The 461,373-nt window shown below is 35.9% G+C and carries 348 protein-coding genes and 26 tRNA genes (1 of these 374 running past the window's edge); 190 read left to right on the top strand and 184 right to left on the bottom strand.

Annotated features, from left to right (window positions below; genetic code table 11):
* Together QP953_RS06235 and QP953_RS06230 are read left to right on the top strand one after the other, a co-directional pair.
* Positions 1 to 392, top strand: partial view of a DUF1800 domain-containing protein gene (locus QP953_RS06235; RefSeq protein ID WP_309554315.1) — the end only. It extends 1,144 nt beyond the left edge of the window; only the last 392 of its 1,536 coding nucleotides appear in the window; its start codon lies off the left edge, out of view; its stop codon occupies positions 390 to 392.
* Between the two features lie 2 nt (positions 393 to 394).
* Entirely contained in the window at positions 395 to 1,630 is a 1,236-nt protein-coding gene (locus QP953_RS06230; RefSeq protein WP_309554313.1) for a DUF1501 domain-containing protein, read from the top strand.
* Between the two features lie 15 nt (positions 1,631 to 1,645).
* Here QP953_RS06230 and QP953_RS06225 read toward each other — a convergent pair whose 3' ends face one another.
* Complete coding sequence (locus tag QP953_RS06225) at positions 1,646 to 2,542, bottom strand: hypothetical protein (RefSeq protein WP_052596627.1); 897 nt, start codon at positions 2,540 to 2,542, stop codon at positions 1,646 to 1,648.
* A gap of 13 nt (positions 2,543 to 2,555) precedes the next feature.
* Positions 2,556 to 4,547 carry a glycosyltransferase family 2 protein gene (locus tag QP953_RS06220; RefSeq protein ID WP_052596624.1) on the bottom strand — a complete coding sequence of 664 codons (1,992 nt, stop codon included), beginning with the start codon at positions 4,545 to 4,547 and terminating at the stop codon, positions 2,556 to 2,558.
* A gap of 364 nt (positions 4,548 to 4,911) precedes the next feature.
* On the opposite strand from QP953_RS06220, the gene QP953_RS06215 reads away from it, so the two are divergent.
* Both QP953_RS06215 and QP953_RS06210 read left to right on the top strand, forming a co-directional pair.
* Positions 4,912 to 5,355, top strand: a complete 444-nt coding sequence (locus QP953_RS06215) for an Hsp20/alpha crystallin family protein (protein ID WP_309554311.1) — start codon at positions 4,912 to 4,914, stop codon at positions 5,353 to 5,355.
* A 224-nt stretch (positions 5,356 to 5,579) separates the two neighbouring features.
* The gene (locus tag QP953_RS06210; RefSeq protein ID WP_309554310.1) at positions 5,580 to 7,109 is read left to right on the top strand and encodes a Do family serine endopeptidase; all 1,530 of its coding nucleotides are present in this window, start codon (positions 5,580 to 5,582) and stop codon (positions 7,107 to 7,109) included.
* A gap of 175 nt (positions 7,110 to 7,284) precedes the next feature.
* On the opposite strand, the gene ybeY is transcribed toward QP953_RS06210, so the two are convergent.
* The 5 genes from ybeY to rfbA form a co-directional block, all read right to left on the bottom strand.
* Positions 7,285 to 7,716, bottom strand: coding sequence for an rRNA maturation RNase YbeY (ybeY, locus tag QP953_RS06205; RefSeq protein WP_309554309.1), 432 nt, complete (start codon positions 7,714 to 7,716; stop codon positions 7,285 to 7,287).
* 117 nt (positions 7,717 to 7,833) lie between these two features.
* Positions 7,834 to 8,241: an ATP-binding protein gene (locus QP953_RS06200; protein ID WP_052596616.1), complete on the bottom strand. Its 408-nt coding sequence runs from the start codon at positions 8,239 to 8,241 to the stop codon at positions 7,834 to 7,836.
* Positions 8,242 to 8,397: 156 nt separating this feature from the next.
* Positions 8,398 to 11,874, bottom strand: coding sequence for a DUF4175 family protein (locus tag QP953_RS06195; protein ID WP_309554307.1), 3,477 nt, complete (start codon positions 11,872 to 11,874; stop codon positions 8,398 to 8,400).
* A 362-nt stretch (positions 11,875 to 12,236) separates the two neighbouring features.
* Positions 12,237 to 13,571, bottom strand: a complete 1,335-nt coding sequence (locus QP953_RS06190) for a citrate (Si)-synthase (protein WP_052596613.1) — start codon at positions 13,569 to 13,571, stop codon at positions 12,237 to 12,239.
* A gap of 437 nt (positions 13,572 to 14,008) precedes the next feature.
* Positions 14,009 to 14,878: a glucose-1-phosphate thymidylyltransferase RfbA gene (gene rfbA, locus QP953_RS06185; protein WP_052596611.1), complete on the bottom strand. Its 870-nt coding sequence runs from the start codon at positions 14,876 to 14,878 to the stop codon at positions 14,009 to 14,011.
* A gap of 840 nt (positions 14,879 to 15,718) precedes the next feature.
* Here rfbA and QP953_RS06180 point away from each other — a divergent pair.
* Together QP953_RS06180 and QP953_RS06175 are read left to right on the top strand one after the other, a co-directional pair.
* Positions 15,719 to 17,986, top strand: a complete 2,268-nt coding sequence (locus QP953_RS06180) for a hypothetical protein (protein WP_052596610.1) — start codon at positions 15,719 to 15,721, stop codon at positions 17,984 to 17,986.
* A 249-nt stretch (positions 17,987 to 18,235) separates the two neighbouring features.
* Positions 18,236 to 20,497, top strand: coding sequence for an outer membrane peptidoglycan-associated protein (locus tag QP953_RS06175; RefSeq protein ID WP_309554306.1), 2,262 nt, complete (start codon positions 18,236 to 18,238; stop codon positions 20,495 to 20,497).
* 170 nt (positions 20,498 to 20,667) lie between these two features.
* Here the strand turns inward: QP953_RS06175 and QP953_RS06170 are convergent, their stop codons facing one another.
* The 4 genes from QP953_RS06170 to recA all read right to left on the bottom strand — a co-directional run bounded on the left by QP953_RS06170 (position 20,668) and on the right by recA (position 26,284).
* Positions 20,668 to 21,033 carry an LPXTG cell wall anchor domain-containing protein gene (locus QP953_RS06170; protein ID WP_309554305.1) on the bottom strand — a complete coding sequence of 122 codons (366 nt, stop codon included), beginning with the start codon at positions 21,031 to 21,033 and terminating at the stop codon, positions 20,668 to 20,670.
* The gene (locus QP953_RS06165; protein ID WP_408913529.1) at positions 21,033 to 21,809 is read right to left on the bottom strand and encodes a DUF4261 domain-containing protein; all 777 of its coding nucleotides are present in this window, start codon (positions 21,807 to 21,809) and stop codon (positions 21,033 to 21,035) included. Before QP953_RS06165 ends, QP953_RS06170 begins: the two co-directional genes overlap by 1 nt.
* A gap of 83 nt (positions 21,810 to 21,892) precedes the next feature.
* Positions 21,893 to 24,934, bottom strand: a complete 3,042-nt coding sequence (locus tag QP953_RS06160) for a CHAT domain-containing protein (RefSeq protein ID WP_309554302.1) — start codon at positions 24,932 to 24,934, stop codon at positions 21,893 to 21,895.
* Positions 24,935 to 25,225: 291 nt separating this feature from the next.
* A complete protein-coding gene (gene recA, locus QP953_RS06155) occupies positions 25,226 to 26,284 on the bottom strand; it encodes a recombinase RecA (protein ID WP_052596604.1) in 1,059 nt (352 codons plus the stop codon).
* Positions 26,285 to 26,740: 456 nt separating this feature from the next.
* Between recA and QP953_RS06150 the strand changes: the two genes are divergently transcribed.
* Both QP953_RS06150 and QP953_RS06145 read left to right on the top strand, forming a co-directional pair.
* The gene (locus QP953_RS06150) at positions 26,741 to 27,817 is read left to right on the top strand and encodes a DUF4837 family protein (protein WP_309554301.1); all 1,077 of its coding nucleotides are present in this window, start codon (positions 26,741 to 26,743) and stop codon (positions 27,815 to 27,817) included.
* Positions 27,818 to 27,903: 86 nt separating this feature from the next.
* Positions 27,904 to 28,908 carry a virulence protein RhuM/Fic/DOC family protein gene (locus tag QP953_RS06145; protein WP_309554300.1) on the top strand — a complete coding sequence of 335 codons (1,005 nt, stop codon included), beginning with the start codon at positions 27,904 to 27,906 and terminating at the stop codon, positions 28,906 to 28,908.
* A 49-nt stretch (positions 28,909 to 28,957) separates the two neighbouring features.
* Here QP953_RS06145 and porQ read toward each other — a convergent pair whose 3' ends face one another.
* From porQ to QP953_RS06130, 3 genes are all read right to left on the bottom strand, one after another.
* Positions 28,958 to 30,046 carry a type IX secretion system protein PorQ gene (gene porQ, locus QP953_RS06140; protein ID WP_052596598.1) on the bottom strand — a complete coding sequence of 363 codons (1,089 nt, stop codon included), beginning with the start codon at positions 30,044 to 30,046 and terminating at the stop codon, positions 28,958 to 28,960.
* Between the two features lie 537 nt (positions 30,047 to 30,583).
* A complete protein-coding gene (locus tag QP953_RS06135; RefSeq protein WP_309554299.1) occupies positions 30,584 to 31,282 on the bottom strand; it encodes a hypothetical protein in 699 nt (232 codons plus the stop codon).
* A gap of 597 nt (positions 31,283 to 31,879) precedes the next feature.
* On the bottom strand, positions 31,880 to 32,632 hold the full coding sequence (locus QP953_RS06130; protein WP_309554298.1) for a toxin-antitoxin system YwqK family antitoxin: 753 nt from the start codon (positions 32,630 to 32,632) through the stop codon (positions 31,880 to 31,882).
* Between the two features lie 437 nt (positions 32,633 to 33,069).
* Here QP953_RS06130 and QP953_RS06125 point away from each other — a divergent pair, with 437 nt between their 5' ends.
* The gene (locus QP953_RS06125; RefSeq protein ID WP_052596594.1) at positions 33,070 to 33,537 is read left to right on the top strand and encodes a hypothetical protein; all 468 of its coding nucleotides are present in this window, start codon (positions 33,070 to 33,072) and stop codon (positions 33,535 to 33,537) included.
* A gap of 8 nt (positions 33,538 to 33,545) precedes the next feature.
* Here QP953_RS06125 and queG read toward each other — a convergent pair whose 3' ends face one another.
* The 3 genes from queG to QP953_RS06110 all read right to left on the bottom strand — a co-directional run bounded on the left by queG (position 33,546) and on the right by QP953_RS06110 (position 35,975).
* Positions 33,546 to 34,475, bottom strand: coding sequence for a tRNA epoxyqueuosine(34) reductase QueG (gene queG, locus QP953_RS06120; protein WP_309554297.1), 930 nt, complete (start codon positions 34,473 to 34,475; stop codon positions 33,546 to 33,548).
* Between the two features lie 70 nt (positions 34,476 to 34,545).
* Positions 34,546 to 35,232 (bottom strand): hypothetical protein, encoded by a 687-nt coding sequence (locus QP953_RS06115; protein ID WP_309554296.1) that lies wholly within the window; start codon positions 35,230 to 35,232, stop codon positions 34,546 to 34,548.
* Positions 35,233 to 35,420: 188 nt separating this feature from the next.
* Entirely contained in the window at positions 35,421 to 35,975 is a 555-nt protein-coding gene (locus QP953_RS06110) for a DUF1573 domain-containing protein (protein WP_309554295.1), read from the bottom strand.
* 263 nt (positions 35,976 to 36,238) lie between these two features.
* On the opposite strand from QP953_RS06110, the gene QP953_RS06105 reads away from it, so the two are divergent.
* The 5 genes from QP953_RS06105 to QP953_RS06085 all read left to right on the top strand — a co-directional run bounded on the left by QP953_RS06105 (position 36,239) and on the right by QP953_RS06085 (position 39,932).
* The gene (locus tag QP953_RS06105) at positions 36,239 to 38,065 is read left to right on the top strand and encodes a DNA polymerase III subunit gamma/tau (protein ID WP_052596587.1); all 1,827 of its coding nucleotides are present in this window, start codon (positions 36,239 to 36,241) and stop codon (positions 38,063 to 38,065) included.
* Between the two features lie 48 nt (positions 38,066 to 38,113).
* On the top strand, positions 38,114 to 38,254 hold the full coding sequence (locus QP953_RS06100) for a hypothetical protein (protein ID WP_197043835.1): 141 nt from the start codon (positions 38,114 to 38,116) through the stop codon (positions 38,252 to 38,254).
* Positions 38,255 to 38,269: 15 nt separating this feature from the next.
* Complete coding sequence (locus tag QP953_RS06095) at positions 38,270 to 38,785, top strand: hypothetical protein (protein WP_052596585.1); 516 nt, start codon at positions 38,270 to 38,272, stop codon at positions 38,783 to 38,785.
* A gap of 130 nt (positions 38,786 to 38,915) precedes the next feature.
* Positions 38,916 to 39,176, top strand: a complete 261-nt coding sequence (locus tag QP953_RS06090) for an autorepressor SdpR family transcription factor (protein WP_052596582.1) — start codon at positions 38,916 to 38,918, stop codon at positions 39,174 to 39,176.
* A gap of 72 nt (positions 39,177 to 39,248) precedes the next feature.
* Positions 39,249 to 39,932: an SdpI family protein gene (locus QP953_RS06085; protein WP_309554294.1), complete on the top strand. Its 684-nt coding sequence runs from the start codon at positions 39,249 to 39,251 to the stop codon at positions 39,930 to 39,932.
* 167 nt (positions 39,933 to 40,099) lie between these two features.
* Here the strand turns inward: QP953_RS06085 and QP953_RS06080 are convergent, their stop codons facing one another.
* Complete coding sequence (locus QP953_RS06080; RefSeq protein WP_052596578.1) at positions 40,100 to 40,693, bottom strand: WG repeat-containing protein; 594 nt, start codon at positions 40,691 to 40,693, stop codon at positions 40,100 to 40,102.
* Positions 40,694 to 41,400: 707 nt separating this feature from the next.
* On the opposite strand from QP953_RS06080, the gene QP953_RS06075 reads away from it, so the two are divergent.
* Positions 41,401 to 41,868, top strand: coding sequence for a hypothetical protein (locus QP953_RS06075; protein ID WP_156039754.1), 468 nt, complete (start codon positions 41,401 to 41,403; stop codon positions 41,866 to 41,868).
* Between the two features lie 111 nt (positions 41,869 to 41,979).
* Here the strand turns inward: QP953_RS06075 and QP953_RS06070 are convergent, their stop codons facing one another.
* The 4 genes from QP953_RS06070 to QP953_RS06055 are packed head-to-tail and all read right to left on the bottom strand — an operon-like array spanning position 41,980 to position 45,787.
* Entirely contained in the window at positions 41,980 to 42,699 is a 720-nt protein-coding gene (locus QP953_RS06070) for a hypothetical protein (RefSeq protein ID WP_309554293.1), read from the bottom strand.
* 32 nt (positions 42,700 to 42,731) lie between these two features.
* Positions 42,732 to 43,883, bottom strand: a complete 1,152-nt coding sequence (locus QP953_RS06065) for an SAM-dependent methyltransferase (RefSeq protein WP_309554292.1) — start codon at positions 43,881 to 43,883, stop codon at positions 42,732 to 42,734.
* Positions 43,884 to 43,921: 38 nt separating this feature from the next.
* Positions 43,922 to 44,287: a cupin domain-containing protein gene (locus tag QP953_RS06060; protein ID WP_197043834.1), complete on the bottom strand. Its 366-nt coding sequence runs from the start codon at positions 44,285 to 44,287 to the stop codon at positions 43,922 to 43,924.
* 12 nt (positions 44,288 to 44,299) lie between these two features.
* Positions 44,300 to 45,787, bottom strand: a complete 1,488-nt coding sequence (locus tag QP953_RS06055) for a DUF389 domain-containing protein (RefSeq protein ID WP_052596568.1) — start codon at positions 45,785 to 45,787, stop codon at positions 44,300 to 44,302.
* Positions 45,788 to 46,803: 1,016 nt separating this feature from the next.
* Here QP953_RS06055 and QP953_RS06050 point away from each other — a divergent pair.
* The 27 genes from QP953_RS06050 to QP953_RS05920 all read left to right on the top strand — a co-directional run bounded on the left by QP953_RS06050 (position 46,804) and on the right by QP953_RS05920 (position 52,096).
* Positions 46,804 to 47,004: a hypothetical protein gene (locus QP953_RS06050; RefSeq protein ID WP_052596566.1), complete on the top strand. Its 201-nt coding sequence runs from the start codon at positions 46,804 to 46,806 to the stop codon at positions 47,002 to 47,004.
* A 327-nt stretch (positions 47,005 to 47,331) separates the two neighbouring features.
* Positions 47,332 to 47,415 (top strand) — tRNA-Tyr (locus QP953_RS06045).
* A 111-nt stretch (positions 47,416 to 47,526) separates the two neighbouring features.
* Entirely contained in the window at positions 47,527 to 47,790 is a 264-nt protein-coding gene (locus QP953_RS06040; protein WP_052596560.1) for a hypothetical protein, read from the top strand.
* 222 nt (positions 47,791 to 48,012) lie between these two features.
* A tRNA-Asp gene (locus tag QP953_RS06035) sits at positions 48,013 to 48,087 on the top strand.
* Positions 48,088 to 48,128: 41 nt separating this feature from the next.
* Positions 48,129 to 48,202, top strand: a tRNA-Ile gene (locus QP953_RS06030).
* A 91-nt stretch (positions 48,203 to 48,293) separates the two neighbouring features.
* Positions 48,294 to 48,368 (top strand) — tRNA-Val (locus QP953_RS06025).
* Between the two features lie 7 nt (positions 48,369 to 48,375).
* Positions 48,376 to 48,447: transfer RNA gene (locus QP953_RS06020), tRNA-Ser, on the top strand.
* 61 nt (positions 48,448 to 48,508) lie between these two features.
* Positions 48,509 to 48,582: transfer RNA gene (locus tag QP953_RS06015), tRNA-Lys, on the top strand.
* A gap of 14 nt (positions 48,583 to 48,596) precedes the next feature.
* A tRNA-Asn gene (locus QP953_RS06010) sits at positions 48,597 to 48,673 on the top strand.
* Between the two features lie 8 nt (positions 48,674 to 48,681).
* A tRNA-Phe gene (locus QP953_RS06005) sits at positions 48,682 to 48,755 on the top strand.
* A 65-nt stretch (positions 48,756 to 48,820) separates the two neighbouring features.
* Positions 48,821 to 48,893: transfer RNA gene (locus tag QP953_RS06000), tRNA-Lys, on the top strand.
* An 11-nt stretch (positions 48,894 to 48,904) separates the two neighbouring features.
* Positions 48,905 to 48,978 (top strand) — tRNA-Thr (locus QP953_RS05995).
* A gap of 10 nt (positions 48,979 to 48,988) precedes the next feature.
* Positions 48,989 to 49,059, top strand: a tRNA-Arg gene (locus tag QP953_RS05990).
* 181 nt (positions 49,060 to 49,240) lie between these two features.
* Positions 49,241 to 49,326, top strand: a tRNA-Glu gene (locus QP953_RS05985).
* Positions 49,327 to 49,354: 28 nt separating this feature from the next.
* Positions 49,355 to 49,440 (top strand) — tRNA-His (locus QP953_RS05980).
* A 250-nt stretch (positions 49,441 to 49,690) separates the two neighbouring features.
* A tRNA-Ser gene (locus tag QP953_RS05975) sits at positions 49,691 to 49,773 on the top strand.
* A 14-nt stretch (positions 49,774 to 49,787) separates the two neighbouring features.
* Positions 49,788 to 49,874 (top strand) — tRNA-Ser (locus QP953_RS05970).
* Between the two features lie 8 nt (positions 49,875 to 49,882).
* Positions 49,883 to 49,956: transfer RNA gene (locus QP953_RS05965), tRNA-Trp, on the top strand.
* Positions 49,957 to 50,005: 49 nt separating this feature from the next.
* A tRNA-Gln gene (locus QP953_RS05960) sits at positions 50,006 to 50,079 on the top strand.
* 21 nt (positions 50,080 to 50,100) lie between these two features.
* A tRNA-Pro gene (locus QP953_RS05955) sits at positions 50,101 to 50,175 on the top strand.
* A 216-nt stretch (positions 50,176 to 50,391) separates the two neighbouring features.
* Positions 50,392 to 50,465, top strand: a tRNA-Leu gene (locus QP953_RS05950).
* A 10-nt stretch (positions 50,466 to 50,475) separates the two neighbouring features.
* Positions 50,476 to 50,549, top strand: a tRNA-Pro gene (locus tag QP953_RS05945).
* A gap of 8 nt (positions 50,550 to 50,557) precedes the next feature.
* Positions 50,558 to 50,631: transfer RNA gene (locus QP953_RS05940), tRNA-Gly, on the top strand.
* Positions 50,632 to 50,636: 5 nt separating this feature from the next.
* Positions 50,637 to 50,709 (top strand) — tRNA-Leu (locus QP953_RS05935).
* Positions 50,710 to 50,726: 17 nt separating this feature from the next.
* Positions 50,727 to 50,799, top strand: a tRNA-Gly gene (locus QP953_RS05930).
* A 54-nt stretch (positions 50,800 to 50,853) separates the two neighbouring features.
* Positions 50,854 to 50,926, top strand: a tRNA-Ala gene (locus QP953_RS05925).
* A 120-nt stretch (positions 50,927 to 51,046) separates the two neighbouring features.
* Positions 51,047 to 52,096: a site-specific integrase gene (locus tag QP953_RS05920; protein WP_309554291.1), complete on the top strand. Its 1,050-nt coding sequence runs from the start codon at positions 51,047 to 51,049 to the stop codon at positions 52,094 to 52,096.
* A gap of 43 nt (positions 52,097 to 52,139) precedes the next feature.
* Here the strand turns inward: QP953_RS05920 and QP953_RS05915 are convergent, their stop codons facing one another.
* From QP953_RS05915 to QP953_RS05870, 10 genes are all read right to left on the bottom strand, one after another.
* A complete protein-coding gene (locus tag QP953_RS05915; RefSeq protein ID WP_309554290.1) occupies positions 52,140 to 53,420 on the bottom strand; it encodes a restriction endonuclease subunit S in 1,281 nt (426 codons plus the stop codon).
* A gap of 15 nt (positions 53,421 to 53,435) precedes the next feature.
* Complete coding sequence (locus tag QP953_RS05910) at positions 53,436 to 55,025, bottom strand: type I restriction-modification system subunit M (protein WP_309554289.1); 1,590 nt, start codon at positions 55,023 to 55,025, stop codon at positions 53,436 to 53,438.
* A 194-nt stretch (positions 55,026 to 55,219) separates the two neighbouring features.
* On the bottom strand, positions 55,220 to 55,645 hold the full coding sequence (locus QP953_RS05905; RefSeq protein ID WP_309554287.1) for a hypothetical protein: 426 nt from the start codon (positions 55,643 to 55,645) through the stop codon (positions 55,220 to 55,222).
* Between the two features lie 4 nt (positions 55,646 to 55,649).
* Positions 55,650 to 56,102, bottom strand: a complete 453-nt coding sequence (locus QP953_RS05900) for a hypothetical protein (protein WP_309554286.1) — start codon at positions 56,100 to 56,102, stop codon at positions 55,650 to 55,652.
* A gap of 47 nt (positions 56,103 to 56,149) precedes the next feature.
* The gene (locus QP953_RS05895) at positions 56,150 to 57,187 is read right to left on the bottom strand and encodes a hypothetical protein (protein ID WP_309554285.1); all 1,038 of its coding nucleotides are present in this window, start codon (positions 57,185 to 57,187) and stop codon (positions 56,150 to 56,152) included.
* Position 57,188: 1 nt separating this feature from the next.
* Complete coding sequence (locus tag QP953_RS05890; RefSeq protein ID WP_309554284.1) at positions 57,189 to 57,455, bottom strand: hypothetical protein; 267 nt, start codon at positions 57,453 to 57,455, stop codon at positions 57,189 to 57,191.
* A gap of 359 nt (positions 57,456 to 57,814) precedes the next feature.
* Positions 57,815 to 61,003, bottom strand: coding sequence for a DNA primase (gene dnaG, locus QP953_RS05885; protein WP_309554283.1), 3,189 nt, complete (start codon positions 61,001 to 61,003; stop codon positions 57,815 to 57,817).
* Between the two features lie 23 nt (positions 61,004 to 61,026).
* Positions 61,027 to 62,226, bottom strand: a complete 1,200-nt coding sequence (locus tag QP953_RS05880) for a hypothetical protein (RefSeq protein ID WP_309554282.1) — start codon at positions 62,224 to 62,226, stop codon at positions 61,027 to 61,029.
* 75 nt (positions 62,227 to 62,301) lie between these two features.
* Complete coding sequence (locus QP953_RS05875; protein WP_309554280.1) at positions 62,302 to 62,565, bottom strand: helix-turn-helix transcriptional regulator; 264 nt, start codon at positions 62,563 to 62,565, stop codon at positions 62,302 to 62,304.
* Positions 62,566 to 62,650: 85 nt separating this feature from the next.
* Complete coding sequence (locus QP953_RS05870) at positions 62,651 to 62,788, bottom strand: hypothetical protein (RefSeq protein WP_309554279.1); 138 nt, start codon at positions 62,786 to 62,788, stop codon at positions 62,651 to 62,653.
* A gap of 200 nt (positions 62,789 to 62,988) precedes the next feature.
* On the opposite strand from QP953_RS05870, the gene QP953_RS05865 reads away from it, so the two are divergent.
* The 7 genes from QP953_RS05865 (at position 62,989) to QP953_RS05835 (ending at position 67,223) form a co-directional block, all read left to right on the top strand.
* Entirely contained in the window at positions 62,989 to 63,525 is a 537-nt protein-coding gene (locus QP953_RS05865) for a helix-turn-helix domain-containing protein (RefSeq protein ID WP_309554278.1), read from the top strand.
* 69 nt (positions 63,526 to 63,594) lie between these two features.
* Entirely contained in the window at positions 63,595 to 63,864 is a 270-nt protein-coding gene (locus tag QP953_RS05860; RefSeq protein ID WP_309554277.1) for a hypothetical protein, read from the top strand.
* 666 nt (positions 63,865 to 64,530) lie between these two features.
* Positions 64,531 to 64,602: transfer RNA gene (locus tag QP953_RS05855), tRNA-Met, on the top strand.
* Positions 64,603 to 65,049: 447 nt separating this feature from the next.
* Positions 65,050 to 65,122, top strand: a tRNA-Arg gene (locus QP953_RS05850).
* Between the two features lie 202 nt (positions 65,123 to 65,324).
* Positions 65,325 to 65,648, top strand: a complete 324-nt coding sequence (locus tag QP953_RS05845; protein WP_309554276.1) for a tyrosine-type recombinase/integrase — start codon at positions 65,325 to 65,327, stop codon at positions 65,646 to 65,648.
* A 106-nt stretch (positions 65,649 to 65,754) separates the two neighbouring features.
* On the top strand, positions 65,755 to 66,732 hold the full coding sequence (locus QP953_RS05840) for a hypothetical protein (RefSeq protein WP_309554275.1): 978 nt from the start codon (positions 65,755 to 65,757) through the stop codon (positions 66,730 to 66,732).
* Positions 66,729 to 67,223, top strand: a complete 495-nt coding sequence (locus QP953_RS05835) for a hypothetical protein (protein WP_309554274.1) — start codon at positions 66,729 to 66,731, stop codon at positions 67,221 to 67,223. The genes QP953_RS05840 and QP953_RS05835 overlap by 4 nt, the downstream gene beginning before the upstream one ends.
* Positions 67,224 to 67,668: 445 nt before the next feature.
* Here the strand turns inward: QP953_RS05835 and QP953_RS05830 are convergent, their stop codons facing one another.
* The 8 genes from QP953_RS05830 to QP953_RS05795 all read right to left on the bottom strand — a co-directional run bounded on the left by QP953_RS05830 (position 67,669) and on the right by QP953_RS05795 (position 82,339).
* Positions 67,669 to 68,364 carry a SprT family zinc-dependent metalloprotease gene (locus QP953_RS05830; protein ID WP_309554273.1) on the bottom strand — a complete coding sequence of 232 codons (696 nt, stop codon included), beginning with the start codon at positions 68,362 to 68,364 and terminating at the stop codon, positions 67,669 to 67,671.
* Complete coding sequence (locus QP953_RS05825; RefSeq protein ID WP_309554272.1) at positions 68,364 to 71,495, bottom strand: HsdR family type I site-specific deoxyribonuclease; 3,132 nt, start codon at positions 71,493 to 71,495, stop codon at positions 68,364 to 68,366. The genes QP953_RS05830 and QP953_RS05825 overlap by 1 nt, the downstream gene beginning before the upstream one ends.
* A 135-nt stretch (positions 71,496 to 71,630) precedes the next feature.
* The gene (locus QP953_RS05820; protein ID WP_309554271.1) at positions 71,631 to 72,950 is read right to left on the bottom strand and encodes a restriction endonuclease subunit S; all 1,320 of its coding nucleotides are present in this window, start codon (positions 72,948 to 72,950) and stop codon (positions 71,631 to 71,633) included.
* A complete protein-coding gene (locus QP953_RS05815) occupies positions 72,940 to 74,313 on the bottom strand; it encodes a Fic family protein (protein ID WP_309554270.1) in 1,374 nt (457 codons plus the stop codon). The genes QP953_RS05820 and QP953_RS05815 overlap by 11 nt, the downstream gene beginning before the upstream one ends.
* Positions 74,314 to 74,404: 91 nt before the next feature.
* Positions 74,405 to 75,784: a Fic family protein gene (locus QP953_RS05810; RefSeq protein WP_309554269.1), complete on the bottom strand. Its 1,380-nt coding sequence runs from the start codon at positions 75,782 to 75,784 to the stop codon at positions 74,405 to 74,407.
* Positions 75,784 to 77,331 carry a type I restriction-modification system subunit M gene (locus QP953_RS05805; RefSeq protein ID WP_309554268.1) on the bottom strand — a complete coding sequence of 516 codons (1,548 nt, stop codon included), beginning with the start codon at positions 77,329 to 77,331 and terminating at the stop codon, positions 75,784 to 75,786. Before QP953_RS05805 ends, QP953_RS05810 begins: the two co-directional genes overlap by 1 nt.
* 296 nt (positions 77,332 to 77,627) lie before the next feature.
* Positions 77,628 to 80,822, bottom strand: a complete 3,195-nt coding sequence (locus QP953_RS05800; RefSeq protein ID WP_309554267.1) for an SBBP repeat-containing protein — start codon at positions 80,820 to 80,822, stop codon at positions 77,628 to 77,630.
* Between the two features lie 317 nt (positions 80,823 to 81,139).
* A complete protein-coding gene (locus QP953_RS05795) occupies positions 81,140 to 82,339 on the bottom strand; it encodes a TlpA disulfide reductase family protein (protein WP_309554266.1) in 1,200 nt (399 codons plus the stop codon).
* A 372-nt stretch (positions 82,340 to 82,711) separates the two neighbouring features.
* Between QP953_RS05795 and QP953_RS05790 the strand changes: the two genes are divergently transcribed.
* Positions 82,712 to 83,752 (top strand): two-component regulator propeller domain-containing protein, encoded by a 1,041-nt coding sequence (locus tag QP953_RS05790; protein WP_309554265.1) that lies wholly within the window; start codon positions 82,712 to 82,714, stop codon positions 83,750 to 83,752.
* Positions 83,753 to 84,009: 257 nt separating this feature from the next.
* Here the strand turns inward: QP953_RS05790 and QP953_RS05785 are convergent, their stop codons facing one another.
* The 5 genes from QP953_RS05785 to sigZ all read right to left on the bottom strand — a co-directional run bounded on the left by QP953_RS05785 (position 84,010) and on the right by sigZ (position 88,582).
* Entirely contained in the window at positions 84,010 to 84,726 is a 717-nt protein-coding gene (locus QP953_RS05785) for a cytochrome c biogenesis protein CcdA (protein ID WP_309554264.1), read from the bottom strand.
* Position 84,727: 1 nt separating this feature from the next.
* Positions 84,728 to 85,330, bottom strand: coding sequence for a hypothetical protein (locus QP953_RS05780; protein WP_309554263.1), 603 nt, complete (start codon positions 85,328 to 85,330; stop codon positions 84,728 to 84,730).
* Between the two features lie 226 nt (positions 85,331 to 85,556).
* Positions 85,557 to 86,852 (bottom strand): PatB family C-S lyase, encoded by a 1,296-nt coding sequence (locus tag QP953_RS05775; protein ID WP_309554262.1) that lies wholly within the window; start codon positions 86,850 to 86,852, stop codon positions 85,557 to 85,559.
* A gap of 311 nt (positions 86,853 to 87,163) precedes the next feature.
* Positions 87,164 to 87,949 (bottom strand): arsenite methyltransferase, encoded by a 786-nt coding sequence (gene arsM, locus QP953_RS05770; protein ID WP_052593776.1) that lies wholly within the window; start codon positions 87,947 to 87,949, stop codon positions 87,164 to 87,166.
* Positions 87,950 to 88,021: 72 nt separating this feature from the next.
* Entirely contained in the window at positions 88,022 to 88,582 is a 561-nt protein-coding gene (sigZ, locus tag QP953_RS05765; protein ID WP_052593774.1) for an RNA polymerase sigma factor SigZ, read from the bottom strand.
* A 401-nt stretch (positions 88,583 to 88,983) separates the two neighbouring features.
* Between sigZ and QP953_RS05760 the strand changes: the two genes are divergently transcribed.
* Positions 88,984 to 90,093: a hypothetical protein gene (locus QP953_RS05760; RefSeq protein ID WP_309554261.1), complete on the top strand. Its 1,110-nt coding sequence runs from the start codon at positions 88,984 to 88,986 to the stop codon at positions 90,091 to 90,093.
* Positions 90,094 to 90,189: 96 nt separating this feature from the next.
* On the opposite strand, the gene QP953_RS05755 is transcribed toward QP953_RS05760, so the two are convergent.
* Positions 90,190 to 97,389, bottom strand: a complete 7,200-nt coding sequence (locus QP953_RS05755) for a cadherin-like domain-containing protein (RefSeq protein WP_309554260.1) — start codon at positions 97,387 to 97,389, stop codon at positions 90,190 to 90,192.
* 656 nt (positions 97,390 to 98,045) lie between these two features.
* On the opposite strand from QP953_RS05755, the gene QP953_RS05750 reads away from it, so the two are divergent.
* From QP953_RS05750 to QP953_RS05705, 10 genes are all read left to right on the top strand, one after another.
* A complete protein-coding gene (locus tag QP953_RS05750) occupies positions 98,046 to 98,741 on the top strand; it encodes a DUF2064 domain-containing protein (protein ID WP_309554259.1) in 696 nt (231 codons plus the stop codon).
* A gap of 141 nt (positions 98,742 to 98,882) precedes the next feature.
* Entirely contained in the window at positions 98,883 to 102,080 is a 3,198-nt protein-coding gene (locus QP953_RS05745; RefSeq protein ID WP_309554258.1) for a SusC/RagA family TonB-linked outer membrane protein, read from the top strand.
* Between the two features lie 58 nt (positions 102,081 to 102,138).
* Entirely contained in the window at positions 102,139 to 103,572 is a 1,434-nt protein-coding gene (locus QP953_RS05740) for a SusD/RagB family nutrient-binding outer membrane lipoprotein (protein ID WP_309554257.1), read from the top strand.
* 127 nt (positions 103,573 to 103,699) lie between these two features.
* A complete protein-coding gene (locus QP953_RS05735; protein ID WP_309554255.1) occupies positions 103,700 to 105,058 on the top strand; it encodes a sodium:solute symporter in 1,359 nt (452 codons plus the stop codon).
* Positions 105,059 to 105,182: 124 nt separating this feature from the next.
* Positions 105,183 to 106,037: a metallophosphoesterase family protein gene (locus tag QP953_RS05730; protein ID WP_309554254.1), complete on the top strand. Its 855-nt coding sequence runs from the start codon at positions 105,183 to 105,185 to the stop codon at positions 106,035 to 106,037.
* A 283-nt stretch (positions 106,038 to 106,320) separates the two neighbouring features.
* Complete coding sequence (rnpA, locus tag QP953_RS05725) at positions 106,321 to 106,713, top strand: ribonuclease P protein component (protein WP_052593756.1); 393 nt, start codon at positions 106,321 to 106,323, stop codon at positions 106,711 to 106,713.
* 12 nt (positions 106,714 to 106,725) lie between these two features.
* Complete coding sequence (yidD, locus tag QP953_RS05720; RefSeq protein WP_052593754.1) at positions 106,726 to 106,977, top strand: membrane protein insertion efficiency factor YidD; 252 nt, start codon at positions 106,726 to 106,728, stop codon at positions 106,975 to 106,977.
* A 215-nt stretch (positions 106,978 to 107,192) separates the two neighbouring features.
* Positions 107,193 to 107,537: a hypothetical protein gene (locus tag QP953_RS05715; protein ID WP_052593752.1), complete on the top strand. Its 345-nt coding sequence runs from the start codon at positions 107,193 to 107,195 to the stop codon at positions 107,535 to 107,537.
* A gap of 41 nt (positions 107,538 to 107,578) precedes the next feature.
* Positions 107,579 to 108,196 (top strand): 1-acyl-sn-glycerol-3-phosphate acyltransferase, encoded by a 618-nt coding sequence (locus QP953_RS05710; protein ID WP_052593750.1) that lies wholly within the window; start codon positions 107,579 to 107,581, stop codon positions 108,194 to 108,196.
* A 7-nt stretch (positions 108,197 to 108,203) separates the two neighbouring features.
* A complete protein-coding gene (locus QP953_RS05705) occupies positions 108,204 to 109,175 on the top strand; it encodes an SdiA-regulated domain-containing protein (protein WP_052593748.1) in 972 nt (323 codons plus the stop codon).
* 72 nt (positions 109,176 to 109,247) lie between these two features.
* On the opposite strand, the gene QP953_RS05700 is transcribed toward QP953_RS05705, so the two are convergent.
* The 4 genes from QP953_RS05700 to QP953_RS05685 form a co-directional block, all read right to left on the bottom strand.
* On the bottom strand, positions 109,248 to 109,850 hold the full coding sequence (locus tag QP953_RS05700) for a short chain dehydrogenase (RefSeq protein WP_309554252.1): 603 nt from the start codon (positions 109,848 to 109,850) through the stop codon (positions 109,248 to 109,250).
* 86 nt (positions 109,851 to 109,936) lie between these two features.
* The gene (locus QP953_RS05695; protein WP_052593746.1) at positions 109,937 to 110,209 is read right to left on the bottom strand and encodes a CBU_0592 family membrane protein; all 273 of its coding nucleotides are present in this window, start codon (positions 110,207 to 110,209) and stop codon (positions 109,937 to 109,939) included.
* Between the two features lie 50 nt (positions 110,210 to 110,259).
* Positions 110,260 to 110,562 (bottom strand): helix-turn-helix transcriptional regulator, encoded by a 303-nt coding sequence (locus tag QP953_RS05690; protein ID WP_052593745.1) that lies wholly within the window; start codon positions 110,560 to 110,562, stop codon positions 110,260 to 110,262.
* Positions 110,563 to 110,672: 110 nt separating this feature from the next.
* A complete protein-coding gene (locus QP953_RS05685) occupies positions 110,673 to 112,745 on the bottom strand; it encodes a DUF1697 domain-containing protein (RefSeq protein ID WP_309554251.1) in 2,073 nt (690 codons plus the stop codon).
* A gap of 215 nt (positions 112,746 to 112,960) precedes the next feature.
* On the opposite strand from QP953_RS05685, the gene QP953_RS05680 reads away from it, so the two are divergent.
* Complete coding sequence (locus QP953_RS05680) at positions 112,961 to 114,379, top strand: T9SS type A sorting domain-containing protein (protein WP_309554249.1); 1,419 nt, start codon at positions 112,961 to 112,963, stop codon at positions 114,377 to 114,379.
* A 462-nt stretch (positions 114,380 to 114,841) separates the two neighbouring features.
* Complete coding sequence (locus tag QP953_RS05675) at positions 114,842 to 115,894, top strand: Ig-like domain-containing protein (protein ID WP_309554248.1); 1,053 nt, start codon at positions 114,842 to 114,844, stop codon at positions 115,892 to 115,894.
* Between the two features lie 120 nt (positions 115,895 to 116,014).
* Here the strand turns inward: QP953_RS05675 and QP953_RS05670 are convergent, their stop codons facing one another.
* The 6 genes from QP953_RS05670 to QP953_RS05645 all read right to left on the bottom strand — a co-directional run bounded on the left by QP953_RS05670 (position 116,015) and on the right by QP953_RS05645 (position 121,762).
* Complete coding sequence (locus QP953_RS05670) at positions 116,015 to 117,190, bottom strand: ABC transporter permease (protein ID WP_309554246.1); 1,176 nt, start codon at positions 117,188 to 117,190, stop codon at positions 116,015 to 116,017.
* Positions 117,191 to 117,195: 5 nt separating this feature from the next.
* A complete protein-coding gene (locus QP953_RS05665) occupies positions 117,196 to 117,966 on the bottom strand; it encodes an ABC transporter ATP-binding protein (protein WP_052593734.1) in 771 nt (256 codons plus the stop codon).
* A 155-nt stretch (positions 117,967 to 118,121) separates the two neighbouring features.
* On the bottom strand, positions 118,122 to 118,688 hold the full coding sequence (locus QP953_RS05660; protein ID WP_309554245.1) for an NUDIX hydrolase: 567 nt from the start codon (positions 118,686 to 118,688) through the stop codon (positions 118,122 to 118,124).
* Positions 118,689 to 118,887: 199 nt separating this feature from the next.
* Entirely contained in the window at positions 118,888 to 119,571 is a 684-nt protein-coding gene (locus QP953_RS05655) for an NAD-dependent deacylase (protein WP_052593730.1), read from the bottom strand.
* A gap of 65 nt (positions 119,572 to 119,636) precedes the next feature.
* Positions 119,637 to 120,179 (bottom strand): HD domain-containing protein, encoded by a 543-nt coding sequence (locus QP953_RS05650; protein WP_309554243.1) that lies wholly within the window; start codon positions 120,177 to 120,179, stop codon positions 119,637 to 119,639.
* A gap of 35 nt (positions 120,180 to 120,214) precedes the next feature.
* Positions 120,215 to 121,762: a leucine-rich repeat domain-containing protein gene (locus QP953_RS05645; protein WP_052593726.1), complete on the bottom strand. Its 1,548-nt coding sequence runs from the start codon at positions 121,760 to 121,762 to the stop codon at positions 120,215 to 120,217.
* Positions 121,763 to 122,507: 745 nt separating this feature from the next.
* Here QP953_RS05645 and QP953_RS05640 point away from each other — a divergent pair.
* Both QP953_RS05640 and QP953_RS05635 read left to right on the top strand, forming a co-directional pair.
* Entirely contained in the window at positions 122,508 to 124,049 is a 1,542-nt protein-coding gene (locus QP953_RS05640; RefSeq protein ID WP_052593724.1) for an acyl-CoA carboxylase subunit beta, read from the top strand.
* 84 nt (positions 124,050 to 124,133) lie between these two features.
* Positions 124,134 to 125,021 (top strand): hypothetical protein, encoded by an 888-nt coding sequence (locus QP953_RS05635; RefSeq protein WP_309554242.1) that lies wholly within the window; start codon positions 124,134 to 124,136, stop codon positions 125,019 to 125,021.
* Between the two features lie 1,054 nt (positions 125,022 to 126,075).
* Here the strand turns inward: QP953_RS05635 and QP953_RS05630 are convergent.
* From QP953_RS05630 to QP953_RS05620, 3 genes are all read right to left on the bottom strand, one after another.
* On the bottom strand, positions 126,076 to 126,486 hold the full coding sequence (locus QP953_RS05630; RefSeq protein WP_309554241.1) for a hypothetical protein: 411 nt from the start codon (positions 126,484 to 126,486) through the stop codon (positions 126,076 to 126,078).
* Between the two features lie 252 nt (positions 126,487 to 126,738).
* Positions 126,739 to 127,680 carry a thioredoxin-disulfide reductase gene (gene trxB / locus QP953_RS05625; RefSeq protein WP_309554240.1) on the bottom strand — a complete coding sequence of 314 codons (942 nt, stop codon included), beginning with the start codon at positions 127,678 to 127,680 and terminating at the stop codon, positions 126,739 to 126,741.
* A 414-nt stretch (positions 127,681 to 128,094) separates the two neighbouring features.
* Positions 128,095 to 128,493 (bottom strand): (deoxy)nucleoside triphosphate pyrophosphohydrolase, encoded by a 399-nt coding sequence (locus tag QP953_RS05620; protein ID WP_052593717.1) that lies wholly within the window; start codon positions 128,491 to 128,493, stop codon positions 128,095 to 128,097.
* A 352-nt stretch (positions 128,494 to 128,845) separates the two neighbouring features.
* On the opposite strand from QP953_RS05620, the gene QP953_RS05615 reads away from it, so the two are divergent.
* Entirely contained in the window at positions 128,846 to 130,033 is a 1,188-nt protein-coding gene (locus tag QP953_RS05615; RefSeq protein ID WP_063833010.1) for a CapA family protein, read from the top strand.
* A gap of 8 nt (positions 130,034 to 130,041) precedes the next feature.
* Here QP953_RS05615 and QP953_RS05610 read toward each other — a convergent pair whose 3' ends face one another.
* A complete protein-coding gene (locus QP953_RS05610; protein WP_063833012.1) occupies positions 130,042 to 130,815 on the bottom strand; it encodes a biotin--[acetyl-CoA-carboxylase] ligase in 774 nt (257 codons plus the stop codon).
* 202 nt (positions 130,816 to 131,017) lie between these two features.
* Here QP953_RS05610 and rsfS point away from each other — a divergent pair, with 202 nt between their 5' ends.
* From rsfS to QP953_RS05590, 4 genes are all read left to right on the top strand, one after another.
* The gene (gene rsfS, locus QP953_RS05605) at positions 131,018 to 131,407 is read left to right on the top strand and encodes a ribosome silencing factor (RefSeq protein ID WP_052593713.1); all 390 of its coding nucleotides are present in this window, start codon (positions 131,018 to 131,020) and stop codon (positions 131,405 to 131,407) included.
* A gap of 143 nt (positions 131,408 to 131,550) precedes the next feature.
* Entirely contained in the window at positions 131,551 to 133,560 is a 2,010-nt protein-coding gene (gene ftsH, locus QP953_RS05600) for an ATP-dependent zinc metalloprotease FtsH (protein WP_052593711.1), read from the top strand.
* 142 nt (positions 133,561 to 133,702) lie between these two features.
* Positions 133,703 to 134,335: an LUD domain-containing protein gene (locus QP953_RS05595; protein ID WP_063833009.1), complete on the top strand. Its 633-nt coding sequence runs from the start codon at positions 133,703 to 133,705 to the stop codon at positions 134,333 to 134,335.
* Positions 134,336 to 134,365: 30 nt separating this feature from the next.
* Positions 134,366 to 135,646, top strand: coding sequence for a hypothetical protein (locus QP953_RS05590; RefSeq protein WP_156039661.1), 1,281 nt, complete (start codon positions 134,366 to 134,368; stop codon positions 135,644 to 135,646).
* 367 nt (positions 135,647 to 136,013) lie between these two features.
* Here the strand turns inward: QP953_RS05590 and rpsA are convergent, their stop codons facing one another.
* From rpsA to QP953_RS05555, 7 genes are all read right to left on the bottom strand, one after another.
* On the bottom strand, positions 136,014 to 137,930 hold the full coding sequence (rpsA, locus tag QP953_RS05585) for a 30S ribosomal protein S1 (protein ID WP_052593705.1): 1,917 nt from the start codon (positions 137,928 to 137,930) through the stop codon (positions 136,014 to 136,016).
* A 175-nt stretch (positions 137,931 to 138,105) separates the two neighbouring features.
* Positions 138,106 to 139,470: a hypothetical protein gene (locus tag QP953_RS05580; RefSeq protein ID WP_052600389.1), complete on the bottom strand. Its 1,365-nt coding sequence runs from the start codon at positions 139,468 to 139,470 to the stop codon at positions 138,106 to 138,108.
* 244 nt (positions 139,471 to 139,714) lie between these two features.
* Positions 139,715 to 140,419, bottom strand: coding sequence for a phosphoadenylyl-sulfate reductase (locus QP953_RS05575; RefSeq protein ID WP_052593702.1), 705 nt, complete (start codon positions 140,417 to 140,419; stop codon positions 139,715 to 139,717).
* Positions 140,385 to 140,651 (bottom strand): DUF2061 domain-containing protein, encoded by a 267-nt coding sequence (locus tag QP953_RS05570; RefSeq protein ID WP_052593700.1) that lies wholly within the window; start codon positions 140,649 to 140,651, stop codon positions 140,385 to 140,387. Before QP953_RS05570 ends, QP953_RS05575 begins: the two co-directional genes overlap by 35 nt.
* 55 nt (positions 140,652 to 140,706) lie before the next feature.
* Complete coding sequence (locus tag QP953_RS05565) at positions 140,707 to 141,288, bottom strand: bifunctional precorrin-2 dehydrogenase/sirohydrochlorin ferrochelatase (protein WP_052593698.1); 582 nt, start codon at positions 141,286 to 141,288, stop codon at positions 140,707 to 140,709.
* 5 nt (positions 141,289 to 141,293) lie between these two features.
* Positions 141,294 to 142,058, bottom strand: a complete 765-nt coding sequence (gene cobA / locus QP953_RS05560) for a uroporphyrinogen-III C-methyltransferase (protein WP_052593697.1) — start codon at positions 142,056 to 142,058, stop codon at positions 141,294 to 141,296.
* A gap of 28 nt (positions 142,059 to 142,086) precedes the next feature.
* The gene (locus QP953_RS05555) at positions 142,087 to 144,216 is read right to left on the bottom strand and encodes a nitrite reductase (protein WP_309554239.1); all 2,130 of its coding nucleotides are present in this window, start codon (positions 144,214 to 144,216) and stop codon (positions 142,087 to 142,089) included.
* Between the two features lie 842 nt (positions 144,217 to 145,058).
* Here QP953_RS05555 and QP953_RS05550 point away from each other — a divergent pair.
* Together QP953_RS05550 and QP953_RS05545 are read left to right on the top strand one after the other, a co-directional pair.
* Positions 145,059 to 145,838, top strand: coding sequence for a nucleotidyltransferase domain-containing protein (locus QP953_RS05550; protein ID WP_309554238.1), 780 nt, complete (start codon positions 145,059 to 145,061; stop codon positions 145,836 to 145,838).
* Complete coding sequence (locus tag QP953_RS05545) at positions 145,822 to 146,898, top strand: DNA polymerase beta superfamily protein (protein WP_309554237.1); 1,077 nt, start codon at positions 145,822 to 145,824, stop codon at positions 146,896 to 146,898. The genes QP953_RS05550 and QP953_RS05545 overlap by 17 nt, the downstream gene beginning before the upstream one ends.
* A 162-nt stretch (positions 146,899 to 147,060) precedes the next feature.
* On the opposite strand, the gene QP953_RS05540 is transcribed toward QP953_RS05545, so the two are convergent.
* Positions 147,061 to 149,331, bottom strand: a complete 2,271-nt coding sequence (locus QP953_RS05540) for a zinc-dependent metalloprotease (protein ID WP_309554235.1) — start codon at positions 149,329 to 149,331, stop codon at positions 147,061 to 147,063.
* Positions 149,332 to 150,036: 705 nt separating this feature from the next.
* Here QP953_RS05540 and mdh point away from each other — a divergent pair.
* The 4 genes from mdh (at position 150,037) to QP953_RS05520 (ending at position 154,579) form a co-directional block, all read left to right on the top strand.
* A complete protein-coding gene (gene mdh / locus QP953_RS05535) occupies positions 150,037 to 150,966 on the top strand; it encodes a malate dehydrogenase (RefSeq protein WP_052593690.1) in 930 nt (309 codons plus the stop codon).
* 221 nt (positions 150,967 to 151,187) lie between these two features.
* Positions 151,188 to 152,372, top strand: a complete 1,185-nt coding sequence (locus QP953_RS05530) for a DUF1214 domain-containing protein (protein WP_052593688.1) — start codon at positions 151,188 to 151,190, stop codon at positions 152,370 to 152,372.
* 2 nt (positions 152,373 to 152,374) lie between these two features.
* Complete coding sequence (locus QP953_RS05525; protein ID WP_309554234.1) at positions 152,375 to 153,580, top strand: sulfotransferase; 1,206 nt, start codon at positions 152,375 to 152,377, stop codon at positions 153,578 to 153,580.
* A 9-nt stretch (positions 153,581 to 153,589) separates the two neighbouring features.
* A complete protein-coding gene (locus QP953_RS05520; RefSeq protein WP_309554233.1) occupies positions 153,590 to 154,579 on the top strand; it encodes an SDR family NAD(P)-dependent oxidoreductase in 990 nt (329 codons plus the stop codon).
* Here the strand turns inward: QP953_RS05520 and QP953_RS05515 are convergent.
* Positions 154,562 to 155,014, bottom strand: coding sequence for an SRPBCC domain-containing protein (locus QP953_RS05515; RefSeq protein WP_309554232.1), 453 nt, complete (start codon positions 155,012 to 155,014; stop codon positions 154,562 to 154,564). The genes QP953_RS05520 and QP953_RS05515 overlap by 18 nt on opposite strands.
* A gap of 205 nt (positions 155,015 to 155,219) precedes the next feature.
* Between QP953_RS05515 and proC the strand changes: the two genes are divergently transcribed.
* The gene (gene proC, locus QP953_RS05510) at positions 155,220 to 156,011 is read left to right on the top strand and encodes a pyrroline-5-carboxylate reductase (protein ID WP_309554231.1); all 792 of its coding nucleotides are present in this window, start codon (positions 155,220 to 155,222) and stop codon (positions 156,009 to 156,011) included.
* Between the two features lie 121 nt (positions 156,012 to 156,132).
* Here proC and QP953_RS05505 read toward each other — a convergent pair whose 3' ends face one another.
* From QP953_RS05505 to QP953_RS05485, 5 genes are all read right to left on the bottom strand, one after another.
* Positions 156,133 to 156,441 carry a hypothetical protein gene (locus QP953_RS05505; RefSeq protein ID WP_052593679.1) on the bottom strand — a complete coding sequence of 103 codons (309 nt, stop codon included), beginning with the start codon at positions 156,439 to 156,441 and terminating at the stop codon, positions 156,133 to 156,135.
* Between the two features lie 311 nt (positions 156,442 to 156,752).
* A complete protein-coding gene (gene gdhA, locus QP953_RS05500) occupies positions 156,753 to 158,123 on the bottom strand; it encodes an NADP-specific glutamate dehydrogenase (RefSeq protein ID WP_309554230.1) in 1,371 nt (456 codons plus the stop codon).
* Between the two features lie 350 nt (positions 158,124 to 158,473).
* Entirely contained in the window at positions 158,474 to 159,310 is an 837-nt protein-coding gene (locus tag QP953_RS05495) for a hypothetical protein (protein ID WP_309554229.1), read from the bottom strand.
* Between the two features lie 105 nt (positions 159,311 to 159,415).
* Positions 159,416 to 160,567: an aminotransferase class V-fold PLP-dependent enzyme gene (locus QP953_RS05490; protein ID WP_309554228.1), complete on the bottom strand. Its 1,152-nt coding sequence runs from the start codon at positions 160,565 to 160,567 to the stop codon at positions 159,416 to 159,418.
* 82 nt (positions 160,568 to 160,649) lie between these two features.
* A complete protein-coding gene (locus QP953_RS05485) occupies positions 160,650 to 161,195 on the bottom strand; it encodes an NUDIX hydrolase (RefSeq protein WP_309554227.1) in 546 nt (181 codons plus the stop codon).
* A gap of 324 nt (positions 161,196 to 161,519) precedes the next feature.
* Here QP953_RS05485 and QP953_RS05480 point away from each other — a divergent pair, with 324 nt between their 5' ends.
* The gene (locus QP953_RS05480) at positions 161,520 to 163,751 is read left to right on the top strand and encodes a TonB-dependent receptor (RefSeq protein WP_309554226.1); all 2,232 of its coding nucleotides are present in this window, start codon (positions 161,520 to 161,522) and stop codon (positions 163,749 to 163,751) included.
* 123 nt (positions 163,752 to 163,874) lie between these two features.
* On the opposite strand, the gene QP953_RS05475 is transcribed toward QP953_RS05480, so the two are convergent.
* Complete coding sequence (locus QP953_RS05475) at positions 163,875 to 164,855, bottom strand: hypothetical protein (RefSeq protein WP_309554225.1); 981 nt, start codon at positions 164,853 to 164,855, stop codon at positions 163,875 to 163,877.
* A 191-nt stretch (positions 164,856 to 165,046) separates the two neighbouring features.
* Positions 165,047 to 166,996, bottom strand: a complete 1,950-nt coding sequence (locus tag QP953_RS05470; protein ID WP_309554224.1) for a sodium:solute symporter family protein — start codon at positions 166,994 to 166,996, stop codon at positions 165,047 to 165,049.
* Positions 166,997 to 167,353: 357 nt separating this feature from the next.
* On the opposite strand from QP953_RS05470, the gene QP953_RS05465 reads away from it, so the two are divergent.
* The gene (locus QP953_RS05465; RefSeq protein ID WP_052594397.1) at positions 167,354 to 167,860 is read left to right on the top strand and encodes a cupin domain-containing protein; all 507 of its coding nucleotides are present in this window, start codon (positions 167,354 to 167,356) and stop codon (positions 167,858 to 167,860) included.
* A gap of 26 nt (positions 167,861 to 167,886) precedes the next feature.
* Positions 167,887 to 168,405, top strand: coding sequence for a hypothetical protein (locus QP953_RS05460; protein WP_156039684.1), 519 nt, complete (start codon positions 167,887 to 167,889; stop codon positions 168,403 to 168,405).
* 6 nt (positions 168,406 to 168,411) lie between these two features.
* Here the strand turns inward: QP953_RS05460 and QP953_RS05455 are convergent, their stop codons facing one another.
* On the bottom strand, positions 168,412 to 169,557 hold the full coding sequence (locus QP953_RS05455) for a T9SS type A sorting domain-containing protein (protein ID WP_309554223.1): 1,146 nt from the start codon (positions 169,555 to 169,557) through the stop codon (positions 168,412 to 168,414).
* A 489-nt stretch (positions 169,558 to 170,046) separates the two neighbouring features.
* Between QP953_RS05455 and QP953_RS05450 the strand changes: the two genes are divergently transcribed.
* Together QP953_RS05450 and QP953_RS05445 are read left to right on the top strand one after the other, a co-directional pair.
* Positions 170,047 to 170,871 carry a septal ring lytic transglycosylase RlpA family protein gene (locus QP953_RS05450; protein ID WP_052594403.1) on the top strand — a complete coding sequence of 275 codons (825 nt, stop codon included), beginning with the start codon at positions 170,047 to 170,049 and terminating at the stop codon, positions 170,869 to 170,871.
* Positions 170,872 to 171,045: 174 nt separating this feature from the next.
* Positions 171,046 to 171,444, top strand: coding sequence for a hypothetical protein (locus QP953_RS05445; protein WP_309554222.1), 399 nt, complete (start codon positions 171,046 to 171,048; stop codon positions 171,442 to 171,444).
* Positions 171,445 to 171,453: 9 nt separating this feature from the next.
* On the opposite strand, the gene QP953_RS05440 is transcribed toward QP953_RS05445, so the two are convergent.
* Positions 171,454 to 173,910 (bottom strand): TonB-dependent receptor domain-containing protein, encoded by a 2,457-nt coding sequence (locus QP953_RS05440; protein ID WP_309554220.1) that lies wholly within the window; start codon positions 173,908 to 173,910, stop codon positions 171,454 to 171,456.
* Positions 173,911 to 174,628: 718 nt separating this feature from the next.
* On the opposite strand from QP953_RS05440, the gene QP953_RS05435 reads away from it, so the two are divergent.
* From QP953_RS05435 to QP953_RS05415, 5 genes are all read left to right on the top strand, one after another.
* Positions 174,629 to 175,597, top strand: coding sequence for a DUF6089 family protein (locus QP953_RS05435; RefSeq protein ID WP_052594409.1), 969 nt, complete (start codon positions 174,629 to 174,631; stop codon positions 175,595 to 175,597).
* A 334-nt stretch (positions 175,598 to 175,931) separates the two neighbouring features.
* On the top strand, positions 175,932 to 176,459 hold the full coding sequence (locus QP953_RS05430) for a C40 family peptidase (RefSeq protein WP_052594411.1): 528 nt from the start codon (positions 175,932 to 175,934) through the stop codon (positions 176,457 to 176,459).
* 43 nt (positions 176,460 to 176,502) lie between these two features.
* Positions 176,503 to 177,525, top strand: coding sequence for an alpha/beta hydrolase (locus QP953_RS05425; protein WP_309554219.1), 1,023 nt, complete (start codon positions 176,503 to 176,505; stop codon positions 177,523 to 177,525).
* A gap of 317 nt (positions 177,526 to 177,842) precedes the next feature.
* On the top strand, positions 177,843 to 178,328 hold the full coding sequence (locus tag QP953_RS05420; protein WP_156039685.1) for a hypothetical protein: 486 nt from the start codon (positions 177,843 to 177,845) through the stop codon (positions 178,326 to 178,328).
* Between the two features lie 190 nt (positions 178,329 to 178,518).
* Positions 178,519 to 181,476, top strand: coding sequence for a TonB-dependent receptor domain-containing protein (locus QP953_RS05415; RefSeq protein ID WP_309554218.1), 2,958 nt, complete (start codon positions 178,519 to 178,521; stop codon positions 181,474 to 181,476).
* A gap of 116 nt (positions 181,477 to 181,592) precedes the next feature.
* Here the strand turns inward: QP953_RS05415 and QP953_RS05410 are convergent, their stop codons facing one another.
* The 4 genes from QP953_RS05410 to QP953_RS05395 form a co-directional block, all read right to left on the bottom strand.
* Positions 181,593 to 183,257, bottom strand: a complete 1,665-nt coding sequence (locus tag QP953_RS05410; protein ID WP_309554217.1) for an OmpA family protein — start codon at positions 183,255 to 183,257, stop codon at positions 181,593 to 181,595.
* Between the two features lie 296 nt (positions 183,258 to 183,553).
* The gene (locus QP953_RS05405; RefSeq protein ID WP_052594421.1) at positions 183,554 to 185,944 is read right to left on the bottom strand and encodes a carboxypeptidase-like regulatory domain-containing protein; all 2,391 of its coding nucleotides are present in this window, start codon (positions 185,942 to 185,944) and stop codon (positions 183,554 to 183,556) included.
* 429 nt (positions 185,945 to 186,373) lie between these two features.
* A complete protein-coding gene (locus QP953_RS05400) occupies positions 186,374 to 187,057 on the bottom strand; it encodes a hypothetical protein (protein WP_309554216.1) in 684 nt (227 codons plus the stop codon).
* Positions 187,050 to 188,180 carry a tetratricopeptide repeat protein gene (locus QP953_RS05395; RefSeq protein ID WP_309554214.1) on the bottom strand — a complete coding sequence of 377 codons (1,131 nt, stop codon included), beginning with the start codon at positions 188,178 to 188,180 and terminating at the stop codon, positions 187,050 to 187,052. Before QP953_RS05395 ends, QP953_RS05400 begins: the two co-directional genes overlap by 8 nt.
* Positions 188,181 to 188,425: 245 nt before the next feature.
* Here QP953_RS05395 and QP953_RS05390 point away from each other — a divergent pair, with 245 nt between their 5' ends.
* The 10 genes from QP953_RS05390 to QP953_RS05345 all read left to right on the top strand — a co-directional run bounded on the left by QP953_RS05390 (position 188,426) and on the right by QP953_RS05345 (position 196,979).
* Positions 188,426 to 189,352 carry a sterol desaturase family protein gene (locus QP953_RS05390; protein WP_309554212.1) on the top strand — a complete coding sequence of 309 codons (927 nt, stop codon included), beginning with the start codon at positions 188,426 to 188,428 and terminating at the stop codon, positions 189,350 to 189,352.
* A gap of 191 nt (positions 189,353 to 189,543) precedes the next feature.
* On the top strand, positions 189,544 to 190,566 hold the full coding sequence (locus tag QP953_RS05385; RefSeq protein ID WP_063833051.1) for a hypothetical protein: 1,023 nt from the start codon (positions 189,544 to 189,546) through the stop codon (positions 190,564 to 190,566).
* A gap of 379 nt (positions 190,567 to 190,945) precedes the next feature.
* Complete coding sequence (locus tag QP953_RS05380) at positions 190,946 to 191,542, top strand: TetR/AcrR family transcriptional regulator (protein ID WP_309554210.1); 597 nt, start codon at positions 190,946 to 190,948, stop codon at positions 191,540 to 191,542.
* 129 nt (positions 191,543 to 191,671) lie between these two features.
* Complete coding sequence (locus QP953_RS05375) at positions 191,672 to 192,574, top strand: hypothetical protein (protein ID WP_309554209.1); 903 nt, start codon at positions 191,672 to 191,674, stop codon at positions 192,572 to 192,574.
* A 122-nt stretch (positions 192,575 to 192,696) separates the two neighbouring features.
* On the top strand, positions 192,697 to 193,401 hold the full coding sequence (locus QP953_RS05370; RefSeq protein ID WP_052594439.1) for a hypothetical protein: 705 nt from the start codon (positions 192,697 to 192,699) through the stop codon (positions 193,399 to 193,401).
* A 231-nt stretch (positions 193,402 to 193,632) separates the two neighbouring features.
* Positions 193,633 to 194,490: a twin-arginine translocase subunit TatC gene (gene tatC, locus QP953_RS05365; RefSeq protein ID WP_309554208.1), complete on the top strand. Its 858-nt coding sequence runs from the start codon at positions 193,633 to 193,635 to the stop codon at positions 194,488 to 194,490.
* 47 nt (positions 194,491 to 194,537) lie between these two features.
* Complete coding sequence (locus QP953_RS05360) at positions 194,538 to 195,200, top strand: metal-dependent transcriptional regulator (RefSeq protein ID WP_052594443.1); 663 nt, start codon at positions 194,538 to 194,540, stop codon at positions 195,198 to 195,200.
* Between the two features lie 152 nt (positions 195,201 to 195,352).
* Positions 195,353 to 195,913, top strand: a complete 561-nt coding sequence (locus QP953_RS05355) for an RNA polymerase sigma factor (RefSeq protein ID WP_309554207.1) — start codon at positions 195,353 to 195,355, stop codon at positions 195,911 to 195,913.
* 52 nt (positions 195,914 to 195,965) lie between these two features.
* Positions 195,966 to 196,142 carry a hypothetical protein gene (locus QP953_RS05350; protein ID WP_156039686.1) on the top strand — a complete coding sequence of 59 codons (177 nt, stop codon included), beginning with the start codon at positions 195,966 to 195,968 and terminating at the stop codon, positions 196,140 to 196,142.
* A gap of 150 nt (positions 196,143 to 196,292) precedes the next feature.
* Positions 196,293 to 196,979 carry an ATP-dependent Clp protease proteolytic subunit gene (locus QP953_RS05345; RefSeq protein WP_309554206.1) on the top strand — a complete coding sequence of 229 codons (687 nt, stop codon included), beginning with the start codon at positions 196,293 to 196,295 and terminating at the stop codon, positions 196,977 to 196,979.
* 74 nt (positions 196,980 to 197,053) lie between these two features.
* Here the strand turns inward: QP953_RS05345 and QP953_RS05340 are convergent, their stop codons facing one another.
* On the bottom strand, positions 197,054 to 197,332 hold the full coding sequence (locus QP953_RS05340; protein WP_156039687.1) for a hypothetical protein: 279 nt from the start codon (positions 197,330 to 197,332) through the stop codon (positions 197,054 to 197,056).
* 86 nt (positions 197,333 to 197,418) lie between these two features.
* Positions 197,419 to 197,832, bottom strand: a complete 414-nt coding sequence (locus tag QP953_RS05335; RefSeq protein ID WP_309554205.1) for a hypothetical protein — start codon at positions 197,830 to 197,832, stop codon at positions 197,419 to 197,421.
* A 485-nt stretch (positions 197,833 to 198,317) separates the two neighbouring features.
* On the opposite strand from QP953_RS05335, the gene smpB reads away from it, so the two are divergent.
* From smpB to QP953_RS05310, 5 genes are all read left to right on the top strand, one after another.
* Positions 198,318 to 198,779, top strand: coding sequence for an SsrA-binding protein SmpB (smpB, locus tag QP953_RS05330; RefSeq protein ID WP_052594453.1), 462 nt, complete (start codon positions 198,318 to 198,320; stop codon positions 198,777 to 198,779).
* 5 nt (positions 198,780 to 198,784) lie between these two features.
* Complete coding sequence (locus QP953_RS05325) at positions 198,785 to 199,558, top strand: M15 family metallopeptidase (RefSeq protein ID WP_309554204.1); 774 nt, start codon at positions 198,785 to 198,787, stop codon at positions 199,556 to 199,558.
* Positions 199,559 to 199,835: 277 nt separating this feature from the next.
* On the top strand, positions 199,836 to 200,393 hold the full coding sequence (locus QP953_RS05320) for a hypothetical protein (protein WP_052594455.1): 558 nt from the start codon (positions 199,836 to 199,838) through the stop codon (positions 200,391 to 200,393).
* Between the two features lie 294 nt (positions 200,394 to 200,687).
* Positions 200,688 to 201,269, top strand: coding sequence for a hypothetical protein (locus tag QP953_RS05315; protein ID WP_052594457.1), 582 nt, complete (start codon positions 200,688 to 200,690; stop codon positions 201,267 to 201,269).
* Positions 201,270 to 201,322: 53 nt separating this feature from the next.
* A complete protein-coding gene (locus tag QP953_RS05310) occupies positions 201,323 to 201,970 on the top strand; it encodes a hypothetical protein (protein WP_309554203.1) in 648 nt (215 codons plus the stop codon).
* 29 nt (positions 201,971 to 201,999) lie between these two features.
* Here QP953_RS05310 and QP953_RS05305 read toward each other — a convergent pair whose 3' ends face one another.
* From QP953_RS05305 to QP953_RS05295, 3 genes are all read right to left on the bottom strand, one after another.
* On the bottom strand, positions 202,000 to 203,364 hold the full coding sequence (locus QP953_RS05305; RefSeq protein WP_052600389.1) for a hypothetical protein: 1,365 nt from the start codon (positions 203,362 to 203,364) through the stop codon (positions 202,000 to 202,002).
* Positions 203,365 to 203,469: 105 nt separating this feature from the next.
* Positions 203,470 to 204,288 (bottom strand): sterol desaturase family protein, encoded by an 819-nt coding sequence (locus QP953_RS05300; protein WP_052594461.1) that lies wholly within the window; start codon positions 204,286 to 204,288, stop codon positions 203,470 to 203,472.
* Between the two features lie 77 nt (positions 204,289 to 204,365).
* A complete protein-coding gene (locus QP953_RS05295; RefSeq protein WP_052594464.1) occupies positions 204,366 to 204,926 on the bottom strand; it encodes a Crp/Fnr family transcriptional regulator in 561 nt (186 codons plus the stop codon).
* 450 nt (positions 204,927 to 205,376) lie between these two features.
* On the opposite strand from QP953_RS05295, the gene QP953_RS05290 reads away from it, so the two are divergent.
* On the top strand, positions 205,377 to 206,735 hold the full coding sequence (locus QP953_RS05290; RefSeq protein ID WP_309554202.1) for a tail fiber domain-containing protein: 1,359 nt from the start codon (positions 205,377 to 205,379) through the stop codon (positions 206,733 to 206,735).
* An 87-nt stretch (positions 206,736 to 206,822) separates the two neighbouring features.
* On the opposite strand, the gene QP953_RS05285 is transcribed toward QP953_RS05290, so the two are convergent.
* Together QP953_RS05285 and QP953_RS05280 are read right to left on the bottom strand one after the other, a co-directional pair.
* Entirely contained in the window at positions 206,823 to 209,417 is a 2,595-nt protein-coding gene (locus QP953_RS05285; RefSeq protein WP_309554200.1) for a protein kinase domain-containing protein, read from the bottom strand.
* 89 nt (positions 209,418 to 209,506) lie between these two features.
* The gene (locus QP953_RS05280) at positions 209,507 to 210,100 is read right to left on the bottom strand and encodes a hypothetical protein (RefSeq protein ID WP_309554199.1); all 594 of its coding nucleotides are present in this window, start codon (positions 210,098 to 210,100) and stop codon (positions 209,507 to 209,509) included.
* A 370-nt stretch (positions 210,101 to 210,470) separates the two neighbouring features.
* Here QP953_RS05280 and QP953_RS05275 point away from each other — a divergent pair, with 370 nt between their 5' ends.
* A complete protein-coding gene (locus QP953_RS05275; RefSeq protein ID WP_309554198.1) occupies positions 210,471 to 213,665 on the top strand; it encodes a CHAT domain-containing tetratricopeptide repeat protein in 3,195 nt (1,064 codons plus the stop codon).
* Positions 213,666 to 213,794: 129 nt separating this feature from the next.
* On the opposite strand, the gene QP953_RS05270 is transcribed toward QP953_RS05275, so the two are convergent.
* The 13 genes from QP953_RS05270 to atpB form a co-directional block, all read right to left on the bottom strand.
* Positions 213,795 to 214,385, bottom strand: coding sequence for a 1-acyl-sn-glycerol-3-phosphate acyltransferase (locus QP953_RS05270; protein WP_309554197.1), 591 nt, complete (start codon positions 214,383 to 214,385; stop codon positions 213,795 to 213,797).
* Between the two features lie 57 nt (positions 214,386 to 214,442).
* Positions 214,443 to 214,811, bottom strand: a complete 369-nt coding sequence (locus QP953_RS05265; RefSeq protein ID WP_052594478.1) for a hypothetical protein — start codon at positions 214,809 to 214,811, stop codon at positions 214,443 to 214,445.
* Between the two features lie 176 nt (positions 214,812 to 214,987).
* Positions 214,988 to 215,647 carry a hypothetical protein gene (locus tag QP953_RS05260; RefSeq protein ID WP_052594480.1) on the bottom strand — a complete coding sequence of 220 codons (660 nt, stop codon included), beginning with the start codon at positions 215,645 to 215,647 and terminating at the stop codon, positions 214,988 to 214,990.
* Positions 215,648 to 215,997: 350 nt separating this feature from the next.
* A complete protein-coding gene (locus QP953_RS05255; RefSeq protein WP_052594482.1) occupies positions 215,998 to 216,564 on the bottom strand; it encodes a peroxidase-related enzyme in 567 nt (188 codons plus the stop codon).
* A 274-nt stretch (positions 216,565 to 216,838) separates the two neighbouring features.
* Positions 216,839 to 217,228 carry a hypothetical protein gene (locus QP953_RS05250; RefSeq protein WP_052594483.1) on the bottom strand — a complete coding sequence of 130 codons (390 nt, stop codon included), beginning with the start codon at positions 217,226 to 217,228 and terminating at the stop codon, positions 216,839 to 216,841.
* 101 nt (positions 217,229 to 217,329) lie between these two features.
* On the bottom strand, positions 217,330 to 218,085 hold the full coding sequence (locus tag QP953_RS05245; RefSeq protein ID WP_309554196.1) for a response regulator: 756 nt from the start codon (positions 218,083 to 218,085) through the stop codon (positions 217,330 to 217,332).
* Positions 218,085 to 220,379 (bottom strand): histidine kinase dimerization/phosphoacceptor domain -containing protein, encoded by a 2,295-nt coding sequence (locus QP953_RS05240; protein ID WP_309554195.1) that lies wholly within the window; start codon positions 220,377 to 220,379, stop codon positions 218,085 to 218,087. The genes QP953_RS05245 and QP953_RS05240 overlap by 1 nt, the downstream gene beginning before the upstream one ends.
* A 105-nt stretch (positions 220,380 to 220,484) precedes the next feature.
* Positions 220,485 to 221,381: an ATP synthase F1 subunit gamma gene (gene atpG / locus QP953_RS05235; protein ID WP_052594490.1), complete on the bottom strand. Its 897-nt coding sequence runs from the start codon at positions 221,379 to 221,381 to the stop codon at positions 220,485 to 220,487.
* A 92-nt stretch (positions 221,382 to 221,473) separates the two neighbouring features.
* Positions 221,474 to 223,054 carry a F0F1 ATP synthase subunit alpha gene (gene atpA / locus QP953_RS05230; RefSeq protein WP_052594491.1) on the bottom strand — a complete coding sequence of 527 codons (1,581 nt, stop codon included), beginning with the start codon at positions 223,052 to 223,054 and terminating at the stop codon, positions 221,474 to 221,476.
* 2 nt (positions 223,055 to 223,056) lie between these two features.
* Positions 223,057 to 223,614: an ATP synthase F1 subunit delta gene (atpH, locus tag QP953_RS05225; protein ID WP_309554194.1), complete on the bottom strand. Its 558-nt coding sequence runs from the start codon at positions 223,612 to 223,614 to the stop codon at positions 223,057 to 223,059.
* 66 nt (positions 223,615 to 223,680) lie between these two features.
* Positions 223,681 to 224,193, bottom strand: coding sequence for an ATP synthase F0 subunit B (locus QP953_RS05220; RefSeq protein WP_309554193.1), 513 nt, complete (start codon positions 224,191 to 224,193; stop codon positions 223,681 to 223,683).
* Positions 224,194 to 224,318: 125 nt separating this feature from the next.
* Positions 224,319 to 224,543, bottom strand: a complete 225-nt coding sequence (atpE, locus tag QP953_RS05215) for an ATP synthase F0 subunit C (RefSeq protein ID WP_052594494.1) — start codon at positions 224,541 to 224,543, stop codon at positions 224,319 to 224,321.
* An 82-nt stretch (positions 224,544 to 224,625) separates the two neighbouring features.
* On the bottom strand, positions 224,626 to 225,906 hold the full coding sequence (gene atpB, locus QP953_RS05210; RefSeq protein WP_309554191.1) for a F0F1 ATP synthase subunit A: 1,281 nt from the start codon (positions 225,904 to 225,906) through the stop codon (positions 224,626 to 224,628).
* A gap of 456 nt (positions 225,907 to 226,362) precedes the next feature.
* On the opposite strand from atpB, the gene QP953_RS05205 reads away from it, so the two are divergent.
* Positions 226,363 to 226,590 carry a cytochrome b5 domain-containing protein gene (locus QP953_RS05205; RefSeq protein ID WP_052594495.1) on the top strand — a complete coding sequence of 76 codons (228 nt, stop codon included), beginning with the start codon at positions 226,363 to 226,365 and terminating at the stop codon, positions 226,588 to 226,590.
* A gap of 106 nt (positions 226,591 to 226,696) precedes the next feature.
* Here QP953_RS05205 and QP953_RS05200 read toward each other — a convergent pair whose 3' ends face one another.
* Positions 226,697 to 228,181, bottom strand: coding sequence for a hypothetical protein (locus QP953_RS05200; RefSeq protein WP_309554190.1), 1,485 nt, complete (start codon positions 228,179 to 228,181; stop codon positions 226,697 to 226,699).
* A gap of 197 nt (positions 228,182 to 228,378) precedes the next feature.
* Between QP953_RS05200 and QP953_RS05195 the strand changes: the two genes are divergently transcribed.
* Entirely contained in the window at positions 228,379 to 230,598 is a 2,220-nt protein-coding gene (locus QP953_RS05195) for a DUF6923 family protein (RefSeq protein WP_309554189.1), read from the top strand.
* 143 nt (positions 230,599 to 230,741) lie between these two features.
* Here the strand turns inward: QP953_RS05195 and QP953_RS05190 are convergent, their stop codons facing one another.
* Together QP953_RS05190 and QP953_RS05185 are read right to left on the bottom strand one after the other, a co-directional pair.
* On the bottom strand, positions 230,742 to 231,812 hold the full coding sequence (locus QP953_RS05190) for a chorismate mutase (protein WP_309554187.1): 1,071 nt from the start codon (positions 231,810 to 231,812) through the stop codon (positions 230,742 to 230,744).
* A 103-nt stretch (positions 231,813 to 231,915) separates the two neighbouring features.
* Positions 231,916 to 232,764, bottom strand: a complete 849-nt coding sequence (locus tag QP953_RS05185; RefSeq protein WP_309554186.1) for a prephenate dehydratase domain-containing protein — start codon at positions 232,762 to 232,764, stop codon at positions 231,916 to 231,918.
* Between the two features lie 630 nt (positions 232,765 to 233,394).
* Between QP953_RS05185 and QP953_RS05180 the strand changes: the two genes are divergently transcribed.
* The 3 genes from QP953_RS05180 (at position 233,395) to QP953_RS05170 (ending at position 243,732) form a co-directional block, all read left to right on the top strand.
* Positions 233,395 to 237,414: an AAA domain-containing protein gene (locus QP953_RS05180; RefSeq protein WP_052594503.1), complete on the top strand. Its 4,020-nt coding sequence runs from the start codon at positions 233,395 to 233,397 to the stop codon at positions 237,412 to 237,414.
* 96 nt (positions 237,415 to 237,510) lie between these two features.
* Positions 237,511 to 242,796: an AAA domain-containing protein gene (locus tag QP953_RS05175; protein ID WP_309554185.1), complete on the top strand. Its 5,286-nt coding sequence runs from the start codon at positions 237,511 to 237,513 to the stop codon at positions 242,794 to 242,796.
* Positions 242,797 to 242,982: 186 nt separating this feature from the next.
* A complete protein-coding gene (locus QP953_RS05170) occupies positions 242,983 to 243,732 on the top strand; it encodes a tetratricopeptide repeat protein (RefSeq protein ID WP_309554183.1) in 750 nt (249 codons plus the stop codon).
* Between the two features lie 119 nt (positions 243,733 to 243,851).
* Here the strand turns inward: QP953_RS05170 and QP953_RS05165 are convergent, their stop codons facing one another.
* The 4 genes from QP953_RS05165 to QP953_RS05150 all read right to left on the bottom strand — a co-directional run bounded on the left by QP953_RS05165 (position 243,852) and on the right by QP953_RS05150 (position 255,377).
* Positions 243,852 to 246,026 (bottom strand): peptidylprolyl isomerase, encoded by a 2,175-nt coding sequence (locus tag QP953_RS05165; RefSeq protein ID WP_052594507.1) that lies wholly within the window; start codon positions 246,024 to 246,026, stop codon positions 243,852 to 243,854.
* A 408-nt stretch (positions 246,027 to 246,434) separates the two neighbouring features.
* A complete protein-coding gene (locus QP953_RS05160) occupies positions 246,435 to 251,717 on the bottom strand; it encodes a T9SS type A sorting domain-containing protein (protein ID WP_197043794.1) in 5,283 nt (1,760 codons plus the stop codon).
* Between the two features lie 632 nt (positions 251,718 to 252,349).
* The gene (locus QP953_RS05155; RefSeq protein WP_052594511.1) at positions 252,350 to 253,693 is read right to left on the bottom strand and encodes an efflux RND transporter periplasmic adaptor subunit; all 1,344 of its coding nucleotides are present in this window, start codon (positions 253,691 to 253,693) and stop codon (positions 252,350 to 252,352) included.
* A gap of 337 nt (positions 253,694 to 254,030) precedes the next feature.
* Positions 254,031 to 255,377, bottom strand: a complete 1,347-nt coding sequence (locus tag QP953_RS05150) for a TolC family protein (protein ID WP_052594513.1) — start codon at positions 255,375 to 255,377, stop codon at positions 254,031 to 254,033.
* 576 nt (positions 255,378 to 255,953) lie between these two features.
* Here QP953_RS05150 and QP953_RS05145 point away from each other — a divergent pair.
* A complete protein-coding gene (locus QP953_RS05145; protein ID WP_309554182.1) occupies positions 255,954 to 256,400 on the top strand; it encodes a nucleoside deaminase in 447 nt (148 codons plus the stop codon).
* 74 nt (positions 256,401 to 256,474) lie between these two features.
* Here the strand turns inward: QP953_RS05145 and QP953_RS05140 are convergent, their stop codons facing one another.
* The 6 genes from QP953_RS05140 to QP953_RS05115 form a co-directional block, all read right to left on the bottom strand.
* Entirely contained in the window at positions 256,475 to 257,542 is a 1,068-nt protein-coding gene (locus QP953_RS05140) for a glucosaminidase domain-containing protein (protein WP_309554180.1), read from the bottom strand.
* 42 nt (positions 257,543 to 257,584) lie between these two features.
* Complete coding sequence (locus tag QP953_RS05135) at positions 257,585 to 258,766, bottom strand: MFS transporter (protein WP_052594518.1); 1,182 nt, start codon at positions 258,764 to 258,766, stop codon at positions 257,585 to 257,587.
* Positions 258,767 to 258,768: 2 nt separating this feature from the next.
* Positions 258,769 to 259,341 (bottom strand): acyltransferase, encoded by a 573-nt coding sequence (locus QP953_RS05130; RefSeq protein ID WP_309554179.1) that lies wholly within the window; start codon positions 259,339 to 259,341, stop codon positions 258,769 to 258,771.
* Between the two features lie 109 nt (positions 259,342 to 259,450).
* Positions 259,451 to 260,494, bottom strand: coding sequence for a Gfo/Idh/MocA family protein (locus QP953_RS05125; RefSeq protein ID WP_052594522.1), 1,044 nt, complete (start codon positions 260,492 to 260,494; stop codon positions 259,451 to 259,453).
* Between the two features lie 350 nt (positions 260,495 to 260,844).
* Positions 260,845 to 268,113 (bottom strand): PKD domain-containing protein, encoded by a 7,269-nt coding sequence (locus tag QP953_RS05120; RefSeq protein ID WP_309554178.1) that lies wholly within the window; start codon positions 268,111 to 268,113, stop codon positions 260,845 to 260,847.
* Between the two features lie 400 nt (positions 268,114 to 268,513).
* Entirely contained in the window at positions 268,514 to 269,806 is a 1,293-nt protein-coding gene (locus tag QP953_RS05115) for a nucleotide sugar dehydrogenase (protein WP_309554176.1), read from the bottom strand.
* Positions 269,807 to 270,246: 440 nt separating this feature from the next.
* Here QP953_RS05115 and QP953_RS05110 point away from each other — a divergent pair, with 440 nt between their 5' ends.
* The 10 genes from QP953_RS05110 to QP953_RS05065 all read left to right on the top strand — a co-directional run bounded on the left by QP953_RS05110 (position 270,247) and on the right by QP953_RS05065 (position 280,133).
* Entirely contained in the window at positions 270,247 to 271,185 is a 939-nt protein-coding gene (locus tag QP953_RS05110) for an NAD(P)-dependent oxidoreductase (protein WP_052594530.1), read from the top strand.
* Positions 271,186 to 271,259: 74 nt separating this feature from the next.
* Positions 271,260 to 271,787: a dTDP-4-dehydrorhamnose 3,5-epimerase family protein gene (locus QP953_RS05105; protein WP_052594532.1), complete on the top strand. Its 528-nt coding sequence runs from the start codon at positions 271,260 to 271,262 to the stop codon at positions 271,785 to 271,787.
* 244 nt (positions 271,788 to 272,031) lie between these two features.
* Positions 272,032 to 272,970, top strand: coding sequence for a glycosyltransferase family 2 protein (locus QP953_RS05100; protein WP_309554174.1), 939 nt, complete (start codon positions 272,032 to 272,034; stop codon positions 272,968 to 272,970).
* Between the two features lie 221 nt (positions 272,971 to 273,191).
* Complete coding sequence (wecB, locus tag QP953_RS05095; protein WP_309554173.1) at positions 273,192 to 274,277, top strand: non-hydrolyzing UDP-N-acetylglucosamine 2-epimerase; 1,086 nt, start codon at positions 273,192 to 273,194, stop codon at positions 274,275 to 274,277.
* A 52-nt stretch (positions 274,278 to 274,329) separates the two neighbouring features.
* Entirely contained in the window at positions 274,330 to 275,460 is a 1,131-nt protein-coding gene (locus QP953_RS05090) for a hypothetical protein (protein WP_309554172.1), read from the top strand.
* Positions 275,461 to 275,506: 46 nt separating this feature from the next.
* Positions 275,507 to 276,388 carry a T9SS type A sorting domain-containing protein gene (locus QP953_RS05085; RefSeq protein WP_052594540.1) on the top strand — a complete coding sequence of 294 codons (882 nt, stop codon included), beginning with the start codon at positions 275,507 to 275,509 and terminating at the stop codon, positions 276,386 to 276,388.
* A 33-nt stretch (positions 276,389 to 276,421) separates the two neighbouring features.
* Positions 276,422 to 277,297 carry a glycosyltransferase gene (locus QP953_RS05080; RefSeq protein WP_309554171.1) on the top strand — a complete coding sequence of 292 codons (876 nt, stop codon included), beginning with the start codon at positions 276,422 to 276,424 and terminating at the stop codon, positions 277,295 to 277,297.
* 39 nt (positions 277,298 to 277,336) lie between these two features.
* On the top strand, positions 277,337 to 278,587 hold the full coding sequence (locus QP953_RS05075) for a hypothetical protein (protein ID WP_309554170.1): 1,251 nt from the start codon (positions 277,337 to 277,339) through the stop codon (positions 278,585 to 278,587).
* A 102-nt stretch (positions 278,588 to 278,689) separates the two neighbouring features.
* Positions 278,690 to 279,616: an NAD-dependent epimerase/dehydratase family protein gene (locus QP953_RS05070; protein WP_052594545.1), complete on the top strand. Its 927-nt coding sequence runs from the start codon at positions 278,690 to 278,692 to the stop codon at positions 279,614 to 279,616.
* A 1-nt stretch (position 279,617) separates the two neighbouring features.
* Positions 279,618 to 280,133, top strand: a complete 516-nt coding sequence (locus QP953_RS05065) for a hypothetical protein (protein WP_052594547.1) — start codon at positions 279,618 to 279,620, stop codon at positions 280,131 to 280,133.
* A gap of 11 nt (positions 280,134 to 280,144) precedes the next feature.
* Here QP953_RS05065 and QP953_RS05060 read toward each other — a convergent pair whose 3' ends face one another.
* The 8 genes from QP953_RS05060 to QP953_RS05025 form a co-directional block, all read right to left on the bottom strand.
* Positions 280,145 to 280,558, bottom strand: a complete 414-nt coding sequence (locus QP953_RS05060; protein WP_052594549.1) for a DUF3293 domain-containing protein — start codon at positions 280,556 to 280,558, stop codon at positions 280,145 to 280,147.
* Positions 280,542 to 281,420 (bottom strand): hypothetical protein, encoded by an 879-nt coding sequence (locus QP953_RS05055; RefSeq protein ID WP_309554169.1) that lies wholly within the window; start codon positions 281,418 to 281,420, stop codon positions 280,542 to 280,544. The genes QP953_RS05060 and QP953_RS05055 overlap by 17 nt, the downstream gene beginning before the upstream one ends.
* Before the next feature lie 2 nt (positions 281,421 to 281,422).
* Positions 281,423 to 282,478, bottom strand: coding sequence for an NAD(P)-dependent oxidoreductase (locus QP953_RS05050; protein WP_309554167.1), 1,056 nt, complete (start codon positions 282,476 to 282,478; stop codon positions 281,423 to 281,425).
* A 721-nt stretch (positions 282,479 to 283,199) separates the two neighbouring features.
* Complete coding sequence (locus tag QP953_RS05045) at positions 283,200 to 284,795, bottom strand: CTP synthase (protein WP_052594552.1); 1,596 nt, start codon at positions 284,793 to 284,795, stop codon at positions 283,200 to 283,202.
* Between the two features lie 285 nt (positions 284,796 to 285,080).
* Complete coding sequence (locus tag QP953_RS05040) at positions 285,081 to 285,464, bottom strand: hypothetical protein (RefSeq protein ID WP_052594553.1); 384 nt, start codon at positions 285,462 to 285,464, stop codon at positions 285,081 to 285,083.
* Between the two features lie 134 nt (positions 285,465 to 285,598).
* On the bottom strand, positions 285,599 to 286,969 hold the full coding sequence (locus QP953_RS05035) for a hypothetical protein (protein ID WP_309554166.1): 1,371 nt from the start codon (positions 286,967 to 286,969) through the stop codon (positions 285,599 to 285,601).
* Positions 286,956 to 287,495, bottom strand: a complete 540-nt coding sequence (locus QP953_RS05030; protein WP_052594556.1) for an RNA polymerase sigma factor — start codon at positions 287,493 to 287,495, stop codon at positions 286,956 to 286,958. Before QP953_RS05030 ends, QP953_RS05035 begins: the two co-directional genes overlap by 14 nt.
* A 288-nt stretch (positions 287,496 to 287,783) precedes the next feature.
* The gene (locus tag QP953_RS05025; protein ID WP_309554165.1) at positions 287,784 to 288,911 is read right to left on the bottom strand and encodes a hypothetical protein; all 1,128 of its coding nucleotides are present in this window, start codon (positions 288,909 to 288,911) and stop codon (positions 287,784 to 287,786) included.
* Between the two features lie 522 nt (positions 288,912 to 289,433).
* On the opposite strand from QP953_RS05025, the gene QP953_RS05020 reads away from it, so the two are divergent.
* The 4 genes from QP953_RS05020 to QP953_RS05005 all read left to right on the top strand — a co-directional run bounded on the left by QP953_RS05020 (position 289,434) and on the right by QP953_RS05005 (position 297,882).
* Positions 289,434 to 290,567, top strand: a complete 1,134-nt coding sequence (locus QP953_RS05020) for a serine hydrolase (RefSeq protein WP_052594563.1) — start codon at positions 289,434 to 289,436, stop codon at positions 290,565 to 290,567.
* Between the two features lie 272 nt (positions 290,568 to 290,839).
* Positions 290,840 to 291,859, top strand: coding sequence for a hypothetical protein (locus QP953_RS05015; protein ID WP_309554163.1), 1,020 nt, complete (start codon positions 290,840 to 290,842; stop codon positions 291,857 to 291,859).
* Between the two features lie 288 nt (positions 291,860 to 292,147).
* The gene (locus QP953_RS05010) at positions 292,148 to 294,010 is read left to right on the top strand and encodes a peptidase M61 (RefSeq protein WP_309554162.1); all 1,863 of its coding nucleotides are present in this window, start codon (positions 292,148 to 292,150) and stop codon (positions 294,008 to 294,010) included.
* A gap of 176 nt (positions 294,011 to 294,186) precedes the next feature.
* Positions 294,187 to 297,882 carry an AAA family ATPase gene (locus tag QP953_RS05005; RefSeq protein ID WP_309554161.1) on the top strand — a complete coding sequence of 1,232 codons (3,696 nt, stop codon included), beginning with the start codon at positions 294,187 to 294,189 and terminating at the stop codon, positions 297,880 to 297,882.
* A 63-nt stretch (positions 297,883 to 297,945) separates the two neighbouring features.
* Here QP953_RS05005 and QP953_RS05000 read toward each other — a convergent pair whose 3' ends face one another.
* From QP953_RS05000 to QP953_RS04990, 3 genes are all read right to left on the bottom strand, one after another.
* Positions 297,946 to 298,965 (bottom strand): fatty acid desaturase, encoded by a 1,020-nt coding sequence (locus QP953_RS05000; RefSeq protein WP_052594571.1) that lies wholly within the window; start codon positions 298,963 to 298,965, stop codon positions 297,946 to 297,948.
* A 506-nt stretch (positions 298,966 to 299,471) separates the two neighbouring features.
* A complete protein-coding gene (locus QP953_RS04995) occupies positions 299,472 to 299,885 on the bottom strand; it encodes a hypothetical protein (RefSeq protein ID WP_309554159.1) in 414 nt (137 codons plus the stop codon).
* 100 nt (positions 299,886 to 299,985) lie between these two features.
* Entirely contained in the window at positions 299,986 to 300,933 is a 948-nt protein-coding gene (locus tag QP953_RS04990) for a M23 family metallopeptidase (protein ID WP_052594575.1), read from the bottom strand.
* A 296-nt stretch (positions 300,934 to 301,229) separates the two neighbouring features.
* On the opposite strand from QP953_RS04990, the gene QP953_RS04985 reads away from it, so the two are divergent.
* Positions 301,230 to 301,658, top strand: a complete 429-nt coding sequence (locus tag QP953_RS04985) for an LIC_13387 family protein (protein ID WP_052594577.1) — start codon at positions 301,230 to 301,232, stop codon at positions 301,656 to 301,658.
* A gap of 26 nt (positions 301,659 to 301,684) precedes the next feature.
* Here the strand turns inward: QP953_RS04985 and QP953_RS04980 are convergent, their stop codons facing one another.
* Positions 301,685 to 302,494, bottom strand: coding sequence for an SDR family oxidoreductase (locus QP953_RS04980; protein ID WP_309554158.1), 810 nt, complete (start codon positions 302,492 to 302,494; stop codon positions 301,685 to 301,687).
* A 384-nt stretch (positions 302,495 to 302,878) separates the two neighbouring features.
* On the opposite strand from QP953_RS04980, the gene QP953_RS04975 reads away from it, so the two are divergent.
* Positions 302,879 to 303,613 (top strand): hypothetical protein, encoded by a 735-nt coding sequence (locus QP953_RS04975; RefSeq protein ID WP_052594581.1) that lies wholly within the window; start codon positions 302,879 to 302,881, stop codon positions 303,611 to 303,613.
* Positions 303,614 to 304,057: 444 nt separating this feature from the next.
* On the opposite strand, the gene QP953_RS04970 is transcribed toward QP953_RS04975, so the two are convergent.
* The gene (locus tag QP953_RS04970) at positions 304,058 to 304,720 is read right to left on the bottom strand and encodes a DUF2459 domain-containing protein (protein WP_309554157.1); all 663 of its coding nucleotides are present in this window, start codon (positions 304,718 to 304,720) and stop codon (positions 304,058 to 304,060) included.
* Between the two features lie 351 nt (positions 304,721 to 305,071).
* Between QP953_RS04970 and QP953_RS04965 the strand changes: the two genes are divergently transcribed.
* The 9 genes from QP953_RS04965 to QP953_RS04925 all read left to right on the top strand — a co-directional run bounded on the left by QP953_RS04965 (position 305,072) and on the right by QP953_RS04925 (position 313,464).
* On the top strand, positions 305,072 to 305,452 hold the full coding sequence (locus QP953_RS04965; protein WP_309554156.1) for a hypothetical protein: 381 nt from the start codon (positions 305,072 to 305,074) through the stop codon (positions 305,450 to 305,452).
* Positions 305,453 to 305,751: 299 nt separating this feature from the next.
* Complete coding sequence (locus QP953_RS04960; RefSeq protein WP_309554154.1) at positions 305,752 to 307,401, top strand: SulP family inorganic anion transporter; 1,650 nt, start codon at positions 305,752 to 305,754, stop codon at positions 307,399 to 307,401.
* Between the two features lie 104 nt (positions 307,402 to 307,505).
* Positions 307,506 to 308,156, top strand: a complete 651-nt coding sequence (locus QP953_RS04955) for a hypothetical protein (protein ID WP_309554153.1) — start codon at positions 307,506 to 307,508, stop codon at positions 308,154 to 308,156.
* A gap of 346 nt (positions 308,157 to 308,502) precedes the next feature.
* A complete protein-coding gene (locus QP953_RS04950; protein ID WP_309554152.1) occupies positions 308,503 to 310,917 on the top strand; it encodes a T9SS-dependent choice-of-anchor J family protein in 2,415 nt (804 codons plus the stop codon).
* A 5-nt stretch (positions 310,918 to 310,922) separates the two neighbouring features.
* On the top strand, positions 310,923 to 311,513 hold the full coding sequence (locus QP953_RS04945; protein ID WP_309554151.1) for a hypothetical protein: 591 nt from the start codon (positions 310,923 to 310,925) through the stop codon (positions 311,511 to 311,513).
* A 16-nt stretch (positions 311,514 to 311,529) separates the two neighbouring features.
* Entirely contained in the window at positions 311,530 to 311,661 is a 132-nt protein-coding gene (locus QP953_RS04940; RefSeq protein ID WP_309554150.1) for a hypothetical protein, read from the top strand.
* Positions 311,662 to 311,790: 129 nt separating this feature from the next.
* Positions 311,791 to 312,309 carry a hypothetical protein gene (locus QP953_RS04935; RefSeq protein WP_309554149.1) on the top strand — a complete coding sequence of 173 codons (519 nt, stop codon included), beginning with the start codon at positions 311,791 to 311,793 and terminating at the stop codon, positions 312,307 to 312,309.
* 124 nt (positions 312,310 to 312,433) lie between these two features.
* Positions 312,434 to 312,928, top strand: coding sequence for a hypothetical protein (locus QP953_RS04930; protein WP_309554147.1), 495 nt, complete (start codon positions 312,434 to 312,436; stop codon positions 312,926 to 312,928).
* 14 nt (positions 312,929 to 312,942) lie between these two features.
* Positions 312,943 to 313,464, top strand: a complete 522-nt coding sequence (locus QP953_RS04925) for a hypothetical protein (protein ID WP_052594597.1) — start codon at positions 312,943 to 312,945, stop codon at positions 313,462 to 313,464.
* A gap of 25 nt (positions 313,465 to 313,489) precedes the next feature.
* On the opposite strand, the gene QP953_RS04920 is transcribed toward QP953_RS04925, so the two are convergent.
* Complete coding sequence (locus tag QP953_RS04920; RefSeq protein ID WP_309554145.1) at positions 313,490 to 313,612, bottom strand: hypothetical protein; 123 nt, start codon at positions 313,610 to 313,612, stop codon at positions 313,490 to 313,492.
* A gap of 136 nt (positions 313,613 to 313,748) precedes the next feature.
* The gene (locus QP953_RS04915) at positions 313,749 to 314,090 is read right to left on the bottom strand and encodes a DUF6150 family protein (protein ID WP_052594601.1); all 342 of its coding nucleotides are present in this window, start codon (positions 314,088 to 314,090) and stop codon (positions 313,749 to 313,751) included.
* Positions 314,091 to 314,379: 289 nt separating this feature from the next.
* On the opposite strand from QP953_RS04915, the gene QP953_RS04910 reads away from it, so the two are divergent.
* The 8 genes from QP953_RS04910 (at position 314,380) to QP953_RS04875 (ending at position 319,292) form a co-directional block, all read left to right on the top strand.
* On the top strand, positions 314,380 to 315,186 hold the full coding sequence (locus QP953_RS04910) for a hypothetical protein (RefSeq protein ID WP_052594603.1): 807 nt from the start codon (positions 314,380 to 314,382) through the stop codon (positions 315,184 to 315,186).
* A 372-nt stretch (positions 315,187 to 315,558) separates the two neighbouring features.
* On the top strand, positions 315,559 to 315,825 hold the full coding sequence (locus QP953_RS04905; RefSeq protein ID WP_052594605.1) for a hypothetical protein: 267 nt from the start codon (positions 315,559 to 315,561) through the stop codon (positions 315,823 to 315,825).
* 55 nt (positions 315,826 to 315,880) lie between these two features.
* Positions 315,881 to 316,192: a hypothetical protein gene (locus QP953_RS04900; protein WP_052594607.1), complete on the top strand. Its 312-nt coding sequence runs from the start codon at positions 315,881 to 315,883 to the stop codon at positions 316,190 to 316,192.
* A gap of 46 nt (positions 316,193 to 316,238) precedes the next feature.
* Positions 316,239 to 316,532 carry a hypothetical protein gene (locus QP953_RS04895; protein WP_052594609.1) on the top strand — a complete coding sequence of 98 codons (294 nt, stop codon included), beginning with the start codon at positions 316,239 to 316,241 and terminating at the stop codon, positions 316,530 to 316,532.
* Positions 316,532 to 316,849, top strand: a complete 318-nt coding sequence (locus tag QP953_RS04890; RefSeq protein ID WP_309554144.1) for a hypothetical protein — start codon at positions 316,532 to 316,534, stop codon at positions 316,847 to 316,849. The genes QP953_RS04895 and QP953_RS04890 overlap by 1 nt, the downstream gene beginning before the upstream one ends.
* A 2-nt stretch (positions 316,850 to 316,851) precedes the next feature.
* A complete protein-coding gene (locus QP953_RS04885; protein ID WP_052594614.1) occupies positions 316,852 to 317,145 on the top strand; it encodes a hypothetical protein in 294 nt (97 codons plus the stop codon).
* 90 nt (positions 317,146 to 317,235) lie between these two features.
* Positions 317,236 to 317,532, top strand: a complete 297-nt coding sequence (locus tag QP953_RS04880; protein WP_052594616.1) for a hypothetical protein — start codon at positions 317,236 to 317,238, stop codon at positions 317,530 to 317,532.
* Complete coding sequence (locus QP953_RS04875) at positions 317,529 to 319,292, top strand: hypothetical protein (RefSeq protein WP_309554142.1); 1,764 nt, start codon at positions 317,529 to 317,531, stop codon at positions 319,290 to 319,292. Before QP953_RS04880 ends, QP953_RS04875 begins: the two co-directional genes overlap by 4 nt.
* Positions 319,293 to 319,311: 19 nt before the next feature.
* Here QP953_RS04875 and QP953_RS04870 read toward each other — a convergent pair whose 3' ends face one another.
* From QP953_RS04870 to QP953_RS04850, 5 genes are all read right to left on the bottom strand, one after another.
* Positions 319,312 to 320,286 (bottom strand): hypothetical protein, encoded by a 975-nt coding sequence (locus tag QP953_RS04870; RefSeq protein ID WP_309554141.1) that lies wholly within the window; start codon positions 320,284 to 320,286, stop codon positions 319,312 to 319,314.
* A gap of 55 nt (positions 320,287 to 320,341) precedes the next feature.
* Positions 320,342 to 321,343, bottom strand: a complete 1,002-nt coding sequence (locus QP953_RS04865) for an SDR family oxidoreductase (protein WP_309554139.1) — start codon at positions 321,341 to 321,343, stop codon at positions 320,342 to 320,344.
* An 11-nt stretch (positions 321,344 to 321,354) separates the two neighbouring features.
* Entirely contained in the window at positions 321,355 to 322,305 is a 951-nt protein-coding gene (locus tag QP953_RS04860) for a bile acid:sodium symporter family protein (RefSeq protein WP_052594624.1), read from the bottom strand.
* Between the two features lie 13 nt (positions 322,306 to 322,318).
* Complete coding sequence (locus QP953_RS04855; RefSeq protein ID WP_052594625.1) at positions 322,319 to 323,653, bottom strand: NAD(P)/FAD-dependent oxidoreductase; 1,335 nt, start codon at positions 323,651 to 323,653, stop codon at positions 322,319 to 322,321.
* 337 nt (positions 323,654 to 323,990) lie between these two features.
* Positions 323,991 to 325,421, bottom strand: coding sequence for an amidase (locus QP953_RS04850; protein ID WP_309554137.1), 1,431 nt, complete (start codon positions 325,419 to 325,421; stop codon positions 323,991 to 323,993).
* A 550-nt stretch (positions 325,422 to 325,971) separates the two neighbouring features.
* Between QP953_RS04850 and QP953_RS04845 the strand changes: the two genes are divergently transcribed.
* Positions 325,972 to 326,427 carry a T9SS C-terminal target domain-containing protein gene (locus QP953_RS04845; RefSeq protein WP_309554136.1) on the top strand — a complete coding sequence of 152 codons (456 nt, stop codon included), beginning with the start codon at positions 325,972 to 325,974 and terminating at the stop codon, positions 326,425 to 326,427.
* A gap of 307 nt (positions 326,428 to 326,734) precedes the next feature.
* The gene (locus tag QP953_RS04840) at positions 326,735 to 327,268 is read left to right on the top strand and encodes a hypothetical protein (protein ID WP_052594630.1); all 534 of its coding nucleotides are present in this window, start codon (positions 326,735 to 326,737) and stop codon (positions 327,266 to 327,268) included.
* A 164-nt stretch (positions 327,269 to 327,432) separates the two neighbouring features.
* Here QP953_RS04840 and QP953_RS04835 read toward each other — a convergent pair whose 3' ends face one another.
* A complete protein-coding gene (locus QP953_RS04835; protein WP_309554135.1) occupies positions 327,433 to 330,966 on the bottom strand; it encodes a hypothetical protein in 3,534 nt (1,177 codons plus the stop codon).
* Between the two features lie 590 nt (positions 330,967 to 331,556).
* Between QP953_RS04835 and QP953_RS04830 the strand changes: the two genes are divergently transcribed.
* The 4 genes from QP953_RS04830 (at position 331,557) to QP953_RS04815 (ending at position 335,130) form a co-directional block, all read left to right on the top strand.
* The gene (locus QP953_RS04830) at positions 331,557 to 332,216 is read left to right on the top strand and encodes an MBL fold metallo-hydrolase (RefSeq protein ID WP_052594634.1); all 660 of its coding nucleotides are present in this window, start codon (positions 331,557 to 331,559) and stop codon (positions 332,214 to 332,216) included.
* Between the two features lie 165 nt (positions 332,217 to 332,381).
* Positions 332,382 to 333,404 (top strand): thiamine-phosphate kinase, encoded by a 1,023-nt coding sequence (thiL, locus tag QP953_RS04825; RefSeq protein WP_052594636.1) that lies wholly within the window; start codon positions 332,382 to 332,384, stop codon positions 333,402 to 333,404.
* 29 nt (positions 333,405 to 333,433) lie between these two features.
* Positions 333,434 to 333,904 (top strand): hypothetical protein, encoded by a 471-nt coding sequence (locus tag QP953_RS04820; protein WP_052594638.1) that lies wholly within the window; start codon positions 333,434 to 333,436, stop codon positions 333,902 to 333,904.
* Between the two features lie 80 nt (positions 333,905 to 333,984).
* Complete coding sequence (locus QP953_RS04815; RefSeq protein WP_309554134.1) at positions 333,985 to 335,130, top strand: hypothetical protein; 1,146 nt, start codon at positions 333,985 to 333,987, stop codon at positions 335,128 to 335,130.
* 50 nt (positions 335,131 to 335,180) lie between these two features.
* On the opposite strand, the gene QP953_RS04810 is transcribed toward QP953_RS04815, so the two are convergent.
* The 4 genes from QP953_RS04810 to sucC form a co-directional block, all read right to left on the bottom strand.
* On the bottom strand, positions 335,181 to 335,948 hold the full coding sequence (locus QP953_RS04810; RefSeq protein ID WP_052594647.1) for a hypothetical protein: 768 nt from the start codon (positions 335,946 to 335,948) through the stop codon (positions 335,181 to 335,183).
* Complete coding sequence (locus tag QP953_RS04805; RefSeq protein WP_052594648.1) at positions 335,932 to 336,807, bottom strand: hypothetical protein; 876 nt, start codon at positions 336,805 to 336,807, stop codon at positions 335,932 to 335,934. The genes QP953_RS04810 and QP953_RS04805 overlap by 17 nt, the downstream gene beginning before the upstream one ends.
* 196 nt (positions 336,808 to 337,003) lie before the next feature.
* Positions 337,004 to 339,154, bottom strand: a complete 2,151-nt coding sequence (locus QP953_RS04800; RefSeq protein ID WP_309554133.1) for a M43 family zinc metalloprotease — start codon at positions 339,152 to 339,154, stop codon at positions 337,004 to 337,006.
* Between the two features lie 209 nt (positions 339,155 to 339,363).
* Positions 339,364 to 340,575: an ADP-forming succinate--CoA ligase subunit beta gene (gene sucC, locus QP953_RS04795; RefSeq protein ID WP_052594652.1), complete on the bottom strand. Its 1,212-nt coding sequence runs from the start codon at positions 340,573 to 340,575 to the stop codon at positions 339,364 to 339,366.
* Positions 340,576 to 341,643: 1,068 nt separating this feature from the next.
* Between sucC and QP953_RS04790 the strand changes: the two genes are divergently transcribed.
* From QP953_RS04790 to QP953_RS04770, 5 genes are all read left to right on the top strand, one after another.
* Positions 341,644 to 343,923, top strand: a complete 2,280-nt coding sequence (locus QP953_RS04790) for a bifunctional (p)ppGpp synthetase/guanosine-3',5'-bis(diphosphate) 3'-pyrophosphohydrolase (protein ID WP_052594654.1) — start codon at positions 341,644 to 341,646, stop codon at positions 343,921 to 343,923.
* A gap of 228 nt (positions 343,924 to 344,151) precedes the next feature.
* On the top strand, positions 344,152 to 344,625 hold the full coding sequence (locus QP953_RS04785) for a Fur family transcriptional regulator (RefSeq protein WP_052594655.1): 474 nt from the start codon (positions 344,152 to 344,154) through the stop codon (positions 344,623 to 344,625).
* A gap of 211 nt (positions 344,626 to 344,836) precedes the next feature.
* Positions 344,837 to 345,208, top strand: a complete 372-nt coding sequence (locus QP953_RS04780) for an STAS domain-containing protein (protein WP_052594657.1) — start codon at positions 344,837 to 344,839, stop codon at positions 345,206 to 345,208.
* 13 nt (positions 345,209 to 345,221) lie between these two features.
* On the top strand, positions 345,222 to 345,773 hold the full coding sequence (locus QP953_RS04775; RefSeq protein ID WP_052594659.1) for a DUF6892 domain-containing protein: 552 nt from the start codon (positions 345,222 to 345,224) through the stop codon (positions 345,771 to 345,773).
* Positions 345,774 to 346,207: 434 nt separating this feature from the next.
* Entirely contained in the window at positions 346,208 to 347,491 is a 1,284-nt protein-coding gene (locus QP953_RS04770; protein WP_052594661.1) for an adenylosuccinate synthase, read from the top strand.
* A 146-nt stretch (positions 347,492 to 347,637) separates the two neighbouring features.
* Here QP953_RS04770 and QP953_RS04765 read toward each other — a convergent pair whose 3' ends face one another.
* The 3 genes from QP953_RS04765 to QP953_RS04755 form a co-directional block, all read right to left on the bottom strand.
* Positions 347,638 to 348,762, bottom strand: a complete 1,125-nt coding sequence (locus QP953_RS04765) for a hypothetical protein (protein WP_052594664.1) — start codon at positions 348,760 to 348,762, stop codon at positions 347,638 to 347,640.
* A gap of 136 nt (positions 348,763 to 348,898) precedes the next feature.
* Entirely contained in the window at positions 348,899 to 349,207 is a 309-nt protein-coding gene (locus QP953_RS04760) for a hypothetical protein (RefSeq protein ID WP_052594666.1), read from the bottom strand.
* Positions 349,208 to 349,374: 167 nt separating this feature from the next.
* On the bottom strand, positions 349,375 to 349,986 hold the full coding sequence (locus QP953_RS04755; protein ID WP_052594668.1) for a phosphopantothenoylcysteine decarboxylase: 612 nt from the start codon (positions 349,984 to 349,986) through the stop codon (positions 349,375 to 349,377).
* A gap of 148 nt (positions 349,987 to 350,134) precedes the next feature.
* On the opposite strand from QP953_RS04755, the gene QP953_RS04750 reads away from it, so the two are divergent.
* Together QP953_RS04750 and QP953_RS04745 are read left to right on the top strand one after the other, a co-directional pair.
* Positions 350,135 to 351,412: an SH3 domain-containing protein gene (locus tag QP953_RS04750; RefSeq protein WP_309554131.1), complete on the top strand. Its 1,278-nt coding sequence runs from the start codon at positions 350,135 to 350,137 to the stop codon at positions 351,410 to 351,412.
* Between the two features lie 15 nt (positions 351,413 to 351,427).
* The gene (locus QP953_RS04745; protein WP_052594672.1) at positions 351,428 to 352,093 is read left to right on the top strand and encodes a DUF547 domain-containing protein; all 666 of its coding nucleotides are present in this window, start codon (positions 351,428 to 351,430) and stop codon (positions 352,091 to 352,093) included.
* Here the strand turns inward: QP953_RS04745 and QP953_RS04740 are convergent.
* From QP953_RS04740 to QP953_RS04720, 5 genes are all read right to left on the bottom strand, one after another.
* Positions 352,080 to 353,402 (bottom strand): anthranilate synthase component I family protein, encoded by a 1,323-nt coding sequence (locus QP953_RS04740; RefSeq protein WP_309554129.1) that lies wholly within the window; start codon positions 353,400 to 353,402, stop codon positions 352,080 to 352,082. The genes QP953_RS04745 and QP953_RS04740 overlap by 14 nt on opposite strands.
* A gap of 147 nt (positions 353,403 to 353,549) precedes the next feature.
* Positions 353,550 to 354,308, bottom strand: coding sequence for a DUF4290 domain-containing protein (locus tag QP953_RS04735; protein ID WP_052594674.1), 759 nt, complete (start codon positions 354,306 to 354,308; stop codon positions 353,550 to 353,552).
* 8 nt (positions 354,309 to 354,316) lie between these two features.
* Entirely contained in the window at positions 354,317 to 356,158 is a 1,842-nt protein-coding gene (gene glmS, locus QP953_RS04730) for a glutamine--fructose-6-phosphate transaminase (isomerizing) (RefSeq protein ID WP_052594676.1), read from the bottom strand.
* A 372-nt stretch (positions 356,159 to 356,530) separates the two neighbouring features.
* Positions 356,531 to 357,874 carry a DUF4270 family protein gene (locus QP953_RS04725; protein WP_309554128.1) on the bottom strand — a complete coding sequence of 448 codons (1,344 nt, stop codon included), beginning with the start codon at positions 357,872 to 357,874 and terminating at the stop codon, positions 356,531 to 356,533.
* Positions 357,875 to 358,153: 279 nt separating this feature from the next.
* On the bottom strand, positions 358,154 to 358,957 hold the full coding sequence (locus QP953_RS04720) for a glycogen/starch synthase (protein WP_052594679.1): 804 nt from the start codon (positions 358,955 to 358,957) through the stop codon (positions 358,154 to 358,156).
* Between the two features lie 250 nt (positions 358,958 to 359,207).
* On the opposite strand from QP953_RS04720, the gene panC reads away from it, so the two are divergent.
* The 8 genes from panC (at position 359,208) to QP953_RS04680 (ending at position 370,694) form a co-directional block, all read left to right on the top strand.
* Positions 359,208 to 360,059: a pantoate--beta-alanine ligase gene (gene panC / locus QP953_RS04715; RefSeq protein ID WP_309554127.1), complete on the top strand. Its 852-nt coding sequence runs from the start codon at positions 359,208 to 359,210 to the stop codon at positions 360,057 to 360,059.
* A 1-nt stretch (position 360,060) separates the two neighbouring features.
* Complete coding sequence (locus QP953_RS04710) at positions 360,061 to 364,179, top strand: DEAD/DEAH box helicase (RefSeq protein WP_309554126.1); 4,119 nt, start codon at positions 360,061 to 360,063, stop codon at positions 364,177 to 364,179.
* A 304-nt stretch (positions 364,180 to 364,483) separates the two neighbouring features.
* Positions 364,484 to 365,191 carry an inorganic pyrophosphatase gene (locus QP953_RS04705; protein WP_052594684.1) on the top strand — a complete coding sequence of 236 codons (708 nt, stop codon included), beginning with the start codon at positions 364,484 to 364,486 and terminating at the stop codon, positions 365,189 to 365,191.
* 169 nt (positions 365,192 to 365,360) lie between these two features.
* Positions 365,361 to 366,170, top strand: a complete 810-nt coding sequence (locus QP953_RS04700) for an inositol monophosphatase family protein (protein ID WP_309554125.1) — start codon at positions 365,361 to 365,363, stop codon at positions 366,168 to 366,170.
* 142 nt (positions 366,171 to 366,312) lie between these two features.
* Positions 366,313 to 367,284 (top strand): polyprenyl synthetase family protein, encoded by a 972-nt coding sequence (locus QP953_RS04695; protein ID WP_309554124.1) that lies wholly within the window; start codon positions 366,313 to 366,315, stop codon positions 367,282 to 367,284.
* Between the two features lie 371 nt (positions 367,285 to 367,655).
* The gene (locus QP953_RS04690; protein ID WP_052594689.1) at positions 367,656 to 368,495 is read left to right on the top strand and encodes a hypothetical protein; all 840 of its coding nucleotides are present in this window, start codon (positions 367,656 to 367,658) and stop codon (positions 368,493 to 368,495) included.
* 243 nt (positions 368,496 to 368,738) lie between these two features.
* Positions 368,739 to 369,176 (top strand): RNA polymerase sigma factor, encoded by a 438-nt coding sequence (locus tag QP953_RS04685; RefSeq protein ID WP_231512766.1) that lies wholly within the window; start codon positions 368,739 to 368,741, stop codon positions 369,174 to 369,176.
* 21 nt (positions 369,177 to 369,197) lie between these two features.
* A complete protein-coding gene (locus QP953_RS04680) occupies positions 369,198 to 370,694 on the top strand; it encodes an outer membrane beta-barrel protein (protein ID WP_309554122.1) in 1,497 nt (498 codons plus the stop codon).
* A 54-nt stretch (positions 370,695 to 370,748) separates the two neighbouring features.
* Here QP953_RS04680 and QP953_RS04675 read toward each other — a convergent pair whose 3' ends face one another.
* Together QP953_RS04675 and rplS are read right to left on the bottom strand one after the other, a co-directional pair.
* A complete protein-coding gene (locus QP953_RS04675) occupies positions 370,749 to 371,366 on the bottom strand; it encodes a hypothetical protein (RefSeq protein WP_309554121.1) in 618 nt (205 codons plus the stop codon).
* Between the two features lie 266 nt (positions 371,367 to 371,632).
* The gene (rplS, locus tag QP953_RS04670) at positions 371,633 to 372,061 is read right to left on the bottom strand and encodes a 50S ribosomal protein L19 (RefSeq protein WP_063833043.1); all 429 of its coding nucleotides are present in this window, start codon (positions 372,059 to 372,061) and stop codon (positions 371,633 to 371,635) included.
* Between the two features lie 364 nt (positions 372,062 to 372,425).
* Between rplS and QP953_RS04665 the strand changes: the two genes are divergently transcribed.
* Positions 372,426 to 373,775, top strand: a complete 1,350-nt coding sequence (locus QP953_RS04665; protein ID WP_309554119.1) for a hypothetical protein — start codon at positions 372,426 to 372,428, stop codon at positions 373,773 to 373,775.
* Positions 373,776 to 373,874: 99 nt separating this feature from the next.
* On the opposite strand, the gene dnaK is transcribed toward QP953_RS04665, so the two are convergent.
* Together dnaK and QP953_RS04655 are read right to left on the bottom strand one after the other, a co-directional pair.
* On the bottom strand, positions 373,875 to 375,791 hold the full coding sequence (gene dnaK / locus QP953_RS04660; RefSeq protein WP_052594696.1) for a molecular chaperone DnaK: 1,917 nt from the start codon (positions 375,789 to 375,791) through the stop codon (positions 373,875 to 373,877).
* A 308-nt stretch (positions 375,792 to 376,099) separates the two neighbouring features.
* Entirely contained in the window at positions 376,100 to 377,221 is a 1,122-nt protein-coding gene (locus QP953_RS04655; RefSeq protein ID WP_309554118.1) for a hypothetical protein, read from the bottom strand.
* 527 nt (positions 377,222 to 377,748) lie between these two features.
* Here QP953_RS04655 and panB point away from each other — a divergent pair.
* Entirely contained in the window at positions 377,749 to 378,564 is an 816-nt protein-coding gene (panB, locus tag QP953_RS04650) for a 3-methyl-2-oxobutanoate hydroxymethyltransferase (RefSeq protein WP_052594700.1), read from the top strand.
* Between the two features lie 516 nt (positions 378,565 to 379,080).
* Positions 379,081 to 380,139 (top strand): endolytic transglycosylase MltG, encoded by a 1,059-nt coding sequence (mltG, locus tag QP953_RS04645; protein WP_052594701.1) that lies wholly within the window; start codon positions 379,081 to 379,083, stop codon positions 380,137 to 380,139.
* Positions 380,140 to 380,336: 197 nt separating this feature from the next.
* On the opposite strand, the gene QP953_RS04640 is transcribed toward mltG, so the two are convergent.
* The 15 genes from QP953_RS04640 to QP953_RS04570 form a co-directional block, all read right to left on the bottom strand.
* The gene (locus QP953_RS04640) at positions 380,337 to 380,672 is read right to left on the bottom strand and encodes a hypothetical protein (protein ID WP_063833044.1); all 336 of its coding nucleotides are present in this window, start codon (positions 380,670 to 380,672) and stop codon (positions 380,337 to 380,339) included.
* 349 nt (positions 380,673 to 381,021) lie between these two features.
* Positions 381,022 to 381,603, bottom strand: coding sequence for a DUF420 domain-containing protein (locus QP953_RS04635; RefSeq protein WP_309554117.1), 582 nt, complete (start codon positions 381,601 to 381,603; stop codon positions 381,022 to 381,024).
* A 65-nt stretch (positions 381,604 to 381,668) separates the two neighbouring features.
* Positions 381,669 to 382,364 carry a hypothetical protein gene (locus tag QP953_RS04630; RefSeq protein WP_052594704.1) on the bottom strand — a complete coding sequence of 232 codons (696 nt, stop codon included), beginning with the start codon at positions 382,362 to 382,364 and terminating at the stop codon, positions 381,669 to 381,671.
* A 244-nt stretch (positions 382,365 to 382,608) separates the two neighbouring features.
* Positions 382,609 to 383,046: a cytochrome C oxidase subunit IV family protein gene (locus tag QP953_RS04625; RefSeq protein ID WP_309554116.1), complete on the bottom strand. Its 438-nt coding sequence runs from the start codon at positions 383,044 to 383,046 to the stop codon at positions 382,609 to 382,611.
* Between the two features lie 60 nt (positions 383,047 to 383,106).
* Positions 383,107 to 384,114, bottom strand: coding sequence for a cytochrome c oxidase subunit 3 (locus QP953_RS04620; RefSeq protein WP_052594706.1), 1,008 nt, complete (start codon positions 384,112 to 384,114; stop codon positions 383,107 to 383,109).
* 55 nt (positions 384,115 to 384,169) lie between these two features.
* Complete coding sequence (locus QP953_RS04615; RefSeq protein ID WP_231512767.1) at positions 384,170 to 384,748, bottom strand: cytochrome c oxidase subunit 3; 579 nt, start codon at positions 384,746 to 384,748, stop codon at positions 384,170 to 384,172.
* 3 nt (positions 384,749 to 384,751) lie between these two features.
* The gene (gene cyoE / locus QP953_RS04610) at positions 384,752 to 385,651 is read right to left on the bottom strand and encodes a heme o synthase (protein ID WP_231512768.1); all 900 of its coding nucleotides are present in this window, start codon (positions 385,649 to 385,651) and stop codon (positions 384,752 to 384,754) included.
* Between the two features lie 75 nt (positions 385,652 to 385,726).
* A complete protein-coding gene (locus QP953_RS04605) occupies positions 385,727 to 387,580 on the bottom strand; it encodes a cbb3-type cytochrome c oxidase subunit I (RefSeq protein WP_052594708.1) in 1,854 nt (617 codons plus the stop codon).
* A 56-nt stretch (positions 387,581 to 387,636) separates the two neighbouring features.
* The gene (locus tag QP953_RS04600) at positions 387,637 to 389,103 is read right to left on the bottom strand and encodes a cytochrome c oxidase subunit II (RefSeq protein WP_309554115.1); all 1,467 of its coding nucleotides are present in this window, start codon (positions 389,101 to 389,103) and stop codon (positions 387,637 to 387,639) included.
* Positions 389,104 to 389,194: 91 nt separating this feature from the next.
* Positions 389,195 to 390,811 (bottom strand): hypothetical protein, encoded by a 1,617-nt coding sequence (locus QP953_RS04595; protein ID WP_309554114.1) that lies wholly within the window; start codon positions 390,809 to 390,811, stop codon positions 389,195 to 389,197.
* 63 nt (positions 390,812 to 390,874) lie between these two features.
* A complete protein-coding gene (locus tag QP953_RS04590; protein WP_052594712.1) occupies positions 390,875 to 391,999 on the bottom strand; it encodes an OmpA family protein in 1,125 nt (374 codons plus the stop codon).
* Between the two features lie 32 nt (positions 392,000 to 392,031).
* Entirely contained in the window at positions 392,032 to 392,565 is a 534-nt protein-coding gene (locus QP953_RS04585; protein WP_052594714.1) for a DUF3341 domain-containing protein, read from the bottom strand.
* Positions 392,566 to 392,615: 50 nt separating this feature from the next.
* Complete coding sequence (gene nrfD / locus QP953_RS04580) at positions 392,616 to 394,232, bottom strand: NrfD/PsrC family molybdoenzyme membrane anchor subunit (RefSeq protein ID WP_081909493.1); 1,617 nt, start codon at positions 394,230 to 394,232, stop codon at positions 392,616 to 392,618.
* Positions 394,233 to 394,292: 60 nt separating this feature from the next.
* Positions 394,293 to 397,613, bottom strand: coding sequence for a TAT-variant-translocated molybdopterin oxidoreductase (locus QP953_RS04575; RefSeq protein WP_052594719.1), 3,321 nt, complete (start codon positions 397,611 to 397,613; stop codon positions 394,293 to 394,295).
* Between the two features lie 120 nt (positions 397,614 to 397,733).
* On the bottom strand, positions 397,734 to 399,161 hold the full coding sequence (locus tag QP953_RS04570) for a c-type cytochrome (RefSeq protein WP_309554113.1): 1,428 nt from the start codon (positions 399,159 to 399,161) through the stop codon (positions 397,734 to 397,736).
* A gap of 513 nt (positions 399,162 to 399,674) precedes the next feature.
* On the opposite strand from QP953_RS04570, the gene QP953_RS04565 reads away from it, so the two are divergent.
* From QP953_RS04565 to QP953_RS04550, 4 genes are all read left to right on the top strand, one after another.
* Positions 399,675 to 400,802 (top strand): Smr/MutS family protein, encoded by a 1,128-nt coding sequence (locus QP953_RS04565; RefSeq protein WP_309554112.1) that lies wholly within the window; start codon positions 399,675 to 399,677, stop codon positions 400,800 to 400,802.
* 350 nt (positions 400,803 to 401,152) lie between these two features.
* Positions 401,153 to 404,425, top strand: a complete 3,273-nt coding sequence (locus tag QP953_RS04560; RefSeq protein WP_309554111.1) for a CHAT domain-containing tetratricopeptide repeat protein — start codon at positions 401,153 to 401,155, stop codon at positions 404,423 to 404,425.
* A 324-nt stretch (positions 404,426 to 404,749) separates the two neighbouring features.
* Positions 404,750 to 405,745: a hypothetical protein gene (locus QP953_RS04555; RefSeq protein WP_309554110.1), complete on the top strand. Its 996-nt coding sequence runs from the start codon at positions 404,750 to 404,752 to the stop codon at positions 405,743 to 405,745.
* Between the two features lie 302 nt (positions 405,746 to 406,047).
* Positions 406,048 to 407,943, top strand: coding sequence for a T9SS type A sorting domain-containing protein (locus QP953_RS04550; RefSeq protein WP_309554109.1), 1,896 nt, complete (start codon positions 406,048 to 406,050; stop codon positions 407,941 to 407,943).
* Between the two features lie 392 nt (positions 407,944 to 408,335).
* Here QP953_RS04550 and QP953_RS04545 read toward each other — a convergent pair whose 3' ends face one another.
* Complete coding sequence (locus tag QP953_RS04545) at positions 408,336 to 410,351, bottom strand: urocanate hydratase (protein ID WP_309554108.1); 2,016 nt, start codon at positions 410,349 to 410,351, stop codon at positions 408,336 to 408,338.
* A gap of 467 nt (positions 410,352 to 410,818) precedes the next feature.
* Between QP953_RS04545 and QP953_RS04540 the strand changes: the two genes are divergently transcribed.
* The 4 genes from QP953_RS04540 to QP953_RS04525 all read left to right on the top strand — a co-directional run bounded on the left by QP953_RS04540 (position 410,819) and on the right by QP953_RS04525 (position 417,157).
* Positions 410,819 to 413,458: an SUMF1/EgtB/PvdO family nonheme iron enzyme gene (locus QP953_RS04540; RefSeq protein ID WP_309554107.1), complete on the top strand. Its 2,640-nt coding sequence runs from the start codon at positions 410,819 to 410,821 to the stop codon at positions 413,456 to 413,458.
* Positions 413,459 to 413,563: 105 nt separating this feature from the next.
* Positions 413,564 to 415,972 carry a TonB-dependent receptor domain-containing protein gene (locus tag QP953_RS04535; RefSeq protein WP_309554106.1) on the top strand — a complete coding sequence of 803 codons (2,409 nt, stop codon included), beginning with the start codon at positions 413,564 to 413,566 and terminating at the stop codon, positions 415,970 to 415,972.
* 7 nt (positions 415,973 to 415,979) lie between these two features.
* Complete coding sequence (locus tag QP953_RS04530) at positions 415,980 to 416,573, top strand: RNA polymerase sigma factor (RefSeq protein WP_052594741.1); 594 nt, start codon at positions 415,980 to 415,982, stop codon at positions 416,571 to 416,573.
* Positions 416,570 to 417,157: a hypothetical protein gene (locus tag QP953_RS04525; protein ID WP_052594747.1), complete on the top strand. Its 588-nt coding sequence runs from the start codon at positions 416,570 to 416,572 to the stop codon at positions 417,155 to 417,157. Before QP953_RS04530 ends, QP953_RS04525 begins: the two co-directional genes overlap by 4 nt.
* Before the next feature lie 34 nt (positions 417,158 to 417,191).
* Here the strand turns inward: QP953_RS04525 and QP953_RS04520 are convergent, their stop codons facing one another.
* Both QP953_RS04520 and QP953_RS04515 read right to left on the bottom strand, forming a co-directional pair.
* Positions 417,192 to 418,232, bottom strand: a complete 1,041-nt coding sequence (locus QP953_RS04520) for a LacI family DNA-binding transcriptional regulator (protein ID WP_052594748.1) — start codon at positions 418,230 to 418,232, stop codon at positions 417,192 to 417,194.
* Positions 418,233 to 418,286: 54 nt separating this feature from the next.
* The gene (locus QP953_RS04515) at positions 418,287 to 418,712 is read right to left on the bottom strand and encodes a hypothetical protein (protein WP_052594749.1); all 426 of its coding nucleotides are present in this window, start codon (positions 418,710 to 418,712) and stop codon (positions 418,287 to 418,289) included.
* Positions 418,713 to 419,041: 329 nt separating this feature from the next.
* On the opposite strand from QP953_RS04515, the gene QP953_RS04510 reads away from it, so the two are divergent.
* Both QP953_RS04510 and QP953_RS04505 read left to right on the top strand, forming a co-directional pair.
* Positions 419,042 to 419,209, top strand: a complete 168-nt coding sequence (locus QP953_RS04510; RefSeq protein ID WP_156039690.1) for a hypothetical protein — start codon at positions 419,042 to 419,044, stop codon at positions 419,207 to 419,209.
* Between the two features lie 17 nt (positions 419,210 to 419,226).
* Positions 419,227 to 419,544 (top strand): hypothetical protein, encoded by a 318-nt coding sequence (locus QP953_RS04505; RefSeq protein WP_052594750.1) that lies wholly within the window; start codon positions 419,227 to 419,229, stop codon positions 419,542 to 419,544.
* A 136-nt stretch (positions 419,545 to 419,680) separates the two neighbouring features.
* On the opposite strand, the gene QP953_RS04500 is transcribed toward QP953_RS04505, so the two are convergent.
* Positions 419,681 to 420,376 carry a T9SS type A sorting domain-containing protein gene (locus tag QP953_RS04500; protein WP_052594751.1) on the bottom strand — a complete coding sequence of 232 codons (696 nt, stop codon included), beginning with the start codon at positions 420,374 to 420,376 and terminating at the stop codon, positions 419,681 to 419,683.
* A 540-nt stretch (positions 420,377 to 420,916) separates the two neighbouring features.
* Between QP953_RS04500 and QP953_RS04495 the strand changes: the two genes are divergently transcribed.
* Both QP953_RS04495 and QP953_RS04490 read left to right on the top strand, forming a co-directional pair.
* On the top strand, positions 420,917 to 422,869 hold the full coding sequence (locus QP953_RS04495) for a T9SS-dependent choice-of-anchor J family protein (protein ID WP_309554105.1): 1,953 nt from the start codon (positions 420,917 to 420,919) through the stop codon (positions 422,867 to 422,869).
* Positions 422,870 to 423,107: 238 nt separating this feature from the next.
* The gene (locus tag QP953_RS04490) at positions 423,108 to 423,887 is read left to right on the top strand and encodes a hypothetical protein (protein ID WP_052594753.1); all 780 of its coding nucleotides are present in this window, start codon (positions 423,108 to 423,110) and stop codon (positions 423,885 to 423,887) included.
* 250 nt (positions 423,888 to 424,137) lie between these two features.
* Here the strand turns inward: QP953_RS04490 and QP953_RS04485 are convergent, their stop codons facing one another.
* The 3 genes from QP953_RS04485 to thrS all read right to left on the bottom strand — a co-directional run bounded on the left by QP953_RS04485 (position 424,138) and on the right by thrS (position 428,203).
* Entirely contained in the window at positions 424,138 to 424,938 is an 801-nt protein-coding gene (locus tag QP953_RS04485) for a hypothetical protein (protein WP_309554104.1), read from the bottom strand.
* Positions 424,939 to 424,962: 24 nt separating this feature from the next.
* On the bottom strand, positions 424,963 to 425,814 hold the full coding sequence (locus QP953_RS04480; RefSeq protein WP_309554103.1) for a hypothetical protein: 852 nt from the start codon (positions 425,812 to 425,814) through the stop codon (positions 424,963 to 424,965).
* A gap of 451 nt (positions 425,815 to 426,265) precedes the next feature.
* Positions 426,266 to 428,203, bottom strand: coding sequence for a threonine--tRNA ligase (thrS, locus tag QP953_RS04475; protein WP_052594760.1), 1,938 nt, complete (start codon positions 428,201 to 428,203; stop codon positions 426,266 to 426,268).
* A gap of 534 nt (positions 428,204 to 428,737) precedes the next feature.
* On the opposite strand from thrS, the gene QP953_RS04470 reads away from it, so the two are divergent.
* The 4 genes from QP953_RS04470 to QP953_RS04455 all read left to right on the top strand — a co-directional run bounded on the left by QP953_RS04470 (position 428,738) and on the right by QP953_RS04455 (position 433,572).
* Positions 428,738 to 430,546, top strand: a complete 1,809-nt coding sequence (locus tag QP953_RS04470; RefSeq protein WP_309554102.1) for a helix-turn-helix domain-containing protein — start codon at positions 428,738 to 428,740, stop codon at positions 430,544 to 430,546.
* Between the two features lie 117 nt (positions 430,547 to 430,663).
* Entirely contained in the window at positions 430,664 to 431,653 is a 990-nt protein-coding gene (locus QP953_RS04465; RefSeq protein WP_309554101.1) for an NAD(P)-dependent alcohol dehydrogenase, read from the top strand.
* 233 nt (positions 431,654 to 431,886) lie between these two features.
* Positions 431,887 to 432,543, top strand: a complete 657-nt coding sequence (locus tag QP953_RS04460) for an AIM24 family protein (protein ID WP_309554100.1) — start codon at positions 431,887 to 431,889, stop codon at positions 432,541 to 432,543.
* A gap of 54 nt (positions 432,544 to 432,597) precedes the next feature.
* Positions 432,598 to 433,572 (top strand): S9 family peptidase, encoded by a 975-nt coding sequence (locus QP953_RS04455; RefSeq protein ID WP_052594763.1) that lies wholly within the window; start codon positions 432,598 to 432,600, stop codon positions 433,570 to 433,572.
* A gap of 95 nt (positions 433,573 to 433,667) precedes the next feature.
* Here the strand turns inward: QP953_RS04455 and QP953_RS04450 are convergent, their stop codons facing one another.
* Positions 433,668 to 433,847, bottom strand: a complete 180-nt coding sequence (locus QP953_RS04450; RefSeq protein WP_309554099.1) for a hypothetical protein — start codon at positions 433,845 to 433,847, stop codon at positions 433,668 to 433,670.
* A gap of 195 nt (positions 433,848 to 434,042) precedes the next feature.
* Between QP953_RS04450 and QP953_RS04445 the strand changes: the two genes are divergently transcribed.
* Positions 434,043 to 435,083 (top strand): GMP reductase, encoded by a 1,041-nt coding sequence (locus QP953_RS04445; protein WP_309554098.1) that lies wholly within the window; start codon positions 434,043 to 434,045, stop codon positions 435,081 to 435,083.
* 99 nt (positions 435,084 to 435,182) lie between these two features.
* Here QP953_RS04445 and zupT read toward each other — a convergent pair whose 3' ends face one another.
* The 8 genes from zupT to QP953_RS04405 all read right to left on the bottom strand — a co-directional run bounded on the left by zupT (position 435,183) and on the right by QP953_RS04405 (position 445,111).
* A complete protein-coding gene (gene zupT / locus QP953_RS04440) occupies positions 435,183 to 436,004 on the bottom strand; it encodes a zinc transporter ZupT (protein ID WP_052594769.1) in 822 nt (273 codons plus the stop codon).
* 203 nt (positions 436,005 to 436,207) lie between these two features.
* Complete coding sequence (locus QP953_RS04435; RefSeq protein ID WP_052594770.1) at positions 436,208 to 437,548, bottom strand: LysM peptidoglycan-binding domain-containing protein; 1,341 nt, start codon at positions 437,546 to 437,548, stop codon at positions 436,208 to 436,210.
* Between the two features lie 143 nt (positions 437,549 to 437,691).
* Positions 437,692 to 438,351, bottom strand: a complete 660-nt coding sequence (locus QP953_RS04430; protein ID WP_052594772.1) for a LysE family translocator — start codon at positions 438,349 to 438,351, stop codon at positions 437,692 to 437,694.
* A 545-nt stretch (positions 438,352 to 438,896) separates the two neighbouring features.
* A complete protein-coding gene (locus QP953_RS04425; RefSeq protein ID WP_052594774.1) occupies positions 438,897 to 439,826 on the bottom strand; it encodes a pyridoxal-phosphate dependent enzyme in 930 nt (309 codons plus the stop codon).
* Between the two features lie 455 nt (positions 439,827 to 440,281).
* Entirely contained in the window at positions 440,282 to 441,646 is a 1,365-nt protein-coding gene (locus tag QP953_RS04420) for a transglutaminase domain-containing protein (protein ID WP_052594776.1), read from the bottom strand.
* Between the two features lie 172 nt (positions 441,647 to 441,818).
* Positions 441,819 to 442,907, bottom strand: coding sequence for a hypothetical protein (locus QP953_RS04415; RefSeq protein ID WP_309554097.1), 1,089 nt, complete (start codon positions 442,905 to 442,907; stop codon positions 441,819 to 441,821).
* Positions 442,908 to 443,124: 217 nt separating this feature from the next.
* Positions 443,125 to 443,427 (bottom strand): YbaB/EbfC family nucleoid-associated protein, encoded by a 303-nt coding sequence (locus QP953_RS04410; RefSeq protein ID WP_052594780.1) that lies wholly within the window; start codon positions 443,425 to 443,427, stop codon positions 443,125 to 443,127.
* A gap of 124 nt (positions 443,428 to 443,551) precedes the next feature.
* Complete coding sequence (locus QP953_RS04405; protein WP_309554096.1) at positions 443,552 to 445,111, bottom strand: HTTM domain-containing protein; 1,560 nt, start codon at positions 445,109 to 445,111, stop codon at positions 443,552 to 443,554.
* 75 nt (positions 445,112 to 445,186) lie between these two features.
* Between QP953_RS04405 and QP953_RS04400 the strand changes: the two genes are divergently transcribed.
* The 5 genes from QP953_RS04400 to QP953_RS04380 all read left to right on the top strand — a co-directional run bounded on the left by QP953_RS04400 (position 445,187) and on the right by QP953_RS04380 (position 458,637).
* The gene (locus QP953_RS04400) at positions 445,187 to 446,719 is read left to right on the top strand and encodes a hypothetical protein (protein ID WP_309554095.1); all 1,533 of its coding nucleotides are present in this window, start codon (positions 445,187 to 445,189) and stop codon (positions 446,717 to 446,719) included.
* 21 nt (positions 446,720 to 446,740) lie between these two features.
* Entirely contained in the window at positions 446,741 to 448,615 is a 1,875-nt protein-coding gene (locus QP953_RS04395; RefSeq protein WP_309554094.1) for an FG-GAP-like repeat-containing protein, read from the top strand.
* Positions 448,616 to 448,808: 193 nt separating this feature from the next.
* Positions 448,809 to 454,820 carry a gliding motility-associated C-terminal domain-containing protein gene (locus QP953_RS04390; protein WP_309554093.1) on the top strand — a complete coding sequence of 2,004 codons (6,012 nt, stop codon included), beginning with the start codon at positions 448,809 to 448,811 and terminating at the stop codon, positions 454,818 to 454,820.
* 75 nt (positions 454,821 to 454,895) lie between these two features.
* Positions 454,896 to 456,503: a PorP/SprF family type IX secretion system membrane protein gene (locus QP953_RS04385; RefSeq protein ID WP_309554092.1), complete on the top strand. Its 1,608-nt coding sequence runs from the start codon at positions 454,896 to 454,898 to the stop codon at positions 456,501 to 456,503.
* A 337-nt stretch (positions 456,504 to 456,840) separates the two neighbouring features.
* Positions 456,841 to 458,637 (top strand): tetratricopeptide repeat protein, encoded by a 1,797-nt coding sequence (locus tag QP953_RS04380; protein WP_309554091.1) that lies wholly within the window; start codon positions 456,841 to 456,843, stop codon positions 458,635 to 458,637.
* Positions 458,638 to 458,714: 77 nt separating this feature from the next.
* On the opposite strand, the gene QP953_RS04375 is transcribed toward QP953_RS04380, so the two are convergent.
* A complete protein-coding gene (locus QP953_RS04375) occupies positions 458,715 to 459,677 on the bottom strand; it encodes a T9SS type A sorting domain-containing protein (RefSeq protein WP_052594797.1) in 963 nt (320 codons plus the stop codon).
* A 701-nt stretch (positions 459,678 to 460,378) separates the two neighbouring features.
* Here QP953_RS04375 and phhA point away from each other — a divergent pair.
* The gene (gene phhA, locus QP953_RS04370; RefSeq protein WP_052594799.1) at positions 460,379 to 461,161 is read left to right on the top strand and encodes a phenylalanine 4-monooxygenase; all 783 of its coding nucleotides are present in this window, start codon (positions 460,379 to 460,381) and stop codon (positions 461,159 to 461,161) included.
* The last annotated feature ends 212 nt before the right edge of the window (positions 461,162 to 461,373 follow it).

Here is a 461,373-nt window from a genome sequence, read left to right as displayed (position 1 = left end):
AACAAATGGGCTATCATTTATTTTCTTGGACTACGCCTACAGGACATCCCGATCAAGCCTCTTATTGGCTCAATAGTAATATGATGCTCAAACGCTGGAATAGCATCCCATCTATTCTATTTGATAATTGGCATAAAATGGCAACATTTGACGTAGATGACTTGCTTCCTCCTTCGGTGCAAAGCAGTAAAGAAATTGTTCAATTTTTTGTTCAGAAAATACTAGGTAATACACAACAACTTTCCCAAGAACAGCGACTCATTCGTATTCTACTAACAGAAGATCAAACAGAAGATGATCCGCCACGTACTTATGGTAAAGAAGATCGCCAATATCGCTTTGCTCATCTCATTGCTCTTATTTTGATGTCACCTCAATTTCAATACCGTTAATTATGATGATAAATAGAAGAAATTTCCTAAAAGGCTTGGGTGCTAGTGTCGCTTTATCTAGCATTCCAGGCGTGCAAAGCTTTGCTTACAATCCTTTGCACCTCAACAATCCAAAAGATGAGATTTTTGTCTTTGTTTTTTTAAAGGGAGGATGTGATGCGCTAAATTTTGTTGCTCCAATGGGTGATCATCATTATGCCAATGCTAGGCTAAAGAGCTTACAAGTTCCAGAAAATGCGACATTGACACTAAAAAATGGCTTGAGAGGACTTGACTTTAATATTCATCCAAAGGCAAGCGCCTTGAAGGAGCTATACGATAATGGCGATATGGCTATTGTTCATGCTGTAGGATTATTAAATGGCACTAGGAGTCATTTTGAGGCAACTAAACTGATTGAACAAGGCTTGTCTAAAAACAACAGTAGTGCCCAAGGCTGGATGACTCGTTATTTTGAAACCATTTCAAACACAGGAACTTTGCCTGCTGTCTCGGTTGGAAACAATGGTCTATCTCCTGCCTTAAAAGGCTACTCTCAAGCCATTTCAATTGATTCTATTCAAGAATTCAAACTAATTGGTGAACCTATTTTGCAAGAAGTATTAACCGAATTTTACCAAGGAGATACCATGCTACATCAAGCTGGTCAACAAACACTTTCCACGATTCAAATGCTACAGAAAAAACAAACCGAACACCCTCCTTATCATCCAGAACACGGAGCCGATTATCCTAGTACATGGGCTATCAAAGACTTTGCAAATTCCTTAAAAAATTTAGCGCACTTAATCAAACTAGATACAGGCGTTCATTTTGCTACCGTAGAGTATGATGGCTGGGATCATCACGAAAATCAAGCCTACCATTTTCCTCTGCGCCTAGAAGGACTTTCAAACGCATTGGCAGCTTTTTATAATGACATGACGAAATATCACTCTAAACTAACCATCGTTGTTATGAGTGAATTTGGTCGAAGATTAAAATCAAATCGTAGTGGAGGGACAGACCATGGCTATGGAGGGCTTGCATTAATTTTAGGTGGACAAGTAAAGGGTGGAAAAATGTATGGGAAATGGCCTGGATTGTCAAGCCATCAATTAAACAACCATGTAGATTTAGAAATCACAACAGATTACAGAACTATTTTAAGTGAAATACTACAAAAGCAAATGAAGCATCAACATGTAGAAACTGTATTTCCTCATTTTGACACAGCTCAAATGCTTGGTTTCTTATAGAAGTTCTTTAAAATTCTATCGTTGTGTGGAATCAGATGTCGGAAATAGTTTTTCTTTTATCTTATACAAAGCTCTCCAAAAATAAATATTGGCTTTTACTAAAATATAAAAAACAAAAGCAAAAGGACGCAAAACATTAAAAAATATACTCTTACGCAGCGATATTTCGGGGACAGAATGGTTAAACAAACCATAATAAAGATAAGTTTGGTATTCCAAATGTACTTGCCCTTCTTGCTCAAACTGCCTAAACAGTTGTTCCAATTCCTCTAAAGCCTTAGGAGGCATCTCTAATTGTTCTTTCTCCAAAGTCATTTGGTAGTACTGCTTTAACATAGACCAATCAAGCCACTGTTGATTTTTAAATTTCTGTTGAGCAAAACCATTACTATAAAATTCTTCCAAACGATTTTTATCTGGAAGTTTTGCTAATATCCCCTCCTCATTGTGATAATGTTTTAAGAAGGTAAGATACGCATTGGTAAATGTTTTAGGAATGCCTAATAATTTATTCTGCAAGACAAGTACATAACTGTTTAATCTTAAAATACGCTCAAACTCGATCCCCATACGAAGAGCATCGTATTTATTAAACGTCTCATCAATGCACAAACAATCAATTGAATCTTCCTCTATATTGGTCAGAATAGGCAAGGCATTTAAGCTCAAAAAATTAGTTTTATCTCGAAGCTTGTCTTTTAAATAGACATGATATTGGGGATCTGAGGAAACAGAACAGACCAAATGAACGTGTTTGTGTAGCAATTTGCTCAACTGACCATTATGCGTATGAACATCCATGACAACATACTTCTTGCCCAATTGCAGTTCGGTTTTCAGAAATTCCAACACTGTTAAAGGATACTGTGGAGACAGCTCAAATATATTTTCATAGAAAGTTGTGGCATTCATACATTCAATTTCCTTAAGTTTTCTTAGGAGCGTAAACAGGTATTTCTTGGCGCCCTAATTCTCGCCAAGCCTGTATTATTATACTAAAATCGGCACTACTAGTATAATCCTTTGCATAGAACAAATTAATTCGATGAAGAGTTTGTTCCTCTGTCGGTTTTATTTTAAGTGTGTCTATAGGTGTCAAAATAGCATGGAGCAATTGGGGTAATTTTGAATTGTTTGAATTCGGCACATACCCTACCCATGTTTTTTTTCTTGTTAATACCAAAATTATATTACGAAAGAAGCCTAATCGATTCTTTATAAAAAGAAAAAGAATGGGAGACAAAACAAGGAAAAATAAACTATAAACGATATCTAAGAGCTGTTTGTTTCGTTGTTGAATAGAGTTTGCAATATTAAAATTAATATCTACTGCATACAAGTCTCCTGCGCTATTTTTTGAGTTCGAACCAATGATGTAAGTGCTATTTTGAGGCACAATTTTGTAATTCATACCTGGTCCTAATCGAGTCATCCAATAGATAATTTGTTCAAAACTAATGTTCTTTCCACAGAAAATCAGTTCATTGACCTTATAAAAATGAGTCAGTGACTCCAAGTCGTTGACATCTCCTAATAACGCTGCTAAATTAGCCTCTCCAGTTGTGCCAACCGTCCCTATAAAATTAAAATCTACATGCGCTTGATAGAGTAAATTTAACACACGCTTGCTTTCCTGCTCGTCCCCTACAATTACAACATTTCGCTGTTGAGAAGTACTCCAAAAAATCGTGTTATTTTGCAACAAAGAAACCAAACTTCGATTCAAATAAGCGGCTATAATCGTCCAAAGAGTTCCCAATAAGATTAACATTCTAGAAGAACGAAGCTCTTGAGGGAATAAAGCATAAATGGAGGTGATAGCAACCATACCCAACAATACTCCTGTCAAAACATGTTTTGTCCTAGCATGTTTGTCATACCCCCCTCTCAAATAAATTCCACCAATCCACATTAGAACATAAAAAGGGAAATTGAAATAAATCAATGTTGGATTACTATCATAATAACTAGCATCTTGGAATCGAATGTGCGCCCAAATATCCTTGATAACAATCAAACCACCATAAGCTACTAGAGCATCCAAGACAAATAAAGAACCTCGTTTAAGAAAATTGGATAGCAAGGTCAAGAAAGCTCTGAAATAAATTGCAAATTGAAGCATCAAGATAAACAACCCCGCTTTAGAGCCTTGAAAATGCTTTTGAGTAAAGATGATCATTGCCTCATAGAAAGTTTTTACGTAATTCAAACTTCCTTTTTTAGTGCTTTCTCCTTTGTAATGAATTATTGTTGTATCTGAGTAATAATAATTTTTATACCCACCTTTGATAATTCGATACGACAAATCAATATCTTCCCCATACATAAAAAACGCTTCATCCCAATACCCAACCTCATCCAATACTTTCTTCGGAACGAGCATAAAGGCACCTGACAATACATCTATTTCATGATTTTCATCCTTGTCTAAATAGCCCAAATGATACCGATTAAAACGCTTCGACTTTGGAAATAACTTGGAAAACCCAAAGGTTTTGTAAAATGCTACTTCTGGCGACGGAAAACCTCGTTTGGATTCTGGCAAGAAAACTCCCGTTCCATCAATCATTTTGACCCCTAACCCACCAATTTGAGGGTTTTCGCTCATAAAGTCAATTACTTGCTCAAAGGTATCTTCTCGAACAACTGTATCAGGGTTTAAAAATAAAATATACGCTCCTTTTGCTATTTCTATCCCTTGATTATTTGCCGTAGCAAATCCTGTATTTTGTGTATTGGCAATTAACCGAACCCAAGGAAATTTTTCTTGAACCATACTCACAGAGTTGTCCCTAGAGTTGTTATCCACAACAATGACTTCTGTTTCGACATGTTGAGCAGCCTTTTGAACAGACAATAAGGTCTGCTCTAAAAAATAAGGTACTTTGTAACTAACAATAATAACTGATAGTTTCATTTTGTTCGGAGTCGCCAAGCGATTTGGTATTGGATATTTTACAATGGTTCTGAATGTATTTGCTAAGTTAATGTACGCTCAACCTAGCCAACTATTCTACAATTAAACATCTTATAAGAAGGCGCTAAGATACCAAAGAAATTACGTTTTGTCGCATTGTCTTTCAGTTTTGACAAAAGAATAACGTCCTTTTTGTTGATCAAGTCTCTTTAAGATAAATCGAATGACAAAATTTCAAAAAAACAAGACATATTGTCACTTCATTACAGCGTAAAAATGTCATTATGACACCAAAAATCAATTGGCACAGCACTTGAAAAATACTAAGTGACATTCAATTAGTTAAAACATTAAATTTTTAGTTATGTTACCAGTAAAAAGTAATTTGCTACCAACTGTCTCTAAATTTTTTGACGACGATTGGAATTCATTATTTAATTGGTCAAATCGAAATTTTGCCAACAACCGCAACACATTGCCTTCTGTAAACATTAAAGAAACAACAGATGAATATTGTGTAGAAGTGGCTGCCCCTGGTATGAAAAAAGAAGATTTTCATATAGAATTGGACAATAACACCTTGACCATTAAAAGCGAAGTCGAACACGAAAATGAAGCCACAGAAGGGGAAAACTTCACTCGTAAAGAGTTTTGTTACCAATCCTTCCAACGCTCGTTTAATCTAAATAATAGAGTAGTTGACGATAGCAATATAAAAGCAACTTATCAAGACGGAATTTTAAGCTTAACCTTACCTAAAAAAGAGGAAGCTAAAAAGAAACCTGCCCGTCAAATTGAAATTTCTTAGATTATTACCAATATAACCAGACAGCGCCTCCATGCTGTCTGGCATTTTTATGCTCATAATACATTATGAATGAATAGCAATGCCCACTCTCTATGTAAGAAATAGGTGCTATTATTAATTTATTAAATGATAGAATTTTAGTTTGCTCTCTCATAATCAACAAACTAAAATAGCTTACATACTACTATTTTCACATAACATTCAAGTAATAAAAAATTGCAATCATGAAAAAAAATCTTATTTTTTCAGGTTTGATTGCTTTGGTAATCAGCCTATCTACAGTTAGTATTTTTTCATATCTCAATGCTAACCATTCTAACAAGACGGTCAAAATAGAACACATCAATCATACCGCTAGCAAAAATGCCGTTTACTCAATGGACGATGCAGGCAATGTCATACCTTTAGATTTTAATGCTACTGCTGAAAAAGTATTGGATGCTGTGGTGCATATTAAATCAACGCAGATTTATCCCAGTCGAAATTCATCGTTTCAAGAGATCCCCGCACCACTTCAAGATCTTTTTGGCAATAATCTAGAGCAATTTTTTGGTCCTAACCCTAGATTTAGAACCCCTCCTACTCACCCTAGATCAAATCAAGCTCCAACTAGAGTTGGTACAGGTTCTGGGGTGATCATTAATCAAGAAGGCTATATTGTCACCAACAATCATGTGATTGCAAATGCTGATGATGTAGAAGTCACCTTGCATGATAACAGAACCTATAAAGCAACAATCATTGGAACAGATCCTTCTACTGACTTAGCACTCTTACAGATAAAGGAAAAAGACTTGCCTAGTGTTCCCTTTGTCAACTCAGACCAAGTCAAAACAGGACAATGGGTACTTGCTGTTGGCAACCCGATGGGTTTAAATTCAACAGTAACAGCAGGCATCGTTAGCGCAAAAGGAAGAAGTATTAATATCTTAAAAGATAAATACGCTGTTGAAAATTTTATTCAAACAGATGCAGCTATTAATCCAGGAAATAGTGGTGGTGCCCTTGTTAATCTTGAAGGAGGTTTGGTTGGCATTAACACAGCTATTGCTAGTCCTACAGGTTCTTTTGCTGGATATGGGTTTGCCATTCCTGCCAACATTGTATCTAAGGTCGTGCAAGACCTTATTGAATATGGAGTTGTTCAGAGAGGAGTCTTAGGAATTATGATTCGTACCATCGATGGGAACTTTGCCAAAGAAAAAGAGTTGAATTTAACACAAGGAGTCTATGTCGATAGCCTTTTAAAAAACAGTGCTGCCGCTAAAGCAAATGTACAAATTGGAGATGTTATTACAGCCGTAAATGGGATTCAAGTTAAGACAAGTTCTGATTTGCAAGAAATTGTCGCTCGACATCGCCCTGGAGAATCTATCCAGCTTTCGATTGATCGAAATGGCAATACCCAAACTATTGATGTGATTTTGAACAATAGGGACGGAAATACAAAGCTCTTGGATAAATCAAGTAGAACAACCATAAAAACTCTTGGTGCTGAAGTAGAAAATATTAGTGCTGACTTAGCCGAAAAATTAGGTATTGATGGAGGGGTAAAAATTCGAAAAATTCATGCTGGCAAACTAAGTAAACAAACTCAAATGAGAGATGGCTTTATTGTCACACATATTGATGGAAAAACGATTCACTCTGTTGAAGAATTTACCAAAATTTTAGCTCAAAAAAGTGGTGGGGTCATGCTAGAAGGAGTTTATGAAGAGGTTCCAGGTGCTTATTATTATGCCTTTGGAATATAACTCATTCATTAATAACCACCTATTAGTCTATGTTAGCATAAGAGGTTTATCTTAAAAAGTTCATTCTGCTCTATTGCTATCAACAAGTTGTCAATCATAAAAAGACAGTGAGGTCAAAAACTTCACTGTTTTTTTTATCATTAAACCCAATCCAATAAGGTATTATTAAGAACAGCTAATTCGACACCAAAATAGTATCCAATAGCTCCAAATATTGATTTTCTTTCTCTGTCATCAATGCTTTGTCCTTGGGTTCTTTGTCTTTGTACCCCATCAAATGCAACAATCCATGTACCATCACACGATGTAATTCACGGTTAGGAGTAACGCCAAAGATTCCAGCATTTTCTGCCGTTCTTTCAACACTAATAAAAACATCCCCTTCTACAAAGTCCTCATTATATTGAAAAGTAATGACATCTGTATAGGTATCATGTTGTAGGTGTTCTACATTCATTTTATACAAATAAGCATCGCTACAAAAGATATAAGCAACATTTGCCAAGATCCAATTTTCATTTTTAATGACCTGTTTTAGCCATGTTTGAATTATAGTAGAGTCCTCCAACTCAAAATCAATTCCTTCGGAATGAAAGGTAAGTTCCATATCTATTTTTTATAATCTAAAATTTTAGAGGCTACCCAAACCAAAACAATCCCGACTAAGTTTTTTAACTTAGTCGGGATTCAGTGTCAAACACCTAAGTTTGATGCACCTATATTTCTACTGCAAAGAAAATTCTAAGGTTACTAAACGCCCATCGTCACTAAAAGTAACGGCATCTGAAAGTTGTCTCATCAAAAACACACCACGTCCTCCAGGAGTAAGTATATTTTCGGGGGCAGTTGGATCAGGCAAAGTATCGGGATTAAATCCAGACCCCTCATCTTGAACCGTAAAGCAAATTTTTTGATTGGAACAGTTGGTAGAAACAAAAACTTTTTTTGCTGCTTTGGCACTGTTTCCATGTATAATAGCATTGCTCACGGCTTCTGTTAGAGTGATTAGCATATTACCATATAACTCTTGATTGATCTCATATTTTTGAACTACTTGAGTCACATAAGGTTCTACCTCTGCGATATTTTTAGGATGAGAATCAAGGGTTAAGTTAAGTGCAAGTTCAGTCATTAGAAAATGTTGGTTTTTAGTTTTTTAATCATCAACAATTGTGCATGGTTGGAAAATTGTTTATTTGTCTCCAAATGGCGGCAAATTTTAGTTAAATCCAATAATATTAAAGCTCCCTAATTCTTCAATATTAAATCCATTACACAGTAATTGATTTTAATTTAATGCTCTAAAATACTTTTCTACGAGATTTTTGTAATAAGGTTTCAAAGAAGGTGAAACAGTTTTAAACATTTCTACTTGACCTTGACGCTTTTTTAGATACTCCTCCAATGCTGGTGGCATTTTAGGAACATATTTATCTGGGCGTTCTGCTTTTCTTTTTTCATCCAATTCACGTTCACGTTCTGCATTTTCTGCTTGTAGCAAACGAGTTAAAATATCTTTTTGACGTTTTTGCATGTCGTTAGGCAAACGTTTGTTGACCAAATCCGTTTCTACCTTATCCATAGCATCTATCATTTCTTGCAATTCTTTTCCACCACCTTTCCCTTTTTTCTGACCTTTCTTTTTCGCATCCTGCAACGCTTTTCGGATGGCAGCTTGTTTGGCAGCCATTTGCGCAAATTGTTTTCCACCAGGCATTTTTCCCTGCTTCATCATCTCCTTCATTTTTTCCATTTGCTTATTCAGCTGCTCTTGCATTTGTCTCAAGCCCCCCATTCCAGGCTTTTTGCCATCTTTGCCCATACCTTGCCCCTGTCCACCAGGTTTTCCCTGCCCAGGTTTTTCACAAACTTGTGTTCCAGGCATCTGCTGCGCCATTTGTTGTTGCATTTGATCCATTGCTTCATTTAGCATCAAAGCCAAATCATTGACCCCAGTCATTGTATACTGTTGTTGTACAACAGCCGTACGTTTTTGGCGTTCTTCCAATGTTTCAACACTCTTTTTGAGCGTTTTCTTTACTTCTGTCACTTTTTCAGTAACAAACGCCTCGATTTGGTAAACACGTTTACTCAAAGCCTGCAAGCTATCTTCAATATGACGGAAGTCATCTTTCAACTTATCCTGCTTTTGCACTAATTTTACATAGGTTGGCGTATTAGCTATTGTAATATTAACGTCATCAATCAAATCTTCCTGTTCAAAAGACATGTCTACCAAATTCTCCAACAACTGGCGCATACTTTTAACATCTTGTTGCATCTGCTGCATCTGATTCATTTGCATCATTTCTTTCATCTCCTTAGACATTTCCTTCATCTTCTGAGCAGCATTTTTTTGAGATTTTGACGCTTTTTTATTATTCTTCTTTTGAAGTTGTTGGCTACTATTCTGAAGATTTTCCTGAACATCTTGCTCTTGCTGATCCATTTCCTCGCTATCCATGTCCATAGGACTTTCTAATTCTTCGTTTTTCTCCTTCGCCTCTTTTACCTTCTCCATTATTTGATCAAACTTCTTATTGATTTCTTCCTGCTTCTTCTCTAACTCCTCTTGGCTCATTTTCTTTTTATCTGCACCATCTTTCTTATCCTCTTGCTTTTTGTCTCCGTCACCATCCTTTTTATCTCCAGCATCTTTTTTATCTTCTTGATTTTCTTCTGTTTTTTCGTTTTCAGAAGCATTCTCTTCTGCTTGTTTGCTCAACTCCTCTTGTTCTTTAGCTAAAGAGTCCAATTCATTAACCGCATCTTCCATTGCCTTTTCGACCTCCATTTTCTTAAACAACTCCAACATACGGTCCAACTCCTTTTCCATTTCTTCCTCACTCATTTTAATTTCATCCAGTTGCTCTTTGAGTTTTTCTTGATCCATTTCATTCAACATTTCTTCCATTTCCTGGAACAACTCCTTCATTTCATCATTCATTACCTCATCAAACAACTTTTGAAGCATCTCCTGTTTTTCTGCAATTTCTTTGCTTACTTTCTGATACTCCTCCTGTTTTTGAATATTTTCATCAAAGTTGTCTTTTGCTTCTTGAATTTCCTCTTCAATCGCCTCTCTCTCCTTGATAAGTTTCTCCAATTCTCGACGATCTTGCCAATTCATATCTTTCTTTTGCAGAATTCTATTTTGCACTCGCTTAACATCATCGCCTAATTTCTTCATTTTCTTAATGGCATCTTCCAATTCATTCTTAATCTCAGCATTGTTCGTCGTCTCGTTTTCTTTCAATTCCTCTACGGTAGGCATTTCATAGTACATCACAGGAGTTTTTACCGATTTGCTACCACTGACACCATCGTTATCAAATGCTTGAAAATAGTAGCTCAATTTATCTCCAGGTCTTAGGTTTAAATCTTTTACATTAAGGATATGATCGTACGTTGTTTGCTTGCCTTTTGTGATTGCCATTGACATTTTATCTTCCTTAACAACCTGATCTTGGCGCTCAATTTTGTAATTAAAATTTAATGCTCTCAAACCATAATCATCTGACGCCTCCCCTACAAAGTAAACAATCTTATCGTTCAAGCTATCTCGATTAGATTGTACGTCTATTGATGGGTACATATCAGGAATTAACGTCAGAGAATAAGAAATAGAATCACCTGTTGGCAATTCTTTATTGCCAATAAATATTTTATAGGTTCCCTCTTTTAACACACGCTTTTTAATAGAAAAAGCAGCTTCGCCCACTTGAGTAGTTTCTGTTTTTTCTTTTTCTCCTGGAAATTGAACATTCAGAGTATTGGTGTTAATAGATTTAAACAACCAATCAATATTTGTCCCCACAGGTACTACCAAGTCTCCAATCCCCGTAATTGATTCATTTTTGCGCCCAGTATAAGAAGGATAATTTAAATTAATATCAAAATCCGCTACTTGAGGTTTTTCTAAGACATCAATATCATAACTTTTAGAAATCACTCCATTGGCAGTTAAATTAAATTTAGTGTCTTTGCGTAATTCTACAAATGTATATTTAAATGTATTGGGGCTTTTTTTCTCTAATTTATATTTATAATTATCAACCTCAATAAACACCTCATTGGGTAGTGCTTCTCCATCGACACGCACCTCTAAGTCATAATTGTTGTATTGCACCACTTTTCGCTCTTTATCTTCAACAATAAAACTAAATAGGGCTGCTTTTTCAAACTCTTTATTGTTATTAATAATACGACCAGCACTTTCTTCCAAAATATTAGATGAAAACAATAATAACAACAACAATAATAACGGAGGCAACGCATAGCGCAAATAACGTTTGTTTTCTTTCAAGTCAATGGCAGCTGTGAAAGGGACAGGCTTTAACGTCTGAATTTTCTGATTAATACTAGCCTCCACCAATGCAGAGTCCGCATAATTCATTTGTTCTTTTAGTTGTAATACATTCAGTAACTTATCTTTTACATTTCCAAAGTGACGACCAATAATTTTAGCAGCTTGTTCGTGAGAAATAACAGCTCCTAATTTAAAATATTGCAACAATGGTCGAAACACCAACGCTCCCAACGTTATAATACTGATTCCTAAGAAAGAGTAAAATAGTACTTTACGAAGCTGCATTGAAGAGGTTGTAGCTGTAAAGTAATAATACTCTAGCAATGAAAAGCTAATAAATGCTACTAATAAAACACCAATGCTATACAAACTCCCTCTAATAAGGTTGTTCATATAATATTTGCGAGTAAATTGGTCGATTTTCTCAATTAGGGATTGATAGTTACTATTTTGCATATTTTGTCCTCCTACTTTGATGTTTAAGGGATTTGACACGCTCCTCTTATGAACATGTCTAGCACATTAAGATACTTGTTTTCAAGCTAAATAGATGAGCTATTTAGAAAACTTTAACGTTTTTAACAGGATATTTGACATTCGTTTAATACAAGTATGAAATTGAATAAAGGGTGTCGTATAAAATAAAAGATAGATATTTTTTCTAATTAAGACAAAAAGCCGAAAAATAGCGAGCTATTTTATGGCGACATAAATTATTCCATTTCGTATTACCTCAAATTACTACTAAAAACAAAAAACAGCCATCTATTTTAGTAGATGGCTGAGATGACAGGTTCTGTCTTTTGTCTTTATATCGCTTACTCTTTTGGAGTGCTGCTAGTAGCTTCTTTTTCTATAAAGTTCTTAACAGCCAAAGAAGTCAAGGACTTAGGTCGCTCCAAAGGCATACCCAATGCTCTAGACCATACACCAGATGCCAATACTCCCATTGCACGAGACACCCCAAACAATACAGTATAGAAGCTAAAGTCTTTTAATCCATAATGCATCAACAAAGCACCAGAATGGGCATCAACATTAGGCCAAGGATTTTTCACCTTACCCAAATCTTGCAATAATGGTGGAACGATGTCAAACAACTTCCAAACTATTTTTACGATTGGGTCGTCATTGATGTAATCTTCAGCAAAAACACGTTGTGCCATATAGCGTGGGTCTGGTTGGCGCAACACAGCATGTCCATAGCCAGGGATCACTTTTCCTTCTGCCAAAGTTTTGTGGATGTAGTCTGCAATTTGGTCTGAACTAGGTGTATCTGTCCCTAAATCGTCAACCATTTGAAGAATCCACTTAATAACTTCTTGGTTAGCCAAACCATGCAATGGTCCAGCCAAAGCATTCATACCGCCAGACAAAGAATAATAAGGATCACTTAAAGTAGATCCTACTAAATGTGTTGTATGTGCCGAAGCATTTCCACCTTCATGATCTGCGTGAATAGTCAAGTACAGACGCATCAAGCTCAGAAAATCAGGATTATCACTTACGCCCAACATGTGCGCAAAATTTGCTCCCCAATCCAACTCTGGATTTGGTTCGATGTGCTTGTTATCAAAATATGTACGACGATAAATATAAGCCGCAATACGTGGCAAACAAGCAATTAAGTTCATCGTATCTTCGTAATACGCATCCCAATAATCTTGCTTGCTAATGCCTTCAGCATAACGCTTAGCAAAAATACTTTCTGTTTGCATCGACAAGATTGCCGAACTAAATTGTGTCATTGGATGCGTTGTTGTTGGCAAAGAATCCAACATTCTGAACGTATGTTCTGGAACATTAGAACGTTTTTTCCATTCTTCCGTTACCCATTTAACTTCTTTATCTGTAGGGATATCTCCAACGAGCATCAGCCAAAATAAACCTTCTGGCAATGGTTCTTTACAACCCTCGGCTTTGGGCAATGCTTTGCGTAATTGACGGATAGAGTAACCTCTGAATCGAATCCCTTCGTAAGCATCCAACTCTGATGTTTCCCAAATCATACTCTTCATACCACGCATACCACCAAACATTTGGCGGATAGAAACTTTATCGATTACTAAATCTCCATGTTCTTTAAGCATATCTTTATTTGCTTTGAATAAAGCAAATGCCTTAGCTTGAAATCTTTGTTTTAAAATATCCATTTAATCTTTTTTTGTTGCATATAAATCGACTCTCTACAGAGTTAAATATTGTCTTATCGCAAAATTAACAAATTTTATTAGAATTTCATCGGGGAAAGATAGACAAATTTTGTAGGCTTTCTAAATGTTCTGAGTCTTTGTTTGGGGCACTTTCTACAATTTTTGATTTTATCAACCAAAAAATCAAAGAAGCGACTTGACACGGTTATTTATTGTTGGGTTATTATCCAGTATTCCCCCCTTCAACCTCCTATTAATCAACCTACTGAAACATTCCACCAAAGATTGTTTTTGAGGTAGACACATGCTCTCTTTTCTCGATCATTTTTTGTAACAATATTTCTTCAAATATTGTTCTTGTAAAGATGCTTATTTTTTATGAAAAAAACAAGTCCTTTTTAAGGAACATCTCTTCACAAATTTAGCCTCAAATTCTGCTACCTTCCCCACTCCAACACTTTATACAAGTACTGACCATAACCACTTTTTTTGTATTTATCAGCAGCTTGTTCCAACAGTTCTTCATTGATAAAACCTTGTCGATAAGCGACTTCTTCTATACAACCAATTTTTAAACCTTGGCGTTCCTCAATTACCTCTATAAATTGCCCTGCTTGCATCAACGATTTATGTGTTCCTGTGTCCAACCATGCCACACCACGTCCTAGTGGCATTACTTTTAATTTCCCTTTATTTAAATAATGCTTGTTAACATCTGTGATCTCATATTCTCCTCTAGCACTTGGTTTCAAGTTTTTAGCGACTTCGATAACAGAATTATCATAGAAATACAGTCCAGGGATAGCATAGTTAGACTTAGGTTGTTTGGGTTTTTCTTCGATAGAATAGGCCATATTATCATCATCAAAAGCAACGACACCATATCGTTCAGGGTCGGCGACTTGATATGCAAAAACAATTCCTCCATCTGGTTGATTGCTCTGCTTTAATAATTCGTTGAGATTGCTACCATAGAAGATATTATCTCCCAAGATCAAAGACACACTATCATTCCCAATAAATTGTTCCCCTAGTACAAATGCTTGCGCCAGACCATTAGGAATAATTTGTTCTTGATAACTAATCCGACAGCCTATTTGAGAGCCATTACCCAATAACTTTTGGAAGTTGGGTAAGTCATACTGCGTAGAAATAATTAAAATCTCTCGAATGCCTGCCGACATCAAGGTAGACAATGGGTAATAAATCATTGGTTTGTCGTACACTGGCATCAATTGTTTGCTTACTGCTAGTGTCAAAGGGTAAAGACGTGTTCCCAAGCCTCCTGCTAAGATAATTCCTTTCATAAATCTAGTTCGTATATATTATATTAATCTTTCTGTTTTCGATTTCCAATTATACAGATTTTTTGCTCTCTTCCTTTACCAGCTTTTTTTGGCATAAACTGTGCATTACAACATGAATATAAATAGATTGCTGAGTTGGATTAAGAGAAAAAACACCGCTTATTGAGTGTACAAACTTAAAAAAAAATTAAACTACTCGGTCAAACACAATAAAATATTATTGTAAATCATTTTAAATTCAAGTATTTTGTCCTTTGCGAATAGAATAACAAATCAATCATTTCGCAAATACAATAAATAAGCCTTACTTTTGTAATGAAAAAGAGTAAGCTAAGTATTTTTGCTTTCTTTCCCAATAGGTGGATGCTTACAATAAATGACTTATAAAATGACTATAAATTTTAGCAGATAATCAAGTACGGAACTTATTTAGAATGGTCTCTTGCGAGTTTTTTCGACCAATTAGATGCATAATTTATTCATCCATAAACAATCATTTATTACAATCATACACTTACTATCTAAATTTATAGGTTGTGTTTTTTGGAGAATTGAAGCTATATTGAGGACAATTATCGGTAGAGTTTGTTAAAATTTTAGATTCTTTTTAGCCAAGGGCTTATGAGTAAGGTCTTGTTTTGGGTATTAATAGGACTTTTTGAGGGTTAAGTAACTCTATTCTTATCTTAAACTACTAGACAAGTTAAAACAAATTCAAAACCAAACCTTTGCAACTTGAAGTTTTTCAACACCCTCCCGAACAGCCTCATTTATAGAACATTAAACAAACCAATTAACACACTTTCACTTGTTGATTCTTTTTAAAACTTAAGCAACAGAATGAGAAAATTATATATTACCCTGCTCTTATCTGCTATGTTTGTTGGGCTTACAAATGCTCAAAAAACGCTTCCTTGGAAAAAACGCCTCAAAATGGCTCAAGACTTTGAAAAACAAGGCGACTACTACCAAGCAGCAGTATATTATGAAGGCATTTACGCTGAAAAAAGTGATAAACCAGAATACACTTACAAAGCTGGTAATTGCTACTATGCATTAAGAGACTATGCCAACACTGTCAAAGCATTGGAACCTGTCAAGGATCAAAACGATACTTATGACAAGCCTGGATACAAATATGCGTTAGCTTTAAAACAAACAGGGCAAGCAGAAAAGGCAAAAGTTGCTTTTGATAAATTCATTAAGAGTTATGCATCCGATAATGAAGATTACAAAGCCCTAAAAGAAGCTTGTGAAAACGAAATAAAAGGTTGTGATTTTGCTTTAAATGAAAAAACACATACTAATGCTGCGATTAAAATAGAGTTGTTAGATGCTAAAATAAATAGTAACAAAACTGAGTTTGCTCCGATTCCTTTTGATGATAATATCCTTTATTTTTCTTCTTTGGCAACAGGATCTGCAAAAGTATACCGCAGTCAAAAAAATGGTGAAAACTGGTCTCGTCCTCAAGTTCCTCAAATATTTGAAGGAAAAATGGCAAAACCTCATTTTGGGAATGGTACCTTTACAGAAGACAACGAGCATTTTTACTTTACACAATGCGATTTACCAGACAGAAAACCTTCTTGTGCCATCTATGTGATGAACAAAATCAGTGACGACGAATGGTCAGAGCCTATTTTGCTTCCTGATTATATCAACGAAGCGGGTGCCAATACAACGCATCCTTTTGTAGTGACCACAGATGACAAAGAGATCTTGTACTTTGTTTCAGACCGCGAAGGCGGGCGTGGAGGTTTGGACATTTGGTTTACCACACGTGCTGTTGGGAGTTCTAGCAATAACTTTACGTTACCTAAAAACTTGGGTAGAAATATCAATACTCCTGGCGATGAAATTACACCGCATTATGACAAAGCGGAAGGTATTCTTTACTTTAGCTCGGATGGTCGTGTGAGTGCTGGAGGCTTGGATATTTTCAAATCGAAAGGAGAGAAATTACAATGGGAAGTGGCTCAAAATTTAGGATTTCCTCTAAATTCTTCTGCCGATGACCTTTACTATACTGTAAGCGAGGCACATGGCGGTGGGTATTTTGTCTCCAACCGTTTGTTGGCACCGAAAAAATCAGCAACAACTGATGACGATATTTTTTACTTTGGTGAAAACAAAATTGTTGTAACCATCAGTGGAATGATTACGGATGCGAACTACCCTGACAATGGAGCCCTTTCTGAAGTTAATATCAAACTTTTTAACGAAGATGAATTGGTTGAAGAGCGTATGTTATCAATCGCTGAATATCGTTTCAAATTAGCGCCTAAAAAACAATATACGGTTGAAATTTCTAAAGAAGGTTATAACTTAGCTAGCTTCGACATCAACACAAGTGAGTTTGTTCATTCTGAAGATGTTATCAAAGACGTTGCTCTAGAAGTTCCTACCGTAGAACCAGAAGAAGTAGATTGGGATGCTGTCAAATTCCGCATTGTGCCTCCTGAATATGATTCTCGTGACAATCCGTACTCTTTTCCTAGCGAACCAATTGATCCAGTAACTGGAGAAGCATACGAAGGACCTTACTTAGAGATATACAATCAAATAAAAGAAGATGTCGCTGATTTATCTACTGAGAGTAAAGTTTACTACGATGGTCCCGATGGCGAGTTACTGCCTTATATGGGAGACATCAGTTCTACGGTTGAAGATGAACCAGTATTTGAAGAAGAACCATTCATTGAAACACCTGTTGAAAAAATCTATCCAGAAGAAGCTGCTCCAGAAGGCACTGTTTATATTATCCAAGTCGCAGCGGTTCGCCGTTACAAAAGTTACAAATACGAGGATTTAGAGTCGGTTGGGAAATTAGCTTTTGAAGATATTCACGATGGTATTCGCCGAGTGATGGTTGTTCCTAGCGAACTTACAGACGATGGTCTAGAAGGGTTCAAATCCAAAGGAGAAGCATTAAATACCCTTTCTTATATTATTAATAATACACGTTTTGAAAATGCTTTTGTTATTAAAGTGGTTAATGGCGAACGAGTTGGCGAAGGTTTCCGTGGCTGGGATGAACCAGAGGACGGAACTTCCGAAACCTTTGAAGAAGAAGAAAGTCTGAACGAGGATTATGAAGGTTTTTAATTGAAACACCTACTCAAAGACTAAAAAGAAACAACCCCTTACATATTAATAGAATAATTGTTAGTGTTTCAGATTTTAGAGACAACCTTGTTTTTTCATTCGGGGTTTACCTAAAATCTGAAACGTTCAAAGTTAGGGCATGTGCTGTTATCAACATGGATAGAACGCTTTTATTGTAGTTGTTTTATCGGGCAACCAATGATTTTCAAGAACTCCCATTACTTGTCTTCCCAACAAAGAATTTACAGAATGAAAATAACACATTTTACTTTGCTTATTGCTTTTTTGCTTGCTTCAAGTATGAATGCACAGAATCAACTTCCTTGGAGAAAACGAGCTAAAATGGCTGCAGATTTTGAAAAAAGTGGCGATTTGTACCGTGCGGCAGTATACTATCGAGGCGTTTATGAAGAAAAAAAAGATAAGCCTGAATACAGCTTCAAAGCTGGTCGATGTTTCCTCGATTTAAGAGATTACGAAAATGCTGTCAAATCGTTGGAAGTTGTAAAAGATGATAATAACAATCCTAAATATGACAAGCCTGGGTACAAATATGCCTTGGCTCTCAAACAAACAGGCGCTGCTAATAAAGCAAAAGAAGCATTTAACAGCTTTTTGTTAAGTTATCAAGGAGACGACAAAGAGCTATACCGAGAATTTGTTGAAAATGAACTAAAAGGTTGCAACTATGCCTTAAAAGCACAACAATATACCAATCCTGCCGTTACAATTGAGCATTTGAGTCCTAAGGTAAACAGTGCTAAAACTGAGTTTGCCCCCATCCCTTTTGCGAATGATGTGCTCTATTTTTCTTCTACAATCAAAGGAGTAGCAAAGATTCATAGGACTGTCAAACAAGCAGATGGTTGGGTGCGTCCTCAAGTTCCTTCTATTTTTGTTGGCAAAATGGAACGTACACATTTTGGCAATGGTTCATTTACACAAGACGGCAATCGTTTTTACTTTACTCAGTGTGATATTATTGACGGCAAACCTCAATGTGCCATTTATTTAATGGAGAACTTGGGAGGTGGGCAATGGTCTGCTCCAACGATCTTGCCAGACTATATCAATCCTGACGATGCCAATACCACCCATCCTGTGGTTGTCACCTCAGATAATCAAGAAATTTTATACTTTGCTTCCAATCGAAAAGGTGGAAAAGGTGGCTTGGACTTGTGGTATACAACTCGTCCCGTAAACAGCAATATCAAAAGCTTTACTTTGCCTAAAAATTTAGGGAGAAATGTCAATAGTATTGGAGACGAGATTAGCCCTTTTTATCACAAACCAACAGGAACCCTTTATTTTAGTTCTAATGGTCGTGTGAGTGCTGGTGGTTTGGACATCTTCAAATCTAAGGGGGAAAAGCTACAGTGGGAAGTTGCCCAAAATTTAGGCTTTCCTGTCAATTCGGCAGCAGATGATCTATATTATACAATCAGTGAAGCACATGGTGGAGGATATCTAGTTTCTAATCGTCCATTTGAGCCAGAACGTTCTACAACAACAGATGATGATATTTTTTACTTTGGTATTGAAAATATAGAGCTGGCAATATCTGGTGCTATTCGAGATTCGGATTATCCCGAACGAGGTCTATTGAAAGATCTTAACATTAAGCTTTTTCAAAAAACAAACTTGGGCGATGAAGAATTGATTGACGAACGTATACTGGCGGTTGGAGAATATGAGTTCAAAAATTTAGAGCCTAATACTTCTTACATTATCTCCATCGAAAAAGAAAATTTTCAAGTAGCTAGTTTTCCATTCACAACAGGAAGCCAATCAGAGAATATTAGTAATGATGTTGAATTAATCGCTCGGACAGATATTGTTCTGCCTCCAAGAGTAGATCCACAAGACATCCGTTATTACATCATGGCAGCACATTACAACTCTAATAGCAATGCTTATCAATTGCCTGTCGATCCCATTGACCCTAATTTAGGGATTGAATACACAGGAGACACCTTAAAAATTTTCTATGAGTTAGATGCTATTGCAGGATTGGGAGATTATCGAAAGTTATACTATGACGAAGATGGAATTCCTCAGCCTTATCATGAGCCTCAAATCGTCAAACAAGAAGACATTAAAGAACTGCCTATTTTCCCTGGACCTTACCCTCCTAGTCCAATTGCCCCTCCATCGGTTGTGTACAAAATTCAAGTATCTGCTGTCCGTAAATTTAGAGCTGATAAATACGAAGTTTTAAAAGAAATTGGTCGTTTATCAACAGAAAAAATTAGCAGTGGTCTGAAACGAATCTTAGTGGTTAGCAAAGAAACCAACGAGGAAAACATTGACGGTTTTAAAAGAAAATCCGATGCTCTTAACGCACTTTCTTACGTATTAAACAACTCAGGATTTGAATATGCTTTTGTTATCAAGTATGTTGATGGAGAGCGTGTTGGAGAGGGCTTCCGTGGATGGAATGAAGAAGAGGGCTTGGATACCGATACCAAACCTGATGGTCGTATTCCCAAAGATGTATACGAAGGTTTTTAAACAAAATCTTTCCACCTTCCTATTGCCAAATACTGAACAAACTTACGTTTTAAACGCTTTTTCAGTATTTGGCTTTAATATCCAATCCATTACCATACGTTTTGTTTATCTAAGTTTGATGTGATACTCTCTGAGATCGAACGTCGTTTGATTATAAATTGCAACGGCTGTTACAGATAGTTATAAATTGGTACCAATAAAAATACAATAGCCAATACGGCTAAAGCGATACCAAATAGAACAACGATCCTCATACTTTTATCCCCTGTTTTGTGATATTTCCATCCTCCCCAAAGTCCACCTAAAGCAACCATCAAGATAAAAATTCTCAAGCCCACACTTGTTGACATTGCACTAAATGACAAGTCGGCATCTCGTTCTATTGCAATCTTCAGAAGGTACTTATTCAATTGCATTCCCAACGACAGCATAAAGCTTAGCATTCCCAACAAAACACTTCCAACGCCCCATAACAGAGGCATCCAACTTCCTTTAGAAGTTTTTTCTTGGCTGTCTAATAATGCTTCTCTTTCCATTAAAGTTCTAGTTTTATGGTATTACCTTCTAAAAATCGTCCTTCAGAAACACGGATTGCTATTTTTTGCTCGGCTGAAAATCCTATTGTTTCCCCGTCTTGCAGCACAACATCCTGTGCGACAACATAATTAACAATGGACAATAGAAAATCATATAGATCCATTTTTTCTAGCTTGCTATCCAGAACTTCTATTTCTCTTTTTTGAAAATCTTTTAAACCAAATGTATACACACTACTTCCATCTTGACTCCCAATCAAACCAATATAAACCCATAATTGAATAGGAAGCTCTTCCTCTAACAAGAAATTGGCAAAATCTAAGTACAAATCTTTTGGTAACAAAAGTGTTTGAGTTCCTTGATAAATTCCAATAGCTCCAGAAGTCCTTAATATCGAAGCATTTAGTTTTGTCAACATCTTGTAACGCTCCAAGATAGCTACATTTTTACTCGAAAGCACCGTCACAATCGCATGGCTTTGATGATTTCGACAATCTTCTTCAGCGTTTTTCCATAAATAATTGTGAGGAGCAATATCCTCAATATCTTTGGCAGGAATTGGCGCTGGCATACTAGCCAAAGCCACCAATACACCATCAATACTCATCGTAGCAGTCTTTGCATCTCCATTAACGTCCGACACGTCTAGCTTCCAATAACTTTTTAAATCGTCTATTACAGCTTGCAAATTATACGAGTCCGCCCCATTAAACATCGGCATAGACAACAAAATAGAGGACTCAGACTGTTCTATTGAAAAATTTTTTTCGGTCATTTCCCCTTCTTTTTTTTTATTTTTGAACCAATCAAATAGCCCCATATTTTTTTATTTATTAGAATACTCAATACTTACCACATTTATTCTGCCAATGCTTTTTTACGTAAGCCCCCCATTACTATCAATACAACTATAAAGCCTATCAACCCCCACCACCAAGCAGAAGTAGTTTTAGAATCAATAGCGACAACTCCTGTATCTCCAATTAGCACATAAGCTGCCCAAAATACAGGGTGACCAATCGGACCATCTGCCGCCGCCAGATAACTCAATTTTGCTTGCTGTAATGCAACATCTTTTTCCATCCCCTTATGTAAGTTTTGATAAAAATATTGCATGATGGTTTGTGTCGATTGATCGTTAATTTGCCAAAGTGTTGTTAAAATACTGGCAGCACCAGCATACATAAAACCGCGCCCTAAGCTCAGTACTCCCTCTCCCTTTTGGTAAATACCATCACCTGTCGAACAAGCAGAAAGCACTAACAAATCCGTGTTTAAATCCAAACTTGACAATTCGTAAGCAAATAAAATATTATCTTCTATTGTATCTCCATTTTCTGTAAACACTAATCCCGACTTCATCGGCAATTTATTATTCACCAAACCATGTAGAGCCAAATGAACAATAGAATAATTTCCCAAAGATTGTTTAAAGTTAGCCTCTGTAGCAGAGGCTTCTAACCAAAATTTTCCTTTAAATGTTTGTTTTAAAAAAAGAACTTCGTTTTTTGCTCCTTCCAATTCTACCAAATTCTGACGTAAAACCATCCGATCTTGTGGTATATTTGTAATAGGCTGTTGATAAGTAGCCGCCATTCCTAAGATTCCTTTTCGATCAGATTTAACAATAACTTCTTTCTTTAATAATTCTAACCATAGCGAGGCCGTATACTGATAACTAACCTCATATTTTTTCAACAAATAAGGCAAATCTTTAAAATCAACTGTTTCCACATTGACTTTTTCCATCAACAATGTCTCAAAAGGAATGTAATGCAACAAACCATCTGCTGAAATAATGATCTTTTTAGAACTATTTACAACTTTACTCAACAACAATTGATACAAACGATGACTTTGAGTACAAAAATCATCAAACTTTTTCTTTGAGTAAGATTGAACATCCAAAATATTAGATAATCGCCTTTTTAAAGTCAGTAAATCTTTTGAAAAACTGTTTCGGTTGTCTCCTACTAATGTTTCTATTTGAAGATTTATCTGATCACTTGTCAAACTCAACATATACAAGTTTCTTTCCCCGACAAAGTAAGAGACAAAAGTTGCCTGCTTGTCCGCTAAAATTTCTTGTACAGCTTCAACCGAAACAACCCTATCTTGAAATTTCAATTCATAATATTTAGGATACGATGCTTCTAAATGCTTTTTTAGTTGATCCAACTCTGCTCGTTTTCGAAGTAAAATATCTTGAAAAGCCGCAATAGCAATTGTTTTATCTTTCCGTTGCGCATCTAATAATTTAGACTCATAAATTTTAATATCATTTGCTAAATTCCGTTCTTCTGTACGCAACGTATCGGGCACTCCTCCAAAACTCTGTGCTAGATTTTCATTTAGTGCCTCTGACAAAAGAATCGCCTTGCTCTTTTCTATGAGGGTAAACATTTCTCTCAAATATGCTACATCTTTAGAATCCTTGTACAGTCTACCAATTGCTTCCAAAGAGTATTCATAAATTTTTGGAGCATTATCCAATAGCTTTTGCTTGGCACTTTTTGTCGTCAAACTTTGACGAATCTGATCCAATAGACCTCTTGCTTGTTGTGTAGTTCTATAAAAATCCTCTTCTGTCGCTATGCTATTATTATATTGACGTTGCCAATGCAACAAATCCAATTTTTTAGTCAATGTCTCTAACGCTTGTGGTTCATCTTGTGTATATACTACTAATTCATTAGTACTTGTATTTTTTAATAAATCTAAAGCACGATTGTATAAATTCAAAGCAAGGGTTAGATTCTTTCGTTGAAACCAATAATCCCCTCTAATAGTAAGCGTTTTTGCCATAAATGCAAAAGGAACTCTATTCTCATTCTCTTTTAGAATTTTCTCTAAATACAAGTAACTTGTAGTATCGTTTTTAATGGTATAATATTGCATTAGAGGGTTTAAGACTAAAAAAGCTCCCTGTCCTTGTGCGACAAAATAGGGCAAATGCTTCTCTAGCATCTCAACATAAGGAACTGCCTTTTTCAATTTTTTTCGTTCTAATTGAATTTCTAACAACCCACTATAGACATACGAATAATTGATTTTAGTATAAGGATCATAGGCTAGTTTTTCTTCTTTAGGCAACAAGTCTTTCGCTGTCAAAAAACAATCTTCCGCTGCTCTAAAATTTCCTAATTCTTTATAAATATTCCCCGAACGAGTCAACTGCTGTAAATATTTAATCGAATCATGCATTTCCGATTTTAGTACAATACTTCCGTATTCCAAAGCTCGGTTAAAATCTTTTTTCCTTAAATACAGCTCAGACAAACTGCTATAGATATTTAGCTTTTCTTTTTTAGTAAACGCTGTAGAATTTATGACTTTTAGAAAGTAAGTAGCTGCTCTCTCATAATTTTGCTCTACAGCCATAAAATGATTTCCAGCTAAGACAGCATAGTATCTTTGTTTCTTTTTATCTACCCAATCCCATACAGACATCAATTCATCATAATACCGCCCAATTTGAGAAAATGCATCTAGGTGATAATAGGCATTTTCTGCTAGAATCTGTGTAATAAAAGCCCAATCATTCCACTTTTCAGCCTCTTTCAGTTGTACCCTATAATCCTCTAACAAAGCAAAACTCTGCATCATTTCCTCCCCATCTAAAAACTGTCTATTAATAGACATACTTAAACTCGGTCCTAATAATCGCTCCCCTAAAATCGAATACAATTGCTGTCTATCCTCATAGCCTACCTGCTTAAAAAACAAATAAATTTGATGGAAATCCTTGGCTTCCCATTGATAAGAAGGCTTTTGTATTATTAGATTTTCTAATCCAGTAACGCCTTCATTTTTGAGAATTTTAGCAACATCAACTTGTCCCAGACAATTAACAAAAAGGTTGACAAGCAGAAATAAAATTAAAATTATCTTATACAACATATTGTGGCAGTGCGATTTAAGACAGAACAAGTTTTCTTAGTAAATTACTATATCTACTGTACAAATACAACTCTTTTTCTTAATAATGTAAAAGTAATTCTCTAAAGTTTCTCTGTCCTCTGTAAAGTCTCCTTGAAGAGATAATTAGCAGATGTCGCATTGTGGTATACTAAAGATATTTAGATAAAGTTTGTAGAATACCATGCTACAAAAAAATGCCCCTCAACAATTGTTAAGAGGCATGCATCTTATTTTATAATAACCTATACAGATAGGATTACGTGCTGAGTATTATGCATCAGCAGCTTCCACTTCTGTATTTTCTTCTTCAAATTCTATTCCTGTTAATTTAGCGCGGATTTTAGCTTCGATCTCTTCTGCTACTTCAGGATTATCTAACATAAACTGCTTAGCAGCTTCTCTACCTTGAGCAATCTTACCATCGCCATAACCATACCAAGCACCACTTTTAGAAAGAATATTAAATTCCGTTCCCAAATCTACAATTTCACCACTCTTAGAAATTCCTTCTCCATACATAATATCAAATTCTGCTACTTGGAATGGAGGAGCTAATTTATTCTTAACAATTTTCACTTTGACATGGTTTCCGATTACTTTTCCTTCTCTATCTTTGATTGCACCACCAGAACGGCGAATGTCCAAACGTTGAGAAGCATAGAATTTCAAAGCATTACCACCAGTAGTTGTTTCAGGATTTCCGAACATCACCCCAATTTTTTCACGCAATTGGTTGATAAAAATACAACAACAATTTGTTTTGCTAATAACAGAAGTTAATTTACGCATTGCTTGTGACATCAAACGCGCTTGCAATCCCATTTTAGAGTCTCCCATTTCCCCCTCTATTTCGCTACGAGGAACCAAAGCAGCAACAGAATCCACTACCAAAATATCAATTGCCCCAGAACGGATTAAACTTTCAGCAATTTCCAATGCTTGTTCACCATGGTCAGGTTGTGCAAAAATTAACTCGTCAACATCAATACCAAGACCTTCTGCATAAAAACGATCAAAAGCATGCTCTGCATCAATAAACGCAGCAATGCCACCATTTTTTTGACATTCAGCGATTGCATGTAAAGCAATTGTTGTTTTACCTGATGACTCTGGACCATATATTTCTACAACACGTCCTTTTGGAAATCCACTTGTACCTAAAGCTACATCTAAGGCTACCGAACCTGTAGAAATGGTTTCAACCTTTTCAACTTGATGATCTCCCAAACGCATTACTGCTCCTTTTCCATAAGTTTTCTTTAGACGATCTAAAGTTGTTTGTAATGCTTTTAATTTATTGTCGTCTCCAGAAGTGCTTTTTTTTGCCATTGTGTTTCTAATTTTGTTTTTCAAAAAAGAAAATGTTCTAAAACATTTTGTTTTAATTTTGATTATTGTCAAGTGTGATACAAATATAAGCTAACATTTTTCAGTTTGCAAGTTTCTTATACTCTTTTTGCAAAAAAATGTTTCAACAAGTTGTTTAAAATTTAAAAAATAAATCATTTTGTTTCTAAAGAAACATCTTTTTTCTATTTTTTTTGTTTTTGAGGTCTATAATGTGACCCAACAAGCTCCAAAAACTCCAACAAGTTACTCTTTTTAAGCTCTGAAATAAAACCGAGTAACAATCCAATAAAAATTTATAGTATGAATCTTGATTTAGTCGTTATATTATCGTTAATTTTGCAGCAATTTAGAAATTAGAGCAACTTTTATTGTTTTATCTGCATCTAGATAGATAACAGACTATTTCGATGACAACTATTCAAACCATTTAATCTAATGCAGCATCATTTAAGCTTTATCATAACCACCATCATCTTAATTAGTTTACTTTTCAGTTGTACACAAGAACAACGCACAAGCATTGCGATTACACCTAGCGCTTATGGAAAAGTAGACAACATAATGGTCGTTGCCGATGAGTATACTTGGACAACAACGATTGGAGATACCTTTAGAAATTATTTCGAAGCCTTGTATCCTGTTACTCCACAGCCTGAACCAATTTATGATTTGCGTTATAAAACTCCCAAACAATTTAAAGAAGGGAAAATTCTAAAAACACATCGTGCTATTATTATAATGGGCGCTTTGGACGATATGAATGATCCTGCAAGTGCTGAAATTCGAAAAGCAATTGGTCCTGAAAATGTTGAAAAAGCAAAAAAACAGTCCAATTATAGAATTGCCATTCATAGAGATCGTTGGGCGCAAGGGCAGACTGTCATTTATTGGTTTGGTCCTACTAGAGAAGAATTACTCAAAACTGTAAAAAAAGACTATCAGGAGGTAATGAAGCAATTCAATAAAGCGGATACGGAATTGTTCATTCAACAAATCTATGCTCCTGGCTCTAATACAGATGCAACCAATGCGATCTACGAGACGTTTAAGATTGACTTAAAAATACCCAAAGACTTTGCTCTGGCAAACATTGATAGTAACTCAATTTGGCTAAGAAGAGAAACCAATAAAACAAGTAGTAATATCTTTATTTATACCTTGCCGCTCGCTGATTCAACAGCACTTAGTCCTGAAAATCACAAAAGAATTAGAAATCAATTGACAAAAGTTTATTTCTCTTCGCACATTGAAAACTCCTATATGCAAATTGATGATCGGGTTTTGCCTATTTATTATCAAGAAATGGTATTTGATAAAAAAGAAACGTTACAAGCTAGGGGCTTGTGGGGCATGATAAATGATTTCATGGGCGGTCCTTTTGTAACATATATGATTAAAGATCCTGCCAATAATCGAGTCATTCTTTTGGATGGTTTTGTCCATGCTCCTGGTCAAAAAAAACAACCCAAAATGCGCAAATTGGATATGATTTTCTCGACTTTCTCTTCTTAAATATGGTATATATAAGTTAGTCAGTTAGTTCTATTGCTCCTTTGAGCATTCCTTTTCATTCTATACTATTCTCTCAATACTTCCTTATGTTGTCCAGCGAATTAGTTATTTTCAAACCATCTACTGGAGAAGTAGAATTTCAAGTCATCCTAGATGGAAAGGAAGAGACAATTTGGGTCACCCAGCAGCAAATGATGGACTTGTTTGGCAAAGCTCGCCGAACCATAGGAGCGCACATCAAAAATATTTACGTAGAAGGGGAACTTGAACGAGCGGCAACTTGGCGAGAAATTCGCCAAGTTCAAATCGAAGGGCAAAGAAAGGTACGCCGAAAGGTGGATTATTACAACCTAGATGTCATTATATCTGTTGGCTATCGCGTCAAATCTAAAACAGGGGTAGAATTTAGGCAATGGGCAACGAAACGGCTTAGAGAATACTTACTACAAGGTTATAGCATCAATAACCGGTTATTGGAACAACAACAACGTAAGATTGTTAGTCTAAAACAACAAGTAGAAGATTTATCTATTGAGTTGGTCGAAACTCAACAACAACTGACAGACGGATTGCTTTCTATTATTAGTCATTACTCCAAATCGTTTGAGCTACTGAATCAATACGACTCAGATGCTCTTTCTACAGACAACCTCAATCCAGATATTATCCATGTTATTCATTATCCAACTGTCAAAAATGCGATAGAGGAATTGAAAAAAAATTTAATTCAAAAAGGGGAAGCCAGTCTTTTGTTTGGGAATGAAAAAGATGATTCTTTTCGTGGTATTCTAGGTAGTATTTCTCAAACAGTCTTTGGTCAATTAGCCTATCCTAGTATAGAAGAACAGGCGGCACAATTGCTTTATTCTATTATCAAAGGACATGCCTTTAGTGATGGCAACAAACGCATTGGTTCTTTTATTTTTGTTTGGTTCTTGGAGCAAAACAACTTCCATCTTACTCCTGATAATACTAGAAAAATTAACGACAATACTTTGGTTGCACTCGCTTTAGCTGTTGCCCAAAGTTTGCCCAACCAAAGAGAAATTATCATTCGGTTAATTATTAATTTGATAAAAGAAAATGCTTAGTAGGTCGTTACTAAATGGCTATCTTTTAACCCAATCTACTACTACGTTTTTAACGCTTTTTCCAAGCTCCTTTTAGAATCTCATCCAAGTTGATAGACAAGCTAAAGTGATGCGCTGCTCCTGCAAAATGATATGCACCAAAACCATAATCAATTTGGAATTGTTTGATGCGAAGCCCACAACCAAAAGAAAACCCAGAAAGGTCACTCACACCAGAAGTCATCAATTCTCCTCGACGCATATGATTGTACCCTGCTGCTACTCTAAAAACTTCGGGTTTACCTTTTTTACCAAACAACAATTCAATGTTAAAAATAAAATGCCTAAAGATATCATCAACTACCTTGATAGCAGAATTATCAGGTTGTTCTGTTCCATTTCCAGTAAATAGAGCTTGATTATCTTGATTGCTAGGATCGTCGTATACAATTCCCCAACGATGTAGATTGTGCATAATAACCGAAAAACGCAACGGAATATACTTCAACCGATGTGCAAAACCAATTTGCAAGTCAAATGGCAATGGTTCCATATTCCCGTTTCGGGCATAAGTTGAAAACTGTGTTCCCATATTTTTAAAAGCTACCGTTAAATTGATATTCTTAGCCGTATCAGAGAACATTGCAGCAGCATCAAAAGCAATTCCTGTAGAGTTATAACTTCCCAAATAAGACAAAATAGTTTTGGCATTGGCCCCAACAGATAAAAATTTACTAATCTGATAACCTGCTCCTAAATTAATCGCATATTCGGCAGCGCTAGTTTCACCTGTATAGGTTCCCGTTACATCTCTATTTTGAAACTTGCCGTAACTAATGTACTGCAAGCCTGCATGCACCATCACAGGAACTTTTCCTTGATCAATATGATGCCCATAGGCCAAATACCCATGCGTAATACCTCCCATATAGACACTTTGACTAAATGCAACCCTACGGTGCATCAATGGATTTAAGGCTGCTGGATTGTGGTATGCTAAATTTAAATCGGCATCTCTAACCGTAATTAAACTTCCGCCAACAGAGGTTAAGCGAGCAGAATTAGGAATTCTCAAAAACTCATAAGTACTGTTGCCCCCAATTTGGGCGTTAATTCCTACGTAGATAATACTAAAGAGTGCCGTGAACCAATATTTCATAAAAAATGTTATTTGTAGAAGTGTTTAAAAGTGGCTTAGTTTCCAAAACACTAATCCATTTACAAACAAGCTTCACTTAGGTAAATACTTTGTGGATTACTCATGAGGGCGCAAGCTTAGTTAGCTTTGCTGCTACTGGTGAAGTTGCTTCGTTTAGTTAATTTACGTAAATCTGATTATCAATAAAAACAACACAATAAAATTATATTCTACTGATAATCAACTACCCAACATTCATAAAACGAAGTTCATGAAGTAAATAAACTAATACGATTTTACCACAAAGTAATGTTAATTCAAACCAATCAACTAAAATTGTAGACAAGATGAAATTATTCTATCCAATAAAAAGCTAAAAATAGAAAAATAATCAGACTAACAGGATAGTTTCCTTGAACTGATTAACTAGAATTTGCAACTTATTACGATTTGTTGATAATATAAATGTGTAGAAATATTGGTTCTATAGAATAGGTAATTTAATTCCAAAATCACGCCCTACCACAAGGGCATGTTCCTAGAAAACGTACCATCCTATTATTCGCTGCCTAACACACTAGATTTTTCATCTGTTCCATTCATTATTTCATCGCAAATGCTTGTGCTTGGTCTCAAGTAGCCTTTCCCACGCTCCCAAATAGTACAGCAAAAGCCTTCTTTACAACGCTTTTTGGCCAGCAATTTTCTTGTTTCTGAATCGTACTCATAAAGCACGCCTTCTTCTAAACCTTCTTCATCTCCTAGAATAGATGTATAACTTCCTCTTCGAGTCAAAACCCCATTGGGAGCATACTCTCTAAATGGTCCTTGCTCCATGTTATCTTTCATCGTTACACACTCCTTTAACGTCCCATCTACATAATAAGAACACAACTCTCCATACAGCGCATCTTTTTCATAATACCCTTTCTGCTTGACAGTACCTTCAGGGTGATAGTAAATAAAAGGACCTTCATAGCTTCCATTTTCAAGCAATAAGTTTCCTGACAAAGAACCATCTTCATGGTAAATTTTTTCCGCACCATTTAGCGAGCCATGATCGTAGGTATGCTCCAAAGCTATATTACCATTCTCATGATAAACTTTATAATAACCATGTCGCACATTTGATTTCGTCAACACCTGATACCGCTCTACAACACGCCCTTCATACCGTACTGTCACTACTTTTGTTTGGCAAGAATACAAGCTACATGCTAGCACACCCCCCAAGAGGATTTTCATTAATTGTCTCATAATAATTCGTCTAATACCTTCTACCTTTCTATCAAAAAGTAGTCTGGTGGTCTTAAATTTGGATTTATCCCCTTACAATAGTTCGTTGAAAAACTTTATTATTTTACTTCGTGAGTGCTGCGCAGTTGATAATCAACAAGTTACAGTTTTACTGCATTTTGTGTTAAAAACTTGATTATCAAACTAATATAAATGTGCTTTTTTATCTTTTTGGTAAAAAAGTAAAAAATCAACGAACTACTACCCTTAACAACAGGATAACAATACTTATTGCCAAAGAGGTTCATTTTTTAATCAATAATAAGGGGTGAATAAATCTAACCATCGCATTATCAACTAAAAGGGACGGTTAAAATTAAATAACTCCAACTAAAAAATGGATTTTTTGACTAAAAACTACGTGATTAGGCTCAAGAATGGAGCACTTTTATTCTTTATAATACAAGATTTTCCACCTTGGTTGTACCAAAGTAAGTCTTTATCTGAAAAATTAGTTAGACGCACATTTTTTGAGTTAATCTAAAAAAAATTGGAGATGAGGACTATATTCTCCCAATCTCCAACTCCTATGCTAGTGTCCTATGTTACCTCAATAGCTTAGGAAGCCGATTGACTTTTGAGAATAGCCTTACACAACTTAGTAGTTGGTTCTAGATCACCATCCTCTATCGTCCAAATGGTACAACATTGCCCCTCTTTGCAAATCATTTTTCTTTCTAGCACTCCATTCTCATCGTATATTTTCAGTAAACCTGTTTCTAGGTTTTCTTGACCGCTTTTGCTAGTGTATTCTCCTTCTGTTTTTATGGTTCCATTTTCGTTGTATTCCTTAAAAATACCCTGTGTTAAACCATCCACGTGCGTCACTTCTTCTTTTAACGCTCCTGTTGGATAATAGGAATTTAAAATTCCTTCAATATTTCCTTGTACATAATTCCCTTGTTGTTTTAATGTTCCATCCTCATAATAATACTTAAACGTACCATCATGGATACCATCCTTGTAGTTTAGTTCTCCATCTATTTGACCACTAGGAAAGTAAATCTTCTCTACTCCTTCTAATTTATTATTTTTGTAGTTACGTTCTGCTAACAATGTAGAAGTAGCAACATCGTATTCTTTATAACTACCATACTTTGCTCCTGTATGTTTGTCTATTTGATACATCATTTTAAGTTTGCCATCCTCGTTATATTCAATCGTATCAATCAACTCCACCTTAACTGTTTCCGTTTCTAAGTTAGTTGTTGCCGCTGTGTCATTTGAAGCATCATCAGTTGTATTTGTTGGCGTACACGCTCCCAAATAAACTAGGAACAGAAATGTACTTATAATTCTAATTGCTTTCATAATTGTGTATTTTATAATTGTTGTGAAATTGGTCATCTTGTTATGCGCAAGGTAATCTACCAAGGCTCTATTATTCAACAGAGCTATCATCATAATTAAGAACAGGTACTTTGTTACATTACTCCGTTGAAAAATCGTATTAGTTTAGCTGCGCTGCTACTTCGTGGTATTGCATGAGTGCTTCGCAGTTGATTATTAGTAAGATGCACTTTCGTCAACCTCTAGACTAAAAGACTGATAATCGAACTAATGCAAGATGCTTTTTTATATTTTTACTTCGTGAGTCTGCGGGTTCGTAGAAAAACTAAAAAATCAACGGAGTATTATTGTTACAAAAATACGTTAAATTACAAAGACCAACAGAAATGGTCTCTTTTTTTCCAATTTTGGATAGATATTTGAAGTACAGAAAATAACAAATTAGATCATTTATTTTTATGTCAACAACCTTTCACTTATTTACAGCCCTGCTTTTTTGCATTCTTAGTACATCAGCCATACAAGCACAAAACTTTGTTTTTGTCGATGACGATATTCCAGACGCCACCATGACTGTTCGAATAGCCAATAAAGTAACTTTTCCCGATATCAAAGTTGTCTTAGCCAGAGACATTCCCTTTGAAGATTTTTCGGTAGGTATCACGCCATTTAAACGTCAAGCCAACTATATTATTACCAAAGAAGCAGCTGATGCCCAACGACTGGTCAAAGTGGATAATTGTGATAACTTTCCAGACCTAAGCATTCTGGTTCAAGAAAAAATTCCCTTTCCTGATGTACGCATCGAATTTAGAGACAATAATGCGTTTGTTGATATTTTGATTTATACAGAAAAAACAACTGTATCAGAACAAGAAATAATTGCCTGTTTGTTGCCTTTGATTCGAGAAAAAGCACAAAAATAAGCAAGAGTTTACTCTTCGTCCTTCAAGAAATTAATATTTCGTACCAACCCCGAAAACTTGGTTCGTTTGACCGCTGACTTTTGAAATACCTTTCGAAAAACATCCTCTGTAATTTCTTCCCAATCTTGTTTGGTCATGGACAACAAATCGGGATGTGGTTCAAAAGCAGGCTCTGTATGTTGTTGGGCAAATCGATTCCAAGGGCAAACTTGTTGACAAACATCACAACCAAACATCCAATTATCAAATTTGCCACGCATATCAACAGGCAATTCTTCCTTTAGCTCAATGGTAAAATAAGAGATGCACTTGCTACCATCTACCCAATACCCATCGGGATGAATGGCATCTGTGGGGCAAGCATCAATACAACGTGTACAACGACCACAATAATCTTTGATAGGCCCATCTTCTTCTAATTCTAAATCAATAATTAACTCCGCCAAGAAAAAATAAGAGCCTTGCCCTTTTGTGATCAACAACGTATTTTTGCCAACCCAACCAGCACCGCTATGTTTTGCCCAATCTCGTTCCAAAACAGGAGCCGAATCCACAAAACAACGCCCTTCTACAGCGCCAATTTCTTCGTGGATATATTCCATTAGATGACGCAATTTTTGTTTAATAATCTTATGATAATCTTTGCCATAAGCATATTGTGAGATTTTTGGGGCAGTCGGATCTGTTTGTGTTTCGGTTTGATGATAGTTGTACAATAAAGTAACAACCGTTTTGGCTCCCTCTACCAATTTTCGGGGGTCTATTCTTTTTTCGAAATGGTTCGCCATATAATGCATTTTCCCATGCATTCCTTGATTCAGCCATTGCTCCAACCGCTTTGCTTCTTGGGTTAATTCTCTAGCTTTGGATACTCCAACAAAAGAAAATCCCAATTCATACGCTTTCTCTTTGACGATATGTGTATTTGTCTTTTTCACGAATGTAAAAATAGGATAATAGAAACAAATTCTATTATCCTAAACAAACCTAAATTTTTTTGAGGAACAATTATTTTTCCACGGGGGCTCCACAACTACTACATTTTAGCGCATCATGCGCATTCATACTCCCACAATAAGCACATTTTATAGCCTTTTCCGTCGTTTCTTGTGTCAAAATAGAATCTGCTGTCGCCTCTGCCTCTGATTGCTTCTCTTTGACCGTTGCCATCACTTTTTTGACACGCTTAGTAGCTGATTCTAATTCTTTAGACGCACCACTTACAATAGCATTGGCAGCTTCAACAGTAGCAGCCGTACCATTTTTGAGGATTTTCTCTGCTTTGCCCAAAGAAAAATCAGCTTCTCTACAAGCCGTTGCCAAAGCTTGACTATCTGCTTGATCGACTCCACCAGCCTGTGTTGCCTCCGTTACAAGATCCTTTAAAGCTTCCATTTTCTCTGGCATCTTATTCAATTCTACAACAAATAGAGGTCGAGCTGTTTTATTAGCGATTCTCATTGCTTCTATTTGTTTTTCTTCGCTACTAATTTGAGTAGCCGCTTCCCATTTTAGTTTAGCAGCCTCCAAGGCTTCTTTTAAGGCAGGTTTAAACCCTGGATACTTAGCACTCAAGGTGTTGATTGTTTCTTGGGATGCCTCCCATCGTTTGGTCTCCGTTTCGGGAGTTGCTTTGCCACATGAGGCAACCAAAAAGAAAGCAATTAATCCAGTTAGTAAAGTTGTTATTTTCATAGTTTGAAAGTTTTATAAAATCTTATAAAAGAGTTAACCCTATAGCATCATTTTTCTATGACTAACAACAAGTTACAAATATACTAGCAAACTTCAAATGATTAGGATGTATCAGTCATCACTTCGTAAAAACCACGCAGTAGCAGCATAGCTAACTACTAATTCATAGGTATTGCCCCCTAAAAGAATTACTCCTCCAAAACAACCCCTTTTAACGACAACACATCTCCTTGAGGGTTGGCATTGCTATAAACTGTGATGGTTGTAAACTGAGGACCTTTTTTTCCTTTACTGTCAAAACGTGCTTTAATAGTACTTTCTTCTTGGGGTGCTATATCCAAAAAAGGATAGCTTCCTATCGTGCAACCGCAAGAGCCTTTTACATCCTTAATAGCCAGCGGACGTTCTCCTACATTTTTAAACTTGAAGCTATATTCAACTATTTCGCCTTGTTGAATGGTGTCATAGGTATAAGAAGTCGTTTCGAATTTAATTTTAGCAGGCTCTCTCGTTGGGCGCACCATTTTTCGTACCTTCTTAATCGTATCTAACGATATGGTATCGGTACTCACCGTATCCATAACGGGAGGAAGTGTTGGCGTTTGAATCGTCTCTATCGTATCGTCAGACAAGGTTGCTGTCGTTGTTGTTCCCTTATCAGAAGACGAGGAGTTCTCACAAGCAGTTAGCAACAAAAAAACACCTATGTATAAGAAGCAAGTGAAATAGAAAGATTGTTTCATGTATCTGGATTTATATGAACACACCTGATAAATGGAGTAAATGCTACAAGATTGGGGTGTCTAGTGTAATAATGGATTATACAAAACAAAGAGGGAAGATACAAGAAAAGAAACGAAATCCATATTATAGCAATCTGCTAATCAAAAAAAATTATCACTTAAACTACTATTATAACAGCTTTCTAAGTTCAAGATCTTTAAATACCTTCGGCTAATTCAATTCAAAACTTGGAACTCATCAATCAGATTAGTATATTTGTAGCATGAGTAATTTCGTAGTATCCGCAAGAAAATATAGACCCATTCGTTTTGACAATGTTGTTGGACAACAACACGTTTCACAAACACTTAAGAATGCCATTCAGAGCAATCATCTGGCACAGGCATTTTTGTTTTGTGGCCCTCGAGGTGTGGGAAAAACGACCTGTGCTCGTATTTTGGCAAAAGTACTCAATTGCCAAACACCTACCAACGACATGGAACCTTGCGATACCTGCGAATCTTGCGAATCGTTTAATCAAAATGCCTCTCTAAACATCTCTGAGTTAGATGCCGCTTCTAACAATAGTGTTGAGCATATTCGTGCGCTTATTGAGCAAGTTCGTTTCGCCCCTCAAAGTGGTCGGTATAAAATCTATATCATAGATGAGGTGCACATGCTTTCGCAACAAGCTTTTAATGCTTTTTTGAAAACTTTGGAAGAACCCCCTTCTTATGCCATTTTCATCCTAGCAACAACTGAAAAACACAAAATTATACCAACCATTTTGTCTCGATGCCAAATCTTTGATTTTAATCGAATTCAAGTTGCTGACATGACCAATCACTTGCAAAAGATTTGTAAAGAAGAAGGAATTGAAGCCGAAGAAGAGGCACTACACGTTATTGCGCAAAAAGCAGATGGAGCGTTAAGAGATGCTTTATCTATTTTTGATAGAATTGTAAGCTTTTCGGGCAACAACATAGTCTATCAAGATGTTATCGAAAATCTCAATATCCTAGACTATGACTATTATTTTAAAGTCGTAGAGGCCATATTGATAGAAGATGCCAGTCAGTTACTATTGCTTTTTGACCAAATTTCTAGAAAAGGTTTTGATGGGGATATTTTTATTAATGGTTTATCAGAACATTTGCGTAATTTATTAGTTTGTAAAGACCCTAGAACAATAGAACTATTAGAAGTTAGTGGCAATATAAAAGAGCGTTATCAACAACAAGCCAACCTAGCTCCTACTGCTTTAATACTATCCGCATTAAGCCTAGCAAACGATTGTGATGTTAATTATAAAATGTCTCGTAATCATCGTCTTCATGTTGAAATGACTTTGATCAAAATGGCTTACATTCAACGTGCGATGGAGCCTAGAGCCATTCAAACGGTAACTACTCCCTCTGAAAAAAAAACACTAGACGATAGTAAAATGGTAGCAGTTCAAGAAGTTGTGCCTAATTATCAACCAGAACCTATTGAGCAAGAAGTCAATGAAACGCCCATTGCCTCTCTCAAAAATACCACGACTACAGAGACAGAAGAGGCTAAAGCAGAACTAAAATCAGATAATGAACCTGCTGTTGATGCGACAAAATCAACAACATCCAATAATTTTGCAGAAAAATTGGCTTTAAAAAAAGGAAGCAATTTTTTGTCGAAGGTATTGAACGAGGTGAAAGAAGAATACCACAAACCTCAAGAGGCTGCCATGCCTTTTACACAAGAAAATTTGGAAAAAATCTGGGAAAGTTATTGGTCAAAAATTGAATCTCAATCCACTCAGATTTTGTTCAAAACAGCAAAATTATCTATTTTAGATGCAGAACTAGGAACTATTAAAGTGCTTACGGCTGGAAACCGAGCCAAAGATGCCATTTTTAGAGATCGTCCTGTTCGCCAATTGCTGATTCAAACGTTTCAAAAAAAGGAGTTGAGTTTTGAAGTAGAAATTGACGCAACAAAAATAGAAGCTCCAAAACCTCAAAAAGTGATCCCACAAACAGATCGAGATAAGTATGTGCACTTTTTAAAATTGAATCCTGTTTTAAAAGATTTTCAAAAACGTTTTCAACTCTTGCCTCCTAAAAGCAGTTAATTCATAAATTTTCAAATTAGTCGCAAAACCTAATATACTCAAGTAGCCATGGATAACAAGAACATAAAACTAGAACTCAATTTTGATGAAGTCAATATCATTCTAAAAGCATTGGGTAACCTTCCTTTCAATGAAGTATATGATTTAATTGGCAAGATACACGAACAAGCCAATGCGCAAGCCAAATAATTTCTAGCTTTTCTAGTGAATCAACTTTTTGAAATATCAGACGATGCCAGCTTTTTAGGTCTTATCAATACAGATTTATACGATTCTTTTATTGATGAAGATTGGGAGTTTGAAGACGTTGAGATGCGTATTATTCGCGAATCTCAAAAAGGGCACCTGTTGTTTTGGGGCACTAGTGTTCCCAATCTATGGACAGTGCGTATTTGCGATCAAGCAACCGCAAACCATGCATTCAAAACATTTCGAGGAAAAATTAAAGTCAGCAATTCTAAACTATATCTCATTAACTACGAATCCATTACTTTGGCAGCTCAATTTGAAGATGAAACGCTACCCGATTCTGACTTAGCAGCATTACACGTCAAGTTAGAAAACGGTATTTATAATGTTGACGTTCGGCAATTATTTAATCCTAACCAAGACTTAATAGAAGATGAAATGCTTGGTTTTGAGATTATTCTACAAAAAAGTACCGAAAAGCCTTCTCCTTTGCTCAATTCCTTTGATGAACTAATTTGGTCTAATTATTAGACTATTTCTCAACCACACAATAGCAATGTAGCTTATAAGCGATGATTAAAATAACGCATCTAAGCAAAACTTTTTTCTACTTTTCTCGTTTAACAATTAGACATTTATCTAAATAACTAATCAAAATTCAATGAATAACCTTTTTAAAGCTCTAAATGACTCTACTAGGCGCCAAATTCTAGAATTATTAAAAGAAAAAGATTTAACAGCAGGAGAAATTGCAGCACACTTCAATATCTCCAAACCTAGTATTTCACATCATTTAGATCTACTAAAAAGAGCCGACCTAGTCATTGGAATTCGCCAAGGTCAATTTATTTCCTACTCTTTAAACATGAGTGTTTTTGAAGAGGTCATTCAGTGGTTGATGCAGTTTAAAGATAACAAATAACAGACCTCCCCTACTTATTATTTTAGCAACGATTAAAAGTTAGCCTGTAATATCACCAATCCTATTAAAATTATGAAAAATACACCATCCAACCATCCCGCTAGTTTACCTAAAGAGCTTTTATTATTACTAATAACAGTAGCTCCTATTATCTATCTATTTATAATATGGAACGATTTGCCAGAGCAAGTTCCCATGCACTGGAATTTTGAAGGAGAGATAGATCGTTATGGTTCTAAATCTTCGTTGGGTTGGATTGTTTTGTTAATTAATCTACCGATTTACTTACTCCTACTTTTCTTGCCTAAAATTACTGCAAAAGAAGCAAGTATCACAAAGATGGGCAAAAAATACTATCGATTACGACTTACACTACAATTGTTTTTATCGGCACTAGTATTTGCTATTTTACTAGTAAGCTCTGGCAACACAGAAATACCTATTGAGCGGCTTCTAGGGTACTGCTTTATATTTTTCATGCTATTGTTTGGCAATTACATGGGGAGCATTCGCCAAAACCACTTTATGGGTATCCGTACTCCTTGGACATTAGAAAATGAAGAAGTATGGAAAAAAACACATCAACTAGGAGGACGTTTATGGATTGGCGCAGCTCTTATTGGATTTATTCTACTTTTCTTTTTGCCTAATAACTGGGCGTTGATGAGTGTTGTTGCCTTGATGGTTATCCCTCTTATTTTTGCTGCTATCTATTCCTTTGTCTTATTCAAACAGTTAAACAATACAGCTTTATAAATTAGCAGCAACTCAACTAACTATTGTAAAATAAGAAAGGGCGATTAGCTCGGTTCTTGCTAATCGCCCACTTACGTTGGTTATGATTCGTTGGTAAAAATCCAGTATAATATTTTTTAGTAGTTAGCTGTGCTACTACTGCCTGTTTTCAACAAACTATGGAGTCCTTAAGAAGCTGTTACAAAAGCTTCATCAATATTCTTCTTAGCATTAAATGGCTTCCAAGTCTCGTTTTTTTGTACCCAGATACGACCATCTTGGTCTACTTTTACAGCATCAAAAGCTGTTGGAACAACCTCAAACCCTTGCTCATTCAACAATCCCCATTTTCCATCTTTGAATACAGCAGCCAAACCATCGTTAAAACCACCTACCCACTCGTAACGCAAAGGAGTTAATTTTTTGCCTTGCTTGTTAACAAACGTCCATTTTCCATGTTTCTTTACAGCAGCATAACCGCCGTTGTACAAATGGATCTCGTCATAAATTGGTTGACAAATTTCGTAACCTTGTTTGTTTACCAATCCGTATTTATTTTCTAGCTTGATAATAGCAGCTCCTTCTTGGTATTCGCTAATAATTGTAGCACCAGTATTTGTAAACACAGCATTTTCTACCTGTTCGGTTTTGGTAGCTGCTACATAAGCTGCTTCCAAGGTTTCAGTATTGTAAGCAACTAGTTGCGCTTGCGTGTTCATAGCTAAAAGAACCAAAGCCATGATTACCATAAAGTTTCTTAAGCTTTTGATTGACCCTTTCATAATTTTAGTGTTGTTTAAAGTTAAAATTTATATTTTTAATAAAAAATTATTTTCAAAATAATTATAGTCACAATAAAAATTAATTATCAGTTATAATCTATGTGACATAAAGAACAATGCCATTCTACATGAATAAAGTTCCTGATTTTAAAAGCAATCGACTAGTGTCTATTTTTAATCGATGAAATTTATTTTTTTCTGCTTCTTAACATTAACTTAAAGAAGTCTTCTGAAAATTTTTAGTCGAATAATACAGCTTAACAATTGCTATTCATCTTCTTATAAATTCAAGTACCAAATTCTATTTGGAGGCTTTTATTTTTTCAATGTAATAATTGTTTTCTATCCAAATATGCCTTCTTAATATCTCTTTTTTTGTAGAAAAAGCAAAACAATTAAGTGGGAACAAAAACAACTTATATACTTAACTATGCCACAAAATTAAACTATTATTTTAAGAAGTCAAGATTTTTAATGTTAAAACAAAATTAAATTCTGAAATACTTTAATTAACATCCATAAATATGCCCTCTGATACACCCAAAATAATTTGGACTTGTTTTCTCTCTATAATTCTTTGTATCTTTATCATTGTCATTTACCATTGAAGTACTTCGAATCAGTCTATTATGCAAAATTTTAATTGCTCCATTTTATTTTTACTTTTTTTTACTTTTTTCATTTTTAGTAGTTGCAAAAACCGAGTGGTGGATCAATTACGCCCTGAAACTGTTGCATTTTTAACCGACCAAGAGCAGGCTCGGTGTAGTTGTTTGGATACTTATGGAGCAGAATTCTTAAAAAAAATCAATAAAGGAATTTTATATATCAATAAACTTCCCAAGGAATATGATTTAAAAAATTTATCTACTTCTGAGTTGTATCAGATCAAAATTAAATTGGCTGGTTTTATGAGTATTGTTCAAACAGTATCCAAATGTATTGGTGAGCGGACAACCAACCAAATTGATCAGTTTACAGGCATGTTTATACAAGAGGATTTGAAAGTGGTCTTAGAGATTGATAGCACCTTATCCGAACAGGAACAGTTAGAACGCATGAATCGCCCTAGTATCGAGCTACTAGATGAATTCTGTCCTCAACATACTGAAGCGGTTTTAAAATTGCAAGAACTAATCAATGCAGCCCAAATACTTCCCCCTGGTTTGCAATAAGGATCATAAAGTAATCAACAAAAAAGGCTCATTCTTAAGCACACCTTATAAAATCAGCATGCTTAGGAATGAGCCTTTCGTATTTGACCACCCTTCAAATAAGCTAGAAAGCTATTTTTTCCAGATACCATCTCTCTCGGTATCGATACTCCCCCCTTCATAACCACAGACACCAAATCGTGGAGAGTTGACAATAGGCATTTCTCCATAATCTTCAAAATCGCTGCATTTTTGAGCATGCTTCTTTTTGCAAGAATCACAAAATACCGTTTCATCTTCATGCCACATTGTACAGGTAACTGTTGCTGGCTGTTTTTCGCAAAGCTCACACAAAATTGGCAATGGTTCATTGCGGCTTAACAACAGAATTTTATCCTTATTTTCTACGAAATACTCATTCATAACCTGAATTTCAAGATAGGTTGTTGAACCAAAATCATATTCGTACTCTAGTTTCAGACCTTTCCTAAATAAACCTCCGATTTTAGTACGCTTATCAAGCCCATATTCATAGTCATCTTCCATTGATGACCATATATCTTCTGGCATTTTACGTTTTCCTTTTATTTGAAAAGAGCTTAAATGCCCACAACATTCTACCCAAATTTGCCTTAAAAAGGAATCTAAATCGTCCAATAATGCCGCCTCATGAATCAATAAATGCAAAAAGTAATTTTGCTCTCCTACTACTTTTACATGAAAAGATTTATGCTTGTTTTTTTGTTCCTCTTCAAGCTTCTCCAAATGAGTTTTTAAATGCCTAGAAATTCCGCCACCCGCAAACAACTTATCACAATAAAAACATTTTGCTTTTGATTTTAATTTGTTCATAATTTTCTACCATTAAGAATGACTAAATACAACTACCCCAGCAACTTCTCTAAATAATGCATTTTGATACCAAACTGCTCTTTGAGATCAGCAACTTGGTTCAATCGCTCTTGTCGAAGTTCTATATCAATTTGACGTTGTTTGACAGCTGTAATCATCAGATTTTTAGCTGTATGCTCTGAAGATATAAACTCAAATACCTTGGTTTGATAACCATTTGCTTCTAGCAATAAAGCCCGAATTCCATCTGTTAGGATTTCAGCTTGTCGCTCTTCTAGGATACCATTTTTAAGAATGGAATGCAAAATATTTTGGCTGCTCATTGCTTTACGAATCTGTTTGTGGCAACAAGGAGCGACCACAATTAACGCTGCATTGGCTTGAATACCTTTGGCTATTGCAATATCGGTTGCAATATCACAAGCGTGCAAAGCAATCAACACATCTATTTTATCATTGTCATATTCAAAAATATCTTGGGCTACAAAATCAATGTGTTTCCACCCCAAGGCTTTTGCCTGTTGATTGCAAAAATCTGTCAAATGCTCCCGAAGTTCAATCCCAACCATTTTGGGTGGTTTCCCCTGTTGTCGTTGAATATAATCGTACAAAGCGAACGTCAAGTAGCCTTTTCCGCAACCCATATCTACTATATGAGCCTGTTCCGGCACATTGGATTGCTCCAACAAAGCATCCATTATTTCTATGTACTTATTGATTTGACGATACTTATCTTGGTGAGCTTTTAATACTTTGCCATTCGCAGCAACTCCCAAACGTTCCAAAAAAGGATTACTCTCCTCTATCGAATAATTTTTCTGTTTGTTGTGGCTTCTTTTTGGCAATTGACGAGTAGTTGGTTGACGACGTTGCAGGCGTACTTTTCGTTTTTTATTGAATTGGATAACAACATCTTCTTTAATAGTCAACAAAGTACCTGTTAAAAAATCTTTGCCTAGGTGTTGGTCCAAAATATCGACAGCCTCATCTAGCGAATAATTCTTAACAATATCTTGTGTATGATAACGATAAGTAAAAGACAAATAAAAGCCCTCTTTCAGATCTACTCGACGGACATAGATGTTTTTTAAATCGGCTGATTTAGGCACAGATTTACTCAATGTAATTTTAGCAAATTCTTCTTGCGCAATACTCTTTCTTACTGCTTCTAAAAATTCTTCCACAATATTTTTTTATAATTCAAAATAACAGCAAAAAACAACTAAATTTCGTCTAAATCGGAAACCGTCAATTCATTCTGCTGATTTCCTGTATTTAAGGTTGTTGCAGGTTCAAATAACAAAATACTAACTTCCTCTGGAGCGTACGGCTTGTGTGGCACTCCTTTTGGTATGATAACAAATTCACCTTGATTCAATTCTATGGTTTGATCTTCCAACTCGATAAAAAGTTTTCCATCAATAACATAAAATAGTTCATCTTCTTGCTCGTGATGATGCATGACAAATTCACCTTTCAGTTTTGCCACTTTGACCAATTGATTGTTGAGAGCACCTACTATTTTAGGCGACCAATGCTCTTGAAAGCTATCCAATTTGGATTGAAGACTGACTTTTTTTATGTCCATTAGAATAATGAATTAGTAAATAATAACAGAAATCGTATCTAACTTCATCCGTGTTTGGAAGAAATTGGCAATGCGCTCTTTTTGCTCGCTTCTCATCCTTCTTCCCTCCCAATTGATCACAACAGTAGGTAAAGTATCTAGTGTTCTAGATTCGGTATTCATTTTAATCAATTCGTTGTAAGAAATTTCGACAGCATCTGGATATAAAGTCGAAAACTCTAATGCAATATCATTTACAGGCTTAGTCGTTCGTTTGCTCTGAATTTGATATTTGGACAGCTCTCCCTCCAAAAATTTAATGCGTTCCGTTTTATTCTTGAGAACAATTTCATTGTCTTCGTACAGTTTCTTTAACATACCAGAATATTCCTCTCGAATAGTTGTAAATTTAGATTGAAGACTCTGTACTTCTGCCAACAACACTTCTACATCAAGATTGCCTTCTCTGAATATTAATTTAGCATAGCCCAATCCTACCTCATTCATTTCATGTAGTAAATTATCCTTATCGCTTTCTCGAATTCCACCCGATGTAATTAGGATAATTGCAGGAGTATCTCGTCTATAATCTGTTTTCTGGTCAACGATAACTCCTTTTTCCAAGTGATAATCTTCCACCTTACGCTCAAACAAAGCCGCCTTACTATTAAATAACTCTCGTTGTACCAAATTGTACCCTGTCCAAAGACTAGGTATAATTGTAAAGACAACAATTATTACTAAAATCATTTTATAACGCTGCTCTCTAACAGGATCTAAAAACTCTTTTTTGGGAAATTGAAGGGCTCGAACAAAAATAAGAGAAGTCCCTGCAATAAATACAGAGTTGATAAAAAACAGATAAAATGCACCGCCTGCGTATGCCCACTGTCCTGTGGCGATCCCATAACCAACCGTACACAAAGGAGGCATCAAAGCTGTTGCAATGGCTACTCCTGGTATTGCATTTCCTCGGTCAAAACGAGAGCTAGCAACAATCCCAATGGCACCACCGCATATAGCAATCATAACATCATAGAATGTAGGATATGTTCTTGCCTCCAACTGATCTGTTAACGACTTAATTGGCGAAACAGAAAAATAAACTACTGCGGATAAAATCGATCCCACAATAAAAATCACTAAGTTCTGTAAAGCATACTTTAAAGTATCAAAATCATTTGTTGCTAAGGCATATCCAATCCCGACAATTGGTCCCATTAATGGAGAAATTAACATGGCACCAATTACAACAGCACCTGAATTCATGTTTAGACCTATTGAAGCTATAAATGCTGCAAAAATTAGCCCCCACAAATTACCTCCCTTAAATTCGATGCTCTTTCGGATACTTTCAATTGTTCCTGCTTCGTCTGTATCCAAATGCAAACTAAACAGTTCTTTTAACTCATGAACACCTCTAGAAATCAATTTAGAAATTGTTGAATTACCTATAGCGATATCGTCTGGTTGAGACGATAGAGGTTTATTTTTATTATTTGAAGTATTCTTTTCTTCCATTGCTTATTTACCTTATAATATTGGGGGTTCTTATTTTATTCGGGTACCTTGTATCAAAGATAAAGAGGTTTTTGTTTTTTTTTATTAAAATCTTCTAAAACTACACGATACGACTTGATTAGACAATATAAGTAATCATTCAGAAAAAATTATATGCCATTCAGCTATTTAAAACAATATTGTTCTAATAAATCTTCTCCCATGCGCTTTTTAATACTAATCAGTATATTTGAATGTATCTCATTACTGCTCGTTGCTTATAGCATACAACTTCATTACTCTCCCCTCCTCTCCAACTCCTTTTATCATTATAATGATACTTTAAGAATTGTGATGGATATCTTATTATTATTAACAATTTTCATACGCTTAAAAGATTTAGTTCTTAACAAAAGCCACCTTACCTTATCTTATAAAAGCCCTCTATTTCATTTATTGGCATACATCACTACAACAGCTTTAGACATCTATTACTATCTGATTTGGTGGTTATTTGGAAAAGTCTTTTTTCCACTTTTGGTGATATACTTTTTCCCTATTCTTATCCTAATCATTAGGATAATTTATATAAAGCAATATTCAAGCACTCAAATACACACTGATGACATCTTAGATAATAACATTTCTTGACAAATTAACGCTTTATTCAAAAGTCCCTCTAGTTAAAACACCTTAAAGACTGAAAAATCCCTGATCCCAAAACCATTCAACAAAAAAGAAGGCTATTATTTTCTCAAAAAATGAACTTTAATCCGTTTTTTTATTTTTTTTCAAAAAAAACTTCACTTACAAACAAAACCACAAACCATTACAAATCAAACTATTAAAACTCAACTCCAAATAAAACTCTAAAAAAAAGTAAATTTTTTTTTCAGCTTAAGGAACTATAACGCCTTCCGTAAAGTTATATACCTCGAACGGCGCAATGAAAGCACAACAAAAAAACATTGCCTACCTAAATTAAACCATAAATAAACTACAATTTAGGTCATCAAAAACAAACTAAAATAATAATAATGGTATTCATTCAATCACATATTCGTCCAACCAATGCCCCGATGCTTCCAAGCATTTTAGGCAGTTGGGATGCCTCGAAAGCAGTCATAGATTGCCAAGAGAAGGGACTAGGGTATGGTGAGAATGCCCAACTAGTTCATAGTTCAGATTTTAGTTCTTTTGATAATTATAGATTACACCTTCACTACGAGCGCTCCTAAGCTCAATGACTTAAAAAGTTCGTAGTGTTGCGCAAATAGCAAACTACGGATTCACTAAGTTCAATTTACTTTCAGTACAAGTTTGGAATTCTGTTATCCTTGTTATTTGCAAAACAAATAAGTGTAAACTTATTATTCTTTGACATTATAATATAGGTATAACAAAAGAATGAATGGATAGAACTCTTTCTATACGATTGCCTAGTTCGACGATTCTATTGTTCAAAATGCGTTGACTGTTTTATAATAAAAACTAAATCTTATAAACGTAAAGCTGTCTTTATCAGCAACAAACAAAAAGTCCAAACTCTGGCAAACAAATAATAAGGGGAGATATCCAAGCGGCTCAAAGGAGCCTGACTGTAAATCAGGCGTTTAATTACTTCGGGGGTTCGAATCCCTCTCGCCCCACTAATAAAACTCTATAAGTTTCATCCGCTTCATAGATATTTATTAGAAACGTCAAAATAACCTAAGAACCAGAATAATTGCCTGTCAATTATTCTCTAAAACCATCAGATTATGAGAACACTATTTGTAACTTCAGTATCGATTGTAACAACAATTATGCTAGCCAATTTACAAAAACGAGTCTTAGACACTCGCATTAGTGAGCGCAATGACGCTATCGAGATGGAGCTAAGCAAAGAAGGCTTGACTCTGCCGAGTCAAAAAAGTGGGCAAATGCCTATAGGTAACGCTAGATTTGGAGGCCAAGATTGCCCCAATGCTACCTTAAGTTTTTGGCAACTAGCAGCCTTCAACAATAACATACATCAACTATAATTCTCTCCTTTAGTAGTATTGAATTCGTAGTTGAACCAAGGTGGACTTACAACTGCGAATAATGCTATTTTTATTCTCTTCCAGAATTAACTTACTTCATTCGCAATTGTACTCCACAACGGCACGAACCCGAAGGGGGAATACCTTTGATGGTATTCAGTGAAGTGAACCGCAAAGCGGGCTTGTTATACTCTTATTTTTACATTCGTTTTTATTTTTTACGATGGTGTGGCGCAACGGTAGCGCAGAGGATTGTCTATCCTAAGGTTGCGAGTTCGAATCTCGTCTCCATCGCCAAAATTGGTTGCTAAAATTAATAACACAATAAAGCACCATATAGAGATGTAGCTTAGTTGGTTAAAGCGTTTGACTGATACTCAAAAGATCATAGGTTCAAGTCCTATCATTTCTACAAAAAGACTTTATAGATGAATACCAAACTGAAAAATCATTTTTATCAGCATAAAATTCTATTGCCTAAAATAAAGTATTCATAAAAAAAAGGAAGTGTAGCTCAGTTGGTTTAGAGCACTTGGTTTACACCCAAGAAGTCATAGGTTCGAATCCTATCATTTCCACTCAAATGACGCTATAGCTCAATGGCAAGAGCACCTCCAGAAAAGGAGAAGGCACTTAGTTCGATTCTAAGTAGTGTCACTAGCTCGTTCACTGTCCAATCGATCATTTGATCTAGATACAACGAGGAACATTAGGAAACAAACCGGTAGCTTAGTTGGCTAAAGCATCTGATTTTTAATCAGAGGAGCGTGGGTTCAAATCCCTCTCGGTTTACTTTACAAAACTACGGATTGGTAGCTCAGTTGGTTAGAGCGTCTGACTGTTAATCAGAAAGTCGTAGGTTCGAGCCCTACCCAGTCCGCCACAATAAACGGTATTATAGCTCAGTTGGTAAGAGCGCTGGTCTGAAAAACCAGAGGTCCTTAGTTCAAGTCTAAGTAATACCACTAGTTCGTTCAATTTCAACAGCTCCTGTTAGGGGCTAAGTATACAACGAGGAACACTTAGAAACAAACCGGTAGCTTAGTTGGCAAAGCATCTGACTTTTAATCAGAGGAGCGTGGGTTCGAGTCCCACTCGGTTTACTTTTATATCTGCCGATATAGCTCAGCTGGCTAGAGCAGTTGATTTGTAATCAACAGGTCGTGGGTTCAAGTCCCTCTATCGGCTCTATACAAACAAAGATGTAGCTCAATGGATTAGAGCTTCCCGCTTCTAACGGGATGGTTGTAGGTTCAAATCCTACCATCTTCACAAAAAAAGAAATAATGAACAACATACAACTTTATTCAAGCAGTTTTTCAAATAGTAGGAATAATTATGTCGTTTTGAGGCAAGTTTTATTTGAACAGAAATGAATCATTCAAAACATATAACCTGAAGTAAATCATTACGCATTCGACATAATCCAACTCATTAAGATTTTTAAATTGGTGGTGTATGCAAGTGGTCAAAGCAGCTAGGCTTTCAACCTAGTCCAAGTTATTGAGTTCGCGGGTTCGAATCCCGTCGCCACTACGACGAATGCTAGTAATTCTCCAGAATGGTATCTGTGTGCGAGAGGCTTAAGCAAGTAGATTGTGACTCTACTGGACAATATGTCCGTCGCAGGTTCGAATCCTGTCAGATGCCCTATTCTGAGTAAGTTTTTAAGAAAACTTACCTCCAAACAAGTGCTACTATTGCTGTCTTGGAGAAACACAAGGAGTAGACATAAGGATTAACCATTAATCCAAATCAGAAAAAGTTCTATGATCGAAAGCGATTGACAATCGCTTGTTGTAACACTAAAATGCAACTAAAAATTGGGGTTCTTTTCATAAGAATAGTCTTCCAAGATAATTTTAGATGTTACAACGGACAGGCTGTTTGCCTGTTTTATGGAGGATTGGCCGAGTGGCAAGGCACTTCCCTGCTAAGGATAGGTTTCCTTATGGAACACAGGTTCGATTCCTGTATCCTCCGCTACAAAACAAACTGGAAAGACAAGCCAATAGGTGGTGGCCACAGTCTTGAAAACTGTTCGGAGTTAACGACTCGTGTGGGTTCGATTCCCACTCTTTCCGCAAAAACTAGGGGTATAGCTCAATCTGGTAGAGCACTGGTCTCCAAAACCAAAGGTTGTAGGTTCAAATCCTGCTGCCCCTGCAATGTGATGATCTAAAACAAGTTTAGATTAAACCATAAAACCAATTATTCAGGTATAGCTCAATTGGCTAGAGCACTGGACTTTGACTCCAGAGGTTGTAGGTTCAAGTCCTACTGCCTGATCTTTACTTTGTAATTAAATTTACGGGAGTAGCTTAACAAGGCAAAAGCGCTAGGTTTGGGACTTAGAAGATGCAGGTTCGACCCCTGTCACCCGTACAAATAGGATGTTTGAAAACAAAATAGACGTATAATGATAACTATCAGACCTTGATTTTGAGACAAGCTCAAAAATCGTTCGACTTATAGGTATACATTCAATTGTTTAAACTTCAAATTTCAGATAACCTTTTACTTTTTTTGCCGCTTTGCGGTGCACTCTCTTCAAGGTCTACTAGACCTTGATTTTGAGGCAAGTTCAAAAATCGTTCGTTTACCTTCATAGCCCAAATGGAAGAGGCAATAGGCTTAGACCCTATACAGTGTGAGTTCGATTCTCACTGAAGGTACCCAATATTTACGGGAGTAGCTTAACAAGGCAAAAGCACTAGGTTTGGGACTTAGGAGATGCAGGTTCAACCCTGTCACCCGTACAATTTTAGCAAGTATGGCCTAATTGGCTAAGGCATCTGGTTGCCAATCAGAAGATTGTGAGTTCGAACCTCACTACTTGCTCTACTACTCTAGTAGCCCAATGGAAGAGGCAAACGGCTTAAACCCGTTGTAGTATAGGTTCGAATCCTATCTAGAGTACAACACATAGACTAACAGCAAGTGTGGTCCAATGGCTAGGGCACCTGGTTTCCACCCAGAAGATTGTGAGTTCGAGTCTCATCACTTGCTCTAAATAAGAGGCTGTAGATTCAAAACCTACTCAGTCACTAAAGGCACTTATTCGGGGAAGTAGCTCAATTGGCGGAGCATCTCGTTTGCAACGAGAAGGATGCGGGTTCGACTCCCGCCTTTTCCACAAAAACTTTTAAATTACTAATTATCAACAATTAACAAATTAAAATGATACATAATATATAAATTTAGAGTATCTTTCGCCTTTCGTTCAGCCTAGACCTATTTGTACAAAAACTAAACAATGATTAAAAATAGTTTGCCTCAATTATACACTGCTAATAATTCACTAACTGCTCGATGGTTTGTTTACTATTATAATGACCAAGGCAAACGAATTAAAAAATATGGTGACATCAATAAATTCAAAACGCTACAAGCTAGAAAGGTTGCAGCTAGGAAATTGATGGATCAATTAGAGAGCGTCCATTTACAAAAAGTCAATAGAGGAATTATCCAAAAAATACTGGAGGAATTAGAAAGCAGGAAGCCAATATGGAGACCTAAAACTTATAGTTGCAAAAAATCCAAGATTCGTATTTTTACCAATTGGATGCAAAATAAAAAGTGGAATGAGGAAAGTGTTTATCAATTCTTCTTTGAACACCTAACCAAAGAAAAAAGATTATCTCCTAATACATACAACGACTATATACAGTGCATTACTCAAGCACTTAGTTGGTGTGATCAACAGCATCTATTAGATGCAATTGAAACTCGAAAAGCTTCTCCTACTCCAGCCACATACTTTACCCAGAGCCAAATAACATTTCTAAGTAATGCCATAAAAAATAAGAATCCTAATTTGTGGTTTTTTGTGCAGTTTGTGTATTACTGTTTCCTTCGACCTCGTGCAGAGCTTCGGTTGCTCAAGGTGGGAGATATTATCATTGAGGAACAAAAAATTCTTGTCCCTTCTAACATATCCAAAAATAAAAAGCAACAATACGTTGCGATCCCTAACGCTTTTTTTCCTACTGTCAAGCAAAAACTAAAAAACCGTACTCCTAACGAATATTTATTTCCTGGTACGCATTATTTGGCTCCTACTGGTATGAATACTTTTGGGCGGCAACACCGACTAATTTTAAAAGAATTGGGTTTTGATACTACTCGCTATAAGTTGTACTCCTGGAAGCATACGGGCGCTGTTGCTGCAGTAAAGGCTGGCATTCATATTAAACAACTACAAATTCAATTACGCCATCATTCCTTGGATCAGGTGGACGAATATTTGAGACAATTGGGTGTCTCTGATTTGGGGGATCTGAGGGATAAGTTTCCTAGTATTTAAAATGCAAAAAGCTCCAAGGGAAAATTAACCCTTGGAGTTTTTTTTATACAAATAGTTGCTGTAACAAGCCTTTTTTGAATTGTTGGGCTTGCTTTACTTTTATTTGATTTTGTTTGATTTTTTCATCTATACTATTCAAAAAATCAGCTATTCTAAGTTGCTCTTTGTTTGATGGTAAAGGAATTTTTATACTAGAAAAATTATCATAAAAAAGATACTGCCTAACACCTCCTTCTACATTTCTAAGAACTCCTTTATTAAAATCAAATGTATCTAGGAATTTAAGTAGATAAGCATCTTCCAAGTTCTCTTTTGTTTTAAAACAAACATAAAGTGAACTAATAATAACGTTATCCAACTCTCCACTAAACCCTATAGACCCAACATTAATTCTTGCAGGGTTATAAGCAAAGGTTCCTTTCTTGATTATTTTATACAAGCTAATATCATAACCTCTATCATTACTATCCATTCCCTCAAACTGCTCAGACTGAGGCAAGAAACCTTCTTGGTTATTAATTGAATATATAGGGTATTGAATATTCTCTTTGTTTTTCTTACCTACTTTATAAGTCAATTTACCTAATTTAATGTATTCCCAATCCGCAAACGCCTCCCCATTATCATCCTTAAAGCGAATTTGCTGACTAAAAATCTGCTGCATTACGCCTTTTTTGTAGTCCTCCAAGAGGCTTACTTTTTGGCGGAGCTGTTCGATTTTTTTGTCTACCGAGGATAGGAAGTTGGCTATTTTTTGTTGTTCGGGGAGGGTGGGGATAGTTAATAATACATTAACTACTCTCTTAGTCGAAAGTCCTAATACTTTTGTTCCTTGAGCTATTGTCATTATCTGTTTTCTAATAGCCCAAGATTGCATTAGATAACCTCCAAAACCAGATGCTAAATCACGTTTATTGGGTCTAGCCAAAAATGTATGAAGTCCTGCTATTACACGTTCTTTATTTAGATTTATAATCTCGATAGATTTCCCTATATCTGCATAATCTTCAGAAGCATCAGCAATAACTAAATCTTTTTCCTTACAATAATTATCACTAGCTATTTTACTAATATTTATATCTTCATTAACAAAGGGAACAAGTTCTTTTTCTATATCAAACATTGTTTGAAACTTGGTATGAATATCACCATAATGAATATTCTTAACTATCCCTTTTTCATAATTTAGATTATCTCTAGAAAATGAATTGGTGGAATAAAATGTATAAATATTTCCATATTTTATATCCTCCCACTCCCCCTCAAACTCCGAAAACCTCAAAGCAGGCACCAATTTCTTCTTTTTATCATCCATTATTACCATAATAATCCCAGTAGTTTAGAAAGGCGCATCAATGCCCAATTGTTGACAAAAATCCGCAATGACGGCATCCGTTGCTTCCATCTCCGACTCTAAGCTTTTTAGCTCTTGAGCCACCGCCTTTAAGTCCACCGCTTCCTCCTCCTCAAAGGTATCCACATAACGAGGAATATTGAGGTTGTAATCGTTCTCTTTGACCTCTTCCAAGCTCGCTATATAGCTGTATTTGTCGATAACGGTACGCTCTCTATAAGTGGTAATAATTTTATGAATGTCCTCCGAGCGCAAGAAGTTTTGCGTTTTGGCTTTGTCAAATTCTTGACTGGCATCTATAAACAAGATGGTATCAGAATGCTCCCGTTGCTTCTTAAAGACCAAAATACATGTCGGAATGGAGGTACCATAAAAGATATTGGCAGGCAAGCCAATCACCGCATCCAAGTAATTGCAAGTTTCAATCAAATGTTGACGAATCAAGCCCTCCGCTGCACCACGAAACAACACCCCGTGTGGCAAAACAATCGCCATCGTGCCAGCTTCATCCAAATGATGAATCATGTGTTGCACAAAGGCAAAATCTGCCTTGGATTTAGGGGCTAATTTGCCATAAGCAGAAAAACGGTCGTCGTTGTTGTGCAAAGGATTTGCCGACCACTTGGCAGAAAAAGGAGGATTCGCCACAATAGCTTCCGCTTTTAAGTTCGGGTGTTGTGGTTTCTCTAGGGTATCTTCTTGCTTGATGTCAAACTTACTATAATGAACATCGTGCATGATCATATTCATACGAGCCAAATTGTAGGTCGTACGGTTCATTTCTTGCCCATAAAAGGTAGAAACTTGTTGTACTTCTTTGGCAACTCGCAACAACAAAGACCCAGAGCCACAAGTGGGATCGTAAACCGATTTCAATTTTGTTTTGTTGGTGGTCACAATCTTAGCTAAGACCATAGACACCTGTTGGGGCGTATAAAATTCCCCTGCCTTCTTCCCTGCTCCACTCGCAAACTGCCCAATCAAATATTCGTAGGCATCGCCCAACACATCGGCTTCGGTATCTTCTAACTTAAAATCAATTTTATCCAAATGCGCCAAGACTTTTGCCACCAAGGCATTTTTGTCCTTTTCCGTGCGCCCTAATTTAGTCGAGGTCAAATCCAAATCTTCAAACAATTGTTCAAAATCGTCCTCGCTCCCTGCACCCATCGTGCTCTGCTCGATACTCTTCAAAATATCGGTCAAATCTTGCAAAATAAAGTTGCTTTGAGCTTCGGCATTTTCATCTTCTGCTTGAGCAGCGCCACGTAGTGCCACTTGATGAAACAATTCGCTAGGTTTTAAGAAAAAACCCAAGGTTTCCACCGCTTCTGTTCTAATGGCCGTCAAATATTCTTCTCCTTCTGCAGATGCTTCGTCTATCTGTGTATATTCTTCGATGTCCTCCCCTGCCAACAAGCGATTGGCGTACAAGTGCATTTTTTCAGATAGGTATTTGTAAAAAATAAAGCCTAAGATATAGTCTCTAAATTCATCTGCATTCATTTTCCCTCTTAGGGTGTTGGCAATATTCCAAAGTTGTTGCTCCAGCTGTTTTTTGTGTTCTTCTGACATTATTTGTGTTTAGTCCTTACAATCTTCAATTCAATATTGAGGAAACTACTAAATAAAGTCATATTACCCGAAACTTTATACAAAAAAGTTTCAAACTTTCTTTGATAAAGTTTGAAACTTTGCATAAAAAAAAGCCACTTCTAAAATAGAAGCAGCTTTTTAAACAATTATAAATCTAAATCAGCAAAACAAAGTCAATACTTTTTATCCGATTGATGCTCTCCAGGAACATCAAAACGAGTTTGTTCCAAGTAAGTCTCCCAAATTCGCTGTTCTTGCTTTTTTTGGTAAAAACTAAGCGTTAGCGGCTTGCACTTTGCAATGTAGTTGTATGGAGGTTTAAACCGCATTTTTAAGACCGTTTCTATTGGCCCCAAACGAGAATTGGATAAGATAGACTCAAATTTTAAGATCCTTCTATCCAAATGCTCCAGTAAGCCGCCCTTTTGAAACAAGCGCAAAACCGCTTTGTATATATTTTTAGACTTGCCAACATAAATTACGGTCTCTTTATCTCGAATTAAAAACACACCAGCGGTGTCTCTGTATCTGCCCAATTGTCGGGAAACAAGTGGCGGATGAACGGTCAAGGGCTTGAAACTGTTTTTTTCTTGGCTCATTGGTCTACAATTTTAATTCTTCAACAAATACTTGAATACTGATCTTTTCGCTCTTACGGGCATTTACTTGATACAGCTCCAAGCTTTTATTTAGGTTATAGCGAATCAGTAAATAGTTATCCTTTAACATGGATACCAAGAGCTGCTCCAGGTTCTCCCCTCCTAGTTGCTTCATGATTGGATCTTTGATTGCTGGAGGAACTACTTTCATTTGAAGCTCGAACATTTCGGTAAACAAGCCCCCAGCATCAAAAGCCGTTAGCTCTTTTGCTTGAGGGTCGATTACTTGAGCGATCAGTTGTTGACCATCTACTTTAAATAGCATGGATAACTTATATTCAGATAGGTTATTTTCTTGTGCGACCTCTCCCAAAATCAAAGCACATTGATTCATTAAGTCCTGTTCTAAGAAAGGAGCTTTTGCTTTTAGGTGATTTTCTAAGACTGTTTTAAACATGATGATGATTATTTTTTGTGTGGTTTAGATAATTGTGTTTTTCTCTTTTACTCTTCGTACAAAACTGCTCGTATTTCTGCATTGGTTTTTCCTGCTTCTAGTAGTTCTAAAACCATAGCACTTGGAAACTCATTTGCCAAATCAACATTCGCATACGTTCCATCACTCAAATGGCGATACGTTCCCTTTGCATGGCGATCAAACAAGCGGCGTTTTTCCTGGTATTCCTTGCACTGGGTATAATCTGTTGCTTGCTCCTCCTCTAGTGTTTCATTAAAAGCAGCGGCTTCTGTTCCTGCAGCTGGCTCTTGGTAATCTCTCACTTGGTTGCCTGTTGGTTTGGGAACAATTGTTTTTTTCTTGGCGGTAATCATTTTCACTCGCTCCAATCCTGCCAAACTTAGCGATGGCAACAACCACATACCTACGGCTAATAAAAAAGTTTGAGTGGGAGTTGGTGGTTTCAACCCGATTTCCTGTACATAGGTTTTAGTCGCTTCAATCAAGGCTTTTTTTGCCTTTTGATCCGATGCAAACAAAGCCGCCTCTTTGCCACTAATTGCGGCACAAAGTTGTGCTTTAGAATTGTCTAAATAATCCATGACCATTTCTCCAATGCTTGCCAAAGTCTCCAAACTTTTGGTACTCGCTCCTGTACTTTTTTCTACTTGCTCATCCACCGTGGTATCTCCTGGATCGTAAATCATATCCAACAAGGGATCGGGACTTTCTTTTATAAAAGGCTCCTCCTCAAGTGGTGAATTATCGTCCTCCCAATCTTCTGGAAAATCATCTTCCCATTCGTTTTTTTCCTCTGTTTCTACATCATTTTTGAGCGCTGTTTCTACATTTTTTGAAACGTTGTTTGAGCTTTGTTTCTCCTCTGTTTCTAGACTGTCTGATTTGACTGTTTTTCTTTGTTTTTGAGCAGTAGAGGCTGTTTCTACCCCTGTTTGAGATATTGTTTGAGTTTCTGTTTGAGAGGCTGTTTGAATCTTTGTTTGAGCAGCTGTTTCTCGCTGCTTTTTTCGGGCGGCTTCTTCCCTCAATCCTGCCTGTACTAATTCTATAATAGGATCCTTCATTTTAGAGTTTTGTGATTTGGTTATAAATGCTTTTCAGTTCAATAATTAGGGTTGTCATAGTTGCATAATCGACTTCATTTTGGGGGCTACTTTCGGGCATATCATCCAATAGCCAATCCTCCTCATCAGGAAACAAACCACTATTGAGAATTTTTTCGGCTTGTTGCTGGTGGGTCTTCATGCGCTGCTCTAGGAGTTGCAACACTTTCATTTTTTCGATAAGTTGGGGGCGGTCGCTCTTGGCATGACCTGTGACATTTTCTGACATAATTAAACATTGATTTGATGTGTGTAAGATTAGATTAAAATCAATGTCCTATTTATCGGATGGTCTACTGTGGGAAGTTTTATCTCTGATTGGGCAATAAAAAAACAGGAAGCACAAAGACACTATAGAGAGAAGCAAGGAAGCAAGAGAGGGCTTAAGGATAGGGCGGATCAGGTGGAGGTATAGGTTGTGTCTTTGTGTCCTGTTTTTGACATGCATCATGTCGTATCGCTACACAAATGTATTTTGCTATTATGAGAATTTAAAATATTTTGCTCTTCTCCCCTTTTTTACTAGGCGTAAATTTTAACAAGCCTACAAAATCCATTTTTCATAGGCTTGTTGCTCTACTTTTTCTTTTACTTCTTGGACGATTTAAGGACTTTATTATAATAATCCATCTCTTTTTTAGCATTCTCTTCTTGAGCTTTTTTAATTTTTTGAGTCATCAAATCTTCATGTTCTTGCTGTTCTGCCCAAATATCATTTTCTGCCGTGTAATCATAAGAAGCAGATCCTTCTTCTTTGATATGAACATTTAGAGCATCATAATCAAAGACAAAAGCAGAAGTGTTTTTCTTGCCCATTCTCGTACTTTTGAGGTACTCCATAAAGCCTGGGTGTGTCTTGAGATAATGCGATAAAGAAGATTTTGTTAAACCATCTTTGCCCAATTGGCGCTTGTGATATTCACGATACAATGGAAATGCTTTGGCAAACGATAGATACAAGATATTTTTAGGTTTATCATAGCTTACATTTTTCCAGCTCAATTTTTCAACAATCTTATAATCCACGCCCTCTTCCAAGAGTCCAGTACTTACCAGGTATTCGATCAAATCCCAAAACATAGCCGTTTCTGTTTCGCTGTGTATTTGGTCGTTTTGGTGCAAGATATTATCAATACAATTTTGATACACTTCATCTGTACTAAAAGGAAAAGTAACTTTTTCCTTCAGCAAATCAAAAACCGTTAAAATAGCAGCGTTATTTTCAACTAATCGAGTGTGTACTCCTTTTTGAGCGACTGCCTTTTTGATGGCTGAAAAAGTACGGTTGTATTGCTCCTCATAATGGGCTTGGATATATGGTCTAAAAGCGCTTAATTTTGCCGTGATGTTGATTAATTCCCCATTCTTGCGCATGGCTTTTAATTCTTCTGCAGCATTCGTTTCTTCTTGACTGTATTCTGTTTGTGAAAATGCCAAATTAATTACACGAGTAAACAAAGCATTGTCAAATGTTGGCAGCTCCTGCCCTACAAATACACAAGCGGAATAAATCTCACTAACCAAACTTTTTGTTCCTGTCTTTTGTCCTTTTTCTCGTCCAATCCCATCGTAAATAGATTTTAAACCCTGGATAAATCTAAAGTCTATCGAATTAAAATACTCCTCACAAAATACCAAGGCATTCCGAGCCAATACCAAGCGATTATAAAACCCAACCAACGTACCACTATTGAGATTAAAACCATCTTTAGCAATTCCAAACATATACGAAAGGTTCTTTCCCATAAATGATTTTCCTGTTCCTGGTTGACCAAACAAATTGAGTAAAGGAAAATTGACATACTCATGGATCACATCTCTAAACAGAGTCGCAATATAAAAACAGATGGCTATTTGTCCTTTGCTGCCATGCACCTTACAAAACAAAGTAGACCATTGTTTGAAGGTAATTTTTGAGTCCTGGTAAGCAAAGTTTTTTTCATCTTTAAAGGACATATCCGAATCCTTGTAAATATCGCTAAAAGCAGGCAAAAAATAACGCTTGTCTTTATAACATAAAGTACCGTATTTATTCACAGGAACAAACCCTTTTTCTATGGTATAAATGCCATTTCCAAAAGTATAAAAACCGTCCTTGTGATAGCCCAACACATCGACTTCATAACAGGTTTTCATTTCATCATAAATCTTGGCTTTTATTCGGTTGTACTGCGCCAAATTACCCGTAAAAAAATAGTTCCCTTCTGCTTCAACTGCTACTCTAAATTTATCCAAACCAACCAAAACAACCGCCTCTACATCTAACAAAACTTTTTGGTCGTATTTATTCAACAACTCAAACAAGCGCTTTGGATTTTCTTTTGATTTGAGATGAAACAAAGGCTTGACTACAAAATTAGAAATACAAGAATATCCTCCTTTCCCATCGCTAGACCAATATTGTTTTTCATCTTCATAAATCCCATATTTAAACAAGCTTTTACGCTGTGCAGGTGTCAATGTATCTTGTTTTAAGGTCAATGCTAATTCCCCTAATTTTTCATTAAGTTGCCCTCCTAAAATACTTTGTTTAATGCCTAGCAACTTGGAAACATCTCGAACATAACAATCTTGAGATAAACTATTTTTTACTTTTGCAATCAACTCAATAGACAACTCACTAATACGCTGAATTGCAAAATTATCTCTTTCTGAGTGCTGCAGCTCATGCTCCAAATACCAATTAATCGCATCTGTTTTATTTTTCTTGCAATACTCCTCAAATGCCTCTGCTCCTATCTCTCGAATGTAACTATCAGGATCTTGATTTTCGGGCAAAGGAATAATATCAACATGAAGTCCTATATCTATTAGTTTGGGTAGATTTCGGCTAACGGCTTCTATTCCTGCCTGGTCTCCATCATACAACAAAACAACACGCTCCGCATAACGATTGATCAATTTTGCTTGTGCAACACTCAACGATGTGCCTCCAGCGGCTACCGCTCCAAAGAACTTCGCATCGTACAAACTCAAAACATCCCAATACCCCTCTACCAAATAAACTACTTTGGATGCTTTGATTTCTTGGAGTTGTTGACTCAAGCCATACAAGAGCTGCTCCTTTTGGTATAGATCCGTTTCACAGCTGTTCAAGTATTTAGGTTTTTGATCCTCTTCTATCGCTCGACCTGCAAAACCAACCACTGCCCTACTAGGGTTATGAATAGGAAATAAAACACGATTTCTAAACACATCAAAAAAGCCCTTTTTCCCTTTCTTGATAATGCCCAATTCTTTCAAGGTTGTATTGTCTAATTTCAAATCCTCGGTAAAATGCCAATTCTCCGAACTTTGACAAATGCCAAAAGCTTGAACCGTTGCCCCTTTTAAACTCCTTTCTCCAAAATAGATTTCTTCAACCAGCTCCTCTTCTCCATGATGATGCTTAAAATAAGCCTCGGCAACCAAACGATTATAAAGCAAATATTGCTCTTTTTTGATTTGTCGAGCTTTCAGCTCCTCCAGCTGCTCTTCGCTCAATTGCTCCGCATACTCTACCGCTACCCGATGCAATTTTGCAGCATATTCTACCGCTGCCACAAAGTCCAATTGTTTGTATTCCATTACAAAACTAATTGGGGTGTACGTCTTGCCACAGCTCCCAAAACAAGTGGCTATATTTTTTGATTTTGAGATAGAAAAAGAAGGCGTTTTTTCTTTATGAAATGGGCAGCACATAGAAGGCTTCATTCCCTCATTCCAATCCGTTAAATCAGCAACTACTGTTTCTATCTCAAATTTTGATTTCAATTGTTCTAAATTCGTAATATACATAATGTGTTTTTATAGGGGGTTAGTTATGCTTTTTTAGTCGTAGGCCCTGTATATTTTCTGTTCGTCCGCTTTTCCCAAGCTTTGATTTTACAGGCTTCTGTACAGTAGGTGTGATTCCATGAATTATGAATAAAACCCGTTTCACAAACAGGACATTTACGAGTATATTCTAATTCTTTTGCTATCGTATGGCTGTCGTTTTCTTCTGCCGTTTCGGTCTGCTCATAATCAATAAATCCAATCTTTTTTTGGCTCAAGATGGGAGCCGCTTCTCCTCCTGTCGCTGCTGGAGTAATGGGCGTAACGGCTGTAGTAACGGCTGGCGTGCTAGAAGGAGTGCCTTCCTCCTCTTCTGCCGTTTCTATGGCGGCATTTTCTGCCATTCCAAGGCGCTCTTTTCGACAATTATCATAATACCACCAACTAAACGACAAGCACAATAACAGCAACAATTCAAAGATAAGCACCGCATATTCTAACTGTTGTTCTAATGCCTGGCATTCTTTAGTTGCTTGCGCAATTAACACCGCTGTTGCTGCAGCTGCAGCGACTGCCAACGAATCATTTTCTTGTGCCAACGACTGCAGCTCTTGCCGCTGCTCTGTTTGCAAACTTTTAATCGTTTCGTTGTGCTTATTAATCGCTCGTTGGTCTTCACTTCTTAGCTTGCCACGGTACAAACGAGTAGCTCGAATCGTGTCTCGTTCTTGTACAATCGCTGCAATTTGCGCTTGATAATTGGTTTGGATGGGAGCCGCACTTTTTAAACTTGGTTCAATCGCTTGAGGTTGGTTCACCATCAGAGCCGCAACAAAAGAAGCCCCTCCATAAGAGATACCTATACTAATACCCACAAATACCATTGAAACAGCAAAAGAAAACGGTTCAAATTCTCGGTATTGAAAAGCAGATTTAAACACATCATCCAATGCAATCCGCTTAATAACTTCTATCACCAAAATAACAACCAGTAACAAAGGGATCCTTAGCAGCATCGGAACATTGCCAAAGTAATGATACAACATAAAACCTGCTGTAATTAAACTAGCCATTTGCACGGCAAAAGCTAGAAACATCAAAGACAAATTGACCATCCAAAAACGTTTGGAAAAGGTGGTGTGTTGAAACTTTTTAGCTAAGGTTGCCTCCATACTTTCGGAGGCAATCAAAGAACTTATTCCCTTACGAGCGAGGGAATATGGATTTTTTGCAAATTTTTTCATAATTTTGAAGTCTGTTTTGTCTGTCTGCATAGACAGCTAAGTTTTAGCTCCTAAGGTGCAACTTAGGAGCTTTTTTTATTTCAATCCTTTATACTCTTCTACGGTTATTCTTGAAGCGCCAAAATCATACAGATCAATTAATTCTACGGGATCAACGTTTAAGGCTTTGGCAAACTTCAAAGTCATTTCATAAGTAGCACTATGTGGCGCATTGCGCATATGTGTTAGCATTTTTTTTGTGATTCCTATTTTTTTGTGCAGCTCTCGGTATTCGTTTACTGCCAATTGATCTAAGAGCTGGCAAAAAAGTTGCTGTGGTGTTAGCGATCCTTTTTTCATAGTTATATTTGTTTGGTTTTAGACAAAGCTTCGCCAAGCCACTTATCAAAACAAAGTAGCTTGTTGAAGTCTTACTATTAAATAATTATGGATTTTTAGTTGAACGTAAGGACTCGAACCTTATACCAATATCAAGCCCTTGATAAAATATGGTAGCTGTTCCTGGTAGCCGTTCAGCCGTTTGTAATTCTTCCCACGGAATCACATACGATAAATAAGACATTAAGATATTTGAGCCTAAAGCAAAAAGTTAGTACCTTGCTTGGTCAAATATTTAGAACTTTTTCTATCAACAATAATTGGCTCATTCCACTAAGTAGTTATTGTTGATAATACAAATTAAAGACTTTTTTAGCTTAAAAACAACATTTTCTCTAAAAAAGAGAAAATTAGATTATTTATTTTATCCTAATTCTTCTGTAAATGTCTATATCTGAAAGACTTAAACTATACCTTTTTTATTCAAAAAAAAATGTAACTCAATTAGCTGATGAGCTAGGAGTTACACAATCAGCTTTCAATCGGATTGTAAAAGGAGATGGTTTACCAAGCTCAAAAGTATTAACCCCCTTAGCAGAGATGGGAATTAATATTAATTGGCTATTAATAGGAGCTGGTGAAATGATGCAGGAAGGATACCAACCTAATAAAGACGGTAATACAATAATTAATAACAGCAAATTAACCAACAGTAACAATACCAATACTGGAGATAATACAGTTATTCAAAGTGAGAACGACTCAAAGCTGAAGGAGCTAAAAGCAGAGATAAAAAGCTTAAAGGTAGAAATCAAATCTTTAAAAAAAGAGATCCAAATAGAACAAACCGCCAACCAATTATTACGAGAGTCTAAATTAATCTTAGAAGAGTCTAAGTCAGTACTAGAGGGCAATATAGCCACTTTAGAGAATCAAATAAAAGACAAGGAAATGATTATTTCATTGTTACAGGGCAAGTAATATATAAAGGAAATATATCTTTATTTTTCGGGGAACTAAACAAAAAAATATTCGTGTTTTTTTAGATACATGAAAGCACAACCTGAAAAATATAATATCATTATTTTAACCCTGACTCTAAATATGAATATCGTTATTGGAGATGGTAATACCTTTATCAATAATTCAGAGTTAAGCAACTCTAATAATACGCTCCAACCAGAACACACCAAGAAGCAAGAAGAAGAACTTTTTAAAATCATCGAAAAGCAAAACCAGGAGATCATTCAATTGAGACAATCTTTAACTAATAAAGAAAGTATCATTGAACTGCTGTTTTTGAGGCTTAAAAAAGGCTAGTAAAAATTATTTTGTGACTTTTTTTAAAAATAACTTTTGTGCTCTTTTTATAATTATAGTGCTTATATATATTTTGAAGTCGCAAAATTCCAACAAAGCCCATTTATCAACATAAATAACTGCAAATCAGCAAAATAAAACTCCTACACTGTTGAAATAAGTTGGATAAATCGGCTTTTTGTTGGAAAAACAAGGCTTTTTTCCTACAACTTGTAGGAATATAGATTTTCCTCCATTTTTACTTTTTTTTTCGAGAAGTTGAACTTATCCAACAGATAAGGCGTTATTTCCAACAGACTCCAACAGCTTTTTAGTACTTTTTTTAGTTATTATTTTACTATTACTTACTAATTATTAACTACTTATACTAAATAGACCCTTTATTAGTTATATAGCTTGTTGGATGTTGGAAAAAAAAAAGCAAATTTTTGGCAAAAAAATAAAACCATGAGAACTAAATTCACAAAATCCCAGTTTACTCTTCATAAGTGACAACATACAGTCAACCATTTTTTGCAAAATTATAATATGTTCTTGCAGCTGAGACAAAAAGTGAGACAGATAATGTCTCTTTATATGTATAATAAAATGGTTTAAAATGGAATAGAAAATAAAAATTCCAATCCCGCCTTTTCCACAAGGTTAATAAAATATATCGTTACTCAACGCACGGTGGTGTAAAGGCAAACATCAAGGTCTCATAAGCCTTGGCTATGGGTTCGAGTCCCGTCTGTGCGTCTAATAATTATTTCTTAATTCTATAGAAGATAAGTATGAGCTCCTAATTGGTTCTTCTACTTATATCAAATCACGTACACACTTGAAAGAAGTATGGTGCTAACCCCTCTAAAAAATTTCAAGCGGAATACAGATACTTCTATACAAAACTAGTTGCTATGTTTTGGGTCATTATTTTTACCATCTTGGCTGTTGATTATTCACTTGGAGAATATTCTTCTTAATAAAACAATTGTTTGCAATTCTAAATTACTCTTTTGCAAAAAATAGTCAACAGACCAAGATTCTAACTTCCTAGGCTTGAGTTAAGTTATGAAAGAATCATTAAAAAAGGAGGAATGTATCTAAAATTTGAAGTGAGTCAGTACAACGCTTTGTTAAAAGGACTAATAATGAGGTATTCCCTGTTGACTCATTTTCAAATTTACAAACACTCTATACTCAAACAGCTCTATCGTCTAACGGATTAGGACAGCAGAATACGAATCTGCAAATTGGGGTTCGATTCCCTATGGAGCTACTAATTAGGATGGTGTTTTATGACGTTTCTTGCGGCTATGACTTTGTTGTAGCCGCTTTTTGTTGGTTTTAAATTATCTTGTTTGACCTTCTATAGCATTCTTTATACTCACATTTTTATACTATTTTTGCACCCAAACTAATACTGGAATTCCTACAAAAAAGTGGGCAAAAAGTTAAGCTGCTTTTTTGTTAAAAAGTAATTGCTCCTAACTTTAAGAGAATATTATATTAATTACAAACCTTCTTTTTGGTTATTTGAAGGAGTTAATGCTGGTAGATATAGTAAAAGTAGTGTCCAAGCTATTTTTAAAAGAGCTTTAGTTAAAGCGAAAATTGGAAAAAATGGAACGATACATACATTGAGACATAGTTTTGCCACCCATTTATTGGAAAGAGGCGTCAATTTAAGATATATTCAAACCTTACTAGGACATAATTCCATTAAAACTACGGAAATATATACTCATATCTCTAAACAAAATTTAAAAAAAATTGCTAGCCCTTTAGATTTTTTAATAATTTAGGATATCTCTATATTAGAAATAAACACAATAGACTATTGCGTTTAGCAAGTAGTTGTCCACAATTAGTTACCAATTCTTAGCTTAGTTAAACCTAAAAACAAACCCTATGAAAAAAAGTATCTTCTTTCTGCTATTTATCTCAATTATTTTCACCTCAGAAGCCCAACCATGTAAGGATCTTTTAAATGAAAAAATGGACCCAAATGACATCCTCTCCTTACAAGAAAATCTTATAAAGTTGCTTGATTGTAAAGAGTATAATATAGATGAATATGATTTACAAAAAGGGATACTTGGCATGCTCCTAATTCAACTATCTATGGAAAAAGAGGAACCATTAACATTTAGAGATTTAACCAAGAAATATGATGAGCTAAAAAGCACTGAAGAGTATCAAAAACAAAGAGAAATATATTTCAAATCTATAGAATTAGCTTCTAAAAAAGTCGAAATTAAAAACTGGCATAAAGACAAAAAATTGTTACTTGAATTGGGTGTGGAAGAAGCAGAATGTAACAAAATAGAAGGTTTCATTAAAGAATCTTTTGAAAAAACAGGAGAGGAGTTAATCATCACTTATGAAGAATTATTTGAAGCTTATAGAAAAAAATATCCCCCTCCAACATTAAAGGACATTCATCCATTAGATGATACAGGTTATCTTATAGAAAATGATTTTGAAGAAAATTTAATCAGAGCTAAAAAGGAAAATAAACTTGTATTAGTTTATTTTAATGGTTTTGGTGCCATCAACTGTCGTAAAATGGAAGAAAACGTTTTCATTTCCCCTTCCATAATAAATTACTTAAAAGAAAATTTTATCCTTTCCGTTCATTATGTAGATGATCGGACAAAACTTTCAGCTGAGGAAAGAACTAAATTCTCAAAACTTTATGGAAAAGAGATAACAACTATCGGTAAACGAAATAGTGAATTTCAATTTATTGAGTTTAATAGAATGTCTCAACCTCATTTTATTATCATTACTCCTGAAAAAGAAAAATTAGATCAGAGAGGCTACACTCCTGACATTCAAATATTTCTTGAATTTCTAGAAAATAGTGTAGAAAAATCAAAAAAATGAAACTAAAATATTTAGCTCTTATTATTATTATATCGTCCGTAATATACTGTACTCTAGGAAGCAGTGCTTTGTCAAAAGAAGAAATGATTGCTATAATAAAAGAAAATACAACCCTAACTATTTCTGACAATTTCAAAATATTAAGAGATACCATTGCCCATACAGAAAACGCGTTTGACTCAGACTATTGGTTTGAGTTTATAATAAAGTTTGACGAAAATGAAAGTCATAAAACCATCCAAACTATTAAAACCTTAAGAAATTATTGGAAATCCGAAGACTTTTATCTCAGACTAGATTCCTCTGAATTTAAAACAGCGAAACAACTATTTCAAGAAATTGGCACAAAAGGACTTTGGCATAAATCTAAAGAAGGCTTCATATTCACAAATCAAATTATTGAAACTGTGGAAGACTTTGAACCAAGCCAAATATGGGTTGGCTTTGACACTATAAAAAAAGAACTAACCTACTCATTACGTCATTTATAAAAACTGTGGACAACAAAGTATATATTACCATGCCACTTTAAAAGTACATTCTTTAACCACTAACGCATGAACTGGAGACGCAAAATCGCAGATTTTGCTCGTACTAGAGAATAAATTACGCCCAAAATCTGCGATTTTGCTTTCTTTGGTTTAAATTAGTAGCGTCGCATGGCGCAGTGTCACGGAATATATACGACCGTTGGCTATCATTACACATTGCAGAGCTATAAAAATCAAAAAAGTGTGTTTTTAGTATGTATGAAGTGAAGTAGTCACGACTTAATCTGACAATTTTAGTAAATTAGATTAGCATATTTAAGGTAGTGATGTAGATTGTATGATAAGTTAGAAAAAAGTTAGTAAACAAAAAGGTAATTTTTAGTAGTGAATCTTTTGGTCCAGACCAGGAGGATTGCTGGATATGGGAAATTGGCACTTAATAAGATTACCTAACTCCTTCTAGTACTAGCTTCCTCTCCTTCCAATCAACCATATATTTCTCCTTCAACCTATAAAATGCGGGAGAATGGTTCGGCACTTTCAAATGACAAAGCTCGTGCATGATAACATAATCAATACAATAAACTGGCGCTTTGATTAGATTTAGATTGAGTGTGATTCCATGTTTCGTACAACTTCCCCAACGCTTGTGTAATACTCTAATTGTAAGTTTTGGGAAGGCAATACCTTCAACCTTTATTTTATTATAATTTACTTTCAGTCGCTCTTCAAACCTTCGTTTTGCTTGAAGCTTATACCAATTATGAAGCTGTTGCTTAATTTTTGAAGTTTTTTCTTTATCAGGAGTAATAACCTCAATAAATTTTCCCTTAAGCTTCACAGAAGAAGCAGAACCCTCGATTATCTTCAAACGATAACGCCTTCCAATATAAAAGTGCGTTTCTCCATTGACGTACTCTTTCTCAGCTTCGTATGGATGAAGAGACATGAAGAATCGTTTTTGTTCTAAGATCCAATAACCACGTTTTAATACCTTCTGTTTAATCCTTTCTAAGTTTGCTTCTTGAGGTGCAACAACTTCTACCGTTGCATCAGGGAGCACACTTATTTCCAATGTCTTTCTATCAGAGAAGGCAACCTTAAATTCAATATCTTCTGTTCCGTATGCTACTTTGTGCATTAATAGTTGGCTTTCGCAATTTTTAAGGATAAACGAATAATTTCATCAATTTCATTGAAGGATAATTTTACACCCAAAGCATCTTGTTTGATTAAAAGATAATCCTCGATTGCATCAGCTATTTCATTTGGCTTATTAGGATTGTTTTTCCAATCTACTGTAGCAATTTGCTCTACTGTTTTAGCTATCTCTACACCTCCCTCAGCAATTTTATCCTCTGAGTGGTTGTTATCATCTTCTCTTTCTTCTAGTACTTTCATCACAGCACCATAAAAAGCTCTAGCTTTAGGATTGTCCTGAATAGCCAAAGGCATCTTATTCTCAGCACCAGATTTATATTCATTACGAATATCAATTACTTTTTTCAGGAACTCCGCAGCCTGCAATCGCCCTTCATGAAATGCATTGATGACCTCTTGGATTAATTCAGAAAACTTCATGTTGAAAACAGGATCTTCATCCATTCTCTCTGTGATTGTTTTTTTCAGTTTGTGTGCAATAGTATCTGCTAATGAAGCAGGATTCCCTCCTGATTTTAAAACTTCTTCTTCACGAAGCTCCTCATCAAAAATGTCAATAGCTTCATTCATGACATATACATCTTCAACTCCAACATGCGTATCAAGTAGTTTCTTTACTCTCGCTTCATATTCTCTGAAATCTACTTTTTCATTGTATCGAATTTTGATACTTTCTTTCATCTTTGCAAAGAATTTCAAATCAACTCTCCATTTCTCAATTTGAGCTTCATCATATTCTTTGTAGAATTCATCTGTAGAAAAAGCAGCCTGTAAACTACGAGCAAAGACCGATAAACGTTTGTAAAAAGTATCTCTAATGTTTTGAGGGAACAAGTATCGTTCCATCGCCTCCTTATCCTTTTGGTTCACCCCTTCAAAGACTTGCCAAAGGTTGGTATGATGTTGAGGAATTTTGCGAACCTCCTCCAATACATTGGTTAAAGTCCCTTCTAAATCTTTTTCATCAAAACCTTCAAAACTTGAATATTGATTCAAGGCTTTATCAAGTTTACCTAATATACCGACATAGTCAATAATATAACCGTGCTCTTTCCCCTCAAAAAGACGATTTACTCTAGCAATTGCTTGAAGTAAGGTATGATCTGAAAGAGGCTTGGCTAGATACAAAATAGTGTTTCTCGGAGCATCAAAACCTGTCAATAATTTACTTACAACAATCAATAATTCAACTTCAATTCCTTCATCTTTGAACTTGTCTATCGAATCCTTTTCATAGGCTTCCTGATTGCCATATTTTTCCATCAAGCCTTTCCAATAACGTTTGCTAGCATCATCAGCTTCTTGCCATACATCCTCATATCCTGCTCTTGAATCAGGAGGAGTAAAAATAACTCTTGTGTTTATCTTTAGCTTAGGATTAGTCTGAGATTCAAAATACTTCTGATAACGGATTGCAGTTTCGATTTTTGGTACAGCTAATTGAGCCTTAAAAACTCCTCCTTGCCAGTTTTTGCAATAGTGCTCAGAAATATCTTCTGCAATTTCTTCTACGACCTGTTGGGATTCATAAAGCTTAGATACCCTTGCGTTTCTTTTCTTGAATTGAGCAATATCTTCTTCTGTTGCATAGTCTGGGAGCGATTCCATCACCCGATCAAAACCTCTATCTAGTTGTTTCTTATTAATACTCAACTTAGCACTTCTCCCCTCATACAATAGTGGTAAAACCGCTCCATCTTGAACGGCTTGATCTATCGTATATTTGTGAATGAACCCACCAAACTTATTAGCAGTACTCTTTTCCTTCTTCATCAATGGCGTACCAGTAAACCCTAAGTAACAAGCATTGGGTAACATCTGTTTCATTCGAGCATGATTCCTTCCATATTGGCTTCTATGGCTTTCATCAATGAGTACAAAAATATTAGCGGAATCATTCTTGTAGTTAGCCTTCTTTAGTGCTGAGTCAAACTTATCAGTAATCGTTGTAATCACTTCTATTGAATCATTTTCAATAGCCTGTCCCAAATCATCTCCAGAAGCCGCTTTCTTTAAGCTCAAAATACCACATTGCTCAAAGGTTTTATGTATTTGCTTATCCAAACTAATACGGTCTGTTACTACAACAATTCTTGATTTACGAATGGATTCATCTAACTTAATAGATTTAGACAACATGACCATTGTCAATGACTTCCCACTTCCTTGGGTATGCCAAATAACGCCTCCATTTCGCTTGCCATTCGTCTCTTGTGCTCTAATTCTTTGCATGGTCGCCTTGATCGCAAAATACTGTTGATAACGAGCTATTTTCTTAATCTTCCCATCAAAGACAACGAACTTGCGAATTAAGTCCATCATTCGTTCTATTTGACAGATAGCGTACAAACTTCTATCTTGCTCAGTCGGCAATCGGTCTTCTGCTCCAATACCATTTAGGCTTTGATTGATAATTTTTTGGACAGGAGCCTCCAAGCCTTCTTCTTTCCAGACCGACCAAAACTTCCTTGGTGTACCGGTTGTGGCATACTTCACATGGTTAGGCTCTACAGAAAGCAAAATTTGAGCATAATAAAACAACTTAGGAATGCCGATGTCCTCTTTTTGGTTTCTTAAATGCTGAGAGATAGCCTCATCTATGGAATGGTTTTTATCTCTTCTCTTATTTTCAATTATAACAAAAGGAATCCCATTGACAAATAAAACAAGATCAGGTCTTCTATTTTCTTTCAACCCATTTACTGTCATCTCCTCTGTCATATGAAAGACATTGTTATGAACATTCTTCCAATCAATAAACTGAAGGGTAAAACTCTTCTTTTGTCCATTAACCAACTCTTCATAACTCTTCCCCAAAGCCAACAACTCAAATATCTTCTGATTGGTCGTATTCAAACCTTCATTGGGTATATTCTTTAGCTCATTAATGGCATTCTGAATGTTTACTTTCGAAAAAGGATACTCCTTTCCTCTAAACTCAAAAGCGTTCATTTTTTCTAATTGCTTGGCTAGTATATCTTCTAATAACACATTTGATTTTAAATCACCACGTTGTTTATCCACTTGCTCAGGAGATAGGTATTGGTAATTTAGTTTTCGCAACAACTTCAGGGCAGGAAGTTGGGAGTCTATGAATTCTGAGTATGACATTGGAATTTATTTTTATTAGTTCTTTCGTTTTCTAAAAGAAAACAGAAACACTACACAAGCAGCTAAAATCAAAAAATTAGGTTATTACACAACCATTGCACACTCCATTTAGTATTTTTCTTCATCATCCTAATTTTATACGCTTACTCTAGTGGCTCCAGTCAATAATTGCTGCATTAAGCCTTTTTTTTGTTGTTGGAGTTGTATTAATTGTTCTTCTAGTTTTATAATTTCATTATTAGCTTTGGTCAAAACACTTGCAATTTTCTTTTGCTCTTCAATCGTTGGCAATGGAATTTTTATGCTTTTGACAATACTTGAGTTTAAACTTTGTTGTTTTGTTCCCTGAGCAAATCGAAAAGCTATTTTTGCGCCATAATGACAGTAGAAGTGAAATAAAAACATTGTGTCAATTGCTTCATTTACAGGGAATGCCATACAGGATTGATTTGTAGTTGCTTCTTTACCTAAAATAGCACACCTACCTCTAGTTCCTGATGCTTCTAATCCTGTTATAGCAATGAAAAAAGTGCCTTTGGGATAGATTTTTAGGTTCGTTTTCTCTTGAGCTACCCTTGTGATTTTTTCAACTGTATCAGTAACAACATTATAATTGAGTTCTCCACTTGTTACCCACAGAATATCTCCTTGAAAATACTCTAGATATTTTCGGCTTGGAGTCATTCCCGTACTTAGTCTATCATACAAATCACCCAATTTTACCATTTCCCAATCTAATGAGAAATCATCGAGTTTACTTTTCTGAAATTTATGATTTTGGACAAACCCATCAAATCTTGTCTTACCAGTCAACAACTGCTGCATCAAGCCCTTCTTCAGGAGCTTCTTCTGCTCGATAAGCTGCGTTTTCTTTTCGATGGCTTTGTCCCATGTGGATAGGATTTGGGCTATCTTTTTTTGTTCTGGTAATGGGGGGAGAGGAATTCTAAATTTAAATAAATCTTTTAATGTAATACTTACTTGATTTGCATTCCCTCTAACAATTGTTTCTATATATCGTAAATAACGTTTAGTTTTAAATTGATTAAATAAAAATATTTGATTTATTTGTTTTTCTATTCCTCGTATAATCACTGCATTTTGATTCAAAAGGGAATCTGAATATTTTTCTTCTACTTTTATCACTTTGCCAACCATAGAATCGTATAATGGAGGTCTTGAGCCAACTGTAGTAAAAACCAAATCATTAGTATATAATTTCCACTTTTCAAAAGTTAAAGCTTTCCCTTCAGAGATATAAATAGGATTACTATCTTTAATAGAATTTGCATTCGTATCAGAAATTCTAATTACTCTAATACCATTTTCACAATAGTCCTTAGATTTAAAAGCATATCCTTTTGTATAAGTACTAAGGTTGCCCAAATTGTCTTCTCCCCAATTTTCAGGAATCCACCCCAACTTAGTTTTCTGATATCCTTGTCTAGTTTCCATTGTTATTCTCATTTTTAGCACGTTGAACAATATGTTGGATACGAGCCGTCACCTTTTTCCCAACTTGAGCAATTAAAGCATTGCCTTCCTCTTGAGAGACTGCTTCAGAATAACGTTTTATGATATTAGAGTCCTTCTGTCTTCCATCTATGAACACTTCATAATTATAATTTGAAAAATGCACCTTAATGGCTTCATTAATTGAAAAATTCTCATAGTCAGGCAATTTAAACCCCTTTAAGCGAATGCCTACTCGCACCTCCTGTATATCCAAGGTAGTAGGATTCACCTTTTTCATCAACTCCTCCTCAAAAGCTTCTTTGTTATCATAATCCGTTTGATCTACCCCATAAAAAGTTTCATGTTCTAAGAAAAAATGGTCAAAGTTGTCGTTCATTTTTTCAGCAAAGCGATGAAATAAAGGCTCAATAGAGCCCAACACACAATCTCGAATCAATTCTGCTGACATCTTTAATACAGGACTTTTGACGGCTTCTAATTCTTGTTTTAATAGAGCAACTTCCTTCTCCCAATCGTCTTGACGTTCCAAAGATTCACCCCGATAAGCTTTTAGGCGCAATTCCATGGCATTAAATGTTTCCTTGGCAATCAAATTGAGCAAAGGTACTTGATTCTTTAGCTTCGTATCCTGTGCAATGACCAAAGCATCTAAATACGTTGGTTTGTCCTCTCTAGGGATAATGGCAGGCGCCAATTCCGCTCGCATCAAAATTAGATTCATCAAAATACGTCCAATACGCCCATTCCCATCGTCAAAAGGATGAATGGTGACAAAACGGACATGAAAGGTGGTTGCAATTTGAACAGGGTGCAATTCTTTTTTTTCTTCTTCTATTCTTAACCACTCCACCAACTCCTGCATTTTAGGCTCAACGTCCTCTACACTTGTATAAGAATACTTCTTTGTTCCCCTTTCAACAAAATTGGGTTTGTTTTTATACTGCCCAGGTCGACCGTTCACTTGTATGAGATTTCCATTTGGATCCTGTGCATCTATATTGTAATTTTCTCCCATCATAGCAGCATGCAATTCTCTAATCAAGGTTGCATTGATCGCTCTATCCTCTCGAACAATATCTAATAAATAAAAGAGCACATCATTGTGCAATTTCATTTCTTCGTAGTGTCTTCCTAACTTATTTCCTGCATGATAACCGTGTACCAACAAAGTTGCTGTTTCGCTTATGGTTAAAGTATTCCCTTCCATTGCATTAGAATGATAATTCCAATCCAAACGGATTCTATACCACAGTTTGCTTTTTTGCTCTACTGATAATGGTGGCAATTGAGCAATTTCTTTTTGAATGGCGTTTATTTTTTCTATGTATTTTTTCCAATCCATTAGTCGATCAAGTTTAATTTGGGGTAGTCTTCTTCTTTTATTATCATCACAAATTGCTATTCAATTATTCTCCTCTTTGTTTTTTATCAGGTTATAACAACTCTGTATTAAGTACTTTTAATATTTTATGGGCTGTTTGATCTATTATTGATAAATGCTCTTCAGTAATAGATTCTTGATAAGTCAATCTTATAGATGAAGATTCATCTAAATTAAATTTCAACTCATAGTTTTCTTTATAAAAATGAATAGACCAAATATAATTAATCGTATTGTATCGTTTGGGATTTCCATATTGAAAGTACAGTAAATGCCACTCCACCACTACATCTATATTTCCATTACTGTTATAAACCTGTTCCTTGATTTCTTTTGAGGAAAAATCGATAACCTCTTGCTTGATTTCTTGGACAGCGACGATTTCCCTTCCATTTAAACTCACATTAAAACCATAGGTTTTGTATAGTTTGCATAGAGGGCTAAATTTACTTGCAATACGTTCTAGAACAGGAGGAATATTTAAATCAGCCGCTTCTATCACTAGTTCGATATGAGATAATAATTTTCGCTCCTCTTTTTCTTTCTTTTTAAGCAGCTTGCTTTTAAAGATATCAATTTCTTTAGCCCAATCTTCAGGCTCCTCCACAGCATTCCCCTTAGCACCCTCTATCGCCAACTCCATCGACTGAATCAAATTCCGTCCAACATACTCCACCAAAGGACGCATATCTTCTGCTGTACTATCATTTAATGCCAAATAATAGCTATCCCTACTTTTGAGTGGTACAATTGCAGGCATAAAGCCGTTTTGCATCAAAATCAAATTCATCAAGATACGCCCCATACGCCCATTTCCATCCCCAAAAGGATGAATAGCAATAAAGCGCTTGTGAAAGATACAAGCCACTACCAATGGGTGCAAAGTATATTTTTTCTTTTTATGACGGTTCAGTTCTTCTTGGTATAAATGATTATTCGTCCAATTGATCAGTTCAGACATCAAATCAGGTACTTGATCAGGTGCTGCAAAATCAATCCGTTCTCCAGTAGGGCTCAACAAATAATTAGGATGCTTCTTCCATTCACCAGGATTAATTTCCACATTCTTTTCGGTCAAGGATTCACTTTCTGCCAAGATCATTTTATGAAAATCCTTCATCAAGGTTTCAGTCAATTTCAAATCTTTGTGCACAATCGCTTCCAACTTCTTGAGTGCCTTGTCATGCCCTTGCATCTCAATGTGATCTCGCAAAGGTTTTCCCTTGGCAGTAATTCCATAATGAAGCAATTTTTGAGTTTCCTGTTTGGTCAAGGTGTTCCCCTCCATACTGTTGGAATTGAAGTTCCAGTCCAAACGCAACTTTTGCATAATTCGATTCATTCGATCCGCAGGAATAGGACGATAAGTATTTAATTCATCCCTCAAGGCATCCAAACGACCTATGATTTGCTCAATAGTTTCCAATTCCATTAATCTATCAAGTTTAACTCCTTCAAATAAGCATCCATTTCTTTTCGAACATCGGTCAATTCAGCTTCCAAATTTTTAATCTCCTTCTGGGTGGCAGCAATATCAACAGGAGCTTCTTCTTCGAAGGTATCTACATAACGAGGAATATTAAGATTAAAGTCGTTCTCCTCAATTTCGTCGTAAGTCGCTCGATAAGCAAACTTATCTACTAATACCACGCCTTCTCCTTCATTAATCGCCTTCCCTTCTTTGAATTGATTGTAAATAGCCACTACTTTTTGGACATGTTCTGTTCCCAATTCATTTTGGTTCTTACCTGCAATATATTCCTTACTTGCATCTACAAAGAGCACATCTGTATTCGTTTTTCCTTTATTGAATATCAAAATAGCTGCTGGAATACCTGTCCCAAAGAAAAGATTCTGAGGTAAACCAACAACCGCTTCTAAGTAATTGTTCTCAATCAATTGCTTACGAATTTTGCCTTCACTACTTCCTCTAAATAGTACACCATGCGGTACAATTACACCAACTTTACCTGTTCCATGATGCGCAGAGGCAATCATATGAGATATAAAAGCATAATCTCCCTTAGATTTAGGAGGCACGCCCATCGCAAAGCGGTTGAATATATCATTGGCAGCACTGTCAGCTCCCCACTTATCTAAACTAAAAGGAGGATTGGCAACGACAACATCAAAAGTTTTGAGCTTGTCTCCTTCGATGTGTTTAGGGTTTCGAATCGTATCTCCCCAAGCAGTATGTGCATCGTCCATATTGTGTAAGAACATATTCATTTTACACAATGCCCAAGTGTTGCGGTTACTCTCTTGAGCATAAAGCGCAAAATCTCTACTCTTTTTGCCCTCACTATCTTTGACTTCATCGGCCACCGTAATCAGTAAAGATCCAGAACCACAAGTTGGATCACAAATACGACTCCCTGCTTTGGGTTGCATTAACTTGGCCAACAATACAGATATATTGTGTGGGGTAAAGAATTCACCTCCCTTCTTACCAGAGCCAGAAGCGAAACGCTCAATCAAGAACATATAGGAGTCTCCAATAATATCAATACTACCAATTACAGAAGGACGGAAATCCAACTTAGAATCGTTAAAGTCGTTGATTAGATTTTTGAGGCGTTCGTTTTTACTCTTTTCATCACCAATCTTATTTGAGTTAAAATCGGCATTAAAAACACCTTCTAATTTTTGCTTGTTCTCATCCTCTATCTTGGCAACCATCTTATTAATACGCTCCCCCAAATCAGGTTGATCCATATTATTTACCAAATCATAAAAGCTACATCCTTCAGGAAGCTGATAAGGCTGGCGACTCATTTTACGCTTGATTAGTTCTTCGTTATCTCCATATTGTTCCTTCATTTGGTCATAAGTATCTCTCCACTTATCACTCAAATACTTTAAGAACATAAATTCCAAGATGTAATTCTTATAATCATCAGGATCTACAACCCCTCTAAAGGTATCACAGGCTTTCCATAAGGCGTTGTTAATTTCTGATTGTGTTGGTCTTTGGCTCATTGTGTATTTATATTATCTTTCTTTCTAATTTCGTTCTCTAATTCTCTTGATCTTTCCTTTTACCTCAAAATAGCAAGTTACGATATTTCATTACAGAACATTCTAAAATATTAAAAAGGTTTCATTCAAAATAATAAAATATGCTTATTTATTTATTTCCTAGATAAGGATTCATATTCTACACACTCTTCATAAAAACAAAAAGCTTCATAAGAACCAATTAGCAAGTACGAATAATACACGAACTAAGTTCTTATGAAGCTATCAATGTTATTGCTGATTACGTTCCCTTCAAGTTATTGCTTAATAATTTTTTGTGTTGCCATTTTAGAACCATTACTCACTGTAACAAAATAAACTCCAGACGGGAGGGCACTTAAATCTAAATCTGTAATTGGATCTACTGACTTTTTGGACAAAAGAACTCTTCCTAAATGGTCTATCACCAAGAAATCAAGCGATTCATTATCCTTTTTATCAATGTAAACTATTCCGTTTGTGGGATTAGGGTAAAAACGTATTTTCAAGTTCTCTTCTAGTTCAACTTGCTGAATAGTAGTAAAAAGAGAAATACTTTCATTTATTGTATGTATGCTCGTATTTGTAATAATCGGAGCATTAAAATCAAAATAAATTGCAGCTGTGTTTTCTAGTACTGTTCCATTAGCTAAAGAAGGCATTTGCTCTACTTCAAATTTGACAAAACCGTTAGAAGCTGGCTCATTAACATTACTATCAGGCAACATAATATTATTAAATGTCCATTCTAATACTCTAGGACCATACATTTTAAAACTATAGTTATGACTTGATGCTCCTGATTTTAGAGAAAAAATATCAAAATCTGTTGATAAGGTATCTCTTATAACTACTGTAAAAGCAGTGTCTGTTCCTGTATTTTGAAAACGAATAAGGTATTCTATTTTTTGATTTGGTAATATATCATGTGTTGGACCTACCCCAAGAGGAAAGCCTGTCTTATCATTAGGATCATAACTTCCTGTAACCAAACCACAATAGATGTCTACAACAGGATCTGCATCATCTAGAGGAAGAATATTAACTAAATTGGGAGTCCAATTGGCGCTATTGCCACATAACTCAATTGTTCCCGATGGCTGAGAATTTCCAGGATGTAATGGATGTTGATCAACCTCCATACGCCAAGTTTTACCATCCCCTAAATACACAAACATTGAAGTATCTCCACTAGCTAAAAAAACAGAATCTCTCAATATATATTGCCCATCAACAAATAATCTCACCTGAGAATAACAAGTCATATCAAAATCACTAATATTAGTAATGACAAAACTTATAGTATCATTATTACAAGTTGGGCGAATAACTAAATGGGAACCATCATAAGAAGTTAAGCAGGGGGTGATACTTGGTGGAGAAGGCCTAAAAGCAGTATCTAAGCTACACGTATCTACAGGATACAACTTTGCAGTCATACATAAAGTCTTGCTCAAAATAGCGTTTGCACTCAAAAGACAATTTAATGTAATATCTACGCACCTACCAGGTTGAAGAGTATCTAAATTTATTTTATATTTATTATCTCCTAAATCTGTGTACGCAAGAGAACCTGATTGTATTGTTAATAAACTATCTAGTTGAACAATAACGTAAGCACTATCAATACCTCCTGTCGCTGTAGACTCGTTACATACATGAATATAAATTAATTGATTAGAAAAACCTGGTCGTAAAAAGGGAGCATAAATAGAAACATTAGGAGTCGAACATGGAGCTGTTGATATAAATCCCAAAGAGGGATGCACTATTATGCTATCAGGGTTAGTTATTGTAAAATTTTGTATTAAAGGACACGTTGACAACCAATTTGTAGATGTGTCAATTGATATCGTATAGTTTCCAATAGGAAGGGAATCTACTGACCATATTCCATTATTATTTGTAGTAACTACTATATTTCCAGGATTAATAATAAGTGCTCTATTGGGTAAACCAATTTCGTTAATGTCTTGGATACAATCTTGGTTATAATCATGATATAATCTTCCTACTATTCCTTTTTGTATAAGTTTCTGTAGGTACATATTCCAGTTTCCAGTTAGAGTGCTCCTCTCTTCGTTAGGATCAAAATCTACTGCTCCATTAAACCCACCTATCAGATAAATATTATTAGAATTATCTAATGCAACAGAAGTCTCCATAAAAAAACGATTTGCTCCTATACTTTTCGCCCACAAAAAATTTCCTGCACTATTTAGCTTTTGTATAAACCTATCATAATTTCCTGTAGCTATTAAATTAGTAATCCCTACCCCTGGGTCAAAATCTGCAGTATCCTGAAATTGTCCCGTTATATAAATATTATTTAAATCATCTAATGCAATAGAAGTTCCTACATCATTCTTAGGTCCGCCCATATTTTTTGCCCATAAAAAATTACCATTACTATCTAATTTCTGAACAAAAACATCCCAATCACCTGTAGATATTAAATTATAAATACCAACACCAGGATCAAAATCTACGGTCTCCCTAAATAATCCCGAAGTATAAACACCCCCTATATTATCTACAGCTATAGAATATCCATAATCTGTCGTATTTCCCCCCATACTCCTTGCCCATAAAAAGTTACCTGCATTATCTAATTTTTGTATAAAAATATCTGTGCTTCCTACAGAACTTAAATTATAAACACCTCCATTGGGATCAAAATCTACGGTTCCCTGAAAATGTCCCGTTATGTAAACATTTCCTAAATCATCCAAAGTAATAGATTTACCTTCGTTTGTGCCAAGAAAACTCCCCATACTTTTTACCCATAAAAAATTACCATTACTATCTAATTTTTGAACAAAAGCAGGGTTACTTCCTGTTAAATTATAAACACCTCCATTGGGATCAAAATCTACGGTCCCATGAAAATGTCCCGTTATGTAAACATTTCCCAAATCATCTAATACCATAGAAATTGCTTCATCTGTATCTGCTCCTCCCATACTTTTTGCCCATAAAAAATTACCATTACTATCTAATTTCTGAACAAAAATATCCCAATTACCTGTAGATATTAAATTATGAACACCTCCATTCGGATCAAAGTCTACGGTATCTGAAAAATAACCTACTGTATAGACATTTCCCCAGTTATCCACAGCTATTGCGAGTCCTACCCCTCCATTAAAACTATTTGTCCCCCCCATGCTCTTCGCCCAAAGTAAATTCCTCTCTGCATCTAATTTTTGAACAAAAATACCATAACCATTTGGAGCTATCAGATTAGTAACCCCGTCTTTAGGATCAAAATCTACTGTTCCATCAAACTTTCCTGTAGTGTAGATATTCCCTACATCATCAATTGCCACTGAACACCCTTGGTCAACTCCCGCTGATCCTGTTTGATGCACCCATTTAAGAGCTACTTGCCCATTCATAGTCCCACCTCCTACTAACAAGAGGAAACATGTTTTTATCCAGTTTTTTATTTTTTTAATCATCTGCTTTTTCATATTAAGGTTTCAGTTTTCAATTATCAGTTTAATATCAAGTTCAATGGAATAAGATCTTTTACCACTATAAGGATTTCAAAAATAAGGATATACTATCTAAAATTATAGTGAATTAGAGGAAATTAATGGAGAAGAAACTCATGGTCGAAGAAGTATTTATGAACCCAAAGTAACTAGTAAAAGTTATCTTTATTTTTCCATTCATAAAAAAGCTTCATAAGAACCAATTAGCAAGTACGAATAATGCACGAACTAAGTTCTGTGTTTCATAACGCTTCTCGCAGCTACAACCTTGTTCTAGCCGCTTTATTTGTATCTTATTTATCAATATTATTCACACTTAAATAAGCATCAATCCAAGCCTCAAAGTCAGCATCCGTTTCTCTTTTTCCGTAGCCTCTTTGTACTTTTACAACCTTCTTATTTTCATCTAGAAAGATATAGGTAGGATACGCAAATACACCATACAAACTAGGAATAGATGCGCTATAAAGGTTGGGATGCTCAATAGACTTCTTTTTTAGAAACGGAAGTATTTCTTCAGCTTTTGATTGATAGGGATTTATTCCTATAATTGTTAAACCTTTATCCGCATATTTTTGATGCAATTGATTGAGTAAGGGCATTGACTGGATGCAAGGAAAACAGCCTTTGTACCAAAAATCTAACAAAATAAGTTTGCCTTCTATTTGGCTCAAATCTAAATTTTCTCCTGCATACGTTTGAGCTTGCCAATTAGGAGAGGTCGTTCCGAGTTTAATTTGAGTAGAATCTCGATTAGCCTCATGCTCTTGATCCGCTTCTATTCCATCTACATAAGTATAACCTCGTTCTCCGTAGATTTCGTGCATATTGGATAATGGAGGAATGTTCGTAGTCAAAAAATGAATTTCTTGATCTTTATATTCGTAAACACCATAATCTGCAAGTTCAAGATAAGTGGTCATTCTAAAAGGTAAACCATGCTTATTAAAGTAGATTTTCGTCAAATCATTCTCTACTCTAACCTCGCTAACACTTGGAGATGCTTGGTCGAAAAAACAAAGTACATCGGCATCAAGTAAAGTATCAACCTCTAACCATATCGAATCGGATTCCGATATTTTGCTTTTCATATAGTCTCTAAAAACTAGTGGATTAAAAACAGAGCGATCTGCCATTAGCCTATTTAAGGAAGTATTGAACCAACCTTCTACTATTTTTCTATCATGGTCAACATGATAATACTGATTCGTTTGTCCTAAATATAATTGAGAAAGATTCAAATGATGCTTATAGGTATGTACCTTGTAAAAGGTCGTATCTTTTAAATTTTGGTGTTCAAAAAAGCACCTTCCATGAAATTCTGAAGTATCTACATCAAAGAGAAACTTCATCTTTGTAGTAATATGATATGTTCCTGTTGTTATTGTTTTTATTTGTGCGTTTCTGGCTTCTAAGAATTCTATTGCCTTGCTTTGTCCTTGAATTATTAGAGTGTAACAACTTATTGTAATAATCAACAAAAATCTTAACATAGAGTGTCTATTTTAAAATTGGGAATATAGTGTTATTACTACATACACTAAGAAAAACCAACTAAATCTTTTGCCCTATTTTTGTACCTCAAAATTAAAGAAACACACGAAAAACTAACAATCAAGCACTAAAAATACACCGATTAAGTTCCTTAGAGCTACTAATTAGGATGGTGTTTTATGACGTTTCTTGCAGCTATGACTTTGTTGTAGCCGATTTTTGTTGGATTATAGTAACACAAATTTACGATTTTTACGTTAATTTTGTGTCTCGTTTTTTTTGAACCATCGTATATTTATAGAGGTATGGTTTTGCACACAAGTTGCCGTTAACTATAACAAAGACACATTCTAACTATCAAACAAATAAAAATGAGATTATACATACTTTTATTTCTAATCACTCAAATTGCGCTGACATCATGCAACGGGCAAACTTCAAATAAGAAAAAAATCACTGACAAGTTTATCAATGGGGAATCAGTATCTAAACTTGGTAACAATATAATGGTCATTTATCAAGACAGTAAGAATGTTTATTGGTTTGGAAGTTGGGAAACAGGAGTTTATAAATATGATGGAAAAGAATTGACCAATTACACAACAAAGCACGGTTTGCCAAACAATAGAATTGATGAAATAAAAGAAGATGAATTTGGTAACATATACTTCACTAGTTGCCACCCAACTTCTACGGTAGTTAAATTTGATGGAAATAATTTTACGACATTATCACCAATACCTAGTAACGACTGGCAACTTCAACCCACAGATATATGGTTTAAACACGCTTATCGAAATGAGAAGGTATATCGATATGACGGAAGTGCCTTATACGAACTGGAATTGCCCAAACCACCTAATCTACCCAATCCTTTTGAAATCTACAGTATTTATAAAGACAGGAAAGGAAATATTTGGTTTGGTACCAATCCTGTCGGTGTATGCCGATACAATGGAAAATCGTTTGAATGGATTACAGAAGAAGACATAACAGAATTTCGCAATGAAGGTGCAAACGGAGTACGGTCCATTGCAGAAGACAAAAATGGTGACTTTTGGTTTAACACTGAATATCGATATGGTATTTATGATAGTACAACATTAAAAAGCAATCAATTTTACACAAGGTATCAAAGTATAGGTGGTTTAGATGGGAAGAAAGACAGCAATTTAGACGAGTATCTATCAACCGTAAAAGATAACAACAATAATTTGTGGTTTGTGACCTATCTTGATGGTGTATGGAAATATGATGGAACAAAAGTTACACATTATGCCATTCAAGACAAATCGAAACAGATTGCTTTATTCAAAATATACAAAGACAACAAAGGTGATCTTTGGCTTGGCTCTCACCAAAACGGAGTATATAAATTCAATGGAATAACATTTGAAAAATTCACAAAATAACCAATAAAAAAACTATAGTTAATAGACATGATCACGAATGAAATGGTATGCCTACAAAAACATCTTTTCTGATTGACTTCGTCAAATGCTCTACTTCATAGCGTACAGCTATGAGTTTACACTTTTCTTTGTCCTTCAAAAAAACATTGATTTTTCAACTATATAACTCTATTCATGATCATGTCTAATAATGTTTATAATGTCCGTTAAAATGAAGTTAAAAATAAACTTTTTTTCAGCAGACTCCTTGAAAAAAACTAAACAAAACCCAATAATAATCCAAATCCAACAACAACCATTAGCACTCCAAAAATGCTGTTGAATATCGTTTTATTAATCATTAATTTTTCTAAAAATTTATCAAACCCAAATCCAACACCAACTAATATGCCCCCCAAAGGGAGGCTATACCCAATGGCAAATACGAAGAGCGTCAACCAACTCCATACAATACTTCCTTGCAAAAAAGATGTTCCTAAAATGATAGGAAAAATAGGGCTACAACTAGCAGAACAAGCAGTAGCGAAACCTCCCAAGGCTAAACCAAAAAGAAATCCTTTATTAGCTAATGCATTAAGCTTTGTGCTTAACGAATCCCCTAACTTTAGTTTTAAAGGAAACATATCGAGGCTTATTAGCCCAAAACAAACGACTAATAAACCTGCAATTATCTTCCAGTACTCCCCCACCGTAGCACCTAACGACTGACTCACAAAGCCTGTTAATGCTCCAAGCAAAGATAAAGAGATAACATTACCCAAAAAAAAGGATACTCCTGTTTTGAAATGAGATTTATTATCCATCCTTTGAGCACCTGTACCTGCGTAGCCTGTTACTGCTGCAACTACTCCAATGTTACAGCATGAGCCGACCGCAGCAATAAGCCCTAAGAAAAAGACGGCAACAAAAAAAAGTGGTGAATTCAGTTGACTTTCAATAATCCCACCTGACCATTGTTGAATACTTTCTAACATCCTAATTGTTATTTTTTGTAGCACACTTTGCTTTTTGTGCAGGTGTACAAGATGATGATGGTTTACAGTTTTTAGAGGAAGCACAAGATGCTGGAGGGGTTATTGCCGCCATATAAGCTTTATACAACTTCATGGAACTTGCAGATTCACTATTTACAATAGAAAGCGTTCCTAGTCTACCAAGTACAACAATTGAAGGAGTTGTTTCTACACCTATCGTTGCTATAAAACTATTGTAATACTTAAGGGAAGGAAATAACTCAAAATATTCTGCTGAGCCATCTGTTTCATTCAGATCTTCTACAATAGCCAAAACTTTGGAAGACAACGCTTCGTTTGCTTCTTTTTCATCCCCTTTTATGAAAACATAAGCAACTTCTTTATCTGTTTTCATCCATTCAAAATCTTCGATTGATGGTGGCATAGCTCCCATATCATTAGCACTCGTAGCAGTTCTAAATGCGGACGAAATTGCAAAAACAAAAGCCAAACCTAAAACAAAGAAACCAATGCTTTTTTTTACCCTCACTTTTTTAGTTTCCGTAGAAGGGCAACAATTGGTAGTATTATTTTGATTGGGTGAACAACAATTTGAATTTTCCATATTATTTAAGATTAGTAGTTCGTTGATTACTCCATGAACAGCTCTTTTCTACTACTAGTGCAAGCCTACTCAGCTATCACCTAGCTATCTTTGGTGCTACTACGTAATAGTTCAGACTTAGCTGCATGATTTCGACGAACTAGTGTTAAGGTATAATGTTTTTACAGTTCCCTTATAGACGGGATTTAAATAAAAAGATGCAAAAAGGAGAGTTTAGATGCTATTGTTAACAACCACAGCAATTAGGAGATTTAATATTGGTATTTGTAGTACTTCCTATTCCATCTTTAATCGCTTTTTTTATTTGATAAAATGCTCTTTGAATTTTCGCTAATGGTGAAGCTATATTCATTCGCATAAATTGACTTCCATTGCTACCAAACCAAGTCCCTGGGGTTAATGCTAATTTTGCAGAATGAATCATCAATTGATTCAACTCATCTGGTGCTAAATTCAAGGCACTAAAATCCAACCATATTTGGTAAGTGCCATCTGGACGTATGAGCTTTACTTCTGAAAGTTCATTTCTCAAATATCCTTCTACCCAATTCACTGTTTCTTCTATGTACGAAATTGTTTTCTCTAACCATTCTTCACCTTTGGTATAAGCTGCCAAAGTAGCATAAGAAGATAGAGCATTTCCATGATCAAGATACAAAGAGCCGATGGTGTTTTTTACTTGCTTGTATGTGGCCATATCTGGCACATAGAGGTAGCCATTAGAGATACTTTGCATTCCGAACGTTTTAGAGGGAGCTCCTATTACTGCAATGTGTTGCGAATTATCAGCAAAGGAAGCTATGCTGTTAAAACTGGAATAGGAATAGATAATATCAGAGTGAATTTCATCACTGATGATTCTTACCTTGTATTTATTGGCTAAGGTAACCAATTGTTGCAACTCTCTTTTTTTCCAAGCACGACCAACAGGATTATGTGGATTACAAAGTAGTATGATTTTTACATCTAATCTTTTTAGTTTTTGCTCTAAGTCCTCAAAATCCATCTCGTAATGACCATTTCGTAACTGTAATGGATTTTCTACTACCGTTCGATTGGCTGATCGAATAACTTTGAAAAATTGATGATAAACAGGAGTTTGCACCAATACCCCTTCTCCCTCTTTAGACAACTCTCTAATCAGTAGACTTATTCCTGTCAAGACACTGGTAACCTCTATAAATGACTGACTTTCTAATTTTAAATTGTGGCGTTTCACATTCCAATTCACCAAAGCATCAAACACTTTGGTCGTGTTGAATTCATAAGCAAAGTTGCCTCTATTAACCAAACGTTGCAATTCTTGCGTGATCGGTTCAGCTACTTTGAAATCCATATCTGCAATCCACAAAGGCATCAAGTCCGTTCTACCAAACATAGATTTTAGATAATTGGGATTGCTTTTAGCAAAATTATTGCCGAGTGATTGAGGTTGGTTCTGAGTTGTTGGAGGGCAACAAGTTTCTTCTGAATTGGCTTTGGTAGAAGGTGTGCAGCAGTTTGAATTATTTGAATTTTCCATTTTTATCTTTTTCTTTAAATTTTACATTATAAGTAAGTAGGCATAAAAAATTATAGGTAAAAAATAGCCTTATTTTTAGTGCTAATTGATGAACGCAGTGACCACGTAGTAGCAACTGCGAGAGCTTGGTACAGTATACCAAAGGTATAACCAAACAGTGCGGTTTTACCTACAGTGCTACTGCGTGGTTTATAGAATTTTTCTGAACGATTACTTAAACACGTAAGTAATCGTTCAGAAAAAAGTACACTCTCATATATTTTTTTCTGACCAATTACTTAAGTTAGTAGGAAACCACGCCTTATTATCTATTATTTTTCAGCATAAACACCAATACTAATAATGGCATTGGTTCCTTTTTTAAATGCTTCCAACTCTTCTTTTGTAGCATATTGAAGTGCTATTTCATCAGGCAATTCAATTTCTCGCTCCTTCGTTACTTTAATGTTTTTAAAGCCTGCCCTTTTAATCGCCTCTAAATAATCCTCTTTTTGCATAGCACCAGCAATACAACCTGCATACATCTCTGAAGCCTCTAGTATGCCTTTGGGTAAATCTCCTCTCAACACAATATCCGACATACTAAAGTGCCCATTAGGTTTTAAAACCTTGTAAACCTCGGAGTACGCTTTGTATTTATCAGGTACTAAATTCAACACGCAATTGCTAACAGCTACGTCAATCGAATTTTCCGCAATCGGCAAATCTTCAATTTCACCTAAAACAAATTCTACATTTTGATAACCCAGTTTTTCATTATTTTTATTGGCTTGGGCAATCATTGCTTCCGTCATATCAACTCCAATAACATACCCTTTTTCGCCTACCAAACTACGAGCAACAAAAACATCATTCCCTGCACCAGAACCAAGGTCAAGCACTGTATCTCCTTCTTTAATTTTAGCATCTTTAGTTGGAATTCCACAACCCAACGCATAGTCCGCCTCTTCGGTGTATCCTTCAATAGATTCATAACTTTCGCTAAGTGACCAGTTCTGATCAGAGGTACTACAAGTTGGACCACAGCCACAACCAACACCTGCCTTTAGGACTTCTGTATACGTTTTTTTAACTGCATCTTTAATTTCTTTTGACATGACATTTATTTTTTAAGTGATTAATATTACGTTCACCCTATAGACGCCCTATCAAAAAAAAGACGCAAAAAGTTAATCACAGTTTATTTTACAATTATTCGACTTACCTTCCTCGCAATTATTTTGTTTATAATACAATATATCTCCATAGACATCTGTGGTAATGGTACAGCATTGATATAAAGTTGATTTCAGCATTTCCCGACCTCGTTGTACACGTGACTTAGCACCTGAATACGATATGTTTAATCTCTTGGCAATTTCTTTTTGTGGGACTTTTTCAATATCAGCTAAAATTAAAGCTTCCTTATATTTGTCAGGCAGCGTATCAATTAAGGGATGTAGGCATTCTGCTAGCTCTGAGGTGAGCGTTTCCTTTTTAGTCTCTGGTATTTCAATTTCCTCCCAGCCATCGTGCTTTACTTTTCTAAAGTGTGAAATAATTTCATTTCTTGCTATTTGATAGATCCAAGAGACTAATTTATTATTATCCTTCAACGTATCAATTTTAGTAAAAACTTTCAAGAAGACATCTTGAACGATATCATTTGTTAAATCCTTGTCTTTTACTTTGCCCAAAACAAAATTCGTTAATCGGGCATTGATTTTATTCCAAGCAATAAGAGTATTCATATTTTGTTACATGTTTTGTAGGTTAAATAAATGCAAAAGAGTACCATGTTATAGACGAAAACATGAAAAAAAGACGCAAAAGACAGTATTAAGAACCTATATTTTACTTGCTATTGATCTATCTAAATACGAAAATACATTGCAATCCTAGCCAAAATCGCCAGTACAAAGTTTTCATTTACAATTACCAATACAACGGTATTGCGCTAACTATTGGCAAAAATCGCTTTCTTATTTTTATCCCTATATTTTCTATAAGTATTTCATCAACTCTTGCCAAATAACCAATTATTTTAACCAAATAATCAATAGGCATTATAAATACATATTATTTATTTTAACTTGGTGTTTTCATTTTTTTTATTGCCATTTTCTTTGGCTACTTGATAAAAATAAATATTATGAAACCGTTATTTATAAGCTTACTGATATGGCTTGTTCAGTATTCGTTTGCAGCCCCAAAATCTAATCATGTGACGTTTATAGACTCACTTCCAATCTGTTCCAAGTCAAATAAGATCGTAAAAATAAATGCTAATTTATTTAGGAATAAACCACAAGAATTAGTCGATTTTGTGATTGACAAAACCGAATATCGATTTATCTCTTTTATTCATTTAAATAAAGACGATAAAACGGATATTGTAGCTTATACACCCAGCGCAACAGGAACCAGCAATGAACAGTTGTATACTTTCTTTATCAACTGTGATGATAATAATTATATACCTGTCCTTTCAGAGTATGGAAGAGAATATTACATAAAAAAAGAACATACTAATACCCTTCATTATCACGATGTAGTGCTAGAGTCTTGGATTCCTATGAGTGATTCTACGGGTATTTGGGCAGATAAGTCTTTTCGGATTTATGCTTATAATAATACACATACCTTTAGAGCAATCCAAACGAATACTATTTTTGAGAACAAGGATATCTATGTTGAGGAGACATCCAATACGTATATGCAACCAACTTCCTCCCAAAGGGCTTTGATCAAACCTGGTTTCATAAAAATAAATGAACAATCAAATTCAATTGAAATTGAGCTAAAAAATCAGAAAAAATTAATCTTAGCATCCGTAAATCATAACGAAGTCGAAGAAGGCACTAGTCACTGTAAGTTCATTCAATACTATCCAAAAGTGAATTATGTTCTTTTTTTAAAAGAATATTGGGAAGATGAAGAATATCTTTTGATATCCTTAAAAGATGGAACAATTACAAAACTGCAAAGTCGACCTGTTTTTTCTAAAAATCAAGAGAAGTTTTGTCTTATCGAAAAGACTCAAACCTCAGGAAACAAACTTCTTTTGTATACTATCGAAAATGAAAAAATATCCTCCCCTTTTGTTATTGATATTAACACTATAACTAGTTCTTGGAAAAAAGACAAATCAATCCAATTCTTTATAGAAGATATCGCTTGGATTGAAACATTAGGGATTCGTTGCTTTCAAGCAATTAATAATAAAGATGATGTTATCATTTGGATAAAAAGAACATTCTAATCTTTTTAAACCATAAAATGTAAGGAGAATTCTAATAAAAAAAGCCCTAACTAAAATTTAGTTAGAGCCTTTTTTATGCTTCTAAGTCACTTAAGACTATTCTATTCTTATTTTTTCAGTAAATGCATTGGTACCATTACTTACTCGTATTAAATAGACTCCTGATGGATAACGATCCGTAGCCAATCTCAATTCGTGATAATTGCTAGATTGTATTTCTTTGGTATAAGATTCTACAACTTGTCCTAAAGTTGTCAGTACTTCTATCTTGTAATTATCGTCTTTCTCTACTTGGATATAAACAGTATTGCTTCCTTGGTGCAATAGCGTTGGGAATAACTTCTGAACTAAAGTTTCCTCTACTCTTAAAGCTCGAATTTGAGTATAAGTCGATGTGCCATCAAAGTCTACTTGCTTCAAGCGGAAGTAGTGTACTCCTGAAACTAAGCGAGGTACTTCGTAAGTATAAAACTGTTGCATTGAAGTAGTTCCTGCACCATCTACATAACCTATTTGCTCAAATACAGGTGTTCCTGTCGTTGGTAATGCATGTTCTACTTCATAACCAGCATTATTCAATTCATTTTCGGTTGCCCAACTTAAGACACCAATGTTTTTGTCTTTCAATTTTGCATCGAAGTATAACAACTCTACTGGCAAATCGACAACCAATGCTTGATAATCCTCTACCTCTCCATTCGTTCTTCCTCCAGCAAAATCTCCTACTGCAAATGCATCATCGTCCGCTCTCAATCGAATATTCACGGTTTCGGTCCCATTGTATGTTCCAGGTACCGTTACTGCAATCGTTGTTGTTGTTGGGCTCGCTGTTGCTACGTTTCCTGTATAAAAATCGTCATACGCTCCATTGTTATCCCAATCAATCCATAGACCATAGAATACATTATCTGCAACCGTAGAATTAACAGTTATATCCAAGTTAAATACTTGATTAGCGACCACAGCAGTAGGAAATTCTCCAGGACCTGCACCAATTGTTATCCCATCATCAAAGTTATCTAATACTAAGCTTCCTGTTTCAAAATCTGTATTTGATCCCAACCAAACATCGGTACCACCGTCTAATACGTTATCTCCGTTACCATCTCTTATAGCTCTATGCCATGCCACACCATAAACTCCAGTTTCGCTATAATCCTTGTTCACATCCAAAATTGTAATATAAACAGTTGCTGTGTCACATACTTGAGGGCTTCCATTGTCACATACACTGTATACAAATTCATCGTTACCAACAAAATTAGGATCAGTTGGCGTGTAAGTGTATGTTCCATCTGGATTCAAGGTCAAACTACCATTGGTCGGACCTGTCACTAATGACACTCCACCGACTTGATTATCTCCCTCTACATCCGTATCGTTTGCCAAAACATTATCATTTAAAGTTGCTCCTTTGTCTACAAACTCTTCGTCATCTATTGCATTGGTACTATTATACACCCTTGGCAAAACATTAATGGTTACCGTTGTTTGTTCGCAAGTAATTGGTGTCCCATCATCACAAGCCGTGTAAATATATTCTACCACACCTATGAATCCAGCAACAGGATCAAAAGTATAGGTACCGTTGGCATTTTGAGTCAAGGTTCCTGCATTTACAACTGGGTTCCCTTTTTGATCAACGCCACCAATTGTTGTTGGCGTACTTAGAGCTACTGTTGCATCTACGGTTCCATCACCATCTGTATCTGTTTGAATGTTTCCTGTTACCAAAATATTATCACCATCTGGGTCATTGTCATTTGCTAACACTTGACCATTTACCACTACATCATCGTATGTTGTATTGACATCTGGTGCTAAAGCCAATTCTCCATTATCTGTCGTTGGAGCAGGTTCTACATCGATGGTTACAGCTGCTTCACCACAAATTTGAGGAGTAGCATTATCACATGCTTGATAATGGTAAGTTACTTCTCCAACAAAGCCTGTTGTTGGGACAAAAGTATACGTACCATCGGCATTTTGAGTCAAGGTTCCTGCGTTTGCAGTTGGAGTACCATCTTCATTCACACCACCAACCGTTACTCCTGTTCCTAAACCAGCACCTGTTTCAGGGATGCCATCTCCATCTGTATCGATTTCAATGTTTCCAGTCACTCCTTGCACATTTCCTTCTTGATCATAATCATTCGTCAAGACATTACCTGTAACCGTTACATTTAATGGTGTCGAATTAACATCGTTAACAACATAAGTTGTATTGCCCTCTCTCCAATCACGCTCAACTGTAATCTCATTTTTAGCATCTGGATGAGCATTCGGATTCAATCCTGTATTAGTTGCATTGGTACTTGCTGTATTGTTATCATAACCATCCAACAAACCATCACCATCCGCGTCAGTTGTACCACCTGATAAGCCTGTATTGGCATTTGGACTATCGGTACCATTTACAACATCATCACCATTTGTATCATGCCCTTCAATAGCATCCGCGATACCATCGTTGTCGGTATCCAAATCTAGATAATCTGGATTATCTGCTGCGCCATCTTGATTATTTGGTATAATACCTGAATCCGATCCACCAAAATTAGCATCGTCATTATCATAAGCATCGTCTATTCCATCTCCATCCGCATCGTTATTATCGGGTGCGATGTAAGCACTAGTTGCTTGTCCTTCTGTATTATCAACAATACCATCGTTGTCTGCATCTATATCCAAGAAGTTATAATTGTTATCACCATCTTGGTTGTCATTTGGATAGCTATTCGGTGCACCGTCGCCATCCGTATCAGCTCCTGTTCGAGTAGTCGCATTGGCACTATTCGCTCCGTTTGTATCTGTTCCTGCTGCCAATGCATTCGTTGGATCACCATCTACTACATCATTAAAGCCATCTCCATCCGCATCCACATAAGCATCTTCTTGACCATCTCTATTCGCATCCATTCCACCTGCTTCTTCGATATCCAAAATACCATCGTTGTCGGCATCCAAATCCAAATGATTGTATACATTATCACCATCCAAATCACCGTTAGGCATACTGTTTGGTTTCCCATCACCATTGGTATCTGCCCCTGTTAATAACAAGGCATCTGATGTATTCGCTCCATTCGTATCCGTTCCTGCCGCTAAAGCATTTGTTGGATCGCCATCTACTACATCGTTAAAACCATCTCCATCCGCATCAGCATAATTATCTGCACGTCCATCACCATTTGCATCCGTTCCACCTACTTCCACTACATCTGGAATCCCGTCGTTATCTGCATCTAAATCTAATTGATCCAAAACACCATCTCCATCCGTATCACCTTCTGGATAGCTATTTGGCGCACCATCACCATTGGTATCTTCACCTGTCAACTGCAAGGCATCCGATGTATTCGCCCCATTCGTATCTGTTCCTGCTGCCAACGCATTGGTTGGGTCACCATCTACTACATCGTTAAAACCATCTCCATCCGCATCAGCATAATTATCCGCACGTCCATCGCCATTTACATCCGTTCCTCCTGCTTCCACTACATCTGGAATGCCATCGTTATCTGCATCTAAGTCTAAGTAATCTAGAACACCATCTCTATCCGCATCCCCTTCTGGATAACTATTCGGCGCACCATCGCCATTCGTGTCTGTTCCCGTCAATTGCAAGGCATCCGATGTATTCGCTCCATTCGTATCTGTTCCTACTGCTAAAGCATTTGTTGGGTCGCCATCTACCACATCGTTAAAACCATCGCCATCCGCATCAGCATAATTATCCGCACGTCCATCGCCATTTACATCCGTTCCTCCTGCTTCTACTACATCTGGAATGCCATCGTTATCTGCATCTAAATCTAATTGATCTAAAACACCATCGCCATCTGTATCGCCTTCTGGATAGCTATTCGGCGCACCATCGCCATTCGTATCTGTTGCTGTCAATTGCAAGGCATCCGATGTATTCGCCCCATTCGTATCTGTTCCTGCTGCCAATGCATTCGTTGGGTCACCATCTACCACATCGTTAAAACCATCTCCATCCCCATCAGCATAATTATCCGCACGTCCATCTCCATTTGCATCCGTTCCTCCTGCTTCCACTACATCTGGAATGCCATCGTTATCTGCGTCTAAATCTAATTGATCTAACACTCCATCACCGTCTATGTCTCCTTCTGGATAGCTATTCGGCGCACCATCGCCATTCGTATCTGTTCCTGTCAATTGTAAGGCATCCGATGTATTCGCTCCATTCGTATCTGTTCCTGCCGCTAAAGCATTTGTTGGATCGCCATCTACTACATCGTTAAAACCATCGCCATCCGCATCAGCATAATTATCCGCACGTCCATCGCCATTTACATCCGTTCCACCTACTTCCACTACATCTGGAATGCCATCGTTATCTGCGTCTAAGTCTAGATAATCTAAAACACCATCTCCATCCGTATCACCTTCTGGATAGCTATTCGGAGCACCGTCACCATTGGTATCTGCACCTGTTACTATCAGTGCATCTGATGTATTCGCTCCATTCGTATCTATTCCTGCTGCCAATGCATTCGTTGGGTCACCATCTACTACATCGTTAAAACCATCTCCATCCGCATCAGCATAATTATCCGCACGTCCATCGCCATTTACATCCGTTCCTCCTGCTTCCACTACATCTGGAATGCCATCGTTATCTGCATCTAAGTCTAGATAATCTAAAATGCCATCACCATCTGTATCATTCGCTGGATAACTATCAGGAAGACCGTCATTATTACCATCGGCACCTGTTAGTACCAGTGCATTAGATGTATTTTCTGCTGTACCATTATTCCCTACATCACCATCTACTACATCGTTAAAACCATCGTTATCTTCGTCTGTGTAATTATCGGCACGTCCATCGCCATTCGCATCTGTTCCACCTGCCTCTACGATATCTGGAATGCCATCATTATCCGCATCTAAATCTAAGAAGTTAGGAATGCCATCACCATCTGTATCGAAAACTGGCAGCGGATTTGCGTCATAAATATCCGCTAATCCATTTGGAATAACTCCTGCTGTGTAGGTAAACCCTCGACATTCTGGTGTTGTAATATTATAAACCGCATTATTTCTTCCTGTAATGGTATAAGCTGTTGTACCATTTTGGTTTAATCCCATTGAGAAGCTACCTGTAGAAGGATTAAAGTTAGTTGTTACGATTCTTATTTCATTTGTTCCTTCGTGTAACTGAAGCTGCGTTGTAATAGTTCCTGTTCCTGAGAAAAATGGATTATTAACATACTCTAAAATAAACACTCTGTTTGGAGCAGTACCATTGGTTCCATGACGTACTGTTCCTCCGTTCTGAGGTTCAGGGTCTGACCAGTTCATTGCAATAGTATTGGTGTATGTAGCATCTGGAAATGTTTGAGGAACCCAAGGAGAAGCGGGTGCAATTGCATCAAAACTAACCCAAGCATTCATATTAACACGTAAATTACCCGCAAACGGAACTCCAAAATATTCAAAAGCAAATGGCAAAGCAATATCTTGACTACCATCTCCAGTTAACGTTAAGGTCGTTGGACTTGTGATCGTTAGAGGGGTAGCACTACAACTATTTTCTGAATATCCTCCTGGAATTCTTTGATCAACAACATTATCAATAACTCCATCTCCATCAGTATCAACACCGCCAGCTTCTATAATATCTGCTATACCATCATTATCCGCATCTAAATCCAAATGGTTGGGCACGCCATCACCATCGGTGTCCATTGAGGCACACACACCATTAGCATTCAAAACACAATAATCAGGATCTCTGTAATTAATAATACCATCGCCGTCATCATCTAATCCAGGATCTGTTCCACCTACACAAGTAAAATCAGTTGCTCCCAAACCACAAATTTCTACAACATCTGGAATACCATCGTTATCATCATCAATATCACAACTGGCACTTAAACCATCGTTGTCTCTATCATCTATTTCTTGTAAAACCAAACTAGTAATTACTCTTCCTGATGCTCCAGCAAGAGCACCATTAGGCGTACCAGCGTTAGGAGCTTGTAACATACGACCTTCTCTTCCTCCATTATTAACCACCACTACATTGGCAGGCAAGGTTGGTAAGTTATGCCACAAAATACCACCACCGCCACCGCCACCAGGACCGTGTGCATCATCTCCACGATAATCAATATCTTGACCATCTCCACCATGAACATCTACTGTTAAAGCAGATGCTCCAATTGTTTGCAAATCCAAACAAACACTTCCTCCAGCGCCACCACCAGAACCACCGTCAATTGCCCCATTGGCACTAACAGGAACCGTTCCTCCGATTGCTCTAATCGTAAAACCGTTACCATTTAAATGACTAGCACGAATAATTACAATTCCTCCTCCTTCTGTATTATTAGAAGCGAAACCATTATTAGAATCTCCTGATCCTCCTGTTCCACCTAAAAACAAACGGTTAAAAGAAGGTCCTATAGGCATGGCGTGTCCACCAACACCTCCTGTTGCAAATTGGTTAGGTCCAGCAGCTAAAGTATTTCCACAGCCTTGCCACTGCTCTCCACCACGACCACCAGCACCGCCATTTCCACCACCACCGCCACCGGCATTGTGGATATTGGCACCTCCTCCAGCATTAGCCCATGCCCCTCGACCTCTTGCAAAATTGGCATTTGTAATAGCAATTCCTTCTCCTTTGTCTGCCCCATCAGGGCTAGTATTGTTAAAAGAATAGTCTGTTGCCAAACAGTTGGATGCTGAACTAGGTGTTGTGATCCCTCTAAAACCAAGTTGAGAAGCATCAATATCTGCTGCCAAATCAACCGTATTGGTCGCATATACTGCAATCACTCCTCCAGTAGTACCATTCCATGCTTGACCAGTTAAGTTTCCATTGATGGTGACATTATCATAACTAGGTACTCTAACTAACTGAACCAACCCTGCAGGATCGTAAGTATTGTTAAAACTACCTGTTACAATTGTATTGGCACCTACATTCACATCAATAATTGTAAAAAACTCGTACAACCCCGCACTGTTGTAATTGGTAATAGAGCCAAATGCAGCCGTATTGGTTAAATCTACATCTGCTCCTTTCATTTGAATAATAAGTGCTTTGTCTCCTGGTGAAAATAACGAAGCATCTCCTACTGTGATAGAGCTTTCACAAGGTGCTACGTTGACACTTGTTACATTGGTATAGCTATTTACTACACCTGAAATTGTCGTTTGACTGTCCGCTTTAAAAGGAAGATGGGACGAAATCAATACCACTAGTAATAATCGGATAAAGGTTATCTGATAAGCGTGTATTTTTCTCTTCATAATTACGTGCATTCAATTTTATAAAATAATTAATATTATTAAATTTAAATTATGTGCGGTTTGACATTTTCATGCCTTAATTTTTTTGCAATAGATAAATTTGGATTGCAATTTGGAAGAGTTTTACATTAAAAGGAATATTGGGAATATTACGATTTAACCATAGAAGATTTTAATATAGTTAGAATGTTCGAGGGAAGGCATTGTATATCTTACAAAGATATTACTATTTTAATGTTCTACATATTGTAATCGAGTTGCAATATACATTTTTTTATGACAAATACAAGGGCACATTCTTGCCATTGTGATTTATTTTTTTGCCATAATTACTCCCACTCCATTAAATGTATAAAAACTCGCCATTGTTACCAGTAATCAATTAAAATTGACAGATTTTTATAAAGTAGTATATAAAGAAATTATTAAAGTGGTTCAAAATACATTTTTATTTACAAACAGCCATTCTTCCAAATACTTTCTACTCACTTTGCCACTAAAAAACTTATGCTCAATCAAATGCCAGCTCTCTGTCATAAAAACATCCTTTTTTAACATTTATTTCTCAATATCTTTTTTTCTTGAAAATGAATCTATACATTTAGACATTGATAGAAGTCCCCAAATGAGTGAATTAGCTCACACGAAATAGATTTATGCACCAACAAACTGCCATACTCATCTTTACCAGAACCTCTGGTGCCGAAGCCAAACACAAGCTTTCGGGAGATCGGTTATCTTATGGAACCAACCAAAAGATATGTGCAGAATTGATTGCAAAAACTCGTCGTGCGGCTCAACAAACTAGCTTTTCAGTTATTGAAATCAACTCCAATCAACAAGTTGGGGACAACTTAGGAGAACGTTTAAGCAATTCTGTTGCTACTGTTTTTCAAGCAGGTTTTAACCAAGTACTGGTTATAGGAACAGACACACCAGATATCTCTAGTAGATTGCTGCAAAATGCGGCACAACAAATTAGCACGACACAAGCTACATTAGGTGCCTCAAACGATGGCGGTGTTTACCTAATTGGTTTTCATCGGGCGCAGTTTGACAAAACTATATTTGCCAATCTTGAATGGGAATCGGAGGCTATCTTTGAGCACCTAAAAAACTATTTTTTGAATCGAGATGCAACGATCTATTCGACTCAAAAACTACAAGACATTGACTCGTTTTACGACTTAATGCAGTTCTTAAAATCAGGTACCAACTATAACTTTAATTTTCGATTAAAGCAACTGATTAATAGTTCTCATACTTTCTTGCCCTGTTTTCAGAATCGCTTACAAGGTGCTATCAATTATTACATCTATCACTACAATCGTCCTCCGCCCTTCCATGTCTAACGGACATACATTCTCTTTCATTTTCATTGTTATAAGATAGATCCCCCTCTTTCTGAAAAAAAAATTAATGCTAAGTATTGGTATACCATCTCCAACTACTTGGTTATTACCATTCTATTACTATTACTAAAAATTAAGTTTATGAGACAGGGATTTCTTCTGGGATTTCTATTGGTATTACTTTCTTTAAACAGTATAGCACAACAGACTGTCAAGGGCAAAGTAATTGATCAAGAATCACAAGAACCTTTAATTGGAGCTTTGGTTTACGAAAAAAACTCAAGCAACAACAACACCGTCACCTCCGAAACAGGAGCGTTTGAACTAACCCTCAGCACAGATACGGCCACTTTAATCATCTCCTACATTGGAATGGTTACCAAAGAGGTAAAAACAGAAGGCAACCGCCCTTTGACAATAATCTTAGGTTTTGATACCGAAAACCTCAAAGAAATTGTAGTGACAGCACTAGGAATCGAACGCGAGAAAAAAGCGTTGGGCTATGCCACACAAGAAATTGATGGAGCTGTTTTGCAAGAAGTTCGCCAAGAAAATGTTGTCAATAGTTTGGCTGGACGTGTCGCTGGTGTACAAATTACCAATGGTTCATCTGGTGTCGGTTCTTCGTCTCATATTTTTATTCGAGGGCAATCGTCTCTTTCAGGACAAAACCAAGCTTTATTTGTCGTTGATGGCGTTCCTATCAGCAATGAATTGATTACCAACCAAACCGAAAATGATGCAACAGGTTTTCAAGAAGTTGATTATGGAAATGGTGCGGGAGAAATTAGTTCAGACGATATTGAGTCCATCAATATTCTAAAAGGACCTAGTGCGACTGCCTTGTATGGTTCTAGAGCAGCCAATGGAGTGGTCGTTATCACCACCAAAACAGGAAAAGGAAAAAAAGGCATTGGCGTTTCGATCAACAGTAGTTTTACTGCCGAGTCTTTATTTCGCCTACCACAATATCAGAATGAATACGGTCAAGGAACCAATGGTAATTTTGAATATGTCGATGGTACGTCTAGTGGTGGTGGACAAATTGTTAGCTTTGGACCACGTTTAGATGGTCGCCTATTACCTCAGTTTGATGGTCCTTCTACTAGCGTAGCGGGGGAAGCCATTCGTGGTGGTGATATTATTGGTCGAAATGGCAATGCCATTACGCCAACCCCTTGGATCGCTCGTCCAGATAATATTCGAAGTTTTTTTAGAACTGGTCTAACGTTCACCAATAATGTTGCCTTAACTGGTGCTAATGATAAGGGCTATTTTAGAATATCCTATACCAACATTGATAACCAAGGAATTATTCCTGGCACGGACTTAAAGCGACACAGTTTTGCCGTTAGTGGAGGCTATCAATTAACGCCTAAGTTATCAGCAAGAACCTATATTAATTTTATCAATTCTAATAGTAGCAATCGACCTGCAAGTGGGTATGGTTCTGAAAATATCATGTATCTCTTTACTTGGATGGGTAGACAAGTTGATGTAGCGGCACTAAAGGATTATTGGCAACGTGGTCAAGAGGGATTAGCACAATTTAATTATAACTATGCGTGGATGGACAATCCTTATTTGGCTATGTTAGAAAATCGCAATGGTTTTAACAAAAACCGCATTATCAACAATACCTCTGTTGCTTATCAATTAATGGATGGGTTAAAAATTCGTTTGCGAAATGGCATTGATTTTTACAACGATTTACGCACTTCGCAACGTGCCTTCAGTTCGCAACGTTTCCGAAATGGTGCTTATCGAGAGGACGAAGTTACTTTCTCGGAAGTAAATACCGACTTTTTGTTGAGTTATGACAAAACGATTAATGACGATTGGCAATTTTCAGTTGCGTTGGGTGGCAATTTGATGAATCAGCAATTTAGTTATTTGAGTACCTCGGCTAAGGAATTATCGGTTCCTGGTATTTATAATTTTGGCAACTCTAGAGTACCTTTAAGCAATATTCAGTACCGCCAGCAAAAGCAAATTATGAGTATTTATGCCTTAGGTCAAATTGCCTTTAGAAGCAGTATTTTTCTAGATGTAACAGTTCGTAACGATTGGTCTAGTACACTTCCAACAGCCAATAATTCTTATGCCTATTACGCTTTCTCCTTGAGTGCTATTATTTCTGATTTGATTAAAATGCCAAAGGCAATTAGTTTAATCAAAGTACGAGCAAGCGTTGCTAGTGTTGGAAATGATACCGATCCTTATAATCTAAACAATACCTTTGCTTTTGGGCAGTTGTATGGCTCTAATCCTACCGTCACCAACTCCAGCACATTGCTCAACAGCCAATTACAACCAGAACGTTCTACGGCTTATGAATTTGGAGGAGATTTTCGATTTTTCCAAGGTCGCTTAGGTTTGGATTTTACTTATTATAATAACATTAGTTCCAACCAAATTATCGAACTACCCACTTCTACCGCAAGTGGCTATACTTCTAAAATTGCGAATGGTGGTAAAATTCAAAGTACAGGCGTGGAAGCTATCTTAACCGCCACACCAGTGCGTACAAAAGATTTTCAGTGGAACTTATTTGCTAATTTTAGTAGAAATGTAAGTACAGTTATCGAATTGCCAGAAGGCGTAGAACAGTATGTCACAGGAGCAGCTCGTGTTTATGATCGCTCTGATAGAAGCGTATTTTATATTGCTACAGAAGGGGGTAGAATTGGAGACATGTACGGAACAGGCTTATTGGAAGTAGATGGCAAGCACGTGTATGATGCGAATGGAAATCCCGTCAAAGATCCTAATTTGCGTCTATTGGGCAATTATAATCCTGACTTTATCTTAGGTTTTGGAACAGAGTTGTCTTGGAAAGGCATCAGTCTTGGTGTTTTATTTGACTGGCGACAAGGGGGTACTATTGTTTCTCGTACGTTGGCAATTGCTAGTACATCAGGAGCTTTAGCTAGTACCCTAGAAGGTCGAGAAACAGGTATTGTTGGAACAGGTGTTGTTAATGTAGGCACCGATCAAACACCTGTTTATGTAGACAACACAACGGCTATTCCTGCCCAAGATTATTACAATCAGTTCTACGATAGAGACAATGAAGCCAATGCTTTGTACGATGCTTCATACTTAAAATTGCGTGAAGTTCGCTTGAGCTATAGTTTGCCACAACAGTTGGTTCAGAAAATTCACTTTACAGGCATTAAATTTTCTTTCATTGCTAAAAACCTAGCTGTCGTTACAGAAAATCCGCATTTTGATCCAGAATTGGCTGCCATGCAAGGACGCAACTTTACATTTGGAGTAGAAGATATGTCTTATCCATCTAGCCGAAGTTTCGGTTTCAGCATTAATTTGACTTTATAAACGGTTCTAATACGATGGAGGGTTTAAGTAATCCTTCAGAAAAAACTATATAACAACAATGAATTATAAAATATATATACTCCTTTTGGCTTGCCTTAGTTTTGGGAGCTGCTCTAAGGAATTCGAAAAGATAAACACCAACCCTAATGCTCCTGAGCAAGTAGATGCACAATTTTTACTATCTAATATTCTTTGGAATGCAGCCAACAACAACGCGGTAGATGCTTGGAATGCAGGAAACTTTTTAGCACAGTTAACAGCAAAACACAATTTTAATGAAATTGATCGGTATGACATTCGTACCAATACAGAATTGTGGAACAAAACTTACTTGTTGCTCAATGATGTCAAATCATTAGAAACATTAGCCGAAAATGGCAACCAAACTTACAAAGGAGTTGCCTTAGTTATGCGTGCCTTTTTATTTGCTACGTTAACTGATTTGTGGGGAGATGTTCCCTATTCAGAAGCTATAAAAGGGACTTCTGATAACAACTTCAGTCCTAAGTACGATACGCAAGAAGAAATTTATACGGGCAATGAAGGCATTTTGCAAACGCTTCGTGATGCAGTAACAATTTTAGATGGTAGTCGCAACAACTTGCCTATCAAAGGAGACCTTATTTATAATGGCAATGTCGACCAATGGATTCGCTTTGCCAATTCCTTGCGAGTTAGGTATCTATTGCGAGTATCTAATAAAATCAATGTAGCGACTGAAATGCAAACCATTGTTAGCAGCAATTTATTGATGCAAAGCAATATGGATAATAGCTTGGTTCCTTACTTAGCAACGGCTCCAAGTCAATGGTTTGTGCATACCATCAGAGAGGGGGATTACAGCGGTGTGCGTATGTCGAGTATGATTGATTCTGTGCTCACCAACTTAAACGATCCTCGTTTGCAAGTTTGGTTTAAGCCAACTAGTGCTAGTGTCGGTATGGGAATGCCTGTCTACAAAAGCATTCCTAATGGTTTAGGTCCTGCCAGTATTGGACAATACGACTTAGCCGATGTATCCACTTTAGGAGCTATTTTTAGAGACCAACCAGCTGGTGTCAATGCCGTGCTTATGCTATATAGCGAATTGCAATTTGCCTTAGCCGAAGCTGCTCAAAGGGGATTGATTGGTGGCTCTGCTCAAATGTATTATGAGAATGGCATTCAAGCTTCTTTTGATTATTATAACACTACGATGCCTTCAAACTATTTAGTACAATCTGAAGTCGCTTGGGATGGCTCTTTGAGCAAAATCATCACTCAAAAGTGGTTGGCTTCTATGCTAGTTGGTTACGAAGGTTGGTTTAATTATCGCCGTACAGGTTTTCCTGTTTTGAAACAAGCAGTTGACAATGTCAATAATGATATGGTTCCTGTGCGTTATCGTTATCCTGATACAGAAAAGGCCGTCAACCCGAATAATTACAATGCTGCTGTCAGTCGAATTGGTGGCGACACGTACAACATCAAAGTTTGGTGGGATAAGCCTTAGCTCCTGTTATAAAAAGTTGTCAATTTGAAGTAAGTAATGGTTTTAAAAAAATAGAAATCATTTAAAGGCTTCAAATTGACAACCTTCTGATTTTCCAGTCTCATCATTACAATCTAACACAGATTATATGGACAATACCATCGTTTGGCAATGGGGATTAGTTATTCTAAGTAGTTTGATTTTAATTCTTTTTTCTCCTATTGCTAAAAACGCACAACAGTTTTTCAAGGCAGAAAATAAAAGTGGACAAGCTCCCAATTTTGTTTTATTGACCAGTAGTTTAGTCATCTCATGGATTTTTGCCAAGTCCATCACCAACGCAGCTAATCTTGGGTTGAGTTTTGGATTGGTCGGAGGATTAGCCTATGCAGGGTACTACCTCTCCTTTTGTGTAGCGGGCATTATTATTTATCGACTGCGCACCCAAGGAGGGTTTAAAAGCATTCACCAATTTCTACATCAAAAATACGGTCAAAGTGCCTTGTGGCTGTTTTCTATTTTAATTGCCATTCGATTATTTAATGAAATTTGGTCTAATACGATGGTCATCGGTAGTTATTTTGGCGCAGCTGGCAGCAGTGCTTACTATGCCTCTATTTTAGTCTTCACAGGTTTAACCTTAGTGTATAGTCTCAAAGGGGGAATGCGCAGTTCCTTGTTTACTGATCTGATTCAAATGGCTTTGTTTGGAGTTTTGTTAGCCATCATTCTAGGGCAAATCATTCCGCAAACAGATGGGGGGATTAGCACCTATCTTCAGGAAGGCACTTGGTCGATGGCAATGGGATTAAATCTGTTGTTTGTTGCCATTATACAATCGTTTAGTTATCCATTCCATGATCCTGTCATGACAGACAGAGGTTTTATTGCCGCTCCCAAAACAACTTTAAAGAGTTTTTTGTGGGCGGGGCTAATTGGAGCTATTTGTATTCTTTTATTCAGCTTTGTAGGTATCTATGCTCGAATAAATGGACTAGAAGGAGAAGCACCTGTTGTCGTTAGTAAAACATTAGGTGTGGTTATGATGTTAATTATGAACTTCATTATGATTACCTCCGCAGCATCAACACTAGATTCAACATTTTCATCTTTCTCCAAATTAGTCACTATTGATCTGGGATGGGTGAATGAAATTACAGTTCAAAAAGGGCGTTTGACTATGGCTGTTTTGGCTATTGTTGGAACGATTCCTGTTTTTTTTAATCCCGAAATACTATCCGCAACGACAGTTAGTGGTACTATGGTCATTGGCTTGGCACCTGTTTTTTTGCTTTGGAATTGGACAGTACCTAAACTATCGTTCCACCTTTCGGTTGCTATCGGAATTTTAACAGGTATTATCCTAATTATAGGTTGTCCAAATGCTTTGTTGTTTTTTGATGGAAAATACGGAGATTATCTATCGCTAAATATTTTAGGTTCAATTGCTTGTTTTCTAGCTTTTATAATCCCTAAAGGCGTCCAGACCTTATTGACAAAAACATAATACCACATAATCACCTATCAATTATTAGAACAATTTTGTCAGTTGGAGCAAGAACACACGACCAAATATATAAAGCACTCAATGACTGAATACAAGAAGCTATAAGTATTAATATTTTTTTATTATGAGAAATAACATTCAACATATCGGAACACTAAATGGACCTTTACTTATTTTTGGAGGTGTGTATAGTAATTTACAAGCTTTGGAGCAACTCATAAGTATTGCCAAAGCAAAAAAAATTCCGCCATCTAATATTATTTGTACGGGAGATATTGTTGCTTATTGTGCAGAGCCAGAAGCTTGTTTGCAAACCATACAAGATTGGGGCATTCATTGTATTACAGGTAATGTAGAGCTTCAATTGATCAACAATGAAGATGACTGTGGCTGTAATTTTGAAGAAAGTACTCGTTGTGATCTTTTTTCCAAAAATTGGTATCCCTTTGCCAAATCGAAAGTTAGTGCCACTTCTTTAGCATGGTTAAAAACCTTGCCCGAATTTATTCAATTCAATTATGCAGAAAAAGAGTGTTTTGTCTTGCATGGTTCTTATCAAAACACCTCAGAATTTATTTTTAAATCGACTCCTTGGACAGTAAAAGCAAAGCAATTTCAACAACTCAATGTAGATGTTATTCTAGCAGGGCATTGTGGCATTCCATTTCACGATAATAAAAATGGTCAATACTGGCTCAACGCGGGGGTTATTGGAATGCCTGCAAACGATGGTGCTACCTCTGTCTGGTATTTAGAATTCTGCGATCAACAAGGGTTTTTGAGTTTTGAATTTAATAAATTTGCCTACGATCATTTAAAAACTGCTCGACTGATGGAAGACAATCATTTACCCCAAGCTTATGCCCATACTCTAAGAACAGGCATTTGGGACAATTGTGATATTTTGCCATCCGTAGAAACACATCAGCAAGGCATGCCTCTGTTTATAAAATGTCCTGCAAAAAACAATGTTTCTTGAGTCTCTTTTTCTCTAAAAATTCAATTTTTTTAAGTTAAGGGAACATTACCGCAGACATTAGAGGTTAAATATGTAATTTTGTACCTCATTACTCCGTTGAAAAATCGTATTAGTTTGATTATCAGTAAGATGCGCTTTTGTTGACTTTTATGCTAAAAGGCTGATAATCAAACTAATGCAAGATGCTTTTTTACGTTTTTACTTCGTGAGCCTACGGGTTCGTAGGAAAACTAAAAAATCAACGGAGTATTAGTACCTCTAACATATAATTAAAGTAGCATACATGTCAAAATCCAATACATTCAGCAAAGAAGAACGGCTGAAAAGTAGAAAACAAATTGGGCTTTTATTCAAAAAACGCCAAAGTGTTGGTGCTTATCCTTTGCGTATTTTTTGGGCAGAAAAAGAGTGCTCAAATGCCTCTCATCCCGTTAGCATTAGTTTTAGTGTTTCCAAAAAGATCTTTAAACAAGCAGTCAAACGGAATCGACACAAGCGATTGATGCGAGAAGCATTCCGTTTGCACAAACAGGAACTGTACCAACACCTTAACTCAGGCAACAAACAACTCAACTTAATGCTGATTTATGTCGGTAAAGAGCCTTCTGATTTTGCAACTGTTGAAAAAAAATATCTTAAATTAATGGACAAATTGCTACCCCAACTTGAATTATAATAATTGATTACTATGAAAATACTATTAGCAATTCTCTATTTTCCCCTCCAACTTATTGGGCTGCTTTTTATAGGTTTGATCCGTTTTTATCAACTGGCTATCTCTCCTATTTTGCCCGCATCTTGTCGATATACGCCCACTTGCTCGCAATACAGCTTAGAAGCTATCAAAAAATATGGTCCCTTTAAAGGTGGTTATTTGGCTTTTCGTCGTATCTTGCGTTGTAATCCTTGGGGTGGACATGGGCACGACCCTGTTCCTTAGCTGACTAATACATAATATTTTTCCCAAATAAACTAACAAATAGTACGCTTGTTTCTAAAGCTATTATTCAACGGATTTTACGATAGTCTGCTACAAGCTATGCTAGTTGTTGTAAAAGTAGACCAACAATCACTAGCCCCGAACACTTAATGAAAGTAAAATTGTTATGTCTAGCTCTGTTAATCATCTTCAAACAGACCACTAAATATATATGCATGAAAACAATAGTTAATAGCACTCAATATTGGCAACCATTCAGCATCCTTCTTATTGCTTGTTTATTGGTTGCAAGCTGTGGTGGACCTTCTGGCAAGGACTATGCACAAAAACTCTGTGACTGCTCCGATGCTTTTTCTAAAGCGACGATACAACTCAAAGCAGGCACGATTAATCAAGCTACTTTTGAGCAACTAAAAACCGAACACCTTGCATGTATGGGAGAGGATGATCCTTTAGAAAAGCTCAAAGATGACCCTGAAGCATTGGTTCAATTCAAAGCAGAATTTATTAATGCTTTAGAAAATCAATGTCCAGAGATAGCTCGTAATATGGGGTATTAATCCCTGCTTTTGCTTACTTCTAAAAAAACATACTTCATCAAATGAAATTATTAAGTAAAGCTTATTTAAAATTAACAGGTTGGAAAGTTGAACCGAACCCTCCTAAAGAATTGCACGAAAAATGTGTTATGATTTGTGCTCCACATACTTCTAACTGGGATTTTCCTATTACATTAGCTATTATGAGTATGCTAAATGTAAAAGCTCGATATGCTATCAAAAAAGAACTCATGGGCTTTCCCTTTGGTCCTTTGTTGCGATCTCTTGGTGGGATTGCCATTAACAGAAAACCCAAAAAGGATGGCGAAAAGAGAGAAAGTACCGTACAAGCTATTGCCAACCTATTTTCTAAAGAAGATAAACTTTGCTTAATGATTGCAGCAGAAGGTACACGTTCCTTGCAAACAGAATGGAAAACGGGTTTTTATTATATTGCTCTACAAGCTAATGTTCCTATTTGTTTGGGGTATTTGGATTATAAAACAAAAACGGGTGGTTTTGGAAAAGTAGTTTATCCAACAGGTGACTTACATGCTGACATGGCTGTAATCATGGATTTCTTTAAGGATAAAACGGCTAAAAAACCTGCCAACTTTAGTGTGGATCATCGTTTTTTGAAGCCTACCAAATCTTCTGAAACAGCTTCTGGTCAAAAATAAAGCAGTCATGTTATATTTGTATGCTAAATCTTTCATTCTAAAATTTCTTTTTCTGATTGTGTTGTTGGGTTGTAGAAACCCAAACAGCTCTAATACCTCTAATAAGAAGCTTTCATCCTCCGATTCTATACTTACTATGCCGTATGACTCGAAATTTGCGTATAATTTAGAAGCCCCTAATGACAAATTTAAACTCTCCAAAGAACTGAAAGAAATTTCGGGTTTGACTTGTTACAAAGACAAATGGTTGGCAGCGGTTCAAGATGAAAAAGGGGCAATCTATCTTATTGATATGCAGACAGGAGATACAGAGGACATTATTGAATTTGCCGCAGATGGAGACTATGAAGGAATCGCTTGCGTTAAAGAGACGTTTTATACGCTTCGAGCAGATGGTGTACTATTTCAAATTAAACATTGGAAAGGAAAACAAAAGCGAGTGCGAACAAAAGTTATTGATACCAACTTAGGAGAAGTAAACGATACGGAAGGACTTGCCTTTGACCCTGTCAAGAATAGGTTATTAATTGCTTGCAAGGCATCGGCTGCTATTGGGGATAAAGTCACGGATGTACGGGCTATCTATACCTATGATTTAAAGAAAAATAAGTTTGAACTCGACCCTACGTTCTTATTATCCCGAAAAGCATTTAAAAAGTATATCAAAGAAAATTTAGAAGAGTATCCTTCTTATAAAGTTTATTTGAAAGAAATCAAAAAGGCTAAAAAAAGTATGTTGTTAGAGCCTTCTGCCATTGCAATCCATCCTGTTACGAACGAATTTTATTTATTATCAGCTGTTAGCAATAGTTTGGTCGTACTAGATCGAAGTTTTAATATCAAACATTTAAAGCGATTGGATGCCAAACGATTTGAGCAACCCGAAGGCATTACCTTTAACTCTAGAGGTGACTTATTCATCGCTTCTGAGGGACTAAAAAACAAGGCACGTGTCTACAAATTTGACTATTTACCTTAATATAAGTGGTTTTGAAACACATAGCTACCTTGATTAGCTAGTCAATGCCTAAGATTTCCTTCAATCTAATTCTTAATGGTAAACACGGATGATTTCTCCATTTCCTCTACCTTTTACGCTTCGAACATAGGCATTAATTACCTTGGTCGTAGAAATCGGATGGTGTCCTGGAAAGTACTCTTTATATTTGTCATAAGCAGCCTCTACAACACCTAGCGAAACAACATTAACACGAATTGCTTCTTTCAAATCAAGTACCGCAGCTTTTACAAAACTATGAAGTGCCCCATTTACCATAGCCGCACTAGCCGTTTGAGCTACTGGATCGTCTGCCAAAATCCCAGTCGAAAGAGTAATAGACCCCTGTTTGTTTAAATAAGATTTTCCTAGGCGAACCAAATTCACTTGCCCCATCAATTTACTCCTTAAGCCAATGTAATAATCAGATTCTGATAAAGAATCAAAATCAGCCCATTTTGCTTCTCCTGCAACACAAATAATAGCATCTACTTTTCCTATGTTTTCAAACATGGCTCTTATAGAATTACTATCTTCAATATCAACTTGTATAGAACCACTTGTTCTTCCTGCAATAATAACCTCATCTTGGGTAGCAAAATGTGCTGCTAAAGACTGCCCAACTGTTCCATTTCCTCCAATGATAAGAATTTTCATCTTCTATTATTTTAACTTATTAAAAAACTACTTACGCATAATTTGGGGGCGCTTTGCGGATCAATGTATAGTACTTAGATGGAACATCAGACCTTCTGATATTGTTTTTTCATTTTTATCTCTGTTGCTCTTGCTTTCATAATTGTTCCAACCGCAATAACACTCCAAATTAAATTGGTTACTAAAGATGGAATGGCGCCATTGTAATAACAATTTGTAGCAATCAAAATACCTCCAATTAGATTAAATATCGTATTAAGTTTAACATATTTGTTGCCTTCTGTTAAAGTTGTTCCGTAAGCGATAAGAATAAAGGCTGATCCCAACCAGCCAATAACTTCGATCATAAATGTGCTCATAATATTACATTGTTATATTGATATATATAGATATAATTATCTAAATTTTTTTATAAAATATAAGCTGCATACGCTTTTAGTGTTGCTTCATTTCGCTTAAAATAAGACCATTTTCCATGCCTTGTTAAGGTCAATAAGCCACACTTTTTCATATTAGCCAAATAAGTTGAAATTGTAGACTGTGATAAACCTGCTTTTTTTTGAATATAGGTCAAACAAACTCCATCATCAAAATGTTGGACAACTTCGTGTGGTGGAAAATTTTTCTCAGGCTCTCTCAACCATTCTAAAATTTCCAATCGTGTAGGGTTTGCTAATAATCTACTAATTTCTATTACTGTTTCTTTATCCATACTGCAAACATATCGACAAATACCGATATAACAAAGTATTTTGAAAGAAAAAATTACTTTAAGTACAAACTAGTTGTTAATCCTTTTGAAAAATAGCCACTAGAAAGATCTTAAAAATCTTTTAATTTTAATACTGTTCGCCAATTGCGCGTAGTTGCATCTACTTTTAATTTTTTTTCAAAAATATTATTGGTCAACTTTGTACGACCATACCCATTTGGAAAATACAAATAAACCTTATCTTCAAGCACCTCAAACTCATCCGTTCCATAATCTTTTTCTTGCAGTGCCACGACCAAATCGTCTGCTGGCTTAGCCCCTAAAAAGGTAACGTGTAGTAACTTTATATCAATGCTTGGATCTTTCTTCAAAAAAGGATTTTGATCTGCCACCTGTTTCAAATAAGCCTGTGTCATGATCATCACCGGTACCTCGTAGCCAAAAGTCGTTTGAATGGCTTCTTTCAAATTCGTTTCCAAAACACTTTTATCTTCTTCGTTGCTTTCAAAGATAATATTCCCACTTTGAATATAGGTTTGAACGTCATGCCAGCCCATTTTTTCACACATATTACGCAAGTCCAACATTTTTATTTTTTTTTGCCCACTGACATTAATTCCCCTTAGTAGTGCTATGTATTTCATGTTTTTTTGATTTTTATCATTAGGTGATTGCTTAATGTTATCTTTATATTCAAATGTATCTTGAAAAGAAACACCTAATGCTTTGCTCTTTACCCACATTAAAAGAAAATGATACTCCTCTACTCGGTTACTATTAAAGGCAAGTCTTTTAACTTCCTCAAAGAATGCAACATAAGCTTCTTGTAACTTCTTCTTAGAATTTAATTCCAAAATCTTTTTCTGAATAAAATGAATGAAGGCTATATCCGTTTGTATATCTATTGTTTTTGTTTCTTTTTCTTTTTGTATAAATCTAAGATGGGATCGAGTAAGATACTCTAGTAACTCTAGGTTTCCTAAATCTATATGAATAAGCAATATACGCAACCGAGCTAAACGGTGTGTATCTGCCCGAATAAAAGTATTTCCTTGAGCGAGGAATTGATTTGAATAATCCAAAGCTGCTTCATAATCTTCCAGCACAAAATAAATGTGAATTATATTGGTCAACAAAACTAGCTGATAAGCTTTACTCAACTGTTCAGAAGAAGCATGGAACCACTCTACCATCTCTTTTAGGAATCGGCTAATATCCCCATTTTCTTCTTTTTTCTCACCATAATACCTTGCTCCACATATAAAATACAAGGTTTTGGTGTGCAGAGCAACAGGAACTTTAGTAGTTTTTATATTTCGAAGCTTGTCTAATGCCTCTAAAAATAGAGGCATATTACCTAACTCATGGGTTACAATACAGTATGAATTTAGACTTAGTGCATAACTAAGTAAATTATTCTGAAGGAAAACAGGATTTTCCTCAAATAAATCTAATTCCCTTCGTACCAAAGCTACCAATTCCTCAACAGTACTAGAAGTCCATAAACAAAGTGTTCTAGCTTTATGAAAATCTCTTTTAGCAGGCAAAGTTAATGCCGTTTTCTCATCCTGCAATAAAGGATGTTTTTTTAAATCTTTCCTGAAATGATTAAACGCATTTCGCGTTACTTGATACCGCAACTTGTCTGTGAGATGCGTGTATTGCATCAAGTTATCTACTAATTTTAACAAATAACGCTCCTCTTCCAAAGATTTTTCTATAGCTTCATAAGGCAAGTTTTTATCTATTTTCACATGTACTTCTCGTTTCCACCTTGATAATCTTAACAAATCTAAGTATTTGTTATGCGCTTGCATAAAAGCTTCCGCTTTGTCAATTTCTTGGCGACATTGTAAAAGTAATCCCTTTTCGAATAACAATTCGATATTCTCAAAAAATAAAAACACTTGACTATCCACCGATTTTCCTGCTCTAAAAGCTCTCAAACTTTTAAGTATAAGTTGATACAAATGGTATTTAGTAACATGTAGTTGCTTCAAAAATTTGGCTCCTTTAAAATGAAGATGCACTTTCTTTTCATCGTATTTATCCTGCTTATTTAAAAAATCAAATAAATATATGTAATTATTCACACTTTTACCTGACTGATTTTTAGCAAATAACTTAAAATACCTTTTTTCACTAGGTGTTAAAGAGTGTATTAATTCTGATAGTTTATCCATAACCTAACTTTATGAAATTGCCTGACCTTTTAAGCATTTAAAGATACAACTTAGGCTTTTACATTTCTGTTTTTTTTTGTTTTTAATCCACCAAATTCCCCTATACCTTTACATCACCAGTCGATAAGACTTGAAGCAATAAGTTTCGATTGGTTGTACAGTACCTTTAAAATGTAATAAACTTATTTCTATTAATTCTGTAAACGTTCCATTTTATGAAAGATATATTACTTTTAAATTTAGTTACCTGTCTACTTCTATTCAATACGCCGCTCCTAAAAGGGCAGAATTCACTACTACAAGCGCCAGCAACCGCAAGTTTAACCTCTTATATTGATGGTTTGGAGCTTGTCTCGAATGGTACCGATGTTGTGTTGGTTGCCACCTCCTCTAACGATACGGCTTTGTATGCCATTGATATTGCAGATAACAATAGTTTGGATGCGATCAATAACACCCTCACTGCTATTCCTGATTTCACGAATGTATTGAGTGGCGTGACAGGACTCAATGCCTCGGATATCGTTGTCGCAAATATAGAAGTTAACCCTATTTCCAAATCCATTTATGTTTTAGTTCGCAATCAAGCAGCTACACAATCCCAAATTGTTCTTATAAAGAATAATGGAGCAAATGTTTCTGTTTTAAATACCAATAACTTAATATATTCCAAAATTAAGTTATCTAGTTCAAGATTTAATTATCAAGACATGACTTACGGAGATGATACGCTGTATGTTACTTCTGGAGGATGGAGTTTAGATGGAGAATTGGTCAGTATTAGCACACCTTTTGTCAATGGCACACTAGCAACTGAACGAGCTACTTCCATGTTTAAGACAAATCAGGGCAGTGTTTATTTAACAGACGCTCCCTTAGAAAAATTAGACTTTGGGGTCGTTAACGGTGTCAAGCGTTTGATGGGAGTAACGCTTTGCGCCCCTGGTTTTTCCATAAAAACGTCCGATGTTCCAGGCACTGGAGTTTTAGCTGTTAAGGAAGTGTTCAATGTTCGTTATGATCCTCCTATAAAAGTAATTCACCAACAACAAAATGGTACAAGTTATTTATTCAACTTACATGATGATTTCAACTTTGGGGCTCTCTTTATGCGTATTGGAGAACACTATATTGATGGAACACCAGAAACAACCAACACTTTCAATAACAATACGGTTCATTTAAGAAACTTCCCCGCCACAGGTGTTTCGGCAGGGTTAACAGATGCAGATTTTAAAATCTATAATAACCATTCTTTTGAAATGATTGCTTTTTTTGACCATTACAACATGGTGGTGCTAGAATCAGATACACTAAAATTGTTTGCAACAGGAATTAATCTTACTAATACTCAAGTAACAGATTCAAAAGAGATGAACATAACCTGTTCTCCTAATCCAGCCCAAGATTTTTTACAACTTCATTTAAAATCAGAAAATTTAGGTTTTGCTAGTTCATACAACCGCCCTGTGGTCAAGATTTATACCGTTAATGGTCAAGAAATCTTTCAGAAGGAACTATCTAGTGAACATTCTACTATTAACATAAAAACCATTCCTCCTGGTAAATATATAGTAATTATAAAACAAGATGAAAAAGTTCTTTTTCATGAAAAATTACTAATCACGGATTAAGACTTTTTTCAAATCCTCTTTATTTCTTCAAACTTTATACTAAAAATCAAGTAGTTCTTTTATTCAGTTAGTACCCCTTTAAATTATGATTACATCACCAGTAGTTATAGAAACCAAGGGAGTAGCTTTATTTAGTTCATTGAATTCTAAATCCTAAACCTATGTTTTGCTAGTTGGTAGTTTAATTGAATAATGAAAACTTTACCTAATCCATGTTTTACAATAGAGGGAATGTAAACACCTGTATAGACTTTATTAACTAATGTGGGGACAGTTAGATAATAAGAGGTGTTGCGTCACTTGATTTTAATTATTTTCATCACACTAGCGATGGATTTAAGCATTTTTTCTTGGAGGATGGTTTTCTAATTGGTGGCTAGAAACCATTCTCCATTTTTTATTCATATCTTAAGATTATACAAAATGCGTTGGATTTTTTGCTATAAACTACTCTTCCTTTTTATGCTTTTAGGTACTAATGCAAAAGGAAATGATTCTATTCTTATTGACTTGTCAACTCCCTTAAGACCACTAATAAGTGTTCCAATTGAAGCTACTGATCAAGGCGAATTAAGTATTTCTACAGCACAAAAAATACTCACAATTCATTTAATCAACCAAGGTCATCCTCTTTCTACACCACTTTTTGGTACATATACGATCCGTGGCAACCGCTTGGTATTTGAACCTATTTATGCTTTACAAATGGAGAGTTCGTTTAAAGTGATATATCATCACACTAATGGTACCAGTTCAAAAGTTTTTTCTACTCCTAGAAGAAAGCAAATTGGTCAATTCTGCCATGTACTCCAAATTTATCCTCAAAGCTATGAAATTCCCCAAAACACTTGTTTTTTCCATGTTCAATTTGACCAACCTATGCAAAACTTCAAACCTAACGAAGTTATAAAAATGCTAGATCAGAAGGGAAATCGCATAGATCAACTATGGCGTGTTCAAGCCTATTGGCTGAACAACAAAACTAGCTTAGTTTTAATGGTGCATCCTGGTCGTTTAAAACGAGGTATTGATTGGGAAATTCCCTTTAAAGAGGGAGAAGAATATACCCTATTAATAGATACAAACTTAAAAAGTAGCTATAATTGTCCGCTCAAAAATCGTATCAAAAAAACCTTTAAAATTACTCCACCCGATCGCCAGTCGCCTAGTATTTTATTTGACAAGCTAACGCCTCCTACAATAGCAAGCAAGGCACCACTATCTTTATTATTTTCTGAAAAAATGGACTATGGTTCTATAATTGATGGTGTCAAGGTGATTAATACGCAAACTCAAAAAGTTGTACATGGTAATTTCAGAGTTGTCTCTGACCAAAATTTTAAATTCATCCCAAATAAAGCTTGGGAAAATGCTCCTTATAAAGTGGTTTTTGAAAAAATGGTCTGCGATTTAGCCAACAATCGTATCAATAGAGTATTTGAAGTTCTTACAATTGAAGAAAAGAAAAAAGATTGGATACCTGTAGAATGGTTATTTCGTCCCACTCCTAAATAGTAGCCAACCTAAACCTATCATATACTTTGTATTACGTTACTGCTTGGCAAAAGAGCATTGACTCAACCTTTAATATAATCTAGCTATTACACAGAGAGATTTTTCATACTTTAGATACTTCTATTTCAACACATTTTTCTCTTGCGAAAACTGCTGATAACTTACAAACACAGCCAAGGTTGCAAAAGCAATCAACGAAAGAACAATAATAGCAAATAATCCTAAATCCATTGTTCCTCCAATAATTTCTTTGGTAGCCAATGCAACATTTAGGATAGGAATAAATGCCATTTGCCAATTTAATTCCACGCCAGGCATCATTGCCACCATAGCAGGTACAATAACAACAAAAGTCATTGGTGTTACATAACTTTGAGCTTCCTTGAAAGAGCTTGTTCGTACAACCATAGCAGACAAAACACCCGCAAAAAAGAAACTCAAAGGCAATAACATGGCAAAAAGCATGAATATAAATTTTAGGTTCAACATATCCCCTATTGATGTCATCAATCCTGCGGGAATTCCTGTTCCTAAATTTAAAGCAGCCACCATTCCCCCTATAGTCATCACAGCAGCAACAACACCAACCAGAGCAATGGTAATTGTTTTTCCGATTAAAATACTAAACCGTGAAGCAGGAACAGTTAATAATGTTTCGATTGTTCCACGTTCTTTTTCTCCTGTAATCAAATCCAGTGCGGGGTACATACATCCCATAAAACAGAATAGAATGAAAATATAAGGAATCAATCCTCCAATAGTTTCCCCAACCTGTTCTTTGACCGAGGCTACATTGACTGTTTCTATTTTTATAGGTTGCAAGACAGCAGCAGAAATATTTAAACGCTCCATTCTTTCATCCAAGACAACGGCTTTGTACGCATTCAGTTTCTCCTCAATTCTACGCTGCACCATTATATTGGTTGATTTGTAATAAAACTCTACAACTCCTGTTTCGAGACTATCTATTTGTTCTTTAAAACTAGGATCAAAAACGAGGACAGCATCAAACACTTCACTGGCTACCGAATCTTTTGCATGCTCCAAATCAGCGCTAATTAATAGATTGATTGATTCATCCTCAAATTGCTGCGCAACAGCTTCAGGGGCATTCATCAAAACCACCTTTAGTTCCTTAGCCTTTTCTTTCTTAATTAGATCTTTTTGTAGTGAGGATACCCCCATCAACAACAAAGGTATGGCTAAAGCAGGGAGAATAATAGCAGAAAATAATGTTTTCTTATCTCGTAAGGTATCTTTTAATTCTTTCTTTATAACGGTTATAATTGTATGCATAGGAACTATTGAGCTTGATTTTGTTGAACTAATTGAATAAATGTCTCTGTAAGCGACTGGTTGGCGGAAAGTTGGCGATAAGCTTCCATGGTATTACTATAAATTAATTGCCCCTTATTGATAATTGCCAAATCATCGCAAAGCAAGTCTACCTCACTCATAATATGCGATGAAAAAATTACCGTTTTTCCTTCCTTCTTACAATTTCGAATCAACTCAATAATATTATTAGCCGTGATAACATCCAAACCCGAAGTAGGTTCATCAAAAATAACAACATCAGGATTGTGAATCATACTTCTTGCAATAGAAACTTTTTGCTTCATACCAGTAGACAATTGCCCAATCCGTTTTTTCAAAAAATCATTAATCCCTAACTGCTCGAATAGCTCCTCTTTTCGAGTTTTAAAGTCTGATTTAGACATTCCATATAAATCGGCAAAATATCGAACAATCTCTTCGGGTGTCAAACGGTCGTACAAATTAGTAGAACCTGTCAAAAAACCAATCTTTCGGCGCACGGCTTCCGATTCATGCACCACACTATGACCACTAACTAGAACATCTCCTTTGGAAGGCTTCAAAATTGTCGCAATCATTCTCAAAGTAGTCGTTTTACCTGCCCCATTCGGTCCCAACAAAGAGAATACACGTCCAGGTTGACACACAAAACTGATGTCATTAACGGCATATATCGAATTGGTTTTTGCTTGCAGTTCTTGTTGCTGCTTCTTGGTCAATTTATATTGTTTACTAAGCTGTTCAACTTGTATCATTTGGATTATTTTTCGTGATAATTGATTGTCCGTCTATTCTTTTTTTAACCTCTACCTCTCTCAAAAAGTTCAGGTTGCTATATTAGCATCAAGATACTTATACAAACGCCCCTTTTTGTTCGACAAAAAGAGGCATTTCTATGGTGCAAAAGGTTTTACAACACCCCCTGCTCCATTAACAGTTTGGTTTTAAACAGTGCCAACAACGTCAAGCTATCTGTAATTTCTCCACGCATACACATTTCCAATGCTGTTTCAAACGGTATTTTTTTTAACTTCAATTCTTCGGTGTCTTCTGGCTGAGCAATTCCTTTGGTCAAGTTTTTAGCAACAAAAACATACCCTACTTCATCCGTTACAGAATTTGAAAGATGCATTTCCATGATTTCAGTCCACTCTTTTGCTTCCAATCCTGTTTCCTCTTTTAACTCTCGTTGTGCAGCTTCTAATTTGGTTTCTTTGCCAATCAGGCAGCCCCCTTCGGGAATTTCCCAACTATAACGCCCTAGAGCATAGCGATACTGCCCTACCAACCAAGTATTGCGATCTTCATCTAAAGGAACAATTCCAATCGCAATATTCTTAAAATGTACCAAACCATAAATCCCCTCATTTCCAGCAGGATTAAGTACTTGATGCTCGGTTACTTTGATCCAAGGGTTTTCGTAAATCTCTGTACGTTCCAGCGTTGTCCAAGGATTTTTTGTCTCATTTTCTTTCATAAGAATGTTTAAACAGTCCAATAAGTCTATATTAGTCTCTCTAATATTATCTCATAGTTAGCTATATGGCTAACTAGTTCTACAAACATAAGAAAATAAAATCCAGAGATGGCGAAGTTCTTTTCATTTTTAAGCCAATCATTAGATAAAGTCAAACAACTACAAAACAGCATATACATTGATTGCTTTTTAACTTACCTTACTGCATCAATTCATTCACCAAATTTCGTACTCCAGTAGATGCTTTATCTGCAATGACTCTTAAATTAGGCACATTGACAGCAGCAGGATTGGGATCAATAAAATACTTTGGCACCTCATCGTCTACAAAATTCACCAAACCAGCAGCGGGATAAACTTGCATGGATGTGCCAACAATGATAAAAATATCTGCAATCCCACAAATTTGAGTAGCTACCTCGATTAAAGGTACAGCTTCACCAAACCATACAATGTGTGGTCTTAATTGCCCTCCTTTATCGCATTTATCGCCTAAGCGTACATCCTTTTCCCAATCATACACCAAGTTTTCGTCTAAAGTACTGCGTACTTTTTTGAGTTCTCCATGCAGATGCACCACTCTAGAAGAACCACCACGTTCGTGTAAATCATCAACATTTTGTGTAATAATACACACCTCATATTTTTGCTCTAACTCTGCCAAAGCCTTGTGCGCCTCATTCGGTTTCACAGTATGCAACTGCGCACGGCGTTGATTGTAAAAATTTAATACCAACTCTTGGTTTTTGTTCCATCCTTGTGGAGATGCCACTTCCATTACATCGTGTCCTTCCCACAAACCATCTGCATCTCTAAAGGTTTGGATACCACTTTCAGCACTAATTCCTGCTCCTGTCAGAACCACTATTTTTTTCTTTTTCATTGCTTTTTCGCTATATTTTACGTTGTAATAGTTACCTAAAATAGAACCGCTTATTCCAAAATCTCTTATTCAAAATATTGTTTATAGTCGTCAATTTTTTGTTTTAAACGAGCTTCAATATAAGGGTGTATGCCTCCCAGCTGCTCTAAAATCAACACTGCTTCTTTCTGGTAACGTTTCATTTTGGCAGCATCCCAATGCTTGGGAGGTTTTTGCAAATTATTGATTCGGTCTGCCATTTTAACGATTCGAACTTCTTTTCCTTGTGCTACAATTCGAGCCAAACTATCTGCCATTTGAACCTCTTTTGGTAATTTCTGATTTTTGGTTAAGGCCAAAACACCTGCCGCAATTTGAGAACCAAACTCTGCTACTAAATCTTCGTATTCTACTTCGGTATCTTCAATAGTATCATGCAATAACGCACACTGTATGGCAAAAGTTCCATCCCAATCGTCACTCGGATGTTGAACCAATGCATTGGCTACTTCCATGGCTACATTCGTGATGTGCACTACATAAGACATTTCAGAGGCAGGTACTTTTTGCTTTCGGTGTGCATGCCCTGCAAATAACAATGTTTGAAGATAAATATCTTGATTCCACATAAGATATGGTTTGTATTTATAATTGTTCAGAAAAGTTAGCGCACAGTTGATAAATATCGAGGCATATAAATAATGCTTGTTTTAGGCAACAAGCTTTGTATACTCTTATGCTCCGATGAATTTAAATGAATCTCATTCATCCAAAAATGGAGTACTTTTAAATGTTTTAATTTTCCAATAGATAAAGAAACTTGAGAAATTTTGTTGTCTATCAAACTAAGTGTTTCTAGATTATGCATGGATGAAAGCGTTTCAAACAAATCGTCTAAATCTAAAGCAGGGTTATTTCCCAATTCAAGCTCTTTTAAATTGGTTAGTTGGTTGATTTCTCTTGCCAATTCTTTTAATTCGTTGCTACTCAAAATTAGAGTCTCTAAGCTTTTAAGCTTGGAAATACTATAAAAAGCTTCCTTCCACTTCAAGCTTGGATTGGACCCCAAATGCAAGTATTTTAAATTTTTGATAGAAGTAATTTCTGACGGCAAATCCTGTATGTTATTATTAGAAATATCCAATTGCTGTAAACTCTCTACAGCAGCCAATTGTATAAAGGCTGAACGCCAGTTAATATCTGGATTCTGTTTTATATCAAGCACTTGTAGATTAGGCAAACGATCTATATTGAGGGGTAGATCAATCAGTTGGTTATTAATTAAATTTAATACCGCCAATTCTTTTAGCTGCTCAGGCTTAGCAAAAACAGATACCCAATTTAAGTTCGGATTTCCTTCCAAATCTAAACTTCGCAAGTTTTTTAATTTGGAGAATTTTTTAGGAAAATATAGCAAATCATTGTATGCTAACCCTAGGTTTTTCAGTTTTCTTAGTTGGTATATAGTTGTTGGTAGAGTTGTCAAATTATTCCCACCCAAATTCAACATTTCTAAGTTTTTCAGCTTTCCTAATTCATCTGGAAGCTCTGTCAAATGATTGTTCCAAAGATAAAGTCGCTGAAGGTTTTTCAATTGATTGATGGTAGAAGTTAAACGTCTTAGTTGATTGTTGGATAAATCTAGTTCTTCTAAGGTTGTTAAACTTCCAATCGTTGGAGGTAAATTAATCATTTGATTATTCCATAAAAACAACTTCTTTATAGCAAGCAATTTTTTGACATTGGGGGGCAAATCTTTGATCTTATTATTACCAATATCCAATGTTTCTAATTGAGGCAACTGTCCCAAGTAATTAAAAACTTGCTGCCACTCTAAATCTGGATTATCGACCAGAATAAGCGTCTTTAATGCTTGAAGTTTAACAACAGCAGCAGGGAGGTTCTTGATTTTATTTTCGCTAAGACTTAACTTCTCTAATTGAGGCAACTGTCCTAACAAACGAAACGTAAATTCCCAATTTAGATCTGGATTGCCCCCAAGTTGTAATTCTCTCAACTCTGTTAACTCAACAATTCTTTCAGGTAATTCCTCTAAGTTATCATGCTCCAAATATAATTTGAACACCTTTTTAGGTGTTTGCAGCGCTTCTTCTAGGTTGTAAAAAATCCTAGAACCTTGCTCTTTATTTTCATATTGAGCCCATATAGTAGTGCTAACAAAAAGCAGGCAAATGATACCTATAACTTTCATATTGCTATTAAATTTATTACTTCCTTTGTTTGCTCATTGTTCTTTTTCTGATTCAAAAAACCATTCTATTATGTAGTTCTAACAACCTAAAAAACCACAGTAACGATGTTTCTGAATTTAGGTTTTGAGCTTTATAAGAATGCATATTTTTGTCATAATCAAGATGCAACAGGAGTACAAAGAAGTAAGCTTAGAATGTGGTAGTAATAGACCTTACTATATCTTTGTTTGTGTTTGGGTAATAGCAAATGGTCATAAATTTGAAATTTAACAAGGGAAGACCATATTAAGGTAAGAAAAAAAGAGAAAAAAGGAAGTATTTATGACACGAAGTAAATAAAAACGTTTGAAATTTTGATTCGTAGTTTGCTCTAATACGACTCGTTCTATATGCTACCTAGAGCACTATTTCTTATTGATTCCCTTAGCATTGTGACCGATAACTTTTGTATTATTTTTACTTTCAACGAACTATTAATACCATAGAACTCCAAGAGGTTTAGAGATTCCCAAACGATTATAGAAGCCATTCTTCTAACTAACAGATAACATTACAATCACCCCAGCATGAGTCAAACGTTCAACATATTCTATTCAACTCATGTAGATTAGTATTTTATTTTGAGATAAATAATTATCTTGCGTTATATTTATTGCTAAATTGCTTTGGTTTTTTGCTATAAAAAATCAAACTTTGTTGGTGTAAAATCACAAAATATTTCGACACGTTATAATCATTCTAAACATGCAAGATAAGTTTGAGAAACTAGCTAATAAAGTAGCCGAAGCCAAATTAGGTGGTGGCGAAAAAAGAATAGAAAAACAACATGAAAAAGGGAAGTTGACCGCTAGAGAGCGTATTCACTTCTTGTTAGATGAAGGTTCTTTTGAAGAAATTGGTATGCTAGTTACCCATCGTTGTGTCGATTTTGGAATGGAAAAACAAAAATATTATGGCGATGGTGTAGTAACAGGATACGGGACTGTAAATGGTCGATTGATTTATGTATTTGCACAAGACTTTACTGTTTTTGGAGGATCATTGTCCGAAACCCATGCAGAAAAAATATGCAAATTAATGGACATGGCCTTGCGTAATGGAGCGCCAATAATTGGCTTGAATGACTCTGGCGGAGCTCGTATTCAAGAAGGTGTTCAGTCTCTTGGAGGCTATGCTGATATTTTTTATAGAAATACAAGAGCATCGGGTGTTATTCCTCAAATTTCAGCCATCATGGGACCTTGTGCTGGTGGTGCTGTTTATTCTCCTGCCATTACAGATTTTATTTATATGGTAGAGAACACCTCTTATATGTTTATTACAGGTCCTAATGTTGTTAAGACTGTAACAAATGAAGATGTTACTTCTGAAGAGTTAGGAGGAGCCATGACTCATGCTACAAAATCTGGAGTGACCCATTTTACAGCTGCCAATGATATTGACTGCATCAATCAATTAAAAAAATTGCTTTCTTATATTCCTCAAAACTGTGAAGAGGAAACGCCTCGCTTAGCCTACACGCCTAGTGATGAAACGCGTACAGCCCTAGATACGATTCTTCCTGATAGTGCCAACGTACCTTATGATATGCGTTCAGTCATTCACGAAATTGTAGATGGAGATTCCTTTTACGAGGTTAATAAAGACTATGCCGAAAATATTATTGTTGGTTTCGCTCGCTTAGGAGGTCGATCAATTGGAGTTGTTGCCAACAATCCAATGATTTTAGCAGGTTGTTTGGATGTAGATTGCTCTAGAAAAGGCGGACGTTTTGTCCGTTTCTGTGATAGCTTTAACATTCCTCTATTAGTTTTGGAAGATGTTCCTGGTTTCTTGCCTGGTACCGACCAAGAATGGAATGGCATTATTACGAATGGAGCCAAGTTATTGTATGCATTCTGTGAAGCGACTGTTCCAAGAATTACGGTTATCACAAGAAAAGCGTATGGGGGTGCTTATGACGTAATGAACTCTAAACACATTGGAGCAGACATGAATTATGCTTGGCCTTCTGCGGAAATTGCCGTGATGGGAGCCAAAGGAGCTAGTGAAATTATTTTCAGAAATGAGATTAAAAATGCTGCCGATCCTGAGGCTAAACTAGCAGAAAAAGAAGCTGAATATGCAGACAAATTTGCAGATCCTTATCGCGCTGCTTTCCGTGGCTTTGTGGATGAGGTAATCGAGCCCAACCAAACTAGACAAAAATTAATTCGAGCCTTCAAGATGTTAGAAAACAAAGTGGATCAATTGCCTCGTAAAAAACATGGTAATTTGCCTTTGTAAGCTATACATATTACCAAAAGGAGTGGCAAAAGCTACTCCTTTTGTTTTTTTGCGCAGTAACTTCAAGCTGTCATTTCTTATTCTATGATAAAAACCAATCCAACTACCATACGCAAAGGTATCCTCAATCATCTACAAAAATTACAAAAAGATATTGATGCCTTACCTGATTACAAAACAAAAGTAAAACAAGCTAAAGTACTTTGGCAAAATAAAAAAAAGACCAATGCTCAAAAAGCAGCTTTTAATCGAGTAGAAAAGGAGCTTCAAAAAATTGCTATTGGCACTAATAATTATTGCAATTACTGTGAAGCCAATATAGGAACTACTATTGAGCATATTTACCCTAGAGGCTTGTATCCTAACAAAACATTTGTGTGGGAAAACTACCTATGGACTTGCAAACAATGCAATGGCAAGCACAAAGTTTCACAATTTAAAATCTTCAAAACACCTGATTCTGCCAAAGTCATCAACTTAGTCAAAGACTACCAATTTATTCCCCCTCCTAATGAGGATGCCGTTTTTATTAATCCTAGAACAGAGAATCCCTTAGATTATTTACAATTGGACTTACACAGTGGTTTGTTCTATCCCAAAGCTACAAACAAACAAACCAGAGCTTACAAGCGCGCTGCTTATACTATTGAGACATTGCAACTTAACACTCGAGACGGATTAGTAAAAAACCGATTGCAGGCTTATCAAAATTACCAAACCTTGCTACAACAATATATAGATATTCAATCTTGTTCTTCTCTTGAGCAACTCTATCAACTATTTACTCCTTCCAAATATTTTCAAACCTTTTCGTTGGAGGCGCAAAAAAGTTATGCCAGTTTAAATTTGCAACAGCAACTTATCAATCAAGCACATCCTACCGTTTGGCGAGAAATGCAACGACAAGCAACAACCATTACAGTCCTTGATAACCTATTTCAGCAGGTGCCAGAAACTTTGGAATGGCTATAAAAAAACACTCAGGCAACTGAGAAGCCTGAGTGTCGAAAGAAATCTTGAAACAGCTGACAGATAGAGCTGTTTCTTGCTGCTTGAGGGAGGTAAAATCTCTTATTGGTTATGGATTTTCACAAAAAACCTCTCCTCAAATTAGTAGTTTGTCACTGGTATCGTTCTATTTCAAAAGATACCGTGCAATACTATGGATGATGAATACAAACTACTGATGTAACAATATATATAAATCGTCTGCTTAAACAGGTTAAAATTGGTTAAACAAACTACTGATGGCTTCATTGAGGGATGAGAAAATGAGCAAGTTATCCTAATCCTCCCCAAGATCAGCCCTTGCTCTCTCCCTGCATCCCTCCTCCTAAATGAACTATTGTGTATTGATATATGTCCTTAAACAAGGATATGAATTATTTTCTCGTAGGTATTGGGGACAAATAAACTACTCCTAAATATATACTATTTCACTATAGCCAAGGTAGTTTATTTGTCACCCAACGCACACCTCTAATTGATTAATTTTTGACGTATATGACCATTTATAGTCATATACATTTGCAGCGAGATTTTGGTTTATTCTTAACATAAAGATGTGGAGCTTACTTAAATAAAGTTGTGTTCAACACCTTAATGTTTCAATAATTCGGCTAAATTGTTTTTGATGTTATTTCTATAAAATTTCGTAGTTCTTGTTTTGTAATGGAATGGTGGTATAAAACAAAAATACTTTGTAATAGTATAAAACTCTAATGGCTAATAAGTAGATAGATAGTGACTTTGTTACAGTAAAAGAGGCTGTATGCTACGTGTGTGTGTAATTGTGTAATTTGTGTGCCAACAAAACTTCATCCCATTGAAGTTTTGAAGTAAAAAATGAAACTCCTTTATTAGTGTGTTTTTTTATTTATACGATAAATAGGTTCATATTTGTTTCATTTATTTTGTTTTTTTTTAAAAAAATAAAATGTTATAAAACTATAATATGTTTTTACAATTTCATACTATATTGTCTGACAAATAATTTATTACATATTAAACTACACACCCAACAACATTACATACATTCAAATTCTTCTTTAGTTAGAATAGGGTCAACACCAATGACACCTTCTCGATAACACGATAATGTATAATGCTTTTGAGTTAACCAATGCGCAAAAGAAGTTTCATCTACAGTAGTATTTCCATCAAACAAACAAAATACAATTCCTGTCTCTATGTCAATACTTACTTTCAAAATTTCTGGTTGCGCTCGAATATAATGTTCTATTTTTTTGTATGCAGCAGCAGAAGATGCATCATCAATTTGAAATTGAGCAAATTTATTTCCACCTGTATCCGATGCGATTGTAGAAAATGAACAAATAGTACTACATAAAGCAAAACAAAGCATCCATAGAATATTTTCTGCAATTTGGTTACGCACTTTAAAACACTCTAACAAACTAAATTTAAAGACTTTCATTGAAATTTAAACATTGGAGGATTATAATGATAAAGGTTATCATTGGGATTTTGATTAATTACGACACAATGATACGCAAAAAATAAATTGCTTGCTAATTTCCTCATCAGTTACTTCTACATAACCAACTGTAAAGCATAGTTTTAAAACCAACCTAACAAAAAAAAGACCTCCAAAAAATAATTTTGGAAGCCTCTCTATAGCTATTCTCTATAGCTTCTTTTTTTTTGTATAAAATCTATGCGAGTTGTATTATATCAATCCCTTTGCCGCTAAATAACGCTCTGCATCTAAAGCAGCCATACAACCTGTTCCTGCAGCAGTCACTGCTTGACGATAATCTTTATCTTGAGCATCACCACTTGCAAATACACCATCTATGTTGGTATGTGTACTACCTGCTTTGGTCAACAAATATCCAGTATTGTCCATTTCTAACCAACCTTCAAAAATTTTCGTATTCGGCACGTGCCCGATTGCTACAAAAAATCCCCATAAGCTAATTTCTTGCTTTTCGTTCGTTTTATTATTAACCACACGAACACCAGTTACACCTTCCTCATCGCCCAAAACTTCATCTACTTCTGTATTCCAATAGATTTGAATTTTATCGTTATTAAGAACACGCTCTTGCATAATTTTGGAAGCACGCAACTCATCTCTACGAACAAACATGTGTACCTTTGGGCATAACTTAGACAAATAACTTGCTTCTTCACAAGCACTATCTCCACCACCTACGATACAAACTTCTTTTCCTTTATAGAAAAAACCATCACAAACGGCACAAGCAGAAACCCCTTTATTCATATATTTTTTCTCAGACTCCAAGCCCAAGTACCTAGCAGAAGCCCCTGTCGCAATAATAACAGAATCTGCATGAATTTCTTCACCACCATCAGTCCAAAGTTTGTGTACGGGACCTGAGAAATCCACTTTTTCTATCATAACGCCAACATTCACCTCTGTATCAAAACGCATTGCTTGTTGCTTCAAATCCTCCATCATTTCTGGGCCCATGATGCCTTTGGGGTAACCAGGAAAATTTTCTACATCGTTGGTAATCATTAATTGTCCTCCAGGTTCACTTCCTGTAAACAAAACAGGTTTCATATTTGCTCTAGCTGCGTAAATTGCTGCTGTATATCCAGCAGGTCCTGACCCAATGATGACGCACGTCTCTTTTCTAGCCATTTTTTATTATTTGATTTTTGATTTTAGCAAAGGTAAAAATAAGTTGTCAAAAATTTGCAGCGATATTTGGGGTTCATTTTAGAATCAAATTAGGCAAATCGACAAATTATGTTTTAAATTTACTTATTATTTATTATTGCAATAATTGTTATTTCCTTTTCAACAATAGTTCGTTGAAACCACGCAGTAGCAGCGAAGCTTATCAACAAACTACTATTTTCAAATTACATAACTCTTCATAAAAAAGCTTTTTTATAAGAATAAAGAATAACAAACTTTCTTTGTGAAATGTTTCATAATACAATCTAACTCTACAAAGAGTAGACGTTTCAAATTTAGCAAATTATTGGAAGCTTATAGCATAATTAAATTAATAGTATGCTAACATTTTTTGCTAGACTGTGCTATTCCAATTTAGATACTTATTTGTGCTTTTAGTTGATCTACAATTCCATAATCGCCAATACACAAATCGTACTCGATAGGTTCTCGAATATCAATCCATGCCAACTGAAGATGTTCTAACAATGTAATTTCTCCTCCTACAATCGTGCATCGAAAAGGAATCAGCTCAATAATCATATTGGTTTCCTCTCTTTCTATAGATACCAACTGCTCTTTTACCATCACCTCTATGTCCAATTCTTCTTTTAACTCTCGTGCCATACATTCTGCTTCTGTCTCTCCAGGGTCAATTTTTCCGCCAGGAAATTCCCACTTCAAAGCATGACTAGTATCTTCTCCTCGTTGTACAATAAGGTATTTTCCAGATTTCTCTATAACGCCACAAGTGACTCTCATTCGGTTTTTCATTGTTTGGGTGTTTTATGTATAAAAAATTAGATTGCGCTACCAAATAGTCGTTCTGTTCTTTTTAGAATGCTCTGTAGAATTTTCTAGAAAGGAATGTCTTGCTAACTATAAACCAATCCTCAACAATACATACATTTCCATCATTGATAGTCAGCAGACTAATTACCTTAACACAACTACAATTATACTTTAAGATACAAATCAACTTTATGATAATAGATTATTCTAAACTAAAAATTGTAGTAAGATTATCAATAGACTATGCCGATCGTATAAAAATCATTATTTTTGTGCCTCCAAAACACTTGATAACACTTTGAGGTTTAGATTGATTATTATGAAAAAAACATACATGCTTCGTTTACTTGCTTTTGCTTTACTTATTGTTTATACAATTAGCTGTTCTTTGGGAAGTGAAATTGCAGAAACTCCAATCGATCAAGAACCTCAACCCCTTCAGTTAGAAAGTGTCGATACTGTTCTCATCCCAAAAGAAGACACTATTACGATTGCTGCGGTTGGTGATATTATGATGGGAACAGATTATCCCAACACTAGAACCCTCCCTCCCAAAGATGGCGCCACCTTATTTAAGGATGTTCAACAATATTTGGAACCTTTTGATCTAACATTTGGAAATTTAGAAGGAGTTATTGGGCGTGGCGGTGTTGCTAAATCTTGTAATCAACCACAATATTGTTATACCTTCCGAATGCCAGCCCACTATACCAACCATCTAAAAAAAGCAGGCTTTGATGTTGTTAGTATTGCCAATAATCATGCTAATGACTTTGGTGCAGGTGGGAGAAAAGCTAGTGCAGCAGTCTTAGACACATCTGGTCTTTTTTATGCAGGTTCCGAAAACAAACCGTACACTATTTTTGAAAAAGACAGCATCAAATATGGATTTTTGGCTACAGCACCTAACAGTGGGTGTTTTAGTATGAAAAAGTACAAAGAAGCGGCTGAAATTGTGCAGATGCTAGATAGTCTTTGTGACATTGTCATTGTTTCTTTTCATGCTGGGGCGGAAGGTGCTGGTGCCATACATACGCCTCGCAAAGATGAGATTTTCTTGGGTTACAATCGTGGTAATGTCTATAAATTTGCTCATGGTTGCATTGATGCAGGAGCAGATATTTTACTAGGACACGGTCCCCATGTAACTCGTGCAGTGGAAGTGTACAAAAATCGTTTTATAACTTACAGTATGGGTAATTTTTGTACCTACGAAAAATTTAGCTTAAAAGGTCCCAAGGGTGTTGGTCCAATTTTACATATACAAGTCAATAAAGAAGGAAAGTTTCTTGGTGGAAAAGTTATTCCAACCAAACAATTGGGAGAAGGGATTCCTGTATATGACGAGGCGCAACAAGCTTGGAAACAACTCATTGATTTGTCGTTAGAAGATTTTCCAGAATCACCAGTAGAATTTTCTTTAGAAGAAGGAAGTATTCTTCCGATTACATTAGAAGCAACTCCTACCGCTATCGATAGCATTGCCATAGATAATAGTAGTCAAAATAAATCCGAACATTAGTAGATTTATTACATAAAAACAACTTCTTTAAAAGAATACGCCACAATCTGCTGATTTGTTTGGATTTGTAGTCGACCTTCGGGAGATATGCCTACGATTTTTCCTTGAAAAGTAGCCTTTGTTTTAGCATCTTGATAAGTACGCCATTCTTGATAAGCGTACAATGTTTGCAAATAATCTTGATTTAAAAGATCGTGCTGTTCTGCTTTTAATTGCAAATAGCGTTGTTCTAAATATTCACAGAATAGACCTATCAGTTGATAAGTATCTTGACGAATGTTTGTTTCTAAGAACAAAGAAGTAGGATTGGGTAACTCTGGCGAAAAATACGTTTGATTGATATTTAACCCCACACCAATTATTGTACTTGCCAATACATGCCCTTTTAGTTTATTTTCTATTAATATCCCTCCTATTTTTTTGTCATTGATATAAATATCGTTGGGCCATTTGACAGACAATTCATCAAGAGGAACAATATAATTTTTGAGCAAATCATAGACGGCAAGCGCAACAACTTGGTTTAGCTTAAATTGGGATTGGATGGGCAAAAATTTTGGATACAAAATAACCGACAAGGTGATATTCTCACCTTTGGCACTTTCCCATTTACTGCCAATCTGTCCTCTTCCTGCATACTGGTTATCGGTATAAATGACAGTTCCTTCGATTGGAGTGCTTTTTGCCAGTAGAGTATTAGCAAAAATATTGGTAGAATCTACACTTGCAAGATAATTTGCAACTTTTCCAATGAAAAGGCTGTTAGAAGATACAGGTTTCATGCCTAAGACCAATTTTTTTTCGTTATTTTTACCCAATAAATTTTAGAATCTGTTTGTTCAGATTTTTTCAAAAATATAATTTTATTTCAAGTTACTATTAAAGTTTATAAAGAAACCAAAAAACTATTATTTATCATAACGCAACTGAAAAGTACTCTACTGACTATAAAACAGTGTACTGCGTAGTAAAACTCTTACTGTATTGAGCAACAAAAATATTGCCTTCCAACAAGATGCACAAGATACTCGTGCTTTGACAACTCTTATTATTGATGCTATTCAAGATAACAAAGGGAAAGAAATTGCTTTGTTTGATATGCGTGAATTAGAAGAAGCTAGTAGTGATTTTTTCATTCTTTGCAATGGAAATTCAAAAACACAAATTTTAGGTATCATCAAAAACATTGAGCGACGAGTTTATGAAGAATTTGGAATTCGACCTGATCACTCAGAAGGACAAGAAGCCAATTGGATGTTACTAGATTATTTTTCGGTAGTTATACATGTTTTTTCAAGTGAAAAAAGAGCTTTTTATAACTTAGATGACTTGTGGAGTGATGCTAAAGTAACTAAATACGATAATCAAGATTAAAATGACAGGGAAATATTTGTGCGAACATTAATTTTTTCTTAACTCAATGTTGCGCTTTTCTGACATTCTTAATGCAACTTTTTATTTTCTTTTTAGTTTAAAAGGATAAGACTAAACAGAAACAATTATAGATATCAATAAATATGGAACAAAAAAATTCACCTGGCAACAAACCAAAATTTAATGCTTATTGGTTTTATGCCATCATTGCGGTGATTCTAATTTCGCTTAACTTATTCAACCTTACAGGTTCTACTCCTGATATATCAATGACGGAATTGACAAAACTCATAAAAAAGGGGGATGTTGATAAGATTGTCATTGTAAGTACGGGAGAACAGAGTAAGTATGCAGACATTTACATCGACAAGGAAAAACTATCGAATGAAGCATACGAAAAAGTATCCAAATCTACGATTGGTACCGCCAATCCTGGTCCTCACTACAAACATACGGTTATCGTTGTTGAGACCTTTATGAAAGAAGTAAAAGAGGTACAAAAAGAATATTTGGCAGCTAATCCTAATGCGGAAGAAATAACCTTTGGTACCGAAACTAAAGGTACATTAGCTGGGATTATTATGTGGCTATTTCCTTTTATTTTGCTCATTGGAATTTGGGTCTTCTTCATGCGCCGCGTTGGTGGCGGTGGTGGTGGCGCTGGTGGTCAAATATTTAATATTGGTCGCTCTAAAGCCACTCTATTTGACAAAGATACAAAGGTAAATGTAACCTTTAAAGATGTTGCTGGTTTGGACGAAGCCAAAGAAGAGGTCATGGAAGTGGTTGACTTCTTGCGCAATCCTAAAAAATATACTGTCTTAGGGGGTAAAATTCCAAAAGGGGTTTTGTTAGTAGGCCCTCCAGGTACGGGTAAAACATTATTGGCAAAAGCAGTAGCAGGAGAAGCAGATGTTCCTTTCTTTAGTATTTCTGGTTCTGACTTCGTTGAAATGTTTGTGGGAGTAGGAGCATCAAGAGTTCGTGACTTGTTCCGCCAAGCTAGAGAAAAAGCACCTTGTATCATCTTTATTGATGAGATTGATGCTATTGGTCGTGCAAGAGGAAGAAATTCGATGCAAGGAAATGACGAGCGTGAAAATACTTTGAACCAATTGTTGGTAGAAATGGATGGTTTTAGCACCGATAAAGGGGTTATTCTTGTTGCTGCAACCAACCGCCCTGATATTTTAGATACAGCCTTGTTGCGTCCTGGTCGATTTGACCGCCAAATTGGAATTGGTAAACCAGACTTAGTTGGTCGGGAGCAAATTTTCAAAGTACATCTAAAACCTATCAAAATCAGTGATAATGTTGATGCCAAAACGTTGGCGATGCAAACACCTGGTTTTGCAGGGGCTGAGATTTCTAATATTTGTAATGAAGCTGCCTTAATCGCCGCTAGACACGATAAGTCAGAGGTAGATATGGAAGATTTCAACAAAGCTATTGATCGTGTTATTGGTGGTTTGGAAAAGAAAAACAAGCTAATCTCTCCAGAAGAAAAGAGAGTAATTGCCTATCATGAAGCTGGGCATGCTATTAGTGGCTGGTTCTTGGAGCACGCACATCCTTTGGTAAAAGTAACCATCGTTCCTCGTGGATTGACGGCATTGGGTTATGCTCAATACTTGCCAAAAGAAAAGCATATTGTCCCTCAACAACATCTACTAGATCAAATCTGTGGTCTATTGGCTGGACGTGCTGCGGAGGACATTATCTTTGGACAGGTATCTACTGGTGCACAAAATGACTTAGACCGTGTTACGCAACATGCCTATAACTTAGTCATGATTTATGGTATGAATAGCAAAGTAGGCAATGTTTCTTATTATGAAATGATGAAAAACAACCAATTTGCCAAACCCTATTCAGAAGCTACGGCTCAATTGATTGATCAAGAAATTCGCAAAATCATTGATGAGCAATATGCAAGAGCACTTCAATTGTTGAAAGAAAAGCGCAAAGAATTAGAATTATTGGCTAATGAATTGTTAAACAAAGAAGTCTTGTTAAGAGCTGATGTAGAACATCTGATTGGAAAACGAATTTATGATGATGTTCCAGATGAAAAAAACGGTGAAAAGGCTGCTGGAGAAAATAATGGTGTTGATACATTGTTAGACCCAGACGATCAGCCAGAAATTCACTAAAATAGATACAATATCAAACCTAAAAAGCTCGAACTAAAGCAGTTCGAGCTTTTTTTATGTTAAACTACTGCTTTAAATTTTAAAAATACTTATCTTGTGCAGTTATCTATTCTATTGAATTTCTTAAAACAATCCTATTTTTGTGCAGACAGCAAAAGACAACATATTAGGTCGATTAAAAAATATAAAAAACCACACTCCAACACTTCCTTACCCTAATTTGGAAAAGGAAACGATATCTATTTATCCTAAACCAACAGAGGCTTTGGATGTCCTATTTGCTCAAAATTTTCAAAATAATGGTGGCAAATTTGTTTTTTGTGAATCTCAAAAAGAGTTGATAACAAACCTCCATTTGCTAACTCAGCAAAAAAAATGGACAAAGGTATATTGTTGGGAAAAGGAATTGCAACAACTACTAAACCAACAAAATTTTTCTTATCAAACACAAAAAGAGTCCTTAATACATGCAGATGCAAGCCTCACTACTTGCGAAGCATTAATCGCTCGAACTGGTTCTATCTTATTAAGTAGTAATGCTGCCTCTGGACGCAGCCTATCTATTGTTCCACCAGTTCATATTGTTATAGCAACATCTAATCAGGTTATTTATAACTTAAAAGAAGTTCTAAATCTACAAACGGCTCGCGAAGACCATTGGCCTTCTATGCTTTGTTTTACCTCAACCAATAGCCGTACTGCAGATATTGAGAAAACGCTTGTTAATGGAGCTCATGGTCCTAAAGAACTTTACGTTTTCTTTTTAGAAATTTGATCACTCACCCCCTCTTCAATCATCTATTCAATGAAATTCTTAACACTATTTACAGTTCTAATGTTACAGGTCGTTGCTTTATATGCAACAACACCTGATATATCAGAAATAAAACAACAACCAATTAAAGTAGTTATTGCTGAAGCTGAAAAACTATATGGAGAAGCGGTCTATGAAGATGCTTATTATTATTACAAAGCACTCAGCGAAATGAAGAAAAAAATGTCCCAAGAAGAACTTTATCGCTTGGGAAAAACCGCTTTAGCTGCCAAGGATTATCAAACGACACAAGATGTACTAGGTCCTTTGCTCCCTAAAGCCAAACGCTACCCACTTATTCATTATGAATATGCCTCTGCCTTAAAATATACAGGGCAATACGTTTTGGCTACCCAACATTTTCAGTCCTACTTAAATGCGAATCAACACGATGCCAACAACGATTATGTAAAGTTGGCTCAAACGCACCTCAAAACATGTCAAAAGGTTTTAAAAGAAAAAGAAAATACATCTGCTTGGTTCTTAGATGATTTAACAGATGAAAGTGCTGAAGAAGGAACCATATATCGAGCATTGACACAGGCTAGTAAATACAAAATTGGCTTAATCGAGTGCCAAACTTCTAAAGGAACTTGTTTAAAAAAGGTTTATCCTGACAATACAATCGAAACGTTGCAAGGATCAGTAGGCAATCCTATATTTAATTCCGCTTCGCCTCACATTGCTCCAGATGGAGAAACTGTTTATTTTGCACAACAAGAAATGGGAAAAGCTGAATACAGTATTTTTTCTGGTAAAATGACGGCTACTGGTGAGATTGAAAACATTCAAAAACTCGGTCCTAGTGTTAATCGTGTTGGCTATTCTAGTAAACACCCAACCATTGGTGTCACAGAACAAGGACAAGAAATTCTATACTTTGCCTCTACCCTCCCAGGTAGCCAAGGCGGCTATGATATTTGGTATGCCATAAAAACAACCGATGGTGCCTTTACAATGTCATACAACTTAGGGACTCGTATAAATGGTCAAGGAGATGAGATCACTCCTTTTTATTATCAAAATGCGGGAGAGCTATACTTTAGTTCTGAAAAACCATCAGGTTACGGAGGCTTAGATGTTTATAAAATGACTGGTGAGAAAAAGCGTTGGCTAGAAAACCAAGCACAGCATTTGGAAAACCCCATCAATTCTACAGGAAATGATTTTCATTTCAAAAAAACAGGGCGAGGAAAAGGTTCGTTCTCTACCGATAGAGGAAAGGACAAAAAGGAAAAAACCGTAAAGTATAAAAAAACAATTGGTGCTTAATTGAACATAAACACCACAAAAAATGCAGGCTACTTTATTTTAGTCTGCATTTTTTTATTGCCTAAACTCAGTCCAATTTCTATGGCTCTTTCGACAAATGATCAGCAGGTTTAATCTGCCGTATGTTATCTCTTCTAATAAGCTTAGTTGTGTTCTTTGTATTTATTACCTAAGTTCACCATACATTGGGTTATTGATAAGATGGTTCTTGTTTTTCGCAGTTCCGTTTTTTTCCTCATTAGAAGAAGCGATTTTATAAATAGAACATTCTTTCTCAATTCCATGTACAGAATAGACCTAGTTATAAAAAGAAAACGGATGCACAACAAGTGTACATCCGTTTGTATTATTCAAAACAATCGATTGCTTATTCGCCATCTTTGTTTTCAGTAGAATCATTTTCTTCGTTCTTCAACTGCTCTTTCAATTCAGAGAATGCGCTTAAGTCACCAAAAGTACTTTTCTCTGTATTAGAATTTACTTGCTTCACAGCTTGTTTAGCAGCTTGTTTTTCTGCTTTAGCAGCGTCTTTTTCTGCTTGCTCTGCACTACGCTTAGCATCAGAGTAATAACGAGAGTGAGAAACTAAGATACGCTTATCATCACGGTTAAACTCAATTACTTTGAATGGCAATTGCTCGTCTACCTCAGCCAATGTTCCATCTTCTTTCTTGATATGACGGATAGGAGCGAAAGCTTCTAAACCATAAGGCAACAATACGATTGCACCTCTATCGTCACGACGCAAAATAGTAGCTTCATGTGTAGAACCTTCTGGGAACACATCAGCAAAAGTATCCCATGGATTCTCTTCTAATTGTTTGTGTCCCAAAGATAATTTACGGCTATCTTTGTCGATTTCAAGAATAATAACGTCCATTTCAGCACCTACTTTTGTAAACTCAGCAGGGTGTGCAAAACGTTTTGTCCAAGAAAGATCAGAAATGTGAATCATTCCACCAATTCCCTCTTCTAACTCGATGAATACACCATACGGAGTCAAGTTTTTAACTTCTCCTTTGTGCTGAGAACCTTTAGGATACTTCTCTTCGATGTTTGTCCAAGGATCTTCTTGTAGTTTTCTCAAACTCAAAGACATTTTGCGGTCTTCGCGGTCGATAGTAACCACTTTTGCTTCGTATTCGTCTCCTTCTTTAAAGAATTCGCGAGAGTTGATTGGTTGACTGCTCCAAGATACTTCAGAAACGTGGATAAGACCTTCAACACCAGGAGTAACTTCCAAGAAAGCACCATAATCCTCGATGTTAACAATTTTACCTTTTACGATAGAACCAGGCTCAACGCTTTCTGCCAATACATCCCATGGATGAGGTTGTAGTTGTTTAAGACCCAAAGAGATACGTTTTTTATCATCATTAAAGTCTAATACTACTACGTTTAGTTTTTGACCATTCTCCAATACGTCACTTGGGTGCTTGATACGTCCCCAAGAAATATCCGTAATGTACAACAAACCGTCAACACCACCCAAATCCAAGAAAGCACCAAAGTCAGTAAGGTTTTTAACCGTACCTTCCAATACTTGTCCTTTCTCCAATTTAGAGATAATTGCTTGACGTTGCTCTTCCAAGTCACTTTCGATAAGTGCTTTGTGAGATACAACAGCGTTTTTGATAGATTCGTTAATTTTAACTACTTTGAACTCCATTGTTTTACCAACATATGCATCGTAGTCAATAATTGGACGAATATCAATTTGAGATCCAGGAAGGAATGTTTCCAATCCATCGATGTCAACAATAAGACCTCCTTTCGTTTTGCTAATTACAGTACCTGTCACTACTTTTCCTTCTTCGAAAGAAGAAACAATATTAGCCCAAGCATTCAACAATTTAGCTTTACGACGAGAAAGAACTAATTGTCCACGTTTGTCTTCTTGAGTTTCTACGTATACCTCTACTACATCACCGACAGCCAAATCAGGCATGTCACGGAATTCTGTACGAGATACCAACCCGTCTGACTTACAATTCAAATCCAAAACAACATCACTAGCTGTAATAAATACAACTTTACCAGCAACGATTTCAAATTCTTTGATAGAACTCAACGTATTTTCATACAACTCCTCATATTCTGCAATCACATTGTCCTCGTAGTTCAATACTCCTTTAGGACCTTTATCCCAGTCAAAATCATCGTGATTAGTATCTTCTACTACCACTTCTTCGTTAGTTTCTACAGTTTCTTCAACAGTTGATTCTACTGTTGGATTGTTTTCAACAACTTTTTCTTCGTTGTTTTCGTTTTCAAGATTCTCCATTTAGAAAAAACTTGTTTTTAAAAGGTTAAGAAATAATTTTTCGATCAGCTTTTGAGGCTCAAACACTTGTATAAGAGCTTAAAAAGCGAGTGCAAAGATAATAATAAAGCTGTTTTTTACCAAACATTTTGAATTTATTCGAAATAAAAATGATTGATGCATAAAAACTCATGAGTCATCCCGAATTTTCTAAAGCACATTGACAAAATAAAAATGTTAAGATAAAATGGATGGCTTTTCTAAGTCTGTAAATCGGCATCGAAGTCTTTCGGTGCCGATTTCCTGTTCTAGGACACCAAATATTAATGATAGTAGTCATAGTTGCTCTAAAGTTCCTCAACATCCGAAACAAAAAATCCATTACCAAAGTAACTAACATCAACATTTTAAGACGATTTTCAAAGAACCAAAGCCTAGGAGACTCCATACCCAACTCTGATTTTCCATATCTAAAAACCTGTTCAATATCCCATCGTTTCATATAAGAATAGAACATTTCCCATGCTTTGCCACAAGTGTCAATTACTTCATTGGTTAGCAAGTACATAGGAGAAGTGCCTTTGCGTTTATCACGAACAATAACGAGGTATAAATCTGTTTGGGGAAACCATGGATGAGCTACTTTTCGGTAGAGTATTTTGACGCTTCTCGTTTCTTTCCGAATATTATCCCATATTAGGCGATGATCCTTAGCTTTTTGTCCCAGAGAAAGACGATAGGTATTTTTCTTCACTCCATTTTCATCAATCAAATTATTAAGCTTTTTCCAACGAACTAGAAACTTTGCTTTAAAGTTGAGCATACGTTCTACAAAAACACCATTGGCATAACCTCTATCAAAGACATGAAGCACATCCGCTTGTGTAGATGCTACACGTTTATTTAGAGCATTAAACATCCGATAAAATATCTCCGAACTTTCCTCTTTATGTTTACCTCTTGTGGCAAACCAACGCATTTTAGATATTTGAGGAACTTCCTTCGCATGCAAGGAGGTTAAAACTGCACCCGACCACTCAAATCCAGGAACACAAATACGTTTATGCTTATCATAATAACCTGGTTTTATTCGTGTTAACCGTTGACTCTTCTTACTGTGTACTGGGCTTAGCCCTTCACTAAACCAACTTTCGGGCTTTTCTAGTACACTATCATCCCAGAGCATCAACCAACTTTTTCCTAATTCTTGCTTATCTTCCAATCTAGCAACAAACTCTTCTTCTAAATGTTGATCTATTATTTGGTAATCCCATTTCTTACTGCGAAATAAATTACTCACACGTTTTACTCCTGCTTTAGCTTTTTTAGGACCAAGAACTAAGGCGCCTAACTCGGTCAATAGCAAGGCATCTGAACGATTTCTTGACATTAAAACTGCTATAAATACATTATAAAATGTACGCACCAAACGTTTATCTAAATCTTCATCTAGTTTTAAGAGTAATTTAGACAAGTATTGATGTGAGCGATGTAAAATTGTCCATCCTGCTCCATTCTCTTTATTGATATTTTCTGTATCTTGTAGTTTATTATAATACATAGGAATCTCTAATTTTTTGTGGTAATTAAATCTAGTAGATTCCTATCTTTTTTCCAAAAAAAAAGTCATCGCCGAAAAATTCGGGATGACTCATGTTTCAATAACCGTCAGCTTTACCCCTAAAACTGATTGCTTCTTTGATAATCTTTTAGCAGACTGACTCTATTATTCTATTCATTTTCGATAATAATAGTTCGTTAAAACTATGCAGTAGCAGCGTAGCTAACTACTACAATAAGATATTTTAGTTAAAATGCAGACCGCACTCTGTTTTTGAGCTTCTACTCCAACGACCACTACGCCCCTTGCCTCTTTGCGTGCAATGCAAACATCCTATTGAATGATACCCTAATACCTCTAATGGATGAGGGGGCAAATTCGTTGCTTGGTAGGCTGTGTTAAAATCTGATTCTGAAAGATCTATTAATGGATAAAATTTCAAGATATTATCCTTTTTCTCAAATACCTCTAAGTTTCTTCTAAAAGGAGTTTGATAAGCCATCAGACCTGAAATCCAAATATCATAATCTAACTTCACCAATTCTAGTGGCACTACTTTATTAATATAACAACACTTACTAGTATTATTCTTCCACATTTCAGCCTCTAAAGTTGCCTGATGGGCTGTTGTTTCTGGTTTCAAATGAACGACTTCCAAATTTAAAGACTGAACCAATGCATCTTTGTATCTTAGCGTTTCCTCAAAATGGTATCCAGTATCCAGAAAATGAATTTTCTGTGCAGCTTGAAGATTACTAATCCAATAAAGCAACAAGGCTGACTTTGTCCCAAAAGAAGAGGTATATAAGATAGATTTCACATCAAATAGATGGTACAAAAGTTTGATGCGCTCTATAGGAGGCAATGGTTTAAACTGCTCGTTTAGGCTTGCGATATCCTTATCATCAATAGGACTATTTGAGTTTGGAAAAGGCTTCTTGGTTTTCATAATCTGATAAAATTGAAGGGTGATTGGTGTGATAGCCCCAATTGGTTCTAATCCAAATTCGTTCATTGATATAAAACAATAGAAATTTTACAATTCCATCTAAAAAACCTATTGTGCTTGCTAATTTAATATTGCCAGTAAATGCCAATGTAATGGAAAACGTAGCAATTGTTGCCCCGACTCTATAGGTCAATGCTTTGACAAGGCTTCTTCGTTTTTGTTCTTTTTTCATGATCAGTAAGTATCATTTTGAAGCTTATAAGTATATTTTTTTGAATGATTACTTACTAAGCAGATTTATCCAATAAGCTTTCTGTCAAAGCATTTAAAATTTTAACTTTTCGTTCAAAATCAACTCCCAATGTTTGTCTAAAATCATACATATTCTCCAAAAGTCCCTCAATTTCTTCTGGCAATATATTCTCGAGCAACTGCCTCAACCTTTTGGCAAAAGTTGGAGATTTCCCATTGGTAGAAATAGCTATTTTTAAATCTCCTTTGGTAACAACAGACCCCAAATAAAAGTCACACAACAAAGGTGTATCGGCAACATTAACAATAGTACCTCTTGACTTGGCTTCACTCCAAATATATTTATTCAACGAACGATTGTTGGTTGCTACAATGACCAAACTTTTCTTTTCCAAATCATACAATTGAAAAGGTCGTTCTATTAAGGTTACTTGATGTTCTCGCCCCACCAGCAGCGAACGAATTTTTTTAGAAATTTCTATAGCGACCAAAATAATTCTTGCGTCGGGGCTATTTTTTAGAATCAAACTAATTTTTTCATAACCTACATGCCCACCACCAACAATTAAGATAGGCAATTGATTAACTTTTAGAAAAACAGGATATAATGTATTCATACTCTTTAATTTTTTGAATTGACTGTAATAGCATAACTTTTCACTAAGTCGGGATGTAAAGCAACCACTTGCCCAACGACAATAACAGCAGGCGTTTGAATCCCTTCTTTTTCTACAATATCAACAATTGTATCTACTGTCCCCAATACAACACGCTCATTGGGTAAGGAGCCATTTTGAATCACCATGACGGGTGTATTTCCTTTTCCGTAGCGGTGCAAAACCCTTGTTATTTCAGCCAATTTTCGAAGCCCCATTAGGATAACCAGAGTTGAATTTGATTGCGCTGCCAAATAAAAATCTTTGGGCAATACACCATGCTTGGTTGTTCCTGTCAATACCCAAAATCCTTGACTATAATTCCTATGTGTCAAAGGTACTTCTTGCAAACCTACCAACGCAGTACTACTCGACACACCAGGTACAATAGTTGTCTCTATATTAAAAGAAGTCGCATATTGCAACTCTTCGTATGCTCTTCCAAATATAAAAGGATCTCCTCCTTTCAATCGCACCACGTGTCCGTGTGAAAAGGCATAACTTACCGTCATTAAATTGATCTCTGATTGGCTAAAGCGATGTTTATTTGCTCGTTTCCCTACATTAATTTTTAGTGTATTCTCAGATACATTCTGCAACAGTTCTGGATTTGCCAAAGCATCGTACAAAATGACATCCGCTGTTCTCAAGGCTCTTAGCCCTCTAATTGTGATCAAGTCTGCACTTCCTGGACCTGCGCCCATTAACGTTATCTTTGGTTGTTTTTTCATTGTCTTTTATATTTTATAGATGATGATTTTAGGCGTTATAATGGGCATTAATAACTTCTTTATTTCCATCCAAACGTGCTTCTCTATAAGCAAATACTTGTTCTAAAAAGGCAGCTGCTTGTTGCCAATATTGCTCCGCAAAGGCTGGTTCTGGCTGGTTCTGATTGATTTGCAAAACCAACTCTGCAAAAGGCACCTCCAAATCAAAAAGACCTGTATCAACCAAGTGCTGATCAAAATCCTTGATAATCCCAATGTGCGTATTGCACTTCACATCAACACCCAATAAAATGGCTTTGGCAGCAACCACAAAAGCTCCATAACTCAGATAAACACTGTCTCCAAACAACTCTTCTTCTAATGCTTGGCGGCCTAATTCAACTTTTTCTTTGGCATCGTTCAAAATCGTAGTTACCATATCAAATGCGACTCCTGCACACTCACCAACTCCAATTTCTTTTTTATAAATCGTCTCTTGTCCCCAGTCCCAAAAATCACTAGAATGTAGATCATCCTTTGTTGTTAGTTCTTTCAGCAAGTTGTAGAAATACATTTTTCCTTGACGTTGGACATAATCATTAAAACGCTCTCCTCCAAGTTCTTTTTCTTCATAATCATCTAGCAGCCAAGTCAAGGCAATTGGAGTCCTCTTCGTTGGAATTTTAATAATTTTCTCTGCAATAAACCCCTTACCCGTTTCATCTACCCCACCCCCTAAAACAATTTGCATGGCAGGCAGCACCTGTTTTCCAACTTTGATAGAACTACCATGAAAGCCAATATTAGCAGCCATATGTTGTCCACATGCATTCATACAACCACTAATTTTGATGTTCACCTCCTTATCTCCAATCCAATACGCATAATTCTCTAACAATACTTGCTCTAACTGATTCGCCAAAGCAGTACTATTACTAACCGCTAAATTACACGTGTCTGTACCAGGACAAGCCGTAACGTCTACAATTGAACCAAAGCCAGGGTTTGCCAAGCCTAAAGCATCTAAGGCATTGTAAATCGCAGGCAAAGAATCTGTTGGAATGTATTTTAGTAGAATTCCTTGATTAATCGTCAAACGCAATTCATTAGCAGCATACTTTCGAACAATTCCACTTAATTGTCGAGCCAAAGATGCACTTAAGTTGCCGAGTCGAATTTTCAGTTGTACGCCATGATACCCCTTTTGCTTTTGTTCAAAAACATTTGTTAAGCGCCATAATTGATAGGCAGTAGGATTTTGAATGCTAATAGAAGTTTCTTCTGCCAACGTAGCGGGTGGCGTTGGTTGCCAATTATTACTATCCTCAATTTCTATGGAAGCATTGGCTAAAGCACGGGTTTCTTGCTCTACCAATTCTAAAAACTCAGCGATTGTATATTTTTTTAATAAAAATTTCAATCGAGCTTTCATTCTTTTTTCTCGTTCTCCATAACGATCAAAAACTCGAATCGAAGCTTCTACAAATGGAATGACTTTATACGTCGGCAAAAATTCATAAACAGTTGGTGCTATCATCGCTTGTGCCCCCAAGCCTCCTCCTAACAATACCTTAAAGCCTCGTTCTCCATTTTTAATTCGAGGTATAAATCCAAAATCATGGAAGTAAGCAAAAGCGGAATCTTCATTGGTAGCAGAAAAGGCTATTTTGATTTTTCGTCCCATTTCTTGCGCAATAGGATTTCTCAAAAAATACTCAAACAAAGCATGTACATAAGGAGACACATCAAACAGTTCGTCAGGGTGAATACCCGCTTTTGCAGAAGCCGTAATATTTCGAATCGTATTGCCACAAGCCCCCATTGCAGTCACTCCAACTCTAGATAAGTCAGCCCATAAAGCAGGTGTATCCTTGAGCTTCACATAATGCAACTGTATATTTTGACGCGTCGTCAAATGTAAATTTCCCGTACTATATCGTTCTGAAGCATCTGCCAAAGCATCCAACTGCTCTGTTGTCAAACGACCAAACGGAATTTTTGTCCTAAACATTTGCACCCCCAACTGACGTTGTCCATATACCCCTCTTGTTAGTCTATAATGTTTAAAACGTTCCTCATCAATCCGTCCCAATTGAACATCTGTTATCTTTTGTTTTAATTCAGTAATGTCTTTTTGATCAGCAGGTTGAATACCTTCTAAGTTTAATTTAGTTGCCATGACATATAAGTTTTTAGTGATCCACAGTTAAGAAATAAAAGAGAAAGCCCTTTCAGGAAGTAATATTTCCTGAAAGGGCTTTTGCATTAAATGAATACTATTATTTGTCTATCAATATAGGTTTATCCATAACGTGCACATCCACTTACAAGAAATTATCTTGAAGCAACAACAACAGCAGGTACAACAGTTATATAGAGTATAAATAGACATAAATTGATATTGATTGACTCCACTCAATTTCTTAACGTTTCGTGGATTTTATAGATACAGAATAAAAAAACCTTCTAGAAATTAGTATCTCTAGAAGGTTCTTGGTTATATTTTATTTAATTATGATTACATATAAGATAACGCATTCCTACCAGAGTTTTTTCTGACAAGAACAACAACAAGTATTGATTGAATATGTAATGATAATTTTCATGTTTGTCTTTTAATTAAAAACCATTTTAGTCGGTTTGATAATACAAAGCTGTACATTAAAAATTAAAAATGCAAGTTTTGGAGTTATTTTTTTATTCAAAATAATCCATAAATTGGGTAATTGTTCCGTACAACACTCCTTTTTTAAAAACCATAAAAACCTAACTACCAATATTATACACCTAAAACACTTAAAAATTCCAAGTATCGATAATCAACTGATAAAGTTTCATTACTTGACAAACTTAGCTAGTAGTACTGTGCTATTATCTGCTATTTCTACATCGTTTCAACAAACAAAACTATTCAGGTACTGGAACTATACCTTACGTTTATAAGTTACATAAACCATTCATCAGCATTACTATTCTGCAATCATTCAGGAAAATAATGTATGCTAAAAACTAAAAAAACTTATGAAAGATTTAATCCTAAAACGTTTAAAAGAACTAGAAACGATTCATAACATCACGATATTATACGCTTGTGAATCAGGTAGCAGAGCTTGGGGATTTGCTTCGCCAAATAGTGATTGGGATGTCCGTTTCATATACGTTCATTCTCAAGATTGGTACCTTTCTATAGATGAATCAAAAGATATGCTGGATTTTGCCATTGACGAGCACGAACTAGATTTAACGGGGTGGGAATTGCGCAAAACACTTCGCTTATTTAGAGGGTCTAATGCGAGTCCTTTTGAATGGTTGCAGTCTCCTATCGTATATCTAGATCCTTATAATTTTAGATCCGAATTATGGCAATTGACCAATACTTACTTCAAGCCACGTTCTATGGCTTTTCATTACTTGGGCTTAGCAAAAAATTCTTCTAAAAAAGGCTTGGTTGATGGATTGATGGACATTAAGAAATACTTCTATGTCTTGCGACCACTTCTAGCTGCCTACTGGATTTGTCATAAAAAAACAGTGCCTCCAATGGAGTTTGCTCTCTTGTTAGAACAATTGAAATCAGAAGAAGCATTGTATGCAGCGATTCAAACATTAGTTCGTAAAAAAGTAGCTGCTTTGGAAGGGGATCTAACAGAACCTGTTCCTATTATTCAAACGTTTATACAAAAACAGTTGACAGCATGTGCTATTCTTGCTAAGGATTTATCCGCAGAGCAAGCTGTTAGTACTCCTTTAAATCATTTATTTAGAGCATTTATTCAGTTATCCTATGTTGACAATCAATGACCTTAAAACACAAAATTTACTTCTATTTGAAGCTATTAGTGGCAGCAAGGCTTATGGTTTATCCTTGCCTACTTCCGATACAGATATAAAAGGAGTCTTTGTCCTCCCTCAAGATATTTTTTATGGTTTGAACTATATCCCTCAAGTAAATGATCGTAATAATGATCAAGTTTATTATGAGCTAGGACGCTTTGTGGAATTATTATACAAGAACAATCCCAATATTTTAGAACTGCTAAACACTCCAAAGGATTGCATTTTATACGAACACCCCTTATTCAAGCAATTGGATGCAGCTCTTTTTCTATCCAAACAATGTAAGGATACATTTGCAGGTTATGCGATGTCTCAAATCAAAAAAGCAAGGGGATTGAACAAAAAGATCATGAATCCAATGGAAAAGCAACGAAAAGGGGTTTTGGATTTTTGTTATGTACAATACAAACAAGGTGCTATTGGAGTGCAAGATTGGTTAAACGAACACAGTTTGATACAAGAACGTTGTGGATTGGTCAATATTCCTCATATGAAAGACCTTTATGGCTTATATTACGACTTTGATAATCAATATAATTTTCAAGGCATTATCAAACCTAAAACGGTTGATACCATTCTTTTGAGTAGTATTCCTAAAGAGGTACGACAATTAGCTGTTCTTTATTTTAACAAGGATGGTTATAAAAAATATTGTAAAGACTATAAGCAGTATTGGGAATGGGTCAACAACCGCAATGATAGTCGCTATGCCAATACTATTGCGCATGGGAAAAATTATGATGCTAAAAATATTATGCACACGTTTCGGCTGTTGGACATGGCAGAAGAAATTTTATCTACTGGTGAAATTCAAGTACATCGTCCCAATCGAGCTGAGCTACTAGAAATCCGAAAGGGTACTTTTGAATATGAAGTATTGATGAAAAAGGCAGAAGTGAAAGTCAAAAAAATTGAGCAACTGTATCAACATTCTACACTTCCTTCAAAACCAGATAAAATACAGATAGAAAAAATACTGGTAACGATTCGAAAAGCATTTTACCATGCCTATAGTTGTTCTTAATGTTTTGAGAGAGTATAAGTAATCATAATACATAGTAGCAACGTAGCTAACTATTGAATACAAAGAACCCGTCTCTTATTAAACCTAAAAAGAGGCAACCTTATTGATAAGGTTGCCTCTTATAGTTTAAGATAAAAGATCTATCTTTTATTTTTCAAAGTACTATTTGATCAACAATTTGTGACTAGTAGTACCATTAAGCGTCTTAACATTGATAACGTACAAACCTGCTGCCAAAGTAGAAGTTGTCAATTTTTGAATGTTATTACCAGGTATCAAGCTAATCGCTTGAGTAGGCATTACTTCTTGACCAATACCGTTAAAGATTGTAATTTGCGCATCTCCTGCTACTTTCGACTCTACTTCCAAAATAACATCTTGACGAGTGTTAGATGGGTTTGGATAAATCTTAGAAGAGTGAATTTCAGCTTCTACATTATCAACTCCCACGTTCCAATTAAATACTCGGAATTTTGCTTTTTTAGAAGCAATACCACGATCACAGAAAGTAGTTGCATTCATAGGCGTAACCACCCACTCAAAACGGCTATTTGCTGTAAGTGTTTGCCAATAGTCAGTACCATTAACAACTACATCAAATTGTTGACCACCCAACAAAGGTGCACCAATCGCATTAATTTCGTAAATGAATACGTGATACATTGTCGCTCCATTAACAGGATTCCATGCGAAATGTACTAATGGTTGAGGAGCAATTGAGTTATCTACAGGATGCAATACAACAGCTGTATCTGTAATAACAATGTTAGATGGTTTAGCATAAAGTGTTGCAAACCCTCTAGATGCAATATCCATCTTCATTGCGTCTCCTTGTTCTACAGAAAACTGAGTAGCACAGTTATCGTCGTAATAACTCATCACATTTTCAGAGGTAGTTCCAGATGTATCTCTGTGAGGTGCATATGTATTGATACCAAAAGTAACACCTGCTAGTTGCATAGCATCTACTCTCAAATCTACTGGAGAGAACGTATAAGCTTCTCCTGGAGCCAAAGCAACTGGCAAAGAGTATGTTCTATCGCTTGAAGATACTTGTGTTCCACCATTGTAGAAAATATCCGTAGCAATAACATTTGTTCCTGCATTAACCGTTACCGTTGTACTTGTATTCATCACTCTCAAACTATCCATGTCTGTTCTGTGGTTGCCAGTTGCTGGAGTAATGGTATACTCAGCAGGAGCCGCTGCAAAAGATAAACTTGGTGCAGAAGGAGCCGTAACGTTTACGTCTAAACGGTGATTGTTTAGGTTAATAAAACCTTTTTTAACGTCCAATACTCCTGTACCAATAATATTATCATCCGAATTTGTGTTACAGTAAATATCTGTCGTATCTGAATCACCAATTGTATCTTGCCACATCATAGTCGTTGTACCACCCAATGTATACTCTGCTTCTACAACAATCAATGTTTTAGGATAGATTTTATCTTTTGTAGAGTTATTTTTCAACCACAATTCATCAAATGCCGTTTCATCTTCTAGGATTTTGAAACGACTTGGTGTTGAATTGATAACTTCTGGACGGAACAACCATCCTCTAGGGTCTATTGCGGTAGCTGCATATTCACAACCATTGTTGTAAAGTGACCCAAAGAAACCAAACAAGTAGTTTGCATCTGTATCACAGAATCCATCTGCTGCTGCTTGACAGTTCTCTGGTACATCTGAATTTTTACGAGCAATCAACTCTACATCATAAGGTTGATTGTTGTACGTTACGATAGTTGGTGTACGACCTGTTGTATTTGCCATTACACCTCCATAGTTTTTGTTTTCCCACCCAAAGAAGGTGTGTGGCAAACCAAAGAAGTGCCCCAACTCATGCGTTAGAGTGGTACCCGTACCTCTTACAGCACTTTGAATAGCATAAACAATATCTAAACCATTAGTATAATATCCTAATGTTGTACCACCTGATTGACCATTTACAATTTCGTTACCAACGAAAACATTAACCACACCAGGTACACGGTATAATCCCATGAAATAATTTGCCATTCCGTTATCAAAGCTATTGGTATATAGCAAATCTTGATTGATAACGCGGGTTGGACCTGCTAGGTAAAATTCAACATTAATACCTGCATAATCTTGATTTAAACGACATAAATTGTCGAAAATATCTTGATTGCTCTCTCCTCCTGTTCCATCACTTTTGTTAACAATATGAAATTGAATAGGAACATATACCGTACTGTCGTTTCCACGTCCTCTTTCAAATTTTTCTAGTAATTGAACCTTATTCCTTCTATTATCAAGCATACGATTTTTGATGGCTTGACCTTCAATTAGACCTACGCCACATTGCGCATGATTGTGAGTAGTAGTTTGGATTTGAGCTTGTACATCAGAACTTTGTATTCCGAATAACAAGATCACTCCTATTACATATAATAAACAACGAACCATAACCTTGGATTGAGTTAAAATGAATTAATAAATATATAACCAATACGTTTGATTGCTCCTTCCTAAACTCATTTGTTTATAGATATTATAACCTCTTACAATACCAACATAATGAATTTTGAAGGTCGCAAAAGCAATGAAACCAACTTAATCATTACTCTTTATCAACCTCAAAAAAAGCAAAAACTTTTGGGTATAGCAATTTTTAGCACGAAAATTTTACAGAATTGAATATAGTATGACAGAAGCAATTGATTCTATCAAGTAACTGTCAATTAAAACAAATTATTCTTTGGATTTATCTATCAAAATCGAAGTCTTTAGAGAAGGCTTCTAATAATAGATTTTTATAATGTGTTTTATAGTCAGTGTACATAGTTGGGGTTATTGACATCAACAATAAAACACAAAGTAATTATAACTGTTTGGTTGGATGAGTATAATGTGATAAGTCAATTATAAGTTTTTTTTTTAACACTTAAAAACATCTAAAACAAAAAGAACTTGTAATCTCTTTTTTTTTACATTTATGTGGCAAGAACAAGGATAAATCAGTTTTTTTTTGCATATTCCTTCTTTTTACACAAAGTATAGATTGCAATTCACAAACACAAGGACTTAAACCACTAATTAACAACAAATTAAGTCCATCAAGTGAATTAAAATGATTATCTAATTAATCTTATAGAAAAACAAAATTTAGACATGAGAAAAGTAACGGTTATTGGTGCTGGTGCTGTAGGTGCTAGTTGTGCGGAGTACATCGCTATTAAAAACTTTGCGGCAGAAGTTGTATTACTTGATATCAAAGAAGGATTTGCTGAAGGAAAAGCAATGGATTTAATGCAAACAGCTTCTTTGAATGGTTTTGACACCAAAGTTACTGGTGTTACAAATGATTATGCCAAAACTGCAGGTTCTGATGTTTGTGTGATTACTTCTGGTATTGCTCGTAAACCAGGAATGTCTCGTGACGAATTATTGGGAATCAATGCAAGTATCGTTAAATCTGTATCTGCGAGCTTAGTAGAGCATTCTCCAAATACCATTATCATTGTTGTCTCTAATCCTATGGACACAATGACTTATTTAGTTCATAAAACAACTGGCTTGCCAAAGAATAGAATTATTGGTATGGGAGGAGCATTAGACTCTGCTCGTTTCAAGTATCGTTTAGCAGAAGCATTGGGTGCTCCTATTTCTGATGTTGATGGAATGGTTATTGGTGGTCACTCTGACAAAGGTATGGTGCCATTGACTCGTTTGGCAACACGCAACTCTGTTCCTGTTTCGGAATTTATTTCAGAAGATCGCTTGAATCAAGTAAAAGAAGATACCAAAGTTGGAGGTGCAACACTAACTAAATTATTAGGAACTTCTGCTTGGTATGCTCCTGGTGCTGCTGTATCTGGTTTGGTGCAAGCGATCCTATGCGATCAAAAGAAAATTTACCCTTGTTCTGCTTTATTAGAGGGCGAGTATGGTTTATCTGACCTTTGTATTGGTGTTCCTGTTGTTTTAGGAAAAGATGGTATCGAAAAAATTGTTGAAATTGAATTAAATGATGCCGAAAAAGAACACTTGGCTGCTTCTGCTGAAGCCGTTAAAACTAACAATGGAAATCTTGAATTATAATACTCGATTTCTTCTCTAAAAATATATACCAAGCCATTCCTAATCTAGGAGTGGCTTTCTTTTTTTAGATCACACATAAGTGGTCAAAATAGATACAATTAAACTAATACGACTCACTTTGTGAGATCGCTTTGCTTAGTTTACGTTGTTACTCCCTACGGTCGTGAGATCGCGCCACTACATTATTCCCACAAAATAAAGTGTCCTTCAATTAAAATCATATGAAAAAACTAATTTTTGGAATTGCCAATACCTATAAAAAAGTAAAAAACCTAAAAAACAAAGTATTGGGTAAGACAGAACAAGATGTCATTCATCAGCAAATTGTTACGGGTAAAGCTTGGGAAGATTTCTGCGATACCTTAAAGACTGCTGGTACATCTTTGCTCTATGGAAACGCTCCTTTAGATCCTTTTCAACAGGCAGAAGGAATTCGCTATCTCACTAGGCTGACAAGGGCTGGCTTGGATGCCTTTATCGAACACGCTGATCCACAATTCCCAAGCTTCAAAAGAATGGTTCATGAAACAGTAAAGTTAGGAGCCGATAATCCTGACAATCATTATTCTAATGCCCAAATTAGTGGTGCCTATGAATATCGCATTTGGGGCAATCGCAATTCTGTTTTTTATATGGGCTTTTTTACTCAAAATGGGAGTTATGGAAGTACAGGTGGATTATCCCCTTGTGGCGTTTTAGAAGATGGTGAAATGTATTTTGAAGAAGATGGCTCGTTCGAAATTTTTGTGACCAAAGAAAAAAAGGGAAAAAATTGGCTAAAAATCGAAGCTGAAACTACTTTATTAATGCTTCGCCAAACATTTATGGACACCCAGAACGAAGTAGCAGCAGCCGTTCAGATTGAATGTATTGGCGGCTCCGAAAAGCCACTCCCGTTGAGCCCTGAATTGGTTTATAATGGCTTAAATATGGCTGGAACTTTTGTTGCTGGCGCTTCTTTTTTATTCTCAAAATGGGCAACAGGTTTTACCAAACACCCTAATCAACTTCCCTTATTCCCACCAGAGGTCTCAAATGCAGCTGGAGGTGATGATAATATTTGGTATTATCATAGTTATTGGAAATTAGCAGACCACGAAGCTCTTTATATCCACTTTACGCCTCCTAAATGCAAATACTGGAACTTTCAATTGAACAACTATTGGATGGAATCCTTAGATTATCGTTACTTTAATATCCATATCAACAGGCATACCGCCCATGTTGAACCGGATGGCAGTGTTAAAATATTTGTTGCGCATCAAAAGCCTCCGCATCCCAACTGGATTGATACTGTTCATCATAACGAAGGCACCATGTTGCTTCGTTGGGCTTATGCCGAAAGCAACCCTCAGCCCAACATCGAGGTCATTCAATTTACGGATATTGCTAATATAATTCAATAAAAATGAGCTTACATTCTTCCTATCCTTTTTTAATCCGTGCTTACAATCGTTTCTTCTCCAATACAACAATTGATGCTCAAAAGTTAATTCTTGCTGCACAAAAAAGTGTTGGACTAACAGATTTTGGCGCTAGTGATTATCAAGATCGTTTACAAAAGCTCTGTCATGCTATTAATACTGAAGCTCAGTTGCACCCTTTTGGAGCTTTTGCCAACAAAGAGCGTTTAAAAGGCGTCTTAAAAAATCGTTTGAGAGCCATTCAGCTCTTCAAAGAACAGCCCGAAATTTTAGATACGCAACTAAACCCGCCAATCATTATTGCAGGTTTGCAGCGCACGGGCACCACTTTTTTGCAGCGTCTTCTAGCTGCTGATAGTGACAATCGAGCCTTATTATCTTGGGAGGCGCTCAATCCAATTCCTCTAAAAGGAAAGAACGAGGAGAAGAAGCGCATTCAGCAAGCCTTAACGAGCCAAAAGGCATTGCACTATATGTCTCCTATTTTCTTTAGTATTCACCCAGTAGAATTTGATAGCCCCGAAGAAGAAATTTTGCTCAATGACATGACTTTGTTGAGTGCAATTCCTGAAGCGACCTTAAATGTTCCTAGTTTTAGCCAATGGGTTGCCCATCAAGATCATGGTATTGCCTACGATTGGATGATTAAAATGTTGAAGGTGTTGGAGTGGCAAAAAGCTCCTAAAACTTGGATTCTCAAAACCCCTCAACATTTAGAATACATGGATGTGGTGGCAAAAAAATTTCCCAATGCGGTTATCATACACACCCATCGCCATCCTAAAGAGTGCATTCCTTCTTTTTGTAGCATGGTATACCATAGTCGAAAAATCTTTAGCAAAGCGGTTGACCCAATTGCTGTTGCGCAACACTGGGTAAGTAAGAATATTGGCATGTTAAAACACACAATGGCAATTCGCAAAAAACATCCCAATTTAAAGATCATTGATCTATACTATGCAGATCTAATTAACAATCCGATTGCCTGTATTCAAACCATCTACCAACAAATTGGACGCCCTTGGAATGATAGAATAAAAGCGGAACTCCAAAAGGCCATGCTTCGCAACAAGAAAAACAAGTATGGCAAGCATCAATATAAGATGGCTGACTTTGGACTCACCCATCACTCCATCGAACAAGATTTCTCTTTCTATCTAAACGCACATCCTCAACTAATAACCAACTAAATTTGTACTATGAGTTCGAATAATCAAAAATTTGACAGCACCTTCAAAGCAACTATTACAGGGATAAAAGAAGCTTTATTTCCTCCAAAAACAGATAAAATACTTGCCGAAAACGATCGAATTGATGGCAAAACAGTTTTAGTTACAGGTTCAAATACAGGATTAGGATTTGCCATTGCCACCAAATTAGCTCAACGAGGTGGTCACATTATTATGGCTGTTCGCAGTGGGATTCCTGAAAAAGGAAAAGAAATCCAACAGTTAAGCGGGCATAAAAATGTCCATATGGAATTTGTAGAGCTATCTGACCTACAATCCATTCAAGATTTGGTTTTAAGACTCAAAGCACAAGCCATAACGATTGACATCTTGGTTTGTAATGCTGGAATGGTTTCAGCTGGAAGCAAGGTCGCAGCCAATGGCTTGGATTTGATGTTTGCTGTGAATTACTTATCTACATTTTATTTTGTTAATCTGCTCCTAAAACATGAAATTATACGCCCTCAAAACACGCCTCGTCCAAGGTTAATTTTTGTTTCTTCAGAATCGCATCGAGTTGATGTCCCTATTGATTATAAAACGTTTGGGAAACCGATTCCTTACAGTGCCGCCAAAGTGGTCAAGTTCTATGGTTATTATAAATTAATTCTGAATATTTTTATTGTAGAACTTAATCGCAGATATGCCAACAATGGCGACGACTTATCTATTTTTACACTTTGCCCAGGAGCAGTACATAGCAATATTTCTCGACACTCCCCTACTCTATTAAAACCCATCTTATGGTTGGTTTTTAAAGCTTTTTTCCAAACACCTGTTCAAGCCTCTCGCCCAGCTGTGTACTTTGCTTGCAGTCCTAAAATGGAAGGCAAAACTAATTTATATCTGCATATGATGCAAGACAAAATGATGGCAGATCCTGCTTATGACGCCGAAAATGGTCGGGAAGTCTGGAAGGCATCAGAACAACTGCTGGCAGAACTAGGCTTTGCCTTGTAAACCTTCTGTTTCTTTTTTTAATCCCATACAAACATCGTCAAATCCAATTTGAATTTTTTGCCGATATAATAATAGAATCAACCCTGTTAAAGGACCTTTAAAAGCATCGGAAGTATAATACTCTGTCGTTTGCGCATCTATTGCTGTTAAACGTTGTATTCTTATGGTTTGTACGAACCATGAGTTTTGTATTCCCCATTCTAAACGTTGTCCTTCTTCCCATGCCAGAAGGGTCTCTTTTTGCAAAATAGTTTTAGCTGACTTAGGATTCAACCGAACGTGTAAGCCTACGGTACTACCTATTGTATTTTGTATATCAATTTTAGGCGTAAAAGGATTCCATTGATGGTAATTATCAAAATTAGAAAGCACTTTCCAAACGCTTTGTATCGGAGCATTGATGATTATTTTGGACTCAATTAAGTGCTTAGGCATAGGCAAGTTATTTTTTATGATAAAGTGGCACGATCAATTCTAAATTGTAATATATCATTGTCAATTGACAAAAACTTATTTTTTGTTACTCTTCTGATCATTTTTCTATTATTTTTTTCTTTATTGCAAACTGACCTTATTATCATTATAAAATAGTATAAAATAGCTTAGTACACAGTAGGCTAAGTATTAAATTCTTAACACAATGCAAAAAATAGCCATTTTAGGAGGAGGAAATCTAGGAAGTGCCATCGCACAAGGTTTGTACAAAAGCAAGCAGTATGCTCCAAGCAATATTTTTATTACCCGAAATAAAGTAGAACGGTTGGCGCATCTAAAAGCCGAAGGTATTCAAGTTGGGAAAGACAATACAGCAGCCGTTCAACAAGCAGATATTATCATTATTGCTGTCAAACCCTACAAAGTTGCTGAAGTATTACAAGAAATCCGACCAGCTTTAAATCCTCAGAAACATATTTTAGTTTCTGTTGCAACAGGAATTACCATTCAAACAATGATTAAAACCATAGGATTTGAAATTCCAACTTTTAGAGCAATGCCGAATACTGCGATTGAGATTCAAGAATCCATTACTTGTTTTTGTTCGCAATACGCTACCAAAGAACAAGATACTTTGATTGCTGATTTGTTCAACCTCCTAGGTGTTTCGGTTGCTATCCAAGAAGAACTCATGGAGGCTGCTACAGTACTAGGTGCTTGTGGAATTGCGTTTGTGTTTCGTTTTATTCGTGCCATGATGCAAGGAGGTATTGAAATTGGCTTTGATGCCATCACAGCAAGCACAATTGCAGAACAAACGGTTAAAGGTGCAGCAGAACTACTCTTGAAAGGCGGAAAACACCCTGAAGAGGAAATTGACAAAGTAACCACGCCCAAGGGTTGTACCATTTCGGGATTAAACGAAATGGAGCATCGAGGGTTTAGTTCTTCTCTAATCAAAGGAATTTTAAATTCTTATCAAAAAATTGAACAATAGATAGAAATATTGCCTCTCCAATGATAGATTATGGAAACCTTCATCTTATCCTTTCGTTAAGTTTGTGCTTAATAACAAAAGAAAAAAGCAGTAAAAAGGTCTAACAAAGGTTATAAAGCAACTATTTTTCTACAATTCGGCTAATGCTAATACGATCAATATTATTGCACAAATTACTTTGGTTTTCAAACTCTAATTCTACTGTAATTGGGAATGTTGCATTGTTCAAAAACGTTGTTCCTGCTGGTAAATCTGCATCAAAAAAACGATACGTAAAATTATTAATAAGAATTAGATAACCACCACAGCAAGAACAGGCAGCGACATCTTTTCCTATGATTTGCCCTGTAATAATTGAAGAAGCACCATCATCACAACTACTAAATGAAAGGGCTAAAAAGGTAAATACTAATATTGCTATTTTTTTCATTGATTTTTATTGAAAGTTTAAATCTAAATTTATACAACGCATTGGTTTTAAAGATTGAGCAAAAGAAGTTTTATATCTCCAGCTTTTTTCAACGCATACCATCTGCATCCAATTTATTTATAATACGTAAATACAAGAACAAAAGTAAGGTTTTAAATTTTTTTGATAAAGATCAAGAATAAATTATCGATGTTCAATAAAGCATTCTACGCGCTACCTAAGGTGTAAAATACAAAAGTCTCTACTTTTTAAGGAGCAGAGACTTTTGTTTCTTATTTCTAAATCAATGTTTGACAAGCGTACAAATTATTTTATACCAAGCCTTGATCCAACATAGCATCTGCTACTTTGACAAATCCAGCAATATTTGCTCCTTTGACATAGTTGATTGCCCCATTCTCCTCTTTTCCATGCTCGACACATTTCTCATGTATTGATTTCATAATATCATGCAACTTTTCATCGACCTCTTCTCTAGACCATGACATACGCAAAGAATTTTGAGCCATTTCCAAACCAGATGTCGCTACGCCCCCCGCATTAGAGGCTTTACCTGGCGCATAGAGTATTTTTGCTTCTAAAAACACTTCTACTGCTTTTGCGGTAGAAGGCATATTAGCTCCCTCTGCAACAACAATACACCCATTATCCACCAATGTTTTTGCTTCTTCTTCATTCAACTCATTTTGGGTAGCACAAGGAAGTGCGATGTCTACCTTCTCTCCCCAAGGGCGTTCACCTTCGTGATAAACAGCATTTGGATACTCTTCTACATATTCTTTGATGCGTCCACGGCGTACATTTTTGAGCTCCATCACCCAAGCCAACTTCTCTGCATCAATTCCATCTTTATCATAAATATAACCTTTAGAATCACTTAAGGTTACTACTTTTGCTCCTAGTTCGGTCGCTTTTTCGCAAGCATATTGTGCGACATTCCCCGAACCAGAGATAGAAACAACCTTACCATCGAAAGAATCGTCTTTGGTTTTTAGCATTTCTTCTGCAAAATAAACGGTTCCATAACCTGTCGCTTCAGGGCGAATTAACGAGCCTCCCCAGTTGATTCCTTTTCCAGTTAATACACCAGTAAACTCATTGCGCAGACGTTTGTATTGACCAAATAGGTATCCAATTTCACGACCACCTACTCCAATATCTCCAGCAGGAACATCCGTGTCTGCACCAATATGACGCTGTAATTCTGTCATAAATGATTGGCAAAACTTCATGACTTCATTATCTGATTTACCCTTAGGATCAAAATCAGAGCCACCTTTACCTCCTCCCATCGGAAGTGTTGTCAAAGAGTTTTTAAAAACTTGCTCAAAGCCTAAAAATTTGAGAATGGACAAATTAACAGAAGGATGAAAACGTAATCCTCCTTTGTAAGGACCAATAGCAGAATTAAATTCAACGCGATACCCTCTGTTCACTTGAACATTTCCTTCATCATCTAACCAAGGTACTCTGAACATTACCACACGTTCTGGTTCTACCATTCGTTGCAAAATATTGGCCTCCGCATACTTAGAATTTTCCATAACAAAAGGAACTACAGCCTCTGCAACCTCTGTCACTGCCTGCAGAAATTCCGTTTCGTGTTCGTTCTTAGCTTTTACTTCCTCAATAAAAGCTTTTACCTCTTTTTGATACTTTTTTTCCATTGTTGGCGTTTCCATAAAGGAATTTTTTGTTGTTAAATAATTGGGTAAATCTCTAATGATTATCACTAATGAATTTATAAAACTCAGAACAATATTTTCATCCGTTGACCCTAGTATCAAAAGGCAAATCGTTACTTAGAAGAAAGCCTCCTTTCTACTTCATTGCTCAATACAAAAACACCACTCTTCGATTTTTAATAAACTCTGCTCAGGGTATGCATAATTTATTTTGAAATATAATTTTGCAAACCTACACTTTTTATACTTTAAAACAGTAGTTTATATTAATAGTTTTCGAAAACGCCATTAATTGTTTTTTTTCCTATACAAACTGAAATATTCTGTAAAGTAGATACAAAACCTTATCAAGGGATAACGGTTAGCTTATTCTTGGTCCAAATATATTGTTTGTCTACTTGGCGAGTATAAACTGGACGCCTGTCAACATCAAAGGTTCCTGCCTCATTTCTAAGAATAATTGTTTGCGTTGGTAACGCCTGCTCATCTGGATAGATATAAAATCGATTGGAAAATGTTTCGTTACTAAAACCGTTGCTTAGCAAACTAATATAAAACAAAGAATTTCCATCCCAAAAGATGGTAACAGTTGCCGCTACACCTCCACAATACCCATCACTAAATGCCACTTCAATTACTTCTTTAATGGTTTTTATTCCTTTATTTCCCAAAGCCTTCCCTTGTGTTTGAGTATATAGTGTGCCCATTGCTTCAAATACAATACTATCTTTTACTTGATAATTATCTAAAGCGTATAAGATCAAATGTATACTTTCTTCTGTATAGTTCCCTCTATTCACAATTCCTATGTGATCAATACCATACAAAAATAGTGTGTTAGAGTTGTCCTTTGCCACAAATGCCCCAACAGCAATACTTCCTCCCCATAGATACCCTTCTTCCAACCGACCATTGTGGTCAAAAACAATACGGTACCAATTGGTTCTAAATCCATTTATTTTAACCATCTCATCCATTCGTTCTTCTACCTGAATGACCGCACCTGTAGATAGTGTTCCAAGAACAGCAGCTGTTGCAAAAGGAGCCGCATGAACTCTAGAAGGCTTTAAAACATAAAATGATTGTCCTTCTTCCAAACTTCGGTACAAGCTATTAAAGGTATAATCCTCTTGTGCGTGTAAACTAGTTTGTATAATAATTATAATAAAAAATACAATTTTCATAATTACGTTTTGGTACATTGATAACTCCCAAAATACAAAAAGGATACCAGTAAAATTCCCTACTTGTCATTAACATCAATAGGCAGCTAGGAACTTACTTTGTTGTCATCTAAGCGTGGCTTCAATCGCTTCTAATAATTGCTGAATATCACTTTCATCATTAAAAACATTAACAGACACTCTAAAATAATTTCCTCGATTTGACAAAACAATATTATGCTTGGCGAGTTGTCTGTTCAATTGCTCCGCATCAATTCTATCGAGTAATGGTAGTGCAAATAGATGATTAGAAAAATAAGGCTCGGCTTCCATAATACCTCCGATATTATTAAAATAGTCACGTAGCGGTTGAATTAGTTTTTGGGCATAAGCTTGTATATTAGACACCTCCCAAGTATTAATCTGTTCTAAGCCCGTTTTGAGAATTGGCATTAGAATAAAGTTGCTAGTTTCACCTACATTGTAACGAGTTGATTGAGGACCATAATTAGAATCATATTGTGTTAATCTACTAAAATCACGCGCATTGGTTCGATTCATCCACGACTCTTCTATGGGTATTCCCGCTTTGAATTTCTCGCCAATATAAGCAATTCCTAACGAGTAGGAACCGAACAACCATTTGTACCCAGCACAAATCAACGCATCTATCTTTAACTGTTCGACATCCATGGGCAAAGCCCCTACTGCTTGGCTTCCATCTACAATAAAATAAGCCCCAACAGCAGCACACCGCTCTCCAATAGCCATTAAGTCGTATTTTAATCCTGTCATCCATTGAATTGCCGAAATCAAAACTACGCTTGTATTCTCATCAATGGCTTCTAGTATTTTTGTGTTCCAATCTTCTCCTAAAGTTGTTAAGTTGGGATTAGGGCGCACTACAATCAATTCATTTTGGTGTGTTGAGCACCAGCGTTGTGCAGCAAAATACCCGCTAGGGAATTCTTCTTCTACAATAATTGCCGTCCCTTTCTTTTTGGGTAATACATTATTCATTACACTACTAAAACCATAAGAACTGGATGGAATTAAGGCAACATTAGTAGTAGAACAATTAACAAGCTTTCCAAAAGCTGATCGCACTGCATCCACTTCATCAAAAAAATCGTTGACAGAAATTTGCATTGGATTTCGCTCTCGAACCAATGCTCGAATTGCGGCTTTTTCTGCCTCTTTCAACAAAGGGGATTTGGCAGCACAGTTTAGGTAATGTATTTCAGTATCTAAACTAAAAAGATGTTTTTGACAATCCATAAAGAGCTTTTTTTAACAATTAAGTATTTTTTTCTGGACGATTGCTTATTTATAAAAGGGCCTAAAGGCTACTTCTTCTTTATTACTTAATATCGTTCATATATGCACGATTATCGCCATGATGCACTCCTTTATAGCTAGGATCTTTTATATATTGCTCCAATGCAAATACATTGGAATGAAAAGCCAAATCGTCCCAAGGGATTTCATCCATTGCAAATAGACGTACGTCCGAAGTTTCTTCTGCGGCACCAAAAATGGGCTCAGTCAACTTTGCCAAAAACAAAAAATAGACCTGATTGACATGCAAAATATTATAGACGGTATGCAAACGCTCTATTTCTACCTTTGCCCGCACTTCTTCCCACACTTCTCTCGCAGCACCTTCTTTGACCGTTTCGTGATTCTCCATAAATCCTGCTGGAAAGTTCCACTTCCCCATTCTTGGTTCAATTCCTCGTTTTCCCAACAAAATTTTGCCTTCATAAAACACCAAACAACCACAAACAATTTTAGGATTTTGATAATGAACTACCTTACAGTTAGAACAAATATACCTCACTCGGTTATCTCCTTCTGGCTGTTTGTACTCCAATGGGCTATGCCCGCAATTATTGCAAAAATTCATCTATTATGCGTTTTATATCATTTGTAATTTTCTTCAACTACTTGGTTTCAAGCCCTCCTTTAGAAGTTGTCCTAATGTACTAAGATAATAATATTATAACAATAACCTTTCGCTAGAAACAAATAGCTACACTTAAAAATATTTTTAGATTAATCTAAAAATATTTTTTATTACAACCTTTATAATATACATTTGTCATGCAAATTATATTTTTAGACTAGTCTACACTGTTATAATTCTATGGAAATAAGACTATTTACTTTCATTTTTTTACTGATTGCACTATCAACCAATGCTCAAAAAAGTCTCCTAAAAGGTAGAATCGTGAATTCAGATAATGAAGCAGTTATTGCTGCCAATGTTATTTTATTGCAAGATAGTGTTGTTACTAACTTGGGGGCAACAACAGACATAGATGGTTTTTTTGAGCTTTCTAATGTTCCTCAAGGCAACTATACCTTGCAAACTTCTTATGTTGGTTTTGCAAGCTATCGTACCTCTATAAAAATAGAGGAGAATGAAGTTGATTTAGGAATTATTCGGCTAACACCAACCTCTGGAGTTATTGACGAAGTAGTTATTACTCATAAAGGAGCCAACCTATTCAATCCGACTAAAATTGCCCCTACGGTTGCTACCAAATATGTCGTTGATCCAAGTGCCTTAGAAAAAATCACAGCTCCAACCAATCTAATTGAAGCCATTTCGCTTGTTAGTGGGGTACAAGAAGAAGTAGCTTGCGGTGTTTGTTTTACCAATACAATTAGCATTAATGGACTGCCAGGTCAATATACAGCAGTACTGATTGATGGTACTCCTATGTATGGTAATTTAGCCTCTATTTATGCTTTGAACGGTCTGCCAACAACGATGATTGAGCGCATAGAGATTACCAAAGGACCTAGTTCTACTATTTTTGGTTCGGAAGCAGTTGCTGGTGCTATTAATGTGATTACAAAAGATCCTAGCCAAGAACCGTTGATTTCATTAGACATTATGGGAACATCTCATCTAGAGTCGTTTAACAACTTATCTTTAGCTGGAACATTCGGAAAATTTAATGGTATGGTTGGCGTCAGTCATGCTTATGTTGGTACCAATCACGATGATAATGGTGATGGCTTTGGTGATTTAATCAATCTAGATAGAGTCTCTGCCTTTGCCAAATTAAATATGAAGCGCCCTAAAAATCGTCGCTTCTCTCTTTTTGCTCGTTATTATTATGAAGATAGAAGAAATGGCGTTGAAGAATATGTAAAGGGTAGAAATTATATTGATTTAAGAGGCGATGATATCATCTATGGTGAGAGTATTTTCACACAACGTTGGGAAATATTAGGAACCTATGATTTGCCAACTCAAGAGTATTTTAAATTAGATTATTCTTTTTCGGGCCACTACCAAGATAGCTATTATGGTTCTGATTATTATAATGCAACGCAATATGTTGGTTATACAAATTTTAATTGGAACAAATACATCAAAGGGCACGGCATTACGGCTGGTCTAAACTTGCGTTATCAGTATTATGATGATAATACCTTAGCAACGGTAGATAGTGTTGCGGGGAACATTCCTAGTCATCAATTTATTCCAGGGATATTTATTCAAGACGCTTGGGATATTTCTAAAAAAGTGGCGGTCTTATACGGTTGTCGACTAGACTATTTCCAAGATCATGGCGCTATCCCCGCCCCTCGATTTAATCTCAAATACAAACCAGACACGTGGACGACTTTTCGCCTAAACTTTGGGACAGGTTTTAGAATTGTCAATTTATTTACAGAAGATCATGCCTTTATCACAGGGAGTCGCCAAGTCGAAATTACAGAGCAAATACAACCCGAACGTTCTTACAATGGTTCTTTGAATTTTAACTATGTCTTTGCGATGGGTTCTAGCCAAGGAACGATTAATGTTGATGGTTTTTACACTTACTTTACCAATGCCATTTTTCCTGATTATAGCAATCCAAAGAAAATTATTTACAAAAATCTAGATGGTTTTGCACAAACGAGAGGGTTTAGCATCAATTATAGCCAACAATTCCGATTTCCCTTGGCTATCAGTTTATCGTATAATATGCAGTGGGCGGATCAGACCGATATTGATGAACAAGGCAACAAAACGACTGGAGCATTAGAATACTCTCCTTTGTACAGTGGTTCTTTGGTTCTTAATTATACCTACAAACCATGGCAATTAAATTTTGCTTACACAGGAAAATTAACGGGACCTATGCAATTGCCTGAAGTATTTGACTTAGATCCCAATGGTACGCCCGTTGCCGTTGCTCGCCCAACTACTTCTAAACCGTTCTCAATGCACAACATTCAAATTACTAAAGATTTTCCTAAATTGAATTTGAGTATTTATGTTGGTGTGCAAAATTTATTTGATTATCGACAAGAAATTTCACCTTTAGTAGGTTATAATGATCCCAATACCAATCCTGGTTTTAGCGATTATTTTGATACAGCTTATGCTTATTCTCCGATTCACGGTCGAGAATTTTATCTTGGTTTGCGTTGGAAATGGTCTCCTGTCAAACGATAAAGGAAATTAATCTCTCCACATACTGTTAAAGTCAAAAGCTAGTCGCCATTGGTTCACCAATAGGACTAGCTTTTGACTTATTTTTTCAATAATTTTAACACCTAATTATTGATTCTTATTCATTTATTTCAACTCTTGCACCATCCAGAAATCATGCTCTCGATCAATTAAAGCCATCTCTATGCGTTCTTGTTCTTTTTTTAGAGCATCTCCCGATGTATATTCTGCAAGCGCCCGATCATACGCATTTGTCTCTTTCTCAATGATACTCTGAAAACATCTAAAATGCAACCAATCATCTAAATTCTCTACCATTGAATTTGACGTTGAATGAGCCGTCAATTGAGCCAACAAAGGGCGGATATCCTCATACTTCAACCAACACAAAGGCTTTCCTTCTTCCTCTTTTTTAGATTTTATAATTGGACAAATCCCTAATATTCGGCTTTCGGATATGCCTCTAGTCAATTCAAAGAATTGCACTTCTTTAATTTTATATCCAATAATTTGCACCTTATTTTGTTGAAAGATTGCTGTTCGTTCTGTTTCAGAAAACAACTCTTGAAAGTCGTCTGAGTCTGTTTTGTAGATTGGAATGTCTTTAGCAGAAGCAAGTTGATTAAACAGTAAATGATGACTTTGCCCTCCCAATAGAACAGAATTCGTTTTATTGTCTGAAAGTTGTCGCCAAATACGTTTTTCCCAATAAACATTATCCAATTGAGTTGCAGGATACTCAATATAGCCAGCTTTATTTTTGTTTAACAGATAAATTGACCTTTCAGGAGTCGATAACGCCACCCCATTATCATCTTGATAAACCAACGTTTCAAACTGAAAATGATTTTGATATTTTCTATGAACTTTCAAAACACCCGAAGCTCCCCAAACCTTCCAATCGCCTACGCGTTGATTATTTAGGAATTGACCTTCTGCCTTTTTCTGGCCATTGGGATACCAACACGTATACTTACCATTTAGACAGCCATTCGTAGTTTCTACTTGGTATTTTAAACGAGCATTTTGGTGATAATCTCTTTTAATTTGAGCCTTGAGAGTAAATGAAAGCAAGGCAACTAGCACTAGCATTGACAGTAATTTCATGATATAGTAATTATAAGTAATAATACTTTGTGGATTAGCTGACAACCCCACGAAGTAAAGAATCGTTATTATATTAATATAATACTATTTTTTTACAAATGTTATCACTCTATCAATGCAATTTCCTATTAATCATCAACTTTCAACCTATTTCAAAGTCCAATCATGCTACAATAGAAAGCATATTACCCTTAATTAAAATCTTCCATATCAGGAAAGTCATCGTTTTGATTGGTTGGTGGTTTTTTATTGTCTTTCTTGGATACGGCTGATTCATCTAAATGATCAATAGCACTATCTTCTTCTTGATCAGCTGTTGTCTTTATAGGTAAATTTTCACCACTATCTAAAACGCTATCCAAAGCTAAAGGAGCTTCGTTTTGACCAAACAAACCTGCTTTTTCCATAAAATAGTTCAAAAAATACAAACTCAACATAGCTAATAGGAGCAACGAAAATCCAGTTCCATATTCTTGTAAGAGTAATTTTCCTGTTAAGAATAAGATACTATAAGTCATCACAATAGCCGATAGCCAACAAGCAGCTAAATATTTTAAATTCTTTGCAAACGCCCCAGAATTCACTTTATAATTACCATCTTTAACACCATGTACTTTTTGCCAGAAAGGAACCAAAATACTTGCTGGTTCGGGCTTGGTCAAAAAAGTGACCAACAACCAAACACAAGTTGTAAATAACGTTGTTGTTATTAATGCAATCGGCAACTCAACGGTAGTAGCATATTGGTATTCGTACCACCAAATCAATCCTGTAAAGAAAAATGGTGCTATGGTTGCTGAAATCTCTGACCAAACATTGATACGCCACCAATACCAACGCAAAATAAGGACAAGTCCTAAACCTGCACCAGCTTGAATAATAAATCCCCATGCTCCAGAAATAGACTGCACTCGTGTACTAATTAGCAAGCCTAAAATCATTAGAATGACGGTACTTATTCTAGAAACGAAGACATAGTGCTGTGCCTCCCCATCTTTCATCCAAAATCGTTTGTACACATCATTCACCAAATAGCCTGCCCCCCAATTAAGCTGTGTTGAAATGGTACTCATATAGGCAGCCAAAAAAGCAACCAACAACAAACCTCTCCAACCCGAAGGTAAGAAATCTCGCATGGCATAAACGTAACCTAACTTTTCATCCCCTGCCGCTAAATCTGGATACAAAATTACAGCTGCCAATCCAACAATAATCCAAGCCCAAGGTCGAATACAATAGTGCGCTACTTGAAAAAATAAGGTTGCATAAACCGCATCTTTATCTGAACGGGTACTCATCATCCGTTGAGCGATATATCCACCACCACCTGGTTCAGCGCCTGGATACCAACAAGCCCACCATTGACATCCTGCATAGGCTAAAAATCCAACTACTGTCAATCCTAGAGTTGTCCCTGTTCCTCCTGCATTACCAATAGACGGCAAAAAATTTAGAATATTGGGGTTTTGAAATTCTAGTTGTTCTTTTAAACCTGCAATGCCACCAATTTCGGGCGCATTCAAAACAAAATATGCCAACGCAACGCAGCCAATCATAGCAACTACAAATTGAATTGCATCGGTTACTGCCACCCCTATTAATCCTGAGAAAGACGCATAAGTTGCTGCCAAAACCATCGCTACTCCTGTGTACAATAATGCAACTGTTTCTGATAGATCAAAGAAAACGACGAGCAGAGATTGTAAAGCGACATTCACCCATGCAATAACAATCACATTCATCAATACGCCTAAGTACACGGCTTTAAAAGCTCTTAGAAACTGTGCAGGCTTGCCCGCATAACGCAATTCTATAAGTTCTACTTCTGTCAAGACACCTGATCGCTGCCATAACCTTGCAAAAAAGAAGGTTGTCAACATCCCTCCTGCCAAAAAGTTCCACCACAACCAATTCCCCGCAATGCCACTTCCACTAACAATTTCGGCTACAGCCAAAGGGGTATCTGCCGCAAATGTAGTTGCCACCATTGATATTCCAGCTAGCAACCAATGCATGTTTCGTCCCCCCAAAAAGAAACTCTCCATGTCCTTCGATGCCTGCCGAGTATAAGAGATTCCGACACTCAGGATTAAGACCAAAAAGCCAATTATTATCCCCCAATCTAATGATGTTAGTTCCATATTGTTAAAAAATGTTAATTTTTCTTAGATTTACTTTACCTTAGTAATCTACTAATCTTTCATTTGTCTACTATCATTACTTCGTATCAACCACGAAGTATTGTGTGATATGACCAAGTTAATATACCTGACAATTACTTCTTTGACAAGGTAGGACTTTTTTACAAAAGACTTTGTGTTATGTTTAGTAGTAGTTCGGTGATTTTTTGCTTTTTTAACAAAAAAAATAAAAAAGCAGGTTCATATTAACCTAGCTTCGTTGCTAGTATACTGCTTTAACGAACTATTGTTTTAGGGATTATTTTATACCAACATATCGAACCGTTTTGAAAACAAACCACAAACAAAGAATCAACTATGCACACTCTACTTTTATTCTTACTATTATTGAGTACTCAAATTCTCTCTGCTCAAATTTTGACTCAGGATGCTAATTCAATGCGCCCCAAAGAGGAGTATACAAACGTTATGACAATCCCTTTGCATAGCGATGACAACACCTCTGTATTCATGATTTTTGTCAAACAAGCCGTACGCAAACATGTACATCAGTATCATACCGAAGTAATTACGGTCTTAGATGGAACGGGGCGAATGTATTTGGGAGGAGATTATTTTGATATTAAAAAAGGCGATCATATTATTGTTCCCCCCAATACAGCCCACGCTGTTATTACCACCAGCGCCAAACCCTTAAAAGTACTTTCTGTTCAGTCGCCCCAATTTTTGGGACAAGATCGTATCTTCATCGAAGAAACACCTACCAATACTCCAACAACAGTTGATGACACCAAAACAAAGAAAAAGAAGAAGCCTAAAAAGAAAAAAGATGATATTCCTGAATTTGAAGGTGAATACGATTAAATTTTGCTAACAATAATTTACTAAGCATGATGAAAGAAGCTCCCAAAAGTACTTCCAATTGGATACCAAGATTTAAATCTCTTCCCATATACAATAAAGTTCTTTTAGGAGCTATTTTTTTGTTTTTTGTCTTTGCCTCTATTCGTTATGACAAGCTATCCATCGATCAATCGAATATAAGGGAGGTACAATTTAAGTCTTTAAAAAAGAATAAAATGTATAAAGACTTGGGCTATTCTTATCGTCTTAAGCTATTAGAATCGGCACAGGAATTTATTATCAAGGCTGATTATGCTCCATGTCTAAAGTTGGATACGTTCCATCAAGTTGTTCAAGAAGGAGATGTTATAAAAATAAGTACAGAACGTTCCAATCCTTCTTTGATTTGCTTTATCAGCAAAGGAGATATTATCTTGTTGGATATTAACTGCGTCGCTACTCAAACCAACTATATCAATAGGATGATTCCTATTTTAATTGCGCTAAGTATTTTCTTAGTTTGGGGGCTTTTATATAAAATCAAACAAGATCAAGGAACTGCTTAGTAATTGCTAACGAGCAATAACAACTCGTTTGTAGTAATGCTGCTGCTCGCACTTGATTCGCAAAAAATAAACTCCATTCAACAATTGGTCTGTTTCAATTGCTATACTTTGTTTTCCAACACTCAATAATTGGGAAGCAAAACGCCGAACAATACCTCCCTTAGCATCTAATAACTGACATGCTACTTTCTGAGGTACTTGCAATTCAAATTCGACATTAAACTGTGTATCTGTTGGGTTAGGATACACAACCACGTGACTTAGTGTAGGTGGCAACTGCTGTTTAGTTCCTGTAACAAGACTAGTTAAGTTTAATTCTCCCAATTGGGCTGCTCCTAATATACTAGATTCATTACTAAAGTATAAACGCTGGTTGTCCACAAAATCTAATGCTTCTTTTTGAGAGGTACTATTCAAGGAAATTGTTTGTACCATCCCATCAAAAAATCGATTGCCAGAAAAATCTGTAAACCACCAAATTCTGTTCGCCCCTAACAAAGCGAGTTGCTCTTGGTTGGGAGACATCGCTGCTCCTGTCACTTCAAATATATAGCTAATTTGATTGGTCTGAAAACTGTCTAGCAATACAGCCGCATGGCTTCCTGTGTCCGCAGGAATTTGGTACAACCAAGTATAGCCTTGATGCGGAGAAGTACGATCTTTTGTAAAAAAATAAAGAGAATCTTGAAAATAAACAACAGCCTCTGTATCGTATTTTTTTTCACTATTGGCAGGAGGGAAAGCCGTTTGTTCTGGATAATAATATTCGATTATTTCGGCGACAACAGTATGTCCTATAATGGAGTCAGGATGTGGAATTCGGTATACTTTTAAATCTTGACGACTGTTGTTATTATTACCAAAATCTCCAATATAAACCCGACCTTGGTTGTCGTACGTAATGTCTTCCCAATCAATATTAGAGACATTCTGAACGAGAATTGTTCTTTGTACGGTCCCGAAGGTATCTATTAAATACAATTTAGCCGAGTCGCCACTATCATTATGAAGCCAAATAGCATTTTCATTACTTACAAGCATTCCAGAGTTTTCTGCCAAACTGTTTGGTAAGGTGCTTATCATCCGAACTGTTTGGCTACAAGCTATTAATTGAAATGTAAATAAAATAAAAATAATATAGAGAATTCTCATAAGATCAAGTTTTAAAACCATCTAAGATAGTACTTTTTTTCAATATATTTTAGGGTATTTTTATTCTTTTCATCATATTTTAATTTTATATGCACTGCATTCTAAATGAAGTAGATTCGCCAACAAAATTCGCTTGTTTTAATAGTTCAACCAGAATTCACAAATCTACAAACAAAGAAAAAGGCAGAAAAGCTTGATACATTTTTAAATCTTTTTTTCGTTTTCAATGTTCTATTTATTACCTTAGAAACCTATTCTTGACTCTTTGGATGGACTCAATTTTTAAAGTTCCGTATCATTCCATAAAGTTTGTTGGTTTTCATAAGAGCAAATTTTAAAATTTAAGTAAGCCAATAGAAAAAGACATCGAACAAAATTGCGATTGGTTTGATTACTTTCTTCCATGACGGCTTACTATAGATTTATTTGAAACCAAACTATTATCTATTTATTGTTTAATGTGGTAAAACCCATTCTAAAAAAGACACAATGAAATTACTTGTTCAAATTTTCGCTTTAGTTATCTTAACCATTCAAGTAGCCACAGCAACTCCTGTTGAGAAAGGACTTGCTAGTTATTACGATGATAGTTTTCATGGTCGTAAAACAGCTAGTGGAGAAAAGTACGATAAAAATCAACTCACAGCAGCTCACAAAACACTTCCTTTTGGTACCAAAGTAAAAGTTAAAAATCCTGCCAATGGAAAATCTGTCAATGTTGTTATCAATGATCGAGGTCCTTACATCAAAGGTCGTGTCATTGAAATCTCTAAAAAAGCAGCCCAACAAATTGATTTGGTAAAAGTTAACGTAGCTCCTGTAGAAATTACGGTTATTAGTGGTCCTGATAACAAACCTACTGTAGCAGCTAAATCTACTAATGAGAAACCTGTTGCAAAACCTGTTCAGAACACAACAAAAGCAACTGCAAAACCTGCTGAAAAGAAAAAGGCAAGTACAACTCAAAAAGAACCTAAAAAAGACAATTTGATTGTTGAAGCCAAAGAAATGGAAACTGGTGGTTTGTACAAAATGCAGGTGCTAAAATTACAACCTAAAGGTTTTGGGGTACAAGTAGCTGGATACAGTGATTATCAATCTGTTGTACAACAATTGGCTGTATTCCAAAAAAACTGGTTCAAAGGAGCAACTGTTTTTGTAGATAAATTAAATGGCAAACCATATTACAAAATTATCTTAGGCCCTATGAATACAAGAGAAGAGGCCGATAGTTATTGTGAAAACCTCAAGAAGAAATACAACTTAAAAGATGCCTTTGTTGTCAATATCGAAGCATTGGCAGCTAAAAAATAAATAACTCCACCTTACCACAGTCGTCTATTTTGACTTCCTAAAAAAGGATGCACTTATTGTGTATAAAAATAGACCACTGTGGTTTGTTTTATTCTAAAAAGCCGATTCATAATATCTGCTCAACAACAATAGACCCTATTATCTCACATTCACATTTTTTCAAATTTCTACATTATGAAACAGCCTATTTTGTTTGTTGCTTCTATTTTCCTTCTACTTCTGAATACTAGCTGTGAAAAAGCAGCCAAAATTCATCTAATTTCTGCACAAACATGGGTCGTTACCGAAATTTCTTCGGGTTTTTCTAATTTTGCTAATGTTGGAGATGAATTAACATTTCACGATAACCGCTTATTTTTCAGCTACTCTAATGGCGCTGAATCAGATGGTCGATGGGAGTTTGAGGGTAGCCAAACAAGTCCTTTTGCTCCTGCAACAGTAGAAGGCTTATCTATAACAGCAGGTTTTGGGGCTTATAGTTTTTCAATTCTAACATTGGATAATAACGAACTAAAAATCCAAGATATTACGAATTTTGGAAGCCCAATATATTCTATGAAAGCAAAGGAATAACTTACAAAGTTATTGAACACCTAAGGTAAACCTCAGCGTAACGTAAAAGCTTAGACCATCCGCAGGCAAAATTCCTGGTCCTGGATAACTTGCCGCTCTTCTAGTAAAATAAACTTCATTCGTTAGATTATTAATTCCTGCCTGCAACGTAAACCATTTCCATTGATAACTTGCCGAAATATCCATCACGCCATAACTAGGAATAACTCCCACAACTGCATTAGGCACCCATTCGGCATTGGTGGCATCTGAATAATGCTTGGATGTATAAGAATATTGATAAGACAATTTGAACGTTTTGTATCCCAAACTAACTCCTGTTCTTAAAATAATTGGTGCTACAAATTCCAGCTGTTTTCCAGATGCAAAACTATTATCTGTTTGTGTATAACGACCGTCAAGAATCGAGAAGTTAGCAAATACATTCAAACTAAATGGTGTCTTTTTTTGTTTGCTAAACAACTTCCAAAAATCAGCTTCTACAAAAAATTCGGTTCCAATAACTCTAGCATTTCCCACATTTGTACGCAACGTATATGGTTCGATAATCAATGGATTGTCTTTGTTAGGACGTTCACTTTGAATGTTTCCTATTCTACGATTGTACCCCAAATAAAATATAGTAGCATTAAAATTAAACAGCCCTTTATAGCTTCCTCTAAATCCGATATCAGCATTAAACCCGTATTCGTCTTTGAGATTGGGATCTACTTCTTGGTTTGGATTGGAAATACGCATATCGTTGAAATTAATTCCTCGATAGTTTTGTGAAAAATTTCCATACACCTCTATATTCTTACTCAACTTGTAACTCACTCCTACCCCCGCTAAGAAAATAGATCTAGAATTACTTCTATACTCATCTATCGCTTCATTTCGAATTGTATCCCATCCTGTACTACTAGGAACTACGACCAAATCTTGATAATAACCATCTGCTTCGGTATGAATATACTCAAAACGCACTCCCGGTGTCACACTAAACTTCTCTGTTATTGCAAAATAATTTTCAGCAAAAGCAGCAAAATTAAAACTAGGGAAAGCATAATCTGATTTAAGAATGCCTTTAGGCGCAGCAGAAAAAGTAAAATCGCTTAGTGTTCCTGTCGTATGATTGTTAGACAATCCTTGTTGTTGTGTAGTATATCCTTTATAAATTCGAACACCTGTCACCAATGCTGAAACATTGCTTAGGAGTTTATAGCGATGCACCAACCTCGTTTCATTCCCAAAATTCATGTAATGTCCTTTGATTAAATCCCTTGCTTCGCCATAATCTGGACGATTAATGGCTTGCAAATTACCCAATGATTGGCGACTGGCAAACAAGGCAAAATTTCGTACATTCAACTGTGTCAATGAAGAAAACTTATAATTCAATGTCAATGCGCTCAAGTTCCAATTTACTCGAAACCAGTTGCGTTCTCGCTTCGATTGGCGGGCATTTTGAGCAAACTCCGTATCGGTTAATCCTCCAGGCTGATGTGCCAAATATTGCATAATTGTCTGCTCTGCACGAATACTTAGTTTTTTGTTAGGTTTATACTCCAATTGAGCGTAACCATTGTGTACCTCAAAATTTGCATTAGGTCGCCAACCATCACCACGCTTGTATTGATAAAAAGCGTAATAATTTAATTGTTTTTTGGCAACTGTTCCACCTATGCTATTAAACGTATTAAAAAAGTTAAAGCCTCCATAAGTGTTCTCTGTAACAAATTCAAAAGCTTTGTCTTTAGGTCCTTGCTTCATTACAAAGTTTAGCATACCGCCAAACTGAGTTCCAAACTGCAAAGAAGCGGCACCTCTTAAAACTTCTATCCGTTGTAAGGCCTGTGCAGGCGGTGTGTAATAAGTTTCTGGATATCCCAAGGCATCCGCACTAATGTCATATCCATTTTGGCGCGTATTGAAGTTGGTTGTTCGATTGGGATTTAGACCTCTTCCTCCTATATTTAACTGAATTCCAGAATTATCATTTTCCCAAATATTCAAGCCAGGAACAGTCTTAAATAATTCCCTAGCATTATTATTGGCTTGATTGGCCAATACTTTTTTGAGGTCTATGACATTGATTGTTTTAGCACTTAATAAAGTGACGCCTTGAATTGCAGGATTAAGATGATACTCCTCTCCATCTACCACTACTTCTTTATCAAAAGTTACGGTCAAAGAATCCAATACAAGATTTAAAACAACGTTCTGATTTTCAATTTTAATTGGGACTGTCTTTTGTTGAAAACCATCTGCATTAATAGTTAAGGTATAAGAACCACTTTCAAGCTGATAGAAGTGGTAACTTCCTTTGGCATTGGAGGTTGCCATTTTATCCATTGGGCTTAATAGAATGAATGCATCTGAGATGGCTTTGGATTGATTATTTTTTATCTGTCCACTGATGCTATATTGACTGTACAGATGACTGATACAGCAAAAGAAACAGATAATACCCCAGGATAACCGCATTTTTTCTTCTTAGTTTTTATTTTGTCTAAATAAACATACTGCAAATGTAAGAATATTTTCTTTTAGGACTAACAATTTTTTAAAAATAGTTGACGCTCTCCCACTTCTTCCCCGTTTTATCACCTAAATACAACAATAAATATAGATGCGCTAACCGAGTACATTGGACTATTGAACATGCTTAAAATGCCTAAGCAGGCTCTTTTTTTAGTTAAAAAACCTTTATTTCTGTTAGCCTACAATTCTATTTTTGGCTCTTTTAGTACCCAACTAAAACGATATAGAAGCATATTCTAGAAATACATAAGCTACACCAATCTGATTATCAAGCTCTAAAATAATCGTTTTTTAAGAACATATATTATTGACTATCAAGTACGAAGCACTTACATAAAAATTAGGCACCATTTAGTAGCTGTAGAACGCAAAAATAAATCTGCCTACTTTTATTAAAATTATCGTGAAAGAACTGTTAAAAGAGGAACTAAATCAATACATTTGTAATCTAGAAAAAAGTTTATACCTTTAGTCACCAAGAATGAGCATTTACTTTTCTCATCAAAAGAAATGAAGTGATTTTAAGCTTTTTGAAAAAAAAAAGAAAAAATCGAATACTAAGATACTATTTATCTGTTTGATAGCGTTTAGGTAGTATATTTTTTAATCCCCATCCCTCAAACGGGAAGCTATTTACTTAACATTATACCAAGATTACAAGATGCAAAGAACTTTTATTTTATGGTGTTTAGTTATGCTTGGAGCAACGGCTGGTTTTTCTCAAAACGGCTACCAACCAGCATACCCTCTAGAAGTTGGAATACAAGCAGGAACTTCACAGTTTTTGGGAGATTTAGGAGGTCAACCAGGTATTGGAAAAGGTTTTATTATAGATACAGATATTCAATCGGTCAGACCTACTTTCGGGATTTTTGGACGATATAATATAGGTGGTCATTTTGCAGCTCGATTAGATCTCAGCTATTTGCAATTTCACGGCGATGACAAACTAGCTGGTGTTGGTTTTTCTGCAACTAGCTCAAGAGATAATGTAGATGATGCATGGTTCCGTTACTATCGTAACTTGAACTTTAGAACACATGTATTTGAAGCAAGTATTGCTGCAGAAGTCATTCCATACAACTTTGAGTTAAGTGGCGGCTATAAAAACTACAGCGTTATTTCTCCTTATGGTTTTATTGGGGTAGGAATTTTTGCATTTAATCCTGAAGCACTATACAACGGGACTTGGGTAGAATTAAAACCTCTAAGCACAGAAGGACAAGGTATTGTAGATGGACGTGCACCTTATGATTTGGTACAAATAAATATTCCAATGGGTTTTGGTGTAAAATGGTCTTATAACGACACTTGGTCTGCCGCTTTAGAAATCAATCATCGTATGACATTTACGGATTACATTGACGATGTTTCTGGAGATTATGTGACAGATGATCGTATATTTGACCAAAACTTAGATCCTACAACTGCTAGCTTAGCCAAAGCATTGGCTCGTCGTTCTGGTGAAATTGACCCGAATGGTATTAACAGCATTGTAACAGCTCCAGGCGAGCAAAGAGGAGATCCAAAAGATAATGATGCTTACTACACCGTAACTATCCGCTTTAGCTTCTACATAGATACAGATAACTTAGGTGGAGGTAGACGCTATGGTTGCCCTGTTTGGTAACAATATTTATAACTTACAACAAATAAAAAAGGAATTGGCAAGATGTCAATTCCTTTTTTTGTTCTATAAACTTATCACAATAAGAATATCTTAACTTATTTTAGCATAATAGTTGCAAAGTTAACAACGTTAGAGGATTGTATCATCACTCCATACAGACTAAAACAATGCTTATAGACATAAGAAAAGCGATTCGGAGAGGCAATACCGAATCGCTTTCTGTAACAACACAAAATATTGTTTTGCATTGTGTAATAACCCTTTTAACTAACCTAATAAAAACTTGCTTTTTAAACAGCTACAACCGTGCCAATTAGGCATAAAAAAAATATCTATGCAAAAATCAATCATCAATTTGTCTATTTTTTTAGTTTTAGCCTTAGCTTTGGTTAATTCTTGTCAATCTACTCGTTCTGCTTCTACAAGTTCTAATAGCAAAAAAGTTTCTGCTGAAACGGCATTAAGAGAGAGTTTAATTAAAGATGCTGAGAAATATAAAGGGGTTAAATACAAATATGCGGGCAAAGATCCTAGAGGATTTGACTGTTCTGGCTTTACTTCTTTTGTCTGTGCAAAACACAATATCAAACTATCTAGTAGTTCTACTAGTCAATCCAAACAAGGAACTGAAATTGCCATTACTAAAGCTAAACCTGGTGATTTGTTGTTTTTTGGACGCAACGGTCGAAATGGGAAAATACAGCATGTAGGTATTGTCTATAAGAATAATGCCGATGGACTTTATATGATTCACAGTAGTAGCAAACGAGGTATTGTTATTGATAGTGTCACCGATTCTAAATACTGGAAGCCCAAACTGTTGTTTGCTAAAAATGTATTGCCTTTAAAAGGGAAATCATAAACTCAATAGCTATCTAACTTTCTTTACTACTAACAACTGTATCATGGTGCTTTTTGATTTTGTTTTTTATGCCCTTCTTTTTTTTACTGGCATTGGGAGTTATAAAATTATTCGATCAGCGCCAGCACAAAACAAGTTTATAAAGCTGCTCAAATTGCTGTGGGTACTCTGGACTGCTTCTCTTTGGGTCGGTCTTATCCTACAATGGGTTTTACCTAAAGGTTCTAAATATCAAGAAGCCGTACACTTGCCCCGTCATTTGTGGATACTAGATCATGGTTCCTTCAAAGATGGGCATTCCAAACAAAAGATAGCCTATGGTCAACATCCTAAGCAATACTACCATTACTATCCTGGTTTAGAGACTAGTCCAAAAAAAAATACAATCATTATCTACTTTCATGGCGGGGGGTGGTGCTTGGGTAGTCCAGATCAACATCGGTATTTAGCACACCTATTGCAACAAGAAGGATATAGTTTAGTTTTTCCTGCTTATCGCTTAACTCCAGCGTTTGGCTACAAAGACCTGCAAGCAGACGTTAACCATGCTGTACGACATGCCTTAAATTTTGTAAAACAACAAGGGGTTGAACAACCTAAAATTATACTAGGCGGCACCTCTGCTGGAGGCAATTTGGCTAGTTTATTCGCTTATGACGAAAATAGATGGTCAGCAATAGACCTAGATCGATCTATTTTAAAGGGCGTTTTCAGTATTGTTGGAGCACTTAATACAGCTGCTATGGAGCAAACCTATACCTTACTAGATTATACCGGTCCCATTGATAGCCCATCTTACCAATTAGCCAATCCTCTTCATTGGATCAGCCCACAAGATACCTTTCCTTTTTTATGTTTACATGGCAAAAAAGACGGTTTGGTTGCTTATAAAGCGGTAGAAGAGTTTTGTAAAAAACTGAACCATACCGTCCCCAATATGTTACAATTCAAGACGTATGAAACAGCTACTCATATTGAATTAGGAGCTGCTTGGTATTATAATTCCGAAGCAAATTTGGGACAAGATACGGTTCTAATTAACTGGTTAAATACCGTTTCTAGATAATTCCTATAAACTAATGATAATTAAATTACTGACCTCTTTAATTTTGCAAATACTAGCTTATTAACAAAATAAGTAAGTGGGCAGAAAAAAATATAGCTAAAAAATAGACTTATTTTTAGTGCTAATTGATGAACGCAGTGACCACGTAGTAGCAGCGTAGCTAACTATTGTTAAAACTCAATGCAACCAAAGACACAATACTGATTATCAACTACACAGCGCTTACCAAGTCATCTAATGCGATTTTAAAGCAGACGAATACCGTTAAACAAAGTTAAAATTTGCTTCTAGGATTTTTTTCTACTATATTTGTTTGTATGACAACGACAAAACATAAAATAACAGCCTTCTCATTGGCTTTTTTAGTTCTAATTTCAACGACTGGAATTGGGCTAAATATTATGTTATGTAATTGTACGGGAGTCCAATATCTAGCTATTCTAGCTTCTAAAATGAATTTAGAGTGTTGCAAAGAAAAACTAGCTGCTGCCAAGAAAAATTGTTGCACAAACTCTAAAACTATTCAGCAAGATAATTTTGACTCGCCTACTATAATGGCAGAAAAAGAGTGTTGTTCTTCTTCTTTTAAATATGCAAAAGCAAATATTAATTTAGAGCTTGTAAAAGAAATACCACTACCTACCACAAGTTTTGTTCACACATTTTGGGTACCTAGTAAGGTACTTCCATATACAGAACCACTTTTACTTCCTCAAAATGTTGCTTGTAGCAATACATCTAATAAAGCACCTCCCCGATTTAAAGAATCAATCTTAAATTGGTTTCAAGTCTATCGTTGCTAGAGATATATTAACAATTCTTGCTATAAAAAACTTTTTTTATAGCCATCCCACGTTATTAATATATTATTAACCACATCTACACTCCTCTATTCTTTTATCAGAAAATATTTTTTATCAAGGAGTTAGATCAACTTAGGCGTACTATTTTCAAGAATCCAGTAGTTTAGCCTAAATTCAATTTAGCAACATCATGCACTACTTATTATTATCATGCTGGATAACATTCTTTGCATTTATTTCTCATCACACTGCTTCTGCTCAAGAAGACCCTATGCGCTTCTCAGGAATGGTGGTTAACAAAGCCGATGAGCCTCTTATTGGCGCAACAGTAAACTGGGTTAATACCACTATTGGTGGTGTTACAGATATAGATGGTTGGTTTGATATTCCTAGGTTAGATAGTACCAATTCGCATATTTTAGAAATTAATTATGTCGGTTACGAAACCGTTCAAGTAGAGATTCTTCCAAGCGAAGAACGCCTAAAACTCGTTGTTGAAGATAATACAACTCTTGAAAATATTGTTGTCGAAGCCAAAGAACGAAGTAGTTTTACCTCTACCTTAGACCCCATTAATTTAGAAACCATTGGAGCAGGCGAATTGCGTCGAGCAGCTTGCTGTAACCTTTCGGAAAGTTTTGAAAACAATGCTACTGTCAATGTCAATTTTAGCGATGCTATTACAGGTGCCAAAGAAATTGAGATGCTAGGGCTTCGGGGTACTTACACACAAATGCTTATCGAAAACCGCCCCTCGTTCAACCGTCTTGGTCGCGCTTATGGTTTAGAGTACATCCCAGGAACATTCATTGAAGCCATTCAAATTTCCAAAGGAGCTAGTTCGGTCCGTAATGGCGTGCAGGGCATCACAGGTCAAATTAATACAGAACTCATTAAACCTTACAAAGCACCGCTTTTGTTTCTAAATCTATTTGCTAATTATACGGGACGGGTAGAATTAAATGCTCAGTTCAATTATAGAATTACCAAAAATTGGAGTACAGGTTTGCTCATGCATGGCAATTATTATGGAACTGAAATTGATTATAACAAAGATTCATTCCTTGATATTCCACAAAAAAAGCAAGTTAACATCATCTCTAGATGGGTTTATAAACCCGAATCTTTGCATTTTGAAATCAACTTTCAAGGTATTCTAGATAGTCGCGTTGGTGGTCAAACTCAAAGTAGTTTTCAAAAAGTATTTGACCAACCTGCTACTCGTTTGTATCAAGTCAATAGTGAAATTCGCCGTCTTGGAGTATTTGGAAAACTCGGCTACTTTGGTTTTGATAATCCCAAACAAAGTATTGCTGTTGTTTACGATGCCAACATACATCAACACAACTCTTATTTTGGAAGTAAAAAATATACTGGTTTACAAAAACGCTTGTATGCTAATTTTGTTTTCCAGACCAATTTGGGCAACACTGGATTACACAATTTAAGCACTGGTTTGAATTATGATTTGATTGATTTCAAAGAGCAATTTGTTGATATTAATAACGATCGAACAGAGCACCTTGCAGCTCTTTATGCAGAATATGATTTTACCAAAAAATTTAATGAAGAGAAAGGCACTCAATTTGGTTTAATCTTAGGAGTTCGTTCTGATTTAATACACACACAACAGTATACCAAGTTTTATCCTTCTCCTCGCTTGAATCTTAAGTATAATTTCTCAGATGATATGGTCATTCGCGCTTCGGCAGGACGAGGAGTTCGCACAACGAACTTATTGATTGAAAACTTAAAGTTCATGCCGAGTTATAAGGAGTTTTCTGTCTTGGAAACCATCCTACCAGAAGTTGCTTGGAATTACGGTGTGAATTTTGCTTGGAACCTCAAGATAAGTCCCAAATTAGAAGGTAGCTTAAATGTTGACCTTTACAGAACAGACTTTGAAAATCAATTGATTGTAGATTTAGATTCTGATCCTACTTATACTCGCATACAATTCTACAATTTGAACGGAAAATCTTTTGCCAACAGTATTCTGATTAGTTATACCCAAGATATAATAAAAGGCTTAGAAGCTAGAGTAGCCTATAAATTTAACGACGTTAGAATGACTTATGGCACTGTACTACATCAAATGCCTTTGATGCCACAACACCGAGGGCTTATTCATTTAAACTATACCACTCCCAAAAAAGATTGGGAATTTAACGTGACCCTAAATATTATTGGTTCACAACGTTTGCCACATTTACACCCTCCTTATGGTGATAACTTGCCTGCCTACCGTTTTCAAGAATATAGCCCCGCGTATGTTCGTTTAAATGCTCATATTTCTAAGTTTTTCAAAGGAGGCTGGGAAATTTATATTGGAGGTGAAAACCTAACCAATTATACACAAGAACAACCAATTTTGGGTTATCAAGATCCCTTTGGAACATCTACGACCAACAGCTATGCTAAATTTGATGCTACATCTGTTTTTGCTCCTGTCTTTGGTGCCCAAGTGTATGCTGGTGTCAAGTATACTTTTGAAGGAAAAGAACGCTTTGCTCCTGTCAATTCATGCTCTAGTATACCTACTATTTCAGAAAATACAATACCGACTAAAGAGGATTGGATATTAGACGAAAATCAGCAACGAATAGCGATTAAAACGTCATCTCAGTGTGGCTCATGTGAAGAAATTATGCAAAAAGCATTATTTAATCTAGCTGGTATCGATCAAGTTAGTTTAGATATAGAAACACAAATTTTAACCGTTATTTATCACCCTAATCAAGTTGAGGTCTCTGATATTCGAAATATAATTTCAGAAGCAGGTTACGATGCCGACCATGTAAAAGCAAATCCTCAAGCACACGATAATTTGCCTGGTTGTTGTCAACAAGATGGAGGGCATAGAGATGGTAAAACTAATTATACCTTAACAACTGCCGTTATTCAAAGTTCTAATCAATGTGGTATGTGTACCATTAAAATTAGTGAGGCTTTATTTGCCTTCGATGGCGTAAAGAATGTATCTGCTGATGAAGAGAAACATACTGTAACCGTCCAATTCATTGAGCAGAAGATTAACCTTCAAAAAATAAAAAAGGCAATTACTAAGGTTGGTTATGATGCTGATAATCTAAAAGCAAACAAAGCAGCTTATGATAAGCGACATGGTTGTTGTAAAAAAGCAGAGTAAAACATAATTACTACAATAGTTACCTAAGTTATTCGTGACCATTCTTACCATTGAAATAAAAATCCCCATCCAAAAATATCGGATGGGGATTTAAAAAATATGAACTGTATGGATTATTATTTACATTTTGTAAACTGAGCCTCACTAAAGTCCTGAACTTTGTTGAACTTCACTCTTCTCATAACATACATATTGGCTGCTTTTTTATATTTCAATTCAGAAACAGCAGCTTCTTGGTATAATTTGAATTTTGGTTTTGTTGAGTTTTGAACATAAACAACCAAATCACCTACATTGTCTGTGTCATAAATTACATACTCTTTAGGTCTAGTTTTTCCTTTACGCTCAGCATTCTTAGCTTTATAAACCTCACCTGTTTTCTTATTTCCAATAAATACAACAGACTCTTTCAACAAACGAACTTTTAAGATCCACTTATCTTCTTTTTTAGGTTTGCCTGCGCCAGAATTCCAATCTCCAACTTTGTAAACTCCAGTAGAAGGAACATCGTAAACAACATACTCACAGTTAACAGAACCTAAACAAGGAGTTGGAGCAACAATATTATCTGCATATTTAGCATACCCTTTTGTATGTCTATCTCCAACTAAGATAACAGGCTGGTTCAAATCTTTTAAAGATTCTTTTTTCAAATACAAACGAGTTGTTTTGCTACCTGGTGCTGTTTCAGATTTGATAATAATATTTTTCAAATCTTTCATTTTATGTTTGTTTGGGAACCAATCGCTTGTTGCGATACCATACTCAAATTGCTCACAAACATCCAAATCTTCTTCTTTGTTATTATCATCAATAACAGTAACACCATCTAAGCTAGCGTACGTACCATCTTCAAACTCAGCAACAGTTTGTTCAGCACTATAACGAATGTTAGCAGCTGTCAAGTCAGGTCTGTCTACACCAGAAAAAGCATCACCATTACAATCTTCTTCACACTCTCTTTGAGTAGCACAAGCACAGTAACCACTATTCATCCAGTCAAAGTCATAAGTTTTGCAATCTGCACCATCTGTTACTTGACAAGGTTTGCCAGTGTTTTTCCATACGATTTTACCACCTTGATCTACACCTTCGTAGAAAGTATATCCTTCTTTAGGCTCGTTCACCAATGGTAATTTAATTTTTACTGCTTTTTTAGCAGCCAATTCAGCGCCTTCAAAAGTTGCTTTGAAGTGTACAACAGAATTGAAGTATAATTTGCGCCCTTCTGTATCTTCAATAGAGATATTGTTTGTTTTTAGCACTTTAGTGTTATCGAAGTACTTCAACTCGAAACTAGATTTTTTAGTTTTTGTAGGTTTGTACGTTCCTTTTTCAATAAAAACTTCTGCACAATCGTTTTTGATTAAAGTATCTCTATCATCATCTTCCAAATAAAAAAGAACGAATACACGACGGTTTTGCTCTCTATCATCATATTTTTGTTCTTTTTCACCATAGAAAAACAATTCTGTTTTTTCTTGGTAAGCATCCCCTAGTGTCTTTACATATTCGAATGCTGAATTAGCACGTCTCTCAGAAAGTCCCATATTATAATTATCAGACCCCAAGTCACAAGTATGTCCAGCTACACGAACCTTTAATATTCTTTCTTTATTTTTCTCAAAAGCAGCTGTAATGGCTTCTGTACTTTCTTTTAACAAGTTAGCCTTGTCTAATTTAAAAAATACTTCCATACTATCTTTGATGGCTTCCTCTTGACCAAAAGAAAAGTTAGCACAACAAAGTATTAGGAAACAGCCTAAAAATAACTTCTTCATTTTAACAGTTTTTATTATTAGATAATTTGGTGGCGAATATAATTGTATTAGAACAAGGGTATTTTTTAAATTTACTTAATTGTATTTGGGTTTACAAATGTCATATAATTGCAAAAATATCTGTTGAAATTGAAATATCCATAAAACTTACGATTAATCTAAGTAAAAACTAAGATTTTCTTTATAAATCGGTACTTATTCTTGTTTTTGTTAAAAAAGTTGTTCAAAAAAAAAGCTAGCGACCCAAATCACTAGCTTTTTTTTCATATTTTTTAGCTTTTCAAATCAACTTAATTTTAAAATTTCAAGTTAATATTTAAGGCTGGCATAATAGGAAGTTGGTTGATTCTCTTGTACTCAATGCGATCAAAGTAGAATATATTTTCTCTATTGTAAACATTGGTAACACTTACTCCCAATGTCAATTTCATATGCTTGATTAAATCCAAAGTATATTTGATAGAAATATCCAATCGGTGGTAAAATGGTAATCTACCTTGATTGATTTCTTCTTCATAAACAACTCCTAAAGTGGTGTTAGGGTTAGTATTATCTGTCAAATAATTGGTACCTATCCCATCTATAAAAGACTGATTAGCATAAAAACCCTGTGTTCTAGTAAAAGGAAATCCTGATCCTAAATTCCAACGAATGCCTATTTCAAAAGGATACTCCGTGCGTTTTTGAATTTTATCATCATCTGATGCAGGTTTTTTCTTGCCAATTCTAAACTGATATGCTCCAACAAAGTTCACATTGTGACGGCGATCAAAATGGGCAAAGAAAGATTGTACCCCGTCATTTCTAGTCACATAACCCAGTGAGTAAGAAGCGTACAAGTACAGTTGATCCTTGTCGTAAGTTCCAGAAAAGTCAATTCCGTAAGCATCTCCTGTTTCAGCCAAAAAGTTCTTGCCAATATCTCCAGCAGCTCTATTTCTATTCAAAGAAACAATTTGAGGAAAGTATTTATAATAAGGTTCTAAATTCAAAGTCAAGTACTTACCTAAATCCAATTCAAAACCAGCTATAGCATGAATAGAGGTCTGCAAACGACTTTTCATTTTTTCATATACCCTGTCACCATTTTCGGTCACACTCAAGCGGTATACGTTATCATCTGGTGCTCCCAAGAAACCTACAAAAAGATTGACTACATCGCGCTCATCTACAGAAGAAATTAAGTTTTGAGTATAAAATCCTCCTGCCGCTTTGAAACGCAGATAGTCGGTAATATTCCATTTTAGACCAAGTCTAGGCTCAATTTTAACTTCTCCTAGCGAAGCATAAGCCTGCATACGCACACTTGGTTCGATGACCACAGGACCAAATCGTCCTTGAAAATGACCATAGACAGCCGCTTCGATATTTGTTTGAGGAGCATTTTTGTCGCCTTGTGTTATAGCAGTATTATTTCCCAATGAATACTCAAAAGAAGTCGACAAACTATTAATTTCTACTCCAAAGTTAAACACTCTTGATTTAGGCAAGTAATAACTTACATTTAAGTTTGCGTTAAAGCTACCAACATCACTTCGACGTACTTTACTAGTTGCTCCCAATTCATTAAACTCCGATCCATAAATAGAATATGCAATAGTTCCATTCAAAGCCAATTGAGCTCCACCTGGCACAATTCTAAAATCGACACCTCCACCTGCTGCATCCCAGTCATAAGCTGCCAAACCATCAAAACGCACATTATCAGAATGATAAAAACCAAAAACATTGACTCGGCTACCATTGTTGGTATTAAAAGAAATCTTGGCATGTCCATCCGTAAAATTGTACGGCAGTACACCTCCTTCGTTCGCATAACTATATAAGAAAGGCGATGTTTCTCTTAAGTAAGAATGTTTTACCGTCATTAGAAACGAAATACTAGAACCTGTCTCTTCGCTCAACTTGACAATAGGTCCTTCAAAAATCCCCTTGGCAACAAATGGATTGACATTCAACATCCCTGCAAAGCGAGTTTTATTCCCTTCTCGTGTTTTAATATCAACTACTGCAGACGAACGACCTCCATATTTGGCACTAAAACCTCCCGTATAAACATCTGCACTACGAATAATATCTGTTTCAAAAACAGAGAAAAACCCGATAGAGTGAAACGCATTAAACAATGTCATTCCATCTAGCAAAATTCTATTTTGCACAGGAGCACCACCACGTATATACAACTGCCCTCCTTGATCTCCTGTCGAAACAATACCAGGCAAAACTTGTAAATATTGAGCAAAATCGGCTTCTCCCCCAGCAGCTGGAATACGGTTAATTTCTTTAGGAGTGATTCGAACCAAAGAAACAGCCACATCATTTTGTCGTGCTGTTTTGTCGGCATCTACTTGTACTATATCAATTACATCGGTACTCACCTCTTCCATCAAAAGGTTTTGGTTCACCATTTTAGAACCAATAGATACTTCTATGGCTATAGAATCATAGCCTAAAAATGTTCCTTTCAAAATGTAATCCCCAACAGGAACTCCGGTAATATTATAATCCCCATCAATGGTAGTCGATGAAGCGTAAGTAGTACCATCTAAGTAGATTACAGCTCCAATTAGAGGTTCTCCTGTTCCTTTATCCAATACGGTTCCACGGATACCACCTTTTTGCGCTGTTGCCAATTGACTTAGCAGCAAAAATAGGACTACCAACAATACATTAAATTGTAACTTCATTATTAAACTTTTTTAAACCAGCCAACAATTAAAAGGATTGCAGTTGGGGTTGCGCCCCTAAAACGTTGACATTTAGTCTTATATTAAAAATAGTTTTGTACTAATTTCCTACCTGCTAAAAACTACGTTGACTGCTTACTTTTTTAGTACGCACACCAATTTCAGTGAATGGCAGTTTAACTATATTGCTTGTTGCTACAAGAAACCCTGCCCATGTAAACTTATGAAGTAATATTTAGCAGGTTATTAGCCTGCAAAAGAGGTCAAAACCCTCATTTTATTGGCTTTGGCGTGAAGTTATGCTTTTTTGGCTTATGTAGAAAACATAAAGCAGACTAAATTTCTCGATTTTGTACTCTTGAACCCTTCTTTATTCTTTATTGCAGTTCGATTCTAAATTTATCACAGCACAATTTTTTTCTAAAGCACCTACCGCTTTTTTCTCTTTTCTTTCTCTCTTTTTTCATAAGCCTTCACCCACGCTTTTCTTTCTTTGTTGCTAATTGCATTTAATTCTTCAATCAAAACAATTTCTTTATAAAAAGGATATTTTTGAGTCACCACATCGTACAATTCTATATCTTTCCAAACGATCTCTACCACTGTGTTTTTATAAGGTTTGATACCATTCATAAAACGAGTAGAGCCATCAAATTCTCGAAACCAGATAAATTCTAAAGTTTCGTTATCTTCTGTCAAAATAGTAATGATAGGAAACTGTTGATTGGTATTAAAATCATAGAGAAGTCCAATATTAGAATGCTGTTCTTGTTTTATTTCCTTGATTTGCTCTTTTCCCATTTGCTTGGCAAATTTTCGAAAGCCTGTACAGTTTTTGAGTAGGTATTGATGCATTTTTTGCGCCACCTTTAACATTCCTCCACTATCCTCCAAACTCGTATTATTCTCCTTTAAAACACCTGTCAAGTTGGTATATAAGGCTTCTTCTATACAGCTATCTGCTTTGGTAGAAAGGTATTCTTTGTCTATTTGTAAAAAGTCAATCGCATCAAAACAGGCGCAAGCTTTACCAAAAGCTTCCTCAGTTGCTGGTATTTGTCCTAGCAACAACATAGGGCAAAGAATTAATCCTATGACAAAGCACTTACTCATCTCGTTGTTGTGTCACTTTATAAACGTTTTTGAGTTCCTTATTCAGTTTTTGGTAACGGTCGCTGTCTCTTCCTTCCAATCGTTGAACAATACCTTTTGCTTTCAAATATAACTTGGCAGCTTCTGAACTATCCTCTATCAACATATAAAAAGCAGCTAGATCAGCCAATGCGTCCGAAAATGCGAGACTCTCTGTACCGTGTATTTGTTCTGCATTTTGTAAGAGTTTGGTATAAATTAATTTAGCACCTGTGTATTCTCCTATTCGAACATAGATAGAAGCCAAATTATAAGCTAGAGGAAGATACAAATCGGTTCCTCTAGTCAAATCCATTGTTGCCAAGTACAGCTGTTCACCTTTTTTATAGTTTTCAAAATCTTCAAAAACACTAAACAAACTATACATATCCGTAACAATTTTATCAGAGATAACACCACCAGAACTATTCAAAACATATTGCACCGTTTTAGACGTTTCTCTTAAAGCAACCTCGTTTGTCAAATCATAAGCTTGTTGAGCTCCAATGGCTTTATATGTAGAAGCTAGCGTGATTAAGCTACGTACTAAAATAATTTTCACATCCAAATAAATACGATACGCATTTCTTTGTCGATCTCTATCTTTGATCGCATCAATCGATCGATTAAAATCTTGAATAGAATAATAACGCTGATTAAGTGGATTCTTTATTTTAATGTTTTTAACTTCCCAACATAACTTTTCAGTTTGCTCATAGTTTCCAAGTTGCATCTCGGCATCTGCCAAATGCGACAAAGTGGAAGCATAAGTCAACGATTGTTTGCCATAAATTGTCGCTGCTACATCAACTAGTTCTTGTCTAATTTTCTGAGTCAAACTCCAATCTCCTGCTGCTGCGCTTGCTCTTGCGGTTTTGGTCAACACCAACCCATACACCGATTCCTTTCTATGATAACGCTCTTTTGCCAAGTTCATCATTTCCAAAGCATAGGGCAAAGATGCTGCATACATACGCTTTGTATGGTAATTATCTACTGCTTCTGTCAACTCCTCCCAAGACAAGTCACTAATATTCCCCTCTTGCCCACGCAAACAAAAAGGAAGTGCCACACAGGCACATAACAAACTCAAGGATAACAACATGATAATTTTTTTTACACTAAAATACGATGTTTGTAATTTGGGGAGTTTTTCTATATAAATATTCAAAAAACATATACTTTTATCCAAAAAAGGATTATGCTCTATTTCATAATAATGTCTAATATACTAGTTCTATTGCATTTTTAAGCAAAAGTGTATCTATTAAACGACATTTTAGCCTTATCTTGCATACCATCTCGATTTATATAAAAATAGTCTACTTACAAATACATTTACCAAAAATCATGTGGGAGTCCATTCAAACCATCTTAAATTTCAAAAACCCCGTTGCCTATGCCATTCCATTTTTTGCTCTATTCATAGGAGCAGAAGTTTATTTGAATTACCGAGAACGTTCTGACAATTATCAACTAAAAGATTCGGCAGCTAGTATTTCGATGGGGGTTGGCTCTGTTGTTATTGATATTTTAACTAAGTCAGCCGCATTTTTTCTCTTTAATTTTATTTATGTCAATTATGGCTTATTCAATGAAGCACTAAGTTATACCCTTTTAGGTTGGGTCTTGTTATTCTTTTTAGATGACTTTACCTTTTACTGGCATCATCGTTTTTCTCATCAAGTGCGCCTGTTGTGGGCAGCGCATGTCAACCATCATTCGTCGCAACATTACAATTTAAGTACTGCTTTGCGTCAAAGTTGGTCTGAGCTATTTTATAAATACCTTTGGTTCCTTTGGCTACCATTTTTGGGTTTTCCACCATTGATGATTCTAACGCAGATTTCAATTAGTCTAATTTATCAATTTTGGATACACACCAAACACATCAATCGTTTTCCTACTTGGTTTGAATTTATTTTTAACACTCCTTCTCACCATCGTGTCCATCATGCAAAGAACATCATTTACTTGGATAGAAACCATGCGGGTATTTTAATTATTTGGGACAGAATGTTTGGCACTTTTATGGAGGAAGATCCCAATGAGCCTGTGATTTATGGCATTACCACCAATATCAACACATACAACCCACTAAAAATTGCTAGCCATGAATTCATCAATCTTGGCAAAGACATTTACAAAGCTCCAACCTTTGTAGATAAGTTAAAATACATCTTTTTACCTCCAGGTTGGAGTCACGATGGAAGTACCATGACAGCTGATGAAATGCGGGCAGACTGGGAACAGCAACAGAAAAAAAATACGCCTTAGAAATAAAACAATAGTTAGTTGCGATGCTACTAAAATAACGTCCACAGAACTATTTATATCGCTTAGAATGTTAAGAGTATAGCCTATCTACTTGTTAAATGGCTTCACACTACGAATAAAATTATAACTTCAGTGGTAGAAGTTCTTTATTGGTAGCAACAAACGATGGTATTAAAACACAATCTACTATTATGAATGCACTCCTCCTTTCAATGTCTTGGGGAGAATTTTTAATTGACGTAGTTCAGCATCCTCAGAAATATGTTTTCTGGCTTATCGTCTTTCTAATTGTTCTCTTCCTTCTTTCTAGATTGAGAAATATCATGGAAGAACGTGGTGTAAATAGAGCCATCTATATCTCACGTGGATTTGTAGGAACATTTATTGCATTTATTGTCACCCCTGTTGTCTTTTTTATTATTCTCAATCTTGTAGCTATTGTACACGGCGTCAATACGATTGACATTAGTTTTTTGGCCAAATGGATTGGATTGACCTTAACTTCCTATTGGTGGCTTTTGAAATGTTTTTTTGGCAGCGAAAGTTTATCTGGTGCCACAGAAATCTATAGTTTAGATGCCATTATTAGAATTTTTTGGGTGCTTCTACCCTTTTCTATTATATGGTTCAGAGTATCCAGTTCAAGGATTGGTAAATTATTTCTTATTCCGTTAATTATTGGTGTTTTTGTGATTACCCGATACAAAACAGCTCCTCCAACATTTATTACAGAAGACCGAGAACTTGTCAATAAAATACCAGGATTAAATTGGTTTACAGATCAAGCGAATGGTAACAGTGCTGCCAATGCAGAAAAACAGTTTTTGGATGCTTCTAAACGAAAAATCATTGCTGGAGCTTTAGCACTCGTTATTATTATTGGATTTGTGGTTGGTTTGTACTTAGAATATAGAGTTATTGGGCTTCTTGTTACCTTAATTGGATTGTTAGGTTTTCTGCTCATGGCACCACACGAGAAAGAGAAGGTTATCCCTCCCTCACATCATCGAGATTATCATATGAATATTGATAGTTTAATCTATCAAATGGATAGTCTCTATGCGATAGATCAAAAAAGTATCGAAGTTTATAATATTAGTATGAAAATTAGTTCTGCTTATCAAGCAAGGATAGATGTAGGAGATATGATTCGTTTTCCAGATACACTTTGTGTCAAATACGAATCGTATTTTTACGATTGGTGTAAAGAATAAATTTTGAAGCACCTCCATAGACCTTTCTGATAAGATTGGAGGATTCGCTGTTTTTTTGTACATTTACTTTATACCTACTCTACACGACAGTTTATTAGAAGCTTCCATCAAATGAGCTTTATGATGCTATTTATAATCATACTTAGCGACACTATTTATTTTGTAAACATGGATTTTTGATTTTCTACAAATCATCAACTCCACAACATTCACACAGTAGTAGCGTGGCTAAAAAGGAGTACTCTCTTAGGAAACGATAGCAGATAATATAGACATTCGTCTTTTAGATATTGTATTCAAACAATCTAAAACATTAAATTTTGGTGTTAAAAAAACATCATATAGAGTATTAAATAAGAAGAAATCAAGCAATCCAACCATGGGTAGAAAACCATTAGATAAAGAGCGCGTAGATGATCCTTACATCAAAGAAACTTGGGTAAAGGAACTGGCTACCCTATATTTGCAGCATGGTTTAGGCAAATTTACAATGGACAAAATTGCTAAAAAGCTCAATATTAGTAAAGCTACTTTGTATAAGTATTTTTCCTCTAAAGATGAGATTATTGATGCCGTTGTCCAATATAAAATTCAAGAAATCATCACGTTTGAAGACTTACTTGTAGATGATAATATTGATTTTTCTGAACGTTTTTTTGAGATTATCAAAACAGCCTCTATTATGTTAGCAGAAATCTCAGGTCAATTCCTACACGACACCAAAGTAAAACACCCAGAGTTGTTTGTCAAGATGGATACCTTTAGCGATCGAGCGCTCTATGCTGCCGAAAAATTTTACCAACAAGGTATAGAAGCAGGTGTACTCAACGATATTGATCCCAAAATTCTTGCTTTAACAGATAAGATGTTTATCCAAGCCGTTTCCAATCCTAAGTTTTTACAAGAACATAACATCTCTGTAAAAGAAGCCTTTGACAACTATTTTCTAATGAAGAGTAAGGGAATTTTTAAATAATCCATGTTCTTCTCTTTTTTTAACAGTAGACTTTCCCTTTCGTGCTCAACAATTCTATATACTTGTTGTTCTAAGTAATTGACACAAAGAAATCAATCGACACATATACCATAACTAGTGCTTAAACCTATGCAAATAGCCATTATTGACTGCGGCACCAATACGTTTACCTTAAGTTTATTTGAAGTAGATAACTCTAATCAATTTCGACGAAGCCTAAAAGATCGCCATTATGTAGAATTGGCAGAAGAAGGCATACATCAAATAGGTCCCAAGGCATTTCAAAGAGGAGTTGCTGCATTTCAAGCATTCCACGACTTCCTACAACAATACCCTAAAGCTAAGGCTCTCGCCATAGGAACAGCTGCCTTGCGTAGAGCTGCTAATCGCAATGATTTTTTAGACGCAGTAGAAGCTGTTTCTGGCATTCGTATACAAATTATAGATGGCTCCAAAGAAGCTGAATTAATTTATAGAGGGGTTCGAACAGCAGCACCGCTTAGTGCAACCCCATCGCTAATTATGGACATTGGAGGAGGAAGTGTAGAATTCATTATTGCTGATCAAGAGCGGGTTTATTGGGCTAAAAGCTACCCTATTGGCGTAGCCGTTTTATTCAAAAATTTTCAGCACTCTGACCCCATCCATATTACTCACGTTCAACAATTAAACAAACACCTAGAAAAAGAACTCTCTGATTTACTGGAGCAACTAGAAGCCCATGCTATAGAGCATTTAATTGGTGCCTCTGGATCCTTTGATGTATTGGATAGTTTGAATGGTGCTAAAGATGCGACTGCTTCATTTGGATACATCCAACCCGATGCATTTGAGGCAATTTATCAGCAACTTGTAGAATCTAGCTATGAACAACGCTTGGTTACCAAAAACCTTAGTTCAACTAGAGCTAAATTAATTGTTATGTCTGTTTTATTGATTCGATTTATCCATCAAAAAATCAACACTCCCAATTTAGTAGTTTCGGATCATGCCATGCGAGAGGGCTTGGTCTATGAATTATTAGAACAATAGTCATTAGGATTTTTATAAAAAAAATAGTATTTTAGTTATGTTTATTAGTAGTCCACAGTGGATATTTTTATAATATGAATTAACGGTCTTTCAACTCTTTGATTCACATACTAGATAGCATAATGGCAAAAAAAAGAGCAAAAAAAATTTATGAGGAAGAGGAAGAAACCTTGAAAAAACGCTCTATCAATGGTCTTTTCAAAGACAAAAAAGAGGATGAATTGATGGGGATTAATACTGCTTTGGAGCAAGAAAAGGAGCAGCAAGAAAATACCACTGATGAAGAACAACTCTTACAACTGCAACAAGAACAGCTGCTAAAAGAACAACAAGAGGATGCTGAAAAAAAAGCAGCTAGCAAAGGAATTGCTATTCCTAAAGCTATCGCTGTCCGAGATCCTCGCAAAAACAAAGATCCTCTAGAAGGCGAAGACTTAGGAATTGACGAAGACGATTTTTTGTTGGCTCGAAAAGTACGAAAAGAAGATTTAGAAGCTCATAATGAGGTTAATGAGGAGGGATTGTTAGGATCAAATATTCGCAGACCTCGCGATTTCATTAGCATTTTTAGCCGTGGTCCTAGCACCGATGAATCTCCTAAGATTGACTCTAGCTTCGCTATTCTCAATAATAAATTCTTGCGCAAGGAAGTAGCAGCCATCCAACTTCTTCATAATTACCATTCAAAAGATAATAAGGAGAAAAGTAATACCCTTCAAATTTTTAGAGAATTATACTTAGAGGAGGACATAATTGACGAAATCAAAGAGGACAAAAAAGCATACGAAGACGAAGACTTGATTCAAATCATTATGAATCGATTGTAACATTCAAATTTATAGTTACACACTCGAAGCAGAATTCAATAACTCCTATTTTAGGGATGCAATCTGTATTCATTTATTTCTAAATTAGAAAATATTACACTAAGAATAAAGCATAAATAAGTAGCTATTCATAAGACTTTTGTACTTTTGTAGAATCAATGGATATCACCGCCATTTTCAATAAATAGTTTGAGAACAAACCAATGTTCTCTATTAGTACGAGTACAAAATATGCCTGATATAGCTAATAAGCCCGTTGTGACGGACTCCGAAGAGAAAGAGATGTCATTTGTAGAACATCTTGAAGAATTGCGCATTCACTTAATTCGCATTGCAATAAGTGTGTGTGCATCGGCTGTTTTTATTTTTTTTGCAACCAAATCCATTTTCACCAAAGTCATTTTTGGACCACTCAATCAAGATTTCTTGACCTACCAAATCATGTGCAAGTTATCTCATAAGTTAGACTTGGGGGACAAAATGTGCTACAGCCCAGCCGCTATTAATTTGGTAACCTTAGAAATGGGAGAAGCTTTCTTGTTGCACATCAAAGTTTGTATTTTTGGTGGCTTAATCATCTCTTTTCCATTTGTATTATGGGAATTGTGGAAATTCATAAAACCAGGTCTATACCCCAAAGAACGCAAAGCTGCCAATGGGGTTGTGGTAGTAAGTAGTTTCTTATTTCTTGCTGGAATTTCTTTTGGGTATTTTGTTTTGGCTCCTTTTGCCATTAATTTTTTAGTTGGATATGAATTGCCGATGATTAATGCTGCTAGCAATAGTAATTTGATCAAAGCGACCTCATTAATCAACTATATGATTATGTTCACGGTGCCTGTAGGAATTATTTTTGAATTGCCAATTATTGTTTTTTATTTGGCAAAAATGGGCTTGGTCACCGATAGCTTCATGCGAGAATATCGTCGTCATGCTATTGTGTTAATTTTGGTTATTGCTGCTTTCGTGACTCCTCCAGATGTTATGACTCAAATTATCATTGGTATTCCTATCTATATTCTTTATGAATTGAGTATCCAAATTGCTGCTAGACAAACCAAAAAACGAGCTGCTGAGTTAAACGATTAACCCACATCATTAATCCCAAACATATCCACTAGAAAATTCAAACAACAATGCCAATCTCTCCTACAGAAGAAAATTATCTAAAAGCTATTTTCAAATTATCAGGAAAAGATAATGAAACTGTAGCCACCAATGCTATTGCAACGTCTATGAATACGGCAGCAGCTTCTGTAACGGATATGCTCAAACGCTTGACGGAAAAAGGTTATGTTTTGTATGAGAAATACAAAGGGGCTTGTTTGAGTCAAAAAGGCAAAGATGCAGCCATTCAATTGTTGCGTAAACACCGCCTTTGGGAGACCTTTATGGTTGATAAATTAAATTTTTCATGGGATGAGGTTCATGTTGTTGCCGAACAACTGGAACACATCCAATCCCAAAAACTAATTGATCATTTAGATGCTTTTTTAGGATTTCCCAAATTTGACCCACACGGCGATCCTATTCCAGACAAGCATGGCAATTTTGAGCATCATTTATCTGTATTTTTATCTGAATTAAAGGTTCACGAACGTGCGATTATAGTAGGCGTAAAAGAGCACTCTAGCCCTTTCTTGCAATACTTGGAACAATGCAATTTAGTCTTAGGAACAACTGTAGAGGTTTTATCTTTCTTTGAGTATGACCAATCCTTGTTGGTCAAAATTGGAGCAGAAACTCAAATTACAGTCACCCACAAAGTCGCTCAAAATTTGTATATTAAACAAATATAAACCTCCTACAAACTTTAGGCATATAGCAACATCCCATTGTTCAATACATTTCTAGCTGTTTATTTTGGTAATTTTTTTGGAGGTATTTTGTAACCTTTTCGCCTTTGGTGTTACTTACTAATAGAACACTTTGACTAAACAATGAAAAGCGTATGCAAGAAATAAAAACAACGCCTTCTTCTCAAGCATTTTTAGAATGGTACGACCCCATTCATGCTTCTTTTATTCGTTATTGTAGCAGCAAATCCCTCGATTTAATGCCAACCGAAGACTTGGCACAAGAAGCTATCTTGGTTACATTATCCGCCTTTGATAGAATCAGAGACAAAAACAAGCTTCTGAGTTATATGATAGGTATTGTTAACAACATTATCAAAAATCATTTGCGGCAGAAAAAATTTAGAGCAACTTGGAACGAGCAAACAATGGCAACTATTGCTGCTAAAGTCAACGACCCTGAAATAGCTTTGGACATCCAGTACCTTTATCAATGTATTCATAAGCTAAAGGATAAAGAAAAAGAAGCCATCTTATTATTTGAAATTAGTGGTTTTAGTATCAAAGAAATTAGTGTCATTCAACGGTCTTCTTCTGCTGCTGTCAAAACTCGGCTGCATCGTGCCCGAAAAACTTTAAAAGAGCTCGTAGCCAAAGATAAAAGCCCTCGTAGTTTATCGGAACGATTGGCTGTTTATGCTAGTATTTTATTCTAATCAATAGTTAGCTGCGCTACTACTATCTAATAATAGCCTATGTTTTTTTATTATGAAAAGACCTATTAATGTCCCAGAAACCTTCTCCAAACTCCAAAAACTGCCCATAGAAATTAGTTTTGAGCAAGTAGAACAATGGGTAAAAGATGCTCCTAAGCATTCCACTACTGTCAATCGCTGGCTTCCATATTGGCTCGTTCAATTAGCCTCTTGGCGACCATTTAATTAATAATCTATAACGGGCATACCAAAGCAATGACCATTCTAAGCATTGCTTGCCCACACTTTCCATCAATAATATAACATTCTCAAACTACTTGTCAAAACAAGTACGGGCAGCTTATGTCCTATTCTGAGCTTTGACAATAAACTTATGCTTATGTATTCTAAAAATGAATTTATCAAATATGCCTCAGGGCATCTAGGGATGAGTAAGTTTCATTTAGAAACCCATCTTCAAAAACAACCTCATTTTCCTCCTCAATTAAAGGGATTTACCCCTTCTGTAATGGAAGAACGCCAGATGAATGTCATTCAAATGGATGTTTTTTCTAGGTTGATGATGGATCGCATTATTTTTTTAGGTGTTGGTATTGATGCTTATGTAGCGAACGTCATCCAAGCACAACTACTGTTTTTGGATTCCTTAGATTCCAAAAAAGATATTCAAATGTATATCAATAGTCCAGGTGGGTCTGTCATTGATGGCTTGGGGATTTTTGACACGATGCAATATGTTACGCCTGATGTGGGCACAATTTGTACGAGCATGGCAGCGTCTATGAGTGCTGTTTTACTCGCCGCTGGGAGCAAAGGCAAACGTGTCTGCTTGCCGCATAGTCGCATTATGATTCACCAACCTTCTGGTGGCATGCAAGGGCAAGTGTCAGATATGGAAATCACCTACGATTTATTCAAGACATTACAGAAAGAACTATATACCATTTTGAGCAATACAACAGGGCAAAGTCTTGAGCAAATCAAAATAGATTGTGATAGAGACAATTGGATGCGTTCAGAAGAAGCCAAAGCTTATGGCTTGGTTGATCAAGTGGTTGGACAATAACTCCGATGGTAAAAAGAAAAACACTTGACTGAAAGATCAGCCAAGTGTTTTTATATACGTAGAGTCGTTAGATTCTAGTGCTCGTGTCCATCATGAGCCTCATCGTGAGCCTCATCAACAGCATCTTTTACTTTGTCAGCAGCCTCGTCGATAGTAGCATCAACTGCTTCTTTAGCTTCTTCAGCAGCACTTTTAGTGTCTTCTACTGCTTTTTCACCAGCTTCTTTTACATCCTCAGCAGCTTGATCCATTTTCTCACCTGCTTTTTCCATAGTTCCGTCGTTAGCATCTCCACAGCTGATTACCAAAGCAGAGAACATAAACATAAAAGATAAGATTTTTAGCGTTTTCATAATTATGTATGATTAAAAGAGTTAAAAAGATATGAGCCATAGTATTTATTGGCTCTTATAAAAAATATACAAGTATTGTATTTAAATTATTTGGGGCATTTTGCCTCCATTTTTTCCGCCAAAGCACTTTCTGCATCAGCACGTTCTTTTTCAGTTGCATCAGGTCCCAACAAATCGGCAACAAATTGGATTTTATTTTTCCCTCCCATACATTCACCTACTTTGGCAAAATCAATTGTTCTATCTTCTCTTCTAGCATTTTCTTGGCAATCACAAGCTTGCTGAACAACAGCATCTGTAATTTTGCTAGCACCACTAGATACACTAGTTGATGATGTTGTTGAAGTAGTATTGGTGGTGGTTGGATTTTCACCTGTTGTTGCTTCAGTTGTAGGTTCTGTCGTTTCGGTTGCTTCGTTATTAGCATCAGATGCACCTCCACAACTGATAAAAAAAGTAGTTACAAAAACTAACAGTAAAATGCTTCTTAATGTTTTCATTTTGTTTTTTAATATTATTTTGCTCTTTTCATACAATTTAAACCATATTGAAAGAACTTTTTTACCTAAAAATTGCTTTGATAAGAGTGCTTAATGTAGTAATTTAGGCGCTGTTAAAATCAAAACATTGTCAAAAATAAGAAGTATATATTGAGAATTCCTAGTTTTTGAATGTTTTTTTGAATGTTTCTCTAATATTTAATGCTTGGCTCAAAGCTGCTTAAGTATTTTAAATAATTAATTTTTTTAACAACTCAATCTCATAATTATACAGAAGTCTATCTATTCAACAATATAGACCGAAGCTATAAGTTAGATTCATAGTCAATATATAAATTTTTCGTTTCTTATTTATCTCCCAATTTTGTATAAAAACATATGGGTACGATGCAGAAACTACGATGACTAAAAACTATGTTTAACTTCCTATAATTATAGATTTCAATCGACCTATCTTTCAACAATAGGCATCAAGAAAAAACACAATGGATCTAAAAAAAAATATAGAAATTATCAATAAAAAAGCCAAGCATGAGTATACGTTTTTGTTTACCATAGAGGCTGGCATTATGCTACAAGGCACTGAAATAAAATCTATTCGAGCAGGAAAAGTAAATATGAGTGATGCTTACTGCATCATTAAATCAGGAGAATTGTATGTTTATAGCATGCATATTTCGGAATACAAATATGGTACCTACAACAATCACATCCCCAAGCGACCTCGAAAATTGCTAGTTACTAAAATCGAACTAAAAAAATTGCACAACAAGGTAAAAGAACAAGGCTATTCTATTGTGCCTTATCGTTTATTTATCTCCGAACGAGGCTTGGCAAAACTAGAGATTGCTTTAGCAAAAGGTAAAAAAAGCTACGACAAACGGGATGCCCTTAAAGAACGTGATTCAAAACGCACCTTGGATCGCCTACGCAAAAAATACCAATAGATTCTATGAACAACGCTCCCACTTTTTCTTTCTACTTGCTTCTTATTGCTTCTAGCTTATTTTGCTGTGCTTGTCAGTCAGATGCTCCTTCTTCGACCCAAGCCACTGTTGCCACTAGTCTTGACCTAGGCATAGATAGTATCACGATTGATACTATTCATGCCCCAACACGCCAAAAAAAAGTTTCTCTTGGTTTTTCTCCAACGCAATTAGATTCAATTTTTCAATTGCATGATACAACATGGGTCAATTTAAAAGAGTTGCATCCATCCATTGAGTTGGATTTAAGATACGCAACGACAAATAATTTTATGGAGTTGCAAATTTATGATTGCGCTCAATGCTATCTTCGTTTAGCAACAGCTAAAGCGCTCTTAAATGCTCAAAAAGAGTTAGAAAGTCAAAATTTAGGTTTCAAAATGTTTGACTGTTATCGTCCTAAAAGTGCTCAATACAAACTTTGGAAGAAAGTTCCTGACCGTCGTTATGTCGCCCCACCTAGCAAAGGATCAATGCACAGTCGAGGAGGGGCACTTGATTTAACCATCATTCAACTCGACAACAAGAAAGAATTGGAAATGGGAACCGAATATGATTATTTTGGTCGAGCTGCTTATTGGGTCAACAAAGATCTTCCTGAAGAGGTTCTGGACAATCGACAGTTACTACGTTCTACCTTAGAAAAACATGGCTTTAAAACTGTAACCACCGAGTGGTGGCACTTCTCTTATCGCCGTGCTTGGTTCAAACTATCTGATATGCAATGGGATTGCAACTGATTTGTTAAAGATTTCTAAAGACACTTTTTAGGAATCTTTTTTGCATTTAGGCTAAACACAAGGATTGAATTTACTATTTTAGATAAAATTTTTTGACCAAGTGAATAGCTAGTCATAGAAAGTATGGGTAAAAATTACAAAAGGTAAAATGAGCCTGTACACAACTATACAACTTTTGTTGCTGTTAAATTTAAGAAATATATGGTGCTACTGCGTAGTATCTATTTCACGAACCTTTTTGTAAACGTCCTATACCATAAAATCTAAATGCATTGTTATGAAATTTTATTTACTATGTTTCTTTCTCTTGAGTAGTTGTTTGATCAACTCTAACATACTTTTAGCTCAAGAAGCCAAAGAAGATACTCCCCCAGAAAAATTAACCAAACAAGAACGAGAATATCTAGCTGCTCAAGAATATTACGCTACCGTAAAGCGAGTAAGCAAGATGTCAAGAGAGGAAAAGAACACGGTTACAGAATGCCCTTTGCACAATGAAAATAAGGAAATGCCCTTGAGTGATAATTATAGAGCTAACGCATCGGACTATACTACTTGTTATGAATATCCTTTTGCTTATCAGCTCAACTATCGCCGCTACTGCCGTGTTTGTACTAAAATTATGTCTAAAGACTCAGGGCAAAAAATGCCCGTTATTCCTAAAGGAACCTTTCAGCGTTGTCCAGCACACAATACTCCTTTAAAGGGGAATCCTGATTACGACAATATTATATATGAAAGAAATCCAGACGTCAATACACCACACGCTAAGCAATATTCGTTTAAGTATTACTGCAAGACTTGTACTAAAATTCTGAAATCTGAAACCAAATAGACTTTTTACTTCCCCCAAATTAGCCGAGTATGAATTCCCAAAATACACTTGATCCAAAAAGCCTTGTAATATCTTAAGGGATTGTTCACAGCTTTTTTTATTTTTGTTTCTAGAAACCAATTGTCTATGTATACTTTTTTGTTAGTGCAGTTTTAGTTTCAAATAAAACTGAAAATCAACATATTGCAATTCTGACAAAAGTAAATAGGAAATCGTTTCAAGCACCTAATATAATTGGTGCAAAATATTTTAAATTTAAATAACATTTTACCTTATTCAAATAAAATGAACATAATGAACTTTATACCATCAGATAGATTGGGGCGTCTATACCAAGTATGCTTATTTTTATTTCTATTTTTTGCAGCCAGCTCTACGACATTGGTAGCACAAGGTAATGGCAAAAAGGAAGGAAAACCCCAAAAAGTGAAGGTAGCTAAAAATGGTAATTCTGCTGCTGCTATTACAGTGCAACTAAGCGGTATGACTAGAGAAGAGAAAAATACCATGTCTCGCTGTCCTTTGCACAACAAACACATGAGTCTTAGTGACAATTATCGAGCAGATGCGTCGGACTATACTCCTGGAGATGACTATCCATTTGCTTATCAGCTCAACTACCGTCGCTACTGTCCTGTCTGTACCAAAGTAATGGATAAAGAAGCTAAGAACTTTGAAGCTGAGGACAAGGCTGTCAACGAAGGGCTTCAAACCTTTGAGCGTTGCCCTGTGCACAATAGTCCGCTAAAAGGAAATCCTGATCAAGACAAAGTAGATTACGAAAAAAATCCTTCTGAGGATATGCCGCATGCTAAACAATACTTATTTAAGTATTATTGCAAAACGTGTACGAAAGTTTATAGAATTCAAAACTAGATCATCGTTAACGAACACCATCTAGATATCCTTATTTTCCAAAACACCCTTTTATGCTTTTTTATATACTTATAATACTTCTTGTACTCAGTTTCGGGGTTTATTTTTTATTAAAGTTCTTACGCAATGTACAGCCCTCTGAAGCTGAAGTTGACCAAGATTTAAAAGAATTAAAAGAAAAAGTCAAGGCGTTTAAAGGAGGTTTTATGCCTTGGACAGATGAAATATCTTCCAATCAAATTGATCAAATCTTGACCAAAGATAATGCTCGTTCTGGAAATGGAGTCTTTTTGTCTAGCCTTGGGGATCCTATTTTTGCCTATGCCTATAAAAATTACATCGGTCTAGGGCAAAATGCCGTGATGTATATCTTAACACAAGAACATGAATATGTCTTTAGAATCACGAATAAAGGAACAGAAGTGTTTATGGACAACGAAAGAAAGGGTCTAATTCGTGAAAATGGTATATTCTATGATTTGAAAAATGATGAAGTAGCTCAGCTAAAACGCCATGGCGCTAGTGGTATTAATAAGATTTATATAGGAGAAGAAGAAGTAGCCAAAATTGCACTTCCTGATTCAATTGCTGCTAAAGCCATTGATGTTACCAAAATAGATCTTAGTCCTCTGGAAAAGAATACGGTTCAAATGATGGCGGTTTATGATCTGGTCAGTAATATAGAAGAGACAGAAGGTTAGCAGTCAATTAAATTATTTAAAAACATGAGTCATCCCGAATTTTCTAAAGCACATTGACAAAATAAAAATGTTAAGATAAAATGGATGGCTTTTCTAAGTCTGTAAATCGGCATCGAAGTCTTTCGGTGCCGATTTCCTGTTCTAGGACACCAAATATTAATGATAGTAGTCATAGTTGCTCTAAAGTTCCTCAACATCCGAAACAAAAAATCCATTACCAAAGTAACTAACATCAACATTTTAAGACGATTTTCAAAGAACCAAAGCCTAGGAGACTCCATACCCAACTCTGATTTTCCATATCTAAAAACCTGTTCAATATCCCATCGTTTCATATAAGAATAGAACATTTCCCATGCTTTGCCACAAGTGTCAATTACTTCATTGGTTAGCAAGTACATAGGAGAAGTGCCTTTGCGTTTATCACGAACAATAACGAGGTATAAATCTGTTTGGGGAAACCATGGATGAGCTACTTTTCGGTAGAGTATTTTGACGCTTCTCGTTTCTTTCCGAATATTATCCCATATTAGGCGATGATCCTTAGCTTTTTGTCCCAGAGAAAGACGATAGGTATTTTTCTTCACTCCATTTTCATCAATCAAATTATTAAGCTTTTTCCAACGAACTAGAAACTTTGCTTTAAAGTTGAGCATACGTTCTACAAAAACACCATTGGCATAACCTCTATCAAAGACATGAAGCACATCCGCTTGTGTAGATGCTACACGTTTATTTAGAGCATTAAACATCCGATAAAATATCTCCGAACTTTCCTCTTTATGTTTACCTCTTGTGGCAAACCAACGCATTTTAGATATTTGAGGAACTTCCTTCGCATGCAAGGAGGTTAAAACTGCACCCGACCACTCAAATCCAGGAACACAAATACGTTTATGCTTATCATAATAACCTGGTTTTATTCGTGTTAACCGTTGACTCTTCTTACTGTGTACTGGGCTTAGCCCTTCACTAAACCAACTTTCGGGCTTTTCTAGTACACTATCATCCCAGAGCATCAACCAACTTTTTCCTAATTCTTGCTTATCTTCCAATCTAGCAACAAACTCTTCTTCTAAATGTTGATCTATTATTTGGTAATCCCATTTCTTACTGCGAAATAAATTACTCACACGTTTTACTCCTGCTTTAGCTTTTTTAGGACCAAGAACTAAGGCGCCTAACTCGGTCAATAGCAAGGCATCTGAACGATTTCTTGACATTAAAACTGCTATAAATACATTATAAAATGTACGCACCAAACGTTTATCTAAATCTTCATCTAGTTTTAAGAGTAATTTAGACAAGTATTGATGTGAGCGATGTAAAATTGTCCATCCTGCTCCATTCTCTTTATTGATATTTTCTGTATCTTGTAGTTTATTATAATACATAGGAATCTCTAATTTTTTGTGGTAATTAAATCTAGTAGATTCCTATCTTTTTTCCAAAAAAAAAGTCATCGCCGAAAAATTCGGGATGACTCATGTTTATTTTTTTTAAGACTTTATAGTATTTTTTGTCCTTTTCTGTTCTTTTTTTTCGTTTAGAATGCGTTCATGAACAGCATCATAAGTTGTATTATAATCCTCAAACTCGGTGCCGAACCAACGATCCCACCACGTAAAATAGAGTCCATAATTTCCCTCAAATTTCGCATGATGCATATTGTGGTGTGTGGAAGCTGTTTTCCATTTAAAAAGCCAATGTTTTGTAAAACCTCTTGGATAGATTTCATAGCCCATATGCCCAATAACATTGAATCCTTGTTGAATAATTTGCCACAGAATAATTGCCCCCAAATGTATTGGAACAATAAAAACAAAAATAACATAAAATCCTGCTTCTACCAGCGCCTCTAATGGATGAAATGAAAAAGCAGCAAATGGACTTGGATCAATACTTTCATGATGAACTTTGTGGACATGTTTGTACAATAAAGGATGGTGCATCAACCGATGTGCCCAGTAAAAATAAGCATCGTGCAACAATAACATTACGCCCACGCTAACTCCCCAGTACCACCAAGCATAGCCTGTTGAATCTGTATAAATTTTTGTCCAACCATTCTTAGCTGCGATATATATACCAACATCAATAGCACAAAATATCAACAATGTTGTTCCAGAAAAAAATAGTTCTCGACGGATATGTTTGCTTGTTGCTCGTTGTTGGGGTTGAATTCTTCTAGCTTTAAACACATTTTTCCCTACTATCCAAAAGACAAAAAAGGCAGGCAAAGCAAAAACAATATAAATAAAACTATTAAAAGTAATGTCAGCAATAGCTGTTGTTAGTAAGTTCTCTAAGGTCAACATTATCTAGTGATTTTCATGATTCATAAGTAGAATAAGACAAATTTCTGCTTTTTTAATCAAACCTCTGTTGACAAATGTCAAATACGGCGAATTCGGCTTAAATTTTCTTTGGACATACCTAAAAACGAGGCGATATGCGTCAATGGGGCACGTTGTATTATATCTGGATGCTGTTCAGCATATTCCCAATAACGATCTTTTGAATTTTTGTGCTTCAAAGCACGAGTATGTTCCTCTAACTTCATGTAATAATCTTCCGTCAGTAAACGCCCCAATAAATTCAAACTAGGGTACGTTTTATACAATTCTTGCAGTTCGTTGTAGGTGATAGACCAAATCCGACTATCTTCCAATACTTCTATTGATTCTTGACTCGGTTGTTGGCTAATAAAGGAATAAACGGATAAACATGGATTGTTCTCTGACGCAAAATAGGTCGTAATATCTTTTCCATCTTGATAATAAAAACTTCTAGTCAATCCTTGCTCTATAAAACCTACACGTTGACAAATACGACCTTCTTTTAATACCAAGTCTCCTTTTTTATAAATCTGGCATATTGATATTTGGGCAATGGCTTCGTATGCCTCTTCAGATATGGGAGCGTATTCCTCTAATCCTGTTATAATTTTCTGCATAATTGAATTTTTTAACAACCTATAAAAAGATAAATAAGGCTAATAATCAACAAGACAAAACCAATGCCCCATAAAATCTAATCTAAATTTAAAATCCTACATAGGGGTTGAATTACAACAGGTTTATTCCTCTTGATTATCAGAATATTTGTTTTTTTATTAATGCTAATTTCCTATCTTACATCCGTTTTGTGATGTATTGTTGAACTTTAAATTTACAAATTTAATCTATACGAATAGATCATTATCCCCTAATACTAAAATCGTTTAGTAGTTTATTAAAAATAATTCTTAGATAACACATCAATTAGTTTATCAATGCACTATGAGCTTGTACAATTAGTTGATTGCAGCAGCCAACAGTTGATTATTTACGTTCCGTTGCTGCTTAGCAATACTTGATATTCATAGGTATTAAAGTTGTTGTCAAAGAATGAAAAATCTAAAGTTATGAAAATAAAAATTACCTTATTTAGCTCCTTTGTATTATTAAGCAATATGCTATCGGCTCAAAATGTTGGTATTGGCACCAACAATCCTCTTGAAAAATTAGATGTAAATGGTGATTTAATTGTTCGAGGACAAGACATTTATGTCTCTCATGACAATACGACAAATGCCAACAATGATTATTTGAGTTATGACGATGCCGTTCCTTCTACTTTAGGAGGTACTGGAATTTTTCATCTTCACGCTGATCAGGCAAGAACAGGCACATGGCAGTTGCCCTCTGCCTCAATTAGTGCTAGAGGAGCTTATTTTGCTGGGCGAGTTGGTATTGGTACAGATGCCCCTACTACTATTGCCCATATTTCAAGCGGTACAACAAACGATGCTGTTTTACGCATTGATACGGATACAGATAACAACAACGAAGATGATAATCCAAGGCTAGAACTCTATCAAGATGCAGGTTCTGTTGGTGCTATGATTGGGTTTTATGATGGTACACTAAATTCTGGAAATACCTTTAGAATAGGAACTCGTTATACGAATACCAACAACTGGACGACCTTTACGATCGATGCCATGACTCAAAATATAGGTATTGGTACAGAAACGCCTGACCAACGCTTAGAATTATTGGGTGGAGGCATCCAACTAAATGGAGAGTTTGGAATCGGTTTTTTGGGTGAAATTCCTAACGATGGAATCGTTTCTGGTGACCGAGCCAAAATTTACTATGATGGTGATTTTATTGGCACGTATAACGATTTCTTAGTATTTGAAAAAACGGATGGCAATGATGCTGATCCTGACGGTGGGATTGTTTTTACCATGAAAGGCGTTGACGATATTCGCACGCCTGCAATGACCATTCGAGGAAATGCTCGTGTAGGATTACAAACCATTACTGATCCAGCCTACGCTTTTGAACTACCTAACAATACTGCTGTGACAATCGGTAGAGCTAGAGCCAATGCATGGGTGACCTATTCTGATGGTCGTTTAAAAGACCAACGAAAAACAATTCCATACGGTCTTTCTACTATTTTAAAACTACGCCCCTTACAATATCAACACCATCACTCTAGTACAGATGCTAATGGGCTTTTACAAATTGATAATAACAGTAGTGTCGACATCGGATTCATAGCTCAAGAAGTAGCTTCATTAGTTCCTGAGGTCGTTTACGCTCCCAGCGACGAATCAAAAGACCTTTGGGCTGTTGATTATACACGCTTAGTTCCTGTCTTAACCAAAGCCATTCAAGAGCAACAAGCTACCATTCAACACTTGGAAGAAAAGTGCACTAAAATAGAAGCTCAATACCACAGCCTACAAGAACAACTAAAACAAAATAAATAAATAAATAAGCGCAAATTGCTACTTGCTATTAGAGCGTCGTCAAAGATTTGGCACGCTCTGATAGCTACAATTTATCACCAACTACGTTTATAATTTGAGTCCTTCTAAGGCAACGATATCTTTGTGAGCTTGTTGTATTTTTTCTTGAATATTTAATTGAATATTCTCTATAGATGGCGACGACAGAAGTGCTTGCACCTCTATTCTGTAATCTTTATTCATATCCTCCAATCGTTGGGTCATTTTTGACATCGTTGCTTCGCTCTCTTTATAAATCAGTTCATATTGAGTTTTAAACGTCTGTTCGATTTTTTCAATCTCCTCTTTTTCTTGCTCAATCAACTGCTCTAATAAAACATTGGCAGCTTCAAAATCCTTCTTCAAAGCTTGTTTCTTTTGAGGTAAATCCACTTGCTGTAACTCCTCTAATTGTTTTTGATAAGTATCTTTCAAATCTTCCAACAGTTTTTCATCCTGTTCTCGTTTATGCGCATATCGTTCCTGAAAGTAAGCCTTTCCATAATTAATGTCATGAGTTTGGGCATAAACAATACCTTCTTGATATTTCAAATATGCAGCATAGAGCTTCTCTAGATATTGGTGTGATTTCACAGACAAGTATATTTCGTCCACTCCTTTCTCATAATTAGGGCTCTCTTTGCAAAGGATAATTGTCAAATCACCATTACCTCCTTGGCTCATTGTTTGGATGTCTCTCAAATTTTTAATGGGGTATTTTTCTATTAGTTTTTTCAGACTAGCTTTCTCTAGTTTATCTGCATTGAAATGTTTATCATAAAAATAGTTTAAATCAAAAATAGACATGGCTTCATCCATCAGTGCTTGCTGTCCTATGTCAATTTCTTCTTTCAATTTCGTCTTCGCCTTTCGATAAGCCTCCTCTAATACTTTTTTTTCCTTTTGACCCAATAGTTTTAAGCTATTTTGATAGAAGCTTTTCAACCGTTTGTGCAATGCCAAAATATAACGACCATTCATTGCAACCAATAGTTGATTATGTACTGTTTGTTCAAGGTATTTTTTACTAATTGCCTCCAAAGCCACCTTTCGTTCTCCCATTAACGTTTTCACTTTAATATCTTGCTCTTGCAAATATTTTTTTAATGGAGCTTCATATTGAATTTTTTCCTTTTCAATAGCTGCTATTTGTACCTTATTTTTTACTAAAAGTTTTTCTAAAACAACACGCTTCGTTTCTATTACGTCACGTTTTAACTGAGGGTATGTTAACCGAAATCGCTTCCACAATTTGCGGGCTTTCACCTCTGGTGAAGCTATATGTCGAGTCCAAGAAACTACTCGAGGAAAAACGCTCCACAAACTTAACATCAAGCCAATAATTACTAAATTAATTAGCCATATAGGCAACAGCCAAAAATCTCCCATCATCCACCCTCCTAATGGTGTACAACTCCCTATTATAAAAAGCAAGATCCCCAGTACAATAAAAGACAATACATAATCTTTGAATGTCAATGCTAATTGAATTTGCTGTTTCCCTGATTCAATGGCTTGATGTAATGTAATTGGCAAAGGAGGCAAGCTCCCAAAAACAGCCGATACTTGTTCTTCCAACCAACGTTTAGGATGTAATTCTTCTAAATATTGCTGATACAAGACAGAAGGGAGTTTCATTTTCAACTTTGAAACATTACCCCAAAGTCCTAGAATATGCGCAAAATGAGCTTCAAGCTTTGGATCACCTATTGCTATCAAAAAAGCAGAACACCATTCATCCGCAGTTGGTCTAGCTTCGGGATTTTCGTGCCCTTCTTCAAAACATTGGATAAATAGCTCTTGTAAATTTGAGTCTATAGTATAAAATTGCTGATGAGGGGGAGGGACAACAGAGAATACGGCTCGATTAATGGTACGATGAACAAATAGACCATGCTCAATCTTCTCGTGCAAACTCACCAAATGATCATAAGGCGGGTTCGCTGATGCGGCAAAAGGATGAATGCCACATAATAATTTATAAAAAATAACTGCTAAACCAAAACGATCCCAAGACTCACTGACCGTTTCATTTTTTCGATGCGCATTTGAATAAAATTCGGGTGGTGTATACTCGGGAGTAGCTACAGGAGCTGGAAAAATAGCGACTTCCTCCTCAACTACTTCAACAGAATCTGTATCAACAATTGCCAATAAGCCATTGGGTTGTATCAAAATATTTTCAGGCTTCATATCAACCAACACATAATGTTCGGTAGCATGCATTTGATAAATCGCAGCTGCTAGATTAAAACAAATTCTTAACCGATACTGAAGTGAATCTGGAGCGTTAAAACTAAATCGTTGCCACTGCTTCCCCAAATGCTTGGGTAGTTTTCCCAAACAAAGCAATTCCAATTTTTGTCCTTTTGCAAAAGGCATGACAAATCCTACAAATTGATACGATTGGGTATACAAAGCATCTTTTATCCAAACAATGGCGTCATTTTCAGAAAGCCCGATGGGAGGGTTTTCTATCAGATATTGTGTTTTCTCTTCTCGTTGTTGACTCCTTTTGTGGGGATGATACAGTTTGGCAACATAATTTTGATACGCTGTCGGAGCTACTATTTTATACAAATCACCTTCGCCTCCACCAGCAAAAGGCTTGGCTGCTAATTCAATAACTGTTCTACTTTCTTTTAAAAGGTATTGATTAGACATGAAGAAGTTTTTATTAGCAACGATTGTCTAGCAAATTATACAAGTAGTTCGATTAAAGGCGATCACCCAATATAAGATTCTACGAATACCTATTCCTCTCCGTCTATTTTTTCTACCAAGTTAATTGCAAAATCTAGCAATTGTATTAGTGCTTGTCTTTTTGAAAAAGTATCGGGTAACCAAGCTGTCTTTATATACAAGCGTTTGCGTTCTAAAACAAATGAAGAGAATTTTATCTTGTTCAAAATGGTAACTTTCTCTCCCATTGCAATATCAAACAACTCTTCCAAACACTCGTTGTTATTAGAAGCCAATATCAACTTATCTAAGTTAACATTTTTCAACTGATGAATTGGTTCTATATCTAATGTTTTTTTTTGGTCTGATTTTACAATCGTCTTTTTTTGGAGCACAAGTGTTGTCCAGTTTGGGTTTTCACATTGAATAATTAACTCCAATTGTTGTTTTTTAGTTTCTTCTTTGAGGGGATTTTGATATAAGTTTAAAACAAAACGATGGTTTCGAATCGTTCCTTCTACTGTATAATCATACGATTTAGAATAAGTTGCTACTTGCTTTTTGGTTTTTAATTTTTGTTCTTCTATACCAAAGATTTTATAAATAGCTTTCAACTCTTCTTCTATGTGTTCAAATGCCTCTTTGACAAATAATCGACGTAGCATATATTGCTTTTGTATTCGCTAATAGGGATTTCTTTTGTTTGAGTAGTTTTTGAGGGGAACTAATATACAATTTTACTTGGAAGGAAGCAACTCTCATTCTAACAAAATCAATAAAAATCATATAATTCAAACCCTTTTATTAAACTTTAATCACTCTCATTTTGTGATAACCAAGCCAAACTAAACTGATCCAGTGAGTTTTACTCAGCCCCAAAGACTTTGTTTAGGGACTAATTTTCAGCCATACAGTAAGCACCCCACGAAAGGCGAGCCAAACAACAATATTAAGTTGATTATAAAGCTATAAAATACGATTATCCTCATAAAAAACGTTATTTTACAAAGCTATCACACTCAAGAAATATTATCAATGCCCTTACTTTTACTCTATATCCTATTATCTTTTCACGCTACAGCCATGCTTGCTCAAGCCCCTTTATCTGCTCAAAAGTTAGTAGATAGCAGCGAATATTTAATTTACGAGGACATGGATTTGGCGATAGCCAAACGGTTGAATAAAAAAGCTCAGCAACTTTTTAAAGCAGAAAACGACCTCGAAGGTTTGGCGCACTGTGCCATCAACACAGCCACTATCTGGGCTCAAAAAGATTCTTTTCAAAAATCGGTTCTTTTATTAGATAAAGTAGCAAAAAACTTTTCTCCTACACTACTTCCAAACAGTCGTCTATTAGGGCTTTTTTTTACGTCCAAAGCTTGGGCACTATGGGGCGCCGCTGATTATCAGTTAGCTTATAATCATGCATTGCAAGCTTGTCTGATTTTGAAGCAATGCAAGGATTGGAAACGCTATGTCAATGCTTCTTTAATTGCGACCTATGCCATTTATTATAACAATGCCAGTGATTTTAGCCTTATCGATACACAAATGGATAGCACCTATCAAGTTGCCTTAGATTATTTACCCAATTCTAGTTTGGCATTTAAGTATATTTATCAACTCTATGGCTCTATTTTATATCAGCAAGGACGCATCGAAAAGGCAATTGATATGACCCATCAAGGTTTGGACTATGAATATCAGTTTTTGCTTAAAGATCATCACCAAAAAGATTCTTCAATTGTTGCCAAATACTACAGCAATTTGGGGCGTATGTACTCCGAGAATGACGATATAGAACAAGGAATTATCTACTATAAAAATGCCTTTATTATCTATGAAAAGCTAAACGATTTTGGGGCGCTTATTAAGCTTTGTACTCGCATTGGTGAATTGTACGAAAAAAAAGAAAAAAGCAACGAAGCAGATTTATATTTTGGAAAAATTCCAGAGTATATTCCTTTGCTATCCAAGGATCCCATTTTACAATTGAGGGAAAATAATTTTGAGCACCTATCTATGGCGTACTATTACAATCACTTCAATTTTAATGATTCCATTCTTGATTATTACAAAAAAAATATCGCCTATATAAAAAAACACCAACTAGGAGTTGATAAAGCATACCTAAATATTGGGAATGCTTTTGAAGCTTTGGGAAATTATATAGAGGCTAAAAAATACTATCTCAAAGCACTTCAGCTCGCTACACAAAAATATGGACATCAAGGCACCAAAGTTGCTTCAATTTATTTCAAAATTGGGCACTTGGCTGCCGAAGAGGGGCATTATCCCAAAGCGATTAGTTACATGGATACCGTGATTTTGCTGTTAGATGAAAGCCCCGAAAATCAAAATGACAAAATTCTTTTGTTAGAGTATTTACTAGACAAGTCTATTGCTATTGAAGCTTATCAAAAAAGAGGGGATGCTTTTGTTCAAGAAGGAAAGCTCAATCGTGCCCATAGTGATTTTAACAACATCATTTTACTAACCAACTATTTGAGAGATCACTATATTGATAATGAATCGAAATTGTTGTCGATCAATCGCCTCCGCCCTGTATATGAAAAAGCAGCATCAACAGCATGGAATTTGTATAAAAAACAAAACAACGAAGCATACAAGATGTCTATTTTTGACTATGCCGAACACAGTAAGTCTGCTTTGTTAAATGAAAATATTCTGAAATTTAGAAATAATTATACCGAGGGAGGGACTGGAATTTCTAAAGCGCTATTACAACAAGAAGAAAACTATATCGTACAAATTGATCGATGTAAGGAGCATATTTTAGAAGCAAAAAAAGAACAAAATCCAGAAAAAGAAGCAATTTACCTCCAAAAAATGTTGCTATTAGAACAAAAACTCGATTCGTTTGAGCAATATCTTCAAGCTACTCATCCTAGTTATCGATCTTGGGACTATGGTAGAGATTCGATTGTTGCTCCCCAAGAAGTGCAAAGGCATTTAGATGACGATGAGCTTTTTATTGAGTACTTTATTAGTAATAATCATTTTTTTGTGATTTATATCTCTAAAGAAGTTGTCAAAATAAAAGAAATATCCAATTTTGATATAGCGATATTTAATGAAAAAATAAAAGACCTTAGACGTTCTTTGTCTAATGTTAGCTTTATTTTGCAACAGGAACAAGAGGCTTACCAAGTCTTTTGTACAACAGCTTATTGGTTATATAAAAACACCTTAGAAGATGAACTATTAAATGGTAAAAAACATCTTATTATTGTTCCCGACAGAGGCTTGCATTACGTTCCTTTTGAAGCCTTGCTAACGGACACACTTCAAACAAAAGGCATTGATTATCAAAGCCTCCCTTACTTAATACAAGATTATACCGTCCATTATGAGTATTCAGCCGCCATTATGGCTAATAACCAACGAAAAGTAAATACAGAAAATGGTCGAATATTAGGCTTTGCGGCAAGCTATGGGCAGCAGTTTGCCTACGAAAATTTCTCTCCTTCTCTTACAAAAGAAAGAAGTGCTGAGGAAACGCATACGCACAATTTGGCTGTTCCTATTCCAGGTACCATAACAGAACTAAGGAAGATTCAAGAAAAATTTAAAGGTTCCTTTTTTACCTATCAAGCGGCCAATGAGCATAATTTTAAACAGCAATTAAAACAGCACAGTTATAGTGTCGTTCACTTAGCCATGCATGGAGTCGTAGATTATAATCATCCTGCTTATTCTGCCTTACTTTTTACAGAAAACCTAGACTCTTTGGAAGATAATTTATTATATGCTTATGAAACACAACATCTCAATGGGCATCATGCCAACCTGGTTGTCTTGTCGGCTTGCAAAACGGGCTATGGAAAATACGCACAAGGAGAAGGTATTATTTCATTAGGACGTAGCTTTATGTATGCTGGAATTCCTAGTATTGTCATGACGTTGTGGGAACTGAATGACGAAACTAGTGTGGAGGTAATTCAGTCGTTTTACGCAGGGCTAGCTCAAGGATTAACCAAAGATGAAGCCATGCAAAATGCCAAGATTCAATACTTAAACAATAACAAAGGTTTTACTGCTCATCCCTTTTTCTGGGCTAGTATGATTTGTATTGGCAATCAACAAGCCATTCCCCTAGCACAAAAATCTCATCCTTGGTATTGGTATCTTCTGGGTGGCGTATTTGTTATTGGTGTACTTTGGAGAATTGGACGGTATCTGTTGGCACAACGTTCATCTGGAGCTTAGTTGAATTGACTTAATAATTCCTGAGTGGCAACATAATCTTTCCAATATTGCTCTGACTGGACATATTCTATTTTTTCATTTAATGCAGCAAGAATTAGATGATAACAATTCAATCCCCCTAGCCCCCCACTACTTGCTCCCACTGTACCGTTCGTCCAAGGCAAACTTATCCGAAAATTTTGGTGTGATATTTTTATAAAAATCCATAATTTCCGACATATCTCGATGAATATCCCCCGTTGGATAAATCATTTTACCAATACCACTCACTTTCTTTTGGTAATCTAAATACCCCAAAGCAATGGGTACATTTGCTTCCAAAGCAATATAATAAAACCCTGTTTTCCATTTTTTTTGCAGTGCCCGTGTTCCTTCTGCTTGAACAATAACCGCCAATTGATCGTGTTTTTTAAATAGATTGGCAATAGCGCTCACAAGATTCACACGCTGATGACGATTATTCGGTATCGATCGATCCACACCAATTCCTCCCATTAATTTAAAGAAACCACCATAAGGAAACTTCATCCAATCTTTTTTGATGGTATAACGTAGGTTTACTCCCAAAGCTGCCATCGAGTACACGGCTATGGGATAATCCCAATTAGAAGTATGCGGGGCAGCAATCACAACACACTTTTCAAATAACTCTTTAGGAGTATTTGGATCTATTTTCCACCCCAAAATTTTTATAACGATTTTTCCTATTATTTTCTTCATAACATTTAGTCACACAACTCGCATCCAAAACAATTGCTTTGCGATAAGATTCGTTTGCTAATCCTCCAAATCTTGCTGTTCCCAATAATTCTTTTTTTTCCAGCCATTGTAAAAAATCAATGCCCCTCCTAAAAAAATAAAGTAAACCAAATAAATATAATGCCCTTCGTCATTAATCAACGAATACAGAGACATCATCCCTGCAATCAAACAAAAAGCAATGCCTATCCAGATCATTTCTCTTGCCTGCCGTTGAATTGCTTTCTGCTCATCCCGCTCCAAAATGTAAGGATCCAAATCTCTCATTAACGATATCAATTCATCTCCCTTTATCCCATTTTTGATCGCTAAAGCTCTTATTTCATCGTAGCTCTGTCCCGCTTCAACATACGAGCGATATTTCTCTGTGTGTTTACTTTTTATCATTCTATATATAATAATCCATTACTCCGTTTAACAATCGTATCAGTTTAGCTTCGCTGCTACTACGTGGTATTGCAGGAGTGCTTCGCAGTTGATTATTAACAAGATATATTTTTGCCAATCTTTGCACTGAAAACTGATAATCAAAACCAATACAAGAAACTAGTAAAATAAAGTGTTTAAAGTATTTCAATCTGCTCTTTCACTAATTTCCAATCTGCTAAATGTTCCTCATTCCAAACGATATTACTTTCGATAGGCTCATTAGTCAACAAATCAATTGTTTGTAATAAAACGTCATCATGATAGTAAGATATTTGTGTACTTTCATCTTCGATTCTAGCTCCATTCTCTGTTATTCTCTCTTTTAACTGAATCACTTCGACAGCAACTAAAGCACGATTTTTAACAAAAAACAGCTTACCTCCTATTGGCTCCCCATCAAAATAATCCGCATAAACTCGAATGTATTGATCTCCAAATTGAATAATTTCTAGTGCTCCTGATTCTGTAGGTTTTCCCAAAAAAGCAGAAAATGGTACTGATTCCACATAATTTTCTGCTTCCTCTACACTTTCGTCATATGCTTTTTTTAATGCCAGCGTAGTCGCTAGGGCTGTTTCTAATTGAATGGCCTGTTGTTTTGCCTTTTCAGCAGCATCTATTGCTCTCAAGCTATCTATACGGGCAGCATCTTCTACAGATTTCTGAATCAACCGAACTGTTGTATCTATTTGTACGAATGCTTCTTGATTGGCATTTTCTGCTGTTTCTTCACTACTGCAAGCTGTTAAACAACCCAAAATAAAAATGCTCAGACAACAAATACAAGGTTTCATATTAATAATTTTTATGGAGACGTTGTTGCATATTAGTCGTTCGTTGTTTTTTTACTTTTTACTAAAAAGATAAAAAACAACATCTATATTACCTTAATAACCAAAACCTTAACATAAAACACAACGAATCCACAACTTTCTAATTATCAACTGCACAGCACTCACGAAGTAAACTAATAAAGGTTTTCAACGACCACGTAGTAGCAGCGCAGCTAACTATTGTGCATATATATTAAAACGGTGTAAAATAGGGGCTAAAAAACAGGGATTAAGGTCTATATATGAACTTCTTAGGAAGTTGCTTATTCGACTACTCTACAAAATAACAGCACTACTAACTATTGTCTACTCTAATCATATTTATAACCTCCTGCGCCATTGTTTTGTTCTAAATCAACGCCCAAACCTAATACAATTCGATTAACAAAATTAAAATAAGCAATCACTAATGTCGCATCCAAAATAGCCCGATCTTCTACATCTAATGCTCTTAAAGGTTGTAAATAAACAGCTTCATCGGCTTGAGAAGGGTTTTGTGTCAATTGCTTTGCCAAATCGCACCATAAGCGATCTTCCTCCGATAAATCAACTTGAGTATAATCCTTTATCAATTGATTTACCTTAGCTTCATCTTTCCAAAAATGACGTACAGCTTCTGCGTGATGGGTCGTACAATATAAGCAATTATTATAAACAGAAACGACAACAGCAATCATTTCTCGTTGATAGCGACGCAACGGAGATTTTCCAAACATAATTTTCATGTACAAATCCATGTGTGCTACAATTGTACTCGGATTAAGACTTTGAATCTTGTGTACAGAAGCAAGTTTTCCCCTACTCTTTATCAAATCATCATAAATTTCTTTTAATTCTCCTTCTGCTTCCTCGTGTTCAATTACTTTGATATGCGCCATGTTATCAACTTTTAATTTCAATAATTAATAATTCGCTACGATCACTCCAAGAACGAACTGACCGACAAAAGCTTTTTGATCCAAATGGTTAACGAATGAATTGCTAAAATTCTAAGGTTAAAAATAAAGATTCCCATCCAAAGAAGCTCTTATCTAGCTATAAAATATGGATTCGTTGGTAAGTTTTGAGACAATTACTAAAAAAGGGACTCCGAAATAAATCTCGGATTCCCTTATCGAACGTTGCAAAAAATTAATGCTCTTTTTAAGTTTTTTAGCCTTTTTTATCGTTTGACATTTTTTTATAAAAATGATATTTTACAATTTCTAGATAAGCATATAAGCTATCTTTGTTTCCCATTTTAGCACAATAGACAGGAGGAGGCAAGGTCTTTATTTCTTCCAACAAAGAAGGCGAAAGGCTCGACGATAAGAACAAATAAGGGACACAATGCTTTCTACTAATGTCTTGAATCCAACTTAAATAAGCAATGTCTTGTTCTTGAATAGGATACAAAATCAACATTACGATTTCTTTTCTTAATAACTCAGAACAACCAACACCAGCACTCAACACTTGATAATCTAACTCTGTTAGAAGAGCAGTTAAATGATTGATTGTTGGCGTATGTTGACTAATAATGAGTATTTGAGAACGAGACATATAAAAATAGATTTAATTAATGCCTAAATATCTATCATTCGGCGCAAATTTAGCGGATAGAAGTTCTCAAATAGTCTAATGATGTTCTCAATGGTAGGTTTTTACTCTACATTCACTTTTTTTAGTAATTCTGCACGATACCCTTTTCCAAATGGTAATTCATGTCCTTTGATTGTTAAATAGATTGTTCCTATGCTTTCTACCTGTTTTAAATTGATGACATAACTTCTATGAATTTTAAAGAAATAGTCTGGTAAGCGTTCTATAAACTTAGACATACTATTGCGGATTAAATACTCCTTGGTATTGTTCAAAATGATTCGAATATAAACATGCTCGCTTTTGAGAAACAAAATGTCTTCAAAATTAACTTTTTGAAAGCTTTGCTTGTGCTTAACAAATAAGGCCTCATTAAGGACGACATTTTCGGTTCTTTCTTCTGATTCTGGCAAGCGTTTTTCTCCTAATTCTCCTGTATTATTTTGACTGTAATTGTACAAGGCTATCTCTATCGAAGTATACAAATCGTTTTTATCAAAAGGCTTTAATAAATAAGCTGGTGGGCTTACTTTTTTGGCTCGTTCTACTGTTGCAGGATCTGCGTTGGAGGTTAAAAATATGAATGGAATTTGATACTCGTCTTTGATTTTCCAAGCCAGATCAATGCCATCTCGTCGCCCAGCCAGTTGAATGTCTAACAATGCCAAGTCTGGCTTTTCTGCTTCCAAAATTTCCAAAGCCTCTGTATAGCTAATTGCAGGTTCCAAAACATCATAGCCCAATTCTTCCAAAATAGAACAAATATTGTCTGCTATGATCATTTCATCCTCAACAACCAAAATCTTAATCATTCCCATTAATCAATCGTTTTTCGAAGTGCTGTATCTTTAAAATAAATGCTAAAAAGTGCGCCGTTAGAATTTTCATAAGTAGCCTTTCCAAACAGTTGTTTGCTCAATCGACGCACCAACCTTAATCCCAAACTTCTTGCTTTTTGCAATTGAAAGTCTACGGGCATCCCTTTCCCATTATCTTGTACTTGCAACAAATAACTCCCTTCTTCCAACTTCTTTAAAACTATTTTTAATTCAGGTCTCGTGTTATTCGCAAAAGCATATTTGCAAGCATTGGTCAACAGCTCGTTTAGGATTAAACCTAGTGGAATAGCCGTATCAATATCAAAAGCAACCTTAGCATCTATGTCCAAAATTAAATTGGGTTCCATGTCAGTAAGGGTTGCCATAATCTGATGGTACAACTGTTCTGTGTACTCCTTAAAATTAATGGTAGCAATGTCCTCATGTTGATACAATTTATGGTGAATGAGTGCCATTGACTTCACCCTAGCTTGTCCATCTGCAATAGCAGTTCGAGCCGTTGTATCTTCAATTTTGTTCGATTGTAAATCTAACAAACTCGATATGATTTGCAAATTATTTTTAACACGATGATGGATTTCTTTCAACAAGAGTTCCTTTTCTTCATTTTGCTGATCGACAACCTTTTTTTGTTGCGTAATCAAATTGTTTTTAGCAGTTAAAGCAGCATTGGCTCGACGCTTTTGAGCAAAAAACCAGTACAGCATCCCCAATAGCAATAGAGCAATTACCAGTATGCCACCTCCTGCATACAACAGCGTTTTTTGCTGTTTATTTTCTGCCAATTGCAAGGCTTTTTCTTGGTTGAGGCTTTTGATTTCAAATTCCTTTTTTTCGGTTTGATATTTGGTTTCCAAATCCAAAACAGCATCAATTTTGTTTTTCTTAAACAAAGAATCCGAGAGTTCAATGATTTGATTAGCCACTTCCAATCCATCTTTATAATTATTAGTAGCTTGATAAATTGCTTTTAAAATTCTATACCGCCCCAAACTCGCATCTAAATTAGCCGCAGGACACTCAATGCTTTCTTCGGCATAGTATTGAGCTTCTTTTAAACTTTGAGCAGCCTCTGTAGAGTTTTCTGTTCTTGTTTTTGAATATAATTCATAGTGTAACTTTGCTAAATTTTTACAAATGTCTCCATAATCTAAATTCTTTTTAGACGCCAATACATTTGTTGCTTTGGTATAATAGACAATAGCAGAGTCATATTTCTCTGTGCTTTGATAAACATTGCCAATCCCTCGATAACTCCTAGAACGACCTGTTGGGTGACTAATTTGCTCATAAAAATTCAATCCCTTTTGATAATAATCCAAAGCTTCTTCGTATCTGTTCTCCTCCAAATAAACGCCTCCTATATTGTGGTTAATTAAACCCTCCAGTTCTTTATTATCCGTAGTTTGGAGTAGATCTAGCCCATTTTGATAATAAACAATTGCACGATCATATTCTTTGAGTATTTTATACAATCCTGCAATGCTATTAAGTAGCACAATTTTTCCTTTTATATCCTTGGTTGTTTGATTTCTATACGATTCTAATGCCGTTTGATAAACCTCTAATGCTTTCTTATTTTCTCCTGCAAATTTGTGTACTTCCCCCTTAATTTGATACGAGCGATTCACTCCCATTTCAAAACCTTGCGCTTTAAATCTTGTAAGCGCACTATCAATAGAAGCAACCGCAGAATCTAGCATTCCCAAATCTCTATACAACAAGGTCAAATTCATATAGGCATGTCCTAACTTTTTGGTTGCGTTCAACTCTTTCTTAATAGCAATGGATTTTAACAATAATTTGGTTCCTTTTTGCACCTCTCCCATTTGCCCATAAAGTGTTCCTATAACCATATAAATATCCGATGCTTCCTCTTGCATACCAGCAGCCTCATAACTCTTCAAGGCTTTTTGTCCGTATTCCATGCCTTCTTTGACATACCCCCAACTAGTATAAGCAATCGAAGTATAGTGCAACAACAAAGGCTCATACTTAGCTCGAATTTCAGAATTTAGCCCTTCTATGGTTGTTTGTGCTTTATTATAATATCCAACTGTCGAATCTAGATTTTTGTACAAATAATAATCCCCCAATCCTATCAAAGATTCTACCTTGACAGTATCTATTGTTGTCAACGCATAAGACCGCTGCAACGAGTCCAAAATATTATCGGTCTGTGCTGTGGCAATATTCGTCCATAAACAAACCCCAAAAAGAAGGCAATAATAGAGTTGTTTTAAACACCCCATTCCTTTGAATTTAGATACCATATAGAACAATGTATTTTTAAAATATTATAATGCGCCCAATATACAAAAAAAGGGCTTGCAGTTTCTCTGCAAGCCCTTTTAATAAGGATTAAACTCCTATTAATCTTAAGCATCTTCCAATGCCGCAACACCACCAACGATTTCGGAAATTTCAGCAGTAATTGCTTCTTGACGAGCTTTATTATAGTTAATTTTCAGTTCTTTTAACAAGTCTTCAGCATTCTCGGTTGCATTTTCCATTGCTGTCATACGAGCGCCTTGCTCCGAAGCATTAGAATCAAGAATAGTTTTGTGCAACTGCGTTTTAAGAATAGTAGGCACCAAGTAGTCCAATAAATCTTCCTTGTTAGGTTCAAAGATGAAATCTGCGTTTTCATCCGTACCATCTTCTGTTACTTCTAATTTAGCAACAGGTAAGAAAGGCTCTACAGTAAAGTTTTGAATAGCAGCATTTTTGAATTGTGCATAAACAATGTCGATAGCATCGTATTGCTCTGTCTCAAATTTAGACATCAATTCACTCGCTACTCTAGAAGAATCTTCAAAACCAAATGTTTTGGTTACCAAGCCCATGTGCTCTGTATTCAAAATAGCATTAGGAACACGGCTTTTTAAGTAGTCATATCCTTTTTTACCAATAAAAAGGTATGTCAAATTTCCAGCATTGTATTCCAATTCGTACTTGGTTTCAGATAGCTCTATTGCCAACTTAGAAACATTGGTATTAAAACCTCCACACAATCCTCTATTAGAAGTTATGACGACAACCAAAGCATTTTTAACTGGACGCTCAACACCAAAAGAAGTACTTGCATCACCTTCCAAATTGGAAAGAATATTGGATAACATAGCACTTAACTTGTTGGAATAAGGACGCATTTCAACAATAGCCTGTTGTGCACGACGCAGCTTAGCAGCAGCTACCATTTTCATAGCTTTTGTTATCTGCTGAGTAGATATAACAGACGAGATACGTTCTCTTACTTCTTTTAAGTTTGCCATTTTTAATTCTTTATTTTATATCATAGTAGTTAGCAAAAGTTGGATAAAATAAGAACTATTCCATCCAACTTTAAAAACTATTATTATTACGCTTAAAATTTAGCTGTTAACTCTTTAGCCAAAGCTTCTACTTTTGCTAAATCAGCTTTATCGTATTTACCAGAACGGAAGTTCGCCAATACATCACTATGACGCTCTTTCATCTTAGCCAAGAAGAACGCTTCAAATTCCATTACACGCTCTACTGGTACATTTTGAACCAAACCTTTTGTTCCCAAGTAAATGATAGCTACTTGCTCCTCTACAGCTACAGGAGAATATTGAGCTTGTTTCAAGATTTCTACGTTTCTTACCCCTTTGTCTAGTACTGCTTTGGTAGCAGCATCCAAGTCAGAACCAAATTTAGAGAACGCCTCTAACTCACGGTATTGAGCTTGGTCCAATTTCAAGGTACCAGATACCTTTTTCATTGGCTTGATTTGAGCACTACCTCCTACACGTGATACAGAAATACCTACGTTAATTGCAGGACGAATACCAGAGTTAAACAAGTTAGACTCCAAGAAAATTTGACCATCTGTAATCGAAATTACGTTGGTTGGGATATAAGCAGAAACGTCTCCCGCTTGAGTTTCGATGATAGGCAATGCTGTCAATGATCCACCACCTTTGATCAAACCAGCTTCTTTCAAAGAAGGAGGAACGTCGTTCATGTCGTTTGCAATATCATCGTTGTTGATAACTTTTGCAGCACGCTCTAACAAACGAGAGTGTAAGTAGAATACATCACCAGGGTAAGCCTCACGTCCTGGAGGACGACGCAACAACAAAGATACTTCACGGTAAGCAACCGCTTGCTTAGACAAATCATCATAAATGATCAAAGCAGGACGTCCAGTGTCACGGAAATATTCTCCAATCGCAGCTCCCGCAAATGGAGAGTAGAATTGAAGTGGAGCAGGGTCAGAAGCAGCAGAAACAACAATTGTTGTATACGCCAAAGCACCTTTCATCTCCAATGTTTGAGCAATCTGTGCTACTGTAGAAGCTTTTTGTCCAATCGCTACATAAATACAGTATACAGGCTCTCCTTTATCATAAAATTCTTTTTGATTCAAAATTGTATCAATGGCAATCGCTGTTTTACCAGTTTGACGGTCACCAATGATCAACTCACGTTGTCCTCTACCAATTGGAATCATAGAGTCGATCGCTTTGATACCAGTTTGTAGAGGCTCGTTTACCGGTTGACGGTAAATTACACCTGGAGCTTTACGCTCTAAAGGCATTGAGTATGTTTTTCCTTGGATAGCACCTTTACCATCAACAGGAATACCCAAAGTATTTACAACACGACCAAGAATACCTTCTCCAACTTGGATAGAAGCTACTTCTCCAGTACGCTTAACTTTATCACCTTCTTTAATTTTTTCAGCAGCACCCATCAATACCAAACCAACGTTGTCTTCTTCTAAGTTAAGTGCGATAGCTTGAATTCCATTTTCGAACTCTACTAGCTCACCTGACATTACATTAGTTAAACCATAAACGCGCGCAATACCATCACCTACTTCTAGTACGGTACCTTGTTCTTCTAATTTAGACTGAGTATCAAATCCGCTAATTTGTTCTTTTAAGATTGCAGATATCTCGTCTGGTTTTACGTTAGCCATTTTTATATATTTTTGGTATACAGATTTTCACTAAATTGCTTCTTCATTTGGTCCAATTGGTGCAACAAACTTGCGTTGTAAATTTGACCATCAAATTCCAAGATAAAACCACCAATAATAGAAGGTTTAATCTCTTTTATAAGTTCTACTTCTTGTTCTAACAAACCTTTCTTTTTGAACGTATCGAGTAGATCTTTGGTTGTTTCTTCACTCAATTCAACAGCAGTAGTCAAACGAACCGCAGAAACGTGCTTTTCTTTGTTGTACATAAGGTGAAAAGCACGGCAAAAATCGCCCATGTATGGCTCACGCTTATGTTCTATCATTACATGGAAAGTTTGCAACAAACGCTTATCGCTATTAGCAAATACAGCATCCATTACATCCTTCTTCTTGTCGATAGGAATAATAGGACTTTTCAAGAAATCTCCAAACTCTTCATTTTTGGCCACCTCCCAAGCATTCATAACATCGGTATGAACTTGGTCTAGGTTTCCTTCTTTCTTTGCTAAATCGAAGATAGATTTGGCATATCTTGATACAATTCTTAAAATTGACATATTTAGAATTTATAAATGGCAAACTAAGAACACTAAGCTCTTAGTTTTAAATTCTTAATTAAAATATTAAGCTAATTCTTTCTTTAGATCGGCAATCTGAGATTGTACAAATGCCTCATGGTTTCCTTCCAATTCTCTCTTCAACAATTTCTTAGCAATATCAATAGAAGATTGACCAATTTGGTTTTGGATGTTTGTCTCCAACTCTTTCATACGGTTTTTCTTGTCTTGCTCTGCAGCTTCCAAGATATTTTTCTCACGCTCTTTACCTCTAGCTTCCCCTTCAGCAATTTTTGTTTTCTTGATTGCTTCAGCTTCTCTAAGAATTTCCAAACCTTTTTGCTCTGCTTCTTTCAACAAAGCTGCTTTTTTAGCTTCCATGCCTTCTAGGGCAGCGTCCGCTTCTTTGGCCTTGCTCAAAGATCCATCAATAAAGTTTTCACGATCTTCCAATGCTTGGGCAATGTTCTTGAAAAACTTGCTCAAAAACAACCAAACTAAGATAAAAATCAAAAGTGTCCAGAAAAGTAGTCCCACACTTGGATTCAACACTGGGAAACCTGATGATAGAAAAATCATTTTATCGTATATTTTGTGTTATGGTATAATTGTATAATTAAAATCTTCTGTAATTTTTCAACATTAAAGAAACTTACTGGTAGCCAATCGCTACCAGTTAAGTCCATTTTTTGTTCGTCTTTTGACTAGCTGTAAGGTTGTAACAAAACAACCAAAAGAGCTACTACGATTGCGAAAAGAGCTGCACCCTCAACAAGAGCTGCTGCTACAATCATATTTGTACGAATGTCACCAGCTGCAGATGGTTGACGAGAGATACCTTCCATTGCTTTTCCACCAATTTGTCCAATACCCATTCCTGCTCCAATTACTGCTAAGCCAGCACCGATAGCTGCGATTCCTGCACCCATTACTTTACGGTTTAAAATGTTAAAAAAATAAAAATATTTATATCTATATAAAAATCCTAAATGATGGATTATTAAGTTCTATCTAATGAGCGTGCTCGTGATGATCGTGTGTCTCTACTGCACTTCCAAGATACAAGGCAGTCAACAAAGAGAATACAAATGCTTGTAAGAACGATACGAATAACTCTAGCAAGTTTAGTGCAAACACAAAGGGTACGGCTAAGCCAACTCCTGCCGCTGCACCACCTAAGCCCATTGCTGTTTTAAAGAAGAAAATCAAACTTACTAAACTCAAAATAATAACGTGACCTGCTGTAATGTTTGCAAACAAACGAATAAATAAAGTAGCTGGTTTAATAAACAAACCTAATACTTCAATAATCGTCAACAGAGGTTTTACAAATGTTGGTACACCTGGCATCCAAATAATATGCATCCAGTAGTCTTTGGTTCCATTTAAGTTCACTACGATGAAAACAACTAAAGCTAACATCATTGTGACTCCAATATTTCCTGTAATGTTGGCTGAACCAGGGAAGATAGGAATTAATCCCAATAGGTTACAGAAAAGAATAAAGAAGAATACACACATTACAAATGGGAAGAAACGTTTCCAATCTTTTTCTCCAATAGCTGGTCTTACTACCTCATCGCGCATAAATATAATCAATGGCTCAAAGAAAGATTGTACCCCTTTTGGTGCTTGCTTTTCTCTAGCTGTGTAAGCTTTTGAGATTTTTGAGAATACTATTATTAATAGAATCAAAGCCAACAACATCCCAAATACATTTTTAGTAATTGAGAAATCTTGCCAAGATGAGCTTGTATTTTGTAGCGACATACACGCTTCTAATGCATACGTTTTTGAACCATACTGAATGGTTGCAGCATGAACATCATTATCAGCGTGATCCGCTGCTATAGCATGATCATCATGTGGTGTAATGCCATGCTCATCTACTGTTTGATGTCCAGCATGACCGTGATCGTCATGTGCTTCATGACCATGTCCATGACCAAAAGAAACTTCTACTGTTTTGTCTCTAGGAAAATCCTCTCCTACTACACGCATCAAAATTCCGTGATGCAAAACATAACCATTAACGGCTTTGTGCCCGTGCTCAAAACTGCTTGACATAGTAAACATCAAACCATCATCAGACCAAGCAATACAAGGCAACGGAATGGACAAGTCTCCAGCGATATGAAATTCATTCGCATCTCCCAAGTGATGCATCATCGCTTCAATTGGATCTTCTTCTTTCGTCTCCCCCTCATTAGTATCTGTTGCAAACACTGTTTGATTACAACTTAACAACATGATTACTAGTAGAGAAAATGTAGTTTTTAACGTCTTTAACATGTTCATTTTTATAAGAAACAACAAACTATATTCTGTTTTCAAGTGCAAAGATATGCTTTTCTTTAGTAATAAAAAATATCTTTTGCTTTTTTCTTTTCTTGTTTCTAAAGCTTTTTTTGCTTTTTCATTTTCGCAAATAGTATAACCAACAAAAGTGTAGTTAAATCTTCCGAAAACACCCTTTAAACAAAACATTATTTCGAAAAACAGATGCAAATCAAGTTATTAACTTGCAAGCTATAAACTATAAAACTTGTTTTTTTTAGGATTAAAATAGGTATATTTGCCTTTCTTTTTCATTTCTAGTTTCTAGACTGCTGTTGTTTTTATCAAAAACAGTAAAAAAATAGAAACGTTACCAATGCAAATCAGTATATTCATTTGGATAACCAATGAGTTGATAATTATAGAAAAAGAATCAATACTCAACCTTTTATATTAACAGACAAATAATCTATGACGGAATTTACTCGCTCTCAATTAGCTCTACACAATGGTCAAGATAAAGAGACTATTTATGTAGCATACGAAGGGTTTGTTTATGATGTAACGAGTAGCCGACTTTGGCGCAATGGCAAACATTACGAACATTGGGCAGGACAAGACTTAACTCCTGAGTTGGCAGATGCACCACATTCTGAGAAAGTATTTGAAAAATTCACTACGATTGGCAAATTAGTTTAAGACAATCTCAATCTTTCATTTTTGAAATTCAATGCCAATAAAAACAACAAATTGCCTACTGATAATCAATAGGCAATTTGTAATTTTAGTTCGTTCCCTCATTAGCTTAATTAGCAATACTAGCCATTGCATCATCAAAGTCTATTTTAGACATTGACTTTAAATGCAAAGGAGGTATTTCTATGTCTTTCGTTGCGGTTAATTCATAACTAGCAAACAACAACTCTTTGCCCGTGTCTAAAAACGCTACTAAAATTACTTCTTCATTTTTAGGAACATCACTAAATTTTATTTTTTGTTGCTTACGGACGGGATTGTCGAGCTCCATATTCCCCCTCAAAAACACAGCTTGATTTTTTAACATCAAAGCGACTGTAGGTTTGTAAGACATCCACTCACCATCTATATTACGTCCTTGATGGGGAACACTTTCTATTTGCACCATTATATCAACAGGTTTGGGGGCAAAAGGATCTCGTATGGGGTAATCTGCATTAAGCCATATACCATCAACAATATCAGGGTTCAGATAGGGCAACTCTAAATCAAAATATTCTTCTTCGTGAGAATGTACTACTTTTTCTCTAGAATAATTAGGGTAATTATTACTAATTGCATGCTTAGCTTTTACATGCACTTTCAACTTGCTAGTAATACTATCAATAATGGATGTTTTTTTCAGTTGAATATAAGAACTTGGATTAAATGCTACACTTTCTTCAGTATTTCCTCTTGAATTAGAAACAGTTGGATTAGCGATGGGAGTAGGTCGTTCTTCTAGGCGCCAATCGACAGCACCATTCGGCATCCGCTTACCAAAATAAAGATTCATCCCTTCTTTATTTTTTGCTGTCTGAGCAGGCATTTTAATTTTAGCACTTTTTCCTCTTTTCAATTCCAAAGGTTTTTCATTAGCCGTAATCTTTAGGTTCAACATTCCACCAGTTTCCAACACTTGATCCCCTTCCATAGTGTGCAGCTCTGCCCGCAAGATATCTTCCGTTTTATAAAATTCTTTCAACTCTACCCGAATAGGTTCTTGAACAGCTTGCCCATCTTCATACATTAAATCATGTCGATTAATTAGGACTTCTGTTCCTTCTTTTCCTTTTATATCAATATTAGAATGAGATGGAATCACAAATACTTCTGCTTTCTTAGACTTTCCTGTACAATATACTTTACCTTTTAATGGTTCTATTGTTTGTTCTACTGTCGTTAAAGCTTCTGAAGTAGGCTCAACAAGAATTTGGATGTGTACTTGATTATTATCATCTACTTGGGTTACTAGTTTAACTTTTTCGGCTTTAATTTTTTGTTTGTTAAAAAATAGAGCAAAAGGCTCTAAGCGACTTTCGCCAATAGTACGATTAGCAGCATGTGCCGTTAGTTCTATCTGAACAATTGCACCTTCTTTAGTAACGTTTTCAAGTAAGGTTTGCAACATTTCCTCTGTGGTTGCTGTTAAAACTCCATCAGAATCAACGTCCTCATAGTCAATCATTAAATTAGCTTCGGTATAATTTTGAGCAATTGTTGTTGTGGCGAAACAAACAAGCAATATACCCATCAAAAAGATACGGTTTATCATTATAATATAGTTTAAAAAAGATTAAGTACTATTGTTATAATCCTTAGAGTATCTTTTGGTTACCATTTTTTAATTTCTTTTTAAAAGAAAAATCATTCCTTTTTGTCGAAAATTATCAAAAACATGACAAAGAAAAAACAGAGCAACACTTGCTTTTTTATACCTTTGTGCTCCCCTTTGATTTTAATTGTATTGAGATGTTAAGAGCTTACTTTCTTTTTTTTGGGATATTATTGCCCTCTTTTTTAATTGCTCAAAGCTATGATATTTGTGGCGATGGTATTGACAACGACAATGATGGGCTAATCGACGAAGCCTGCCAACCATTTGTCTGTGACGGTAGCCTTTACCAATCTGCCAAAAATGGCAACGATTTTATGTTATATAAAGTTAATACCAATCCCGTCCAGTTTATCCCAATTACTAACTTGACTCAAAATGGTGTTACAGGAGCCTTTAATTCCTTGGCTTACAATCCTGTTGATAATTTAATGTATGGCATGGAAACAAACAATGCTCGATTGTATCGAATTGATGCAGCAGGTACAGTTGAATTTATGGGAAATGTTGTCGGGCTAAATACATTCAAAAATGCAGGGACGTTTGATGCTTTAGGAAATTATTATGTTTTTGGTGATAATACGCTTAGAAAAGTTAATATCAACAACCTTACTTCTTCTACAATTGGAGGACCAGGCACTTATGGTTCAGCGGATTTAGTCTACAACCCTATTGACGAACAGTTATACGGTTGGAGTGGCAATCCTAAATTGCTGTTTAAAATGAATCCCAACACAGGTGCCCAAACAAAAATTCCTGGAAATGCTCCTGTGGCTATCAATCGATGGGGATGGACAGGCGCTTTATATTTCAACCCACAAGGTGATATTTTAGGTTATCAAGGGAATGAGATGTTTAAAATAAATCCTAGTACAGGAATTGGACAGCTTGTAGGAACAGGTGCTAGCAAATCTAGTAACGATGGCTGTTCTTGCTCTTTTGGCGTTGAAATGACCAAATCAGTTACAGGAAATTTTCAAGCAGGAGATACAATTACTTATACTTTTGATTTTTTTAATCAATCCTTTTACGATATTCATACTCCTTTGATTTTTGACGATATATTAAGCAATGGTTTTGTTTGGAGTTCCACTCCTTATAATATCAACAACTTAAGTCTATCGGGGCAGACTGCTATCAATGGCACCCATACAGCGCATTTTACAATAGATACTCTACCCAAAGGTCGTTCTTCTTTTAGTATAGATGCCGTTATACCTTGTGATTATGCTTCAAACACTTATACCAATCAAGCTGTTTTAAGTAATTTACCTGCTCCCCTCAAAGACAGCATTCTTTCAGATAATCCCAATACATTAGCTATTAATGATCCAACTACTTTTACCTTAAATACGCCTGCATTAAATTTAAGCACTCGTGCTACTAATATTATCTGTGAGCAACAAACAGGAAGCATTGAGCTAACTGCAACAGGCGGTGCCCAACCACTAAGTTATCAGTGGAGTAATGGACAAACAGGAACTGTTATCAATAACTTAGGAGAAGGGCAGTATACCGTTACCATTACAGGAGCTACAGGTTGCCAAGCAACTACCGCTGCCCATATCATCACCGAGCAAGTGGAGTTGTCTACAGTTATTACAACGCAGAATGTACAGTGCAAAGATGGACAAAATGGGATGGTAAAAGTCGATAGTAGTGTTGGTGGTTATGCCCCCTATGCTTATGCCTTAAATAACGAAGATTTTGAATCTAGTTTACAATTTTCTAATCTAAAAAGTGGTACTTACACCCTACATACCAAAGATGCTTTTGGTTGTAGAGATGCCCTTCAATTTACACTAACAGAGCCTTTATTTAAACTAGAAATTCAAGCTCCTAATGATGCAAACATTCAGATTGGAGATATCATACTAGGAGATGTCACCCAAAATACGTTGACACCTGTACAGTATCAATGGAGTCCTAGTATCGGTTTGAGTTGCTCTACTTGCCAAACTCCGAACATACAAGTGCCTCAAACAACTACGTATACCATCAAAGGAACCGATATACAAGGCTGTACAGATTCTACATCATTTACGGTACAAGTGGATGAAACTGTTCGAGTTTTTGTGCCCAATGCTTTTAGCCCTGATGGAGATGGTACCAATGAAATTTTAATGGTCTATAGTCCTGGAGACGTACAAAAGGTCATGTCGTTTCGTATTTTTAGTCGTTGGGGAGAACTCGTCTTTGAACAGCAAAATTTTCCTCCTAACTTTGAAGGGTATGGTTGGGATGGTCGCTTTAGAGGAAAACCGATGAATACAGGAGTTTTTGTTTACATGGTAGAGGTCTTGTTAATAGATGGTCGCACAGAAACTTTGAAAGGCGATGTGACTTTATTCCGTTAAACCACTTCAATAGTTTACGCTTGTCGCTAAAGTGCACAGTCCGCTAAAACAACCTTTAAAACATTGTCTCCCAACGAACTGTACTTTATTACTTATACTAATAATAGTAGCAGCACAACTAACTATTTTAATAATAAATTCGCTCATTTTTTTGACAACACCTTGTGCTGGTGTTTGATAGATTCCTGATGCAAAGCTTCTAAGTATTTTTTTAAGAAACGTTCGCTTAACCCCAAATGTTTACCTGTTTTAACCCTAGAATCCAATAGACTCCCCCAACGCTGTTGTTGCAAAATAGAGAGGTTATTCTTTTGCTTGAACAATCCAATCTCCTTGGACACTTCCATTCTAGAAACCAAAAGTTCTAACAAGGCATCGTCAATTTTGTTAATGTTCTCTCTAAGCAGGTCTAATGTCCGTTGTTCGTTAGGATTAGAAAGTTCTTTTAAAGGAACTTTCAACTCAGAAAGGATATGATCCAACTGTTCCGGTGTTACCTGTTGCTGGGCATCACTCCAAGCGGCATCTGGTTGTTGATGCGTCTCAATCATCAATCCGTCAAAATTCAACTCGTATGCATATTGAGCAATAGAGGCAATAAGATCCCTATTTCCTCCGATGTGGCTAGGATCGCAAAAGAGTTCAATTTGTGGCAATTCTTTTTTTAATGCAATCGGTATTTCCCACAATGGCTTGTTTCTATAAATTGATTTTTGATGACTAGAAAATCCTCGATGCACAGCCGCAATTTGTGGCAATCCACTTTTGTAAAAACGCTCGATGGCTCCCATCCATAGTCCCAAATCAGGGCTTGGTGGGTTCTTAACCAAAACAGGAATATCTACCCCTTTTAATGCACTTGCAATTTCTTGAACCGAGAAGGGATTCGTCGTTGTTCTAGAACCAACCCATAATATATCAACCTCATACTTCAAGGCTAATTCTACGTGCTTAGCTGTAGCCACCTCAATTGTCGTTGGTAAATGAGTGGCTTGCTTCACCTCCTGCAACCATTGTAGCCCAATCTCTCCTACGCCTTCAAAATGCCCAGGGCGAGTTCTCGGCTTCCAAATTCCCGCTCGTAAAATATCTACCGTTCCTAAAGCCGCTAGCTGCATACAAGTTTGATATAATTGCTCTTTGGTTTCTGCACTACAGGGACCAGCAATAATTGTTGGACTATTTTTCTTCTTGATAATGGGTAGTAATTTCATATGTTTTATAATGTTACTCTACAACTTTTATGATTGCTTCAACTCCATAAAAGTTTCCTAGAGTATTGTTGTTAAATTTTAAGCACGTCAGAAGACTTATTTTTTATTTGATTTCAGACCAGAGCGGCGTTGTTGCTTTTTGATACGTTCCCAATACAGAATAGTCTAGCGTTACTTTTTCTAATTGCATCAACGATTTTTGAAAACAACTAAAATTGTTAAATTCTAAATCTGCTATAAATTCATATGTATTGGAAATCGTTCCCAAAGGAAAAGAATGCAACTTGCTAAGGTTTATTTTTAATGCTTGAAGTTGTAACAATACGCTTGACAAACGCTCTGCTTTCTGATCTAATCGAAAAATAATCGTCGCTTTATTGTGTTCTTTTTGTTCTCCTTGTTTGGATTTGGAAAGGATAAAAAACCGAGTATAGTTGTTCTTATTATTTTGAATATTAGAAGCTAAAATTTCTAAGCCGTAATAACTACTAGCCAATGAACTAGCTATCGCTGCCACGCCTTTTAGGTGCTGTTGTGAAATTTCTTTGGCAGCAGAAGCTGTATCCGAACAGGCTAACAATCGAGTAGAAGGATGGATTCTAGCCAAGTAATTACTACATTGCTTAATTGCCATGGGGTGCGTTCTAATTTCCCATATATCATAAATAGATGTTTTGGGAAGTGCAACTAAATGGTGTTGAATATTTAACAGCAACTCTCCCCGTATACAAATGTCTAAATCTTGAAGAGAATTATAATGATTGGTAACCGATCCTGCTATGGTATTTTCTATCGCCAAAATACCTCCTTCGCAATTAGGGTTCTGTTTGACTTCTTGCAGTACCTCTTTCGGTGTTTTACAAGGAATAATTTTGATGGATTCTTGGTAATAATGTTTTGCTGCAATTTCGTGAAAGCTTGCTGCTGTTCCTAGGATAGCTATTGTCTTCATAAAAGGTGAAATTTAGATAAAAAAAAATCCCAACTTGATGAGAAGTTGAGACTTGTAATATGATGATTCTTAATTCCGATATTTTATATATGAATACTACAAGTCCGCCCTTTTCTAAAAAAGAAAAAGTAATACAGATTAAATAGATTTGACAGACGGTATAGTAAGGTGCTTTTCATTATTGGTAAAAATAAAAAAGCGTCTCTCATTGATGAGAGACGCTTTTTAGATGAATTTATGGTATACTTTATTGCTCTCTCTTAGTTTGATAAACTAAAAAAGAAAAAATAAGTAGTTGTATGTAGATTGTTTAATATCATTGTTGTTGATTTATTAGAGTAATAACTACTCCTTATCTTAAAACAAAGAGAAACGTTTTTTTTTGAAAATGCAAGTTTTGAGCAGATTATTTTAACATAGAGCAGCATTAAGTACATTTGTACAGTAAATTGCTAAAGTCATTTGGGTAAAAAGCAAAAACATAGGAAGTATTGCAATTCTCTTCTATCCGCTAATAATTATAACCAAAGGGAACCAATTCTGCCTAAAGTTTTTTATTTTTATAGAGCTTCCCATAAGGAACTCATCGTATGTTAGCAACCAACTAGGATTACCAAAACCACTGAATTAATGCAAAACTTGGATATTCGTTTTCTTAATAACCTAAAAGACAAACTTAGTACAGACAATCTGCAATCCATTTACCTCAATGCTCTTCCCAAACGTTATCTTACACGCCTTGACTTGGCAGACCTTGATGTTTTGCAACAAGGAAAAGCAAAAAGTTTTTTGGACTTCTTGTTTACCCAATCAAGGTTTGATTTCCCCATTACTTTTCCGATAGATGGAAACATCAACAATCAGCAAGAAAAAATTATCCGTAGATTGAGTTCTATTGCAATTGAAAATAACGACCACTACGCCGATCACGGAAATAAGACATTTGGTTTTGGATATCCAATTATTCTCATCAAAGACCCTAATGATGCCAATAGGATTATCAAAGCCCCCTTAATTATTTGGTCGCTTGATATTGAACGTGATTTTAACCGCAAAAATCAATGGCTGATTCGAAAAAAAGAGCATTTTTCTGTGGCGACCAATACCGTACTAGCAACGTTTCTACGCAATCACACGAATATCGTTTTGCAACCTATGTACGATCAGATGTTAGAAGATTCTATTTTGGACAAAGATGAGTTGGCAGAGATGGCACAGTTGCATATGCAACAACTTAATCCCAATATATCCAACCGTACCAAACTCCTTTTTAGAAAGGTGCTTGATGGTGATGTTGCTCGTATAAAAACAGAACAAGAAATTGCAACACTCCCACTAGATACCCCTGCCATCTTATGGTCTGGTGTTTTTGGTCTATTCCGTTCTCAAAAAGATGCAATTATCAAAGATTTAGATTTCTTTGCACAACACATCAATCAGTTGCAACCTCTTGTCGAACAAAATCCCAATCCCAAAGATCCCAACCGTTCTTCTTTTATGAAACATAGTTTCACCATGTTGGAAACGGATCCTAGCCAGCAACATCTATTACACCAATTGTCAAAAGGGCAGAACTTAGTCATCCAAGGTCCCCCTGGTACGGGAAAAAGCCAAACCTTGACAGGCATTATTGCCAACACCATTTCTAATGCTGGAACTTGCCTAATTGTTTCAGAGAAAAAAAATGCGTTGGATATCATTTATAATACCTTAAAAAAAATGGGCTTGGAAGAACTGTGTGTTATAGTGGAAGATGTCTATAGAGATCGCCCAGCATTAGTACATTCTGTTCGAGAACGGGCAGGCTTGCAGCAGCAACCCTATCGAGTATCGCCTAGTTTTATTCGACTTTTACAAAGTTGTGCTGCTCACGTAGAGCGTTTGCAAGCATTTCACAAAAAGCTACACCAACCACTTTCGGGGGACGAAACTTGGACCGACTTAGTTGGGCGTTATTTGGATAGTAATCGCCAACATGATAAAGGGTTGCTTGTCGGCTTGTTAAAAACCAGTGATTTTAAATTTACGCCCACCGAATTTGAAGATATTTTAAGCATTCTTTCTGAAGGAGAAGGCTTGTTCAAACAGTTGGGCACCCTCAATCATCCACTCAATGCCTTAAACGACCGTTTTTTCCGTCAAGCTAATTCTATACAAGTAGAAGCCGATACAAAAAAAGCATTAGACAATGTTTGTTTTGTCGTCCAATCTGCTCAACGAGATGCATTTTCGTACTTGTTTGAATATGAGCAATTGTTAGAAAAACACTTTTCTAAAGTATATCTGTCTAAAATGAAATTGGCAGATCGAATTGTTGATATTATTGAAGCAGGTTTTGCTCAATCTAAGTACTACTTTAACAAGAATGGTGGTTTCTATCGCAAATTGATGAAAAATGTCAGCGATAAGTACAAAAAATTGGAAGCAGAGAAAGTCGACGTTTTGGAATCGTTCTTACGATTACAAAAAACCCATGCTCAATATGCTTATTTTAAACATCAGTTTATGGACGTGAGCGATCACAACAAACTGGAGTTCCAAAAGTTGCTAGAGCATGTTATTGATTATAAAGCAAAAGTTTACGACTGGTTCGAAGGACGAGCACCTTTCATTCAACGATTGGTCAAGGAGTTAGGACCAGGGAAAATTTACAAATATGTTTCTTTTGACAAGCGAGTCACTGAAATCACCAAAAATCTGAACACTTTTGAAAAGAATTTTGCTACTAGCAATGTTTTCAAAGTTCAGTTCAAATTTGTTACCAACAACATCCGAAAACGCCTTACTCAGATTGAGGCTTTAGACAACAATCTTCAAAAACTAAAAGAAGAGTTTGATAATTTTACCGCATATCATGCCCTTAAGTTTTTCTGGCTTAAGCTTAGCCCACATCAACAAACCGCCTTGCATGGCTTATCGCAAGCCAATCCCAAGGACTGGACAGGGGCTTTTACCTCTTGGTATTTGTCGAATTTCTTAGCTCATCACAACGACAAGTTTATTCCTGATGAGAATAGTTATGCAGCGAATAGAAATGGTTATTTGAAAGATTTAAATACACTACAAAATACGCTGGTTAGCCATACGCTAAAATATTGGCGTGGCAAACAAACGCAAGCTGTTCAAGAATTTCACAGAAAGAAGGCACCGCTTACGCTCAACAATTTGTACAATACAGGCGGACACAATCACAGCGCTCGTACCCCTTTGAGAAAAATCATAGAAACTGCTCCAGAGGTATTCAAAAGTTTTTTTCCTGTTTTAATGGTCAGTCCTGCTGTTTGTTCCCAAATTTTGCCCTTACATCCAGGTATGTTTGATGTCGTTCTTTTTGACGAGGCTAGTCAGCTCAATTTAGAAGAAAGTTTTGCTGCATTGGTTCGAGGGAAATACAAAATTATATCAGGAGATAGCCATCAAATGCCACCGCCCAATAGTTTTCACAACTCTCCTATCACAAGCAATCAGCAAGATTTTGTCATGGACGACGAATATTGGAATTCTTCTCAAAATATGGTTGATAAGAATATTGATTACTTAACCAACGCTCCTTCCTTATTGGAGTATGGTTTATCAACAGGAACTTACCAAGAGTGTTTTTTAGAAGTACATTATCGTTCCAAACATCCTTATTTGATTGATTTTTCAAATGCTGCCTTTTATGGTAAGCGGTTGACGTCTTTGCCTTTGGAAGAAGAAGCCTATATTCCGATTGAGTTCAAAGAGATTAATGGTATTTATAACAATTATTGCAATCTATCTGAAGCCAAAGCAATTGTCAATTACTTATTAGAATTAATTACAGATGCCACTCCCTGTCCTTCTGTCGGAATTGCTACCTTCAATCTACATCAACGCAACTTAATTTTGGAAGAGATCCATCAATTGGCACATCAACAACCAGAAGCCAGAACGAAGTTTCAGTTTTTATTTGAAAATGGTCTGTTTGTCAAAAGTTTGGAAAATATACAAGGAGACGAACGAGATATTTTGATTCTTTCAACTACGTTTGGCTTGCGAGAAGATGGTTCTATGCCACAACAGTGGGGATATATCAATGAATATGAAGGGCATAAATTACTTAATGTAGCGGTTACTAGAGCCAAACAAAAGGTTTGTATTTTTAATTCTATCCCAACTCTATACTACCAAACTTACCCCCAAGAAATTCAAAAAAATGGCAATACGGGCAAAAGTATCTTATACGCTTATTTAGCCTACGCTAATGCGGTTCAACAACAAGACGAAGCAACTCGATTAGCGATTTTAGATTTAGTTTATAAACATTGCCCTAAAAAACCAGTAGATGATTTTCTCTATGATGGTAAAATCAATTTGTTTGAACAACAAGTACTTCAGTTTTTAGAATTAGAATTTCCAAATTTAAAAATTGAAGCCAATTACCAACATGCTGGTTTTTCTTTGCCAATTGCTATCCTAGATGATCAAAACCAAGTTCGGCTTGCCTTTTATTATGATATTTATCACCATAAATTATCAGAAGAAGCCTATGCTTGGGATTTGTTTCACGAGCAGTATTTGCATAAAATGGGGATTACTTGTTATAGAATTTGGTCTAAAGAATGGTGGAACAATACCCACCAAGCTCAACAAAAACTCATCATTCAAATTCGTGATACAATGGGGTAATTAATAACTTACTATCAGCTACAAGCTTTGTATCTGTGTAGAATTTCTAGGAATTGACTTCACTTCGTCACTCTTAGTATTACAAAAAGCTATACTATGTTTAATCTTCGTTTTCTAAATAACTTAAAACAAAAACTAACAACAGGAAATAGAGGCTCTATTTACCTCAATGCCTTGCCAGAACGTTATTTGAGTCGTTTAGATTTGGAAGACTTTAATACCTTGCGACCTCATGCTGCCAAGGATTTTTTAGATGCATTATGGAGTAAAAGGGCTTTCCGATTTCCGCTTAGCACCAACACAACAACTGACGACTCTGAAAAAGCAGCTTTAAATACTATTTTTCGGCGACTATCTGTATTAACTATAGAAAATAACGATCATTTTACAGAGCAAGGAGTCAAAACCTTTGGTTTTGGTTTCCCGATTTTATTGTATCGTGACCAAAAAGACCCTAACCGCATCATCAAAGCTCCTTTGTTTGTTTGGTATTTGGATATTGAGCGCAATTTTAAACGTGCTAACGAGTGGCTCATCACACGACAAGAAGAGTTTCCGATTATCCATAACCTAGTCTTAGCAGCTTTTTTGCATCAAAATGCTGCTGTGCAACTAACTCCTGTTGATGAGCAGCTACTGGATGATGCTATTCTGGATCAAGAAGAAATCATTCAATTGGTCTATACTCAATTATCTCAACTATATCCTAATCATACCCAAAACTTAAAGCAAGATTTTAGAGCCGCATTAAAGGCACCTATTCAAGCCTTACCCTCCCGACAACAAATAGAACAATTGCCGTTAACACAAGCTAAAGTGCTATGGTCTGGTGTTTTTGGTTTATTCAAATCTCAAAAAGAAAGTATTATCAATGATTTGGAATATTTCATGAACAACATCCAATCTTTACAACAAAAGATAGCGCAGCAAGCTCAAGGACAGCAATTGATGGAACACTGCTTAACAGCCGTAGACATGGATCCTAGCCAACAGCACTTGTTACATTTGTTAGAAAAAGGGAATAATCTAGTGATTCAGGGACCTCCTGGCACAGGCAAAAGTCAAACCTTAACGGGAATTATTTCCAACCTTCTGGCAAATAAAGGGACTTGTTTGGTGGTCTGTGAGAAAAAAACAGCACTGGAAGTTGTTCAACAAAACTTAATCAAACTTGGTCTGGGCGAACTAACGGTCATTGTAGAAGATATTTATAGAGATCGGCAAGATGTTGTCAATTCGGTAAGAGAACGAGCCCAACAAAAACACAGCAATTATACAACCTACCCTTCCTATGTCAAGCTACTTCAAAATTGCTTGAAAGAGATTCATCGACTACAAAACTTTCATCACAGTCAGCTTCAACCGCTGCTAGAAGAACACACTTGGGCAGATTTGGTCAATCAATTTTTGGATGCCAATGAAAAAGCAAACAAAAAAGCTTTGGAAGCTCATTTATCTCTAGAAAGCTTCTCATTTGAGGCCAATGAATTAGAGCATATCTTAGATAGTTTTGAACAAGCACAAGTGCTCTTGAAACCGCTCCAAACACTAGAACAGCCGCTGAATGCGATTCATTTTAAGCACTTTGAAGCCACTAGCGCAGCCTCTGCTAAATTAGCGATTCAAAGAACCTTGACGACTGCCTTGCGAGCAATTCAACAAGCGAAAGCAACAATTTCTAACACACAAAAACAGTACAAAGAGCAATTAGAAGAACATTATTACCATATTTATCAGCAAAAAATAGAGAAAGCTAGTTCCATTTATCAACACATCCTATTTTTGTTGCGCCAAAATGTTGAGCAGCAGCTTCGCCTTGTTCAAAATGCCCAAGATTTAATCCAAGAGGGAATTTCAACATACAATAAAACTTTAGAAGCACACTTTGAAGACTTGTATGCTCAAAAAATCAAAGGTATCGACCAAACAGCCACCTTAATAAAAGGAGAAATATATAGCGCTGTTGATGAAGCTCTAACAACCATTAAAGAAGCCAAGGAAGATATTATGGCAGCGCTTTATGAGTACGAACGTTTGTTGGAGCAGCATTTTGAAGCTGTTTATATGCAAAAAATGGATTGGATTGATGAAATGGTTGGTACGATTGAAAATGGGTTGGCAGCTAGTCCTTTTTATTTTAACAAAAATAAAGGCTTCTTTCGGGCTATTTTGCACGGCGTTGGTGCAAAATACAAGCAATTAGAGAAAGACAAAACAGCTGTTTTAAGTCGGTTTAGTGCCTTGCAAAAATTACATCAAAAACACCAGTATTTTAATTTTAAATTTTTATCAACCAAAGATAAAAAGACCTTCACTTTTCAAGCTTTACTAGAACAGTTAGAGTCTTATCGAGAGGCGGTCGATCATTGGCATTTGCAACAAAATAGTATCATACAAAAAGAAGTTAGAGAACTCAATTCTAGATATAGCCTAAAAGCGGTCCCCTACAAGGAACAAGCTCAAAGCATCAACCAACATCTTAGTAATTTTAGATCAAAAATACTGCGCAACAAATTGATTCCTTTGGAATTTAAGTATAGAAGTCTGCGCTTGAGGGATCGCTTTGATCAATTGGAAGAAATCGAAAGTGATGTTCAGAAAATAAAAATAGGTATTGATGAGTTTGTTGCTAAGAATGAAACGAACTGGGCAGCTAATAGTTATGAATACAGCGCAGAAGAAACGCCTCAAGACATTACGTTTAGAACGTCTTTTGAAGCTTTGAGCCAAATTCATGCACAACACAACTACTTTGAACATGATTTCATCCGCTTGGGTCGCCCTAGCCAATTAATGGATTATTATACTATTTTAGAACACCTGACAGCTTATCGAACCAAAGTAGAAACTTGGTATCCTACCCGTCTGCCTATTATTAAAAATTATCAAACTAATTTTAGGTTAAAACACCTTTATGCGCCCTTAGAATTTGAAGCAACAGTTGAAACTTGGGTACAACAATTGGCAGAGTATGCCCAAAAATACAATCAAGAACAACTTTTAAAATTGCCGTTTCAAAAAGAAAGTACCTTGTTTGTTGAGCAATTGGAAGAATGGAAAACGTTAGAAACACAATTAGAAGCGTGGCAAACAAATTTCGAATACGTTAAAACCTCCATGGATCAAGAATGGTCTCTGACGCTAGATGACAACTTCTCTACATCCAATACAACCTACACTCTAGAAAGCTTAGATCATCAATACCAGCAATTGATGCAATTGCATCAACAATACAATTATTTTGATGTTAACTTTCCTAGTTCCCAACCTCTAAAAAGTTTGTTGCAACAAGAAGTACTCAAAACTATTCAGCAATACAGAATTTGGACCCAACAGTGGTATCTAAATCGAGCACCTATACTTAACAACCATATACAAGAGCTCAGTATTGATACCGTTCTGAATTATATTCCTTTAGCTTCGACTATAGCAACCATTGCGGAGGACTTGCACCAATTTGAGGTCAATTTTAATGCCTTCCAACACCTTGAAACAACATTTAGTTTTAAGAACAATATTTTGAGTCAACAAAAAACTCAATTGGAAGTATTGGAACAACAAGTAATCACCTTGCAAGGGGCTTTTAATAATTTTGAAGCTTATTATCCTTTTAGGCTGTATTGGCAGCAACTTTCAACGGCACAACAAGCCGCCTATCAAGCTCTTGCTCTTGTACAACCACACGACTGGGAAGCTTCTTTTACGAGTTGGTACTTATATGCGTTTTTGTTAAAACACCAAAACTCTATTCCTGATCAACAACACTATACCCAACATAAAAACCACCTCTTAAATTACTTGGAAGAACTAAAAAAGCTATTGGTTGCCCATAGTTTGCGTTACTGGCGAGCACAACAAAGCCAAGCAGTTGCAAGATTTCACCAAGAGAAGGCACCTATCAAACTCCACAGCTTGTATAACAAACGAGGGCATACTGGTGGCAAGAGAACGCCTCTTAGAAAAATAATAGCTACTGATGCTCAACTATTCACTCGTTTTTTTCCTGTTCTATTGGTTAGTCCAAGTGTTTGTTCTTCTATTTTGCCTCTAGAACCGAATTTATTTGACGTAGTTATATTTGACGAGGCTAGTCAATTGCGTTTAGAGGACACCTTTTGTGCATTGATTAGAGGACGCTATAAGGTTATCTCAGGAGATAGTCAACAAATGCCTCCTTCTGATTATTTTTTATCCAACACTACGTTGATTAACGACGATTGGGAAGAAGAAGTATCAACTCCTACTTTGGTCAAAGAAAGCATTGATTTTCTAAGTCACACGGAATCACTGTTAGAGTATGCCTTGGCAGAAGGAAATTACAAAGAGTCATTCTTGGAGGTACATTACCGCTCTAAACATCCTTACTTGATCGATTTTTCGAATGCTGCTTTTTATAGTAATCGCTTAGCTCCTATGCCAAACCAAGAGTCCTATAAGCCAATTGATTTTTTTGCTGTTAACGGCACTTACCTTAACTATACCAATCCGACAGAGGCGGAACAAATTATTGACTATATCATTCAAATAGCGCAACCTCATCGTGGTAGTTCTTGTCCTTCTGTTGGCATTGCAACATTTAATATGCATCAACGCAACCTTATTTTAGAACGCATTCAACAACGAGGCGTGCAAAATGGCAAAGAGCGCACCCAACTTCAAAAATTATTCACGAATGGTTTATTTGTTAAAAATTTGGAAAACATACAAGGAGACGAACGGGATATTTTAGTTATTTCTACCACTTTTGGGCTTCGAGAAGATGGTTCTTTTATACAAAATTATGGTCCTATCAATCGTCAAAAAGGTTATCGCTTGCTGAATGTTATTATTACTAGAGCCAAGCAAAAACTGGCTATTTTCACGTCAATTCCTTCCAATTATTACGAACAATACCGCTCCGCTATTCAAGAAAAAGGGAATGTCGGGAAAGCCGTTTTTTACGCTTACTTAGCTTATGCCAAAGCCGTGCATGAAGAAGATCATCCTTCTAGGAAGGCAATTTTACAGCTTTTGCAAGAACATTCTCCAAGTGCTCTATTTGATGACTCTCTCTATTGGTCTAATGATAATGCTTTTAAGGAACGAGTCGCAAATTTCTTAAAACAGCATTTTCCTAATAGGGTCTTGGTGAATTATCAATACGCAGGATTTACGATTCCCTTGTTGGTTAAAGATGCAACAGGAAAACCAACATGGGCTTTTGATTTTGACACCTTTCATCAAACCGCGTCCCAAGAGGCATATTGTTGGGATTTGTTTCGGGAACATCATTTAACCGAATTTGGTTTTATTTATCATCGTATATGGTCCAAAGATTGGTGGGACGATATTCAAACGGCAAAGGAACAATTGCTAGAGTGGATAAAATCTCCCAAAGCATAAATTTCTTTCATTAATCAGTTTAGAATGTCAAAACACATAGACTTATCGCTTAAAAGAGGCATATTTTTTGGAATTATTTTAAACAATAGTTAGCTGCGCTGCTACTATTTAAACTCATAAAAGTAATTTTTTAGACCTAAAATAATTGAGTATCCTCTCACATCACATATATTAATACAACTAGATATGAAATCATTATTCCTCTTTTTATTTTTAGTTCCAGTCATGCTATTGGCTCAAGGAGAAATTGAGCATTATAATAATGGCGTAAAAGCCCATAATTCGGGTGACTATCTCAAAGCTATCGAATGTTATGAAAAGTGTCTTGCCATCAATCCTAAAAACAAAGAGGCACATACGAACATTGGCACTGCGTATTACAACGCTTCCCTCACGGCATTCAACCAAGGAGCACACGACCAATCTATTGAATATTGTACCAAAGCATTGAAGTATCAACCAGATAATCCAGAGATATATTACATGATTGGTACCAATCAAAAACGACAAAAAAAATACACAGAAGCAATTGCTAGTTATACCAATGCGCTACAATTAAACGGTACGTCTGCAAAATTATACGCTGCTCGTGCTTGGGTATACAATGATTTGCACAATCACAAAGCTCGATTGGCAGATATGAAAAAAGCAGTTGAACACGAACCTGACAATGCCAAATATCAGTTTCATTGTGGTAAATTCAAACAAGATGTTAGTCCTGAAGAATTTAAAACAGCAGAACAAAACTATACTAAGGCGATTGAACTAAATCCTGAATATACCGAAGCTTATACCGAACGAGCAGCATTCTATATGACGTTTCAAGAATTTAAAAAAGCCCTAGCTGACTTGAAAAGGGCAAAAGATTTAGGCGCAGATGTTACGCACTTGGTAGAAGCGGCTCAGTTTGAGTTAGAAATGCAAGAGCAAGATTAAAATTTATTTTGCTTGATTTTCTTCATAGAGCATTTTTATTATGATAATGATAATGTTATCAACAAAAAAAGCTGTGCCTAGTGGCACAGCTTTTTTTGTTCTAGTGAAGTGAAGCAATTTTAGTTGATACGCTCATCAACTATCTCTGCATTTTCTTTGATATTTTCATATACTCCAGAAGAAACCGCTTGAGAAATACGTCTTGTTACTTTTTCACGAGCAGTTTTTACATTTGCAATTGGAGGTGCCTCATTTCTGCTAGTTACTTGTACAATGTATACTCCTGTTTTACCACCAACAGCACCAGACATTTGACCAACCTCTGTATTAGCAGCCAAACCAGCTACTTTAGGTTCTGTTCCATCTGTCCCTACGTTGGCACTTCCGTACTGAACATTGGTTGCACTTTGTTTGATTACGCCATATGCTCCAGCGATAGCATCCAAAGAAGTTAGAGTACCCAATTTATTTTTAACAACCTCTGTTTTCTTCTTATTACGCAAGATCGTTTCAACATCCGCACGAACTTGAGGATCCTCAATCGTAGCCAAACCTGCATCGACTTTAGAAGACAATCCCATAACAACAAATTTTTCTGTATATCCCAATTCGTCATTATCTACCGCATAAGCACTTCCAGTAACCTCTCCTGCTTTTGTTTCAGGAAGATGTGCCCAAGTAATAATACTAGCAGCAGTAGAATTTTTGCCCAAACCAGAAATTTCATACGCACCTTTTTCCAAACCAGTTGCAGGAGATAAGGTCAAACCTTTTTCTTTAGCTGCCTTTTTCATTTCTTCCAAGGTTCTATTGTTAGCAATGAACTCAACTGCTTCACGTTTTTTGGTCTCTGTAGTTTTGCTTGTAGGAATAATTGCCTCTTCTAATACAGCAATACGAATTCCAACTCTATCGGTCTCATATTTAGTATCTGTAATTTGAATTAAGTGTACTCCAAATTGAGTATAAAGTATTTCTAAGCTATCTTTTTCACCAGTATAGAACATATACTCTTTGAATTGAGGAACAAAGCTAACATCTTTTCCTTGCCATCCCAAATCACCACCTTTAGAGCTAGAACCATCTTGGCTAAATTGCATTGCCAAAGAATCAAATGAAGCCGTAGGATCAGTTTCTAAGACATTTTTGATAGAATCCAATAAGATTCTAGCATTTTGTCCCGCAGTAGGATCTTCTGCACGAATCAAAATGTGGCGTGCTCTTACCGAGTCAGGCAAGTTTTTCTCTTTCACCTTCTTCAACACTTTGTATTTTTGACCTTCAACATAAGGACCAAATACCGTTCCTTCATCAGCTCCAAAAATGGAATCAATCATAGATGCAGGTGCAGGCATTTCTGTTCTAGTATAGAAATTGGGTGCAAAGTCTCTAGTGTATTGCAAAACAACACTTGAATCCTCTTTGGTTGTTTTCGCATCTCTCAATTCTTGAGCACGCTCTTCCATTGAAGTATAGTAGTACATAGAATCTTCGCTTGTTGGCTTCACATCAAATACAACATACTCGATATTAGCGGTCGCTTTACGCTTGTACTGTCTAGCATGATTAGAAATGTACTCTTTCATTTCTTGCTCAGATACTTCTACCTTGTCTTTGATACTAGTGTAAGGGATACGCACATAATCAAAGTTATATCCTGTTTCTTGAAGTTTGTTCTCCATTTCTACCATCCAAGAAGGTGTGTAAATACCTTTTTCTAAAGCAACAAAGTATTTGTCTTGTAATGCTCTAGTTTTAACGCTTTTCTCCAAAGCCAACCATTCTTTTTGTTGCTCCAACAACTGTTGTTGTTGTTGCTTATTACCACCTGCTTGTTGCATCAATGCACCTGTATTTTTATACAGTTCAATCATTTGCTTTATTTGTGGTCTATTGATTTGTCTAGTCTTAGGGTCTGCTAGACGGCTTTGAACAACAGGACTTAACAATCTAGGATCTTCACTAAGGAACAAATCTCCCATTTCAGTAGGAGTAACCAACATTCCTGCCTCATTTGTTTTTTGAGTCAATAACTTTTCTCCAACAATACGCTCCCATACTTGGGCTTGAATTTCTTCTTGAAGATATCCAGCTCCTTTGTAATCAGAAGCATACTCCTGTACCAAGTCGTTAGAAACTTTCTCTCCATTGACGTAACCAACTGTTGCTGAGCGACCAGAAGCAGTATTTGCGCCAGGACTAATGTCCATAAATAGAAATGAAGCGACACCAACAAAAACTAATGCCATCATCACCCAACCAAATCGGTTTCTAATTGTCCCTAATAAAGCCATCTTTTATCTGTATTTTAACCTTGTTTGATGCGCCAGAACTGTTCTGAGCGCCTTTTACGATTCTTTTTAAATATTGGTTTGATTTATTCCTTTTTGTATTAAGTACTCTTTTCCAAAAAGGAAAACGGCACAAAAATACATTTTTTTATGAAAAAAAGCTGAATCTGTCCAATTCATTACGCTTTTTTTTTCTTTTTGTGTAAGGAGTTCATATTTCTCTCTGTTAATTTAATCCATTAAACCCCTATTTTTACCTTCAAACAATCCACAATCTCTTGTCCTAAAATAGCTATGCTTCGTTTCTTAGCAGGTTTATTTCAGGAGCATACTTCAACAAAAACGCTGAGTATTAACAACTAATACTCAGCATTCTAAACCAAAGTAAATTCTATTTCCTACAAATTACTTTTACGATTTTGAAATCGTTAGTTTAATGTTTTTGTGTATAAACGGACTACTTACTTTTACAACATAACTACCACTTGGCAAGTGACTTAAATCCATTTTTATTCTAGAATCATTATCAACCGAGCGATGGTGTACTTTTTGTCCAATGCTATTAAACACCTCTATATCCATTTTTTCTGAACCAACTTTGCCTGTAATGTCAATCCAAACTTTGCCTTGTGACGGATTCGGATAAATAACAACAACTTGCTCTTTAGGCTCTACCACTAATGCCTTAATAGAACTATAACTTATTGTTCCATCAATATCTATAGTTTTAATACGGAAATAGTGGACTCCACTGACCAAGTTAGGTTCGGTATGTGTGTACTCTTTTGTATTATTGCCATTGACAGTAGCAATTTTTTCATAAACCAAACCATTGCTCTTGTTTGACAAAGCTCTTTCTACTTCAAATCGTACATTTTTATTCTGATCCTCTGTTTTCCAAGTCAATAAAGCATCTTGCTCTTCTATTAATTCTGCCTCAAAAATCATAAATTCTACAGGTAATAATAAGGCAGAATAGTTGGTAGCAGATTCCGCACAAATACACTGTGTATTACTAGGACGGATAATCGCTGCTAATCCTGTTCTATTGCTACAAGGATAAGAGCTGTTAACAACAAAATTAGTTGTTTCTTGAATCGTCTGTCCATTAGCGATAGGAGTTGATATCGTGGCATTTCCGATAGAGGCTCCAATAGGATTGCCTGCTCCATCAATACAATAATAACTAACTGCTGTCCCCGCTGGAGCATCTAACCCATTATTGGTAATCTCTTGAGAAACAGTATAAGTTTGAGTCGAGCCTGTACTAAAAGAACGACCAGTCAAATTACTAATCGCCAAATCTGGTTTTTCGACAATAGCCAACTCATCCGCTTCTCCTGTAATAATTTTAACAGGACCACAAGGGGTGCCTAGACAATTTATATTCCCAGCAACAACGTAACTATTGACTTCTAACTCTTCATTGTTAGAACAGAACCCAGTAGATCCCTCTATTCCAAATGTGTAATCCAATGTAGTACCTGATGTGATTCCCGATGGGTATGGAAAAACTAGCCTTGGTCTTCCATTAGTGGTATCCAAAGAAATTCCACTAGGACAAGCACTACTACTACAACTATAAGAGCCAGGAACGTATGTGGTTCCTAATGGCAAAAAGACCTCTGTTGTATCATTAGAAGTAGTCGTATCTCCAATAATTGTTGTTTGAATTCGAATTGTTGTCATTGCAGAACAATCTTGTACTCGAATAGGGCTTGGAGACACGGTAGTTCCTGTATATGCGTTATATGGTGCCACAGCTCCATTGATTTCGATCTGATTGGTTTTTACCCTCACTGCATTCCCCACGGCAGGATTTCCACAAGGTTGGCTTCCTCGTACAGAAAAAGACATCGAAGAATTGGGTGAAAAATCACATGTAAATTGTACGTCTAAATAAACAGTAATAAAACGTTCGTTATTAATGGCGGCATTGGCCGTTCCTTTGATACTATTGTTGTTAGCTGCTATCCTCGTATGATTCGAAAGGTTGACATTGGCTAAATTAGCCGCTATTGTTGGTGTTAACACTTCTATATTTCCAGAACCTCTAGGATATTCTACCCCTATTCTCGAAAAAGATACCCCTGTGACTCCTCTTATATCAAGCATTGGATTTCTTAAGTCTGCTAATTGAGCACTGCTTATTTCAATGATATAGGTAGTATCGGTACAAAGATCTTGTGGTGTCACTGGCTGAGTAAGAATATTAACTTGAACTTCTGAGGCACGAGGCTCTAAAAATAGATCAATTGATCTATAACAAGCGCTAGTAATCGACTCATAATCCGAAGGATAAGCTTGACAATCCCATCCATGATTCACTGCCAATACCTGATTCGAACAATTTGTATATGTTGCATAGATTCGATATTCTTGGCACGTATTTCGGTTTAAACCGCCCAACTCTACGATAATCGAGTCGTTGGATTCTGTATAAGCAATTGCGACCTCTGCCCCAGTTGTAATATTATAAATTGCCTCTACCTTAATATCGGCATGAGCAGGGATCGTTAGCCAATTGTAATCTACATCAGCATTACTTGTTGTATTACACAACTCAATATCCCAAGAAACGGTATCTTGTGTACCATTTACGGTTGGGGTCAATGCCTGAAAAGACCAAGTAGGTGGAATAAACCGAAGCGTTGCCGTTCTATAATTCTCTCTATTTCGATGTACAGTAGGGTCTGGATGATAAGCAAACTCCTTGTAATAATTCCAAGCCTGCATAGTTTGCAGCGTTGGTGTCTCACAGTTCCCCATAATATTGGCTCTAAATGGAGGATAGTACGTTCCTCTTTTATCTCGATCACTATAACCAGTGGTAGGTCTATACATTGTCACAGTATCACCACTAATTCGATTGGGTAATATTGTAAATCCAGGGGCATTGGACCATGAAAATTGCGTCCCAGTATATCTATAATTTGGAATTACAAATTTAACAGAGTCCCAATGAGAAGGCGGTCTATACTCGTTAGGATGATCATCTCCTGTAAATGCGCTGTGTGTAAAGTAAATCAATGGTGTTACTTCGTTACAATGGCTAAACGTATATGTTCCATTGGCGCCCCAACCAAAGCTCACCTTCTCGTACTGCCCAATATCTCCCAAACTATCACAAGCCATTGCCGTACCATTACTCAATAGCGTCGAAAACTTAGCCCTAAATGGGGTAATAGAATGTGGTACCTGTGTTCCAAAATTTTCACCAACTACAAATCGAGCCTTTACTAAAACCGTATCTGTTGTATAGATACTAGAACCAACATCTCCTCCAAATAAATAAGTCGCACCAATAGAATCTTTGTATTTGGACAGATCCATGGTGTATTCATAATTTTGTCCTCCTACACTTGTCAGATTTGCGGGCATTCCATCCAGTACAAAGCTTTGAAATCCTGTTCCAGATGATACATCATTAATCAAAATCTCTCCTCCTACAAACGTAAGAAAATCAGTTCCTCCACTACTTGGTGTTAGGCTTAAATTTAAAAGCAGACTACCTACAGCTGTATCTTTAATAATAGCATTGGCTTGCACCAACATGGTATCGTACGGGTTATAAAATTTTGTTTTATGTATTGCAGGATCTAAAGTAACGAATGCAGTTTTAGTATTGTCGGTATAACCTGGCGTAGTTCGACTGGCATCAAAGGAATAAATGAGCGGTCCGTTACAATTGCTAGGACAATGGGTTAGCATATTGGATAAAGTACCACAATGTACTTCTCTATAAAAACAGGTATCTCCAGGTGTTCCGCAAAAGTAATGAGTCGTATAAGGAATATTTAAGACAGCAGGATCGGTATAGCTCAAACAATCGAAATTGAGTGAAAAATGCAGTGTGTCGTATACATATCGATCCAATGTATACGTCACTACGTTTCCAGCTTTTGTAATCGTAGGATTGTATGGCAACAATTCACTATCTAGGTTGGCAATTGTGCTAAGCGCATTGGAAGTATCCACTCCATTTGGTAGCGTTAAACTAATTGACCACTTTACTTGAGAGCCTGTAAACATAGACTCTCCTCTACACTGATACCCATTGTTATAAAAATGAGGCATAATACCAACAACAAAATCTTGCCCATCAAACACGTCTGATGGTGTTGCTATAAAAGTACTATTGAGGTAGTTTCGAATAATATTGCGGTATCCCAAGTCTCTGCGAACAGGTGTTCTATCTTGCTGACATTGATCTTTAAAAGAAACATCAAAATATTTATGCTCCCAACTTACATAATTATAATAATTGCTAGTTCCACAATTATCTCTAATCGACAACCAATAGTCGAACGATATTTCAAAAGAAGCTCCAGGAGCCAAATCATCATAAAATCCATCATTGTCTAAATCTTCCAAGCCCCCAGGTCCATCAGGATCAAAGGTCAATCGATCTTGAATCAAAAAAGACGCCGTTCCAAAACCAGCATCATTGGCACTATTGTTATAATACGACAAAGCAGAATCGCTAACCGTATTGGTTCCTATCCTAAAGTTGCCCCAGTACCTAGTATCATTCCTATTCGTTCCCCATAACGTATTTACTGCTGATGTTGCCAAAGGACCGTTATTAGCACCTAAACCAAAAACAATAGCCACATCAAATGCAATCGAACCGCCTGCTGGATTGGTAGGGCTTGCAGTATTGGTGATTCGAATGGTATGTTCTATCGTATCACACAGCTCAGGTGCCGTAGCACCACCAACTTCTACTAAAGAGAGTGCTGGAGCTCCACCGATAAATGTTATTGGTCCCACTTGTGGCGTCGCTGTCTGACAGTATTCTAGATTGGTACACCCCCATCTAGCATGGTGCTTAATTACCACTTCTTCGCAAGCTGTTGTTGAGAATGTTTCGGAAAAAAGAATATCTTCACCGTTTTCAAAGCAATTGTTTCCATTTCCTACTGCGCCGTTAAACGGTGCATTGTTAAGATTAATTGCATAGAATAGTGTATCAGCAGTACTAGTTCCATTAGCTACAGTAGCTATAGGTGTCAATGGATTCGCTCCAAAACTAAGTTGATAATTGCTAACATCTCTACCAACAACTACAAAATGCTGAAATCTTTGAATGCAACTATTTCCTCCTTGACGAACAGTTACGTTTCTAGTTTCTGAGGTATTTAAGGTTGTATTGACATTTTGGATTGCTAAGATACTCAAAGAGGCAAAATCAATGTTATAAACACCATATGTAGTGTCGCTGTCTGCCCCTGTTTCTACGACATTATTGTCTTCGTAAGAAATTGCTATGCTGTCTTTAAAGGCTCTTCCTGCTAATGCATGAGCTACTGAAGGACAAGATGCAATTCGAGATACCGTAAATGTTACTTGGTCTCCCACTCCCCATAAGTTGGCAGGGCTTGCACCATTGTTAATTGCAAAAACTGGATTTCGCAAATCACTAATATTAACTTCTGAAATGGTGTATGCTCCTGCTCCTATATTAACAGAACCTGCTACATAAGAAATGCCAAAAGGCATTGCTAATTGAATCTGAAAATTATTTAAAGTCGATGTTTTTGCTGTAATCGTGTATGTTCCATTAGAAGCACCTTGACAAACTTCTACATCATTACAAGACTGATCAACACGGTAGCCGGAGGTATTTAACTGTCCGTAACTGTTCATTACTCTGAGCAGTAATAGGACAAGAACTAAGGTTGTAAATTTCATATTATATTTAGTATTTAAAATGGGGTAAATATTCATCTCTAAATATCAATTAGAACAATGCTTTTTCTATTGATTATAGAGATATTTGTCTTAGAATCATTAATTTTTAGTATCTATCTTATTCATTTGTTATCAGCTGCTTATTTATATTAATTTTAACACATCCACCTAGTAAAGCATTAAATTTTAACACAATTCACACAACCAACAAAATCATAAACATCTAACTATCAGCAAAATACAGGGCTAAGATTTATATTTTTTCATTCTTTGGTAACAAAAAAACATACAAAACTAACATTCTTTCTCTTAGTAAAAAACAAAAAATGATAGAATAATTGTTAAATTTCTGTACACCACAAAAACACCCCACAAATGTCGTTTGAAAAACTACTAAATTGATGAAACCTTCGATGATATCTAATGTCTAGAGATATTTAACCTAGACTTGGCTAATCATTAATTTTATATTCCATTATAGGAAGTTTTTTTTACCTTCTTACTCCTAAAAGTTAGCCCCTTGTTCTAATGCAATTAAATTGATTATATGATTTAACTCTAGCCAATAAAAAAAGTATCCCTGCAACACAACTGGTCACAGGGATACTTTTTAGCAGATAACGTAGCTATTCCTATTGGCTACTTTTTTTATACAACTCTTTTTCTTCTACTACTTCTATTTTGGTACCGTCCTCTAAAGTCTTAGAAATCGCATCGTAGGGAGCTTTTACCAAAACTTCGCCTTCCTTTAAACCAGATTTAATTTCTATAAAGTTGTCGTTTTGAATACCAGTAGTTACTTGACGCATGGTAACCGAATCTCCCGTTTGAACAAAGACGTACTCTTTAATTTTCTCTTCCTCTTTTGGGGTTGAATTAGGAAGTACAGTTTCTTCCTCTTCTTCTCTAGCTGTTACAGCAGCAACAGGAACCGATAGAATATTAGTTGCTGTGTTTGTTTTTATTTCTGCTGATGCCGACAAACCTGCTCTAAATGGCGAGCGATCTGATTGTGTATCCAAATCCTTATAAGAATCTTCTAACATCAAAATACGCACTTCAAAATTAGTTACCTGATCAGATGTTAGTTGAGCTGTAGAAGTCAATGCATTTAACCCCGTAGCAGTATTGGCTATTTGTGTGACCACCCCCAAAAATTTGCGATCAGGATAAGCATCCAATTCAACATCAGCACTATCACCAATTGCTGTATTTAGGATGTCCCGTTCATTGACATCTACACGTACTTCTACTGTTTTTAAGTTTGCAATTTTAAGAATAGGAGTTCCTGCCATTTGAGCAGTTCCAACTACTTGCTCCCCTTGCTTTTTGTACAATGTAGATACGACACCATTGATTGGCGCATAAATTCTAGTTTGTGACAAATTTTTCTTTTGCTCTTTTACCGTAGCTTCTGCGCTTTTAACGGAGAATTCCGCAGCCAAAATATTTTGCACGGCTGCTTCTATATTCGCTTTTGAGGTATTGAATGTTGCTTCTGCGGCTTCAAATTCTGCTTTAGAAATAACCCCTTCTTGGTACAACTGTTTATTGCGTTCATAAATAATCCGAGTATTCTCAAATTGCGCTTCTAACTGTTTCTTTTGAGCTTTTGCTGCTTCCAATTGAGCTTTAGAACCATCAGTAGCAGCCTCAGCTCGTTCGACAATAGAAACCAGTGCTTCTGGGTCTACTTTTGCCAGCAATTGCCCTTTTTTCACCAAATCCCCTTCTTCTACATATAATTCAATGATTGTTCCAGAGACATTGGATGTTATTTCTAACTCTGTAGCAGGAAAAAGCTTACCGCTAGAATAAACAGTTTCTACAATTGTCCGCTTTTGAGCGGCTTCGACAGCTACTTTTTCTACTTCATCTTTTGAATTTTTCATTCTATAATAAGTAGCGGCTGCAACTATAACAATTAGTATTAATAAAATATACCAGCCTTTCTTGCTCTTTCTTTTTGTTGTCATTGCTTTATAAACTTGCGACCTCACGAAGTACCACGTAGTAGCAACACAGCCAACTAAGCAATTTTACAAAGCAAGCTAATGCGGTTTTCCCACGAAGTAATAATAAAAGGTGTCCCTTATAATAACTCACCTTAGAATTGGCAAACTATTATTTTAAATGTGGTTTATTTAATTTAGTAGTTCGTTGATTTTTTACTTTTTCACCAAAAAAGATAAAAAATCACATTTATATTAGTTTGATAATCAAAATTATAACACAAAACACAACAAATACACAACTTATTGATTATCAAACTAATAAAGTTTAGCTTCGCTGCTACTGCGTGGTTTCAACGAACTATTGTTTAATTGTAATTGCTCGACCTCTATAGTAATCTAAAATCTTCAACTTAAAGAGGTAATCATATTTGGCTTGCAGCACACTAGATTCTGAAGCAATCAATGTATTTTGAACACTTGTCAACTCAAAAGAGTTCACAACTCCCAACTCATATCGTTTGCGCGTATTTTCTACTGACAAACGGGTAGCTGTAACACTCTTTCTTGATACAGCCAATCGTTTTTTTGCTGCCCTAACATCTGTTAGCGCACGTTCTATATTAGATTTTAGAGTTGCTTCTAATTGTGTGGTTGCCAATTCTGCAATTTTAATTCCTAATTCTGCTCTTTGAATGCCGATTCTAGTTCTTAGTCCTTGAAAAATAGGTATAGAGATATTGATTCCTGCATTCGCTGAGGCCGTTATTCCCAATTGAACAAAATAAGGTATACTCTCTTTTGTTACTGGATTTTTGTATGCTGTAGAGTAATTGCTGCCAAAACCTGCATAGTAAGATACGGTTGGCCACAAAGCGCCTTTGGCAATACTCACATTAAGCAGAGCACTTTTTTCTCTCAATTTAGAAGCCAAAATATTAGGTTGACTGTTAATGGCATCTTCGTAAACCTCTTCCAAGGTAGCTTCTTCCAAGGTTTCATCCACATCCAAATCACCAACTATTTCTATCGCAATATTTTTTGCAACATCTACGTTCATCAATACTTTCAAATTGACATACGCCAAATCTATATTATTCTGGGCAATAACAATATTTTCTTCGTCTCTTGCCATCTGTGCCTCCAAATCATATTTGCTATTTTCGGCCAAAACACCACCTTCTATTAATTTGATGGTTTGCTCATATTGGGCTTTGGTTACTTTGGCTTGCTCTTCAAAAACACCTTTGCTTTCTTCCGCTAGCAGAATTGCCAAATAAGATTGAGCAACCGATAAGGCCACATCATTTTTGGCTTGTTCTACATCTTTTCCTGCAGCTTCCAAGTCTACCTTACTTTGTTTGATGGTATTTCTAATTTGAAGTCCTTGGAAAATTACTCCATTTATATTAAGGGATAAGCCCGAGTTGAAGTTGGGTATTGTAATCAACTCATTATTGGTCGGGTTGACCGTATTTCCTATATTAACACCGTTTCGATATCCTGCACTAATATTGGGAGCTTGTGCCCAAACTGCTTGTTTTTTTGTCAATTGTGCTTGACTTTGATTTAAAGTTGCTTGTTGAACTTGCAAACTATTTTGAATGGCATAGTTGATACATTTTTCCAATGACCATTTGTCATTGTCTTGAGCATTTACCTGAACCGTTGCCAATAAAAAAAATAGAAAAAGAATTTGCCTACGCATAAATGATATAAAATTGATTGAAAGCAATGCACCTAATTATAGTTCATAATTTTGTTCCATTACTAAGATTATAATATGTATATTCTGTCCTTGACAGACTATCAAATAACTTTCCAAAGTAGCTCTATGATACGTTAAAACCAAAGGGCATCCGTGGTTTTATATTATTATTTCTTCATGCGTTCTTTTTCTCTTTGCCAACCTTACTTCAATTTTTTTGCATGACGCGAATCAATAAATTAAAACAACTTACATGAATCTAAAATATTTAGTTCAAAAATACCGTATATTTAACGTTCTAATAGGTAATTACCAAGAACAGGTAAAAGCCATTTTGACGATGATTTGTTTTGTTAAGTAGGTGGTCAGAAAAAATAATAGCAAAAAATGGGATTATTTTTTTGCTAATCCAAGAAGAAAAAGGAAGGCTTAGCGAGCTAAGGCAAGTTTTTCTGATAAAGAGTAGCGCAAAAAGAAGGCTGTTTTACTTGTTATTTTTTTTGAACGATTACTTAAAATTATTTAGAAACATACAACGATAAATAGACTCATTTTTTAAGAAAGAACCAAGATACAATGTTTTCTGTTTTCTCGCACGAATATTATATGAAAGAAGCGTTAAAAGAAGCCGAAAAGGCCGCAAGTCTCGACGAAATTCCTGTTGGGGCTGTTGTCGTTTGTAATCAACAGATTATTGCTCGTGCACACAATTGGACAGAACACTTAATAGATGTGACAGCACATGCAGAGATATTAGCAATTTCTGCTGCTAGTAAATACCTAGGCAATAAGTACCTCCAGCAATGTCGCTTGTATGTAACCTTAGAACCTTGTGTCATGTGTACAGGTGCTTTGGCATGGACTCAATTAGGCGAGCTTATCATTGGTGCCAGCGATAGCAAAAGGGGCTATCGAAGACTAGCTCCCCAAGCATTGCATCCAAAAACAAAAGTATCTACTGGTATCTTAGCAGAAGAATGCGCTACTATTATAACCAACTTTTTTCGAAAAAAGCGATTGTAAATAATAAAAAATGCTGAACATTCTAGTCAAATATTCAGCATCTTTAATTTCTATGTATTGTATGGCAAACGAGACTATCGCTTTTGTTTTTTAAGAAAAATCTGCACACCGGGTCTAGGAGCTTGATGGCGGTATACTTTATTATATTTTAATAACTTTCGAAGTTTTATACCGTATAACTGAGCTATATCATACATACTTTGTCCTTTATTTACAATATGTATATTACTAGATTTTTTGGTATCTGAATGTTGATAACAATTGCGTTTTTTATCTAAGAATATATATTGTCCAACCTTTAGTTCTCTGCCTTTTAATTCATTGTAACAATACAGTTTTTTAGCATTTTTTCGATAACGATCCGCAATGCTTTGCAAATCATCACCAGGTTGAACATAAACGGCATCAATATCATTTACACGGAATTGATACAATGTCAACACCATATCGACACTATCTAGTACGGAGCTGAATGGGTCTGGAATACGTGTGGTCGTTGTGGTCGTATCTTCTGCATTCAAATCAACTTCTGGTCCTGTTTTTGGGAAAATATTCGCCAATTCATCCTCCGTCAGTGCTAGCACCTCTACCGTCAAATAATCTAGTTTGTACAACTCCAATCGCTCTATGATAGCAATCAAGTTTTTAGAATATGTTTTTGAGGTAGCATAGCCTGATTTTTGCAAACCTTTTGCCCATCCTTTATAATCGTGTTTTTCTAATTCAAACAAAACACCATATCGAAAAGCTTTCTTGGGGTTTAACAAAAACTCGCTGTGTGCAATATAAGACTCTTCGGCACTTTCGTAAACTCGAAAACAAGATTTCACAACTTCGTCATCCCACACATAATGTGTGGCACCTTGCCAAACTTCGCCCCCACATTTGATTCCAAAATGATTGTTGGCCACATTGGCTAGTTCACTCTCTCCAACACCCGACTCTAAGATACCTTGTGCCATTTTAATACTGGCAGGAATTCCAGTTCGGTCCATTTCTGCTACTGCAATATGTTTGTATTTTTCAACATAAAAACGTGCTTTGACATCATCTATAAAAAAATCTTCTGAGCACGGTTTTGCTAATAATTGAGTTATTTGTAGGCAAAAAATTCCTATCCAAATCAATAAAATACGCTGCATGTTCTTATCTTTTTAGAGGTTAAATACGCTATATCCTAAGGTCTATTCCTGCAAAACTAAAGAATAAAATCCAATTGCGACAATCGTTGCTAAACCAATTATCACGCCTATTAATAAAAATGTCTCTAAAATCGTATAAATATCTGCCACCCACCCTAGAATAGGAGCTGATATAGCATACAGTACTCGAACGCTAAATCCTCGAATAGACAACACGGTTGCTCGCATATCAGGAGGAGCATGTTGATTGATTAAATTTAAAAAAGTAGGCGTAGCCAAACCTCTCAAAGCATACATAACAAACATAGCCAACAATCCCAACCATAAAAAAGCACCTCCATATCCTCCCAACACACTATATCCGATCGCAAAGCCAAATAGAATGACAAATATTAATTGTTTGGAAGATAGCAACTTACTACCATGATGTGCATTTAAAGCAAACAAAGCAACCGTCATATTCAAGGCAGCCCACAAGTAACCAATGTTATTTTCTTCTATTTTTTTATAATCAAAATAAGGTTGTGCAAACCAAGCTAATAACAAGGAGGCTAAGCCAAAAATAGAGGCTAAAAAAATAAAAAATCGCAATTGTTTATTTTTCAGAAAAGTATAGTGCAAAATATAGCGCATTTGTTCCCAATTACCTCGATCATGCTCTTTGTGTATCGGAGGTTCTACCAAAGAAAAAGCGGTTATTACTCCTAAAAAACTAATCCCTACCTGAACATACATCGGATAACGTAATCCATACGTATATGCCAGCCAACCTCCAATAATAGCGGCTACTGCTTCTGAAAATGTTCCAATAGCGTACGTTCGTCCCTCCCATTTGAGATAATCTCCTTTTCGATTCAAAACATGCAAAGAGTCATATAACAAGGCAGAATCTGTTCCTGATATAAAACTAGCTCCTAAGCCTCCAATAATTGCCCCCAAACCTAAACTCCAAAAATCGTACGACAAGCTATATGCAGTAAATTGAGCCGTCATAAATAATGTTCCTAATATAATAGAATTCTTGCGTCCTAGTCGATCTGAAAAGTACCCTGAAGGAATTTCAAAGAAGGCAACAGAGATCGAATAAATGGCATTGACAAGCATTACATCTCGCAAACTCAAACCATTGGACTGTAAGAATAATACCACAATTGGCATATAAACCATAAACCACTTGGACATTTTAATTACATACAATTTCCATATATTCCCTGCAATATTCATCTTTATTGAATTCTTGTCACCAAATCATCTTTTAATGCATATACCTGATCGCTTTCTGGACAAATTGCTTGCCCCTTCTCATTAAAATTCAAACGATGTCCATATTCGCTCACCCATCCAATCTGTTTCGAAGGATTCCCCACCACCAAAGCATAAGGAAGGACGTCCTTTGTGACTACAGTTCCCGCACCTATCAAAGCATAAGCCCCGATTGTATTGCCACAGACAATGGTCGCATTAGCTCCAATAGAGGCTCCTTTTTGTACAACAGTAGGGCTATATTGACCTCTGCGCACTACAGCCGATCTAGGATTAATAACATTAGTAAAAACCATAGATGGTCCTAAAAATACATCATCTTCGCAAGTCACGCCAGTATAAATAGAGACATTATTTTGAACTTTTACATTGTTGCCCAACTGAACTTTGGGAGATACAACTACATTTTGCCCAATATTACAAGATTCTCCAATAACGCTATTGGGCATGATATGGCTAAAGTGCCAAATTTTAGTTCCAGCACCAATGATACATCCTTCATCTATAACCGCAGTTTCGTGTGCGTAATAACTCATCTGTCTTATTTTTTAGTTATCCACTATTCAGTTTTTTTTGCCATCAAACGCAGTACAAAAAGAAATACAGTTCACTTCGTGAGTGCTTTGTTTTTAGCTAGCTGAACGGTTACTTATTATTGCTTTTAAGCTTGTAAATATTTTCAATAATCTCTACAACTTTCAATCCTTCTAAAGCATTCGTTGTAATTGGTTTCTTTTCTTTGATGACATCAATCACATTCTGGATCACATAACCGTGATTAGCCGCAGAACCTTTGTAAGCCCCATAATCATTGGCAGGATTAGATGCTGCTAAAGTGGGCATGGTATAATCTTTAATATGGCAGTACTCGACCTCATTCATATACTGCCCTCCAATTTTTAAAGAACCTTCACTCCCTATGATTGTTAGGCTGCTCTCTAAATTTTTGTCATATATCGCTGTAGAATAGTTAATACAGCCCATCCCGCCTTTTACAAAGTCAAACTGAACCACTCCAGAGTCTTCAAACTCAGTAGAGTGCTGATGGGAAAAGTTATGAAACATAGCCTGTATATTTTTGATATCGCCAAATAGCCAATACAGGATATCTACAAAATGCGAAAATTGCGTAAACAAGGGTCCTCCATCCGATTCTAACCGACCTTTCCAAGTATGTTGCTGACCATTTTTATAATAATAACGATCATCTCTATTCCAGTAACAATTTATTTGTACCATAAAAATTTGCCCCAATCTCTGCTGATCAATCATCTCTTTGACCCAAATAGACGGAGGCGAATAACGATTTTGCATAACACAAAAAACATGGCGATTGACTTGCAGCGATTTAAAAATCACAGCTTCACAAGCTTCCTTGCTGAGTCCCATTGGTTTTTCGCAAACAACATGCTTGTGAGCTCCCAAAGCCAGAATTGCTTGCTCTGCATGCACTCCATTTGGCGTACAAATACAAACTACATCAATCTCTAAATCAGCAGCCAACAAAGCCTCTATGGAATTATAAAAGGGAACATCAAAGTCTTCTATGTTTAAGAATTTTGGATGTTCTATATCACAAAGTGCGACTAAGTTTGCCTCTTGATTTTTTTCAATCATAGCTGCATGCCGTTTGCCAATATGTCCAGCACCAACAATTGCAAATTGTACTTTTTTTGTTTGTACTTCCATGTACCAATCAATTATTTCTCAACAAAACTATTTAAAAATCAATTATTCATAACCTACTAAAAACACAGATTAAGAAACTACCAAGTAGAGGTGTGCCTGAAGTTGCCAAGTATAAGACTATAATCTATGTCCTAACGTTGTAATTCGATTCCTTATCTACTAATTTTTTAGTAAAAACAGAGAAAGCGATACCATTTCTTAATATCATACCAGCTCACGAGGCTATCAATATCCTTTTAGCAACCTACAGGGTACTAAATTTAGCAAATCAATTGGGCTTAAAGATAGAAAAAGCTGTGATGTAAACGGAGACACCACAGCTTTAATTCTTTTATTTTCTAGACGAAGACTTATTCCCGAAGAATAAGCACACGATGTGTTTGACTCTGTTTTGGATTTAACAACCGTAAGAAATAAACTCCTGTAGGCAAGTCTTCCACTTGAATTTTCCAATTTGTCTGAGTAGATAATGGCAATTCTTGTGTATGGACTATTCGACCATTCAAATCGTAAAGTTGCACTTCTGTTTTTTCCTGAAGAGGCTCAGATAACTGCAATAAAAATGTTCCAGAGTTTGGATTCGGTATAATGTCCAAATCAATTCCATTGAGCGAGGAAGCTATTGTATTAATGGCAACAGTACAAACACTATCTGGGACATCAACTGGAACTCTCAAAGTATCGGTATCAGAGCCACAAGCATCGGTCACTGTCAAGCGAATAATATAACAACCTGAATCTGTATATGTATGAAATGGATTTGGAATTTGATAGGTTGTTCCATCTCCCATTTCCCAGAAATAGTCTACTGCTTGATTGGTTCCTGTTGACATATTATTCATCAATACGGTGCGACCACTCTTAGTAACAGAAAAGGCTGCTTTAGGTGCTGTATCTATTGTCACCGATACAAAATCTGTCCCTGCACAGCCCAGTGGATGAGTTACTGTAACAGCATAAATTCCTGCGGTATTGACAATGATTGTCTGTGATATTTCCCCCGTATTCCATAAATACGTCATTCCTTGCCCACCATATCCTGCATCTAATGTATCTGTATAACAAGCAGATACAAAGTTACCTAAATTAGGTGCTGGAGGGCTTATGATCTGCGATATATAGGCTGTATCTACCAACATACATCCTTCACCTGTAGTTACAGTCACAGCATATATTCCAGTACTTGGAATTGTAATAACATCCGTCGTATCTCCTGTATTCCAAGAGAAAGAAGCATTGTTCAGACTGTAGTTGGTACTTAACTGAAAATCACAGGCTGCATTTCCTAAAGGCAATCCTACGGGCATGGGTTGTGTGATTATTACAGTATCTATTACGGTACACAGCGCCCCATCTGTTATCGTCAACGTATAAGTTCCAGCATTGTTAAATGTAGTAACACCTGAGGTTAAACCATTACTCCAATTATAAGAAACTATATTCGGATGGCTGGCATCTATGGTCACAGAATCACAAGTGTAAATTGAATCAGGTATATCTACTGGCATACTAACATTAACCGTAAATGTATCTCCAACAGAATGGCAATCAGGATAAGCATAACTAAAGTGCCAATCAAAGAAATAACTATAGTCGCTGAAAATTGTTCCCGTCAACGTAGCAATATTAGCACTAGAAGAAGGGGCTGTGATTGGGCTGCGATCAACTAGGAATAAGCTATTGATACTAGAAAAACTTAGTTGGTAATTCTCCCCTGGTGGAATTAAAAAATTCAAAGGAAGAAATACTTTTTCTTTAGCTTTTGTAACAGTATAACTAACCGTATTAATTGTATTTCCAGAGGAGTCCATTAGGACAACATTAGCAACAGCTGGCGCTGTTTCTACATAAATCGCAACAGAATCTAGAACTGCATATTCATGAACATCAAAGCGATTGGCAATAATAAAATTCAAATACGCACTTGACTCGTTAGGGTTATCATAGGCTTGTTTTCCTATTCGAGTAGTTGCCTTTGGAGCTACATCTATCCAAAAATCGGTTGTATCTCCTACATAAACATTATAAGGTGCTGTTAGGTAAGAAACAGTGTTCAAATCACTAGAGTCATACCAAACTACAATACCATCTGAAGTAGGTACTGAAAGTGCTATATCTTGTGGTGCACATATATCTAAATCACTAACTACTGACGCATTCGGAGTTGATAAAAACTGTACGTAAATATCTTTTACCGACGAACAGACACCATCATTGGTTACCGTTACCCGATAATATCCTGAAGAATTAACGGCTAACGTATCACTAGAACTTCCTCCACTCCAAGCATAAGTATAGGCTGGGTTATTGTTCTGTATAGGATCTAAAGTAATACTTCCCAATGTACATGTTGCCGTATCTGCTGTCAGTGTAATGGAAGGAGATGGAGGAACAGTTATATTAATCGGTAAACGATTCGTTGCACAAGATGGCGTCGAAATTTTCCAATTAAAGAAATATACATATTGAGAAGCCAAGGGAACAGAACCAGTGAAGGTAATTTCCGAAGCGTTTGCATTGAGTTGCGCTAAATTGGTGTAAGGAGAAAGGAATAAAATCCTTCCTGCCGATTTGTTGCTTAATTCTATAGAATAACTTCCATTTTCTAGCAAGGTATCTATTTGAACCACATTCTCTCCTGCATTCGTCAAGCTGAGTTGTTGAGTATAATATGGGAATCCTGTTTTGTAAATTGTCAATGTTGCTGTAGTTACCGTATCAACATAAATAGCAACAGAATTCAATAATATAGGGGAATTAACTGTAAAGGTCATTCCTCTAGTAGGATAAACACTTAATTGAGGTGTTCCCCATACATTAAGGTTCGAATTAGGGTTGTATTGTTCTCCTAAAGGTTCTGATTTTGGAATAAATCCAATCCCTTCTACCCATAAAGTAGTCGTGTCTTGCAGATTAACAACTACAGAATCGCCCAAAGCAAATGGAGTAGCACTTGTTTCTGAGTTGTACCAAGCATAATAGGCTGCATTACCAGTAGCATAGAAGGTCATATTCCCTTGACAAACAGTGGTATCATTCGGAGGAATAATCAAACTCGGTGGCTCGACAATAAATACATTCATACTATCTTCATCAGTACAAATGCCAATTGAGCCTTCTAAAGTAATTGTAGTGGTGCTATCCAAAATAATCGAGGAGGTTGTTTCTCCTGTACTCCATTGATACGATTGTAATCCTAAAGAACTTGCATCTAAAACTAACGTATCACCACAAATAATACTATCTGTTGGAAAATCAATATTCGGTGTTGGCAATACTTCTACAACACTTGGTATACGATCTGTTGGGCAACTAAGTCCTTGAACATTCCAGTTGTAAAAATATTGATAGACAGAAGAGAATGGAATACCTGATTTTATGGTTAAAAAATCTCCATTGATAGGAAAGCCTGTGTATGGAAATTCTGATAAAATAGGAATCGTGTTATAATCTGTTAACATCAATTTGTAATCGACTCCTACTGGAATTGTAAAACCAAGTGAAATTATATTCTTGCCTAAATCGGTCAATACAATAGGTTGAGTATAAAGAACTACATTATTGGCATCCCACAACTCAATAGTTCCAATAAAGGAAGTTTGATTAATGTACATTGTCACCTCTTTAAGTAAAAGGTCTTCTTGAACATCAAACACCAACCCTCGAATTTGATTCGGAAAGAAGTATGCTGTTTGGTTCGACACAAATGTATCAACCAATCCCTCTGTGTATACTTTGTTAGCAAAGTTTTGTCCTGTACACCATATTGTATCTGAAACTTGTGCATCATACATAAATAAGCTTCCATTTCCTAAATAATTTCCTCCTACAGGTTCTGTATACCATTTTACGAAATCTGCTCCTGTTGCCAATCTAGGTATTTCACCAACACAAGTTGATGTATCAGAGGAAATAAGGTTAACAGTTGGTTCTGGTGCAAGAAATACATTAATAGTATCCTTATTAGAACAGGTGCCTATGGTGGAAGTTACACTATATATTCCTTCCTGTGTAACTAAAATAGAGCTTGTATTTATCCCTCCCAAACTCCAATTATAAGTAGCATTTGGAAAAAAGACATCCAATACAATAGAATCATTACAAACCACTGTATCTTCTTGTAGATTAATCAATGGGGTAGGCAACATATTTAGTAATACAGAATCAACTTCCGAGGCACAAACTTCATTCATCAAGGTTACTTTCCACTCCCAAAAAGCAGGATAGACGGTTGGGTCTGTAGCATTTTTTAATTTAACAAAACCATAATCATGATCATTTGCCCAATCACTATATGGAAATAAAGTTAACACTCCACCACCTGAGACATTTCTTAAATACAATGTATAATCTACTCCTACTGGTATATTAAAATCTAAAAACACCTCATAAACACCTGCTGACAAATAAGAAATATTTTTAGCGGCAATGAGTGTTCCTGTAGCATCTTCCAATTCTATTGTTGCTGAAAATGGTCCATTGTCAATATTTATATGAACACTATTCAAGTCAATAGGTTCTAATACATCAAAAATAATCCCTCGCCCACTAACAGTAGGGTAACTACTTCCCCCCTGTGTAAAAGTTCGCCCTATTGTATCAAAGTAACTAGCTTGATAAAACAAAGTTGTAGTATCTTGTAAATTATAGCTTAAAGTATTTCCATACCCTAATGTTTCCCCTGTTACTGCAGTCCATTTTGTTACACCTACATTAGTTGTTGTATTTAATGTATATAATCCGCCACATAATGTTGTGTCATTTGGAGATTGCAAGAAGGTTGGGCGTTCATTTATTACGACATTCAAACTATCTACAATTGAGCAACTTCCTCCAAAACTAACTGTTACTTGATACAAGTTGGACGTTATAGCTTGGATTGTAGGTGTTGTATCTGCTGTATTCCAAATATATTGGTATCCTGCACCTGCATTGGTCGCGTCTAATGTAATACCACCACCACATAAAATTGTATCTGGACCTAATTCTATAGTTGGAGTCGGTAACATATTTAAAACAACAGAATCTACCAAAGAGTTACAACCGTCCAGTTTAGTAATTTTCCATTCCCAAAAAATAGGATAGACCGTTGGATCTGTGGAATTGGTCAATTCTATAAAGCCATAATTATGATCAGATGCCCAATTATTATATGGAAATAATGAATATACCCCCCCTCCACTTATATTTCGCATATACAATCTGTAATTTGTACCAATTGGAATATCAAAATCTAAAAATACTTCATACCTTCCTGCTGTATTGTAACTAATACTTTTGCTGCTTATTACAGTCCCTGTATTATCCTCTAACTCTATATCTGCTGTGAAAGGTCCATTATTAATGTCTATCATTACACTATTCAGGCGAATTGATTCATTGACATTAAAAATAATTGCTCGACTAACACTAGGATAACTACTCCCCCCTTGAGCAAAGGTTCGACCTATTGTATCTACATATACCGCTTGGTAATAAAGTGTCGTCGTATCTAGTAATTCATAAGTTAATGTATCTTCCAAAGCGATTGTATTTCCTAATTTATCTATCCAACGAATCTCTCCTACATTTGAGTTAGCAACCAAACTATATATTTTTCTACATAAAGACATCATGTTAGTTGGTCCTTGCAAAATCGTTGGTTGAGAGTTCACAAGCAGTGATATACTATCTTCTACAGAACAATTACCACCTACACTAACTGTAACTTTATAAATTCCAGTAGTAGATGCCTGAATATTTGGTGTAATAGCTGACGTATTCCATTGATATGTATAACCTCCTCCAACATTAGTAGCATCTAGCGTCAATGTGTCTTCACACAATGTTGTATCAGATCCTAAATTGACTACAGGAGTAGGTAAAGCATTTAGAGTGAAAGTATCTATATTAGAATTACAACCGTCCAGTTTAGTAACTTTCCATTCCCAAAAAATAGGATAGACCGTTGGATCTGTAGAGTTGGTCAATTCTATAAAGCCATAATTATGATCAGATGCCCAATTATTATATGGAAATAATGAATATACCCCTCCTCCACTTATATTTCGCATATACAATCTGTAATTTGTACCGATTGGAATATCAAAACCTAAAAACACCTCATACCTTCCTGCTGTATTATAACTAATACTTTTGCTGCTTATTACAGTCCCTGTATTATCCTCTAACTCTATATCTGCTGTGAAAGGTCCATTATTAATGTCTATCATTACACTATTTAGACGAATTAATTCATTGACATTAAAAATAATTGCTCGACTAACACTAGGATAACTACTTCCCCCTTGAGCAAAGGTTCGACCTATTGTATCTATATATACCGCTTGGTAATAAAGTGTCGTTGTATCCATTACTTCATAAGACAATGTATCTCCTATCCCAACTATTCTACCTAATAAATCTGTCCAAGTCACTAGACCAACATTCGTAGTAGTAGCTATAGTGCGAACACCTTTACAAATACTCGTATCTGCTATACTTTGCACAATAGGTTTTGTATTTATAACAATACCAATACTATCTGATACTAGACAACTTCCTCCTGAAGATATTGTAACAGCATACACTCCCGTAGAGTCAGTCGTAAGAGAAGAAGTCATATTACCTGTATTCCATAAATAAGTAAACCCTGTACCTATATTAGTTGCATCTATAGTGATATTTCCACCACATAAAGTCGTATCCTCTCCAAGATTTACGATTGGAGTCGGTAGCATATTTAAAATAACAGAATCTACCAAAGAGTTACAACCGTCCAGCTTAGTAACTTTCCATTCCCAAAAAATAGGATAGACCGTTGGATCTGTAGAGTTGGTCAATTCTATAAAGCCATAATTATGATCAGATGCCCAATTATTATATGGAAATAATGAATGTACCCCTCCTCCACTTATATTTCGCATATACAATCTGTAATTTGTACCGATTGGAATATCAAAACCTAAAAACACCTCATACCTTCCTGCTGTATTGTAACTAATACTTTTGCTGCTTATTACAGTCCCTGTATTATCCTCTAACTCTATATCTGCTGTGAAAGGTCCATTATTAATGTCTATCATTACACTATTTAGACGAATTGATTCATTGACATTAAAAATAATTGCTCGACTAACACTAGGATAACTACTTCCCCCTTGAGCAAAGGTTCGACCTACTGTATCTATATATACCGCTTGGTAATAAAGTGTCGTTGTATCTAGGAGTTCATATATAAGATTATCCCCTAGACTAATAATACTTCCTAGACTTCCAATCCAGCTAATACTACCTGCATCTGCACTTGCTGCTAAGTTAATTAGACCACCACACAAAGTTGTATCATTAGGCTGCGTTATAAAATTAGGTGGTGCAACCAAAATCACCTCAATACTATCACGAGTAGTTCCCGACACATCTGTTACATCTACCCAATACGTTCCAGAGGCAGTAGCCATTAAATTTTGCGTGGTTGCTCCTGTGTTCCACAAAAATGTAGCACCTGTATTTCCAGCATCTAACATCAAGCTATTGCCACAAACCGTTGTGTCTGGTCCTAAATTAACAATGGGTTGTGCCTGAATTAGGCAGGAACAGAAAAGAAAAAATACTAAATAGAACCAAGTAGCCGTCTTCATATACTTTTGTTTAGTAGCTGAGTTTGCTATAAAATCTATATCAGACGCCCTGTCCTATTTCCACAACAACATACTTGGGAGAGTGGTACTTTATTAATAGAATTTCTTTATAGCCTAAATCAACTATTGTTCACTGATGGGAATTCCTTTTGTTAGTTAACAATATATTGTTTATAATTTGCTAGTTACGAAGACACACAAATGGTTTTGTCCCATGGTTCCTCATATTGTTTTAGCAAATAGTTACTCTTTAGAAGAGCATACACAATTCAAGCTCTTTACCTAGTATATTTATTAGGTAAAGAGCTTAAATCATTCATTCATTGATATAGTAAAGATACTCTATATTAAACAGATTTGCAAAAAGAAAGTTGGTTCTATTGTCCTCTTTTGGTGAGTTTTACAAGCTCCAAACAATAAAGTCTTTGGTTACCTCTGCCGAATACAAGTTTTTCAAATCTATTAATATAGGTTGGTTGGCACTTATAGACTTAAAATAATCAGCATTCAACGCTTTGTATTCATCATGTGCTACAGCAACAATAACGGCTTCGTATTTCTTATTGGGGCTATCTATTAAAGAAAAACCATACTCGTGTTCTACTTCTTCAGAAGAAGCATGTGGATCTACAACATCTACATTTACAGAAAAATCTTTCAGAGCATAAACTACGTCCGCCACTTTAGAATTTCGGATATCAGAAACATTTTCTTTGAACGTCACTCCCATTACTAAAATATTGGCAGTATTCAATGTTTTTCCCTCTTGTAGTAACAATTGTACTAGTTTTGTTGCCACATGATTAGACATATTGTCATTGATACGTCGACCACTTAATATAACCTGAGGATTATAACCTAGTTCCTGTGCTTTAAACGTCAAGTAATAAGGATCTACACCAATGCAGTGTCCACCAACCAAACCTGGATAAAAATTCAAGAAATTCCATTTGGTTCCTGCTGCTTTCAGAACATCCATTGTAGGAATATTCATTTTATCAAAAATAATAGAAAGCTCATTCATGAGAGCAATGTTCAAATCTCTCTGTGTATTTTCAATCACCTTAGCAGCCTCAGCTACTTTGATACTAGCAGCTCGATGCACCCCAGCATCAATGATCAATTCATATACTTTTGCAATTTCTTCCAATGACTCATCATCGCTTCCCGAAACTACTTTCACAATTTTTTCGATGGTTCGTTCCTTATCTCCTGGATTGATACGCTCTGGTGAATAGCCAATTTTGAAATCTGCTCCTAATTTAAGACCAGAGAGTTCTTCTAAGATTGGCAAGCAATCTTCTTCTGTACACCCAGGATAAACAGTTGATTCAAATACAACATAATCTCCTTTCTTAAGCACCTGACCAACGGTATTAGAAGCCCCTAACAGAGGTTTTAGATTTGGTGTTCTAGAAGCATCAATAGGTGTAGGAACAGCTACTACAAAGAAATTAGCAGCTCTTAAATCTTCAATATTTGCTGTAAATTCAATATCACAACCATCAAAAGCAGCCGCATCCAACTCTTTAGAAGGGTCTACCTTCTGTTTCATCATCTCCACACGTTCTGCATTGATATCAAAACCAATAACAGATATTTTTTTAGCAAATGCTAATGCGATTGGTAATCCAACATATCCCAATCCGATAACGGCTATTTTCTTTTCTTTATTTACAAGCTGTTGATACATCTTTGATTATTTTCTCTTGATCTAAAAAACTTTTTTAATAACATTTGGGAGGTTAAAAAGATTTTGATTTTTATCCTATTAAATTCACCTAAGTAAGAAAATCCAAATCTAACTAAAATTAGCAACAAAAGTAAGATTTTATTTTGCAAGACAAGAATTTATAAAAATATTCCTAGTAGAACTTTATTATCTATGAAAAAACTTTCAACTTCGCAAAAACAACCTTGTCTATTTTTATTAATACTCCGTTGATTCGTTCGCTGCTACTGCGTGGTACTTCATGAGTCTTTGTTAATGGTTCCGCTCTGTGGTATTGTATGAGTGCTTCAAAGTTGATTATCAGCTTTTCGCCTTTTCAACCAAGATATGTTTCACTAATAATCAAACCAATACGACTTTTCGACGGAATTATATTTTTATCACAACTTATATCATTTGCCATGAAGATTGCTATTATTGGTGCGACATCCTTCTTAGGAAAAACACTTATCTCTGAACTAAAAGAAGGTCAACACGACTTGCATTTGTTTAGTAGAATCAATTCTTTTGATTGGATGCCAAGTCTTTCTTGGACTTGTTACAATTATCCTTCTATCGCTTTAGACTATCCCCTATTAATGGAATTTGATATAATTTATTATTGTGCAGGAGCAGGAATACAACCCAAACACCAAGACAATAACCAACAAATTTATGAACTCAATGCCTTTGAACCCATTCGACTAGCAACGGCATTAAAAGATAACAACTACAAAGGTAAGTTGATTACGTTTGGCTCCTATTTTGAGATTGGCAATCACTCCGAAGATCGTTCTTATACAGAAAAAGAACTGGTCACCCATACCAACCCCCTACCCAATGCTTATTGTACTGCCAAAAATCTATTAACTCGTTTTGTAGACACCGAGTTGCGAACACCGCACAATTTGCCATTTGTTTTTCAACACTTTGTACTAACCAACATTTATGGAGCAACAGAAAATGACAATCGATTGATTCCTTACATCATTCAAAGTAGCCTAAAAAAAGAACCTCTTAGCTTTACTGCAGGAACACAACAACGCCAATATACGCACATAAGAGATGTTACTTATTTTTTAAACGAGCATATTAATAATAATCAATCAGGTATTTTTAATCTTACAACGAATACCGTTATTAGTGTCCGAGAAATGATTGAAAAAGTCCTTCAAGTAATCGAAGAAGAGTTGGAGATCGTACCGCAAGCAAATTTTGGCACGGTAGATAAAAGAGATATCAGTATGAAATACTTAGCTTTAAATACTTCTCATCTACAAAATTGTTTTAATTTTGACCCTCAAATTAGTCTAGAACAAGGTATTAGAGAATATATTATATTATATACTCGAACAGCATAAATTCATTTTAGCCTCGGCAGAAATTATCTAGTCTACTTACAAACAACTAGTGGACAGATAAACGATATAAAATTATGGAGCAAATCAATACTTTACTAAAAGATGTACAGATTATCAAAAGCCCTGCTTTTTTTGATGAAAGAGGTGGTTTTATCAAGCTTTTTAATCAACAAGCTCCTATTTTAGAGCAGTATGAGATAAAGCAAGTTAACTTTGTGCAAAATAAACAAAAAGGTATTATTAGAGGATTGCATTATCAAACGGGAACATTTGCGGAATCAAAATTTTTTCGAGTCTTGACTGGGAGAATACAATTGGCTTTTGTTGATTTGAGACAAGCTCCTTTTAACCATCAAAAGGCGAGTACATTTATCTTAGACAGTCCTGATATAGGAGTTTTGGTTCCTAGAGGCTTTGCCACAGGTTATCTTACGTTAGAAGAAAACACAGATGTCCTATACTATTCTGACAATGTCTACGAGCCTTCTGCTGAACAAGGGCTTCGTTGGAACGATCCTCTTTTTAAAATACAGTGGCTAACCTTTCAACCCAATTTATCACAAAAAGACAAAGCTTGGGCTAACTTTGCTACTACTATTTAATAATACTTCGTGGCTTTTTTCGTTTTTTACAAAAAACAAAAAGCAGCTTTACATTAGTTTGATAACCGATAAATTGCACACTTGTTACACTTTGCGCTAATGCCTTAATTACTAAAATAATATAAATATTATTTTTTATCTTTTTTGGTAAAAAGTAACGAACTACTAATTTAGACAACAAGCTTTTATTTTTACCATACTCTGCTAATTTTTTAAACTCTAAACGGCTTATTAATATTCGACTATGCTAATTGATATTCTTATTCCGACTTATAATCGTTCGGAAGATTTGATTTATAACTTGACACTTATTCAAGAAGAACTGATCCAGCATCAATTGTTGGATAAAGTCAAAGTTATCATCTCAGATAATTGTTCTCCTGATAATACTCAAGCAGCAACCAAAGAATTTTTGACTCAAAAAAATGCTAACTTTGTAGTAGATTATTATCGTACCGAAGAAAATATTGGATTAGAAAAAAATGCCGTTCATGTTCTGAGCAAAGCCAGTAGTGATTTTGTGATGTTCTTGGGAGACGACGATTATTTAGACAAAGGCTACCTTAATTATTGCGTTGAGAAAATTAATCGTGTTGAGAACCTAGGATGTATCATTACTGGAATTGTACAAATTGACAATAACCTCAAGGTAATTGGTCACCCTAGACCTACTGATTTTGAAGAAGTTGTTGGAGATGCAGGCTATGCGTCGATGCTCAAATATTCACATTTGGGACATCAACTATCTGGCTTATTACTCAAACGCAACAATTTATTAGAAGAGTATTTAGCCACCAAAGAGAACCGAAATATCTATTTGTTTATTTATTTTGTGACCAATCGGATTGAAAAATATACGGTTATTTATGTTCCTAAATTTAAAACTCAAGTTAAAATTTTAAATGCAAAAGATTGGGATTATAACCAACTAGGGCTTTTGGACGAAGTATTCAAATCATATTATCCTTTTATAACCACTCAAGGAGAAGAGAAAGTGAAAAATCTTTTGATTCATTTTTGTCGATTGCACTCCTATCGTTTTGGTATAAAAAAAGGACAACCAAATCGCTTGTATCAACAATATAAAAAGCTATTGAGTATTGTGCCTCCATTAAAGAATTTTGCCCAAGAGTTAAGAACCTTACTTTTGAAAGAATATATCCTTTTGTTTATTAGAAAATAAGTAAGAGGTCAGAAAAAATACGAACAAAAAATGGGATTATTGTTTGCTAATCAAAGAAGAAAAAGAAAGGCTTAGCGAGCTAAAACAAGTTTTTCTGATGAAGCGTAGCGCAAAAAGAAGGCTCTTTTACTTGTTATTTTTTTGAACGATTACTTAACAACCATATCTTAGAACAAACTTTAGTCTATATTAAATATTGACGATTAAAAATAGAACACTTTATGAAAATTACATTAGTAGCGGGAGCTCGACCTAACTTTATGAAAATAGCTCCTATTATTCATGCTATCAAAAAGTCCAATGCAGCGCATAATTCAGGTATTGAATATCGCTTGATTCATACAGGACAACACTATGATCAAAAGTTAAGTCAATATTTCTTTGATGACCTCAACATCCCTCATCCTGACGCCAATTTAGAAGTAGGTTCTGGCAGCCATGCGGTACAAACGGCCAAAATTATGATTGCTTTTGAACAAGAATTATTGGCCAATCCTTGTGATTATTTGTTGGTTGTTGGTGATGTTAACTCTACCTTAGCATGTACGTTGGTTGCTAAGAAAATGGGAATTACAGTTATCCATGTAGAAGCGGGGTTGCGGTCTTATGACTTGAGCATGCCTGAAGAAATTAATCGTATGGCAACAGATGCCATTGCAGATATTTTCTTTACGACAACACCTGAAGCAGGTTATAAACTAACTAAAATGGGTTGCGATACAGATCGCATTTATTTTGTAGGCAATGTTATGATCGACTCTCTTATTAGCAACCTTCAACGATTGCAACAACCTTCGGTTTGGAAGGATTTGAATTTAAAAGGAGGAGATTATTATTTAATGACCTTGCACCGTCCTTCTAATGTAGACGAAGAAAAGAACTTACAGCAACTCATTGCGCTGCTAGGAGAACAAGCTGCTGACAAACCTATTCTTTTTCCAGCACATCCTCGTACACAAAAACAATTGCAAGCAATTGGACTCCCTGACAATGTGCACATGGTAGAACCAATGCGATATTTAGAGTTTATTTACATGGTCAAAAATGCATTTGCTGTATTGACTGATTCTGGAGGGATTCAAGAAGAAACCACCTATTTAGGTGTTCCTTGCTTTACATTGCGAGAAAATACAGAGCGACCAGAAACCATTACAGTAGGCACCAACGAATTGATTGGAACCAATCCTGATCATATTATTAAAGCCTTCAAAATACTAAAATCAGGCAATTGGAAAAAAGGAAAAATTCCTTTGTTGTGGGATGGTCATGCCTCCAATAGAATTGTGGAAGAACTGCTAGGAATGTAACCCAATAAACACTCGTTCCACTAAGTAACGATAAAATTGAGAATTATAACCAATGAAATTAGAGAACCAAGTTATATTAGTAACCTCCAATGAGCCTTGGGGAGACCTTTGGTATTCTAAGCAAAATTATGCTTACGAATTGTCCAAAAACAATACGGTTTATTTTATAAATCCTCCTACCAAGTGGCGTCCTGGAAATTTATTTTCAAATCCAATTACAGAAGGGAGTTACAATGAGAATTTGCATTATATTAATTATGAGAATTTCTTGCCCTTACGCAGCAATTTTTTAAATAAATTAAACAACAAGTGGGTCTCTAAACATTTGAAAAAATATTTTGAGAAAAAAGGCATCACAGATACTATTCTATGGGCTTTTGACCCTCTCAGATTGTTTAATCACAAAGAGTTGGGTTGCAAGTTTGGTATTTATCACTGTGTTGATTTTTATTATTTTCAGTATTTGGGAGAGTACGAATTGTGCCAAAACTCTGATTTGCTTTTTGCGACTTCTCAGCGTTTTTTAGACGATTATGGCGACTACGATGCTCCTAAATATGTTGTTCCTCATGGTATTTCCACCGAAGAATTTGAGACCAAGCAAGAAGAACTAGACAATCTAGATATTGATATTCAAGACTATGCATTGTATGTTGGTGTCATCGACCATCGGATGGATTTCTCTTTATTGGAACGTGCCATTCAAAAATTTCCTGACGTGCCTTTTTTATTTGTAGGTCCTTTGCGGTTGTACCATCGCCCTATCAAAGAAAAAGATCTAGCAGCAGCCAAGCGCATCTTTGAGGAAAAAAAATATGCTAATTTGCATGCTATTGGCTCTAGACACTTTAAGACACTCAAAAATTATATCAAAAAGGCTAAATTCTGTATCTCGTTTATGGATATGGAGTACCATGCCAATACCGTTCATCATCACAAAACATTGGTCTATCTAACACAAGGAAAACCAGTTTTTGGTCCCATTTTTAGCGAGTACAAAGACTTGGGGAATATTATGTATATGGACAATGATCCCAATGGGCAGTTAAATTTGATTGCTAATTTCTTAGAGAATGGTGAGGCTCCTGAATTAGAACAACTTAGGATTGAGCATGCTCGGCAATATACCTTTGAAAATGTTTTGGCTAAGGCGAGCAAGTTGGTGGAGCAACATAGTTCGTAAGTTTACGTATAATGCTATGTCCCCACATCATACCAAATACATCATCATGCAAAAAAAAATCTTTTACACACTTTTATGTTGTATAATTAGTAACTTGTGTGCCGCCCAAAACTATACCTCTTTTGATTTTAACAATGGTCTGTGGGAAGAAGAATATTATCACATGCAACATCAACGTTCTAGGTATAATTACTATATAGATGGGGACACGGTCATCAATAACCTTACTTATCAAAAATTATACAGGATTGGAGAACTTACCTATTCTTACGGAACAACGTATGCTTCATGGCATAGTTTTTCTACCAATATGGGCTTTATCCGAGAAGATAATAACAAAAAAGTGTACCACTTACAGGGTAATATAGAAGAACGTTTATATGATTTTGACATAGCATTAGGGGATACCGTTTCAATTCCTACAATTGCATACTCGTATGATAGTGCTATTGTGGTTGCTGTAGATAGTGTTTTTATTTGCTCTACCATGCGCCAGCGTTATAAATTAGATCCTATTGGAACACAGTTAATGCATGATCTCTATTGGACAGAAGGCATTGGCAGTTCTCATGGTCTTATTCCTAGGTATAGCTGGTTTGAGAGTGGGGTGATACATGTTTGTTACTCAGATAGCACTTGTGCTACTCCTTGCTCAAACTTTCTGTCTACTATGAAAGTAAAAAGTCAACACTCAAAACTAGCTACGGTATATCCCAACCCAAGTTCTGAAAAGAGCATTATTCAGCTTAACAACGAAGCTACTACGACTAAAATTCAAGTGATCAACAATATTGGGCAAGTCATCTTAAATAAAAGGACTAATAACCAAGAAGAACAACTTGATTTGAGTAGTTGGCCGATAGGTCTTTATGTTATTAAATTAGAATACGACCAATATATAGAAACACATTTTTTAATCAAAGAATAAATAGTTTTTGCCAAACAGCGCATTATACCTTTCATGAAAGACATTTTAGTTTCTGTAATCATACCAGCCTACAAAGCAGGGCAATACATCGAAGAGACCATCCAAGGGGTTTTAAATCAAACCCATGATAATTTTGAATTAATTATTGTAGACGATGGTTCGCCTGACAATCAAGCAGAAGTTATTGCACCTATTGCTGCCTCAGACAATCGCATTCAGTATATCAAGCAAAAAAATGGCGGTGTTTCTTCTGCTAGAAATCATGGTTTTAGGCTGTCTAAAGGCGATTTTTTAGCTTTTCTAGATGCAGATGATATTTGGCTGCCGAATAATCTAGAGGTAAAATTGGCTAAATTTGCCACCGACAAAGCATTTGGTTTGGTTCATTCAGATATGGCGATTATGGATGGCAATTCACAATTAACTGGGGAGACCAAAAGCGGGAAAGAAGGATATATTTTGGATGATTTATTGTCGTGGAATGGTACTTGTGTTCCTACTCCAAGTAGTATTTTAGTGCGACGAGAAGTCGTAGAAAAAGTTGGTGGCTTCGACCTAGAATTATCCAATGCTGCCGACCAAGAATTTTTCTTTCGAGTTGCCAAAGATTATAAAATAGGTCGAGTACCTGAGGTCACTTGGTGGTATCGAGTACATGACAACAATATGCATAGCAACATTCCTGTTATGGAAAAAGATGCCTTACTCGCCTATCAAAGAGCCGAAGAAAACAAATTATTTAAATCAAAAGCATTTCGAAATCAGTGTTTTGCCAACATGTATTTAATTATGGGGGCTTCTTGGTGGGGAGATGGCCACAATAAGTCCAAAGGAATGCAATATTTATTAAAAGCCATTACTACCCATCCACCCGCTGTTGGAAAAGTATTTAAAAAGCTGTTTTCTTAAACTATTAAAAGTTTTATTTTTTAACCTTCATTAGCATTCATGGCTGTATCTAAGCAAAAACCGTCTATTCTTATTTGTGCATCGCATAGTTTCAAAGATCCATTGTTTAATGGGTTGATGTATCAATACATCTTAGAACACCAAAAAGCATCTCAATATGCCTATCGGTATCATATTGTAACAGAAGAACAAGCTGCTTATGCCCTTTCCTCTAGAGAACAAGCAAAGCTTCAAGCTCAATTAAAAGAACAAGACTTGTTTTGGCACCCCATGCCCTATCGAGGAGGGAAATTTATTTTATTTAAGAAACTATGGAACTTCATTGGTTTGTTTTTCAAAATATGGGGCATCAAGCGTAGAGAAAAAGCAAAAGTTATTATTGGTTTTTTAGCCATTGCGGGGGGCTATGCTTATATTATTTCTAGAGTATTAAGACTGAAATTGATGGTTTTTTGCTTTGAACCGCATAGCTTATACATGAAAGAATTTGGCATTTGGTCAGGGAGTTCTTTAAAATATAAAATCCTAAACAAAATCGAATACTTACAAGCTACTCGTGCCGATTATGTAACAGGTCCTACGATTCATACCATCGAATTGCTAAAAAAATGGCAATCTAAGGCTAAGTTGTTTAGAGTTCCAATTAGTGTTGACACTCAAAAATTCACCTTTTCAACTCAAGATCGTCAACGTATTCGAGCACAATATAACATCCCTGAGGATCGTTATGTAATGCTTTATTTAGGTAAGTTTAATGGGATTTATTATAATGAAAAAGAAGTTGCTGATTTTTGTAAACGACTCGTCCACTTTGACCCTAGCATTTTTATTTTCACCATCTCGCCAACCCCTTCAGAAGCTGTTGAAAAGGCATATCTAGAAGCAGGTTTGGGCAAGCGTGACTTTTTAGTTTTAAATAAAATTCCTTACGAGGAAATTGAAGGATATATTTCGGCTTGTGATATGGGAATTGTTGCTATTCCGCCTTTGGATTCTCAAAAGTATCGTACCCCCGTCAAAATTGGCAATTACTTGGCTTGTGGGATTCCTTTTTTACTAAATAGAGGGATTGCGGACGATGATATCATGGCAGAAGAAGAAAATGTGGGAGTAGTTTTCGAAAGTTTGGATGCCAAAGATTTTGCCCCTCCTTTAGCGACCTTAAAAAGGTTTATGCAAGAAGACAAGTTGAGCCTTCAAAAACGCTGTAGAGCAGCTGCAATAAAGCACCGAGGCATCCAAAACTCGGTAGAAGTACTTGATAAAATGATTCAAGAAGTGTATCCATAATTATGAAAACGACCAAGTACTTGTAAAGTCATTCAAAACTAGCTACTGTTTATACTTTTTGTAAGAATTAGTAGCCTATTCAGAGTATCAATAGTATAAAATATGGCAAATATATTTGTTACCGGTGGAACAGGCTTTATGGGGTCTCATATTGTTGAATTATTAGTACAACAAGGACACCAGGTTACGGTATTAACATCTAGCTCCAGCATACACCCCAATATCCAACATTTACAAGCTCAAATAAAAATTGTTCGGGGTGATTTTGGCAATTATCAATTGGTTTTGGAACATCTAAAAAACATAGATATCATTGTCCATATTGCTTGGACAACGGTTCCCAAAACAGCTTCCGAAAATCCAATTTATGATGCTCAAACGAATATTATTGGAAGCATACACCTTTTAGAAGCTGCGGTAAAAGCCCAAGTCAAAAAAGTAATTTTTGTATCTACAGGCGGCGCACTCTACGGCGTCCCCCAATATACTCCTATTGACGAGGCACATCCCATTCGTCCAATTTCTGCTTATGGTATTTCAAAGATGGCTTTTGAACGTTATTTGCATTTCTTTTATCAAAATAAAGGTTTAGATTATAACATCTTTAGAATTGCCAACGCTTATGGCACCCGTCAAAATCTAACTAAAAACCAAGGAGTAATAGGCATTTGGTTGCAAAAAATAAAAGAAAATCAGCCTATTGAAATTTGGGGCGATGGTTCCGTAGTCCGTGATTATATTTATGTAACAGATGTAGCTCAAATTATTGCCAAAGGAATTGCATATCAAGGCAAAGACAAAGTATTTAATGTAGGTTCTGGGCTAGGATATTCTTTAAATGAAATTTTGGAAGTTTGCCAAAAAGTAAGCCAAAAAACACCAAGTGTTACTTATTTAGATGGTCGTAGTTTTGATGTTCCTGTTAATATTTTATCTATTCAAAAAGCACAAGAACAACTTGATTGGCAACCTCAAATTTCGATTGAAAAAGGAATTGAAGCTACTTGGGACTGGTTAATTTCTATATAATATGGAAGAACATGAAATTTTAGATCTTAAATCCCCCCAAAAGCACCTGCCTAGTTGGCTCGTTCGTTGGCAGTGGCACTTTATACATGCTGGAATAATTATCGGTTTGCATTTTTTTGTTGCCTTTTGCTTGACCTCTATACTGCCTATCTTTCCTAGAGTTATTGCAGATATGATTAGCTTTCTTTTGTTGATCATCATTATTTTTGGCACCTGTGGTATTAGTATTTATATCTGTAAAAAAGGTTATCGTTGGTCTTGGTTAACAGCATTGATATTAGGTGCTTTTGTTTTTTTTTGTTGTTTTGTCTACACTATGAGTAATCTCGATTATTGGGTGGATATATTCACAAATAAGTTGCAAGATTGGACAACCTTTTCGGATAAAAAATTAAAAAACATATTAGAAATTGTCGTTGTTGGAATTGTATACAGTTTCTGGGCAATTATTAGTTTTGAAATTTTAGTGCTTCTAGGACATGTTATATCTCAATTAACCCACAAAGAAGAAACATAGAGTCTTATGCGCTATACTAGCCAAACCAATTGAGGTGCTCTATTCTCTCCTCCATAAACAATTGCATTCTGTTGATATTGCCTCCCTATCTCTTTCCCTGATTCCAACGATAAATTACAAACAAAATAACTTTTTTCAGCCTCCCAGCTTGAATTATCAGGTACACCATTCGCCTCAAAGAAGATACACTTTGTATCTATTAAAGTCTGCTTTAATTGTTCATTATTTGCTTGATTCATTTCCAAAGAGCACTCTTTAGAATAAGGATTATAGGCAGTGATAATTGCCCAAGTCTTTATACCTTCTCTTTCACAAAACGATAGGAAGAGCTCATTCTCTTTTTTTATCCTAAGTTGGTATATCTCTTCTTGGTTATAAACTTCGTAAGTGGTACTTAAATATGCTTGTTCAAGAAATGTGTTCATGATTATTAATATTTTTTAAGGTTAAACTTAGAAATGGATCCCAGTTGTCAATAATAACAGCTTGCACTTGTCCGTCTTTTTCAAAGACATCGACACCACTCACTTCTTTAGGCAACAACATGATTTTTTGCGCTGCAAATGGTCTTTCAGCTGGCGGAACCCATCCATAATTTCCTTTTGTATACAACTCGTTGTTTTTGTCCCTCAAATGCTTCCCAAAATTCACCCAACAATTTTGGCCTCTAGTTTCGGTTGTCATGGCAGCCCTTGCTAGTGGACTTAACATTCGAATATGAGTTACCCATGCTAAATCTTCTCCAATAGGACCAAAGCTATAACCATAGGTTGCATGACCAAAAATATCATGAACAATTCGAAAAACATCGTTGACTAAAAGTTCATATCCTTTAATGCAAATACCCGTATTCTGAAGCATTGGATTATTAAAATCCAACACATCTTTACCAAAGCCATTCGTTGTTTTGAAAAAATACATATGATAGTTATAAATGTCTTTTACCATTTCCAAACTATTCTCATAAGGTTCTCCTTGTCCATCATACGGCTCAAACTCAATATCCATTTCTCTAATAATAAAATAGAATTGTTGCAAGATTTCTTTTGCTAGTGCTTTATAAGCCACTTTAACAACTTTACTTTGAGGATTATTGACACCGACTTCGTAGGCATCTGCTATTTTCATTCCTACAGAAAAAGTCATTCGTTCTCTATAGACAAAATTGTAATGCGGAATTTTATACGTATTTTTGTAATCTGTTTTTAACTTATTTAACAATGGGTAGGTATCATTTTTTAATGTTTTAATGTGGTAAGCCTTTACCAACTCTTTTAGCTTATTCATTTTTAAATGTATTCTTTTTCATTAAAAATAGATTCCCATTCAGCCACAATTTCTTCTGCCAAAAAACTAGGAAATGGATGAACTCCATTGTCTAAACGAGCAAATCTTAATAAATCTACTCCTAGATTATGTGCATAAAACACAGGGTCTAAATACCTCATCAAAGTTGGCTGATCGACAAAGAAGTTGATAGGGCGCTTTTCACACATAACACCTTTTTTTTCAAAACCATAACCAAACTCATCTTCACCACCCATGTTTGCCAAGTATTTAGCTTTGAATGCTTTAGGATTATACCTATCTGATATGACGTTTTTAATCCCTGTTGCTGTGACAATAGCAAACATTTGTGAAGCTGATGCTTCTACATTTTTTTGATCGTCCGCAGACAATACCTTAAATCCAGCATGAAAAGCTTGCGCTATATGCTCCTGTTTTTGTTCTACAACCGTAATATCTTGAGTATAATTTTTCAAATGGTGGGCAATTCCTCTACCAACTTTTCCATAACCAAAAACCATCATCTTTTTCCCCTTAATGTTCTCTTGTGTCAGCTCCAAAAAGGCTCGAACAAAAGCCTCTCCAGTTCCTAAAACGCCTTCTAAGTGCTTGATTTTACTTTGGTCTACAGAAATGACAGGATAATCAATTTCAGCTGCTTTGTATTTATTCGTTCCTGTTCCTGTGATTTCTACCCCTCCAATACTAGGGCTGGTTTTATCCAATAATTCGGCCGCACAATCCATTGTAATATCAAATGACTGATGTCTTATTTTTTCAATAGGCACCCAATCTCCTCCAGCTTGTACAAATTGATGGACAAGCTCTCTATCTACCTCCATAAAACTAGGAGAGGTTACAACAAGATCAGCCCCTCCCACATATAGCGTTTCAAGTTTTACAATCGTCTCTCTGGTAAAAGGAATATTGTGTAAAATGCGCAGGCCTTTATAAGGCAAATTTTTGGCAACTCTTTTGAGCTGCTTTTGAAGGAAGGGATACTGTCCTTTGTCAAAATACCCTTTTTGCTCGTTGATAAACTGATGTATTGATTCCATTGTCAATTATAATAATTCTAATAATATTTAATAATCTAACCAAGTCACTCTTAGGCATAGTAGTTCCTGTCTTCTCAACAGTACGTTGTTGGAAAATAAGCTACTTTAACCTGTAATATTCAGTAGTTGTTATTGACAAAACCTCATTGACATGCATTAAAACATTATAACATATTCTATACACATCACTGATCTTACGACATAGAATTATACCTTTGAAATTAGGCTATAAAGTCAATTATAAATTGAAATTTTCCTAAATTCAATAACATACTACTGAAAAATAATTACTATTTAATATTATAGATTAAGGCAAGCTGCTATAGATCGCTTACATTTTTAAATTGAAAAAAGTTTCTAATCCCAAAATGTATGCGCCAAAAGGCTTGAAACATAGCAGTAGGAAATATCTATAAATATTAGTTGGGGGGCTGATATTATTTCAATGAAATAATATAATACAAGTGGTTTGGGATTTTTTGTGGCGAGCTTATAATATAAATTAATTGGCTGCCAACATATTTATCATTATTTAATTGTCCTTGTTTGCAATATATAACTAATTATCTCTTAGTGCAAACTATTTTATCAATATAAGTATTGACAAAATAGATATAAACATTACAAATAATTAAAACCCAACAATTAAGCAACAAAAAAACTGTCTATAAGATAATCCCATAGACAGTTTTCCAAAATAAGTAATTATAAGCTTTTGTATTTATTTCCCACAAGCAGCAATAAAGTCTACAAACAAAGGATGTGGTTTTTCTACTGTACTTTTATATTCAGGATGAAATTGTACCCCTACAAACCATTTGTGATCAGGGATTTCAACCACCTCTACCAAATTGGAGTCTGGATTGATTCCTGTTGGAATTAGCCCAGCTTCTTTTATTTTTTCTAAATAGTCGTTGTTAAACTCATAACGATGACGATGGCGTTCTTGAATTGCCTTGCGACCATAGATACTACGTACTCGTGAATCTTTTTCCAAATGGCAAGCATAGGCTCCCAAACGCATTGTCCCTCCTTTTTGATTGATGCCTTTTTGAGCTTCCATAAGTCCAATGACCGGATGTTTGGTCTGCTCGTTCATTTCTGTTGAAGAGGCATCTTTTAAATCCAACACATTTCTAGCAAATTCGACAACGGCACATTGCATTCCTAGACAAATTCCAAAAAATGGGAGGTTGTTTTCTCTAGCATAACGAATAGCGTGTATTTTTCCTTCAATGCCACGTTCTCCAAAACCAGGTGCTACTAGGATTCCATTCAATTCCTTAAATTTCTTTTCAACATTATTTCCTGTAATTTCTTCCGAAGCAATTGGCACCACATGCACCTTGCACTCATTGGCAACCCCAGCATGAACAAAAGCCTCTAGGATGGATTTATAAGCATCTTGAAGCTCAATGTATTTTCCAATCAATCCCACACGAATTTCGCTAACAGGGTTTTTCATATGCCCCAAGAAAGCTTTCCACTTTCTCAAATCGGGTTCTCTTCGATCTGCTAGACGAAGCATAGAAATAACCGTGATATCTAACTTTTCTTTCAACATCAAAATCGGCACATCGTAAATACTGTCCGCATCTCGTGCTTCAATAACAGCATTGGGTGACAAGTTGCAAAACAAGGATAATTTTCTACGAATATTAGAAGATAAAGGATGTTCTGTACGACAAACCAAAATATCAGGTTGTACCCCTGCACTCAACAACTCCTTAACAGAATGCTGTGTAGGCTTTGTTTTTAACTCTCCTGCTGCATTCAAATAAGGAATCAACGTCAAATGAATGACCAAACAATTATCAGCACCTAATTCCCAACGCAACTGACGAATCGCTTCTACATAAGGTAGTGACTCGATGTCTCCAACGGTTCCACCTATCTCAGTAATAACAATATCGTATTCTCCTGTATTTGAAATCAATTGCATTCTGCGCTTAATTTCGTCTGTGATATGCGGAATGATTTGAACTGTTTTTCCTAGATAAGCCCCTTCACGCTCTTTATTAATAACAGTTTGATAAATTCTACCTGTTGTTACATTATTCGCTTGAGAAGTTGGTATATTTAAAAAACGCTCGTAATGTCCTAAATCCAAATCGGTTTCAGCGCCATCGTCCGTGACAAAACATTCTCCATGTTCGTAAGGATTTAACGTTCCTGGATCGACATTGATGTAAGGATCAAATTTTTGGATGGTGACAGAAAATCCACGTGCTTGCAGTAATTTAGCCGTAGATGCAGCAATAATTCCTTTTCCGAGAGAAGAGCTTACGCCCCCCGTTACAAAGATGTACTTAGCCATGATTTAATTGCAAAGAATTAAGAAGTTTGAATCAATTGCGCGCAAAACTACCCTTTTTTGAATGAAATTAAGCTATAAAAGGTCATAATTATTAACATTAATTCATAGTTTTCTCTCTATCTCAAAAAGATACTTCTTATTTTCTGTTGATATCGCTTTTTATTTTTTCAATAAATAAAAAGTGAGTTGCCCACAAAATACGAACAACTCACTTTAACTAAACACCATCAATAAGCTATCTATGAATACTCTAATTTCAAACAACTTAACAGATGTATCTTTGCATTATTCTAATTTATCTTCTACCCAAATGTCAAACTTTTTTTGATCTTTTGTAGAAACACCACTTCCGCCTGATCGAACAAGTTTCCCTCCAATAGTTGCTTTATATTTTACTGTAATATGGTCTCCATCAAGCATTCCTTTAGCTCTAACAATTAGATCCGCACCAGAATCCAATTCAAATGTTGTATTCCAATCAGGGGTTAAAGTTTCTGTTTGAAGTTGCCCTGCTTTATCATAATAAGATATTGTAGACCAACTCTCTAGATCACCTTCTACTTCAACAGACAAGGCCACCTCCCAAATACCGTTATCCTGTTTTTTACACGAAGAAAAAAAACTTACAGCAAATAATGAGATCAAAATAAATCGAGATAAATTTTTCATTTTTTAATATTTTTTATTTTTTTGAAACTTAAGGAATTATTTCAACTCCCTATTATCTAAATAGTAAATGTTGTAACCTATCAACACCTCCACAACCTTAATGTATTTGCCAAAGGACCTCTATTCTTTTGTTATCAAAAATTAAATCTCAATCCAAGAGAATTAATTAATTCATGTGCATTACTACGGTGGAAATTATTTGAATTATAGGGCTTAAAAATATATTCTGCTTGAACAAAAAGCCTCAACTGTTGGCTCAATTGATAGTTAATATTTAACCCCATAGCTATTTTAGAATTGAAACGTTCTCTAAGATGTTCTGAAACATCGATCTTATCAATAGATTGTACATCTATGTTAGAACTTATTTCAAGGCTATAACTCACATCCAAATCAATTCCTATTTTATTTAGTTGTAATAAATTAAATCGATTCCCCACAGTTAGAGAAAATGATGTAATATTAAAGACCGCCTTTATATCGTATAAAATAAATTGATTGCATAAAAGGTCAGAGTCATTGATTTCATCTAAAGGCATTTTATTTCCTTGAATATTATAAGTAAAATAGCCTTCGTCATCATATAAAGCACTATAATTGAATTCAGCTTGTTTTCTATTATAATTAAAACCTACTATTGGATTTAATAAAGAATTAATTTGATAACCAAAACTTATATTTGCATTCAGTCCTGAGGATTTGAATTTTCGATTCGAAAGATCTCCAAAGACAAAAGAGGAATTCCATAAACTCATTTTATAGCTGGAATAACCAACTTTAGTTTCTATGAAAAATGGCGTTTTTCTAGGTTTATTTTTTCTTGAATCATTTTCTTTTACTACCTCTCCTGTTAACAACATTGCCAAGTCCTTATTTTCTATAAACATACTGTCAATGCACTCATCTTCTAACAATAATTCCTTAACAATCCTCTCTGCTCCTTCCGCATTCTCTTCCTTCTCTTCTGGTAACAACAATCCTTTAGATAGATCTTCTACTCCTTTATCTTCCTTCCCTTCTGATAATAACAATCCCTCAGATAGACGCTCTATTCCTCTACCTTCCTTTCCTTCTAGTGACAACAATCCTTTAGATAGATCTTCTACCGTAGCAATATCAGTGGGTAAATTTTCAGAGATATAGGCTTCCTTTTTATTGACATACTGTTTGTCTATCTTGTTTTGATTTTTCTTTGAATAAATAGTTGTTGGCAATTCATCAAAACCTGTTGATTTTGGTATTGCGTTTGATTCTTTAGAATTAAGGTTTGGTTCAGAGACAATTTCCTCAAAAGATGCCTGCTGCGGCAAATCATCTATTACCCAGTAAATAAATCCTAAACTTAGCAGGAGAAGCAATATACTTAGCATCTGAAAGAAGAAAAACAACCCTTTTTTACGCTTCTTCTCTTCAATTTCCTTTTCAATATTGTCCCAAACAAAAGAAGGCGTTTCTGCTTTACCTTCCTTTAAATTATCCCTAAATAGTTTATCAAATTCTGTCATAGTAGTTGTTAATTATTTGAACAGATTGATCTGCTGTTAAATATTTTTTAAGCTGAAACCTTGCCCTTACCAATTGGGACCTAGAAGTACTTACGCTAATTCCAATTAATTCACTAACCTCTTTGTGAGAATAGCCTTCAATAATGACTAAATTCACAATTGTTCTATAGCCATCTGATAATTGATTAATTGCGTTTAGTAGTACTCTTTGTAGATTTTCATCTCCTTTAGGATAATCAAATTCAAAGGATTGCTCATAAAAATCCTCTACAATATGGCTATTTTCCAGTTCTTCGTAAATCTTCCGACTTCGTAAGAATTCTAAGCATTTATTTACTATGATTTTTTTTAACCAGCCCTCAAAGGATCCTTTGCCAGAAAATGAGGGTATCTTCTTGTACGCTTGGATGAATCCCTCTTGCAAGGCATCACAAGCGTCTGGTCTATTCTTGAGATATCGCAGGCAGACGTAGTATAATTTATCAGCATAATGCTGATAAATTACTTTGAAAGCGGTACTATCCACTTTCTTTTGACATCTTTTTATTGCTTCTGTTACTAAGATAATACTTTATTTAATAGAAATTATACATAATATTGATCTGTGCAATTAGCTAAACTGCCTACTCCGTCATAGAGACCTATAGCCCATCCCATTCACTATTCGAAACCACTCTTTGTTAGTCTTAGGTAGACCACCTACAATACCTCTTAACATCCAATAATCAATACCAATCGTTTAGAAGTTCTTATCAAAAAAGTCTAAAACTCCATACGAAATAGCACAACAGCTAATTACTACACACACATCTATTTAAAGACCATAGACAGATAAGTTATCATATGTCGTATTTTCTGGCAATACAATTGTATTAATAGGACCTTCAATGACAACTCGATAACAAGGTATTCCATTTTCAGCATCTCCTAAAGGCATAATAGTATAAGAAATACCAGCAGGAACAGTCCCCAATGAAGCGCCATTTACTCTAAATTCATTGGGAGCGACAAGCAACATATCATTAGAAACGTCAAAAGAAATATGTTTCTTAGAAATCCTAAGACTTGAAAAATCTATCTCTAAATCACAATCTAGTAATTTTAAAAGACCACCAGAAAAATTGCTATTCCTCTCTTTATCAAAAGGGAAACTATCCCCCCATGCGATAAGTCCCTTTTCGCCTCCACCAACAGCACCAGTAGAACCTATATATTTAGCTCTAAAATAGACAGAATCTATATTGGTAGGATAAGGTAGGTGTTGTTGGTGCAAGATACGAATTCCCATAGTATGTATTAGTTTATAATCTGTGTCGGCAGAGTCGATAAATATATTTAGGGAATTATCAAAAACAAATGTACTCGCGTCCCATCCAGTACTATTGCGTGAAAGATCGTTTAGCAATAAGTCATCAATTGAAATAGACGCTCCTCCTAACTCTATAGTATTAATTTCTCCTAATAATTTCACCTCACCAAAAGTTTGAGATGCCATATATTCCTCAGGAGAACCACCATTTATTTTAAGGTTTCCAGAATGAAGCAAATCATCAGTTTTAAGGATAATTGACTTTAACCTTGTTGAATGGTCTACAGCAGAATAATCAAACAATACATCGGCATCTTTAATATTTAAAACTTTATCGACAAAGTTTGCGTTTGGATTGGGTAGCTCAGAAGCTGAAATAGTCTTTACAGATCCTAAATTTTGTCCAAGCCCAGAATAATCCTTATACTTTCCTTGCATCGTAACACTGTTATGAGCATAAAAAACAGGGCTATAAGTGGTAGACGAAAAAGATTCATTAATATTTACAACATCAAATCCAATATTTGGACATTTTTCAGGAATAGGAACTTCAACATCTTCTTTTTGGCAAGAAACAACAGTCATTAATAAAGCAACTAATACACCTACGATATAAAAAATACTCTTACTCATCTTTTGATTATTTGATAGTTATTAATTGATTAGTAGTTCGTTGACTAGCTTTGTTACTCCCTATGGTCGTGAGCTCGCATAGCTCGGTTCGCAGCTACTACGTGGTTTCAACGAACTATTGAATTGATGACATCCGTTAAAAAATCAACGGAGTAATAAATTGAGATTATTTAAGAATAAGGTTATCTAGAATTAATACTCCGTTGATTTTTTAGTTTCCCTACGAACCCGTAGGCTCACGAAGTAAAAACGTAAAAAAGCATCTTGCATTAGTTTGATTATCAGTCTTTTAGCATAAAGGCTAATAAGGATACATCTTACTGATAATCAAACTAATACGATTTTTCAACGGAGTAATGCTAGAATAGTAGTTATCAATAAACATCTTCATTATTTATCTCTTAGATGCAGACTTTGTAAAAACGCTGCATGATTTTTTATTTTTTTTAAGTCTGTGTACCAAACAAAAATTTTAAAATTGCTACCATAAAAAGTTTAAATTAGTACCCAAAAGAAAATATTATGATTCGTATATTCAGTTTTTTATTCCTTTTCAGCATTCTACTGGCTTGTAACCCAAGTTCAAAACTAAAAAATAAAGACATTGAAGATTTAGAGGATATTAATCTATTGCTTCAAAAAGTACGTTCAAAATACAATATGCCAGCCATGGCAGCAGCAGTTGTTCGCAAAGATGCCATTCAAGCCATAGGTGTAACAGGCGTACGACGTATTTATACCAAAGATAAAGTAAAACTTAGCGACCGTTTTCATATGGGCTCTACGACCAAGGCAATTACAGCACATTGGGCAGCAAGCTTGGTAGAAAGCGGGTTCATTACTTGGGATAGCAAGATTTTAGACATATTTCCACATTGGGAAGACGATGCATTAAAAACATACCACAACGTTACTCTATCTGATTTACTTTGCCATAGAGGCAAAATTCAGCCGTTTACAAGTGCAATGGACTTGGCTAGTTTGCCTCGATTTGCGGGCAACCCCATGGAAAAACGTCGTGCTTTTGCCAAATGGTTGCTCAAGCAAAACCCAGCAAAAGTTGGTAGTCAAGAAGGTTACGTTTATTCCAATGCAGGATATTCTATTGCTGCTGCTATGCTCGAAAAAGTAAGTGAAACAACTTGGGAGGAAGCTATTTTAAGCGATGTACTGGTTCCTTTAGATATCGATGCGGTTATTGGTTGGCCTACAGATAGCGACGCCAATCAACCTTTTGGGCATCATTCTGTCCATCCTTTAGATTCTAACCTTCGAGCTGTGACTGCTAGAAATATGTTTCAAATGGAAGACATTATTGCTCCCTCTGGTGACTTGAGTATGTCTATTGAGGATTACGCTAAATTTGTTCAAGCACATTTACAAGGTGTACAAGGACAAGATAACTTGTTAAAAGCTGATACGTATAACTATGTGCATTATGGTCGGGAGAACTATGCTATGGGCTGGACTAGGCTGCTAAAAAATGGCACACACGTTAGCACACACGACGGTAGTGCTGGTACCTTTTATTCTCATACGAGCATTTTGAAAGAAAAAGACTTGGGCATTATTATTTTTGTTAATGCTTCCAATATTTACGCTACAAAAGCCGTTTATACTTTAAAAAAACGTTTGCTAGATATTTATGACAAATAATAATTTCTTTGGCATAAAAATTATAACTATATTAATCGTATAAAGGCTATCCTCCAATATAGAATAAATGACAAAGTATTCATTTGGGCTTAGATACAATCCAATTTAAGTCCTTTTCTATATTTGATTATCTCGTCCTGTTTTTTAAACCCCAAATTTAAATTACATTATTGATCTACTTTTTAATCTATGTAGTATGCCATATACTAGAACTTATCTAATTAAAGGAGTTCTTATTCCCAATAAAGGTGCTACATTCAAAATGGCTGGTTATGAAACAAGTTCAACACCTATTTTTTGTTGTCCTTCTTACTGTTTTTGCAATGACAATGACAAAAGCACAAGATACTCCATTGCCCAACATTAGCTCTCAATATCTAACTCAAGGGAATGATTATGGTGCTGTAGTACTAAAAATCCAATATGCCAACCCAAAAAGTCATTGGGTTTTGGATGGAAAAACACTCGATTTTACACAACAAAATTTATATCAATTCTTGGATACTCGGTTTGAAAATTTAGAAGCAGCAGAGATTCAACAACATAATATAAAATTGGAAGCGCCCTCTGATATGCCCATTCACTACTTACAAGATGCTTATGCGTGGGTTCAAATTTATGGAAATAAAAGTTTACACCTAGCCATGTATGAAAGCATGCAACCCGATAAAAAACAATACCTTCCGTTAGATATCCTGCCCTTTACTCAACTAGAAGAAGCCTGCACTTATTACGCTACATCTACGAGAGGTTCCAATTCGGCAGTTGAAGCTTTCTCAACCATCCACCCCAATACCGAACGTTTGACAATGTCTAAAAAGATAGATTTAAGTTTAGCATCTAAAAAAATTCGTCCTGAACATTATATCCCTCAAAACATTCTACATATTGACCTTCGAGAAGGTAATGAAATAATTTTTAAAGGTCGTCAAGCCAATCCTTTGGTTTTGGGTTCTCTTATTCAAAGTGAGTTGGCTGCTAATTATAAGAATAGTTACGAAAAAGCAGCTCCGCAAAACTACTTGTGGATCAACCTCCGTATGAACAAAAATATTACCTATCAGCAGTATGCTGAAGTATTGGTTGCTCTGCAAGAAGCATTTCATTTATATTGGGAAGAATTGGCATTTAACAAATTTCAAAAAGCCTACTTAGATTTAGATGTGCAACAACGCTGGTCTATTCAACAGGCTAGCCCTAAATTAATTGCTCAATATGATGCCATTAAATTATTGTACATAGAAGAAAAGTTATCTTCGGATACTCCACAAACATGGTTTGAATTAAAATAAAACACCTTATATGCTAAAGTTTTTTTGATTTATAAAAATTCACGAAAGACCAAGCTACCTTTTAAGGGTAGCTTTTTTTATGTGATTTAGAAGAATGAATCTTAAGATTAATCGAAAAAATTATAAAACATATTCCATTTGCACTTATCTTTACTCCCACAAAAAGAATTCCTATTTATAATATTTTGTACGTGTTTTAAACAACAACTTAAAACAAGAGAATAAATCTAATTCTTGATATTGTACAAACTCTAACAAAGAACAACCAAAAAATAAATTAACCAAAGAATGAAAAAATTATTAGTTAGCTTATTAAGTTTAGCTACCCTACAACTTTCTGCTCAAACATACGAGTATAAAGTAAATTTAAACAACACAGCAAACGATCAATTAGCTGTAGAATTAAAAGTCCCAGCTTTAAAACAAAAAGACCTCTATTTTCACTTACCTGCAATGGTTCCTGGCACTTATAGTGTTTATAATTTTGGTCGCTTTATAAGCGACTTTAAAGCTTTTGACCAAGAAGGAAAAGAACTCTCTGTAGAACATCCAGATGTTAATACTTGGAAAATTACCAATGCCAAAACAGCTGCCAAAATCACCTACAAAGTAGAGGATACTTGGGACACCAATAAATCCAATGTTATTTTTGAGCCAGCGGGTACTAATATTGATAAAAATGTATTTGTTTTTAATAACCATGGTATTTTTGGCTATTTCAAAAAATACGAAAAACTGCCTTACAAAATTGAAGTAGATCGCCCTAAAGAATTGTTTGGAGGAACGGCCATGCCTCGCACAGGGGGAGATGCCGACACCGACATTTTTGAAACAGACAGTTACAACTCGTTGGTGGACAACCCAATTATGTTTAGTGCTCCAGACACAGCCATGTTTAAAGTAGGTAAAGCTTCAATCTTAATTCATACCTACTCTCCTACGGGTCGTGTCAAATCTAAAGATTTAACAGCAGATATCAAACCTATTTTGGAAGCTCAAAGAGAGTATTTAGGGGGCACATTGCCTGTTGATCGTTATGCCTTTTTAATCTTTTTAAACAAAGAAGGTGGTTTGTATTTATCAGGTTCGGCAGGAGCTTTAGAGCATTCTTATTCTTCTTTTTATTGTCTTTTTGAAGGCGATCCAGCAGGGATTAGCCAAACAGTTAGGGACGTTGCTGCACACGAATTTTTTCATATTGTAACGCCTTTAAACATTCATTCTAAAGAGATTCATAATTTTGATTTCATCAATCCTGAAATGTCTGCTCACTTATGGCTGTACGAAGGAGGAACAGAATATGCTGCACAACACGTTCAAGTGAAGCAAAAACTAGTGCCTATTCAACAATTTTTGGCTGCCATGAGTCAAAAGATGCGTCAAGCAGAGATGTTTAACCAATCTATTCCGTTTACGACCATGAGCAAAACTTGTTTGGATGAAAATAAATCTCAATATGCCAATGTTTACCTAAAAGGGGCACTGATCAATATGTGCTTAGATATGACGCTTCGTAAGTTGTCTAAAGGTAGTTATGGCACTCAAAATATGATGAACGATTTAGCCAAAAAATATGGCATTGACAAACCATTTAAAGACAAATGCCTATTCAAAGAAATTGGAAAAGTAACAGGCTTCAAAAAGGAGATGAAAGACTTTTTTGCGCGTTATGTCGATGGAGCAGAACCGCTGCCAATCGCTTCTTTGATGAAAGATTTTGGAATTGATTACAAAGAAAAAGGAACGATTACAGAGCTTTCTCCTTTTGGATTTAATATCAATACAGGGGTTACGTTCAATTTTGCAAAGAGTTTGATTGAAATTAAAGAAAGTGGTATTGATGCATTTGGTAAAGATATTTTAGGGTTCCAAGGGGGTGATTTGTTGTATAAATGGCAGGGACAAGAATTGACCATGCAAACATTGCAAAGTGTATTGGGTCAACACCAAATGGCAGCTAAAGAAGGGCTGGAACTAAGTGTCACCGTTTTGCGTAAAAATGCGGAAGGCGAATACGAAGAAAAAGAACTTAAGGGTACTCTAAAAAAAGTACCTGTAGAAGTTACACACGCTTTGTTTGTAGATGAGCAAGCTAGTGCCGAAAAGGTGAACCTACGTAAAGCTTGGTTGGGTGATTACATTTCTGAGTAATCAGAAAAACTTTTTCAAATGAATACTTCTTAACAACAGTTCTCTACAAAGTATTGTCAGATAAAAAAAGACTAAAAAGGTATTGGATTCTTTTCCGATGCCTTTTTTTTTATCTTAGTAAAGCTTTAGTAATCGTTCAGAAAAAATGAGTGATCAACAATAACAACAGTATTATCATGAAAATCCTTACCATACGCCTAAAAAACCTTAACTCCCTAAAAGGAGAGTATCGCATCAGTTTTGAAGAATCTCCTCTTAGAGATAGCGGCTTATTTTTGATTACTGGAAATACTGGGGCTGGTAAATCCACCATTTTGGATGCCATTACTTTGGCTTTGTTTGGTTTGGTGCCAAGGTTTGAGGATATGAATATCACAAAAAAAGAAAACCAAGTGTTAACACATGGTAGCAAAAGTTGTTATGCCGAAGTGGAGTTTGAAAGTATGGGCACGATTTATCGCTCAAAATGGAGTTTACGGAAAACTCGTACAGGTTCTTTTTCTGAGTCCAAACGAGAAATTGCAGAACTTTCTCCTGATAGGCTAAGTAGCAAAATTCTAGCTACCAAAAAGAAAAAAGTCGATAGCTTGGTAGAAAAATTATTAGGAGGATTAGACTTCAAACGTTTTACTCGTTCTGTTTTGCTTGCCCAAGGTGAATTCGCACAATTTCTAAAAGGTACTAAAGATAGAAGTACTATTTTAGAGCGAATCACTAATTCTGACCGCTATTCTAAAATATCTATTGCGGCTTTTGAACGTCATAAAGAAGCGTTATTAGAACTAGAAAAGCTAAAGGAGCAAAATTCCAATATTCAATTATTATCTCCTGAAGAAAAAGCTTTTTTAGCAGAACAATTAGTCTTGCTCGAACAACAACAACAAGAAAAAGAGCACACCCTCTTACAGCAACAAGAACAATTACAGTTGCTCCAAAAATTGGAAAATTTGCAAGCCGAACAAGAACAGTTGCAAGCACAATTTGAAACATTGTTATCACAAAAATCAACAGCTCAAGATTCTTTTGACCAACTGGCTTTGCATCAAAAAGCAATTGAATTTAAACCTGCCTTGGATGAATTAGAACAAACCATCCAAAACCAGCAGACGATTTTAGTTGAAATTGAAACCTTACAACAGGCGAATGCGAGCACGACAAAAGAATTAGCAACTCGTTCTCAGCAACAACAAACACTAGAAAAGCAATTGCAAGTTGCAAAAGAAAATTTCTTAGCTTTTGAGCAAATTTATGATCAAGTTGTAAAATTGGATACTCAGCTAGAAAGTGAAGAAAAAGTGGCGCTCGCTTTACAAAAAGAATTAAAAGAAACGTCTCTACTTGTAGAAAATAAAACCATTCTTATACAAAAAACTCAAGATGATAAAAAGAAGTTATTAGAAGATCAAACCTCTACAAAAGCATGGTTAGAACAACATCAAATCTATGCTTCTTTGGTGGATTCGGACACTATTTTTGAATTAAAAAACCAATACAAAGATCTTCAAAAATACGAAGAAGCTTTGTTGGCTATTCAAAAAAAGCAAGTTGCAACCAAAGATAAAATAGAGGCTTTAAATATACAAGCAAAAAAGCTACAGCTTGCTTTGCAAGAAAACCAAGCTGTTTTAAAAGAAGAAAAAGCAACTTATCTACAATTTTGTAAACAATACAAGTTAGATGCTTCTTTAAGTTATGAAACACATTTAACAGCGATACAAGAACACAGTGCTAATACCGATCAACTGTTACAAGCCTTAACCAGTGTTGAAGAGGAGCGTAAAAAACACCAAGAGTTATTACAAGAAGTGATTGAGTTGGATGAAAATATTGATAGCAAACAAACGGAGTTTGAGTTTTTAGATCATCTGTTTTTGCAATATGAAGAAGCCTTGCAACAAGCTCGAAAGCTCGAAAATTACTATGAATTAGTCTATCAAGAACAACAAGCCAAAAACGATTTGAGTGCTTTTCGTGGTCAATTAAAAGAGGGGGACGAATGTCCTTTGTGTTTCTCTGTTGAGCAGCCTTTTAGAAAGTTGAATGTTGATGTGAGTTACGCCCTAAAAAAAGCCGATCAAGATCGTACAAAAGCCAAAAGAGAACGGGAAAAAGTAGAGCAAACTTACTCTGAAAATACCAATCATCAACGATTAATTTTTTCTAACATCCAAGATTTGCAAAAACGAAAAGCTACTTTGGTTAACGACTTAACCTTGGTGGAAGAGAACATTCGTTTTATTATAGAGCAAAAGCAATTGTTTATTGCTCCTATTGTTCATCAAAAAGATGCCTTAAAAGCAAAAATTGAAGATACTTCAGCTTTGGTCAAGGAGTATATAACGTTAGAACGTGCTTTGAGTAAAATTCAGCAGAAGATTCAAAATAGTGAGAAAGATGAGGAATTACTTCACTCCAAACTTCATCAAAATACCTTGCACCTAAAAGACTTCAATCAACAACAAAATGAACAAGCTCTAGAACAAGAACATTATCACACAGAGCTACAAAAGGCGCAAGATTTTATAGAAAAACAACTTGCTAATTATCAACTAAAAGACGATCTACCAAAAGCTATTGAACATTTAGAGCAATCCAAAAATAAATATATAGAACAAACTGAATTGCAACAAAAGCAAGTTACAAAGCTTGAAAATATTGGCTTGCAGTTAAAAAATCTTCTAGATCAATTGAGCGAAAGCCAAGAATTGCTCAAAGGGAAACAAACGATTTGGGAACAGCATCAAAGAGATTTAGATGCCTTAAAACAGAAGCGTTTGGATTTATTTGGCGAAGCATCTATACAAGCAACTAAAACGGCTAAAACGCAAGAATTAGAGGAGTTGAATCGTCACTTAGAAGATAACTTAAAAGCAGTACAACAATTGGAGCAGTTGCAAGCTAAAAATGTTGGTATTTTATCCGAAAAAGAAAAGCAAGCGGTTCTCTTCCGTAATTTGGTGGCAGAAAAACAACCATTGCTACTGGATGCCATCCAAACAATAGGTTTAAAAGATTTGGAAACTTTGAAAGCAAGTCTTTTGGACAAAGAATTAGCGATTTCTATTGCACAGCAACAACAAGAATTGCAACAAAATATTGATCATAATACTGAGAAACAGCAAACCAATCAGCAACACCAAGCTGCCCTTTTAAAAACTACTACCGTTGAATTGCAGGAAAAAGAAACGCTTTTAGAAAACTATCAATTGCAACAAAAGCAAGTTAAAGATTTGCTCCAAGAGATTGGTAGTACAAAAGAAAAATTACGACACCAAGCTGCCCAAGAAGAAAAGAACCAAGCGCTTTTAGAAAAAATTAATGCTCATAAAAAAGAAGTAGAGCGTTGGGGGATGCTCAAAGAATTAATTGGTTCAAGTGATGGTAAAAAGTTCCGTGTCTTTGCACAAAGTATTACCTTAAAAAAACTAATTCACTTAGCCAATCAACATTTGCGCTATTTTATCAATGGACGATATTACTTAGAAAAACGCTTGGCAGAATATCAAGATAGACGACCTAATGATATTTTAGAAATTGATATTGTAGATACATTTCAAGCCAATAACAAACGTCCTTTGAATACGCTTTCGGGAGGAGAAAGTTTTTTAGCTAGTTTGGCTTTAGCTCTAGGATTGTCGGATTTAGCGGGTGGCAACGCAACCATTGAATCTTTATTTATTGACGAGGGGTTTGGCACCTTGGATGCCGACACCTTGCAAGTTGCTATTCGTGCCTTGCAAACACTAGAGTCCAAAGGAAAAACCATTGGTGTTATCTCTCATATCGAGCAACTAAAACAAAATATTCCTACCCAAATTCATGTCGTCAAAAAAGGTGGTGGTTTTAGCCAATTGAAAGTGATGGAAGTTTAATAAAAATGGTGTTGTACCAAGAACCCGTACAACACCATTTTTATTCTTATTGTTACAAACAATCTATACTTGTGCTGGTTGTGCTTTTGTTTTCTCCAATTCAGGGTTTTTGCGTTTGGTTCGAGAGTACAGACTCACGTTCTTATCGGTTAAGAAACGCCAGTTAACCGCCAACCAAGAATTATACGAGTGTAAATTATCATAAAACTCTGGTGCCATTTTTCTTAACTCTGGCAAACGGCTTCCAGGAATACGAGGAAAATCATGGTGCTCATTGTGGTAACCTACATTGAACGTTACCAAATTCAAAGGACCATAGTAAGAATACGTTTCTTGTCCTTCTTCAAATACATAATGCTCTGAAATGAAGTGTCCAGATACAGGATTTAGACCACCTGCAAACACCAATGACAAGCCCAAATAGAGCAAAGCATACAAGGCAGCAGATGTACTAACGTAAATAGCTAACCCTCCAAAAAATAAGGTCATAGCTGTAATTTGGAAAATAGCATTGTAAATAACCCATTTATTGATTTTCAATTTCTTTACCATCATTGGACGCAAGGCATAAAAGAAAATCTGACTAACAAACCAAATTACTTTCCCTATAAAACCTTTAAATAACATTGCTTCACCCAAGGTAGGAATATCCGTATCCTCTCCATCCGTTCCTTGTGACCAGTGATGTACTCCATGGTAGTATTTAAACGCCATAGCATAAGGGAAGATCATCGGAATATTAGCAAAAAAAGAAAAGTAGTTGTTGTGTGATTTTTTTTCAAATGCCAAGTCGTGTGTAATTTCATGCACTGCTAAAAACATAGCATGTACAATTGTTGACCCCACCAAGTAAGTTATTAATAAGAAAAGGATCCAACTGGTTTCGATCAATTGATAACTTAAAGCGGCTATAGTCATGTGTATGGTTACCCACAACACTGTAAAATATTTCATTTTAGGATTAATTCCAAAAAGCTCTTTGACTTCTGGGTGCGCCTTTAAAATTTCTTGTCTACGCTGAAAATGCGGTTCTTTATCGTCAGCCCAGTAGTAGTCATTTTTTGATGCTCTATGAATTGCCATATTTTATATTTTTTTGTTTTTTGATTGATACAATCAACTTATAAAATTGCATTACTACGTTGTTGAAAGATTGATTGACAGGCTATTCCTTGAATATTTAGTCAAAATTTAAGCCCCTCAAGGGCTTTCAACTCGTTTGCGCTGCAAAGATAAGATATGTAGTTTATTCTACACTACGATTGATCATTTTTATTGATGATTTGTATCTTTTTTACATTATTATTATTAAGAATAGGTTCATAGATTCTAGCATTTACAAAATACTAAAAACCTAAATCCAGCAACCTTTTTGTTCTATTTTACAAGTACAAACTTCTATGATATAACTTCCTTTTTTAGATGCATTTTTTAGGGTATTTCCCCTAATAGAAGTTGATCAAATATTTCTATAGCCATCAGTTGCCCCATCCTTGAATCACGTGTCGTATAATCATTACTCTGTTGAAACTACGTAGTAGCAGCGCAGCTAACTACTAATAATATAACTTGCAAAAAAATGGAACCTTTTAACTATCTAAAATATCTTCTTTAGACGCCACATCATTTAGCAATAAATAGTATCGGAATGTCGCTTGAATTGCTCGAATGCTGATGTACACCATCAAACCAGCTAAAAAAATATTCCCACCTCCTTCTGAGGAAATTCCAAATTTATTCATAATTGTCATAATAAAAGCGATAACAGAAAAAAGGAATAAAATTACCGCAACAACTCGGCTCTTTAATTGTCTCAGTAATAAGCCTAGTACAATTAGAACCACCCCATCTAGTATAATCGCAGGCATTAAAATAATTCCAATTATAATTTGGAGACAGGCAACGACAAAAAATCCATTAGCTGTTTCTTTGATAACTCCCAAAGCATCTTCTTTTGTTTCAATTTTAGCAAATGCTTTTTTGGGTTCTGTGGTTTTAGTCATGATGTTTTTTAGTTTTAATATATTAAAGTAGTCTGTGGATAAATTTTTTTAATTAAAATCCACAAAGTAATGTAAAATCGAGATATAGAACCAACCCTATTTAAAGTTCATCTAGAAAAACGACTCCATCAAAAGCTGTTCCACTAAAAGGCATATCCAAACGAGGGCTTCTTAAGTATTTTTTATCGTATACATTATGACGCTCATCAAAACGAGTTGGATAATAATTCATTTGAATGATTGTTTGAGTGGCTCTTTCTTTCAAACTGGATATACCTAATAATCGTTCTCGCACACTAGCCGTTTTACAAATAGCTATCATCTTAGCTACTTGTTCAGCATCATATACAGAAGGCTCAAAAGGAGTATCATTGCGCTCTGGAGCAGGAATTGGTAGATCTCCGTTGCGCCACATCGACGTCTTATCATCATAAGGGAAAGGGTCGATAGGCTCTCCATTTAGCCAAACATTAAAATGAATGTGAGGAATGCCTAAAGGAAAAAAAATCAATGCGTCCAAACCACTGTACCCCGATAACGCAATTGCTTCCCCTCGTTTCAAAATCGTTCCTACTTGAACCAAAGAACGAGCTAAATGAGCATAACACGTCATCAAGCCATTGCCATGATCTATAAATATCTTTAAACCTCCTCGGTTAAATTCTGATTCAATGGCCACTACTTCTCCTGCGGCAGCAGTACAAACCGTAGAACCAACAGGAATTGCAAAATCGGTTCCATTGTGACTATCATAAGTCAATTGTTTGCCACGAAAATCTCTAATTTGGGTACGCTTGACCGACCAACCATTTTCAATGGGTGTTTGGATGTGATTGACTAAGTTGGATAAAATGGCCTTTCGGTCTATGTAAAATTTTCCTCGCCATAAGGTAGGAGAAATTTTAGGGTGTAATTGCGATAAGCTTGATAAGCCAAACTTTGATCCTGGCACATCTTCTTGTCCAAATAAAGCGATTTTGGTTTGGCGCATCCGCTCCTTAAATGGAGAAAGACCTAATACTTCTCCAAAAAATTTTAATTTTTCCATTTTGTCGGGGGATTAATAAATCTAACAATAATATTCTACTTCCTTTGTTCATAACTCTATTGAGTTGTTTCTACCTAACTATAACTATTCTAATGAAAGGTAGTTATTTTTCAGTTGCTGAAGCACAAATAAAATTAGTAAACTTGACCTAATTTTATTTTTATTTAGTATATTTGACCTAAACAATTCTAGAACACTATTAGAATTTTGTCATCCTAAAACTCTAACTATATCTATACAAGGCTTTTAGCCTTTTTTATCAAGTTTACTAAATTATTCATCTTATAATTATCAAAATGAAAAATTCAGCACTATATCAAAAAATTGGATCATGGGCTTTTATCCTTATTGGCACATTACATCTTAGTGGGCATTTCTTGATGACACCAACAGAAAAACAACTAATATTAGCAGCACAAATGGAACAGTTTACCGTCGCCCCTTTATTCATGGAAACCAACATTCTAAATTTTTATAATGGATTTAGTATCCTTATGGCTGTACTAATTATGGGCTATGGAATACTTAATCTTTTATTATCAAAAGCTGGTACTAACAAGGCTTTAAACATACGTTCAATTTTACTATTAAATAGTTTGGTAGCTAGTATTGCCTGTATTGTTTCTATCCTATACTTTTTTATTCTTCCAATTGTATTTACTGGAGTAGCTGCTATTATGTTTGGACTTGCCTACCTAAGCCTTCCTACACCTTCCATTCGATAATCATTCTAAATCGCTAAACATCATTACTAGAGATCTTCTTTTAAGCGCTTAATCATTGTTCGTTCGTACAATTGAGGCAAAAACCGATGCAACCAATAAGAAATTTTACCTGTATTCCCAGAAATGAGTAAGGGCTTATTTTTTTGACAATATTGGTAAATATCCTGAGCAATCTCTTCCACTGCAACTGTTTTTCCAATTGTTTTTTTCGCTTGATAAATAGAATTCTTATCTAAAGAAGCATCCTCAGTCTCCAAGGGGGCTTGAATAAAAGAAGGACAAACCATCAAACAATGTACCCCCTCTTCTTGGAGTTCGCTTCTCAACGATTCAAAAAAACCGTGTAAAGCATGTTTGCTAGCGGCATAGGCAGTACGCCCCAATAAAGGGGCAAATCCCGCCACACTTGAAATATTAATAATAAAGCCTTTGTGTCTCCGAATTTGATCTAAACAAGCTTCTGTGCAATTAACTGACCCAAAAAAATTAACCTCCATTACTCGGCGCGTAATTGCTTTATTTTTGTCCATATCGACATAACGTTCAATATGCGTAATGCCTGCATTATTGGCTAGTCCGTCAATTCGTCCCCAATGTTGTAAGACCTTATCCATTGCAGCAAAACAGGATGACCGATTGGTAATATCGCAAATGATGGGGAGCACTTCTATCTTTGTTGCTTGAAGTTGGGATTCTAGTTGGTCTAAACTAGCTTGGTTAATATCTAAGGCTGCTATTTTCATCCCAACATCTGCAAATTGCTTGCAGATTGCCCGACCTAAATTCCCCGAGGCACCTGTCACTACAAGCACTTTATCTTCAAAATTTCGTTTCATTGGCATTTATTTTTTAATAGTTAGCGGCACTGCTACTAGGTGGTTCTTAAAAAACTTTGTCAACTCGAATTAATAGTTCATTCGTTAGCAACATTCAATTTAAGAATACTTTATCGCTTTTTCACCTCTATATCTAAAAAAACAAGAATACACGCATAACAAACTTATTATCAAATAAAATTAAACCTACCCAAATCATAAAATCTACTCTATGGATGGTTAACGCTGCCCCCCTCTCGAGTCAAACAATGCATTTTTTTAGAGAAGTAGAGGATGTTGAATCAAATGGCAAAACACCAACTGCATTCAATTTATTTATTCCTAAGCATAAGAATCAACAACTATTCTTTGTACTTTTGCACCTCACTATAACAACAATATCAAATGAAAGACGAACAAACTATTGTGATTGGAATTCCTGGTAAATGGAAAAATAGAGATGCTATCGTGGAAGCAATTGCGAAAAATAGTGGCGGATATACTTTTGCAGGGATGATGCTCATTCACGACCAAACTCAAGAGAGTTTTGGTTTAGAAATTTATGAAAAAGATTCCAATTTACGTCAAGCATTTGAATTTGCGGGCATGGGACAACTCTCTGAGGAATTCCTTCAGTCAATAGACGAACATACGTTCACGGTATACATCATTGGAGAAGGAGGAAACTTAGAGTTAGCTCAGAAAATGATGACTGTAAGCCAAGCTTTGTTAAAAATTGGTGGCTTGGGTGTCAAAATAGAAACGACAGGAAAAGCTTTTAGTCCAGAAACATGGAATAACATCTGCAATTTGCAAGAAGACGCTAAGTATTACGATGCTTTTGTGACAAAGTTGCGCGCACAAGATGATGTTTATTATACTTGTGGGATGCATAATCTAGGACTTCGAGATGCTGTTATTGGTGCCGTTGATATGAATACCGCTATTTATACCTTGGATGTTTTTTCTATTTATCAAATTGTTGAGCAACCGACAATTCAAGCAGGCGAAACTTTTTCAGCTATTGAGGATAGTCCTCATTTCGAAATCTTAGAAGAAAAAGACACTCGTTATCCAGAAGGAGATGGATTCCACAACAAATATGGCATGTGGATTTTGCGCCCTCAACATTTGAGTTGATAAGTAACATCTAAGTAATCGTTCAAAAAAATAACAAGTACCACGCAGTAGCAGCGTAGCTAAAACAGCCTTCTTTTTGCGCTACACTTCATCAGAAAAACTTGTCTTAGCTCGCTAAGCCTTCCTTTTTCTTCTTGGATTCGCAAAAATAATCCCATTTTTTGTTCTTATTTTTTCTGACCTCTTACTTATTTATAGTAGTTCGTTGATTACCTGCGGTGCTACTTCGTGGTAGCTCCCTGCGGTCGTGAGATCGCTATCGCTTAGTTGTTTACTTTTTTACCAAAAAGATAAAAAACCACACTTATATTAGTTTGATAATCAAAGCTTTAATACAAAATGCGATAAAAATCATAACTCATTAATTATCAACTGCGCAGCACTCACGAAGTAAACTAATAAAGTTTAGCTGCGCTGCTACTCCGTGGTTTCAACAAACTATTGTTATTTAGATAAGTGGCGTAAAATTCCTCGATCAAAAGGCGACCAAATTGCTGTCTTTACAGCTGCCTTTTTTAAGGCTTGGTTGACCCAAATATTGCAGGTATATAGACAAGTATAGTTTCCTTTGGCTTCGTAAAAAAAGTCATTGTCTCGATAGCCCGTTCCTTCTAAAATCTGGATCGTTCCTTTTTTGTCGTATTTAAACGATTCATAAACAAATTTTTTCATGGCTGCTAATTGCTCGTCACACAGTTCGATAGATTTCCATTTTGAATTGAGGTACTTGTAGTGGGTCAAATGCATCAGCGTTTTACTAGGCAAAAAACCTGCTGCAATTGCTGTACTAATCTTTAACTCAGCCCAACTTGGTGTATGTAAATAAAATCCTTTGTCACCCCACCCTATGGCAATATAATCGCCTTCTATTGGTTGTAACTGAACTAAAAAAGCCTCGTCTAGTAAACTTTTGTGGAAGATTAAATCCATGTGAACGCCATTGCTAGTAGCATAAACCGTGTATGGTTTATCACATTTATAGTCCTTGGGTGTTGTGGTCAATCTAGATAAAAACCAAGCAAAGAAAATATAGTTGAGAACAAAAACGAGGCAAACTACCAAGAAAATGAGCAAGTACTTAGTTAGTCGGAAAAGTATAATTTTCATGTTTTTAGGTTTAAAGTATATCGTCTAAGATTTTGGAGGTTCTATACAAATCGTCATTTTTTTTATGATAACCCCAAACCTTTACAAGGTAACAAGTTTACGATCATTTTTCTAACAATCAATTGAATTCAATTTTTACAAAAAAATGAAAGACAACTCAAAGAAATAATATAGCTCAAATGTGGCGATTTCTCGCCTATCCATATAACTTTGTGAAGTACTAAAATAAAAGAAATTGTTTATAAAGTTAAAAAGAGTTAAAATCATTTTTTTTCAAAAAAAAAACTAGTTCTTCGGAACAAATCTTAATAAAACTAGTATATTAGATAGCATTACTATCACTAAAAAAAATTGAGACATACTAAAGGAATGATAAAACCTTGGGCTATAGACAATAAATTCAACTTATATGATTTACTTCGGTATATCACCATATGTACTATTGCCTTTTTTTTTGTTGCACAACCTACAATTGAAGTTGTCTTCAATTTAGTCGAGACAGAATACGAACTGTGTGAATCTTTGGAGGAGGATGACGTTGAAGAGAAAGAGGAATTAAAAGAAGAACAAAAAAAAGAATCTGAGTTTTTGACGCCTAAACACACAACTTATCTCGCCATTAATAATATAGCTGTCCATTTACGGGTAGCCACCAATTTACTTTGTCAATCACATTATATTAGAGAATTCTTCTTAGAAATTCTCCTCCCTCCTCCTGAACAGGTTGGATAACCAAAAATCAATCAAATGCAAATACATTAAATTATCATTTAATATATTTTTGCTTTATTCTTCTATGACTTATAGTCTATGAATGACTATTGATTTAATAGCAACAACCTAGTTGAGTACGGCTAATTCCCTTAGACAAACCGTTCTTAACACTACCATTAAATATAAAGATGCCGTTCGATCAACTGCATTTCTATCAATATAAAAAACTGTATTGAATTTGCCTTCAAAACACAATACCCCGAAATGTATTGTTCTTTTGTTTTAAGTATCAATACTTTATTCAAGTTATAAATAAAATGAAATCTACAGATAATTTATTAGATGACCTTCCTCAACCAGAAAATCCTCAACAAGGAGTTCCTCAACAAGGAAATGATTTAAGCCCATTCAAAAACTTCAAACACGATTTTCCAGCCAGTATTATTGTATTTTTAGTCGCAATGCCTTTGTGTCTAGGAATTGCATTGGCTTCTGGCGCCCCACTTTATTCGGGATTGATTAGTGGAATTGTCGGAGGAATTGTAGTAGGAGCCTTAAGTGGTTCTCCTCTTGGAGTAAGTGGACCCGCTGCTGGTTTGGCAGTGATTGTCTTAAGTGCCATTACAGAATTGGGCAGCTTTAACATATTTTTGGTGGCTGTTGTTTTAGCTGGTATTCTTCAGTTGATTATGGGATATGCCAAAGCAGGAGTTATTGCCTACTATTTCCCTTCTTCAGTTATACATGGAATGTTGGCAGGAATTGGGATTCTCATCTTTCTAAAACAAATTCCTCATGCTGTTGGCTATGATCCTGTCAACGAAGCCGATTGGGGTTTTTCTCAAGCTGATGGTCAGAATACTTTTTCAGAATTGATTAATATGCTCAACTATATGAGTTTCAGCATCATTGTAATTTCTGTGATTTCTTTGGCTCTGTTAATCCTTTGGGAAACACCATTTTTCAAAAAAAATCAAGTGACCAAATTAATTCAAGGACCTTTGGTCGTCGTTGTTTTAGGAGTATTGCTAAACGTTGCATTTGCCTCCAACCCTGAATGGGCAATTAGTAGCGATCATTTGGTTAATATACCTGTTGCTAGCAACGCCAACGAATTTCTTAGCAACTTTGCTTTTCCAGATTTTAGTGCCTTGACCAATCCCAGAATATATGTCATTGCAATTATTTTGGCTGTTGTTGGTAGTTTGGAAACACTTCTTTGTACAGAAGCTTCTGACAAACAAGATACCTTAAAACGTGTTACGCCTGTTAACCGAGAGTTAAAAGCACAAGGGGTTGGTAATATTGTTTGTGGTTTGATTGGTGGAATTCCGATTACACAAGTTATCGTTAGAAGTTCTGTCAATCAACAATCAGGTGGGAAAACCAAAGCTTCTGCTGTCATACATGGTGTGTTAATCTTATTGAGTATTATCATTATTCCTAACATACTCAACCTAATCCCATTAGCAACCTTAGCTGCTATTTTGATGGTCGTTGGTTTCAAATTAGCCAAACCTTCTTTATTTATGAAAATGTATAAGCAAGGATTAAGTCAATTTATTCCTTTTGTTGCTACGATTTTAGGTATTTTATTTACCAACTTATTGGTTGGAATTGGAATCGGAATGGCTGTTGCCATTTTCATTATCTTGCGCAACAATTATAGAGTAGCTACTCGCGTTGAACAAGGCAAAGGTTCTAATATTCGTTTGGTTCTGTCAGAAGATGTAACATTCTTAAATAAAGCCTCTATTCAGGGTACTTTAGCGCAGATTCCAAACGGAACGCACCTAGAAATTGATGCTAGCAACACCTATTTTATTCACCATGATGTGATAGAAATCATTGAGGATTTTAAGATCAATGCTGCTAGTCGAAATATTACAGTTACAACAATTGATTTGACCCCCGAAAAGGAAAAAGAAGTGCGGGCTTTGAATCATTTTGAACTTATTTCAGAATAAAATTTTGCTCATAACAATTACTTAAAGAGGTCATTTACTTATTGGTAAATGGCCTTTTAAATATACAAAGTCATTGTTCAAACAACTTACACCCCAACTAATCTATGTTTATTCATCTTACAAAAGCCAAACATTGGCAAATCTTCTTCATTCTATTTGTTATCCCTTGCAGCATTCATTTCCTTTCCTTTCGGTTTCTTGTAGGAAGTCCTCCTTTCCTTAACCGACAAATGTTAGATTATCACATTACCTATATCAGTCCTTTTGTAGTTCTTTATTTTTTATCAAGCTTGATACTTTGGTTTCGAACGGTTGGTATTCTTTTGCAACGTTCCATTCCTATAGAGTTAAGATTGAATATCAAACGATTCCAATTCTTTATTTTTATTCCTATTGTTTATGGTTTATACTTGGAAGGTGTTTTATTTCAATTGACGGGTATTTCCTTCTTTGCCCCTTCTTTTGAGCACCATCCCATCAAAATATTTCTATATATCCTTCCATTTCACTTGTGTGCTCTATATGGTATTTTGCACACTATTTTTTTTGTAGCTAAAACAATAAAGACCGCTGAATTACAGCGACAAGTCTACTTTAAGGAATGTATTATAACATTCTTTCTCTTGTATTTTCTTCCCATAGGTATTTGGTTTATTCAACCCAAAATCAATCGTATCATTCACATTTTACCTTCTTCTTCCCAAGCCATCAACCATAATCTTTTATTATTAGATGATGACAACTTTGAGGTATAGTTTTTTATCCATGATGAAATATTACCTAAATAGCGGGATTACCACTATATCTAAAACAGACCTACAAATAAACTCATAAAAACCTACCAATCAAACACATAGCACTCAAAACATATCTATCAACAAAATAATATGTACTTTTATTCCATATGTCCATCATCTACTTTTGAATAAAACGCAGGCATATGATCTATCAGCAGTGCTATCGCGTACACTAAAAGTTAATTCTACTAGTAAAATATTTTCTCCCCACCAGAATCTTGTTCTGTCGTATCCGACTAAACAAGAAGGAATGATTTCCTAATTTTTACACTACGATTTTTTAGTCTCAAAATCTATTATAATCATGAAGCTTAACTTTTTAATTTATTTTTGGGTGGGCAGTTTTTTATCTTTACAAGCTCAAACCATTCTTTTTTCTGAGGACTTTGAAAGTGGCACCTTGCCAACAGGCTGGTCTAGACAACAGGCAATAAGCTCTACTGGTTGGCAAGTCGGGATTTACACTTCTCTATCCAGCACCAATTTTCAAATTCCTCCGCATTCCAACTTTGCCGTTTCTAATGACGATGCTTGTAACTGTGATATGAGTAATGATTTACTCATTAGCCCTGCGATTGATTTGAGCGCAGCCTCAATGCCTCAATTGACTTTTTCTACCTTCATTAATGGAAGTTATAACTCAAAGGGAAGTATTTTAGTGAGTACAGATGGAACCACTTGGAATACACTTCAAGACATTGCAACGAATCCTGCATGGAAAACCTATCAAGTTAATTTGATGCAATATGCTGGAGCATCTACCGTGTACCTTGCTTTTAAACACGATGATAACGGTTTTTATGCTAGTGGCGTGGCAATTGATGATGTGGTTGTTTTTGAGCCTGCTTTTGTTGGCAATACGATTTTATTTGAAGGTTTTGATGCTTGTACGCTGCCAAGTGGCTGGGGAACTATTGAACATTTGGGAGGCGTAGGGTTTGAATTTGGCACTCCCAGTGCTTTATCTGGGAATACCGTAGCTATTCCCCCACATAGTGGGTGTGTAGCAGCTATTAATGATGCCAAACACGATGGCGTAAATGGAACGCCTAACAATGTAGACGATTTTTTGCATACGCCTAGTTTAGATTTAAGTAACTATGGTAGCGTATTTTTAGAATTTGATACTTGGGTGGCTTCGGATAGGAGATTTTACATGGACGTCGTTGTTAGTACAGACTCTATCAATTGGAATTATGTGAAAGGAATTTATTCTATAGATGGGTGGCGTTCTTTTCAAATCGATCTAACAAATTGGGCTGGTCTACCTAAAGTATATATTGGCTTTAGAGCAAGGGATTTCAACTTTACATACGATCAAGGAGGTGGAGCTATTGATAACATCCATATTTACGAACCACCGACACATGACTTAGAACTAAATCATGTTTTTCCTTATCAATACATGGCCGTTGGCAAAAGTCCTGTAAAAGGAAAAATTAAAAATTTAGGAAGCGATGTAATTAACTCTATAGACATCCACTGGCAAGTCGATAACGGTACAATTAACTCTGAAACACTTACTGGTTTAACATACGATCCTTTAAGTAGCAATGATTTTTTATTTAGTGACTCTATAGGAATTTATACAACTGGAACACATACATTAAAGATTTGGATTTCAGCACCTAATGGTTCTCCTGATTTAAATTTATCCAATGATAGTATTACTAAAACAATAGAAGTCCTTCCTTACCTTCCCAAAAAACGAGTAGTATTAGAAGAACATACAGCGACTTGGTGTACCTCTTGTCCAGAAGGACTGGACTCGACCATTGCTTTTTCAGATCGAAACCCTGATCTTATTGTCACAGCTATTCATAATGGTGACATTATGTCCTATACAGATGGAAATATAGTAGCGGGTGGCATGGGTTTGAGGGGACTGCCAAGTTTGACCATTGATCGCCGCCAATCCCCAAGTACCCAAAGTTTGTGGTTTAGTCCTTATAATAACTTGGAAGCTCCTTATCAAGAATATCGAGATTTGATAGAACCTATAGAAATTACATTCTTACAAAAAGCCTACGATACTTTAACCCACGAATTAACAGTTGAGGTAAATGCTGAGTTTTTTGTTGCCTACCCGCACGATGACCTTCGACTCAACGTCATCATTACAGAAGATAGTGTCTCCAACGAATTTGATGCCAATTATAACCAAGCAAACGCCAATACATTTCCTTATTATCACCGCCATGTAGCTAGAGCCAACCTCGATGGTGCTTGGGGAACTCAAGGTAGTCTTCCTACTTCGGTAGCTGTTGGCAACTGCTCCAAACTATTTACTTGGACAGTTCCTGATAGTTTTAACCTAGACCAATTAGAAATCATAGGCTTGGTGCAACGACATTCTGCCGACAGGTATAATCGAGCGATTCTCAATGCGAATAAGATTGGGTTTAATGAAAATTTATCTCCCACCTCCACCCAAGCAATTCAGCTCCTTACTAACCCTAATATCAATATCTATCCCAATCCTTTTTCGGATAACTTGACCGTTGCTTTTAATTTAGCTACTACTGCTAATGTTAGCATAGAAATCGTGGATATGATAGGGCAACAGGTCGGCTTTTGGCAGAACAAGACCACTCCTGCTGGTCGTCAATTCGTAACAATGAGACCACATTTGAGTACGAATTTAGTACAGGGCGTTTATTTTCTAACCATTCAACTTGGAGAAGAACTCTTCACCCAAGAAATCATCTATCAAAACTAAATTTTATGAAAACGATTTGCATTATCTTAATGGGGTTGGGATTAGCAGCAAGTATCACTGCTCAAACTTCTTTTTCTTTAAATTTCACAGATACTTGTTTTACAACAGGAACCAATAGCTATGTTGCTATAGAAGGAACGTTAAGAAACAAAAACGCCTCTCTTTTACAAATGAGTTTATTGCTAAAAAATGTCCACACACCCAGTGATTGGTCTGTTGTCGCTTGCGACCCTCAGCAATGCCTCCCTCTAGGAATTGTTTTTTCTACTTTCACAATGAGTCCCAATCAAGTTGCTCCTATTTTTGTAGACTTTACAGTTGGAAATACAGCAGGTGTTGGAACAGCAGAAATTGAACTTACCGATTTAAACAATTCAGAAACATCTCTTTGGACGCTAAAAGTTACGGCATCGACAACCACCAATACAGTAACCTATCAATTAGAGGAACAAAAGCCTATTCTTGTAGAATGGTTTAACTTTCAAGGACAACGTATCCAGAATATAAAAACTGTTCCTTCGGGTATTTATATTCGGCGGTTGAGTTTTGAGCGACAAGCGGCTTCTTCCACTCAAGTTTATGTCAATAATAATTAGTCTCTTTTTAAAATTTATGACAGGTCAAATTCACAACAAGAACTATGTGTTGCAAAATGCTAGCTCCTTTTGTGAATTTGACCTAAAAATTATGGTTATCAACCATTTTATCTTAGAAACCAATAATAATTATAACTTTTTAGCGTAAGTTTTATTTTTTTATAACTTTTATGCTAATTTAGTTTTAAATTAGATCTCAATGATTCTACATCCAATATTTTGATTATCAAAAACAATTGGTATAAGACTCACTCAAACACAACACAAAAATTTAAAAATGGGGTTATTAGATTGGTTTAAAAAACAGGCTAAGAAGGATGCCATAGAACTAAAAGAAGAAGACAACCAAAGATCTATTTATGCTACCTTAAACAAAGCACAAGGTGAAGGGATTTCGCATGAAGAAGCACAAGCCATGCAAGCAGAAATTTTAGAGCTATTGAGCAAAGAAGATAAAAATTCTGCCATCAATTTTGCTTGTCAATTGCTAGCAAAAGGACAATACGAAGCTTGTATAAAAGCCTTCGAGAAAATCATGGAACAAGAACCATCCGAAAAAGGCACTTGTGAAAATCAAATTGGAGCGGCTTACTTTTTTCTAGGAAAATATCCAGAGGCAATAGCACACTACCTTTTGTCTTTACAAAATGGATTTGATACCGAAATGCTCGATTATAATATATGGGAGGCTGCTGAGGAACATTACAAGGCAACTGGTGATAACACCTTTGTTAAGACTTACTTACAACACTTTCCAGAAGGAGAAGCAAGAGCTGCTGCCGTGAAGTTATTATAAATAGGAACTATTTCCTGCCATACAAAACAAAAGCTTGCTTTTGAAAACATTTTGTTGTATATTTATCTTCTGCAAGATAGAAAAATCAAGTTTTTGTTTTATAGTTTATACAACTTCATATATCATGTCAACTACCCCTGCTATTAGTTTGGATGTTTCGGTCGTCATTACCAACAAAAACCACAAAAATTCTTTGGAATCTTTTGCCCATGCGCTTGGTTTGGCAGTAGAAATTTTGGAGGAAGTCCCCTTTCAAGACATCTATACTCCTACTAAAGATTTTGCCCATGCTTTCTTCTCCAACCAAGGAACCTTGTTTTTTATTCCTTCAGGAGAATACAATATAGCTGCTGCATCTAGAGCTAGTGAAGTTGCTTTTTTAGATATTGTACAAAGCACGGCTTCTTTTAATTTAGAATATGCCAAAGATGGTTCTATGCAACGCATTTATACCAATTTTAACGGTACGGTTCGTCGTAACATCAAAGCTCCATTGGAATGGGAGTCTAGTAGTAAATCTTATGTTGAAATAATGTCTGATGCGATACAGGCACTGACAGGGCAATCATTGGAATTGTATCAACAAGATAAAGCTGCTCGTTATCATATTATCAAGTAAACAGCTTTTTAGTCATGAGCCGTTTCATTCAAGAAAATAAGCTTGTTATTTTTCCTCCTGCTCAATACGAAGCCGATCATTTCATCAATCCTCATTTAGGGTGGCGATGGCTTTATATCTTTCTAGCTTGGTTGCTTATCTCTATTTTATTAGGATATTATGGCGAGTTGTTGGTTCCTGTTGTTCCTGACCAAGGCTTTTATAGAGAGTTTTTTATGAGTGCAGGACAACTAATCTTTCAAACAGTTGTTATTGGGCATCTTACCAAAAATCGACTGATTCATTATTTAGGAAACATGATGACAGTCTCTCTTATTGGTGCATTACTTTTGATGCCTGTTTTGTTATTGGCTTGGTGGACAGGTTGGGATGCTCCTTGGTGGTATACGACTTACTTTTTGGTCATCGTTGGGGTTATTATTTTAATCCACAAAGATAGAGTAGAACGACTAAAGTTGCATTGGAGTATTACGCTTTCTTGGATTGCCTATCGAGTTTTGCTATTAATCATTATTTATGGTATTGGTCCTTTATAATAACTATTGCTACATGACCTTAACTCTACTGTTCCATCATCAAAAGTTTTATTTCTTTTTCTCCCCCTCTCATATATTCCCCTCCTGTATTGATATAATATAGTTTCTTTCCTTCCAAAAAAAAGGTATAGTATAATATAGGTTTCATGTTTTACTTGTTATTTTTTCTGACCTCTTACTTACAACTATTAAGAAAATAAAAAATCGCTTCGAATTTAGACCTATTAAACTCTTAGCCAATAGTACTGCCCAAAATCGAAGCGATGTAATAATTGTATTATTTTTTAGTGCATGATATGCTTCTTACCACTTTCACGCCAGCCTGCATCGTATTTTGAACTTGCGTAATAGATTTTCAGGTCAGCATCGTATTTTGAATCTACAAAATAGATTTTTTTGTCTGCATCATACTTTGAATCGACAAAAAACCATCGACCTGCTTTGTCGGTATCATATTTAGAATCTACTTTGTAAACGACTAAATCTGCATCGTATTTTGAATCGACAACATATACCTTTACATCGGCATCGTACTTGCTACTTGCTTCCCAAACTTTTTGGGCATTACTTTGTGTCGACATTGTCATAAAAATAACAAAGGCACATAAGAAGAATAATTGCTTCATGTTTTTTTTTATTTTGTTTGATAAAAATCTAATTACCTAAGATAGGTATTTTTATGTAATTATAACCATAGAAAGAAGAAGAAAGTGCCCTGTAATATCAAAAATTAAGACATTATTTACAGCACCACTTCCTTTCTAAACAAGTAAGAGTAACCTCCCCACAACGAATAGATTATCAACTCTCTAAAAAACCCACAGCAACAAGCCATTCAAGAAATCAGCTTTTTTTTTGTAACTTACAATATCAGGTATTATAAATAAATGATTCCTTTGAACATAAGCGTACAATATGGACAAATACGACCGACAACTTGAGTTTCTAATTCAAACATTTCCTCATCATGCCAAAGAACATTGCCAAACTGTTTTTTTATCTGTTGCTAAAAGAGATTTACGCAAAGCTTTGTTTTATTTACTTCAACCCAATACAGAACTAGAAGAATTATTAGCCCTATTGTGGCACAATCCATCTGAATTGCCAGCTCAACAAATAGAATGGATCAATGATCTAATGCATTGGTATTGCCCCAATGCTTCCTACAAAAAAATAGTCCATCAAGCCTCTAAAAAAAAGCCTCTACTCTTAGAAAAAGAAACTATTCGTCGACTCAAATCTTTTCGTAGAGCTCCCAGGAAAGACATGTTCAAGCGGTGGTTTGAATTAATGGACAATCGCTCGGATACAGTGAGTTTGCATTTTTTGAAGTGTTTGCGCTCTTTCGACCGAGAATTAGAGCCTTTTTGGGCATATATCGATGCTTATGCTCGGTCTTCAAACCCTGATATTATCAAAGCAGCTTTGTCCTTACTGGCACAAATGCCTACAGGAATACAAAAATCTATCTTAACGATTGGAGGTTATTTAAAAGACCCCAAAATGCGTTTTTACGCTTTGGTTGCGATGCAAAACACCACACAATTATCCCCTGCCCTGCTAAACAGCTTGCTCCATCCAATTGTTACAGAATATAGGCAACTTATGAACACACAAGGTCGTATAAATGATTTATGGGAAGAATTTAGAATAGTGCAAACCATTCTAAAAAATAATGGCATCCGTTTATCGATTCCAGACATTGGTTTGGGGCGTTTTTAAGGGCGTAAGTCGATTTCTAGATAACTACTTATTCATTTTAGGAACTCTGAAACTTCTTCTAATGGTTAATATAAGTATACGAGCTAACATTACTTCGTTGAAACCATGCAGTAGCAACAAAGTTAATCAATGGAGTATTAAACTAATAATACTCCGTTGATTTTTTAGTTTTCTTACGAAAAACGTAAAAAAGCATCTTGCATTAGTTTGATTATCAATCTTTTAGCACAAAAACCAACAAAGATACATCTTGCTGATAATCAAACTAATACGATTTTTCAACGGAGTAATGAAACTAACAAATGTGTGCTATTAAAAACAGCTCTAGGCGCAATAATTATAATATTAAATCATAAAAAATAAAAGAATCAGATGTTCTGGACAGCAATTGCAATAATGGTTATTGGAGGGTATTATTTCGACCTTCAAAAACAAAAACTAAAACAAGAAAAACGTGGTGGTGCCAATTCTAAAGAAGTCAAACTCCAATTAGGTCGTTTGATGGCAGAAAATGAAGAAATGAAGGAGCGCATACGAAATTTGGAATACCTAATGACAGATCGAAAAGATTATATTGATATAGATTATGAGAAAGAGCAAATGAGATTGGACAACAATAACAATAAGTTTGAATACTAAACCACCGAACCTTATTTAATTACTTCATCTCTTTTCACTAAAACAACAACCAACTATGGACGAGTTTTTTCTGTTTATGCTTACCGTGATAGGTGTCCCTATGGGATTTTATTTCCTTGGAGCTTACCTAAAAATCAAGCTTCAAAGCTTGCGACAAAAACACAACTTAATAGAACCCAATGCCAATACTAAAAATATGCAACAACAAATGGAGTACTTAATGCATGAAAATGAAGAAATAAAAGAGGAGCTCCACAACATTAAGTATTTACTAAGTCGACAGGACAAACGAGAACGCATTGATTTAGATTATGAAAAAGAGCAAATGAGATTGGATTATGATGCCAAAGGTTCTTTATCCCTTTAAATCTTATTATCTTAATTGTATTTCTTAATCTTTGCAAATTTATATTATGGAAATTCTTGTTCCCATTATTGCCATTATTATGATCTTTTCTATTCCACTGGTTGCCCTATCCAATGCTCATAAATTAAAACTTGAAAAGCTAAAGGCAACCCAAAATGGTGGCAATGAAGCGGTTTCTGATTTGCGCAAACAAGTTGGTCATTTGATGGCTGAAAATGACGAAATCAAAGAACGGCTTAAAAATCTAGAATATTTATTGACCAATGACTCCAAGCGCATTGACTTAGATTATGAAAAAGAACAAATCCGAATTGATCAACAGAATAAATTTAATTCATAATGGAAGTCATAATTGAACTTGCAATTGTTTTTGGTTTTGGGGCTGTTTTTGTAACTTTATTTTTCTTTCTGTTTCAAATCTTGCGACTAAAACTAAAAAAACTAAAGCGAGAATTTGCAGAAGAAAAGGAGTTGAGTCAAGTTGATGTTCTAAAAAAAGATATTGGCTATTTGATGGCTGAAAATGAGGAAATGAAAGAGGAATTGCAAAACATCAAATATTTACTTAGTGGAGAAATCAGCAAACAGGCTATTGACTTAAAAGCGTACGAGAAGCAACAAATTAAAATTGATAAAAGAAATAAATTTGAATTATAATTATGCTAGCAGAAATAGCCCTCTTTATTTGTGTTTCAACAGTTATTTTAGTTTTTATCTTAACTCGTTTTTACCTCAAATTACAAGAGTTAAAATACAAACATAATTCTCATTCTAATCAAAGCGCCTCAGAAATAAAGCAACAACTGGGACACGTAATGGCCGAAAATGAGGAAATGAAAGAAGAGTTATCCAATATCAAATACCTATTAAGTCAAGACAAACGATTTATTGATATTGAAGCTTACGAAAAAGAACAAATCCGAATTGATCAAGAAAATAAAATGAACTCGTAACTTTATTCGTAGATTACTGCACTGATACACTCTTCATATTCAATCCGTGCTTAAACGGACTATTTTGTTTATTCAATTGATCATACTATTATGCCTGTATTAGCTGGATTATTAGCCCTTTGTTTGTTGCTGGTTATTGGTTATACCTTGACTACTTCTAACAAAGCATTCAAAGAAAAAATGGAACAAGAAAAGCAACAAAAAGCCCTTGCTGAACAATTACAAGCTGTACAAAATCAAATTTCTAATTTAGAACAACGATTGGGCAATGTAGAAGTGATTTTGACAGATAGTCAATTTATGGATCCTCCTACCAATGGGCGTGAAGCAATTGATTTAAAAGCAGAGATTAATGAACTAAAATCTATTATTAAAAACTTGAGGTGAACAACAGCATTTTACGTATCCAACGATTCTTAAACATTTCCATTGTATTAATAACTGTCATCGTTATTTTAGGGAGTCTTGGTCTGTGGATCGTGAATTACGAAACATTAACAAGTTTTATTCTAAAAATGGTGCACAAAGAGTCTTGGCGCACCTATTTTGAGCAAGAAGTATTTCCCCCTAGCCGCTTCCATCTATTGCAATACTTGGTCCTGATACTAAGTCTATTTTGGGCTTTTATTGGTTATCGGCTTTATACTCAAACACAATACTTAGCAACGAGCTTTGCTTATTTTGGGCAACAATCCAAAAATATTATTCATTGCCAGATTCAGCAATTTGAAAAGCAAGAAACCTTTTTTTTCCTTTCCATTTTATTGCTTTTTTCCCTCCGAGGAATCCTCCAAATATACCGTTACGAACTTCAATACGATGAAGCATGGACCTATAACCATTTCATTTCTAATGGCTTTTTTGTTTCCGCAATTAGCCCCAACAACAATCACATTCTCTATACCTTAATTGCTTGTTGGTTTGATTACTTGCCCTTTGAAGCCAAATATTGTTTGCGTTTTCCTGCTTATTTGGGAGGTATAGCTACCTGCATCCTTTTTTACGGTATGGTTCGAAGCCTATTAGGACAGCGGAAATGGGCATTAATCGCCTTAGCATGGTTTGCATTTTCACCAGCAATTTGCTTCTATTCTATGTACGCAAGAGGATATATCTTTCAGATATTTTTCACTATTTTGACGTTCTGGACAAGTTTAAAACTAAGCACTCCACACCGTTCGATTTCCTCGAATTACCTTTGGGGCGTATGGATTATTGCTAGTATTTTAGGATTTTACAGCGTTCCGACCTATGCCTACATTTGGCTGGTGATCAATTCATTTTTAGGCATTCATTTTTTCACCCAATCTGGTCAGTATAAAAAATGGTTAATAAGCTTATTGAGTGTTCTTTTGGTAACAACTCTTTTATACTTTCCCTTTCTAATCACCAATGGTTTTAATACCCTGATTGCAGTTGCTTCTACTGAAGCCCCCCAAGGTGAACATTTTGTCTCTTATCAAGACAAAGTAGCCGATTGGATACTTTTTGGAGGAGGACGTGGCACCTCTGTCTATTGGTTTTGGCTGTTGTTAACCTGCTGTACCCTCTCTATATGGTGGGAAACAACGGCTCAACGAATCAAAAGGACGATAGAACTGGTTATCCTTTTTTTACTATTTCCTTCCCTCTTGAACCTTTTGATAGGTACGCAACCTCCTTATCGTGTTTGGTGTTTTTTGAGTATTGCGGTGGGACTATCTCTGGGAATAATAGGTTCTCATTATACCCAGAAACTAACATCCTCTGTTGTATTCATCCTAATAGGTCTTAGTTTAAGCTTTTTTAACATTTGGCGAACAGAAGTACACTATGCCATTCGTTGGAGTGCAACACTAGATCAAAATGTAAAAACAATATCAAACGTACTCCTACAACATAATTTTTCTGAAGTTTATCTGTTTTCCAACTATGACAAGCCTTTATTGGAGTATTATTATTTAATAAAAGAAAAACGTTTAAAGGTATTTATGGAAGCTAAAGCCAGTAAAAACCATGCTCCGTTTATCAATACTCGTCTTTATCCTGTTGTCTTATGGGACAAAGAAGATCGAGTGGCATCTTTAGAGGAAAAACAGTGGTTAGAGCAATACTACCCTATCACTTTGTACGAAGATGCCCGTGTTGCCTTGCGAAAACCTCTATAATACCAAGCTTCTCTTCTTGTTAACTGACATCTTTAAACCTCAAAGCACGAACAGCACGTTCAAAGGCATTCATATTCTGCTCAACCTCCTTGGCACAGGTTCCTATAAACAATAAAGAAGATTCTTCCCCCAAAATAATAGTTTGATACAAGTAAGAAACTTGACCTTCCATTTCTATCGTAGCTTTGAGTACTAGGGCAGTTTGGTCCGCTAATTCAAGTTCTGTGATTTCTTCAGATAAGAATGTCGCTCTCTGTTGAGTTTCATAACGCTGAATTAATTCATTGGTATAATTTTGAGCGGCATCTTTAGACATAAAAGGCAATGGAGCAATTGTTATTCCTGGAACTTCCTTATGCTCTATGGTATCTGCCGCACCATTCGGACTAAAGATAAACATGGTATTTATCTTAGTATTGAATTCAAAATCAAAACTATCTTTATTAAACGTAAAATTCGCTAATTCAAAGGGATCTAATTCAAACGCTTCGTCATAAAAAACAGTTCTTATAATCTGAATCAACTCCTCCTTGCCTTCTGCATCAGAGTTTTTGCATACGCCCACCATCGATGCCACAACAGTTTCATTTCCAAACCAAATACCAAGTTTGGTTTCTCCTGGATATTTAGACGGTCCTTCAAAGTAGATTGCATCGTAGTTATTGACCTTTATTTCTTGATAAACATCTACTTGTGCTCCTTGCGCTTCAATCGCTTCTCTTGACAGATTAGCTTTTGCTTCTTCAAAAGAAGCGGGCATTTCCATGACTTGAAAATACAACTTTTCTTTCTTCTGATATCGGGCTAACTCTTCCACATGTTCGTATTCTTCAGGAGCAACAACCCATACTTTTGTTCCTGCTACTCGAATATGTTGTTTGGTTTTAGACGTTTGAATGGATGTAAAATCCTCTCTCTTGGGCTCCGTACAAGAAAAAAAGATATTGAATAATAAGAATGGTAATAATAATTGAATGGTTTTAGGCAGCTTCATTTTTAATCAGTTCTCAATATTTATAATTCGATATCATCACAAGATAAATCTATTTTTAGTAATTAGGAAGCAGCACCTTTATTTCATCTATACTGCCCTTACGCATTTTTTTAGCCTCCAAGTAATACAAAAAAGTTTCTAACGATGTTTTTTGAGGAATATAACCAAACTCTTCCTTCAACTTTCTATTATCTAGAACGGGTCGATACTGAATGAATAAAATCTGATCGGGACCATACTTCGTCCAGCCCAATCGACGCCCCATCTTCAATCCCAACCTTAACCAACGGGCAGGAATTGCCCAATAGGGCTTGCCTAAAATTTTTGCTAAATCAGCATTTGTAATAGCTCCATCACCCGCTAAATTATAAATACCCGTTTGAGTAGAAAAAACAGCTTTGTGCATACAAGTTGCTACATCCTCATCCCATACGAAGACATAAGGACTAAGGTGGTTCTTGATCCCCAATATTCGTTTCTTATCAAAAAGATTGGTAATCAAATTTTGAGTACTTGCGCCCAAAATCGTACAAACCCTAAATACGACCTGCTCAAAATTGGGGTGTCGCTGTCTATATTCTGCTAACATTGCTTCTACTTGCCTTTTGTGAGCAGAATAGGCAAAAATTTCATTGCCTCGAAGGGGATCACTTTCTTTTAGCCAACTAGGATTATCGGCATGATAACCATATGCCGCACCACTCGAACTAATAACAATTCGTTGAGCACCAACTTTTAGGCAAGCATCTAAAATATTTTGAGTTCCCAAAACATCTACTTCGTATTGAAATGCTCTAGAACTAGCTTGAGAATCAATAATTGCAGCCAAGTGAATAACACTAGTAATCTTTGTTGTCGCCAAATGTTTCCAGAGGTCTTTGTCCCTAATATCTGCTTGAATATACACAACACCTTTCAACCGTTGTTTAGGATTAGCTTCTTTGACATCCATTGCAACCAATGCCTCTATGTTCCCCTTCTTTAAATCACTGTGAAGACGCTTTAATACAATCTGACCTAGATAGCCCAAAGCCCCTGTGATAAGTATTCGCTGCATCTTATTCTTATTTAGTTTGTTTGATTTAATCTAGTTAATGCGTCCAATTCCTTCCTCGATTTTCTTTGCCAATACCATGCTAGCGTCAAGCCTGAAATCATATGCCATACACCCCACCATGCTACAATAATTCCCATTCCTCCAAGATGCTCAAAATATTGAAAAAACAAAATTAGCCCCAAACCAGAATTTTGAATACCAACTTCTAACGATACTGTTTTACTATCATCGTGACTTAATCCTGCACCTTTAGCGCCCCAATACCCCAATGTCAACGCCAAGCTATTCTGTATAAAAACAACAATAGCAAATGTTCCAATATAGTTGATAAAGGTTTCAAAATTAGCCAATAAAGCGCCAATGATTAGAACGACAAAAAATAGAATAGAAAAATACTTCATTGGCTTTTTGATACGGCTTGCCAACTCTTTTTTATAATGAGCGATGAGCATTCCCACCGTTAACGGGATGCCCAGCAACAATGTAATGGTCATTAACATATCCAACGGATCAATAGACAATTCTGATAACAACGTATGGGTACTTGGAAGTAAGGCACCCCAAAAAGAAAAATTAAACGGAGTCATTATCAAAGCTGCTATGGTAGAAATAGCAGACATGCTTACAGATAGAGCTGTATTGCCTTTTGCTAAATGTGTAAAGAAATTAGACATATTTCCTCCAGGGCAAGCTGCCAGCAGTAACATCCCCAAAGCCACACTTGGATAGAAGATTGTTGGAGCAAATTGACTCGTTCCCCATATCATTAAAAACGTTAGTGCAGGAAAAGCGACAAACTGCAAACTCAAACCGATTAACACTGCTTTGGGATTCTTTAGAACACGTTTAAAATCGATCACCTTAATATCAAGTGCCACTCCAAATATAATAAAACCCAAAACGAGTTTTAATATAAATTGTGTGTTGTCATCAAAGGTTATTTGTACGCTATCAATCCCCATACATTCTTAATTTCTATCCTTTTTGTAATGCTTTTGTTTCTTTATTCACCAAATTTCTATAGGTATCTTTGTGGACATAAAAAGACATCCGTTCTAATTTTAAATAGTTGTACCCTCCACTCAAATCGGGCTGTTTGCCACGCTTCTTCTTTTTAAACGCCAAAGCTTTAGAACTTTTCTCTTCCATTCCTTTGATATAATGTGCCATTAGACGAGCTTGCTCATAACGCCCTTCCCACCCCAAACCTGTTGCTTCGATCATTCCTAACACAAACAAATTATCATACTCTGGATGAAAAATCTTAAGGTAAAGTTCTGGTGCCATTCCCGACCAGTTAAGGTGTTTTTTATCAATAAAAGGATAATGCAACTTATAACCTGTTGCCAACACAATTAAATCATATTGCTCCGAATGCCCATCTTTAAAATAAACCTCCTTGTTCTTCATATAATCAATATCCTTCTGCACCTTTACATCCCCTTGACCAATGTGATGCAAAATCAAGGTATTCACGACAGGATGAGATTCATACATCTTATAAGTTGGTTTTGGAAACCCAAATCGTTCAGGATCTCCTGTAAACCACTTTAGCAATTTATTATCAAACGATTGTTTTAACCGACGAGGAAGCTTGATTTTTCCTCCAATCGTATCCGAAGGTTTTCCAAACACATATTTAGGGACAAAATAATACCCTCTACGTACACTAATATCTATCTTATCTGCGTAATGTACCGCATCTACTACGATATCGCAACCACTATTACCCGCCCCAATGACCAACACATTTTTTCCTTTGAATATAGAAGCTTTTTTATAAGCTGCCGAATGCATCATTTCTCCCGTGTAGTTGCCCTTAAATGTTGGGACATTCGGCTCAGACAAAGTTCCATTGGCCAAGATAACGCCTTTGTATTGGTACGTCTTGCTTCCCCATTCAGGATTGCTCAATGTGATCGCCCATTGCGCTCCATTTTTTTCTACTCGCTCTACTTTAGTATGAAAATAATAATGATCGTATAGTTTAAAATGGGTAGCATAGTCTATAAAATACTGACGCATTAATTGATGACTCGGATAATCAGGTGTACCTTCTGGCATGGGGAAATCTAAAAACTGAGTGGTTGTTTTAGACGAAATCAAATGCGCAGATTCATACATGGTACTTCGTGGGTTGGTAATATTCCACAAGCCTCCAAAATCATTGCCCATTTCAAAACCATCAAAAGCAATTCCTAACTCCTTTAAAGCCTTTGCACCAGACAAGCCTGCTGGTCCCCCTCCTATAATAGCATATTTTTCTTCTGTTTGCTGTGGGTATGCTGATCGTTTTTTAGAATTTCCCATTGTTGGTTGATTTTTGTATGGTCAATAGTATGAATGCCGACTATACAAATTACGGTTAAAACGATTGCTTTTTCATCCGTATACTGTATCAACAATAAGCTCAAATTACATTTCTAAATTACCCAATTCAGAGCTAGAGTTCTTATATTAAGCACTAAATCAAGCATAAAATATAGCTTACCTCCCAAACCACCAACCAAGTCCATTCACTATTAAATGGCTATACTAAATAACTACAACATTATTTCAAAATTCTTAAAGGTGCATAAGCTTTATACAATCCATAGGAATAGCTTAAGTTACTCCAATAGATTACTATAAATAAAAACTTACATTTCTAACTTTTAATACAATGGTTTGCTTGAATTATTTTTGTCCAATCCATCAATCCACCTTTTTCTTCTATTTCCCATGCTAATTCTAATAATTGGCGATCATCGCCCAATTTCCCAGCCAACTGCACTCCCAAAGGCAAGCCGTTTTTACATTGCCCCATTGGCAAAGAAATGGCAGGGGCTCCTGTTACATTCTGAAACGTTGTATAATTTACATATTGGCTCAGTTTTTCTATACTAGCAAAGAAATTGTTCTCTGGGCTAAAATACCCAATCTCAGGTACAGGATGGGACAAGACAGGACTCAGCAAGACATCGTATTGATCATATAGACTATTATAATAATTCGTAAATTTTTTCAAACGTTTAATACTCTTAGCAGTGCTAAACATCACTTTAGGATAAACCTTTGCCATTTGAGTTGTAAAAACCTCCAATTTCGAATTATTAAAACCTATTCCATAAGAAACCTTTCCAAATCGATACAACATATAGGTAATAAAACTCCAATAAGCCAAAAAATCAATTTTGGTTTCTTGTGTAAATGGATTTGAAATTAACTCTACTTGATGCCCCAAACTTTCACAAAATCTTCCTGCCGATAAAGTAACATCATCGACTTCTGGATGGCTTTTGATTTGGGTTGGTGTTTCTGTAAAGACACCTATTTTTAATCGCTTTTGAAGCGGGCGATCAATCCAGCCAATCTTAGGCAATTGAGGATTGGCATAATAGGTTTCAGCTGCTGCATAGTAATTAGCAGAGTCTCGAACTGTTCTAGAAACAATTCCTTGACAAACAATATCAATAGGCAACATAGAAGTAGGCGATTCCATATCTCGCCCTCTACTTGGTTTTAGCCCAACAAGCCCACAACAAGCAGCAGGAATTCGAATAGAGCCGCCACCATCTGCGGCATGTGCAAACGGTACTATTCCCGATGCAACTAAAGCTCCTGCTCCTCCAGACGAACCTCCTGTCGAATAATTTAAGTGGATTGGATTAAGTGTTGTTCCTTGCTGTAAGGTTTCTACTGCTGGCAAAAGCCCAAATTCCGAAGTACTTGATTTACCTAAAACAACACATCCAGTAGATAATACCTGTTGAGTATTTTTTTCATTTTTTTTCTGAGGTACCGCAGGTACTCCCAAAGAGCCATGTAAGGTTGGTAAACCTTCTACATGTGTCAAATCTTTGATAAAAGTAGGCACTCCTTTAAAATAAGCATCCTTCTCTTCTTTTTGAACAACAGGCTTTTCAAAACAATCCGTTACAATTGCATTGAGCGTTGGATTTAGTGCTTGGGCACGTTCTATAGCACAATGAACCGCTTCTTTAGAACTAATGGCACCTTTCTTAATTTGCTCGGCTATTTCTGTAGCATCCATTGTTCCTAAAATACCAATATCAAAAGCATGCATTTTCTGTTTCATAAAATTGTTTTGTTGTTGTTGAGTGGAGATGATTACATCTTAAACATGTCTATTTAAGTACTTGCCCCTATTGAACCAATAGAATTAACGATTAATATAGGTAGAGACTCTTTATACCTATGCCATCTAGTCAAAACAATCTATTAAATTACCATCACTATTCTATCAAATAATTCAATTTAATCAAAAAATCAAAATTTTATTCTAAAAAATGAACAATATTGTTTTTTTAGTGTTAAAATAGTAGTTGGTCTTCTAAGCGATACCTTCTCAATAATTTCTATCTAAATTATTGTCTCTCTCTACTAGAACTTCCTTTCTTCAGTTGACGGTATCCCTTGCTGGTAATCTAAATTTTGCTTATCCCACTAAACATCATTGATGAACTATACCAAACATCAATACTACGTTGATTTGCTTTGTTACTCCCTATGGTACGATTGCGTGACTTCAACGAACTATTGACGAAATATAGTTCAAGCATTTTATTCAATTTGTCTTTTATCAATGATAAGATGACTGACACATTCTTTAATTAAAAAACATAATTATGAAATTTCTATTATCAATAGCCATATTAATATTCACGTTTAACTCGGTCTTTGCCATAGATGCACCTACTCAAGAAGATAAAATGGTAGCTGTTATTCTTATAATGGACGACGGAGAGGATGATCAACAAGTTGTGGCAACTCTATACACCTCTTTAATGGCAGCTGAAAAAGTTGCTAAGGTATTAGACATCGAAATGCAGGCAGAAGACGAAGTCAACGATGATGTATTCGTTTTTGCATTAAAATCAGAGGAACAAAAAAATCTGACCATGAAGATGTTTGATGAAGAAGGGTATCAACTGGCTGCCAATCGTAATATACAAGTCCAAGACGGCAACAATTATAATGCGTTAAATGTAAAAACGCTAGAGGACGGAACCTATCAATTTATATTAATGGATGAAAATGGTGCAGAAAAGAAAAAAACAATAACTATTAATCGAAATAAATAGTTGCTACATCATGTAGCAAATTAATGTGCTATATCTATAATCAATAGATTAATCTATTGTCTTCTAGAAGCGCTACACCTCAATGGTGTAGCGCTTTTTTTTGGTTTTAATTAAAATTATTATTATATTATAATACCTGAACCGTTTCTATTTTTTTGTTCAAAAATGAAAACAAATTCTAAAAAAACAAAACATATAAAAAACAGTAATCCAAAGATTTAAAAACATGGTCTATTTTTTTCGCCTCTAAGTTTAGCCAAACTTAGTATCGCGCGCCACATTTGCTATCATAATTAAATGGGAAACAATGCTACATAAAAACATCCTACTATCATTCTTATTTTTATTCATTACGTTTCAATACAGCTTCTCTCAAAGTCACGTTTCTCAGTACTTGCACCAAATACTAGCAACAGAGCAAGATCCTGAAACCCCTCCTTCTACTATGTATTTAAAACTCCATACATCAAGAGTTGAAATTCAACAAATGAAGGGAACACGCTTGATGGTAACAGGAAAAGTTTTGCTGGGTATTCCAAATGTTTTTTTTCTAGACGTTTTAATTGAAAAAGGACGCTACGAATTATTTCTTTCTGCGGATGGTGGAAGCGGTCTCCGTTTGGAGGACAAATCTAGGCAACCAATGATACTTCAAGGCGAACAATGTAGAGAAGAAGTTTCTTATGTTATTTATATTCCTGAAACAGTAACAACCGTTGCTTTTGAAGATGCCGTTACAGGAGAGACAAGGGTACTTCCTATCAAGAAAAGAGAACAACCGCTTGCTTCTTCGGCACCTCCAGCTAGTGCTGCTCCTCAAGTTTTCATAAAAGATAAATAAAGAATAAGCCGTATGTTGCACAATGATACATACGGCTTATTTATCTTTATTCCTATTTTATCAATTAGTATTAGCTACGCTCGTGCGATCACAAAATTATTCATATTAGCTTGATAATTAATAAAATTCAGCTACACTACTATTGATCAATCATTGCACTATTTTTAAAAATCGGAGCCTATTGACAAATATAAAATAGGATTTTGAACTTGTCCTGTTTCTACTCCCCAAGCATAATCCAAGCGGAAATAATGCCCTAGTAAAACCGTTCTAATTCCAAATCCATAACCAAACAAAATTGGTCGTCTAAAATAATTCACGGTCACCTTTACAGGAGAAATCGACCCAGGACCATTATTGTCAATGACAGTTGTGTTTAATGGATTGTCTGTAGAAAATGGCGAAGCTCCTTGCCATGCAGTTCCTACGTCAAAAAACGCAACTAATTGTAAGCTCCTTAACATAGCATTTCTTGGCGGATTTTTTGAGATATAATCTATAATTGGAATACGCATTTCAACATTTCCAAGTGCATACGAACTACCATTTCTAGCATTATTATTAAAACCTCTCATATTGGCTCCTAATGTCTGCAAGCCATAACTACCAGCTTCTGGCAATGTAACTGTTGTACTAGTTGTTGGGAACATCCAATTTTCAACTCCACCTAAAGAGTATAAGATTTTTTGTTGACCAAACGAACTTGCTGCTGCCAAACGAAATGCAAAGATAGTTTTGTTGTCAAAAGTTAAATAATGTCTAGCGTCAAATCCTATCGCTGTCGTCAAACCACCTTCAAAACCGACCTTGAATTCATCTTGAGTTTGAACTGAAAAAGGCTTGTAAAAATCTAAATAACCTTTAAACTTCGTTCCTTTTCTAGCGTTCAAGCGCAATTCTAAAGTGTTATCAAATACATACTCTAATCTCAATCCCAGTCTATTTTCATGATAAACAGGAACTTGAAGACTATTTAACTCTTCAGCTAAGATAGCCACTTTATCCAATTGCAAACTAAAAATGCCTCGCAAGCTTTGAAATTTAGACAAAGGATACTTCAATTCTGTCTGCAACAAATGCTTTACAGTACGCCCTCTAGCCTCTATGGAAACATTAGTAACCGTATCTACGACTACATAGTTATATATGCGTCCACGTCTATAAAAGGAATAGCGTTGATCAATTAATCCTTTTTTATTTTCTACATTAATAAAATATTCCATGCCATTAAAATCAAATGGCACTCGAAGACCGAGCTCTAAATAGAAGTTCTCAAAAACATCTACAAATCCAGTTTTAAGAGCAAAGCTTAAAGGTTGGAATTGATAATAGTTTCCTAAATACATATCCATACCATTGTACAATGGAGTATTATCCATCTGAAACGTCACCTTATCTACCCGAAACAAGCTCTTATATTTATTAGCATGGGTTTCGTTCCAAGCCACCACTTTTGTCTCTGAGTTTGTCAAGACAGTTTTAGTTTTTTTCTTATTATTGGGGGTAGCCCTGATATCTTCACCATCCTCTACTAAAATCGTTGGAGTAACATTTTTATCTTCTTCTTTGTCAACTCTAGGCTCTTCAACATCTTCAAATTCGCTTTGGAATTCGTAATTGTCAATATCAATCTTGCCCGTATCTACTGGTGGGTTCGTATCCTTTAGCACAGGACTAGGTTCCTCCAGTTCTAATTGCTTTGGCAAAACGGTCTCTTTGGGTTGTTTGGTAGACTTTTTAAACGCAACCGTACTTTTTTCCCCTTTATACAAACCACTCATTTTTTCTATGATATGGCGGTAAACTGTTTTTTGAACATCTTCCATCTTGCGTTCGGGCTTGGCATCGCGAACAAATACTTGGTAAGCCCCATCTCTATAAATCAGATCGGCTATTTTGCTAGCACTACCATCGTGTTCTAAGATGTTTCTACTATAATCTGTATTTGCCTGCCCTACTCCCGTCAACGTATATATTGGACGAATATAGGTACTGTCAACAGGCAAATGGCTATAAACAGTATCCAATGCTACTACCAGCTCTGTTCCATCTTCTAAGATCAGTACACGCTCTTCTCTCAGTAATACGGTATCAATCTTGGCTACATATCGGTTGTAAAAACCATTCTCGTCACTTAAATAGGTAAAATGGTCGCCTTTTCCCATTGCAATAGGATGCGTTTCATTTGCCAAAGGTGTTCGTGTCAACTGAATTAAATCCTTAGACTTTGTTTCTAAATTATAAAAATACAGATCAAAATTATTCGGAGGCAATTGGTCTGTAAACCGCATAGAATTGATTCGAGCTGATGTACGATTAGAAGAAAATACAATCCCTTTTTGTCCTCTCAAAGTAATAATCGCCAACTCCTTTTCGTCCCAAAAATCATTTGTAATTGCCTTTGGAAGCCCTCCATTGTACATATACAAATCAGAATGTCCCCCTTGAATTGCTGTGAATACTAGACTAGAACTACTTAGTACATCAAAATCAATGATTCGCTCAATGCCTTCTATGGGTCGATCTTTTGCTGACTTTTTATTAATTGGCTGGTATCGGATTTTTATTTTATCTCTTTTTTCATGAATAATAATAACCTTATCACTTGTCTTCGACCATGCAATTAATGGATAATTAGATTCATAATCGCCAGAATAATCTCGTTCTCCTTGTTTAAATAAAACTGTTTTTTCTTCCGTTTTTAAATCATAAACAATTACTTTTCGTACGCCCTGATTGTGCTCTGTATACGCTATATAGTTTGAATTAGGACTAATCTTTAGATTTTTAACAATCCCCTTAGGAGGAATATCCAAAGCCACCTGTCCTTTATTGGGAAATCGACGCTGCTTGTTATCTGCATTATAACGCTCACTATAATAATTAAACCAGTCAGCTCCTACTACTTGATAATACGTCTTGCCAAAAACATATAAAAATCCATTTTCTACACTTCTATTGATTCTTGTCAAATACAATAAATTAGAAACGGTTGACTTGCTATGCTCTTGCGACACAAAATGAAATAGAGATTGACCAGCCAATAAAGGTTCTTTTTTTGCTAGCTCTACAAAGTTTTCATATTTACCACTCAACAACACATCTCTCAGCTTGTTATCCATTTCTGTATTCCAATCCTCTGTTGCATGAGCAATAGCTCCTTTAACAAACCACTGAGGAAGGTTCATCAACACAGAATTTTGTACCATTTCTTGAATGTTGGTTCCCACTAATATTTTACCCAACAAAACCTCCGCAAGCCCCTTTCGAATTTGTTGACGCAAATCTGCATGACTTCCATTAAAATAGACTTGAACTTTAGGAGTAATAATTTTTGTTGTTCCACCTTGATTCACAGTATATCTTTTCACTCCAATATTACTTTGGAGGTAATCACTATAGTCGCTATAAATAATAATTTCAATTCGTTTTTTTAATTGATGCTCAAACATTCTAGATAACTCTATGTAATCTAGTTCTGCTACAGGCAAAACATACTGAGCCAACTTCTTGTCATTTTCGGCATACGACAATTGAAAATTAGTAGACTCGTATCGAAACCACTTTTTTTGCTCGTATTGAAGTCTGTTATGACCAAAGTCGGTACTAACTACCTGACTTTTTGCTGTTGACAAAAAAATCATGGCCAAAAATAAGGCACGAAATCCCGTGATAAGATAATTGCGTTGTTGAATCATAGTTATAAGTCAAGCAATTCTTTTGAAGTGATTGTTCTTCTAAGAATTTTTTATCAAAAAAAATAGAAAACGAATAAGCTTATGACTGTACCAATCGAACGAACTAAGCTTACTTTATTATGAGATAGAACGAACCTAACATGGCTCTTACTCCCCAGTACATCTCTCCTTGTTATTTTCTGCTTTTTATGACAGGAAATTAGACGATTTTCTATACTCCATTGAGGTATTATATTAATAATAACGTATTTTTGTAGTTTGAGGTTAAATTGAGAACATATTTTTTACAAAAATCTGCCTCTAAATTTTTTATTTGTACTAATAAATGAATCACAAAAATAAAACCAGTTCGTTTCTTACGCACAAAATTGTTTGAACAATAATTGGTTCCAAACTTTATTGATTGATATAATTACGTTTTAATGACATCTTTCTGAAGATAGATATTTGACCCAATACTTTATTTCAATCTATCAATGGATCAATTAGATTGGATTTGTTATACCTACAAAAATAGTTTATAAGGCTGTTTACAAAGCAGACTCCGTTTTTTCTCATGCACTTATTAAAAACATAACAATATAATTTATATGGCACAGGTTCATTTTTTTACATTTAGCCCCTTTGCAGAAAACACATACCTTATTTATGATGAGACTAAGGAATGTATCCTTATTGATCCAGGATGTTATACAGAAGACGAGCGCAATACACTGAGTTCTTTTATTCAAGAAAATAACCTTACTCCAGTTCGTTTAATCAACACACATTGTCATTTAGATCACGTTTTTGGCAACCGTTACGTAGCAGAGAAGTACCAACTTCCTTTAGAAATTCATGAAGGAGAATTGCCTGTTCTAGAATCGGTTCCTGTAGTTTCTCAGATGTACGGTATTCCGAATGTACAACAATCTCCTGATCCTGACCCAGAGAGATTTATCCAAGAGGGCGATACCATTACATTTGGCAATACGACGCTACATGTTTTGTTCACTCCTGGGCATTCTCCCGCCTCCGTTTCTTTTTATTGCAAAGAAGATAACTTTATCATTGGTGGAGATGTTTTATTTCAAGGTAGCATTGGACGAACTGATTTGCCAGGAGGTAATATGGACACCTTAATGAACAGTATTTTTAAGCACTTCTTGACCTTACCAGATAATACAACTGTTTACTCTGGTCATGGAAGCCCAACTACCGTTGGAGCAGAAAAGAAGCATAATCCTTTTATTTTGCAATATGCGAAATAGATTGTAGTAGATTAAAGTAGTAGTTAATAGTAGTTAGCTACGCTCATGAGGGCGCAAGCTTAGTTTTTTACTTTTTCACCAAAAAGACAAAAAAGCAACGAACTATTGAGTTAACTATGCTGCTAACTATTGTCAAAGAATAGAAATTATAAAATAAGAATAAACATGGCAAGAACAGAACTTAGCGATTTAGGAGAATTTGGATTGATAGAATTCTTGACCAAAGACGTCAACCTAAAAAACAAATCATCCATACGAGGTATTGGCGACGATGCCGCTATTGTCGATCATGGAACTCAAAAAACAGTTATTTCTACAGACTTGTTGGTAGAAAATATCCACTTTGACTTGGTGTACACACCGCTCAAGCACTTGGGATACAAAGCTGTCGTTGTAAATTTATCGGATATTTATGCAATGAATGCCCGACCGACACAAATTACAGTTTCTTTAGCAATTTCCAATCGTTTTTCCGTAGAAGCGGTGCATGAAATCTACAAAGGTATTCATGCGGCTTGTGAATTGTATGGTGTGGATTTAATTGGAGGAGACACCACCTCTTCCGTCCAAGGACTAACCATTAGTATTACCGCATTGGGAGTAGCCGATGAAGACAAATTGGTTTATCGAGATACGGCTCAAGTTGGTGATTTGGTTTGTGTAACAGGCTTTTTAGGAGGTGCTTATGTTGGTTTGCAATTATTGGAGCGAGAAAAACAAATTTATTTGGAAAATCCTAATATGCAACCAGACTTGGAGAATAAAGATTATATCGTTGGGCGTTTGTTGAAACCAGAGGCTCGAAAAGACATTTTTGAATTTTTCGAAAAAGCTAACTTGCTACCAACCTCCATGATTGATATCTCTGATGGTTTATCTTCTGACTTGTTGCATATTTGTCGCATGTCTGATGTTGGTGCTTTTATAGAGGAAAAAAGTTTGCCCATTGCACAAGAAACCTCTGTCAAAGCAATTGATTTCAAACTGCCTCCTACAACTTGTGCTTTGCATGGTGGCGAGGACTACGAGCTTCTTTTTACAATCAAACCTGAGGATGCTGAAAAGATTCGATATAATATGGACATTCGCATCATTGGAGAAATTACAAAACCTGAAGATGGCATCAATCTACATACATCAGGTGGAAGCATTAAGGAATTGATTGCTCAAGGATGGCGCCATCATTAGAGTAGTTTTTTAACAAAACCAACAAAAATATGTGTATATTTCATGTGACCAGCAACACGAATTCTTTTAAAGAATTCTTGGAGCAACACCCAGAATTACCTGTTTACCAATCGCATGAGAAAGGGGACAAACCTAAAATAGCCGCTCAAGACTCTATTCATACCGACTATGGATTTTCTTGCGAAGTTAGCGACCGTTCTTGGGATGATATGGAGGGACAAATTGTTGATATGATTAGTTTCTTAGAAGTCTATACTCCTTACTTGGTCAAATTGGGTCAGAGTCATCAAATTGACGACTGGCGCTTTGATCTTCCTTACGAATGCGAGTTAGAAGAAACAAAATTTACCCAGTGCAACTATTTACCCCCAAAACTAATTCGTTTAGCGGGTGCGCTCAATATTGGCATTGAACTATCTCTATATTGGCCCAGCAATGACAACATAGATGATATAGATGTAGAAGAAGAAGTTTCGGCTAACTCAAATACAGATGATTAAGTAATTTCATTCAAAATAAAGACAGCAAATAAGGTAGTTTCACTTTGTTTGCTGTTTTTTCTTTCACAACTCCACTTCGCATGACAAAGCTCTCTTCTGAAGAAATTTCAAAAATTCCTGATTTATTGCTTAGTTTGGATGATAATAACCAAAATATTGCACTTCAACTATTAGAATTACATCCTTATGCCATTCCTAAGCTGTTAATTCCTATCGAAGTTTTCCTTGCCTTTTATCCTGAATCCCAACTTATCAACCTTGTACAACAAGTACTTCCCAGCTTTCAATTAGAAAAATCGCCTATTTATCTACTTCATTTGATTCTAAATAATGGCGATTACACTCATACGGATAAGAATCTATTCAAACGATTTGCCATTAACGAACTTAATTATAGACCATGGCTGCTTAAAACCCCCGCTAGAGCAGCTGTCTATGCAGAAGTTGGTACTATTTTTTGTCAACATAGCGATTTATTTGAAAAAGGACTACAATATTACGAATTGGCGATTAACAACGGTGCCAAAACTAGCCATATTATGCTCTGTTATTTAGCTTCCTTACAAGAAAAATATACTGCTAACTCAACATTAGAAATACACAAAACACAAATTATTACTCATTATAATCAAATTTATCAGGAACAGCCGCATCAAGATATTCTTTACAATTTAGCCTCTTTTTATCAACACGATTTGAATGATAAATTAGCTGCAATAGAAACATGGAAACGCTGCATTCAGCTTTACCCTAAGTTTAATCGTGCTATTTTTGCATTGGCTCATTTTCTGTTTGAAGAAAACAAATGGGAAGAAGCCAAAAATTTCGCTTTGAAGAGTTTACACCTTACCCTATCTAGTGTTTATTATAATTTAGATGAAACATATTATCTATTAGGAGCTATTGAATGGAAAGGCTTTCAGAACTTGCCAGCAGCAGAGACTTACTTTGAAAAAGCATTGGAAGAAAATGAATTTTACTACCAACCTCTACAAGCACTGATGGAATTATCCTTAGAAAATGAGGAGTATACGAAAGCCATTCGATGGCACAAACTTGCCTTACAAGAAAGCCCTTTTGATATTCCATTAATGCTACAAATAGCTGAATTATACCTTGAAGTTTATGATTTGGAACAAGCAAGACTGTACTATTCTGAAATATTGGAACTCAATGCTGCTTATCCGCCCGCTTTAGAAGGTTTGAAAAAAATAGAACAATTATGATTTCTGAGTCATAACCCTCAACTGATAGAAACCTAGTTATTCTAAATGCCTTACTCTCCTTCTTTTTTGATAAAATCTGAATTTAAAGGTGGATTTGGGGGGTTATTTTCTATTGCTTTATACTCAATTAATGATGTGGTGATTAGAACCAGCATTGGGCTTAAAACTAGATTTACTAATATAAAAAGAATGGGTGTTAAAACAATTTCACCAAAATCACTTCCAAAAATAAATCGGAAGCTCTCCATCAGACCATAAACAAAAAAGGACTGAAACTCTTGAATTAATGCAAACAAGATAATCGCTAAGAAAAATGCTTCTACCATCAGTTCAAAAAAAGGAATATTTTTATCCATTAACTGCCTGATTACAAACAACAAAATCAAGGCGACAGAAAAATTGCCCACAATTTCAACAAATCCTCCTACAGACATAAAAAAAGTATAACTTCCTAATGTATTTTGGTAGGCAAATAATACAAAACAACCGACAACAATTAATCCTCCCAACAACAAAAAGACGCCCATATTTTGAGCTAATGTTTGCCAAAACTTCAAATTACTACGATGGTCTCTTTTTAAGGTTGCTACACATGGTAAGCTAAGTAGCAGTAAATAAGCATAGATATAATGTATGTTATCCAGCTCTGTCAATGTAATTAAAATATGCATATCAAAGAGATAAATTCCTCCTACAATCGACACACCTAAAAATAAACACAGTAATCCAAAGCTAATATAAAAGGCACTGTTTCCAATGTAACTGTCTTTATAGTTATCAACGACCTCCCTAAAGACATAATTAAGCTTCTTGTTCATTCTTAAAATAAATTAGGGTTTGAGAATAAAAAATACCAATCAATGTCAACCAAAGAAAGCTGTATAACAAAATACTTATAAAACCTAACAAAGCATTTATATTGACAACCTCTGCAAAAACGGCAATAATAACGGCTAGTACCGTGCGAATAATTCTGCCAACATACCTCCCAATACTAGGAAGAACAATCGCTCCAACAACAATCCCAATCCATTTCCCATTTGCTTGCCAAAACTGTTCAAATGAAAGCCCTAACCATTTTAGGTACAATAACAACAATAATAAATAGGGTACCATTCCTAAAATCCAGTAATAAGTATACCCTACCAATATTAGTACATCGTACAAGAAGTTGCCAATGAGGTTACCAATTATTTGTATAACAATAAGTAATACAACCATCTGAAAATAACGAATGCGGACACTTTTCTCTATATATTGTAATACTTCTGTTAAACGCCCTTGTTTATGTTCTATTGGTACATCTAGTACATTATCCATACTAGGAGTACTATTCCTTGTACCTGTTTTTGGCAACCCTGTATGATGCCAATACACGCCTAAAAAGAAACTATTTAAAATCGTTAATTCATAAAAAAAACTTCGAGTCATGCCCAACAAGTAGATAATTACACTGTTCTCATTGTCAGAAAAATCTAGTATATCAACATCAACAATAGACTTGAAGCTATAATAATTATTAACATCAAACGCTAATAGCAATACACATTCATGTAAAAAGAAACTTTCTAATAAAGTGACTAAAATAATTTTTGCAATCAAACTTCTCGATTCTACAAGTGCTGCTTTCCAATGTTGAGTTGTTTTATTAAATCCTATTTTTAGGGCTGTTTTCATGTATTACTATTAATTTAGTAGTTAGCTACGCTGCTACTTCGTGGTCGTTAATTAGCTCCCTACGGTCGTGAACTCGCATAGCTCGGTTCGCTGCTACTGCGTGGTTTCAACGAACTATTGTTAATTATAACGTTATGATTTTCCTAACCTTTAAATTTTCATGGCATTAATTTCCTTATCGAACAGCTTAATAAGCCTATTTCAAGACTACTTTTTGCATCATTCTTGTTCCTCCGCCTGCCACCTGTATGTGGTAAACCCCTGATGTCAAATCAGAAAGGTTTAATTTATAATTTCCACCAATCACATTTTCATCCCATAGCTGCCCTACTTCTTGTCCTAAAGCATTGTACACCGTAATAACAAGAGCTGCTTGTTTGGGCAACTGGACATCAACATTTAATTGACCTGTTGTTGGATTGGGATATATATTTAGGTTGCCTTTAGTTTGGTTTAAGGTTGTTACGTTTAGTCCAGGCGTATTCGTAATGTTAATATCATCTACGTACAAATTATTTTCATAATCGCAAACATGCTCAAATTGAATTTGAACATTAGAGGCATTCTTATAAACCGACAAATCAATGGTTTCCTTCCTCCAATCTCCAGTCGTTGGAACAAATTCCGAGGCTTGCAGATTGGCAACAGTTGCTAAAGCAGTGCCTGCTTTTTCATAGATTTTCGTCCAAGTCTGCCCACAGTCATCAGAAGCCCAAAGACGCAAAGTATCACTAAAACCAGAGGCAGAATACAAGGCATAGGCTAATTCAAACGTCATGGTTACCGTAGATGAATTGCTCATATTAAGAGCAGGCAGTGAAATCCAATCCTTTTCACCATTGGCAGGATAATCCCAATTATCCATAAACATAGAAGCACCTCCTGTTTTTGATGCCACTGTTGTTCGTGCCCAAGTAACATCATTATCAGGGTTAGATGCGCTCCAACCTACAGCAGGAAAAGTAGCTCCTTCAAAACCTTCTGAAAACGGTAAGGCTAGTCCTCCAACAGAGACCGTAAAAGGCGTTGAGTTTTGGTCGTTATTCGAGTCTCCATCTGCATTGCCATTGGGCAAGGAAGTCCAAACGGTTATCATATGAGCACCATTTGTTACTGTTTGTTGTGGCAACTGAACCAAAGCCGTTTGTGTTGTTGGCAAATTTCCTGTCCAGTTTTGAGTCATCACCATGCCCCCATCAATTTGGTAGTTAATTACAGCAGAAGTCAAGGGAGATGCTCCATAATTTTTAATGGTCACCTCTGGTACAAAAGAATTCGTACACATTGCTCCACTAGGATGGTTAATGGCATAAATTCCAGCATCATGGCTAGCAATAACACAAGCTTGTGATGTCAATAAGCCAGGTCGAGCAACAGCAATAGCAGCTCTCATCCTAGTTTTTTGTCCAGCAGTAAACGAATTCATACAATTGTCATTCACATAATCCATAAAGTTCATAAACATATCAGCAGATCCACAAGACGTAGCAGGGTGTGTGGGGCAACCACTGTATGCTTGATCTTGCAAAGGAGTATCGGTCACTCCATCATCTTGATTGCAGCCTCCATTTCCTGGTCCCCAAACATGTTGCAAATTCAACCAATGTCCTACTTCATGAGTAGTTGTTCGACCTCCATTATAAGGTGCTGTTGCTCCTGTTTTACCAAAATATTGATATCCAATAACAACTCCATCGGCACCATTAGGTGCACTTCCGGGCGTGTACGTGAATCCCAAAACTCCACCGCCAAGTTCGCAAACCCATATATTTAAGTATTTATTGGGGTCCCATATATCGATCCCTCCTGCCGCTGTGGAGTAATAAGCACTACCATTGCCAATATTATTAACAGACGTTTGAGTTCGTGTAATCCCTGTTGTTGCATTATTGTTAGGATCTTTGGTCGCTAGACAAAACTCAATCTCTGTATCGGCGACAACCCCAGCAAAGGTAGTAGGAACATTACTTGCATCGGCGTTTGTCCTTCTATAATCTTCATTCAAAACCTGCAATTGTTCATAAACTCGTTGGTCTGAAATATTCTGTGCCGCTGTTCGGTATACGATGTGTACCACAACAGGAATAGTATAAACAGGTGGTGCATTTCTCCCTTTAAATGCAAGCTTTTCTTGCTCTATGTAGCGATTGATTCTTGCTTCTGTCACAGCCTTTCGTTTTCTAAGAACAGCATTTTTTTGAATAGCTTCTGCTACTTTTTCATTGGTAAAACAACGAGTAACTTTCTTAGACTCTGCTGCCAAAGTAGCAACAACATCGTTTGGCTGCCCCCACAATGAGAACGTCTGTAGGAATAGAATGCAAATAACTGGGAATAACTTTTCCATAAAATGCTCTGTTTAACAGTCGATAAGTAATTAATAAATGGTGGTCTATATATGGTTATTTTTTACAAAATAAGCTTTTTCATTCCAATAGCCTTTCTTTATCAAGCATTTTTTGACTTTAATACATTCTAAAAAGCTATTTTTTGTTCAAAAAAAAAGGTTGCTACCAATTGGCAACAACCTTTAATTTTTATTTTATTAGATTCTTTTTAACCTACCAATTCAGTTACTTTATCAGCAGCCTCTTGTAGAGTTACAGCAGAATGTACATCCAGCCCAGAATCGTCGATTAATTGCTTAGCGATTTCTGCATTAGTTCCTTGTAAACGTACAATGATTGGAACATTGATATCACCAATATTTTGGTAAGCATCAACAACACCTTGTGCCACACGGTCACAACGAACAATTCCACCAAAAATATTAATCAAAATTGCCTTTACATTTTCGTCTTTCAAAATGATACGGAAAGCAGTTTCAACACGCTTTGCATCAGCAGTACCTCCTACATCTAGGAAGTTAGCAGGCTCGCCACCACATAATTTGATAATATCCATCGTAGACATTGCCAAACCAGCACCATTTACCATACAACCTACGTTTCCATCCAACTTAATAAAGCTTAAGCCATGTTCTTTAGCTTCTACCTCAGCAGGATCTTCTTCGTGTACATCACGTAGAGCCGCCAAGTCTGGATGACGGAACAATGCATTTTCATCTAGAGAAGCCTTAGAGTCAGCAGCAACAATTTTGTTATCTGAAGTTTTCAAACAAGGATTGATTTCTACCAAAGAAGCATCAGCTCCTACAAAAGCTTTATATGTTGCCGCAACAAATTTTGTCATTGCTTTGAATGCATCTCCTTCAAGACCTAAATTGCTTGCAATATTACGTGTTTGGTACGCTTGCAAACCTAAATGAGGGTGAATATATTCTTTATGTACCAAATGTGGCGTTTCTTCTGCTACTTTCTCGATATCCATACCACCTTCCGTAGAATATACGATTACATTACATTTACGCTCTCTGTCCATCAAGATAGAATAGTAAAATTCGTTCACATCCATGTTACCATCCGCATCTGGATAATAAACATCCTCTGTAATTAGAATCTTGCGAACCAATTTACCCTCACCATCCATTCCACCAGGAGTTTGAGGTGTTTTTAACATCATACCTAAGATATTACCAGCATGTGTTTTTAATTCGTCCATGTTTTTGGCCAACTTAACTCCACCGCCTTTTCCGCGTCCTCCAGCGTGGATTTGCGCTTTAACAACACACCAACTAGTGCCTGTTTCTTCTTTTAATTTAGCAAATGCAGTTTCGATATCGTCTAGATTTTCAACGACAACACCGCGTTGGATAGGCACGCCATAACTAGCTAATAGTTCTTTGGCTTGATATTCATGCAGATTCATTGTGTAATGATTGAATGTTATTATAATAATGTTTCAATTGCTCAAATCTAAAAGTTTTTCTAAGCTTATTCAAATTAGTATAAAGGTTTTTCTAAGAATACTCTATTCATTTTTATTTTTTGGTCATTTATATCCACCTTTCTTTAATTTAAAGCTCTAGCAATCAAACTTCAATCTACTTTTGTTCCATCTTTTTCCTTTTGCATTCAACATTTCTACGATTTATGAATGTCATTGCATTGAATATAAAAAGCCAGCAGTACAAAATATATTTTCAGGATTATACTTGCTGCTGGCTATACGAATAGAATCATTTAAAAATGATTCTAACTAAATTTTAAAGGTCACTACGCTTCAAAATTTAGAAGCAAATTACACATCTTTAATTTTGGAGTTAAAAGCAAGTGCTTTTATTCCTCAATAATTGATCACTATCTATTCAGTAGTTCAAAGATAGCCTAGCTATTTTACTTTGGTCTTAACAAAAGATAACGCTGCTCTACTTTTTAGAGATTGTCAAGAAAAAAGCAGTTTGTATGGAACGATTCCTTAATATCAGGCTCAAAATTTGGAGAAAAATAGGAATAAAGCTAACTTTCATATTAGTCATTCGTAAAATGAATAGAAAGTCATTTACAAATTTTGTACAATACATTCTTTTACAAAAAACATCCTTTAATTAATAGGCATAATTAAACAAATGCTCTAATAGTTGAAGATGCTCAACATGGTTTTAGCAGGCTATTGCCATTTTATCAAGCAAAAAAAATACTTTATTAAAAAAAGTAATTCGTTGATTGTTTCATAAACAGCTCTGTGGTTTTATTAAAACAAGCCCATTCAGCTATCAATTTAGTTAGATGCAACTGTTGCTGTGTGGTATTTTAGAAGTGTTGCACAATTGATAATTCAAAGCTTAATATGAATCAAACAAAACTAACTTATTTACCAACGGCGCAGCACTCAAGTAGTAGCAACCTAACTAACCAAAAGCAAAGCGCTTACGAAGTAAACGAGTAAGATTCCTCAACGAACTATTCTAAAATAGACAACAGGAGTAATATATACATGGAGACAAATTTTAATATAAAATTCCCCTACGAAGAAGACATTACCCAAGAAGAAGACAAACAAATTCATCTAGCTTATCGAAAGATGTGCCGTTCTATTCGAACGCCATTAAATGAAGAACACAAAGCTTCTATCAAAAAAGCATACCTATTGGCTCGTCTCGCTCATTCTCAGCAGCGCAGAAAATCAGGCGAGTTGTACATTTTTCATCCCATTGAGGTAGCACGAATTTGTGCGGCGGAGTTAGGGCTAGGTCCAACATCCATCAAAGCAGCACTCTTGCACGATGTTGTTGAGGACACGCCTGTTAGTTTGGAAGATCTAGCCAGTGAATTTGGCGAAAATATAGCCATGATTGTTGATGGATTAACAAAGTTTAGCAGCTTGGCAAATGTCAGTGAAGAAAATATACATAGTCCACAAGCCGAAAATTTCAAAAAAATCTTGTTGACCATCTCAAAAGATGTTCGGGTTGTTTTGATCAAAATGGCTGATCGACTACACAATATGCGTACATTAGGTTCCATGCCTCAACACAAACAGCTAAAAATAGCTTCCGAAACATCCTTCATTTATGCTCCTTTAGCACATCGACTGGGTTTTTATAATATAAAAAATGAGATGGAGGACCTTTGTTTAAAAATAAAAGAACCAGAGCATTATGAGTTTATCATTCAAAAATTGCAAGAAACAGCCAACGAGCGGGAGCAATATATCACACAATTTTTGAAACCGATAAAAAAAGCAATCAAGAAAAAACACAACATTCAGAATTTTAGAGTTTTTGGTAGAGCCAAGTCGGTCTCTTCTATTAGTAATAAACTAAAAACAAAACAGGTTCCTTTTGAAGAAATCTATGATTTGTTTGCCATTCGAATTATTGCTGATGTTCCTATTTCTGAAGAGAAATCAATTTGTTGGAGTATGTATTCTATTATAACAGATAGCTATACTCCCGTTCCTGAACGATTGAAAGATTGGATTTCAACACCAAAATCAAATGGTTACGAGTCCCTGCATACGACTGTAATGGGACCGCAAGGTCGTTTTGTAGAAGTGCAAATCCGAAGTGAAAGAATGGATGAGGTTGCCGAACGTGGTTATGCGGCACATTGGCGTTACAAAGGCATCAAACAACAAGAAAATATTTTCGAAAATTGGCTGAGTAAGGCAAGAGAAATGCTAGAAAATCCTGACAATGATGCCATCGACTTTTTAAATGATTTTAAATCAAGCCTCTTTGCCGAAGAGGTCTATGTTTTTACACCTCAAGGAGAAATGCGTTTCTTCCCCAAAGGGGCTACTGCTTTGGATTTTGCTTTTGATATCCACACTGAGGTTGGTTACCATTGTAAATCTATTAAGGTCTCACAACGTATTGTTCCTTTGAGTTACGAGCTAAAAAATGGTGATCAACTCTATATTATTACTAGTTCTACTCAAAAACCAACAGAGGATTGGCTCAAAATTGTCAAAACAGGAAAAGCTCGTTCTAAAATTCGACAAGCGCTCAAAGAAGAGAAACTAAAATGGGGCTCTTTGGGGAAAGAAACATTGGATCGAAAGTTCAAGTCCCTAAAATTAACAGAACACGTAGAGGACAACATTGATACTTTGGTCAAATACTTTGGAGCATCCAATCGTTTGGATTTATATTTTGGAATATATTCTGAACAATACAACCTGAACGAAATAAAGTTGTTAAAGTTAGAGAATGGTAAATTGTTTCCCGAAAAAGCAGAATCTGACGATAAAGCTAATTCTGAACAACAAACCAAAATAAAAACAAAGGTTCCTTTAAGGGCTCGACGAAATTTTAAGGGAACGCCCAAACTCTTGATTGACGGTCAAGATGCCAGTAATTTTGTCAATTCTTTGGCTACTTGTTGTAATCCTGTGTTGGGGGATGATATTTTTGCTTATGTAACGTCTAAACATGGTATTAAAATTCACCGCACGACTTGTCCCAATGCAGAGTATCTACAAGCTACTTTTGGTTATAGAATCAAACGTGCCGAATGGGTCGATACAGCCAATACATCGTTTATTGCAGAACTTCTAATTACGGGGATGGATGATATGGGCGTTGTTCAAAGTTTGTCTAGTATTATCACGGATAAACACAAACTAAATATGCGTGGATTTTCAATGAATGGAAAAGAAGGGCACTTTGAGGGCAAAGTTACTGTTGTAGTAAAAAATAAAGATCAATTAAACGAATTGATTATTGAATTAAAAAAGTTAAAACAAGTAAATACTGTCGCTAGAATTCAATAATACTGACATTTTGTCTATCTTAATCGCAAGTGGTATTGTTTTTTAGACAAGAATATGAAATACGCTTGAGCTATATAAACTAGATGCTCTACAAAAATATTTGTAAGGGCACAATTATCATTGTTTGAGTATTTGTCCAAAAGTTATCATACTAAAAACCTTTGTTCTAGAACATGGTTTCTTTTGAGCAATCACTTAAATATATAGCTTATACCTAAATAAAATATAATGGCTAGCAATCAAAAAGACTCAAAAATAGTAAAAGAAGTCATCAAGATATTTTCTCAATATCTCGAAAAAAATGGCTTGCGCAAAACACCAGAACGATTTGCAATTTTGGAAGAGATCTATAAACGGGACGATCACTTCGACGCAGAAGCGCTCTATATCCATATGAAAACCCAAAACTATCGTGTTAGTCGTGCTACGGTTTACAACACATTAGAATTATTGGTTTCTTGTGATTTGGTACGCAAACATCAGTTTGGTAAAAATTTAGCTCAATACGAAAAATCCTATGGATCCAAGCAACACGACCATGCGGTTTGTATCGAAACAGGGCAAGTTTTTGAGTTTTGTGACCCTAGAATCCAACAAATCAAAGAAATGGTTTCTGAAATTTTGGGCTTTGAAATCACGCATCACTCCCTGACTTTTTATGGATACAGCAAAGAGGCAAGAGAAAAACTAAATAGAAAATAAATTATTATTCCGACCTTAGTTCCTTTTAGGATAAATATTGCATCGTTTTTCATAGAGGCTTTCTACTGATTTCCAGACGTTTTATCGTTGTACTCTTAGTACAAGTTGTATCGTTTTCTTGAATAATTAGGATACTTTATAAAAAATCAATTTTACATACTATTACAGCTTTAAAAGGAGCTAACTACATACAGAATGCAACAAACAAGACATGGCATATACTTTTTTAGAAAAAAATGGCGTACAAATTTTACAAGTAGATAACTTACTAAATCCATTAGATAATCAAGAAATTATTCGAGCAATTGAGGAAAAAATTGAAGCGAGTTATACAGAATTTATCGTTGACTTGGAGCAAATGGACTTTATGAATAGCACAGGCTTGACTTTTCTTATTTCAATCCTTACTCGCTCTAGAAGTGCGGGCGGAGACGTAGCTATCGCTAATCTTTCTGATAACATCAAGAAAATACTCTTGGTTACTCGACTTAACTCAGCTTTTAGTGTGTTTGAAAATGTTGATGATGCATTAACCCTGTTTATTAAAGAGAATAAAAATGATAAGAACTATGTTAATGAGTAACTAAATTACACTTATGAATATAAACTTAAAGCTACTAGTCATTAGCAGTCTCATAGAAGCAAATGAATTAGACTACGAAGAAGAATATTGTGAGGAGGTATTTGATAAAATAGATGAAGACGAAGTTCTTTCTGAAGATATGTATGGACTGCCTATTCCAGAGTTAGTCGACTATTTTGCCCAACTTGATCTCACATCATACCTTAATAAAGTAAATAAAATATCCTTAGATGGCGGTCGTGCTATTTATAGCATTGTTTCGTATTCTTGGGACGGAGAAGATGATGCGTTTAATATTACTTCTCTAGACGGTATTGAAGCACTTCAAAACCTTGAGGTTCTAGATGCCAACACGATGCTTGGTGCTTCGGTTTCATTACAACCACTTGCCCAACTTCATAAGTTACGTCAAGTAAGTTTGAATTATAAGAATTTTGTTGATTACGAAGTCTTACAAGCAATTGAATCTTTGGAAAGTGTTACCTTAACATTTACTGCTGGAGCCGATGTCTCTGCCATTACCAATCCGCTTGTAGCCAAAGGAGTCAATGTGGATGTCTGTTAAGAATTAAAGCCACAAGCATCTCCCCCTTATACAATAGTCACTGAGTAACGCAATCTCTTATACTTTTCTATAAAAAGTTAAAATAAAACACAACTAACGATAGGTTATAGTTGTGTTTTTGTATTTTTGCGGCATATTAAATTGCAAGACAGTTAATTCGTGTTTTTTAGAATGTTCTAAAACCTCAAAAAACAAAGGTTTCTATCAGTATCTTTCTAAAAATCAATTGCTAAGGATTGGAACATATTTAAATTCTATGTTCAAGTTACAAATGCTTGATTTTGCCTCTATCGGCAGCTTTTTTAAGTACTAAAATCAAATCATTTGTGCCAAGACCATTGGTTTTGAAGAATATAAATTTCAAACCTATTCTTAGGCAAATACACACGAACAAAAAATATTAACCGATTAAATTATTAAAATCACTGTTAAACATGGTAGATGTATTATTAGGTTTGCAATGGGGAGACGAAGGAAAGGGTAAAATCGTTGATTATTTAGCGTCTAAGTACGACATTGTTGCTCGCTTCCAAGGAGGTCCCAATGCTGGTCACACATTGTATCTAGATGACAAAAAGTATGTATTGCACACCATTCCTTCTGGAATCTTTAGAGCCGATGTTCAGAATGTTATTGGAAATGGTGTCGTCATTGATCCAACAATCCTTTGCAAAGAAATTGACCAACTATCTACTGCAGGAGTGGAATTTTTGAGCCGCTTGTATATTGCCAGAAAAGCACACTTAATCCTTCCTTCTCATCGCTTCTTAGATGCAGTGATGGAAGCTGCAAAAGGTGATGGAAAAATTGGTTCTACCCTAAAAGGGATTGGTCCAACCTATACGGATAAAATTGCTCGACATGGTCTTCGCATAGGAGATATCTTTTTATCTGATTTTCAAGAACGTTATAACAAACTTAAAGAAAATCATTTGCGTATGGCTTCTGCCTATCCTTCTGTTGATTTTGACTTAGAGGGAGAAGAGAAAGTTTGGATGGCGTCTATTGAGCGTTTAAGAAAATTGCAATTTGTAGATTCTGCCTATTTTATTAACAAAGCAATCAAAGCTGGAAAAAAAGTATTGGCAGAGGGTGCACAGGGCTCTATGCTAGATATTGATTATGGTACCTATCCTTTTGTAACTTCATCTAATACAATTACATCTGGTGTTTGTAATGGTCTGGGAATTGCGCCTCAAAAAATCGGTGAAGTGATTGGTATCACCAAAGCCTATTGTACTCGTGTTGGAGGTGGACCTTTTCCAACAGAACTACACGGTGCAACAGGTGAAGAAATTAGAAAAGCTGGTGGAGAATTTGGAGCTACAACAGGACGTCCTAGACGCTGTGGTTGGATCGATTTGCCTCAGTTAAAATATACTATTATGATTAATGGTGTTACTCAGTTAGTCATGACCAAAGCAGATGTATTGGATAAATTTGATGAAGTGTCTGCTGCAACGGCTTACGAAACAGAAAATGGGATCACCGATGAATTGCCATTTGATATGGTTACGAATTGTCCTAAACCTGTCTACAAAGCTTACAAAGGTTGGAAAAAAGACTTGACAGGAATTCGAAACTTTGGAGATTTTCCTACAGAATTACAAGAGTACGTACAAGAGATGGAAAGTATGTTAGAAATACCATTTTCTATTATCTCTGTCGGTCCAGGAAGAGAACAATTGGTCTTAAGACCAGAAACTACAATGGCTTAAAGAATTGTTCAAGGCTCTGGCACTAAACAAAACTATTTTTATGGTGCGATTTCTTTTGATCATTGACAAAAATTCTATTAGTCCTTTGTAGACATAAGAAAAGTCCCTCGTGAAAAAATTCAGGAGGGACTTTCTGCTTTTATAAACTAGGCAACCTTTTTTTGTAGAATTTGGTTGACATATTTTGCTTTAAACTTTTTGGGTCCAGTTTTTTTCAAAACATACGAAGTGGCTTTAAACAACAAGGCTTGCTTTGCCTTTTTTCTTCGTTTTTTATTCATTAAGATAACATCTTTGATAATCTTTTGAATGTCATTCACTTCGTCAGAGGTAGCAACTCGCTTTAGTTTTTTCTCATAATAAGAATTCGCTAAGGTTTCTGCTAAGCTTTTCTTACTCTGTTTGGTTGCCAAAGATAATTGATAAAACTTCTTTTTATTTTTTACCAACTCCTTATAGGACTTGTTAAATTTTTTCTGAATTTGCTTCGCTGTTTTTTTATACAACTTTTCGGTAGATGAAAAAACTTGATTCAATTCTTTCACCCTTTCCAAGTCTTTTTTTGTAGTTCTACCCTTTTTGATATTTTTTGCTACTTTCTTCACCGAATCACTGGAAGATAAAGCTTTAAGGTCCTTAAACTTTTGCCCCAATTCCTTCGCCTCATCTTGCTTTTCCTTCTTATATTTTTCGACTACCTTCTTTTTCTTTTCCTCTGTTACTTTAGGAGTTGTCCCTGTTTCTGGTTGAGTAGAAGAACCAGTATCCTTTGTCTTAGTTTCTTGCTCAGGCTGTTTGCCATCGGATACACCTACAGCTCCTACAACCGTCTTGTCTTCTCCTCCATCTTTGGTACTAATTGTAATCTTGGGATTCGCATTTTTAATAGCGTTATCCAAATAAGCTTTTGCCTTAGGAGGAATTTTGCTCAATCCTTTGCTTCGATTAATACTTAACATCAAGTGATCTCCTTGGCGCGTGCAAGTCCCCACCACCATAAAATCCTTTTGTTTCTTTCCTGGCGACACTTCCGAGTCTCGGAATTTTTTCCAAGTAGCTTCTCCATCTTTGGGTTCACCTAATAACAAGAAAGGCAATTTGGCGCTCTTTTTTTCATCTAGTCCCGCATAAACATGGTTCAACAAAAGCGAAAAAGGCACGGTTTCACCATCTTTCAGTTTCTCTTTTAAGATCACTTTCAATGCTTTCGCATAAATCTGAGCTTTAATGGTTTTTAGCTTCGCTACCGTAAAAGGATTTCTTACAGGCATAATATTGATATAATTGGAGCAAATACTTAGAATTCTCACCTAAGATCAACTCTGTGATGGATTAAAATTTAACGTATGAATATCTAACGCAATTTAATAAAAATATTAGACTTGTGCAAACAAGAATTCAACTGAACTATTCCATTTCTGTACTATCTGGCTCTTCTTGGTTCTTGTTCCAGTATTTTTTGAATTTATCGGATGCTTTTTCAACCAATTCAGTTCCCTTTTCTGTTGCCTTTTTATTGGCATATTCTTTTAAATGAGCCAATTCAGCTCTGTATTCTGTCTCCCACTTTTCTTGAAGCACCTCATAATGCTTCCTTGCTTCTTCTTTAGCGGCCTCTATTTTCTGATCAACATAATAATTTACCCCAATAAGACACACACACATCGTTACCAAACAACCTACTATCAAACCTATAATAAAACTTTTTTTATCCATTTCGTACTTTGTTAACAAGACCATTACATAATACACACAGCCATTACGACTTCGCTGTTAGATAAACTTCTCTTCTCTTAGAATGGTTCCTATTTAGCGAATAAAGTACTTATATCTTTGAATGCTTTAAACTCTAAAGCATTTCTGGAAGGATCTAAAAAATGGGTTTATTTTAGTCTCAAAATTTCTTCGACCAAATAATTTAGAACGTCTAGCCGATTGCTGGACTCTATCAATCGTTCGTTGTTGGAATTGACCAATAAATTGTATCGAGTCAGCGTATCATTGGCCAATACCAAATCTCCTTTAGATTCTGACAGCATTCTATAAGCAGCAGCTTGCTGTTGGTCGGGACTAAAACTAGTTGTTGTTTTGAATCCAACTAAAAATAGATCTGGACGTTGTACTTTTATATTGGCAATGAGTTTATCACTTGCCGTTAACTCCATCTGTTGATTGCCTTCTCTAGATTGCAACCGCTGAGCATGTTTACCAGAAGCCACCGTTCCTATCCTTCCCTCATAATCACACAAGGCAACATTCATAATAATACCATCTAAAGTTGTATCTTTTAGGGCATCATTTAGGAACTCCTTTACATCTTCATTCGTTTCCAAAGCAGAAGATGCCTCTGCCATTTTGGTTAACATCAACTTTGAATTGGGTAAATGATCATGCAACCAACGTGCTGTTGTACCAAAAGCAGGGGCGGCAATTGACAAATGATTTCGAACATGATAAAAGGTACCACCACCCAAAATTAAAATAGATTTACTCATAATTTTAATAGTTTGAATTCTTTATGAACCATGTCAACTAGTTGTTATTATCAACGTACTTATTTTCCTATAAAAAGGGCATCCCATACAATTTTCATGAACAAGATGAAGTTTGTATCTTTACCAAACACTCTAAATATAACTAATAATGAGAACATCCTACGTCCGATTCTTCTTTTTTATTGTACTCTCTATTTATTTCTACTCTTGTGACGATCAAGAAACTACACCTTTGACCAATACACAAACACCTGTAACGCTAACTCAAGAAGCCCCCCCTCGTCGATTTATGGAAACCATAACCCGTCGATTGAGGGTTCGAGAAACGCCCGACTTGGAAGGAACGGTACTCCATATTTTGAGTGATGGTGTTTTAGTTGAATTTTTATACGACAGCACCAATTTTACCACTGAAATTATTTACAATCGTAAAACCTACAACGCCCACTGGTACAAAATACAGACAGAAGAAAAAATAGAAGGTTGGGTCTATGCTGCCTTTGTTCAATTTCTTCCCAAAGAACAAAATCAAAAGGTAGTTATTCAGCGAGAGACAGCCGAATTATTAGAAGCAGCTAATGAGGAACGTCCTGAATTTACTAAAAAGCAGCAAAAACAAATGCAAGAACCCGTTAATGAAGGGTCCATTACCAACTATAAAAATTATCTAGCAAATTTAGATCGCAGTAATCCTAACTCTATTGGTCAAGCAATTAATCGTTTTACAACCTTGTTTATCAATCATACCAACGAAAATACACGTGATGCTGCTTATATTGCTTTTCATAACTTTTATACAAATGTCCTAAAAACGCTGCAAAATTCTACCAATATGAACCAATATCAACATTTGGCGACAGAAATAAAACGTTACCAACGTGCTACGATGCAAAGCGATGCTTTTACACGTAGTCTTGCTGCCAATGGAATCAATTTTGGGCTTAAAAATGGACAGGTAGTATTAGCAGAGGATGTCGATTTTTTATATCGAGTTTTTTATAGAGAGTGCTCTATTCCCATGCGGGCATATATGAATCAATATCAATTGGAGGTTCCTAACTTTTGGTTAGACAATGAAACATTATTGATTGCACCTAAAGAATTGGCTCGATGGACTTTATCTTGGAATTACTTTGTTGCCACTTATCCAGATTTTGTTTGGCATGCTGATGCCAAGCGACGATTAGACAAACAATTAAATATTTTATTGCAAGGCACCGAAAAAACGCCTGCTTTTGATCCCCAAACCTATATCCTAAAAGCTGAATTCCTACAAGCTTATCGACACATTACAGACAACTATCCAGAATCTAAAATAGGTCGTACCTTCACGGAATATGTCCAAACATTAAAACGCAACGACTGGAAAATGTCATCTACTGTTACAGAAGCACAGAACAAAGTGCTTCGATTATTGGTTTTGTAGAAAAAAGATAGTGATATGTTTCAGCACAAAAAGTTCTCTCAAGATTTTAAACGATTCAAAACCCAATATCTAGATGGAGAAACTCTAGATCAAAATACGATTCAAGAATATCTAAAGACCTTGGCAACGGTAAATTTGAAAACACTTCAAGAAGATAAAGCTAAAATTGCCTTTTGGATCAATGTTTACAATGGCTTAACTAATTATTGGATTATCAAAAAAGGCATTCAAAAAAGTATGTTAGAAAAGCCATTTTTGGTAATGCGTTCAAAAGTAATTATTGGCGGGCATTCATTTTCTTTGGATGATATAGAGCATGGTATCCTACGAAAAAATCGCAAATCTTTGTACAAACTATTCAAGCAATTTTCTGGGCGAGATTCTCGCCGAGAGTTGATTGTTGATCAACTAGATTATCGCATTCATTTTGCTCTAAATTGTGGTGCAAAGTCGTGTCCTCCTATTGCTTACTATGATGAACATTTCTTAGATCAGCAGCTAAAAATAGCCGAGGAAAGTTTTGTTGAACAAGAATTTTTGGTTGATACCACTTCTAAAACAATTCATTGTTCCAAAATATTTTGGCTGTACAAAAAAGATTTTCAACAAGTTTATATCAATGCTCCTCAATATAAAAATTATAAAATTCGTTACCGAAAATATGATTTTAGTGTACACTAGAAGTTGTTCTATCCAAGGTCGAAATCCCTAATGCTTCTAACATCGTTTTAGCTTTTAACAAACACTCCTCATACTCTGCTTCAGGTTCTGAGTCGTATACAATTGCCCCACCAACTTGAAAAGATAAATACTGCTTGCTGCGATTATACAACAAGGAACGAATAACCACATTAAAGTCAAAGTCTCCATTAGGGGTAACATAACCAACCGTGCCAGAATAAATGCCTCGTTTCGTTTTCTCATATTCCTCTATCAATTCCATACTAATCACCTTTGGAGCGCCAGTCATAGATCCCATCGGAAATGTTGCCTCTAATGCATCTACCCAGTTTTTATGCTCCTGCAACTCACCTACCACTGTCGAAATCATTTGGTAGACTCTCTCGAAACCATAAATTCCAAATAATTCGGCTACTTGAATTGTTCCCGTCTGACAAACTTTGGTCAGGTCATTTCGCACCAAATCTACGATCATGACATTTTCTGCTTGATCTTTGATACTTGCTCTCAGTTGGTGCTTCAATACTTCATCTTCTTCTTGACTTTGTCCCCGCTTAATCGTTCCTTTAATGGGCTGAGAAATTAACTGATTCCCTCGTTTACACAAAAATCGCTCTGGGCTTCCACAAAGCAAATGTTGGTCTTTTATTTGATAATAGGTAGCAAAAGGAGCCTTTGCAATTTGATTCATTGTATCGAAAAGCCTCACAGGGTTTATAGACACATTTTCTGCAAAAAACTCTTGGCAAAAATTCATCTCATAAGTATCACCATCTATAATATGCTGTCGAATTTGATGAATGGTATCCATATACGCATCCTTTGAAAACATTTGTTGAATAGAAATCATTGAATTCTCAGCATTATCATCAGTACTAGAAAAATCTTTAATCGCCTTCCAAATCTTTTTTGGAGATTCTTGTTTAGATAAAATTTCTAAAGTTCCATCTTGATTAAAAAGAAACAAATAACTAGGCACAAAGAAATACAATTCAGGAAATTCTAAAACATCTTTATTTTGGGATGTTAATGCTTCTACGTCATTTTTCAAATCATAACTCAGATGTCCAAACAACCATTCTTGATTCTCTTTGGCAAAAGCTTGCAAGCACTGAAAAGCATTTCCTGATCTTTTAAGGCAAAGTTCTTTTTCTGCCCCAACAGCAATTAAAGCCTCGTAGGCACTATATTGATCGGCTTGATAATAATTACTATCTAAGTAGCAAATAACTTCGGACTGTTTTTCTGCCCATTTCAAAATTTGGCGTTTGACTACTATTGTCTCTTTAACTGTTAATACCATTGTCATAAAGTGCCTGTTATAGAAAAAGCTACTTCACGGTTTGAAGTAGCTTTTAGTTTATTTTTACATTCGTTCATCCTCTTAGGAAAACATACCTGAGCAACAAACTGAATTGATGAGTCGTTTTTTTTAAAGAAGATAATAACTGTTTAGTTAACGTTTTCTATTACGCTGATTTTTGCTTTTACTACCATTGGTAGACGTTCGTCTAGAATTTTTGTTTTTACTAGAGTTACTTTTTGAGCTTTTTTTAGAACTTGTATGACGACTAGACTTGGTTCTTCCTGTATTGTTGCTTGCTCCGCTATTCCCTCCTGTTTTGGTTTTGCGAGGAGAAACCAAAGAATCGATATTAGTACCTTTGGGTACTTCTAATTCTCCCTTTGCCAATCGAGCAAATTCCTTAAAAATCACCTCATCGTTAACATTCTCTCTATTCCAAGTTTTGTAAGACATTTTCATGTAAGCAGCGATAACCGTAATATATGCCTCTTGTTTTTCTTTGTCCTCCATTTGCTTGGCCTTCTCAATCATAATCCGAACGTTTCGACCATAGTGACGCAAACGCTTGGTATTTTGTGGATAAGCTACTTGGTCTGGCTTGCGTTTTGTTCGTGCATCAGGCAAGTTTTCTGGCAGATCGACATCTAATTCATAATTTGCCATCTTTAAAACATGTGACCATACTTTTAACCTGTAATCATCCAAATTTCTAGTATGAGGATGCATCGCCATAATCAAGTTAACTACTTTTTCGATGTACACTTGACGTTCTTCTCGATCTTCTATTTGCTTGGCTCTATTAATCAAGTTTTGAGTATTACGTCCATACTCTCGGATCAACAGATTTTCTTTTTGAGTATTATAATCAGCCATTTTTTTGGCTGTAGGTATCTTATAGTCGTTGTTCATAATATTTTTTATTCTACCGTAACGGATTTTGCTAAATTTCTAGGTTGATCAACATTGCAACCTCTTAGAACAGCAATATGATAGGCTAATAATTGTAATGGGATAACAGATAGTAGAGGCACCAAAGGTTCTGCTGTTTGCGGAATTTCAATAACATGATCTGCTATTTGAGGGATATGATCGTCACCTTCTGTAATAATAGCCAATACTTTACCTTTGCGAGCTTTTACTTCTTGGATATTACTAATTACTTTTTCACGAGTACTACCATTCGTTGCAATAATGACAACAGGCATATTTTCATCAATCAAAGCAATAGGACCATGTTTCATTTCTGCAGCTGGATATCCCTCTGCGTGAATATACGAAATTTCTTTCAATTTCAAGGCTCCCTCTAAAGCGATTGGGAAATTATAACCACGTCCTAGATAAAGAGCATTTTCTGCATCCTTCCATAAATTAGCAATATACTTAATTTTGGCATCTTGCTCGACTACTTTTTTCAATTTTGCAGGTAGCGTATCCAACTCATTCAATAATTGAAAGTAGTAGGACTGAGAGATGGTTCCCTTATTGTGTGCCAATTGAAGTGCCATCAAAGTCAACAGAGTTACCTGCCCTGTAAAAGCTTTAGTCGAAGCCACTCCTATTTCTGGTCCTGCATGAATATAAGATCCTGCATTCGTAATTCTAGCAATAGAAGAACCAACAACATTACAAATACCATAGGTCAATGCTTCTTTTTCTATCGCCAAATCCAATGCTGCCAATGTATCCGCAGTTTCTCCAGATTGAGAAATAGCAATTACAACATCTTTGTTGGTAATAATAGGATTTCTATACCTAAATTCCGAAGCATACTCCACTTCTGTTGGAATACGTGCCAAGTCTTCGAACAAATATTCTCCAATCAAACCTGCAATCCAAGACGTCCCACAAGCAATAATAATTAGTCGATCCGCATTTTTGATACGATTCTCAAATTCAGCAACGCCACCTAATGTAATCAAACCTTTTTTGACGTTCAAGCGCCCACGCATAGCATCTGCCATTGTAGTAGGTTGCTGGTGAATTTCCTTAAGCATATAGTGCTCATATCCACCTTTTTCAATCGCCTCAATTTCCATATTTAGATGCTGAATAAAAGGCGTTTGAATTTCGTTGTCAATAGTTTTCAAAGTCAATTCACCTGCTCTATTCAGCGTAACAATTTCTTCTTCCTTAATGTAGACAACATTTTTGGTGTACTCAACAATTGGAGAAGCATCTGAAGCTAGAAAAAATTCTTTTTCTCCAATTCCCACTACCAAAGGACTTCCTTTTCTAGCAGCCACAATTTTATTTGGTTCTTTCTTACTCAAAACCACAATCGCATAAGCGCCTACAACTTTTGTCAAAGCAATACGAACAGCTTCTGCAATACCTACATTTTCTTTCGCTTGAATTGTTTCGATTAAATGCACCAATACTTCTGTATCTGTATCAGATGTAAAGGTATGTCCCTCCTTCTCTAGGGCTGTTTTAATCGAGTCATAATTTTCAATAATTCCATTGTGAATAATAGAAATGTCTCTATCTCCTGATAAATGAGGATGTGCATTTACATCATTCGGTTCTCCATGTGTTGCCCAGCGTGTATGCCCCATACCTACTGATCCTGATACATCTTTTCCTTCTGTAAAAGCAATTAAATCGTTTACTTTACCTTTTTTCTTATAAACGGTTAATTCTTCGTCTTTTAGCAATGCCACTCCAGCGCTATCATACCCTCTATATTCCAATCTTTGCAAACCTTTAATAAGGATCGGATAGGCATCTCTAGCGCCTATATAAGCTACAATTCCACACATATTTTTTTATTTAAAGTGGTTGGGACAAATCAGACTAATGAAGAAGTTTGTCCAAATTTTAAGTAAATGCTCTAATCGTTGTTCTTTGTCCGTTGGCAACAATAATTATTGCTTTGTAATGTCTTGGTTTTGCCTATCAATTTATCTACTTGCATTGAAATCTAAATCCCATATTGGGCTACAACGGACAATATTCTACCATAAACACTTTTTCTCAAAAGAGCTTAAATGCAAAGTTTGATCCTATCAAGAAAATACTTTAACAATTTATTTATAGTAGAATTTATTGAAAATTTTTCTTCAAACGAAAAACTCTAATGAGAGCCTATTAAACAGTTTTTTTGCTCAACAAGTTTAATAGGCTCTCAAAAACTATTGGATTTTGGTATAGGTCAAATAAAGCTTAGCTCCCTTAATGCTTTTTTCATTCATTAACGAAACACGTTCAGGATCTAAAGCAGATGGAAGTGTTAAATAAATTGCACGTTCCAATGTTGTTCCATTTACAATGGCTTGCATTTCTTCAGAAATAAACATTCTGTATACAAGATTTTTATTTCCCGTATCTTCTAATACGCCACCAAACAAGAAATAAGATTGAGCACGATTGATAGAAGTTACAATATCATCAACAACAACCAAATTACCACCTAAATCTTTGATTTTGGCAACTAATTGAATTGGTTCTGGAAAAGCATTTGTTCCAGTATCTGCAACAGGGAATACAAGCTCTGCTTTGTTGATAATAACATTTCCTAAATTCCCAACGTAAGGGAATACTACTTTAGTATGCAAACCGTCCAAACCTTGTACATAAACTACTGTATCTGTTGTCAAATTGTCTGTCAAGGTAGTTGGGTGCGTATGATTAAAAGAAGAGACAACTTCTGCATCTTCATTTGTCAAAAACTCAAATGTTTTTGCAACACTTCCTGAGTTTGAGGTATCGGTATAATGCAAGGTTAATTTTGTCAGAGCGTTTTTCGACTTAAATCGAACAATACTTGCATTAGTAGGGTTGTTACTTGAAGGGCGAATGTGTATTCCTTTAAACCAATCCTTAAATTTGGTATTGCTCTCATAAATATCAACACCTGTACTTTGTGGATTTAAAAATAGTTCTCCCAAATCAATTCCTGCTTGATCATCCAAACGAATTCTCAAATGAGGATCTAGTGTAGTACTACCAGAGGTAATTTTAAGGGTATCGTTAGGTTTAAATTGAAAATTTGATTTCAACAAATTTCCATCTGTCATAAAAGTTTTGTCCGATTTATAAACCGTCCCTTCTTCTATATTTTCCAATACACGAGCAATCTCCCAACTTTGTGTAACCGTAGCTGGCTTATTGGTTCTAAATTCACCATAGTGCCCCACATCCTCATATGCCAATGACAATACTAAGGAATCAAAAACAGCATTAGGGAAAACCGCCCCCGTGTTATTTAGGCGGAAATTCATATAAATAGAAGCAACCGATTCGCCCCACTCGGTATCTGTATACGAACCACATGTCATGACGGTTCTATTCGAGGTTTCTATTGGATCTGCTTCTTGTGTAGTTAATTTGATTGTACAGGTATCTGTATAAAGAATATCTGATTGTTCTTGTTCTACTAGTGACAAACCTATTTCGCTAGACTTGCTACATCCCATAGCAGAAAATAACCCTACTGCCAACATACTGTACAGTAGGGATTTTAGATTATATTCCATGTAATTTGTAAGAATTTTTTTGATTGAAAATATTGGGGGTATGTTTATCTACCTAGTATAACGGTTCTACTACAAAGAGTAGTTGGTTTTCTCCAATATTTTAGGTATAATATTAACATTCGTTTTTGACTTGCATCGTATTATTAAGTATCATAATACCTCATAAATAAGCAATCTAAAAGATTTGGTTGGCCAGACATCGTTTCTGTCTATGCTTTCTTTTTAACAACTATTTACTTACATCAAGTCTCTTGAATCCAATTGATTCTCAATGTATAATTATACGTTTTCTTCTGTTGCTCCCAATAATTCTTCGTAAAATTCTAAATATCTATTCGTCAATTCTGCTTGATGGGGCAAGAATGGCTCTGCGATATTGTCAGTAGGTACATCTTCTAGACCAATAATAGTTCCTTCTGCAAACTTAGATGCTCCTGCATTCAAATCTAAAACGCCATTGATTAAGTACGCATCTGTAATATCGCTCAAATGATTGACATCCATTTTCTCTTTGAACGCTGGTGCAAATGCTTGATTTGCTTGGTCTGCATGGTAAGCAGAGTACACCACTTGTGCGTTTTGGAAAATTGGTTCGTTTTGGTATGTAGTTTTTAGCAACGCTGGCAATAAGCTAGTCATCCAACCGTGTGCATGAACAATATCAGGAGCCCACCCAAACTTCTTCACAGTTTCTACTACTCCTCTACAGAAGAAGATGGTGCGATCTAGATTATCTTCAAAAAACTGGTCTTTTGCATCATTAAACACTTGCTTGCGTTTAAAGAATTCTTCATTATCCAAGAAATACACTTGCATTCTTGTTCCTGGCAAAGAAGCTACTTTGATAATTAGAGGATAATCGTCATCATCTACATTAATATTCATCCCTGACAAACGAACCACCTCATGAAGGCGATGTCTTCTCTCATTGATAGTTCCAAACTTAGGCATCAAGATTCGAACCTCCACTCCATTCTCTTGAATAAACTGAGAGTACTCGCGTACAATTTCAGATATTTGAGAAAGAATTGTATACGGTTTCATCTCTTGAGTTACTATCAATATTCTTTTCTTATCAGCCATAAAACTACTCGTTCTAAAAATTTAGTAAAAAAATCTTTCAAGAAAACACAAAAAGAATCTGTTTCTCGATTTGCAAATTTACGAAAAAAATACCAATTTGCCCCATTAAACCTGTTTCTTATGGTTTAATTAATTAATTTTCCCCGTTTTAAGACCTTCTTATCCTTTGTTTTTGGGACAAAAAGGAACAAAATCAACACATTTTTATTATATTCTTTCAAATAGCGTCCCATAATTTTCGCTTCTCCTTATGTATATTTTTAAGACGGTTCAAGATTTACAACACTATATACGCACACAGAAAAAACAAACAAAAAAAATTGGATTGGTTCCAACAATGGGAGCTTTGCACTTAGGGCATTTAAGTTTAATTCAAAGAGCTTTTCAAGATTGCGACCTTGTTGTTTGTTCTATTTTTGTTAATCCAACTCAGTTTGGCGATGCAGAAGATTTGGAAAAATATCCTCGCCCTATAGAAAGTGATATCGAAAAATTAGAAAAAATAGGCTGTTCTGCCTTATTTTTGCCTGATGTAACAGAAGTTTATCCCAAAGATTTGATTTCCCCAACTTTTGATTTGTCAGGATTAGACAAAACAATGGAAGGGGCACACCGACCTGGTCACTTTGCAGGAGTAGTCGAAGTCGTGCATCGCTTGTTGGATATTGCACAACCAGACTGCTTGTATATGGGACAAAAAGATTATCAGCAGTTTGCTATCATCAAACACATGCTTGGGCTGATGAATTCCTCTATTCAGTTGGTCAGAGTGCCTATTGTAAGAGAAGAAGATGGTTTGGCAATGAGCTCTAGGAATGTTCGGTTGAGTCCTGAAGGAAGAATCAAAGCACAGCTAATTTCCCAAATGCTATTTGAAGCCAAGAAACATGCTATTCATATGTCTCTTGAAGAAGTCAAACAACAAGCATTGGCATTTATCAACCAACACCAATTAGAAGTTGATTATTTTACAATAATAGATGGAGACAGTCTCGAAATCATTGATTCTTTTGATAAAGCTACTATAGTTACAGCTTGTACTACGGTTCGTGTAGATGGTGTTCGGTTATTGGACAATATAATCCTCAGAGAAAGTATCTAATATGATGAGTAAGATTGAAGACATTCGCAAAAAATATCAATCCCTAAATAACACACAAAAAGACTTGGTCAAACTACTGGCACTCATTGACAGTCCAGAAAACAAAGCCAAGATTTTGCAGATCTGTTTGAAGGCAAAACTAAAAGCCACCAATAAACAATCTTACAATGTAATTACTTTGGGACAAAGCCTAGAATTGTTAAGAGAGGCTCATTTGATTAAGAAAAACTTAGATCAAAAATTCCAAATTCACCCAGAAGTTTATCATTTTGCCATCCAGCAAGCAATAAGCGATAAGCGACTCAATGTGTTACGCAAAGCGGTTACCGATGTTTTTCCTGGTTTAGAAAACCCTTATCAAGCTTATCGATATCCGAACGAGGTTATCCGAGATGCCTCCTTTGCATTGTATCAAGACGATTATTCAACTTTTCAGAAAGCTGTTCAAACCTTACAAAAAGATAGTTCGTTTTATATCGAAACACTTTACAAGAAATTATTTATTGAGCGGTATGGTATTAATAACATTCCAAACCTTTCGCCTAAATTTCAATTCGAGTTCTACAAATCTCAATTGGGAGCAATGATCATTGCCCTAAAAGATGTTAACGAGCCGCTCAAAAACATTCAAAAAATTGCTTCTACCCTAAAAGGTAAAGACTTGGACTTAGTCTACCATTACCTAAGCTTACATGCCTTGTTAAAAGGCGATTGGGCAACAGTAAAAAAACTATGGGAAGGCAAAGATTCTATCAATGCGCTTAAGTTCAAAGGTTGGCTGTATTTTGCTCAAGGATACAACATAAAAGCGCTCAATAGGTATGAAAAAGCCTTAAAAGATTATCGCAAAAAAGAAAAATCGTTAAAAACTTACTTTGACGATTACCATGGTGTCATTTTTATTCTAGCACTATTAAAGGATCACAATACCAAACACATTCCAATGATTAAGAACTTTTTTAAAGAAGTTTTTTCTCATAATATTAGTAATGTGTACCTCTATTTAGGAGCCATTGTTGATAACTTACAAGAGAATCCTACTAGAGCACAAGAATTATTCGAGCAAGAGCATTTGTATTATAACTTACACGGATTGCTCTATCTTTATGCACAGTATTGGACACAAAAGTTTGCCCCAAAATGGGAGAACTATGCCCTTACGCTACAACACAAAGCCATTAAAAATGGATACTATTGGGTGGCTTACAACGTAGCGGTACTGATGCAAGAAATTAGCACCAATCGAAAAGAGTTTTACGCAACCAAGACAGAGGAATTGCAAGAGATTTTAGGTCCTGTTCCATCTTTAATGGATGTTATTGGTCTTCAAGAAGATTGGGAAGTTGCCTTACAGGCACTAGAAGCACTTCATGGACAAAATGTTACTACACAAACACATTTGCAAAGTCGGTTGATTTGGTTGGTTGATTTTGAACGGGACATTATACAACCCAAAATACAGCGTATCAATAAAAATGGAAGTTGGTCAAAGGGACGGAATGCTGGCTTAGATAAACTGGTAGAAGGCTCTGTCTTGGAAGCGACCCCACACGATATGCGGGTTATCAATACCATTACCAAGTCTTCGGGCTATTATAATAATAGTGCCTATGGCTTCCACTCTCCTTCCAAAACGTTTATGACCTTGGTTGATCATCCGCTATTATTTTTATACAAATCTCCTGATGTCGCCTGTGAATTGCGTCAAGGGTTGGTTGAATTGGTTGTCAAAGAAACAACCGAAGGTTACTCTATTAGCCCTTCCATTAGTATCAAACACGAAGGCGTTTATATTGTCAAAGAAACTCCTACTCGCTATCAGTTGATTCAAGTCAGTGAAAAACAAGTTCAATTAGCCCAAGCTATTGGAGGTAAAAGTTTGGAAATTCCTTTTAAGGGTAAAGAACAATTGGAACGCACGCTATCTGGTTTGTCTACCATTATGCCTCTACAATCGGACTTAGAGTTTCAAAATGACAACATACCTTCTGTTGAACCTGACCCTCGTATTTATGTACACTTATTGCCTGTGGGCGAAGGTTTTGATGTAGAGTTCTTTGTCAAACCGTTTCAAGTCGCTGCTCCTTATTTTAAACCTGGCAAAGGCTCTGCCCGTGTAGTGACTAAAATAGAAGCGATCCGCACACAAACAAAACGGGATTTGGAAGCAGAAATACAAGCATTAGGTACCTTAATTGATGCCTCCCCAACATTAACGAACAACAAGCCTATAGAAGATAACTTGTGGCAGTTGGAAAATCCGCATAGTTGCTTAAAACTGTTGCACGAATTAGAACCGTTTAGAGCGGAGAATTTGATTGTGATAGAATGGCCAAAAGGAGAGCAGCTTAAAATTAAACAACAGATTGATTTTTCTAATGTCAAGTTGACAATTAGCAAAGAAAATGATTGGTTTGGCATTTCTGGTACGGTTCAGGTAAACGAAAATTTGGTATTGGATATGCGTCAATTGCTCAATATGATGCAGCAGCAACAATCAGAGTTCATTGAATTGGATGATGGGCAATTTTTAGCTTTGAGCAAAGAGTTGCAAAATCGCTTAGATAGCATTTATAAATTTACAGACGATGAAGGGAAAATACATCCATTGGCAAGCTTTGCGTTTGAAGATTTAACTGACGAGATTGAAACTATTGATATTGATAATAGTTGGGTAGACCATATTAATCGTTTAAAAAGCATTGAGCAAAAAACATTTTTGCCACCACAAGATCTTCAGGCAACGTTACGAAGTTATCAAACAGAAGGATTTCAGTGGTTGTCAAAACTAGCAGAATGGGGAGTCGGAGCTTGTTTGGCCGATGATATGGGACTTGGGAAAACCATCCAAGCATTAACCGTCATTTTAAACCGCAGTAGCAAAGGACCTAGTTTGGTCGTTGCACCTGCTTCCGTTTGCCGAAACTGGATTAAGGAAATTGAAAAATTTGCCCCCAAATTAACTCCTATTCTTTTTAGTGAGAGTGACCGAAAACAAAGCATAGAAAACGCTTCTGCTGATGATGTTTTGATTACAACTTATGGATTGTTGCAAACAGAAAGTGACTTATTTAGCACTCGTACATTTGAGACCATTGTTTTAGACGAAGCGCAAGCAATAAAAAATAGCAATGCAAAGCGCTCTCAAGCAGCTATGAAGTTGAAAGGTAATTTTAAAATTATTACCACAGGTACGCCTATTGAAAATCACTTGGGTGAGTTGTGGAATTTATTCCGCTTTATCAATCCTGGCTTGCTTGGTAGCTTAAAGGGTTTTAGAGATCGTTTTGCTATTCCTATAGAGAAAGATAGAGACACCGATACTCAAAAACAATTGCAGTTATTGATTCGTCCATTTATTCTTAGACGACACAAAAAAGATGTCTTAACAGAATTGCCCGAAAAAACAGAAATAGTACTAAGTGTTGACTTGTCTAAAGAGGAACAAGCGTTTTATGAAGCCTTGCGTAGAAATGCTGTGGAGAGCTTAGAAAAAGATACGCAACAACAAGCAGGAACGCAACACCTCAAAGTCTTGGCTCAGATTATGCGCTTGCGCCGTGCTTGTTGTAATCCTCAATTAGTAGATCCTAATTCTAATTTAAAAAGCTCAAAATTAGAACTCTTTGGAGAAATTGTAGAGGAATTAATCAGCAATGGACACAAAGCATTGGTTTTTAGCCAATTTGTTGGACATTTACAACTAATTGAACAATACGTTCGAGAGAAAAACATTAGTTATCAATATTTGGATGGACAAACTCCAACCAAAAAACGACAAGAGCGTATTGATGCTTTTCAAACAGGCGAGGGCGAGTTGTTCTTAATTAGTCTAAAAGCAGGAGGAACAGGATTAAATTTAACCGCAGCAGACTATGTAATTCACATGGACCCTTGGTGGAATCCTGCGGTCGAAGATCAGGCTTCAGATAGAGCCCATCGTATTGGTCAGCAGCGCCCAGTAACAGTTTATCGCTTGATTACTGAAAATACAATCGAAGAGAAAATTATCAAGTTGCATGAAGACAAAAGAGATTTGGCAGATTCCTTATTAGAAGGAACAGATGCTAGTTCAAAACTCTCAGCGGCAGACTTATTAGATTTGATTAAAAATAATTAGGTATCAAATATTTCTTACTGCTTACTAAGTAGAGAAATTCTTTTTGCCTAATACTCAAATATTTCCGATATAGAGTACAAATCCTGTCTGTACTCTATTTTCTATCAAACTGTTACAAAAAACAATAAGCTTTTAGATATAGTCTAAAACAAAAATTGTAAATTTGCAAATTGAGACGGGGCTTAAATCGTTTTAGATTGAGGAATTTTATAAATAGAATTTCCTTGATGCTTATACTTTCTAAACAAAATGCCCCTCTTTAAATTATTTTATAGCACAGATACTTTAAATTTTATTGAAAATTATGGCTAACGATAAGCTCCACGATATTTGGAATAGATTTGGAAAACGTTACAAAGCACATCCTTGGCATGGTGTTAACATTGGAGCAGGCGCTCCTGAAGTTGTTCGTTGCTACATTGAGGTAGTTCCTGGAGATCAAATGAAATACGAAATTTGTAAAGAAAGCGGTTATTTAATGATTGACCGCCCTAATAAATTTTCTAACAATATTCCTGTTCCTTACGGTTTGATTCCTCGTACTTATTCTGCTGAAGCGATGGCAGAATTTTGCATGCAGCAAACTGGTAGAACAGATATTGTTGGCGATGGCGACCCTTTAGATGTATGTGTATTGATGGATAGAGCCTTGACACACGGTGATCTATTGTTAGATGCTATCGTTGTTGGTGGTTTCCGTATGATTGATGGTGGCGAAGCGGATGATAAAATTGTTGCTGTGTTAAAAGGTGATCATACCTACGGTGACATCAAAGACATCAAAGATTGTCCAGAAAAACTAATCAAACGCATCAAACATTACTTCTTAACGTATAAAGAAGATCCTGATAATAAAGATAGCGTTAAAGAAGTAGAAATTACACATACCTATGGTAGAGAAGAAGCTTTAGAGGTTGTTCGTAGAAGTCAGCAAGACTACGAAACACACTTTGGTTCTTTGGATCAAGATTTAGCCAAAACATTAGCCGAAGCATTAAATGTTAATGCTTAGTTCTTAATAAAGATTAATACAGATATTTAAAGAGTTGTTCTATATTTTTAGGGCAGCTCTTTTTATTTTTGATTATTAGCGGGTCATAAACGATTACTTATAATTTGAAAGGAATGCCCTAATCTCATTTAAAACAATTTGCATTCTAACCTTACAAACAAATCATTCAATGAACTTAGAAAAGATTTGCCAACAAACTTGTCAATTAAGCCTTGAAGTAGGGAAATTCCTACAAGCAGAATTGGGAAAAGTCAAAAGTCAAGAAATTGAACACAAGCAGTTGAATCACTTAGTTAGCTATGTTGATAAAACATCTGAACAGAAATTGATTGATGGTTTGAGTCAATTTTTGCCAGATGCTGCTTTCTTGGCTGAAGAAGAAACCGTAGCACATGAAGACAAAGACTGGCAATGGATTATTGATCCTCTAGATGGCACGACCAACTTTTTGCATCAGTTGCCTTTTTTTGCCATTAGTATCGCATTGCAGTACCAAAAAGAAACCGTTTTAGGAGTCGTGCATGAAGTCAATCATCAAGAGACATTTTATAGCTGGAAAGGGGCAGAAACGGCATTTTTAAATCAGCAAAAAATCAAGGTTAGCACCACCTCAACCCTAGAACAGTCTTTATTAGCAACAGGTTTTCCTTATTATGACTTTGAGCAAATGGACGCTTACTTAGCCATGATAAAACCTCTGATGTTGGGAACAAGAGGATTAAGGAGGTTTGGTTCTGCGGCATTGGACTTGGCATATGTTGCCTGTGGGCGTTTTGATGGTTATTTTGAATATAGCTTATCGCCTTGGGATGTTGCAGCAGGAGCTTTCATTGTCCAACAAGCAGGTGGTTTGGTTGGCGACTTTTCAGGCGAGCAGAACTTTATTTATGGAAAGGAAATTGTAGCAGGCAATCCTATGATTTATCAACATTTAATTCATGCAACTAAAAAACACTTCAAGCCCAACCTGTCTGCTTAAGCATTGGTCTGTTAGATTGAAATTAGCTATAAATAAAAAAAATTCTTAACTTGTTTTATCTTAAAACATCTTGTGCTAATTCTTAAAAGGAATACGCCTTAGTTAACCATAAATAATTTTCACACCAGCAATTTTTATAAAAATGGATATACATCAGTTGTTTAAAACCTACCAAAAAGACAATAATTTTGCACAGCACACCCCTAGAGAACTTTACGAACCCATTGATTACATTTTGTCTTTAGGTGGCAAACAAATCCGTCCACTTTTAGCATTAATGGCTTGTCAATTGTTTACAAAAGAAGTTAGTGTAGCCCTCCCTGTTGCCTATGCCGTTGAGATTTTTCATAATTTTTCGTTGGTACACGACGACATTATGGATGAATCTCCAATCCGAAGAGGTCAACCTTCGGTTCATAAAAAATTTGATACCAATACGGCTATTTTAGCTGGTGACGTTATGTTGGTTTATGCTTACGACCACCTTAGCAAAGTAGCTCCAGAAATTCTCCCCACCCTCCTTCCTGTCTTTAACGAAGTAGCTATTGGGGTTTGTGAAGGGCAACAAATGGATGTTAACTTTGAAACGCAACCTACTGTAAGCCTTCCTGAGTATACAAAGATGATTGAATTAAAAACATCTATTTTGCTATATGGAGCCATGAAAATGGGCGCTTTAGTAGGTGGTGCTTCGCTAGAAGAAGCAGAACTGATTGGAGAGTTTGGACGAAATATGGGCATTGCCTTTCAGATGCAAGATGATTGGTTGGACACCTTTGGCACTCAAGCAAAAGTAGGAAAACGCATTGGTGGCGACATTATTCAAAATAAAAAAACGGCTTTGGTTATTAAAGCATTAGAACTAGCAGACAAAGCAACTCAACAAGAATTGAATCAACTCTTATCTAGTACACCTAGACCAGAAGAAGAAGCTGCCAAAATAGAACGTGTAACAGAAATTTTCAGAACATTAGGTATTCCTGATGAGATGAAAAAAATTATGGCTATTTATAAAGAAAAGGCGATACACAATTTAAACTTGCTGAAAGTTTCAGAGGAAGCCAAAAAACCTTTGTATGCTTTCTTGGATATGTTGATGGAGCGAGAGCACTAAAACGCAGGTTCTAACCCATTTTTTTTTGCAAGATCTAATCTAGCAGATAAGCTATTTTTATCAAGAATAAAGAAACTCTTTCCAATAATGTTGGGGAGAGTTTTTTGTTTTTTGTCAAAACATGATCAGAATTTTTTACTACCTAAATACATTTTTCTTAATTTTTTTGTCACACTGTCTACCTTATTGAGATATAACTCAATGAAAAGGCCTTTTCGATATACATAATTTAATAACGTAAACATCAATGAATTTTAGTTCATAATTTTAATGGTTATCAAGTTTGTTTTGTTGGGTTATTCTCCTTTCAAAATACCTTTTCTATTAAAAATTTGCTACTCAAGTTTTTTAATCTAAGTAAAATTCAAATCATGAATAATTTTATAGTTTTATCCAAAGGGCTAGTAACAATATTTTTATGTTCCTTTTTAATATTTTCCTGTGATCCCAATGCAGATTCCATAACAATTACAACCGATTGTCCAGCTTTTCAAGCTAATATCGGAGATCCTTGTACAACTCCAGCTGGTGATCGAGGAACGTTGGATTCTAATTGTAACTGTATAACTACAATCACTTACGATTGTCCTACCTTACAAGCCAACATCGGGGATCCATGTACGAATCCTGCTGGCAATATAGGGACAATTGATTCTAGTTGTAACTGCGCAACAACGACAACTACTTATGACTGCCCTAATCTGCAAGCTAATTTTGGTGACCCTTGCACAACTCCTGCTGGTGCACGAGGGACAATTGATACTAATTGCAACTGCATCACCACCACGACAACCTATGACTGTCCTACACTACAAGCTAATTTTGGTGATTCTTGTACTGATCCTGCTGGTAATATAGGAACTATAGATACAAATTGTAACTGCGTAACCAATACGACTACTTTTGATTGTCCCACCTTACAAGCCAATATTGGAGATCCTTGCGTAACGATCAGCGGCAATGTAGGAACACTTGATGCTAATTGCAACTGTGATACCAACCCTGTTTATGATTGTCCTAACCTACAAGCCAATTTTGGGGATCCTTGTACGACTCCGAGTGGAAATCAAGGAGTTTTGGATTTACTTTGCAACTGTGTGAGTAGTTCGAATTTTGACTGTCCTTCTTTCTTAGCTAACATTGGAGATCCTTGTACGACTCCTGCTGGAGTCAGAGGTTTTTTAGATGCCAATTGTAATTGTGTACCTTAGTTTTACTGATAATAAGCGAGTTTATGGAATAAACCTCCATAAACTCCTCATTCTTTATCAGAAAAAATGATTAATCATATAGATACTACTTGCTGTTTTTTTTTAATATACATAAGATAAGTGCTAAAAGATAAAGTAAACATACAATTAATCACTCAATGCCTAAATGGCAATAGAAATAGTCAATTTAAATTGTATAATTTAATGTTGCCTTATCTTAACCCCATTTGTAGAAGATATCTAATGGATCAAAATAACCTAAAAGACGTCTTACAAGATACCTTTATCAATATATTTAAGAACCTCCACTTATTTGATCCTAAAAAAGCTAGCATAGGAACTTGGGCTACAAAAATCACCATCAACAACTGCCTAAAGTACAATGCAAAAACGTCCAAAAAAACAATCGAACAACTAATCGTTGATTTTCACAGCGCACCAATTTCTCCTACTGCTTTTGATAATCTAACAGTCCATGAAGTATTGAAATATCTAAAACAGATGCCTCCTAATCTCTATGAAGTGTTTAACCTTTTTGTAATCGATGAGTTTTCTCATGAAGAAATTTCATCGATGCTAGGAATCAAGCCTTCCTTATCTAGAAAACGCTTATCTAGAGCTAGAGAATGGATAAAAAAAAGAACTGAATCAGATTCAGAATTTCACTTTAACTTAGTCTAACATTAAACGACTCATTTGGGTATGGATTTAGAAAGAAAAATAAAAAATCATCTAAAAAACACTAGCTCTTTAGAAGGTCTAGATGTAAATGATTTATGGAACAATATCGAAAAAGGACTAGAGGAGAATAAAGTGAAACAGTCCTCTCTTCTTTCTAATAAGAATCTTTTATTAGGAGCATTAATACTGTTGTTTATTCTAAGTGGAATTTTATGGATTTTATTTTACAACAACTCTAATACATTTGATAATAGCCGATCTACGCTGCATCTAGAAACCAACGTTCCTTCTAATCATTCATATATCAATCCAATAGCTACACTCGCTAAGCAAGCTTCAAACTTGCCTATCGCCCACAATACTAGCAATAACCAGCTAAACAATAACTTATTTATTCCTAAAAACACGGCTTTCCCTAAGAATCAATCTACTCAGATAGTACCTTATACTTCTCACAGCACGAACGTGAACCAACTAAACAATCAGCACATATCTACGTTCCAAAATAGAACCACTTCTAAGGGGAAAACTTCTCAGAAAGCACCTTCTGCTTCTTATAATACAAAACTAAATAATTATCATACCACTACTCCTAAAAACACGACTTCTTCTGAGGATCAATCTACTCAGATAAACTCTCCTACTTCTGATAATACAAACGAAAGCCAACTAAATAATCATAGTTCATCTACTATTAATAAAAATGCTGCCGCAGAGACACTCAATTGGAACAAAGGCAGTAAAAAAATAAAAACACTAGATATACAAAACCTATCCATCCAACTCCCACTAGAGCAAAAGCATACTACCCCTGAGCTAACAGATGCATTTTTTCTAAACAAAAGAACAAATAGAACAAAGTTCAACATCGGTTCTTTCTTAGGACTACACACGATCAAAAACATATTCTTTGCTCCTTCAAACAGTAACAATATAGGTCATCTTTTAAACGAAGGATACCAATACGAACTAGGCACTTCTATTGGGGTTGAAGTAGAGTTTTATTTTTACAAAAACTTATTTGTCCTGACAGGATTTGAATACAACCAATCTATGAGCGAATTTAACTCAACTCAATCGTGGGGCATCACTAGAGCCAACCCTATCTCTCCTACTGGTTATTCCAACGCCACAGCAACAAGAGTGGTCAAACATCATAATAAAATGACTTATTATGCGATTCCTTTGTTCTTGGGGATACAAAAATCTATTGGTAGATTAAACTATGGAATTAGTCTTGGTATCCACTTTAATTTCACACAATCTCAAAAAGGAAAAACATTAGATCAATATAATAACATCGTCATGTTAGAGACAGAAGCAACTCCCTTTCCTGTTTCTAAATTCTTTATTTCCTACAGTTGTCGCCCTTTCATCAGTTACAAAATCAATAAAAATATTACGATTCAACTACGAGTAGATGGAAGATACCAAAACTATGGTTTTTCAGATTTATATCAACTGAATCATGCGGCGGTATACATGGGCTTAGGTCTTGGTGCTCAGTTTAAGTTTTAAGACGTAAATAGAGTAAAGATGTTTTTTTGTTGTGGGAAGTCTATTTTTATATTCTTAGCGAGATCCTAAATGAAGTATTAGCTTCCCACACATAATAGGAGTATTAGGAGCCGCTTCATATCTAAATTGTTTAACACACCGCATAAGCAAATCAATAGTTTCTTGACTTAGAGAATCAACCTCACTTTTAACAAATTTTACACGTTCTACAACGCCTTCTTCGTTTATACAAATATCAAGAATAGCTTTATTTGTTGGCTTTCGATTCAGTTCATTTTGATATTCCTTGCACATTTGTATTACCTTCCTAGATCCACTTTCTTGTCTTTCTTTTTCATTTTTTACATCATAAATAACGACTTCTCCTGGCAAAGTAATATTCATTTTCTTCTTCGTAGTATCTTCAACGACAACTATCTCTTTTTTTATGACATTTCCATCTTTTTCTTTTTTGAACTTTAGAATATTCATTCCTTTCTCTAAGGAAATTTTCGTGTAGATATCTTTTTTTATCTCTCCCCAATCAGATTCATTTAGAACTAAATAGCAATCTTTGTTTGTTTTTATAAACCAAGTAACAAGTTCTCGCGCATTCTTTTCGATACAAGAGGGATCTTGTTTCACTATAATACCATAACTCATTAAAAACAATGCAAGAAATAATAATTTCATATTTAGGTGTAAAAAACATTAGTTACTCGTAACCTAGAGTGTGTGCTAGGTTTATAAAGAATTTAATGTAATAAATAATATTCAATAACTAGTAAGTACCCTCGTCCCTATTTCTCTATCTAAAACCCACGGTTATTGCCCATACCTCCAACCAAAAGAAAATCTATCCCAATTGAATCTAATTCATTATTGGCTAAGGTATAAACAGAAAAAGCTGCTCAGAAATTCATCTAAGCAGCTGTATATTTTTAATACAATAAGTAGTCTTATTTGTATACTTTTTCTTCCCAAGCCCAGGTAGCTCTACGAGTCTTACCTTTCATGCTGGCATCCAATTTTTTAGTAAATTGCTTTTCTCTAATCCGAGCAGATTTACCTGTCAATTCACGCAAGTAGTATAAACGTGCACGACGAACGTTTCCTTTTTTCAAGTTCTTAACAGAAGCAACTGCTGGAGAATTGAAAGGGAATACACGCTCTACACCTACACCATGAGAGATTTTGCGAACTGTAAATGTCTTAGAAGTTCCAGAACCTTTAATTTGGATAACATCTCCACGGAAAACTTGAATACGTTCTTTACTTCCCTCAATAATTTTATAGCTTACAGCAACAGTATCACCTGATTTAAAGAAATCATAATCAGTAATATCACGAGCTGTTTGTTTTTCTACGAAGTTGATTAAATCGTTCATTACAATGTATATTTATATTGCTAGTTTTTCTAGTCTTGTTTACAAAAGCGTTGGCAAAGATAACATTATTTTTTAAACTCTCCTTATTTTATCGAAAAAAACCCTTGTTTTATATACTTTTTTTTCAATCCTTTAGCTTATCTCAGCATGAACCTTAGTATATCAATTATTGAAAACAACCTACTATCTTCTGAACCCTTCTATTCAAATCACAACAACACATTACTTATCAAGCTATTAAGACAAAAAACTACTTTATGAACATCACTAAATTAAGTAAAAAGAGCTTTTGTAAAACGAGCTAAACTACTTATTTTTATTAGACGTTATTACAAATCTATTTGCAAAACCAAAATTGTTAAAAATGTCTACGGATTTATATGGTGTTAGAGTGTTGCGTTCATCTCCACAACAGAAAGAACTTACCCTCAAAGTCATTGTCATTTATTATCATGTTGCTAAAAAATACTATATGCCTCTACCTACAGACTATAGTTTTTTTCTTAGAGTGCTAATGAATACTGCTTCCGAAAAGGATGCCATCAAACAAGAAATTAGCATTGATAATATTTGCAATGAAGCATGGGTCAATAAAAATACTTCTCAATTTATCGCCAAGGTGCATCAAACCAATAAACTCAATGACAACATAAAAAGCTACAAAGGGTACTCAGACTTTTATCATGTACAAGCTGGTGGAAACTGGCTTCAAGAAGAAAAGCTAGTCCAAGCTACTTATACCATCCAAGTATCTGATGGTAAGTACATCGAGCACTTAACAGAAGGCATGACATGGGATACGACTGCCTACGATACCAATAGCTCTAATACGCCCAAAATTCCTTATACTCACCAATCAGATCATCTGAATGATTTTGCTCCTGACTTATCGTCTTCGCTTTACACCCTCATTCCATTTAATCATTCAGATGATGGCGACATTGAGTTAACAGATTTTTCATTTTCGCCTGATGGAGCAGTACTTTTTGCTTATGGTGAACAATTCAATCTTGCATCTAGAGAACGTACTTATTTTCTAATTGCTTACAATACGCAAACATGGACAGAAGAGTCTCGAATAAAAATTAACAAAGAAGATCGAAAAAATATTATACCATATAAAACATATGCTATTTGGGCACCTTATAAAATTCAAATGATATGGAAAGATGCCGCAGAGGCTACTCTACCCAAAGCAAAAAAGGTAGATTACATATCTTCTTCTAAGCAATACATTATGAGTGCCCATGGCAAGTACCTTCAATTATACGACTTAGAGGGTAACAAGACAATTCAAATACCTCAAAAGAAAAAAAGTACCCATGCCACCTTCTCTCCGCAAGAGCAGTACATTGCGCTTGGTGGTGAACACAATCAAGTATATGTTTATGACTTAACAACGCATGAAGAGCTCGCTTGTATTAGCATTCCCCAAACCAAAGCCACTAGGAAAAGAACTAGATCCTGTGCTTTTGATTCAACAGGGAATTACTTGATGGTTGTTTCAAATGATCAAAAAAAGATCTTTATCTATGACTGGCAACAAGGAGAATTGGTATTTTTCTACGATAGCCAAGGTTCTGATTATATAGAAAAAGCAACTTGGTCTCCCGATGGGGCATACATTGCCGTTCAAAGTACCTATAATAATTACTACACTTCACCGAATCCATCAGGTCCAGCGGGTTATATTCAAATATTTAAAAACAAATAATTTTTATACAAACGTCCAATACACACTTTGTTGGTCATATAAATAAAAAAGCGACTATTGAAAGATCAATAGTCGCTCATTTTATTTAGGACAACACTCTTAAGAGTTTTTATCGTTGTCTACTTCTTCAAATTCTACATCTGTTACATCCTCTCCATCTTGGTTACCACCTGTATTGGTATTGTCAGCAGTTGGATTTCCTTGAGGACCTTGTTGAGCATTTGGATCCATGTTTTGAGTAGCAGCAGCCCAAGCAGCATTAACAGCTTCTAATTCACGGTTGATTGCATCAACATCTTGGCGTTGGTGTGCTTCTTTCAATTTAGCCAAAGCACCTTCTAAATTTGATTTAGCGTCAGCAGGAATCTTGTCTCCATACTCTTCCAATTGCTTTTCAGTTTGGAAGATAACAGAATCCGCTTCATTGATTTTATCAACAGTCTCACGTGCTTTTTTATCTGCTTCAGCATTTGCCTCTGCTTCATTTTTCATGCGTTGGATTTCATCCTCTGTAAGTCCTGTTGATGCCTCAATACGAATAGACTGCTCTTTTCCTGTTTTATTTTCTTTTGCAGAAACTTTTAAGATACCATTCGCATCAATGTCAAAAGTTACTTCGATTTGTGCTTCACCACGACGCATTGGAGGGATACCATCTAAGTTAAATCGACCGATAGAACGGTTTTGATTAGCCATTGGACGCTCTCCTTGCAATACATTGATCTCTACAGAAGGTTGGTTGTCTTGTGCTGTTGAGAAGATTTGAGATTTACTAGAAGGAATCGTTGTATTGGCTTCAATTACTTTTGTAAATACACCACCCATTGTTTCGATACCTAAAGACAAAGGCGTAACGTCTAGCAATAAAACATCTTTTACATCTCCAGTCAATACACCACCTTGAATGGCAGCACCCAAAGCTACTACTTCGTCAGGGTTAACGCTTCTGTTTGGTTTTTTGTTAAAGAATTTTTCAACAGCATCTTGAATAGCAGGGATACGAGTAGATCCACCTACCATGATTACTTCGTCAATATCAGCCAAAGACAATCCTGCATCTTCCAAGGCTTGTTTACAAGGCTCAATAGTACGTTTTACCAAACCATCTACCAATTGCTCGAATTTAGAACGGCTCAATGTTCTTACCAAGTGTTTTGCACCTGATGGTCCAAAAGAGATGTATGGCAAGTTAATGTCCGTACTGTTAGCAGAAGAAAGCTCAATTTTAGCTTTTTCAGCAGCATCTTTTAGACGTTGCAAAGCCTCTGCATTTTGAGAAATATCTTCTCCTTCTTGCTCTTTAAATTCAGCCATCAACCACTCCATGATCACACGGTCAAAGTCATCACCACCTAAATGCGTATCACCATTAGTAGATTTTACTTCAAATACACCGCCACCCAATTCTAGGATAGAAACGTCAAAAGTTCCTCCACCTAAATCGTAAACAACGATTTTCATATCTTTGTCACCTTTATCTAAACCATAAGCCAATGCAGCAGCAGTAGGCTCATTGATGATACGGCGAACTTTCAAACCAGCAATTTCACCAGCTTCTTTGGTTGCTTGACGTTGAGAGTCGTTAAAGTAAGCAGGTACTGTTACAACTGCTTCTGTTACTTCTTGTCCCAAATAGTCTTCAGCAATTTTTTTCATTTTTTGCAACACCATAGCAGAAATTTCCTGTGGTGTATATTCTCTGTCGTCAATTTGTACACGAACAGTATCGTTATTACCTTTCTTTACTTCATAAGGCATTTGCTCTGCTTCAGTAGAAATTTCGCTGTAGCGAACTCCCATGAAACGTTTAATAGACATGATTGTGCGTTTTGGATTTGTGATCGCTTGACGCTTTGCAGGGTCTCCGATTTTACGCTCACCGTTATCCAAAAAACCGATAATAGAAGGAGTGGTACGTTTACCTTCGTTATTGGTAATCACCACTGGTTCGTTTCCCTCCATAACAGCAACACAAGAGTTGGTTGTTCCTAAGTCAATACCAATGATTTTGCTCATAATTTATTATTTATTTATTAAGTGTTTTTAATTAATGTCGATTCTTTTTGAACAAGATTATTTTTTTGCTCACTCCTATATAAACAAGGGATATACCATTCTAAAAAAAATGTTAAATTGACATATTTAGAATCTATTGAGGTATATTTTGTCCGATTTACGTCTGTCAATATGTCAAAATGTCTAGCTAACATGCTCTAAAAAGAGGAAGCCATTTGCAAGAATTTCTCACAAATGGCTTCCTACAGAACACGAATACTAGTGTTTAAAATTCGTGATCTACTATTTTTTATTAAAACTCCTTACAATTAAAAACAAGGAGAACTTGATTCGAATCCTAGCTTTCGGGTAAGATCACTGTTGCTCAAGTATTCGTAAGATAAATTAGACATTCTCATTAATTTAGGATCAGAAGGTCGATCAACACGCTCTACACGATCAGAGGTGGCAAATACCCCATATCCATCTTGAATATTAGAATAAGGCTCTGATGGGTACAACCCTCCTGTATATCCTTCATTTGCTTTTCTAGCTAGAATATAGTCTCTCAAACTAGCAGAACCTCCATCAATATAAACTTCCAAATATCCAGCACAACGTCTTATGCTTGTTCCTGTAACATCGGATAAAGTTCTCTCTAAAAATTGATAAAAGGCTTCCCCATTAATAACTTGCTTCGTTTGGTTTGATACCACAGGAATAAAATCACTTGCCGCAACCCACTCAACACTTTTACTAACAAGTGTTCCTGGTACTTGCGCACCTTGATTGTCCACTTCGTACTCTTTGTAATGAAAACGGAATTTGTAATCATAAATAGAAGCAAAACCATTTCCTGTCATTTCTACTGTCAAAGAATTAAATACTTCTTCATTCTGATTATTAAAACCTCTCCAAGCAATAGGTTTTAAAGGCACTAAAGAATAAGCTGGAGTGGTAAAAATTCTAGTACTCTCTCCTCTAACCGACTCTGAACTAGCATAAAAAACATTTCCAGTCTTCTTATTATCGATTTTCAATAATAAATTATGACCAGTTGTTCTTGTTGTTTTATAAGCATAACTTGGATTGTTTTGGAATATCCCATCTTCTCTGCTAATACCTTCATCTGCTAAGTTTACTCGAACAAGAGGTCTAATCCATGGCAATGTATCTCCTGTTGTATTATTGATATAATATAATTCGATGTCCACTTCATTCGGGTCGAAATATAAAGAATCTGCTATTTGGGCTACTTCTAATGCACTTTGATTAGGTGGCAAATACGCCCGCTCTACTCGAATATAATGCACTGAATCTTGACGATTAATCACACCATAAACAACCGGAATATCTTTCCAAACTCCAATCACTTCAACTTCATTTGAACAACTGTACTGTGTACATAGTACAACTCCTACAAAAAAAGCAAATACAAATTTCAACTTCATTTCATTTCATTTAAAAAACTAAAAAATAGTGATGTACTGTAATATTATATTAAGTGAGGACAATTTACGAAAGTGCACAAAACTAAGGAATATCTTTCAAGATTAGGGTATGATTGTGCAATAATAGAGTAATATTTGTCCAGCCAACAATTAATTCTCATCTTTACAGTACAAAGAGTACGTTCAAAATTATTAACGATGATAACCAAACGTTTAGAAACTTAAAATTATCATACAATGATATTAGTAGATAGTATTTTAATTTGGACTTGATGCTTTAGTTTGTTTAAACATTCTGCCTACATTCAAGCAAAAAAAATTAAACCTTTGATTATCATTACTTTTTTTAAAAACTTACTCTAAAATAATCATCTAAGAAATTATTTTGAAAGCTTCTTTATTATAAATAGCTACAAAATAAGTTATTTTAAACTATTACAACAAAACATTTAGAAAGCTCTTGTATGATTTAAACGTATTCAATAATACACATAGAGGGGTTGACTACAACTATTTAACTAACTATCATGTCTGTTCATAAACCAATAAAGAAAATAACAACGCATGTTTTGCTTGCGATGAAACAACGCCAAGAGAAAATATCTATGCTTACAGCTTATGACTACTCAATGGCGCGTATCCTTGATGCCGCAGGAATCGACATCTTACTAGTTGGTGATTCTGCCTCTAATGTTATGGCAGGTCACGAAACAACATTGCCAATTACATTAGACCACATGATTTATCATGCTCAATCCGTTGTTCGTGCTATTAATCGTGCATTTGTTGTTGTTGATTTACCCTTCGGATCGTACCAAGGAAACTCCAAAGAAGCTCTAGCCTCTACCATTCGCATTATGAAAGAGTCTGGCGCCCATGCTGTAAAACTAGAGGGAGGAATTGAAATAAAAGAATCCATTACACGTATTTTGAGTGCTGGCGTACCTGTTATGGGACACTTGGGACTAACCCCTCAGTCTATTTATAAATTTGGAACGTACTCTGTTCGTGCCAAAGAAGAAGCTGAGGCGGCACAATTACTTGAAGATGCCAAACTTCTAGAAGAATTAGGTTGCTTTGCCATCATCTTAGAAAAAATTCCAGCCAAACTAGGTAAACAAGTTGCTGAGTCCGTTTCAATTCCAGTAATTGGCATTGGTGCTGGTCCTCATGTAGATGGTCAAGTACTAGTAACACACGATATGATGGGGATTACTAAAGATTTTCAACCTCGTTTCTTAAGAAGATACTTGGAGCTTTTTGATGATATGAAAGAGGCGACAGAACGATATATTAGCGATGTCAAAAGCGGCGATTTTCCAAACGATAAGGAACAGTATTAAAAACTGCTTGTAGCTCATGCCGCTATAATAACTTATCATGTTCTCAAATAGTAGTTCGTTGATTATTTCGTGAGGTTGCTATTCGCTTACGTTATTTACTTTTTTTAACAAAAAGATAAAAACAACATTCATATTATTTTTCAACGACCACGTAATAACAGCGCAGCCAACTATTGAAGAGAGACATCTAAAATAAAATTAAGAAAGGTGCTGAGGCAATCGGTCAATTGGAACATTAAACGCAACAATTTTCTAATTGACCGATTATCTTAAACTACCTGTACCCATACACTCTAGATCTTAACTCGTCAAATATTCGGTTATAAATTGACTTGTATTGATTTGTCAGTGGTGACCTACCATTATTTATTATAAGCGATTACTTACTTATCAATAGTTTGTTGAAACCACGCAGTAGCAACATAGGCAACTTGCTGATTAGAGTTGTCCACGCTACCACACACAGTAGCACCGTAACGAATCAACGAACTACTAATTTATATTACTATTTTTCAAATGGAATCAATAGATGTAAAGCCTAAAAGAAAGTGGCTTAAATTATTATTAGGCTTTTTTTTACTCCTTTTAATCATTGGCAGTGCGTTGGCGTATTATTTTTACAATCAAATTTTTGGGACTAATATACAACTCAGTGAGAATGTAGTCTTAACTATTCCTAAAAGCAACCAGTCTATAGACGAACTTGCAGAGTTGCTACACCAACAAAAGATTATTCAAAACAAAGGAGGATTTGTTTTTACAGCCCAACAAATGAACTACAAAGTTAAGACGGGTAAGTACGAAATTCCAACCTCTGTTCGTAGCAATCGCGATTTAGTTCGCATTCTTCGTGGACGTCAGTTGGCGGTACGCTTAACCTTTCACAACTTCCGACTAAAACAACAAATTGCAGGCTATGTCAGTCGACAAATAGAAGCCGATTCATTAGAAATTATCCAATTATTAGAAGATGCTGACTTTTTAGCACAATCTGGCTATACTCCCGACAATGTAATGGCTGCCTTTATTCCTAATACCTACGAAGTTTACTGGAATTGCGATGCTCTAACATTTTGGCAAAAGATGCTCAAAGAGAACAAAAAATTTTGGAATGATGAACGACTTGCCAAAGCTAAGGATTTAGACCTCACTCCTATCGAGGTTTATACATTAGCGTCCATTGTAGAATCCGAAAGTCAATACAAGCCTGAACGCCCTAGGATAGCAGGGGTCTACCTCAATCGATTGCGCAAAGAAGGCTGGAAATTAGAAGCAGATCCAACTGTTATTTTTGCTGTAGGGGACTTTACAATTAAGAGGGTCTTAGATGTTCATTTGCAAACAGAATCACCATACAATACTTACAAATACGCAGGTTTGCCTCCTGGTCCCATTTATATGTCCTCTATCAATGCTATAGATGCTGTTTTAAATGCAGAAGAACACGAATATATGTTCTTCTGTGCCAAACCACCGCAGGAAGGAGAAGCACCTAATATGCATGCATTTGCAAAAACACACCGAGCACATATTAACAATGCCAAACGCTACTGGAATTGGATTCGCAAACAATAGTATTGGTAAAGTATCTTTTTATTCCTAAATCTCCCAAGGTTAGTTATGAAAGGTAAAACTAAAACTGCCAATAAATAAACTAGCTCTCTCTAAAATTATTAGAGAGAGCTAGTTTATTATAGAAAAGCTTTAACGCTCCTTAAGCACATAATTGCACCTAGACTTAAAAAATTCTATTTGGTTATAAAAGTGAGCTTTTAGATATCAACTGTTTCGTTAAATTCTGTGCTACTGATAACCATGTCGTGAGGCTCTAGCAACGCACGAATATCTTCTTCCTGCTCTTGTTCTTGAACCATTTTTCGGTTTCGCCACCAAAGATACCCTACAATACTCATCATAATATAAGGTCCTATTAATAGGTAAATAATTCCTTTGTTTAATCCAGCAGCAGCCGTACCACCATTATTGAGATTAGATTCTGCCGACATCTTACACATTGGACATTGTGCCTCTGCCCAAAGAGTTGTCATTAAAATAATAACAAGGGTTATGCCTAGCAATTGAATGATTTTTAAAGTTGTATTTTTCATTATTTCTTGATTTCAATCTGCATTACTTCGTAAAAAAAATCGTATTAATTTGATTATCAATAGATTAACACTTTTGCCACTTGATTTATTAAAGAATTGATAATCAACGGCGAAGCCCTCACACGGTAAACTGATGCAAAGATGCTTTTTTAGTTTTTTACAAAAAAGCTAAAAAACTAAGCTTGCCGAGTAGGCTTGTGCTAGTAGCACAAAAGCCCAAGTTCATGACTAGAGGGAAGTAGCAGCGCAGCTAAGTACTAAATCTATACTTTCCAAAATGATTTTAATTGGGATTGAGATAGTATGAATATGTCTTACAAGTTTGTTAGTTACGACAAGATAATGATTTTTATGCATAATAAGGAGAAATCATAAGATAACAAATTACTCCTGTAATAGAAACATATAACCAAATTGGGTAACTAAATTTTACAATCTTCTGATGTTTTTCAATTTGCCCTGTATAACCGTATAAAAAAGCATATAGTACAAAAGGAGCCTGAATTGCAGCCAACAAAATATGTGTCAACAATAAAAAGAAGTAGATATAACGAATTGTTCCCTCTCCTCCAAACTTAGTATGCCCTGCGGTAGTATGATACATAATATAAACGACCAAAAACAATAACGATAGCCCCATTCCTGCATAGATAAGTTTTTTATGCAAGTCAATATTTCTTCCTTTCACAGCAACTAATGCCCCAATTAATAACACAGCTGTTGCACCGTTCAAAATCGCATTAATCAAAGGCAATACGTGTACATCAAATGGCCAAACAAAATCTGTAAATTTAAATTGAAACATAGCTCCAACAATCAAAGGGAGCGCTACAGAGATAACATTCACTAACAAGCGCAATTTCTTATAATTGGCTGTTTCTGCTTTTGCCAACTGATCGGCATTTTCTGGTGTATTTAATGTTTTATTCATAATTGATTATATTTTATATTTTGAACGCTTTGGCAAACTAAATCGCTTGTTTAGTCCCTGCGTACTTAATACAGTTTCTCTTCTTGTTTCCATTCTATCTTCTTGCGTTGTTTGGCAGGCATTATAATTGCCATATGACGCAACAACTGCTTGACAGCTTCTGTATCTTTTAGATTATAATAATCACACAACAAAGGTCCTTTTTTATAATTTTCAGAATCATCTTTTCGACTAACTCGCCCATCTAAAACAGCAATGTTAAAACAATTTTTTTCAGATGCCATCTTATAGCGTCCTCTATCAATTCCCATGGTAAATTTCCAATCTGAAGTATCAATATTCCAAGCATCTACGTATTTTCCCAATGCCCAAGATGAATCTTGACGAAAATCTTCTGTATGAATAACAAACAAAATTTTACCTTGATCTTCTTTGTTAAAATTACTTTGAAGACTTTTTAGAGAATCGACAAACGCGCCAATTTGATCTTTACAGGCATAATCCCAAAAACCAGCGATCACTAGTTTTCCTTTAATCAATTCGTTGGTCAAAGGCACATCCCAATAAGTAGAAAGGTGATCAAAATCAACTCGGATAGAGTCTCCCAAAAACTGCATTTCACTTCGTATTCCCTTGTATTTATCCAATCCTGTTTTGGAAAAAACAACCGTAATAACAGGTAAAACCACAACAAACATTAGGAAAATAATTGCTGCAATTGGATTTTTCTTCTTCTTCTCAGACATATTGCTTTGCTTCATTTACGCAATTCTTTACGCAAATACTTTTTTATTTTTAATAATAACAGATCATTCATCGCTTCATAATTGGAGAAATCGTAGAGATTCTTTGTATTGAAAAGACGAATTCTGCACTTGTTGTCACAAAAGTAATACATCTTTAGTTCAAGTTGGTAGCTATAAAACAAAAAAAGTGTTCTAAGGCTTACTTAGAACACTTTTAAATAACAAATTTTTATTTTTAGCTGTAACAACTATTCAATAGTTACGATTGAAACGACAATTGTGTTGGTAAATCGTCGATAGATCTCATACTAGTTTCTTTAGAGGTCTCTTTGGCAGGAGTCTCAGCACCTGGACGTGCATCCATGACAGCATTTCTATTGGTTCTAGCATAATTACCTTCCCACAAAAATGCAATAACTGCCCAAATTAAAAGAGCCATTGGCAATACAATCGTTGCAGCCATTCCTCCTACTTCTGATCCTAAATGCATAAATATGCTAACAATATAATAAGCTTTGTACAAACTTAGTGCAATCATAAATAGTCTTACTACTAATCCAGGTAAAAGATCTTTTAGAAATAAAGCAATTGCTACCTCAGCAAAAGTTACTAACAATAAAATCCAAAACCCTTTAACACCTACTTTTATATCTTCTTTTCTTTGCTCTTCGACACTTAGTCCATGTGAATGTCCCATGATATATATAATTTATTATTGATATTTTTAATTATTGATATTTCGTTGACTTTTGATAGATTATAATAGGTAGAATGCCAAGAATACAAATACCCAAACTAAATCTACAAAGTGCCAATAGAGACCAACTTTTTCAACCATAACATGCCCATTGTTACGTACTCTATAGAATCCAGACCAAGAGTTTAGAGCAATAACCAATAGAATTACCAAACCAGAGAATACGTGAAATCCATGGAACCCAGTGATAAAGAAGAACAATGTCCCAAATGCTGTTGGTCCCATTTCTTCTGCCATCAATGTTCCAGCTGTTTTGTAAGCACCTGGGAAATACTCCCCATCGTGGTAAGCAATCAAATAAGGTTCACCAACCTCAAAAGATTCACCAACTGCTTTTTTAGGCGCTTCGCTTCCATGTCTATGGAAATAATGGTGGTCGAATTTTTCAAAATATTTTTGATCATTTTTAGCATCGTACAAATAAGGCAACGCCTCTTCACTATGACCAGCATCCGAATGGATAGAAACCATCATGGTTTTCTCCTCCAATTCAGGATTCAATTTCTTTGCTTCTGCTAATGTCACATACGTTCCATTATCTAAAGCCGAACTAAATGGGTTGTTATAAATAGTTACGCCCTCTGCAGCAATCAAGTTTGTCCATTCCCAAGCTTGACAACCCAAAAACATACCACCACCAATAATCGTGATGAACAACCATTTTACAACACCGTGAACATTTTCTAATTTTCCTTCTTGAACAGCTCTAAGAACAGTTACTGAACTTACAATCAAAACAAAAGTCATGAATGTAACAAAAATAAGAGGAGCACCTTCTATTCCAAAAGGAGCTGTGCTAAATACATGATCTGGTACAGGCCACGCATTCATGCTAAAACGCAAAGATCCATAAGCGATAAGGAATCCTGCAAAAGTGAAAGCATCAGAGAGTAGGAAATACCACATCATTAATTTTCCATACTCCGAGCGAAACGGAGAATCTCCTCCATCCCACAATTCTTCCATTCCGATTTCGTTTTCAATTTCGTGAACAGTATCAGTTGCCATTGTTACGACTTTAATTTTATATGAATATTAATTTTTATTTAAAAACTATGGTGCACTATTGTTGTATCCACAAGAATAACAATAAGTACAACCACAAAATATCGACAAAATGCCAATAGGTAAATGTTAATTCTAATCTTAATTGTCCTTTAGGAGTCCATGCTTGAGTACTGCGTTTCAAGGCATATATCCAACTAATCATTAGGGCTGTAATTCCTCCGATAACATGCAGTGCATGAGCACCAATTAACAAGACGAAAAAGCTACTAGATTGATTGGTTGAGATAAAAATTCCCATGTCATTCAGTGCCAACCATCCCATGTATTGCAAGGCAACAAATGAAATTCCCAATACAAAACCTACTGTTAACAAAACCTTGTATAAACCATAATTTTTTGCCACAAAAGCTTTGTATGCAACGTGTAAGATAACACTACTTGACAGAATAACTCCAGTACTATAAAAGAACTCTTCTACTATTGGAAACGAAAGCCAATTCCCTGCTGCTTTTCGGACTAAGTAAGCACTCGTAAATGCTGAAAATAGCATAATCATACTCACCATTGCCGTCCACAAAGCAAATTTTTTGGGATGGATTCGTTTTATCTTTTTTGGAGATGCAACCATTTCCATATGTTAGATTTTATCAAGAACTAAAACAATCAAAACAACTGGTAAATAAGCAAAAGACGCGAACATCAATTTTCGAGCTGCTTGATCGTTACATTCTAAGTATAATTTAATGGCATAAGTTAGATAAAAGATACCCATTATCAACATAACCACACAAGCAATATAGCCTGCAATATTAAAATAAATTGGCAAAAAGCTCATTGGAAGTAAGCACAAAGCATAAAAAATTGTTTGTAGTGCAGTACTTTTGTCTCTTCCATCTACTTTTTTGGAAGGCAACAAATAAAAACCTGCCTTTGAATAATCTTTGTAAGCTACCCATGCAATCGCCCAGAAATGAGGAAACTGCCAAAAGAACTGAAGACTAAATAAGAAAATAGCCTCTGGTCCCAAGTTGTTTCCCGCAGCAACCCAACCAATAGCCATTGGCAAAGCTCCTGGTATGGCACCAATCCATACTGCAACTGGAGAAACACGTTTCATTGGTGTATAAATAAAGGAATATGAAACTAGAGATAAAGCTCCTAAAACTGCGGTCATAGGATTAAAAGAAGATAGTAATAACAAACCTGCTACGCTTAACAAACCTGCTATTAACACCGCTTCTGATGTTTCCATTCTACCTGTAGCAATTGGACGATTTTCTGTTCGCTTCATCAACCTATCATAGTCTTTCTCCAAGACTTGATTGAGTGCATTTGCAGCTCCTGTTACAAAAAAACCTCCAAGACCTAGTATTACTAAGGCTTGCCAGTTAAATGTGCTCGCTCCCAAAATGTAAGTAATACAAGCAGAAAAGACAACCAACCCCGACAATTTCACTTTAGTCAAAAGTTTGTAGTCATTAATCTTCTGTTTCAAAAAACTTCCTGTACTTACCGTTTTACTATTTGTTGTTGCCAACTTTCTGATATTTATAAGATACCAACAGCAGTTTGTCGTTCACCAACAAACTGCTGTTGGATAAATACGTTATTATTAATGACCTCCATCTACTTCACCTTCTGCTAAAGGCTCAGTTTGAAGGATAAACTCTCTACCGTGACGTCCCAAATCATAAGGCCAACGGTATACATGAGGAATATCTCCTTCCCAGTTCCCGTGTCCTGCATTTACAGGAGCTGTCCACTCTAAAGTTGTTGCTCCCCAAGGATTCAATTCTGTTTGCTTTCTTCCTTTGTACATAGAGTAGAAGAAGTTGATCACAAACAACAACTGAACAGCAAATGTCAAAATAGCTGCAATTGTAATAAATTCGTTCATACCACCGAATTCAGCAAACGCTTGAAAACCATCAAAACGGTAGTAACGACGAGGTACACCAGCCATTCCTAAATAGTGCATTGGTCCAAAGATAGCATACGCTCCAATCATTGTTCCCCAGAAGTGGATTTTTCCTAGTGTTTCGTTCATAAAACGACCATACATACGAGGGAACCAGTGATAAATACCAGCAAACATACCAAAGAAAGCAGCTACCCCCATTACAATATGGAAATGGGCTACTACAAAATAAGTATCGTGTTGTTGAATATCGATGGCTGCGTTTCCTAAGAAGATACCTGTCAAACCACCAGAGATAAACATAGATACAAAACCAATAGAGAATAAAGAGGCAGAATTGATGCGCAAGTTACCTCCCCATATTGTTGCAATCCAGTTAAATACTTTTACAGCTGAAGGAACCGCAATAATCAACGTAAAGAGAACGAAGATATTTGCGATGAATGGGTTCATTCCTGACATATACATGTGATGTGCCCAAACTAAGAAGGACAAGACACCAATTGCTAAGATAGAAAATACCATTGCTTTGTAACCAAAGATTGGCTTACGTGCATGTACTGACAATACTTCTGATACTAGTCCCATTGCTGGCAAAATAATAATGTATACCTCAGGGTGTCCTAAGAACCAGAATAAATGTTGGTACAAAATTGCTGAACCACCCACTCTTGTTGTCAAAGCTTCTCCAGCAACATAGATTTCATTTAAGAAGAATGATGTTCCCAAAACACGGTCAAAAGTCAACATAAAGAAACCTGATGCCAATACTGGGAATGATAACAATCCTAAAATTGCTGTCACGAAAAACGCCCAAATTGTTAGAGGCATTCTAAACATATGCATCCCTTTGGTACGCATATTTAATACAGTAGTAATATAGTTGATTCCACCCAATAGTACGGATACAACAAAGAATACCAATGACAACAACCATAAAGTTGCTCCTGCCTTTGATCCATCTGATGCCTGTGGCAACGCAGATAAAGGAGGGTATCCTGTCCATCCACCAGAGAATGGTCCTGTATTTAAGAACAAAGAAATTAATAAGATAAATCCGGCCAAGAAGAAGAACCAATACGATAACATGTTCATCATTGGCGAAGCCATATCTCTTGCTCCTAGTTGCAACGGAATCAAAAGGTTACTAAATGTTCCTGATAATCCTGCTGTTAGTACAAAGAATACTAAGATTGTACCATGCATTGTTACTAATGCATAATAAAAATCTGGGTCAATTCTACCAACTCCTGTTGTTGGATCAATATTAATCCATCCACCCAACAAAGGTTGTAGCCAAGCCATGTTTGCATCAGGAAATCCTAATTGCAAGCGGAAAATAATCGACATTCCAGCACCTATGATTGCCCAAATAATTCCTGTAATCAAGAATTGCTTTCCAATCGTTTTGTGATCTTGGCTAAAAATGTATCGATCTACAAAAGAAGACTGATACTTGTCACCGTGATGGCCGTGGTCATCATGTCCATGGTCATCGTGGTGTCCGCCATGCTCTAATTCTTTTTCTATGATATTAATATCTGCCATGATAGCTTATATTTAACTATTGATATTTATAATTTCTTCTAATCTCTTACACTCTATTATTTACCTGTAGTGTCTTGTACTGTTGAATCAACAGATACTGATACAGGCTCTTTTGGAGTTATTTTAACACTATTAGCAATTGCTTTAGCTTCTTCTAATTTTGCATTAGATTCTGCTACTGATGTTGTTGTACGAGCTACTTTTTGAATAGGTTTTAGTTGATTCATTGCAGCTTCTGCATTGTTATAATCAGCAGATCCCAATTCAGCATTATTTCTCATTTCTCTCATCTTGTTCATGTAAACATTGACACGAAGCTTGTTTTCTACTAATTTTTCTAAATCAGCAGTTTTACCTTTTAGAGGATCTTTGTCTGTGTTAAAAATTTTAGAGAAGTACTGAGATTTTACAGAACCTGGTACATAAGTATAAGTTGTTTCACCACCATTTGCAGAATCTACAACCTCTTCCAATTTACCACCTTCTTGCTCATCCAACCAATCCAAGTATTCTTCTTCAGAAACAATTTTAACCAAGTTTCTCATACTGTAGTGGCCATTACCACAAAGCTCAGCACAAGCTAACTCGTAGTTAAACATTTCCCAACGTTGCTTTGTATCGTCTTTTTTGTCTGGAACTTGCCACTCTGGCTGTTGACTCAAACGACGACGCATAGAATCTGTTGTTACTGTAGGTGTGAAGTTAAAGTAAGTTGGCATACCAGGAACAGCATCTGTTTTAACACGCATATCACGGATGTAGAAGTTGTGCAATACATCACGAGCAGTAATGCGAACGCGAACAGGTTTTCCTACAGGAAGTACGATCTCAGTAGTCATGAAATCATCCATGTTTTTCTCATCTGTCCAAGTTTGTCCCAATTGGTTGGCACTATTGATTTGTGTAAAGTATTTTGTACCAATTTTTCCATCACGACCAGGATAACGCAAGTACCACAAGAACTGTGTTCCTGTTGCTTCGATTTCCAAGTATTCTCCATCCTCTTCTGGTAAAATAACACTTACAGAATCTTCTGGCAAGTCCAACATAATTTTATTCCAAGCTTGTAATCCACCTACTACCAAGAAAGTCATTACAACAGAAGGAATAATCATCCACACCATTTCTAGTGTTTCATTGTGCGCCCAATAAAGACCAATTTTTCCTTGTTTACCTTTGTATTTCCAAGCAAACCAGAATAATGCAATGTGCGTTAATACAAATACGATAAATGTAAAGAACAACGTAAGATTAAATAAGTAATCTACTTCTGGTCCATGCTTTGATGCAGCAATATTAGGTCCCCATCCTAGAGTTGTTGGGATGTAGTAGATAAAAGAAACCACACACACCGATAAGAAGGTAACCATAAATACCATTCCTAAACCAGTGTGGAACTTATTGATCTCATCTTGTTCTGCTGGGTCGTTACGTACTATAGATGCTAGTTCTCTAGCTTTTCCTACCTGCACGATAAATACAGCCAATAAAATGACACATAATGCCCCGATTGTAAATCCCATGTCTTTTATATTGTTTAAAAGGTATAACCTTTAAATTAAAATATTCATTGTTTTATTAATTACTAATAGATGCTTCTTATATAGCGTTCTATTAGTGTGCGTCTCTTTCTGGTCCGATTCCAGTATCATAATGCTCACTCTCCAAGATATATGGATCGTTTGGTGGATACAATGGTGCACGACTCAATGCAGTGAATGTTACAAATAAGAACAAGCCTAAGAAACCTAACATTGTTCCAATTTCTAGTGCTCCAGGGAAGTGTACTCCTAGCAAGAATTGAGGTTCTGCATGATGTGCATGATCTCCGTGTGCATGATCATCGTGTCCTGCTGCTGCATGACCGTGATTGTCATCATGATCATGTCCAGCATCTGTTGTAGCATGATCGTCATGGTTATGATTGTCTGTATGTGTATCGTGATTATGCTCTGCATTTGTATTAACATCATCTCCATTGCTATGATCGTTTCCATGGTCATGGCCATGTTGATCGTCTTGATAAGTTGTTAAAACAGCTTTAGGAGCTTCGTTGATGTGATAAGTGTTCTCACTGTGTGTATCTCCATGTTCACCATGTCCAGCGTGAGACAAGTGTTGAGCATGCTCGTAGTTATACCAAACACCAGGCTTAATCATTTGATAAAAGTCTACCCAATGTCCAATAAATACTAGTCCAGCAACAAACCCTAGTGTCCCCAATGTACGTTTAGAGTTGTTCATCATCAAGATGAAGAAAGGACCAACAAAGTTCATTAATAAATTAGCAAAGAAAACCACTTTGAATTGCTCAAAACGAATAAAGAAGTACTGAGTTTCCTCACCGTTGTTAGCGTACCAAATTAACATAAATTGAGAGAACCACAAATAAGTCCAAAATACGCTAAATCCAAAGATATATTTTCCAATATCATGCATGTGCTCATCTGTGAATTTTTGTAGCAAACCTCTTCCTCTCAAGAAGATGATAAGCATAAAAGTCATAGCCATCATAGCTACCCACATAGATACGGTTACGTACCAAGCAAATAGAGTAGAGTACCAGTGAGTATCTACTGACATTACCCATTGCCAGATAACGTAAGCACTAGAAAAACCACCAATTGGCAAAAATGCTGCTGCATAGATACGGTTTTTTCTTACGTTTTCAGGAACAGGATTATCTGTTGTAACAACATAAGGAGTAGAATCCTCATTGATAGAGATTTTTCTAAACATTACAGCAAAGAAAGTCCATGCTAACACAACCACTACAGTCAATAAGTAAGCGATAGGGTTAACAAAAGCAGACTTGTGAAAAGCCAATGGATCAAAGTTTGCACTTTCTACATTTAGATAATCTTGGTTGTTCCACAAGTACAATAATTCTGTACCATTTGCGTGCATGTATATCGCTATTCCTAAGATTAAAAATAAGATAGCTCCTACCCACAAGAAGCTCATAATCGCTTCAGGGATACGTTTAAACATTGCAACCCATCCACCCCATGCCAAAGCATGTGCTGCTAAGAATAGAACTGCTGTAAATGCAATTCCTGTGAAAAACACGGAATTGTGCAAGTAATTAGTCCAAAAACGCATGTGATGCATATCCTCAGGACCACTGATGTAGGACCAGCCTAAACAGACGGCACCAATAACCATCAGTACGATGGTAAACAGCTTGGTTTTTCCGTCAAAGACAAAAGTTTCGTTGTTATGATTGCTCATTGTATATAAAAGTTATACTTGTTTTAATCTTAGATTACGCTTTATTGAAAACTAAATAAATTGTTATTGAACAATCTTTAGCTCTGTTCTTCTATTTTGTTTTTTTCCTTCTTCTGTATCATTCGATGCTACAGGTTGAGTGTCTCCATATCCTTTGTAAGACAAACGCTCTGCAACAATGTTATGATCAAGCAAATACTGGTATACAGCTTGTGCTCTTGCCGTTGACAACTCAAGGTTTTCAGTAGAATCTCCTGAATTATCTGTGTGACCACTAATTTCGATTTTCACAGTAGGGTTAGCTTCCAATAAAGCTACCAAAGTATTTAGTGTCTTTGAAGAAGCAGATTGTAATTCAGCATTCCCTGAATTGTATAATACATTGTCCAAGTTAATTTTCAAATCTTGTACATCATGATTGGCTTTCAATTCGCTAATCATAGCATTAAAAGACTCCTCTAAAGAAGGTTTTGGAGATACATTAACATTACCTGTTGGATTGTATTCTTTTCCAGCTTTAGCTGCCTGCATAGAACGAATATAGTGAATTACTTTCCAACGTTCCATTGGAGACATTTTATCAGCATGAGATTGCATCATACCTTTTCCATGCAAAATAGCGTTTAAGAAGCGACCATCTGTAGCAGTACTAAATTCCTCATTAACTAAGTTAGCAGGTTTAGCACTATATTTTCCTTCTCCCTCATTATACAACACACCATTTCCATCAGCTTCTTCACCATGACATACTTCACAGTTAATAGAGTACAATGTAGCACCGTCTGTCAAAACTCTTTCTAATTCTGCTTTAGAAGTTGGTTTAATTTCATTTTGGATGCTAGCATCTGCCATCATCATATCTCTTACTTTTTCTTGAAGAGCCACGTGAGTTTCGTCAGCAGAAGTTCTATAATCTTCTAAGTTTTGGTATTTAGAAGGCAAGTAACCACGAGCTACGGTTCCTTTCACAGGTTTACGAGGACCAGCATAAGCTCTATAAGCTTCTTCTCCATCCCAAGTATTATTATAATAATAACTACTGTAGTTTGCTTCGTATGCAATGGAATGTGACATATCTGGCATGTATTCACTACCAGTATCATCACCACCAGCACGACCACAGCTCCATAACAAAAGACTAGCCAGACCAACGGTAGCCAATGAATATATGCTTGTTAGATTTTTCATTTCTATTTCGAATTATTCTTTAGTTTTTAATATTAGATATCTTTAGTGTGAACTTCTTCTGCACTAGTTCTTTCCAATAATACAGAAAGTGCCTCTACCTCTTCTTTTGAACTGTGTGATACATCAAAAGCGATGCAAAACTTGTCGTCCGTAATTCTTGGATCTAAATATGGATTCTCAACTCCAAATCCTAATCCACATACAAGGTAGAAGGTAATAACCATTCCCACTGCTGCCATCAATACCGTAAACTCAAACGTAATTGGAATAAATGCAGGAACAGAAAAATAAGGCTTTCCACCAAAAATAATCGGCCAATCACGGGTAAATACCCAAGACATGAAACCAAAGGCTAAAGTTGTACCCGTCATTCCATACAAAAATCCTGCAATATGCAAGCGAGACTCGCTCAAGCCCAATACAGGGTCCAAACCGTGTACTGGAAAAGGAGTGTACACATCCATAATTTCAGCATCTTCTTTTTTGATTTGCTTGATTGCTGACATAAGGATTTCCTCATCATTGTACAAGCCGTATAGCACTTTTTTATTTAATACTCTTTTCATGCTTAATCTATATTTATACTAGGCGTTTGCCTAAGAGATTGCTTAATTGTTTATTTATCGTCTTTTTCAGAATCTTCTCCATCTTCAAAATTCAAATCTTCTTTGAAGTCTTCGATGGTTTTATCTTCAGGATTATCTCCTATCAATACATCTACGTCAGACTCTAAAACTGTAGACGTTTTTGTATCAGGAGCTGTTCCAGTCAAATTTTGAGGAGTTTGAACATGACCGTGTGTCATGTGCTCATCGTGATCATGGTGGTGCAAACCAGCATTGATTTCACCAGTTTTTTCTGCTACAGCAGGACCCACATATTGATCACCAGAAGATTTTAAGATAGACTTAATCTCTGCTACAGCTACTACAGGAGCGACACGCATAAAGATTAGGTAAAGTGTACCAAACAATCCAAAAGTAAATAGATAAATACCAATTTCTACCCAAGATGGAGTGTAGTAACTCCAACTAGATGGAATGAAATCTCTTGCTAGTGTTGTTGCGATAATTACAAAACGCTCGAACCACATACCAATATTTACAACAATAGATAAAACAAATGTCCACACTAAAGAACGTCTGATTGAGCGGAACCAGAAGAATTGTGGAGAGATTACGTTACATCCCATCATCGCTGCATAAGCCCACCAATAAGGTCCCACAGCACGATTGTAGAATGCGTATTGCTCATAAATATATCCTGAATACCAAGCAACAAACAACTCTGTCAAATAAGCAACCCCTACTATTGATCCTGTCAGTACGATTACTTTGTTCATCGACTCGATGTGCTCGATTGTAATATAGTCTTCTAATTTAAGGATAGATCTTGTGATAATCATCAAGGTACATACCATTGCAAATCCTGAGAAGATTGCCCCTGCTACGAAGTAAGGAGGGAAAATAGTTGTATGCCAACCAGGGATTACAGAAGTAGCAAAGTCAAATGATACAATCGTATGTACAGAAAGTACCAAAGGAGTTGCCAAACCTGCCAATACTAAAGATAAAGACTCCCAACGTTGCCAGTGCTTAGCTGAACCAGTCCATCCCATTGACAAGAAATTGTAAATTTTCTTTCTAAATCCTTTTGCACGGTCACGGATGGTGGCAAAATCAGGTACCAAACCAGTATACCAGAACAATAAAGACACTGTAAAATAAGTACTAATCGCAAATACGTCCCACAAAAGAGGAGAGTTAAAGTTTACCCATAAAGGTCCACGTGTATTTGGATAAGGAAATACAAAGAATGCCATCCACATACGTCCCATGTGAATTCCAGGGAAGAATGCTGCACAAATTACAGCAAAAATTGTCATCGCCTCAGCAGCACGGTTTACACCAGTACGCCATTTTTGACGGAATAATAATAAGATGGCAGAAATCAAGGTTCCTGCGTGACCAATACCTACCCACCATACAAAGTTAGTGATATCCCATCCCCAACCAATCGTACGGTTCAAATTCCAAGTACCGATACCAAACCATAAGGTAAAGAAAACGGCAATACCACCAAAGGCCAAAAGCCCTAAGCTACCTAGCAAACAAAGCACCCATCCCATTCCTGGTAATTGCTCCGTAGGAGAACAGATATCCTCTGTTATTTGATGATACGTCTTGCTGCCCGTTACTAATGGTGGGCGAACATTTGATACAACTGCGCTCATAAAATTTATGTTTTTATCTAAATTGTATTTATCTACTTTCTATTCTATTAATTTCTCTTACTAAGCAAAGTTTTCATCTTTGTTTACTACTTTCATTAAGTAGTTCACAGAAGAACGAACGTTGGTTTCTTCCAATGGAATGTACGCACGTTGTGTTCTTTGCAATTTATAAACTTCACTGTTTGGATTGTTGTCATCACCAAAGACAATAGCTCCAGTAGAACAAGCTTGTGCACAAGCTGGAGTTACATCAGAATCTTTTAGTTTACGACCTTCTACCTTCGCAGCCAATTTACCTTCTTGAATACGTTGAATACAGAAGCTACATTTTTCAATTACTCCACGAGTACGAACCGTTACGTCTGGGTTTAAGACCATACGAGTCAAGTTATCGTTCATGTAGTTATAACTTTCTGCATCGTCAATTCCTCTGTTCATGTCTACCTCGTTAGAAGGGAAAATATCCGCTGATGTATAATCCAACCAGTTGAAACGACGTACTTTAAATGGACAGTTGTTCGCACAGTAACGTGTACCTACACAACGGTTATAAGTCATCTGGTTTAAACCTTCTGAACTATGGTTGGTTGCTGCAACTGGACAAACATTCTCACAAGGAGCATTATCACAGTGCTGACACATCATTGGCATATAAACAGCATTTGGTGTTTCTTCATTTCCATAGAAATAACGGTCAATTCTCAACCAAGTCATCTCATGAATGTTATTCACCTCAAATTTACCAACTACAGGAACGTTGTTTTCAGCCATACAAGCTACCGTACAAGCTCCACATCCAGTACAAGAGTTTAAATCTACAGCCATTCCCCAGTGGTGTCCCATTCCGTAGAACTCCTTGCGGTCAGGATATAAACCTTTGCTATTTAGATATTGATAACCTTTGCGTTTTTCTGCTAATTCTTTTACATCCTTAGCTACTTCTTTAGCCGTAGAGTGGAAGAAAACAGAACGATCAATCAAAGCACCTTGGAAACCTTCATTATGCTCATCTACATTGAATGGCTTCTCTTCGCCAGTAGCATAAGTATGCATTTTAGTTTTTCCTGTTGCTTCATCTGTTGTTGTCAAACCATAAGTATGGTGCATTTGCACACAGGCAAACAAACCATCGTGCCCTTCATATTCTGATACAGAACCAGCACCAGCATAACTAAAGCCTTTGATAGCAGGGAACAAGTCTGTTCCTACTCCATTACCCGCCTTACCTGCTCTAGTACGTCCATATCCTAAGGCAATAGAAACCGTGTTGTCCATTTGACCAAATGTACGGAATACAGGCAATTGATAAGGTTTTCCATCTATGGTAATTGTAGCAATATCACCATCTTTCAAGTTATTCAAAGAAGTGTATCCAGAACCACCATCCCATTTTAATGGAATTTGAATGAAGTTATCCCAAGTAGTACGCATAATAGGATCTGGCATTTCTTGCAACCAAGGATTGTTGGCATGCTGTCCAGCTCCTAATTGTACACTTTCGTAGAATGTTACTTCTAGTCCATCTGATTTCTTTTGAGATAAAGCCGCAACTGCTCCAACTATACCCAAGTTACTAGGTTCTGGAGTAGGCTCTACATCTGTAGGAAGCTCTGGAGTGTTCGCATCTACGACAGGCGTTTCGATTATATTTTCAACAATTGGAGAGCTTGTTTTAAACCATCCATTGTGTAATGTATTATTCCAGAAAGATTGGAACGTCATGTAATCACTTTGAGCAGGGAACATTTTGTTCTTCCAAGTCTCTTTCATGAAATCATGATACGTAGTTGATATTCCAGCCCAAGCTAACAAAGACTCTCCTGCTTGACGGGTGCTAAACAAAGGCGCAATAGTTGGTTGAACAACATATATTTCACCTTTTTTAGGTTCAGCATCACCCCAAGCCTCCAAGGTATGGTGGTCTGGTGCTACGTATTTACATAAAGCAGCTGTTTCATTCAAGGTTAAACCTAGAGATACAGACATTCCTACTTTTGGAAGTGCCGTAGCAAAATCAGCAGCCATGCCAGGAATATCATAAGCTGGGTTAGCACCATCGCAAACGATGATTGCATTAACAGCACCACTTTTCATATCGTTTACCAAAGCTTGAACAGCAGCATCGCGCCCCAAACGTTGTTTAGAGTGCATATCTTTTGTCAAAGTCATGGTAGCATTAACAGCACCCAACATTTCGTTGATTGCATTAACGGTCATTTGGATGTTAACATCGTTGATACCGCAAACGACCAATGCTTTGCGAGCATTTGCAACTAATTTTTTAGCAGTATCTTTAATTGCTTTAGGAGCTTTTTTCCATGCAAATGATGGTGTAAATCCTAATGCAGCAGCACTGTTTCCAGTTTCTTTTGCTACTTCTGTATACAACATTCCAACAGCAGCCCCCCATTCAGAAGGTTTGATCAATACTCTATGATCTGCGTTAGAACCTGTTAACGACATACGAGATTCAAATTGGATGTGCGTAGACATTGTCTTGTCTGCCCCTACTTTGATATCTTGGTCTGTTACTTTACGATTTTTGATATAATCTTTAGAGTACTCTACTGGAGAAACCCAAGTACCTAAAAAGTCTGCCTCAATTCCGACTACACACATTGCTTTATCAAAGTGGTATGCTGGAATCCAAGGCTTGTTGTACATTTTTTCGTTTGCCTCAATGATTGCAGAGTAAGAAATCGGGTCATATTGCACCAATTGTGCGCTAGGATATTTGCCTTTAAACGCTTCTACTGCTGCTTTAAAAGTAGGACTATTATTAGTATGAGAAACGATGCGAATTTGACCATTCAAACCTGCTTTAACAGCTTTGTCTAAGTCAGCCCAAGACAACATTGCCTTAGCTTCTGCTTCATTTCTTTGTTTTGTATTTTTGATTTTTTCTGCCTCTAACAACTTAGCAACATCTCCAGCCCCTTTAAGACGGTTGGTATCATATAGTTCTAAGATAGAAGCTTGACTTCTAGCACAAGTACCTCCTTCTGTAAAAGTCTTGTCTTTTTTGCTTCCAGGGTTTCCTTCAATCTTAATTGGACGACCTTCACGAGTTTTCACCAATGCAGGTAATACATCGCCCCCCTGCACAACAGCAGAAGCAAAGTAAGTCGCTACACCTGGAACAATTTCTTCCGGTTTAATTACATAAGGAATTGCCGTTTTCACTGGCGTTTCACAACTTGCTACAGTAGCAGCTGTTAGACCAAATCCCATATACTTTAGGAAATCACGACGGCTGTGCTCGCTGTTCTCTGTTCCTTCAGTATGCGCAAATTCATTTTGCTGTAGATCATTAGTAGAAATATCATTGGTTAAGTCTTCTACACTTACCCAAACTTTATTATTGTTTTCCTTCTTATTCATAGTCTTATAAGATATATTGGAAGTAGGGTCTTCCCCCCTTGTTATTGCTAATTTATTATAGAACAGGGCATCTTTTCAACAACTAATTGCTTTGTTGAAAAGATGCTTTATAAATACTGATTAGTAGTGACATTTTTGACACTCCAAACCACCAATTTCTTCAACAGTAACTCCTGTACGTTTACCGTCTTTTAGCTCATTGTGGTATTGCTCATAATATTTGTAATCAGTATAGTAAGCATTTGCTTTATTGTCGTCACCATCATAAGGTGTTTTCTTACCTGCGTTCAAACCATCACGGAACTGAACTTCTGTTTGTCTATGACAATTGATACACCATCCCATAGACAATGGAGAATGTTGCTTCACGACATCCATTTCAGATACTTCACCGTGACAAGTCTCACATTTCACTTTACCCACAGTTACGTGTTGAGAGTGATTGAAATAAACGTGATCTGGCAAGTTGTGAATACGAACCCACTCGATTGGTTTGTTGTAAGTACCTTTTACAGAAGCCAATTGCTCATCAATCATTCTATTGACAGAAGTTTCATTTTCTTTCCACTCTTTGTCATAAGTTTTTCTCAACCATCTTCTGTATACTTCTGCTCTATCCTCATCGCTCATATCTTCTGGCAAGTAAGAGTTAGACAATGGATTGAAACCTGATGCAGCATATACTTTGATCAACTCTTTAGTACCATCTTTTGATCCTTTTTGGATGTTGGCGTGACAGTTAATACAAGTATTAGAAGCAGGAATAACAGAATGCTTAGAACGACGAGCCCCATCGTGACAGTATTGACAATCAATTCCGTTGTCTCCAGCATGGATTTTGTGTGAGAAGTTAACAGGCTGAGTTGGTGCGTAGTCTTGTTGACGTCCCAAACCAATAGCGTTGTTAACAGTAGTATAACCTCCAATTAAAACAACTACAAAAATTAGCAATTTAATCACAGAAGGTCCTAGTAAAATACCTACAACAGATTTCTCTGGAGTAACAACAGCCCCTTCATTTTGCTGAGACAAACGTGTTAAGCTATTAATATAGCGTCCCAACAAAGCAATCGCTAACAACAACACAAAAATTAAGATATAACCCAACCAAGGGCTACTCTCGTCTTGACTTGCTGTAACAACTTCACCTCCTTCTTTATTTTCTTTACCTCCTAACTTGCCAGAACCTTTTAACTCCACAAATTCCAAGATGTCATCAATTTGAGCATCTTCTAAAGATTCAAAGGCTGTCATGGCAGAAGCAGCCCAAGTTACCATTTGCTTAGCACGAGGATTTCCTGCCTCCGCTAAAGCTTCAGAGTTACGTATCCACTCATAGATAGCACCAGGATATTTTTTCCAACGATCCTTTGCTCCATATAGAGCAGGTCCCGTCATGTCACTAACCATGTCGATGTTGTGACAACTGGCACATTTCTCCAAAAATAGAGATTTACCATTATTTGCATCCGCCGCCATTGACCAGTTTGGCAACATTGCAATTAACAAAGTAATTGCGCAAAAGCTTAAAAGTCTTTGATATATCATTTTGTAATTTTTTTGTCAAAAAACAACTCTTGTTGTGTTTGAGGCAAAAATACAACCCACAAACCTTTTTTACAAATGTTCCTAAAAACTCTAAACTATTTAGACCCGATCTAAATAAGATTTCTTTAACTTTTGTTTAACTTGTTTGTAAGTCTTTCCTTTTGCTTAAGCTCAAACTTTAACATAAAAAGCTGATTTTCAAACTTCCTATACGTTATCTTGTTATTCTCAATATATTTTTCCAGAATCTTAACCGCTAAGTTAAAATCCTTCTCCATTTTTTCGCATTTTTTAAAAGAAAAATCAGAGAATTGTCAAAATCTATTGATTTAGTCAAAAGGATAGTTGATATTTGCAAAGCACCAAATCTATCCCCTCCCTTTAAGTGTTGTTTAGAGGTTCCTTTAACAAACAATGCGGTTAATCATTCAAAAAGAAAATAATTAGCATTTTTAGAAAAAATACGTCCCAAAAAAACCTTCTTTTTTTACAGTCAAAATATGAATAAATAAAATGTTTGAGATAGGAGCTAAAATACGGTTCAAATATACAGGAATGCTTGCCGAGATTATTGAAAATCATCAAGATGGTAGCTATACCGTATGGCTAGACGAGGAACAAGAAGATAGCATTGCTTTTGAAGATGATATTGTGCTGGACAAAGATTTTAAAGCAATCGAACAATCTGAACAGCAAAAAGCATTAAAGAAAAAGGTAAAAGGACCTTCTACTGAAGATTTATTTTACAGCAAAAAAGAGTTGGAAGATAGAAAAAGAGCTGCCCTCCGTCCCAAAAACAGAAAAGCTATCATTGACAATCTCTATGAGAATACTGAAGAAACAAACGAAGCAACTTTTATTCCTACTGCTATCATTGAACAAGCTCCAAGTAATAAAGGCTGTTTTTTGGCATTTCACCAAACGTCTAATAGCAATTATACTATTTATCTAGTTAATGATACTCCTACCTCTTTTAGTTTCACGTTTAAGTTGTTTTTGAATCAAGCACTAGAACACGGTTTTAACAAAATCATTCCTGCCAATACTTTTTTTGCAATTGGAGAATTCACACAAGCACAGTTCAACGATGCTCCATATATAGAATTCACCTGCCCTAAGTTTGGCTTTGAAAAAATAATTAAGCTGAAATATCGTAAATTTATCCGAACAACTCAGCCAATTCCTTTGATGGGAATAAACACATATAGCTTTCTGTTATTTCATAAATTAAATCCATACACAAAAAAAAGTCATTCGATAAAAGATTATACAAACCTTCACAAAAAAGAACGGGCACAGATAATGGCACCAATTAACCGCTTATATCGTTCTTTTGATCTGATGGATGTTGCCTCTTTTGAACCAGAGTTGGATTTGCATGCGGAGAAATTAGTGAATGACACTTCTGAGTTTACGGCAAGAGAGTTGTATGAATTGCAGATACAAGTTTTAGAAGATTTTGTTGCCAAAGCGGTAGAATTTGGTCTAAAAGAAATCTTTATTATTCATGGTCTTGGCAAAGGGAAATTAAAACAAGGAGTAGACGAATTCTTGCGATTTCATGGTGATGTTAAGGCTTATAAAAATGAGTTTCACGAAAAATATGGTTTTGGCGCTACTAAAGTGCTTTTAAAAAAATAAACGTCCCTTCTTTTTCTTTATATTTTTATCGACTCACTTATCATCCATTCGTCTAAAATAGTACAAATAGAAAAAAGATATTTTCCATCTATCAAAAAAATTGAGTTGAAGAACAAACTTTGACTGGCTTATTTTTATTATTCTAAGTACAATAGGTAGAAAAGATAAGCTAATAAAATAGCTTTTTCTTGTTTGGAATAAAAAGAAAAAAATTCACATTTCCCCTTAGCCATTGTGTTCATAGAATCGTAAGTCATCCCTTTTATCGTTTTACAAACACAGTGTATAATTGCATATTATAGTAAAGAAATTAATTTTATGTATTCCCTTAATAAACGTTTATACATCTAATGAACCACTTATTTATTGTTGTTCTACTCTTATTATCGTTGACGACAATTGCTCAAGATTCTGATTATATTATCACCAAAGAAGATGCTACTAAATATGGAAAAATAGAGGGCTTGAATTTGAGTATTAGCTCCAGTGCCATTACATTTATAGATGAGCGTGGAAAAACGAGTAGGTATACTCCCAACGAGTTGTTGGAATGGCGCAAAGATGGCATTATATACCAAACAAAACTCTATCCATTCAAAAACAAGAAGCCAGTACTTACATTTATGCATCTTCTTGCAGAAAATGCAACAGGAATAAGTGTGTATGAATATGCAACTAGGTTTAATCCTAAAGGAGCTACTGATATCTTTTTAGAAAGAGATGGACAATTAACTAAAGTTCGTTTTGGTCGCTTTAGAAAACAGATGATAGAATACTTTAGTGACCGTTCAGAAATTACGGCTCTTCTCAAAAACAGAGAAGTTAAGAAAAAAGATTTATTAAACCTTGTCGAGGAGTACAATGAATTAGTTGCTAATGAATCAGATTATGATAGCACTCCCTTTGGGCAGCAGCGGACAAAGAAGAAACGTATCTGGAATTTGAATGATATGTTGCTAAGTACCGATGAAGCTGCCAAAAAATACATGGCAGCTATTAAAGAAGCAACGAAAGATATTTTAGATAAAAAAATTCAGGCAATCGAAATTGATTATGGGGTTGGTTTGTCTTTTTTTGAACAAAACAAATACGACGAAGCACTTCCTTATCTAAAAAGTGCAAGAGAAGCTATTGATGCGGAGCAAATAAAAACAGACAAATCGCCTCGCATTGCTTCCATGTTGGCAGCAATTTATTTTAGCCAACGAAAATATAATCTTGCCATTAATTATAATAGCAATGCTTTATTGCTTTGGGAGAATGGTTTATCCAATGATTCGGATGCTTTTCACCTCTACAATAGTTACATTACACAAGGGCGAATCATTCAAGCATTGAGAGCTTCTGCCTCTAATGTTGCTTGGTATGAAATGACTGTTAATGATGTTCAAAAGGATTGGGAAGAACAGTTAACGGTTCGAAACTTAGCGCCTATTGTACATGCGAGCAAACCCAATAAATCCGTTGATTATAATTTGGCATTGTTGTTTTACAAAAGTGCAGAAGATATTCTCTACAAACTGCCTAGACAAAAACAAATTGAGAAAAAAATAGACTTGCACATTTTAATTGGAAAATTATATTTTGAAGCGGGAGATTATCCTCTCTCTCAAATTTATTATGAAAAAGCCCTTGAGTCCATTGATAATTATTACAATTACAACAACCCACACCCTAGAAAAGGGGAAGTCAAACGTATTTTGAGTGAAATCTATCTAGCCAATCAATTATATTCCGAAGCTTTAAATTATATCGACCAAGCTCAACACAGTCAAGTAGGAGCAGAAATAGAGATTGATTATTCTCTTTTGGATAATATCTATAAGATTCCTTTTCCTTTAGAGCTATTAAATTCAATTACCACCAAGGGGATTATTCTTTATGAAAAAAATAAGCATAATCCATCAGAAGTTGAATTAAAAAAAGTATTGGCACATTATGCTATTGCTACAGAGTTGTTGTATAAACTTCGAGTTATTCAACGAGATGATGAATCAAAATACCAATTAGGAACGATTACGCATCGATTGAGCCAACATGCTGTAAAAATTTGTAATACACTCTACTTAAAAACTCAAAATCAAGATTACTTGCACGAAGCGTTTTCTTATGCAGAGCTTTCTAAAAGTGCTGTACTGTTTGAGACAATACACAACCTAAACTCAATGCAGATAGCGGGTATTCCTAGAAACTTAACCGTTATGGAAAATGGCTTTAAAGTTCAGATTTCTTACTTAAAGGGAGAAATTTTTTATGAAATGCAACAGGGAAAATACGCTAATAAAGAACGCATCAAACAATTACAAAATAAGGTTGAAGCTATCTCTAAAGAACATACTATCCTATTAAAAAAATTAGAGCGAAATTATCCCGAGTACTATGATTTAAAGTATAGCAATAACAAAGGAGTAACACTTAAACAACTACAAAAAGCATTAAAAAATGATGAAGTTTTTCTAGAATATGTGGTTACAGATACCTTTGTATATGTTTTAGCAATTAGCAACCAAACCATAAAAAGCCAGTTTAAAACTCTTAAACGCCCTCTGCCTTATACTGTCAAAAAGCTTCAACATGCCTTAAGAGACAATAAGGCTGATTTGTATGCGATCCACGGTAATGCGCTTTATGAAAGTGTTATTGGGGAGTTGGCCCCCTTCTTGGAAGGCAAAAGGCTTATCATTGCTCCCGATGCAGAGTTAAATTACATCCCATTTGGGGTCTTGCCGACCAATCAACCACAATTAAAAAGTACTGGGGCTTCTATTTACAGACAAGTACATTTCTTAATTGAAGATCATCCTATTTATTACAATTATTCGGCGGGTATGTTTTTATTAAGCAAACGTCAAAGACCACACAAGAACATCCATAAATCTATTTCTACTTGGGCTCCTAACTTTACTGCAATGGAGACTATTATTAAGGATAAAGGTATTGGAGAAAAGTTGCGTCCCTTGCCTGGTGCTCAGCAAGAAGCACAGCACATAGCGGATATGTTTGCTAGTAATGCTTATATCAATAGTGCTGCCTCTGAATTACAATTTAAATCAAAAGCCCACGATTATAGTGTTTTACACATTGCTACACATGGTGTTCTCAATGATTTAGATCCGATGTTTTCCAGTCTAATTCTGAAAAACGAAGGCTTAGAGGATGGTATTTTACATGCTTTTGAACTTTATAATATGCGACTAAATGCAGATTTGGCGGTATTAAGTGCTTGCAACTCTGGTATGGGAAAACTTGCCAAAGGAGAAGGTGTCGTGAGTATTGCTCGTGGGTTTTCTTATGCTGGTATTCCTAATATTATTATGAGTAAATGGCCCGTATCTGACTGGTCTACAGAATTGCTGATGAAGCAATTTTATAGAAATCTCAAAAAGGGAATGCCCATCGACGAAGCACTACAAAAGGCAAAAATTAAGTACTTAAATGAAAATCGAGAAAATGCCAATCTCTTAGCTCCTTTTTATTGGGGTGGCTTTGTTTTGTCAGGCAATAGCATGCCAATCAATTCCCTTAAAGACTCTGCTGCTGGTTATCTCTGGTATCTTGGTACTCTCTTAATAGCTGTAGCTCTTATTTCCTTACTAATCAAGGTTAAAGCTAAATTTTTCTAAAACTATTGTCCTTAACATCAATAGTTCGTTGAAAAACTTTATTAGTTTGATAATCAGTAAGTTGCACCCTTGCTGCATTTTGTGTTAAACTTTTGATTATCAAGCTAATATAAATGTTCTTTTTTATCTTTTTGGTAAAAAAGTAAAAAATCAACGAACTACTATAACATACTATTTGGGTAATATGGTTTGAAGTTTGTTGAATGCATTGATAGAATATAGAACCTCTTTTTTTAAACAATTTGTCTAATTTGTCTATATTCTTTCATTTTATAAAAATTCGTAGTTCGTTAGCCCCCTCTAGCAACTTTTAAATGATTGACTATGCAACGTTTTCTTATCGTCCTTTTGTTGTTTTCTTTGTATTATTCTAGTAATGCTCAAGATACTATAAAGGTACTCTATGCGCAAGATTCCACTTCTATTATTCAACTACACAACGCCTCTAAAGTAGTTTATACATTTTCTGATCCAGTCCTTTACAACAACCCAACAGAACTGCCTATTACACTACACCTTGGAAAGGCTACTATCACAGTATTAACTACTGCTCAAACGCAAACAACCGATCAAACAATAACCTCTGGAACATTTCCTTCCCGAATTTTAGACACACAACTAAAAGGGCATATCCTTTTTGGAAAAACATTGTTGCGTGCATTAGATAGTGTTGGTGTTGATTCAACGATTACCCTAAACACGCAAATCCTCCTAAAAGACAAAGTTATCACTGGTCCGTTATACCTAAATTTAAAAGGAGAGGCTGGTTCTTATAAAAGATATTGGAATGAAATAGAATATTATGCGCTACTAGAAGAGCAAGCTATTGTACAAGATTCCATTCAAAAACTAACCGCAGATAATCAACGAGCCAAAGCATTAATGGATGCTAGTTACAAGTATGTAGTGGTTACCGCTAATCAAGTAGATGCCAACCAAAAGGAACTGGATAAAAAGTATAGTCAATTTAATACCAATATGGAAAGCCTAAAAAAAATAAATATGCGCATTGATGAGGCTTTCGAAAAATCCAAATCAGGGCAACAGTTAACAGAAGAAGAAAAAAAGCAAATTGCTTATTTAACAACAGATGGTAGTACTCTAAAAAAAGAACTCAAAAAACAGCCCAATGGCGCCGAAGCTTTAAAGGTTTTTGAAAAAATGTCTAAGGCTATGACACAAAATAAATCTGCTGAAAAACAATACAACAAGACCAAACAGGTTTATGACAATCAAGCTCAACGATTAAAATCATTTACAAAAAGAGGACAAAAGATAGAACAACGCATCCAAACACTAAAGAAGTTGTTGGAGTTGTAAAAAGTACTCATTATCTCGAATCACTTTTATGCTTGAAAATGCCTAAGACATCACAATTTGTCTTAGGCATTTTTATTTTTTTACTTTGATTTACTGCGAAACTAACCATAAAATAAAACCAAATAGTATTCATTTGATAACTTTATAGTTAAAATTTAATATTACATATACTAAAATTCATGAAATTTAATTTTTAGTCGTATACTTGTAATATTCCAAAACTCACACGAACTCATTGATTCTAAGTCAACTACTCCTTACCTACCCACTATTATCTTTAATCACATTAAAAATCAACACACATGAACTCCTTCAAGGTCAGAATATCCCTATGCTTATGGGGATGCTTAATTTTGAGTATGCTCTCTCTCAACGCACAAACTATTTCAACGTATCAGTTGCCACCACCTCAGCAGTTAACACCTTTGTTTATTGGACCTATTACAGGGAGTGGTATTTATTATGGTGCCACGCCCACTACGGTAGACCCCAACAAGCCTGTGATTGTCTATGTACATGGTTTTATAGATTTGAACAATGTTTGGTTTCTTCCTGGTAATGATATTTATGAAGATACTTATAATGCTCATCAAAATTGCGCTTTTGTTGCCATGACAAGAGGGCAAGGTATGTGGCAGAACGGACAACTTTTAGCACAAATGTTGGATGATATCACCCGACATTTTGGTGTTAATGATGTTGTCATTGTTGCGCATAGCAATGGAGGGAAAGCTTCAGAAGTTGCCATGATTACCCATAACCGTCGTCATAAAGTAGAACGCGTTATTACCTTAGGAACGCCTTTTTATGGCACAGAGTTAGCAAACTTAGCTGAAATGCCTGGCTTTAATTGGATCGTAGATTTAATTGGCTTGGGAGGAGGAACATCGACCTCTACTACTTACTATATGGGAGGTTATGCCCGCCCGATTTTAGACTGGCATTGGCGCAATCAACCTGGTAAATTCATCAACTTAGGCACTTGGGGATACGATAATGGCTCTAGCTTATTAAGGCCTGTCATGATTACTAGTGGTAACTTATTAAACTGGATGGGATCGGGTTCTTCTGTTGGTGGCAACGATGGCGTTACGCCGTATTGGAGTTCGGCACGTCGCAGAGGTCGCCCTCAATGGACACCAGGACATGGTAATCCTCTATCTAGATTTGACCACCTTGATGTGGCGCTTTCTAGTGCTGTTTGGAATACCATCGAACCTTTATTCATGGCACCACTTTCTTCTTTACGAGAGGATGTGACTCAAACCAATAGTGCAGAATCCGTTAATGCCACTATTTCTAGTCGTTTGCAATTTGTAGACTCTGAAGATGAGAACCGCTCGTTTACGGTAGAAAAAGGAATTAAAGATTTGGCAATGATTATTTTGCATCATTCTGCTAGTGATCAATTTACATTACAACAAATTCTTCCAAATGGCAAGCTAATTCCTGTAGCTATTGATATTAACGACATTCGCACAACATCTGATTTGATGGAAGGGGTATCAAGTTATATTCCTTTAGATCAATTGCCTGTTGGTCAGTACAAAATCAGCAGTCAAAATAAATTTGTTGCTCTTATTAATCATCGAAAAGGTGTAGAATTAGAATACAACAACTGCCACCAATTTGCTTTTGATAATCGTCCTTCTTTTGAGGTCAAACTAAATCACGCTGACCAATACGATTTATCTCAATTATCACTAAAAGCAATTATAACTTATAAGCATCATTTGGATGGCTCTCCTTTGAAAAAAGAGGTCACTACCCTCGAAGCCTTTCAGTCAACAGGAGAAGGTGTGTATACTTTGCGCCCTACAAAACTTCTAGAAAATGGTGTTTACAATATTGTTATACAAGCACAGCATCCTGACTTTCAGAAATCATTGGTAACTGGATTTGTTGTCAATATAAAAAAATCCATTCCTGCTAAAAAAACAAGCACCACACTTTCAGCATTATCTATTTATCCCAATCCTGCAAAAGATTTTATTCAAGTTGCTTTTGAAAACAGCCAAGAAGCACAATTGAATATATATGATATTAATGGTAGAGTTGTGCACCAATACAACTGCACAGCAATTGGACAACAGCAAATCCAATTCGATTTGAACGAATTAAAACTAAGCCAAGGTACTTATTTCTTAGAAGTTCAAATGGGAGAAGAAAAAATGACAGAGATATTTGTAAAAATGTAATCCTAGAATCGTTCGTAAAATGATAGTTTAATTTAGTTTGAAGATTAGTAGTACTAATCTTCAAACTTTTTTTAGCTGATTCGCTGATTAATATTCTTAGCAGTTCAATTCATTACTCCGTTGAAACCACGCAGTAGCAGCGCAGCTAACTAAAAGCAAAGCGCTCACGCAGTAAATCGTATTAGCTTGACTATCAACTTCAATAAAAGACTAATAATCAACGGCGAAGCCCTCACACGGTAAACTAATGCAAGATACTTTTTTATATTTTTACTTCGTGAGCCTGCGGGTTCGTAAGAAAACTAAAAAACTAAGCTTGCCGAGTAGGCTTGTGCTAGTGGCACAAAAGCCCAAGTTCATGACCAGAGGGAATAATCAACGGAGTATTAAAATTAAAATAACCCTTCTATTAAGGCATCATCAGCTACATTGGGCAATGTAACTTTTAAGTTTGGATTTAAATCCATAGCACGTTGAATAGCAGTTACGGCACCTTCATTTCTAGCCCAATTTCGACGAGCAATTCCATTATTAACATCCCAAAACAACATGGACTTAAGTCGACGGTCAGCTGCTTCTGTGCCATCCAACAACATTCCAAAACCACCATTCATCACTTCTCCCCAGCCAACGCCACCACCATTGTGTAGCGAAATCCAAGTTGCTCCTCTAAAAGCATCCCCAACAAAATTTTGCACCGCCATATCTGCTGTAAATTGAGAACCATCATAGATATTAGAAGTCTCTCGATAAGGAGAGTCCGTTCCAGAAACATCGTGATGGTCTCTTCCTAAGACAACAGGACCAGATAACCGACCGTCTTTGATGGCTTGGTTAAAGGCTTCTGCAATACGGATGCGCCCTTCGCTATCTGCATACAAAATACGAGCTTGTGACCCAACGACCATTTTGTTCTCTTCTGCCTGCTTTATCCAATGCAAATTGTCTTCCATTTGCTGGCGAATATCATCAGGTGCATTGTCTAACAATGATTCAATAACTTCTGCTGCAATTTTATCGGTCATTTGCAAGTCTTCTTTTGTTCCAGAAGCACATACCCAACGGAATGGTCCAAATCCATAATCAAAACACATCGGTCCCATGATATCTTGCACATAAGAAGGATACTTAAAATCAACTCCGTTTGCTGCCATTACATCTGCTCCTGCACGAGAAGCTTCTAACAAGAAAGCATTTCCATAATCAAAAAAGTAAGTTCCCTTTTCGGTGTGTTTATTAATGGCTGTGGCATGGCGACGCAACGTCTCTTGTACCTTTTCTTTAAAAGCATCTGGGTCTGAAACCATTAATTCATTGGCTTCCTCATAACTTAGGTCTGCTGGATAATACCCACCAGCCCAAGGATTGTGCAAAGAGGTTTGATCCGATCCCAAATCGACATAGATGCCTTCTGCTTCAAACTTCTCCCAAACATCAACCACATTGCCATCATAAGCAATGGACACCACTTCTTTCTTTTCTTTTGCTTGACGTACTCTAGCACACAATTCATCCAAATCACTAATTACTTCATCGACCCATCCTTGCTCGTGGCGCTTGTAAGTCGCTGCTGGATTTACCTCTGCTGTTACCGAAATCACGCCTGCTATATTTCCAGCTTTGGGCTGGGCTCCCGACATACCGCCTAAGCCTGCTGTAACAAATAATTTTCCAGTCGTTCCTTTGTCGTCAATTTTTCGGCAACCATTTAAAACCGTGATTGTTGTTCCGTGGACAATTCCTTGTGGTCCGATATACATGTAAGACCCCGCTGTCATTTGTCCATATTGAGTAACCCCTAACGCATTAAACTTCTCCCAATCATCTGGCTTAGAGTAGTTAGGAATCATTAGACCATTGGTCACGACTACTCTTGGAGCATCTTTGTGAGAAGGAAACAATCCCAAAGGGTGCCCCGAATACATAACCAAAGTTTGTTCATCCGTCATCGTTGCCAAATACTGCATGGTCAATAAATACTGCCCCCAATTTGAAAAAACGCCACCATTTCCTCCATAGGTAATCAATTCATGCGGATGCTGCGCAACAGCAGGATCCAAGTTATTTTGAATCATCAACATAATAGCTGCCGCTTGCTGGCTTTGGCAAGGATAATCTTGAATCGGTCTAGCATACATCTCGTAATCTGGACGAAATCGATGCATATAGATTCTTCCATATACCTCTAATTCTTGGGCAAACTCAGGTGCTAATACACGGTGTTGTTCTTTTGGAAAATAGCGCAATGCATTGCGTATCGCCAATTTTTTTTCTTCTTCCGTCAAAATATCTTTGCGTTTAGGAGCGTGGCTTACGGTATTGTCTAACGCTTTAATTGGTGGCAAATCACTTGGAATTCCTGCTAAAATTGCTTGTTGAAAGTCCGTCAAATGGTCAATCGCATTCATAATATTTTGATTTTAGTTTGTGCTGAATTAATAGTAAGATACTAGACATTATCATGAATGAAATAGTATGCCTACAAAAACATCTTTCTCTAATTGACTTCGTCAAAGGCTCTACTTCATAACTTATAGCTATGAGTTTGCGCTTGTCCTTGTCCTTCAAAAAATCTTGCTTTTTCGACAATACAACTCTATTCGTGGTCATGTCTACTAATTTCTAGTGTTTGATACCTCAAATATAAGGAGTCCCAAGCTAGGTTTAAAAAAAGCATCCAAAAAATGCCCCCCTTATTAGTTTTAGTATACTTAAGAGTCTTTTTTACTACTAACGCACGATTGATTATTGGGAAACAAAAAAAGTTAGAAAAAAAATGAACGCATCCAATGTTCATGTGTATAAGGAAGCGATTTTAATTTTTAGAGGGCTCAAAAGTAAAACTATAGCCTATTATTCTTAATTGTATGTTCTCATGAAAACCTTCAACTGCTTTTTTATACTTTGTTTTTTATATTCTATCGTCACCCTTGCTAAGCCGCCACAAAAAATTTATAGCATCACACGTCAAAACTTATCGGCAGAATACTACTTCAAACAAATTAATCTTTGGAAGCAAGAAATAGAAAAGAATCAACATAACCACGATGCTTGGTTCAATTATTTTATGGCCCATCAAGTACTCTTAGAAAAAGGAAGTATAAGTACAACAGACTTACAAGCAATAAACGAAGCGCTACAAAAAGCTTTGCCTGCATCTTTTGAAGCCAACTTTGCCCAATACGTCGTCCAAAAAGACATTCAGTTCTTACTCAAAGCTTTTGATTTGGCTCCTCACCGTTATGAAACATATCCTGATTTAATTCAATATTATAAAATCAGCTTCCAAGATGAAAAAGTTACTGATTTATGCCAAAAGTGGCTTGCTTCTGGCGAGTACTCTAGTGGTTTGCTGCATTGGAACTACAATGTTTTAGTAGGTTTGTCTAAAAATGCTATTTTACTAACAGAAGGCGACAACTATACGCACCCTTTATGGCTTTTGCAACATGGCAAAGGACTACGTCAAGACATACACGTTTTAAACTTAGAGTTACTAACTCAACCTGATTATAGGAAGACTATTTTTGAGCAGTTAGAGATTCCTATGCTTATTTCTAACGAAAAACCTGCTATTGTTCGGCATTTATCACAAGTTCATTTGAATTACCCATTGTACCTTGGCATTAGCATTTCCAAAGGTTTGATCAAAAACTATGAAGAAGAACTCTATATTGTTGGCTTGGCTTTTAAACATAGCCCCAAGGCTTTTGACAATATTAGCACCTTAGTTGATAATTATGAGCAGCATTTCTTATTAGATTATTTAACAACTCCCCTTTACTACGACATTAGTCAAGACATTGTTCATCAAACGAATGTAAACTACCTTCCTGCATTTTTAATTTTGCACGATTATTATCAAGAGAATAATGAGTGGGACAAAGCCAACCAAATTAAAAGCTTAAGTTTAAAAATAGCGGATGCAGCACAAAAGGGAGACGACTTAAGAGCTTATTTGGACAACAACTTTCAATCTGGAAAATCAAAAACCATGATTGAGATTTCTCATAAAGACATTGAAGAGAACTTCGAACCCTTGGATTACAATTTAAACCTATATGCAGGGGTTACAGAGGTTACCAATGAAGTGTATGAATTATTCTTAACAGATTTGTTAAAGCGTAAGGAGTTTGATCAATTACAAGCTCATAAAATATACAAGACAGACTGGCGTAGTTACTTGCCAACAAAATTTCAAAATCTCCCCGAAGAACGCTTGTACCTACATGGTTCTCCAGATGATCCTGATGCTCCCATTCAGAATATTAGTTACGAATCGGCAACTGCATTTTGTGACTGGTTAACGGCTATTTATAATAATATCGAGCATAAAAAAAAGAAATTTAAACGGGTTCGTTTTAGACTACCAACGGAAGAAGAATGGATGTTAGCAGCCTCTACTCTTAGCCCTAATGCAGATACTACTGTCGTGTTTAAGGAATACCAATACTCTTGGGGAGGTCAATTTGTAAAAAATGCCCAAGGTTGTTTCTTGGCTAATTTTAATACCAGCAATTCAACAGCAAAAGATCCTAAAGACCAAGGAAGCCCTGCCTTGGATGGTGCCTTTTTTAGCTTGGTGGCTGATGCCTATTTCCCCAACAATTATGGCTTGTTTAATACCATTGGTAATGTTGCCGAAATGGTTCAAGAAAAAGGAATCGCCAAAGGGGGTAGTTGGTATCATGCTCCAGAAGTTTCTACCATACATCATGTGCAAACTTATACCGAACCTCAACCTTATATTGGGTTTCGAGTTTTTATGGAGGTATTAGAAGAAGGAACTCAAGATAAGATTCGTAAAGGTATGATGGGTCCTCCCAACACCCTGCACCTTAAGGGCAACTTGTATATGGATGAGAGTGAAATCACCAATATTTCTTGGTTAGAGTACCAATATTGGATGAAGCAAAATGAAATTGACAAATATGAAACGACTCAATTAGACACAACGGTATGGATCAGTTTGGGTAGTCAGTATGCTTCCTTTCAGAAATTTTATCATACACATAGAGCTTATGCTGATTTTCCAGTTGTCGGAGTTAGCCATCAACAGGCTATTGACTATTGTCAATGGCGTTCTAAGGTAGTCAATGAAATGTTGGCGTTGAATCCTAGCAGTCAAAAGAAGTTTGGAAAAATTTTGTATCGCCTACCTACTCAAAAAGAATGGGAATATGCCGCAAGTGGAGGGTTAGACAAAAAAGATTTTCCTTATGGTTATAACACGTTAACAACTCCCAAAGGAGGTAAAAAAGTTTATCTAAGCTGGTCAAATTCAGAACATAGCAAAGACTCAACGGCTACCGCTAACGCTTATAGTTTTACTCCTAATGGAAAAGGTTATTATAATATGATTGGTAATGTTGCCGAAATGATTCAAGAAAAGGGAGTCGCCAAGGGAGGTAGTTGGATTCATACCCCCAATCAAAGTAAGATTAGCAATCAATTATCTTATGATGTGCCTAGTCCTTGGTTGGGTTTTAGATGCATTTGCGAAATTGGCTTGTAAAACAAACGCTATTTGCCTCCAATTAATCATTTTCAATAGTTCGTTGAAACCACGCAGTAGCAGCGTAGCTAACTACTACATTTTAAGACACTCACAATTTACCTTATGTGCACACAAGAAAACCATAACCATTTTGTACTCCTATTCTTGGCACTGCTTCTTAGCAGTGCTGGGATACAGGCACAACAAAAACAATTTTTTAGCCTCAAAGGACAGTTGATTAATTCTGACAAAGATCCTATTGAAGTAGGCAATGTTCTTGTCCTCAATTTAATAGATTCTTCTTTGATAAAGGGAACCTATATTTTAGATGGCACCTTTGAACTAGAAGGGCTTTCTACTCCCAATTTCTTGGTAAAACTAACCGCATTAGGGTACACAGATACGATTTTCAATGTCCAAACTGACCTTAAAGAAGGTCTATTGGATTTAGGAATTTTGTCACTTAGTTATGATAATAACTTAACTATGATAACGGTAGAATCTACCGTTCCAACCTTTAAGTCTGAGCGAGGAAAAGTAATTGTCAATGTAGAAAAATCTATGTTGAGCAATAGTGGGACTGCCCTTGACGTTTTGCATCGTTCTCCCAAAATAATTGTCAATTCTAAAGATGAAGTTCAAGTATTTGGCAAAGGAGCTCCTATCTTATTATTAGATGGGCAGCCCGTCACCGTTCAAGAACTCAAAACAATTCCTTCTACTGAAATCAAAGAAGTGGAAATCATCAAAAATCCATCGGCTCGTTACGATGCTGCTGGGCGGGCAGTTATTAATATTATTACTCGCCGACAAAACATAGAAGGTTACAACGGTAGAGCCTTGGTAAGGTTAACCCAAGCTCGTTTTTTCGGTGCTTTTGGCAATCTAAGTTTTAATTATAAAAAGAAAAAATGGTCTGTTGGACTTAGTTATGCGTTTAATTACGATAAAGACTGGGACGCTAATAATTACATCCGAACATATCCAACCAACGGAAAGGATACCATGCGCATGTTGAACAATATCGAAAGCATACGAACAATACCACAAGGACATTACTATCGTTTTAAATTAGGCTATAGACCTGACTCGATCAGTATCTTGGGGCTTCAGTATCGTGGCTCCTTTGGGCTGCACAACTCAACCATCAACAACGACAACCAAATCACATTGAACCATCATCCGTTTAATACGATTGCAGCGATTACAACGGGTTCGTCTAGTTCTATGAATAACTCTGTTAATCTTAACTATACTAGAGACTTAGATACTCTAGACAGTGAGATTTTCATAGCAAGTCAATATTCTAATTATACTCGCAATGGGTTGGACAAAATTAACCAGCAACAACAAATGCCTCTAGACACCCAATACAATGCTTATCAAAATGGTTCTAATAGCAATATTCATATTTTTAATGGGCAAATAGATTTCACAAAAGGGTTTAAGAATCAAATTAGGCTTGAATCTGGGATTAAAAATGCTTTTATTATGAATAATAGTACCATTAGTTTTTTAGAGCAAAATAGTAGAGGAGAATGGGTTAGGGATAGTAGTTTTAGCAATGGTTATCGTTATAATGAAAATATATTGGGCATTTATAGTCAGATAAATTGGGAAAATGAAAAATGGTTTGTAGAAGCGGGCATCCGTGCAGAATGGACAACCTTACAAGGTTTTTCTAAAATAGAAGAACGCCCAATCTTAGGTCGCAATTATTGGCATGCGTTTCCAACGGCTTCTCTTAGTTATAACATCTTAGAAGATTTGACAACCTCTATTAGTTACACCACTAGTATTCAGCGTCCTAGCTTTGGGGATTTAAATCCTTTTGTCGATTTTATTGATCAATACTCGACCGAGACAGGTAATCCTAACTTAATACCTGCTTATACTCATTCTGCTGAATGGGCATTGACTTATATGGAAATGGCGTCCTTAGAGTTTGAGTTTGCCCGTACGTTTCATCACATGGATATTTTTATTGACAAAGTGGGCAATAACTTTAATATTATTACCAAGAATTATGACAAAGTAGACCAAATCAATGTTTCGCTCAACCTACCTTATGAGAATAAATGGTGGACAACCTACAATGCATTGGGTTTTAGTTATACTACATTACAATATGACAAAGGAAATGATTTACTAAATTATAGCCGTCCCATGTTTTATATTTACAGTTATAATGCCTTTAGAATTCCTAAGGTATTCAATCTAGAAATTACTTTTCAATATGTCTCTGGTGGCGCAGAAGGTTATTTTAGTTTTAATCCTTTTTACGAATTAGGGGCTAGTATTGAACGCAAATTTTTAGACGACAAGTTATCCATTCGACTATCTTTTAGCGATATATTATATTCTTACAGGGAGAGTGGTCGGTCTTTGGTCAGTAATTTTAACATCAATTATCACAACCGTTATAGTACGCGTTATGCTCGTTTGGCGATAAGTTATAATTTTGGAAAATTGAAAGCTCAAGGTCTAAAAGATCGTTCTGTTAACCGTTCTGAAATAGGGCGAATTAAATAAAAGCTTCATGTTCTTTAAAACCAATTATCAACAGTTAAAAGACGAGGCATTGATGCAGCGAATTGTGAAAGGGCAATCAAAGGCTTTTGATGAACTGTACCATCGTTATTATGAAAAAATGTACTATTACTTTTTTCGGATGCTAGGACAGAATGCTGCCAAAGCGCAAGATTTTGTTCAAGACATGTTTGTTAAATTAATCGAACAACCTGAAGCCTTTGACTCTAATCGAAAGTTTTCTACTTGGATTTATACAATTGCTTCAAACATGTGCAAAAACGAATACCGCCGAAAAAGCAACCGTTTCTCTAATTTAGACGATTGTGAAACCATTCCTAGTCGAGGACAAACCATCCCTCTGCAATTGGATCAAAAAATCTTTAACAAACACCTAGAATTGGCCATTGAGCAATTAAAACCCAAGCACAAAATCTGTTTCATTTTACGTTATCAAGAAGAACTAAGTATTCAGCAGATTAGCCAAGTTTTAGACTGTCCTGAAGGAACCGTAAAATCTAGATTACACCATGCCCTAAAACAACTGTCCAAACAATTAGCTATTTTTAATCCCCAAGCACATCAAAACAAAGAAGCTTTATGAATGATAACTACGAACAACTAGAGCAATTGATGCTTCAAAAAGACTTTGAAGATTTAAGCCTTGATGAACAACAGTATGTGCAGCATTGGATGTCTCCTCAGATTTACCAACAACAACGCCTTATCTTAATAAAAAGCAAGCAAATCTTATCGCAAAAGAAACCTTTGGATGGAAATACATTAGAAGATTTGCAAGCACGTTTTAAAGCTAAACACCAACCGCAGCAACAGACTCCTACAAGTATTCCGATCTATCAAGCCATCTTAGCAGCCGTTTTGGTTGGAATTATAGTTGGGTGGTTTCGCCCTGTTACAGAAACTGTTCTAAAAAAGGAGGTTGTTTATCTTCCCAAAGTAGATACCATTATCCAAGAAAAAATAAGGATTCAAGAAAAAATAGTCTACCGAACCAAAATCGTAGAAGTCCCTATTTTAAAAATAGATACCATCTATGTCCCCACCCTTGATAAAACGCATTTTTATCAAGAAAAAGATACATCAACTATTTTTGCCAAACAGCACTCAAAGGGTAAATCCATCCGAGAGATGGGAGATCTAATGAATTTTGTTGTTGGAGCAAACTAGCAACAACCTGCTATCAATGACCGCTCTGCTGGTTTTAAGAGGAAGCAGAAAAGCTCTTGCAGGATTTGCGCAATACCAAAGAAGCGGGCAAAATAACTTTCTGAGGTTTTAAAGAAGTAGTAGTTGATGAGTTAATTTGTTGTAACAATACTCGAACAGCCTCATCGCCCATTTTTTCAATCGGTTGAGCAACGGCTGTTACACCACAAAACTTGAATACATCTATATCATCATAGCACAATAGAGCAATATCTTCAGGAACTTTTATGCCGACCTGATTCAAATGCTCAAGACAAGCTTTTCCAATTCGATTGTTAATTGCATAAATTGCTGTAATTGGGTTTGTCTTATGCAGCATTTTTTTGAGCGAAAGTGCCACTTGATGTTCAATATCATCAAAAGCGATCTCACAAATATTGGCTGTCTGGATAGGAATATTTGCCGCAACCAAAGCATCTTTATATCCCTGTTCACGGTCTTTGATAGTACTTAAATGAGCTGGCGAAATAGTCAACAAACCTATTTCTTGATGATTGGAAGCCAATAGATGCTCTATAGCTCTCTTTGAACTGTTGTAGTTATCTACAACAATGGCATGCGTATTTAATTGGGGAACTTCTCGATCTATCAATACAAAAGGATATTCTTCTTTCTGCATTTCCTCCAACACAGTACTTTCTTGAAAAGTTGTTGCCAAAATCAATCCATCTACTTGCCGACCACGCAGCATTTGAATCAACTCTTCTTCTCGTTCGGGGCGTTCATCCGAACTACAGAAAATTAAATGATATCCTAATTTTCTCAAGTTCTCTTCAATTCTACGCGCTATAGTAGCATAAAAACTATTCGAAATATCGGTTACGATCAATCCTATCGTATTTGATTTTCCTGTTCGCAAGCCTCTAGCAATAGAATTGGGCTTGTAATTCAGTTCTTTTGCTTTTGCTTTTACCTTTTCTTGTGTTATAGGACTAATTCCATGTTGGTCTCCTTGTCCATTCAGAACCATAGAAACCAATGTCCTAGATACACCTAATGCTTGGGCTATATCAATAAGAGCAACTTTCTTTTTCATATCAATACGAATCAGTTTAAAATAGTTCGTACAAAATTTTGAAGGGAACCAACACTAACGATATCGAATATGATCATCGTCATTAAGCATATTTTTTACCCGCTCTTTAAGAACGATATTAATTAGCTCTGTATCGGAACTTTTTGTAGACTTGCTATCTTCAATTTTGTGTTCTGCAAACATATAATAAACTGTCCTAAAAAACAAAAAGACAACAAAAGGAGCAAAAAGAAAAATACTAGCTAAGGTTGCTAAGAGACCTTTATACAATTCTTCTTGATACAATTGATAAATCATTCGAATGATCTTAGAAACTAAATCTCTATTGGCAACCAACAAGATGATGGTCACGATAGGAATTAACATAGCAAATAAAATGCGAAATAAAATAATTGCCATAACAACAATAGCGACCACACTAACTATCGATTTCCATTTTTCTGGTGGTTTTTCGTTTCCATAATACTCTTCAACTTCCATTTTTATTTTTTTATAATTTTATACTTTTATCTAAATTATTAATATCTAAAGATTTCTAAGTTTTCAACAAGGAGACAAAAGAGATGGTTCTAAAAATCAAGGTAAATTTAGACTTATGGCTGCTTCTCTGAGACCAGATTATCAATACAACTCATTTTGCTCTACCTAAAAACATTGTATAGAAGGATATTTTATCTATTTTAAGAACAAAATTCCTTTTAATTGCATTAATAATAATACAAAAGATCGATAAAATGAGTTCCAAAATTTTAAACCGTTTAGTTGTATTCTTATTTTGGAATTGCAAGAGTCATTAAAAACGTCGCGTTATGAATCATCAAGAAGAAACAAACAACTATAATATAATGAAAGTTATTGGCTTGGGTATACTAATGATTGTTATGCTCATAGCTCTTTTTAACAAAAAAGACGATGCTAGTGTCTTTGGCATTCCTGGCAATACTATTCAAAAAACAGATACCACAATTACTCAATAACCTAAAACTAAAATCTTATGCGACATAATGAGGACGATTTATTGGAGTCTTATGAGGACAATGATGCTGAATATGACTTCTTTCAAGAATCAAAAGAAAATACAAACAATGTAGCCTATGGTTTAGTTATGCTAGGTTTCTTAGTTGTATTGGGAATTAAATTTGTCATGAGTCTAACAGATACCAGACCAGATGTAAATGCAATTATAATGCGACAAGTGAAACTCCTTAAAATTGCCGAACAAGCTACTACAACCGAAGAAGCACAAGCCGCTATGATTGAATACGACAGTTTGGCGAGAGTGTTAGATTTAATGGAAGAAGAATCGCTCTAGTTATGTCAACATCCCTCAAAAAATGAGCACTAGCACCAACGTTTTCTTGCGATAAAGTTGTCGCCAAACCTAAGAAGCCTCTCTAAATAATTTAATTTAGAGAGGCTTCTTATTTTTTATTAGTTGCGATACGATTCTAAGGATTATATTTGCTGATACGCTGTGTACGCACAATGTTTCCATTAGCATCTCTCATACGTACCATATACATTCCTTTAGGGAGGCTACTAACATCATACTTTGCACCAGCATGATTAACCGAGTAATGTTCCATTTTTCGACCAACTACATTATATATTTCTATCAAGGCAACTCTATTGTAGTCATCTTTGATATGGATATAGTCTATTGCTGGATTTGGAAAAACTTTAGGAACAGTTGTTTCTTTCGAAAAGTCGTGAATAGCAGTATGTGTTCCTTGAGCAGCAGCACTGAATGTAATTATTTGTTCGGTTCCTACTTCGTCTGATACATCATAAAGATGTACCTCTATATTCCCCATACCTTGTTTTCCATTGGGTCGAAAAGAGATTTTAAAATCATGCAACACTTCATTAGGTTCTAATTTAAAAGTACGTTTATTTACTAAAGAAGTATAACACTGATGGTCACATACAACCGCTTCCCATCCTTCAGACAAATTGGATTTCTTTACTTCCCAACTAAGTTCTATTGTTTTGGAAGTTAAGTTTCGAAGCACAACAGATGGGCTTACTTCCTTATCGATTTGCCCCTGCTTAGTAGCATAAGTAGCCGATACGTGGAAGCTACTTTGTCCTTGTAAGAGGAGTGCAACCAAAAGAAATGTAGTTATTAGTATAGTTTTTAACATAGGCGTTCTTTGATTTTGTCAAGCGTTTATTATTCTCTATGTGCTATTATTACAAACCCTTACCGCTTTCAAAAAAATAATATTGGAGGTATTATGATGAAAGATAAGAAGAGGTAGGTTGTGGCTAGAATTTTCCACTTTTACTTAATATATGCAAATATCGTGTAAATTTAGATTTTTTATCCAAAAATTTTGCCTTTTTTATTGAAAAGGTCAAAATTTAATCTATAAATAACTCACTAGAACTGAACAGTTCACAATCATTAAAAGTTCAATAACGATAGCAGATTCCACAATATTGAACAAAATAGAACAGAACATTACACTCATAATCGATTTTGGAGTAAAATTTTATATTTCAGAATATTGTTTTGTCATAAGTTCAACTTACCTAAAAAAATTACACAAATTAGGTTGTTTTTTAGAATTACTTTTTTAACTTTGGTGTAATACAACTTATGGACATTCTTTAATATCTTCATGTATTAATAAATCTAACTTTAGAAACGTTTTAACTTTAACAATAGTAAATCAAGTCTTATGAAAAAATTTTTATTATCAGCACTATGTGCTTTATCTACAACCGCACTTGTGCAAGCTCAAATAGCTAAAAAACCGCTTATTGAACACTTTACACAAGCATCTTGTGGACCTTGTGCTTCTCAAAATCCAACAATGTACAATACATTGAATAATTTTGGTACAGCCAACTACACTAAGATTACGTATCAAGTATCTTGGCCTGGGACTGACCCAATGAATGCAGAATACCCTGCTGGTCCAAATGATAGAAGAAACTACTATAGTGTTTCAGGTGTTCCAGATGCATCGTTGAACGGAGGAGCTACAGCTGCACCTAATACTGCCGTTACTTCTTCTACACTATCAAATGCTGCTGCACTAACGACTCCATACGAAATAAGAGTTAACCAAACATGGACAAGTGGTACAAGTGTTGATGTGAATGTTGTTATCAAAAATGTAACTTCTGCTGCAATCGCAGATGCTGATAGATTCCACTTGGCAATGGTAGAAGAAAACATTACATTTGCATCTGCTCCTGGTTCTAACGGAGAAACAGCATTTTTCTATGTAGTACGTGACATGTATGATGCAAGTACTGGTAGCTCATCTACAGCTGGTGCAACTATTGGATCAATTCCTGCTGGAGACTCAATTATGTATACACTTACGGTAACGCCTCCTTCTTATATCAGAGATTTGAACCAAGTAAGTTTTGTTGGTTTTGTACAAAACAACGGTACTAAAGTAGTACACCAAAGTACGAAGAGTACAGCTGGAAACGTTCCTGGTTTGTTAAATGTTGGTGCAACAGCTAATTCAACTGTTGGTGCTGGTTACTGTAACTATAACTTTACACCTTCTGTAAACTTTACAAACAATGGTTCTATTCCTGTTACTTCTGTAACAGCACAATATACTATCAATGGTGGTGCTCCAATTTCTGAAACATATACTGGTAACTTGGCTTCTGGTCAATCTACTGCTATTACATTCCCAGGAGCAACATTGGCTGCTGGTTCTTCTAACGTAGAATATACAATTACAGATGTTAACAATGGTGGTACTTATAGCCAAGGTCCTGTAACTATGGCACCAGAAAGCTATAGCAAATTGCCTACAACTGCTGCTGCTGCACCTCTTACAGAAGGTATGGAGTCTGCTCCATTGACTTCTGGAACAGGATACTCTCGTACATTGGCTACAGGTATTTTTGATGCTGATGCTAGTATTCCAGAAGCAAGTTTCTCTGTTTTGGATGGTCCTACATACAACTATGGAGCAATTGGTGGTATGGCTGCATCTAACAGAAGCATCCGTTTCCGTTTCTTTGGGATACAATCTGGTTCTATGAGTGTTGTTATGAACAAAGTAAACTTAGGTGCTGGTTCTGCTGTAAGTTTTGACCATGCTTACCGTCAATACTCTAGTGAAAATGACCGCTTGGAAGTAGAAGTTTCTACAGACTGTGGTGCTACTTGGACTACTGTTTGGAATCAAGCAGGTTCTGCTCTTATGACTTTGCCAGCATCACAAACTCAATTTGTTCCTTCCGCTGCTTCTGATTGGAGATCAACTACTGTTGATTTAACTGCTTATGACAACACAAATGATGTTGTTATCCGTTTCAAAGGTACTTCTGCTTATGGTAACAACTTATTCCTTGACAACATCAATATCGCAGATGGTGTAGTTAGCGTAAACAATGTTCAAAAGGAAGCTGCTGAAGTTCGCATTATGCCTAATCCTGTAAGTAGCCAAATGACACTTGAGTTTACTATGGAAAATACTGCTGATGCTAATATCAACATCGTAAATGCATTAGGTCAACAAGTACAACAAGTAGCAAATGGTTCTTTCAGTGGAACAAATGTTCTAGAAGTAAATACTAGTGAATTAGCTGCTGGTGTATACTTTGTAAATATCGTAACAGAGCAAGGAAAAACTACGAAGCGTTTTGTACGTCAATAGTCTGTTCTAATATATAATCAATTTTAACCATTGATTTTAAGAGGATGAAATGAATCATTTCATCCTCTTTTATTTTTATAAAAGAAAGTTCCTTCTCTCTTTTCACTTGCAAAAACCAACTATTTAGTTTAATCTTGTAAGTAGATGTTAAAGTATATGGATATATGGTAATTTATTCATAACTTTATATCTCTAATCAATTGATATTTTCCGTATAAAAATTTAAAATTAAAATTCTATGAAAAAGATACTTGCAGCTTTGACTCTTGTCGCCCTAATTTTTACTGCTTGTACAGAAGAAACTAAAACTCCTGTAACGGTTAGTTTATCTAAAACTTCTGCTACTGAATTAGGCTTAGCTAACAGTCACAGCCACATGAAATTCAGCGTTAGCAATTCAACAGCTAACGAAGCAACAATCCAATGGGAGCGTGTAGAAACAGCTGCAGTTACTGGATGGACTTACAGTGTCAATGGTAGCTCAACTGCTTCTGGTACATTAACAATTCCAGCAAATGGTTCTGTGGAGATTACTTTCATGATTATGCCAAATGGCAACGCTGGTGTTGGTACTGGAATGTTAAAATTCTATGATTCTGAAGATAAAACACTTACAGAAAAAGCATTCAACTACAGCTTAACAACAGTTACTCAATACTTTGAAATCATTACAATTGATCCAACTAGTCAAACAGTTAGATCAACAGATGGAGATACTGACTATAAAATGAAAGTATACAATCCCAATACTGCTGATATTACCTTGAACTGGAACTCAACAAAAGGTGCAAGCAATCCATCCAACTGGATTATAAATGTTTGCGATCCTACAATCTGTTTCCCTCCTAACGTTGTTAGCAATAACTTCGCTGTTCCTGCTGGCGATTCTGTCGACTTCAAGTTTACATTTAACCATGCCTCTACTGCTGGTAATGGAACTGCAACAGCTAATTTCTATGTAGCTACAGATAGTGCCGCTAGTTTGGTTTCTCAAATGGTAACACATACTGTTCAATAAAATAGAATTTCTATTTAGAAAAAATGAGCTATTCCGTCAATCGGGATGGCTCATTTTTTTTTCATAAAATTATGGTGGTGAATTATTGTAAAAATTGTAGGCTTGGATTATAATAAAATTATTGTATCCATATTGAGTATAGTTACTTTGAATTTTCTAAATTAAAATCTTTTAAGTTGAAATAGCAAACTTCACAAACCAATTTTATAGAAGTTAATCCAATATTTCTTTTCCTTGAATAGAATAACTATTAAGAATGTTTTTCAGTATTAAAAGCAGCTTTCTTGATAGGAATAAAGGCTCCTATCCGAATCCTAAGATAGCTATATTCAGGTTCGTTTGGATAGACAAATGCAGAAGCACCAATTATAAGAGATTTTAGTCTGATATCAACTCCTGTATCTAGTATAAATTTAGGTTGGAAATAAACATCATCTTTAATTAAACTAACACCAGCTTTACAATACCAATCAACAAGTATGTCTTTTGCGGCACGAAAAGATATTTGGTGTCCGATAGAACTAGTGTATGGCCAAAAGCCATAAGGTGATGTCACTCCTAGCTTAAAAAGCATTAAGTTAAGACCAAAACCAAAATGTTTAGGCATATATCTAGGCATAAAATACAACACCCCTCCTACTTCAATATCTATCCCTACAAAAGATGGCATCATATATGTGCCATATAAATCTGTATAACTAGAAGCTGAAAAACCAAATTTACCTCCTCCAGTTAGGTATATACCATTTCTCATAATTAGACTATCAGGCAGACTAGGTGTATCAAATGAATAGGCAATAGTTGATCGGACAAAACTACACGTATTAAAAAGATCCTTAGTTCCATTTTCATATTGAATCATAAATATGTTAGATTTAGGAATAGAGTAAGTTGGACCATTGATATTGTCAAAACGTTTATACTTTATGAAGTCAAGTTGTACTTCTGTAACCTTTACTTTTATTTCTGAACCATCGATCTTAATGATATTATCTTGGGCTATAAGGTTGAAATTTATTAGTGTAGCAATAAATAAAATTAAAATTTTCATTAGAGAGGGTATTTAGTGTTTAAATTAATACTTGTTTTGAATGCTAGCACCTATCCTGAGTTTGATATGGCTATATCTATGTGGTATGTTGTACGAAGGTGCTTTATTTCCAGAAACGTAGTAGTCGCCATATAAGGTAGGTATAATAGCACCGCTAATACCGACTGTAAATGCTTTATACCGGAAACTTACTCCTACATCCATTAAAAAAGCTGCTTTAAAGGATTGCTCAATAGGCAGAATACTAACACTTGGTTTAACATAAATATCAAGATGTGACTTTGGGTTTAATTTAAAAGAAAAATGAGGTCCAAAACCTCCTGTATATGGGAAAAGATAAAGATAAGGGTATCCATATGTAACACCAATACTTAACCAAGTAAAATTTAAACCAATTCCAAGGTTTTTTGGCATTTTCTTAGGTGCAAAAAAAACAACATTTCCCATTTCATAAAATAAACCTCCAGTATGTCCAATACTAGTATAAGTAACATGCCCGTGACTATTTGGAGTCGTTTGATTGAATCCTACACTAATAGCGCCATTAACAAAGATGTAATTTCGTATAATAGAACTATCTATTTCGGTTCGAAGTGTGTCAATAAGATTAGTAGTAGGAGGAATAGCAATAGTGGTAACAGTAGTATCTTGAAATACATCCTTCGTTCCATTCTCGTATTGGATCATAAATACATTAGCTTTCAGAATAGAATAGGTTGGTCCATTAATGTTATCAAAACGCTTGTATTGTATAATTTTGGGGGTTATTTCAAGTACCTTAGCTTTGATTTCAGAACCATCTCTTTGTATAATATTATCTTGAGCCAAGATGGATAATGACATAAACAGTAACATAGATAATGTGATAGTTTTCATTTTGATTTTAGTTTTGGTTTTATATTGTAATTTTCATAGAACCCGAACCGAGCACAGCGAGCTAAATTAATACGATTTAGCTGTGTTACTCCCTGCGGTTGTGAGCCAGCAAGCTGGTTTTGCTGCAATTATACGTTTTCAACAGTTTAAAAGGGCAAAAGTATAAAAAAACAGGCTTAAAGGTATTCCTTACTTGAAATATTTGATTTTTTTTCTAAAAAAAATTCTTTCACATTATAAATCAAATAAATAACATCATTTATTTTTTTGCTTGCTCAACCTTGAAGGACTATTGCCATATATTTACATTATTACCCAAACAAAAAATCGGTAGAAAAAACTTTCCTACCGATTTATCAATTAAAACTATCTATTAGAGAATCCTTTCTTCATAAGTATTCCTAAAGCTCAATAACAGAACTTCTAAAGCGGAATAAAAAAGAAAAGCCCCCTATCCTTCTTGCTCTAACAAGCCATTGAAAAACTCAATAAAGTTCGGAATAGTCATGGCACCTTTATCGCCATCTTCTACCCCTTGCATACGAACAGAAACTGTCTCTCCTTCTACATCATTCCCCCCAACGATCAACATAATAGGCACCTTTTTCACTTCCGCATCTCTAATTTTGCGTTTCAGGGTTTCGTTTCTATCATCCATATACCCTCTAATATCCTGAGCCTCCAATTTGTTTTTCACTTCATTGGCATAGCTGACAAATTTATCAGAGATTGGTAAAATGGCGTATTGCTCAGGTGTTAACCACAATGGGAATTTCCCTGCTGTATGTTCTATTAAAACGGAAATAAAACGTTCCAATGAACCAAATGGCGCACGATGAATCATCACTGGGCGATGTTGAGCATTATCTGCTCCTGTATATTCTAACTCAAAACGCTCAGGCAAGTTATAATCTACCTGAATCGTTCCTAGTTGCCAAGAACGTCCCAAAGCATCACGAACCATGAAATCCAATTTAGGTCCATAAAAAGCAGCTTCGCCTAATTCTGTTACCGTCTTTAAATCCAATTCTTGAGTTGCCTCTATAATTGCTCGTTCAGCAGCATCCCAATTTTCATTTGAACCGATGTACTTCTCTGGTTTTTCTGGATCACGCAAGGAAATTTGTGCTGTAAAATCACTGAAGCCCATCTTACGAAAGACCAGTAACGTCAAATTGAGCACTTCAATAAATTCATCTTTTAGTTGATCTACTGTACAGAACAAATGAGCATCATCTTGAGTAAAACAACGTACTCTAGACAAACCATGCAACTCACCACTTTGCTCATAGCGATATACTGTCCCAAATTCTGCGATTCTTAACGGCAACTCTTTGTAAGAATGCGGTTTGTGCGCATATATTTCACAATGATGAGGGCAGTTCATTGGTTTGAGCATAAACTCCTCCCCTTCCTTAGGTGTGCTAATTGGTTGAAAACTATCTTCTCCATACTTCTCATAATGCCCAGAAGTAATGTATAGATTTTTGTGTCCGATATGAGGAGTAGTTACTAATTGATAACCACGCTTAATTTGTTCTTTTGTCAAAAAGTCCTGCAATCTATTTCTTAGGGCAGTTCCCTTAGGCAACCAAATTGGCAGACCTGCTCCAACTTTTTCCGAAAACATAAACAGCTCCAATTCTTTTCCTAGCTTTCTATGATCACGTTGTTTAGCTTCCTCAATCATCTCCAAATACTCTTTCAACTCTTTTGCTTTTGGAAATGTAATTCCATAAACACGAGTCATTCTAGCATTTTCTTCATTGTTTTGCCAATAAGAGCCAGATACCTTTGTCAATTTGATAGCTTTGATAAAACCAGTATGTGGAATATGTGGTCCACGACACAAATCGGTAAATCCTCCTTGTTTGTAAAAAGTAATGGTTCCATCTTCTAACTTTTCTAGCAATTCCAGCTTGTATTCGTCTCCTTTCTCTGTAAAGTATTGAACAGCATCACTTTTACTAATCGGCTCTCTTAGGTATTCATTTTTTTGGCGCGCCAATTCTAACATTTTTTTCTCAATAGCTTCAAAATCATTGCTAGATAAAGTTCGATCTCCCAAATCTATATCATAATAAAAGCCATTTTCAAGAGAAGGACCAGCCCCAAACTTAACCCCAGGGTACAAGGCTTCCAATGCTTCTGCCATTAGATGTGCCGAAGAATGCCAAAAAGTAGCCTTGCCATCATCATCACGAAAGGTTAACAATTGTATTGCTGCATCATTTTCAATAGGACGAGTGGCATCCCATACTTCGCCATTTACTTTTACAGATAATACATTGCGTGCCAAGCCTTCACTAATTGATTTGGCAATGTCTAGTCCAGTTGCTCCTGACTCATACTTACGAACGCTGCCATCAGGAAGAGTAATGTTAATCATTTTGATTTTTTTTGTTCCCCAGTATATTATAATACTTCGTCGCTTTTTTCATTTTTTACAAAAAATAAAAAACACCCTTACATCAATTTAATTATCAACCTTTTAAAGCGCTTAGCAATAAAAGCACATCTTGCGGATAATTCAACTGATTCGATTTACTCTGTGGGCGCTTTACTTTTAGTTAGCTGTGCTGCTACTGCGTGGTTTTCACGAAGTAATGATATTGGAGAATAGTTATAAATAAATTAATAGAAACCGCTTTGATCTTTCCCCAAATACAAACATGGTTCTTGATCATTGCTTTCAATTGCCCAAAATAGGGAAATTATTATAATACACAACCACTCTTAAGCCATTTAAATTCAATAAATATGAGTTTTTTAATCTTAATTTTTTTCTTGTAACTTACACTCCAAACCCAACATAGGTTTTGTAGTTGGTCAAATACGGATTTTAAGGCTCTGTATATTCATTAATTTTTTTTGAACCATCTAATTTAGTCTTTGGGTGCGACTATATTTAATTTAATTAACAATGACTATTCAAGATAATTTCAATCCTCCTCAAAAATCAATTGCAGTACTGCCTTTTGTCAACATGAGTGCCAATCAAGAAAACGAGTACTTTAGTGATGGCATGACCGAAGAAATTATCAATGCCTTGGCAAAAATCCCCAGCTTAAAAGTAACTTCTCGTACTTCTTCTTTCTTCTTCAAGAACAAAAACATTCCTATCGGTCAAATTGGGAAAGAATTAAATGTTTCCATTATTTTAGAAGGCAGTGTTCGTTTGGCAGGTAACTTAATGCGCATTACAGCTCAATTGATTGATGTTAGAGAGGATTTTCATTTTTGGTCTGAGACCTTTGATCGTTCCACAGATCATATTTTTGCAGTGCAAGATGAAATCAGTTTGTTAATTGCCGATAAGTTGCGAGAGCATTTAGGGCATTTTGACATCAAAGAACACCTAATAGATGCTCCAAACCTCAGTACTAAGCATTATCAAATCTATTTAAAAAGCAGGTATTACATTTTAAAAATGACTGCTGTAGGGATCAACCAAGGTGTTAAAATGCTTCAAGAATTGTTAGCAACTCAACCACATTTTCCACAAGCATATTTAGGAATGCACTTGAGCTATACGTTACTAGGAACCATTGGGCTAATCCCTGCTAATGAAGCTTTTTTGAAAGGGCAACCCTACTTAGAAAAAGCGATTGAATTATCCCCCAACTTAGCAGAGTGTCAGCTGCATTTAGCTTGGATGAGTTGTTTGCGGGAATGGAACTTTCCTCAAACCTATGTTCATATCAAAAAAGCATTGGACACCACTCCTACTGTCGAAGCATACCAAACAATGACATCTATTTTAGTGGCAGAAGCGAAATTTAAAGCTGCGCTTCACTACATAGATACAGCTTTACAAATAGACCCTTTTTCGGGGATCAACTATCATTTAAAAGGATATATTTTCTACGCTCAAGAACATTACGAACAAGCCATAACGCATTTCCAAAAAAGCCTTCATTTCAATCCTAATTCCTCGGTTTCTATTTTGTATTGGGGGCAAGCCCTTTTATTAATGGGAAAATATCAAGAGGGCATGACTTTCTTTGAAAATAGACCCAACGACAAAACAGGAGACATACAACGTCTGGGAGGCATCACATTAGCACATGCTGCCATGGGACATCGAGCCCAAGCAAAAGAAGGGATAAAAAAACTAGAAGCACTTCTAGAAACTGATTTAATAGATCGTGCATCCAATTTACTTATTATTTGCCATGCTATGTTGGGCGAACAAGAAATGGCACTTCAGTATATCGAACAAGGCGTACAGCATCGTTTGCCTATGATGATTTATTTAAATATCGAACCTTGCCTAAAAGATCTTCGAAAATCGCCTCGTTTTCAAGCCTTGATGCAAACTGTCTTAGGGCAGCCTGTTGTTGTAACAGAAACGAAGAAAAAATATAAAAAGTCTTCTTTGAGTGAAGCAGAAAGCCTGTACTATTATAACAAACTTCAACAAATCATTTTAGAAGAAAAGCCTTTCTTACAAGCAAATTTGAGTCTTAGAGAGTTAGCTCAAATGCTCCAAATTCACCCCAATAAATTATCAGAATTGCTCAATGAGAAAATTGGTAAGAATTTCTCCGAATTTATTAATTATTATAGAGTAGAAACATTTAAAAAGTTGGCTCAATTACCCGAAAACAGTCACCTTTCCTTACTAGGACTTGCCTATGAGAGTGGTTTTAATTCTAAAACAGCTTTTAATACTTTTTTTAAGAAAGAAACAGGAATGACTCCTAAAAACTACTTAAAACAATCTTCATGACCTTGGTTCTCACCAACTAATTTTTAGGCAATTCGTTCGCATTTATAATCTCGAACGATTGCTTTTTCAAACTCCACTACATTTGTGTTATCAAATTTACTTACAAAAAATAGTATCATGACAAACACAACTATGAAAGCAATTGTCTGCCATCAATATGGAGGTCCCGAAATTTTAGAATATACAGAAGTTGCCCTACCTAAATTACAAGACAATGAAATTCTTATTCAGATTAAAGCAACGGCTGTAACGGCAGCTAGTATTTTTATGCGAACAGGAAAACCTTACTTTGGAAGACTATTTACTGGTCTAACCAAACCCAAATTAGCAATTCCTGGTACTGACTTGGCAGGCGAGGTGATAGCCATTGGAAAATCAGTTCAACAATACGCAATTGGGGATAAAGTAATGGCTGCTACAGATTTAAACTGTGGTGCTTACGCAGAATACATTTGTTTGCCAGAAGATAGTCTGGTTGTCAAGCAACCACACAATATGACCGCAGCTGAAGCCACAGGCATGATTGACGGTGCCTCTACCGCCTTATCTTTTTTTAGAGATACAATACAATTAAAAGCAGGGCAAAAAGTCTTAATTAATGGGGCTTCGGGGAGTATCGGTACAGCAGCCGTGCAATTGGCAAAATACTTCGACACAGAAGTAACAGCAGTTTGTAGTGGCAAAAATGAAGCACTAGTTCGTTCTCTAGGAGCCGATTTTGTCATTGATTATACTCAAAAAGATTTTACCAAGCAACCTACAAAATACGATGTCATTTTTGATACCGTTGGTAAGCTTAGTTTTTCTAAGAGTAAAAAAGCACTAAAGCAACAAGGCGTATTTTTAACTCCTGTGCTATCTATGGCGGGTATGATGCAGATGCTCATAGGTAACCTCTTTCGTCAAAAGAAACTCAAATTTTCGGCTACTGGACTTCGACCAGAAGCACTACGCAAAAAAGATTTGTTGTTTTTAAAAGATTTAATTGAAGCGGGGAAACTGAAAACCGTTATTGATCGAGAATATACTTTAAGTGAGATGCAAGCAGCCCATCGTTATGTCGAAACAGGGCATAAAGTTGGCAATGTCGTCGTTGTATTTAAATAATAATTCTAAGACAAGTCTTTCTTAATATACCTTTTTAACTTTTTCTAACTAAAAAACCTATCCATCACTCCAACTTTTCTCTTTTGTCGATAATTTTCTATCATACATCCCATTTATTCTAAAAAATGAACTTCTAATCCCCTTTCTAATGTATATAGCTATACTTGGTATCATAAAAAAAACAAACTACTGCTTTGTTCAATTATTTTTTAACGAAATATTTTTTTCTCAAAATGGACTTACAAATTTCTCCCTATCCTGGCTCATTTCTTCTTGCAAAAATGAATCCTTCAGAAAAAATTATTACAGAAAAGGGAGTGCTAATTTCTTGTAATGGGAGATACCACCAAGAAAATAAAATCGAAGCACGAGGTGTTAAAAATTGGTTGGCAACAGCTTTTGGTAAGAGTCTGATTTATAATATGTATACGGCTCAAGAATCGGTTCAATTCATATTTGCCCCCAAAAACAATGCAGAACTATTTTCTTTAGATATTAATGCTCAATGCCCTGTTTTATTTGACCCTCAATCGCACTTTGCTAGAACCACTGGTTTGGATATTGAACTTGCCAAACAAGATTGGAAAAGTGCGCTCAACGATGGTCTAAAATTACGTACAAAAGGTAAGGGAAACTTAATCTTAAAGGGACATGGAACCATCTTAGAGCAAACTATTAACACACAGAAACCCATCTATATAGATGAAAGTGCTTTGGTAGCTTTTGAAGCATCTCTTAGTCTAAAAACAATTTCTAAAAGCATTAAAGAGACCCTAACTAGTGGCGAAGGATTTTTGTGCCAAGTAACAGGAAGTGGCAAAATATGGTTGCAAACTCGTACAGCTGGAGAGAGTTCTGGCGGAAGCGGCATGGTCAGCAATCTATTTTAATTAACATCCTATTTTTTATCATTTTTTTACTTCAATTAATCTTATTTACCTTAAATGAAACGAACATTTATACTAACCATTCTATGCCTAACAACATCCATTCTTCAAGCGCAAACCCCTCGCATTATTAGCAAAAACAAAGTTGATTGGAAACAATTTCCGAAACTATATACAGATATTAACAAAGAGCAATTTATCAAACCTTTTAGTGCTCTTTCAGAGGTTGATGTCGAAGAAATAACCTACTGGAGCGATAGTTTAAAAATTGAAGCCTTTGCCGCCATCCCCAAAAAAGAAGGGAAATATCCTGTTATCATCTATAACCGAGGAGGAAATAGGGATTTTGGAGCCTTGCAACTGCTTAAGGGAAAATTTAAATACCCTGTGGCTTACTTTTTTACGCAATTGGCAAAAGAAGGGTATATTGTCATTGGGTGTAACTACAGAGGTTGTGGCAAAAGTGAAGGAAAAGATGAATTTGGTGGAAACGATGTCAACGATGTCTTGAACTTAATTGAGGTATTAAAAGAAATTCCTCAAGCCGACGTTTCTCGAATTGGTATGTATGGCTGGAGCCGTGGTGGCATGATGACCTATCTTGCGCTAACTAAAACCAATCAAATCAAGGCAGCAGTAGTAGGTGGAGCTCCTACCGACAATATGGCTATTGAGCGCCCTATGATGGAAACGGGTGTCTATGCTGAATTAATCCCTAATTACTGGAAAAACAAAGATGTTGAACTAAAAAAACGCTCAGCTTGCCATTTTGCTGAACAGTTTTCTAAAGAGGTTCCTATTTTAATTCTACATGGTAATGCTGACTGGCGTGTAAAATCTACACACGCTTTAAAGCTTGCCTTGGAATTAGACAAATACCGTGTTCCATATCGTTTAAAAATATTTGAGGGAGGAGATCATGGTTTGGGTGCTTTTAGACCAGAGGTTAATAAAGAAGTTTTATCATGGTTTGAGCGATTTTTAAAAAACAACGAACCTGTTCCCAATATGGTATCTCCCAACAAAGAATAAAAGCGTCTGGTATTGGAGTGTATAGCACTACTTTTATTCAAAAATAAAGGAAGAAGAGATGGTAGGTAAACTACCATCTCTTTTTTTAATTTGTTTTACTTACAACAATTGGGGATGCAATAAGTACCTTCTCCTTTGCAACAATCTTGCTGATTCGTACAACAATTAGGCACACATTCACTTTGTCCACAACATGATGTATTGTTCTTTGCTGCAAAGGCGGTTCCTATTGCTAATAATAATGTTGTTCCAGTGATCAAATAAATTGCTTTCATAATAAAAATTAGTTTGTGTTGTTCTTTCAACAACCTGTTTTGAATTAAATAACAACTTACTAGACGACAATTTTTGAGAAAGACGCAATTGTTATTTTTTTCTTCTAAATTTTTATTTGTAGCTTTAACCGCTATACACGATGCTGTGTTTTAGCAAATTATTGAATTGAATAACTTATAATATTCTTACTCTATATGCTAATTGAATCAGATATCAAATTAGGTTTTAAAGACGTCATGTTTCGACCTAAACGCTCCACTCTAAAATCTCGATCAGAGGTTACTTTGCAACGTGAATTTTCTTTTTTAAACAGTCGCATCTACTGGAAAGGTGTTCCTATTATTGCTGCCAATATGGATACTGTAGGAACCTTTGAAATGGCACAAGCCCTAAGTCAAGCACAGTTAATTACAGCGATACACAAGCATTATACAATACAACAATGGGCAAATTTCATGCAACATAGCAGCCCTTCTATTGTTGACTATATTGCTGTTAGCACTGGAACTGGAAAAAAAGATGCTGAAAAGTTAGATCATCTTTTGCAAGAGCATACTGCCTTAAAATTTATTTGCATTGATGTTGCCAACGGTTATTCTCAGCACTTCGTAGATTTTGTAAAAAAGACTAGAGACAAATACCCTGATAAAGTAATACTTGCAGGTAATGTTGTCACAGGGGAAATGGTAGAAGAATTGCTGCTCTCTGGTGCCGATGTAATTAAAGTAGGTATCGGTCCTGGTTCTGTCTGTACAACTCGAGTTAAAACAGGAGTAGGCTATCCACAACTTTCAGCCGTTATTGAATGTGCAGACGCTGCTCATGGATTGGGTGGACAAATTATTTCTGATGGAGGCTGTAAAATTCCAGGTGATATTGCCAAAGCTTTTGGAGGAGGTGCCGATTTTGTAATGCTAGGTGGTATGCTAGCTGGTCATGATGAGAGCGGAGGCGAGACGGTTACAGAAGCCAATAAATCTTTCAAATTGTTTTATGGAATGAGTTCGGAAACTGCCATGAACAAACATTCGGGTGGTGTAGCAGAATATCGAGCTTCTGAAGGAAAAACAGTCAAAATTCCTTATCGTGGTGCTGTTAATGCGACTGTTCAAGATATTCTAGGTAGTTTACGCTCTACTTGTACTTATGTCGGAGCCAGAAGGCTAAAAGAATTGACCAAACGTACCACGTTTATACGAGTACAAGAACAACACAATACTATTTTCTCCAAGTAGTTGTTTTATGCTAACTTCAGAATATGAAGTTCTAACTCGTTCCAATATTGAATGCTTCTTTTGACCTTGAAGCATTCAATATTTTTTTCCTATAGTTTTCTATATCATCAAAATCAAACTTCCCGCCATTACGACCATTCCCAAAACAACACCATATATCGACAAATGATGTTCTCCATACTCTTCTGCTGCAGGTAATAATTGATCTAAAGAAATAAAAACCATAATTCCCGCAACCCCCGACAAGAGAACTCCCATTAAAGTTTCATTCAGATAAGGCATCAAAATAAAGTAACCTAAGATTGCCCCTAAAGGCTCTACAACTCCTGACAAGAAAGAATAACCAAAAGCTTGTTTGCGATTCCCTGTTGCGAAATAAATGGGCATAGAGACAGCTATTCCTTCTGGAATATTATGAATCGCAATGGCTATCGCTATTGTCAACCCTAATTCTGGATCGTCTAAAGCGGTTACAAAAGTCGCTATTCCTTCTGGAAAGTTATGAATAGCTAAAGCTAGTGCCGTTAAAACCCCTATACGCATTAATTTTTTGGGATCTGGCGCACCTTCTTCTACCAATTCTTTTTCCTTTAGCCCTGTAGAAAATTCATGTGGATTTTCTGCCTCAGGAATCAGTTTATCAATAATCGCAACCACCAACATTCCTACAAAAAAAGCAATCACTCCGTAGGTAGTTCCTAATTTTTCATCATTATGATAAGCTTCTGTTAATTTGATAATCGCTTCTGGCAAAATTTCTATAAAAGAAACATATAGCATCACTCCTGCTGCAAATCCCATTGCAAAAGTTAATAATTTGGTGCTTTTATCTTTTACAAAAAAAGCAATGGCACTACCAATTCCTGTTGCCAATCCAGCTAAGATAGTTAGCATAAAGGCGATTTGTACGTTTTCTTCCATAGATCACACAAGACAATTAGATTTAACTAACAATATTTTTAGACAAATCTAAAAATATTGTCAAATATTTCAAAACTCTTGAGCAAATAAATAACGATACTCCTTGGGATGCAATTAACTGAGCCTAAAAAAACAAGAGGTTTTTTCTAAAAGAAAAAACCTCTTGCCAATTGCTCTCAACGGAAGCAATAAATATTGAAAAACTATTTGTTTAATTGCTCATAACCTACAACCAACTGTTGGTTAATATCTATTTGAGAATCCGTCAATTGCTTATTCAAAGCATACAAATCTTTTAATTCTAAACCGTATAATTTAGAAATTTCATACAATGTCTCTCCTTGTTCCACTACATGAATGGTTGTTTTGGTATTGGCAACAGGATCCATTTTAATCAAAGGATTTTTACTTTTGCTAGGAACTGATCCATCATCAACAACCTTTAAGGCTTGATTCAAGCCTAAAGCATATCCTTCTAGATTATTAATAGCCACTAAACGCTGTATCGAAATGTTGAACTTCTCTGAAATAGTATATAAGTTTTCTTTTTCTTTTACCAAGTAAATTCCACCAGGTAACAGTTCGTTAGCCAAAGCCGTACTCGCTGCATTAGTTGTATTTCTTGATTCCGTAGGATTCATTGGCTCTTTAGCAGTTGGAGCAACTGGCTTCGATATTGGCTCAATAGAGCGTGCCGTAAAACCTCCTAATTTCTTTGACAACCACAACCTTTTCTCTACATCAGACATTCCTACAGTATCTTCAATAATAGGTCGGCTTGTCGCCACAGGAACTTCAACAACGGTAGGTACTGTTGTGACAACAGGTGTATTGCAACGCTGTGCAACAAATGTTGACAAAGGAATATCATTGATACGCTGTAATGCCAATTCTCCTTGAGAAGTGTAAATTCTATCGACCCCTACGGTAGAAACAACACTTAAATGTTTGATTGGTGTTTCTACATGGCGACTAACAATTTTGAATTGATAACTAGCCAAACAAGAGTTGGTACCTTTCTTCTCAAAAAACACATTCCGTTCTTTATTGGTTTGTTTATTTAAAATTTCTCCTGGTTTGGATACTAAGTAATCGTATTTAAAACCATAAGTAGGATCATCATAAACAATACCTGATTGGTTTTCTGTCAAAGTGGATACAGAACGAATTTCGTATAAAACATACTTTGATCCCTTTTCTACCACCATATAAGCCATCTTTTGGTTGGAATTGATTGCATCCATTAAGACTGCCGATATCTTAGTACGATCTTCGCACATAAACGGTTTCACAGGAATCTCATTCACAACTTTTTTATTTAAATTTAACGGATCTTTCTGTACTCTAAATATTGCTTTTGTGGCATCATTAATCGAAATATAATAATCGGTATAAGCAATATCGTGAAAAGTATTTACACGTTCATAATCAAATTTTTGCATACAAGCTGGATCATAAAAGAAGTACACAGAAGATTGTGCATACGTTACAGCTGTTGTCAATAGCAAAAGTAAAAACGTGTAAGTATAATACGTAATTTTCATAAGTAAACTATTGGGTTAAATAAATTGATACAATAATGTATTTACAATTGTTCTATCTATTGTCTTGTTATAATTTGTTAAGCCTTAGGCAAGATTTTTTCATACTATAATGTCGATTAAAATTATCACTTATAATCTACTGTTTACAAAACAGTTACTTTCAAAAGTAATACCAAACCAAACCCACCTAAAACCAAACCTGCTAGTCTTCTAACATATAAGAAGTGATGTGCCTGCAATTTATTGCGAATGGTTTTGGCCAAGTAGATTTTTAAACAATCCGTCAAAATTACTACTGACATCACAGCAATGTACAATGCTGCCGTTGCTCCTCCTATATAATTGCTATTAATTGCAAAGGCCATCAACCCCATCCAAAAAAGCAGTGGTGTTGGATTAATGGTATTAATCAAAAAGCCTTGCAAAAAGTAAGCAAAATAGGCTTTCTTAGATACTTTGTAATCTACAATCTCTACATCATCTAACCCTTTGGTAGACACAGATTTTGTCAACAACAAACCTGCTCCAAACAACAACAATAAGCATCCTCCTATTGTTCCACTATACCACACAAAGGTCGCTTGTTTAACCTCATCTGCAATAATCTCCTCTACCCAAATTGCTCCCCAAAAAGCTAGAAAAATATACAGCAAATCACTCACCCATTGACCAAGGGCTAATGCAAATGCTGCCTTAAAGCCATGCTCAACTCCTAATTGTAGCATGGTAAAAAATATTGGTCCTACAAATACACTTAATATCAGCCCTGCTAATGCTCCCTCCAATATTGCACTTACTATCATTTTTTTGTTTTGATTCTCTTTTATAATAGTCCATCTAATACTTTGTTACTATAAAATTATAGTAGTTAGCTACGCTGCTACTTCGTGGTTTCAACAAACTATTGAAATTAATAACAAATACATAAATATTGGGCACCGCAAATAAATGCGTTATTACTCTTCTAAAAATGTTCCCCTTCTAACACATACATCCCAAAGTATCTAAATGCGCTTCATAGAATTGCTCGCTAGCGAATTAAAAAACTGATATAGAATCCTTTATTTTTTAATAAAAACTCATATGAGTTATTAAGATACCGTTGTTTGCCAATGCCAAAATTTTGGATACAATATGCACAAAAAATATGAAAGCAACTGACTTTAGGGTCAAGTTCTTGCTTTAGTTGTATACGATTATAACCATCAATGGTTGTATAAATCGTTGATTTTATTAGTTCAATGTCTCGCAATAGAAGTTCTCTAATTTTATACTTCTTTTATAAAAAATATAAAAAAGCACCTTATATCAAAAGAGCTATTTCTCTACAACTAGAAGCAAATAATTGTTATAAATAAGCTTCCAAATAAGCATTAAACTGCTCTAAATTCAGCCCAGATCCTCCACAAACTAAAACCAAGATAGTATCTAGGTTTTGAATCACATCTAAATTATGGTACACTGCCGACAGAGCTGCACCACAAGCAGGCTCTACCAAACTCCCTGTATCGTTCAAAAATGAACGACAAGCTTCTAGTGCCTGTTTATCACTAACCGCACAAGGAATTACGTCGTGCGCCAATCCATATTCAAGTGCTCGTTTGGCAACCCGTTTGGCTCCCAAAGAAGAAGCAATAGACGCTATCTCATCCAATGTAACCAATTGTTGTTGCTCCAATGATTTTTTCATAGAAGCAGCGCCATGAGTTTCAGCAGTAATAACTTGAGTAGCATTCCAATTATTGCGTAACACTCCTTCCATCACCCCACAAAAATAACCTCCACCTCCTACAGCCACAACAACGGCATCGGGTGGTGCCATTTGGCTATCGCATTCATCAATAACAGATGCGTGTCCAGCCCAAATGGTTGGATGATCAAAAGGTGGGATATAAATTGCCTTTTCTTTTTTTACCAAACTCTGTGCAAAAACGTTGGCATCATTCCAAACGTCACCAAATACCCTGACGGTTGCTCCTAAACTCGAAATTTTGGTTTGCATAGACATTTTTGTGGTTGTTGGCACAACAACGGTTGTTTTTATTCCCATTTTCCAACCTGCATACGCTGTTGCCAATCCTGCATTGCCTCCCGAAGCTATTACCAAATGCTCGTAGCCTTCCTCTACGGCTTCTTGACAACGCTTTCCTATCCCTCGTATTTTAAATGATCCCGTTGGTTGATGGCAATCCATTTTAAAATAAATTTTTTTATTCAATTGGCTACTCAAGCGGTGGGCATAAAACAAAGGTGTTTTGGTATGTAATGTTGTCGTCATTTTTATAATATTGATCGTAATTGTGGCAGACAAAATATCCAATTAAAAACTAACTTTACTCCGTGGTTCCCATAAAGTAGCAACGAACCGAACTATGCGAGCTCATGACCACAGGGAGTAACAAATCCAGCTTGCTGGCTCACAACCGCAGGAAATAACAAAGCTAAGTACAAAACTAAAAGACCTATTATAATAGAAATCCGCTTACAAAAACAAGCTACTTCCTCCTTCAAGTTCTTAAGTGCTCTGTAAAATAACACGATTAAGAATGAAAGAGTACAAAATACAGAGAATTCATAAAAGAAATAGACTGTTCCTTTATATAAGAACAGTCTATTTTTAAAATAGTTTCACTTATCGCCCCATCCATTTTTGATTAACAAAAATTTAGACAATATTTTTTTTAATATATTTAACAGATCACACACCTTCCTTTAACACTCGCTACCAAGTCATTAAAGTGGTTTTTTGAATTGATCTTTCGAGGTGTACAAAGTCATCATTTTACTTGGTCGGTCATTGCAGGTAAACTCCCCCATGTGCCAATCCAAAGAAAGCCAATACAATCCTTCTTCATCTATATTTGGTTCTAGTTTTTTATATTGATCGTTATACTCTTGACGAATGATCTTAACAGCACGCTCCCACTCTGGCTTTCCTCCAATCAAAACCTCAGCCCACGCATGACCACCACCGCTACAAAAACCACCCATAATTCTAGAAATCCCCCCTATCGCCTCAACACAAGAAGCATTTAAAATGGAGAAATCATCACAGTCTCCAGCTAATCCCAATGCAATGGTTCGGTTGGCAGGGGAATAGTAATCGTTTCGGATCATGGTTGGGTCACTAATGTATTTCCAACTGCTTGCCAGATACTTGTGCATAGCACATATTTGTTGAAGCCCTTCTTTACCTGGTAATGCCATCATTCTATCATAGTAAGCCCCTTGCTTCTCTTTTACCAATGAAACGGCAAAATCTCGTACACAAGGTTGATTAGGAACTACTGCTGCTGGGATAGACTTTACTTGCGAGCCACTGTCCCTAGATCCTGCACACCACTCATATTCTTTTAATTCCGCTTCTTGCGCTTCAATCAGCTGCTTGTATTGCTCGTTTTGCGCTTTCAGCTTTTCTAACACCTCCTCCTCGCTTTCTAATTTATTAATTTTTTCTTGCAGGTCTTCCATTTTTGCAATCTTCTCTTCTTCTGTCAAACTCTGATCATCTTCTACCTCTTCCACATACTTTTGAACATTTTCTTGTTGCATATATTTGGCATCAATCATTCCTCGTAAGGACTCCATACCTTGATTCATGGAGATATTGAATGTACTGTTATTCGGAAAAAGCCCAACATGATTGCTTCCTATTAAAAAGCCTAATGGTAGTATTAACAAAACTAGTAATTCAACCTTAAAATTAATCTTTTCAACAAAGGAAAGTACCATTCCAACTAACAATACAAATACGCCTGCTAGTAAGTTCAGTTTTAAATTGGATAAAAAATCAACCTTAGATGCTAAGGTTTGAAACCAATTCAAAAAGCCAATTTCTACAGCTGTAGAAATCAATAAACCACCAATTATAAAACTTGTGAAGGTAGCACTAAAATTCTTTCCTCCTCCCAAGACTGCCATTAAACCAATCATGCAAAAAGCAATAAAAGTTAAAACAGATGGATCGCCCAAAGCACCGATTTGGCTGCCTAAAAAATCAATAGGAGCAGTGTTTCCAAAAGTATAAAATATAACTGGTGTTAACAGCATCAAACCAAATACACCAATTCCTGCAAGTATTTTTTGACCAATATTCATAAAGCAAAGGATTTATTTAAAAGTAAAACTTCTTTTTAAGATAGTAATATTATCAAAACCTTAAAAAAATAAATCTAGTTCCCGTTTTAAATAATAATTTCCATTCTTTGAAAAATAAAGTCCATTGGTATTGAACTGCTTAGAATTGGATATAGTGCTATTCGAAAAAATTTTAGTTGGATTGTTCTTCTTCTTTGTACAAACCTCGATAACCACCAGTAATTCTTCCTCGTTTTGCTTTTATGTTATCTCCGATTTCTAATTGCTGCCACCAAGACAAAGGAATTTCCTCAATATGTTCTTCGTTTTTTTCATCTTGAACAATGACAGTGTAAGTCCCCGTACGTCCAGCTTCTCTCAAAGATGAACTGGTTCTTATATGCATGGCATTTCCCCACGTAGGGCTGTGGTTTTTATCTTGTGTAACGATAGGACTAATCGAAAACCAGCGATCAATTGAATATCGATATTTGGTTTGATAGACAGGCTCATCTCGGTAGGTAGGTTCTTCGTATTCTACCTGATAATCTTCATAAATAGTTCGAGTACAGTATTGATCTTCAAAATAGCCATTGCCCAAATCTTTTTGCCCACAAACATACTCCTCACTTCCCACGGCACGTTGCTCTGTTCTCGTTCTAGTTTCATAATGATCTAATACTTGGTCATAATGATGAATCGCCTGAAAAGAGCTAATTATTTTTCCGCCATTAGGAATAGACCAATCCTCTTCTTGAACATTTCGTTTTTCTTCTACTAAGATACTTTGTTCCCACTCAAAGCCCTTTACCGTAACCTCTACGGTTTTATTAAGTGCCAACAAAACCAATAGCCCCACAATCCCAACAATAATTCCCAAACCAATGAAACATCCTTTTTTACTTGTAGGTGGTGTCGCTATTGCTTCTTTTTCTTTGAGTTTTGAGAAGTCTTTTGTACCATCTCCTGAGCGGGGTACATCTGCTGTGGTATAGGTTTTTACAGCTAATTGCTTGTCTGCCTCGGAGCGAGGATTTCCACAATCTTTACAAACCTGAACATCATTAGGGTTATTTTGACCACAAAAAGAACAACGCCAATCAGCACCTGCCTTTGCTCGGCGGATAACTTCAGGATCTTGAACAATATCTTTTTCTGCCGCCATATAGAATTTCACATTCTTAGGGCGGTCTGCTCCGCAGTTCGGACACTCTGTTTTAGGTCCTAACACACCTTTATAACCACAAGTTGTACAATCCCATCTACCTACATGTATTGCCATAAGAATTTCCTTCTAAATAAATCAACGTTTGTTTTCTAATCTTCGCCCCAATATACCCAAATAATATTCGATAAAGTTGCAGTGCTCAAATCACCATTACTTTATGAGAACTAGCGCTGCAAACTAAGTAAATCGTATCAGTTTAATTATCTACAGGACAATTAAACTGATACAAAGATGCTCTGTCTGTGCAACAAAGCCCAATTACATTTATTTTTTATCCAAACAAACCTCCCAAATCGCCCATACCAGGAGGCAACAACTTAGCCATCATTGCTTTAGACTCCTCTTGTTCCTTAACAGCAGCAGCGGCAATAACTCGATTAGTTGCTTCTAGAATTAAATCTTCCAATTGCTCTTTATCTGTTAAATCCAAAGAAGGGTCAATGCTTACATCTAGTATTTGGCGAGCAGCATTCGCCTTAATTTTTATCATTCCGCCACCTGCTTCTCCTTCAACAATAATAGCTGTTAAAGCATCTTGCATTTGCTTTTTCATTTCCTCCATTCCTCCAAACATAATCTTATTTTTTTATGTGTTAATAAATTATCAATTTCAATCTCTAACTACTACTAAAACAAGGAGCAGTTACAACTAGTACAATCCCATTTCCATTCATTGAGCTTTCTTTTCTCAACCTTATTTAACGCCAATTACTGGTAGCATCTACGCCATCTTTTTCCAAAAAATCTCGCCACATCTTAAACCGATCTTCTGAATAGACAGGCAGTTCATCACTATACGACCAATCCGTAATCCAAGTTACTGGAGCGGTTGCAGAATAAGGCACTAAAGCGTAATTTAGTGTCGTATCATTGACAAGTTGAGGCGCTCGATTGTTCACAGACTTCCATACTTCCATTTTAATAATTGGATTTTGTACACCACCTTCTTGCACTCGATCTCTAATAAAATGCGCAAATCGCAAAAAGGACTTAGGCGTACGACGCATTTTTCGATATTGCCGATAGTTGATGTATTGATCCAAAGCAATTGGCAATTCTTCTCCTGTTTCTGGCACCACAACCTTCATTCTCCAAGCATCAACGGTATCAATTAACATCATTCTCCAAGCAAATAAATGCCCTTCTCCTGTCCATGAAGGATCTCCCTTGTATAGAAAATGTCGAAACGGCAACGTCAATTGAAAAGCAAACCAAATACTTAGAAAAATAAGACTTGCTTTCTTTGGGCTAAATATGGTCTTGTTTCGATCTGACAATTCCTGAAATCCATTCCCTCTAAAAAACAAATGTACTAAAATTGGGTAAGAAATTAGTTTGATGTATAAATTGGTCCCTTTAAATAAATCCGAAATAAATAGACCATACCCAATTCCTAACATCAAACCAACTGCCAGTACTGCCTTAATAAGTTGATTTTTGTGATAATGCTCATACAACTTTTCTGCCCAATTAGGGGCAAAAAATATAGGTGTGCTTGCTAACATAATAGTCGGAAAATCGCCAATAGACCAAGTAAAATCATTCATGGTATGAAAGGCAACAACAGGCAGCAAAGCCCATCTCCTCCAACGCTTTGACAAAAGGAAAAAAGCAATGGTTAAATCAAAAACTAAACCTGCATAAGAAATAAAATAGGCCATTTCTGTTGACCGCATCAATGGTTGTAAGGAAGTCGGGTAAAAAGTTGAGGCATCCACCAACCAATACTGCATAGGGAAACCTGCCAACCAATCGTAATGCAATTTAGCGATTCCTCCATAAAAATAAACAATCGCTATTTGCCAACGAAAAATCAAAACTTGCCAATAAGGAACTGTCCGTTCTTCTTTTGTAGAAACGGCTCCCCACCGATCTGCATCTACAATACAGAAAAAGAACAAAAATATAGATACTAAATAAAAGTGATTGTTATAGTGTCCCTTATCTACCAAAAAAATGTAGGTCCAACTCAAAAAAGTTAGCATTGCATTGAGTCGATAATGAATACCCAAAGCAAATAAAATACAGGAACCTATGGCTCCATAAAAGAACACATCTAACCAATAACGTGGCATAAGATGTATCCAATGAAAAAAATCATAGGTGTTGTAAAATTCCGATGGTTCTAAATAATTGACAAAATATTCGTGAAAATTCACAAAATCTTCCAATAAAATAAAACCAAACAAAAGCCTTAGTATCCCTAGAGATGAGGCACTTACTTCTTTGAATAATATGGAGGTATCTGGTAGTTTCATAGGTTATAAAACTAATATTTTATTGTATAAAAATAAAACTTTAGCTAATTTGGAGATATAAAAACAGATACAATTTTGGAAAAACAACAATCATATCGTTCGTGGATACTCTTAGGATTAGGTCTCTATTTATTAATAGCCTTATCCAATCACATTTCTGTTGCGGAGGGGCAATTAGGCTATTTTCTTAGAGAAGGCGCCATCTTTTGGCAACAAGGCGACGTTTTATTATCTAATAGTTTGAGTTATACGACTCCAGAACACCCCATACAAAACAATCATTGGTTGGCAGCAGCTATTTTTTATAGTATTCATCAAGCAATTGGTTTTGCAGGCTTACACCTACTCGTTGCCCTACTTTATGTCATACTTTTTGTTTTTCTATTTCAAACTTTATCTGTAACAACAGTTTACTATCTCGTAAGCCTCTTAATTGGCGGGCTAGCAATTCCACTATTTGCGACGCATAATATTGTAGACCCTGTTTTATTTTCACATCTATTTTCGATGCTCTATTTTACCATAGTGTACCAATATTTAAGTGGTCAAAAAAACAGTTCTTGGCTATATTCATTACCTTTCCTACAAATTATTTGGGTTAATTCGCATACTTACTTTTTTATTGGTTCGATAGTACTATTCTTGGGTTTTATACAAACCTTCATCTATCAAAAAGAAAAGTCGTCCCCTTTACTCATCGTCACCCTTCTTTCTTTGCTTACTTCCTTGGTACATCCTCAGTTTATCAATGGTATGATAGGAGCCTTTAGAGTTGCTTTCTCATCTAGTGAGATTTTACCAATATGGGAACGTACCACATTAGATGCTTATTGGCTTAGTCATTCATATATTTTATTGTATGCACTTATTCTTGGTACTCTTGTGTTATTGGGTGGTATCCTATTGGGCAGTAAAATTAAAACTATTCCCCTTCCATTTTTCTCATTAAGCTCGGTGGCACTCTTTCTTTTTTTCGCTTTTTGGAACAATCAACTCATTTTATTAGCAGGCATCGCTTGGCTTATTGTTTCCTTTCCAATTGCAAATTATTACCAACAAAAACAAGTTGAAAAAAATATAAAAGACTTTTTTTTACAATACAATCCTCCTGTTTTATCTCTTTATCTTTTAATTCCCACCTTTTTAGTGGCTGGTTTTTATCAACCTATTCACAACTTTGGATATGGATTGAGAGAGAACGAAACAGAAGCCGTTGACTTTATCAACCAAGTTGGTGTTCAAGGTCCGTTTTTTCACAATACGGCAATCAGCGGATTGATGGCTTATCGACTAAAAGAAACACAACCCCTCTATGTTTCTAGTCAAGCATTGGCACACCCAACAAGTTTTCTAACACAACAATATTTCCCTCAGATTTTAGATCCTGTTTCATGGAAAAGCATTCACGATAAATATCAGTTCAATGCCATCCTATTTAGATTGCACAATGAATCCATTCCTCAACTGGAATTTATGGGTAATTTGCTAGGCAATGGGCAGTGGGCAATGATTTATTATAAAAAAGATTATGAAGTTATTTTAGTTAAACGCAATGAAAAAAATCAAGCATTGATTCGTCAATACGAGATTATTCCCAATACGGAGTGACCCTCCACAATCCCTTAAAAAATGAACCTACTACTACTATTATTATTAATCCCCCTAGTTACTAATGCTCAAATTTATACAGAAGTCGCACAATCCATAGGTATTCATCATGCCCACAAGGATCTCAATAGAATGGGCGGAGGGTGTGCTTTTTTTGATTATAACAATGATGGCTACGAAGATTTGTATTTGTCAGGTGGCAATGATCGAGATTATCTGTATAGAAATAACGGAAACGGTACGTTCTCAGAAGTTGGAATTGCAGCAGGTTTAGCGTCTACAAGTAACTATCAAACCTTTGGCGTTACAACTGGTGACATTGACAATGATGGCGACAGAGACCTTTTCTTAACGACTTTTATGGATACAGATTCCTTGGGCAACGATTATTTTGTGAACAACAAATTATTTGTCAATCAAGGCAATGGTACCTTTTTAGATCAATCTACTGCGGCAGGAATTACAGATAGCACCATGAGTATTGCCGCTACATTTGGTGATTTTAACAAAGATGGCTTTTTAGATATTTATGTAGCCAACTACTTAGATCACGATGGTCCAATTCAAGACTCTTCAGGCAATCTTATAGGTATCATGGCACAAGGATTTGCCAATTACTATTACATCAATAATGGGGATGGAACATTTACGCAAAGCGCCAATGGCTCCCATGTTATGGATATGGGATGTGGCTTAGCTGTAGCGGCAACAGATTATGATAATGATACAGATGTGGATATCTATATCGCCAATGATTTTGGAGAATGGAATATTCCCAATACACTTTACCAAAACAACTACCCTAATCCGCAATTCACAGACGTTAGCATTTCCGCTAATGCCAATATCGGTTTGTTTGGGATGGGGATTGCGATAGGCGATTATAACGAGGATTTGCACCTTGATTATTATGTAACTAATTTAGGTGCTAATGTATTGTTACAAAACAATGGAGATGGGACATTTACGGACACAACTGCTTTTGCAGGGGTCGAGAATGGATGGGTAGATACCTTGCTTAGTACCGGTTGGGGCTGTGCCTTTTTTGATTACAATAACGATAGCTATCTGGATTTATTTGTTGCTAATGGTCAGATTCCAATGCCTTCTACATTTCGTGCTACGCACCCTGAAGATCCCAATAAATTGTACCACAATAATGGAGATGGTACATTTACAGACACCAGTACTTATCTAGGCTTAAATAGTCCTACTATTGCTCATGGAATGGCTTATGCAGATTATGATAATGACGGAGATATAGATTTCGTAGCGGTTGTCATCGATCAAGCTATTCCCTCTGATTCTATGCCTCATACATTGTTCTATCAAAACAATTCAGCTACGAATACATATAATTGGGTGCAACTAAAATTAGAAGGTACCCTCAGTAATAGAGATGCCTTTGGGGCACACCTTGTCATCCATGCCGGAGGACGTACCTTTTTACGAGAAATTGATGGTGGCTCTAGCCACGCCTCTCAAAACACTAGTATTCAACATATTGGACTTCAAAATATCCACCAAGTAGATTCTATTGTCGTTTACTGGCCCAATAGTGCCCCTCAGACCTTTTATAATATTAGTATTAACCAACGACACACACTAGTCGAAGGTCAGATAAATCAACATATAGGCTTAGAAAAACAGAACAACCAATTAGAGGTATATCCTAATCCAACGGCTCAACAAATACACATTCGCTTACAAGAAGTGCCAACCTCTGTTTTTGATATCTCCTTATGCAATGTCTTAGGCAACACTGTTTATCAAAGAAAAAACTGTGCTCAATCTGAGCTAACTATCTCATTAGAAGCCTTAAACCTACCTTTTGGTCTCTATTACTTAAAAATCGGATCACTCAAAACAAAGAATATTCTTTTTACAAGCAAATAGGTGAAATTTTTATTTAAATATATTGCCTATCACAAAAAAAAATAATAGTTTTAATAGTTTGTTAACATTATTTTCAATTTCAAAAAAGGTAAGCAAATTATCTTTCTGAAAAAAGAAACAGAAACTTGCCTGTAAAAAGAAACAATATAACACTCAGTTAATTACATTACTTTTATTACTAATCAAAAAAACTATGCGAAAGGTATTACGAATTCCTATTCTGGTTTTAATGTTGGGATTGCTGATTCAGCACGCCCAAGCACAAACCAACTGTGGCGACATTATATATGTGTCGCCCACTGGGCTAAGTACCGCCCCTGGTACTATTGGCAGCCCTACTGATTTAGAAACAGCCTTAACAATGGTTACGCCAACAAAGCATAACATTAAGGTGCTGAATGGTATCTACTCATTTTCTAACACATTAAACATTCCTACTAGTGCTGTGCTAGATGGTGGCTATGAAATAGTTGCTGGAGAGTGGGTTAAGAATAGCTCTTTATTAACTAGGCTTGATATTAATGCTCCTTTTACCACTTCTGCTGGAGTTGGGCATTATATTGCAGTCCGCTTGGATGGAGTGACAGACGTTTACATCAAAGATATTTCAATTGTAAACACTAGAAACGCATCTGGTACAACAGGAAATAGAGGTCGTACGGTCTATGGCATCCATGTTGCCAACTCGACCAATTTCTTTTTTTCTCGTTTAGATATTACCACTAGAGATGCGTCCGCAGGGGCTAATGGTGCTACTGGGGCTGCAGGACTCAATGGGTCTAATGGTCGTAGTGGTCATGGAGGAGATGATGATGGTTCCTCTTGTGGTGGTGCTGGTGGTGTTGATGATGGACAAGGTGGTAATGGTGCTGGTGGCGGCGGTAATGGAGGTACAGGAGCTGTTACTTGTAACGGCGCTACTAATGGTAGTGTTGGTGTTAATAGTGGTATTTTCCGTGCCGGTGGTGGCGGCGGTGGCGGTGGTGCTGGTGGTACCGATAGTGGTGCCGATGGGCGTCCAGGTGGTCGTGGTGGTAATGGTGGCGCTGGTGCTGCTGGTGGAAATAATGGTAATGGAGGAACAACCCCTTCTTCTTGTGCTGGAAATAATGGAGGTAGCGGTGCGAATGGTGCTGTAGGAGCTAATGGTGCGGATGCCAATACTCCACCTCCTGCGGTGACCTTTGCTCAATTTTTCCTCCCTGCTACCCAAGCTCCACAAGGAGCTGATGGTGCTGGCGGTGGCGGCGGCGGTGGCGCTGGTGGTGGCGGCGGTCAAGAAGATGATGGCTCTTTTGGTTGTTTTGCAGATGACGGTTCTGGCGCTGGTGGCGGCGGTGGCGGTGGCGGCGGTCAAGGCGGTCAAGGTGGCTTTGGCGGCTTTGGCGGTGGTGGCTCTTTTGGCATCTATGCTCAAATGGGAAATACCAACCCCAACCTAAACGATATTGCTATTACAACTGGTGCCTTTGGAAATGGTGGCGCTCGTGGTCTTGGCGGTGCTCCTGGTCTTGGTGGACTTGGAGGTGCTAGAGGAACTGGTTCTGGTGGTGATTGTAGCGAAGTTGGCTGTGGTGGTACTGGCGGTCGTGGCGGCAACGGTGGTCGTGGCGGTCGTGGGCAAGCAGGTCGTCCTGGGGTCTCTGTACCTGTACAAGGAACAACCCGAAATGGAACAACTATCCCTAATCCTCGTGAAATAACTGCCTCCATGTTTGGTGGTTGTACCAATTCTGAAATTGTTATCACTAAAGATGGTGGTACTTGGGGAAGTCCTCCTAACAGTATATTTATCAACGACCTTACGGCTAGTACTTCGTCTTATAATACCAACTCTCCTACGGCAATTGTTAGTTATGGTGCCACAGGACACTATGATCTAGTTGTCGATGGTGTAACCTATACTAGTTTTATTTATATCAGAGATACTAGAGCTTTGCCAACGTTTGATCCAGCAATGTCTCCAACAATTTGCGAGGGGCAAACATTTACGATGAACACTCCTGTAACGGCTGCGGCTTACGAGTGGATTCTATTTGAAGGAGCAAACAATACTTCCAATCCTATTGGAATTTACAATACCAAAGTAGCCTCCTTCCCTACTCCTGTAACAGGGGCTACTGTTAATTATCACTTACGCTTAAGAGTAAGAGACGATTGTTGTGGTTGGTCTGCTCCCGTCTACTTTGATTTTGATGCGATTCCTACATCTGCTGGTCCTAGCGTCACACTAGATACAGTTTGCGCAGGCGAGTCAGCAAGCATCACGGTAACAGGCTCTGGTACTTTAAATTGGTTTAGCGATGCTTTGGGACAAGTTAATATTGCTACTGGTCCCGCCCCCACCTTAACGCTAAACACTCCTATTCTTAATCAAAATACCGTTTTTTATGCAGGACAATCTATTGGTTCTTGTTTAGGTCCATTGACTTCAGCAGAAGTTATTGTCAATCAATTACCGAATCAACCAAGTACAACTCCTATTGAAGTCTGTTCAGGAGAAGATGTTGTGTTGACAGCTACAGGGTCTGGTGTTGGCGATTTAGTGTTTTACGATGCCGCTTTGAATGAAGTTGGGCGGACAACCATGTCTTTAGCCGTTCCTAATGCTAGCCTTAATCTTGGACCATTAGCAGTAGGTTCTTATTCTTATTATACAAGAGAAGACAATGGTACTTGTGTATCTCCATTGAATTTGATTGGTGTAACCGTCAATGCTTTGCCTACGGCTCCTATTGCCACAGGAACTACAATTTGTGCAGGTAATTCCGTTAGTTTGTCAGCCAATGCTGCGGGGACTATTAATTGGTATAGCGATGCTGCTTTAACCAACTTATTAGCCACAGGTAGCACTTATACAACGGGCAATTTAATGACAACAACCTCTTATTTTGTTACTCAAGCGGATGCCAATAGTTGTGAAAGTTCTGCGACTACTGTTACCGTAACTGTCACCCCAAGTCCTACTGCTCCTACTGCTGCGGGTACTGCTATTTGCTCTGGCAACACAGCTACACTAACAGCAACAGGCGCTGGTGGTATGTTAACTTGGTACAACGATGCTACAGGTACTACTGTTCTAGGAAATGGTGCCTCATTTACAACACCTACTCTGACCCAAAATACCACATACTACGTGCAAGAAATGAATACAACTACAGGTTGTATGAGCACTTTAACTGCGGTGGTAGTTACCGTCAACCCATTGCCAACAATGCCTAGCTCTGGAACATCCGTTATGGTCTGTGCTGGCGAGGATGTTATTTTAACAGCTGTTGGGTCTGGAACAGGAGATCTTGTTTTTTATGACAATACTCCTACTGAAATTGGGCGCATTACTATGAGTGGTGCTCCTACAGCAAATTATAATGCTGGTGCCCTAGCAACAGGCAATTATAACTTTAGTGTTCGGGAAGATAATGGCACTTGTTTATCTGCTGCTACGGCAATTAGTGTTACTGTTAATGCCTTACCTACAGCACCTACTGCTGCGGGCACAAGCATCTGTTCTGGTAATAATGCTACCTTGATGGCCAACACTACAGGAACTGCAAACTGGTATAGCGATGCAGCTCTGACTAATTTAATCCATACAGGATCCGTATACCCAACAGGTAATTTGAATATTTCGACAGACTTCTATGTCACTCAAGTAGATAACAATGGATGCGAAAGCCCTGCAACTACAGTGACCGTTACTGTTAACTCTAACCCGACAGCACCAACAGGAACACCAGATACAATATGTGCAGGAGCTACAGCAACACTGATGGCTTCTGGTGCTGGAGGAACTATAAATTGGTACAGTGATGCTTCTGCTACACTTCAAATCGGTACGGGTACTTCCTTTACGACAAATGTTCTTGCACAATCAACAACTTACTATGCACAGGAAGTTTCTGCTGACGGCTGCTTAAGCCCTCTAACTGCCATAACTGCTGAAGTTAATGCATTGCCTAATACACCTAGCGCAAATACGATTACAGTCTGCCAAGGGCAAGATGTTATTTTATCAGCAACAGGTTCTGGATCAGGCGATCTTGTTTTTTATAACAACAGCAATACAGAAATCGGTCGAGTAACTATGGCTGGTAATCCTAATGCCACTTTTAACCTTGGCGCTTTGGCTGCTGGCAACTATGTCTATTATGCTGCCGAAGATAATTCAAATTGCACATCTGGTTTGGTTGCTATTGGAGTGAGTGTTAATGCCCTCCCAACAGCGCCTGTTGTTGCAGACGTAACAATTTGTGCAGGTACCACAGCAAGTTTAACGGCTGGTAGTACCGTAAATTGGTATAGCGATGCTGCTTTGAGTAATTTATTGGCAACAAGCAACACATTTACAACAAGTACGCTAACAACAACGACCAACTACTATGCAACTACAGTCGATGCCAACGGTTGTACGAGTTTATCAGATACAGTAACAGTAACAGTTGACCTACTCCCAGCTATACCCACAACAATGCCTGACACAACTTGCGAAGGCAATGCAGCTACTCTGATGGCTACAGGTAGCGGAGGAACGATCAACTGGTACAGCGATGCTACGGGAATGACTGTATTAACAACAGGTACGACACTAAATTTGCCTATTGTTAATCAAACAACAACCTACTATGTAAATGAAACCAATTCAACAACAGGCTGTGTTAGTAGTATGGGGATGGCAACAGTAGTAGTTCATCCTAATCCGAATCCTCCTAGTGCTTCTAACATCGTAATTTGTAGTGGAGCCGATGTCATTTTAACAGCAACAGGTTCTGGAACGGGCGATCTTGTTTTTTATAATACTAGTAATACAGAAATTGGACGTTTTACCATGTCTTCTGGTAATGCAACAGGGACATTTAATGCTGGACCTTTAGCTGTTGGAAATTATGTCTATTTTGTTGCTGAGGATGCGGGGGATTGTATCTCTACGCTAACTAGTATCAATGTAGAAGTACGTCAACTCCCTGCTGCTCCTACGGCATTTAATGATAGTCCTGTTTGTGAGGGCGAGTCTGTTTTTGTGCAAGCCAATACGATTGTGGGGGCTAATTATAGCTGGACAGGTCCGAATGGATTTAGTACGACACTGCAAAACTTTAGCCTCAACAATGTTACGGCAGCTCAAGCAGGCACCTATAATGTAGCCGTAACCTTGAATGGCTGTACGTCTAACAGTACACCTACGACTGTCACCGTTAATCCTAGACCTGTTTTAAATCCATTAACTAGTAATAGCCCACTTTGTGAGTTAGATGCTTTAGACATCACAACGACTCCTGTTGCTGGTGCTACCTATGCTTGGACAGGTCCAAATGGTTTCGCTGCTACTACACAGAATGTTAATATACCTAGTGTTTCTGAAACAGATCATCAAGGATTTTATACATTAATTGCAACAGATGCTAATGGTTGTGCTTCATTACCTTTGTCTACGCTTGTAATGATTACAGCCCTTCCTGACGCAGGTATGGCTTCTAACAATAGTCCTGTTTGTGTTGGAGAAGAAGTTAAATTGCAAGTTCCAGAAATATTTGGTGCAACTTATGCATGGACAGGTCCAAATGGTTTCACCTCGACTAATCGTACGCCTAATTTCAATGCAACTATTGGAGATACAGGAACGTATTCTGTCGTTGTAACCGTTAACAACTGCTCTTCCACATACACCACAGAGGTAGAGATTGCTCCAAGTCCATCTATTGTAATGATGCCAGATACAACAATTACATTAGGCACCTTACTAGAACTTTCTGTTACAGGTGGGGTGACTTACGAATGGATACCTGCTACTCATTTAAACAATGCAACAATTCCAAATCCAATATTTACAGCTCCTGGTGTGGGAACGTATACCTATGTTGTAAAAGGATATAATGCTTTAGGCTGTTCTAGTATGTCTCCTAAACTTTTGATTACAGTAGAACAACCAGCGGTTGAAGACTTAAAAATTGTTGACTTATTTACACCAAATGGCGATGGGGTGAACGACTATTGGCCAGTAGACTTTTTGCAAGATCCTGCAATTGGACCATATACATTGCAAATTGTCTCTCGTGGCGGAATGGAAGTTTTAAACACTCAAAATTATCAAAATGACTGGTATGGTACTTATAATGGTAAAGATTTGCCCGATGGTACCTACTGGTACATTATTCGTCTAGAAAATGATGACACGATTATCAAAGGTGCTGTCACTATTAAACGATAAAATGACTTTCTATTGCTATGGAACTGCTCTGCGGAGTAGTTCCTAGCTAAGAAAGTTTTCAAATTGAAAATTATTATGATAAAAATAATTCAAAAATGTATAGGAGCAGCCTTGTTGTTTAGTGCCTTTCATCTTCAAGCACAACAACTACCTTTGCTCAATCATTACATTTACAATCCATATCTGTACAATCCTGCTCGTACAGGTCAAAATGACTTTGGAACAGCAAGTTTGCATTTTAAAAAGCAATGGACCTCTTTACCTAGCTCTCCTTTTAGTGGCGTTGTTAGTGTAGAATCGCCTATCAAAACAGAGAAATTAGGGAACATGGGACTTGGAGGAATGTTGTACGTTGACCAATTACACATTACTACTAATGTTGGAGGGATGGCCACCTATGCTTATCATATCCCGTTTCAAAAAGAGATTGATTTTAAGCATGGTCTGAGTGCTGGACTTTCTTTGGGTTTTGTCCACCAACGATTTAATTACCCTGATGCTACCGTAGAAAATCCTAATGACAATCAATTATTGCCTTCTGAAAGTAGTGGGACGTCTTTTGATTTCAGTGCTGGCTTAGATTATCAATGGAAGGAGTTACACGTTGGAGTTTCTATGCTTCAAGGTCTAAATACTGGTCTTCGATTGTTAAATGGCAGTCAAAGCGATCTTAGGTACATCAATACCCGTCAATGGTTGGTCTCGGCAAGCTATAAGCATTTGTTTGGACCTGAAGACAAAAAACATCGAGTGTATTTGCAACCAATTTTTATGGGTAGAATCATAGAAGACATTCCTTTTCAAGCTGAAGCTAATGTAATTGTTGGTTTAGATGGAATGGGATGGCTTGGTATTGGTTACCGTTCTAGTAATAATACGACTGCAACCTCTTCTATTGATGTAACCCTAGGAGTTGAAATCAAACGCCAATTTATTTTTGCCTACACGTTTGGAATTGGTGTAGATGCCAATATGAATGCTAGTATGGGGACGCAGCATGAGATGATGCTGGCTTATCGTTTTGGTGAAAACAAAAAGATCAAGCAATTGGAAAACAGCATGAAGGAAATGGAAGCTAAAAATCAAGCTTTGCAGTTGAATATTGAAAATAATCGAAAAACAGTTGATTCGTTGCAAACTGTTCTCAAAGAAACCAATTCGGTTATTGAGAAAAACACTAAGTCTATTGAGCAACAAGGGAACACGATCAAAGAGAATAGTTCTAAAATTCAAAAACATGATTCTGCTATCAAAAAGAATCAAGATGAAATTAATGAACTTAGAAAAATGCTTGAAAATCAACCGTTGAAATACAAAAAAATTGGTGAAGTATTTTTTAATAATGGCTCTACTAAATTAGGGGCTACTTCAGAAGCCAATCTAGATGCGGTAAAACAAGCATTAGACCAAGCCAAGGCTAGAGGAAACGAAATTCGTGTTTACATCAAAGGCAATGCTAGTACTGATGGTAATGCCAAACGAAACATGGAATTGTCCATGCGTCGCGCAACTGCTGTTCGTCAATATCTAGTTAACAAAGGGTTGGATGGTGATGCTGTTACGCTCATTCCGATGGGAGAAGAAGATCCTACCGATGGTACCAAAGCGAATACAAATGGTGACTCGAAAGATCGACGCGTAGATATTATTTTTACAGAGAAAAAACCAAAAGGTAGATTATAAACCTTTTTACTTTCAAATTCATACATAGAGGCTACGTCTTAGGGCGTAGTCTTTTTTTTTGTTTATTCCCTTGCCAACTTGTTGGATCAATTATTTTTGTCGTTAGAACTATCTTAAAAAGAGATGCTCTATAAACCTAACTTCCTCCCAAACATCCTAGTTGTTTCTATATCAGTCTATTTCTTATGATATAAAACCGAATAAGTCTATGAGAAACAAACCATTTTTATTTACTTTTGATATTCTAACAGTTCGTTGATTAGTTGCTCTGCTACTGCATGGTTTCAACAAACTACTGATATTTCCAATAGCCAAACAAAGTACATAACCATAAAAGATGACGTACATCAGTCCAATTAAAACCTATTTTAACACAACTCTGAAACATTCCCCCTCTCTGATTAGTCTACTACTTGTTATTTTTTTAATAACAGGCAAAAAGAGCTATGCACAAACGCCTTCTAATCAATTAATAAAACAATCCCAAAAGTTCTTTTATACCAATCCTGATAGTGCCCTGTTTTATGCCCAAAAAGCATTAGAACAATCTAAAATAGAGCAAGATAGTCTACAAATAGCCTGTGCCTTAAAAACAATAGGTATTGTCTATTCATTTACACAGCAATACAAAAAGTCTGTTTCATTCTATTACGATGCCCTTCAATTATTTGGACAACTAAAAGAAGCCAAGCAAATTGCTCAGACAGAAAATAATCTTGCAATAGTTTATAGAGACTTAGGACTATATGAGCAAGCGGCTGCCTTGCACCTCAATACTTTGCGTTTTTTTGAGTCAATTGAGGATACGCTACGTATATCACAGGTATACAATAACCTTGGGATTACTTATGAAAAAATAAAAGATTTTAAAACCGCTCTAAAGTATTATAACAAAGCTTTAAACCATACCGCTAAGCAAGACTCTATAACGATAGGGTGCATTTATTTAAATCTAGGAGTTGTATACGATTTGCGAGATCAAAATGATACGGCTCTATACTTCTACCAAAAGGCAGCTTTTATATTTAGTGCTATACAATCGTTAGACGATTTGGCAAGTACTTATTTAAATATGGGCGCCTTACATATCAAGACACTTACACTGGATTCCGCATTATACTATCAAGAAAAGGCTTATCAGTTACAAGAAGATTTTTTTCAAAATGACGTATCTTATTATACTCAACTGGGTGAAATTTATTACAAAAAAAAGGATTACCAACAAGCCCTAAAGCATTTAGATCATGCTTATAAACTAAATTCCACAGTAGGAAGTCAAAAAAAATTGTTGGCTACACTGGGCTGGTTAAGAGAAACCTATGCTGCCCTTGGACATTATGCTCAAGCATATGCGTATACTGTTCAGGAAAAAATGCTCAAAGATAGTTTGTATACTTCTGAACGAATAAAACTGGTAGAAAGCTTAGAAATTCAATACGATGTCGAGAAAAAAGAACAGCAAATTGTTGTATTAAATGATCACTTAGAGCTAGAACAAAACAAAAGACTTTTGGCGGAACAGCAAGCAAAAATTCAACGCATTTATCAAAATGTATCTATTGTTGGTATTTTTATAGCCTTACTCTTTGTTGCCTTGCTTGTTAATCGGATGAGAATTCGAAAAAAACTTTTTTTAACGCGTGAGGCGGCCCTTCAACAACAGCACAAAATTTCAGAACTAGAGCGTCAGCAGTTGCAAGCAGATCTTGAACACAAAAATAGGGCACTCAGCAACTTGGCACTAGCTGCGGTACAAAAGAATGAAATGTTGGATTCATTAGAAGAAAAATTACACCTACTCACGCAAGAAAATCAAAAAGCAGCCGTCTCTATCAAGCCTATCCAAAAATTACTCAAACAGCAGGTTGCTATTGAGGAAGACTGGAATGAATTTAAAATTCACTTTGAGGAAGTCCACCCCGATTTTTATAAAAAACTATTAGCTGCCTCCGATGCTTTGACTCAAAACGACTTGAAACACTGTACTTACATGAAGGTCAAATTGGATAGCAAGGAAATTGCCAGAATTATGGGAATTTCACCCAAAAGTGTCCAAATGTCTCGCTACAGGATTAAGAAAAAATTACAGCTAGGCAAGGAAGATGATTTATTTGCGTTTATTGAACGCTTATAAACAGTAGCTTGAAGTAGACACAGCTTATCTGACAATTGTTCCTGTGACTACTTCAAGCTACTGCTTTGTCAAACAATCTACTTATTGACAACCAATGGCTTTGTCATACGCTCTTCTCCAACTTCTACAGTACAAAAATATTGTCCACTTGCCACTTTTTGGAGATTAACATCAATTTGATGCTCGCCTGCTGCCAATTTATTGTAGTTTTTACTCCAAACTTGTTGCCCTTCTGCATTGGTCAAACTTACCTTTACTTTTGTTGAGGTCTCTGCTAAATTCAGTAAAATTGTAGTTTGACTAATAGCTGGATTAGGGTATGTATTCAAGGTAAATCCCTGCTGTTGCACTTCTTCAATATTGGTCTTTGAGTTGATTGAAGTGTTGCCTTTGCGTTCTTTGGGTGCTTTCATTTCGCCATCCCACAAAACAAATCGAACTGCCCGCTTTCCTTTTCTAGGATGTCCTTCTGAGGTTTTGTGTGCTCCTCCTTTTTTTCTTTCCTCCTTACATTCTTTTCGTTTTGCTTTTTCTGCTTCCGATAAATATTTATCTAATATAGCTTCTTTCTTCGCTTTCCACGCCTCATGATTTGCCTTCATAGGTTCCATTGATTCTTTAATCAAATCCTTATTGCGCTCCATAAAAGGCTTCATAGATTCCATAAGTGCTTTCCGTTTTTCTCTTAACGGCTCCAACTTACTTTGGCGCATTGCACGGATTTCATCCCTACTTTTACCCGTTTCTTTGTATGTTCTCATCTCCTTATGTAGTAAACGCATTTCAGTATGCAAGGCTTTTTCTTCTATTCTTTTTTGTGCCAAAAAGTCTCTATCCTCTTGTTTCAAAGCTGCTAGAAATTGATCATGTGCTGCCTTTTTGATTGGGTAAACTTCTTCCTTATGAAATTTTTGCAAAGCCGCTCGCGCTTCTTTATTTAATTTTTGAGGATGCTTATGTCTTTTTTTATGTCCTTCTTGCGCCCATACGGCATTTAAACCCAGTCCTATTACTAATATTACTAACAATACTTGCTTCATCTTATTTATTATTTTATGAATATTTAATTTTATTTTTTGAACAATTACTTAAACCATCACCCCGTTTAAAAATCGTATTAACCTAATTATCAGCAAGATGATTTTTATATTTTCCGTAGGAAAACTAAACTTGCCGAGTAGGTTTGTGCTACTAGCACAAAAGCCCAAGTTCATGACCAGAGGGAACTAGTCTTGCGCTCTCATGAGCGAACCGAGCATAGCGAACTCACGACCGAAGGGAGTAACAAAGCGAACAATAATCAACGGAGTATTATCAAACAATAATGTGTTTAAATTACCCTGTTGCCTCCTTAGAGTTGAAAGAAATGAAAAGGTTTAATACGTACTAGTATAAATTTTAATATCGCCAAGTACTTTGTTCCTCTTTTGATAATAATGCGATGAAAACTTGCTTTTTTAATATAGCTATCCTATATTCGTTGCATTACTCCGTTGAAGAACAAAACAAATAATGAGTACAGCAACTAAATATTTTAACACATCTTACTACTACTGGTATTTTATACTTAGTGGACAGGATGTCTTATGCCGTTGCTTGTAACTTCTACGATAACGATATAGAATTTAAAATCCTAGTCCACTTTTGGGCTAGGATTTTTTTTTGTTTAAACAAACCATATTTCTTCACTTTTGAGTAAAAAGATATTTAATAATTACTCAAAGATTACAATCAAAACAGCATGAGACAAGAGTATGATAAATACACTGCCGAGCACCACCAAGTATGGGCATTGATGTACCAAGAACAAATGGATATTTTAACATCTAGAGCTACAAAAACCTATCTTAAGGGCATCGAAACAGTTCAATTTGAAGAGGACAAAATCCCGCGTTTCACGATAGTAAATAAAGCCTTAAAGACATTGACAGGCTGGCAAGTTTATGCTGTTCCTGGAATTATTGACAACAAGCCTTTCTTTGAATTATTAGCACAAAAACAATTTCCTGCTACAACTTGGATGCGGAGTCTGGCACAACTAAAATACATTGAAGAACCAGATATGTTTCACGATGTTTTTGGTCATGTTCCGCTATTGAGTGAACCCTACTTTGCTGGATTTCTAAACGGATTAAGTCAAATAGCTCTAGAGTTTATCGAATCTCCCACTGCGGTTGAATTAATGGCGAGAATTTATTGGTATACGATTGAGTTTGGACTGATAAAGGAAGAGGAAACGATTAAGATCTATGGTGCAGGTATTTTATCCTCTCCTGGTGAATCCGTTTACTCCCTAAGCGATCAACCCGAGCATTTTGCTTTTGATTTGGACAAAATATTAGGTACTCCTTACATTAAAGATAAGTTTCAAGCACAGTACTTCATTACAGAATCTTACCAACAACTATACAACAGTTTGCCTCAACTAAAAGAACGAATCAAACAAGCAGTTGAGTCCAATTTAGTTGTTGAAGATGGTCAAGCATTTAATTTTGAAGATTTGCTCGTCACTATAAATAACTAAAGTAATCCGATTGCACTATCTAATGAAATGCTAGTGTAATCGGATTCGTTATTTGGTAACAATGACGTTGTTTAAAATTAAGTAAGCACTCAAAATTATTATTCCACATTTTCCCAACCTTTTGAGTTAATCTTGCTTCAAAATCCAATACAAAATATAATTTAAGCTAATTCTGCTTTCTTGCTCGCTAAGAATTGGTTTTATGAGAAATA

The sequence above is a fragment of the Aureispira sp. CCB-E genome (assembly GCF_031326345.1).
GTDB lineage: Bacteria > Bacteroidota > Bacteroidia > Chitinophagales > Saprospiraceae > Aureispira.
This window is presented reverse-complemented; position numbering and strand designations above follow the sequence as displayed.

Coding starts and splice junctions, on each gene's coding strand:
- QP953_RS05080 (WP_309554171.1), top strand. CDS start 276,422: ATGAAAGACATTTTAGTTTCTGTAATCATACCAGCCTACAAAGCAGGG.
- QP953_RS05455 (WP_309554223.1), bottom strand. CDS start 169,557: ATGAGAATTCTCTATATTATTTTTATTTTATTTACATTTCAATTAATA.
- nrfD (WP_081909493.1), bottom strand. CDS start 394,232: ATGAGCGCAGTTGTATCAAATGTTCGCCCACCATTAGTAACGGGCAGC.
- rplS (WP_063833043.1), bottom strand. CDS start 372,061: ATGAACGATTTAATCAACTTCGTAGAAAAACAAACAGCTCGTGATATT.
- QP953_RS04565 (WP_309554112.1), top strand. CDS start 399,675: ATGTTTGAGATAGGAGCTAAAATACGGTTCAAATATACAGGAATGCTT.
- QP953_RS05530 (WP_052593688.1), top strand. CDS start 151,188: ATGAAAAAACTAATTTTTGGAATTGCCAATACCTATAAAAAAGTAAAA.
- QP953_RS05870 (WP_309554279.1), bottom strand. CDS start 62,788: ATGTCTTATTTATCGTATGTGATTCCGTGGGAAGAATTACAAACGGCT.
- QP953_RS05755 (WP_309554260.1), bottom strand. CDS start 97,389: ATGAAGAGAAAAATACACGCTTATCAGATAACCTTTATCCGATTATTA.
- QP953_RS05890 (WP_309554284.1), bottom strand. CDS start 57,455: ATGTCAGAAAATGTCACAGGTCATGCCAAGAGCGACCGCCCCCAACTT.
- QP953_RS05305 (WP_052600389.1), bottom strand. CDS start 203,364: ATGTATTATAATAAACTACAAGATACAGAAAATATCAATAAAGAGAAT.
- QP953_RS06165 (WP_408913529.1), bottom strand. CDS start 21,809: ATGACCGAAAAAAATTTTTCAATAGAACAGTCTGAGTCCTCTATTTTG.
- cobA (WP_052593697.1), bottom strand. CDS start 142,058: ATGAAAAAACAACCAAAGATAACGTTAATGGGCGCAGGTCCAGGAAGT.
- atpE (WP_052594494.1), bottom strand. CDS start 224,543: ATGGGTGCAGGAATCGCAGCTATCGGTGCTGGCTTAGCAGTAATTGGA.
- QP953_RS05790 (WP_309554265.1), top strand. CDS start 82,712: ATGAGATTATACATACTTTTATTTCTAATCACTCAAATTGCGCTGACA.
- QP953_RS05540 (WP_309554235.1), bottom strand. CDS start 149,331: ATGGTTCGTTGTTTATTATATGTAATAGGAGTGATCTTGTTATTCGGA.
- QP953_RS05895 (WP_309554285.1), bottom strand. CDS start 57,187: ATGAAGGATCCTATTATAGAATTAGTACAGGCAGGATTGAGGGAAGAA.
- QP953_RS05130 (WP_309554179.1), bottom strand. CDS start 259,341: ATGAGTTATTACGCACACGAAACTGCGGTTATAGATGAAGGATGTATC.
- QP953_RS05760 (WP_309554261.1), top strand. CDS start 88,984: ATGAAACCGTTATTTATAAGCTTACTGATATGGCTTGTTCAGTATTCG.
- QP953_RS04500 (WP_052594751.1), bottom strand. CDS start 420,376: ATGTTAAAAACTATACTAATAACTACATTTCTTTTGGTTGCACTCCTC.
- QP953_RS05115 (WP_309554176.1), bottom strand. CDS start 269,806: ATGTATCAACAGCTTGTAAATAAAGAAAAGAAAATAGCCGTTATCGGA.
- QP953_RS05420 (WP_156039685.1), top strand. CDS start 177,843: ATGACAACGACAAAACATAAAATAACAGCCTTCTCATTGGCTTTTTTA.
- QP953_RS05730 (WP_309554254.1), top strand. CDS start 105,183: ATGAGAAATAACATTCAACATATCGGAACACTAAATGGACCTTTACTT.
- QP953_RS05045 (WP_052594552.1), bottom strand. CDS start 284,795: ATGGCTAAGTACATCTTTGTAACGGGGGGCGTAAGCTCTTCTCTCGGA.
- QP953_RS05645 (WP_052593726.1), bottom strand. CDS start 121,762: ATGAAAGTTATAGGTATCATTTGCCTGCTTTTTGTTAGCACTACTATA.
- QP953_RS04870 (WP_309554141.1), bottom strand. CDS start 320,286: ATGAAGCTGCCTAAAACCATTCAATTATTATTACCATTCTTATTATTC.
- ybeY (WP_309554309.1), bottom strand. CDS start 7,716: ATGGAACTTACCTTTCATTCCGAAGGAATTGATTTTGAGTTGGAGGAC.
- QP953_RS05575 (WP_052593702.1), bottom strand. CDS start 140,419: ATGAAAACCAAGAAGCCTTTTCCAAACTCAAATAGTCCTATTGATGAT.
- QP953_RS05880 (WP_309554282.1), bottom strand. CDS start 62,226: ATGAAAAAATTTGCAAAAAATCCATATTCCCTCGCTCGTAAGGGAATA.
- QP953_RS04390 (WP_309554093.1), top strand. CDS start 448,809: ATGCGAAAGGTATTACGAATTCCTATTCTGGTTTTAATGTTGGGATTG.
- QP953_RS05415 (WP_309554218.1), top strand. CDS start 178,519: ATGCACTACTTATTATTATCATGCTGGATAACATTCTTTGCATTTATT.
- QP953_RS04380 (WP_309554091.1), top strand. CDS start 456,841: ATGACGTACATCAGTCCAATTAAAACCTATTTTAACACAACTCTGAAA.
- QP953_RS04995 (WP_309554159.1), bottom strand. CDS start 299,885: ATGACTAAAACCACAGAACCCAAAAAAGCATTTGCTAAAATTGAAACA.
- QP953_RS04690 (WP_052594689.1), top strand. CDS start 367,656: ATGAATAATTTTATAGTTTTATCCAAAGGGCTAGTAACAATATTTTTA.
- QP953_RS04585 (WP_052594714.1), bottom strand. CDS start 392,565: ATGAAAAGAGTATTAAATAAAAAAGTGCTATACGGCTTGTACAATGAT.
- QP953_RS05665 (WP_052593734.1), bottom strand. CDS start 117,966: ATGATACAAGTTGAACAGCTTAGTAAACAATATAAATTGACCAAGAAG.
- sucC (WP_052594652.1), bottom strand. CDS start 340,575: ATGAATCTGCATGAATATCAAGCCAAAGAACTATTAGCTAGTTATGGC.
- QP953_RS04460 (WP_309554100.1), top strand. CDS start 431,887: ATGGACTTACAAATTTCTCCCTATCCTGGCTCATTTCTTCTTGCAAAA.
- QP953_RS04865 (WP_309554139.1), bottom strand. CDS start 321,343: ATGCAGCGAATACTTATCACAGGGGCTTTGGGCTATCTAGGTCAGATT.
- QP953_RS05735 (WP_309554255.1), top strand. CDS start 103,700: ATGGACAATACCATCGTTTGGCAATGGGGATTAGTTATTCTAAGTAGT.
- QP953_RS04385 (WP_309554092.1), top strand. CDS start 454,896: ATGATAAAAATAATTCAAAAATGTATAGGAGCAGCCTTGTTGTTTAGT.
- QP953_RS06195 (WP_309554307.1), bottom strand. CDS start 11,874: ATGCAAAATAGTAACTATCAATCCCTAATTGAGAAAATCGACCAATTT.
- QP953_RS04375 (WP_052594797.1), bottom strand. CDS start 459,677: ATGAAGCAAGTATTGTTAGTAATATTAGTAATAGGACTGGGTTTAAAT.
- QP953_RS05125 (WP_052594522.1), bottom strand. CDS start 260,494: ATGGAAGTACAAACAAAAAAAGTACAATTTGCAATTGTTGGTGCTGGA.
- QP953_RS04735 (WP_052594674.1), bottom strand. CDS start 354,308: ATGAACAACGACTATAAGATACCTACAGCCAAAAAAATGGCTGATTAT.
- dnaK (WP_052594696.1), bottom strand. CDS start 375,791: ATGAGCAAAATCATTGGTATTGACTTAGGAACAACCAACTCTTGTGTT.
- QP953_RS05200 (WP_309554190.1), bottom strand. CDS start 228,181: ATGATAAACCGTATCTTTTTGATGGGTATATTGCTTGTTTGTTTCGCC.
- QP953_RS05565 (WP_052593698.1), bottom strand. CDS start 141,288: ATGAATACATTATATCCTGTTTTTCTAAAAGTTAATCAATTGCCTATC.
- QP953_RS06225 (WP_052596627.1), bottom strand. CDS start 2,542: ATGAATGCCACAACTTTCTATGAAAATATATTTGAGCTGTCTCCACAG.
- QP953_RS05815 (WP_309554270.1), bottom strand. CDS start 74,313: ATGGATTGGAAAAAATACATAGAAAAAATAAACGCCATTCAAAAAGAA.
- QP953_RS04780 (WP_052594657.1), top strand. CDS start 344,837: ATGGCATATACTTTTTTAGAAAAAAATGGCGTACAAATTTTACAAGTA.
- QP953_RS04860 (WP_052594624.1), bottom strand. CDS start 322,305: ATGGGGATTGATAGCGTACAAATAACCTTTGATGACAACACACAATTT.
- QP953_RS05055 (WP_309554169.1), bottom strand. CDS start 281,420: ATGAATAAGCTAAAAGAGTTGGTAAAGGCTTACCACATTAAAACATTA.
- atpB (WP_309554191.1), bottom strand. CDS start 225,906: ATGTTAAAGACGTTAAAAACTACATTTTCTCTACTAGTAATCATGTTG.
- yidD (WP_052593754.1), top strand. CDS start 106,726: ATGAAAATACTATTAGCAATTCTCTATTTTCCCCTCCAACTTATTGGG.
- QP953_RS05295 (WP_052594464.1), bottom strand. CDS start 204,926: ATGCAGAAAATTATAACAGGATTAGAGGAATACGCTCCCATATCTGAA.
- QP953_RS05820 (WP_309554271.1), bottom strand. CDS start 72,950: ATGGAAACTAGACAAGGATATCAGAAAACTAAGTTGGGGTGGATTCCT.
- QP953_RS04990 (WP_052594575.1), bottom strand. CDS start 300,933: ATGGAAAAATTAAAATTTTTTGGAGAAGTATTAGGTCTTTCTCCATTT.
- QP953_RS05345 (WP_309554206.1), top strand. CDS start 196,293: ATGTATTCTAAAAATGAATTTATCAAATATGCCTCAGGGCATCTAGGG.
- QP953_RS04910 (WP_052594603.1), top strand. CDS start 314,380: ATGGACAAATACGACCGACAACTTGAGTTTCTAATTCAAACATTTCCT.
- QP953_RS05830 (WP_309554273.1), bottom strand. CDS start 68,364: ATGCACAAAGTAGCATACGGAACAGAAGATATTGAATTTAAGGTTGCC.
- glmS (WP_052594676.1), bottom strand. CDS start 356,158: ATGTGTGGAATTGTAGCTTATATAGGCGCTAGAGATGCCTATCCGATC.
- QP953_RS05555 (WP_309554239.1), bottom strand. CDS start 144,216: ATGGCAACTAAATTAAACTTAGAAGGTATTCAACCTGCTGATCAAAAA.
- QP953_RS04770 (WP_052594661.1), top strand. CDS start 346,208: ATGGTAGATGTATTATTAGGTTTGCAATGGGGAGACGAAGGAAAGGGT.
- QP953_RS05470 (WP_309554224.1), bottom strand. CDS start 166,996: ATGGAACTAACATCATTAGATTGGGGGATAATAATTGGCTTTTTGGTC.
- QP953_RS05915 (WP_309554290.1), bottom strand. CDS start 53,420: ATGGTAATAATGGATGATAAAAAGAAGAAATTGGTGCCTGCTTTGAGG.
- mdh (WP_052593690.1), top strand. CDS start 150,037: ATGAGAAAAGTAACGGTTATTGGTGCTGGTGCTGTAGGTGCTAGTTGT.
- QP953_RS05785 (WP_309554264.1), bottom strand. CDS start 84,726: ATGTTAGAAAGTATTCAACAATGGTCAGGTGGGATTATTGAAAGTCAA.
- QP953_RS05400 (WP_309554216.1), bottom strand. CDS start 187,057: ATGAGTAAGTGCTTTGTCATAGGATTAATTCTTTGCCCTATGTTGTTG.
- QP953_RS06130 (WP_309554298.1), bottom strand. CDS start 32,632: ATGAAAGCAATTAGAATTATAAGTACATTTCTGTTCCTAGTTTATTTG.
- QP953_RS05635 (WP_309554242.1), top strand. CDS start 124,134: ATGATAAAAACCAATCCAACTACCATACGCAAAGGTATCCTCAATCAT.
- QP953_RS05035 (WP_309554166.1), bottom strand. CDS start 286,969: ATGACAGAATTTGATAAACTATTTAGGGATAATTTAAAGGAAGGTAAA.
- QP953_RS06085 (WP_309554294.1), top strand. CDS start 39,249: ATGAAAAATACACCATCCAACCATCCCGCTAGTTTACCTAAAGAGCTT.
- QP953_RS05020 (WP_052594563.1), top strand. CDS start 289,434: ATGATTCGTATATTCAGTTTTTTATTCCTTTTCAGCATTCTACTGGCT.
- smpB (WP_052594453.1), top strand. CDS start 198,318: ATGGATCTAAAAAAAAATATAGAAATTATCAATAAAAAAGCCAAGCAT.
- QP953_RS05175 (WP_309554185.1), top strand. CDS start 237,511: ATGTTTAATCTTCGTTTTCTAAATAACTTAAAACAAAAACTAACAACA.
- QP953_RS04765 (WP_052594664.1), bottom strand. CDS start 348,762: ATGCCTGTAAGAAATCCTTTTACGGTAGCGAAGCTAAAAACCATTAAA.
- ftsH (WP_052593711.1), top strand. CDS start 131,551: ATGGAACAAAAAAATTCACCTGGCAACAAACCAAAATTTAATGCTTAT.
- QP953_RS05435 (WP_052594409.1), top strand. CDS start 174,629: ATGCAAAGAACTTTTATTTTATGGTGTTTAGTTATGCTTGGAGCAACG.
- QP953_RS04845 (WP_309554136.1), top strand. CDS start 325,972: ATGAAATTTCTATTATCAATAGCCATATTAATATTCACGTTTAACTCG.
- QP953_RS05105 (WP_052594532.1), top strand. CDS start 271,260: ATGGAGCAAATCAATACTTTACTAAAAGATGTACAGATTATCAAAAGC.
- QP953_RS05205 (WP_052594495.1), top strand. CDS start 226,363: ATGACGGAATTTACTCGCTCTCAATTAGCTCTACACAATGGTCAAGAT.
- QP953_RS05810 (WP_309554269.1), bottom strand. CDS start 75,784: ATGGAATTGGAAACTATTGAGCAAATCATAGGTCGTTTGGATGCCTTG.
- QP953_RS05110 (WP_052594530.1), top strand. CDS start 270,247: ATGAAGATTGCTATTATTGGTGCGACATCCTTCTTAGGAAAAACACTT.
- QP953_RS06150 (WP_309554301.1), top strand. CDS start 26,741: ATGCAGCATCATTTAAGCTTTATCATAACCACCATCATCTTAATTAGT.
- QP953_RS05070 (WP_052594545.1), top strand. CDS start 278,690: ATGGCAAATATATTTGTTACCGGTGGAACAGGCTTTATGGGGTCTCAT.
- QP953_RS05425 (WP_309554219.1), top strand. CDS start 176,503: ATGGTGCTTTTTGATTTTGTTTTTTATGCCCTTCTTTTTTTTACTGGC.
- QP953_RS04815 (WP_309554134.1), top strand. CDS start 333,985: ATGACAAAGCTCTCTTCTGAAGAAATTTCAAAAATTCCTGATTTATTG.
- QP953_RS04835 (WP_309554135.1), bottom strand. CDS start 330,966: ATGATTCAACAACGCAATTATCTTATCACGGGATTTCGTGCCTTATTT.
- QP953_RS04950 (WP_309554152.1), top strand. CDS start 308,503: ATGAAGCTTAACTTTTTAATTTATTTTTGGGTGGGCAGTTTTTTATCT.
- QP953_RS04555 (WP_309554110.1), top strand. CDS start 404,750: ATGCAACGTTTTCTTATCGTCCTTTTGTTGTTTTCTTTGTATTATTCT.
- QP953_RS05705 (WP_052593748.1), top strand. CDS start 108,204: ATGTTATATTTGTATGCTAAATCTTTCATTCTAAAATTTCTTTTTCTG.
- QP953_RS05220 (WP_309554193.1), bottom strand. CDS start 224,193: ATGATTTTTCTATCATCAGGTTTCCCAGTGTTGAATCCAAGTGTGGGA.
- QP953_RS05450 (WP_052594403.1), top strand. CDS start 170,047: ATGAAATTACTTGTTCAAATTTTCGCTTTAGTTATCTTAACCATTCAA.
- QP953_RS05255 (WP_052594482.1), bottom strand. CDS start 216,564: ATGGCGCATATCAAAGTAATTGAACACGAGGAAGCAGAAGGAGAATTA.
- QP953_RS04695 (WP_309554124.1), top strand. CDS start 366,313: ATGGATATACATCAGTTGTTTAAAACCTACCAAAAAGACAATAATTTT.
- QP953_RS05545 (WP_309554237.1), top strand. CDS start 145,822: ATGTTGACAATCAATGACCTTAAAACACAAAATTTACTTCTATTTGAA.
- QP953_RS05675 (WP_309554248.1), top strand. CDS start 114,842: ATGCTTTTAGGTACTAATGCAAAAGGAAATGATTCTATTCTTATTGAC.
- QP953_RS04905 (WP_052594605.1), top strand. CDS start 315,559: ATGTTCTGGACAGCAATTGCAATAATGGTTATTGGAGGGTATTATTTC.
- QP953_RS04685 (WP_231512766.1), top strand. CDS start 368,739: ATGGATCAAAATAACCTAAAAGACGTCTTACAAGATACCTTTATCAAT.
- atpA (WP_052594491.1), bottom strand. CDS start 223,054: ATGGCTAACGTAAAACCAGACGAGATATCTGCAATCTTAAAAGAACAA.
- QP953_RS05040 (WP_052594553.1), bottom strand. CDS start 285,464: ATGAAAAATTTATCTCGATTTATTTTGATCTCATTATTTGCTGTAAGT.
- QP953_RS04700 (WP_309554125.1), top strand. CDS start 365,361: ATGAACTTAGAAAAGATTTGCCAACAAACTTGTCAATTAAGCCTTGAA.
- QP953_RS04560 (WP_309554111.1), top strand. CDS start 401,153: ATGAACCACTTATTTATTGTTGTTCTACTCTTATTATCGTTGACGACA.
- QP953_RS04570 (WP_309554113.1), bottom strand. CDS start 399,161: ATGATATATCAAAGACTTTTAAGCTTTTGCGCAATTACTTTGTTAATT.
- panB (WP_052594700.1), top strand. CDS start 377,749: ATGTCTGTTCATAAACCAATAAAGAAAATAACAACGCATGTTTTGCTT.
- gdhA (WP_309554230.1), bottom strand. CDS start 158,123: ATGGAAACGCCAACAATGGAAAAAAAGTATCAAAAAGAGGTAAAAGCT.
- QP953_RS05620 (WP_052593717.1), bottom strand. CDS start 128,493: ATGAAAAACCGAATGAGAGTCACTTGTGGCGTTATAGAGAAATCTGGA.
- QP953_RS05160 (WP_197043794.1), bottom strand. CDS start 251,717: ATGAAATTTACAACCTTAGTTCTTGTCCTATTACTGCTCAGAGTAATG.
- QP953_RS05185 (WP_309554186.1), bottom strand. CDS start 232,764: ATGAAGACAATAGCTATCCTAGGAACAGCAGCAAGCTTTCACGAAATT.
- zupT (WP_052594769.1), bottom strand. CDS start 436,004: ATGGAAGAAAACGTACAAATCGCCTTTATGCTAACTATCTTAGCTGGA.
- QP953_RS05155 (WP_052594511.1), bottom strand. CDS start 253,693: ATGACAACAAAAAGAAAGAGCAAGAAAGGCTGGTATATTTTATTAATA.
- QP953_RS05190 (WP_309554187.1), bottom strand. CDS start 231,812: ATGAAATTACTACCCATTATCAAGAAGAAAAATAGTCCAACAATTATT.
- QP953_RS04465 (WP_309554101.1), top strand. CDS start 430,664: ATGACAAACACAACTATGAAAGCAATTGTCTGCCATCAATATGGAGGT.
- QP953_RS04930 (WP_309554147.1), top strand. CDS start 312,434: ATGTCAACTACCCCTGCTATTAGTTTGGATGTTTCGGTCGTCATTACC.
- QP953_RS05270 (WP_309554197.1), bottom strand. CDS start 214,385: ATGAAGAAAATAATAGGAAAAATCGTTATAAAAATTTTGGGGTGGAAA.
- QP953_RS05360 (WP_052594443.1), top strand. CDS start 194,538: ATGCCAATCTCTCCTACAGAAGAAAATTATCTAAAAGCTATTTTCAAA.
- QP953_RS04945 (WP_309554151.1), top strand. CDS start 310,923: ATGAAAACGATTTGCATTATCTTAATGGGGTTGGGATTAGCAGCAAGT.
- QP953_RS04490 (WP_052594753.1), top strand. CDS start 423,108: ATGAAAAAGATACTTGCAGCTTTGACTCTTGTCGCCCTAATTTTTACT.
- QP953_RS05860 (WP_309554277.1), top strand. CDS start 63,595: ATGAAAGCACAACCTGAAAAATATAATATCATTATTTTAACCCTGACT.
- QP953_RS06070 (WP_309554293.1), bottom strand. CDS start 42,699: ATGAACAAATTAAAATCAAAAGCAAAATGTTTTTATTGTGATAAGTTG.
- QP953_RS05840 (WP_309554275.1), top strand. CDS start 65,755: ATGAAAAAAAGTATCTTCTTTCTGCTATTTATCTCAATTATTTTCACC.
- QP953_RS04920 (WP_309554145.1), bottom strand. CDS start 313,612: ATGAAACCTATATTATACTATACCTTTTTTTTGGAAGGAAAGAAACTA.
- QP953_RS04420 (WP_052594776.1), bottom strand. CDS start 441,646: ATGAATATTGGTCAAAAAATACTTGCAGGAATTGGTGTATTTGGTTTG.
- QP953_RS05650 (WP_309554243.1), bottom strand. CDS start 120,179: ATGTGGAATCAAGATATTTATCTTCAAACATTGTTATTTGCAGGGCAT.
- QP953_RS04820 (WP_052594638.1), top strand. CDS start 333,434: ATGTGTATATTTCATGTGACCAGCAACACGAATTCTTTTAAAGAATTC.
- QP953_RS04655 (WP_309554118.1), bottom strand. CDS start 377,221: ATGAAGTTGAAATTTGTATTTGCTTTTTTTGTAGGAGTTGTACTATGT.
- QP953_RS04510 (WP_156039690.1), top strand. CDS start 419,042: ATGAATCATCAAGAAGAAACAAACAACTATAATATAATGAAAGTTATT.
- QP953_RS05375 (WP_309554209.1), top strand. CDS start 191,672: ATGCAAATAGCCATTATTGACTGCGGCACCAATACGTTTACCTTAAGT.
- QP953_RS04915 (WP_052594601.1), bottom strand. CDS start 314,090: ATGAAGCAATTATTCTTCTTATGTGCCTTTGTTATTTTTATGACAATG.
- QP953_RS05390 (WP_309554212.1), top strand. CDS start 188,426: ATGTGGGAGTCCATTCAAACCATCTTAAATTTCAAAAACCCCGTTGCC.
- QP953_RS04445 (WP_309554098.1), top strand. CDS start 434,043: ATGCTAATTGAATCAGATATCAAATTAGGTTTTAAAGACGTCATGTTT.
- QP953_RS04785 (WP_052594655.1), top strand. CDS start 344,152: ATGGCTAGCAATCAAAAAGACTCAAAAATAGTAAAAGAAGTCATCAAG.
- QP953_RS05520 (WP_309554233.1), top strand. CDS start 153,590: ATGAGTTCGAATAATCAAAAATTTGACAGCACCTTCAAAGCAACTATT.
- phhA (WP_052594799.1), top strand. CDS start 460,379: ATGAGACAAGAGTATGATAAATACACTGCCGAGCACCACCAAGTATGG.
- QP953_RS05260 (WP_052594480.1), bottom strand. CDS start 215,647: ATGAAACCTTGTATTTGTTGTCTGAGCATTTTTATTTTGGGTTGTTTA.
- QP953_RS05280 (WP_309554199.1), bottom strand. CDS start 210,100: ATGCTACGTCGATTATTTGTCAAAGAGGCATTTGAACACATAGAAGAA.
- QP953_RS05795 (WP_309554266.1), bottom strand. CDS start 82,339: ATGTTAAGATTTTTGTTGATTATTACAATAAGTTGTTACACTCTAATA.
- QP953_RS04605 (WP_052594708.1), bottom strand. CDS start 387,580: ATGGCAGATATTAATATCATAGAAAAAGAATTAGAGCATGGCGGACAC.
- QP953_RS06105 (WP_052596587.1), top strand. CDS start 36,239: ATGAGTAATTTCGTAGTATCCGCAAGAAAATATAGACCCATTCGTTTT.
- QP953_RS05875 (WP_309554280.1), bottom strand. CDS start 62,565: ATGAAAAAAGGATCGCTAACACCACAGCAACTTTTTTGCCAGCTCTTA.
- QP953_RS05610 (WP_063833012.1), bottom strand. CDS start 130,815: ATGAAACCTGTATCTTCTAACAGCCTTTTCATTGGAAAAGTTGCAAAT.
- QP953_RS04600 (WP_309554115.1), bottom strand. CDS start 389,103: ATGGGATTTACAATCGGGGCATTATGTGTCATTTTATTGGCTGTATTT.
- QP953_RS04960 (WP_309554154.1), top strand. CDS start 305,752: ATGAAATCTACAGATAATTTATTAGATGACCTTCCTCAACCAGAAAAT.
- QP953_RS05690 (WP_052593745.1), bottom strand. CDS start 110,562: ATGGATAAAGAAACAGTAATAGAAATTAGTAGATTATTAGCAAACCCT.
- QP953_RS04800 (WP_309554133.1), bottom strand. CDS start 339,154: ATGGAAAAGTTATTCCCAGTTATTTGCATTCTATTCCTACAGACGTTC.
- sigZ (WP_052593774.1), bottom strand. CDS start 88,582: ATGAATACTCTTATTGCTTGGAATAAAATCAATGCCCGATTAACGAAT.
- rfbA (WP_052596611.1), bottom strand. CDS start 14,878: ATGAAAGGAATTATCTTAGCAGGAGGCTTGGGAACACGTCTTTACCCT.
- QP953_RS05310 (WP_309554203.1), top strand. CDS start 201,323: ATGCTTTTTTATATACTTATAATACTTCTTGTACTCAGTTTCGGGGTT.
- QP953_RS05715 (WP_052593752.1), top strand. CDS start 107,193: ATGAAAACAATAGTTAATAGCACTCAATATTGGCAACCATTCAGCATC.
- QP953_RS06040 (WP_052596560.1), top strand. CDS start 47,527: ATGAGAACACTATTTGTAACTTCAGTATCGATTGTAACAACAATTATG.
- QP953_RS04790 (WP_052594654.1), top strand. CDS start 341,644: ATGGAGACAAATTTTAATATAAAATTCCCCTACGAAGAAGACATTACC.
- QP953_RS06055 (WP_052596568.1), bottom strand. CDS start 45,787: ATGGAAGAAAAGAATACTTCAAATAATAAAAATAAACCTCTATCGTCT.
- QP953_RS05355 (WP_309554207.1), top strand. CDS start 195,353: ATGCAAGAAATAAAAACAACGCCTTCTTCTCAAGCATTTTTAGAATGG.
- QP953_RS06100 (WP_197043835.1), top strand. CDS start 38,114: ATGGATAACAAGAACATAAAACTAGAACTCAATTTTGATGAAGTCAAT.
- QP953_RS05395 (WP_309554214.1), bottom strand. CDS start 188,180: ATGTTGTTATCCTTGAGTTTGTTATGTGCCTGTGTGGCACTTCCTTTT.
- QP953_RS04940 (WP_309554150.1), top strand. CDS start 311,530: ATGACAGGTCAAATTCACAACAAGAACTATGTGTTGCAAAATGCTAGC.
- QP953_RS05195 (WP_309554189.1), top strand. CDS start 228,379: ATGTTAAGAGCTTACTTTCTTTTTTTTGGGATATTATTGCCCTCTTTT.
- QP953_RS05660 (WP_309554245.1), bottom strand. CDS start 118,688: ATGAAAGAAAATGAGACAAAAAATCCTTGGACAACGCTGGAACGTACA.
- QP953_RS04530 (WP_052594741.1), top strand. CDS start 415,980: ATGTTCTTTAAAACCAATTATCAACAGTTAAAAGACGAGGCATTGATG.
- QP953_RS04615 (WP_231512767.1), bottom strand. CDS start 384,748: ATGGAAATGGTTGCATCTCCAAAAAAGATAAAACGAATCCATCCCAAA.
- QP953_RS05670 (WP_309554246.1), bottom strand. CDS start 117,190: ATGCATACAATTATAACCGTTATAAAGAAAGAATTAAAAGATACCTTA.
- QP953_RS04675 (WP_309554121.1), bottom strand. CDS start 371,366: ATGAAATTATTATTTCTTGCATTGTTTTTAATGAGTTATGGTATTATA.
- QP953_RS04505 (WP_052594750.1), top strand. CDS start 419,227: ATGCGACATAATGAGGACGATTTATTGGAGTCTTATGAGGACAATGAT.
- QP953_RS05710 (WP_052593750.1), top strand. CDS start 107,579: ATGAAATTATTAAGTAAAGCTTATTTAAAATTAACAGGTTGGAAAGTT.
- QP953_RS05120 (WP_309554178.1), bottom strand. CDS start 268,113: ATGAAGACGGCTACTTGGTTCTATTTAGTATTTTTTCTTTTCTGTTCC.
- QP953_RS06080 (WP_052596578.1), bottom strand. CDS start 40,693: ATGAAAGGGTCAATCAAAAGCTTAAGAAACTTTATGGTAATCATGGCT.
- QP953_RS05505 (WP_052593679.1), bottom strand. CDS start 156,441: ATGAAAAAAATAGCAATATTAGTATTTACCTTTTTAGCCCTTTCATTT.
- QP953_RS05050 (WP_309554167.1), bottom strand. CDS start 282,478: ATGGAATCAATACATCAGTTTATCAACGAGCAAAAAGGGTATTTTGAC.
- QP953_RS05485 (WP_309554227.1), bottom strand. CDS start 161,195: ATGAATTTTTGCAATAATTGCGGGCATAGCCCATTGGAGTACAAACAG.
- trxB (WP_309554240.1), bottom strand. CDS start 127,680: ATGGCTAGAAAAGAGACGTGCGTCATCATTGGGTCAGGACCTGCTGGA.
- QP953_RS04595 (WP_309554114.1), bottom strand. CDS start 390,811: ATGAGCAATCATAACAACGAAACTTTTGTCTTTGACGGAAAAACCAAG.
- QP953_RS04840 (WP_052594630.1), top strand. CDS start 326,735: ATGCTACATAAAAACATCCTACTATCATTCTTATTTTTATTCATTACG.
- QP953_RS05320 (WP_052594455.1), top strand. CDS start 199,836: ATGAAATTTTATTTACTATGTTTCTTTCTCTTGAGTAGTTGTTTGATC.
- QP953_RS04975 (WP_052594581.1), top strand. CDS start 302,879: ATGAAAGACGAACAAACTATTGTGATTGGAATTCCTGGTAAATGGAAA.
- QP953_RS05495 (WP_309554229.1), bottom strand. CDS start 159,310: ATGAAAATTGTATTTTTTATTATAATTATTATACAAACTAGTTTACAC.
- QP953_RS05380 (WP_309554210.1), top strand. CDS start 190,946: ATGGGTAGAAAACCATTAGATAAAGAGCGCGTAGATGATCCTTACATC.
- QP953_RS06110 (WP_309554295.1), bottom strand. CDS start 35,975: ATGAAACAATCTTTCTATTTCACTTGCTTCTTATACATAGGTGTTTTT.
- QP953_RS05695 (WP_052593746.1), bottom strand. CDS start 110,209: ATGAGCACATTTATGATCGAAGTTATTGGCTGGTTGGGATCAGCCTTT.
- QP953_RS04425 (WP_052594774.1), bottom strand. CDS start 439,826: ATGACGACAACATTACATACCAAAACACCTTTGTTTTATGCCCACCGC.
- QP953_RS04485 (WP_309554104.1), bottom strand. CDS start 424,938: ATGAAAATTTTAATTTTATTTATTGCTACACTAATAAATTTCAACCTT.
- QP953_RS05335 (WP_309554205.1), bottom strand. CDS start 197,832: ATGAAAACATTAAGAAGCATTTTACTGTTAGTTTTTGTAACTACTTTT.
- QP953_RS05515 (WP_309554232.1), bottom strand. CDS start 155,014: ATGCCTAAGCACTTAATTGAGTCCAAAATAATCATCAATGCTCCGATA.
- QP953_RS05805 (WP_309554268.1), bottom strand. CDS start 77,331: ATGAGCCAAAGACCAACACAATCAGAAATTAACAACGCCTTATGGAAA.
- QP953_RS05385 (WP_063833051.1), top strand. CDS start 189,544: ATGAATGCACTCCTCCTTTCAATGTCTTGGGGAGAATTTTTAATTGAC.
- QP953_RS04890 (WP_309554144.1), top strand. CDS start 316,532: ATGGAAGTCATAATTGAACTTGCAATTGTTTTTGGTTTTGGGGCTGTT.
- QP953_RS04760 (WP_052594666.1), bottom strand. CDS start 349,207: ATGGATAAAAAAAGTTTTATTATAGGTTTGATAGTAGGTTGTTTGGTA.
- QP953_RS05920 (WP_309554291.1), top strand. CDS start 51,047: ATGATTAAAAATAGTTTGCCTCAATTATACACTGCTAATAATTCACTA.
- QP953_RS04590 (WP_052594712.1), bottom strand. CDS start 391,999: ATGAAAAATCTAACAAGCATATATTCATTGGCTACCGTTGGTCTGGCT.
- QP953_RS04805 (WP_052594648.1), bottom strand. CDS start 336,807: ATGAAAACAGCCCTAAAAATAGGATTTAATAAAACAACTCAACATTGG.
- QP953_RS04410 (WP_052594780.1), bottom strand. CDS start 443,427: ATGTTTGGAGGAATGGAGGAAATGAAAAAGCAAATGCAAGATGCTTTA.
- QP953_RS06060 (WP_197043834.1), bottom strand. CDS start 44,287: ATGGACATAAAAAAAGTCAGTCTTCAATCCAAATTGGATAGCTTTCAA.
- QP953_RS05900 (WP_309554286.1), bottom strand. CDS start 56,102: ATGTTTAAAACAGTCTTAGAAAATCACCTAAAAGCAAAAGCTCCTTTC.
- QP953_RS05475 (WP_309554225.1), bottom strand. CDS start 164,855: ATGAAATTACTGTCAATGCTAGTGCTAGTTGCCTTGCTTTCATTTACT.
- QP953_RS04745 (WP_052594672.1), top strand. CDS start 351,428: ATGTTTCAGCACAAAAAGTTCTCTCAAGATTTTAAACGATTCAAAACC.
- QP953_RS05430 (WP_052594411.1), top strand. CDS start 175,932: ATGCAAAAATCAATCATCAATTTGTCTATTTTTTTAGTTTTAGCCTTA.
- QP953_RS04395 (WP_309554094.1), top strand. CDS start 446,741: ATGAACCTACTACTACTATTATTATTAATCCCCCTAGTTACTAATGCT.
- QP953_RS05780 (WP_309554263.1), bottom strand. CDS start 85,330: ATGGAAAATTCAAATTGTTGTTCACCCAATCAAAATAATACTACCAAT.
- QP953_RS06170 (WP_309554305.1), bottom strand. CDS start 21,033: ATGGAAAGAGAAGCATTATTAGACAGCCAAGAAAAAACTTCTAAAGGA.
- QP953_RS06135 (WP_309554299.1), bottom strand. CDS start 31,282: ATGAGACAATTAATGAAAATCCTCTTGGGGGGTGTGCTAGCATGTAGC.
- proC (WP_309554231.1), top strand. CDS start 155,220: ATGCAAAAAATAGCCATTTTAGGAGGAGGAAATCTAGGAAGTGCCATC.
- QP953_RS04545 (WP_309554108.1), bottom strand. CDS start 410,351: ATGAATGCGATTGACCATTTGACGGACTTTCAACAAGCAATTTTAGCA.
- QP953_RS05350 (WP_156039686.1), top strand. CDS start 195,966: ATGAAAAGACCTATTAATGTCCCAGAAACCTTCTCCAAACTCCAAAAA.
- QP953_RS05290 (WP_309554202.1), top strand. CDS start 205,377: ATGAAAATAAAAATTACCTTATTTAGCTCCTTTGTATTATTAAGCAAT.
- QP953_RS05100 (WP_309554174.1), top strand. CDS start 272,032: ATGCTAATTGATATTCTTATTCCGACTTATAATCGTTCGGAAGATTTG.
- QP953_RS05000 (WP_052594571.1), bottom strand. CDS start 298,965: ATGGCAATTCATAGAGCATCAAAAAATGACTACTACTGGGCTGACGAT.
- QP953_RS05655 (WP_052593730.1), bottom strand. CDS start 119,571: ATGAAAAAGAAAAAAATAGTGGTTCTGACAGGAGCAGGAATTAGTGCT.
- QP953_RS04480 (WP_309554103.1), bottom strand. CDS start 425,814: ATGAAAACTATCACATTATCTATGTTACTGTTTATGTCATTATCCATC.
- QP953_RS04830 (WP_052594634.1), top strand. CDS start 331,557: ATGGCACAGGTTCATTTTTTTACATTTAGCCCCTTTGCAGAAAACACA.
- QP953_RS06215 (WP_309554311.1), top strand. CDS start 4,912: ATGTTACCAGTAAAAAGTAATTTGCTACCAACTGTCTCTAAATTTTTT.
- QP953_RS05525 (WP_309554234.1), top strand. CDS start 152,375: ATGAGCTTACATTCTTCCTATCCTTTTTTAATCCGTGCTTACAATCGT.
- QP953_RS04705 (WP_052594684.1), top strand. CDS start 364,484: ATGGCTAACGATAAGCTCCACGATATTTGGAATAGATTTGGAAAACGT.
- QP953_RS04625 (WP_309554116.1), bottom strand. CDS start 383,046: ATGGGACATTCACATGGACTAAGTGTCGAAGAGCAAAGAAAAGAAGAT.
- QP953_RS04900 (WP_052594607.1), top strand. CDS start 315,881: ATGGACGAGTTTTTTCTGTTTATGCTTACCGTGATAGGTGTCCCTATG.
- QP953_RS05775 (WP_309554262.1), bottom strand. CDS start 86,852: ATGGAAAATTCAAATAATTCAAACTGCTGCACACCTTCTACCAAAGCC.
- QP953_RS04620 (WP_052594706.1), bottom strand. CDS start 384,114: ATGGCAACTGATACTGTTCACGAAATTGAAAACGAAATCGGAATGGAA.
- QP953_RS05680 (WP_309554249.1), top strand. CDS start 112,961: ATGAAAGATATATTACTTTTAAATTTAGTTACCTGTCTACTTCTATTC.
- QP953_RS05010 (WP_309554162.1), top strand. CDS start 292,148: ATGAAAAAATTATTAGTTAGCTTATTAAGTTTAGCTACCCTACAACTT.
- QP953_RS06210 (WP_309554310.1), top strand. CDS start 5,580: ATGAAAAAAAATCTTATTTTTTCAGGTTTGATTGCTTTGGTAATCAGC.
- QP953_RS04970 (WP_309554157.1), bottom strand. CDS start 304,720: ATGAAAATTATACTTTTCCGACTAACTAAGTACTTGCTCATTTTCTTG.
- QP953_RS06090 (WP_052596582.1), top strand. CDS start 38,916: ATGAATAACCTTTTTAAAGCTCTAAATGACTCTACTAGGCGCCAAATT.
- QP953_RS04495 (WP_309554105.1), top strand. CDS start 420,917: ATGAAAAAATTTTTATTATCAGCACTATGTGCTTTATCTACAACCGCA.
- QP953_RS04740 (WP_309554129.1), bottom strand. CDS start 353,402: ATGACAATGGTATTAACAGTTAAAGAGACAATAGTAGTCAAACGCCAA.
- QP953_RS04810 (WP_052594647.1), bottom strand. CDS start 335,948: ATGAACAAGAAGCTTAATTATGTCTTTAGGGAGGTCGTTGATAACTAT.
- QP953_RS05025 (WP_309554165.1), bottom strand. CDS start 288,911: ATGAGTAAGAGTATTTTTTATATCGTAGGTGTATTAGTTGCTTTATTA.
- thrS (WP_052594760.1), bottom strand. CDS start 428,203: ATGATTAACATTACTCTTCCTGATGGCAGCGTTCGTAAGTATGAGTCA.
- QP953_RS04540 (WP_309554107.1), top strand. CDS start 410,819: ATGAAAACCTTCAACTGCTTTTTTATACTTTGTTTTTTATATTCTATC.
- QP953_RS05580 (WP_052600389.1), bottom strand. CDS start 139,470: ATGTATTATAATAAACTACAAGATACAGAAAATATCAATAAAGAGAAT.
- QP953_RS05490 (WP_309554228.1), bottom strand. CDS start 160,567: ATGGATTGTCAAAAACATCTTTTTAGTTTAGATACTGAAATACATTAC.
- QP953_RS05065 (WP_052594547.1), top strand. CDS start 279,618: ATGGAAGAACATGAAATTTTAGATCTTAAATCCCCCCAAAAGCACCTG.
- QP953_RS05405 (WP_052594421.1), bottom strand. CDS start 185,944: ATGAAGTTACAATTTAATGTATTGTTGGTAGTCCTATTTTTGCTGCTA.
- QP953_RS04520 (WP_052594748.1), bottom strand. CDS start 418,232: ATGAAAAAGAAAGTTGCTCTTATTGATATAGCCCAAGCATTAGGTGTA.
- QP953_RS05700 (WP_309554252.1), bottom strand. CDS start 109,850: ATGAAAATTCTTATCATTGGAGGAAATGGAACAGTTGGGCAGTCTTTA.
- QP953_RS05145 (WP_309554182.1), top strand. CDS start 255,954: ATGTTTTCTGTTTTCTCGCACGAATATTATATGAAAGAAGCGTTAAAA.
- QP953_RS05825 (WP_309554272.1), bottom strand. CDS start 71,495: ATGTCATACTCAGAATTCATAGACTCCCAACTTCCTGCCCTGAAGTTG.
- QP953_RS05170 (WP_309554183.1), top strand. CDS start 242,983: ATGAAATCATTATTCCTCTTTTTATTTTTAGTTCCAGTCATGCTATTG.
- QP953_RS04850 (WP_309554137.1), bottom strand. CDS start 325,421: ATGAAACAGAAAATGCATGCTTTTGATATTGGTATTTTAGGAACAATG.
- QP953_RS04980 (WP_309554158.1), bottom strand. CDS start 302,494: ATGAAACGAAATTTTGAAGATAAAGTGCTTGTAGTGACAGGTGCCTCG.
- QP953_RS05315 (WP_052594457.1), top strand. CDS start 200,688: ATGAACTTTATACCATCAGATAGATTGGGGCGTCTATACCAAGTATGC.
- QP953_RS05800 (WP_309554267.1), bottom strand. CDS start 80,822: ATGAAAAAGCAGATGATTAAAAAAATAAAAAACTGGATAAAAACATGT.
- QP953_RS05410 (WP_309554217.1), bottom strand. CDS start 183,257: ATGAAGAAGTTATTTTTAGGCTGTTTCCTAATACTTTGTTGTGCTAAC.
- QP953_RS05750 (WP_309554259.1), top strand. CDS start 98,046: ATGCACCAACAAACTGCCATACTCATCTTTACCAGAACCTCTGGTGCC.
- QP953_RS04430 (WP_052594772.1), bottom strand. CDS start 438,351: ATGATAGTAAGTGCAATATTGGAGGGAGCATTAGCAGGGCTGATATTA.
- thiL (WP_052594636.1), top strand. CDS start 332,382: ATGGCAAGAACAGAACTTAGCGATTTAGGAGAATTTGGATTGATAGAA.
- QP953_RS05325 (WP_309554204.1), top strand. CDS start 198,785: ATGAACAACGCTCCCACTTTTTCTTTCTACTTGCTTCTTATTGCTTCT.
- QP953_RS05910 (WP_309554289.1), bottom strand. CDS start 55,025: ATGTCAGAAGAACACAAAAAACAGCTGGAGCAACAACTTTGGAATATT.
- QP953_RS05135 (WP_052594518.1), bottom strand. CDS start 258,766: ATGAATATTGCAGGGAATATATGGAAATTGTATGTAATTAAAATGTCC.
- QP953_RS05015 (WP_309554163.1), top strand. CDS start 290,840: ATGAAACAAGTTCAACACCTATTTTTTGTTGTCCTTCTTACTGTTTTT.
- QP953_RS04955 (WP_309554153.1), top strand. CDS start 307,506: ATGTTTATTCATCTTACAAAAGCCAAACATTGGCAAATCTTCTTCATT.
- QP953_RS04755 (WP_052594668.1), bottom strand. CDS start 349,986: ATGAGTAAATCTATTTTAATTTTGGGTGGTGGTACCTTTTATCATGTT.
- arsM (WP_052593776.1), bottom strand. CDS start 87,949: ATGTCAAAAGAAATTAAAGATGCAGTTAAAAAAACGTATACAGAAGTC.
- QP953_RS06125 (WP_052596594.1), top strand. CDS start 33,070: ATGTCAACAACCTTTCACTTATTTACAGCCCTGCTTTTTTGCATTCTT.
- QP953_RS04405 (WP_309554096.1), bottom strand. CDS start 445,111: ATGAAACTACCAGATACCTCCATATTATTCAAAGAAGTAAGTGCCTCA.
- QP953_RS05460 (WP_156039684.1), top strand. CDS start 167,887: ATGATGAAAGAAGCTCCCAAAAGTACTTCCAATTGGATACCAAGATTT.
- QP953_RS04535 (WP_309554106.1), top strand. CDS start 413,564: ATGTGCACACAAGAAAACCATAACCATTTTGTACTCCTATTCTTGGCA.
- QP953_RS05300 (WP_052594461.1), bottom strand. CDS start 204,288: ATGTTGACCTTAGAGAACTTACTAACAACAGCTATTGCTGACATTACT.
- tatC (WP_309554208.1), top strand. CDS start 193,633: ATGCCTGATATAGCTAATAAGCCCGTTGTGACGGACTCCGAAGAGAAA.
- QP953_RS05570 (WP_052593700.1), bottom strand. CDS start 140,651: ATGAAAAAAGAACAAAAACGAAGAAGCCTTGTCAAAGCATTGACCTAT.
- QP953_RS04775 (WP_052594659.1), top strand. CDS start 345,222: ATGAATATAAACTTAAAGCTACTAGTCATTAGCAGTCTCATAGAAGCA.
- QP953_RS05440 (WP_309554220.1), bottom strand. CDS start 173,910: ATGCGGTTATCCTGGGGTATTATCTGTTTCTTTTGCTGTATCAGTCAT.
- QP953_RS06160 (WP_309554302.1), bottom strand. CDS start 24,934: ATGTTGTATAAGATAATTTTAATTTTATTTCTGCTTGTCAACCTTTTT.
- QP953_RS05370 (WP_052594439.1), top strand. CDS start 192,697: ATGGCAAAAAAAAGAGCAAAAAAAATTTATGAGGAAGAGGAAGAAACC.
- QP953_RS04470 (WP_309554102.1), top strand. CDS start 428,738: ATGACTATTCAAGATAATTTCAATCCTCCTCAAAAATCAATTGCAGTA.
- QP953_RS05630 (WP_309554241.1), bottom strand. CDS start 126,486: ATGAAAGTCTTTAAATTTAGTTTGTTAGAGTGTTTTAAAGTGCGTAAC.
- QP953_RS05745 (WP_309554258.1), top strand. CDS start 98,883: ATGAGACAGGGATTTCTTCTGGGATTTCTATTGGTATTACTTTCTTTA.
- QP953_RS04550 (WP_309554109.1), top strand. CDS start 406,048: ATGAACTCCTTCAAGGTCAGAATATCCCTATGCTTATGGGGATGCTTA.
- QP953_RS05265 (WP_052594478.1), bottom strand. CDS start 214,811: ATGATAAAAAGTAAACACACAGAGAAATATCGCTCGTATGTTGAAGCG.
- QP953_RS05340 (WP_156039687.1), bottom strand. CDS start 197,332: ATGAAAACGCTAAAAATCTTATCTTTTATGTTTATGTTCTCTGCTTTG.
- rpsA (WP_052593705.1), bottom strand. CDS start 137,930: ATGGAGAATCTTGAAAACGAAAACAACGAAGAAAAAGTTGTTGAAAAC.
- QP953_RS05245 (WP_309554196.1), bottom strand. CDS start 218,085: ATGGGAATGATTAAGATTTTGGTTGTTGAGGATGAAATGATCATAGCA.
- QP953_RS04925 (WP_052594597.1), top strand. CDS start 312,943: ATGAGCCGTTTCATTCAAGAAAATAAGCTTGTTATTTTTCCTCCTGCT.
- QP953_RS04880 (WP_052594616.1), top strand. CDS start 317,236: ATGCCTGTATTAGCTGGATTATTAGCCCTTTGTTTGTTGCTGGTTATT.
- QP953_RS05740 (WP_309554257.1), top strand. CDS start 102,139: ATGAATTATAAAATATATATACTCCTTTTGGCTTGCCTTAGTTTTGGG.
- QP953_RS05140 (WP_309554180.1), bottom strand. CDS start 257,542: ATGCAGCGTATTTTATTGATTTGGATAGGAATTTTTTGCCTACAAATA.
- QP953_RS05240 (WP_309554195.1), bottom strand. CDS start 220,379: ATGGTATCTAAATTCAAAGGAATGGGGTGTTTAAAACAACTCTATTAT.
- QP953_RS04665 (WP_309554119.1), top strand. CDS start 372,426: ATGTCTACGGATTTATATGGTGTTAGAGTGTTGCGTTCATCTCCACAA.
- QP953_RS04710 (WP_309554126.1), top strand. CDS start 360,061: ATGATGAGTAAGATTGAAGACATTCGCAAAAAATATCAATCCCTAAAT.
- QP953_RS05615 (WP_063833010.1), top strand. CDS start 128,846: ATGCTTCGTTTACTTGCTTTTGCTTTACTTATTGTTTATACAATTAGC.
- panC (WP_309554127.1), top strand. CDS start 359,208: ATGTATATTTTTAAGACGGTTCAAGATTTACAACACTATATACGCACA.
- QP953_RS05905 (WP_309554287.1), bottom strand. CDS start 55,645: ATGAGCCAAGAAAAAAACAGTTTCAAGCCCTTGACCGTTCATCCGCCA.
- QP953_RS05005 (WP_309554161.1), top strand. CDS start 294,187: ATGAAAATCCTTACCATACGCCTAAAAAACCTTAACTCCCTAAAAGGA.
- QP953_RS05250 (WP_052594483.1), bottom strand. CDS start 217,228: ATGTCTCGTTCTCAAATACTCATTATTAGTCAACATACGCCAACAATC.
- dnaG (WP_309554283.1), bottom strand. CDS start 61,003: ATGTATATTACGAATTTAGAACAATTGAAATCAAAATTTGAGATAGAA.
- QP953_RS04725 (WP_309554128.1), bottom strand. CDS start 357,874: ATGGAATATAATCTAAAATCCCTACTGTACAGTATGTTGGCAGTAGGG.
- QP953_RS04455 (WP_052594763.1), top strand. CDS start 432,598: ATGAAACGAACATTTATACTAACCATTCTATGCCTAACAACATCCATT.
- QP953_RS05285 (WP_309554200.1), bottom strand. CDS start 209,417: ATGTCTAATCAATACCTTTTAAAAGAAAGTAGAACAGTTATTGAATTA.
- QP953_RS04515 (WP_052594749.1), bottom strand. CDS start 418,712: ATGGAAGTTGAAGAGTATTATGGAAACGAAAAACCACCAGAAAAATGG.
- QP953_RS06230 (WP_309554313.1), top strand. CDS start 395: ATGATGATAAATAGAAGAAATTTCCTAAAAGGCTTGGGTGCTAGTGTC.
- QP953_RS04895 (WP_052594609.1), top strand. CDS start 316,239: ATGGAAATTCTTGTTCCCATTATTGCCATTATTATGATCTTTTCTATT.
- QP953_RS04855 (WP_052594625.1), bottom strand. CDS start 323,653: ATGGGAAATTCTAAAAAACGATCAGCATACCCACAGCAAACAGAAGAA.
- QP953_RS04435 (WP_052594770.1), bottom strand. CDS start 437,548: ATGAAAATTACGTATTATACTTACACGTTTTTACTTTTGCTATTGACA.
- QP953_RS05835 (WP_309554274.1), top strand. CDS start 66,729: ATGAAACTAAAATATTTAGCTCTTATTATTATTATATCGTCCGTAATA.
- QP953_RS06200 (WP_052596616.1), bottom strand. CDS start 8,241: ATGACTGAACTTGCACTTAACTTAACCCTTGATTCTCATCCTAAAAAT.
- QP953_RS06190 (WP_052596613.1), bottom strand. CDS start 13,571: ATGGATATTTTAAAACAAAGATTTCAAGCTAAGGCATTTGCTTTATTC.
- QP953_RS04635 (WP_309554117.1), bottom strand. CDS start 381,603: ATGAATAAAACATTAAATACACCAGAAAATGCCGATCAGTTGGCAAAA.
- QP953_RS06050 (WP_052596566.1), top strand. CDS start 46,804: ATGGTATTCATTCAATCACATATTCGTCCAACCAATGCCCCGATGCTT.
- QP953_RS04720 (WP_052594679.1), bottom strand. CDS start 358,957: ATGGCTGATAAGAAAAGAATATTGATAGTAACTCAAGAGATGAAACCG.
- porQ (WP_052596598.1), bottom strand. CDS start 30,046: ATGAAATATTGGTTCACGGCACTCTTTAGTATTATCTACGTAGGAATT.
- QP953_RS05685 (WP_309554251.1), bottom strand. CDS start 112,745: ATGGATAAACTATCAGAATTAATACACTCTTTAACACCTAGTGAAAAA.
- atpH (WP_309554194.1), bottom strand. CDS start 223,614: ATGTCAATTTTAAGAATTGTATCAAGATATGCCAAATCTATCTTCGAT.
- QP953_RS05550 (WP_309554238.1), top strand. CDS start 145,059: ATGAAAGATTTAATCCTAAAACGTTTAAAAGAACTAGAAACGATTCAT.
- QP953_RS04680 (WP_309554122.1), top strand. CDS start 369,198: ATGGATTTAGAAAGAAAAATAAAAAATCATCTAAAAAACACTAGCTCT.
- wecB (WP_309554173.1), top strand. CDS start 273,192: ATGAAAATTACATTAGTAGCGGGAGCTCGACCTAACTTTATGAAAATA.
- QP953_RS04750 (WP_309554131.1), top strand. CDS start 350,135: ATGAGAACATCCTACGTCCGATTCTTCTTTTTTATTGTACTCTCTATT.
- QP953_RS05275 (WP_309554198.1), top strand. CDS start 210,471: ATGCCCTTACTTTTACTCTATATCCTATTATCTTTTCACGCTACAGCC.
- QP953_RS06180 (WP_052596610.1), top strand. CDS start 15,719: ATGAGAAAATTATATATTACCCTGCTCTTATCTGCTATGTTTGTTGGG.
- QP953_RS06145 (WP_309554300.1), top strand. CDS start 27,904: ATGTTGTCCAGCGAATTAGTTATTTTCAAACCATCTACTGGAGAAGTA.
- QP953_RS05090 (WP_309554172.1), top strand. CDS start 274,330: ATGAAATTAGAGAACCAAGTTATATTAGTAACCTCCAATGAGCCTTGG.
- mltG (WP_052594701.1), top strand. CDS start 379,081: ATGGAATCAATAGATGTAAAGCCTAAAAGAAAGTGGCTTAAATTATTA.
- QP953_RS05590 (WP_156039661.1), top strand. CDS start 134,366: ATGAAATTCTTAACACTATTTACAGTTCTAATGTTACAGGTCGTTGCT.
- QP953_RS05865 (WP_309554278.1), top strand. CDS start 62,989: ATGTCTATATCTGAAAGACTTAAACTATACCTTTTTTATTCAAAAAAA.
- recA (WP_052596604.1), bottom strand. CDS start 26,284: ATGGCAAAAAAAAGCACTTCTGGAGACGACAATAAATTAAAAGCATTA.
- QP953_RS05060 (WP_052594549.1), bottom strand. CDS start 280,558: ATGAACACATTTCTTGAACAAGCATATTTAAGTACCACTTACGAAGTT.
- QP953_RS05165 (WP_052594507.1), bottom strand. CDS start 246,026: ATGGCTTTATTAGGGACAATTAGAAACCGATTTGGTTGGGTGATGATG.
- QP953_RS04525 (WP_052594747.1), top strand. CDS start 416,570: ATGAATGATAACTACGAACAACTAGAGCAATTGATGCTTCAAAAAGAC.
- QP953_RS05150 (WP_052594513.1), bottom strand. CDS start 255,377: ATGCGTAGGCAAATTCTTTTTCTATTTTTTTTATTGGCAACGGTTCAG.
- QP953_RS06115 (WP_309554296.1), bottom strand. CDS start 35,232: ATGAAAATAACAACTTTACTAACTGGATTAATTGCTTTCTTTTTGGTT.
- QP953_RS04575 (WP_052594719.1), bottom strand. CDS start 397,613: ATGAATAAGAAGGAAAACAATAATAAAGTTTGGGTAAGTGTAGAAGAC.
- QP953_RS04640 (WP_063833044.1), bottom strand. CDS start 380,672: ATGAAAAATACAACTTTAAAAATCATTCAATTGCTAGGCATAACCCTT.
- QP953_RS06220 (WP_052596624.1), bottom strand. CDS start 4,547: ATGAAACTATCAGTTATTATTGTTAGTTACAAAGTACCTTATTTTTTA.
- QP953_RS05075 (WP_309554170.1), top strand. CDS start 277,337: ATGGCTGTATCTAAGCAAAAACCGTCTATTCTTATTTGTGCATCGCAT.
- QP953_RS05445 (WP_309554222.1), top strand. CDS start 171,046: ATGAAACAGCCTATTTTGTTTGTTGCTTCTATTTTCCTTCTACTTCTG.
- atpG (WP_052594490.1), bottom strand. CDS start 221,381: ATGGCAAACTTAAAAGAAGTAAGAGAACGTATCTCGTCTGTTATATCT.
- QP953_RS05085 (WP_052594540.1), top strand. CDS start 275,507: ATGCAAAAAAAAATCTTTTACACACTTTTATGTTGTATAATTAGTAAC.
- QP953_RS04935 (WP_309554149.1), top strand. CDS start 311,791: ATGGGGTTATTAGATTGGTTTAAAAAACAGGCTAAGAAGGATGCCATA.
- QP953_RS04415 (WP_309554097.1), bottom strand. CDS start 442,907: ATGGCAATACATGTAGGTAGATGGGATTGTACAACTTGTGGTTATAAA.
- rnpA (WP_052593756.1), top strand. CDS start 106,321: ATGTCAAAATCCAATACATTCAGCAAAGAAGAACGGCTGAAAAGTAGA.
- QP953_RS05465 (WP_052594397.1), top strand. CDS start 167,354: ATGCACACTCTACTTTTATTCTTACTATTATTGAGTACTCAAATTCTC.
- QP953_RS04630 (WP_052594704.1), bottom strand. CDS start 382,364: ATGAAGCAAAGCAATATGTCTGAGAAGAAGAAGAAAAATCCAATTGCA.
- QP953_RS06175 (WP_309554306.1), top strand. CDS start 18,236: ATGAAAATAACACATTTTACTTTGCTTATTGCTTTTTTGCTTGCTTCA.
- QP953_RS04885 (WP_052594614.1), top strand. CDS start 316,852: ATGCTAGCAGAAATAGCCCTCTTTATTTGTGTTTCAACAGTTATTTTA.
- QP953_RS04450 (WP_309554099.1), bottom strand. CDS start 433,847: ATGAAAGCAATTTATTTGATCACTGGAACAACATTATTATTAGCAATA.
- QP953_RS05640 (WP_052593724.1), top strand. CDS start 122,508: ATGCAAGATAAGTTTGAGAAACTAGCTAATAAAGTAGCCGAAGCCAAA.
- QP953_RS05180 (WP_052594503.1), top strand. CDS start 233,395: ATGCAAAACTTGGATATTCGTTTTCTTAATAACCTAAAAGACAAACTT.
- QP953_RS04985 (WP_052594577.1), top strand. CDS start 301,230: ATGAAAAATTCAGCACTATATCAAAAAATTGGATCATGGGCTTTTATC.